Raw genomic sequence first — 457,287 nt, forward strand, 5'->3', positions numbered from 1 at the left:
TCGCGAGCGCACCTTTCCGCGCGACGTGCACCGGCAGCTCGCCGAACTCGGCGCCTATGGCGTGCTGGTGCCCGACGCGTATGGCGGCGCCGGCATGGACGCGCTCGCGCTCGCGCTGATCCTCGAAGAAATCGCGGCCGGCGATGGCGGCACGTCGACCGCGATCTCGGTGAACAACTGCCCCGTGTGCAGCATCCTGCTCACCTATGGCAACGACGCGCAGAAGCGCGACTGGCTCACGCCGCTCGCGCGCGGCGAGATGCTCGGCGCGTTCTGCCTGACCGAGCCGCAAGCGGGCTCGGATGCGTCGGCGCTGCGCACTACCGCGACGCGCGATGGCGACGCGTACGTGCTGAACGGCGTCAAGCAGTTCATTACGAGCGGCAAGAACGGCGACGTCGCGATCGTAATGGCCGTCACCGACAAGACCGCCGGCAAACGCGGCATCAGCGCGTTCATCGTGCCCACCAGCACGCCGGGCTACGTAGTCGCGCGTGTCGAAGACAAGCTCGGCCAGCATTCGTCAGACACCGCGCAGATCGTGTTCGAGGACTGCCGTGTGCCGGCGGCGAACCTGATTGGCGCGGAAGGCGAAGGCTACCGGATCGCGTTGTCAGGGCTCGAAGGCGGGCGCATCGGCATCGCTGCGCAAAGCGTCGGCATGGCGCGCGCCGCGTTCGAAGCGGCGCTGACTTACGCAAAAGAACGCGAGAGCTTCGGCGCGCCGCTGTTCTCGCACCAGGCGGTGCAGTTCCGTCTCGCCGACATGGCCACGCAACTCGAAGCCGCGCGTCAATTGATCTGGCACGCTGCGTCGCTGAAGGACGCGGGCCGACCGTGCCTGACCGAAGCCGCGATGGCAAAACTGTTCGCTTCCGAAGCGGCCGAGCGCATCTGCTCGGCCGCGTTGCAGATTCACGGCGGCTACGGTTATCTGAGCGACTTCCCGGTCGAGCGGATTTACCGTGACGTGCGCGTGTGCCAGATTTACGAAGGCACGAGCGATATCCAGAAGATCCTGATCGCTCGCGCGCTCAACTGAAATTTCAATGAATAAGCCATTGTTGTCACTGCAAAGACCTGTCGACTGTCCATGCGGCGGCGCCGCGCCCGCCGCACGCCCAGGCACCGCGACCAAGGCCCCGCGTTTCGCACAATGCTGCGGCCGCTATATCGACGGCGGCGAAGCGGCGCCGCGCGCGCTCGAACTGATGCGCTCGCGCTATAGCGCGTACGTGCTGGGCGCAACCGACTACCTGCGCGCGACGTGGGACCCCCGCGCCTGCCCCGCCGATCTCGACGTCGATCCCACCGCACCCGACGCGCCTCGTTGGCTCGGACTGCAGATCAAAGCGTTCGCCGAAAGCGATGCCGATCACGCGACCGTCGAATTCATCGCCCGCTACAAAGTGGGGGGACGTGCGCATCGGCTGCATGAATTGAGCCGCTTTCTGCGTGGCGATGATGGTCGCTGGCGTTATGTAGACGGAGACGTCAATGAGTAGCAGGCGCTGATTAAGTGATCGCTGCATTACGCGTCGAGGCCTTCTCATGCCTGCCTCTCGCTCAAAAAATTCATAAAAGCCCTCGGATCGGGCTTTTTTTCGTTCCACGCGCGCAGGCTCCTTCGTTGGCCTCGCGCCACAGCACTTACACGACCTTTAGTCGCCGCTTCCCGCCACATCTCCCCGGCCCATGCCTGGCAAGGCTTTGAGGCCTTATTCGCAGACGCAGCAATTTTTTCGTCGCGGGTTCTCCTTGATTGCACAAAACAAAATTGTCGTGCCAGGATGAGTCCGTAGTTTCATGACGTCACATTGCGAGAGCGGGTCACACCAGTTCCGCAACATGCAAAGGAAGCCTGACCGGCCGCTGATCGAAAGCGCGCCGCGCGGGCTCCGGAGCACCGAGTGACGCTCATCCTCGGCGCGTGGGGTCGCGTCGGCCGTTGGGTTCATCCCGTGCGATCTCGATTTGCGTGCGTGCGCTTTGCGCACTACGCACGCGAGTGAGTCTGTTTGTGTCGAAAACGCGAACGAAAGCTGAACGTCAGCAGCGTTTTTGGCCACCGGACAGCACGGAGTTCAGGACAGGTCTTTCAAGCAGGTGCGTCAATGGTGTTGAGCAAGGTTCTGACGAAGTGTGCGGCGATCTGCGCCGCGGCCACGTGTGCGGTCACGATCGCGCACGCCGATCCGCTCGCTTACTCTTCACCTTCGGCACACAACGCGACACCGACCAGCGACACCCAGGGACCGCTGTCGCGCGCCCGTGTGCCGCGCCTCGCGCTCGACGACGACGTCTACCTGCCCACCGCTCACCTGAACGAGAAGATCATCCGCGTGCCGGTCGACGCCGCCGGCACTGTCACGCTCGAAACCACGATCTACAAGCCGGACGGCCGCGGCCCGTTCCCGATGATCGTGTTCAACCACGGCAAGATTCCGGGCGATCCGCGCACCCAGGAACGCAGCGACCCGCTGCCGTTCGCGCGCGAATTCGTGCGCCGCGGCTACGTGGTCGTCGCGCCGAACCGCCAGGGCTTCGGCCACTCGGACGGCGTGTACGAGCAGGACGGCTGCGACGTCCAACGCAATGGCCTCGGCCAGGCCGGCGACGTCGCCGCGACGATCGATTACATGTCGAAGCAGCCTTATGTCGACGCGACGCACATTGTGGTGGCCGGCACCTCGCATGGCGGTCTCGCGACGATTGCGTACGGCACCGAAGCGGCGCCCGGCGTGCGCGCGCTGATCAATTTCTCGGGCGGCCTGCGCCAGGACTCCTGCGAGGACTGGCAAGGCAATCTGACGCGCGCATTCGGCGCGTACGGCGAGAAGACCACGGTGCCGTCGCTGTGGCTCTATGGCGATAACGATTCGGTGTGGAACGCGCCGCTCGTCGCCGGCATGTACGCCGCGTATGGCGCGCATGGCGCGAGCGTGAAGATGGTCGACTTCGGCAAGTACAAGAACGACGCGCATCGGCTGGTCGGTGACCGCGACGGCGTGCGCGTATGGTGGCCGGCCGTCGAAGCGTTCCTCGCGCGCGCCGGCATGCCGACGGCCGTGCAGTATCACGTCGCCGATCCGGCCGCGCCGCAGGCAACCGGCTTCGCTGCGCTCGACGCCGTCGACGCGGTGCCGTACCTCGACAACGAGGGCCGCAATGGCTATCGCAACTTCCTGCATCAGTATCCGAGCCGCGCATTCGCGGTGTCGGATTCGGGCGCGTGGTCGTGGGCCGAGGGCGGCGACGATCCGATGTCGGTGGCGGTGGCGAATTGCCAGAAGCAGAGCTCCGATCCGTGCCGGCTGTATGCAGTCGATAACTCGGTCGTGTGGGGCAATCAGAGCTCGCAGACGGCGGATGCGGGTGATGCCGATGCGAATGGCCGGAAAGCGATTGCGAGCCGGGAGTGAAGTACGCATCGCATCTGGATTCGAGTTCGGTTCCGACGTGTCGAAGGCCTGCTGATTCAGCAGGCCTTTTTGCATTCGGGCCGCCGTTGCACGATGACCGCAACGAGCGTTCGTGCCGCGCGCCCTGCGAAAACCACCTCTTCACCACAAATTCTCGCCAGTAACAGCCCATTACTTTGACGTCGCTATCTCCGTCGATTAGCGAGCTTCAATCCCGAAGTCGAACGAGCTGCATCGAACAGCGGCAAACCTCGACGCCAGCGCGAAAAACACGCGTTTCGCGGCTGATGCGCGCGACGAAATAAACCGCTAATCTCGACCCCGCGCACTCGCCAAGGCTCGTTCCTCGCGAGCGGAATAGGTCTGCGGAAAACGCGGAAACGCCTTTCAAAAAGGCGTGAGACCGACCTCACGCGTGCGTGGCATAAAAGCACCTCGGAGTACCTCTTTGGAAAATTCAGCAGCCCCCCGGGTCGCCCCTGAAGATTGGGTCGCCCGCAGCCTTCGCGCGGTATGGCATCCGTGCACGCAGATGAAGCATCACGAACGTCTGCCGCTGATCCCCGTCGCGCGCGGTCAAGGCGCATGGCTATACGATCGCGCGGGTCATCGCTATCTCGACGCGATCAGTTCGTGGTGGGTCAATCTGTTCGGTCACGCGAACCCGCGCATCAACGCGGCGCTGAAAGAGCAGCTCGATACGCTCGAACACGCGATGCTCGCCGGCTGCACGCATGAACCCGCCGTCGAACTCGCCGAACGTCTGCACGCGTTGACCGGCAACACGCTCGGCCACGCGTTCTTCGCGTCGGATGGCGCGTCGGCGGTCGAGATCGCGCTGAAGATGAGCTTTCATAGCTGGCGCAACCGGGGCTACGCGGACAAGCAGGAATTCGTCTGCCTTGCCAACAGCTACCACGGCGAGACGATCGGCGCGCTCGGCGTGACCGACGTCGCGCTGTTCAAGGACGCGTACGATCCGCTGATTCGTCACGCGCACGTCGTCGCGTCGCCCGATGCACGGCTCGCGCAAGCGGGCGAAACCGCCGCCGACGTCGCGCGCCGCGCGCTCGACAACGTGCGCGCGCTGTTCGAGGCGCGCGCGAACCGCATCGCCGCGCTGATCGTCGAGCCGCTCGTGCAGTGCGCGGCCGGCATGGCGATGCACGACGCGTCGTACGTCGCCGGATTGCGCGCGCTGTGCGACCAGTACGGCGTGCATCTGATCGCCGACGAAATCGCGGTCGGCTGCGGCCGCACCGGCACGTTCTTCGCATGCGAGCAGGCAGGCGTGTGGCCCGACTTCCTGTGCCTGTCGAAAGGCATCAGCGGCGGCTATCTGCCGCTGTCGATCGTGCTGTCGCGCGACGAGATCTTCGCAGCCTTCTATCACGACGACACCGCACGCGGCTTCCTGCATTCGCACTCGTACACCGGCAATCCGCTCGCGTGCCGCGCCGCGCTCGCAACGCTCGATCTGTTCGCGAGCGACGACGTGCTCGCCACCAACGCCCGCAAATCGGCGACGCTCGAGGCCGCGCTCGCACCGCTCGCCGAGCACGCGCAGGTGCGCAATCTGCGTCAGCGCGGCACGATCTTCGCGTTCGATGCGGTGCTCGACGATTCGCAGCGAGCCAAAACATTCTCGCGCCGCTTCTTCGAAAACGCGCTCCAACGCGAGCTACTGTTGCGCCCGATCGGCACCACCGTATACCTGATGCCACCGTACATTCTCGGCGACGAAGAACTCGCGCTGCTCGCCGCGCGCACACGCGACACCTTCGACGCCACGCTCGCGGAGGCCCGCTGATGCATCTGCTCGACACACTCGCCGAAGGCCTGAAGGAAATCGACGCGCGCGGCCTGCGCCGCCGCCGCCGCACCGCGGACACACCCTGCGCCGCGCACATGACGGTCGACGGCCGTGAAATGATCGGCTTCGCAAGCAACGACTATCTGGGCCTCGCCGCGCATCCGCAGTTGATCGAGGCGATCGCCGAAGGCGCGCGGCTGTATGGCGCGGGCAGCGGCGGCTCGCATCTGCTCGGCGGTCATTCGCGCGCGCATGCGCAGTTGGAAGACGATCTCGCGGCATTCGCGGGCAGCTTCGTCGACGATGCCCGCGCGTTGTATTTCAGCACCGGCTATATGGCGAATCTCGCGACGCTGACCGCGCTCGCGGGCCGCGGCACGACGCTATTCTCCGATGCGCTCAATCATGCATCGCTGATAGACGGTGCGCGGCTGTCGCGCGCCGATGTGCAGATCTATCCGCACTGCGACATGGATGCGTTGAGCGCGATGCTCGAAGCGTCTGAGGCGGACGTCAAGGTGATCGTCTCCGACACGGTGTTCAGCATGGACGGCGACATCGCGCCGCTGCCGCGTTTGCTCGAACTCGCGGAGCGGCACGGCGCGTGGCTGATTGTCGACGACGCACACGGCTTCGGCGTGCTCGGCCCGCAGGGCCGCGGCGCGATCGCGCAAGCCGCGCTGCGCTCGCCGCATCTGATCTCGATCGGCACGCTCGGCAAGGCGGCGGGCGTTTCCGGCGCCTTCGTGGTCGCGCACGCGACCGTGATCGAATGGCTCGTGCAGCGCGCGCGTCCGTATATCTTCACGACCGCGTCGGTGCCGGCGGCCGCGCATGCGGTGTCGGCGAGCCTGCGCATCATCGGCGGCGATGAAGGCGATGCGCGCCGCGCGCATCTGCAGCAACTGATCGAGCGCACACGCGCGATGCTGAAGGCGACGCCGTGGCTGCCCGTCGATTCGCATACGGCCGTTCAACCGCTGATCATCGGCGCGAACGATGCGACGCTCGAGATCGCCGCATCGCTCGATCGCGCAGGGCTGTGGGTGCCCGCGATCCGTCCGCCGACCGTGCCGACCGGCACGTCGCGCCTGCGCATCTCGCTGTCGGCCGCGCACTCGCATGCGGATCTCGACCGGCTCGAAGCCGCGCTGCAACAAGTCGGAGCGCGCGCCGCATGAGCAACCTGAATCACGATGGCGGCGCACTGTCGCTGTTCGTCACCGGCACCGATACGGAGATCGGCAAGACCTTCGTGTCGTCGGCGCTATTGCGCGGCTTCGTGCGCGAAGGTCTGCAAGCGGCCGCGATGAAGCCGATCGCGGCGGGCGCGTTCGAAGTGAACGGTGTGCTGCACAACGAAGACGCGGACCAACTCGATGCCGCGTCGAGCGTGCTGCTGCCGCCCGCGATGCGCACGCCATATCTGCTGAAGGAACCGGCTGCGCCGCACATCGCTGCGGCGCTGGAAAACGTCTCGTTCGATGTCGATCACATCGTCGCGTGCCATCGCGAGGCGCTGAAGCTCGCCGAGGTCGTCGTGGTCGAAGGTGTCGGCGGCTTTCGCGTGCCGTTGACCGCGACGCAGGACACCGCCGATCTCGCCGTCGCGCTGAAGCTGCCGGTGGTGCTGGTGGTCGGCATGCGGCTCGGCTGCATCAGCCATGCGCTGCTGAGCGCCGAAGCAATCGCCGCGCGCGGTCTCACGCTCGCGGGCTGGGTCGCGAATCGCATCGACCCGGATATGAGCTTCGCCGACGAAAACATCGCGTCGATTCGCACGCATCTCGCGCAAGCGTACGACGCGCCGCTGCTCGGTATCGTGCCGCATATCAGCCCGCTGTCGCCGGAACTTGCGGCCGCACAGCTCGATATTCGACGGCTTCTGCAAACGCTGCGCCAATTGCGCGCGACATAGCGCTGCCCAGCAGCGCCGAACCCCATTTCATCCGTACACGAGGATCGATCACATGACACAACTGAACATCGCAACGGGCAGCGCCGACACGAGCGCCGCCAACGGCAATTCGACGGGCGCCGCCACTGAAGCGAAGCCGCTCGCGCGCTGGCGCGTCGCGGATATCGTCGCGTTGTACGAATTGCCGTTCAACGACCTGCTGTTTCGCGCGCAGCAAACGCATCGCGAGCATTTCGACGCGAATGCGGTGCAACTGTCGACGCTGCTGTCGATCAAGACCGGCGGCTGCGAAGAGGATTGCGCGTACTGTCCGCAGTCGGTGCATCACGACACCGGTCTCGCGGCCGACAAGCTGATGCCGGTCGACGAAGTGCTCGCCGCAGCGAAACTCGCAAAGGACAACGGCGCGACGCGCTTCTGCATGGGCGCCGCGTGGCGCAATCCGAAGGATCGCCACCTCGAGCCGATCAAGGACATGATCCGCGGCGTGAAGGCGATGGGCCTCGAAACCTGCGTGACCCTCGGCATGCTCGAAACGCACCAGGCACAGGCGCTGCGTGATGCGGGCCTCGACTACTACAACCACAACCTCGATACGTCGCCGGAGTTCTACGGCCAGATCATTTCGACGCGCACCTATCAGGATCGGCTCGACACGCTCGAACGCGTGCGCGACGCGGGCATCAACGTGTGCTGCGGCGGCATCGTCGGCATGGGTGAATCGCGCCGCGAACGCGCTGGGCTGATCGCGCAACTCGCGAACATGGAGCCGTACCCGGAATCGGTGCCGATCAACAATCTGGTGCAGGTGCAAGGCACGCCGCTGACCGGCACCGAACCGATCGACCCGTTCGAATTCGTGCGCACGATCGCGGTTGCGCGCATCACGATGCCGCGCGCGATGGTGCGTCTATCGGCCGGCCGCGAACAGATGGACGAGGCGTTGCAGGCGATGTGCTTCCTCGCGGGCGCGAATTCGATCTTTTACGGCGATCAGTTGCTGACCACGAGCAACCCGCAGGCGGAAGCGGACCGCAAGCTGCTCGCGCGTCTGGGAATTCGCGCTGAGGCTGCGCAGCAAATGCCGGTCGAGCAGAGTGAGTGCGAGCGTGGATGTGCGCATGGGCATGGGGATCACGGCGCGGCGAATTGAGTCGCGGAGTCGCTGCATCGGTAACTCGCATGTGCTAAGCGTGCGGAAATAAAAAAGGCTGCCTCGTTTTGCGAGGCAGCCTTTTACTTACGCTAAACCCGAAGCTCACTTCCGATCGACAATAATCTGATCGAACGTCCCCCCGTCGGAGAAGTGCGTGTCCTGCGCCTTCTGCCAACTGCCGAACATCTGCTCGACCGTGAAGGTCTTGATCGGCTTGAACTCGGCCGCATGCTTCGCGAAGACGTTTTTGTCGCGCGGACGCAGATGATGCTGCGCGATGATCTCCTGCGCGGCCGGCGACCACAGATAGTCGAGGTATGCCTGCGCTTGCTTGCGCGTGCCACGCTTGTCGACGACCTTATCGACGATCGACACCGGCGGCGCCGCGAGCAAACTCAGCGACGGATACACCGCTTCATAGCCGCCCGCGCCGACACCCGTATCGATCAGCGAGACTTCGTTCTCGAACGTGACGAGCACATCGCCGATACCGCGCTGCGTGAACGTCGTCGTCGCTCCTCGGCCGCCGGTATCGAGCACCGGCACGTTGCGGAAGATCGCCTTCACGAAGTCGAGCGCCTGCGCGTCGGTGCCGCCCTGCTGCTTGCGATAACCCCACGCGGCGAGATACGTATAACGTCCGTTGCCCGAGGTCTTCGGATTCGCGATCACCGCCTGGACGCCGGGCTTCGCGAGGTCGTCCCAGTCCTTGATGTGCTTCGGGTTGCCCTTGCGCACGAGGAACACCATCGTAGTCGTGTAGGGTGCGCTATCGTCCGGCAGACGCGCGCGCCAGTTGGCGGGGACCATGTGGCCCTTTTCGGCGAGCAGGTCGATGTCGTTCGGCTGATTCATCGTCACCACGTCGGCCTGCAACCCCTGCAACACCGACAGTGCCTGCGCGCTCGACGCGCCGTGCGACTGCCGCACCGACACCGTCTCACCGCTCTTCTGCTTGTAGTCCGCGATGAAGCCCGCGTTGATGTCCTTGTACAGCTCGCGCGTCACGTCGTACGACACGTTCAGCAGCGACGTATCAGCGCGCGCTGTCGTGACGCCGCCGAACGCGAGCGCAACTAGTGTGATGCCTGCCGTCACGAGCGTGAGCCGGCGTGATGTCCCCGTGTTGCCCTTCATTGTTTCCCCGTCTGTCGATGATCAAAACCTGTAGCCGCGCATACGCGGCATGACGCGGGATTCTAACGGATCGCTTACCTCGCGCGCGCCGCAGCGGGGTGCTCACACGAGCGCATGCTGCACCGTATCGATCGCCTCCTCGCGAAAGCGCAGCGGCGCCGCGCAGTGCACGAGCGTATCGACGAAGTACTTCGCACGCGGCCAAGGACCGAAGCCCGCCGCCGTGTTGATATGCCCCGCATCGCCGAGATTGACGAACGCGCTGCCGAAACGCTGCGCGAGATTGCGCGCGTCGGCAAGCGTCATCCACGGATCGGTTTCGCTGCCGATCAGGATCGACGGCACGCCCAGACGTCGCGCGTCGAACGGTCCCGCGGATTCGAACTTGCGCGGACTCGCGGGCGCGACGAACAGCACGCCGACCACGTCGCTGGCGAGTGCGCCCTGCTGCAACGCATGCGCAGTCGCAAGGCAGCCGAAGCTGTGCGCGGCCAGCACGAACGGACCGCGTTCGCGCGCGAGCAGATCGCGCAACGACTTTGCCCATAGCGCGAGATCGGGCGCGTCCCAGTTGGCCTGCTCGACCCGCAACGAGCGCGCGAACTGCCGCTCCAGCCAGCTTTGCCAATGCGCGCCTTCGCTACCGTGCAGGCCGGGAACGGTGACGAGCCGTGGCGGCCAGCTCGATCGGGTGCATGAAAGCATGTGCGTGCCTCGCTGCGCAGGGAATCCGGGCAATCATTGTCCCGCTCGGTCGCGCGTCGATGAACCAAGATTTTGTGCTTTCGTTATGGGGCAAACGAAGAAATGCGCCGGTGCGAGCGGGCTCGACGCCCGCGACTACACGCATCCCGAAGCGCACGCCCGTGCGCAGACGCGCGCGATTTGCGTCGAAAAAGTAGAATGAAGCCTATTTCATAACGGGAGGAGACCCGATGCCGCTCGCGTCGCCCCATCGCCGAGGCGCGCTGACAGTCCGCCCCGCTGATGCGCAGATCGACGCCGCCGCAATCGGTACCGCATGAAAATACTCTTCTACGCACCGCACACCGAAGCCGCCGCCTGGCTGCACGATTTCGCGCGCGCGTTGCCCGCGGCGGAGCTGCGCGAATGGCAGCCCGGCGACAACGCGCCAGCCGATTTCGCGGTGGTCTGGCGTCCGCCGCGCGAGATGCTGGCCGGCCGCACGACGCTGCGCGCGATCTTCAATCTCGGCGCGGGCGTCGATGCGATTCTCGCGCTCGAACGCGCGCACCCCGGCACGTTGCCGCCCGAAGTGCCGCTGATTCGCCTCGAAGATACCGGCATGGGCGCGCAGATGGCCGAGTATGTGACGCATGCGGTGCTGCGCTATCTGCGCCGCTTCGACGAATACCAGATGCTGCAGGGCGAGCGCCGCTGGAAAGTGCTCGAGCCGCATCCGCGCGCAACGTTCACGGTGGGCGTGCTCGGTCTCGGCGTGCTCGGCACGCAGGTCGCGCAAACGCTCGCTTCGTTCGGCCTGCCGGTGCGCGGCTATAGCCGCAGCGCGAAGCAGATCGACGGAATCGCGACGTTCGCCGGCGACGCGCAGTTCGATCGCTTCCTCGACGGCGCGAAGGTGCTCGTCAATCTGCTGCCGCATACACCCGACACGGAAAGCGTGCTGAATGCGCGAGTCTTCGCGAAGCTCGCGCGCGGCGCATATCTGATCAACGTCGCGCGCGGCGCGCATCTGGTCGAAACGGATCTGCTCGCCGCGCTCGCGAGCGGCCAGCTCGCCGCCGCGACGCTCGACGTGTTCCGCGAGGAACCGCTGCCCGCCAATCATCCGTTCTGGCGCGAGCCGCGCATCACGATCACGCCGCATACGTCGGCGCTGACATTGCGCGAGGACAGCGTCGCGCAGGTCGCGGACAAAATCGGCGCGATGATGCGCGGTGAGCAGGTGAGCGGAATAGTGCAGGTGGAGCGCGGCTACTAGGTGAATTCCCACGCCCGCGCGCGTCGCAGGCGCGCGGGCTGAACTGAATCACAGCAATGCGGCAGCACCCATCGTGGATGGGACTGCGGTAAAACCGCATCGGATCGGAGACACATCATGGCCTTACCGCAACAAGTGAAAATCGTCGAAGTGGGCCCGCGCGACGGGCTGCAGAACGAGAAGGAATTCGTGCCGACCGCGACCAAGATCCAACTGATCAACCGGCTGTCGGCGGCGGGTTTTCGCAACGTCGAAGCGGCGTCGTTCGTGTCGCCGAAATGGGTGCCGCAGATGGCCGACGGCGCTGACGTGATGGCTGGCATCGAGCGCCGCGCCGGCACCATCTACTCGGTTCTGACGCCGAACCTGCGCGGCTTCGAAGGCGCGCTCGCCGCGCGCGCCGACGAGATCGTGATCTTCGGCGCGGCGAGCGAGGCGTTCTCGCAGAAGAACATCAACTGCAGCATCGCCGAGAGCATCGAGCGCTTCGCGCCGGTTGCCGCAGCGGCGAAAGAACATGGCCTGCGGATTCGCGGCAGCGTGTCGTGCGCGCTCGGCTGTCCGTATCAGGGTGAGGTGCCGGTCGCGTCGGTCATCGACGTCGTCAAGCGCTTCGCGGCGCTCGGCTGCGACGAGATCGATATCGCCGACACGATCGGCGTGGGCACGCCGAAGCGCACCTGCGAAGTGTTCGAGGCGGTGACCGAAGTGTTTCCGCGCGAGCATCTGTCGGGACACTTCCACGACACCTACGGCCAGGCGCTTGCGAACATCTACGCTGCGCTGCTCGAAGGCATCGAGATTTTTCATGCATCGGTCGCGGGGCTCGGCGGTTGCCCGTACGCGAAGGGCGCGACCGGCAACGTCGCGACCGAAGACGTGTTGTACCTGATGAACGGCCTCGGCATCGAGACCGGCATCGACCTCGCCCAGGTGGTCGAGATTGGCGACTTCATTTCGAACGCGATCGGCCGGGCCAACGTGTCGCGCGCCGGCAAAGCGCTGCTCGCGAAGGCGCGCAGCGAAGCGAATACCTGCGTATAAACGCTCCATCCATTTTTGAATCAGGATTTCCAACGATGAACGACCTCGCGTCCTTCGACTCCGACGATCTCGCCGCGCTGCCCGACTCGGCACGCCGCGTCGCGCTGCTGCTGCGCGAACGCGGTCACGCGGGGCGAATCGTGATGCTGCCGGAAACCGGCAAGACTTCCGCCGAAGCGGCCGCTGGACTTGGCTGCGCGGTCGCGCAGATCGCGAAGTCGATCCTGTTCCGGCGCCGCGAAGACGACGCCCCGGTGCTCGTGATCGCGAGCGGCGCGAATCGCGTCGACGAAAAGAAGGTGGCCGCGCAGGTCGGCGAGATCGGCCGCGCGGACGCGAAGTTCGTGCGTGAAAAAACCGGCTATGCGATCGGTGGCGTGTGCCCGGTCGGCCATGCGACCGAGCCGGTCACGCTGATCGATGCCGATCTGCTCGAGCTGGAGAGCCTGTGGGCGGCCGCTGGTCATCCGCACGCAGTGTTCAATCTGACCGCGCAGGAGCTGATCGCGCTGACGGGCGCGCCGGTCGTCGATGTCGCGTTGCGCGAGCCGGCCTGAACACGATGGCGAGCAGTAAGCCTTACGAACAAAAAGCCGGCGACGTCTGCGTGCCGTCGCCGTGCATCAACGTATGCAGGATGGATGCGTCGACCGGCTGGTGCGAAGGATGCCTGCGCACGATCGACGAAATCGCCGGCTGGTCGACGTTCGACGACGACGATAAGCGCGCGGTATGGGACGCGATCGAAGCGCGCCACGCGGAGTTCATTGCTGGCCGCACCGCATCGACGGCGAAGGAGAAGCAATGAAAGCCGCGCCGCGCGTCGTCACGCTCGGTGAGACGTTCAGTTCGACGCTAGAGTTGTCGGTGGAGTCGATCAAATCGTTCGCAACGCTCGTCGTCGATCTGAACCCGCTGCATCACGATGAAGCGTATGCCGCGCAAAGCCGCTTTGGCGGGCTGATCGCGTCGGGCACGCAACCCACCGCGTATTTCATGGCGCTGCTCGCCACGCATTTTTCTACTTACGCGCAACCGCTCGGCCTCGAATTCGATATCAAGCTGAAGAAGGCTGTGCAGGCGCACGACACGCTGACGATCACATGGCGTGTGCGCGACGCTCACTGGAAGCCGAGCCTGAGCGGCGACCTGACCTACCTCGAAGGCACCGTGGTCAATCAGCGCGGCGAACTGCTGCTGACGGGCACCTCGACGATCCTCGTGATGCCGAAGCCCGACGCGCTCGAGCACGCGCAATCGAAAACGGCCGCACCATGATCGCGCTGCCCGCATCGATCCAGGTGTTCGAGCGCGGCTGGCTGTCGTCGAACAATGTGCTGCTCGTCGATGAAACCTGCGCGGCGCTCGTCGATACCGGCTATGCGACGCACGCTTCGCAGACGGTCGCGCTGGTGCGCAATGCGTTGCACACGCGGCCGCTCGATCTGATCGTCAACACGCATCTGCATTCGGATCACTGCGGCGGCAACACGCTGTTGCAGGCCACATGGCCGTGTCGCACGTTGATCCCGTCATCCGAAGCCGATGCCGTACGCGACTGGGACGAAACGCGCCTCAGCTTTCGCGCGACCGGTCAAACCTGCGAGCGCTTCGGTTTTTCCGGCACGCTCGCACGCGGCGCGCGCTTGCGGCTCGGCGCACTCGACTGGCAGGTGCTCGGCGCACCGGGCCACGATCCGCATTCGTTGATGCTTTATTGCGCGGACGAACGCTTGCTGATCAGCGCGGACGCGCTATGGGAAAACGGCTTCGGCGTGATCTTTCCCGAACTTGAAGGCGAAAGCGGCTTTGCCGAGCAGCAGGCCGTGCTCGACATGATCGCGACACTCGACGTGCGCGTGGTCATCCCAGGCCACGGCGCGCCGTTCACGCATGTCGAACCGGCGCTCGACCGCGCGATGTCGCGCGTAGCCTGGTTGCGTGCCGATCCCGCGCGCAACGCGAGGAACGCGCTGAAGGTGCTGATCGTATTCAAGCTGCTCGAAGTTCGCGAGATGAGCGTGGACACGCTTTTGCGCATGCTCGACGACGCGTCCGTGATGCGCGCCGCCGCGTCGATGCTGAAGCCACGCAGCGAATGGCCAGCGTTGCTAACGGGAATGATCGGGGAACTCGCGGCAAATGGTGGACCGCTCGAAGTGGACGGCACGCGCATTCTCGCGCGGCGTTGAACGTGGGGTTGGCCCGTTCAGCCGGTGCCGTCGAAAGCGCCCCGGAACCAAAACCGTACCTACAAAAAGAAAGCCGCCCGACAAGGCGAGCGGCGGAACATCTGTGTGGACGTGATCAGCGTCGCCACCAATGATACGCGTGTGAATATTCGCAACGCATCAGTGATTTCCCTACAGAAAAATGACACCGCGTTTTACAAATGCATACATATTCTGTCATCAAGCCGCGTTAGGCGTTCGAATGCGCGCGCTTTATTCCGGAATCCCTGGCAATATCCGATCGAGTGTCAAATCGGTATTACGTGGACGATAAGCGCTTCTTTTGCGGCACGATCCGCCACCCGAGATTCACGCCCGCCGCCGCCAGCAGAATCAGCGCGGCGCCCAGCACCTGAATCCATGCGAGTGTCTGTCCGAACGCAATCCGATCGACGATGATCGCGACCACCGGATAGATGAACGACAACGCGCCCGTCATCGACGTTGGCAGCTTCTGAATCGCGCCATACAGCAGCACGTACATGAGACCGGTATGGACGACGCCGAGCACGACCAGTTCGAGCCACTGCACCCCGCTTGCCGGCAACGCGTCGAAGCGCACGAACGGCGCGAGCAACAACACGCCGAGCGACACCTGGATCAGCGCGAGCAGATGCGGCGGCGTGCCCTTCAGCCGCTTCGTGATGATCGACGACACCGCGTACATCGCCGCCGCGCCGACCGCATAGGCGACGCCGACCAGATATTGCCCCGGCACCGCGAGCACGGCCGGCTCGACCTTCACGACGAACACGAGCCCGACGAACGCGACCACGAGCCACGCGATCGTCGACGCGCTGATGCGCTCGCGAAACACCAGCGCACCGAGCCCGACCAGCATGAACGGCTGCGTGTTGTAGACGGCCGTCGCCATTGAAATCGACGCGCGTGAATACGCGGCGAACAGCAGCACCCAGTTCACGACGATCGCCGCGCCGCCGAGTAACGCGAGGCCGAGCATCTTCCACGAAAACAGCTCGCGGCGAAACAGGCCGAGCACCGCGCACACGAGCGCGAGCGTCGCGCCGCCGAAGATGCAGCGGAAAAACACCACGTTAAAGGGGCTTTGCTGCGACGACACGACGAGCCAGCCGATCGTGCCCGACATCAGCATCGCAATACTCATCTCGGCCGCGCCGCGGCGGATGTCGCTGGACGAACTGCCCGAGCTCGTCGCTGAAGCCTTGTTTGAAGCCATGATTCGGTCCCGGATTGATGACTGCATAACTGGCAGTGTAATTAATCCACCCACGCGAATACATGGCTAAACTTAAGCGTTACTGCTTTTTCACCTCATAAACGAAGGCCATCATGAGCAAACGCCTTGCATCGATCGCACCGGTCGCACTCGACGACACCGACCGCGCACTGCTCGCCGCGCTCGCGCAGGACGCGCGCCAGCCGGTCAGCGAACTCGCGCGCGTCGTCGGCCTATCGGCGCCCAGCACGGCCGAACGCGTGCGGCGGCTCGAAGCGCAGCGCGTGATTGAGCGCTTCACCGTGCAGATCGATCCGCGTGCGCTCGGCTTCACGCTGCAGGCGATCGTGCGCGTGAAGCCGCTGCCCGGCCAGTTACACCTGGTGGAGGAAGTGATCCGGCGCATTCCGGAGTTCGTCGAATGCGACAAGGTGACCGGCGACGACTGTTTCATCTGCCGCCTGTACCTGCATTCGATCGAGCAGCTCGACGAGATCCTGTCGAAAGTGACCGAGCGCGCGGAAACCAGCACCGCGATCGTCAAGTCGACGCCGGTCGCGCGGCGGCTGCCGCCGCTCGGCTGACAAAGGTCGAACCAAGGCCGCGCGAAGCGGCCCGGCGCTTATTTTTCGACCGCCTCGAAAAACGACAGCATCTCGGCGACCAGTTCGTCCGGCGCTTCCTCGGGCAGATAGTGCCCGCACGATAGCGCGCGGCCGCTCACGTCGCGCGCGACATGCCGCCATTCGTCGAGCGCATCGAAGCATTTTTCGACCACGCCCTTGTCGCCCCACAGCACGCGCAGCGGACAGCCGATCTTGTTGCCGCGCTCGATATCCGCGCGATCATGTTCGAGGTCGATGCTCGCCGACGCGCGATAGTCCTCGCACATCGCGTGCACCGCGCCCGGTTGCGCGAGCGCTGCCCGATAGGCGTCGAGCGCGGCGGGGTCGAACGGCGCGAGGCCCGCGTGACGTCCGCCCATCACCGCATCGACATAGGCGGCCGGATTCGCGCCGATCAACGTTTCGGGCAGCGGCTCGGGCTGGATCAGGAAGAACCAATGGAAGTAGTGCGTCGCGAACGTGCGGTCGGTGGCTTCGTACATCGCGAGCGTCGGCGCGATATCGAGCAGCATCAGACGCTCGACCGCCTCGGCGTGATCGAGCGCCATCCGGTGCGCGACGCGCGCGCCGCGATCGTGCGCGCAGACGAGGAAGCGCTCGAAGCCGAAGTGGCGCATCACCGCGACATGGTCGGCGGCCATGACGCGCTTCGAATACGGCGTGTGCGTCGCATCGCTCGGTGGTTTGCCTGACGCGCCATAGCCGCGCAGATCGGTTGCGATCACCGTGAAGTGCTGCGCGAGCGGCGCGGCGCAGCGCTCCCAGATCAGATGCGATTGCGGATGGCCGTGCAGCAGCAAGAGAGGCGGCCCGGCGCCGCCCTTCACTCCGAAAATATCGACATCGCCCACGGGGACACGAAAAGGCGTGAAATTTTCGAAGGCCATGACGTCTCGTTGATCGTTTGAGGTCCGTGCATTGTAGAAGGCCCACAAGTCCGTGCGAGGTGGGATAACCCACGCAGACGTGGAACCTGAATACTCCTTCGAACCGCTTCGGATGGCCCTAACGCGCGGTGGTCGTCCACTTCGCCTATAATCGAACGATCGTTCTTAAATGTTTGTCGCGACTACGGCATGCCGGTTTCGTGCGATTGCCACATGCATTCGCCGCCCGACACGCCGCAGCCGCGTGCCGCCGCTAAACTCATCTATCCGCCGGGCGCGCGCCGCACCGGTTGGCCCAATCTGGAGATTCGCACCATGGCACTGCCCGCCGTTCTGCAAAACCTCGCGCTGCCCGTCGTCGCTTCACCGATGTTCATCGTCAGCTATCCCGAACTCGTGCTGGCACAGTGCAAGGCCGGTATCGTCGGCTCGTTCCCAGCCCTCAACGCGCGTCCAGCCGAGCTGCTCGACGAGTGGCTCACGCAGATCCAGGCGCAACTCGCCGAGCACAAGGCCGCGAACCCGGATGCGGTGATCGGCCCGATCGCGGTCAATCAGATCGTTCATCAGTCGAATGCGCGGCTCGAACACGACGTGCGCGTGTGCGTCGAGCACAAGGTGCCGATCTTCATCACCAGCCTGCGCGCGCCGGCACGCGAGATCGTCGATGCGGTGCATAGCTATGGCGGCATCGTGCTGCACGACGTGATCAATCTGCGCCATGCACAGAAGGCGCTGGACGCTGGCGTCGACGGGCTGATTCTGGTCGCGTCGGGCGCGGGTGGCCACGCGGGCACCACCTCGCCGTTTGCGCTGGTCGGCGAGGTGCGGCGCATTTTCGACGGCCCGATCGTGCTGTCGGGCTCGATCGCGAACGGCGGCTCGATTCTCGCCGCGCAGGCGATGGGCGCGGACCTCGCGTACATGGGCACGCGCTTCATCGCGACCAAAGAAGCGCATGCCGTTGACAGCTACAAGCAGGCGATCATCAACGCGAAGGCGTCGGACATCATCTACACGAACCTGTTCACCGGCGTGCATGGCAACTACATCCGCGAGAGCATCCAGAACGCGGGGCTCGACCCGGACGCGCTGCCCGAATCGGACAAGACCAAGATGAACTTCGGCAGCGATAAGGCGAAAGCGTGGAAGGACATCTGGGGCGCGGGCCAAGGCGTCGGCCTGATGGACGACGTGCCGGACGTCGCCGAACTCGTGCGGCGTCTGAAGAAGGAATACGACGACGCGAAGGCGCGGCTCGGCATCGCGCGCTGAAGGTGTTGAACGGGGGCGGGCCGGGCCGCCCCTCGCGGCCTACATATTCCGACGATACTGCCCGCCCACCTCGAACAGCGCGTGGGTGATCTGCCCAAGCGAACACACGCGCACCACGTCCATCAACACCGCGAACACGTTGCCGTCGTCGATCACCGTGCGCTTCAGGCGTTCGAGCGCCTCAGGCGCGGCGTCGCGGTGGCGCGTCTGGAAATCCCGTAGCCGCCGCAGCTGACTCTGCTTTTCCGCCTCGGTGGAACGCGCCAGCACCAGCGGACGCGGCGCTTCATGCGGATGCGCGCTCACGAACGTGTTCACGCCGACGATCGGATACGAGCCGTCATGTTTGCGATGCTCGTACAGCATCGACTCGTCCTGAATCCGTCCGCGCTGATAACCGGTTTCCATCGCACCGAGCACGCCGCCGCGCTCGGTGAGCCGCTCGAACTCGGCAAGCACCGCTTCCTCGACCAGATCGGTCAGCTCGTCGATCACGAAGCTGCCCTGATTCGGATTCTGGTTCTTCGCCAACCCCCATTCGCGATTGATGATCAGCTGGATCGCGACCGCGCGGCGCACCGATTCCTCGGTCGGCGTCGTGATCGCTTCGTCGAACGCATTGGTGTGCAGCGAATTGCAGTTGTCGTAGATCGCGATCAGCGCCTGCAGCGTCGTGCGGATGTCGTTGAAATCGATCTCCTGTGCGTGCAGGCTGCGGCCCGAAGTCTGCACGTGATACTTCAGCTTCTGGCTGCGCTCGTTGGCGCCATAGCGCTCGCGCATCGCGATCGCCCAGATGCGTCGCGCGACGCGGCCGAGCACCGTGTACTCCGGGTCCATGCCGTTCGAGAAGAAGAACGACAGATTCGGCGCGAAGTCGTCGATCGACATGCCGCGCGCGAGATACGCCTCGACGTAGGTGAATCCGTTCGCGAGCGTGTAGGCGAGCTGCGAGATCGGGTTCGCGCCGGCCTCGGCGATGTGATAGCCGGAGATCGACACCGAGTAGAAATTGCGCACGCCGTGTTCGACGAAATACGCCTGAATGTCGCCCATCACCTTCAGGCTGAATTCGGTCGAGAAGATGCAGGTGTTCTGCCCCTGGTCTTCCTTCAGGATGTCGGCTTGCACGGTGCCACGCACGTTTTCGAGCGCCGCACGGCGCGTTGCGGCGAGTTCGGCTTCGGTCAGCGGGCGGCCTTGCTGTTGCTCTTTCAAAGCAAGCTGCTGGTCGATCGCGACGTTGAAGAACATCGCGAGGATCGTCGGCGCGGGGCCGTTGATCGTCATCGACACCGATGTTTCCGGCGAGCACAGGTCGAAGCCGTCGTAGAGCGTCTTCATGTCGTCGAGGGTCGCGACCGACACGCCCGAATTGCCGACCTTGCCGTAGATGTCCGGGCGCTCGTGCGGCTCCTCGCCGTACAGCGTTACCGAGTCGAATGCGGTGGATAACCGCTTGGCCGGCATGCCTTCCGACAGCAGCTTGAAGCGGCGATTGGTGCGCTGCGGATCGCCCTCGCCCGCGAACATGCGCGTCGGGTCCTCGTTCTCGCGGCGAAACGGAAACACGCCAGCGGTGAACGGGAAATAGCCGGGCAGATTGTCGAGCATCAGCCAGCGCAGGATCTCGCCGTGATCGACGAATTTCGGCAGCGATACTTTGCGGATTTCGGAGCCGGACAGCGTCGTCACGGTCAGCGCGGTGCGGATTTCGCGTTCGCGGATGCGCACCACGTGTTCGTCGCCGGTATAGGCGGCCACCGTTTGCGGCCACGCATCGAGCAGCTTGCGTTCGCGCTCGCCGAGCGCGGTGTTGCGTTGCTCGATCAGCGCGTCGAGCGATGAGGCGTCGTTGCCCGCTTCGCCGAGCATGCGGCGCGTCTCGACGAGCTGCCAACGCTCGCGCGCGATCTGCGCCTGCGCGTCGGCCCGCTCGCGATAGCCGCGCACCGTCTGCGCGATATCGGCCAGATAGCGCACGCGCGCGGGTGGCACGATCGCGTGCAGGTTGCTCGAAAAGCGCAGACCTTCGGGAGCACTCAGCCGGACGCCGCCGTCGCGCAGGCCGTGGCTGCGCAGCGCAGCGGCGATGCGCAGGTACAGCGCGGTCACGCCGTCGTCGTTGAAACGCGACGCGATCGTGCCGAACACCGGCATCGCATCGGGCGATGTCGCGAAGTCCGCGCGGTTGCGCTGCACCTGCTTGGCGACATCGCGCAGCGCATCCTGCGCGCCCTTGCGATCGAACTTGTTGATCGCGACGAAGCTCGCGAAGTCGAGCATGTCGATCTTCTCGAGCTGGCTCGCGGCGCCGAACTCCGGCGTCATCACATACAGCGATTCGTCGACGAACGGCACGATCGCCGCATCGCCCTGACCGATCCCCGAGGTCTCGACGACGATCAGATCGAAACCCGCGACCTTGCACAGCATCAGCGCGGCGGGCAGAGAGTCGGAGAGTTCGGTCGATGCCTCGCGCGTCGCCATCGAGCGCATATACACACGGGCGTCGCCCCGTGCGCCGCCGCCCCATTCTCCGATCGCGTTCATGCGGATGCGGTCGCCGAGTAGCGCGCCGCCGGACTTGCGGCGCGACGGATCGATCGCGAGCACGGCGATGTTCAGCGTGTCGTCGTAGTCGAGCCGGAAGCGGCGGATCAGCTCGTCGGTCAGCGACGACTTGCCCGCGCCGCCGGTCCCGGTGATGCCGAGCACGGGAACCCGCGTGGTGTGCGCGAGCGTCGATAGCTGGTCGCGTGCGGCGGCGTCGACGGTGTTCGTTTCGAACGCGCTGATCAGTTGCGCGAGGCGGCGGAAGATCGGCGCGGCGGGATCGTCAGGGTACGAGCCGGGGGCAGTGCGGCCGTGTGGAGCATCCGCCTCGACGCAAAGCGGCAATGGACGCGCGGCCAGCTCGGCGACCCATTCGCGCACCGGCGTCGGCCGCGCCGCCTCGGCCGCGCGCGCGCCTTCGACGCAGCGCGCGATCATGTCGTCGATCATGCCTTGCAGGCCGAGCCGCTGACCGTCGTGCGGCGAGTAGATTTTTTCGACGCCGTCGCGTTCCAGCGCGGCGATCTCCTCGGGGACGATCACGCCTCCTCCGCCGCCGAACACCTTGATGCGCTCGCCGCCGCGCGCACGCAGCAACTCGACGAGATAGCGGAAATATTCGTTGTGACCACCCTGGTAGCTCGACACGGCGACGCCGTCGGCGTCCTCGTTGAGCGCGGCGGTCGCGACTTCGGCGACGGAGCGGTTGTGGCCCAGGTGGATCACCTCCACGCCGCTCGCCTGCAGGATGCGCCGCATGATGTTGATCGACGCGTCGTGGCCGTCGAAAAGTGCGGCGGCGGTGACGAAGCGCAGGCGCCGGCCCGCGGGCAGCTCGTGGCTGCCGGCACGCTGCGGCGTGGACAGATCGGTCATGTCTCCCCCAATTCATTTAACTGATGGGTGCTGACAATCAGTATATAGAAACGGGGTAAGACGGCGCCGGGGCGCCGGGCGGCCGATTGGCGGCGTCTGTTAGGTGCTTCGTGAAACGCTACCGCACAGCCAACGCCTTGATCTCATCAAGCGACGGCCACAGCGATTCGTTCGCGAACCGCGCCGCCAGAAAATCGACGAACGAGCGCACCTTGGCCGACAGATGCCGGCGGCTCGTGTAGACGACGTGGATCGGCAGTTCGCGCGGCGGCACTTCGTCGACGAGCAGCGGCACGAGCCGCCCTTCGGCGAGATCGCTGCCGATCACCTCGGTGCCCAGCATCGCGATGCCCGCGCCGTGCAGCACGACCACGCGCTGCGCCTCGAGCTGATTGACGATCAGGTTGCCCGACAGGCGCACGCGCGAGCTCGCGTCGCCGGTCGCGACTTCGAGTGCCGACACGCCCGCGTATTGCAGATAGTTGTGGCGCGCGAGATCGGCGACGCACTTCGGCGTGCCATGCTTGCGCAGATAGGCGGGCGACGCGCACAGCACCAGATGCGCGGTCGCGATCTGCCGCGCGATCAGCGACGACGACTTGAGCCCGCCCGGCGACGCGCGAATCGCGACGTCGAAACCCTCGTCGATCAGCTCGACGACGCGGTCGGACAGCGTCATATCGACGGTGACCTGCGGATACTGCTCGGCGTAGTCCGCGACCGCGGCCATCACGTGATTCAGGCCGAACGCCGATAGCGACGACACCCGCAGCCGCCCGTGCGGCACGACGCTCGCCGCGCCGACCGCCTGGCCTGCCTCGTCGAGCTCGGTGAGCGCCTGGCTGAGCCGCTCGTAGTACTCGCGGCCCGCCTCGGTCGGTGCGACGCGGCGCGTGGTGCGGTTCAGCAGCCGCGCGCCGAGCTGCTGCTCCAGATGCATCACGTGCTTGCTCGCCATCGCCGCGGACATCTCCATCTTCTCCGCCGCACCGACGAAGCTACCTGCTTCGACCACGTGGCGAAACACTTTCATGCTGACGAGGGTGTCCATCTCAGTCGCTCGCTTCAGGAATCAATCCACGCCATTTTGCCGGGTTTATCAAAGGAACGGCAGCAAAACACCCGTATTCGACTGCGCTGAAAACGACAAAGCCCGCGTTCCGGGCGGAACGCGGGCTTTGCGGTGAAACCGTAGGCCGGGATCAGAACTTCGCGCGCAACCCCGCGCCGTACGTGTTGCCGCTCGACTGACCGGTGATGTGGTCATACATGTACGCGGCATAGACGTCGGTGCGCTTGGACAGCGGATAGTCGTAGCCGACCGCCGCCGTCTGGCGCGTCTGGTTCGAACCGCCGCCGTTACGCGAATACGCGTACGACGCCATCACCGAGCCCGGCCCGAACGGCACCGTGACACCGCCCTGTCCGGTGTTCACGTGCCAGCTCGTCACCTGCTGGTTGTTGTACGTGTACATGTACTGGCCGTACAGCTTGACGAACTTCAGGTCGTACGACACGCCCGCCTGCGCGACGCTCTGGCTGCGCAGACCCGGCACGCCCGAGGTTTCGAAGCTGCCGAGGTCGCCCGGCACGTTGTTGAAGTTCACGTACTGGTACACCGCGGTCGCCGCGAACGGGCCGTGGAAGTACAGAACCTGGCCGCTCCACTTCTTCGCGCCGTTCTGGGTCGTGTTGCCGAGCGCATACATCGCCGTCGCCGACAGGCCGTTGAAGTTCGGCGTCGAATACGACACCGCGTTGTTCCAGCCCGAGTCGCCAGTCACGCCCTGGTCGGTCGTGTAGGTCGGGAAGGTGCCGAGGCCGAGGTACACGTGGGTAACCATCGGCGAGAACACGTACGAATCGATGAACGGGTTGAACAGGATCGTCGACACGAACAGCGGCGTCGTCAGACGGCCGGCCGTCACCGTGCCGTACGGCGATTCGATGCCGACGTACGCGTTGCGCGAGAACATCGTGTCGCCGGTGAAGCGGCCGAACTCGCCAGTCTGCGCGCGGAAGAAGCCTTCGATCGTGAAGATCGCCTTGTAGCCGTTGCCCAGATCCTCGGTCCCCTTGAAGCCCCAGTAAGACGTCGACATGCCACCGCCCGACACGACTACCGCGGTCTTGCCACCCGGAAATTTCTGCGCACCGACCCATTCGTCGACCTGGCCGTAGAGCTGCACGCTCGATTGCGCGAATGCCGACGATGCGCTCGCCAGCGCGGCGACGCATGCGGTGGCCTTGAGAGTAGTCTTCAGCGCGGTGCTGAGGCTTGTGTTCATTGGTTCTCCAATCTTTGTCAAAAAGGTGTGGCTGTGCGAAAGGGGGCGCTCGCGCGAAACGTTGTTGTTATCCGTTCGATCGTCGAGTCAATCTGGGCGGGTCCATCTTTGCGGACCATTTTTATAAACAAAAATATCGCTGCTTATTGCGGGTATATCGGTCTGATTAGTTTGGTCGGTTATCGGCTTGATAAGACACTTTCAGCTGGACTGCGGCCGGCGCCCGGATGCCATGCGGCATGCGGCGAACCGCGCGCCAGGGCGGCGGGAACGCCTTAAATGAGGGGCCGATGACGCGACGCGGCAGAATGCCAAGATTTGACGCTGACCGATACTTCGATGCCGAGCGTTTTCAAAAAAGTGTGGCGTCGAAACGTCAGATTCGGAGCTCGGGCGCAGAGGAAGGCGCGCGGAGGATCGCGGGAAGGGATCTGGAGGACGGGTTTTGCGACAGGTGATTGCGGTCGCGTTGCGTGTAAAGCCGGCAGCCTCACCCGTTCAGGTAGCGGCGAACGTGGCCCACCTGACGCGAATCGACCAGGTAAATCGCGCTCAGCTAATTGCGATAGGGTGAGCCGCCCGGTTGCCGCGGATCGTCGGACGGGCGTTGCATTGGACGCGCGGCGCCGCGCTCTTCGTTGTAGCGGGCAACGTCGGCGCGGATCGAGCCGTTGCGCATCGGCATGTTGGACGGTGGATGCGGTACCGGACGCGATTCCGCACTGACCGGCGTGATCGCGCCGGCATAGCTGGACGGCTCGCCGACCCGGCGCATGCCTGACTTGTAGCTGCCGAAGCCATAACCAAAATTGGCGTCCGCGATGTTCGGATTGCCGCGCTGTGCGCGTGCGTCACGCCAAGCCGTCGCATTGCGCGAGCCGCGCGGAGCAGGCGCGCCACCCGCCCTGGCGTAATGGCCGTCGCCGCGGATCTCCATGCGCGGCGCGTGCCCGCCAACGGGGTGCGAATAAGCGCCGCCCACGGCGCCACCGCCGCCATGTGGCACACCTTGCCCCTTCGCATAGGCGAACGAGCACAGCACGGCGATGACCGCGCCCCACGCCCAGTGCCTCGTTCTCGACAACCCGTCCACCTTGTGACTCTCACGCCCGAAGACTTGCCTGAAATCCACCGTTCGAGCTGCGATGGACCTGTTGCGGGAGGAGAAAAGCGCCGCGTGCCTGCCGCGGCGCAGGCATCCCTGCGGCCTTTGACTGAGTAATTTATGGGCGTGGGCAGAGGGTGTCGAGCCAAAAAGTGTTAGGTCTCGTCGGTGGATGTAACACCCTGTTACTGCGGCGTTTTCCGCGCTGGAGCCCTTGTTCGGGTACGCCTTTGGAGCATGCTTCGAGGCGTTTTCGCCTACTCCGGGCGAACCCCGTTTGTTGCAAATAAACGCCGCTTGCAACGTCAAGGGTTAAACGGTTTGTGGCGCGTGAGCACGTCGCCAATACTGAAATCGAGTGCGCCACGCGAGTCAATGCACAAACTTCATTAATCGATTCGGCAAATGAATTTGCGTTTTCAATCGACTTTCGACAACAATAGCCGTTTCCCATTGGCACGCACCGCGCCCTGACAGGCCCGTCCCGTGCTCACACCGCGTCATTGAATTGAGATTGCGACATGGCCCGTCCGAGATTCCTTCCCGATAACTTCACCCTGTGCCTCGTCGGCACCGTGATCCTCGCCAGCCTGCTGCCCGTTCATGGGCAGGCCGCGGTGGGGTTCAACTGGGTGACGAACATCGCGGTCGGCCTGCTGTTCTTCCTGCACGGCGCGAAGCTGTCACGCGAGGCGATCATTGCGGGCGCGACGCACTGGCGCCTTCACCTGGTGGTGCTGCTGAGCACGTTCGCGCTGTTTCCGCTGCTCGGCCTCGCGCTTAAACCGGTCCTTTCGCCGCTGGTCACGCCGTCGCTCTACGCCGGCGTCCTCTTCCTCTGCACGCTGCCATCGACGGTCCAGTCGTCGATCGCGTTCACGTCCATTGCCAAGGGCAACGTGCCGGCCGCGGTATGCAGCGCGTCCGCCTCGAGCCTGCTCGGCATCTTCGTCACCCCAGCACTCGTCAGCCTCATCGTGACGAATCAGGCTGCGAGCGGCGGCACTTCGCCGTGGCACACGATCGGCAACATCGTGCTGCAGCTGCTCGTGCCGTTCGTGGCCGGCCAACTGTTGCGCCCGCTGATCGGCAAGTGGATCGAGAAGAATCGCGGCGTGCTGAAGTTCGTCGACCAGGGCTCGATCCTGCTCGTCGTGTACGGCGCGTTCAGCGAGGCCGTCACCGAAGGCCTGTGGCACACGATTCCGCTCTCTGCGCTCGGCGGCCTCGTCGTGGTGAGCTGCGTGCTGCTCGCGCTCGCACTGGGCGTGACGATCTTCGTGAGCAAGCGGCTCGGCTTCAATCGCGCGGACCAGATCACGATCATCTTCTGCGGCTCGAAGAAGAGCCTCGCCGCCGGCGTGCCGATGGCCAAGGTGATCTTCGCGTCGCACGCGGTCGGCGCCGTGGTGCTGCCGCTGATGCTGTTCCACCAGATCCAGCTGATGGTCTGCGCCGCGCTCGCGCAGCGCTGGGGCGCCCGCGACCTCAGCGGCGAGAGCGAGGCGGCGGCGCGGCGACCCGCCGCCGCCGTCGCGCGCCGTTGAACACACTCGCAATGCGAACCGGACATTCATAAGCGCCCTCCCTGAGCGTCGTTTTGATCGTGTGAAGCAAGCCGCCTTCGGGCGGCTTTTTCTTTTGGCTCTTCATTGGCCGTTGTCGTTATTTCACGCGCAAACGCTCTTGTTGTCGCCTCGGCCGGATGGCATAGGACGATTCTGGATGTGCCTCTAAAACGGCGGCTCACCTATTGTTTAGTCTTTTTTACTAAACAATCCAACTTCAGACAACTCCATTAAATACGGGTATTTACCGGTGTTGCGCGGGCGTTTTGCGGGCTGTTTTATCAGCGTTTTACTATACAATCGCCCGACCTGAACCCGTGCTGCCTCGCCTCGCGCGGCAGCTTCATTCGATGGCCACAACCATCCGCGACGTCGCCCGCGCAGCCAGCGTTTCGATCGGCACCGTGTCGCGCGCGCTCAAAAATCAGCCGGGCCTTTCCGAGGCCACGCGCGAACGCGTCGTCGAAGCGGCGCGCCAACTCGGCTACGATTCGGCGCAGCTGCGTCCGCGCATCCGCCGCCTGACTTTCCTGCTGCATCGTCAGCACAACAACTTCGCCGCGAGCCCGTTTTTCTCGCACGTGCTGCACGGCGTCGAAGACGCTTGCCGCGAGCGCGGCATCGTGCCGTCGGTGCTGACCGCCGGGCCGACCGAGGACGTGATTCACCAGATGCGCCTGCACGCGCCCGACGCCGTCGCGATCGCCGGCTTCGTCGAGCCCGAAACGCTCGCCACGCTGGTCGCGATGCAACGCCCGCTGGTGCTGATCGATCTATGGTCGCCGGGCCTGCGCTCGGTCAATCTCGACAACGCCGGTGGCGCCACCCTTGCGATGCGCCATCTGTTCGAGCAGCAGCGCAAGCGCGTCGCGTTCATCGGCGGCTCGCTCGCGCACTTCAGCATCGCCGAGCGCGCGCTCGGCTACCGCCGCGCGTTCTTCGAAGCTGGGCTGCTGTTCGACCCGTCGCTCGAAGTGAACATCGACGCCGGGCTCGATCCCGACACCGGCGCCGCGCGCGCGATGCAGCGCCTGCTCGATGCGCCGGGCCCGCGCCCCGACGCCGTCTTCGCATTCAACGATGCCGCCGCGCTCGCCGCGCTGCGCGTGTGCCTCGCGCGCGGCCTCAGCGTGCCCGACGACATCGCGATCATCGGTTTCGACGACATTCCCGCCGCCGCCCACGCCACCCCGCCGCTATCGACGATCGCAGTCGACAAGGAGGCGCTCGGCCGACGCGGCGTCGAACTGCTGCTCGAAGACTCGCCCGCCGAACTCGAAGTCCGCTTGCCCGTTCAACTCGTTGCCCGTGCCAGTACTTTGGTGAAAACGCCATGACGAAAACCGATCCGCATCACCCTTCCACCGACGTCGCGAAGGCGCCGCCGGTCACCAGCTTCCGCAAGCGCGAGTTTTTGCTCGCGCACATCGAGGACACGCTGCGCTTCTATGCGCCGAACGTGCTCGATCCGAGCGGCGGCTTCTACCACTTCTTCCGCGACGACGGTTCGATCTACAACCGGACCACGCGCCACCTGGTCAGCAGTTGCCGCTACGTATTCAACTACGCGATGGCATACCGTCAGTTCGGCGACCCGAAGCACCTCGAATACGCGCGCCACGGCCTGCGCTTTCTGCGCGACGCGCACTGGGACTCGCAGCACGAGGGCTACGACTGGGAAATCGAATGGCGCGACGGCAAAAAGCGCACGCTCGACGCGACGCGCCACTGCTACGGCCTCGCGTTCGTGCTGCTCGCGTACTCGCACGCGGCGATGGCCGGCATCGAAGAAGCGAAACCGATGATCGGCGCGACCTTCGAGCTGATGGAGCACCGCTTCTGGGACGCCGCCGCCGGCCTCTATGCCGACGACGCATCGGCCGACTGGCGCGTCAGCACGTATCGCGGGCAGAACGCGAACATGCATACCACCGAGGCGCTGCTCGCCGCGCACGAGGCGACCGGCCATCTGGTGTATCTCGATCGCGCCGAGCGGGTCGCGTCGAACATCACGCTGCGCCAGGCGAAGCTGTCGCAGGGGCTCGTCTGGGAGCACTTTCACGCGGACTGGTCGGTCGACTGGCATTACAACGAGGAAGACAGTTCGGACATCTTCCGTCCGTGGGGCTTCCAGCCCGGCCATCAGACCGAATGGGCGAAGCTGCTGCTGATTCTCGAACGCTTCCGTCCGCTGCCGTGGCTGCTGCCGCGCGCGATCGAACTGTTCGACGCCGCGATGACGCACGCATGGGACGAAGACCACGGCGGCCTCTACTACGGCTTTGGCCCCGACGGCACCGTGTGCGATCACGACAAGTATTTCTGGGTGCAGGCCGAAACGTTCGCGGCCGCCGCGCTGCTCGGCAAGCGCACCGGCAACGAGCGCTTCTGGGACTGGTACGACGAGATCTGGCGCTATAGCTGGACGCACTTCGTCGACCACAAGTACGGCGCGTGGTATCGCATCCTGACTTGCGACAACCGCAAGTACAGCGACGAAAAGAGCCCGGCCGGCAAGACCGACTATCACACGATGGGCGCGTGCTACGAAGTGCTCGCCCATGCGCTCGGCGAAGACGCGTCGGCTGGATCGACCGCGCCCGCCGCAGCGGTTTCAGCGGAGAAAGCACAATGAGCGCGACCACCGAACTCCCCGTTTTCGTGTCCGCCGGTGACATCCTCACCGATCTCGTGCGCACCGGCGCATCGCACTGGCTGTCGCGTCCGGGCGGCGCGGGCTGGAACGTCGCGCGCTGCGTCGCGCGGCTCGGCCTGCCGACCGCGTGCGCGGGCTCGCTGGGCGTCGATAACTTTTCCGACGAACTGTGGGACGCGAGCGTCGCCGCCGGGCTCGACATGCGCTTCCTGCAGCGCGTCGAGCACCCGCCGCTGCTCGCGATCGTGCATCAGACGCATCCGCCGGCCTACTTCTTCATGGGCGAGAACAGCGCCGATCTCGCGTTCGATCCAGCCAGGCTACCGGCCGGCTGGATGAACGCAGTGAAGTGGGCGCACTTCGGCGGCATCAGCCTCGCGCGTCAGCCGCTCGGCGATACGCTCGCGGCGCTCGCTGCCGAGTTGCGTTCGCACGGCGTGAAGATCAGCTTCGATCCGAACTATCGCAATCTGATGGAGCACGGCTACGAGCCGACATTGCGCCAGATGGCCGCGCTCGCGGATCTGATCAAGGTTTCGGACGAAGACTTGCGCATGTTCTTCAGGACCAGCGACGAAGCCGCCGCGCTCGCGCAATTGCGCGCGATGAATCCGGCCGCCACCGTCCTCGTCACGCGCGGCCCCGACGCGGCGATGCTGCTCGACGGCGCCGCGGTGATCGAGGCGAAGCCGCCGCGCGTCGAAGTGGTCGATACGGTCGGCGCGGGCGATGCGTCGATCGGTGGTCTGCTGTTCAGCCTGATGAGCGCGCCGCAACGCGGATGGCCCGAGCATCTCGCATTCGCGCTCGCGGCCGGCGCGGCGGCTTGCGGCCACGCCGGCGCGCACGCGCCGACGCTCGACGAGGTGGTCGCGCTGCTGTAAAACGCGGCTCTGTAATTCTGCTGCCTTGGGACGCGCGTAGCGTGACGGATGTCGAGCGCGTCGCGCGGTGCGAAGCCGCCCTGGGCGGGAACCGATCCCGCCACGCCGTGCTAGGATGAAAATATCGAAACCTTTGCGAAAAGGAGCGAGGCCATGGAGGACGTCACCTACACCAAAGGGATCTACACGGCCACTGCGTCGATAAGGGAAGTCGCACAGGACGCCTTTCAAGGTGTCGTCACCCTCGCGCGCGACGAGGGCGAACCCAGCGACGATCAGGAGACCACGCTCTACGAGGTCGACTCCACGTCGTCGACGCCGGGAGAAGCGCTCGAAGAAGCCAAAGCGCTCGCACATCGTATCCTCGGGGAAATCGAACTGTAGGCCGAACCAAGGGGCAGCGCGTCGCGCGTGCTCGCGCATCGGCGCGCCGCTGCGGGCTCGACCGGGTGGAGGCGATCATGGCTGAACAGCTGTTCCAATACGGCGTGTATTCGATTCACGTTCGTCCGCTCGAACTGAGCGGCGCGCGCTGGGACGCGGAGTACGAAATCCGTCATCGCGAGAAGGCCGTCAAGCCGTGGACCACGGTCGGCGGCGACGCGGGCTTTGCAGAGCAAGCGGAAGCGGTGGAAAGCGCGCGTCGGCAGGCCGTCGACGATATCGAGCATGGCGCGGGAATTCCGAAGCCGCACGTGTTTCCGTAAGCTTGTCGACGCGCTTTTTGAGGCCGCGTCGAAATGCGCCGTGGCGGCCTTGAGCGCTGCGCGTCGCCACGCAAGGTAACGCTGAGCTGTCAGCGATAGTCGCGCGTGTCTACGACCTTGGTGATCTTCCAGATTCCGTTTTCCTGGCGCAAAAACACGATATTGGTCTGTTTGTCTTTCGAGCCGAACGTAACAGCCACGAGCGCCACGCCGTCGAGCATGAAGACTGGATGCACCGCTATATGCCCGGACCAATCTTTCTCGTCGAAGTCTTGTACTTTCGTGAAGTACTCCGCATCTTCGGACAATTTGTTGGCCTGATATTGCTTTCGCAATAAATCGACGGTTGGTTTTACAACGTGCCTGTATATCTCCTTTTCCATGATCGGATAGTCTCGGTCTGCGGCCAGGCGCGGAATGAACCATGCGTAGAAATCTCTTACGCGGGTCTCGGGAGTTGCTTGTTCGGCGTGGGTCGGGTTTCCTGCATATGAGGTGCCGTTAAAACTCAGCAACAGCGTGGCAACAAAAATCGCCAGATATTTTCTCATGACATTTTAGATTATCTCGATCATATTTTGATTTAGAAATCATACAGCAAATCCAAAACAAACCAAGATATTTTATTATCTCGAAAACATTTTAAATAGAGATAGCTTTTTTGAATAAAAATATAGCCTTCGTCAATACCGTGCCAGTTACGAGGGAAATCAAGCTGATCGGCACGTTCTAGTCAATTGCATGAGTCTCGCGTCATGCTACGCTGTGCCTGTATTGATCCCCACGAGCGCGTGATGGCAAGCGAACCGTCAGACCGTTTTTCCACGCTCGGCGACCCCGACACCGACACGAGCGCGCCGAGGCGCCACCCGCGCGGCAGCCGCGAAATGCGTCTCGACGATCGCATGGTGATCGCGCACGGTATGCCGACGCCGTTGTGGCAAGACCTGTATCACCGCGCGCTCGGCGTGCGCTGGCCGGTGTTCTTCGTGTCGCTCGCGCTGCTGTTTCTGCTGCTCAACACCGTGTTCGCCATGCTCTACATGCTCGGCGACGCGCCGATTGCGAATCAGTTTCCGAAGGGCTTCGGCGGCGCGTTCTTTTTTAGCGTCGAAACGCTCGCGACGGTCGGCTACGGCGACATGCATCCGCAAACCGTCTACGCGCACTGGATCGCGACGCTCGAAATCTTCATCGGCATGTCCAGCATCGCGTTGGCGACCGGGCTGATCTTCGCGCGCTTTTCGCGGCCGCACGCGAAGATCATGTTCGCGCGCTATGCGGTGATCCGGCCGATCGACGGCCGCATGACGTTGATGGTGCGCTCGGCCAACGCGCGTCAAAACGTGATCGCCGAGGCACGCGCGCGGCTGCGCATCATGCGTCTGGAAACGTCGATCGAAGGCTTTACGCTGCGCAAGCTCTACGACCTCACGCTGGTACGCGACCAGCACCCGGTGTTCAAGCTCGGCTGGACGCTGATGCACATCATCGACGAAGCGAGTCCGCTGTTCGGCGAAAACGCCGAATCATTGAAGGGCCGCGACGTGTCGCTGCTGCTCACGCTCGAAGGCATCGACGAATCGACGTCGCAAACCATGCAGGCGCGCCACATGTGGACCTGCGACCAGATCGTCTGGCAGCACCGGTTCGTCGACATCATGAGCGAGCAAGACGGCGTGAGCCACATCGACTATTCGCACTTCGACGAGATCGTGCCGCTCGATGCGGCGCCGCTCCAACCGGACATCGCGGCGAACACCGCGCAGTAGCAATAGCCACAGTCCCATTCGACGCCCCCACGATACCCAGGGCATACCCGAAGCGCGCCGCCGCCTGGAAAATCCGGCTCAAAAGCGGGCCGAAACGCGCGAGTCATCGCGCCCATTCGCGCACGCCCGATTAAAGAAGCAATAATTCACTCCCGCGAGCGCTAAAAAATAGAGTCTCTTTCGCTGCGCGGTATCGGTGACCCCACCACCCGCGCGCCGAGCCAGAACATTGGAGACTCCCCCATGACCGCTCGCCTGCCCATCGACGGCACGCCCGCTCTCGCCGACTACAAGCTTTCCGACAATCTCACCGCGACGCGCGGCCGGATCTTTCTGACCGGCACCCAGGCGCTCGTGCGCCTCCCTCTGATGCAGCGCGCGCTCGACAAAACCCGCGGCCTGAACACCGCCGGCTTCATCAGCGGCTATCGCGGCTCGCCGCTCGGCATGGTCGATCAGCAGTTGTGGAAGGCGAAAAAACTGCTCACCGCGAGCGACATCCGCTTTCTGCCCGCGATCAACGAAGAACTCGGCGGCACCGCCGTGCTCGGCACGCAGCGCGTCGAAGCCGATCCCGAGCGTACCGTCGATGGCGTATTCGCGATGTGGTACGGCAAGGGCCCGGGCGTCGACCGCGCGGGCGATGCGCTGAAGCATGGCAACGCGTACGGCTCGTCGCCGCACGGCGGCGTGCTGGTGGTCGCCGGCGACGATCACGGCTGCGTGTCGTCGTCGATGCCCCATCAGAGCGACTTCGCGATGATGGCGTGGCATATGCCGGTGGTGGATCCGTCGAACATCGCGGACATGCTGGAATTCGGCCTGTACGGCTGGGCGTTGTCGCGCTTCTCGGGCGCGTGGGTCGGCTACAAGGCGATTTCGGAGACCGTCGAATCGGGCTCGACCGTCGATCTCGACGCGCTGCAAACCGAATGGACACCTCCGCAGGAATTCGAAGCACCAGCCGGCGGTTTGCACAACCGCTGGCCCGATCTGCCGAGCCTGACGATCGAAGCGCGTCTGCACGCGAAGCTCGACGCGGTGCGCCAGTTTGCGCGCATCAACAGCATCGACAAATGGATCGCGCCGAGCCCGCACGCGAACGTCGGCATCGTCACGTGCGGCAAGGCGCATCTCGATTTGATGGAAGCGCTGCGCCGGCTCGATCTGACCGTCGCCGATCTCGACGCGGCCGGCGTGCGCATCTACAAGGTCGGGCTGTCGTTTCCGCTGGAGATGACGCGCATCGACGCGTTCGTGTCGGGCCTGTCCGAAGTACTCGTGATCGAAGAGAAGGGCCCCGTCATCGAGCAGCAGATCAAGGACTATCTGTACAACCGCACGCAAGGCACGCGGCCGGTCGTGATCGGCAAGCACGCCGAAGATGGCACGTTGCTGCTGTCGTCGCTCGGCGAATTGCGGCCGTCGCGCATTCTGCCGGTGTTCGCGAACTGGCTCGCGAAGCACAAGCCGGCGCTCGATCGCCGCGAACGCGTCGTCGATCTGGTCGCGCCGCAGATCCTGTCGAACGCGGCGGACAGCGTGAAGCGCACGCCGTACTTCTGCTCCGGCTGTCCGCACAACACGTCGACGAAAGTGCCGGACGGTTCGATCGCGCAGGCCGGCATCGGCTGTCATTTCATGGCGTCGTGGATGGAGCGCGACACGACCGGACTGATTCAGATGGGCGGCGAAGGCGTCGACTGGGCCGCGCATTCGATGTTCACGAAGACCCGCCACGTGTTCCAGAATCTCGGCGACGGCACCTACTTTCACTCGGGCATTCTCGCGATTCGCCAGGCGGTCGCCGCGAAAGCGACGATCACCTACAAGATCCTCTATAACGACGCGGTCGCGATGACGGGCGGTCAACCCGTCGACGGCAGCATCTCGGTGCCGCAGATCGCGCGACAGGTCGAAGCCGAAGGCGTGTCGCGCTTCGTCGTGGTCAGCGACGAGCCCGAGAAATACGACGGTCATCACGGCCAGTTTCCGCAGGGCACGACGTTTCACCATCGCAGCGAGCTGGACACCGTGCAGCGCGAGTTGCGCGACACCGACGGCGTGACCGTGCTGATCTACGACCAGACCTGCGCGGCCGAAAAACGCCGCCGTCGCAAGAAAGGCGAATTCCCCGATCCGAACAAGCGGCTCTTCATCAATGAAGAAGTCTGCGAAGGCTGCGGCGATTGCGGCGTGCAGTCGAACTGTTTGTCGGTGGAACCGGTGGAAACCGCGCTCGGTCGCAAGCGCCGCATCGATCAGTCGTCGTGCAACAAGGACTACTCGTGCGTGAACGGCTTTTGCCCGAGCTTCGTCACCGTCGAAGGCGGCACATTGAAAAAGGCCGCGGGCGTCGCCTTCGATCCGCAGGCGCTCGCTGCCCAGGTCAACGCGCTGCCGATTCCCGCGACGCCACTCGATGCCGCGCCGTACGACATCCTCGTCACCGGAGTGGGCGGCACCGGTGTCATGACGGTCGGCGCATTGATCAGCATGGCCGCGCACCTCGAAGGCAAGAGCGCGTCGGTGCTCGACTTCATGGGCTTCGCGCAAAAGGGCGGCTCGGTGCTGTCGTTCGTGCGTTTCGCCGCGCGCGACGAATGGCTGAACCAGGTGCGCATCGACACGCAGCAGGCCGACGTGCTGCTCGCCTGCGACATGGTGGTCGGCGCGAGTGCCGATGCACTGCAGACGGTGCGGCATGGCCGCACGCGCATCGTCGTCAACACGCATGCGATTCCGAACGCGAGCTTCGTGCAGAACCCCGACGCGACGCTGCATGCCGATGCGCTGATCGACAAGATGCGTCACGCGGCGGGTGCAGAGCGCATGTCGACGTGCGACGCGCAAGCGCTCGCAACGCGTTTTCTCGGCGATACGATCGGCGCGAACATTCTGATGCTCGGCTTCGCATGGCAACTCGGTCTGGTGCCGGTGTCGTTCGCCGCGATGATGCGCGCGATCGAACTGAACAACGTCGCTGTGCAGATGAATCAACTCGCGTTCTCGATCGGGCGCATGGCCGCGGCCGATCCCGCCGCGCTCGAATCGCTGTGGCAGTCGCGACATGCGCCGAAGCCGAGCGTGCGAGTCGATACGCTCGACGAACTGATTGCGCATCGCGAAGCACGTCTGCTCGCGTATGGTGGCGCGCCTTATGTGAAGCGCTATCGCGCGCTGGTCGATGCGGCACGGCGCGCGGAATCCGCCGTCGATGCGGCGAGCGAGCTCGTGACGCGCGCGGTCGCGACGACGTTCTATCGGCTGCTCGCGGTGAAGGATGAGTACGAAGTCGCGCGTCTGCATACGGATGCCGCGTTCCGCGATGCGCTCGAAGCGCAGTTCGAAGGTGTCGCAGGCAAGGACTTCACGATCCGCTTCAACCTCGCGCCACCGACCCTTACGCGCCCGCAGCCCGGCGCCGTGCCCACGAAAAAAACCTATGGTCAGTGGATGTGGCCCGTGCTCGGCCTGCTCGCGAAATGGCGCGGTCTGCGCGGCACGGCGCTCGATCCGTTCGGCCGCACGCTCGAGCGCAAGATGGAGCGCGAGCTCGCGGGCGACTACGAAACCACGCTGCAACGCGCGCTGGCGAAACTCGACGCGAGCCATCTCGACGACGTCGCGAAACTCGCAGAACTGCACGCGCGCGTGCGCGGTTATGGGCACGTGAAGCTGGCCAATCTGGCGGGCGTCAAGCGTGGCGAGCGCGACCTCGCCGCACGCCTCGGCATCGATGCGGCGACCGGTGTCGCGGTGAAGAAGTCGCTCGAGGAAATGAAAGGCGCCGGGCAGTTGCGCGGCATTCCGGTGGTGGTCGCGAAGTAAGTAGGTTCGTTGCGCTGTTCGGCTCAAGTCGCGTCGAGCAGCGCCCGCACCTGCATCACCTTCACCGGATCGACGGGCGCGAGTCCGTTGCCGTTCACGCGCACGCCGGAGCCGAAATGGACGGCCTCGACGTGCGTGTTGCTGACGAAGTCCGCGACCGCATCGACCGTCAAGCCGGCACCGGCGAGCACCGTGCAAGGTGAGCCGTCAACCTGCCGCACCAGTTCGCTGACCACGGCTTGCGCCTGCAGCACCGACGGCTTTCCGCCCGACGTCAGCACATTCGTCACCGCCTCGAAGCCGAGCAGTACGTCGAGCGCTTCGCGTAGATCGCGCGCCTCGTCGAACGCGCGATGGAACGTGATCGCGAGTCCATCGGCAGCTTCGCACGCGCGCGCGAGACCGTCGCGGTCGATCGTGCGCTCGGCATCGAGCATGCCGATCACGATGCCGTTCGCGCCGGCCGCCTTCACCGCACGGATGTCGCGCAGCATCACCGCGTAGTCGTCGGCGTCATAGACGAACGAGCGGCTATGCGGCCGCACGATTACGTTCACGGGTATGCCAACCGCGGCTACCACTGCCTCGATCAAGCCCACACTCGGCGTCAAACCGCCCTCGCCCATCGCGGTCACGAGTTCGAGACGGTCGGCACCGGCTTGCGCGGCCGCACGCGCATCGGCGACGGTCGTGGCAATCACTTCGAGCAGCACGGACATGAGCGCAACCTGATTTCGATTAAAGCGACATCATGTCAGATGCGCGCGTCGCGTTCTTCCTCGACCCAGTCGATATCGCCGCACAGCACACAGGTCTCGCTGCCGACGCGCGTCGCCACCGACAGCGTCACGCACGGCAACGCCTCGTTGATCGACAGATACGGCCGTGTCACGTGCACGCGCTCCGGCGCATTGATCGCGACGCTGAAGTACGGCCGACGCAGCCAGTTCGCGCCCTGCGCGTCGGCGAGCGGCAGGAAGCGCGTTTCCTGCGCCGCGCGATCGGCGCGCAGCACGACGTTGCGGCCCGCCTGGCGGCCCTTCGCATCGAGCAGAAAACAGCGCGCCGCGTGATCGAGCGCGAGGAAATTCCAGCACACCTCGTCGAGCGGCTCACCAGCGGCGAGACGCTCCGCGGCGCGCTCGAACGCGCGCAGATACGGCGCGAGCCGGCTCGCGCTGCGCCGCTCGCGTGCCTCGGCCTGCTCGCGATAACGCTCGGTGACTTCGCCGATGCAAATCGCCGTGTGGATCGCATCGGCAATACCCGGACTCGGCCGGCCGAAGAAAAACCCCTGCACGAAGTCCGCATTGCAGGCGAGCGCCATCTGCGCTTCGTGCTCGGTTTCGACGCCCTCGATCAGCACGAGCTTGCCTGCTTCATGCAGCAGCGACACGAGCCCCGGCAGGATCGTCGCCATGTCGGCGCGATGCGCGGCGTGCGACAGCATGATGCGGTCGAGCTTCACGATGTCGGGATTCAGTTGCCAGATCCGCTCGATGTTCGAATGGCCGGCGCCGAAATCGTCGAGCGCGATCAGGAAGCCGCGCTCGCGGAACTCGCGCACCGCGTCGGCGAGTCGATCGAGATCTTCGGCGCTCTGCTCGAGCACTTCGAGCACGACGCGCCGCGGCGACAGATCTAGCCGCCGCAGATTCGCGAGCAAAGCGGCCGCGAGATACGGGTCGGTCAGCACGCCCGGATGCACGTTCAGGAACAACCATTCGCGCTCCGCGCCGAGCACCTTGAAGTTCTCCAGATGCAGCGTCTGCGCGAGCCGGTCGATCTGCAGCGCGTCGCCGAGGCGCGCGGCGTCGCCGAATACGTCGAGCGGCGACACCGCGCGATCGAGCGCGTCGTGTGCGCGCAGCAAGCCCTCGTAGCCGACCGCGCGCAAGTGCGACAGACTGAAGATCGGCTGGAACACGCTAGTCAGCGTCAGTTCGCCGTGCTGCACCGAATAGCGTCGAAGGCCCGAGGTCACCTCGACCTCGAAGCCGTGCGGCACGCCCGCCGCCCTGTCCTGTTGCGCAATCGTCATGCAATCCTCTCACGCGAGAACCGGTCGGTCAGAACGGGAACGGCAACGAGACCGACACCGTCTCTCAAAATGTGCGTCATCGTTACCGGTTAAGCAAGCTCCATGCGCACGCTGGCGCACACTGTGCTGTAATTCGCCCGAAAGATTGCACCGGCGACAGCGTTCGTGCGCCGCCCGGGGGCGTGGCGCGCACCGTTGCGGTGCGCGGATGGCCCCCCTTCATCCACCCGGAATACACGATGGAAATTGTCTTCACCGTTCTGATCCTGCTACTGGCCGTCGCCGCGTCCGGCGTGCTGACCCGCGCACTGCCGTTCAAGCTGCCGTTGCCGCTCGTGCAGATCGCGATCGGCGCGATGCTCGCGTGGCCTCGCCTCGATTTGCACGTCGCGTTCGATCCGGAAATCTTCATGCTGCTGTTCATTCCGCCGCTGCTGTTCGCGGATGGCTGGCGCATTCCGAAGCGCGAGTTCTTCATGGCGCGCCGCGCGATCCTGATGCTCGCGCTCGGCCTCGTGTTCATGACGGTGCTGGTCGTCGGTCACTTCGTGCACGTGCTGGTGCCGCAGATCTCGCTGCCGGTCGCGTTCGCGCTCGCCGCGGTGCTGTCGCCGACCGACGCGGTCGCGTTGTCCGGTATCGCCGGCAAGGGCAAGATTCCGGGGCAGCTGATGCATATCCTCGAAGGCGAGGCGCTGATGAACGACGCGTCTGGCCTCGTCGCGCTGAAGTTCGCGATCGCCGCCGCGCTGACCGGGGCGTTCTCGCTGCGCGCAGCGTCGGTTAGCTTCGTGATCATCGCGGTGGGCGGCCTCGCGGTCGGTGCAGCGGTGAGCGCGGTGTTCAGCTTCGTGTCCGCGCGTTTCCTGAATCTCACCGAGGAAGGCGATCCCGCGCCCGGCGTCGTGATGACGCTGCTGATTCCGTTCGCCGCCTATCTGACCGCCGAGCGCTTCGAGCTGTCGGGCATTCTCGCTGCGGTCGCGGCCGGCATGATGATGAATTACGCAAGCATCATGGAAAAGTGGCAGGTCGCCTCGCGAGTGCGGGCCACGAGCACATGGACGATGATCGAGTTCGTGTTCAACGGCATGGTGTTCATCATGCTCGGCCTGCAGTTTCCGCACATCCTCGGCCGCGCGCTGCTCGATGCGCATGAAACCAACGACGCGCAGGTCGTGCTGCTGATCGGCTATATCGTTGCGGTGGCGCTCGCGCTATATGCGATGCGCTTCGCGTGGGTGTGGCTGCTGCGCTGGTTCGCTAGCCGCGGCGCGACGAAACATGGCGTCGCGAACGCGGTGCCGGGGTTGCGCATGGTGTCGGTGACAACCGTGGCCGGGGTGCGCGGCGCGGTGACGCTCGCGGGCGTGCTGTCGCTGCCGGAGGTGCTGCCGAACGGCACGCCGCTGCCGGGACGCGATCTCGCGATCTTCATCGCGTCGGGCGTGATCCTGCTGTCGCTGCTGGTGGCGGTGGCCGCGTTGCCGCTGCTGCTGCGCGGCTGGCGGCGCGGCAAGGACCCGCACGCGGCCGAGGAAGCGCTCGCGCGCACGCTGGCCGCTCAATCGGCGATTCGCGCGATCGATCATCTGCACGACACCGAGTGCGCGGACCTCGATGAATCGGCTCAGGCCTATGCAACCGACGTGACTGCGCGCGTGATGGACCTGTACCGCCGCCGCCTCGCGTCACTCGACGACGACCAGGCGCCACGCGAACTCGCGCGCCGTGCCGATGCGCTCGAATTCCGCATGAAGCTCGCGGGGATGCGTGCCGAGCGCAAGACCCTGCTCGATTTGCGCGACACCCAGCGCATCAACGACGAGACGATGAACAAGCTGATGCGTGAAGTGGATCTGTCGGAGACAGCGCTGACCGCGCGCAAAAGGTAGGAGGTCGCTGCTGGATCAGGCTCGGCACCTGCGCTCGAAACGCCGGTGCCGGTAGAAGAAGCTCAGGCAATCGGCCCTTGCGTTGGCTTCCTTCTCAACAGCGCGTACAGAATGATCGCGCCGAACGTCGCGGTGCCGATGCCGCCGAGCCCGAAGCTGCCGAGCTTCAGCGAGAAGTCGCCGGCGCCGAGCACGAGTGTGACTGCCGCGACGATCAGGTTGCGGTTATCGGAGAAGTCGACTTTGTTGACGACCCAGATGCGTGCGCCCGTCACCGCGATCAGGCCGAACACGACGATCGACACGCCGCCCAGCACCGGTCCCGGAATCGTCTGGATCACCGCGCCGAACTTCGGCGAGAAGCCGAGCACGAGCGCGATCAACGCGGCGATCACGAATACCAGCGTCGAATAGATCTTCGTGACCGCCATCACGCCGATGTTTTCCGCGTACGTGGTCACGCCGGTGCCGCCCGCGAAGCCCGACACGATCGTGGCGAGCGCGTCGCCGAGAAACGCGCGGCCAATGTAGCGGTCGAGGTTCTGGCCAGTCATCGCGCTGACCGCCTTGATGTGGCCGAGGTTTTCCGCGACGAGGATCACCGCGATCGGCGCGAGCAGCGTCATCGCGTGCGGGTCGAACACCGGCGACATGAAGTGCGGCATGCCGAACCACGCGGCGTTCGCGACGATCGAGAAATCGATCGGCTTGCCCATGCCGAGGCCGTTCGTGACGATCGCGTAGATGACGTAGGCGAGCAGCAGGCCGACCAGGATCAAGAGACGCTGCAGCATGCCGCGCGTGAATACCGCGACCGCGCCGACGCACAGCACCGTGACGAGCGCCATCCACGACTCGAAATTGCTGCCGCTCACGCCATGCACGGCGATCGGCGCGAGGTTCAGACCGATCACGCAGACGATCGCGCCGGTCACGACCGGCGGCATCAGCGTTTCTATCCAGCCCGTTCCCACCGCCGCCACGATCAGACCGATCACCCCGTATGCAACACCGCACGCGATGATGCCGCCCAACGCGACCGGAATGTTCGGATTCGCTCCGTGTCCGCCGTAGCCGGTGACCGCGATCACGAGACCGATGAACGCGAAGCTCGAACCGAGATAGCTCGGCACGCGCCCGCCGACGAGCACGAAGAACAGCAGCGTGCCGATCCCCGACATGAAGATGGCCAGATTCGGATCGAAGCCCATCAGCAGCGGCGCGAGCACCGTCGAGCCGAACATCGCGACGACGTGCTGGACGCCCATCGCGAACATCTGCGGCCACCCGAGCCTCTCGTCGATGCCGACGATGCCGCCCTCGGCGGCGGCAGGCTGGCGGCGCCAGCGGGGGAAATAGGATGCGGCCATCGCGGGGATTCTCCTCTGGGTCGGCGTGGTGTGTGCCGATCACGCGCTGCGGCGTGGGTCCGGCGAAATTACGCGCGAGTTTACGGAGAGCAATAAGGGCTGGCAAGCAGGCTATGAAGCGGGCCATGAAGCGGGCCGACAAGCACGGCCCGGGTGCGCGTCACTTCGCGCCGCGCGCGTCGATGTCCGGCGTCACCGCGGAGGCGGCCCGCGAGGAGTTGTCCGTCGCCGCGCCGTAGGCCATCACTCGATTGCGGCCGGCATCCTTCGCGCGATACAGCGCCTGGTCGGCGGCGTCGACGAGTGCGCGGCTGGTCGCGAACGCCGCGTCCTGCGCCGTTACTGCTCCGGCACTCACCGTCAGCACGTGATGCGTGCTGGCCACGTGGCGGCATTGCAGCGCCTGCACCGCCGCGCGGATCTGCTCGGCGATCCGCTGCGCGCCCGTCGCATCCGTGTCCGGCAGCAGCACCGCGAACTCCTCGCCGCCGAAGCGGGCGGCCGTGTCGCCCGGACGCCGCGCGTTCTGCGCGATGCAGCGCGCGACGCCAATCAGCGCTTCGTCGCCGGCCGAATGACCGTACAGGTCGTTGAAGCCCTTGAAGTTGTCGACATCGATCAGCAGCAGCGACAGCGGCCTGCCGTTGCGCTGTGCGCGTCGCCATTCGTCGTTCACGTGCTCCTCGAAGGTGCGGCGGTTGTTCAGGCCGGTCAGCCCGTCCGTGCGCGCCAGTTCGCGCAGCTCTTCCTCGGCCGCGCGGCGCAGACGCAACTGGCGTGAGAACAGGATCGCGAGCGCGATGATCGTCACGTCGAGCGCGACGATCAGCGTGCCGATGACCCATGCGCGCCGCCGCCATTGGACGTAGATGTCGCGCGTGGACAGCGCGACGTCGAGGATCAGCGGAAAGCCGTCGATATGGCGGAACGCGTACCAGCGCTCGACACGGTCGATCGCCGCGGTGCCGAAGAAGTCGCCGCTCGGCTGCTTGACGAAGCGCGAGAAGTTGGCCGTGCCGGTCAGGTTGATGCCGATCGTTTTCGGGTCGTAAGGACGGCGCATCAGCATCGTGCCGTCGCTGAGCATCAATGCCATCGAGCCGCTCGGCCCGAGCTTCATGCCGTCGAACAGCCGATGGAAATACGTGAGCCGCAGCGTGCCGACCACCACGCCACCGAAGCTGCCGTCCGGCCTCGAGATGCGCCGGCTGAGCGCGATGCGCAGGTCCTCGTCGGTGCCGTTCCGGCTGAACGGGCGGCCGATGTACAGGCCGACGTCGGGCGAAGCGCGCTGTGTCTTGAAGTAGTCGCGGTCGGCATGGCTCTGTTCGCGCGGCGGCCATGCGCGTGAATCGAAACGCACGTTGCCGTTCTCGTCGAGCACGAATACCGAGCCCATGTCCTGTGCGCTGATCGAGCCGTCGAACAGCACCATCTGGCGGATCGCCGGCGGCAGATCGAGGACGCCCGGCTGCTTCAGTCCGTCGATCACCGCGCGCAACGACAGGTCATAGATCTCGAGATTGCGCGACACGTCACGCTGGACCAGCAGGGATATGTTGCCGATGGAGTCTTGCGCGCGGCGCAACGCATCTTCGCGCATCTGTGCGAGCAGCGACACGGCGATCGCGAGGATCGCGCCGGCCAGCAAGACGCTGATCGCAATCACGTTGTTCGGTCCGCGCGTCAACATGCGTTTTTGGTTTTTGGCTTGCGCTGAAGGTGGCGCGTGAAAGGGCGGCCGCGTCCCGGCAGTACGGTTAATTACGCGGCCTACGAAAGCGTTAGCGTAGCAGACGTGGCGCATCGGCAAACGTTTGCATAGACGGATTTTCGCCTGAATGCGCAAAATCGGCGCGTCGGAAGCCCCGTCCGACGGGGGGTTGCGCCTGATCGCTGGGTTATCCAGGCGTCGTCCGATTATTCGGATAGCAAATGCGTATCGGATGGATAGTTGGCCTCTTCACTTGGTATTCAATCGAGGCTGTCACGTTCAAACGTTGCGTGCCACCAGACCGCTCTCCCAGTTGTGTAGCCAATCGCTAGCCGCGAAAGCCAGGCGGCTCCCTGTTTTTGATAATGCCGGGCCTTGTCGGTGAAAGATGGCATCGCTACTCATCGGATTGCGGTGAGCATCGCGTCCGGCTATTTTGTGAGGAGGAGGATCGAACTCCCGACCTTCGCATTGCGAACGCGACGCTCTCCCAGCTGAGCTACCCCCCCAACGAAGCGTTAAATCAAGGGGTTAGCGTTATGTGCCCCCGTTCGTCGGACTGGCTTGTCACCCTGCTGTCACCCTTGGAGCAGTGATGGCAACCATTCGACAACGCAACGACCGCTGGCAGGCGATCGTGAAACGCATCGGCTACCCGACCCAATCGAAGACGTTCACCCTCAAGAAGGACGCGGAGAAGTGGGCGCGACTGCAGGAACGCTCTATCGACGCCGGAGAGTGGATCGAGAGACCCCAGGAGCGCCAGACAACGCTGGGAGAACTCCTCGACCGGTACGCGAAGGAGGTGAGCAACGGCAAGCGGGGCAGCCGCGCCGAATCCTACCGGATCGAAACCTTCAAGAAGAACAGCCTCGCGAAGCATGCACTTTCCACCATTACGCCCCAGATGGTCGCAGCCTGGCGCGATGCGCGTCTGAGCGAAGTCTCGTCGGGGACCGTACTGCGGGAAATCCAGCTGCTTGGGCACGTTTTCAGCGTCGCCATCCGGGAATGGGGCGTTCGAATTCCAAGCAACCCTGTCGGCCTCATCAGGAAGCCGAAATCCGGCAAGGCGCGGGACCGTGTACTGACGGCACCGGAAAGGGCCGCACTCATTTCCGCCTGCAATCAGTGCCAGAACGCGTGGGTCAAGCCCGTCGTCGTCTTCGCGCTGGAGACCGCAGCCCGACGCGGCGAAATCCTTGCGCTGCTATGGAAAGACGTCGATCTGGCGCATCGGACCGCCACGCTACAGGTGACCAAGACCGGACAGCCGAGAAGGATTCCGCTTTCGGCCACGTGCGTTGGCATGCTCGAAGCCCTGCCCCGCAACGTTGATGGACACGTCTTCCCCGTTTCCATGGAGGCAGTGAAGCAAGCCTATGAGCGAGCGGTTGCAAGGGCCGGTATCGCGGATTTCACTTTCCACGACCTGAGACATGATGCGCTGACACGGCTGGCGAAGCGGGGCCTTACTGTTCTGGAGCTCCGAGCCATTTCCGGCCACACGACCGCGAATATGCTGCAACGGTACGTGTCGATTGACGCTGGCGAGCTGGCGATCAAGCTCGGCTGAACGTCTCAGACTCGCATGGCCCGTCGCCAAACTGGGGCGGGTCAATTCAGCATTAGCCCGCTAACCCTCGTCTCGTGGCCCTTGCGTTGTGAAGTCGATTTTGACGATAAAGGCGGAGCGGCGAAACGGCGCCGTGAATGCGACGAAGCACCAATCAAGACGACCGGACGCGGCGAGAGTCAACAACTCCTGAAACCGGCCCTCGGTCATATCAACGACTCCCTGCATTTCCGGTTTGACCGATATGAACGCCCCAACGTTTGGGACTTCGACGTTGCCAAGCTCGGGCTCTTCGGTCGGAGAGACCTGGATCAGAAATCGGGTCACCTCGCCCACCGGTTCGGTGAACTCCCCCTCGATCAGAATGGTCGCGCGGCTCTCTCGCACTGGAGGCCGACCCCGAGGCCGATCCGCACGCTCCGAGATACTCGCATGCCAACTCGTGACGCGCCCGTACCGGCTGAGGAGCTCGCGCCGCCCACGGTGCTGATGCCTCGTCGCGCCCATGATGTAGATGATGGTAGAAGCTTTCGCGACTATAAGCCCTACCACGCACCACCATTGGCCATTCAGAAGGCCCCAACAGCAGATTCCAAGTTACCAGACGGAGAAAGGGTCACCGCAGGTGCTACGCCGCGACGAAGCCACCGCTGTCATTTTCAGTCCCATACTCCCGGCTTGCATGTAAAGTGCGCACGTTGACCGTTTGCACGATCAGGGACGCTCACGTCCCGAAGAACTGCTGGAGTAGTGATAAATATGCCGACGCTTGCAAATTCCCACGTGGCGCCCCCGAAGTCGTGGGATGAATTCGAAGATATCGTATGTTCCGCCGCCAAAAACCGCTGGCAGAATCCCGACTTTACGAGGCATGGACGCCAAGGTCAAAGTCAGGACGGCGTCGATGTTTACGGAAAAGACGATAAGGGACAGACGGTCGGTTTGCAGTGCAAGAACACCTGGTCGGGAGTCAACGAACATACCGTGGAGGACGAAGTCAGGAAAGCGGAGGCGTTCAAGCCAACGTTGGCAAAGTTGTACATCGCCACAACGGCTCCCACCGACAAAAAGATTCAGGAATTTGTGCGCTCCACTTCCGAAAAGCGCCGCGCGGCGAATCACTTTGAAGTCGAAATTTTGTTCTGGAATGATGTCTGGCACGATCTCACGCTCGAGGAGGAGCGCGTCTACCAGCATTTCCCGCATTTGCGACCGACGATGTCGGCGGTGCCGCAGAAGCCACCTCACGACCTCCGCATATTTGATGAATTCCAGTCGATCTTCGGCTTTGAACCAGCCGTTCGACTTCTGAGGGATCACGACTTCGGGGGCCCGTTTCTCCGTAAGTCTATCCAGCCACTTTTTGAATTCGTGGAGACGTGGGATCAGCCCGAAAAGGAATTTCTGGATCCGGAGCTTCAGACTGCCCTAGCAAATCTGTATCGTGCAGCGTACGAGATGTCTGATCATCTAACGGAGAAGACTGTGCCGGTGGGGAATGGTGAGCAGGCTTCAGTGTTTCCGGACTCGCTCCGAGCGGTTGGGCCGCGTCCTGACTGGGTAAGAGAAGACGCTCGTGTACTGAATGAACAGGCCAAGATGTTCGTCCCAATTTACGAGCAATTTTTTCGGTTGTGCCGCACAAAGCTACTACGGTAGCTGTGCCCCCATTTGCTTGCGGCCTGTACAGGGACATATTGCAAATCTGATTGGCAAGAGTAATCCATAGGGGATACGACGCCGTGAGGTTCAAGGAAGGAGTATGCCATCGGCGCGACGCAGACAGGAAAGACCGTCACCTGAGCATGCGCCCCGCCCTGTGGCACCATGGCGTCCTTGTGGTGATAAGAATCTCGGCCGATTTCAACGAAAAACATGTGGGCCGCAATATCATTACCTTTCTCTTTTCGCAACCGCGATCCACAAGGTCCAGCCCTACATTGAGTGCAACCAGTTCCGAATTTTTCGATACGATCGTGGTTCCCGCACGGGAAGGGGGTTTTCAGAAGTGTTCATCGGAGAGAACTGCTGGTATTCGATTCGGATAAGCGCGAAACACATACCGAAGTTGAAGCACATTGTTGCATACAGGGTCGCACCGATCGCGGCGATTACCCATATTGCAGAAATCGAATCGATTGAGCCACGGGGTAACACAGGCAAATACGCGATCATCTTCAAAACCCCCGCATCCACAATCGGTCCCATCTCCGACTTGAAAACAGTGATGTGAACATGCAGTCGGCCCGTTACGCAATCCGGGACAAGTTGGTAAAGGCAACAAACCTCGACGACATCTGGGCACCGTAGCGGGAAAGCGTAGGCAACGATTCCACAGTTCCGCCATCCATTCCCGCGACTTCCCTCCATGCTTCTCTATCACATGCCGCGATCCACCGCCTTGCACATGTCATACACGGTCAGCAGTCCGACCTGCACGGCCTTAAAACAATGACTTATGGAAGTGCTTCGTTTCGATCTTGGCCGTGGTGGCGCGGAAGGCTGCCCAGGGGTTGTGTGGCAGCTCACCGTCCGCTTTCCTCCCGGTACACCGACGAAGATGGGCGCAGTGCTGATTCGGTCTCAGCAAGCTTGGTTAAGTGGCTGCGCAACCGAGACGGTCTTGCAGGCAGGCATGGGTGCAACCTACGGTGATGGGTATCCGCTGGAGATGCTGGCGGACTGGCTAACGAAGGCGGTCGCCCCGGCACCCGCATAGCGCCGTCCAGAATTACGCAATGGCCTCAGGCGCGGAGACAGCAGAGTGAACTTTCCCTTGTAAGGATCACTATTTTCTGGTCCCCATACCTCCGGGTATTCCCTCCGGTGGCGGCCTATGCTCCACGGACAAGGCATTCACCTGTACGTTCTGGGGCACGAGACGACGAGCGTCTTATTTGGGCAGACTGGAACTGCCCCGAAGTCGCGGCCACAACGGGGCACAGGGTCTGGCGCAACCTGAAGCCGTACACCGATCTCGATCCTGCTCAGGTCGCAAAGGAGGGGCGGCTGAAACTTGTCGCTAACGACGAGCGGGACTACGCGTCAATTTCGGCTTCGAGCAGCTGTGGCGTTCCCTCGTAGACCGGGACAGGTATCACAAGGTTTGATATTGCGAGTTCCTGTGCGGTGCGGCTCGACTTGACGTTGTAATCGAGGTAGATAGGTTGAACGGTGTTATTGGCGTAAAGCTCTCGAATGCGTGGATGGTCGTCATAGCTGAGCAACCATGGATAGCCTTGATTTTGAAGAAACACCGCGAGCTCTGCGTGATCGGCGTCCTCGTAGTGATGACGATAGAGCTTGCGCCCCTGTTGATAGTAAGGCGGGTCGACATAGACAAACGCGAAGCCTGTGGCAAGTTGCTCTGCGTTGTCCCGCATAAACGATATTGCGTCGTCCCAGTGGACGCTGACACGCTCCGCGAATGCGGCGGCCGCTCGAATCTGCCGGATTATCTTTTCCTTATTGAATCGGCAGTCGATCTTGTAATCGGAAGCTTGACTTTCGCCGCCAATTGGTCCCGCGCCGATGATGCCTGAAAAGTTGGTGCGGTTAAAAAACAGCCCAGCCGTCCCAAGCTGCAACAGCGTGTATCGACCATCTGCCGGGTCGGCAATGTCCCGGGTGGGCTGCAATCGAAGCCACGTTTCCATCGAAACCGGGCATGCGTCGACGGCAGCGCAGAGGGCATCAGTTTGGTTGAAGACGGACCACCAAAACGCATAAACCAATGGGTCCTTCTCGACGAGCACGGCGTCACTCACGAATCCAAGCCGAAGCAGTTCCAGCGAGACAGACGCTCCACCTGCGAACGGTTCGTAGAAAGTGCATCCGTTAAGGTAGTTTTCCTCGATCACACCGCTTACATAAGCGGCGAGCCGCGCTTTCCCGCCGGGGTAGCGCAGCGGGCTCATTGGCTCGTGCCGAGGAAGGGGGCTCTTTCGTCTAGCCATCGTCAGTTGCCTTCCAGAATATATTTGATCGTACCGCGCAGATGATTTGCATACGTCTCCAAGGCGTTGACGTCGATGCCTTGGTATTTGATGTGCGTCATTGCGTCGAGGTAGTTTTTCGCCTGTTGCGTATGGTGGCTTCCGAGAACCTTGCAGATGTTGTTCTCGGCGAAGACGCCGCTACCAAAGTTTTTGGCAAAATTGATCAGGTCCCCAAGCCCAGGATCCCAACCCGGCTTCGGGGCCAGCTTGATGAGTTCACCCCACTTCTTTGCTTGTTTGATCTTGTACACCAGCGCACACTCAAAAAGTGCTCGCATCATCAACGACGCAGCGATGGGCAGCTTTGTGTGATCTATCCTCTTGATTTCTTGGGTCAGCCTTATGAGATTGTCGTCGACCACGTGGCACTCAAGGTTCTCAAAGAATATGGACGCTTTGGGTGTTTTCGGCCTTGCAGCTCCGACCGCAGGCGAAGGGGAAGACGGCGTCTGCGAAGCGGGTTGCGCAGCCGGGGGGCTCGTGGTCGGAGCAGCAGGCGCCGCGCTGGCTGGTGCTGCTTTTCCTTTCGGCGTAGGTGGCGTGCTTATGGCCGCCTTACCCTCTGGCGTTTTGAGGAACCGTGCGAAGTAGGCGAGAGGCTGCGTACGTGTATCATGCCGTGGGCGGCCTCTGACAGGATCCGGAAGCAAGAAGTCACGCGCGATCGCCGTCATCTGTTCACGAAAGATATCCGGCGGCAGTTCGCTAACCGGGTTTTGCTCAGCGTCGAACGAGAGGCGCAAGATGCGCTGAGTGTCCGTAAGCGTGAAAAAGCGGGTGTATGGGTTGGTTACGAGTTTCTCGTTTTCGAGAGCAGCGCGTTCGTCGACCGTCCAAACATCGAGGTTAAGTGCATACTGCAGCAGGCGATAGGGCTTAACAAGCTTACGAATTGCACTTGCCGTCGTTCCAAGTGCCTGTGCGACTTCCTCGATGGATGCGCGTTCAAGCATGCGGACCGCACGACGCATCTTTGCGACCGGAGACCACGGCTTTGCACCTTGTTCGGTATGACGCTTTTGCAGAATCGGATCGGCAGCTTCGCGGGTCGGGGCAACATCGACGCTGATGGATCGCAGAGCAGCTTTAACCCCGGCGCTAGCAACGGGGAAGCGGTCAGCAAACTCTTCTGGGACCCAAGACGGTCGAAGAAGCATCTGGCAAGCGGCAATCCGGCGATTGCCCTCAAGCACAATATGCTTTCCGTCCTTTTCTACAGTGATGACGCGCTCTCCGGGAAAGAGGCCGCCATTCTTTGCAATTCCGCGAGCGAGTTCCAGAACGTCCTCTAGCTTCAGGAGCTTTAGGCGGATCTCCGCTTGATCAGCATTGCTGTTGAGCTCGATGCGTGGATTTAGAAGGTCAAGCTGGATTGCTCTAGGATCAAGCTCGGTCGTAGTCCAGCTGGATTTTGCCGCCATATTTGCCCCGGAAACGTGATTTTTTGGTTCGACGGGTATATATCATATCTTGTCGCCGCGCCACAGCCTTCTCAGAGCGCTGGGCTGCGTGCCTGCCGCTGGACGCTGTCACCGGGGCTTAGGGCGCGTGGCCGTACCGCCCATTTTGCATACCGCTTCGCGCCTTCCTCCAGAATGCCTTGCTTCGTGATGTTCGGATTCAGAATTTGGAGGTCCTTCGCCATAGTCACGTCATTGACCATCAGCTTCCGGCGTTCGATGATGGACCGCAGTTGCCTCCGCTTGCGAGCTTTGTCGGTCGACCGGATGCCGGGGTATTCCCAGGCAATCCAGAGGTCGAGAAGAGTGTCCAGAGGTCCGACCAGTCCGCCGCGCTGGCTGCGCATTTCCAGCACGTATCGGACGAACGGGCGTTCGCTCGGGGTGCAACCTGCCAGGCGTTCTGCGAGTGCCAGTGCCTTGTCAGAGGTCGACAGCATCCAAGGGAGTTTGACGCCGTGCTTCCGCGCTCCCGTCTTGGTGAGGATTTCGCCGGTCTCCAGGTCCATCCAGGTATCTGGAACCGCTTGGGTCACGGGGCGCATGCGCTTCGTCACCTTCCAGCCTGCGGCCTTCAGGCGTTCCTTGGGGATTGCCTTGAACACGCCCCCGAACGCCACATGGCGCGGCGCTACATCGCCTAACGCTTCGACCGTTTGTAGGACTGCTTCGCTGGAAGGCTCGGTCGCTACGGCGCTCAGCGCCTGTAATTCTTCGTTGTCGATCTTCATTCAAATATTCTCAGATTTCGCTGTAAAACAGCAATTCTCAAAAGCCCAAACCCTTATGGGACGGGGCTCTCCGATGTTTTGCCTATAAGATAAGAAAGGGCACTCTAGGAACAAGAAACGGTCGGGAGACCACAGCTCCCAAGGTGTTCCGGGGGAATTTCATGGATCCGGGTAAGAGACCACCTATAGGTGATTGACCGTAATCAGACACACAAATACCCAGAAGCCAGGCACTCCCAAGCATCCCCGAGACAAAACAAATGACCTGGGGCTTTCTCGGGGTTCCCTGGGAGATGCCAAGAGATAGCTGCATCGACGACCACAATTGATGGTCGACATTGATGGTCTACTACTAGCGGTCTACTTTGTTCGGTCTCCCGAATCGGTATTTCGGTCTTCCTTGCAGGAGCCTTAAGCTGCCTCCAGGAACCTGCGCATATCCTCGTTCGCGCCTTCTACGACCGCCTGCCAGAACTCAACCTTCGTCATCAATTCCAGAGTCACAGGCTCGCAATAGCGTTGAAACTCAACCTCCCCGATTTCTCCGTGGAACTGACCACCCGGATAACTGTTGTAAGGTTTCTGGAATTCCAAAAGTGCCTCAGGGTCAAACCAATGCGCCTTAATGCGGTTAGACCGTTTCTCCATCGCTTCGAGGTTGTAGGGAACATGGAGCCCGCTAACGACCCATTCTTTTGTGATCGGGTGAGCACCCTTCAACGGCACGGCGTGATCGACCTCACATCCCTCGGGCATCGCCACGACGAAACCAAGACACTCTTCGAGGATCTCAGGAGTCGGCAAGGGGCGACCGTACTGACGCAGTCGCTGTCTAGCGCGATTGTTGATGGTCTTGGCTCGCTGCTTTGGTTCTTCCCTAAGTTTTGCCATTGAGGCTCGCTGCCTTGCGTTGTGCTGCGCCTTGGCTTCTGGGTCTTTGCGAATATGGTCCCAGCGACTGTTTGCGGTCTCTTTCTGGCACTCCCTGCATCTCAGGTTGCTCGCGTAGTGTTCGGTCTCGCCATGCTGTTTGCAGGACCACACAAACCGGCTCTCACCGCGCTCTTTGGCCTCACGGGCCGTACCTGCTTTCGTCGTCTTCATCATCGTTCGTTCGTCTCTTGAAAAGTGTTCGGCTGTAGTTGCTACTGTTGCTAAAAAGTTAAAAAAAATACGGCATGAATTCCCAGATTGTTGCTTCAGCTCCCCTGATCAAGCGCCGTTCCTTCCCCCCCCGCTTGCGTAACGCCTGCTTCTCCAGCCGCTGTCCCCGTGCCGCTAGCATGGCCCTATGCCTCTCCTTCACGTCCTCAGGAATCTGTGAGGCAATGCACGCCTCCGTAGGCCAATGCCCGGTCTGCTCGATATGGCGGCAAATCACCTGGGCTTCGATCTGCGCCTTCTCAATACAAATCCGCTGCTCCTCGGCAGTCCATCCGTTTCTGCTCCCCGGTGTCCTCCCCAGCCTTTTTCCCGCTGCCAAAGTGACTGCAATGCGCTCCTCGGGTGCCGGGAGGAAGCGCTGGGGTTTGTCGGTGCGTCGCTTGCGTGGCTTCTTGTCTGGTCCACGCTTACCTTTTTGATTTGGATTGCTAATCATGCGCCTCACATCTGTTGGTTGTGTCTGTCGGTTCATCTGGTTATTCGGTTATCTGCACATCTGGTTTGTCTATGTCCCTCCTGACCTTCATAAAGCCGCTACGACGGCCTAGGAGCGTCTCAGTAATGGGTATTATTGTTTCGAGTCGATCGAGCACGACCGGCCCAGGAATGCAAAACGGCCCCGAAGGGCCGCTAGGTGTTGCCAGGTGGTCGCGGTAGCGGAGAAGCGACAGCTTCGACAGGCGAAGCCGAGTACCGCTCAGTCTTCGATCACGAAGCAAATGTCTTCGTCGGGGGTGGGGTCGCTCCTTATCAGTGTCCAGGCTGTGGCAAGTGCAGACCACACGCAGGAAACATTCTCCTACCAAGTTTAGATGCACCTTCTTTCCCAACTATATTGTTCTTCGGCAACCCCGCCGCGCAAGGACTCCAGTATTGTCAATGTAAAATTCACTTAATTCGATAATAGACAAAAAGCAGCATCTTCTACCACCTTCTACCGCATTTATAGAATTATTCCTCACCGTTAGTCCATTTGCGCAATAGGTGTGTAGCGGTATTCCAGCCAATCCCAAAGGTCCGCATGGCTGCTACCGTGGCTTCGACCATTACCGGGTTACTGTCCTTGAGTATTTGGTAGGCCACCCTGCCATCACCCAGTGCTGCCCTGGCTGCTTTCAGGGTCTCAGGAGACAGCGAGGTAACCGTGCTGCTCTCTATCCTCTCAACTAGCCACCGCCTCACCTCTTCCCGCTTTGCTGCAAGGTCTGCTGCGTAGTCTTTCGCTGGCTTCCAGTTCTGAATTGCTTCCAGTGAGAACTGTGTTACGTGACCAAGCCCCTTACGGTCGATCAAGCGTTGTAGTGAGGGTTTGAACAGGGCCTCATAATCTGCCGTTTCTCGCTTCACTGCCTCACATTCAGTACAGGCCATTGTCTCTGTATTGCGCTTCGCTTTGTGACCCAGCTTGCAGGGCTTACCGGTGCGGTAGAAGGGCTTGCAGAGATCCTGGGCTTCCTTGCGTGACTTTGGGAGCTTGGCTGCTGCCGCGGCTCGCTTCTGTGTTTCCTTGGCTGCTGCGGCCTTGGCTTCCGCCTTGCCGGATGCTATGGCAGTCTTGGCGAGACCAGCGAAGGCTGACGCAGACTGTCTAGCTTGCCTGCGCTGCCTCACTTCATCCTCAAAGCTCATTGCATTGCTCCAGCGAGGCCTAGGGCATTCGTCCGCATGGCTTTGCCACTTACGTCTCTCGCGCTCACGCTGCCTCCTTCAGACGGCTAAGCACTCGCTGAAGTTGGATCAGGGACCACTCGGCACCCCTGCTGGTCTTGATGCCGAGGTTGTTCAACTCAGCGACCATTGCACGCTGGCTAAGACCACGAGCCTTCATACCGTCCACCAAGCCACGCAGCTTGTTAGCGAAGGCATCAGCAGCTTCCTGACGCTCCTCGATGTTAGCCGTGAGGTTCTGGGGGTTACCCAGCTTCACCCCGCGTTCCCGGGCGGCAGCCAGAGCAGCTTTGGTCCTTGCGCTGATCTGATCACGTTCCCACTCGCTCATGACAGCGTGCATATGCATCATGACCTTGTTAGCTTGAGGCATATCGGCAGCGACGAACTCCACACCCGTCTCGATCAGGCCAGAGATGAAATGGACGTTACGGGCCAGACGGTCGAGCTTGGCAATTACCAAGGTTGCCTTGAGCTTCTTAGCCACCGACAGAGCCTCGGCGAGCCTAGGACGACGGCCCAGAGCATTGGCACCCTTGCCTGTCTCTACTTCGGTGAACTCAGCCAAAAGCTCCCATGCACCGCCGTTGAGGTAAGCATGCACAGCAGACTGTTGAGCTTCCAGACCTAGGCCGCTTTGACCTTGCTGCAGGGTCGACACTCTGTAGTACGCGATGAACCTACCGTTTGCCATGGCCTGCCTCTATCACTCGCCAATCTGATTGGTGGATGACTACACCGCTTTACGTCCGTTCAATGTGTAGTCAGTGAGTGGAGATTACCCGAGATCCACCTAGGTTTACAGTGAGGAATTCCTAAGAATCGCCCGGGTTGGTAAACGCTGGCTATCAGCACTCGTAACAAGCCAACGGCATCGACGCGACTACTGCCCCAACCGTTGCGGTCAGACGTTAGACCGGTACCTGAAGACCCCACACACCTCACTTCAAAAACTCCGCTAAAGGTCGAGCGTTGTTGGTTGTTGTTCAAGGCTTCAAGTGGGGGCGCCCCGCCAGAATTTTCAAAATGCGTCCCTATAAAGACCGCCTAGGGTGTACCGGGGGCTCGCAGCAGACAGGGGGGTCTGTTTTCTTAAGGTGCCAGGGTGGGGGTGGGGCGAGCCAAGTGTTGTGGAATGCCACACGGGCGACCCAGAATAAAACCTTGGGGTCAGCGTTTGCCAGCCCAAAGACAAAAGCCGTTTATTATTCTTTCAGATACGGTCGGGTTCAGAGGTCGCCCACTTTACCTTTGGAACAGAATCAGACTCGGGTTCACTACACAGGACTTCCATGCTCAAGATTACGACGCCGAAAGGTATCGCGGGTTTTATGAACTTGGTGCGACCCGATACTCGCTTCGATCCCGAAGGCAAATACAAGGTGAACATCACGCTCGCCGCTGATGATGCAGCAGGGATAATTCAGTCGTGCAACGAAGTAGCGACCCACGAATTCGGCCCTAAGAAAGCCGCGCAAACGAAGATGCCGGGCAAAGAGAACGAAGACGGCAGCGTCACGTTCACGTTTAAGAGTAAGAGCAAGCCGAACGTGTACGACGCCCGAGTTACCCTGATCGAGCCTGAAAGGCTGTTAGCCCTACGCATCGGCAGCGGGTCCACAATTCGTGTTAATGGCGGAGCGGAGGCGTATGAGAACGGTGCGCGCATTGGCGTGACGCTGAGCTTGCACGAAGTCCAGATCATTCACTTGAAGCAATATCAAGCTGGTGGCTTCGAAGCCGATGACGAAGGCACGTTTATCTACCGTTCTGGTAGCTCCGCTCGCTCAATCTCGTGATACTCAGTGGTTTGATGCGAAGGCGCACCCCATAGGCAACGTCTTCACGAAGCGTCAACCAAGCTTACGCGCCAAGTCGATGGCAGGCGGATGGTAGTACGGTTTCAGCATCGCTAAGTTGCGATCCTCAAACACTTCCGCCAGTTCGATCAAGTTCGGCAGCTTGTCCGCCAATGGCTACGGCTTCCTTTGACCAAGTGGTTGCTGAGAACTTGCCCACGGTATTCCACGAGGCGGGACCAATTTGTCTCCACCGTATCCGAGCGAGTACCTGCTTTCGTGGGCTATCAGTCGCCGGCGTAGCTGGTCGAATGGCCTTCGTGCCTTGAAAGCCGCCTTCGCCGCAAGGTCGGGATCGGGTTCTCACCACCGACGAAGAAGCGCACCTTCTTGCAGCCCTGGCCCCAACCGGACGGCGAAGCGTTTCGCTGCTACCAGCAACAATCCTGAGCCTGGAGACCGGCATGCGACGTGGCGAATTGCTTGAACCGCAGTGGTCAAACGTCAACCTTGAAACCCGGACCGCACACCTGCCGATGAGCAAGAAAGATACGGCGCGAACGGTCCCATTGTCCACGAAGGCCGTGAATGTCTTGGCTGACCTGCCCCGTTCCATCGACGGCAGGGTGATTCCCGTCAAAGGCAACAGCCTGCATGCAGCGTTCAGTAAAGCCTGCACACTTGCTGGAATCAGGGACTTCCACTGGCACGATCTGCGGCAGACGGCAATTACCCGACGTCTTCCGTCAAAATTATTATTCGTGCCCCACTACTACTACTACTCCACGAACTCCTTCTGGAGCAGAATCTACCTCTCGTCCTTCAATAGCAGCATACACATGCAAAGGCGGACGAGAACGTAGACCGATTACCTCTTTGCGCTCTTGCTTATCACTGTGTTGAATGCGTTTGCGCGGCGCCTTATAGCCAAACGTTTTCTGCAGGAACAACCAAGTACGTGAGGGAAGGTCGATTCCGCCGTACCCTGAGCAGCATACCAAGCAATGCCATGGAACTGCCCCGGCCATGACTGATGCCAGATCGTTGGTCTCCCCCTTTTTTTGCAATGATTCGATGTGGCGAAGGGGCGCGATTGCGCAACCAAACGATTCCGTAGTATGTACGAATGAACGGCACGATCGGCCGATTAGCTTTACGCTCTGCGGCTCATGCGCATACAGACAATAAAGAGGAACAAGGCCGTCACGAGAGCTGGCTCGCTTCAGCTTTCCGAGTTGGTAGGCCTTGCGCTTCCCTGAGCGGTAATGTAGATGCGCAAAGGAGTTTGACTGAAGATGCAGCACTTTGGCCTGAACCCTTAGTCCCAGCCACGAAGATCTAGCTTGGTTGGTCAACCACCACTCCCAGTCAGCACCATTTAACCCCTCTTGGTGTTTGCTGAAGGTTTGGCTGTATATTTCGGAGCCGTGCCTATCCTTTAATTCTAGAATGTTTATGTCCGTGAAGGTTTCCTCAAGCGGCTGATGGCCGACGCGCCGCCCCTTACCCAACTGGTCATATGTGCGAAAGGCGAGCGCCCGAAATGTCTCGCATAGAGAAGATGACATATAGTTTTAGTCTTATTGAATGATATACAGCTTATCAGCTGTTTGCGTTCGTAGCTTGTATCAGTTCTGCGTCGATAAAACCTGCTGGATGCAAGTTGTTCGGCTGGCTCTCTAGTTCGCCCACTCTGCGCTGAGCTTCTCAGCCTGCTGCAAGACGATCTGCACGGCTTCCTCCTGCTGATCGGGGGGATATCTGTACTTCCTGAGGATCCGCTTCACCATAAGCCGCAGCTTTGCACGCACACTCTCGCGCTTCTCCCAGTCGACACTGACATTCCTGCGGAGGTTCTCCGTCAGTTCATGAGCGATCTTCTTCAACGTCTCGTCGCCAAGCAGCCTCACTGATGCTTCATTGTTCGCCAAGGCATCGTAGAAGCGAATCTCATCCTCGTTTAGGCCAAGCTGTTCCCCGCGATTGGCAGCCTCTCTGAACCTCTTAGCCATGTCGATCAGTTCTTCGATCACTTGGGCTGTCTCGATCGAGCGGTTCTGATAGCGAGCAATGACATTCGTCAGCAGCTCGGAGAACTTCTTTTCCTGTACCACGTTTGCGCTGAAGCGGCTCTTGATTTCCCCTTCCAGCAAGCGCTCCAGTAGTTCCACCGCCAAGTTTCGCTCGGGCAGATTCGCAACCTCGGCCAGAAACTCGTCATCCAGGATGCCGATGTTCGGTCTGTCGAGTCCTACCGACTCAAAGATATCGACAACGTCCTCCGAGACCACTGCGGATCCAATAATCTGTCGGATGGCCAGTTCACGCTGCTCGTCGGTGCGCTTCTTCTCGCTGATCTCCCGCTTCGTCAGCAGCACCTTTACGGCTTGAAAGAAGGCCACTTCCTCACGCACTGTCTTCGCCTCATCGAGCGTACAGCACAGCGTAAACGCCTTGCTCATCTCCAGCGCAACATCGGCGAATCGTTTCTTGCCGTCCTTCTGCCCCAAGACGAAGTTGGCCGCACCAGCTAGCAGCTTGTGCCCGCCAGTCAGGAAGTCGCTGTAGTCGAAGCCGTGAAGCATGGCCCGCAGCACATCGAGCTTCTCTTCGAGCACGGAGTAGGCTTCATGGGCATCGACAGTAGGCCGCCCACGGCCGTTGCTGGCTGTGTATTCCCTGAGAGCTTGTTTCAGGTCATTGGCGATGCCGATGTAGTCGACCACCAGGCCGCCCTGCTTGTCCTTGAAGACTCGATTGACGCGGGCGATGGCCTGCATCAGGTTGTGCCCCTTCATCGGCTTGTCGACATAAAGGGTGTGTACGCACGGTGCGTCGAAGCCGGTGAGCCACATGTCACGCACGATCACGAGCCGCAGTGGGTCGGCAGGATCCTTGAAACGCTTCTCTAGCCGCTTCTTGACCTGCTTCGGGTAGATATGCGGGCGCAGCAATGCCTTATCCGACGCCGACCCGCTCATGATGATCTTGACGGCCCCCTTCTCAGGATCGGGGTCGTGCCACTCGGGGCGCAGCTTCACGATCTCGTCATAGAGATGAACGCATATCTCCCGGCTCATCGCGACGAGCATGGCCTTTCCAGGCATAGCCTTGTTACGCTCTTCGAAGTGCGCAACGAGATCGGCTGCAATGCTCTGGATTCGGGGTTCGGCACCGACGACCTTTTCAAGCGCAGCCCAACGCGTCTTCAGCCTCGATTGTTCATCGGCCTCTTCATCCTCTGCCAGCTCATCGACCTCTTCGTCGATCTCAGGCAACGCCTCTTCCTTCAGCCCGAGCTTCGCAAGGCGCGACTCATAGTAGATAGGAACCGTGGCCCCGTCATCGCGGGCCTGTTGCATGTCGTAGACGTGGATGTAGTCGCCGAACACCGCGCGGGTATCACGATCTTCCTTCGAGACAGGTGTGCCCGTGAAGGCTACGAAGGTAGCGTTAGGCAGCGCGTCGCGTAGGTGCTGGGCATAGCCGACCTGATAGCCCTTCTCCTCGCCCTTGAACTTCGCAGAGAATCCATACTGCGTGCGATGTGCTTCGTCCGCGACGACGACGATGTTGTTACGATCAGACAGTACAGGGAACGTATCCTCATCCTCGCCCGGCATGAACTTCTGGATTGTGGCGAAGACGATGCCACCTGAAGGACGATTCGCCAGCTTAGCCCGCAAGTCCTGCCGAGTGGTAGCTTGCACCGGCTCCTCACGAAGCAGGTCCTGCGATAGCGAGAACACGCCGAATAGCTGGCCGTCGAGGTCATTGCGATCGGTGATGACGACGATGGTGGGATTCCCCATCGCCTCTTCACGCATGACCCGAGCAGCAAAGCAGGTCATCGTGATGCTCTTGCCACTGCCCTGGGTATGCCAGACAACACCGCCCTTCTGGGTACCGCCCGGTCTCGATGCTTCGATCACTTGTGCAATCGCTGCACGAACAGCATGGAACTGATGGTAGCCCGCGATCTTCTTGACGAGTCCGCCGTCGTCCTCGAAGAGCACAAAGAAGCGAAGATAGTCGAGCAGGTAGGTTGGAGCGAGGATGCCGCGAACCAGGGTCTCCAGTTCGTTGAACTGCCCGAGCGGATCTAGCATCCTGCCGTCGATCGTTCGCCATGCAAGGAAGCGTTCCGAGTTCGCCGACAGCGAGCCCATCCGCGCTTCGCTGCCATCGGAGATAACCAGAATCTCGTTGTACTCGAAGATATCGGGGATTTGCTCCTTGTACGTTTCGATCTGGTTGTACGCTTCCCAGATATCGGCCTTCTCGTTAGCCGGGTTCTTCAGTTCGAGCAACACCAACGGCATGCCGTTCACGAACAGGATGATATCGGGTCGGCGAGGATGCTTTGGACCCTCGATCCTCATCTGGTTGACCGCCAGCCACTCGTTCGCGGCAGCGTCGGCGAAGTCGATCAGCCTCACGAAGTCGCCACGGGTCTCGCCATCCTTCTGATACTCGACTGGTACGCCGTTGACGAGCAGGTTGTGGAAGATGCGGTTTGCCGATAGTAGAACCGGCGTGTCGAGGTTGATGACCTGCCGCAGAGCATCTTCTCGCGCCGCAAGTGGAATCGCGGAGTTCAGCCGATAGATGGCTTCGCGCAGTCGACCAACCAGCAATACCTGTCGGTAGTCGGTGCGCTCCGGCGACTCTCCATCGGGAGCAATATCGGGGCCGTAGAGACGGCTGTATCCAACTTCCCTCAGCCAGTCGAGTACTTCTTGTTCTAGTTGGTCTTCGGTCATTATTGTCTGGCCCCGTTGCGCGTGACGCCTTATACCGTTTCTTCCAGCACCTTTTCGGCTTCTGGAATGCGAAGCTGGCCTGAGAGCAGGCGAGGCAAAAGAGTGTCTCGGATGTCCGTAAGCGCAAGCATGGATATCTCATTCGAAATCCACGCATCAATCAGCGAACCCGCTATGCCTTCGAATTTCGTCATCAACGCCTTGGGAGGGATAACAACTCGATGACGAGAAACTAAGCCCTTGTTTAGGTTCTGCTGTGCGGATCCGGACGATTTGGAAGCAAGGTTTTGACTCTCTCGCCGTGTGACGAGAAATAGGAATGATCGGTGATCAGGTAAAGGCCTAAGGCCGCAGCACGCCTGATTTGCGGCAACGGATTTAGCCAATATGCACGCTTCGCCGGCCGTAGCGCCATACATTGCGACGACGGTCGTGCCTGCAGGCCAAACCTTGGCTGCACTCTCGCGTACCCCAACTTCCGTAATCTTTTCCTTCGTCCCCAGGATCACTGCATTCCGCACTTCACCCGAGGTGAGCCAGTCGACAGTTCCGCCCCAATACTCGGGTTTGGTGCGCTTTGGGGTACCTCCGCTTTCAACCTTGTCACAACATTTCTCGAGTCCGTCTGCAATCCACCCTGTCGGCACCAATCCCAGTTCAGACTCCTCGAACCCATCAGGGAAAAGCGCAGCGGTATCCGCGTCCAGGCCTTCGGGCTCACGGCCTTCTGCCTTGGCACGAACTGGGTCGAAGTCGACGAACCAGGACTTGAAAAGGGCTTGGGCGATGGCTTCGAAGGTGGCGTTGGTTTCGCGAAGCAGGGCGATGCGGTCGTCGAGCGCACCCAGGAAGCGGGACAGCCCCCGCTGTTCACCAATACTGGGGAGCGTAATTGGGAGCGCCTTAATTATGTCCGTGTTCAGATTCGGCATGACTGCGCCGACAGCGTGCGACCTCAACCAATTAAACGATTCATCGCTCGACAAAAATAATGAAAGGTAGTGCGGATCTACGCGAGCACTCTGAACTCTCAGGAGTAGGGCGCCGGTGCCGCATATAGCACCCGCGTATCTGCGATCGACAATCGCAGACAGACCGGTGGCTTGCACGCCTCTGCGAGCGAAGAGTATGTCGCCCGAACTTAGTCGATGGCGGGTTAGTTCTTCGGCTTTTGCTTCCGAGATCTGTGGGACATCGATGTCGAGGATTCTGCCCCTCCCGATCGCTTCGGTAGGAATGACGGGCGTTCCGCTATCGACATAATCGTGCTTGTGAAGTTGCGAGCCAAACGGGCCGGTTTGAATGGCGGCTTCCCCCGATCGGACAAGATCACCAATGGTGAATCGGGTCCACTCAGACTTCATATCCGAGTCCTCCGAGCATTTGCCGAATCACTGTGTCGAGCTCCCTCCCCTTCGCCATCTGCTCACCCAATTTCTCGGTCAGCTGCTGCATCTTGTCAGCGAAGGCTTCATCGTCATCCTCCACCTCCTGCGCACCGACATAGCGGCCCGGTGTCAGTACATGCCCGTGCTCGGCAATTTCAGCCAAGCTCACGCTGCGGCAGAATCCCGGCACGTCGCCGTAGGCCGTCTGCGCTTCGGCATCGCCACGCCACGCATACACCGTCTCTGCGATCTTAGAGATTTCGTTGTCGGTCAGTTCGACCTGCACCCGGCTGACCGCTCGTCCCAGTTTGCGGGCATCAATGAACAGCACCTCGCCCTTACGGGTTGCCTTCTGCTTCGTGAGAAACCAGAGGCAGGCGGGAATGGGAGTGTTGAAGAACAGCTGGCCCGGCAAGGCAACCATGCATTCGACCATATCGGCCTCGACCATCGCTGCTCGAATCTCGCCCTCGCTGTTCTGGCTCGAGCTCATTGAACCGTTTGCCAGCACTATGCCAGCCCGACCATTGGGTTTGAGGTGGTAAAGAATGTGCTGCAACCATGCGTAGTTCGCATTGCCTTGAGGCGGCGTGCCATATACCCAGCGAGGATCACCTTCGAGGCTGCCGTGCCACCAGTCAGACACGTTGAAAGGAGGATTTGCCAGCACGAAATCGGCGCGAAGGTCGGGATGCTGGTTGCGCGTGAAGCTATCTGCAGGCTCCTTGCCCAAGTTGGAGTCGATCCCGCGAATCGCCAGATTCATCGCTGCGAGTCGCCACGTAGTCGGGTTCGATTCCTGGCCATAGATCGACACGTCACCCAGCTTGCCTCCATGGGCTTCGATGAACTTCTCCGACTGCACGAACATCCCACCCGACCCGCAGCAGGGGTCATAGACCTTGCCGTGATGAGGAGCCAGGACAGCAACGAGCGTCTTGACGATGCTTGCGGGCGTGTAGAACTGGCCGCCCTTTTTGCCTTCAGCGCTTGCGAACTGACCTAGGAAGTACTCATAGACCTGGCCGAGAATGTCGCGGGCAATGTTGGCGTCGCTGCCGAAGCCGATCTGTGAGATCAGGTCGACGATTTCGCCGAGCTTGCCGTCCGGCAACTGCGCACGGGCGTAGCGCTTATCAAGAATGCCCTTGAGCTTCGGGTTTTCGCCTTCAATGGCAGCCAAGGCTTCGTCAATGCGCTTACCTATGTCCGCCTGCTTCGCTTGGGCCCGCAGGCTTTCCCAACGCGCAGCCTCCGGCACCCAGAAAGCATTGACTTCCCTGTAGTAGTCGCGGTCTTCAAGCTCGGTAGCGATAGTTTCGTCGTCGCTATCCGACAGAAAGTAGTCGTCGTCCTGGTCGAGAAAGCGGCTGGTCAGTTCTTCTCGACGAGCCTGAAAGGTGTCTGAAATATACTTGACAAAAATCAGCCCCAGCACAATGTGCTTGTACTCGGCCGCGTCCATATTGGCACGAAGCTTGTCGGCTGCGGCCCACAGCGTTTTTCTAATGTCCTCGATCATTGCTGGTCTTCTTGTAGATTGGTGCAGGCCGACATTATGCCGTTTGCGGTCGACTTGCAATCAGCGTCCGAATTCGCTTAAAGGGCACTGAGCTTCCATAGAGCGTGCGGCTATCTCGGAAGCGGTTGGCAGACGAGACGCGCGGCGACTAGGAGACAGGTTCTGGCTGCCAGCCCATACACCTCCCCCAATGAGGAGACGGGCTGTTCTGGAAAGAGGTCATCCTTAAAGGGAGGGCGGCAGCGAGGCTGGTCTCCCGGTAACGTATGGCGGCCTTGGAGCGGAAGGGCGCAACCGTCGGCGCTTCGGGAAAGCGCGTCAGTTAGGCGACAACTTCTGTGGACAGCAGGACGGTACGCACTAGGTAGTGCTAGGGCGATTGTTCGCTTCTTTGAGGCCATCGTCCGGCGCTTTGTAGTCGGCTGGCGATGCCAAGAATGCGTCAATGTCGGCGGCACGCCAGCCCACCGCCCCCGCTCCAAGCCGCACAGAGGACGGAAAGGTTCCGGCTTTCATGCGCTGATAAATGGTTGACCGGGACAAGCCTGTTTCCCTTTCGACTTCGGCACGACGCATGACGGCGTTAGGCGCTCGTTGGATCGGCTTCGGTTCTGCTTCCGTCCCCGAAGCAGGACGTGAGAAATTTTGCGCATGATCTGCTCGCTCAGGTGCATGGTGGCCTGCCGACAATCCCAAGGCAATCAGCATCGTTGCAAGCTGGTCTCCGGCCGCGCACCACCGTGCGTACGCTTCGCAGTAGCAAAGCAGCAGTTCCCCGTCGACTGAACCCAGCAGACCTGCGTCTGACAACTGTCGTGCCACACTGGGCCAGTGGGCTAGTGCGTTAGGAGATAAACGTGCCAGCAGCCTCGCATCACCCGGACTGGGATTGCTGAAGCTGCCCTGCATACCTCGAAGTTGGGAAGAAGCGGCTTCATGGTTGAGTGGTCCAGGCCTTCGTTCGCGCATGCCGACCTCCCTTGTGCTCCGACCTGAAAGATCAAGTCTAGGCGTACCCGAAAGGAAGCGCATCGGAAGTGAGGCCGACCTAGACGCGGCGGTCGGATCGCGGGACGCAACGCGGCGACGCCAAGCGGAGGATTGACCCTGCCGCAGACCCTGTGTCATTCTTGGCCTTAGGCAGGCAGCCGCCTGTCACCCTGATGTCACCCAGCGGGGTGTCAAACCAGAGACGACGGAAGCAACGCCCAAATGAAAAAACCGGCCTAAGTGACCGGTTTTAAAGGGAAATCGGTGGTGGAGAGGAGGAGGATCGAACTCCCGACCTTCGCATTGCGAACGCGACGCTCTCCCAGCTGAGCTACCCCCCCAACGAAAATAATTCTAGCACAGCCATTTTCCCTTTTGCCAAGCCTCCAGCCTCGGGAAAACCTCATCTGGACGGCGCGCCCGCGAGCACCCAGTCGACCACCGTGCGGATATCCGCATCGCTCATCGATTGATGGGCTGGCATCGGAATCATGCCCCATGCGCCGGCGCCGCCGTCCTTCACCTTGCGCGCGAGTTTGGCCGGCGCCTGCGCGTCACCCTTATATTTCGCGGCGACTTGCCGGAACGACGGCCCGACCAACTTGCGATCCACCGCGTGACAGCCCATGCACGCATTCGCCGCGGCGACCTGCTGCCCGCGAAGTGCGGCCTCAGCCGCGCAAGCACCCGACGTCATCGTGCCCGCCATCGCACCGACCACCACCGCCAACACAACACCCCCAAGCGTCACACCCCGCATCAAGGCACCGCCTTAGGATTACCCGGCCGAACCGCCGTCGACGAATTAACCGGCGCAGGCGCCTGTTGATCGAGCGGTCGCGCGCTCACCTCCGAATCGGGAATCGCGCCGACCGTCGGCTCACCGACCTCGGGCTGCGAGGCGGCCACCGGCGCCGTCGCGCTCGCGGCCGCAGCGGCCTCCGCTTCCTGCGGCTGGATGTACTGGAACACCTTGACGACCTGCACGACGCCCGGCACGCGACTCGTGACGTCGGCTCCGATTTTGCCCTCATCCATTGTGACAAGGCCCATCAGATAAACGTTGCTGCGCTCGGCCACGACCTTGAAGTTGTTCGCCGAAATGTTCTTCTCGGCGATCAGCGCGGTCTTCACGCGCGTTTCGAGGTAGGTGTCGTTGGTGCGCGACGAGAACGAGCTCGCCGGCATGATCGCCAGTTCATTGACGATCGTATTCACGTTGTTCAGGTTCCGCACGATGCTCTCGGCGCGTTGCTTCGACACCTCGCCCGCGACCTCGCCGGTCAGCAGCACGCGGCGGTTGAAGACCGTGACGTTCACGTGCGCGGAGTCCGGCAGGTTCTGGCTGATCTGCGACAGCGCCTTCACCTGAATCTCGCGATCCTCGGTCTGCGCGCCGAGCGTGCGACGGTCGGTCGCCATTAGCGCGCCGCCGCCCGCCGCGGCCCCGACGGCGAGAAAGCAGCCTTGCAGCGTGACCGACAGCCCCGCCGCGAACCCGACCACGAGCACGGTTCTCACCAGTGTCTTCTTGATGCGGAATACGCTCATCAACTAGCTCTCCTTCGAAATCAGTCTCAGTCTTCGCCGAGCAACATGGCATCGATGCCGTCGCACAGGCAATGGATGGTCAGCAGGTGCACTTCCTGGATGCGCGCGGTGCGATCGGACGGCACGCATACGTGGATGTCGGTGTCACTCAGCACTTCCTGCGCGCGTCCGCCGCCCTTGCCGGTCAGCGCAACGACGATCATTTCGCGCTCATGCGCGGCTTCGATCGCGGCAAGCACGTTCGCGGAATTGCCGGATGTGGTGATCGCGAGCAACACGTCGCCGGGCTGACCGAGCGCCCAGACCTGTTTCGCGTAAATCTGTTCGAACGAATAGTCGTTGGCGATCGCGGTGAGCACGGAGGTGTCGGTGCTGAGCGCAATGGCAGGCAGACCTGGCCGCTCGCGCTCGAAGCGCCCGATCAGCTCGGCCGCGAAATGCTGCGCGTCGGCGGCCGAACCACCGTTGCCGCACGCGAGGATGCGATTGCCGTTGGCGAGCGCGGCGAACATCGTGTCGATCGCGGCGGCGATCGGCATCGAGAGGGTTTCGAGGGCTTCGAGTTTGACTGCCGCGCTGTCGCGGAAGTGTTGTTGGATGCGTTCGACTGACATCGAGTCTCTATCTTCTACCGCGAATGGACCGCACTGTGCGGCCGTGTTGTGAAGGCATACTGCCAGGCTGTGGCGGCCGATAAACTTGCGCTCGCGCGGCACGCGAGCGCAAGTTTATCGCACTCACGCGCGTTGTCCGCGCGGGCCGTCAGAGTTCGTCGGCGCGAAATGCATCGCGCAACCACACGAGCCTGCCGCTCTCGAACGCGACGACGTCGAAACGGCACGCGGGTTCATCGCGCGGGGCGCGGTTCGTCGCGGCGCGAGTCGCGAGATAGTGCCGCGCCGCTCGCACGATGCGCTGCCGCTTCTGCCAACCGATGCTCGCGGCAGCACCACCGTAATGCCGCTGCGCACGCGCGCGAACTTCGACGAACACCAGCGCGCCGTCGCGATCACTCATCACGAGATCGATCTCGCCTCCCCGACACGTCACGTTGCTCGCGACGAAGCGCAGACGCTGGCGCTGCAAAAACTCTCGTGCGCGTGCTTCGAAAGCGGCGCCGACGGATTTGGACTGGTGCGCGCAGGAAAAGTTGTGGGCGGTTTTTGGCCTGACGTTGATGGACGTCTTTTGCGCAGTCTTCGGCGCGACCTGCTCGCGCAAGCCCACATGGCACAATGTCGGCCTCGTTCCGTCTGTTTGTGTCTTCCGTGTCATGACTCCTCTCTCCGAACTCGCGCAAGGGCAGCAGTACCCCGCCGCCGCGCTGTATGTGGTGGCCACGCCGATCGGCAACATCGCCGACATCACGCTGCGCGCGCTGCACGTACTCGGACTCGCGGATCGCATCGCCGCCGAGGACACCCGCAACACCGGTCAGCTGCTGGCGCGCTACGGCATCTCGAAGCCGCTCGTCGCCGTGCATCAGCATAACGAGCGCGCCGCCGCGCAGCGCGTGATCGAGTATCTGCAGGCCGGCGAGCGTGTGGCATACGTGTCCGACGCGGGTACGCCGGGCATCTCGGACCCGGGGGCCAAGCTCGTCGATGCCGTGCGCGAGGCCGGCTTCGCGGTGGTCCCGCTGCCCGGCGCGAGCGCGCTCGCCACCGCGCTCAGCGCGACCGGCGACTGGGTCGCGACTTTCTCGTTCCTCGGCTTCCTGCCGCCGAAGCCGAAGGCGCGCGCCGCCGCCTTGCAGGCGCTCGCGCAGCACCCTCACGCGATGGTGTTCTACGAAGCACCGCACCGGATCATCGAGACGGTGCAGGCGCTCGCCGATGCGTTCGGCGGCACGCGTCGTCTGCTGATCGCGCGAGAACTAACGAAGTTACACGAAGCGCTGCACCAGAGCACCCTGGCCGAAGGGCCAACGTGGCTCGCCGCCGATGCGAACCGGCAGCGGGGCGAATTCGTGCTGGTGGTCGAAGGCGCTTCGCCCGAAGAGGCCGGCGAGCACGATCACGACGCGCTGCTCGGCATCCTGCTCGAAGAATTGACGGTGAGCAGCGCCGCGAAGGTCGCGGCGGCGCTCACGGGCGCATCGCGCAACGCGCTGTACACGCGCGCGCTCGCGCTGAAGCAAGACAAGCCCGACACCTGAGGACAAAGCCGGGCGGGCAAAAGGCGGAAGAGAAAGAGAAAAGGGCCGCATGTCGCGGCCCTTCGCTTGTCTACAGACGGTTGGTTCAGCCGACGCGGCATCACCGCCGCCGTCACGTCACATCACTTGTTCGAATCCGAGTTCGACGCGAGCGTCTCGTTCAGCTCGGCACGCGCTTCCTGCTGCGTGAGCCCTTCGATCTTGACCCGCGCGGTGCCGCTGTGGCGCATGTCGAGCATGCCGGCGGCCGCCATCGACAGGTCGATCACGCGGCCGCGCGCGTACGGACCGCGGTCGTTGATCCGTACGATCACCGAGCGCGAATTGGCCGGATTGGTCACGCGCACGTACGAGCCGAGCGGCAGCGTACGATGCGCGGCCGTCAGGGCGTGCATGTCGTAACGCTCGCCGTTGGCGGTGCGGCGGCCGTGGAAGAAGCGTCCGTACCACGACGCACGTCCAATCTGATGGAAGTCCGGAACGTCGACGCCGTCGTCGGTGAGCGGCTTCGCGTCAGCCAGCGACGGCGCAGGCGCGTCCGACGTGCTCGGGCTCGAGGCCGGCGCGCTACCGAACGATTGCGGTCCGAAAGAACTCAGGTGCATGTTCTTCGTACGTTGCGGCGTGTCGTTCGCGGACGTGTCGCTCGCACCGGGAGGCGTGGCGCAGCCGGCCAGTACAAAAAAGGCAAAAAGAGTCCCTAGACCACGGGATAGCCGAGTTTTCATAAGACGTGCAAACACATAGTCGAGCCGCGTCACCCGCGAAACTGCTGGGCATGTCGCTTGCGGCTCCGGCGGTAGGGACGACAACGCGCCGCGCGAAAAAGCGCAGTACGTCAAAGCCCGGATGCGGCTCACTCAGCCGCTACCGCACGGTTAATTTTCACGTCTGGCGCAACCTGTCCCCGGCAGCCTGACCAGACCCCACATGCCGCCAATCGAACGTGGCAAACACGTTCTTGCGCGCGTAACTCAGCGCGCAGGAACGGCGGCGTAGGCCCCACCCAGCGTCACGGAGGTTAATTCCGTAGCAGGCGCGCGGCGCCTGGCTGGGCAAGACGTGTGCATCGAACGCATCGATACTTGATGGCCGTCGGCATTCCGACAGCCCTTACTTGAATAGCGAGCGGCATCTCCGTTTTGTGAGGATGCGTCGCCTTGTGGCTGCACAACTCTTGTGCATGGACTCCATTATACCTAAAAAAAAATTTTGGGATGGCGAGCACCCACAATCCTTGATCAATCTTCACATTTATCGCAAAAATGGGCATGCGACAGGCGCGACGATGCCATGCGCAAGCCCGTCGCGTCGGCGACGGAGACTGTCGCGAGGCCGGTACAATCAACGTTTTTCCAGCGCGTCGTTGCAGCCATGAAAGTCACCCTGATCCCCGTCACGCCGTTCCAGCAGAACTGCTCGCTGCTCGTATGCGAGACCACCGGGCGCGCGGCCGTCGTCGATCCGGGCGGCGACCTCGACATGATCCAACGCGAAGTCGCGCGGCAGAACGTGACCGTCGAGAAGGTCTTGCTGACACACGGCCACATCGATCACTGCGCCGGCGCGAAGACGCTCGCCACCCACTACGGCGTGCCGATCGAAGGTCCGCATCCCGACGAACGCTTCTGGCTCGACAAATTGCCGGATCAAAGCACGCGCTTCGGCTTCCCCGCGGCCGATGCCTTCGAGCCGGACCGCTGGCTGCAAGACGGCGACACCGTGCAGTTCGGCGACGAAACCTTCGAGGTGTACCACTGCCCCGGCCACACACCGGGCCACGTGGTCTTCTTCAGCCGGGCGCACCGGCTTGCGCTGGTCGGCGACGTGCTGTTCGCCGGCTCGATCGGCCGCACGGATTTCCCGCGCGGCAACCACGCGGACCTGATCCGCTCGATCCGCGGCAAACTCTGGCCGCTCGGCGACGACATCACGTTCGTGCCGGGCCACGGCCCGACCTCGACGTTCGGCGCCGAGCGCCGCACGAATCCCTATGTCGCCGACGGAGTGGGCGCATGAGCAGCGAAATCTATGTCAGTACCGACGTCGAAGCGGACGGCCCGATCCCAGGCCCGCATTCGATGCTGAGCTTCGCATCCGCCGCATACACCGAGGACAAGCAGTTGATCGCGACGTTCTCGGCGAATCTCGAACTACTGGAAGGCGCGGCGCCGCATCCAGTGCAAGAAGCGTGGTGGAAGACCCAGCCGGAAGCATGGGCGGCCTGTCGTCAGGACTTGCAGAAGCCCGAGGCCGCCCTGAGCGCCTATGTCGACTGGGTCGAGGCGCTGCCGGGCAAGCCCGTGTTTGTCGCGATGCCGGCTGGCTTCGACTTCACCTATATGTTCTGGTACATGATGCGCTTCGTCGGCCGCTGCCCGTTCTCGTGGTCGGCGCTCGATATCAAGACGCTCGCGTTTGCGATGACCGGCCTGCCGTACCGCAAGAACATCAAGCCGCGCTTTCCGAAACATTGGTTCGACGAGCATCCGCATACGCACGTCGCGCTCGACGACGCAATCGAGCAGGGCGCCCTCTTTTGCAACATGCTGAAGGACTTGCGCGCGCGTCAGCCCGAGCTGCCGGGGGACGGCAAGGATGATGGGGACGGCTCAGGGCAAAACGCCGCTCCGGACCCGGTAAATTAGGCAATCTCGCTCGCGAGAGCCGTTTTACATTGCGTTTCGTTTTCGCGCCCTCTACCATTCGTTGATACGGCGACGCTAACGGAGGCGCAGTTGACACTCGATACGTTCTCACAGAAGATCCTGCGCCTGCTGCAGCTCGACGCACGCCGTTCCGTGCAGGAAATCTCCGACCAGGTCGGGTTGTCGAGCACGCCATGCTGGCGGCGCATCAAGGATATGGAACAGTCGGGCGTGATCCAGCGCTACACGGCGCTGCTCGATCGCGAAAAGCTCGGCTTGCACGTGTGCGCGCTCGCGCATATCCATCTGACGCGTCACACCGAAGGCGGCGTCGAGCAGTTCGAGCGGGAAATCGCTACCTGCCCCGAAGTGACCGAGTGCTACAGCACGACGGGCGAATCCGATTACATCCTGAAGATCGTCGCGCCCGACATCAAGGCGTACGACAGCTTCCTGCACGAACGCATTTTCAAGATTCCGGCCGTCGCGCAGGTGCGCACGAGCGTGGTGCTGCGCGAAATCAAGTTCGATACGCAGTTGCCGTTGTGACGGGTGCCGCCACCGCGGGCGGCATGGAAGTTCGCGGTTTCGGGCGTCCGAAACTGACCAAACTCAGGTGGCGTTGTGAGGCTCGGTGGCGGTTGACCGACCGGCGGGAGCGGTGCCGGTCTTGAGCTCCGCCGCCGAACCGCCTTGCGCGGCCGAGATATCCCGTTGCAGCAGCACGTCGAGCTTGCGTGCGCCGAGACGACGCTTGAGCGCCGTCAGATCGACGCGGCCGAGCGACTGCGCCTCGCTCTCCAGCAAACGAGCGACTTCGGCACCCTCCGCAGCGCGCCCTTCAGCAGACCCCGCCGCCGGCAACACCACCTCCACGTCGAGCCCGGTGCTCAGGTAGTGCAGATTCACCGCAGCGGCCCGCAAGCCACCGGCAGCCAGCGCCTCGTCGACCTCGGCCGTCACGCGCTCGCGCGGCGGCAGATCGACCGGTGGATGCGCGAGCGCGTCGTTTTCGGGGTCAACGTGAATCAGCGCGTCGAGCACGCGCTTGTCGGTCAGCACACGCAGACGCGCCGACTCCGCGATGTAATGGCCTTCCGACACCGAAATCATCGGATCGACGAGGATATGCGCGTCGACGAGCGCGAAATCGCCCGTCTTGCGCGTGCGCATTTCGTGCACGTCACGCACGCCCGGGGTGGACATCAGCAGCGCGCGCATGTCGGCGGCGGCGGTTTCGTCGAGCGCACGGTCCGACAGATCCTGCAACGCGTCCCAACCGAAGGTCCAGCCCATGCGCGCGACCATGAAGCCGACGATAGCCGCCGCGATCGGGTCGAGCAACCGCAGGCCGGCGAGACTTCCGACCACGCCGATCCCCACCACCAGAGACGACGCCGCGTCCGAGCGGGCGTGCCATGCGTTCGCGATCAGCATCGCGGAACGCACCCGGTTCGCCTCGTGCAGCATGTAGCGAAACAGCGCTTCCTTCGAGACCAGTACGAGCGCCGCGACCGCGAGCGCGCTCATATGCACGGCGGGAATATTTTGTAGATCGGCGAGCCGCGTACCGGCGCGCCACAACATACCGACGCCGACCGAGATCAGCAGCGCGCCGAGAAATAACGACGCCACTGTCTCATAACGGCTATGTCCGTAATTGTGATCGGCGTCGGGTTTTGCCCCGCTATGCCGATTGGCAATCAGCACGACAAAATCGGAAATGAGATCGGCGAGCGAATGGACACCGTCGGCAACCAGCGCCTGCGAGTGCGCGATCGTACCGATGATGATTTGCAGCGTCATCAATACGGTATTGACCGCAATACTCGCAAAGGTACTCTTGCGTGCAACGCGTTGTTTCTCGGCGGTTTGGGCGATCGCGGCGGACGGCATGCTGAAAAGGCGGAAAGGTCAGTTGTTGCTATTGTACCCGCCACGATTCGCCTGCGCAGGGAAGGCTGCGAAAAAACCTTTTTAAATCAGTCGCTTATCTAAACGAAAAGCATTCGCGTTCCAGCTACCTGAAGTGCATGCGACAGAAACCCGGCGCCGCAAATGACAAAACCGCGCCCTGAACGGTGCGCGGCTTTTTGAGATTCTGCAGCAGGCTATAAACGCGGTGGATTGCCAGTATCCGCATTACGTGCAGGCAAACCCTTACCATCCGCCGGATCGCGATTACTTCTGGATCAGAAACTTTTCGCGATCAAGACCGGCGATCCAGCGCGGCGGCTTGCCGCGACCGGACCACGTGCTGCCGCTTTCGGGATCACGATATTTAGGCGCGACGCCTGCGCGCGGCCGGCTCGCTTTAGCGCCCTTCGGTGCGCGGCCGCCGCCGAGTTCGCTCAGCGAAATGCCGTAGTCGGCCATTTTCTGCTTGATTTCATTCAAGACTTCCGCGTATTCGCGCGACTTCGCTTCTTCAATCTGCTTTTCGAGCTTCTCGCGCTGCGCGAGTAGTTCCTTGTAAGAAGACATAGGTTCCCTTGTGGTATGGATAAATGACGCCGGTCTTTTGCCGACTCGCCTTTGAAGGTTTCATGCCTCGGAATTTGATGGCGAGATTAACACAAAATAGAAAGGCTGGATAAGCGCCCGGAAAAAATTAATTTAAATTCGTTTCAAAAAGTTTCCTGCGTCGCTTCTGGGTCGGACAACGGCCTTTCAAATAGGTGATTTCGCACGTCGCTGAAAAAATTCCCCCAGTCTGCATATTGATCCGATTTAACTATCAGAAAATGAGACTTGAGCCGTCTATTGCGCATCAAACATTTCACGGCATGAAAGCTTTGGCTCGGATAAGCACGCACTTTTGATACAGGCGTCCGTTCGTTGCGACTGGCGCACGCTTGTTTTTCCGATAAACGATAAATGCTTAATCCGCATGCCGCTCGATGCAGACTTCGAGCGCCGCGTGCAATGTGCCGGTATCGGATCGCGCGTCATCGAATGCGAAGCGGCGACGCACACCGTTGCGTTTCAGATCGGCGCCGTAACGGTCGACGCCCAGCAATTCGACGCCGCCCGCGCCACTAAACCGGCGACCGAACTCCGCGATCAGCGCGTCCTCGTCGCTGGCGGCAAGCGGTGGCAGCGGATCGAGTTGCGCGCCGTCGAGCCAGCCCATCGCGCCGAAGCCGCCGATGTAGCGCAGCCGCTCGATCTCCATGATCCAGAACGTGAAATCGCCCAACGCCAGATAGCGCTCCGCGTCCGGGTGATAGCGCAGGTAGCGCCGCACCAGTTCCGGGTTCGAGTCGACCGGCTCGAAGCGGCCGAGCAGCGTGACGCGCTGGCTGCCCAGCACGTCGCCATCGGGTGCGTCGACGGCCAGGAAACCGGCACGCGGATCGGCGTGCAGGTTGTGCGTGTGCTCCGCGAGCCGGCTCACGAGGATCGTCGGACGATGCCGTGCGTCCGGCGCGAACGGCAGCACCGACGGATACGGAAAGCCCTCCGGCTGGCGAGCGTGCGTGGCGAGCGTGCCGACCGCGGCCGTGTGCAGCAGATGCAGCGGAGCGTGAGCGGGAATGTTCAACTGAGCGTTCCTCGGGTGAATTTGGAATGAACGGGAGAGCGGTGAGCGCCACAAAAGCCGTCACGCGCAGCAATGCAAAAAGCAACAGCGGCGCACCAAAGCATGACATCCAGCAATCCCGCTTCGTTGCATCTCCAGCCCATCAATCGTATGCGCCCGATCCCTCGGCTCCAAGCGTTAGCCACCACGCTTCGATAAAATCGGAGATCCGCTTTCAATGCGCTTTCTCGCGCCCTCCGCCTCGAGACCTCCGTGCCCGATCACCACGCCTCCGAATTCGCCGTCCTCCCCGCCGCCCATCGCAACTTGTCCGTCACCGCACGGCAACGCGCACGGATCGCCACGATGGCGCTGTTTTTCATCGCCGGCATGATGTACGCGTCGTGGGGCGTGCATGTGCCGACGGTGCGCGACCGCTTCCATCTGAATCCGGCGATGCTGTCGTTCGCGTTGTTCGCGGTGGCGGGCGGATCGATCGGCGCGATGGTGACCAATGCGTCGTGGATCGCGCGGGTCGGCACACGCCGGGCCTGTCTGGCCGGCGGCCTCGCGATGGCCGCCTGCGCGGCGCTGATTCTGGCCGTGCCCGCGTACTGGCTTCTGCTGGTCGTGCTGGCCGTCTTCGGCGCCGGCATGGCCACGCTCGACGTCGCGATGAACGCCGAAGCGAGCGCCGTCGAAAAGGCGCTCGGCAAGCCGATCATGTCCTCGCTGCACGGCATGTTCAGTCTTGGCGGCATGTTCGGCGCAGCGGTCGGTGGGGCGCTGCTGTCGCGTGGCATGGCGCCGGCCCTGCATCTCGCGCTCGCCGCGGCGACCAGCGCGCTCGTGCTGGTGCTCGCCTGCCCGTCGGTGTTGCCGCACGTGCCGCACGCCGAGCATCCCGATGCGGCGACGCCACGTGCGAGCCGCTGGCGCTCGCCGGCGCTGTGGGCGCTCGGCACGATGGCGCTGGTCGCACTGATCGCCGAAGGCGCGATGTACGACTGGGCCACGGTCTATATGCGCGATGTCGTGCTCTCGACGCCCGCGCTCGCCAGCGCCGCCTACGCGGCGTTTTCCGGCGGCATGGCAGTCGCGCGTTTTGCCGGCGACGCGGTGCGCGCCCGCTTCGGCGCACCCCAGCTCGTGATGATCAGCGCGGCGCTCGCCTGCGCCGGGATGGTCGACGCGCTGCTGCTGCCGAATCCGGTGGCAGCGCTAGCCGGCTTTGCGCTGATCGGCTTGGGCCTCGCGAACATGATGCCGGTGCTGTTCGCGGCGGCGGCGAGCGTGAAGGGCATCCACGCGGCTGAAGGGCTCGCGCACGTCGCGGGGCTGGCCTATTTCGGCTTGCTGCTCGGACCGGTGATCATCGGCGCCGTCGCGCAGGTGACCAATCTGACGATCGGACTGTCGGTCGTCGCGGTGTGCGCCGCGATGATCGCCTTCGCCGGGCCGAAGGTGCTGCGGCGTTTGAAGATCTGACAGGAGCGGTGAACAAAAGAAAAGGCACGCAAGCCTCGCGGCCCACGTGCCTCTCAAGCTGCGAATCGAAGTGCGGCGCGACGCCGCCTTCGATCACACCGAATTTACATCTTCACGACGTCGAGCAGCGTCTTCTTGCCTTGCTTGTAGTTGTACAGCGAGATCACGCCGTGCTGCAGGTCGCCCTTCGAGTCGAACGTCGTTTCGCCGATCACGCCCTTGTAGTCGGTCGCCGGCATCGCTGCCAGGATCTTCGCCGGTTCGGTCGAGTTGGCGCGCTTCATCGCGTCAACGATGATGTACACAGCGTCATACGTGAACGGCGCGTAAATCTGGATCGGCTGGCCGAAGCGCTTCTCGTACTTCGTTTCGAACGCCTTGCCGCCAGCCATCTTTTCGAGCGCCATGCCGGCTTCCGAGCAGACGATGTTGTCGGTTGCGTCGCCGGCCAGGTCCGACAGCTTGTCGGTACACACGCCGTCACCTGCCAGCACCTTCGCGCGCAGGCCGAGCTGCTTTGCCTGCTTGGCGAACGGGCCGCCGGTTGCGTCCATGCCGCCGTACATGATCGCGTCGGGGTTTTCACCCTTGATCTTCGTCAGAATCGCGCGGAAGTCGACGGCCTTGTCGTTCGTCGCGTCGTGCGACACGACGTTCAGACCGAGCGCCTTCGCCGTCTTCTCGAACTCGTTCGCGAGACCCTGGCCGTAAGCGGTCGAGTCGTCGACGATCGCGACGCTCTTCACCTTCATGCCCTTCGCCGCGTAGTTCGCGAGTGCCGGGCCTTGCTGAGCGTCGGTCGCGACGACGCGGTAGGTCGTCTTGAAGCCTTGCTGCGTGTAGGCCGGGTTCGTTGCCGACGGCGAGATCTGCACGATGCCCGAATCGCTATAGATCTTCGATGCCGGGATCGAGGTGCCCGAGTTCAGGTGGCCGACCACGGCGACGACCTTGTCGTCGACGAGCTTCTGCGCAACCTGCGTAGCCGTGCGGGGGTCAGCCGCGTCGTCTTGCGCGTCGAGTTGCAGCGTGACCTTCTGGCCGCCGATCGTCAGACCCTTCGCGTTGATTTCCTCAACGGCCAGGCGCGCGCCGTTCTCGTTGTCCTTACCCAGGTGAGCGATACCGCCAGTCAACGGCGCAACGTGACCGATCTTGATGACCGTGTCGGCCGCGGCCGATGTTGCCAACGTCGCGAACAGCAGAGCGGCAGCGCTGATCGGCAACAGCTTTTGAATTTTGATGCTCATGTAAGTCTCCAGTTTCGGTCAAAACAACGTAATCGCCCTGTGCCCCGCTTCCCCTACACGTGTCGCTCAGTCCCGTGGACGACCACGCCGGTTGCATCGTTCATGCACTTGGCCAGTACGTTTACCGGACTGTTTGTGACAGTTGGCAAACCGTACTTGCGCGCAAGTGTAGGCCAACAAATTAATTTGCGGGAGTTTTTTGAGAAAGTGGGAACAACACTAATAGCGCAGTTCCTGCGCGAGCCGCTCGCGGCTTGGGCGAGCGAGCCGGAAAGCCCCATCCCATGCGGGTTTCCGCTAATTGGGAAGTTTCTCCGCGGGCGCGGATTTAGTCTTTTTCCGGCTTCTGTCACATAAGATTCGAAGGGTTTTTCAACTCAAAAATGTGGCGTGCCGCACAGGAATGTGACAACGGTAAAAAACTTAAATCAACCTTAAATCGACCACGCAATCAACGCACGAACCCGGCGATTCGCGCGGAGGCCGCCTGCCATTCCTGCTCGAGCTGCGCCATCAGTTCAGCCGCGCCGATTGCTTCGGCGCGCGTGCGCCCGAGCGGCGCACCCTGCCCCGCCCACAGCGACAGGTAGTCGCTGTTCTGCGCGCGCGCCGCGTGTTGCCGCAGCTCCTGCGTCAACGCGTTTTGCACCGGATAGGGCGCGATGCTTTCCGCCGATTCGCGCAAACGTTGCATCAACGGATTGCGGATGCCGCGAGCGTGACGGCCCGTGATCGCGCGCGTCACCGTGGTCGACGTATCGGACGTGCCGCGCACGCGGGTTTTCCATACCTCGGGGATCGCGCTCTCGCGGGTGGTCAGAAATGCGGTGCCCATCACCGCGGCTTGCGCGCCTAGCGCGAGTGCCGCGACGATGCCGCGACCGTCCATGATGCCGCCGGCCGCCAGCACCGGCAGCCCGGTCGCGTCGACCAGTTGCGGCACGAGCGCCATCGTGCCGACCAGCGCATCTTCGAATGCGCCGATGAACGTGCCGCGATGCGCGCCTGCCTCCGCGCCTTGCGCGACAATCGCATCGGCACCCGCATCGCGCCACACGATGCCCTCGGCAACATGCGTCGCAGTCCCAACTACATAGCTGCCTCCCGCATGCAAACGCTCGACGTCGGTCGCCGAAAGCAGTCCGAACGTAAAGCCGGCGACCGGCACACGCAAGTCGATCAGCGCCTCCAGTTGCGCGCGAAAGTCAGGCGCATAGTGTGCGAGCGGCTGGCCCGGCGGCAGACCGAGCTCGGCACGCAGCGGATCGATCGCGTCGAGCGCGCGACGCACGGTCGCTTCATCGGGCGAGACGGGATCGAGCACGAACAGATTCACGCCGAATGGGCGATCGGTCAGCGCGCGAATCGCCGCGACCTCGCTCGCGATCTTCTCCGGTGCGAGCGCCGCGCCCGCGAGAAAACCAAGCCCGCCCGCATTCGATACCGCCGCGACGAGCGCCGGCGTCGTCGCGCCGCCGGCCATCGGCGCCTGCACGACGGGTACCCGCAGCTGGAAGCGCTCGGCAAACGGCGTCACAAAACTGTCTTCGTTCATGTTCGTTTCCTTTCCGGCGCAAAGCCGCCGATGTGCTCATGCATGCGCTCGCCAAGATGTCGCGAGATGCGCGCGAGCCATTACACGCTGACTGTACCCATCCGCGCCATCGCGGAGAAATGAATAATCGAGATCGTTTCAATCGCCTTACGAGAATCGAAGCGCGCCGCATTGGCCGCGAGGCCCCGTCCCGCCTCGCTGCAAGCCGGTTCTTTTGATGGCAAACTAACCGCCCGTTGCAGGGCCGCGTGGCCTTGAGCGTTTCGTACACACCGACCTCGCGCGGCGTTCGCGCGAGTCAATGGAGAACAGCATGAGCACGACTTCCCGATGGATCGACATCCCGGCCGGCAACGATACTTTCGGCGGCTATCTCGCGCTGCCGAAGGGCGGCAAGGGACCGGCCGTCATCATCATTCAGGAAATCTTCGGCGTGAACAGCCATATCCGCTCGGTCGCCGATCAGTACGCGCAGGACGGCTATGTCGCGCTCGCCCCGGACGTGTTCTGGCGCGTGCAGCCGCGCGTCGAGTTGACGTATGAGGGCAAGGATCGCGAAAAGGGCATCGAGCTGATGCAGAAGACCAAGGTCGATGACGCGGTCGCCGACATCGGCGCCGCCGCGGCCACCTTGCGCGCGCTGCCGGAAGTGACCGGCAAGGTCGCGGTGATCGGCTACTGCTTCGGCGGCCGTCTCGCCTATCTGGCCGCAGCGGCCGGTTCGGTCGACGCCGCAGTCGCCTACTACGGCGGCGGCATCCACAACCATCTCGACAAGGCCGCGAACGTCAAGGTGCCGATGCAGTTCCACTACGGCGAGCTCGACGCGCATATTCTGCCGTCGGACATCGGCCAGATCCAGGAGCGCTTCGCGGGTCGTGCCGACGTGCAATTCAACATCTACCCGAACGCGGATCATGGCTTCAACTGCTCGGATCGTGCGTCGTACAACCAGCACGCGTCGGCGTTGGCGCATGGCCGCACGCTGACGTTCCTCGGCGAGCGGATGTAATTCGCGGTTCCGGCATTCAGCCGGACCCGCCGCGTTACTGATGTGATCGCCAGCTCGCGCATTTGAAGTGAGCATTCGAATTCACATCAGTCACGTCGGCGCTCAACTCAGGTACTCTGTGAAAGACGGCGTGTCGGCCGACACGCCGTCTTTCACATGCGCGACGCCCGAGCGGAGCAACGCGAATTCGAGCGAAACGACGCCGTCGCGCGTGCATGGCCGGCCGCGAATTCGACGCGGCATGCCAACCGACCGCGAGGGCTAAAACGACGTGCTATCAGACTATCTCGCTCATGACGCCATCGGCCTCGCCGAACTCGTGCGCACGCGCCAGGTTAGCGCGCGCGAACTGATCGACGTCGCGATCTCGCGCACCGAGGCCGTCAATCCCGCGATCAACGCAGTCGTTCTGAAGGACTACGATGCGGCCCGCCAGCGCGCATCGCGCGACGACGCAAACCGCGCGAATAGCGCCGACGGCGTGAACGGAACGGACACCTCCTCCGCCCACGCCGCGCTCGCCGGCGTGCCGTTCCTGATCAAGGATCTCGGCGCGCCCGTGGCGGGACTGCGCATGGCCATGGGCAGCCGCCACTACCGCCACTTCATTCCGACGCAGGACGCGCCGGTCGTCGCGCTCGCGAAAGCGGCGGGTCTGAACATCTTCGCGAAGACCAGCACCTCCGAGCTCGGCCAGATGCCTTATACGGAGCCCGAACTATTCGGCGCGTGCCGCAATCCGTGGAATCTCGATCACACGCCGGGCGGTTCGAGCGGCGGCGCGGCGGCGGCGGTCGCCGCCGGCGTGGTGCCGCTCGCGCATGCGTCGGACGGCGGCGGCTCGATCCGAATTCCGGCGTCATGCTGCGGACTGTTCGGCCTGAAACCGTCGCGCGGTCGCGTGCCGCGCGCGGCACAGGCCAGTGCCGGCGAACTCGGCATCGATCACGCCGTCTCGCGCAGCGTGCGCGACAGCGCATTGCTGCTGGACCTGCTGGCGGGCAACGCCGAGCGGCCGGCCGGCGCGCCCGGCACCTTTCTCGGCGCAACGCGCGAGCCATGCAAGCCGCTGACGATCGCCTACGTGACCGAGCCGATGCTCGCGCCGTCGTTATCGGCCGATGCGCGCGCCGCGCTCGACGACGCCGCGCAACTCGCGAGCTCACTCGGCCATCGTCTGGAGCCGGTGTCGCTCGGCGTCGATTTCGCGGCGGTCCGTCATGCGTTCCTGACGCTGTGGTCGGTGACGGCCGAAGACCTCGTGCTGAACGCGGAGCGCATCACCGGCCACAGGCCGACGCGCGGCGAGTTCGAAATTTCGACGTGGGCGATGGCGCACGTCGGCCGCAAGATCGGCGAGCAGGGTTTGCCGGCCGCGCTCGACGAACAGCGCCGCATCACCGCGCGTCTGACCGATCTGCTGAACCGCTACGACGTGCTGTTGTGCGCGACGCTGGCGTCCGCGCCGATCAAGATCGGCGAGATGCGGCCGAGTTCCGTCGAGCGCATGCAGATGCGCGCGGTCACCACGATGCCGCTGGAACGATTGATGAAGAAACTGCTGTTCGAAGCGTCGAACAAGGCATTCGCTTGGGCCGGTTGCACGGAGCTGTTCAATCTGAGTGGCCAGCCGGCTATGTCGGTGCCCTTGTACTGGAACGCGCGCGGACTGCCGATCGGCGTGCAGTTCGCCGCGCGTGTCGGCGGTGAGGCGACGCTGTTCAGACTCGCCGCGCAACTCGAGGCGGCACGGCCGTGGTTCGACAGGCGCCCACCATTGATGAAAGCGCGGCGCTAAGAAATCCAGCGGCCGGCTGCAATCCGCATCTGGCGCAAAACGCCACGATGCACGCAGTCGCGGGATGCGCCGCGATGTCGCCGCGCATCCCGCGCAAAGCCTGCTAGCACATCACACGCCGGCTCGATCAGGCCTTCTTGTTATAAGCGCTGCACCAGCCGGTGGCCGCGACCTGTTTGCCCGCGAACATCGGGCAGCCGCCGTAGGCATCGCCCGCCTTGCCCTGGAAGAAGCTGCAGTTGCTGCATTGCTGGCCAGGCGCGAATTTGGCGAATTTCGCCTTGTCGACCTTGCTCGCGTCCGCCTTGTAGCCAAGCGCCTGCGCGGTCGGATCGGTTTCGGAGACTTTCGGCGCGTCGGCGAACGCCTGGCGCGACAATGCGAGTGTCGATGCCACACCGATGCTGGTGATCAAAAACGTACGACGGGAAGATCTCATGGGGACTCACTCCATTTATATTGGAATCAACGCCGTTCTGATGACAGCGTTCGCCAAGCATAGCAACGAAGCCGTCTCCGGTGATATTCCAAATGCTGGAGATAAGCGGATCGGTACGGTGTAATCGCGGGCTTACGCGCGCCCCGCCAGCTCGCAGACCCGCTGCGCGATCGGCAGTGATGCCGTCAGACCCGGCGACTCGATGCCGAACAGATTGACGAGCCCGCGCACGCCATGCGCGGCCGGCCCCTGAATCACGAAATCGGCGGCGGGTTCACCAGGACCTGAAAGCTTCGGACGAATGCCCGCGTAAGCCGGCTGCAACGCGTTATCGGGCAAGGCCGGCCAGTACGCGCGAATCGCCGCATAAAACGACTCCGCGCGACGCGGATCGACGTCGTAATTGATCGCGTCGACCCACTCGACGTCGGGACCGAAACGCGCCTGGCCGCCGAGATCGAGCGTCAGGTGCACGCCCAGGCCGGCCTCGTTCGGCATCGGATAGATCAGGCGGCTGAACGGCGCGCGCCCCGAGATGCTGAAGTAATTGCCGCGGGCGAAGTAAAGCGGCGGCACGTGGCGCGGGTCGAGCCCGCGAATCTTGCGCGCGAGCGCGTTCGCATGCAGACCCGCGCTGTTGATCACGCAGGCGGCGCTGATCGTGGTGGGCGCCGCACCGCCGACCGCGATCGTGAAGCGGCCGTTGTGAGCCTCGATCGCCTCGACCGGCGCATGAAACGCGTACACGGCGCCGTCACGCTCGGCATCGCCTTGCAGCGCGAGCATGTACTGATGACTATCGACGATCCCCGTCTGCGGCGAAAATACCGCCTCCACGCATTCGAGCGCTGGTTCGAGCGCCTGCGCCTGATCGCCGGTGATGCGCAGCAGGTCGAGCACGCCGTTGTCGCGCCCTTTGGCCATGATGCTTTCGAGCTGCGGAATCTGGTGGCGCGACGTCGCGACGAGCAGCTTGCCGCAGCGCGAATGCGGTACGTTGCGCTCGGCGCAGTAGTCATACAGCATTTCGCGGCCGCGCACGCACAGCGTGGCCTTCAGCGATCCGCGCGGATAGTAGATGCCCGCGTGAATCACTTCGCTGTTGCGTGAACTCGTGCCCACGCCGATCGCGTCGGCGGCCTCCAGCACGATCACTTCGCGCCCGCGCGCCGCCAGAGCGCGCGCCGTCGCGAGGCCGATCACGCCGGCACCGATCACTACACATTCGATCTGATCCATATCCGTTGACGCGGCGCATCGCACCGCGCGCTGCCTCGTTCAGCCGATGGAAGGAAGACAGGAACGGCATCTCGCCGCCGCGTTCCGTTCATTGTCGAACGTATCTGTCCGCTGGGTCTGCTTATGTCTTTTTATCACCCCCACGGAAAATTGTACGACTCGGTACAGACAGAAGTGACAAACGCTCGTGCGCATCGACCAGGTGACGGCGGCGCAAACTGGCTTGATCCAGCGATTTACGGCGAAAACAGCAATAATTGCCGTTGCATTCACCACACACATTGTACGAATTGCCGCGACAGCCACCAAAATCACGAAAAACGCGGGATTGGTGCAAGAAACTAGCCGAAAACGTCAAAACCCGATCGGTTTTCGCCGGTTTCCGTAGTCGAGCCGGATATCGGCGGGTTCGACCCGGTCGCGTCCCGCGATGCGCGCCGCGCCAAAGCCGTTCAGGATCGCGCGGCGCATCTCGCGCGGCGATGCCCGCTTGAGCGCATCGAGCGTCGCGTCGCCGAGCGTCTCCGGAAAGCGCAGGCCCCAGTTGTGCGCGCCGCGGATTTCGTCGTAGATCGACTGCGCGATGCGTCGCGCGCCGGCGTGGTCTGGCGGCGCGATCTCGTAGACGTTCATGCGGTTCAGGATCGGCTCGGGGATCGCGCGTTCGTCGTTGGCGGTCGCGATCCAGATCACGTTGCCCGCGTTGATTGGTATCTCGGCGAACTCGTCGACGAAGCTCTGGGCGGTGTCGTGTTCGAGTAGCGCGTACAGCGCGCCGAGCGGGTCGTATTGCGAATCGCCGGTCGCCTTGTCGATCTCGTCGACAGCGATGACCGGGTTCGCATAGCTGCCGTTCACGAGCGCATCGAACACCTTGCCCGGCTTTGCGTTCTTCCATTGCGACGACGCGCCCGACAGAATCCAGCCCGCCGTCAGCGAACTCATCGCGACATATTGGTACGCGGTGCCGAGCAGGCGCGCCAACTGCTTCGCGAAATGCGTCTTGCCGATGCCGGGTTCGCCGAGCAGCAGGATCGGCATCAGTTCGAGCCGATCCTCGGTTTCGAGGCACAGCGCGACCTGCTTGCGGATGTCGTCGAGCGGTGAGGAAAAATTGGGCAGCGCGTCGATCAGATCGTCGATCGACGGCATCCGGTTCGGCTTCACGCAGAAGCGCAGATTGCCGTTTTTCAGCATCTTTTCGTAGGTTGTGCGCAGCGCCTCGTTCGCGCCTTCGCCGAGACCGTTCAGCGCGCTTTCGACCTCATCGAGGTCATACACCCGGCTGAACGAGGCCACGGCGATTTCCTGTTTGACCATTGCTGTCGTCATCGCTCACCCCGTCTGGCTGATTCTGCAGCGGCGGCGCCTTCTGAGCGCCGATTCCAGTCCAGTGTAGCGAGGACACAAACGCGTGCAAGCCAGCAGTCGCGCGGCTCTGCTGCTAACGATCGCTGCCATTCCGATCCTTATCTGGAATGGATTGTTGCTGAACCGGCCCTCGTCGACCGTGTCAGAAATCGTTGCGGCCATCGGGGGTAAGATTGCTCTCTGACCTGCTGCGGCAAGAGGCAAGGCAACCCCGCAACCGACGCGTGAGCGGAGAACCTTTATATGTGGAAAACCAGTATCGTGGCCATGCTGCTTGGCGCTTCGTTGCTCGCCCACGCGCAACAACAGCCAGCGCAGCAGGTCGTGCAATGGCAATTGCAGGTAGTGAAAGATGGCCAGCAGATCGATGCGTTCGACGGCACCACTACCGTCGGCCAGGCGCGCACGGATACGCATCACCAGGTCGTGCAACACAATGTCGGCTGCAAGGACCAGCCGGCCGGCAGCATCGATCTGTCGCGCACGATCACGGTGTCGCCGCTGCGCGTCGATCCCGAGGGCGTGATGTTTTCGATCGACACGCAGGAAACGCTCGAGGACAACAGCGCGGGGCGCACCGACATCGGCTGCAAGCTGCCGCCGCAACCGCGCCAGGTGAGCGCGAGCCACCCGGGTCTGGTGGTGCCGCCGGATCAATGGGCGAGTTGGACGATCGTCGATCGCAATCCGAATCTCGTGTACCGCGTGCACGCGAGCGTCGTGAGCAACGGTGCGAATGCCCACGGTACGAATGGCGGCACGAGCGGCAATGGCGCCGCGACTGGCGGCAACACTCCAAACTGACAGGAACCGCGCGCCTGACCGGCGCGCTCAAACAGAACACGTGGATAACGCGGCATGCGAAACCCAGAAGAACTGATCCGCGAGAGCCTTGCGCCGAACGATTTCGTCGCTGTGAGCTGGAACCTGCACAAGGGCCGCACCCCGCTCGGTTTTCAGGCCTGGCAGGCGATGCAGCGCTGGGTTCAATCGACTCACGCGGACGCCTACTTCCTGCAGGAAGCAATGGCGCGGCGCATGCCGTCGCCGGTGTTGGCGAGCAGTTTCGGCGCGCCGATGGACGATCCACTGACCGACGTCTGGCACTGTCAGGCGACCGAAATCGCGCGCGCGCTCGAACTCGAAGTCGCACTCGGCCCGAACGTGTTCAAGCCGTCGTGGCGGCACGGCAATGCAATTCTGTCGCCGCATCCGCTCGATCTCGGCGGCCGCTGGGACATTTCCGCGCACCGCTTCGAAAAGCGCGGCCTGCTGGTCGCGCGTGCGACGTTCGGCGGGCGGCTCGTCACGCTGCTGTGCGCGCATCTCGCGCTGACGCGTCCGGCGCGCTTGCGGCAGATGAACTGGATCGCGCACTGGATCGCGAAGGAAGCCCCAGACGGTCCGCTCGTGCTGGCCGGCGACTTCAACGATTGGCGCAACGACTCGGTGCCGCTCTTTCGCGAGCACGGCTTGCAGGAAGTCGCGACGCTGCTCGGCGAACCGGCGCGCACGTTCCCGGCGTTCTCGCCGGCGCTGTCGCTCGACAAGATGTTCGTGCGCGGCATGCAGCCGGTCGAATGGATCCAGCCGACGCAGGAGACCGCGTGGCTGTCGGATCATTTGCCGTATATGGCGAAGTTGCGCTTGGAGTAAACGTTTTCGCTCGTTGCGCCTCCGCCAACGGAAAGCGCGTGCTCCCTTCACTCGCGATTCGGTGTCCAGCTCAACGCCGCTTCTATCTCTTCCCCCGGCTGCAACACGCAGCCGCCGACGTGCTCTTGTGTACCAATCGCGTTGAAGCAGTCGGTCGTGTTCGTGACCGGCTCCACGCATAGCTGCGGATCGTTGGCCGGCGCGAACACGACCAGGTGATCGAACGGCGCGTCGGCGCGCATCGTCAGCTTGCGGCGCTCGTCGGGCCACGCGATCGTCGCCGCGCGCGACCAGTTCGAAAAGTTGTTATCCAGATCGAACGCGTCGGGTGACATGCCCGCGCGCAACGCGTCGACGGCAGGATGCGGGCCAAGATACGTCGGCAGCACATCGTTGTCCGCGTGCCACATCGCCTGCACGTCGGCATGGATGCGCGTCGCCGCGGTGCGCGGATAGTACGGGTGATGGCCCATGCCGAACGGCATCGGCCGATCGGCGAGATTTCGTGCGGACATCGTGATGTGCAGCGCGCCGCCGCGCAACTCGATACGCTGCCGCGCGCGATAACGAAACGGCCAGTCGCCGGTCACGCTCGCATCGGGCTCGTGCTCGAAGTGCAAGTCCACCGCGCTTTCACTGCGCGCTCCGACGCGCCACGGACGACGCCACGCGTTGCCATGCAGCGCGTGGGCGAAATGCGGGTCGTTTCCGGCGAGATCGATCGTCGCGCCGTCGAACGCGAAGCGTGCATCGCGAATCCGGTTGCAGTACGGGAACAGCGGGAAGCTCGCCATGCGCAGCGGATCGCGCGCTTCGAACGCTTCCGGCAGCGCCGGCCGCAGCCAGTGCAACGGGCCTTCCGGCGTGACCTCATAGAACGCCGCGAGCGCGCCGCCAATGTTCGGCGCGAGCACCGCGCGCAATGCGCCGGCCGACAACGTGACGAGGCGCGCGGCGATCGCGGGATCGTCGAGCCATGACAGCTGCGGCGCCGCTCGGGTCACGGCATATGCCTCGCGCGACCGCGCAGGATTCAGGAAAACGTCGCGCATGGTTAGACGGGGCGAAACCGCGAGCGGAAAGCGGCAGCAGAAACGGGCATTCATATCTCCTTTGACGTGCCGCACACCCCGCGGCCGGCGGACTACGGCAGTCCGCCCCGAGCGAGAATCGCACGACACCGCATTGTCGGTCAATATTATTAGTAATAAATTCGTTCAAAAAGAGCCGGTAACGGAGCGTAAGCTCGATTCCCAAATGGCGGGTTTAGCGCGCGTTGCCGCGCGCATATTATTAGTGGTACCGTCAGCAGCATGATGCCGCTGGCATTCCCCTGCTTCAGCGCCGCCCCAGCGCGACCCGCACAATGAAAAAATCGACTCAACGCCGTCCCACCATGACCGACATCGCCAAGCTCACCGGCGTGTCGCAATCCACCGTCTCGCTCGTGCTCAACAACGCGGCCGGCGCGAAGTTCTCCGAGGCCACCCGCAACAAAGTGCTGACGGCCGCACACGACCTCGGCTACCGGCTGTCGCTGCGCGAGCCGCTCACCGCATCGAGCGACGAGCGCAATCTGATCGTCTATCTGGCCGATGAAATCTCCACGAGCCCGCACCCGGTCGTCAACATCGACGGCGCGCGCGACGCAGCGTACGCGAGCGGCAAGATGCTCGCCGTCTACTCGACGCACGGCAACGCCGACATCGAAAAACAGGTACTCGACACAGTCATCACCAATCCGCACGTATTCGGCGTGATCTACGCGACCGTCTACACGCGCAAGGTCGCGCCGCCGGCCGCGCTGTCGCAGGTGCCGACCGTGCTGCTGAACTGCTACACCGGCGACAGCACGTTTTCGTCGGTGGTGCCGGCCGAGGTCGCGGGCGGCCATCTGGCGACCGAGTACTTGCTGCAGGCTGGCCACCGGCGCATCGGCTACATCAACGGCGAGCCATGGCAGGACGCCGCGAAAGACCGGCTGAAGGGCTACCGCACCGCGCTCGCGACCGCCGATCTGCCGTTCGCGGCCGAACTGGTGCGCGACGGCGACTGGAGTTCGGGCCTCGGCTTCGAGCTGACGCTGTCGCTGATGCGCGAAGCCAATCCGCCCACCGCGATCTTCTGCGCGAACGACCTGACCGCGATCGGCGCGATCGAGGCGCTCAAGCAGCTCGGTCTGCGCGTGCCCGAGGACGTGTCGGTGCTCGGCTACGACGACCAGGAAATCGCCCGCCACACACATCCGCCGCTGTCGACGGTGGTGCTGCCCAACTACGAACTCGGCCGCTGGGCCGTCGAGACGTTGCTGCAGGAAGAGCACAACCGCGCGGCCGGCGCACCGGTGCGCCATCGCACGGTGAAGCTCGACGGACCACTGGTCGAACGCGCCTCGGTCAGGGTAATTACCGAGGCAAAACCGGCGACGATTAATATTATTAGTGATTGACCGATAATAATTCCGAGTGAAATAATCGGCATGTCGGGTCGGGAAGAACGCGCACCGGTGGGTTATAGCCAACTGCATCCTCGCCGTCGAAACAGCGCCGGGCTCCCGGCTGGATAGAGACAATCCCGAGCAGCACAAAAAGCAAATACACCGTCACCGGTTACTGGAGGAAGACATGGCGTCGCTCATTACGCAGTCGCGCATGCACGCGCGCAAGCAGCAGATTCGTCCGCTCGCAGCTTCGCTGCTGGCTCTGGCAATCGGTGTCGGCGCGGCGGCCGCGCATGCCGACGACGCATTGCCGAAGCTGGCGACCAAGACCCCGTTGAAGGTCGGCTTCGCGCAGACCGAAAGCAACAACCCGTGGCGTCTCGCGGAAACCAGGAGCTTCAAGGACATCGCCGCGAAATGCGGCTGGCAGATCGTGATGACCGACGCCAACGGCTCCAACTCCAAACAGGTCTCCGACATTCAAAGCATGATCGCCCAGCACGTCGATCTGCTGGTATTCCCGCCGCGCGAAGAAAAGCCGCTCGCGCCGGTCGTGCTGCAGGCGAAGAAGGCCGGCATTCCGGTGATCCTCGTCGACCGCAACGTCGACCAGTCGGTCGCGAAGGCGGGCCGCGACTACATCACGTTCATCGGCTCGGACTTCATCGATCAGGGTCACCGCGCCGCCGACTGGCTCGTCAAGGCAACGGGCGGCAAGGCGAAGATCATCGAGCTCGAAGGCACGACGGGTGCGTCGGCCGCAAACGATCGCAAGAAGGGCTTCGACGAAGTGATCGCGAAGAACCCCGGCATGACGATCATCGCGTCGCAAAGCGGCGACTTCGCGCGCGACACCGGCCGCAAGGTGATGGAAACGCTGCTGCAGGCGCATCCTGACGTGACCGCCGTGTACGCGCACAACGATGAAATGGCGCTCGGCGCGATCGCCGCGATCAAGGCGGCCGGCAAGCAGCCGGGCAAGGACATCCAGATCGTCACGATCGACGGGACCAAGGGCGGCATGGACGCGATCGCGGCTGGCGAGCTCGGCGCGAGCGTGCAGTCGAGCCCGTTCTTCGGCCCGCTCGCCTGCGACGTCGCGCAGCGCTATGCGAAGGGTGAAAAGATCCCGACCTGGGTCAAGGTGTCCGACCGCTTCTACGACAAGGAAAACGTGCAGCAGAACATGCAGTACGGCTATTGATCGCAAGCATCGTGAAGTGCCCCGGGGCGGCATATTCCCGGGGCTCCCTTCGGCGTTGTAGCAGGAAGTCACCCGCCTTCTACCAATGTCTCCTCGTCGGGCGGGTGGCGGGAAGGCTTCGAAGCGACGCGCCCGTGACCGACGGACCGTCGCTTCGCTTTTATACGGGCGTAACATGGGCCGCACGCGCTGGGGCGGCCCGACCGCGTCGCCAGCAACAGCGCATCCGGCAATATCGGCAGCATCCGCATCAGGAGAACTCCCGTGACGGAATCTGGCAAAGAGACGCCACACTCCCCCCTTACCAGTTCGCCGCTGCTCGAGATGCAGGACATCGGCATCAGCTTCGGCGGCGTGCCCGCGTTGCGCGGTGCGAATCTGAGCGTGGCAGCCGGCGAAGTGCACGCACTGATCGGCCAGAATGGCGCCGGCAAATCGACGATGATCAAGATCCTGACCGGCGCCTATCGGCGCGGCTCGGGCAGCGTGCGCTTCGAAGGCCGCGAGGTCGATTTCCGCACGCCGAAGCAGGCGCGCGAAGCGGGCATCAGCACGATCTACCAGGAGATTAACCTGGTACCGTTCCGCTCGGTCGCGGAAAACATCTTTCTGGGCCGCGAGCCGCGCCGCTTCGGTCTGATCGACTGGCGCACGGTGCAGCAGCGCGCGGCGGCGCTGCTCGATTCGTTCGGTTTGCAGATCGACGTGAAGAAGCCGGTCGGCCGTTACTCGACCGCGATCCAGCAGATGGTGGCGCTGGCGCGCGCGGTGTCGTCGGACGCGAAGATGGTGATCATGGACGAGTCGACGTCGTCGCTCGACGAGCGCGAGGTCGAGCTGCTGTTCACCGTCGTGCGCAAGCTGCGCGACGACGGCCGCGCGGTGATCTTCGTGTCGCACCGGCTCGACGAGCTTTACGCGCTGTGCGATCGCGTGACCGTGATGCGCGATGGCCAGACGGTCGCGCAAAGCACGATGGCCGAGATGGACAAGCTGCAGCTCGTCACGACGATGCTCGGCCGCTCGCTCGCCGCGGTCGTGCAGGACGACACGGCAGCGCGCGAAGCGAATCTCGCAAAGCGCGGCAAGCAGGTGATCGGCACGACACAGCTTGGCGCGCCGCCGAAGGTCAACGGCGTGTCGCTCGACGTGCACGCCGGCGAGGCGGTGGGTCTGGCCGGCCTGCTCGGCTCGGGCCGCACCGAAACGATGCGGCTGATGTTCGGCGCCGATCCGCTGGCGCAAGGCTCGCTCGCGATCGGCGGCGAGACGGTCGCGCTGAAATCTCCGCAGGACGCGATCGCTCGCGGCCTCGCGTACCTGACCGAAGACCGCAAGGGCGAAGGCATCGTCCCCGAACTGTCGGTGCGCGACAACCTGACGCTCGTCTGCCTGCGCACGCTTGCGAAAAACGGCATCGTCGATGTGAAGAAGCAGCAGGTGATCGTCGATCGCTTCATCGCTTCGCTCGGCATCAAGCTGCGCTCGGCCGATCAGCCGATCCGCGAGCTGTCGGGCGGCAATCAGCAGAAAGTGCTGCTCGCGCGCTGGCTCGCGGCCGAACCAGCGCTGCTGCTGCTCGACGAGCCGACGCGCGGCATCGACGTCGGCGCGAAAGCCGACGTCGCGAAGATCGTGCGCGAGCTGCGCGACGCGGGGCTCGCGGTGCTGCTGTCCGCGTCCGAGCTCGAAGAGCTGACCGCGGTCGCCGATCGCGCGGTCGTGATCCGCGACGGCCGCACGGTCGCCGAACTGAACGGAGCCGATATGAGCGAGACCGCGATCATGGATGCGATCGCCTACGGCAGCGAGGGCCAATCTGCGCTCGCGCAAGCCGCGCGAGCGGCACACATCGAAGACGCGCTGGAGGGCGACCGTCATGGCGCTTAAGCTGCATTCCAATCCGCTGCGCGGCGAGGCGCCGGGCGCCGATACAACCATGATGCAATCGACCGACACGCCGCCCGCTCGGTCCGCGAGCACCGTGCAGAAGTGGCGCCATCTCGCGATGCAGCGCGAAGTGATCGTGCTGCTCGCGATGGTGCTGTTCAACCTGATCTTCACGCCGCATTTCTGGTCGCTGCAGACCTTCAACGTGAACATGACGCAGGTCGTGACCATCGTGATCGTCGGCATCGGCATGACGCTGGTCGTGGCGACGGGCGGCATCGATCTGTCGGTGGGCGCGTCGATGGCGATTGCAGGCGCGCTCGCGCCGATGCTGTTCCTCAACATCGCGGGACCGCTCGGCATCGCGCTCGCGTTCGTGCTGCCGGTGTTGGCGGCCGCCCTGTGCGGCGTGTTCAACGGCCTGCTCGTCACGCGATTATCGGTGCAGCCGATCGTCGCGACGCTCGTGCTGTTCATCGCCGGACGTGGCATCGCGCAGGTCGTCACCGACGGCAGCCTACAGGCGTTCAACACGCCAGCCTTTCAGTGGATCGCGCTCGGCAAGGTCGCGGGCGTGCCATTCCAGGTGCTGCTGATGCTCGCGCTGGTCGGCGTATTCGTGTGGGTCGTGCGCAAGACGCTGTTCGGCCAGTATCTGCTGATCACCGGCGGCAACGAGAAAGCCGCGTATCTGAGCGGCGTGCCGACCGCTGCCGTCAAGATGGTCGCGTACACGCTGTGCGCGGCGCTCGCGGGCCTCGCGGGGCTGATCTCGATCTCGGTGAATTCCTCGTCGGACGCGAACGTCGTGGGGCTCGGCGTCGAACTCGATGCGATCGCGGCGGTCGCGGTCGGCGGCACCGCGCTGACGGGCGGCAAAGCGTATATAGGCGGCACGCTGATCGGCGCGCTGATCATCCAGTTGCTGCGCTATACGCTGCTCGCGCACGGCATTCCCGATGCGGCCGCGCTCGTCGTGAAGGCCGGCATCATCGTCGCGGCGGTTTACGTGCAGCGGCGCTCGCGCTGACAACCTCTCCGGATTCGATGCGATGAAAAAGAATCTTCCCATCCTGCTTGCGCTCGCGGCGCTCGTCGTCTTTGGCCTCGTGCGCTATGACCACTTCGGCTCGGCGTACAACATCACATCGTTCTGGCGCTACAACTCGATGTTCGCGCTGATCTCGATCGGCATGGCCTTCGTGATCATCACGGGCGGCATCGATCTGTCGGTCGGCACGGTCGCGGCGCTCGCCAGCGTGGTCGCCGCGCTGACGAGCGTCTACGGGGGCTGGGTCGCGGTGCTGGCGGGCTGCGCGGCCGGGCTCGCGGTCGGCGTGGTGAACGGCATCATCATCACGCGGCTCAAGATCCTGCCGTTCATCGTCACGCTCGCGACGAGCCTCGGCGCGCACGGCGTCGCGCTGTTGCTGGGCAAGAACGACGCGGTCTCGATCGCGGCCGATTCGAACTTCGGCAACTTCGGTCAGGGCGACCTGTTCGGACTGCCGATCCCGGGACTCGTCGCGCTGGTCGCCGCGGTGGCCGGCTGGCTCGCGCTGCGCAGCACGCGCTTCGGGCGGCACTCGCTCGCGATCGGCGGCAGCGAGGAGGCCGCGCGGCTGATGGGGCTTAACGTGGACCGCACCCTGGTGATGGCCTATGCGGTCAGCGGGCTGCTCGCCGGCATGGCGGGCGTGATCCTCGCCGCGCAGTTCGGCGCGGGGCAGCCGAACGAAGGCGTCGGCTGGGAGCTGTTCGCGATCTCGGCGGTCGTGCTCGGTGGCACGCTGCTGACCGGCGGCGAAGGTTCCGTCGCGATGACGATCGCCGGCGTGCTGCTGCTCGGGCTCGTGTTCAACCTGCTGAACTTCGAGAACGGACTCGGCTTCATCAGTCTGTCCGCGTACTGGCAATCGGTGATTCGCGGCGTGTTCCTGCTACTCGTGATCGTGCTGCAGGCGCGGGTGCTGAAACAGCGAGGAAAAAAGCGGGCGGCGGCGGCCTGAGCAAGCGGCACCCGCGAGTTGGCGTCAACAATACCATCGGACAGATTTTCCTTATTTGACTGAGGCTTGCCGCTACAATCGCCGCCCCCGACCCATGTCTGTGTACCGATAGACTCGCCGTGAAACCGTGTGACCGTGACGTGTCCCCGACGCGTCAGGACGTCCCCGATCGTCGTCCTCGGTTTCCTTATTGATTGTTCGTGCGCAACGTCCAGACCGTCGCGGTATTGGTGGCGTCGTCCACCGCCGTGAACTGCAGGTGGCGCTTGCTATCGAGGCCGAAGGCGAGGCCGAACGCCGAGCCCGGCGCAGGATCGACCTGCAATTGGGCGACGAACTGTCCGTCGACGGTGAACTCGACGATTTCGCTGGGCTGATTCGGGTCGGGGTTGACCGCGTCGCCGTTTGCGGTGACGAGATGCCCGTTGGGTGCGAGTGCCAGCGCAAGCGGACCGTGCAGGTGCTTGTTGTCCTGGTAAATCATCCGGCCGACGCCGCCATCGTGATTCGCGCCCGCGGCGCCGTAGATGGCGAACACCGCGTTGTCACCGGTCGAGGCGACGTAGAGCACGTCACGTGATGGGTCGTACGCCAGTCCGGTCGGGCCGACCACCAGCGCCGCCGGATCGGTGCGGTGCAGATAGCCTGACGCGATGATGGTCGAGCTAGGCAGCATCTGAACGCCGTTCTCCCCGATCGCAAGATCGATCCGCGCGACCTTTCCATTCAGCACGTCCGAGACGAAGACCCGGACAAATTGCCCCCCGTCGATCACGGTGAGATCCCAGGGGCCGTCCAGCAGCTTCTTATCTTTCAGTTCCGTGACGAGCCCGCCCTGCGGATTGATGACGAGCAGCGAGCCCGGAGGGACGACGTTCTTGCCATCCGTAGTCGGCACATTGCCCACCAGCACGAAGCCACTTCTGAGCACCGCGAGCGCCGTCGTGAGACCGAGATTGCTTCCCTGGAAGAAGGTCACCGGATTGCTATTGGGCACGAGCTTGACGATCGTCGTACCGGTTCCCTGCAGGTTCGACTTCGCATTGAAATTCGACACCACCACATCGCCGGGTTTGAGCATGCTCCAGGACGGCACGCCGAACGGCACGAACGCCATGCCATACGGATTCACATCGCCGTTGGCCGGAACGGTCGACGAGGTCACGGACTGCGGCGGCAAAATCACCTCCTGCGCCTCGGCCCCGACCGCCCCCAACGATAAAACCAGCAGACCGGCCTGACACACCGCACGACGTAAGCGGCGCGATGCGCGTGCCCGTATCACCAATCCGGTGAAGTCCGTATATGAACCGAATGCAGACATCGCACGAGAAGTTTCCATTTGACACCTCCTACTCGCAGGGGCGGTCGCGGCCGCCAGGACGAGTCGCGCAGCCACCGCACTGCCTGGCTTCGCGCGAGTCGCGTCCTGCGTAAACGAGGTGACGTCAGGCGTATTCCCCAAAAAATCGCGCCGTGCAACCGATAGTCGAACCCGAGGCGATCCCGATGGCGTAGGGACGGTTCCGCCCCATTTGCCAGCCTTATCAGCATGGTCAATGCTGCAGCGCACGCCGCGTTTCGGTATCATCTTGAAATTGTTGCCCACGCGGCGCGTCGCTTTCACGCCCGCCGGACAGCCAATGGCAGCCGCCCTGCGCGGTGTTCGCCGAACCGCCGTACCCCGCTGAAGCACGGCCGCTCTCACGCCAACGTACTTCGCGGCGCCAGCAAGCCGGCGCCGCCGCTTCCCGGTTTGGCAACCCGCTTTACCACGCTCGCCCGCCGCGCCGCGGCCCCGCCCCGGCGGGCACGGTAAAATGCTGGATTGCGCGGGAGTCCCGACCACGGATCAGCGCAGCATCGCCCTTGCCGTGCCGGCCGGCTCAGACGACTGGCCGCCTTTGTTTTCGCACTATCCAAGAAGCCATGAGCAACCTGAATTCACAAACCGTCCTGAGCGTCCATCACTGGACCGATACGCTTTTCAGCTTCACCTGCACGCGCGATCCGTCGTTCCGCTTCGAAAACGGCCAGTTCACGATGGTCGGCCTGCAGGTCGATGGCAAGCCGCTGCTGCGCGCCTACAGCCTCGCGAGTGCGAACTACGAAGAACATCTCGAATTCCTCAGCATCAAGGTGCAGGACGGTCCGCTCACCTCGCGTCTGCAGCATCTGAAGGTCGGCGACGAAGTGCTGATCGGCAAGAAGCCGGTCGGCACGCTGGTGGCCGATAACCTGCTGCCGGGCAAGACGCTGTGGCTGCTGTCCACCGGCACGGGCCTCGCGCCGTTCATGTCGATCATCAAAGATCCGGACATTTACGATCGCTACGAGCGCGTGGTGCTCACGCACACCTGCCGTTTCGTCGACGAACTCGCGTACAAGGAATACATCACCGAGCACCTGCCGGCGCATGAACACCTCGGCGAGCTCGTGCAGGAAAAGCTGCTGTACTACCCGACCGTCACGCGCGAAGCGTTCCAGAACCGCGGCCGCATCACCGAGCTGATCGAAACCGAAAAGCTGTTCGCCGACCTCGGCGTGCCGGGTTTCTCGCTCGAAAACGACCGCGTCATGCTGTGCGGCAGCCCGCACATGCTGCGCGACACGCGCAAGCTGCTCGAAGACGCCGGTTTCAAGGAAGGCAGCAACAACGAGCCGGGTCATTACGTGGTCGAAAAGGCCTTCGTCGGCTGAGCCGGTATTCCCTCTCGCGGCCCGCGCACCGCGAATTCCAAAAAGGAGCCTTCGGGCTCCTTTTTTGTTGCTCCGTTACAAATTGGAGCCTGTTACATCACCTTCGCTGCCAGAATTGCTCTGACACGGCGAGCATATGACGAACATCAAGTAATTTCTGAGAACCATGCGCTAACCCTTGGTGCAACTGCTTTTTTAATCTTTTTGGGATATCATCGCGCCGCGAGATCAGACGAATTCATGCACTGAACATCGTCAACCCGAGTTGTTACTGAATGTAAATTTCGTTACGTTGGGCCATCGTGTTTCGTCCGACGCGAAACCTCGTGATTCGCAGGCGTTGATTCCGTCTGCGCGCGCCGGCTTCGCTGTCCACTTCGCGTCCTGAGAGGGAAATTCATGGATACGTCGACTGCCGTCCCGTTCAACGCTGCCCTGGCCTCGGCCGCGCAGCGTGATGGCTTCGACATGCCGTCGCACGCCGCGCGCGAGATCGAGCGGCTGCGCGCGCGGGTGCGCGAGCTGTCGGCCGAACTGGTCGACGCGCAGGAAAGCGTACGCCGCCACGTCGCGCGCGAGTTGCACGACGGCGTCGGCGCCGAGCTGACCGCGACGCGCTTCGCGCTCGCCAGCATCGAAACCTGGCTGCCCGCCGACGCGCCGCCGCAATGCGCGGCCGCGCTCGCGGTCGCGAACCGTTCGCTCGACGCCGTGCACGCGTCGAACCGCGAGGCCATCGCGCAACTGCACGCGCCGTCGTTCGAGACTGGCCTCGCCGGCGCGCTGAAGTGCTGGGTGCGCGACTTCTCCTCTCGCACCGGCTTGCGCACCACCGTCACCTGCGCCGACGACGCGCGTCTCGCGCGCCTGCCCGCCGATGCCGCACTCGCCGTGTTCCGCGTCGCGCAGGAAGCGCTGAACAACGTCGCGAAGCACGCACGCGCGAGCTGCGCCGACGTGCGTATCGAAACGGGTGCGCGTCATCTGAGGCTCCTCGTCAGCGACGACGGCATCGGCCTGCCGCGCGGCGCGCGCGAACGCGGTGGCCAGAAAGAACCAGCCGGCCATTTCGGCCTCGCCGGCATGCAGGCGCGCTGCGCCGCATTCGACGGCACGTTGCGGGTCGGCGCGAGGCGCGCAAGCGTCAGTTGCGGCGAGGATAGCGGCACTGGCAGCAACGGCGCCGTCGCCCCGCGCGGCACCTTGATCCAGGCCCGCTTCGCGTGGCACGCGGTGCTGGCTACCACCCCCGCCCCGCGCGCCGCCCGGCGCGCGCTGCAATCGTGAGCCCGCGACCATGAGCCTGCGCATCCTGATCGTCGAAGATCACGCGGTGGTCCGCCAGGGCGTTCGCCAGCTGCTGCTCGATCGCGGCGTCGCGCGCGAGGTCGCCGAGGCGCAAAGCGGCTCGGAAGCGCTCGACTCGGTCGTTCATCACAGCTTCGACGTCGTGCTGCTCGACATCTCGCTGCCCGACATGAATGGCGTCGAGGTGCTCAAGCGCCTGAAGCGCAAGGCGCCACGCGTCGCGGTGCTGATGTTCTCGATGTACCGCGAGGACCAGTACGCGGTGCGCGCGCTCAAGGCCGGCGCGTCCGGCTATCTGTCGAAGACGGTCGATGCCGCGCAGATGATCGGCGCGATCCAGCAAGTCGCCGCGGGCCGCAAGTACGTGAGCCCCGAGATGGCCGAGGCGCTCGCCGACTACGTGTCGTTCGACGGCGAGCAGTTGCCGCACGAAAAGCTGTCCGATCGCGAGTACCAGACGCTGTGCATGCTCGCGTCGGGCAAACGGCTCACCGATATCGCGGCCACACTGTCGCTGTCGGTGAAGACGGTCAGCGTGTACCGCACGCGGCTGCTCGACAAGATGAAGCTGCGCAACAACGCCGAGCTCACGTTCTATGTGATGAGCAACCGCCTCGTCGATCTGAATCCAGCGATGGCCGGCTAGGCCAGATGACGCCATACCCATGACTGCGGCGTTGTGCCGCAGTCGGCCCGAGCCGATCGTGGCGTCCGCGCAAACGAAGAGATTCCGTCCCCATCGATCGCCTATTCAGTAAAAGCGTGACTGCCGCCCCCCGCTTGCGGCACCGCAAGACCACCCCGACGCGCCCTCCTGGCGGGAGTTTCCGCCCATCGCCCTGGTCCACGAAGCGCCGTTTTGAACCGGCCCGGTGGCACGCATCCGCTAGAATTGCGGGTTTTCCCGACATTCGGCGCGCAACACGCGTGCACCACTGGAGACCCACGCCAATGTCCCTGTTTCGCAAAAAGAGCGTCGAGCACATGCTTGCGGCAAGCGCTCAGACCGCCGGCCTGAAAAAGGCGCTCGGCGCGCTCGACCTGACTTTCCTCGGCGTCGGCGCCATCATCGGCACCGGCATCTTCGTGCTCACCGGCACGGGCGCCTTGCAGGCCGGCCCCGCGCTGATGATCTCGTTCGTGATCGCGGCCATCGCCTGCGGCTTCGCCGCCCTCGCCTATGCCGAATTCGCGTCGACAATTCCGGTCGCCGGTTCGATCTACACGTACTCGTACGCGACGCTCGGCGAGCTGGCCGCGTGGATCATCGGCTGGGACCTGATGCTCGAATATGGGCTCGCGACCTCGGCGGTGTCGGTCGGCTGGTCAGGCTATCTGCAGTCGCTGCTGTCGGGCTTCGGCGTGTCGCTGCCGATGGCGCTGACCGCGGCCCCCGGCGCCGTCCCCGGACACGAAACGCTGTTCAACCTGCCCGCCTTCCTCGTGATGATGGCGATCACCACGCTGCTGTCGGTCGGTGTGCGCGAATCCGCGCGGATCAACAACATCATGGTGGCGATCAAGGTCGTGGTCGTGCTGCTCGTGATCGGCGTCGGCGTGTTCCACGTCACGCCGGCCAATTGGCACCCGTTCATGCCGCACGGCTGGAGCGGCGTGTTCGGCGCGGCCGCGGTGATGTTCTTCGCGTTCATCGGCTTCGACTCGGTGTCGTCGGCGGCGGAAGAGGTGAAGAATCCGAAGCGGGATCTGCCGATCGGCATCATCGCGTCGCTAGGCGTGTGCGCGGTGCTGTATGTGGCCGTGGCTGCGGTCGTCACCGGCATCGTGCCGTCCGAGAAGTTCATGGGCATTTCGCACCCGGTGTCGTACGCGCTGCAGCTCGCGGGGCAAAACTGGGTCGCGGGCTTCATCGACCTCGGCGCCGTGCTCGGCATGCTGACCGTGATTCTCGTGATGGCCTACGGTCAGACGCGCGTGATCTTCGCGATGTCGCGCGACGGGCTGCTGCCCGCGAAGCTGTCGAAAGTGCATCCGCGCTTCGCGACGCCGTTCTTCACGACGTGGCTCGTCGGTATCTTCTTCGGCCTGATCGGCGCGCTGGTGCCGCTCAATGTGTTGGCTGAACTGATCAATATCGGCACGCTCGCGGCATTCTCGATGGTGTCGATCGCGGTGCTCGTGCTGCGCAAGACGCACCCCGAGCTGCCGCGCGCGTTCCGTTGCCCGGGCGTGCCGGTCGTGCCGGTGCTCGCGGTCGCATCGTGCCTGTTCCTGATGCTGAATCTGCAAGGCATCACGTGGGGTGCGTTTCTGATCTGGCTCGCGATCGGCATGATCGTCTATTTCGGCTACTCGCGCCGTCATTCGAAACTGGCAAAGTAAGGCGCCGTTTTCAACGAGGCCACGCCAATGAGCTGAATGCTCGCGAGCGCGGCCTCGCTTTCCGCTGATTTATCGAAGCGCCCCGTCATGCCCTGCAGACGGGGCGCTCGTCTTTGCGGCGTCCCGTTCCGTGGCCGCCGTCTTCTGTTGGTGCGCTCGCGCGCGCCGACACACTTCCCCTCATAGCGCGTCCGCGCGATTTGTGCTTTACTTTTCGGCAGACTTGTAAAACCCGCAGCACCCTCATCGGACCTCGCGAATCGCAGTCACACGCAGTCGAAGCAAAAGCAGGGGCAACAACAATCACAGGTCCGGTCTCACCCACAGCAACTATCTTGCATGGGATCGTGGTCAGCGTGGAGGCGGGGATCGATACGCCGAAGCGCTCGCTCCGATCAATATAGGAGACAGCTTCATGGCGATCAGCATCAGTCTGACGGTCAATGGCGCACCCGTGAGCGCCTCAGTCGACCCTGGCACCCTGCTTGTCCAGTTCCTGCGCGATCAACTCCGTCTGACCGGCACCCACGTCGGCTGCGATACCGCGCAATGCGGCGCCTGCACCGTGCATCTGAACGGCCGCGCGATCAAGTCCTGCAACATCCTCGCCGCGCAAGCCGATGGCGCCGAAGTCACGACCATCGAAGGGCTCGCGCGCAATGGCGCGCTGCATCCGATGCAGGCCGCGTTCAAGCACTGCCACGGTTTGCAATGCGGCTTCTGCACGCCGGGCATGGTGATGAGCGCGGTGTCGCTGGTGCAGCGTCAACCCGATCTGACCGGCGACGAAGTGCGCGAACAGCTCGACGGCAATCTGTGCCGCTGTACCGGTTATCACAACATCGTCAAGGCCGTGCTCGAAGGCGCCGCGGGTATGAAGGCGTCCGCCGCATCGAGCGCAACTGCCGGCGCGAATGCCGCCGGCGCAACCGCCTGAGGAGCCGACGATGAACGCACCCGATACCCAGAGCCTGATCGGCGCCGCCGTCGAACGCAAAGAAGACTATCGCTTCCTGACCGGCAAAGGCCAGTACACCGACGACATCGTGCTGCCGCAGCAAACCTACGCGGTGTTCCTGCGCTCGCCGCACGCGCACGCGAAGATCAACAGCATCGACACGAGCGCGGCCAAACAGTCGCCGGGCGTGGTCGCAATCTTCACCGGCGCGGACCTGGCGGCGGAGAAGGTCGGCGGACTGCCGTGCGGCTGGCTGATCCACAGCACCGATGGCAAGCCGATGAACGAGCCGCCGCATCCGGTGATCGCGCATACGAAGGCGCGGCATGTGGGCGACCAGATCGCGCTCGTGATCGCCGAATCGATCAAGGCCGCCAAAGATGCAGCTGAACTGATCGAGGTCGATTACGAAGAACTGCCGGCCGTCGTCGATACCGCGCATGCGGCCGACCCGGGTCAGGCAGCGGTGCACGACGAAGTGCCCGACAACGTCTGCTACAACTGGGGTCACGGCGACAAGGCCGCGACCGACGCCGCGTTCGCGAAAGCCGCACACGTGACCACGCTCGACATCGTCAACAACCGCCTCGTGCCGAACGCGATCGAACCGCGCGCGGTCAACGCGAGCTATTCGGCGCAGGACGATAGCTACACGTTGTATGTGGCGAATCAGAATCCGCACGTCGAGCGACTGCTGATGGCCGCGTTCGTGCTGTCGCTGCCGGAATCGAAGCTGCGCGTGATCGCGCCGGACGTCGGCGGCGGCTTCGGCTCGAAGATCTTCCTGTACGCGGAAGACGTCGCGCTCACGTGGGCATCGAAGAAGCTCGGCCGGCCGGTCAAATGGACGGCCGAGCGCTCCGAGGCGTTCCTTTCCGACGCGCACGGCCGCGATCACGTGACCAAGGCCGAGCTGGCGTTGGACGCCGACGGCAAGTTCCTCGCGATGCGCGTGCATACGATCGCCAACATGGGCGCCTATCTGTCGACGTTCGCGTCGAGCGTGCCGACGATCCTGTACGCGACGCTGCTCGCCGGCCAATACGCGACGCCCGCGATCTACGCGGAAGTGAAGGCGGTCTTCACCAACACCGTTCCGGTCGATGCGTATCGCGGCGCGGGCCGGCCGGAAGCGACGTTCGTCGTCGAGCGTCTGGTCGAAGCCGCGGCGCGCGAGATGAAGCTCGACCCCGCGGAAATTCGCCGCCGCAACTTCATCACGCAGTTCCCGTACGCGACGCCGGTCGGCCTCACCTACGACACCGGCGACTACAACGCGATCCTGTCGCGCGCGCTGACGCTCGCGGACGTCGAAGGCTTCCCCGCGCGCCGGCAGGAATCGGAAAAGAACGGCAAGCGCCGCGGCCTCGGCTACTCGTGCTACATCGAGGCATGCGGTCTCGCGCCGTCGAACATCGCGGGCGCGCTAGGCGCGCGCGCGGGACTGTTCGAAGTCGGCCAGATTCGCGTGCACCCGACCGGTTCGGTCACCGTGTTCACGGGTTCGCATAGCCACGGCCAAGGCCACGAGACGACCTTCGCGCAAGTGGTCGCCGACCGCCTCGGCATTCCGCTCGACAGCGTCGAGATCGTGCACGGCGACACCGGCCGCATCGCGTTCGGCATGGGCACGTATGGCTCGCGTTCGATCGCGGTCGGCGGCTCGGCAATCTCGAAGGCGCTCGACAAGATCGAGGCAAAGGCGAAGAAAATCGCCGCGCATCTGCTCGAAGCGTCGGCTGAAGACATCGAGTTCAGGAACGGCGTGTTTCGCGTCGCGGGTACCGACCGCACGAAGGCGTTCGCGGAAATTTCACTCGCAGCCTACGTGCCGCACAACTATCCGCTCGATGTGCTCGAACCGGGCCTCGAAGAAAGCGCGTTCTATGACCCGACCAACTTCACGTATCCGTCGGGCGCGTACATCTGCGAGATCGAAGTCGATCCGGACACCGGCGAGAGCCGCATCCAGAAGTTCACCGCGGTCGACGATTTCGGCAACGTGATCAATCCGATGATCGTCGAAGGCCAGGTGCATGGCGGGCTCGGGCAAGGCATCGGCCAGGCGATGCTCGAGCGCTGCGTGTACGACAACGACAGCGGCCAGCTGCTGTCCGGCTCGTACATGGACTACGCGATGCCGCATGCGTCCGATCTGCCCGACTTCACGGTCGAGACCTCGAAGGGCACGCCGTGCACGCACAACCCGCTCGGCGTCAAAGGCTGCGGCGAAGCGGGCGCGATCGGTTCACCGCCGGCCGTGATCAACGCGATCATCGACGCGCTCGCCCCCCTTGGCGTGACCAATCTGCAGATGCCAGCCACGCCGCATCGCGTGTGGTCCGCGATTCAAGCGGCGAAGCAGGCCTGACCCAACGATCCTGAGCGGAGCATTCGACATGTATTCATTCGAGTATCAACGCGCGACGGATCCGCAAGCGGCCGCCGCAGCCCTCACCGCCGACCCGGAAGCGAAGTTTCTCGCCGGCGGGCAGAGCCTTCTGCCGACGATGCGCCTGCGTCTTGCGCAGCCGTCGCAACTGATCGACGTGACGCGCATTCCCGCGCTCAAGACGATCAGCGTCGACGCCAACAAGGTGACGATCGGCGCGGCCGTTTGTCATGCCGACGTCGCCGGGCATGCGGACGTGCGGCGCGTGTTGCCCGCGCTAGCGGAGCTGGCTTCGAATATCGGCGATCGCCAGGTGCGCGCGCTCGGCACGATTGGCGGCTCGCTCGCGAACAACGATCCGGCCGCGTGCTACCCGGCCGCCGCGATGGGGCTCGACGCGACGATCGTCACGGACCGGCGGCGCATCGCCTCGAGCGATTTCTTCGTCGGCATGTACGAGACCGCGCTCGAACCCGACGAGTTGATCGTCGCCGTCGAGTTTCCGGTGCCCGAGCGCGCCGCGTACGAGAAATTCCGCAATCCGGCCTCGCACTTCGCGCTGGTCGGCGTGTTCGTCGCGAAGTCCGCAGGCGCTGTGCGGGTTGCGGTGACGGGTGCGGCGTCGTCGGTATTTCGCGTGCCCGAGCTCGAAAGCGCGCTGTCGGCGAACTTCACGCCCGAGGCGGCACGCGCGGTCAGCGTGTCGCCCGGCGAGCTGAACGACGACATGCACGCGAGCGCCGCGTATCGCGCGCATCTGATTCCGCTGCTCGCCGCGCGCGCGGTCACGAAGGCAAATGCCTAGCGATACTCGCTAGGCGGCCCGGCTTGCCGCGCGAACATCCTGGCGCGCGCAAGCCGGCTTCGTTCCTTTCGCGAGCAGGCGCCTGCGTTCAACGCCGAGCTCGCGCCCATTGCGTTCTTCACTCGCGCCGCGCCTTGTCATGGCCTGTCGCGCAGATTCAGGACCACCATGCAGCCGGCTTCGATCGACGACACCCTCGCCCAACTCGCCGCCCAAGGCTATTTCGCGAGCCGCGAACTGGCGACCGCGCTGTATCTCGCGCTGCGCATGGAGCGGCCGCTGTTCGTCGAAGGCGAGCCGGGTGTCGGCAAGACCGAGCTCGCGAAAGCGGCGGCCGGCATGCTCGGCACCACGCTGCTGCGGCTGCAATGCTATGAAGGACTCGACACCGCGAGCGCGCTTTATGAGTGGGACTACCCGCGCCAGATCATGGCGCTGCGGCTCGCCGAAGCGAGCGGCGAGCGCCCCGACAACGACACGCTGTATCGCGGCGAATTCCTGCTGAAGCGTCCGCTTCTACAGGCACTGATGCCCGACGAAAACCATCCCGGCGCGCGACGCGTGCTGCTGATCGACGAAATCGACCGCGCCGACGAACCGTTCGAGGCCTTCCTGCTCGAACTGCTTTCGGATTTCCAGGTATCGATTCCCGAATACGGCACCGTGCGCGCCGCACAGCCGCCGCTCGTCATCATGACGTCGAACCGCACGCGCGAAGTGCACGATGCGTTGAAGCGCCGCTGTCTGTATCAATGGATCGGCTATCCGGATCGCGAGCGCGAACTCGAGATCGTCGCCGCGCGCGCGCCGCAAACGTCGGCGCAATTGCAGCGGCGCGCGGTCGACTTCGTGCATCGGCTGCGCGGCATGGATCTGTTCAAGGCGCCTGGCATCGCCGAAACGATCGACTGGTGCCGCGCGCTCGAAGCGCTGTCGGTCACCGAGCTCGATCCGCAATCGGTGCAGAACACGCTCGGCGTGCTGCTTAAGTATCAGGACGATCTCGCGCGCGTGGATGCCGCGCAGATCGCGCAGTGTCTGGCCGGGTGAGGGTCGTCGGCATGACGAACGACATCGGCATACGCAGACACGACGGCGCGAAGCAGCAGTCCGCGCCCATGCTCGCGCGCAACGTCGTTCATTTCGTGCGCGTGCTGCGCGGCGCCGGTTTGCCGATGTCGCCCGCACAGGCAGTCGACGCGCTCGCCGCGTTGCAGTGGATCGATCTCGGCCGCCGCGACGACGTGCGCGCCGCGCTTGCCGCGCTGCTCGTCACCGCGCCCGACGAACGCGAGCTCTTCAATGCCGCATTCGATCTTTTCTGGCGCGACCCCGACTGGGAGGGCAAGCTGCGCGCACTGCTGCTGCCGAAAGTGCGCGACGGCCTGCCGCCGCCAAAGCGCAACAACCGTCTCGCCGATGCGCTCGCGGTACGCATGCCGCCGTCGCCGCCTCTGAATGCGCCGCAAGAAACCGAGCAGCATGAGTTGCATGCCCAGTTGACGTTCAGCGCGGAAGAGCGGCTGCGTCATCGCGATTTCGACACGCTGAGCGCCGACGAATGGCGCACGCTGCGTCATCTGATCCGCGGCCAGCGGCTGCCGCTCGCCACCGAACCGACGCGGCGCCTGAAGGCGGCATCGCACGGCACGCACGCGGACCTGCGCGCGAGCGCGCGGCACGCGGTGCGCGCCGGTGGCGACTGGACCGTGTGGAAGTATCGCGCGAGGGTCGAGCGCAAGCCGCCGCTCGTGCTGCTGCTCGACATTTCCGGCTCGATGAGCAACTACTCGCGCGCGGTGCTGTACTTCTGCCACGCGTTGTTGCAGTCGCGCGAACGTCTGCAGGTGTTTCTGTTCGGCACGCGGCTCACGAACGCGACGCGCGCATTGCGCGAACGCGATCCCGACGTCGCGATCGCGACGCTCAGCGATCAGGTGGTCGACTGGTCGGGCGGCACGCGCATCGGCGCGGCGCTCGCCGAATTCAACCGACGCTGGGCGCGCCGCGTGCTCACAGGTCGTGCAACGGTGCTGCTCGTCACCGACGGTCTCGATCGCGAAGCGATCGACGTGCTCGATACCGAAATGGCGCGCCTCGCACGTTTCGCGCATCGCATCGTGTGGCTCAATCCGCTGCTGCGGTTCAGCGGCTTCACTCCGAAGGCGCGCGGCGTGCAGGCGATCCTGCCGTATGTCGACGCGCATCGTCCGGTTCATAATCTAGACAGTCTCGCAGCGTTCGGCCGCGACCTCGCGCAATTGACGCGCACACCTCGCCACGCCGTCGCCGCGACGACACTCGCAGGAGCAACGTCATGGAATTGAGCGAAACTCATACGCTGCCGGTCGCGCAGCAGCAAACGTGGGACGCGTTGAACGACACCGAGATTCTCCGCGCCTGCATCCCCGGCTGCGAAAGCATCGACCCGGACGGCGAAAACGCGTACCTGGTCACGCTGAGCGCGGCGGTCGGCCCGGTCAAGGCGCGCTTCAAGGGGCGCATGCAACTGACCGACATCGACGCGCCGAACGCCTACACGATCGTGTTCGAAGGCCAGGGCGGAGCGGCCGGCTTCGCGAAGGGCAATACGCAAGTCACGCTCGAAGCCGACGGCGATGCCGCGACGAAGCTTTCCTACACCGCCAACGCGCAGGTCGGCGGCAAGCTCGCGCAGATCGGCTCGCGGCTCGTCGACGGTGCGGCGCGCAAGATTGCCGGGGAGTTTTTCAAGCGCTTGAGTGCCCAGCTCTCGGGTGAGAATAGCGCTGATGAAGCTGCGGACGGTGATGCCTCGGTGGAGACCGAAACCGAAGCCGAAGCCGCGTCAGCGTCTGAGCAAACGGAATCGAAAGAGGCCGCGGACGGCGAGTCCGGCGGCGAAGCAAAGAAAGGGAAAAAATCATGGACAGCGTGGATCTCGAAGTTCTGAAGACTAGCGCCCGCTGGCTGGACGACGGACATTGCGCGCTCCTCGTGACGGTCGTGAAGACGTGGGGCTCGTCGCCGCGTCCCGAGGGCGCGATGCTCGCGGTGCGCGACGACGGCCTCGTGGTGGGCTCGGTGTCGGGCGGCTGCATCGAAGACGATCTGATCGACCGCGTACGGCAACAGGGCATCGAGCAGACGCATCCGGAAGCGGTGAAATACGGGATCACGGCCGAGGAAGCGCATCGCTTCGGGCTGCCGTGCGGCGGCACGATCCAGCTCGTGCTCGAACCGTTGACGCGGCAAAGCGGCATCGCCGAGTTGTGTCACGCGGTGGAGAACGGCCGGCTCGTCGCGCGTGAACTCGACATGGCGACGGGCGCGGTGCGGCTCGACAACGCGCAGGCGACCGACGGCGTGCATTTCGACGGTGAGCGTCTGCTGACGATCCACGGCCCGCGCTACCGGATGCTCGTGATCGGCGCCGGGCAGTTGTCGCGCTACCTGTGCCACATCGCGGTGGGGCTCGATTATCAGGTGACGGTCTGCGATCCGCGCGAGGAATACACCGAGGAATGGGACGTGCCGGGCACGAAGATTGTCCGCACGATGCCGGACGATACCGTGATCGACATGAAGCTCGACGAGCGCTGCGCGGTGATCGCGCTCACGCACGATCCGAAGCTCGACGATCTCGCGCTGATGGAAGCATTAAAGACGCCGGCGTTTTATGTCGGCGCGCTCGGCTCGCGCCGGAACAATCACGCGCGACGCGAACGTTTGAAGGAGTTCGATTTGAACGAAGCCGAACTGGCCCGTTTGCATGGGCCAGTCGGCATTTATATCGGCAGCAGGACGCCGCCTGAGATCGCCGTGTCGATTCTCGCGGAGGTGACGGCGGCCAAGAATGGCGTGTCGCTGCCGACGCTATTGCAGGTCGAAGGCGCAAAGGCTGCACGGGAAATTGCGGCGTCGGGTGGCGCCGCTTGCAAAGCGTAGCCTGCCGCGTTCAACAAACCAGACGGAGGGCACCGGGCGTGCCTTCCGCGCTTACATCAAGCCGCAAAGCACCGCCGCGATCACTGATCCGCTCACCAGTACCACGCCCACCACGCGGCGTTTATTCAATTCGGTCCACAGCAGTACGCCGGTCAGCGACAGCAGAATCAGGCTGCCCGAGATCGTGTCGATCAACAGCACCCACCCGACGCTGAGACCCACGCCCTTGTGCAGATTGCTCAGCGTCGCAAAAAACGAGTTGCGCGTGTGCTTCACCGTCACGAAGCCATTGCCGACCCAGTACTCGGCCTGCACGCTCTGCCCCGGGCCCATGATGCCGACTTGCCATTGCTCAGGCTGAATCGTGCTGTGATCGCCCCACGCGACCGGATGGGCGGGCTCGCGCTTCGCGCGTCCAGGCTTGCCGTCGATCTTCAGTTCGCGTTGCAGCCACTTCGCCATCTCCCCCGGCGAGTGCAGCGGTTTCTCAGGCACCGCGATCTGCATTTCCTCGACCTGCGGCGCGCCCGTAGAAATTTTCAGCGGACCGGCGCGATGATTGAGCAGAAAGCCGGTCACGCCGAACATCAGCCCGAGCACCGCGCCCCACAAGCCGATCCAGCCATGCACATTGCGCAGCCACTTGATGAAGGTCGCACGACGCGAACGCTGCCGCCCCGGCGCCTGCTGCGCGGCGGCGCCCGGCGCGGGGACGCCCGGCGCGGCGACGGTAGGTTTCAAATCGATCGATTCAGGCGCGTTCAAAACGGACTCCAGGCTAGAGCGGCAAGAAGAATTCGAGTGAGAAGAGGCGGATCGGCCGGCTTGTGATTCGGGCGATCGCGTGAAGGGCTGGCTGGCGGTCACAGAGGAGGAGACGCGTGACAAAAAGCTTGCGATGCCTTTCAATTGAGAAGCATTATCATTACACAATTAAGTGTTTTGCTCAATGTCGGGACGCTGTGGGTGCGCGGTGCATACCCGCCCGGCAATCTTCGAGTCGCTTCCAGATGCGCGCCAGCCGCTTGACATCCGCGCGGCGTGAAACGACGCTAGCTGGCGATGCCGTCAACGTTATCGTCCGGGGACACCTGCCGTCATGCGACTCTGCCTCGTGGTCCTTGCCACCGCCAGCTGGCTGGCCGGCATTCATGCCGCGCGCGCGAGCGTGCCGGTCAAACTGGACGACCCGTACACCAACGAAGGCGAGACGCAGACCTTCACCATCAGCGCGGACGGCTCGTATGCGAAGCTCGATTCGATGACGCTGCGCGTGAACAACGAAGCCGGTGTCGAGCGGGTCGCGCAGCAATACGTCTGGTTCAACCGCAACATGGCCGACGTGCAGATCCTCGAGGCCTATACAGTCACCGCCGATGGTAAACGTCACGAGGTAGCGCCCGAGCAGATCCGCGACGTGCAGGAAGTCCGTTCGTTCGACGCGCCGATGTTCCAGGACATCCAGGAAAAGGTGATCGTGTTCCCCGCGGTCGAACCCGGCGCTCGCGTGCATCTGACGTACCGCAAGACGCAGCGGCAGCCGATCGTGCCTGGGGAATTCAGCGACTTCACGCCGCCCGACCTCGCGCCGACCCGCAACTTCCGCCTGATCTACGACCTGCCCGCCGACAAGCCGTTGTACGCGGACGCGCGCGGCTTCAGCGCGGTGACGCCCATCACGCGCGACGGCCGCACGCGCTACGAATTCCGCTACGACAAGGCGCATTTCGACCGGCTCGAACGCGGCTCGATCGCGTACGTGTCGTACGGGGATCGGCTGATGGTGTCGACGTTTCCGAGCTATGCCGCGTTCGCCGCGTCCTATCGGAGCGCCGCGGCCGACCCGGGTACGCACGACGCCGCGATCACCCAGCTCGCGCAGCAGTTGACCGCGCACGATCACACCCCGCGCGACAAAGCCAAAACACTGTACGACTGGGTTCGCCGCAATATCCGCTATGTCGCGATCTACGTCGGGCGAGGCTCCGTCGTGCCGCACAGCGCGAGCGCGATCCTCGCGAACCGCTATGGCGATTGCAAGGACCACGTCGCGCTCTACGGCGCGCTGCTCGACGCGGTCGGCGTGCGCAACGAGCCGGCGCTGATCAGCAGCGGCACCATCTACACGCTGCCGAGCGTGCCCGGCTACGGCGTCATCAATCATGCGATCACGTGGCTGCCCGATTTGCAGACGTACGCGGATTCGACCGCGTCGAACGTCGAGTTCGGTTTTCTGCCTTCATCCGACATGAACCGTCCCACCGTGTTGATCGACGACGGCGTGCTAGCGCAAACACCGGCCACCGCGCAGATGTCGCGCAGCACCGATCTCGCGATCAAGATCGAACCGGACGGCTCGGCGAGCTTCACGTATCGGCTGCAGGATGCCGGACCGTATGCCGAGCAGGCCCGCGCGCGGCTACGCACGCAGACGCCCGGGCAACGAGAGGAATCGATCCAGGCCGAGTTGCGCAACGCGAATCTGCGCGGCACCGCGACGCTGACGACGAGCGACCTCAGCGCGGTCGACGGCCCGCTCACGCTGACGATGAAAGGCACGCTGGAAAGTCTCGTGGTGACCGGCATGACCGCATCGATCCCGGCCTTGACGAGCCTCGGCGGCGGCGTTGAGGCCGATACGCGCTACTGGCTCGGCGAACGCAAGCGCACGCAGCCGTTCGTGTGCCACAACCTCGCGATCCACGAACGCGCGCGCATCGAACTGCCGGCCAACTTCCGCGTGCTCGACATGCCGGAGGCGCAACGCACGCAGGACCGCTTCGTCGATTTCACGTCGGAGTACACCTTCGATCCGCTCAGCAACGTGGTCACGATGACGCGCGACGGCGCCACCCATTTCGACAGCGACGTGTGCACGCCCGATGATTTCACGCGCATGCGTCCCGCGATCGAAGCGATCGGACGGGACGTGCGCGCGGAGGTGATCGTCAGATCGACGCTGGTGGAGTCGTCGAACGTGGCGTCGCAGGCGCCTTGATCGTCAACGCGTCAAACCGGCCACAACGGCCCTTCCTGCATCGCGCCGATCTGCTCGCGCATCTCGAGGATGCGGTCCTCCCAGTAGCGCTGGGTGTTGAACCATGGAAACGCCGCCGGAAACGCCGGATCGTTCCAGCGGCGGGCGAGCCACGCCTGATAGTGAATCAGCCGCAACGTGCGCAGCGCTTCGATCAGATACAGTTCGCGCGGCTCGAACTCGCAGAAATCCTCGTAGCCGGCGAGCAGATCGGCGAGCGCGCGCGACGCCTCCGCGCGTTCACCCGGTAGCAGCAGCCACAGGTCCTGAATCGCGGGACCCATGCGGCTGTCGTCGAAATCGACGAAATGCGGGCCCGCATCGGTCCACAACACGTTACTCGGATGACAGTCGCCATGCAGACGCAATGTGCGAATCTCGCCGGCCCGCTCGAACGCACGCGCGACGCCTTCGAGCGCGAGATTCACGACGGTTTCCCAAGCGGTGCGCAGGTCGTCGGGCACGAAACGATGCGCGAGCAGGAAGTCGCGCGGCTCGTAGCCGAACGTGTCGATGTTCAGCGCGGGACGTTCCGCGTAGTCCTGGGTTTGCCCGATCGCATGAATGCGTCCGATGAAACGTCCGAGCCATTCGAGCGTGTCGCGCCGGTCGAGATCCGGCGCGCGACCTCCGCGTCGCTCGAAGACCGAGAAGCGGAAACCGTCGAAGCTATGCAGTGTGCGGCCATCGAGCATGCGCGCAGGCACGGCCGGAATCTCGCGCGCGGCGAGTTCGGCGACGAACGCGTGCTCTTCGAGAATCGCCGCGTCGCTCCAACGCTCGGGACGATAGAACTTCGCGACCACGGGCGGACCGTCTTCGACGCCGACCTGATAGACGCGATTTTCGTAGCTGTTGAGCGGCAGCAGACGGCCGTCGGTCCGCACGCCGGACGTTGCGAGCACGCCGTCGATCGCGTCCAGCACGGTCTCCGGCGTGAGCCGCGCGAACGGCACGGCGCCATCGGCGCCGGCCTCATGGAAATTATCGGGAATGGTGTCGTTCATGCCCCGCATTGTGCGCCGCGCCGCGGCTAAAGACGAGGGCGACGGCTCGCAATGCGTGCGTGGCACGCTGGAAATACGGGCTGATTTGCGGCGCGCCGTGAATCGACGCGCGCATCGACCCGCAGCGATGCTGGCGAGCCGATCTCACCTTACAACATCACTACAACCCACTCCTGCGTGTCACACAACGGCAATGAGCAACAGGTAAGCCTCTCGTTCAATGCGTCTGCGCGCCGGCCGGACGTATCAGGTCGCCGGTATCGATCAGATCTTCGAGGAAAAAGGGTTCGGTATTGAGCTGCCGCGATGCGCCGGGTTCGCCGGCGTACCACGCCACCATCGCCATGTCGCCAAGAATGCGCATGACGATTCCGCGCGCGCCTTGCGGCACGGCGATATGTACCGATCGGACAATGGAACCGACTTCCATGATAATTCCCCGCTTCCCTTAGCCGGCTTTATGATTTCACGCCGGTCGAGGTGATGATAAAAACGCCGCTTCGCATTGGACGTTGCGTGCGCACTTAATCTGTCGCGCGCCTGGCGCGTGAGAGCTTCGAGTCATTGTTCCCGCTTTGCGGGGCTTTGGGAAGGCGAATAGAAGGCTTTCACCAGTCGTTTCGCCCTATTCCCATTACGCTGCGCACGGCCGATGATTTCGGCGTCAGACGTCGTAATGAAGACCATCATAAACCCTGCGGGGGGAGACATCAAAAACGTGCATTGCCAGAACGATCTGCCAGATGCGGGTGAGGCGCAGCTTCGCACCTGCCTTCGCGCCCACGGGCGCGCCTGCGTTTCCGATCCACGCGGCGCGGCCGCGGCTGATTTCATTCGTCGGCGCTAGTCATGTGGATCGTTCGTCTCGCGCTACGGCGCCCCTATACGTTCGTCGTGCTGGCGTTGCTGTTGCTGATCGTCGGGCCACTGACGATTCTGCGCACGCCCACCGACATCTTTCCGAACATCGATATTCCGGTGCTGTCGGTGATCTGGTCGTACAACGGCCTGCCCGCCGACGAAATGGAGCGGCGCATCGCGCTGAACTACGAGCGCGGCTTGTCGGTGGCGGTCAACGATATCGAACACACGGAATCGACGTCGCTGAACGGCATCACGGTCATCAAGATCTTTTTCCAGCCGGGCGCGAATATCGACGAAGCAATCGCGCAGGTCACCGCGCTGTCGCAGTCGCAAGTGCGCTCGCTGCCGCCCGGCATCACGCCGCCGTTCATCCTGCGCTACAACGCGTCGACGGTACCGATTCTGCGGCTCGCGTTGTCGTCCGCGTCGCTGACCGAGCAGGAGCTGTTCGACTTCGGCAATAACTTCCTGAAGACGCAGCTCGCCACCGTGCCGGGTGCATCCGCGCCGCTGCCGTATGGCGGCAAGCAACGGCAGATCATGATCGATATCGATTCGCGCAAGCTGCAGGAGCGCAATCTGTCGCCGATGGACGTGGTCAGCGCGGTCTCCGCGCAGAACCTGATTCTGCCTTCTGGCACCGCGAAAATCGGCTCGACCGAGTACTCGGTGGTAATGAACGGCAGCCCCGATTCGCTCGCCGGGCTGAACAACATTCCGATCCGCACCACCGCAAACGGCACCGTCTATATCCGCGACGTCGCGCACGTGCGCGACGGCTACCAGCCGCAGACCAACATCGTGCGCGTGAACGGCCAGCGCGCCGCGCTGCTGACGATCAACAAAAGCGGCAACACGTCCACGCTCGATATCGTCGACCGCATCAAGACGATGATGCCGACGCTGCGCAATCTGGTGCCGCCGTCGCTGAATATCGACCCTGTCGCCGACCAGTCGCTGTTCGTGCGTGCATCGGTAGAGGGCGTATTGCGTGAAGCGCTGATCGCCGCGTGCCTGACGGGCCTGATGATTCTGCTGTTCCTCGGCAACTGGCGCGCGACGCTGATCATCGCGGTATCGATTCCGTTGTCGATGATCACGTCGATCATCGCGTTGTCGGCGCTCGGCCAGACGATCAACATCATGACGCTCGGCGGGCTCGCGCTCGCGGTCGGGATTCTGGTCGACGATGCGACCGTCGCGATCGAGAACATCAGCCATCAGCTCGAACAGGGCAAGACGCTAGAGCAGGCGATTCTCGACGGCGCGCATCAGATCGCGATTCCGACACTCGTGTCGACGTTGTCGATCTGTATCGTGTTCGTGCCGATGTTTCTGCTCACCGGTGTCGCGCACTACCTGTTCATTCCGCTCGCCGAAGCGGTGGTGTTCGCGATGCTCGCGTCGTACTTCTTCTCGCGTACGCTCGTGCCGACGCTCGCGAAGTATCTGCTGCGCTATCACCACAAGCCCGCTGATCTGCATCACGCGCCGGCGCAAACACGCAATCCGTTCATGCGCGTGCACTATGCGTTCGAGCGCGGTTTCTCGCGCTTGCGCGAGCGCTATCGCGTGTTTCTCGAAGCGCGTATCGCGCGGCCGGGTCTGTTCGTCACGCTGTTTCTCGTGTGCTGTGGCGCGTCGCTGCTGTTGCTGCCGTTTATCGGCCGCGACTTTTTCCCCGCCGTCGATGCCGGCACGATCGCACTGCACATGCGCGCGAAAACCGGCATGCGGGTCGAGGAAACCGCGGTGCTGACCGATCGAGTCGATGCGCGCATCCGTCAGCTGATTCCGGCCGGCGAACTGCATTCGATCATCGACAACATCGGCCTGCCGGTGTCGGGTATCAACCTGTCGTACAGCAACACGGGCACGATCGGCACCTCCGACTCGGACATCCTGATCACGCTGAATCCCGAACATCATCCGAGCACCGGCTATGTGCGCACCTTGCGGCGCACGCTCACCGACGAATTCCCCGGCGTGCAGTTCGCGTTTCTGCCGGCCGATATCGTCAGTCAGACGCTGAACTTCGGCATGCCGTCGGCGATCGACATCCAGATCGTCGGCCGTGAGGTGGCCGCCAATCGTGCGTTCGCCGCGAAGCTGCTGAACCGTCTGCGCACGGTGCCGGGCCTCGTCGATGCGCGCATCCAGCAGCCCGCCGATCTGCCGCGGATTTTCATCGACGTCGATCGCACGCGCGCGCAGCAAGCGGGCTTTTCGCAGCGCGATATCGCGAGCAATCTGCTGATCACGCTGTCGGGCAGCCAGCAGACCACGCCGACGTTCTGGCTCAATCCGCGCAACGGCGTCAGCTACAACGTGATCACGGAAGCGCCGCAATACACGATCGATTCGCTGCAATCGCTCGCGAACATTCCGTTGAACGCCAACGGCCGCAACAACATTCTCGGCTCGCTCGCGACGATGCGCCGCGAAGCCAGCAACGCGGTGCTCACGCACTACAACGCGCAAACCACGATCGACATCTACGGCACCGCCGACGGCCGCGACCTCGGCGGCGTGTCCGACGACATCCGCAGGATCATCGACGAATCGAAAGCCGAGCTGCCGAAGAGCTCGACGATCGAACTGCGCGGCCAGGTGCAAACGATGAACGAGTCGTTCTCGGGCCTGCTCGCCGGTCTGCTGTTCGCGGTGCTGCTCGTGTATCTGCTGATCGTCGTCAATTTCCAGTCGTGGCTCGATCCGTTCATCATCATCACCGCGCTGCCGGGCGCGCTCGCGGGTATCGTGTGGATGCTGTTCCTCACGCACACCACACTGTCGATCCCGGCCCTCACCGGCGCGATCATGTGTATCGGCATCGCGACCGCGAACTCGATTCTGGTGATCAGCTTCGCGCGCGAACAGCTGCTGCTGCACGGCGACGCGACCCGCGCGGCGATCGAAGCGGGCTTCACGCGTTTCCGCCCGGTGCTGATGACCGCGCTCGCGATGGTGATCGGCATGGTGCCGATGGCGATCGGTCTCGGCGAAGGCGGCGAGCAGAATGCGCCGCTCGGGCGCGCGGTGATCGGCGGGCTCGCGGTCGGCACGCTGGCCACGCTGATCTTCGTGCCGGTGGTGTTCTCGATGATCTATCGACGGCTCGCGGCGCGGCATCAGCGGGCCGCGGAACACGTCGTGCAGAAGCCATGAACATCCAGCACGCGATGACCGTACCAACTGGCACGCGCAACATGCGATGCCACGACACAAGAGGCAGCCTTGACTGCCCATGCAATTTCGAAGGGGAAGCTTGATGGAAGCACAACGTCCCGGCGGCTCGGGTTCGGGTTCGGGTTCAGGCTCTGGCTCTGGCGGTCACGCCGCGCACGATCCGGCGAAAGCGCGACGCACGCGCCTGATCATGATCGCCGCCGCCGTCGCGGTGCTCGCGCTCGCCGCGCAAGGCATCTGGTCGCGCCACGATGCGCATGCGGCGCTCGAACGCGATGCCGAGCACACGAGCCAGATGAGCGTCGAAGTCGTGCAGCCGCAGAAGTCGTCGGCCGGGTTCGATCTGACGTTGCCCGGCAACGTGCAGGCCTTCCTCAACACGCCGATCTACGCACGCACCAACGGCTATCTGAAGAAGTGGTACGCCGACATCGGCGCGCGCGTGAAGAGCGGCCAGTTGCTCGCGGAAATCGACACGCCCGAAATCGACGACCAGTTGCGCGCCGCCCGCGCCGATCTCGCCAACGCCGAAGCGAATTACGCGCTGGCGAAGAGCACCGCGGATCGCTGGACGGAAATGTTCAGAAGCAAGTCGGTGTCGAAGCAGGAGACCGACGAAAAAGTCGGCGACATGCTCGCGAAAAAGGCCACGCTCGACGCCGCGCGTTTCAACGTCGCACGACTCGAAAAGACCCAGTCGTTCCAGAAAGTCTATGCGCCGTTCGACGGCACCGTGACCGCGCGCAACGTCGACGTCGGCGCGCTGATCGACGCGGGCAGCTCAGGCGGTCCCGCGAAGGAACTGTTTCATGTCGCGCAGGCGGACCGGCTGCGCGTCTATGTGAACGTGCCGCAAGCGTACGCGCAGCAGGTGCGCGCGCAGCAGAGCGCGTTTCTGACGCTGACCGAGATGCCGTCGCGGCACTATCCGGGCACGGTCGCGCGCACCGCCGGCGCGGTCGATCCGCAGCAGCGCACGATGCTCGTCGAAGTCGACGTCGACAATCGCAGCGGCGAGCTGTTGCCGGGCGCGTACGCGCAGGTGCATTTCGCGCTCGGCGCGGGCACGGCGTCGTTCACGCTGCCAGGCAACGCGCTGCTGTTCCGCCCCGACGGCGTCAAGGTCGCGACCGTCGATCCGCAGCACAAGGTGAAGCTGCTGCCGGTATCGCTCGGCACGGACTTCGGCACGCGCGTCGCGATCGTGGCGGGCTTGCAGGGCAACGAGCAGGTGATCCTGAATCCGCAGGATTCGATCGTCGATGGCGCACCGGTGCGCATCGTGCCGCGCAAGGCGGAAGACGGTCCGGCTTCGGAAGGCGCGGCTGGAGCCGCCGGTGTGACCGGCGCGGCGGCCAGGTCGCCGGCGGCGCTAGCCGGCGCGCGGCCGGGCGCGAGGACGTGATGATGAAGATGTCGGTTTTGCGGCGCGTGCTTGCGTCTTCGGCTGAATTCGCGCGCGGGTCGGCGAGCGTTTCCATTCGCGCCCCGGCAGTCGCGCTGGCTCTCGCCGGCGCGCTCGGCGCCTGCACCGTCGGCCCCGACTACGTGAGGCCCGCCGCCGTCACGCCCGCGACCTGGCGCGAACTCGAGGGCACCGGCTGGAAGCCCGCGCAACCCGCTGACACGCTCACGCGCGGCGCGTGGTGGCGCATCTACGGCGACGCATCGCTCGATGCGCTCGAACCGCAGGTCGCGAGCGCGAACCAGGACGTGCAGGCCGCCGAAGCGCGCTTTCGCGCGGCGCGCGCGAGCGTCGCGCAATATCGCTCGCAATTCTTCCCGGTGGTCACCGCGGGCGTCCAGTATTCGCGCACGCGGACCTCGGAGAACGTGCTGCATAAATCGACCGCCGGTCTCGCGCTGAACGACTATCTGGTGCAGGTCGACGCGTCGTGGGAACCGGACCTGTGGGGCCGCGTGTCGCGCAGCGTCGAAGGCGCGAAGGCTGGCGCGCAGGCGAGCGCCGCCGACGTCGACGCCGCGCTGCTGTCGATGCAGGCCGAGCTCGCCACCGATTACTTCGAGCTGCGCGGGCTCGACCAGGAGCGCCGACTCCTCGACGACACGATCAAGGCCTACCAGCAGGCGCTCGAACTGACTCAGCATCGCTACGCCGGCGGCATCGCGACCGATGCCGATGTCGCGCAGGCACAAGCGCAGCTGAAGACGACCCAGGCGCAGGCGCTCGATCTCGGCGTGCAGCGCGCGCAGCTCGAACATGCGATCGCTATCCTGATCGGCCAGCCGCCGTCGGGCTTCACGCTGCCGGTCGCGCCGCTCGTCGCGGTGCCGGTCGTCGCGGCGACCGGCGTGCCGTCCGGATTGCTCGAGCGGCGTCCCGACATCGCTGCGGCCGAGCGGCACGTCGCCGCGATGAACGCGCAGATCGGCGTGGCCACCGCGGCGTTTTTCCCGAACCTCGTGCTGGCCGTGACGGGCGGACTCGAAGCGACCAATTACAGCCAATGGCTGCTCGCGCCGAGCCGGCTGTGGTCGCTGGGGCCGACGCTCGCGGGCACACTGCTCGACTTCGGCGGCCGCGCGGCCGCCAAGGATCAGGCGCGCGCGCACTACGACGAAAGCGTCGCGCAATATCGGCAAACGGTGCTGAACGCGTTCGGCCAGGTCGAGGACAATCTCGCCGCGCTGCGCGTGCTGGAACAGGAAGCGGCCGCCCAGGACGACGCGGTCGCGGCCGCGCGGCGCGCGCTCGCGGTCGTGTCGGACCGCTACCGGAACGGCGCGATCACCTATCTTGACGTGGTCGTCGCGCAGACGACCACGCTCACCAACGAGCGCAATGCGGTGTCGATCGCGCGCCGCCGGATGGCCGCGAGCGTCGCGCTCGTGAAGGCGCTCGGCGGCGGCTGGGATACGTCGGGACTGCCGGGCGACGATGTGGTCGGGCATCCGCCGTCCGCGACTTCGGGTGCGACGCAGACGCCGGCGCCGGCCAACGACGCGGGCGCGCACGGCTAGCGCCGGGAGACGGGCGCGCGACATGCGAGGCGTGAAGGGCGCGCGCGTTGCCCACGCCACGGGCTCGAAGCGAGTTTTCAGCGTATCCTTAACGCCTTTCGCGCGTTTCCGTGTGACCCAAGGAGTTCTGTTGTGACCCTGCCGCCGCAATCCCAGCGGACTGCATCTGCCGTTCCCTCCCCCGTTGCAGCTTCAGTTGCTTCCACCCGCACCGCCAGCGTGTCGGACATCCCCTATCTCGAACGCGGCTCGCGCGCGTACTGGCGCGCCAGCCTCGCGCTGCTGTTCGCCGGCTATGCGACGTTCTCGCTGCTTTACTGCGTGCAACCGCTGCTGCCGTCGTTCTCCGAAGCGTTCAACGTGACGCCGGCGCAAAGCAGTCTGTCGCTGTCGCTATCCACCGCGGCGCTCGCGCTGGCGATTTTCGTCGCCGGTTTCGTCTCCGAGGGTTGGAGTCGGCACAAGCTGATGACGCTGTCGCTGACGGTGTCGTCGGTGCTGACGATTGGCGTATCCGTGGCGCCGCACTGGAATCAGCTGCTCGTGCTGCGCACGCTCGAAGGGCTCGCGCTCGGCGGCGTGCCGGCCGTCGCGATGGCCTATCTCGCCGAGGAAGTGCATCCCGACGGTCTCGGTCTTGCGATGGGTTTGTACGTCGGCGGCACGGCGATCGGCGGGATGGCAGGGCGGGTGATCACCGGCGTGGTCGCCGATCTGTTTTCATGGCGCGTCGCAATCGGCACGATCGGCGTGCTCGGCCTGCTGTCGATGCTCGCGTTCCGCGCACTGCTGCCTCCATCGCGCCATTTCGTGCCACGCCGCGGGCTCGGCTTCGCGCATCACCGCACGCTGCTGTTGCGGCAGTTCACGCGACCGGGCTTGCCGCTGCTGTTCCTGCTCGGCTTCGTTCTGATGGGCAGCTTCGTCACGCTGTACAACTACATCGGCTACCGGCTGCTCGCGCCGCCGTATCGGCTGAATCAGACGGAGATCGGCGCGATCTTCATCGTCTATCTGGTCGGTGTAGTCGCGTCGCCGTGGTCCGGGCGCATGGCCGATACGTTCGGCCGCGCGCGCGTGCTGATCGGGAGCCTGCTGCTGATGGTGTTCGGCCTCGCGCTGACGATGCTGCATCCGCTCGCGGCGGTCGCGGCCGGCATCGCATGCGTGACGTTCGGGTTCTTTGCCGGGCATTCGGTCGCAAGCGGCTGGGTCGGGCGTCTGGCGAAAGATGCGAAAGGCCAGGCCGCGGCGCTGTACCTGCTCGCGTACTACATCGGCTCGAGCCTGGTCGGCTCGTATGGCGGCCACGTGTGGGCCGGTCATGGCTGGAACGGGGTCGTCGGGCTAGTCGGTGCGCTGCTCGTGATCGGCCTGGTCGCGGCGACGCGCCTGCGCGCACGCGAATAGCCGCGCGCGATCATCGATCCCGCATGGATCGGCGCAAAACGAAAGGCTTGCGTAAGTGAACGCTCGATACTTTGCGCCGTGTTTTGTTGCGCCGCGCAAATCGCCGCACGCCCGTCGCGCCGGCGTTCAGCAGCTTGCGAATAAGCGCCGGCGCGCAAGCTCGCGCCGCCGCACCGCTCCATCCGTCTCCTATACTCAATTCGTGCACTGGTACTGCATGATTTCAAAACCGCAGCCTCTGCCGGAACGAAATAGCATCCATCCTGCATGGGAGGAGACGAAGATGACGTACTTCACGATCGGCGATTTCATCCTGGTCATTCCGATGGCGTTAGCGGGTGCGCTATTCGTCGGCGCGCTGCCCTGCAAGACCGAGTTGCGACACAACGCGCTGCGTGTGCTGGGCGCGCTGATCGGTGTGATGTGCGCGGTGGCGCTGGTCGAGGGTCTGCCGGCGCTCGTGTAGCGGCGCGGCGCGAAGTACCAACGAAAAAGCCGCACGCTGAACGTGCGGCTTCGTTTTGCCGTTCGTTCGGTCCGCCTGTTGCGCGGACGGCTCCTCACGCGATCAGATCGCCTGGTCCGTCGATGGCTTTTCCCACAGGTTGATCCCGCCTTCGGTCGCATAGCGATCGATTTCGGCGAGTTCGTCGGCCGAGAACGCGAGGTTCTTCAGCGCGCCGACGTTCTCGCGCACCTGCTCCGCGCGGCTCGCGCCGATCAGCACCGACGTCACGCGCTGATCGCGCAACGCCCATGCGAGCGCCATCTGCGCGAGGCTCTGACCACGGCGCTGTGCGATGTCGTTGAGCTTCCTCACGTGTTCGATGTTCTGCGGGTTCAGATGCTCGTCTTTCAGCGAACCGCCGCCCGGCTTGTTGACGCGCGCATCGGCCGGCACGCCGTTCAGGTACTTGCCAGTCAGCAGCCCCTGCGCGAGCGGCGTGAACGCGATTGCGCCCGCGCCGACTTCGGCGAGCGTATCGAGCAGGTCGTGTTCGATCCAGCGGTTCAGCATGTTGTAGGACGGCTGATGGATCAGCAGCGGCACCTTGCATTCGGCGAGCAGCCTGGTCATTTCGCGGGTCTTCGCCGACGAGTACGACGAGATGCCGATGTAGAGCGCCTTGCCCTGCTGCACCGCGCTCGCCAACGCGCCCGCGGTTTCCTCGAGCGGCGTATGTGCGTCGAAGCGATGCGAATAGAAGATGTCCACGTATTCGAGGCCCATGCGCTTCAGGCTCTGGTCGAGACTCGCGAGCACGTACTTGCGCGAGCCGCCACCCTGGCCGTACGGACCCGGCCACATATCCCAACCGGCCTTCGACGAAATCAGCAGCTCGTCGCGATACGGCTTGAAATCGTCCTTGAACAGACGGCCGAAATTGGTTTCCGCGCTGCCGTACGGCGGGCCGTAGTTGTTCGCCAGATCGAAGTGCGTGATGCCGAGGTCGAAGGCCGTGCGCAGGATGTCACGCTGCGTCGAGATCGGCGTGGTGTCGCCGAAGTTGTGCCACAGGCCGAGCGACAGCGCCGGCAGTTTGAGACCCGACTTGCCGCAGACGCGGTATTGCATGTCCGAATAGCGTTCTGAAGCTGCTTCGTAAGCCATTGCTAGTGTCCTTGTCGATGAGATCGCCCGAGAATGGCGGGCGTGAGGATTCGCGCGTTGCGGGAGGCGTGCTGCTCGGGGGATTTATTGTCGTGATGTCGCCGTGGTGCGGCTAGACCGCTATGTTAGCCAATCGACGCGGCGCTTGCAGGCACCCAGTATGCGGGATAGACGAGCACGCGCGGCTCACCTACACTCTGGCCGGTTCAGGTTGATGGGAGGTGCAGATGGCGAAGGCGATTTCGATCGCGCTGATTGTCGGCGGCATCGTGCTGCTGTATTTCGGCGGGCAGGCGTTCAATTCGGTGAGCAGCGACGTGTCGCGCTTCTTTACCGGTTCGCCGAGCAACAAGGCGATCGTGCTGATCGTCGCGGGCGTGGTGGCGACGCTCGCCGGGCTGACGGGAATCGCGATGTCGGGGCGCAAGCGCTGAGCGTCCGCGCGAGGCCCGCGACGAAAATAGCTAGAACGCGATCTCGGGCTTCGCGGCCGAGCGCGTGCCGGGCAGCGGCACGTTGCTTACGCCGTGATAGGTGAACACCAGCGAGAACTTCACCTGATCGCTGAGATTCTTGCCGGCCGAGTGGAGCGTGTTGCAGTGGAAGAACACCACGTCGCCGGTCTTCAGCTCCGGCGACACCGCGGTGCGGATCGCCGCCTCGTTCTCGGCGAGATCCGTGCGGAAAAATTTCGCTTCGTCGAAACGGTCGGACGTGAAGGCGGCGCCATGCGATTGCGGCACGAACCACAGCGCGCCGTTATCGATGGTTTCCGGGCCGACCGCGAGCCACACCGACACCAGGTCGTCGCGCTCGAACGACCAGTAACGCACGTCGCGATGCCAGCCGGTCAGGCTGCCGTATGCGGGGTGCTTGGTCATCATGCAGTTGTGATGCGCGCGCGACAGTCGCGGCTCCTCGCCAAAATACAGTTCCATCCAGCCACGGATTTCGGGCGCAGTCGCCCATTGCGCGAACGCGGGGTGACGACCGTACGCGTCGAGCAGGCGCCGCACCGTATGTCCGCCCGGCGCATCTTTCGATGACGGCGCGCCCGGATACTTCAGATCGGCTTCGAATTCGATCGGCGCCGCCGCTTCCTGCAGCTGCCGCTGTGCGATCTGCTTCAGCTCGTCGCAACGCTCGGGCGACACGAGTTCTGGCACGACGACAAAACCCTGCTCCCGCAACGTTTGAATCTGCTCTTTCTTCGAATGGAGTGACATGGCGTTCCGTTAACGTCGACTAACTGATGTTCGATTGTAAAACGGGCGCGATTGGGGCGCGTTGTTTCGCGGCGCGCCAATGCACCGGTTTCAAGCGTGCGGCGCACCCGCATCGCACATTCGCTGGTCAAATATGCACGCAAATCGCCCGTCAAAAGTGAAACCAGATTGTTGTTAGCGACGATTCGATCCTGAGAGAATTCGATCTCGCAGGGTACTAACCCGACTTTCTGACGTCACGATTCCCGTGTAGCCTGCTCGCATGTCGATCGCCGCTTACGCAATTTTCTATCGTGCGCAGGCCGTCAAGGCTCGTGCCGTCGGTTTCTCCGCGTTGTACCTTCGCTGCGCTGCGCGCCGTGTTTCGCGTCGCGATCTCCCGCGATACGAGCCGCACCGAATATCCGGCTTTCAGGCCGTTCATCGCAACCCCGTCATTGGCACATATGGTGCTGTTTGTCCGTGCACATCCGATGCACGCGCCGACGTGCGGTTCATTGCCTAAATGTGAAGCCATGCATACTCTTTTGAGCACCCGTCTTACCCGCGCCGCGCTGAAAGCGGCGCGTCCCGCGCGCCGTCATATGATGCGGGCGCTGCGTCACCATGCCGCGCGCACCCGCGCGCTCGGCGAGCAGTGGCGCGACGCGAAGGCCGTCGACGGCTTTCGCACCTGGTTCCATACGTTTTTCTCGGCGCTGCGCCAGCAGAGCGGCACGCGCCGTCTGTCGCTGCGCACATTGCTGCGCAAGCCGACACCGTTGCACCTCGCGGTCGCGAAACGCGCGCCGGCGGTGCGCACGCCTGCGAGCCGCCGACCGCGTCGGCTGTCGACGAGCAGCAGCGGGTGGTTCGCGTTTGCGTTTGCGAGCCGCTGAGATTGCTGGGCCGGTGAGTTGCCGTTGCGCGTTGAGTGGCTAGTGCAAGACTTCGAGCGCGACGGCATCGTTACGCGATCGACGGACGAAGAAAAACCCCGCCCGGCTCACGCCGGCGGGGTTTTTTGCTTTCAGGTAACGATCGACTCGCGCTGGTTACGCGCTAGTTACGCGATTGCCGCGACCGGCTCGGTGCCTGCCGCTTCGGCGAGTGCGAGCGCCTTGTCGGTGGCTTCCCACGTGAATTCCGGCTCTTCGCGGCCGAAGTGGCCATACGCCGCGCTCTTCTCATAGACCGGGCGCAGCAGGTCGAGCATCTGGATGATACCCTTCGGACGCAGGTCGAAATGCTGACGCACGAGTTCCGTGATCGTCGCATCCGACACGCGGCCGGTGCCGAACGTGTTGACCATCACCGAGGTCGGCTGAGCGACGCCGATCGCGTACGACACCTGGATCAGGCAGCGCGACGCGAGGCCCGCGGCCACGATGTTCTTCGCGACGTAACGGCCGGCGTAAGCTGCCGAGCGGTCGACCTTCGACGGGTCCTTGCCCGAGAACGCGCCGCCGCCGTGCGGTGCCGCGCCACCGTACGTATCGACGATGATCTTGCGGCCCGTCAGACCGCAATCGCCCTGCGGACCGCCGATCACGAAGCGACCGGTCGGGTTCACGAGGTACTTGACGTCACCCTTGATCAGCTCGGCCGGAAGCGTCGGCTTGATCACTTCTTCGATCACCGCTTCGCGCAGCGTGTCGAGCTCGATGTCCGGTGCGTGCTGGGTGGACAGCACGACGGTGTCGATCGAATGCGGCTTGCCGTCGACGTAGCGCACGGTGACCTGCGACTTCGCGTCCGGGCGCAGCCAGGGCAAACGGCCGTCGCGGCGCAGATTCGCCTGACGCTCGACGAGACGGTGCGACAGGTGGATCGGCAGCGGCATCAGTTCCGGCGTTTCCTCGCACGCGTAACCGAACATCAGACCCTGGTCGCCCGCGCCTTGATCGAGGTTGTTGTCGTGCGCGCGGTCCACGCCCTGGGCGATGTCCGGCGACTGCTTGTCGTAGGCGACGAGCACCGCGCAGCCGCGGTAGTCGATGCCGTAGTCTGTGTTGTCGTAGCCGATGCGCTTGATCGTGTTGCGCGCGATCTGGATGTAGTCGACGTTCGCGGTGGTGGTGATTTCACCGGCCAGCACGACGAGACCCGTGTTGCACAGCGTTTCGGCCGCGACACGCGAGTACTTGTCTTGAGCGAGGATGGCGTCGAGGATCGCGTCCGAGATCTGGTCCGCGACTTTGTCGGGATGGCCTTCGGAAACGGATTCGGAAGTGAAGAAATAGTCGTTTGCCACGTTGCAGACTCCTGTTAGTGGTTACGGTTGCGTTCCACGTAGCCGACTTCGGGAGTCTGAAGCGGCGACGCTTTAGCGGATTACCTTACCGATGGACGCTTGACTCATGGAAACCCATGGACCGCACCCGCCGGCTTCGCCCCGCAAGTTGTCTATTAACTCGGCGAAGCCCTTATTATAGCGACTTCCTTTGAATGTCACAGAGTGTCCACGAGTGCGGTATCACGCCAATTTTTCCGCTCCCCGCAATCCCGCCCCTAGCAGCGCCGCGCGCCCGGAGGCTGCATGCTGAGCAGCTACGGCGCGAAGCTCGCGGTCGGGCTGCTCAAACTCTTTGCCTTATTGCCGTATGGATTCGTCGCCCGTCTCGGCGACGGGCTCGGCTGGCTGCTTTATCAAATCCCGAGCCGTCGCAAGCGCATCGTTCATACGAATCTGAAGCTGTGCTTCCCCGACTGGAGCGACGAGCGCCGCGAGGACGTCGCGCAGAAGCACTTCCGTCACGCGATCCGCAGCTATCTCGAGCGCAGCGTGCAGTGGTTCGGCTCGGCGAAGAAGCTCGAAAAGCTGATCCAGCTCGACAGCCCAATCGATCTGACCGACCCGAACCTGCCGCCGACGCTCTTTCTCGGCTTTCATTTTGTCGGCATCGAGGCCGGTTCGATTTTTCTGAACTACTCATTGAAGCGCCAGTGCGGCTCGCTGTATCAGCCGATGTCGAATCAGGAGCTCGAGGCAGTCGCGAAAGCGGCGCGTGCGCGTTTCGGCGCGGACATGGCAAGCCGCGCGGACAGCGCGCGCGTCGTACTGCGCTGGCTGCGCGAACGCAAACCGGTGATGCTCGGCGCGGACATGGACTACGGCGCGCGCAATTCGACGTTCGTGCCGTTCTTCGGCGTGCCGACCTGCACGCTGACCGCGGTCGGCCGTCTTGCGAAGGTCGGACACGCGCAGGTCGTACCGTTCATCGGCGAAGTGCTGCCGAACTACAAGGGCTACCGGCTCAAGGTCTTCAAGCCTTGGGACAACTATCCGACCGGCGATGATGACGCCGATGCGCGACGCATGAACGAATTTCTCGAAGAGCAGATTCCGCTGATGCCCGAGCAGTATTACTGGGTGCACAAGCGGTTCAAGACGCGGCCGCCGGGAGTGCCGGGGGTGTATTGAAGAGTGGCGCTGGACCCGGCTCCCGGCAGTCGGAGCACGTCGATGAGTGCACGTGAGGCGGCATCCAGGCCCCTTGCCCGCCATACCGTTTCCGATGGGCCAACGTGTATCATCTGCTATTGGCCCAGCACGGCTCGAAAGGGTGATTCACCCAACAGCCGGCAAGGCCCGGATTTTCGGCTCCGCCCGCACGCGCGAAGCCCTACGCAGCAACGGATACACGAAAAACGTGAAGCTCAAATTCACCAAAATGCACGGCGCGGGTAACGACTTCGTCGTGCTCGACGGCTATACCCAACCGCTTGAACTGACCACGGCGCAGGTGCGCGCGCTCGCGAATCGCCATTTCGGCGTCGGTGCCGACCAGTTGCTGCTGGTCGAAAAGCCGACCGTCGAAGGCGTCGATTTCAGATATCGCATCTTCAATTGCGACGGCGGCGAGGTCGAACATTGCGGCAACGGCGCGCGCTGCTTCGTCAAGTTCGTGCGCGAGCGCGGTCTCACCGACCAGCGCAGCGTGCGCGTGCAAGTCCAGAAAGGCACGATCACGCTGACGATGCAGGACAACGGCGAGGTGATCGTCGACATGGGCACTCCCGTGTTCGATCCCGAACTCGTGCCGTTCGCGACCAAAGGTCTGCAAGGCCGCCGCGAAGGCGCGGACACGCTCTGGCCGCTCGACGTGAACGGCACGACGCGCTGGATGTCGGTGGTGTCGATGGGCAACCCGCACGCGGTGCAGGTCGTCGACGATGCCGAGGCGTTCCCGGTGCTCGTCGAAGGTCCGGCCATCGAGCGGCACACGCGCTTCCCGCAGCGGGTCAATGCGGGCTTCATGCAAATCGTCAATCGCAACGAGATCAGGCTGCGCGTCTACGAACGCGGCGCGGGCGAAACGCTCGCGTGCGGCACCGGCGCGTGCGCGGCGGCCGCGGCCGGTATCCGGCGCGGGCTGCTGGATTCGCCGGTGCTCGTGCACACGCACGGCGGCGATCTGACGATCACGTGGGACATCGCGCAACCAGGCGCGCCGCTGCTGATGGCCGGCCCCGCGGCCACCGTCTTCGAAGGGGAGATCGAGTTGGCAGAAGAGGCGTCGAGCGCATCGCCCGACTCGTCGCAGCGCAATCCGTCCAGCCCGGCCGCCGTGGCGCCCTCCGTCTAACTCATTGACCTACGCGCCGCCGCGAGGCGGCCATCTCGTCGTCCTCTAGCCGAAACTATGAACGATCGCGAAGTCGCCGAATACCTGCTCGCCAATCCCGAATTCTTCGTCGAACACGCGGAAACGCTCGCGACCATCCGGCTCGCGAACCCGCACGGCAAAGCCGCGGTGTCGCTGCAGGAGCGGCAAATGGAGATGCTGCGCGACAAGAACAAGCATCTCGAACGGCGTCTGGCCGAACTGCTGCGCTACGGTCACGAGAACGACAGCATCGCGGCGAAGTTCAACCGCTGGACCATCCGCGTGATGGCTGAGCGCGATCCGTACGCGCTGCCGCGCACGATCGCCGGCGGTCTGCTCGATATCTTCGACGTGCCGCAAGCGGCACTGCGCGTGTGGGACGTCGCCGAGCCGTATGCGCAAGCCGACTTCGCGCGCCACGTCAGCGAGGAAGTGCGGATTTTCGCGGGCAGCCTGAGCACGCCGTACTGCGGCGCGAACACCGGCTTCGAGGCCGCGCAATGGCTCCCGCAGGCGGCGAGCGCGTCCAACGGCGCGGCCAACCCGCCGGCAAGCGCGACCGACGACCCCAGCGCCCCAACGAGCGAAACGGCGCAGACCACCGAATCGATCGCGCTGCTTGCGCTGCGCGACCCCGAAGGTGCCGAAGACGCGCCGACGTTCGGCCTGCTCGTGATGGGCTCGTCCGACCCGCGACGCTTCCACGAAGGCATGGCCACCGATTTCCTCACGCAGATCGGCGCGCTCGCGAGCGCCGCGCTGAGCCGGCTGCTGCCGCGCTGAGCCACGCAACGTCACCGCCCACCGTGACCGCCGCCGACCCGATCGCCGCCTATCTGTCGCATCTCGAGCACGAGCGGCGGCTGTCGGAGCATACGCTGCGCGGCTATACGCATGAGCTCGCGGAACTGAAGCTGCTCGCCAAAGGCAGACAGCTCGAAAGTCTCACCGCCGTCGACATCCGCGGCGCCGTCGCGCGCGCGCATGCGGGCGGCCTCACCGCGCGGTCGATCGGCCATCGGCTGTCGGCGTGGCGCGCGTTTTATCGCTGGCTTGCGGGCCAAATCGAGCTGCCGGCCAATCCGGTCGCCGCGGTGCGCGCGCCGAAGCAGGCGAAAACGCTGCCGAAGGCGCTTTCCGTCGACGATACCGCGCGCCTGATGGACAGCGCGCCCGCCGACTCCCCCGAAGGCCTGCGCGATCACGCGATGCTCGAGCTGTTTTACTCGTCGGGCCTGCGCCTCGCCGAACTGGTCGGCCTCGACGTGCGTTTCGCCGACATCGACGGTTATCGCTCGGCCGGCTGGCTGAAGCTCGATTCCGGCGAAGTCGAAGTGCTCGGCAAAGGCAACCGGCGCCGCGTCGTGCCGGTGGGCAGCAAGGCGGTCGCGGCGCTGAACGCATGGCTCGCGGTGCGCGAACGGATGGTCCGCCACGATCCGCATCCGCTCTTCCTGTCGGCGCGCGGCAACCGGCTGTCGCCGAACGTCGTGCGCGAGCGCGTGAAGCGCGCGGCGCTCGCGGCCGGCATTCCTGCCAACGTGCATCCGCACGTGCTGCGCCATTCGTTCGCGACGCACGTGCTGCAGTCGAGCGGCGATCTGCGCGCCGTGCAGGAGTTGCTCGGACACGCGAGCATCACCGCGACGCAGGTCTACACGGGCCTCGATTTCCAGCACCTCGCCCACGTCTACGACAGCGCGCATCCTCGCGCAAAGAAACGCAACTGATCACGCGACTGCCGCCGCGCGCCACGACGCGCCGCCATCGCTAGTACCTGACCGACACCTGATGAATACCGTTACGCTCAAACCGTCGAAAGAAAAATCGCTGCTGCGCCGCCATCCGTGGGTGTATGCCAATGCGATCGAACATGTCGACGGCCGCCCCGCGCCCGGCGCGACCGTGCTCGTGCGCGCGCACGATGGCCGCTTCCTCGCGCGCGCCGCCTACAGCCCGCACTCGCAGATCCGCGCACGCGTGTGGAGCTTCGACGAAGCCGAGCCGATCGATCACGCGTTCTTCAAGCGCCGCGTGCAGCGCGCGTTCGCGCATCGTCAGGCGATGGTCCGCGACACCGGCGCCGTGCGACTGATCTTCGGCGAGGCGGACGGTCTGCCGGGCCTGATCGTCGATTACTACGTCGCCGAGGACGCGGGTCAGCGCAGCCAGATCGTCTGTCAGTTCATGGCGGCCGGCGTCGAGGCGTGGAAGGACGCGATCGTCGCGGCGCTGATCGGCGCGACCGGCTGCCCGAACGTCTACGAGCGCTCGGACGTGTCGATCCGTCAGAAGGAAGGGCTCGAACAGGTCACCGGCGTGCTCGCGGGTGAGCCGCCTTCGGAGCAGCTGATCTCAAGCGAAAACGGCGTGCGCTATCACGTCGACGTGCGCAACGGCCACAAGACCGGCTTCTATGTCGATCAGCGCGATAACCGCCTGCTCGTGCAGCAGTTCGCGAAAGATCGCGACGTGCTGAACTGCTTCTGCTACACCGGCGGCTTTTCGCTCGCGGCGCTCAAGGGTGGCGCGAAGCGCGTGGTGTCGGTCGATTCGTCGGGTGAAGCGCTCGCGCTCGCGCAGCAGAACGTCGCAGCCAACGGCTTCGACGCCGATCGCGCGAGCTGGCTCGACGCCGACGCGTTCAAGACACTGCGGCGCCTCTACGACGAGGGCGAGCGCTTCGACCTGATCGTGCTCGATCCGCCGAAGTTCGCGCCATCGCGCGAGCACGTGGACCGCGCGTCGCGCGCGTACAAGGACATCAATCTGACGGGCCTGAAGCTGCTGCGTCCGGGCGGTTTGCTGTTCACCTACTCGTGCTCGGGCGCGATCGATCCCGAACTGTTCCAGAAGATCGTGTCCGGCGCCGCCGCCGACGCCCGCGTCGACGCACGCATCCTGAAGCGGCTCGGCGCGGGCGTCGATCATCCGCTGCTCACAGCATTCCCCGAAGGGGAGTATCTGAAGGGCCTGCTGTTGCAAATCGCCTGATCGCCCATATTTCGTGGGCAATTGCGCGTGCCGGCGGCGGCAGCGGCCAGCCTCCGCGTAGCCGGCCATCAGGCGGCCGCAAGGCGGCCGCCCCTGCGCCCGCCAGGCAAATATGTTTCAATAACCGGCTGGACAGGGCCGCGCCATCTGGCTGCGGCGGCCGGCCTCACGCTTCTGGCTAGCCTTTGCGCTAGCGTTCGATCACGCACCGTTTCACGACTTACAGGCGACCCACATGATCCCAGTCACCATCCTGACCGGCTTTCTCGGCAGCGGTAAAACCACCCTGCTCAAGCGCATCCTGAACGAAAAGCACGGCATGAAGATCGCCGTCATCGAGAACGAGTTCGGCGAAGAGAACATCGACAACGAGATCCTCGTGCAGGACACGAGCGAGCAGATCATCCAGATGAGCAACGGCTGCATCTGCTGCACGATTCGCGGCGACCTGTCGCGCGTGCTCAACGATCTGGCCGCGAAGAAGCAGGCGGGCGAAGTGGACTTCGACCGTGTCGTGATCGAAACCACCGGCCTCGCAAATCCCGGCCCGGTCGCGCAAACCTTCTTCATGGACGATCAGATCGCGAGCGAATTCCTGCTCGACGCGATCATCACGCTGGTCGATGCGAAGCACGCGGACCGTCAGCTCGACGAGCACGAAGTGGTGCAGCGCCAAGTCGGTTTTGCCGACCGCCTGTTCATCACCAAGGCCGATCTCGTCGGTGAGCGGCAGGTGGGCGATCTGCGTCACCGTCTGCTGCACATGAACCCGAAGGCGGCGATCAGGGTCGTCAATTTCGGCGAAGCGGACATCAAGGAAATTTTCGATCTGCGGGGCTTCAACCTCAACTCGAAGCTCGAAATCGACCCGGACTTCCTCGCCGAAGACGAACACGCGCACAGCCACGCGCATGCGCACGACGAACACGGCCACACGCACGGCGACCATGACCACGATCACGCGAACTGCGATCACGACCATGGCCATTGCGATCACGAAGGCCACGATCATGGGCATCACCACCATGCGCATCACGACGACAAGATCAAGTCGTTCGTGTACCGCAGCGATCGTCCGTTCGATCCGAACAAGCTCGAGGACTTCCTCGGCGGCATCCTGCAGATCTACGGCGAGCACCTGCTGCGCTACAAGGGCGTGCTGTACATGAAGGGCGTCGATCGCAAGGTCGTGTTCCAGGGCGTGCATCAAATGATGGGCAGCGACCTCGCCGCGAAATGGCAACCGGCCGAGAAGAAGACCAACAAGATGGTGTTCATCGGCATCGAACTGCCGCGCGACCTGATCACCGACGGTCTCGACGCCTGCCTCGCCTAAGCGGGCGCAGCGCCGTCACACCAGCAAACCCCGTAGAAGGCCCACGACACGCCCCGCATAGCGCGGCATGCGTCGTGCTACTTCTATTGCGCCGAGACGCCCGACGCCGACTGCGCGGGCGTGAATCCTCTGCAGAAACTGCGATGCCGTGGCACGGAGACCGTGCGATTGCCGGCTATATGAAAACCGCGTGAAAACCCTGCTGCATTAAAGCGTGCACGACCATCGCTTTTTGGCTTTGTGCGCGTTATATTTTCGGGATATCGCTGCACCGCAGGCGGAATTTCGGCAGTTGCGGTGCCGGATTGTGATTCAGTTACAATACGTGCCCACTGGAGAATGACAACGAATTGCCCGGTCGCGCGTATCCCGCGACGGGCCTGAAACGGCGCCGGAAAATCTTGTCCGGAGACACGCCGAAAACGCCGGCGGGCACGGCCTGAAAGGGCACGCGCTTGTCGGCGAGCGATGCCTCAGGAGCATGTGTGAATCGGTTTCCAGAGGAGTTCGGCCCCGCAGCGGCGTAGCTAGCAGCGCCCGGTGTGCGTGGGCGCCAGGCGCTTCGGCGTCACGACAGCCGAACGTTCGTGACCACCCTGCGCCGCGCGTCCACGCGACGCGTTTGCGGGCAATACGAAAGTGCGGGCACTATGAGTTTTGCCTCACATTGAAGAAGTAAGCCAGATGACGACGAAACGACTCTTGACCGAAGCCGAAATCCTGAAGATGAGCGACAAGGATTACATGAATGAGGATCAGCTCGCCTTCTTCAAGAACAGGCTCGAACAGTTGCAGGCGGACATTCTCCGCAATGCTGGCCAGACGACCGAGAACCTGCGTGAAACGGTCATCGTGCCGGACCCGGCCGATCGCGCCACGATCGAGGAAGAGCATGCGCTCGAACTGCGCACGCGCGACCGCGAACGCAAGCTGCTGAAGAAGGTGCAGCAATCGATCGCGCGCATCGAGGCGGGCGACTACGGCTGGTGCGAAGAAACCGGCGAGCCGATCGGCATTCCGCGTCTGCTCGCACGGCCTACAGCCACGCTGTCGCTCGAAGCACAAGAGCGCCGCGAACTGCGCCAGAAACTGTTCGGCGACTGATTAGCCGAGGCGCGGCTTCGGCCTGGCGCCCTGAAAACGCTGCTTCGTCGAGAGGCGCACGGTGAACCGTGCGCCTTTTCTTTTTGCGCGACCTCCGCGCAAGCTCCGCCATCCCTCCCGTCCCGCCTCGCGTTCCCGCCTCGTTTCTCAGGCTTCCTGAGCGGATTTTCAGTTTTTCTCCCTAGGCCTTCCGGCGGATCTTGATATGACCGCGCCCGCCCTAAAATAGATCGGACATGCGCTCACGAGCGCGCCAGCCGGCGCGCCGTCCGCTGACTGGATTCATGCGGCAGCGCGCAGTGCTGCCGCGTCCTACCCGTTTTGCAAAGAGGAACGCATATGGAGCAATTTCACGGCACGACGATCGTTTCCGTGCGCCGCGGCAACAAGGTGGCGCTCGGCGGCGACGGCCAGGTGACGCTCGGCAACATCGTCATGAAAGGCGGCGCGAAGAAGGTCCGGCGCATCTATAACGGCAAGGTGCTGGTCGGCTTCGCCGGGGGCACGGCGGATGCCTTCTCGCTGCTCGACCGCTTCGAGGCGAAGCTCGAAAAACATCAGGGCAATCTGACGCGCGCGGCCGTGGAGCTCGCGAAAGACTGGCGCACCGATCGCATGCTGCGTCGTCTCGAAGCGATGCTGATCACCGCGGACGCGACGACCACGCTCGTCATCACCGGCAACGGCGACGTGCTCGACCCCGAAGGCGGCATCTGCGCGATCGGCTCGGGCGGTGCGTATGCGCAGGCGGCCGCGAAGGCGCTCTCCGACAACACCGAGCTATCGCCGCGCGACATCGTGGAGAAATCGCTGGAAATCGCCGGCGACATGTGCATCTACACGAACCATAACCGCGTCATTGAGACGATCGAGTAAGGACCCATCGATGAGCACCATGACCCCCGCCGAGATCGTCTCCGAGCTCGACAAACACATCATCGGCCAAGGCCGCGCGAAGAAAGCCGTGGCCGTCGCGCTGCGCAACCGCTGGCGCCGTCAGCAGGTCGACGAACCGCTGCGCCAGGAAATCACCCCGAAGAACATCCTGATGATCGGACCGACCGGCGTCGGCAAGACGGAAATCGCGCGGCGTCTCGCGAAGCTCGCGGACGCGCCGTTCATCAAGATCGAAGCGACCAAGTTCACCGAAGTCGGCTACGTGGGCCGCGACGTCGACAGCATCGTGCGCGACCTGATCGAGATTTCGGTCAAGCAGACCCGCGAAACCGAAATGCGCAAAGTGCGGACCAAAGCGGGCGATCTGGCCGAAGACCGCATTCTCGACATCCTGCTGCCGACCGCACGGCCGGTCGGTTTCGGTTCGAGCACGAGTTCGACCGATACCGCCGATGAAGGCAGCACGACGCGTCAGACGTTCCGCAAGCGCTTGCGCGAAGGCCAGCTCGACGACAAGGAAATCGAGCTCGACGTCGAGCAGCCGCAGGTCGGCATGGACATCATGGGGCCGCCGGGCATGGAAGACATGACCGAGCAGATCCGCTCGATGTTCGCCAACATCGGCGGCGGCAAGAAGACGCGCCGCAAGATGAAGGTGAAGGAAGCGCTGAAGGTGCTCACCGACGAAGAAGCCGGCAAGATGCTGAACGACGAAGAGGTGAAAGCCAAGGCGGTGCAGAACGTCGAACAGAACGGCATCGTGTTTCTAGACGAAATCGACAAGATCGCATCGCGCAACGAAGCCGGCGGCGGTGAAGTGTCCCGTCAGGGCGTGCAGCGCGATCTGCTGCCGCTCGTCGAAGGCACGACGATCAACACCAAGTACGGCATGGTGAAGACCGATCACATCCTGTTCATCGCGAGCGGCGCGTTTCATCTTGCGAAGCCGAGCGATCTGATCCCGGAACTGCAGGGGCGCTTTCCGATTCGCGTCGAACTCGACTCGCTGTCGGTCAACGACTTCGAATCGATCCTCGTGTCGACGGATGCGAGCCTCGTCAAGCAATACCAGGCGCTGCTCGCGACCGAAGACGTGCACCTCGAATTCGCCGACGACGGCATCCGCCGTCTTGCCGAGATCGCGTACTCCGTCAACGAGAAGACTGAGAACATCGGCGCGCGGCGTCTTTATACGGTCATCGAAAAGCTGCTCGAGGAAGTGTCGTTCTCGGCCGGCAATCATTCCGGCCGGACAGTGCAGATCGACGCGGCGTATGTCGATCGCGCGTTGAACGAAGTCGCGGAAGACGAGGATCTGTCGCGCTACGTGCTGTGATATGCGCGGTGACAGCGCCAAGCGCTGATGCATACGCTGATGCATACGCTGATGCATAAAAAGCGGGCTGCCTTCGCATTGGCAGCCCGTTTTGCTTTGTGCCGCCCGATCGCGGCCTACTGCCTCACCGGCCGCTTCGCCAGCTTGCGCTGCAACGTGCGCCGATGCATGTTCAACGCGCGCGCGGTCGCCGAGATATTGCCGTTGTGTTCGGCGAGCACCCGCTGGATATGTTCCCATTCGAGCCGCGCCACCGACAGCGGCTGCGGATGCTCGATCGCCTCCTCGGCCTGCAACGCGCTCGCCTCGCTTTGCAGCGCCGACAGGATCGTCTCGACGTTGGCGGGCTTCGCGAGATAGTTGTCGGCGCCGTCCTTGACCGCCTGCACCGCGGTGGCGATGCTCGCGTAGCCGGTCAGCACCAGCATGCGCGCATCGGGCTGCAGATCGCGTAACGGCGCGACGAGCGTCAGGCCGGAGTCGTTGCCCAGATGCAGGTCCACGGTGATCTCGCTGAACTTCTGCTGATTCGCGAGCCGGATCGCCTCGTCCGCGTTGTGCGCTTCGCTCACCGTGTAGCCGCGCCGCGTCAAGCCGCGCGCCAGGATGCCGGAGAACACTTCGTCGTCGTCGATCACCAGAAAATTCTTTTCGCTCATGCCTGTTTCTCCGTGTTGGATGGCGCGGCGCCTTGCGGGCTCGCTCCGGAAATCTTGCGCGCGCCGAGCGGCAGTCGCAGCACCGCACGCGTGCCGCGCGGCCGCCCGCCGTTGGCGTCGGTCAGGTCGATCGATCCCTTCAGACGCGCCGCCGCCGAAAACGCCAGATACAAGCCGACGCCGTGACCGCCCTGCGTGCTCTCCACCGGCATCGTGCCGAGCGAGCCGCGCAGCGCGACCGGAATGCCAGGACCGTGGTCGCACACTTCGAATACGATCTGGTCGCCGCGTGGCGCGAGCGTGCAAGACAGCGTCACGTGATCGCGGCTCGCGCGCGCGGCGTTGTCGAGCAGGATCGTCAGTATCTGGCTGACGGCCACCGTGTCGTTGAGACTGACATCGGCGGGCGGCGTGCCGAGCCGCTCGAACTTTACGTGCGGATGGCGCAGGCGCCATTGGTCGGCAAACGATTCGAGCCATTCGTCGACCGGCTCACGGTTCGTCGTGGTCGTCGCGCGGCTGCGCAAGCGCGCGAGTGCCGACGTGCACAGCGTCATCTGCTGCTCGAGCAGTTCGAGATCGGCGCGGTAGGGAGCGAGTCCCGCGTCGGTGCGCGCCGCGTCGCGCAATTCTTCTGACAACATCGCGATTGTAGACAGAGGGGTACCGATTTCGTGAGCCACGGTGGCCGCCTGCACGCCGAGCGCGACCGCCCGTTCGTCCTGAAGCAAGCGCTGCTGCGCTTCTCCAAGCGCTGCGTCACGAAGCCGCAGTGCCCGCGACATGCGCGCGACGAACCACGCGATCAGCCCTACGCTGACCATGAAATTGACCCACATGCCCGAGCGGTAGTAGTCGAACAGGTTGGCGGGATTCTCGAGATTGAGCGGCACCGAATCGAAACTGAGCATCGCGTAGCAGGCGACCGCGAACGCCGCGAGCCAGGCCATCAGATACCACGGCAGCACGGCCGCCGCGATTGCAAGCGATGGCAGGTATAGCGATACAAACGGGTTGGTGGTGCCGCCGGACAGGAACAGCAGCGCCGACAACGCGCCGAGATCGACCCAGATCTGCCCGAAAAGCTCGATGTTGGACTCGGGTCGCTGCTGCGACACGCGAAACCATGTGAGCGCATTGAACAGCACTTCGAGCCCGATCACGAGCAGCATCGCGGGCAACGGCAGATTGGCGCCGATGAAGATCTGCACGAACGCGATCGTCAGCAGCTGACCAATGATCGCGAGGCTGCGCAGCCAGAACAGATGACCGAGATTGACGCGGCCGGTGTTGGTTATACGTTGCATGACCCTAGTCTACCCGTTCGGACCCGCATGGCTGACCAGGCGGCCGAGTGCCGGTAACATGACTGTCTTCGAAATAGCATCGCGCGTCGCCAGGCTGCATTGACGACTGCTCCGCGCCATCCGTTCATGGTACCCACCGCGATTCGCGAAGCCGACGCTTCGTCCGCATTCCTGACCTTGCTGCGCGATGCCGCCGCGGCCCGAGCCAGCGGCGCCACGGCGGACGAAGCCCGTTCCCTGGACACCGCGGCCAAACTGCATCCGCTCGACGGCGCCTCGCTCGACGCGCTGATCGCCGCGTGGCTCGCGCAGAAGCGCCATGCGGAGGCGATCGAACTCGCCGCCATTATTGCCGAACTCGATGCGGGGAGCGCCGTCGCGCACTTCCGCGCCGGCTACGCGCTGCAGATGGCCGGCCGGCATGCCGACGCGATCCCTCCGTATCGTCGTGCGCTGGCGCTCGACCCCGCGCTGCCGCAGCTACGCAACAATCTCGCGAGCGCGCTGACGCTTACCGACGGAGATCTGAGCGAACGGCGCGCGCTGCTCGAAGCCGCGATTCGCGATGCCCCCGACGATGGCAACGCATGGATCAACCTCGCCAACGCGTATCGCCAGGTTCTGGACTTGCCCCACGCGCTCGAAGCCGGTGCCCAGGCCGTGCAGCGCGCGCCTGGCAGTCCGCTGGCTTACAACAACTATGCGCTGACGTTACGTGAAGCGCAACGCTGGGACGACGCCGAACAGGCCGCCACGACGGCCTGCGAGCTCGCCCCGCAGAGCCCGACGATGCGCTCGAACCTCGGCATGCTGCAACTCCTGCGCGGCCGATACGCCGAAGGGTGGGCATCGCACGAGGCGCGCTGGGACGGCTCCAGGGAGCTCGGCGGCAGCCGTCCCGTGATGCCGGCGCCGATCTGGCGCGGCGAGCCGCTCGCCGGCAAGACGCTGCTCGTATGGGGCGAACAGGGGATGGGCGACGTGCTGCAGTTCAGCCGCTATATCCCGATGCTGGCCGAGCGTGTGCATCGCGACGGCGGCCGCGTGGTGTGGAATTCGTTTCCGCAGATGGGCGCGCTGCTCGCGCGCAGCCTCGGCGCTCATGTCGACGGTTTCTCGTCCGGCGGCGGCGTCGAATCGCTGCCGCCGATGGACTATGAAATTCCGCTGCTGAGCTTGCCGCTGATCTTCGATACCCGCGAAGAGACCATTCCAGCCGCGCCCTACCTGTTCGCCGATGTGGCCGCGCTTGCGGCGTGGCGCGGACGCGTTGCCGACGGGCGCCGCCTGAAGGTCGGCCTCGCCTGGACGGGTAGCCGCGGGCATCAGCGCAACCCGTTTCGCAGCGTCGGCTGGCAGCGCTATGCCGCGCATTTCGCCGGCATCGACGACGTCACCTTCTACTCGCTGCAGCCGGGCGCGGCCGCGGAGGTCGCCGCCGCCCGCGCGGCCGGCCTGCGCATCATCGATCACACCGCGAGCCTCGCCACCTTCGACGACACCGCCGCCTTCGTCGGCGCGCTCGACCTCGTGATCACCGTATGCACATCGGTCGCGCATCTGAGCGGCGCGCTCGGCCAGCGCACGTGGGTGCTGCTCGACGTCAATCCGCATTGGGTCTGGTTGCTGGAGCGCGGCGACAGCCCGTGGTATCCGAGCGCCACGTTGTATCGGCAGCCGCGGTTCGGCGAGTGGGAGCCGGCGCTGCAAGCAGTGGCGCGCGATCTGCGAGCGCTGGTGGCGCAGCATCGCGGTGCATAGGCGGGTTCAGATCGGCCGTTGGCAAATGCAGCGTTTACGGCCGTTCAATGCCACTTGCCTCGCGTGTCGCCTGGGCAATCTCCGCGGCGAGACATTCCGGGCACAAGCAGCGGCCCCCCGGCTTCAGCCGCTCTGCCGGCAGCGGTGGCAAAGCACGGCACCAGCACGGAGATGATGTCTCGCCCTGCATGCCGCAGTCGAAGGCATTGCCGCAGCGCGGACAGCGCGCGCTGCTCCCGGAACGGGTAGAAGACGGTTTCATTGCGGATGGGCGCGAAAGGCCGGGGGCATCGGTCAGATCATGATGCCATGACTGATACGCCTGGGTGCAGCCGTCCGTTCGGCCAATGCACGGCCGTCACGCAAGTGCGTTACGCTTGCTGTTTGCCCGCCCCCGTGGCCGTCATGGTGCAATCCGCCAAGCCTGCACCGACCGTCGCTCGCGCCGCTGCCGAAAACCCTGTTGCAGCGCGCCAGTCCTGTACAATTCGCGCTGTTTTAACTGTTCCGTGCCCGAGCCTGCCGCCATGTCCGAGCTTCCCGACCTCTCGCAGATTGCGCCCACCCTGAAAGCCGAAATTCTGGCCGAGGCGCTGCCTTACATCCGCCAGTATCACGGCAAGACCGTGGTCATCAAATACGGCGGCAACGCCATGACCGAAGAGCGTCTGAAGCAGGGTTTCGCGCGCGACGTGATTCTGCTGAAGCTGGTTGGCATCAACCCGGTCATCGTGCACGGCGGTGGTCCGCAAATCGACCAGGCGCTTAAGAAAATCGGTAAACAGGGCACGTTCATCCAGGGCATGCGCGTCACCGACGAAGAGACGATGGAAGTCGTCGAATGGGTGCTCGGCGGCGAGGTGCAGCAGGACATCGTGATGCTGATCAACCACTTCGGCGGCCACGCGGTCGGCCTGACCGGCAAGGACGGCGGCCTGATCCATGCGCGCAAGATGCTGATGCCGGATCGAGAAAAGCCGGGCCAGTACGTCGACATCGGCCAGGTCGGCGAAGTGGAAGCGATCAACCCGGCGGTCGTGAAGGCACTGCAGGACGACGCGTTCATTCCGGTAATCTCGCCGATCGGCTTCGGCGAAGACGGTCTGTCGTACAACATCAACGCGGACCTCGTCGCGGGCAAACTGGCGGTCGTGCTGAACGCCGAAAAGCTCGTGATGATGACCAACATCCCCGGCGTGATGGACAAGGAAGGCAATCTGCTGACCGACCTGTCGGCGCGCGAAATCGACGGCCTGTTCGAAGACGGCACGATCTCCGGCGGCATGCTGCCGAAAATCTCGTCCGCGCTCGATGCGGCGAAGAGCGGCGTGCGCTCGGTGCACATCATCGACGGCCGCATCGAACACTCGGTGCTGTTGGAAATCCTGACCGAACAGCCATTCGGCACGATGATCCGCTCGCATTGAGCGTTGCGGCATCCCCGGCACAGGGGTTGCGCCTGAGCGGCGCGACGCCTGTGCCGCACCTCGCGGCCGGCAGCCTATGCGCGCCCCCGAGCGTCGATGCGGCAATCTCTCCGCATCCGCATCCGCAGCATGAAACGCCCGTCAGCGGCTGAAGACCTCCACCATGCGCACCCCCACTTCGCGGCGCCGCCGTCCTGACATCGCGAGCGGCAAGCCAGTCTGGCTGTTCGATCTCGATAACACGCTGCATCGCGCGTCGCATGCCATTTTTCCCGCGATCAATCGCGGCATGACCCAGTACATCATCGACGCGCTGCAAGTCGACATCGACGAAGCCAACCGTCTGCGCACCGGCTACACGCTGCGCTACGGCGCGGCACTGCTCGGGCTCACGCGCCACCATCCGCTCGACGCGCACGACTTCCTGAAGGTCGTGCACACGTTCCCCGACCTCGGCTCGATGATCCGCCACGAGCGCGGCGTCGCGCGGCTGGTCGCGGCACTGCCGGGCCGCAAGATCGTGCTGACCAATGCGCCCGAATGCTACGCGCGCGCGGTGCTCGCCGAGTTGCGCATCGAGCGGCTGTTCGAGCGCGTGATCGCGATCGAGCACATGCGCGATCGCCGCCAATGGCGCGCGAAGCCCGATCACGCAATGCTGCGCCGCGCGATGCGCGACGCGCACGTGTCGCTGAAAGACGCGATCCTCGTCGAGGACACGCGCTCGCACCTGAAGAACTATCGGCGGCTCGGCATCCGCACCGTGTGGATCACCGGGCACCTGCCGCGCAAGCCGCACGCGGACGGCGTACCGATGCGACTGCCGGGCACCGGCCGGCCGCATTATGTCGACCGCAGCATTCGTTCGCTAAAATCGCTACGACTGGGCACGCGCGCGGTTCGATGGAAGGGACGCAAGCCGGGACAGTAGGGACGAAAGCCGCCAACGACATCAGCCGGGGGACGACAGCCATGCAGCCGATCGACAAGCCTGACGAAGCCTCAGCGGCATCCTCCGCCGCGACACGCGCAACGCGTCCGAAGCCGGGCGAGCGTCGCGTGCACATCCTGCAGACGCTCGCCAGCATGCTAGAGGCGCCGAAAAGCGAAAAGGTCACCACGGCCGCGCTCGCCGCCCGGCTCGGTGTGTCGGAAGCCGCGCTGTATCGTCATTTCGCCAGCAAGGCGCAGATGTTCGAAGGGCTGATTGAGTTCATCGAGCAGACGCTGTTCGGCCTCATCAACCAGATCACCGGTCACGAAAGCAACGGCGTGCTGCAGGCGCGCTCGATCGCGCTGATGCTGCTCAACTTCCCCGCGAAAAATCCCGGCATGACGCGGGTGCTGACCTGCGAGGCGCTGGTCGGCGAGCACGAACGGCTGACCGAGCGCGTGAACCAGATGCTCGAGCGGGTCGAGGCATCGCTGAAGCAGTGCTTGCGGCTCGCGCAGACCGAAGCGCTTGCCCGTGCTGATAACCACGCCACGGACACCGCCGACCCGCAGACCGCGCCGCAATCCACCGCACTGCCCGCCGGCTACGATCCCGCGATTCGCGCGAGCCTGCTGGTGAGCTACGTGATCGGCCGCTGGCATCGCTATGTGCGCAGCGGTTTCGCGCGGCCGCCCGCCGAACACGCGGACGAGCAACTGCTGCTGATTCTTCAGTAGTCCGCGAGGACTCGCTCCCTTCGCGCGGCACCGTCCGCGCCGCTGCCGCGTGGAATTTTCCGCTATACTTTGCGCCTGACGCCGCCGCGGTCCCACGATGCATAACAGACCGCGCCCAGGCATCCCGAACACGTTGCACCCGGTTTCACCCCCTTTCACGCGCCGATTTGCTGACTCGATTGCGGGCGCGCGAACCTTGGGCTTCAGGCCCGCGGTTCACTATAAATGCGGCTAAAGAGGTCGTCAGCTGCGCACACCGCCCTTCTCCTCGTGCTTCGCCGACGCCGTTTAGCCGCCCTGTTGACTCAATGGCGGAATGAATGGACTCCATCGGCATCGTCGCTCCCCAAAAAATGCATTTCACCGAGCCGCTGCGATTGCGCAACGGCAGCTCGCTCGCGGGCTACGACCTGATGGTCGAGACCTACGGCACGCTCAATGCCGCGCGCAGCAATGCGGTGCTCGTGTGTCACGCGCTGAACGCATCGCATCACGTGGCGGGCGTGTACGCCGACAATCCGAAGGACATCGGCTGGTGGGACAACATGGTCGGCCCGGGCAAGCCGCTCGATACCGACAAATTTTTCGTGATCGGCGTGAACAACCTCGGCTCGTGCTTCGGCTCGACCGGGCCGATGAGCATCGACCCGGCCACCAGTAAGCCGTATGGCGCGACGTTTCCGGTCGTCACCGTCGAAGACTGGGTCAACGCCCAGGCGCGCGTCGCCGACGCGTTCGGCATCACGCGCTTCGCCGCCGTGATGGGCGGCAGCCTCGGCGGCATGCAGGCGCTCGCGTGGAGCATGATGTATCCGGAGCGAATCGCGCATTGCATCGTGATCGCATCGACGCCGAAGCTGTCCGCGCAGAACATCGCGTTCAACGAGGTCGCGCGCTCCGCGATTCTGTCGGACCCCGACTTCCACGGCGGCAACTACTACGCGCACGGCGTGAAGCCGAAGCGCGGCCTGCGCGTCGCGCGCATGATCGGCCACATCACGTATCTGTCGGACGACGACATGGCCGAGAAATTCGGCCGCTCGCTGCGCCGCGCGGAAGGCGCGCTCGATGACTACAACTTCAGCTTCGACGTCGAGTTCGAAGTGGAATCGTATCTGCGCTATCAGGGCGACAAGTTCGCCGACTACTTCGACGCCAACACCTACCTGCTGATCACGCGCGCGCTCGACTACTTCGATCCGGCCAAGGCCTTCGACGGCGATCTGACCGCCGCGCTCGCGCACACCACCGCGAAGTATCTGATCGCGAGCTTCTCGACCGACTGGCGTTTCGCGCCGGCTCGCTCGCGCGAACTGGTGAAGGCGCTGCTCGATCACAAGCGCACGGTCACCTACGCGGAGATCGACGCGCCGCACGGCCACGACGCCTTCCTGCTCGACGACGCGCGTTATCACAACCTGCTGCGCGCCTACTACGAACGCATTGCAAACGAGGTCAACGCATGAACCAGCGAGCACTTGATTACCTGGCATCGCGCCCGGACTTCCGCGCGATCGCCCGCTGGGTCGAACCGCGCGCGACCGTGCTCGATCTCGGCTGCGGCGACGGCTCGCTGCTGTCGCTGCTGAACGAGGAACTGGAGGTGCAGGGCTACGGCATCGAGATCAACGACGCCGGCGTGCTCGCCGCGACGCAGAACGGCGTCAACGTGATCCAGCAGAATCTCGAAGACGGCCTGCGCCTGTTCGAAGACGGCAGCTTCGATTTCGCGGTGCTATCGCAGACGCTGCAGACCATTCATCAGACCGCTGCGATCCTGCGCGAGACGGTGCGGGTCGGCAAGCAATGCATCGTGTCGTTTCCGAATTTCGGCTATTGGGCGCATCGGCTGTCGGTGCTGCAAGGGCGCATGCCGGTGTCGAAGTCGCTGCCTTATCAGTGGCACAACACGCCGAACGTGCGCGTGCTGACGATCAAGGACTTCGAAGCGCTCGCGCCCGAAGTCGGCATCGAAATTCTCGATCGTGTCGTGCTGCACGACGGACAGGTGGTGCGGTGGGGCGTGAACTGGCGTGGTAGTCTTGCGGTCTATCGCGTCAAGAAAAGCTAACCTCAGTTATCCACATGTCGAACCCGCCGCACGAGGCGCCCGCACTTACCGCTCACGAAGAACATCCCGGCTGGCGCGCGTTTTTGAATACGCGCATGCTGATTTGCGTCTTTCTCGGCTTCACGTCGGGATTGCCGCTGTTTACGCTCGTCTACCTCGTGCAGGCGTGGCTGCGCTCGGAAGGCGTCAATCTGAAGGAAATCGGCCTGTTCGCGCTGATCCAGTTTCCGTACACCTGGAAATTCGTCTGGGCGCCGCTGATGGACCGCTACGTGCCGCGCGTGCCCGGCTGGCGGCCCGGCCGACGGCGCGGCTGGATGCTCGTCACACAATTGCTCGTGGCCGGCGCGATGGCGACACTCGGTTTCGTGTCGCCGCGCGAAGCGATCTGGAGCGTCGCCGCGCTGACCGCGCTGGTCGCGTTCTTCGGCGCGAGTTCCGACATCGTGATCGACGCGTACCGGCGTGAATTGCTCAGCGACACGCAGCAGGGCCTCGGCAACGCGGTGCACGTGAACGCGTACAAGATAGCGGCGCTCGTGCCCGGTTCGCTCGCGTTGATTTTGTCCGATCATCTGCCGTGGAGCACCGTGTTCATCGTGACGGCTGCGTTCATGCTGCCTGGCGTTCTGATGACGCTGGTCGTGCGCGAGCCCGAGGTGCATGGCCAGCCGCCGAAGAATCTGCGCGAGGCGATCGTCGAGCCGTTCAGGGAATTCATTCAGCGCGACGGCTGGCGCGGTGCCCTCTTCGTGCTCGGCTTCATCTTTCTCTACAAGCTCGGCGATACGATGGCGACCACGCTGTCCACATCGTTCTTCCTCGACATCGGCTTTTCGCGCACGCAGATCGGCGTGATCGCGAAGACCACGGCATTCGGCGCGAGTCTCGCGGGCGGCATCATCGGCGGCATCTGGCTGATGAGGATCGGCATCGGCCGTGGCTTGTGGATCTTCGGTTTGCTGCAGATGGTGTCGACGCTCGGCTTCGCGTGGCTCGCGCATCTCGGCCCGGATTCACCCGGACTTGCCGCGATTTACAACATCGCCGTCGCGCTGAGCCAGGGCACGACGAAGCTGCTGTCGTTGGTCGGCATCGACTGGAGCGTGCAGCTCGATCCGCGCTCGGTCGCGCTCGCGCTCGTGTACGGCTTCGAGACCTTCGCCACCGGTCTGACGATGGCCGCGTTCACCGCATACATCGCGAGCACCACCGATCCGCGCTACACCGCGACGCAGTTCGCATTGTTCACGAGCCTCGCGTCGGTGCCGCGCACGCTCGCGTCGGCGGCGAGCGGCTTTGTGGTCGCGCGGATCGGCTGGTTCGACTATTTCATCCTCTGTACCGCGCTCGCGGTGCCGGGCATGCTGCTGCTGGTGCGCATCGCGCCGTGGAGGGACCGGTCGTGAAGGTACCGTTTCCGACCCGCGCGCGCCGCACCGCACTCAGCGCCGCAGGCGTGCTCGGCTGCGCGAGCGTCGCGCTGGCGATGCCGATGGGCGCCTATGCGGCCGGCACACCAGCGACTGGCGCCAGCCCGGTGAGCGGCGCGCAAGCGCCCGCGCCGGCTGCCGCCGCCGCGACCACGAGCGGTGCGACAGCCAACCCGGCCCCGACGCCTGCGGCCAAGTCCGCGCCAAGCGGCGCCAGCGCCGAAAACGCGACCTCGGCTGCGGCCGGCAACAACAGCGGCGCCGGCGGCGCCAACCTTGGGGCGAATAACAGCACCGGCGCCAACGCCAACGCCAACGCCGGTGCCGCGGGCGCGTCCGGCGCTAGCGGCAACGCTTCGAGCGCTGGCGCGCCGGCCCCCGCGGCCGTCCCGCCGCCCTACTACGTGAGCCCCCAACTGCGCTATGGCGGCTACATGGTGTTCCGCAACCTGATCCCGTCGTCGATGCTCGAGGCGCAGGCCGCCGAGGAGTTCAGCCAGATCGTCTACGGCGCCAGCCACGCGAACCGCCTGTACGGCGACACGGACGCGCGCGTGACGCGCGTGCGCTCGATCATTGACCGGATGATTCCGTACTCGCTGAAATGGAACGAGCGAGCCAAGGGCTGGAAGTGGGAAGTCGCGGTGGTGCGCTCGAACGACATCCGCATGTACTGCCTGCCGGGCGGCAAGATCGTCGTCTACAGCGGGATACTCGATCGCGTGCGCCTGAACGACAACGAGGTCGGCATGCTGATCGGCCACGAAATCGCGCACGCGTTGCGCGAGCACGCGCGCATGCGGCTCGGTCAGTTGCAGGCGAGCCAGCTCGATTCGTCCGGCACGATCCCGCAACTGTTCGGACTCGCCGACCTGGGCATGGCGCCGTTAGGCATCGGTTCGCGTCTGCTTGAAATGAAGTACGAGAGCACCGACGAAACCGAAGCCGACGTGATCGGCAGCGATATCGCGTCGCGCGCCGGCTTCGATCCGCGCGCGGCGGTCACGCTGTGGGACAAGCTCGCGCAAGCGACGCGCGGCAATCGCGAGCAGGGCTTCATCTACGTGCACCCGTACACACCGGCGCGCCGCGACGACATCGTCAAGCGGCTGCCGGACATGCTGTCGCTGTATGCGAAGGCAATCGGCAGGAGCGTCGACGAGTTGCCCGATTACGCGGGCATCGGCCGGCCGACCCGCAAGACGGCGCGCGACTGACACCCCGCTTCTACCGACTGCTGGCGGGCCACGGCGCTCCACGCGCCGCGGCTGGTGGGCTTACTTGTTGACCTTGTGGTCGTAGTCGACGGTCAGCGGCGCATGGTCGCTGAACTTGATGTCGCGGAACACGTCGGTGCGCTTCGCCTTGCTTGCGATGCCCGGCGTCGCGATCTGGTAATCGATCCGCCACCCGACGTTCTTCGTATACGCCTGACCGCGATTGCTCCACCACGTGTACTGCTCGGGCCGCTGGTCGAGCGTGCGGAACACGTCCACATAGCCGACTTCGTCGAACAGTTTGTCGAGCCACGCGCGCTCTTCGGGCAGGCAGCCCGAATTCTTCTGGTTGCTCTTCCAGTTCTTGATGTCGATTTCCTTGTGCACGATGTTCACGTCGCCGCATACGATCACCTCGCGTTCCTTCGCCAGCTCGGCGAGATGCGGCATGAACTCGTCCATGAAACGGAATTTGGCCTGCTGGCGCTCGTCTCCGCTCGACCCCGACGGCACATACACCGAGACCACCGACAGCTTGCCGAAACGCAGCTCGACATAGCGCCCTTCCGGGTCGAACTCCTCGCTGCCGAAGCCGATCACCACTTCGTCCGGCTCATGACGCGTATAGACGCCCGCGCCGCTGTACCCCTTCTTCACCGCGTGCTGAAAATAGCCGGTGAAATCGTGCGGCGCCATGAACTCCGGCGTCATATCGTCCTGCGAGCATTTGATTTCCTGCACGCACAGCACGTCGGCGCCCTGTTCGCCGAACCATTCGAAAAAGCCCTTCTTCGCCGCCGAGCGGATGCCATTGAGGTTGGCGGTAATCACACGCAACATGTCGTTCCTCTTTTGTTCGATTCGTTTCTGAAGCCAAAGGGCGAGGCCGCGTTCACTCGACCTTGACGCCCTTCAGCGCTTCCTTGGCTGGCGGATATTCGAGCTTCAGCGCATTGAGCGTGCGCAGAAGCAATTGGGCGACCATCACGTTGCGATGCGTCTTCGAGTCGGCCGGAATCACGTACCACGGCGCGTATTCGGTCGACGTCGCGGCCAGCGCGTCGCGATACGCGGACTGATATGCGTCCCACTGCTTGCGCGCTTCGAGATCCGACACGTCGAATTTCCAGTGCTTCAGCGGATCGTCGATGCGCTCCTGCAAACGCACTCGCTGCTCGTCCTTCGAAATATGCAGCATGCACTTGACGATCGTCGCGCCGCTGTGGGCGAGCAACTGCTCGAACTGACGGATGTGGCAGCAGCGCTGCTGGAACTCGTCCGCGTCGAGTTCGCCCTGCACGGTCGGCACGAGCAGGTCTTCGTAGTGACTGCGATTGAAGATCGTCAGCTCGCCGGCCGCGGGTGCCTGCGAATGCACGCGCCACAGGAAGTCGTGCGCGAGTTCGACGGGCGTCGGCGCCTTGAACGGCACGATGCGCAAGCCGAGCGGGTCGACTTCGTGAAATACCGCGCGGATCGTGCCGTCCTTGCCGCTCGTGTCCATGCCTTGCAGCACCAGCAGAACGCGACGCTTGCGCTGCGCGTGCAGCCGCTCCTGCAGGTTGTCGAGCAGCAGGCCCACTTCCGACAGACGCGCGCGGTCCGCGTCTTTCGAGCCGCTCGAAAACGGCTTCGCCTTCGGATCGTAATGGTCGAGCGAGAAGTGGTTCTTCTTCTTGCCGTCGTCGAAGTACGGCACGCGGAAATCGTCGAGATCGGGATGATTTGTCATGCACACACTCCGTGGTCTACGCTTAACCGGCTGAAGCGGGTCCGCAAAATAAAACGGGCCGTTGCCCTGCTTCGATCCGGCAACGGCCCGTGGTGACACGGCCGTGATCACGCCCGGCCGCGACACTTCAACTCAGGACAACTTTTTCTTGAGCAATTCATTGACCTGAGCAGGGTTGGCCTTACCCTTGGTTGCTTTCATCGCCTGGCCGATCAGCGCGTTGAACGCCTTTTCCTTGCCGGCGCGATATTCGTCGACCGACTTCTGGTTCGCGGCGAGCACTTCGTCGATGATCGCTTCGAGCGCGCCGGTGTCCGAGATCTGCTTCAGCCCCTTCGCCTCGATGATGCGATCAGCGGCGGCTTCGTCGGTGGCCTTCTCTTCCCAGATCGCGAGGAAGATTTCCTTCGCGATCTTGTTCGAGATCGTACCGTCGGCAATGCGTTGCAGAATCACCGCGAGCTGCGGGGCCGAGACCGGGCACGCGGCAATGTCGAGGCCTTCGCGATTGAGCTGCGAGGACACTTCACCCATCACCCAGTTCGCCGCGACCTTCGCATTGGCCGGACCGACTTTCGCGACCACCGCTTCGTAGTATGCGGCCGTCGCCTTGCTCGAGGTCAGCACGTTCGCGTCGTAGGGCGTGAGGCCGTACTGCGACACGAAGCGCCGCTGAATCGCTTCCGGCAGCTCAGGCATCTCGCTCTTCACGCGCTCGACCCATGCGGCGTCGATCACGAGCGGCATCAGGTCGGGGTCGGGGAAATAGCGGTAGTCATGCGCGTCTTCCTTGCTGCGCATCGAGCGCGTTTCGCGCTTGTCCGGATCGTACAGACGCGTTTCCTGCACCACCGTGCCGCCGTCTTCGATCAGCTCGATCTGGCGACGCACTTCGTACTGGATCGCTTCTTCGAGGAAGCGGAACGAGTTCAGGTTCTTGGTCTCGGTGCGGGTGCCGAATTCCTTCTGGCCGACCGGACGCACCGACACGTTCGCGTCGCAGCGGAAAGAGCCTTCCTGCATGTTGCCGTCGCAGATGCCGAGCCACACGACGAGCGTGTGCAGCGCCTTCGCGTAGGCAACGGCCTCGGCCGCGCTGCGCATTTCCGGCTCGGTGACGATTTCGAGCAGCGGCGTGCCGGCACGATTCAGGTCGATGCCGGTCATGCCCGCGAAGTCTTCGTGCAGCGACTTGCCCGCGTCTTCCTCGAGGTGGGCACGGGTCAGGTTGATGGTTTTCTCGTACGCTTGCGTGCCCGTCTTTTCATTGGCCGGCACCTGGATCGTCACCTGGCCGCCCTGCACGACGGGGATTTCGTACTGGCTGATCTGATAGCCCTTCGGCAGATCGGGGTAGAAGTAATTTTTGCGCGCGAAGATGCTGCGCGGCGCCACCGTTGCGCCGATCGCGAGGCCGAACTGAATCGCGCGTTCGACCGCGCCGCGGTTCATCACGGGCAGCGTGCCCGGCAACGCCAGATCGACGGGACTGGCCTGGGTGTTCGGCGCGGCGCCGAATTGCGTCGCGGTGCCCGAGAAGATTTTCGAATGCGTCGACAACTGCGTGTGGGTCTCCAGACCGATCACGACTTCCCATTGTTTGGTCATGGTGCTCACACTCCTGCCGGTGCCTGACGGTGCCAGTCGGTGGCGCGCTGGAACGCGTCGGCCACCTGAAGCATCCGGGCTTCATTGAAATAGTTGCCGATGATCTGCAGACCGACCGGGCGCTGCGCATTCGCGCCCGCGCCGAAACCGCACGGCACGCTCATGCCCGGCAGGCCGGCGAGGCTCACCGACAACGTGTAGATGTCGGCCAGATACATCTGCACCGGGTCGTCGCCCTTCGCGCCGATGTCCCATGCCACCGACGGCGCGACCGGTCCCATGATCACGTCGCACTGCTTGAACGCTTCCTGGAAGTCCTGCGCGATGATGCGGCGGATCTTCTGCGCCTGCAGGTAGTACGCGTCGTAGTAGCCGTGCGACAGCACGTAGGTGCCGACCAGAATGCGGCGCTTCACTTCGGGCCCGAAGCCTTCGGCGCGCGACTTCTTGTACATGTCGAGCAGATCGCGGTACTCGGCCGCGCGATGGCCGAAGCGCACGCCGTCGAAACGCGACAGGTTCGACGAGGCCTCGGCCGGCGCGATCACGTAGTAGACCGGGATCGACAGTTCGGTTTTCGGCAGAGACACCTCGACGAGCGTCGCGCCGAGCGCTTCGTACTGCTTCAACGCGGCGTCGATCGATCCGCGCACGTCGTCGGCGAGACCGGCGCCGAAGTACTCCTTCGGCAGGCCGATGCGCAGGCCGGCGAGCGGCTTGTCCGCGCCGCCGTCCCGCCACGACTTGCCGAGGTAGCGCGTGTAGTCCTCGTGCTCGTGCGAGAGGCTCGTCGAGTCGCGCTCGTCGAAGCCGGCCATCGCGTTGAGCAGCGTCGCGCAGTCCGCGGCGCTTTGCGCCATCGGGCCGCCCTGATCGAGCGACGACGCGAACGCGATCATGCCGTAGCGCGACACGCGGCCATACGTCGGCTTGATGCCGGTGATGCCCGAGAACGACGCCGGCTGGCGGATCGAGCCGCCGGTGTCGGTGCCGGTCGCGGCGGGCGCGAGACGCGCGGCCACGGCGGCCGCCGAGCCGCCCGACGATCCGCCCGGCACGGCCTTGCGGTCCCACGGATTCTGCACGGCCCCGAAGTACGAATTCTCGTTGGACGAGCCCATCGCGAACTCGTCCATGTTGGTTTTGCCCACGCACACCATGCCGGCGTTCTGCAGACGCGCGACCACGGTCGCGTCGAACGGACTTTCGTAGTTCGCGAGCATCTTCGAGCCGGCCGTGGAGCGCCAGCCCTTCGTGACGAACACGTCCTTGTGCGCGATTGGCAAGCCGACGAGCGGGCCGGCGTGGCCGGTGTGCAGCAGCGCGTCGGCGGCTTTCGCCTGCGCGAGCGTCAGTTCGGGATCGACCTGGATGAACGCGTTCAGGCTGTTGGCCGCGTCGATCCGCTTCAGGTACAGCTGCGCCAGTTCGACTGCGGAGCATTCCTTGGCCGCGAGCGCGGCGCGCAGTTCGGTCAAACTTTTTTCATGCATTGCGTTTTATCCTGGAAAGCGCGGCAGCGTGGTCACGCTGCCGTGGAGGCGTTCGGTTGCCCGTCGGCAGACGGCCCGGCACGGCTCGCGGCGAAGCCGCGCGCCTGCGCACGAAAGGCTCGTGCCGGCGCCGGGCCCGGGGTCTGACCGACGGGTCTTATTCGATCACCTTCGGCACGAGGTACAGGCCGTCCTGAACGGCCGGCGCGGGGCGCTGGAAAGCCTCGCGCTCGACCGTCTCGCTGACGGCGTCGTCGCGCAGACGCAGCGCGACGTCTTCGATCTGCTCGATCGGGTGGGCAAGCGGGGCGATGCCGGTGGTATCGACCGCCTGCATCTGCTCGACGAGGCCGAAAAAATCATTGAGCTGGGCACGCGTGTGCTCGGCGTCGGAATCGGCCAGTTCGAGCCGCGCGAGATGCGCGATGCGTTTTACATCGGTCAGGGTCAGAGCCATGCAATCACCGGAAAGGGTGGAATGTCACTATGGTTAAAAAGTCGCGCTTTAACAGCGGGTTACGACAAGATAGGACAATCTAAAAAAAGGAGCGGAAACGGCAAAATGTACGCTCCGTTTCCTTCAAAACATCCAAAATTATAAGGTATGATTACGCGTTCGACCCAAACCCGGACCGACTTACCAAGGCCTTACGGACAATTCAAAGAACGTCCGGCGTTTTCCGCCCTGGCTTTGCAACGGCCTCCGGTAGACTCCCCCGCGGCTTCAAGTTCATGTGGCGTCGCTACCGCCCGGTTGAAGCTGTTATTTATTCCGCTGCCGCCCTACGCATACGGTGCGAGGCCCGGCCCCCAGCGAGACAGGATTTTGAATGTTCGGTTTTTTGCGCAGCTACTTCTCCAACGATCTGGCCATTGACCTCGGCACCGCCAACACGCTTATCTACATGCGCGGCAAGGGCATCGTTCTCGACGAACCGTCGGTCGTGTCGATCCGCCAGGAAGGCGGCCCGAACGGCAAGAAGACTATTCAGGCAGTCGGCAAGGAAGCCAAGCAGATGCTCGGCAAGGTGCCGGGCAACATCGAGGCGATCCGCCCGATGAAAGACGGCGTGATCGCCGACTTCACCGTCACCGAGCAGATGATCAAGCAGTTCATCAAGACTGCTCACGAATCGCGCATGTTCTCGCCGTCGCCGCGCATCATCATCTGCGTGCCGTGCGGTTCGACCCAGGTCGAGCGCCGTGCAATCAAGGAAGCCGCGCATGGCGCGGGCGCCTCGCAGGTGTACCTGATCGAAGAGCCGATGGCCGCCGCGATCGGCGCGGGCCTGCCGGTGTCGGAAGCAACGGGTTCGATGGTCGTCGACATCGGCGGCGGCACGACCGAAGTCGGCGTGATCTCGCTCGGCGGCATCGTGTACAAGGGCTCGGTGCGCGTCGGCGGTGACAAATTCGACGAAGCGATCGTCAACTACATCCGCCGCAACTACGGCATGTTGATCGGCGAGCAGACCGCCGAAGCCATCAAGAAGGAAATCGGCTCCGCGTTCCCGGGCTCCGAAGTCAAGGAAATGGAAGTGAAGGGCCGCAATCTGTCGGAAGGCATTCCGCGCAGCTTCACGATCTCCAGCAACGAAATCCTCGAAGCGCTGACCGATCCGCTGAACCAGATCGTGTCGTCGGTGAAGATCGCACTGGAACAAACGCCGCCGGAACTCGGCGCGGACATCGCCGAGCGCGGCATGATGCTGACCGGCGGTGGCGCGCTGCTGCGCGATCTCGACCGACTGCTCGCCGAAGAAACCGGCCTGCCGGTGCTCGTCGCCGAAGATCCGCTGACTTGCGTCGTGCGCGGCTCGGGCATGGCGCTCGAGCGCATGGACAAGCTCGGCAGCATTTTCTCGTACGAGTAAGCGAGCCTTCCTCCCATGTCAGTAGCGCGGATCTGGCACACGGCCCCTTGCGGGCCGCTTTGTCGTTGGCTGGGCCGACCAGCCTCCGCGCGCTGAACGCGCTTGCCTAGCGCGCCGCCGTCTCACCCAACCGCTCACGCCCCCGGCGCCGACCATGGAATACAGTCCGCCGCCCCTGTTCAAGCAAGGCCCCTCCGCTCTCGCGCGACTGGTGTTCTTCGTCGTGCTGGCGCTCGCCCTGCTGATCTCCGACGCCCGCTTCCAGACGCTCGAAATCGTCCGCGGCGTGCTCGGCGCGGGTCTTTATCCGTTGCAGCGCGCGGCGCTCGTGCCGCGCGACATCTTCATGGGTGCCGCCGACCTCGCCGTGACGAGCGCCACGCTGCGCAACGAAAACGCGAAGCTGCGCGAGAAGGACCTGCAGCTGTCGCAGCAGGCCAACACGGCCGCGTCGCTCGCTGCCGAAAATAGTCATCTGCGCGCACTGATGCAACTGTCGCAGCAGCTGACCACGCAATCGCTTCCCGCCGAAATCCAGTACGACACGCGCGATCCGTTCACGCAGAAGGTCGTGATCGGACGCGGCGCGCAGCAAGGCATTCAGAACGGCTCGCCGGTCGTCGACGAGGACGGCGTGATCGGCCAGGTCACACGGGTGTTCCCGCTGCAGGCCGAAGTCACGCTGCTGACGGACAAGGACCAGGCGGTGCCGGTCGAAATTCTGCGCACCGGCTTGCGCAGCGTGATCTACGGCACGCCGAAGGGCGACACGCTCGATCTGCGCTTCGTGCCGATCAGCGCCGACGTGCAGACCGGCGACGAGCTCGTCACCAGCGGTCTCGACGGCGTGTATCCGCCGGGGCTGCCGGTCGCGAAGGTCGTGCGCGTCGACAGGCAGGCCGACACCGCGTTTGCCCGCGTGGTCAGTCTGCCGGTCGCGGCGGTGCGCGGCGCGCGTCAGGTGCTGGTGCTGCACGTCCAGAACACCGCGCCACCGCGCCCGGCCGACGAGCCCGACGCGGCGACCGTCGCGAAAGAAGCGAAAGCGAAGAAGGGCGCCAAAGCCGCGGAAGGCAAGGGCGCGGCGGACAAATCCGCCGCCAGGTCGGCGGACAAGAACGCCGCCGACAAAGCCCCCGCCGAAAAACCCGCAGCAAAATCCACGGAAAAGGCGCCGGCCAAAGCCGCCGCCGACAAGAAGTCCGAAAAGCCCGCAGCCGACCGAAAAGCCGACAAACCGGCCGCCGCGAAGAACGCGAAGCCGCAAGCCGAGCCGGGGGCTCAGCCATGAATCGCCCGCAATACATCCTGCAGCCGGTCAACCCGTACTTCATCGCGTTCAGCCTCGCCTCCGCGTTCCTGCTGAACCTGATGCCGTGGGGGCGTCTCGCCGGCGTGCCCGATTTCGTCGCGCTCGTGTTGCTGTTCTGGAATGTTCATCAGCCGCGCAAGGTCGGCATGGGGATCGCGTTTTTTCTCGGCCTGCTGATGGACGTGCACAACGCGAGCCTGCTTGGCGAGCACGCGCTCGCCTACACGCTGCTGTCGTACGGCGCGATCACGATTCACCGCCGCGTGCTGTGGATGTCGCTCGGCGTGCAAACCTTCGCGGTGATGCCGCTACTCGTCGTCGCGCAACTGGTGCCGTTCGTGATCCGGTTGTTGACCGGTGCGGCGTTTCCGGGCTGGAGTTATCTGATCGACGGTTTCGTCGAAGCCGCGCTGTGGCCGCTCGCGAGCATCTTGCTGCTGATGCCGCAGCGCCGCCCCGCCGACCCGGACGATACGCGCCCCATTTGAACCCGCATCGGGCCCACCGCCCGCGGCCAATTTGGGCGCACACTCTTGATGGCCGCATGCCGGCCTTTTGCAGAATCGCATGACCGAATTCAAGGACACTCAACAGCAGCTCACGAAATTCCGCCTGCGCGTCGCGGCGGCGGGCCTGTTCGTGTTCGTCTGCTTCGGGCTGATTGGCTTTCGCTTCCTGTTCCTGCAGGTCTGGCACTACAGCAAGTACTCGCTGCAGGCCGATGAAAACCGCATCTCCGTCGCGCCGATCGTGCCGAACCGCGGCATCATCACCGACCGCAACGGCGTCGTGCTCGCGAAGAACTACTCGGCCTACACGCTCGAAATCACACCCTCGAAGCTGAACGACACGCTCGATAACGTGGTCGACAACCTCGCCACGGTAGTCTCGATCGACGCGCGCGACCGCCGCCGCTTCAAGAAGCTGCAGGAAGACTCGAAGAACTTCGAAAGTCTGCCGATCCGCACGCGCCTGAGCGACGACGAAGTCGCGCGCTTCACCGCGCAGCGCTTCCGTTTCCCCGGCGTCGAAGTGCGCGCGCGGCTGTTCCGTCAGTACCCGCTCGGGCCGACCGCCGCGCACGTGATCGGCTACATCGGACGGATTTCGCAGCGCGACCAGGACCGCATCGACGACGCCAGCGATCAGAACGACAGCGATCCGGACCACTACGATCCGCGTCTGGACGCGAACAACTACAAGGGCACCGATTACATCGGCAAGATCGGGGTCGAGCAGAGCTACGAAACCGAGTTGCACGGTCAGACCGGCTTCGAGGAAGTCGAGGTGACGGCGGGCGGCCGCCCGGTGCGCACGCTGTCGCGCACCCAGGCGACGCCGGGCAACAACCTCGTGCTATCGCTCGACATCGGCCTTCAGCAGGTCGCCGAGCAGGCGTTCGCTGGACGTCGCGGCGCGCTCGTGGCGATCGAGCCGTCCACCGGCGACGTGCTCGCGTTCGTGTCGGCGCCGAGCTTCGACCCGAATTCATTCGTCGACGGCATCGACCAGCAGACCTGGGACGAGTTGAACAACTCGCCCGACCATCCGCTGCTGAACCGGCCGCTACACGGCACCTACCCACCAGGCTCGACCTACAAGCCGTTCATGGCGCTCGCCGCGCTGTCGCTGCACAAGCGCACGCCGAGCTGGGGCTTCCAGGACCCCGGCTACTACACGTTCGGCGGCCACACGTTCCGCAACGACGTGCGCTCGGGCCAGGGTTGGGTTGACATGAACCGTGCGATCGTCGTGTCGAACGACACGTACTTCTACATGCTCGCGCACGATCTCGGCGTCAACAACATCGCGAACTTCATGAAACCGTGGGGCTTCGGGCAGATCACCGGCATCGACATCGCCGGCGAAGCGAAGGGCATCCTGCCGTCGACCGACTGGAAGCGCCACGCGTACCGCAAACCCGAGCAGCAGAAGTGGTACGAAGGCGAGACGGTCAGCCTCGGCATCGGCCAGGGCTACAACTCGTTCACGATCCTGCAGCTCGCGCATGCCACCGCAACGCTCGCGAACAACGGCGTCGTGATGAAGCCGCACCTCGTGCGCGACATCGAGAATCCGATCACGAAGGACACGCGGCCGGTGGTGCGCGACCCGAGTGACAGGATCGCGGTCAAGCAGCAGGACATCGACTTCATCAAGCATGCGATGGAAGGCGTGGTCACGAACGGCACGGCGGCCAAGGTGTTCGCCGGCGCGGCGTACCAGGCGGCGGGCAAGACCGGTACCGCGCAGGTGTACTCGCTGCAAGGCGCGAACTACAAGGGTCACGCGATCGCTGAGAATTTGCGCGATCACGCGCTGTTCATCGCGTTCGCGCCCGTCGAGCAACCGAAGATCGCGCTCGCGCTGATCGTCGAAAACGGCGGCTGGGGCGCGGAGGCGGCCGGTCCGATCGCGCGCAGGGTGCTCGACTATTACCTGGTCGGCAAGAACAAGCCCGGCGTGGTCGAAGCAGCCGTCGCGGCAGCGGCATCTAACACCGCCGAAGCGTCCGCGCCACAGGTCGGTGAAACGCCGGCGCAGCATGAGGGCGCTCAGCCGCTCAGGATCGCGGCGGGCTTCAAGGCACTGCCGGTGCCGGGGGCGGCGGCTGCCGCGGCGGCCTCGGGTGCGTCGGCGGCTGTTGCGGCTTCGGGCGCGAACGGCGCGTCCGTGCCGGTGGCGGCATCGGCTGGCGCGGCGGCAACGGTGCCGGCCAGCGCACCGGCAGCGGCAGCGGCTTCGGCCAGTGCGGCGCGGGCGGCGTCGGCGGCCAGGCCGGCATCGGCTTCGGCCGCGGCAAAGAAATCCGCGTCGCGTACGTCCGACGCCCCGCACAAACCCCGTCCGGCCAGCGAGCCGGCGCCGAGCGTCGCGGCCCCATCGCGCGAGGACAGCGTCCAGGGCGCGTCACCGCGCCAGCCCGCCACCGGCGGTATCGACGAATAAGGAGAAAGGCATGCAATTCGACAAGCGCGCCTGGCTCGACCGCATCAAGCGGATGTTCGCGGGCTTCGACCGTCCGCTCGCCCTGATCGTGTTTCTGCTGCTGTGCGTCGGCATCGTCACGCTGTACAGCGCGAGTCTCGATATGCCGGGCCGCGTCGAAGACCAGTTGCGCAACATCCTGCTCACCTTCGTGCTGATGTGGGGGCTCGCCAATGTGCCGCCCAACACGCTGATGCGCTTCGCGGTCCCGCTTTACACGTTCGGGATCGCGTTACTGGTCGCGGTCGCGATGTTCGGTCTCACGCGCAAGGGCGCGAAGCGCTGGATCAACGTCGGCGTGGTGATCCAGCCATCGGAAATACTGAAGATCGCGACACCGCTGATGCTCGCCTGGTACTACCAGCGCCGCGAAGGCGTGATGCGCTGGTACGACTACCTGGTCGGCTTCGCGATCCTCATCGTGCCGGTCGGCCTGATCGCGAAGCAGCCCGACCTCGGCACGGCCGTGCTCGTGTTCGCCGCCGGCCTGTTCGTGATTTACTTCGCGGGGCTGAGTTTCAAGCTGATCGTGCCGGTGCTGATCGCAGGCGTGATCGCGGTTGTGTCGATCGCGGCGTTCCAGGACAAGATCTGTCAGCCCGAAGTGCAGTGGCCGCTGATGCACGACTATCAGAAGCACCGTATCTGCACCTTGCTCGATCCGACCTCGGACCCGCTCGGCAAAGGCTTCCACACGATTCAGGCGGTGATAGCGATCGGTTCGGGCGGCCCGCTCGGCAAGGGCTGGCTGAAGGGAACGCAAGCGCATCTGGAGTTCATCCCCGAAAAGCACACCGACTTCATCTTCGCGGTGTTTTCGGAAGAGTTCGGATTGGCGGGCGGGATCGTGCTGCTCACGCTGTACATGCTATTGATCGCGCGCGGGCTCTACATCGCGGCCAATGGCGCGACCTTGTTCGGGCGATTATTGGCCGGCTCGTTGACGATGGCGTTCTTCACGTACGCGTTCGTCAATATCGGCATGGTGAGCGGCATTCTGCCGGTGGTCGGCGTGCCGTTGCCATTCATGAGTTACGGCGGCACCGCGCTAACTACACTGGGTGTCGCGACCGGGCTGATCATGAGTGTCGCGCGACAGAAGCGGTTGATGCAGAGCTAAGCGTAGCCAACGGCACGCAGCAATCGAAAATGCCAAAAGGGCGCTCGTTGCGAGCGCCCTTTTGCTTGACTGCTGCTTCACTACTGGGGTTTCACTTCCTTCTGATCGCGCAACTGCGCGCTCAACTGCTGATACTTCAGGCGCGCGGCCGGATCGCCCTGTGCCGCCGCGGCCGCGTAATACGCGCGCGCCACATTCAGATTCCGGTCGACACCATCGCCGCCGCGCTCGTAGAACGAGCCGGTCACATACTGCGCGGTCATGTCGCCGCCCTGCGCCGCCTTCTTGTACCAGACGAACGCCTGCTTGTTGTCGCGCTCGGTACCACGTCCGTCGAGGAACTGATTCGCGAGCGCGAGTTCCGCCTGCACATGACCCTGCGCGGCGGCCTTCATGAACCAGCGATGCGCCTCCACCGGGTCGCGCTCGACGAACTCGCCATCGTCGTACATCTTGCCGTACACGTATTGCGCGTGCGACATGTTCGCGTCGGCGGCCTTGCGCAGCCACTTCTTGCCTTCGTCGACGTTGACCGGCGTGCCTTCGCCGTTGAGCAGCATCATCGCGTAGTTGAACTGGGCGAGCCGGCTGCCGCGCTCGGCGGCCTCGCGGAATTCGGTCAGCGCAGCGGCGAGGTTGCCGGCGTTGTAATCGGCCACCGCGGATTGCGTCTGCGGATCGTTCGACCTGGCGACGTGATCCTGTGCGTACGCGGCGCTCCACGCGGTACTCGCGAGCAGCGCCGCCGCCGTAATGATCACTTGAGCGATCACCCGCGCAATCCTCGGCCCGGCGCCCCCCTGCACTCTGCCGTTCATGACCTCACCTCCTGTAATGCCTGGCGCGTCGCGCGCAACATCCAGATCACGTCGGCGGCCAGCGCCACGAAGCGAAAGCCCGCGTCGCGATGCTGCCGCGCGCCGGCCACGTCCATTGCGAAGATGCCGGCGGCAATGCCGGCTTGGTCGGCCGCGCTGACAATGCGCGCCATCGCCGCCTGCACGTCCGCGTGCTTCGCGTCGCCGAGATGACCGAGGCTCGCGGCCAGATCGGCCGGCCCGACGAACACGCAGTCGACGCCCGGCGTCGCCGCGATCCGCTCGACCTCGCGCAAGCCGCGCGCCGATTCGATCTGCACAATCGTCGCGATTTGTGCGTTCGCCGTCTGCACGTAGTCGCGTCGCATGCCGTAGCCGGCCGCACGCACGACGCCCGCGACACCGCGCAGGCCGTCGAGTGCCTCCGCGGTCGGATATTGGGTGAGCCGCACGGCGCGTGCCGCGTCTTCAGCGGATTCGATGTTCGGGAACATCAGCGTGCGCGCGCCGGCGTCGAGCACGCGCTTGACGAGCCAGGGCTCGCTCGCGGGCACGCGCACCACCGGCTCGCTCGGCAGATGGGCGGCGGCGATCGCGCGCAATTGCGACTCGACGCCGCCGCTATCGTTCGGCGCGTGCTCCATGTCGATCAGCAGCCAGTCGAAGCCGGCGTGCGCGAGCGCTTCGGCGGCGGCCTCGCTGCCGAGCGACAACCACAGCCCGAACAGCGGCGCGTTGTCCTTCAGACGTTGTTTGAGGGAGTTGGTGAAGGTGCTCATCGGCTGGCCTCGCGCAGGTTTGGAATGCGAAGCGGGGCCAGATAGCGAATCAGGCAGGCACCGGGGCGCTGACGGCCTCGATGCCTGCTGCGACGCGATGCGGTGACCGGCATGTCTCGCTCCGTGTGTTGGTCGGAACGATCATACCGTGACAATAACGCGAGAGTTCGCTCGCGCGGCGGGGTGTGGATTCAGGCGGGAAGCTAGTCGCGGACCACGTCGGCCCAGCAGTTCGGCGTCTCGTACAGACGCACTTTATGCAGGCGCAGGTTCACGCCGTAGTGCGCGTCGTAGACGTTCGCGAGGATATCGAATGCAATCGCGGCGAGGTTTTCGACGGTGGGAATGCGATCGATCACGACCGTCTTGTGACCCGCCATGCTGTCGAGAAAGCCACGCACCTGCGTGTCGCCTTCGTAGACGAGAAACGCGTGGTCCCACTTGTCGACCAGGTGCTCGTTTGCGAGCGACTTCACGTCGGCGAAATCCATCACCATGCCGCGGTCGGGCGCGCCTTCGGTGTCGACCAGATCGCCTTGGAGCGTGATTTCGAGCACATAGCGATGGCCGTGCAGATTACGGCACTGGCTGCGGTGATCGGGGATGCGGTGGCCCGCGTCGAATTCGAGTTTTCGGGTAATCGTCAGCACGGCAAATCAGGGAATGTTCAGATACTTGTGAGTCTGCATCGACAGGCGCCACTGCGGATGACGCTTGCACCAGTCGATCGCGAGCTTCGTGTTGATGTCGCGCCACGGACCGTCCATCGGCTGGACGAGGAAATACTCGAAGTCGAGCTTCGCGTAGTCGGCGAGGCGCTGGTTGTCCTGCGGGATCACGACCTTCAGTTCGTTGCCCTTCGTCACGACGAGCGGCGCGTCGGCCTTCGGGCTCACGCAGATCCAGTCGATCGTGTCGAGCACCGGCAGCGAGCCGTTGGTCTCGATCGCGATCTCGAAGCCGGCCGCGTGCAGCGCGTCGACGAGCGGCTGATCGATCTGCAGCATCGGCTCGCCGCCGGTGCACACGACGAAGCGTTCGCCCTCGCCTTGCGGCCATTGCGACGCGATCATCGCGACGAGTTCGTCAGGTGTGCGGTACTTGCCGCCGTTCTCTCCGTCGGTGCCGACGAAGTCGGTGTCGCAGAAACGGCAGACGGCTTCCGCGCGATCCTCTTCGCGGCCCGACCACAGATTGCAGCCTGCAAAACGGCAGAACACGGCCGGCCGCCCGGCATTCGCGCCCTCGCCCTGCAACGTGTAGAAGATTTCCTTGACCGCGTACGTCATGCTGCTTTCTGTCCTGTGTTCCTGATCAATGATGCGCGCTCTTGCGCGAACCGTCACACGGGCTCGGTGACTTTCTCACCGGCGAGGTAAGCCTCATAGCCACGTTTGCGCAACCGGCATGCCGGGCATTCGCCGCAGCCGAAGCCCCATGAATGCAGTTCGGCGCGTTCGCCGAGGTAGCAAGTGTGGGTCTCGACGCGCACCAGTTCGACCAGTGCGTCGCCGCCGAGCTCGTGCGCGAGACGCCATGTGTCGGCCTTGTCGAGCCACATTAGCGGTGTCTCCAGCGCAAAACGCTTGTCCATGCCGAGATTCAGCGCGACCTGCAACGCCTTCATCGTGTCGTCGCGGCAATCGGGGTAACCCGAGAAGTCCGTCTCGCACATCCCCCCGACCAGCACCTGCAAACCGCGCCGATACGCGATGGCCGCGGCGATCGTCATGAACATCAGATTGCGGCCCGGCACGAACGTGTTCGGCAACCCATTGGCCGTGGCTTCGATCTCGATCTCGCGCGTCATCGCGGTGTCGCTGATCGCGCCGAGCAGCGACAGGTCGATCGTGTGATCGTCGCCGAGACGATCGGCCCACGCCGGAAACGCACGCACGACGGCCTGACGGAAACCCTCGCGGCATTCGAGCTCGACCCGATGACGCTGACCATAGTCGAAGCCGATCGTTTCGACCGTGTCGTAACGATCGAGCGCCCACGCGAGACACGTGGCGGAATCCTGGCCGCCGGAAAACAGCACGAGCGCGCTACGCTTAGCGTCTTTGCGGATCACCGTGATACTCCGTGAATGAGAGCGCCACGTCGTGCTGCGCGAGGTGCGCTATGCGAGCAACGCGGCGCGACGTGTGCCGGCATTGTGCCGGCCCAAAGCAGTATAGGTCGCGCGTTGCGCGTGAACGTGGCTGGGCGCTTATACCGCCGATCGTCGGGCGAAGGATTGGCTGCTTCGGTGCGATACGCTCGGCACCGCATTCGCGCGGTATACGACCGCGTGCGACGCCTGCATGCAAGTCCTTGAACTGGCGCGATTTTATCACGCGACACCGAATGTCACCGCCGCCTGTTGTCCAACGCGTCGCGGCTCCAACCGCATGGCGAGCCAAAGACGACTTGTCCGCCAAACGGAAAAGCCCCAGGAATCTTGCGATTTCCTGGGGCTGAATCCTGGTGGCCTGGGGCGGAATCGAACCACCGACACGCGGATTTTCAATCCGCTGCTCTACCAACTGAGCTACCGGGCCAACGAAGAACGAAACTATATCAAGCGATCTGCAGTTCAGCAAGCCCTTTCATAAAAAATATTGCCGGGCCGCGTTTGCATGCAACAGGTGGCGCTCACTCGCCCTTGTTCTTGCCGAGATCGACGCCGAGTTGCTTCAGCTTGCGATAAAGATGCGTGCGCTCCAAACCGGTTTTCTCCGCGACGCGCGTCATGCTGCCGTTCTCGCGCGCGAGGTGATATTCGAAGTACGCGCGCTCGAACGCGTCGCGCGCATCGCGCAGCGGAATGTCGAACGAGATGGACGCGGTTTGCGCGGCGAGCGCACCGCCGCCGACGCCATCGGCCGAAAGCATCGGCAACGCGGCCGCCGACGCGACCGACGATGCGCTGACCGGCAACGCCGGCTTCGCGGCCACACCGCCGGGCACGGCCGCCGAGTTGCCGCGCGCGAGTCCCTGCTCGACCGCCTTCAGCAGCTTCTGCAACGCGATCGGCTTTTCGAGGAAGTTGAGCGCGCCGATCTTGGTGGCCTCGACCGCGGTGTCGATCGTCGCGTGACCGGACATCATGATGACGGGCATCGTCAATTGACCTTGCGCGGCCCATTCCTTGAGCAGCGTCACGCCGTCGGTGTCCGGCATCCAGATGTCGAGCAGCACGAGGTCCGGCGCCTGACGCAGCCGGAACTCGCGCGCCTCCTGCGCGTTTTCAGCGGCCTCCACGACGTGTCCCTCGTCGCTGAGGATCTCCGAGAGCAGTTCCCGGATGCCCATTTCATCATCTACCACCAGGATGGTTGCCATTTACGCTGCCCTTGTCTGCACTGTTGCTTTTGTCGTTCCCTGCGACGCGCCACCATGCGCCGGATGCGCACCCGAACCAGGTGCACCCGGCTGCGCGGGCTCGTCCGCCAGTTGAAGGAAGAGAATCGAAATCTGCGCGCCTTCGATCACGTCGCCAGCCTTCATGCGATTGCGAATGTCGATGCGCGCGCCATGTTCGTCGACGATCTTCTTGACCATCGCAAGTCCCAGACCCGTACCTTTGGCCTTGGTCGTCACGTACGGCTCGAACGCGCGCGTGAGGATACGCGCGGGGAAGCCCGGTCCGTTATCCGACACGGTCAGACGTACCGCGACGCGCGCCTTGCCTTGCACGTCGGGGTCTCCGTATTCTACTGTCCTCGTCTCGAGCAAAACACGCGGATGCGCGACTTCCGCGACCGCGTCCTGCGCATTCTGCAGCAGGTTGTGGATCACCTGACGCAATTGCGTCGCGTCGCCGCGTATTGCCGGCAAGGCCGCAAGCTCGACCTGGATCACGCCCTTGCCTTCCTCGATACCGTACAGCGTGAGCACCTCGCTGACCAGATCGTTCAATTGCAGATGCGCGAGGACCGCGGGCGGTGTGCGCGCGTAGTCGCGGAAATCGTCGACCATCTGCTTCATCGCCGCAACCTGATTGACGATCGTCGTCGCACCGCGCTTCAGCACGTCCGCATCCGACGGCGCGAGCTTGTCGGCGAGCTTCATCTGCAAACGCTCGGCTGACAGTTGAATCGGCGTGAGCGGATTCTTGATCTCGTGCGCGAGGCGCCGTGCGACTTCGCCCCATGCAATCGACCGCTGCGCGGAGATCACGTCGGAGATGTCGTCGAACACGACCACGTAGCCTGAGGTCTGGATGTCTTCGGCATCGCGCTCGTTCGCCGCGACGAGCCGTGCGCCGCGCACGAGCAACGTCAGCGGCTCGGTCTCGCCGGGAACCGGCACCGAGAACTGCTGCTGCCAATGGCCGTTGTCGTCATGGCCGTCTTCGCTCGCCGCTTCGCGATCGGCGAATGCCTTGCGCACCATCGCGCCGAATTCGCCGAGCACGCCAATCTGATCGAGCGACGAACCGAGCACAGTCTGGAACGGCTGACGGAAAATCCGCTCGGCGCCGCGATTCGCGGTGGTCAGCCGGAACTGCCGATCGAATACGAACACGCCCGCGGTCAGGTTCGCGAGGATGCTCTCGAGATACGCCTTCGAATGCTCGAGCGCGATACGATTTTTCTCGACAGCCCCGCGCGCTTCCGCCAACTGCCGCGTCATCGCGTTGAACGACTGAGTCAGGAAGCCCAGTTCGTCGCGCGATTTGATCTCGCGCTTCGGCGTGTAGTCGCCCTCGGTGATTTCCTTCGTGCCCTGCGCGAGCAGAAACAGCGGCCGCGCGAGCTGATTGCCGAGCGCGAGCGCGAGCATCATCGCGATGAAGGTCGCGAGAAACAGCGACAGCGTCAGCGTGCCGATGTACATCTTGCGCAGGCCGGTGCGGCCGAGCGCCTTCTCCTGATACTCGCGATACGCGCGCTGCACCGCGTCGGCATTGCGCGCGAGTGTCGTCGAAACTGGCTGCGTCAGTTGCAGGAAGCGCTCGGCGGGCTGCAATAGCGATGCGTTCGCATCGGGAATACGCTGCACCACGCGCAGACGCAGCGCGCCCTTGCCGCCCTGCGCGTGGGCGTCGCCGTCCACCTCGCCTTCGATCGCCGCATAGCCGTGGCCTCGCGCCTGCTCGATCATCAATGGTGTCGGCAGATCGTTCGGCAGCAGCATCGCGTAATTGCTGGACGCCTGCGCGACCACGTGCATGTCCGGCGTCGCGCCCGACATGCTGCGGGTCGGCTCGACGATCGTCGCGTCCTGCACGCCGAACTGGTCGCGCAGACGCAGCAACGTCAGCGTGGTGCCGGCCGCATCCGCGCTCGCGATCTGCTCGGACATCAGACGCGCCTTCGTCTGCAAATCGGACAGCGACGCGTCGAGCATGCCGCGCCCGAGATTGAGGCCGGACGCTAGCGCGGTTTCGACGTTCACGTCGAACCACGACTCGATGCTGCGCGACACGAACTGATACGAAACGATGTAGATGATGCCGCCCGGCACCACGCCGACCAGCGCCATGAAGAACGCGAGCTTCGCGAGCAGCCGTGTGCCGAATTTGCCCGTGCGCAAGCGCACGACGATGATGACGACGAGCGTCGCCACCACCAGCAGAAAGATCATCGCGACCGCGACGTTGGCCGCGTACAGCCACTGGTAATAGCGGTCGAAGAATTCGGTGTTCGCGCTCGCGGCGGCCAGCAATACGAGCAGCAGCACGGCCGTGACCGCGACCGTCGACACCAGCACGCGCACGACGATGCTGCTGACACTGGTGGAAGATGAGCGCACTTTATTTAGCACGATCGGCCGCCGTGAAAGTGAAGCGCTTCCAATCGGAGGCGAGGTTCCAGTCGCGGTTGTTCACCGCGTCGATCTGGAACGGCTTGGGCATCAGCCCGATGTCGAGTTGCATGCGCACCGACGCGTTATAGGTTTCGCCGACACGCACCTCATTGCGGTCGATCACGTGCCACGACGTCACGTGCTTGATCACGGCGAGCGCATCCTTCAGCGTGGAAAAGCCGAGCTGCAAGCCGCCCGACTGCACGCTCGACACGCGATATTCGCGCGTGAGCGGCTGGAACGACAGCCGCAAGCTTTGCGACACGCTGACCGGCTGCTCGTCGAACCAGTACCAGCGCGGCCGGCTCAATTCGAAATCGGTCGTGAAATAAAGCGGAATGCCTTTGTTGACCGCGTCTTCGAGATTGCTGTTCAGCTCGAATTCGAAATGCGCATCGAGACTCCAGCCGCCGTTGTCGGCCTGCAGCGACGCCCGCTGCACCGCGATCGAGTCAGCGTGCGCCGCGCCCGGCGCTGCAAGCCAGACGGCCAGCGCGATCCAGAGCACGGCAGCGAGCCGAAGCGGGAAGAAGCGTTTTATGGTCACCGTTTCTGAAAGCGCGCGTAGAAAAATCCGTCGTGGTCTGAGTTCGTGCCGGCGCTGAATTCAGCGGGTCGTCCAGCATGAGAACCGGCCGATGAGTCGGCGGGCGCGCGAGCAACTGAGGGTAAAAGCTGCCCCGGCGCGTCCAATCGTACCGCATCCTGATGCTGGTTTCCAAACCACTGAGCCTGCAACTCGCCTTCTTCGGGGAAGACCGAACAGGTAACGTAAAGCAACTCGCCGCCGGGTTTCACGAGCGGCCACAGCGCGTCGAGAATGCGGCGCTGTTCGGCGACGAGCGCGGCGATATCCGACTGGCGACGCAGCCAGCGGATATCCGGATGACGCCGCACGATGCCCGACGCAGAGCATGGCACGTCGGCGAGGATGCGGTCGAACGGTTGGTCAAGATCGTCGTGCCACTGCGCGGGGTTGCCCGCGTCGCCGATGCGCACTTCCGCTTCGAGCTTCAGACGCCGCAGGTTTTCGCCGATGCGGCGCGCGCGCGACGCATCGCTTTCGAGCGCAACGAGTTGGATGTTGGCGAGTTCGAGCAGATGGCCGGTCTTGCCGCCAGGGGCCGCGCATGCGTCGAGCACGCGCATGCCGTCACGCACGCCGAGCAATTGCGCGGCGAGTTGCGCGCCTGCGTCCTGTACAGACACGACCCCTTCGCTGAAGCCCGGAATGCGCTCGACCGGCATCGGCGTGGCGAGCGTGACCGCGTGCTCGCCGGCCTTGCTTGCGGCGATCTGCTGGCGTTGCAGCTCTTGCAGATAGGCGTCGACCGTCGAATGGCGCGCGTTCACGCGCAACGTCAGCGGACCTTGCGTGTTGCCGACGGCCAGCACCGATTGCCACGCCTCGGGCCATGCGCGCTTCACCGCGTCGATCCACCAGGCCGGATAGTTCCAGCGCGCGGCTTCGTCGGCTTGTACGGCGGCGAGCAACGTGTCGCGCTCGCGCAAGAAGTTACGCAGCACCGCGTTGACGAGCCCCTTCGCGAACCCGAACTCGCGGCGCGCGCCGATCGCCCTGACCGCCTGGTCGACGACCGTAAACGGCGTGTAAGCGGCGCTCGCTTCGTCGTCGACGAGCAGTGCGAGCGCGCATGCAAGCACATGCGCGACGTGCGGCGGTGGCGCTTTCTTCACGAGCTTCCCAATCAGCCACTCGGCGGTCGCGAGACGCCGCATCGTGCGATAGGCGATGTCCTGCACCGCGCCGCGCGCCGCTGCGGCGTTGCCCTCGGGCATCGACACGAACACGCTTTGCAGCGCTGCGGGCAAGGCCGCGCCGAGACGCACGGCGCCGACGGCCTGAGCCGCGCAGTCGAGCGCGAACCCGAGCGATTCGGGCGACAGATGCAGCGCCGACAAACGGGATTCGCGCGAGCGCGCCGACGAGGAAGCAGAACGCGAAGAAGGCTTTGAAGTCATGAAGGGAGCAAGGGCCAGCCGCACGGTGCGCGCGGCGCAATCAGCGCACATTGTAGCGTGGCGCCGGTGGGCCGCCGCCGTGCGGGGGCGGCGGCAGACGCTGTCGCGCGGTTGCGACGAACGGTGCAAAAAAAGCGGGCCTCGCGGGGCCGCTATTCAGTACTTCAGGATCGACGCGCCGAACGACGCGGCGGCTCAGTCGAAGCGCCCGGTGCGCGCCATTTCCATCAGACGCGCGATGCGTTCTTCGGTCGCAGGGTGTGTCGAGAACAGGTTCGCGATACCGCCGCCCGAGAGCGGATTCATGATCATCATCTGCGCGGTGGCCGGATGCGCCTCGGCCGTCGGGAACGGAATGCCGCTCGCATAGCGATGGATCTTGTCGAGCGCCGACGCCAAGGCCTGCGGGTCGCCCGAAATTTGCGCGCCGCCACGGTCGGCTTCGAATTCGCGCGCACGCGAAATCGCCATCTGGATCAGCGCGCCCGCAATCGGCGCGAGCAGCGCAACCGCGATGCTCGCGATCGGGTTCGCGGGACGCCCGTTTTCGTCGCGGCCGCCGAAGAACATCGCGAAGTTCGCCAACGCGGAAATCGCGCCGGCCATGGTCGCAGAAATCGTCGAGATCAGAATGTCGCGGTGCTTCACGTGCGAAAGTTCGTGCGCCATCACGCCGCGCATTTCGCGCTCGGACAGCACGCGCAGAATGCCAGTGGTCGCCGCGACCGCCGCGTGCTCCGGATTGCGGCCGGTGGCGAATGCGTTCGGCGCGTCTTCGTTGATCAGGTAGACGCGCGGCATCGGCAGGTTCGCGCGCGTGGCGAGATCGCGCACCATCCGATAGAACTGCGGCGCACTGTTTTCGTCGACTTCCTGCGCGTTGTACATGCGCAGGACCATCTTGTCGGAGAACCAGTACGAAAAGAAATTCATCCCAAGGGCGATCACGAGCGCGAGCATCATGCCGCGCGACCCGCCGATCATCCCGCCGATCACGATGAAAAGGGCCGTAATCGCGGCCATCAACATCGCGGTTTTCACCCAATTGAACATGTCTGCAACTCCTTGCCCCGAGCGTGGCCTTCGTCTCCGTGCCGCGCAATTGCGGCGCCAGATTGTAAGCGAAACGTTAGATATGGGCGACGCGGGAAAATTCAATCACCGCGAGGCGGTCGCGAGTTTGATGCCGAGGCCCACGAACGCGCTGCCGACGCTGCGATCGAGCCAACGCTTGACCGTCGGCTTGCCCGAGAAACGCTGCGTGACGCTGCCCGCGATCCACGCGACGAAGCTGTTCCAGACCATGCTCATCAGCACGAAGACCGCGCCGAGCGCCAGAAACGCGAAGGTCTTGTGTTCGCTGCCCGTTGCCACGAACTGCGGGAAGAACGACACGAAGAACAGCACGACCTTCGGGTTCAGCACATTGGTCCAGAAGCCTTGCAGGAACAACTGCCGCAGTGACTTCGGCGTGGACGGCGCACGCGCGTCGCCGGCAGGTGCACCCGCAGCCGGCTTCGTGAAGATCAGGCGCACACCAAGATAGATCAGATAAATCGCGCCGACGAATTTGACGATGGTGAACGCGGTGGCCGACGCGGCCAGCAGCGCGGTCAGCCCGAACGCGCAGGCCAGCGAGTGAATGCAGCAGCCCGCCGAAATGCCGAGCGCCGACATCAGCCCCGCGCCGCGGCCCTGGGCGACGCTGCGCCCGACGATATAAGCGGTATCCGGCCCCGGCGTGATGTTCAGGAGAAAAACCGCGACGATGAAAAACTCGAAATGGACGATGCCGAACATGTGATGAACCCTCGAAAACCTGGTCTGCTGCATGAGGATTCTAACGCGCGGCGGGCCCGCGGCGGGCGCCTGGAACGCCGGCGGAATCGACGATGCTCTGGCGTGCGCGCCGCGCTTATTGCGCCTCGGGAAGCTCGAAGCGCTGGCATGCGGCGAGCGGCGAACCGGCAAGGAATTCGCGCACCGGCAGGCGCTTGCCACCGGGCTTCTGCAATTGCGTCAGACGCAGTGCGCCTTCGCCGCAAGCGACCAGCACGCCGTCGGGAGAAACCTCGGTGATGGTGCCCGGCGTCTTGTCGTTGCCGGAAGTCGGCGAGGCCACGGCGGTGGCGGCCCAGATCTTGACGGTGCTGCCGTCGGCGAGCGTGCCGGCGCCGCCGGGGAACGGATCGAACGCGCGCACCTGGCGCGCAAGCGCCTCGGCCGGGCGGCGCCAGTCGAGCGCCGCTTCGTGCTTGGCGATTTTCTCGGCGTAGGTCACGCCGTCGGCCGGTTGTGGGGTCGAGGCCAGCTTGCCGCTGCGCTCGAGCTCGATCAGGGCATCGACGATCAGTTGCGCGCCGTGCTCGGCGAGGCGGTCGTGCAGCGTGGCGGTGGTGTCGTCGGCGGAGATCGGGGTGCGGACTTCGGAGATCATGGCGCCGGTGTCGAGGCCGGCGTCCATCTGCATCAGCGTGATGCCGGTTTGCGCGTCGCCCGCCTCGATCGCGCGATGAATCGGCGCCGCGCCGCGCCAGCGCGGCAGCAGCGACGCGTGAATGTTGATGCAGCCGAAGCGCGGAATGTCGAGCACTTCCTGCGGCAGGATCAGCCCGTAGGCGGCGACCACCATCACGTCGTGCGGCGTCGCGCGCAGTTGCTCGATGCCGGCGGCGGCTTCCTCGGGGTACTTGCCGGCGCGGCGCAGCGACGTGGGCTGCGCAACCGCGAGGCCATGCTCCTGTGCGTAGCGCTTGACGGGGCTCGCCTGCAGCTTCATGCCGCGTCCCGCGGGCCGGTCCGGCTGCGTCAAGACGAGCGGCACGGCAAACCCGGCGCGATGAATCGCGGCCAGCGCGGCCGCGGCGAATTCCGGCGTACCGGCAAAGATGACGCGCAACGAATGAGTCATGAACGAGCGGCGGGCAAATTGAAAGCGCGTTACATAGCGTGGGCGAGCTTCTTCATCTTGCTCTTGATGCGCGTTTGCTTCAGCGGCGACAAATATTCGACGAACACGCGGCCCATCAGGTGATCCATCTCGTGCTGGATGCACACGGCGAGGAGGCCCTCGCAATCGAGCTCGAACGTTTCGCCCTTCTCGTTGAGCGCGCGCACGCGCACTTTCTCGGCACGCTCGACGTTGTCGTAGATCCCGGGCACCGACAGACAGCCCTCTTCCGACAACTTCCTCTCATCGCTCGACCAGACGATTTCCGGGTTGATGAACGCGAGCAATTCGTCGTGCGTTTCCGACACGTCGATCACGATCACGCGTTCGTGCACGTCCACCTGGGTGGCGGCAAGCCCGACGCCGGGCGCCGCGTACATCGTTTCGGCCATGTCGGCGACGAGGCGGCGGATACGGTCGTTGACCTCTTCGACTGGCTTCGCCACCTTGTGCAGCCGTTTGTCGGGGTAATTGAGGATATTCAGTAAAGCCATGATTTCGAGTGTGATTTCAGACGCCGCTAACCATTGGAGGCTCGCGTTGGCCATTCGGCCAGGTTGTGAGCCCGTCGTAATACGCAGAGGATAGATGGTGTCGAACCAGTTCGATTCAACGCGCCTCGCGCGCCCGACGACGAACCCGCGCGCTCACGCGCGGCGCCGCGGTTATTCGCGGCTCATTGCCGTTTCTATTGCAGCACGGTTTTATTTCGGATCATGAAAATTTTAGCATGGCGCCCGCCTGCCCGCAGGCCCCGCCAGAGGAGCGACCCACATGCACACCTTGCCCGCAACCCGTATCGAACTGGCCGCCTGGCTACGGTTGTCGCTTGCGCCGGGCCTCAGACCCGCGGCGTTGCGCCTGTTGCTAGCCGGATTCGGACTGCCTGAAGCGCTGTTTGCGCAGTCGCCGGATGCGCTCGCCGAGGTCGCCGGTGAGACCGCTGCGCGCGCGGTGCTGGCGCCGCCGGGTCCGGCGTTCGACGGCCAGCTCGAGGCGGTGCTCGCATGGCGCGAGCAGCCGGGCAACCAGATCGTCACGCTCGACGACCCCGCCTACCCGCCCGCGCTGCTGACGATGCCCGATCCGCCGCCGCTTCTATATATAAAGGGCCGGCTCGATCTGCTGCATACGCGCGCGGTCGCGCTGGTGGGCAGCCGCAGCGCGACGCCGCAGGGCATCGAGGATGCGCGGCGGTTCGCGCGAGCGCTGTCGGCGGCGGGCGTGACGGTCGTCTCGGGGCTCGCGCTCGGCATCGACGGCGCCGCGCATCGGGGCGGGCTCGAAGGTGTCGGTGGAACGGTCGCGGTGATCGGCACCGGCGCGGATCTCGTCTATCCGGCCGCGCATCATGCGCTCGCGGGGCAGATCGGGGCGCAGGGCGCAATTCTGTCGGAGTGGCCGCTAGGCACGCCCGCGCGCGCCGCCAATTTCCCACAGCGCAACCGGCTGATCGCCGGGCTGGTCAGCGGAGTCGTGATCGTCGAGGCGGCTATGCGCTCCGGTTCGCTGATTACCGCGCGGCTCGCCAACGAGATGGGGCGCGACGTGTTCGCGCTGCCAGGATCGATTTACGCGCCGTTGTCGCGCGGCTGTCATCGGATGATCAAGCAGGGCGCGCGGCTCGTGGAAACACCGGACGAGGTGCTGGAAGAGCTGGGTTTTGTCCGACGGACGGCAAACCACGCGGGACGCGCAGCGAAACAGGCCGCTCCGCTGGATCAGGCGCGTTTGCGCGTTTCGTCGGCCGGGACCGCTTTGCGAGCTGCGAGCGCCGCCTTCGCCGATACACGGTCGATCGGGCCGGCCCCACAGCCGGCGCTCGCCCCCGACTCCCAACGTCTGCTCGCCGCGCTCGGCCACTCACCGACCACGCTTGAAATTCTGGCCGCCCGCACCGAGATGCAGGACGCGGCCCTGCACGCCGCCCTGCTCCGGCTCGAACTCGCCGGCGAGGTCACGCTGCTGCCCGGCGGCCGCTTCATGCGAGCCCATCATGACTGAGCCGAGACTGACCGGCATCAACGCAGATTGGCAACTCTTCGCGACCGGCCATGCTACATTCGCGCCAAAGCACCCAACAAAGCACACAAGGAAATCACTTCATGCCCGCGCTGAACCTCGACACCGACCAGGACCGGATCGCCGAGCGCGTCAACGACCCCGACACTCTGTTCGTTGCATGCCTGTGCGCGGAGTGGTGCGGAACGTGTCGCGACTACCGGGACGCCTTCAACCAGCTGGCCGAGCGGCACCCGGAAGTCTGCTTCGCATGGATCGACATCGAAACTCATGCGGATCGGTTCGACGATCTGGACGTCGAGAATTTCCCGACCGTCCTGATCGAAGACTCGGTGACGACACGGTTTTTCGGTACGGTTTTGCCACAGGTGTCGATCGTCGAGCGGATGCTGTCGGATCTGACCGCACTGCCCGGCGTGACCGGTGCGCCGAAGCTGCGGCCTGCGCTGGCGGTCGCCTGAAGGCGGCTTCGCGCGCCGCATGGCCAAACGGAAAGCCTCGCGAAGCGCGGCTTGCGGCACGGGCCGTCGCCGACCATTTCTGGGACAGCATCGCCGCTGGCATCGCTGTCCGCACGCGGCGTTTGCCGCAGTTGATCAACCGCCGGACGCGCAATTATGATGGCGCGCTTTTATCGTACTTGACCCGTTGGGTTCGCGCCTTGTGCTATAAAGCGGTCGTTATTGGGTCGAAAGAGGTCTCAAGCGAGCGTCGCGCGCCATGTTGGCGCTCAAGGCCACCAACCCGGATCTACCAACCTCACATCGAGTCATGTCCAAAGCACTGATCATCGCCGAAAAGCCTTCTGTCGCGAACGACATCGCGCGCGCTTTGGGCGGCTTTACCAAGCATGACGAGTACTACGAAAGCGACGACTACGTTCTATCGTCGGCAGTGGGCCATCTGCTGGAAATCGCCGCACCCGACGAATACGAAGTCAAGCGCGGCAAGTGGAGCTTTGCCAACCTACCCGTCATTCCTCCGCATTTCGATCTGAATCCGATCGCGAAGAGCGAGTCGCGCCTGAAGGTGCTGACCAAGCTGATGAAGCGCAAGGATATCGACCGTCTGATCAACGCATGCGACGCGGGGCGCGAGGGCGAGCTGATTTTCCGCCTGATCGCGCAGCACGCGAAAGCCAAACAGCCGGTGCAACGGCTGTGGCTGCAGTCGATGACGGCCGGCTCGATCCGCGAGGGTTTTGCACGCCTGCGCAGCGACGAAGAGATGCAGCCGCTCGCCGACGCGGCGCGCTGCCGCTCGGAAGCGGACTGGCTCGTCGGCATCAACGGCACGCGCGCGATGACCGCGTTCAACAGCAAGGGCGGCGGCTTCTTTCTGACCACGGTCGGTCGCGTGCAGACGCCGACGCTGTCGATCGTCGTCGAACGCGAAGAGAAGATTCGACGTTTCGTGCCGCGCGACTATTGGGAAGTGAAGGCGGAGTTCGTCTGCGCGGCCGGCTTTTATGAAGGCCGCTGGTTCGACCCGAAATTCAAGCGCGACGAGTTCGATCCGGAAAAGCGCGATTCGCGCCTCTGGTCGCTGCCCGCGGCCGAGACGATCGTCGCGGCCTGCCGTGGCCAGATGGGCGTGGTGACCGAGGAGTCGAAACCATCGACCCAGCTGTCGCCTGCCCTCTTCGACCTGACCAGCCTGCAGCGTGAAGCCAACGGCCGCTTCGGCTTTTCGGCGAAGAATACGCTGGGCCTCGCTCAGGCGCTGTACGAAAAGCACAAGGTGCTGACCTATCCGCGAACCGACGCGCGCGCGCTGCCGGAAGACTATCTGGACACGGTCAAGCAGACGCTCGGCATGCTCAAGGAGAGCAACAACTACCTGCCGTTCGCGAAACAGGTGCTCGACAAGGGCTGGGTGAAGCCGAACAAGCGCATCTTCGACAATTCGAAGATCAGCGACCACTTCGCCATCATCCCGACGCTGCAGGCGCCGAAGAATCTGTCCGAGCCGGAACAGAAGCTCTACGACCTCGTCGTCAAACGCTTCCTCGCAGTGTTCTTCCCGGCCGCCGAATACCGTGTGACGACGCGCATCACCGAGGTGGTCGGCCATTACTTCAAGACCGAAGGCAAGGTGCTCGTCGAGCCGGGCTGGCTGCAGATCTACGGCCGCGAAACCAGCGGCGAAGATGCGAACCTCGTGCCGGTGCAGAAGGACGAAAAGGTCAAGACCGACAAGATCGCCGCACAGCAACTGGTCACGAAACCGCCCGCACGCTACAACGAAGCGACGCTGCTGTCGGCGATGGAAGGCGCGGGCAAGCTGGTCGAAGACGACGAATTGCGCGAAGCGATGGCGGCCAAGGGGCTAGGCACGCCGGCGACGCGCGCGGCAATCATCGAAGGTCTGCTGACCGAAAAGTACCTGATCCGCGAAGGCCGCGATCTGATTCCGGCCGCCAAGGCCTTCCAGCTGATGACGCTGCTGCGCGGCCTCGGCGTGAAGGAGCTGACCGCGCCCGAACTGACCGGCGAATGGGAATACAAGCTGTCGCAGATGGAGCGTGGCAACCTGCCGCGCGACGCGTTCATGCAGGAAATCGCGCGCATGACGCAAACCATCGTCAAACGCGCGAAGGAATACGATTCGGATACGATCCCTGGCGATTACGCGACGTTGCAGACACCTTGCCCGAATTGCGGTGGCCAGGTGAAGGAAAATTACCGGCGCTTCGCGTGCTCGAAATGCGAATTCTCGATCTCGAAGATCCCGGGTGGCCGTCAGTTCGAGATCGCCGAAGTCGAAGAACTGCTGCAGAACAAGACGATCGGACCGCTGTCTGGCTTCCGCAGCAAGATGGGTCGGCCGTTCTCGGCGATCCTGAAACTGTCGCTCGACGACGAGATCAAGAATTACAAGCTCGAGTTCGACTTCGGCCAGGACGCTGCCGGCGAAGACGGCGAACCGCCTGACTTCTCCGATCAGCAGCCGGTCGGCGCGTGTCCGAAGTGTCAGGGCCGCGTGTTCGAGCACGGCATGAGCTACGTCTGCGAAAACTCGGTGGCGAGTCCGAAGTCGTGCGACTTCCGCTCCGGCAAGGTGATCCTGCAGCAGGAAATCGCCCGGGAGCAGATGGCCAAGCTGCTCGAGGAAGGGCGCACCGATCTGCTGACGAACTTCAAGTCGTCGCGTACCGGCCGAAACTTCAAGGCGTTCCTCGTCAAGCAGAACGACGGCAAGATCGGCTTTGAATTCGAGAAGAAGGAGCCGGCGGCGGGGAAGACCGCGGCAGCGAAGACTTCAGGTGCTCGTTCGGCGGCGAAGGCGATGCCGGAAGCGGACGAAGGCGATACCGCGGTGGCAGTGAAGGCCGAGCCGGCGGAAAAGAAGGTGGCGGCGAAGAAGGCGCCCGCCGCCAAGACCGCGGCGGCCAAGAAGGCAACGGCGAAAAAGACCGCGGCGCGAAAAATCGGCTAATAAGGCGGGATTCGGATCGGCGGCTCGCGGGGGTAGAAGGAGTGGCTACATTCCACCACCGCGATCGGCGATCCGTGCATAGCCCGCGGTTTGCTCCGCATCCGCATCTGCCCATAGAAAAAGGCGCAGTCACTTCAGGTGACTGCGCCTTTTTATTGTCCGCCCGCATCGCTGCGGGCTTAGACATTCAGCGATTTACAGCGGCGACAACGCCGTCGGGCGGCTGCTGCGGTTGGACGACTTCGTCATCGGCTTCGGCACGGCAGGCGACAGCTCGCTATCGAGCAGCCGCGACAGCGGCTCCGCGCCATCGAACGCTTCCGGGGCGCGGGACTCGGCAGTCTCGAACGCGGCCGACGTCGCCGGGCGCTCCAAACCGTCCTTGATCCACTGTTCGCCGAGCACGCTGTTCGGCGTCTGGCTGAAGTGCTCGACCAGATGATCGATGAACGTGCGCACCTTGGCCGGCAGGTGACGGCGGCTCGGGTATGCAATGTTGATCTCGACCTGCGGCAAACGGTAATCGCCGAGCAAACGCACGAGCCGGCCACGCGTCATGTCGCGACCGATCAGATAGCTCGGCAGAATCGCGATGCCCATGCCCAGCAGCGCAAACTGCCGCAGCATCTCAGTGTTGTTGGCGACGATCACGTTCGACGGCCGCACGCGCACTTCGCCTTCCGGCCCCGTGAACACGCGTTCATCGCCCCAGTATTCGGACGGCAAGCTCAGGCACGGGTGTTCGAGCAGATGCTCGGGACGCGTCGGCGTGCCATGCTTTTCCAGATAAGCCGGCGTCGCGCAGACGGTCATACAGCCGGTGGTCAAACGCCGCGTGACGATGCTCGCGCTGCGCATTTGCCGCGCGATCACGACGCCGACGTCGAAACCTTCCTCGACCAGATCGACCTGACGATCGACCAGCGTGACGTCGGGAATGACTTTCGGATAGCGCTCCGCATACGTTTGTAGCACGGGCGCGAGGTTATGCAGCCCGAACACGACGGGCGCGACGATGCGCAGGGTGCCGACGGGTTCGTGATTGCGAGCGACCACCATCTGTTCGACGTCTTCCAGTTCGTCGAGAATTTGACGGGCGCGCTCGAGATAGACCTGACCGGATTCGGTCAGCGACAAGCTGCGTGTCGTGCGATTGAGCAGCCGCGTACCAAGACGGCCTTCGAGGTCGGCAACATGACGGGTGGCAACCGCATTGGAAATATCCATCGCGCTCGCAGCGCGGGCAAAACTGCCGAGATCCGCCACCTTGACGAAAACTCGCATCGACTGCAAATGATCCATAAGACAACTCCCTGCCTTGTTACTGCTTCCTGACAATAGGTGAAAACCAGTGAAGCGAACTTGGAATTCTCCTACGACTCGCAATATCGTGCAGAAGTTGCCCGCAAAACAGGAAATATTGTCGATTTTGGTACGACTGTGTCGATAAAACCGGGTCTGACCAGCGATTGTTCCCAAATCGAAAACAATCTGCTGCGCTGCAGCTTGCACTGTCTTTTTTGTTCGAACAGATGCAACGGTCGCCCCGCTGTTCCAGAATCGAAAGGATGGGCACAACCCGGCCCCAAAGAAAAAGCCGCCCAAGGGCGGCTTTTCAGGCTGAGTGAGCATTCACATAGTCAAGCTGTGAGCTTTTCCTCTAGCGCCCGCTTAGCTTCGGATAGCGCCGGCGGCAGACCGTGTTGCAGTGTGTCAAACAGCTCCGTGTGCAACACGAGCTCGTCGCGCCATGCAGCGGCGTCGACGGAAATCACCTGCTCGAACTGCTCGCGGGTGAAGTTCAGACCGCTCCAGTCGATGTCCCCATAGTGCGGCGAAATGCCGAACGCATGCTCTTCGCCCTGCGCGGTGCCTTCGATGCGACCGACCATCCAGCTCAGCACGCGCATGTTCTCGCCAAAGCCGGGCCACACGAACTTGCCGTCCGGACCCTTGCGGAACCAGTTGACGCAGAAGATTTTCGGCAGTTTCGCGCTCAGCTGCTGCAAACGCTCGCCGGTCTTCAGCCAATGGCTGAAATAGTCGCTCATGTTGTAGCCGCAGAACGGCAGCATCGCGAACGGATCCCGGCGCACCACGCCCTGCTGGCCAGCGGCCGCGGCGGTGGTTTCGGAGCCCATCGTCGCTGCCATGTAGACGCCCTCGACCCAGTTGCGCGCTTCGGTCACGAGCGGCACGGTGGTCGAGCGACGGCCGCCGAAGATGAACGCGTCGATGGCGACGCCCGCCGGATTCTCCCAGTCCGCATCGATCGACGGGCACTGCGAAGCCGGCGCCGTGAAGCGCGCGTTCGGATGCGCCGCCTTGCGGCCGGTTTCCTTTGCGTCGGCCGGCGTCCAGTCCTTACCCTGCCAGTCGATCAGGTGCGCCGGCGGCTCGTCGGTCATGCCTTCCCACCACACGTCGCCGTCGTCGGTCAGCGCGACGTTCGTGAAGATCACGTTTTCCTTCAAGGTGGCAAGCGCGTTGTAGTTGGTCTTTTCGCTCGTGCCCGGCGCAACGCCGAAGTAGCCGGCTTCCGGATTGATCGCGTACAGGCGGCCGTCCTTGCCCGGCTTGATCCACGCGATATCGTCGCCGATCGTCGAGATTTTCCAGCCGTTCAGGCCGGCCGGCGGAATCAGCATCGCAAAGTTGGTCTTGCCGCACGCCGACGGGAACGCCGCAGCCACGTGATGCTTGCGCCCTTCCGGCGAGGTGACGCCGAGGATCAGCATGTGTTCGGCGAGCCAGCCCTCGTCTCGGCCCATCGTCGATGCGATGCGCAGCGCGAAGCACTTCTTGCCGAGCAGCGCGTTGCCGCCATAGCCCGAGCCAAAGCTCCAGATTTCGCGCGATTCGGGGAAATGCACGATGTACTTGGTCTTGTTGCAAGGCCACGACACGTCCTGCTCGGCCGCCGCGAGCGGTGCGCCGACCGAATGCACGCACGGCACGAATGGGCCGTCCTCGCCGAGCACGTCGTACACCTTGCGGCCCATGCGCGTCATGATGCGCATGTTGGTCACGACGTACGGGCTGTCGCTCAACTCGACGCCGATGTGCGCGATTGGCGAGCCGAGCGGGCCCATCGAGAACGGCACCACGTACATCGTGCGGCCGCGCATCGCGCCGTCGAACAGGCCGTCGAGCGTCGCGCGCATTTCGGGCGGAGCGATCCAGTTGTTGGTCGGGCCGGCGTCCTCGGCGCGCTGCGAGCAGATGAAGGTGCGATCTTCCACGCGCGCGACGTCGGACGGATCGGACCAGGCGAGATAGGAATTGGGACGCTTGGCGGGGTTGAGTTTCTTCAGGGTTCCTGCTTCGACCATCTGCGCGCACAGGCGGTCATATTCTTCCTGCGAGCCGTCGCACCAGACCACTTGTGCGGGCTTGGTCAGCGCTGCGACGCGCTGAACCCAGTCGATCAGCTTTCGGTGTTTGACCCATGTGGGCGCCTCGATAGTGGGCGGCCCTTCGAACGAGGGAAGATTCATCGACTTGTCTCCGTTTGAAGCAAAGAAAAACGGTACAAGCCCTGGGACGCTGCATGCGAGAGGCATTGAATTCATCACGCCGACGTGCCAATTTCCGACTGCCGGCGCATGATTGCGCAGATCGTCCTGGGCCACACAGCTTGCCAGGCGGAGGCCCGCGTCTACAAGGCTTCTGCAACCTTGTGTAAAGCGGCTTGCCTCAACACGCAACAAACTGCTAAAAACGTTCTCAATTCGCCTTCACGTAGCGCTGCCGTTCTTTTTTGGTGCGGCAACTTCTACGGTAGGGCATCTAGCCAGACTAGCGTGTGACCTAAGTCACATGCTGGGACAGTCAGCATAACATTCGGTTCGCACCACCCGGGTGCGCCGCAAATTACATACCATGAAGATTGCCATCCTCGACGATTACCAGGACGCCGTTCGCAAGCTCGACTGCTTTCAATTGCTGGCCGACCAGGAAGTCAAAGTATTCAACAATACCGTGCGCGGTCTCGGACAACTTGCGAGCCGTCTTGCGGAAGTCGACGCCCTCGTCCTGATCCGCGAACGTACCCGCATCACGTCGCAACTGCTCGACAAGCTGCCTCGTTTGCGCATGATCAGTCAGACCGGCAAGGTGGCGAGCCACATCGATCTGGCGGCCTGTACCGAGCGCGGCATTGCCGTGCTCGAAGGCACCGGTTCGCCGGTCGCGCCGGCCGAACTGACGTGGGCACTCATCATGGCCGCCCAACGTCGTATTCCGCAATACGTGGCAAACCTTAAGCAGGGCGCCTGGCAGCAGTCGGGGCTGAAGACGTCGGCGCTGCCGCCGAACTTCGGTTTGGGGCAAGTGCTGCGCGGCCAGACGCTGGGGATTTGGGGCTACGGCAAGATCGGCCGGCTGCTCGCCGGCTACGGCAAGGCGTTCGGCATGAACGTGCTGATCTGGGGCCGCGAGCATTCGCGCGAAGCCGCTCGCGCCGATGGCTACGGCGTCGCGGCGAGTCGTGAGGAACTGTTCGAGACCAGCGATGTGTTGTCGCTGCATCTGCGTCTGCACGACGACACGCGTGGCATCGTCAAGCAGGACGATCTGATGCGCATGAAGCCGACCGCGCTGCTCGTGAACACGAGCCGCGCCGAGTTGCTCGAAGAGAACGCGCTGGTCAACGCGCTATCGCACAACCGTCCGGGGATGGTCGCGATCGACGTCTACGAAAGCGAGCCGATCCTGCAGGGCTACAGCCTGCTGCGCATGGAAAATGTGATCTGCACGCCGCACATCGGCTACGTGGAGCGCGAGAGCTACGAGCTGTATTTTTCGGCGGCGTTCAAGAACATCCTCGCTTTCGATGCCGGCGATACCGCCAGTGTCGCGAATCCGGAGGCACTGCAGGGCGGGCGTCGGCGGTGATGGGTGGGCGAGGTGGCCCGCGGGTCAGGTGTGTCCAGCCCCGCCCTGCCGCATTCGCTCACCGCGCTTCGTGCGCTCCCGCCTCCATCAATGCGGGGATGCGTTCAAGAAAGACCTCGCCGTCGGCACGGCCAAGGTTATAGGCGTGCACCATTTGCGATGGACTCGTGTAATCCCAACTCGAAATCGGCACCTTGCGCGACGGCTGCACGTAAAGCCGTTGCTGCACGCCGTGCGGCACGACGAACATCTGCGGCCGCGGATAAAGACGCGTGACCATCACGAGCACGTTGCCGGGCGTGTCGGCATCTAGTGCGCCAACCGGCACATTATCGACCATGCCGCCGTCCAGCACCGGCCGGCCGTTGCGCCGCAGAACCGGCGTGAACGGCGGTGTACTCGACGATTGCAGGATCAGGTCTGCCAACTCGTCGACGCTCGCGCAATCCTGCGCGCGCACGAATTCAGGATGAAAGCCGAGCGTCCGACCAAGCGTCGGATGCAGCGTCTTGCGCAGGTATTTTTCGATGTTGTACGCGACCAGCCCCGCCGCGACCGCGCTTCGCGCGCCGAGCCAGCGCGGCAGATGCGACACGCCGATGCGGATTTCCGGCGCCTGTGCGAGCCTCGAAAACTTGTCGCCATAGATATCGAGCAGCGCCTGCCGGTAGATCCGGTAATGCGGGAACACCGACTCGCCGCGCAGCAGGTTGCCCCAGTAGGCGTTGCGCGTGTTGTGGCGCAGCGCGTCCTCGTAATAACGCATGACCCAGTCGGAATCACCGCGCGTGTAAATCATGCAGGCGGTTGCGGCGCCGGCCGAAATGCCGGTGATCACGCGCGGACGGATGTCGAGCCGCGGCTGCACGACGTCCCAGAAACCCGCCTGCCACCAGCAGCGGTTGCCGCCGCCGGCGAAAACGACCTGATCGAACATGCTGCTTTTCCTTGCCTTGCTTTGCTCTTGCTACGGTGGATTGTGTGGCCGGCTCGGGTCCGTCGGGCGTTCACTCCAGCAACGCGTAGGTCGTGGTGGCATGAACGGCCATGTTGCCGCCTTCGTCGAACAGTTCGACTTCGCCGAACACGAGATTGCGGCCCATGCGCAGCACGCGCGCCTTGATCAGCACATCGCCCTTGCGGACCGCGCGCATGAAGTTGATGTTCAGCGACACTGTGCTCATCGGCTTGAAGCCGCCGAGCGCGGCGGTGATGGCGACGACCATCGCCGTATCCGCGGCCGCCATGAACACCTGGCCACTGATCATGCCGCCCGAGTGACGCCACTCGCCAGAGAACGGCAGACGCAGCGTGGCGCTTTCCTCGTCGACCTTGATCGGCGTCAGCGTGAGCGCCCGAACCCATGGTGCGAGGACTCGGTCGAGCAACTGGGTAATCTCTTTGTCATCCATGGGAATCCCGATCGAAAGCCGCGATGCTGCATGCGGCGTAGTGTCCGCGACATGATACCGACCGCGTTGGACGCGACGATGTTTTCTGGACGGCGGCTTGTCGAGGGAACGCTCAAGTTCGGGCGACGCGATTTTTTTTAATAAAACTGCGAATAGGGCTTGGCAATCTCGAAAAGATCCTGCATAATTTCGCTTCTGTTGGGGCGTTAGCTCAGTTGGTAGAGCAGCGGACTCTTAATCCGTAGGTCGAGTGTTCGAGTCACTCACGCCCCACCACCAGATCCAAGCATAAAGCCCGGTCACTGCGACCGGGCTTTTTGCGTTCTGGGACTTGCACTCACGGCAGTTCTTCTGGCTTCGGTCGGCACAAGCAGCTTGCTGACCGACTGTGCGGCGACCCATGTCGCGATCAGCAAGCACGACCTCGATGTCCAGACCAAGATGTCGGACACGATCTTCCTCGACCCGGTCGCCGATTCGAAGAAGACGGTTTTCGTGCAGATCCGCAATACCTCGGACAAGCCTCACTTCGATATTGCGGCTGACGTAAAAGCGGCCGTCTCGGGCAAGGGATATCGCATTGTCGGCGACCCCGACCACGCGCAATACATTCTTCAGGCGAACATCCTGCAGGTCGGCAAGGTGGCTCCGTCGGCAGCCCAGGAAGCATTTGGCGGATATGGCGCCCTCTTGGCGGTGCCTTTCTTGGCGCGGCCACGGCGGCATCGCTGGGTAGCACGCGTGCGGCGCCGATCGCTGGCGCGGCGCTCGCTGGCGGTCTGATTGAACTGGTCGATCAGACTCGCATCTTGAGCGTCGCCAACAAGGTAAATCTCGATTTTGCCGAAGCCGCGCCGCCGCTGCGTAGTGGGCTGATGCGCGTGATCGCTGGCCCGTTCTAAGCCGTCGACCGCTAGCGTCAGTTAGCACGACGCGGAAATTTAAAAAGGGTTGCACGCGAAAGCGACGCAACCCTTTTTCATTTCCGACGGAGAGCCATCACGAGCGACCGGTCACCCAACTCCCTTCTGCGCGACCATATTCCGGCCACCGGCCTTTGCCCGATACAACGCCTCATCGGCAGCCCGAACGACGGCTCCGACATCCGTCGCCCGATCCGGCCGAGACGCGGTCGCGCCGATGCTGACCGTGACCCGACCGAACCCGCAGCCCTCGTGCGCGATGCCCAGCTCGCCGATCGCCGCGCGGATTTTCTCGCCGACCACCCCGGCGCCGGTCACGTCGGTATCCGGCAGCACCACGACGAACTCCTCGCCGCCGTATCTGCCGACGCAATCGCCCGGCCGCTGGATCACCCCGCGGATGCAGCGCGCGACCGCGGTCAGCGCGACGTCGCCGGCCTGGTGACCATACGTATCGTTGTAGGCTTTGAAATGATCGATATCGACAAATAGCAGCGACAACACGCTGCCGGTGCGGCGCGCGCGCAGCCATTCGCGGTCGAGCGTTTCGCACAGTGCGCGGCGATTGGGCAAGCCGGTGAGGCCGTCCGTGCCGGCAAGCCGTTCGAGTTCGTGCTCCACCTGCTGTCGTCGCCGCAACTCGGCGCCAAGCCACGCCGCCAGCACGATCACGCCGATCCCCAGGATTAGCATCAGCGAACCGATCGTCAGCGCGCGCTTCCACCAGCCCGCGTAGATATCGGCAGTCGAATCGGCGACCAGCACGATCAACGGCAATTGTGGAATCCGTCTGAACGAGTAGAGGCGCTCGACGCCATCGAGCGGCGAAGTCGCGATAAAGCTGCGCTCGTCTTTCGCGAGCAGCCGCTCGAAGAACTCCGTCTTGCTGATATCGGTGCCGGTTACGTTTCGATCGTCGGGCCGTCGCACGATGATCGTGCCGTCCGTTCTGACGATCGACACCGAGCCGTGCTGCCCTATCCTCAGATCCGCGAACAGGCTGGCGAAATACTCCTGGTCGATACCGAGCGCGACGATTCCCGCAAACGATCCATCCGGCCGCGACAGTCGCCGGCTCAGCGCGATGCTGCGCGAACCGGGTCTGAGTCTCGAGTTATACGGCGCGCTGACATAGAGCCCGAAATTCGGAACTTCGCGTTGAATCCTGAAGTACTGGCGGTCAGAGAGGTTTCCCCTGCGCGGCACGTCGTTTTCCGAATCGATCACGACGTTGCCCACTGCGTCGAGCACGACCATCGCGCCGACGTATTGCCCGGTCGCCGCGCGATCGAACAGGATCTCGCGCCACAACCGCGGCGAATCGAGCACACCCGGACGGCCGAGGCCCTCGGCGACGGCCTGCAGCGACAGCGAGTACAACTCGAAATTGCGCGCGATGTCGCGCTGGGTGATCGTCGCGACATCGCGCGTTGAATCCAGTGCACGCGCGATCGCATCTTCGCGGCTCTGATACAGCGTGTAGCCGCACAGCGCGAGCATTGCCAGCACCACGCCGCATCCGGCGTAGATAACGCCATCGCGCGGCACCCGCCATCCGCGCGCCCGTGCGATCAGCAGGCGAAACCGGCCCTTTCTTCGATAGATCATGTGCTCTGCGTTTCCAACGGCGGGAGTCAGTTTGTCGAAGTGCTCACTACGCTTCCGGTTTGTTGGGACAGAACACTCAGCAGATAGCGAATCCTCCCGCTATCTTCGTCGGACAGGTCGTTCAGGTGCCAGCATTCGAGATCCCGCAGGTTGTCGAGTAGTCGCTTGAACGAGCGCTGCGTCGCATCGACGATCGGCCAAACGTGCAGCAGATACGCGAGCGGAATCACGCACCTGCGCTCGCACCAACCGTCGAATAACGCGAGACACAGCTCGTTCAATTCGTCCGCAATTTTCTGCCTGCTCACATGGGGACCCACATGCACTCCTTCATCCATTCGACTGGCCGCTTCCAGCAGAAACGGAACAGCCTATTGATACTGATGCAAAGCATTCAGCGCGCGCTCGATGCATTTAACTTCGTGCGCGTAAGTCGTTAAGCCCTGTATCGCTGATTTTTCGAGGTCTCGGCCTGTTTATCGAGCCGAATACTTGCGCGCTGCATAGGGACATATCATAGCTATCGATCGGTACAATTTGCCTGATAATTCAGAAATTAATTTTTTGGGTAACGTTTGCGCGTAATTAGCTCTAAATTCAAACGCGTGTTTGTTATCGAATCACCGCGTCGTCGGATTATGTTTTGGTTTCAGTTGGGTAATTTCCTTCAATACATGCCCTCGCCGTCTCGTTACCGTTGAGCGTCGCAATTCATTCGCACACTCACGTTTCGAGGCATCCGATGACCGCATTACTTTCGATGGCCGCGTTCGCGCTCGCCAGTTCCATTTCTCCCGGCCCGGTCAACGTCGTCGCGCTGAGCGCCGGCGCGCAGCACGGGCTCGCCGCGAGTCTGCGGCACGTCACTGGCGCGACGGTCGGTTTCACGTTGCTGCTTCTGTTGATCGGCCTTGGCTTGCACGAATTGCTCGCGCGCTTTCCCAATCTGATCGAGATCGTCAAATGGGCGGGCGTTGGCTTTCTGCTCTATATGGCCTACAAGCTCACCCTCGATAACGGCCAGCTCGGCGCGGGCAAGCCGGCGCGCAGGCCGTCGTTCGCGCACGGCGCCGCGATGCAATGGCTCAATCCGAAGGCGTGGCTCGCATCGCTGGCCGGCATGGGCGCATATGCGGCAGGCGGCGACGGCGGACTCGTCTGGCAATTCGCGGCGCTGTACTTCGTGCTCTGCTATCTGTCGATCGCGAGCTGGGCCTATGCCGGCACGTTTTTGCGCAGGCATCTGCGTGAGGCGAAGCGAGTCCGGGTGTTCAATCGCATGATGGCGGCGCTGCTCGCTCTCAGTGCGATGTATCTGCTCGTGGAGTGACCTGAGTCGCGCCTGCTTGCCGATGCGGCTTCACCACGCCGCGTCATGCTCAGCTGCGATATTGCCCCGGCGTTGCCGCGACCAGCCGCTTGAAGGTGCGCTGCAAGTGCGCCTGATCGGCGAAGCCTGCATCGAGCGCGACATCGGCGATCAGCGCGCCGCGCCGCAGTTGCGCACGACTGTACTGGATGCGTCGGTTGATCAGATACGCGTGCGGCGTCATGCCGTAGCGCAGCTTGAATGAGCGTATCAGATGTGAAGCGGACAGCCCGGCGGCTGCGCATACGTCGTCGAGTTTCAGCGCGCGCGTGCAGTTTTCGGCGATGTACTCCGCGGCACGCGCGAGCTGGCCGCTCGCGGCACGCTCGGGCAGGCTCGCCGGATTGAGCGTTTGCTGCACGTTCGAGAAGAAAGTGATGGCCGCGCTTTCCTTGCGCAGCGTGTCGATCTCGCCATCGTTGCTGGCGAGAATCGCGCAAAGCCGGTTCAGGCCATCGAACAACGCGGCGTCGAGCGTCATGATCTGCGAGAACGCGCGGAACGCATGGTTCTCGTTGAAGCCCAGCTCGTGCTGAAGTTTCGTGAACCAGGCAACGTCGACGTGCAGCATCCGGTACGACCAGCGCTCGCCGACAACCGGGTTGCACGCGTGTACATCGTCGGGGTTCATCATCACGACGGCGCCCGCGCCGATCCATTCTCGCGCGTGGCGGTTCAGATACACGCTACGGCCGCCCGTCACCGCGCCGATTGAAAACGTTTCGTGCGAATGCTTGGCGTAGCAGACCTTGCGGCCATCGTCGATCGAGCGCGCTTCGATGAACGGTAGCGCCTCGCTACGCCAGAAGCGCGGCGCGTCCGCGCCTTTTGCGCGTGCGGTGTTTGCAGCGCTCGCCTCTTCGATCGTCTCGCTCATGCGCGCTCTCCGGTTGATCCGCCGACTTCGCCGTTGTCTGCGACTTCGCGAAGCCTCCGTATCGTAGCCGTCAAACGCCCGACCAACAAGCGAACGCGCGACGCCGCCCGCAAACGGCGCCGCCGGCCGAACGCGACGCGATTACTTGGCGCTGACGTCGATATTGCCGAGATATTTCGCGGCGAGCGTCTTTACCGTGCCATCGGCTTGCACTTTCGCAATCGCAGCGTTCAACTGGTCGCGCAGCGCGGTATCGCCCTTGCGAATGCCGTATGCGATGCCGCTGCCGAGAATCTTGTCGTCACGCACCGGTTGACCGACGAACGCATAGCCCTTGCCTTCGGGCTTCGACAGAAAGCCCGTTTGTCCGGCCGGCGCGAGCACCAGCGTGCCGTCGAGACGGCCCGCGGTCAGATCGGTATAGACCTGGTTCTGGTCCTGATACGGCAGCACGGTCACGCCGACCGGTTCCCAATGCACCTTCGCGAAGGTCTCCTGAATCGAGCCTTGCAACACGCCGATGCGCTTGCCCTTCAGCGACTCAGGCGTCGGCTGCAGACCGCTGTCGCTGCGCGCGATCAGCTGCGACGGCACGCGATAGACGACGGTCGTGAAATCGATCGCCTGACGGCGCTGTTCGGTCGCGTTCATCGCCGAATTGATCGCGTCGAACTTGCGGCCCTGCAGTGCCGGAATCAGGCCGTCGAACGACGTTTCGACCCACTTGCACGTCATATGCGCGGCCGCGCAGACCGCGTTGCCCACGTCGATATCGAGCCCTTGCAGTTCGCCGTTCGGTCCTTTCGATTCGAACGGCGGATACTGCGCTTCGAGGCCGAAACGCAGCGTCGCGGTATCGGCTGCGCTGGCGGCCGACCATGTGGCGAGCGACGCGCCGGCACAGGCCAGCGCCAACAAGCACTTAAGAATCTTCATAACGTCTCCCTTCTTTCTTCGAATACCTTGATCACTTCGATACGTGGAGTGTGCTCTCGCGCGCTCAGATTTCACACAAACGCCGCGCGCCTTCGAGCAGCGTCGCGTCGTCCTTCGAGAAACTCAGGCGAATCAGCCCCGAATCCGTGCCGTCGGTGTAGAACGCCGACAACGGAATCGTCGCGACGCGCGCATCGCGGATCAGGCGCAGCACGAAATCGCTGTCGCTTTCATCGGAGAAGCCGCGGAACCGGGCGAGCATAAAGAAACTGCCTTCGCTCGGCAACAATTCGAAGCGCGATTCGCGCAGCGCATGCGCGAGCAGATCGCGCTTCTTCTGATAGAAGTCGGACAGGCCGAGATAGCTGTCGCGATTGGCGAGCGCGTCCACGAACGCGTGTTGCATCGGCGTATCGGCGGAGAACACCATGAACTGGTGGACCTTGCGGATTTCGTCCATCAGCGCGGCGGGTGCGAGGCAATAGCCGACGCGCCAGCCGGTCACGTGATACGACTTGCCGAACGACGACACGATCACGCTGCGCTCCGCGAGTTCACGATGGCGCGCCATGCTCTGATGCTTCGCGCCGTCGAATACGACGTGCTCATAGACCTCGTCGGACAGAATCACGATGCCGGTGTTGCGCGTGAGCGCCTTCAGCCGCTCGATATCGGCGTCACTAAAGATCGTCGCGGTCGGATTGTGCGGCGTGTTGACGATGATCATGCGCGTCTTCGGCGTGATCGCCGCGGCGACTTCGTCCCAGTTCACGCGGAAGTGATCGAGCGACAGCTTGACCGCAACCGGCTTCGCGCCCTGCAGGCGCACGATCGGGCCATAGCTGTCGAACGACGGCTCGAAGTAGATTACTTCGTCGCCCGGATGCACGAGCGCGCTGATCGTCGAGTAGAGCCCTTCGCTCGCGCTCGCGAGCACCGTCACTTCGCTGGCCGGGTCGTAGCGCACGCCGTACAGCGTTTCCACCTTGTCCGCGAGCGCTTCGCGCAGCGCGACGATGCCGGCCATCGGCGCGTACTGGTTGTGACCGGCGCGCATCGCCTGTGCGACGCCGTCGACGAGCGCCGGGTCCGGCGCGAAATTCGGTGCGCCCTGCGACAGGTTCAACGCATCATGTCGCGCGGCCAGCTGGCCGATCACGGTAAAAATGGTGGTGCCGACGTCCGGCAGTTTCGAGCGGGCTTGCATGGCGCTCTGCATAAGACTTTCTCCCTTTCTTCAGCCGCTGGCGGCCGTACAAAACGGCGCGGCGGGGCGTTCCTTCCAGTGGAGTGATTAGGCATCAGCCAAAGAACGCTCACAATCGAAACTTTGTCATGCGCGGCATGCGTTTTCGTCATGGCTCGCGGTAGGCCGCTGGGCGCCGGGGTAAGCCAGCCGGATCATGGTTTGTGGGGAGGCGGTGGCGAATGCGGGAACCCGCGTAGGTATGAAGGAATGTGATGCTGAGCGGTTTGCCTACGAAAACGGCCGCAGACGCGGCCGTTTTCGAGTTATCGGACTTTCAAGGAAAGCCGGAGCTTCGCGTGAATCACGCTTCGTCCATCAAACGGACCTTGACCTTGCGCCCCTTCAGCTTGCCCGCGCTGAGCCGGCGCACCGCCTCGCGCGCGATGCTGCGCTCCACCGCGACATAAGTCGACATGTCGGTCACGTTGATCTTGCCGATCTGCGAGCCCGCGAAACCGGCGTCGCCGGTCAGCGCACCGAGCACGTCGCCGGGACGGATCTTGTCCTTGCGGCCGCCGAGAATCTGCAGCGTTTCCATCGGCGGCAGCAGCGGGTCGTTGCTGGCCGCCTTCAGCTCGGCCAGCTTATGCCATTCGACGTCGCGCTTGTGCGCCTGCTCGATCCCGCCGACACGTCCCATCTCGTCCATGCTCGCGAGACTCAGCGCCCAGCCTTCCTGGTCGGCCCGGCCCGTGCGGCCGATGCGGTGCGTGTGCACTTCCGGGTCCGGGGTCACGTCGACGTTGATCACCGCTTCGAGTTGCGCGATATCGAGGCCGCGCGCGGCGACGTCGGTCGCGACCAGCACCGAGCAGCTGCGGTTCGCGAACTGGATCAGCACCTGATCGCGCTCGCGCTGATCGAGTTCGCCGTGCAGCGCGAGCGCATGAAAGCCTTGCGCGCGCAGTACGTCGAGCAGATCCCGGCACTGCTGCTTCGTGTTGCAGAACGCGATCGTGCTGACCGGACGGTAGTGATTCAACAGCAGGCCGACCGCGTGCAGACGCTCGTCTTCGGTCACTTCGTAGAAACGCTGACGGATCTTGCTGTCGTCGTGCCGCTCGGCGAGTTTCACTTCCTTCGGGTTGCGCAGGAATTGTTGGCTCAGCTTCGCGATGCCCTCCGGGTACGTCGCCGAAAACAGCAGCGTTTGGCGCTCTTTCGGGCATTGCCGCGCGACCTTCGCAATGTCGTCGAAGAAACCCATGTCGAGCATGCGGTCGGCTTCGTCGAGCACGAGCGTGTTCAGCGCTTGCAGCACGAGCGTGCCGCGTTCGAGGTGATCCATGATACGGCCCGGCGTGCCGACCACGACGTGCGCGCCGTGTTCGAGGCTCGCCGTCTGCGGACGCATCGGCGTGCCGCCGCACAAGGTCAGCACCTTGATGTTTTCTTCCGCGCGCGCGAGACGGCGGATTTCCTGCGTGACCTGATCGGCGAGTTCGCGCGTCGGGCATAGCACCATTGCCTGCGTGTCGAACTTGCGTGCGTCGAGACGCGCGAGCAGCGCCAGCGAAAACGCCGCGGTCTTGCCGCTACCGGTTTTCGCCTGAGCGATCAGATCATCGCCAGCGAGCGCGATCGGCAGGCTCGCGGCCTGGATCGGCGTCATCTCGAGGTAGCCGAGCTGCGTCAGGTTCGCGAGCGTCGCGGGCGGGAGCGGCAGTTCGCTGAATGCGGCGCCGGCGGGGGTGGGACTATTCATAGGGTCGTCTGTAGAAATCGCGATTACTCGGCCATCGGGCCATGATCGGGGCGGCCCGGCAGCTGCTCGTACAGCACCTCGCCGTCGTCGCCGTCGAAACGCTCGACGTAGTTGCGCGCGCCGCACAGCGGACAGCGGAACAGGAGCCCCTGGCCTTCGTTCTTGATGACGACGTCGGATTGCTCCCACTGCGCGCCGCAGGACTGGTTTCTACAGGTGAACACGTTGATTCTCCAACTGGATTCGATGATCGATCGGCAAAGTCGCTCGCGCGGCCTTGCCGTGTATGGGGTTGTTGCGCCGGCGCCGCGTCGTGCCTTCGAAGCGCACGACGACGGCCGGCATAGCGTCAGCCGAGATGCGTATGCCGCGGACGCGGCACGGCCACATCCATGTCGGTCAGGCCGTGCACGATCCCGCAGTCTTCGACCGGATGCTCGCCGTGGCATTGGTCGCGCAGCGTCGTCAGTTGCGCCTTCAATTGATGCAGTTCTTCGATACGCGTGTCGACATGCGCAATGTGCTCCTCGACCAGCGTATGCATGCCGCCGCAGCCGTTCGCCGGCGCGTCGGTCAGACGCAGCAATGCGCGGATTTCGTCGTGGGTCATGTCGAGCGCGCGGCAATTGCGGATGAAACGCAGGCGCTCGACGTGCTTCGCCGTGTAACTGCGGTAGTTGGCTTCGGTGCGCTCCGCCTCGGGCAGCAGGCGCTCTTTTTCGTAAAAACGGATGGTTTCCGTCGTGCAATGAGCGATTTTCGCCAGTTCGCCGATTTTCATGGACCTTTCCTCCACGCGGCCTTGACCTTGTAGTGGCTTCAAGGTGTTTACTAGACCACAAATCGCACGAGGAAGCCACCAATGCCTGAAGTCAACCGTTATGCCACCGATCGTCCAGAAGTGGGCGAAGCCTGTCGCCTCGGGGCTTGCGGGGAGGTTGATGCACGGCACGACCATGCTCACGGCAGGGATACGGATGGGGAATGCGGGCATTCGCATGGGCATGAGCACGTTCATGGTGCCGACGCGGGTAGTGGTCATCGGCATGAAGGACACGATCATGACGATGGCCATGACCATGACCACGGTCACTCTCACGGCGCCTGCTGCGCCTCCACCGCGTTCACGCCGACGCAGCTGCGCCTGCCGGCGTCCGAGGCCGTCGGCGACGACCTGCGCACCGCGATCCGCATCCTGCAGATGGACTGCCCGACCGAAGAAGCGCTGATCCGCAAGAAACTCGCTCGCATGCCGGACGTGCGCAGCATGGACTTCAACCTGATGCAGCGCGTGCTGACCGTCGTCCACGCGTCGGATGCGCTCGAACCGGTCCTCGCCGCGCTGCGCTCGCTCGACTTCACGCCCGAACTGGCGAGCGATGCCGGCGCTGGCAATGCCAGCGCGGCGTCTATTGCGGCTTCTGGCGCCGTACAGAAGACGTGGTGGCCGTTGATCCTCTCCGGCGTGATAGCGGCGACCTCAGAAGCCGCTAGTTGGCTTGGTGCGCCCGTCTGGGTAGTGGCGGGACTCGCGATCGTCGCAATCGCGTCCTGCGGCCTCACGACGTATCGCAAGGGCTGGCTCGCGCTGCGCAACGGCAACATGAACATCAACGCGCTGATGAGCATCGCCGTGACCGGCGCGGCGCTGCTCGGCCAATGGCCCGAAGCCGCGATGGTGATGGTGCTGTTCGAGATCGCCGAGCTGATCGAGGCGCGCTCGCTCGACCGCGCGCGCAACGCGATCGAAGGGCTCATGCGGCTCACGCCCGCCGAGGCGAGCGTGCAGCAGCCCGACGGCGCGTGGCAGCTCGTGCGCGTCGACTCGATCGCGCCCGGCGCGCTGGTGCGCGTGAAGCCGGGCGAGCGGATCGCGCTCGATGGCGATATCGTCGCAGGCCGTTCGAGCGTCGATCAGGCGCCGATCACCGGTGAGAGCCTGCCGGTCGACAAAGCCGTCGGCGACGATGTGTTCGCCGGCACGATCAACCAGGCGGGCTCGTTCGACTACCGTGTGACGGCTGCGTCTGGCAACACGACGCTCGCGCGCATCATCCATGCGGTCGAGGAGGCGCAGGGCACGAAAGCGCCGACGCAGCGCTTCGTCGATGAATTTGCGCGCGTCTATACGCCGATCGTGTTCGCGATTGCGCTCGCTGTCGCTCTGGTCCCGCCGCTGCTGTTCGGCGGAGCGTGGCACGGGTGGGTCTATAAAGCGCTGGTGCTGCTCGTGATCGCATGTCCGTGCGCGCTCGTGATTTCGACGCCTGTGACGATCGTCAGCGGGCTCGCGGCTGCCGCGCGCAAGGGGATTCTGATCAAGGGCGGCGTCTACCTCGAACAGGGGCGCAAGCTGAGCCGCCTGGCGCTCGATAAGACCGGGACGATTACGCATGGCAAGCCGGTGCAGACGGAGTTTCAGGTGGTTGGTGATGAGGCCGACGCCTTCCGTTACCGCACCCTCGCGGCGAGTCTCGCGGGTCGCTCCGATCATCCTGTTTCGATGGCGATTGCTGCTGCCGCAAATGATGATCGCGTTGAACACCTGCACGTCGATGCGTTCGAAGCGATCGCCGGACGCGGCGTGCGCGGCGAGATCGATGGCATCGCGTACTGGCTCGGCAATCATCACTTGATCGAAGAACTGGGCCGCTGCTCGCCGCAACTCGAAGCACGCCTCGATCCGCTCGAAGAGCAAGGCAAAACCGTCGTGATGCTCGCCGACGCGCAGCGCGTGCTCGCGCTGTTCGCGGTCGCCGACACGGTGAAGGAGACGAGCCGCGCCGCCGTCGCCGAATTGCGACGGCTCGGTGTCAGCACCGCGATGCTGACCGGTGACAACCGCCACACAGCCGAGGCGATCGCCCATCTGGTCGGCGTCGATGAAGCGCGCGGCGATCAGTTGCCCGAGGACAAGCTCGATACGGTCGCGCAATGGTCGGCCGATGGCGCGACCGTCGGCATGGTCGGCGACGGCATCAACGATGCGCCCGCGCTCGCGCGTGCCGACATCGGCTTCGCGATGGGGGCGATGGGTACCGACACTGCGATCGAAACCGCCGATGTCGCGTTGATGGATGACGATCTGCGCAAGATTCCGGCGTTTCTCCGGCTGTCGAAAGCGACGTATGCGGTGCTGGTGCAGAACATCTCGCTCGCGCTGGGCATCAAGAGCCTCTTTCTCGTGCTGACGTTGATGGGCTTCGGCACGATGTGGATGGCGGTGTTCGCCGATGTCGGTGCGAGCTTGCTGGTGGTGGGAAATGGCTTGAGATTGTTGCGAAAGTGAGTGGGTCCGAGGTCTACGCTCGTTGCGTCCTACGTGGAACCGTCGCTCACGGCTGGGTGCGTCGGCGCGTTTGCCAGCAGATCATCGCTGTCGTCTTTCAAACCCACTCCCGTGAGTCTCAGCGTCCTCGCCTGCGTGAGCAGATAGTGCAGTTTATGCGCGGCCTGCGGATAGTCGAGCCCTTCGGGGCGCACGTTCGAAATGCAGTTGCGCTGCGCATCGCTGCAACCCACTTTCGGCGCGTACGTGATGTAGATGCCGAGGCTATCGGGCGAACTCAAACCTGGTCGCTCGCCGATCAGCATCACGACGATTTTCGCGTCGAGCAATTCTCCGATCTCGTCGCCAAGCGCGACGCGTGCCTGACGCGCGACCACTACGGGACCGATGGTCCAATCCGCCAGCTTTGGATGTATCGCTTGCAGCAACGGTACAGCCTGCTTCGATGCGGCAAACGCCGATAGGCCATCACCGATCACGAACAGCACATCGTTTGATTGCGTTGGCAGACGCGCAAGCGTGGTGCGACTCTCATCCGACAGACGCCGCCCAAGATCAGGTCGCCTCAAATAATGCTCGCGATCCGGCGCGGCGCTATGCACGTCGAGCGTGTTGAAACCTTGTTCTTGCAATTGTGCGTGAAGCGCGTCCGCATCGAGCGGATGATGCACAGCGTCGCGTGCCTGCGCATGTGCGAGATTGAACGCGAGCAGCGGCGCGGTCGGCAGGCTGTTGCCCGCGCGGCCCAACGCGATGCGTGCCTGCGTAAACCGACGCAGCGCGTTCCACGGGTCCTTGTCGAGTGCGTCGTTCTCGCTCATGCGATCCCCATCCAGTCGCGCGCGCCTTCGAGCAGCGGTTGGCGCGCCGATGCGCCGATCAACGCACCGCGTTCGTCGATGATCTGCATCGACTCCAGCCATTCCTCGAATTCAGGCGCGCGCCGCAAACCGAGCACGTCGCGCACGTACAGCGCATCGTGAAACGACGTGCTCTGATAGTTGAGCATCACGTCGTCCGCACCCGGCACGCCCATGATGAAATTGATGCCCGCGACGCCGAGCAGTGTCAGCAGATTGTCCATGTCGTCCTGATCCGCTTCCGCGTGATTCGTGTAGCAGATGTCGCAACCCATCGGCACGCCGAGCAGTTTGCCGCAGAAGTGATCCTCGAGACCCGCGCGCGTGATCTGCTTGCCGTCGTACAGATACTCGGGGCCGATGAAACCGACCACCGTGTTCACCAGAAACGGTTTGAACTTGCGCGCGACCGCGTATGCGCGCGCCTCGCAGGTCTGCTGATCGACGCCGAAATGCGCATCCGCCGACAACGCGCTGCCCTGCCCCGTTTCGAAGTACATCAGATTGCTGCCGACGGTGCCGCGTTTGAGCGACAGCCCCGCCTCGTACGCTTCCTGCAACAGCGCGAGCGAAATGCCGAAGCTCGCGTTCGCTTTCTCCGTGCCCGCGATCGACTGGAACACGAGATCGACCGGCGCGCCTTTTTCGATCGCGGCGATCGTGCTGGTTACGTGGGTGAGCACGCACGATTGTGTCGGCACCTGGTAGCGCTGGCGGAATTCGTCGATCATTAGCAGCAGTTTGGTGATCGCGGCGAGATTGTCGCTGGCGGGATTGATGCCGATCATTGCGTCGCCGCAGCCGTACATCAGGCCGTCGAGCATCGAGGCGGCGATGCCTTTGACGTCGTCGGTTGGGTGGTTCGGTTGCAGGCGTACGGACATGTGGCCGGGTAAGCCGACCGTGTTGCGAAAGCGGGTGATGACCGGGCGTTTACGGGCGGCGGTGATCAGGTCCTGGTTGCGCATCAGCTTCGATACCGCGGCGACCATCTCCGGTGTGAGGCCCTGGGTGATGCGGGTTAGTGCGTCGGTGTCGGTGGCGGTGCTGAGCAGCCAGTTGCGGAAGTCGCCTACCGTCAGATGAGAGATTTCGGCGAACGCTTGGGGAGAGTGATCGTCGATGATCAGGCGGGTGACTTCGTCGGTTTCGTAGGGGATCAGCGGTTCGTTCAGGAACGTGCGCAACGGCACTTGTGCCAGCGCCATTTTGGCGGCGACACGCTCTTCTTCGCTTGCTGCCGCGATGCCGGCGAGCTGGTCCCCCGAGCGTTGCGGGCTCGCTTTTGCGAGCACAGTTTTCAGATCGGCGAAGCGGTATGTGCGACTGCCGATCGATTCGGTGTAGCTCATGGTTGCGGCTCCATTGCTTCGCGCGGACGCGGATAGGAATGGGAACGGCGGTTAGATGCTGCGGGCTGCTTGCCGCTGGTGGTGCGCACTACACGATAGCGCCAAATTGGAGCAGCGTCACGTTGCCGGGGTTGGGCTGCCTACCGGGGCTGCGCCGGGGCACTCCCGTTTGTGCGCGCGCATCGCGCGGTCAACAGGTGCTTAATCCGCTTGTCGCGGATTACGTTAAATCCGCAGGTTTTGGTAAACGGCTGGCATGCGGCAGCGTGGTACCTTGTTCGCATCCTCTCGCGCCAATTTTCTGCGGTCCAGTCAGTCATGCACGAATCAGATCATCGGGCTCGATACGAAACGCGACTCGCACGCGTACTCGACCATATCTACGATCACCTCGACGAACCGCTCGATATCGGACGGCTGGCGGAGATTGCCTGTTTGTCGCCATATCACTGGCACCGGATCTATCAGGCGATGTATGGCGAGACGGTCGCGACCACCGTGCGGCGCTTACGGTTGCATCACGCAGCGGGGTTTCTTGCGAATAGTTCGATGCCGATTGCTCAGATCGCCGAGCGTGCGGGGTATAGCAGTTTGCAATCGTTTTCGCGGACGTTTCGCGCGGTGTTTGGTGTGCCGCCGGCGGAGTATCGAAGGAAAGGCACTCATAGCCGGTTTCGGCCGGCGCTCTCAGGAGACGATCAGATGACGACGATTCGTGAGGTCGTGATTCGTTATGTGGAGCCGATGGAGATTCTGTCGGTCGATCATGTCGGGCCTTATATGCAGATCGGCAAGGCTTTTGATGCGTTGTTTGGGTGGCTTGGGAAACATAATCTGCTTGCGGGGCAGATGCGGATGATCGGAGTTTACTTCGATGATCCGGGGGTGGTCGAGGAAGCTGCCTTGCGGTCGAAGGCGGGGGTGTTGTTGCCGGGGCCGGTGATGGCTGAGGCGGCACGGGCTGTTGGGATGGGTGGGGCGGTTTCTGTCACGCGTATACGCGGTGGGGAGTATGCGGTGTTGCGGCATGTTGGGCCGTATAGCGATATGCGGGCGGCTTATGAGTGGATATATGGGACCTGGCTCGTGCAGTCTGGACGAGAGGCAGCAGATGCACCGGTGTTTGAGGAGTATTTGAATAGTCCCAAGGAGACGGCGCCGGCGGAGTTGGTTACGGAGATTTGTTTGCCGTTGGCGTGAGGGGTGCGTGGCTGGGATGTTGCTGCCGTTGTGTGCGCATACGGTGCGCGGATTCCGGCTTGCTTCGCTGTTTTTATAGAGTTTGTATATGTATACGTAGTAATAGTTAACAAGTGATGCGTTCGGCTGTGGATAACTTGGAAGTTCGTTTACGGATCAACACGCTGCGGAATCGATAACCCTTGGGAGCGCGCGCGGACAGGTTAACGGAGCCAGGGAAAATTTTTTATCGACCCGTAAACGCTGAGGCTTTATCAAGGTTTCGCCCACAACGTGTTCGGCGGCTTTTACAAGAGTTGTCCAGTGGGCGATGTGGATAAGTTGGAGGTTAACCTAACGTCATTTTTTGTAGCGACGAATATCGTCAAAAGCGAAGTACAGGCGCCTGGGTGAAGACAGCGATAACAAATACGCATACCGGACGTTCTGATATTCCTTTGAACGAGTGAACTTGACGTAGTCGGGATTGAACTTCCAGAAGATGGTGCCGCCGTGAGCTGCAGTCGAGTCATAAACATGATCGTAGCGATAGAGTTCGGTCTTTTCGATGGTGAGCGCCTCATTTTTTGTCCGTCATGTCCTTGCCGCCGGCTCACGATCAAGCCACATGACGGTACATAGGTCTGCAGCGCCCTCGACGGCAGTGCTTTGACCGCTATCGAAACTCGCTGCCCGCGTATGCATCACGCCGTCCTTGAGCAGGTCGTATTTGTACCCCTTCGCCGGATTTCCGTGCTCATCTTCCGGTCCGAACCACTGTTCGATCACCTGCTCATCATGAGCACCGCCTTCCGTCGACCCAGACGAGGCGGTGTAGAAGCCGAACGGGTTGACGAGTAGCGCCTCTCCCTTAGGCATGCGATAGCGGCAAAAAAGAAAGGGCCTGCAAGTCTTCCAACTTGCAGGCCCGGACAACCACCGATCGCCGGTTAAATCATCGGCTCGGCCAATCATCCACTTCAAACATCAATATTCCCCGCCCTAAGCGCATTAGATTCAATGAAAGCCCGACGCGGCTCCACATCATCCCCCATAAGCGTAGTAAAGATGCCATCAGCAGCAATAGCATCCTCAATCTGCACCCGAAGAAGACGCCGCACTTGCGGATCCATGGTCGTCTCCCAAAGCTGCTCAGGATTCATCTCCCCGAGGCCTTTATAGCGCTGCTTGGACATATTCCGCTCAGCATCAGCCAGCAACCACTTCATTGCACTCTTGAAGTCGGTGACAGCCATACTCCGCTCCCCGCGCTTGATCACAGCGCCAGCCCCAATCAACCCCTTAAACGTATTAGCGGTATTAACAAGCTGCTGATAATCGGCAGTCAGCTGAAACTCTTCATCGATCACGGAAATCTTCTGATTCCCATGATGCGTGCGCGCGACGCGCAGCGAGCGCAGCTCTCGCACCGGGTCATACATCGTGGTCACGGTCACATCAGGCTTCAGCGCGTCATCCCGCAGCTTCGCTTCGAGCGCGCGAGCCGAAGCCTCAGCCGCCTGCTCGCTGGAGAGATCGACAGCGACGCCATCCATCACCGCCTCGAGCGCGCCAGCGTCGTACAGTCGGCTCAACCGATCAACCACCGCCTGTGCCAACAGATACGACCGCGCCAACTCACCGAGCGCATCCCCAGTAATCGGAGTCGCCCCTTCAGAAGCCACCAACTCCGACCCCTGCAACGCGAGCCGAAGAATATGCGCATTAACTTCCGACTCATCCTTCAGATACCGCTCATCCTTCCCCGCCTTGATCTTGTACAGCGGCGGCTGCGCGATATAGATATACCCGCGCTCGATCATCTCCGGCATCTGCCGATAGAAGAACGTCAACAACAGCGTCCGGATGTGCGCACCGTCAACGTCAGCATCGGTCATGATGATGATGCGGTGATAGCGCAGCTTGTCGAGGTTGTAGTCTTCCTTGCCGATGCCGCATCCAAGCGCGGTAATCAGCGTAACGATCTGCTCGGAAGACAGCAGCTTGTCGTAACGCGCCTTCTCGACGTTCAGCACCTTACCGCGCAGCGGCAAGATAGCCTGGAACTTCCGATCACGCCCCTGCTTCGCCGACCCACCCGCCGAGTCACCCTCGACGATATAAATCTCCGACTTCGCCGGATCCTTCTCCTGACAATCCGCGAGCTTCCCAGGCAAACCAACCCCATCGAGCACACCCTTACGCCGCGTCATCTCACGCGCCTTGCGCGCCGCATCGCGCGCACGCGCCGCATCGACAATCTTGCCGCAGATGATCTTCGCGTCGCCCGGCGTCTCAAGCAGGAATTCCTCCAGCGCCTTCGCGACTACTTCTTCCACCGGCGCGCGGACTTCCGACGACACCAGCTTGTCCTTCGTCTGCGAGCTGAACTTCGGCTCCGGCACCTTCACCGACAGCACGCACGACAGCCCTTCACGCATGTCGTCGCCCGACGTTTCGACCTTCGCCTTCTTCGCGACTTCGTGATCGGCGATGTACTTGTTAAGCACGCGCGTCATCGCCGCACGCAAACCGGTAAGGTGCGTGCCGCCGTCGCGCTGGGGAATATTGTTCGTGAAGCACAGCACGTTTTCGTTGTAGCTGTCGTTCCACTGCATCGCCACTTCGACGCCCACACCATCCTTTTCACCCATGATGTGAAAGATGTTCGGGTGCAGCACGGACTTGTTCTTGTTGATGTACTCGACAAAGCCCTTCACGCCGCCGACGAACGCGAAATCTTCCTCTTTGCCCGAGCGCTGATCGAGCAAGCGAATCCGCACGCCGTTATTGAGGAACGAAAGCTCACGAATCCGCTTCGCGAGAATGTCGTAGTGATATTCGACATTGCCGAAAATCGTGTCATCGGCCATGAAATGCACTTCGGTGCCGCGGTTTTCGGTGTCGCCGATCACCTGCATCGGCGACGTGGTCACGCCGTCGATTTCTTCGAGCACGCGGTTCTGCGGCACGCCACGGTGGAATTCCATGAAGTGCTTCTTGCCATCGCGGCGCACCGTGAGGCGCAGCCACGCCGACAACGCGTTCACGCACGACACGCCGACACCGTGGAGGCCGCCCGACACCTTGTAGCTGTTCTGGTCGAACTTGCCGCCGGCGTGCAGCTCGGTCATCACGATTTCAGCGGCGCTGCGCTTCGGATCGTGCTTGTCGTCCATCTTCAGGCCGGTCGGCACGCCGCGGCCGTTGTCGGTGATCGAGATCGAGTTGTCCGCGTGGATGATCACCTGAATGTCGTTGCAATGCCCGGCGAGCGCTTCGTCGATCGAGTTGTCGAGCACTTCGAACACGAGGTGGTGCAGACCGGTGCCATCCGATGTATCCCCGATGTACATTCCAGGCCGCTTGCGCACGGCTTCCAGACCTTCGAGGATCTGGATGGACGAGGCGCCGTAGCTGTTATCGGGCTGCGTATTGTTCATGTCAGTCATGGATTTTTTCCGGTTCTGCGTTACTGCGAGATTGCTGCTCTGGACTTTTCAAAACGCCATAAAAACGCCAAAGGGGCGCTGCGCCCCTTGGTGTTCTTCTTGATGTTGGACGCGTCAGATGCGCATCGGCATCACCACGTACTTGAATTCGTCGTTCTCGGGAATCGTGATCAACGCGCTGGAGCTGGCATCACCCAGGCTCACCTGCAACATGTCGACCTTCAGGTTCGCTAGCACGTCGAGCAGATACGTGACGTTGAACCCGATGTCGACGCTGTCGCCGTCGTATGCGATTTCCAGTTCTTCCTGCGCCTCTTCCTGATCGGCGTTGGTCGACATGATCTTCAACTGGCCCGGCTCGACGATGCAGCGCACGCCCTTGAACTTATCCGACGTCAGAATCGCCGCGCGTTGCAGCGAGCGCTGCAGTTCTTCACGGCCGATCTGGAATTTGTTCTTGTGGGACTTCGGAATCACCCGCTGGAAGTCGGGGAACTTGCCTTCCACGAGCTTCGACACGAGTTCGACCTGGCCGAACGTGAACTTGACCTGTGTCTGCGCGATGTCGATGTTCAGCGTGTCGTCGATGTCTTCGAGCAGGCGCTGCAGTTCGAGAATCGTCTTGCGCGGAATGATCACTTCCTGGCGCGCGAACGAGCCCTCGATCTTCATCGACGAGAACGCGAGACGATGGCCGTCGGTCGCGACCGCCATCAGCTGATCGCCGTCCACCACCAGCAGCATGCCGTTCAGGTAGTAGCGGATGTCCTGCTGGGCCATCGAGAAATGGACCATGCCGAGCAACTGGCGGAACGTCTTTTGCGGAACCACGAGGCTCGCGCCGTAGTCTTTAGCCTGAGCGACGGTCGGGAATTCGTCCGCGGCGAGCGTTTGCAGCGCAAAGCGGCTCTTGCCGGATTGCACTGTCAGGCGCTTGTCGTTCAACGTCAGCGTCACCTGGCCGTCGGGCATGGCGCGCAGAATGTCGAGGAGCTTGCGCGCCGCCACCGTGGTCGCGACCGAATCGCCACCCACGCCGAAATCGGCGCGCGTGGTGATCTGCAACTCGAGGTCGGTCGACAGGAACGATACGTCAGGACCGTTCTTGGTGATCAGCAAATTGGCGAGGATCGGCAACGTATGGCGGCGTTCGACGATGCCGCTCACGGTTTGCAGCGGCCTGAGGAGGTTGTCGCGTTCGGTCTTGACCAGTTGCATAGGGTTCCTTCGTTGATATAACGGCCTGCACGCCTTACGGGACAAGCATTTCAGCGCGCAGCCACGGCTCCCCGCCGGCGCCCTGAAAAGCGCCCGACACGGCGTGAAATCCGCCCGTCGCCGCCGGGCGGTTAAACCTGTATTGTGCCTGAAAACGGGACCGCCTCACTAAAATGGGGGCGAGTTCGGGAATAAACAGGTCGATTTTGCGGGGCGTAGTCCGGGTTGCCGACGGTTTTTCACGCCGCTGCCCGGCGCGACCGGTTCGCAGGCGCGATTCTCCGCCACTTCGGGCCGGTTTCACCGCAAATTCATCGCGGGTTCGCCGCGTTTTTGCGTCGCTTCTGCCCGCATGCCGTCGCGTTCCTTGCCATTCCCCGTCAGGACCCGGCTGCGCCGCCGGGTTGTTGGTCCCCTGCCCGTTTCTCTATGTCACAGCGATTGGTGCCGCCGTCCGTTTCGCAATCGCGTGCGGCCAGCCCATTTAGCCCTTCAGTGTCTGTTCCAGCACGTGCAGTTCGTGGTTCAACTGCGCGTCCTTGCTGCGCTCGTCGGCGATCTTGCGCACGGCGTGCAGCACCGTGGTGTGGTCGCGCCCGCCGAACAGCTCGCCGATTTCCGGCAGGCTCTTCTGCGTCAGTTCCTTCGCCAGGTACATCGCGATCTGCCGCGGCCGCGCGATGTTCGCCGGACGCTTCTTCGAATACATGTCCGCGACCTTGATGCTGTAAAAGTCGGCGACCGTCTTCTGGATGTTTTCCACCGAGATCTGCCGGTTCTGCACCGTCAGCAGATCTTTCAGCGCTTCCTTGGTCAGTTCGATCGTGATTTCGCGGCCATGGAACTTCGAATACGCGAGGATCTTGCGCAGCGCGCCCTCGAGCTCACGCACGTTCGAGCGCAGATGCTTCGCGACGAAGAACGCCACGTCCTCGTTCAGGCTCACGAACTCCGATTGCGCCTTGCGCATCAGAATCGCGACGCGCATTTCGAGTTCGGGCGGCTCGATCGCCACCGTCAGGCCCGAGTCGAAGCGTGAGATCAGGCGGTCGTCGATACCCGAGATTTCCTTCGGATACGTATCGCTCGTGATGATCACCTGCGCCTTGTTTGCGACCAGCGCCTCGAATGCGTAGAAGAATTCCTCTTGGGTGCGCGACTTGCCCGAAAAGAACTGAATATCGTCGATCAGCAGCAGGTCGAGCGAGTGGTAGTAGCGCTTGAAGTCGTCGAACGCCTTGCGCTGGTACGCCTTCACGACATCGGACACGTACTGTTCCGCGTGGATGTAGCGAATCCGCGCGCCGGGCTTGTCCATCAGCAACTGGTTGCCGATCGCGTGGATCAGGTGGGTCTTGCCGAGGCCCACGCCACCGTACAGGAACAGCGGGTTATACGAGATGCCGGGATTGTCGGCGACCTGAATCGCCGCAGCGCGGGCGAGCTGGTTCGCCTTACCGGTCACGAAGTTGTCGAAGGTCAGGACGGGGTTCAGCTTCGAGCGCTCGTACATTGAGTCGCTTTCGCTGGTTGCCGCCGCGCCCGCGCCTTGGCCCGGCCGCCACGTGCGGCGCCCAGCGGCGGCTTCGTTCGCGTCGAGGCTGGGCAGATCGAGGTCGGCGGCGTCTTCGGCGGCGCTGCGCGGATTCGCGTTTTGCGCGGCGAGCGCCGCTGCCGCGGCTGCGGGATTCGCGCGCGCGGCATGCGCGGCCTGCACGGCGCCGACGGCGGCATCCACGGCTGCGACGCCGCCGGCATTACCGCCTTGCGGCGCGGTCGAAGCCGGGCGCGCTGACGACGGAGTCGGCGCAGCGGCCCCCGGGGCGCGCATACCGGCCTTCGGATCCAGTACGAATTGCACGTCCACCGGCGCGTGCCAGAAATCGCGGGCCATATCCGCGATGCGGCCGGAGAACTGGCTCTTGACCCAGTCGAGCTTGAAGCGGTTCGGCGCGGCAATGCTCAACGTGTTCGCATCGGCGTCGAAGGCGACCGGGGCCAAGGGTTTGATCCACGTCACGTACTGCTGGGGCGTAAGCTCACGCTCCAGCAATGCGGAACAGTGTTGCCAGAATTCGTTCATCAAGTTGCTATCGTTATGGTGTGCACGGCGGTCGCCGCTGCACCTGTCGCGCGCCCGCAACAAGGCCCTGAGCAGCCAGGCGTGACGGCCCCAGGCGCTTGTGCCACAAGGGTCTGCGGGACAAGCGTGCCGGAGCGACGTGCAACATTTTTGGGAAGTAAGGCGAGATTCTAACGCCAAAACGGACCCGAAAGTGAGTTATCCACAGGGACCGATCACCGCGCCCGGCAAACCCCGGCTGCGTCAGAAGCAGGCTAAACTATTGACGGCCAACGGAAAACCAGTTTAAATAGCGGGTTCCGCGAAAACCAATTCCAGTAAACCACCGGCCATTGCGCTTTCAGCGATGATCGCGCGGTTTTTTTCGATCAAGTGAGAGCAACATGAAACGTACTTACCAACCTTCCGTTACCCGTCGCAAGCGCACCCACGGCTTCCGCGTTCGCATGAAGACCGCTGGCGGCCGCAAGGTCATCAACGCACGTCGCGCGAAGGGCCGCAAGCGCCTCGCGATCTAAGGCAAGCGGATTGCGCGCTGTGACCGAAGCCCGCGGCGAAGCGGGAGCGGCCGGGGCGCAGCAACCGGGCTCGGTTCCGTTGCGAGCGCAAGCCGCCTTCCCCAAAGCCGCAAGGCTGCTAAAAACGGATGAATTTTCATCCGTTTTTCGTTTGCGGCCGTGGCGCCGTACCGCGCACTTCGTCGTGTACGGCCGGCCCACCGGCAACGAGGCGCGTCTTGGCCTCGTGATCGGCAAGAAGTATGCGCCGCGCGCGGCCACGCGGAATCTGGTGCGTCGGATCGCGCGTGAAGCCTTCCGGCTGCGTCGCGCGGAATTCGGCGGTTGGGATGTGCTGCTGCGTCTACACACGCGTTTCGACAAAAAAGCTTTGCCGAGCGCGTCATCGCTGCCGTTGAAGGCGCTGTGCCGCAGCGAAATCGAGGCGTTGCTCGACAAGGCAGCGCGCGAAATTACCCGTCGTCAGGCGCCGCCCGCGGAGGCGCCCAGGACGGAATGACGCAGTGACCGCCCGCACAGCGGTCGCCGCAACGGGCGTTGCGCCGGCAGCTACAGGGCGCGGGCGTCGCCCGGTACTTCACGTTGCGCGGCGCCGTACGGCCGCATCTGCCATGCAAACGGTACTTCTCGCTTTATTGCGTTTTTACAAGCTTGCCGTGAGCCCCATGCTCGGCAACCGGTGCCGTTTTTACCCTTCCTGCTCTGATTACGCGCGCGAGGCAATCCAGTATCATGGCGCCGCGCGCGGGACTTATCTCGCCGTGAGGCGTGTTTGCCGCTGTCACCCGTTTTCCGCGGGCGGCATCGATCTCGTCCCGCCACCCACTTCTGAAAAGCGCTGACGCGCCGTTCCATCGACACTGAGACAACGCATGGATATCAAACGCACCGTCCTATGGGTCATCTTTTTTATGTCAGCTGTCATGCTGTTCGACAACTGGCAACGCGACCACGGACGCCCGTCGATGTTCTTCCCGAGCACGACGCCGACCCAGACCGCCGGCACTGCCGCGCCGGGCACCACGACGCCGGGCACCCAGCCGGCCGACCTGCCGGCCACTAACGCGGCCGCGCCCGGCAACGCGCCGGCGGCCGAGCAATCGCATCTCGTGAAGTTCGGCACAGACGTCTACACCGGCGAAATCGACACCCGCGGCGGCACATTGTCGCGCCTGTCGCTCATCAAGCAGGGCGACGGCAAGCAGCCGGATCTCGTGATCACGCTGTTCGACAAGACCAACAGCCACACGTATCTCGCACGCACCGGCCTGCTCGGCGGTGACTTCCCGAATCACAACGACGTCTTCACGCTGATGCCGAATCAGCCGACCCAGCTGGCTGAAGGTCAGAACTCGTTCCAGATGAGTTTCGAGTCGCCGGAAAAGGGCGGCCTCCGGGTCATCAAGACGTACACCTTCACGCGCGGCAGCTACGTGATCGGCGTCGAGACGAAGGTCCAGAACGTCGGCACCTCGCCGGTGACGCCGCAGGTCTATATGGAACTCGTGCGCGACGACCAGCCGGTCGAAACACCGCGCTTCTCGCACACGTTCATCGGACCGGCCGTCTACACGGACGAGCATCACTTCCAGAAGATGACGTTCAGCGATCTCGACAAGAACAAGCAGAACTTCGTGGCGTCGGCCAACGACGGCTGGGTCGCGATGGTCCAGCACTACTTCGCGTCGGCCTGGATTCCGCAGGAAGGCGTGAAGCGTGACTTCTACGCCGAGAAGATCGATCCGTCGCTGTATCGCGTCGGTATGAAGCAGGCAATGCCGACCATCCAGCCGGGCCAGACCGTCAGCGTGTCCGCGCGTCTGTTCGCCGGTCCGGAAGAAGAGCAGATGCTCGCGGGCATTGCGCCGGGCCTCGATCTGGTGAAGGACTATGGCTGGGTCACGATCATCGCGAAGCCGCTGTTCTGGCTGCTGTCGAAGATCCACAGCTACGTCGGCAACTGGGGCTGGTCGATCGTGCTGCTCACGCTGCTGATCAAGGCGGTGTTCTTCCCGCTGTCGGCCGCGAGCTACAAGTCGATGGCGCGCATGAAGGCGATCACGCCGCGCATGCAGGCACTGCGCGAGCGCTTCAAGGGCGATCCGCAGAAGATGAACGCGGCGTTGATGGAGCTGTACAAGACCGAGAAGGTCAATCCGTTCGGCGGCTGTCTACCGGTCGTGATCCAGATTCCGGTGTTCATCTCGCTGTACTGGGTGCTGCTGTCGTCGGTGGAAATGCGCGGCGCGCCGTGGATTTGGTGGATTCAGGATCTGTCGCAGCAGGACCCGTATTTCATCCTGCCGGTGCTGATGGCCGTATCGATGTTCCTGCAGACCAAGCTGAACCCGACGCCGCCAGACCCGGTTCAGGCCAAGATGATGATGTTCATGCCGATCGCGTTCTCGGTGATGTTCTTCTTCTTTCCCGCGGGTCTCGTGCTGTACTACGTCGTGAACAACGTGCTGTCGATCGCGCAGCAGTACTACATCACGCGGATGATGGGCACTTCGAAGGCGAAGCCGGCCTGATATTGCGTCGCAAAGCTGAAAACGAAAAGCCGCCCGGCGCGAACCGGGCGGCTTTTTTTATGGTGCGGTCGAAGCAAATGCGACGGTTTCGACGTTCACTCTTCGTCGGAATCTTCGCCGTAAAAGCGCACGATCATTTCCTCGACCAGATTCCGATCCTTTGGGGTCAACGATGCAATCTTCGACGCGAGCTCGATCGTTTCGGGTGTCGGCGGATATTTTTCGCCACGGGCCATCGGCCGTGCGCTGGCGCCGGGCGGCGGTCCGTAATGGAGCCAGTGCTCCTTGACGTTCAACCATTCGGCGAGCGTGCGCAACTTGTCCGGCTTCGGAATCGTCGTACCCGTCAGCCATTTGTGCGCGGTCTGTGGTGTTACGGGACGCTCGCCGTGATAGCGAAGATTGAACTGCTCGGCGAGTTTGGTCCCGCCGCGGATTTTCAGCGGCTCGAGCAGATCCTTCAGCCTCTTGGCGAAGGCGGCTTTTTCTTTGTCGGTCGGCATGGGCCAGATTGTGCAATTCAGCGTTCAACCAGTTGACAACCGACCAAGCTTTGTTTTCTCTTATTTGAGATAGTTTTAGCTTGCAGCGTGCGCCCGATAAAGCGTTGCGCGAATTCGATTTTTTTCATCTCTTTATTGACTGGCTTGGCTTTGCCTGAACAGCAGGTGCTGCCGAGTCTCAATTATTCTTAAGTAGCGCGATAATAATCCTAGCTTACTTGGGATAAATCTGAGATGTTCAAACCATAGCGAAAACAGACGCGTCATCCGCTTCGTGTCCTTCCCGCGAGCCCTTTCCTCCGATGCGCGCGCGTTACAATGCCTCGCGCCGACTCGACCAACGCGGCCCTGCCCTTCCCCTCCGTTTCGCAGACTTCACATGCTCACGACCGACTCCGATCCCATCGTTGCCATTGCTACCGCGCCCGGCCGGGGAGGCATCGGTGTCGTGCGGATTTCGTTCGGCCGTGCCGGCGCGGCGGCGGCCCAGCCTTTGATGCAGGCCCTCGCCGGCCAGACGCTCGCGGCGCGTCACGCGAGCTACGTGCCGTTTCTCGACGCGAGCGGCAATCCGCTCGACCGCGGCATCGCGCTGTACTTTCCGGCGCCGCATTCGTATACCGGCGAGCACGTGCTCGAACTGCAGGGCCATGGCGGGCCGGTTGTGCTGCAATTGGTCCTGCAGCGCTGCATCGACGCCGGCCGCGCGTTCGGTCTGCGGCTCGCCGAGCCCGGCGAATTCACGCGTCGCGCGTTTCTGAACGACAAGCTCGACCTCGCGCAGGCCGAAGCCGTCGCCGATCTGATCGAGGCGAGCACCGAGGCCGCCGCGCGTTCGGCCGGCCGCTCGCTCGACGGCGCGTTCTCGCGCGACATCCACGCGCTGGTCGAAGAAGTGATCACGCTGCGGATGCTGGTCGAAGCGACGCTGGACTTCCCCGAAGAGGAAATCGACTTCCTCGAAGCCGCCGACGCGCGCGGCAAGCTCGCGCGCATTCGCGAGCGTCTCGCGCATGTGCTGAGCGAGGCACGCCAGGGAGCGCTGCTGCGCGAGGGCTTGTCGGTGGTGCTGGCGGGGCAGCCGAACGTCGGCAAGTCGTCGCTGCTGAATGCGCTCGCTGGCGCCGAACTCGCGATCGTCACACCGATCGCCGGCACGACTCGCGACAAGGTCGCGCAGACAATCCAGATCGAAGGCATCCCGCTCCACGTGATCGACACGGCGGGACTGCGCGACACCGAGGACGAGGTCGAGAAGATCGGCATCGAGCGCACATGGGGCGAGATCGAACGCGCGGACGTGGTGCTGCATCTGCTCGACGCGCGCGCCGGCATGACGACCGACGACGAAACGATCGCCGGACGTTTTCCGCGCGGCGTGCCGGTCGTGCGTGTGCTGAACAAGACCGACCTGACCGGACTCGCGCCCGCCACGCGGGCGCTCGACGCCGATCTCGAACTCAGCGAGGTGCGGCTGTCGGCGAAGAAGGGTGACGGCGTCTCGTTGTTGCGCGACGAACTGCTGCGGATTGCCGGCTGGCAGGCGGGCGCGGAGAGCGTCTATCTCGCGCGCGAGCGTCACCTGATTGCATTGCGCGCGGCCGGCGAGCATCTGGCGACCGCCGCCGCGCATGCGGAGCAGAACGCGCAGGCACTCGATCTGTTCGCCGAGGAATTGCGGCTCGCGCAGGATCAGTTGAATTCGATCACGGGTGAGTTCAGCTCGGACGATCTGCTCGGAGTGATTTTCAGCCGATTCTGTATCGGCAAGTAACGCCGAACTCGTGAGTCGGCAAGATTGCGCGGCGACATAACGTTCTGCGGTCGAATAGCCGCTGCTGCCACGCAATCGAAAATCGCATTCTGTCAACCAAAAACCCCTCAGATTTTTGGTACACAACCGTGGTAAAAGTCTAAAATCCCCGCTGTCCGAACCTAAACGACGTACAGCGTCCCCAAAGCATGCCTCGCCTCGCCACCCCGCTCACCGAATCAGAGATCCGCGCGCTCGAACCGCGCGCGACCCGCTACTGTGTCGCCGACGGCAACGGCCTCGTGATCGAAGTCATGACGACCGGCACCAAGGTCTGGCGCTTCCGCTATACGTTGAATGGCAAGCGTCAGCCGCTCGCGACGATCGGCGATTACCGGATGATTTCGCTGCGCGTCGCGCGCGCGAAGGCCCAGAGGTACGCGGCACTCGTCGCGCAGGGCATCTCGCCGGTCGCGACCGCGCGGCGCGATCGAGGTGCCGAAAGCAAGGCCGACGTGCTGCGCGAAGCGGCCGAGCTTTATGTCGCGACGGCGCTGGCCGGCAAGTCGGACGAATATCGCCGCACCACCCGGCGCGCGCTCGACAAGGACGTGCTGCCCGCGATCGGCAACAAGCCGATCGGCGCGGTCACCGCTGACGACATCGTCGCGATCTGCGAGCGCATCAAAAGCCGCGGCGCGCCGAAAATGGCGCTGCACACGCGCAACGTCGTGAAGCGCCTGTACGCATACCTGATCGCACGTCAGCTTGCGACCAGCAACCCCGCGGAAGTCGTGCCGGCGCGCTCGATCGCGACCTTCGACAGCCGCACCCGCGTGTTGTCCGGCGCCGAGATCGGCGTCATGCTGCGCACCATCGACACGTCGAATATCCGCCGCCCGCTGAAGCTAGCGCTGCACCTGCTGGTGCTGACGATGGCGCGCAAATCGGACCTCATCGAATCCAGATGGGCCGAGTTCGATCTCGACAACGCGCTATGGACAATCCCCGCTGCCCGCCTGAACGCGCGCGAGGACCGCATCGTACGTCTGCCGCGTCAGGCGGTTGCGCTGCTGCGCGAGCTGCAGCGCGCGCGCACCAGCGAGACGTACGTGTTCCCGAGCGTCAGGGGCGACGATCGGCCGATCGCGAAAAGTACGCTGAACCAGGCGGTCAAGGCATTGGGGCTCGACGTGGAGCATTTCGTGCTGCATGACTTTCGTCGCACCGCGTCGACGCATCTGCGCGACATGGAGCAGCAATCAGCCGCGGCACGCGACATCACGAATCGTGAACCAACCGATGAAGCAGCGCGGGACCGTCGCATGCTTCAGAGTTGGGCGGACTTTGTCGATAGCCAGATGGAAGTCGCACGGCAGAGCGTGAACGGGACGGCTTGACGGCATCGTCATGGGTTTTGGCGAGATGTGACGCTGGCCGCCATGCCGGAATCGGGATGGTACACAGGCCGATGCGACCTCGTCGCAAACCTAATCGAACAAAGGAAAGTCATTAAAAAATAAGGTTTCTAAACCGCGCGAAAATGCGCCTTTTTCCGCTATTCACAACCGGTGCACATCATCGTTCTTTCCCCGCTTCCTTCGCCTACACTGAGAGATGGATGCAAGCAGATACGGAGGTTTCGATGCCTGAATCAATGCTCGCCTATCTGATGGGGCCTGCGGTCATGCTGGTGGTCGGCTTTGCCATCTGGATGATGTCGCGTCACCGCGACCCGTCCAAACCGCCCAAGCTCGAGCGCTGGCTCGACACGCATTACGCGGAGTGGCTGCATCACAAGCATTAAGGCGTGCCTCAATGAAAAAAGGCCGTCGCATCGAGCGACGGCCTTTTTGTCTTCGCGCTGCCAGTCTGGATCATCCGCGCATCGGAGCCATGCCACGTTCACCACTGCGGCTCGGGTTGCGGCTGTGCATAGCCGTACTGTCCGGGCGGCGGTGCGCCGCACGCGACATAGGCGCGCTGATACTGGTCATAGCAATATCCGGGCGGCGGTGCCACGTAGGCGGGCGCGGGCTGATACGCGGGCTCGGCATAAACCGGCTGCGGATACGCGACCAAAGGTGCCGGCGTCAACGCCGAGCTGACCACCGCGCCCAGCACCGCGCCGCCGATCAGCGCACCCACCACGTCGCCGCCGTGTCCGTGCGCCGACGCCTGGCCCGCCACCGTCAAACTACCCGCCATTACCAACGCCACTGCGATCTTTTTCATATTGAGCTCCCGCCGTTCAGGCATGGACGAATTGTCGCTGGCGCGGGCGGAAATAGATGCTGCAGTTGGTAACCGGACATTAACTCTGTAACAGGCGCATAACGTCAGAAGCGTCAGCCGACGCAGAGCATTGCGCGGCTTCAGCGGGGACGATTGCCGGGCTGGTCTTGTCGCGGGCGCCGACTATTATCTGACCAAGGGCAATGGTCAAAGAGCGCCCCGCCTCTCCGCAACGTGCCTTCCCTGACCGTCATTCGGGCTGAACCACATGGACACCTCTAAACCGCCCCAGAACGTCGCAACGCTGCATCCCGCAGACGAAGCACAGGCGCATGCGCATGCGCTCGTCGCGGAGGATCCACCGCGTCTCGCCATCGACGACTCGTTCGCGCGCATCCTCGCCGGCGCGCCAGCGGGCGAGTGCCCGATCAAAGTGCTGCTGGTCGATGACCAGCCGGTCATCGCCGACGCGGTGCGTTCGGCGCTCGCGGACGAGCCGGGTGTCGACTTTCACTACTGCGCGTCCTGGGAAGACGCGGTGCTCTGCGCCGAGGAAACGCGCGCGACGGTGATTCTGCAAGATCTCGCGATGCCGGGCGCCGATGGTCTGACGCTGGTGCGGCAATATCGGCTGAACCCGGCCACGCGCGACATCCCGATCATCGCGCTGTCGACCAAAGAAGAACCCCTCGTCAAAAGCGCGGCGTTCGCGGCCGGCTCGAACGATTACCTCGTCAAGCTGCCGGATCGCATCGAGCTGATCGCGCGCATCCGCTATCACTCGCGCTCGTATCTGAACCTGCAGCAGCGCGACGAGGCATACCGCGCGCTGCGGCAGTCACAGCAGCAACTGCTGGCGACGAATCTGGAGTTGCAGCGGCGCACGCATTCGGACGGTCTGACCGGCCTGTCGAACCGCCGCTACCTGGACCAGCATCTGGCCGACGAATGGCGCCGCGGCACGCGCGACAAGACCGGCCTCGGCCTCCTGATGATCGACGTCGATCACCTCAAGGCCTACAACGACACCTACGGGCACGTCGCCGGCGACGAAGTCCTGAAGAGCGTCGCGCATACGATCGAAGCGTGCCTCGGCCATTCACCGGATCTCGCCGCGCGCTTCGGCGGCGAGGAGTTCGCGGTGGTCGTGCCGGGCACGTCGGCGGGCGGCTTGCGCCTGCTCGCGGAGAAAATCCGCATCGCGGTCGAAGACCTCGCGATCACGCATGCGGGCTCGGCAGAGGGTGTCGTCACGATCAGCATCGGCGCGGCGATGGTGCTGCCGTCGGCGGCCGAACCGGTCACGTCGCTGATCGAGGCCGCCAGCGTCGGCCTGTATCGCGCGAAACACGACGGCAAGAATCAGGTCGCGGTGAGCGGCTGAGTCTTGCGCTGCCCTACCCCCTTTGTTTCACGCCGCCACGGCGCGCGTATAGCGCTCGGCCGGCGCGCTGCGCGACAGATTCGGCTGCAGATGCAGACGCGCGCTGTTCAGACGCTCCCAGTCGGCGGCATCGGGCAACGACGGGATCGTCACCAACTCACCCTGGTCGAGACCGGCAAGCGCCGCGTCGACCATGTCCTCGGCGCTCATCACGATCTGCGCAGGCAGGTTCTCGACTGCGAGACCCGCGCGATCCCAGAACGCGGTACTCGTCGCGCCCGGCAGCACCGCCTGCAGCCGCACGCCCTTGCCACCCACCTCGTGATGCAGCGACTGCGTGAGGTTCAGCACGTACGCCTTGGAGCCGCTATAGGTGCCGTTCAGCAATTCCGGCGACAGCGCGACGATCGACGAGATATTGATCACCGTGCCCGCGCCACGCGCGATGAAACCCGGCAACACCGCCGCCGTCAGGCGCGTGAGCGAGGTCACGTTCAGATCGATCATCTTCTCGAGTTCATCGATATCGGAGTCGAGCAGCGTCGCGGTCGCGCCGACGCCCGCGTTGTTGACCAGCATCGTGATGCCGCGCTCGGCGCGCAACTGGTTCTCGATGCGGCGCACGTCGGCCTTGTTGGACAGATCGGCGCTGACGGTGCTCACGCGCCGGCCGGTCTCCTTAGTCAGCCGCTCGGCGAGGCTGCTGAGGCGCGCGCCGTCGCGCGCGATCAGCAGCAGATCGTAGCCGCGTCGCGCGAGCCGGTCCGCGTAGACCGCACCGATCCCCGACGATGCGCCAGTGACCACCGCCGTGCCCTTACCTCCGTTCGAATCGCCTTGTACGCCCTTCTCTGCCTGCGTTGCCATTGAAGCTCTCCTTGTGGGCTGCGCACGATGCGACCGCCCTGACTGGTGAATGGGAACATCCGTGAACTCGCCGTCTCGCGGGTTTCGCGCTGGTCCGGCGGTGTTGACGAGCTGAGTCTAGGCGCGTACTGTCTTGTCTCAAACGTCATATTTCCCTCATTTCAGGACATCGCAGATGAAACGCATCGGTGTAGTGGTGTTTCCGGGCTTCCAGATCCTCGACATGGTCGCGGTATCGATTTTCGAACTCGCCAATCAGGACACCGACGAACCCGCGTACGACGTCACGGTGATCTCCGAGCACGGTGGCATGGTGCGCAGTTCGGCGGGCGTCGAGGTCGCGACGCGGCCGTTCGGCGGTCCCGCCTATGACACGGTGATCGTCACCGGCGCGATGGAAATCGCGCCGTCGTCGCCGGGACTGCTCGCGTTTCTGAACGAGGCCCTCGCCGCCTCACGCCGCACCGCGAGCATTTGCACCGGCGCGTTCGTCCTCGCCGAAGCGGGCATCCTGGACGGCCGCCACGCGACCACTCATTGGGCGCATGCGCGCGATCTGCAGCGGCGCTTTCCGCGCGCGCGGGTCGACGAGGACCGCATCTTCATCGTCGACGGCTCGGTGTGGACGTCGGCCGGCATGACCGCGTGCATCGATCTGTGCCTCGCGCTGGTCGAGAACGACCTCGGCGTCGCGGCGTCGCGCGCGATCGCGAAAAAGCTCGTCGTCTATCACCGCCGCACCGGCGGGCAGTCGCAATACTCGGCGATGCTCGATCTCGAACCGAAGTCCGATCGGATCCAGAACGCGCTGTCGTATGCGAAGAGTCATCTGCGCGAGCCGCTGAGCGTCGAGCAGCTCGCCGACGTCGCGCATCTGAGCCCGCGTCAGTTCAGCCGCGCGTTTCGCGACGAGACTCGCCAGTCGCCGGCCCGCGCGATCGAGGCGCTGCGCGTCGAAGCGGCCCGCACGATGCTCGAAACCGGCCGTCATTCGATCGAAACGGTCGCAGCCGACACTGGCTTCATCGACCCCGAGCGGATGCGGCGCGCGTTTTTGCGCGCGTTCGGCCAGCCGCCTCAAGCGATCCGGCGCGCCGCACGCGTGGCGTAAGCATTCGGGTAGAAAATAGGAAGCCCGCGATGCGAAGCTGCGCGAAACAGCGGCGTCCCGCTCGACCCATGAATCGAAACCAGACCAAACGAAAGGAAACGCGATGAGCTACAACGACAGCAACCCGTTCGCCAAAATCTTGCGCGGCGAACTACCGTGCATCAAGGTGGCCGAAAACGACCAGGCGCTGGCTTTCATGGACTTGATGCCGCAAGCCGACGGTCATCTGCTCGTCGTGCCGAAGGAAGCGGTTGCGGAGATTTTCGATCTGTCGGATGTGGCGCTCGTCGCGTCCGCGCGCATGGCGCAAAAGCTCGCGATCGCGGTGCGCGCGGCGCTGCGTCCGGACGGTGTGTTCATCGGCCAGTTCAACGGCGCGGCGGCGGGACAGACGGTGCCGCACGTCCATTTCCATGTGATTCCGCGCTGGGAAGGCCAGCCGCTGAAGCTGCATGCGCGCGAGGTCGCCGACGCCGACACGCTTGAAGCGCTCGCCAAACGGATTCGCGCACACTGGCGCGTCCATTGAAGCGCGACGTGTGCGCCTGCCGACAAATTGCCGCGCCAGGCATAACGGTCACGTGCGGTAACAACTGTAAAAGCCGTTGAAACCACCGCTTGGCGCGTCGCGATTAGACTGCTATTGCCTTGTGTTCAAGGCATTGAGTGTGGATCTCTTTTTTCAGCCTGCCCTTGTGGCAGGCTTTTTTCTTCAGGGGTCCGCTCGCAGTCTCAGAGCCGATCGCGAGAACGGCGTAGCGGATGCCGCCAGTCGATGCGCCGGGGACGCGGTGACAACGGCCGACCGTCGTGCAGGTCGCGATGTTCTTGCCACAGTTCGTCGGAAAAAAGAAACATCACGATGAGCAGCGGAACGACCAGAAAAATCCCGAGTATTACGTGCTCGTTCACGATAGCCTCCAGGTGCGGGAGATTTGTTCCAATTGTAGAGCAGCGCCTGTACCCGCAAGCCGTTGCAGGCCCTTCACGAAAGCTGCGAGGGACGGCTGGCACTATTTGTTTTCTGCATCTGCCGCGTTATTGCACGTAGCGGCTTTCGCCCGCCGAATGACTTTGTGTGCGATGCACAAACTGGTTGATTGAATTGTACTAAATTACTTAATTGGCGCTACGCGTTTACTCGAATGCGGGCGCGAAGCTTTACCAGCTAAAGCGATGAGCGAGTTGGACTTTTAGTAATTCTTTTCATTGCTGTTCGATCAGGCGTCTGCTCAGGCTTTAATCAGCCCTGACAGCGGGTGCGACAATTAGCCACTGTTGCGACCGCACACAAGATGTGCTTGTCGTTCTTGTTGGTTCTCCTAAAGTGCAAGCTGTGGGTCCATCGTTAAAGTTAAATACATAGCTAACCGAGTATTTTTTCGGCCCGCCCCGGAGGAATGAATGAAAACTCGAATTGCCGTTGTTTTCGCCATCGCGGGTTTGGCTGCCGCTAGCGTTCAGGCGCAAGACGTCGTGATCAAGCCGCAGCAAACGATCCAGTTCAAGGCCAATGCGTATGGCTGCGTATCGAAGGACAAGCTCGATGCCGTCGATCACCATGCGCAAGCCGGTGAACAGCAGCAGATGCAGGAATTCTTCTCCGGATATCAATGCGTATCGACACCGACCGACTCGAGTTTCCGGGTGGTGCGCGTGGTCGGCCACGACGTCGAGTTCGTGAATGCAGCCAATAGCGACACCGAGGGGCTCTGGGCGAACGACCGATTTATCAAGCAATAAGTACAACACCGGTATTCCGGCAAAAGCCGGAACACGGTCGCATGCGTCTGCACTGCGGCTTTAAAGTCGCAGCCGTGAACGCGTGAGCTAAAAAAGGACGGCTTGGGCATTCAGATGCCAAGCCGTTTTTTTTTCATACAGACCAGGCTTCACGCGCAATAAAAAAGCCGATGCGGGGTTTATCGACCCGCATCGGCAGTACGCCTTCTCGCAAAGCGCAGGAAACCGGCCAGGTGCAGCGGCGCGTCAGTGCACGCGCTTGCTGCGGCGGAACTGGTCGAACAGCACCGCGAGCAGCAGGATGCCGCCGCGGATCAGGTACTGATAGAACGTCGGCACGTTAAGCAGGCTCATCGCGTCCTGTACCGAACCCATGATCAGCACGCCGACCAGCACGCCGGAGATCGTCGCGACACCGCCCGTCAGCGACACGCCGCCGAGCACGCAAGCGGAAATCACGCCGAGTTCGAGCCCGACCGACGTCTTCGGATCGCCGAGACTCATGCGCGACGCGAGCATCACGCCCGCGAAGCCGGTCACGAGCCCTTGCAGCACGAATACGGTGATCTTGATCCGCGTGACGGGCAGCCCCGCGAGCACGGCCGCTTCGCTATTGCCGCCGACGGCCAGCACGTTCTTGCCGAACACGGTTTTTTTCAGCAGGAAGCCGAACAGCACGAAGCCGATGATGTTGCTCCAGATCGGATAAGAAATGCCGAGGAACGAGCCACCGCCGAGATCGAAAAAGCGCTCCTCGGAGATCATCACCGCGTCGCCGTTCGACGTGATGTAGGCGAGGCCGCGCACGACCTCCATCATCGCGAGCGTGACGATCAGCGAGTTGATCTTGTAGCGCGCGACCAGCGTGCCGTTGACGAGCCCGACCGCGCCGCCCGCGAGCACGCCGGCCGCGACGCCGATGAATACGCTATGTGTCGCGGTGATCAGCACGGAAGCCACCACGCCGGAAAACGCGACGATCGACGCGACCGACAGGTCCACCTCGCCGAGCGCGAGCACGAACATCATCGTGACGGAGATCGAGCCGATCAGCGTGACCGACAGCAGCAAGCCCTGGATATTGCGCGAGCTCAGAAAGCCCGGGACCGTGAACGACAGCACCGCGAACAGGATGATGAACACCATCACGATGCCGGATTTGTTGATCAGGTCCCAGGTGCGCGCGGCACGCGCGGTCAAACCGGCGGAGGCGACGGCGGGGGTCGAGGAATCGGTGGAAGGTATGCTCATGATGTCTGTTCCATTCAATGCCGTTTTCGTTGCGGTATTCGATAAGAGGTCTGGTGGCGAGAGCCGTTGGCCGATCAGCGCGGCAACGCCAGCTTGATCAGCGCATCCGGCGTGGCTTGCGCCTTCGGCAGATCGCCGACGATGCGGCCTTCCTTCATCACGATCACGCGATCGGTCACGCCGATCACTTCGGCGAGATCGCTCGATACGACGATGACCGTGCGGCCCGCCTCGGCGAGCCCATACAACAGCCCGTAAATCTCGCTGCGAGCCCCGACGTCGATGCCGCGCGTCGGCTCGTCCATCAGGAACACGTCGATCTCTTCGGCGAGCCAGCGCGACAGGATCACCTTCTGCTGATTGCCGCCGGACAGCGTGCCGATTGGCGTGTCGCCGTTGCGGGTCTTGATCGCGAGCTTGCCGATGAACTCGCGCGTGGTCTGCGCTTCCTTGCGGCCGTTGAGCACGTTGAAGCGGCTGAAGTGGCGGCGGCAGCTGATGTTCAGGTTGTCCGACACCGACGCAATCGAAACGATGCCTTCCTGCTTGCGATCCTCGGGACACAGCGCGACACCGGCGCGCACCGCGTCGCGCGGCGTGGCGAACTGCACGCGCTTGCCCTTCAGCGCGACCCCGCCGGCGCTCGGCTTGACCGCGCCGTAGATCAGCTTCATCAACTCGGAGCGGCCCGCGCCGACGAGCCCGAAAAAGCCGACGATCTCGCCCTTGCGCGCCGAAAACGATGCCGGCTCGCGCAGGCCCGGCCCCATCAGACCGTCGACCTGAAGCTGCACGTCGCCGTGCTCGCGCGCGCGATAGCCGTACACATCGGTGATCGAGCGGCCCACCATGCAGCTGATCAGCCGATCGCGATCGAGTCCCGCGCCTGCCTCGAAGGTGTCGATGCGGCGGCCGTCGCGAAACACGGTGACGCGATCACACAGTTCGTAGACTTCATCCATCCGGTGCGTGACGTAAATGATCGCGCGGCCTTCGGCCTTCAGCGCCCGGATGATGCGGAACAGTTGCGTGGTTTCGCGCGACGACAGCGAGCTGGTTGGTTCGTCGAACGCGATCACCCGCGCGTCGCGCATCAGCGCCTTGCCAATTTCGATCATCTGCCGCTGACCGATCGACAGATGCTTGACCTGCTGCGACGGATCGAGCTTTTCGCCGAGCCGTTCGAGCTCGCGCATCGCGCGCGCGACCAAGGCCTTTTCGTCCAGAACCCCGAAGCGATTCGGGAGCGCGCCGAGCATCAGGTTCTCGGCGACGGTCAGCTCCGGCACCAGATGCAGTTCCTGATAGATGATTGCGATGCCCGCGGCGATTGCCGCCTTGGTCGTCGCGAACTGCTGCTCGACGCCATCGAGCGACAGCGTGCCCGACACGGGGTGATTGACGCCGGACAGCACCTTCAGCAGCGTCGACTTGCCGGCGCCGTTTTCGCCCATCAGGCCGTGCACCTCGCCGCGGCGCACTTCGAGCGACACCTGGTCGAGCGCGAGCACGCCCGGGAAGCGCACGGTGATCCCCTCGAGCTGGAGATAGGGAGCGTCGGATGCGGGCGTCGGTGCAGGCGAGGGCGCAAGCGCCGCGTCGCCGGCATGAGACCCGGTGAATAAGGACGTCATCGGAAAAACCTCGAACGGATGTAACCAGAGCGGGCCACGCTCACGCTAATCGCAACGCGCGATGCGGCCCGCCGTCTGCTGCGAGAACTTCGCTTAAATACCCAGTTCCTTGCGCACGTCCTGCCAATTGCTACGGACCATCAGCTTGCCGGTGGTCTGCGTATCGGCGGGCGGCTGCTTGCCGTCCTTGATCCATTCGACGAGGTTTTCGGTGCTCTCCTTGCCGTGGTTCGTCGAGCTGACCGCGATCGTGCCGTAGAAGCCCGTCGGTTCCTTCTTCTGGAACTCGGCGAACGCCTCGCCCGCGCCGTTGATGCCGACGCCGATCACGTCCGTGCCCGGAATGTGCAGCTGTTCTGTCGCGCGCACGCCGCCGAGCACGCTTTCCTCGTTGAGCGCGAAGATCACCCACTTCTTGATGTTCGGATGCTGCGCGAGCACCGGCGACACCGCGTTGAAGCCGCCTTCGTCGTCGGTGGTTTTCTGCGGAGCGTCGAAGATGTTTTCCTTCTTGAAGCCGCCGGCGAGCAGCGACTGCGTCGCGCCGTCGGTGCGCAGCTTCGCGGTCGGCAGTTCGTAGTCGGTGATGCGCAGCGCGCCGACTTCCTCGGGCTTCCAGCCGCGGCGCTTCATTTCCTCGGAGATCGCCGTGCCGACCTGATTGCCGATCTTGAACGCGGACATGCCGAGGTGCGGCACGTTGGCAAGCGGCTTGCCGGTCGAATCGACCAGCTGGTCGTCGACCGTCACGAACTTCATGTTGTAGCGCTTCGCGCGTGCCTGGATCGCCGGTCCGAGACGCACGTCGGGTGCGCAGATCACGAAGCCCTTCGCGCCTTGTGCGCCGAGGTTGTCGATCGCGGCCAGCACTTTTTCGCCGTCGGGCGTACCGATGTTGACGACCGAGAATCCGTCCTTCTGGCCGAGCGCGGTCGCGGCTTTCTGTTCGTTGATGAACCACGCCTGTTCCGGCATCTTCACGAGGAAGCCGACTTTGAGCGGCTCGTCCGCATGCGCGGACAGTTGCGCGGCAAACGGCGCGGCGAGGGCGGCGGCGGCGATCGCGGTCAGAGTCAAACGGCGAAGCTTGCTGGTCATCTACTGTCTCCTGAGGTTGAAAAGCTGCATTGATGTCGTGGTAGTTGCAGCGGGGTAACGCGGGCGGCGTCAGCCGACGCGCGGATCGGGGTGGATCTCGGCTCGGCAAGCCGGGCGATTCGTGGAGCGGGGCGCACGGCCAGTGGCGCGGCGAAAACCGTGGTGCGGCTCATCGGTTCTAGCCCGCCACGTACGCCGTTTTCACGGCGGTCCAGAACGCGGCATCGCTCGCGCCATAGGCCGACGCCTTGCGCCCGCCGCCGGGTCCGTGATGTTCGACGGCCGTGGTCGGCAGGTTGATCGTGACGAGACCGCTCTGCACGTGGCGGCGGAAATGCCGCGCGCGTTCGAGCGAGCGCGTGCAAATGCCGGCGCACAATCCGTAGGTGGTGTCGTTCGCGAGATGCAGCGCGTGTTCGTAATCGTCCGCACGCAGCACGACCGCGAGCGGCCCGAAAATCTCTTCGCGCGCGATGCGATGCTCCGGTTCGCCGACAAACAGCGCCGGCTCGAAAAAATAGCCGCGCGTCGCGCGCTGCAGCTGCCTACCGCCGCGCAGCAACTGCGCGCCTTCCTGTTCGCCGATGCGCACGTATTCGAGATTGCGTTCGAGCTGCGCGGCGTTCGCCGCCGGGCCGATGTCGGTGCCGTGCTTCAGCGCGTGATCGACGGTGAGTTTCGCGAGCTTCGCCTGCAACGCGTCGACGAACTGCGCGAACACCGCGCGCTCGACGATCAGCCGCGCGGCCGCGGTGCTGCGCTGGCCCGTCGCGCTGAAGGCGCCGGTCAGCGCGGCATCGACCGCGCCGTCGAGATTGGCGTCGGCCAGCACGACAAACGGATTCTTGCCGCCCATCTCGAGCTGCACGCGTGCCTGGCGCGTCGCGGCAGCCTGTAGCACACGTGTGCCGGTATCGGACGAACCGGTGAAGCTGATCGCGGCGACGAGCGGATGCGCGACGATTCGCGCACCGACTTTGCGGCCGCTGCCCATCACGAGGTTGAACACGCCGGCCGGCAAGCCCGCGCGACTGACGATCGACGCGAGCGCCGCCGCGCAGGCCGGCACCGATTCGGCCGGCTTGTACACGACGCAGTTGCCATGCGCGAGCGCGGCACCGATCTTCGCCGCGGCGATCGCGAGCGGCGCGCTCCACGGCGCGATGACGCCGACCACCCCGAGCGGCTCGCGCGTCACGTCGATTTCGACGCCGGCACGCGCGGACGCGAGCGGTTCGGCGAACGCGCGCAGCGCCTCGGCGGCGAACAGCTTGAACAGTTGCCCCGCGCGCGTCGCTTCGGCGAGCGCCTCGGGCAGCACCTTGCCGACTTCACGCGCGAGCAGACGCGCCAGTTCCTCGCGGCGCGCGAGCATTTCGCTGCCGATCGCGTCGAGCGCGTCGGCGCGGCGCTGCGCGGAGGCGAGCGACCAGTCGCGAAACGCCGCGTGCGCCGCCTCGATTGCGCTGTCGGTCTGCCGCACGTCGGCCCGCACGTATTCGCCGACCGGTTCGTCGAGATCCGACGGATTGAGCGACACGCCCGCGGTCGCACCCGTCTCCCATCCGCCATTGATGTAATGGCGAAACGGGCTGGTAACGAGGGGGACGAGCGGATCGCGGTTCATCGGCGGAAAAGGCGCACCGGAAGTTCACAAAAGTCCACGAATGGTATGAGTCGTCCCAATAACTTTCCAATCCCTTTTTAGGCTTCTCCGATATCAGTTTCGATATGGCATCATGGGAACTTCAAAGCAGAACGTACAAACATCGCCCGTAAAAACCTGGAGACCCCTGCGATGACGCGTAGCTATTCGAACTGGTTCGTGCGCGCGCGCCTGAAGACGCGCCAGTTGCTGCTGCTTGCCGCGATGGAGGAGGAGGGCAACGTGCGCCGCGCGGCTGACGTGCTCGGCATGACGCAGCCGGCCGCGTCGCGCCTGTTGAAAGAACTCGAGGACATGCTCGGCGTGAGCCTGTTCGACCGCACGCCGCACGGTATGCACGCGACGCTGTACGGCGAGGTGATGATCCGCCACGCGCGCATGGTGCTGTCGAACCTGAGCCAGGCGCACGACGAAATCTCGGCGCTGCGCTCGGGGCTCGCGGGTCAGGTGCGCATCGGCGTGATCGCCGCGGCTGCCGCGACGATGGTGCCGCGCGCGATCGCGAGCGTGAAGGAGCGTTATCCGCAGTTGCAGATCTGGACAGAGGTCGAGACCTCCGACGTGATGCTGCCGCGGCTCGCCGAAGGCGACCTCGACATCATGATCGGCCGCGTGCTCGAACGGCAGAATCAGTTCAAGACCGACGTGCGCTACGAGCCGCTCGCCGACGAACCGCTGTGCGTGGTCGCCCGGCCTGGCCATCCGCTCGAAAACGAAACGGGATTGACGCTGCGCGGTATCGTCAACGCGGCGTGGGTGCTGCATCCGCCTGGCAGCGTGCTGCGCCACCGCTTCGATCTGATGTTTTCGCAGATTGGCCTGAATCCGCCGCAGAACGTCGTCAATACGAATAACTTCCTCGCGATTTCGAGCCTGCTGCTGCAAAGCGACATGTTGGCTGTATTGCCCGATGAAGTGGCGCGTCAGTACCAACAGTACGGGGTATTGAAACGCGTACCGATCGATTTACCGTGCAGGATGGACACATTCGGTATCATCACGCGCCAGTCGCATCTGTTGTCTCCGGCGGCCGCCGTCGTGCTCGAGGCGCTGCGGGAGGCGGCCCGCGACGTGTACGGCACCGCCATGGAACCGGTGGTGGCCCGGTAAATGCTTCCTTCCGTGTCATAGGCACCGGCCGACGGCGCGGGAGGAACAGACGATGTACAGCAAACACAAGAAACGGCAACGCGCCGTCGACGATTCATTTTCGCTGCGCTCCGGTGGAGCGAGCGCCTGGTTTAGCAACGGCATGGCTCTCAAATCGACGATATACAAGGCTGAAGTGCAGATCGCGGACATGGACCGGCACTATTACGCCGACCATTCACTGACGATCGCCCGTCACCCCTCGGAAACCGACGAACGGATGATGGTCCGCGTCGCCGCGTTCGCGCTGTTCGCACAGGAGCGGCTGGAGTTTTGCAAAGGTTTGTCGGATGTCGACGAGCCGGATCTGTGGGCGAAGGATCTGACCGGCGCGATCGACACCTGGATTGAGGTCGGCCAGCCCGACGAGCGCCGCATCGCGAAGGCGAGCGGCCGTGCCAATCACGTGATCGTGATCGCGTATGGCGGGCGGACCTCGGAAATCTGGTGGCAGGGCGTGCGCAACAAGGTCGAGCGCCTGCGCAACGTGACGGTCTGGACGCTCGGCGAGGACGTCGCGGTATCGCTCGGCTCACTCGCCGAGCGCACGATGCGGCTGCAATGCACGGTGCAGGACGGCGAAGCCTGGCTCGGCAGTGCCGAAGCCGACGCGGTGAAGATCGACTGGACCGTACTGAAAGCGCCCGCCGACGCATGATGGAACCGGTCTGAACCGGTTTTCGCGCAGTTTCGTTTTCGCTTTCAGAGCGACGTGATTCGCGCCGCCTCCGGCGGCCCCTTCAGTTCGATCATGTTGCCCTCCGGGTCGAACAGATACAGCGACGGTCCAAACCCGTCCGCGCCATAACGCACCCCCTGTTCGCCGAGCCGCGCGCCATGCGCGCTCAGATGCGCCTTCAGCGCGTCGGCGTCGAACGACTCGACGCGCAGACACAGGTGATCCATGTTGCGCCCCGTGCCCGCCTCACCGTTTTCCGCGCGATCGAGCTTAGCGCCGACCTGCAGCAGATCGATCAGCGATCGGCCCGCGCGCAGCTGCGTGAGGCCGAGTTCGCGCTGCTCCTTTTCAACGCTGCAACCGAGTACGTCGCAGTAAAAGCGCGCGAGGGTGTCGACGTGCGTCGCCCGGATCACGACGTGGTCGATCTCGCGAATGTGGATTTTCATGCTGAACGCCCTTTCGCTAGTACGGAGAACCGATTAGGAAGTGTAGGAGAAAGGGCGGGGGGCGGATCGGCGGGCAAAAAAAAAGCCCGCTCAAGTGGAGCGGGCTGAATCCATATCAGGAGGAGACATGGAGGAGACAAGTACTAATATACACATCGGCTTGGTGCGACGCAATAACTTTTTAAGGGAAAACCCGATATCTTGCAAAATTGTCGCAGTTTGAGGCAAAACGCCCGGCCGCGGGGCGTTCCGCGGCGTTTCGGACCGCGATTTGTCCGGTTTGACCCCACTACGGGTGAGGACAAGCGCGTCCGAATGACAGAGCAAGAACCGGCGCGTACTGTGCAGCGAACAGGCCTAGATTGATGAGCATCGACACTGACTGCCCATCCGGGCCCCAGGACATCATGAACGCCACCACTCGCCATTCCACCCCCATGCGCACCACCGCGGACGTCGGTGCCACCCAGTGGCTCACCGACGACGAGCGCTGGGACGCCGTCACCCACCGCGACCACGATGCCGACGGCGCATTCTTCTACGCGGTCAGGACGACCGGCGTGTTCTGCCGGCCGTCGTGCGCGTCGCGCCAGCCGCGCCGCGAAAACGTCGCCTTCTTCACCGATGCCGCCGCCGCGCGCGCCGCGGGCTTCCGCGATTGCAAGCGCTGCCAGCCGGGCGGCCTGCCACGCGAGCTTGACATCGTCGCGAGGGCCTGCGCGGCGCTCGACGCCGATCCGCAGCAGCGCCTCACGCTCGCGCAACTGAGCGACGCCGTGCACGTGAGCCCGTTTCATTTGCAGCGCCTGTTCAAGCGCGTCGTCGGCGTGTCGCCGCGTCAGTACCAGGCCGCGCAGCGCGGCGCCGCGCTGCGCGACGCGCTACAGGGCGGCGCCGATGTCACGCGAGCGACACTCGACGCCGGTTTCGGCTCGCCTTCGCGCATGTACGACAGCGCGCCGGCCGAGCTCGGCATGGCGCCCTCCGCTTACCGGCGCAAGGGCGCCGGGCTAACGGTGCGCTACGCGAGCGCGCCGACCTCGCTCGGCTTCGTGCTGGTCGCGGCGACCGATAAGGGCATCTGCAAGATCGGTTTCGGCGACGACACCGCGCTGTTGATCGACGAATTGCGCGGCGAGTTCTCGAACGCAGAGCTGCGCGAGGACGCTGGGCGCCTAGCACCGTTCATCGCGCAGATCGATGCGTACCTGCGCGGCACGCGCCAGGACTTCGACCTGCCGCTCGACATCGCGTCAACCGCGTTCAAACAGCGCGTGTGGGATGCTTTGCGACGCATTCCGTACGGCGAAACGCGCAGCTACTCGCAGATCGCCGAGGCGGTCGGTTCGCCGCGCGCGGTACGCGCCGTCGCAAGTGCATGCGCGACCAATCCGGTCGCGCTCGCGATTCCTTGCCATCGCGTCGTGCAGAAGGGCGGGGCGCTCGCCGGCTATCGCTGGGGGCTGCCGCGCAAGGCCGCGTTGCTCGACAATGAGGCGCAGCACGCAGGCGGCGCTTCAGCCGGCGACGCGCCGCGCCGCCGCGCTAGCCGCCCCGATGCCGATTCCCGCCACTCCAACCTGGATCACGCCGCTTGAGCTCGCTTAACGACGTCGCAACTCTGGAATTACCGTTCAAGGCACCGTTCGACTGGCCGCGGCTGCTGCGTTTTTTCAGCGGCCGCGCGACGCCTGGCGTCGAAGCCGTCGAGGACGGCGCGTATCGTCGCGCGATCGACTGGAACGGCGACAGCGGCACACTCAGCGTGCGGCTGCATCCTCGCAAGCGCTGCGTCGTCGCGAGCATCGAAGGGCCGGCGAGCCGGCATGCCGATGCACTCGCCGCGCCGATCGCGAAGATGTTCGATCTGCGCGCCGATCCGAAGAAGATCGCCGCCGGACTCGCCGCGGACCCGTGGCTCGCGCCGCTCGTCGCCGCGGTGCCTGGCCTGCGGGTGCCGGGCGCATGGTCAGGCTTCGAACTGGTGGTGCGTGCGATCGTCGGTCAGCAGGTCAGCGTGAAGGCCGCGACGACCATCATCGGACGGCTCGTGCAGCGCGCGGGCCAACGCATCGACGGCCATCCGCACCAGGACACCGCGTGGCGTTTTCCGACGCCGGCCGCGCTCGCCGAAGTCGATCTCGCGCAGATCGGCATGCCCGGCAAACGCGTCGCCGCGTTACAGGGCTTCGCGCGCGCAGTCGCGAGCGGCGACGTCCCGCTCGACAGCAGCGACACCGTCGACGCCGCGAGCCTGCGCGCCGCGTTGCTCGCGCTCGCGGGCATCGGCCCATGGACCGTCGAATACGTCGCGATGCGCGCATGGCGCGATCCCGATGCATGGCCCGCGTCGGATCTCGTGCTGATGCAATCGATCTGTGCGCGCGATCCTTCGCTGATACGGCCTGCACAGCAGCGCAGCCGCAGCGACGCGTGGCGGCCGTATCGCGCGTATGCCGCGATGCATCTGTGGAACGAGGTAGCGGATCGGGCGGGCGCGGCGCGCGGCGGGTGAGCTGAGCTGAGCGTCGTCACGACGCGCTGATGGCGATGGCGCAGTTCAGCGCGACCCCGCCATGCGCGCTCAAACCCCGCCGAAGCGGCCGCAAGCAGCCGTTCTGGCGAGATGTTAAAGTGCCCGCTACTGAAAATTCCGCCGAACGTTGTCAGCCGCTGTATCGCCTGTGAATCGTCTGGCGATACACGGCGACCGGCAACGCCCGACCTGCATCAATGCCAAACACCACACCATCCGGCACGACCGACGTGCTTTCGCACCGCCTGTCCGTGCTCGACTCGAGCCCGCAGCGCGATGCGCTGATACGCGGCCTGCGCGGCATCGAAAGGGAAAGCCTGCGCGTAACGCGCGACGGCCAGCTCGCGATGACGCCGCATCCGCGCGCGCTCGGCTCGGCGCTCACGCATCCGTCGCTGACGACCGACTACTCCGAGGCGCTGCTCGAGCTGATCACGCCGGCCGAGCAGGACGCCGCCGAAACGCTCGCGCAGCTCGACGTGCTGCATCGTTTCGTCTACGCGGAGCTCGGCGACGAGATCCTGTGGAACAACTCGATGCCGGGGCTGTTGCCCGCCACCGACGACGGCATTCCGATCGCGCACTACGGCACGTCGAACATCGGCAAGCTGAAGTACGTGTACCGGGTCGGCCTCGCGCTGCGCTATGGCCGCACGATGCAGTGCATCGCGGGCATCCACTACAACTATTCTCTGAACGAAGAAGTGTGGCGCCTGCTGCACGCCGATCAGCAATCCACCGCGAACGCCGTCGACTTCCAGTCCGACCGCTACCTCGCGCTGATCCGCAATTTCCGCCGCACGAACTGGCTGCTGATGTATCTGTTCGGCGCGTCGCCGGCGCTCGATCGTCGATTCCTCCGCGATCGCAAACACACGCTCGACACGTTCGACGCCGACACGCTGTATCGCCCGTACGCGACGAGCCTGCGCATGAGCGATCTCGGCTATTCGAACACGACCGCGCAGGCCGCGCTGCACGCCGACTACGACACGCTGCCCGGCTATCTCGACGCGCTCGCGAAAGCCGTGAGCCAGCCGTATCCCGCCTACGAGCAGATCGGTACGCAACGCGACGGCGAGTGGGTGCAGATCAACACCAACGTGCTGCAGATCGAAAACGAGTTCTATTCGACGATCCGTCCGAAGCGCGTCACGTATCCGGGTGAGCGGCCGCTCCATGCGCTCGCCGTGCGCGGCGTGCAATACGTCGAAGTGCGTTGCATGGATATCGATCCGTTCGAGCCGAGCGGCATTTCGCTCGAAACATCGCGCTTTCTCGATGCGTACCTGCTCGTATGCGCGCTCGACGACAGCGCGCCATTGCCTCCGCCCGCCTACACCGAAGCGAATCAGAACTTCGGCCGCGTGACGATGGAAGGCCGCAAGCCAGGCCTCGAACTGGTTCGCGACGGCAAGCCGGTCGCGATGACCGAATGGGCCGACGAACTGCTCGTGAAAATCGACGCCGCGGCGGCCGTGCTCGACGGCTTGAGGGGCGGCGACGAACACGCGCGCGCGGTCGCCGCGCAACGCGCGAAGCTCGCGGACGTATCGCTGACGCCATCGGCGCGCGTGCTGCAAACGATGCGTGACCAGCAGCAGAGCTTTCTCGCGTTCGGCCTCGCGCAAAGCGAAGCGCACGCCGCGTACTTCCGCGCGCGTCCGCTCGATGCCGAGCAGTCCAAGGCGTTTGCGGACCTCGCGGTGCAATCGCTCGACGAACAGGCGAAGCTCGAACGCGAGGAGGTTGGTTCGTTCGACGCGTTCGTCGCCGCGTATCGGGCCTATACGCTCAATCGCTTCAGTGTCTGAGCGCTCGGACCACAACAACTCGAGAAGTAATCAAGCGGCCCACGTGGCCGCTTTTTCTTTGTCCGTGCGAAACCGCAAGTAAGCTCTACGGATTGCTCTCTGCGAGCGCGCGCAATCGGCAAATTCTCCACGCGCCGTCGCGATTCTCTGATCTGGGTGAAACACCGCCTGGATGGGGTGGTCCAAAATGTTATGACAGGCTTCGCAGCGGAGGTACCGACGTGAAGAACAAAGCTCTGTTGGCCGCACTGTGTCTCGTAGCGACTGCGGGATGCTCAACGCAGGGTCAGGTCAATCCGGACGTCATGCAGATCGCGACCAAGCCGTTGACGTGTTCGAACAAGGCCGAATGCGACCTCTGGTGGCAACGGGCGCAATCGTGGGTCGCGAGTCATTCGAAGTACAAGATCGAGACCGCTAACGACTCGCTAATCCAGACCGCCGGCCCCGACGGTGGCAAGCGGGCTCTCGCGTTTCAGATCACGCGCGCCTCGGAACCCGATGGCACCGTTACGATCGGCTTTTCCGCGCACTGCGACAGCTCGCTCGGCTGCAAGCCGAATCCGTGGGAAGCCGGTGCTGATTTCAAGCAGTATGTGAGGGGCACCACGGGCACAGCCGCCAGCGCGCCGCAAGGCAGTGCGACGCCATCGCAGAACGCGCCCGATGCGACGCATCCGGAGACGATGCCCGGAAAGACCACCAGGCTGCCGAATGGCGAGGCGATGTCGCAATAGCTGAAGCTGTGGCGGCAGCGGCGATGCATTCGCCGCCGCCGCGTGTTTGCTTCAGTGTCCTAACGAGGGCCCGCTGCCCTTGCGTGGCTTGGTGATCCACACGAGCAAGGCCAGCACGATAAACGCCGCGCACGAGATGCGGAAAAAATCGTTGGTGGCCATCATGTACGCCTGGCTAGTCACCACCTGGTTCAGCTGCGCGGTGAGACTGTCGCCGGACAGCCCAGCGCCCGCGAGCGCATTCGTATAGGCGTTCGTGTTGGCCGAATACGTGTTGACCGTATCGGCGAGCATCGCGTGGTGATAGATCGTGTCGTTTTCCCAGAACGTCGTGCTGATCGCAGTGCCGATCGCGCCCGACAACGTGCGGAAAAAGTTCGACAGACCCGACGCGCTCGCAAGACGCTCGTCGGGCACGCTCGACAGCGTGATCGTTGTCATCGGCACGAAGAAGCACGCGACGCCGATGCCCTGCACGAGCCGCGGCAGGATCACGTGGCCGAACGGCACGTCCAGTGTGAACGTCGAGTTCCAGAACGACACGATCGCGAACACGATGAACGCGAAGCTCGCGACCATGCGCAGATTCAGCCGATGCATGTTCTTGCCGATCATCGGCGATAGAAACAACGCAAGCAGTCCGACCGGTGCCGTGGCGAGACCCGCGAGGCCCGCCGTGTAGCCCATCACCGTTTGCAGCCATAGCGGAAAGATCACCACCGAGCCGAAGAACGCCATGAAGCCGAACGAAATGATGACGACGCCAAGCGCGAAATTGCGATCCTTGAACAGCGACAGGTCGACGATCGGCTCCTCCTCGGTCAACTCCCACACGAGCAGGAATGCAATCGACACGAGCGCTATCACGGCGAGCGCGACGATGAACGTCGAGTTGAACCAGTCGCGGTCCTTGCCGAGGTCGAGCATCATCTGCAGGCAAGACACGCCGGTCACGAGCAGCACGAGGCCCACCACGTCGATGCGCTGGCGCGTCGTCTGCGTTTCGCGGCCACGCAGCAGCAGATACGCGCAGAACGCCGAGAACAGGCCGATCGGAACGTTGATGTAGAAGATCCACGGCCACGTGAAGTTATCGGTGATATAGCCGCCCATCACCGGGCCGAAGATCGGCGCGCAGATCACCGTCATCGCCCATAAGCCGAGCGCAAGGCCGCGCTTCGCGGGCGGGTAGGAGCGCATCAGGATCGTCTGCGACAGCGGCACCATCGGCCCGGACACGAGCCCTTGCGCAAGCCGGAATGCAATCAGCGATTCGAAGTTATGCGCGAAACCGCAGGCCGCCGACGCGATCGTGAACAGCAGCACCGACAGCGTGAAGAGCCGAACTTCGCCGACGCGTCGCGCGAGCCAGCCGGTCAGCGGCACGGCAATCGCCGAGGCGACCGAGTACGACGAGATCACCCAGGTGCCCTGACTGGCCGCGACGCCGAGGCTGCCGGAAATGGTCGGCACTGCGACGTTCGCAATCGAGGTGTCGAGCACCTCCATGAAGGTGCCGAGCGCAAGGCCGACGGTCAGCAGCGCGAGCGTGCCGCCTTTGAGCGGAGCGGGTTCGGCTACGGGCAGCGCGGCGTTGGAAGCCGTGGCATCCATAATTTTGGTTCTCCTCAGGCGGCAAAAGCTTGTCGTGGCAGCTTTATCGGGCGTCCCAGACACGATGCTTACATGCCAGATCACCCTCTGCCCAGACAGATATCTGATGACAATGGCGCCTTGGAAAGGCGCCTTGTGATTGTCTTGCTAGTACTTCGTGATGAAGCGCCGCCGCCCTCCGACGACGACCGCGCCTCGACGCATGCTTTGGCTCATCGCCGCGGCTCGTCCGGCGGTGGCGCCGGTCCGCAACCTACGTTGGCTTCGCCCTCGGGACCGTTTGCGATGAAACGGGCGAGCAGGTGAATCAGCGTCGCGTGCTCCTCGGCGGTAAAGCCGCGCAGTTGGTCGTTCAGCACGGTCGCGCCGAGGTTCGGCAGTTGCCGCGCGGCCTCATGGCCTTGCGGTGTCAGCTCCAGTTTCACCATGCGTCGGTCGTCGTTGCTGCGCGTGCGCACGACGAAGCCTTTCTTTTCCAGGCGATCGAGCAGTCGCGTCATCGAGCCGCTGTCGTACGACATCGCGCGCGACAGCTCGAAAGGCGTGCTCGCGCGGCGCGACGACAGCATCAGAATCACGCCGATCTGCTGCGCGGTGAGTCCGAGCGGCTTGACCGCACGGTCCGTGCGCTCGACCAGCACATTGCGCGCTTTCGTCAGGTAGTAGCCAAGACTGCTCGTGAGCTCGACTTCGTCCGCTTTGTAGGGGCCATCAACCATGGGGTATCCGAAACATCCAGGCAAGACGAAGTTTAGCTGCCTAAGCAGACAAGTCAAATCACATTTTGCGGTGCGCAACGAGCCAGCCTAAAAACAACAGTCGAATCATTTGCGCCGCACAGTATCTTGAAATTTGATTGCATGGTCAATATTATGACAAGCAATGAGTTTCGCGCGTCCTGCGCCATTCGAGACCATGTTCTGACCGATCGACCGCACGCCGCCCGCCTCGCGACGCGCGCCAAAGGATTTCCCCGATGCTGTACATCAAAAACACGCTTGGCGGCCTCAGCCGCTCACTGACCGATTCCGCACTCCATAGCTTCCAGGGCCGGCACCGCTGGTGGAAGCTCGCGCTTTTCGCGGGATTGCTCGTGCTGCCTGGCGGGTCCGTGGGCGTCGCGCTGCTCGCTTGGGCCGAGCATCGACGCGAAACGAAGCGGGCGAAGAAGGGCAACGCCGTAGTCGTGGAATCCAGCGAAATCGTATTGCCGAAGGAAAGCTTCGCGATTGAGACGGAAAACGTCGTCGCCGCGACAGCCAACAGCGGCAACGCTTGCCTCGCATCCGGTGGTGCGTCGTGCCGGGCCTCGGCTGGCAAACTCGCGTGTCAGCGTCAGCGTCAACGCCAGCAGACCCAATCCACGAAAACGAGGCTCTGAAGGGGTACCGATTCGCCGCGCTTTTCTCGCCATTCAAACACCGCAAACCCGCTGCCCCTCGCTCCACCGGTAACAACGCGTAACCATCGCGTCACCGCAAGTAACACACCTGCGCACCGCCTCGCATTAACCTTTCAGCTTTCGGTTTCCCGCGCTCGCGCGGGCCCATACGCTAACATTCCGGCAGACCACGATCTCGCCCGGTCGCTGGCGCCCTTCCCAGCCATACCGCGGCGTCCAGAAGGAATTCATTGCATGCAGTCTGTTCGAATCGCGCGCGCGCGGGCATTTGCACCGCGCGTCCTATCCGTTGCCGTCAGCGCGGCCTGCGCGGCACTCGTCGCCGCCTGCGCGGTCGGCCCGGACTATCAGCGGCCGGCCACCGAGATCCCCGCGTCGTTCAAGGAGGCCGCGCCCGGCTGGAAGGTTGCCGAGCCCGCCGATCAACACGACCGCGGCGACTGGTGGGCGATCTACGAAGACCCGAAGCTCAACGAACTCGAAGACAAGCTCAACGCAGCGAACCAGACCATCGCGCAATTCGCCGCGAACTACCGGCAGGCGCGCGCGCTCGTCGGCGAAGCGCGGGCCGCGTACTTCCCGACCATCGGTGCGTCGGCGGGCGCGACCCGCTCGGGCAACGGCTCGCAAACCGGCGGCAATGCGACGACGGCGACGAGTCGCGAAGGCATCAATAACAGCTTCAACGTCCAGATGACGGCGAGCTGGGAGCCGGACCTGTGGGGCTCGGTCACGCGCTCGGTCAACGCACAAAAAGCCGGCCAGCAGGGCGCGGCCGCCGAACTCGCAAACGCGCGCCTGTCCGCTCAGGCAACGCTCGCGCAGACCTACTTCCTGCTGCGCGCGCTCGACTCCACGCAGAAGCTGCTCGACGACACCGTTCTCGCCTATCAGCGCTCATTGCAGCTCACGCAGAATCAGTACGCGGCCGGCGTCGCCGCGCGCTCGGACGTGATCCAGGCGCAAACGCAGCTGCAATCGGCGCAGGCCGCCGCAATTGAGAACGGCATCCAGCGCGCGCAGGACGAGCACGCGATCGCGGTGCTGATCGGCGTGCCCGCGTCGATGTTCTCGCTGCCGCCGATGCCGCTCACCGCGACGCCGCCCGCCGTGCCCGCGCAGATGCCGTCCGCGCTGCTCGAACGCAGGCCGGATATCGCATCGGCGGAACGCAAGGCCGCGGCAGCCAACGAGCAGATCGGCGTGGCGATCGCCGCGTTCTTCCCGTCGCTCACGCTGTCGGCGACCGGGGGCTTCGAGAACTCGGTGTTCTCGCAATTGTTGACGTTGCCGTCGCGCTTCTGGACGCTCGGCCCACAACTGGCCGGGACGATCTTCGACGCCGGCCTGCGCAAGGCCCAAACCGAGGCCGCGCGCGCCACCTATGACGCGGATGTCGCGACCTATCGGCAAACGGTGCTCGCCGCGTTCCAGGACGTCGAGGACAACCTTGCGTCGCTGCGCATCCTCGAGCAGGAAATCGTCGTGCAACGGCAGGCGGTCGACTCGGCGCGCCAGGCGCTCGCCATCGTGACGAACGAGTACAAGGCGGGTACGGTCGGCTTCGTCAACGTGCTGACCGCGCAGACCACGGCGTTCACGGCCGAACAGAAGCTCGAGAATATCGCCGGGCAGCGGATGGTGTCGTCGGTGGGGCTCGTGAAGGCGCTCGGCGGCGGCTGGGATGCGTCGCAGATGAATCGCGAGACCGGCGATGTCGCGGCGCCCGCGCCGCTGCCGGCATCGGCTCCGGCGGCTGCGGCAGTCGGCGCGGCGTCCATCGCACAGGGCAACGCGCCGCAAGCGCGGGTGCAAAGCAAATAATTGCCCGCTGCGCCCGCCGCGCAGCAGAATCGCAATGTAGAAGAGGCATGACCGCGATTCGCGGCCATGCCTCTTTTTTCATCGCGCTACGCGCGCGAAGCGCACCTCAGTGCATGAACGTCAGCGCCACCGTATCCGGCCCGCTCGGCCGGCCAAGCAGATTCAGCAGGCCGGCGAGGTTATCGTGCTGTTCCGGCGCGGCGCTCGCCGTGCCACGAAACGACGTCGATGTGGCGGACATCGTGCCGCTGCCGGTCAGCGTCAACGGTCCTTTGATCGTACTCAGATCGAGCGCCGACGACTTGCCCTGCGCCTGAAACCTGACCCGGTACGACCCGAGCGGCTTCACGAGCGACACACGCGAGCTGACGTCGTCGAGCGTCATCGTCAGCTGGCCGAACGCTTCGCCGTTGAAGCTGCGCCAGTCGGTCCACGACAACTGCACATTGCCCTGCAGATCGAGCGTGTTGAATGGCGCGCCAAGCCCCGCGAGCAGCGACGCCGGCACCGCGAGCACGCCCGGCGTGACGGTTGCGCCGCGCGGCGTCGCATCGACCGTGATCGGGTCGGGCATTGCCTCGCTATGGCGCATGACCATGCGCACGCGTCCGGTGAAAAGCGGCCAGAACGCGGTGCGCCACTCGATCCGCCCAGGCAGCAGCGTCGCCGCGCTCATATCGGAGCCGGCGGCCAGCATCAGCGTCGCCGAGCCGTGCCACAGCGAGCCCTCGGCGTCGACAAGATTGACGTGCCCGTGCGTTTGGCGCGCGAACTGCGGCGTAATCCACGCGGCCGGCAGCAGCGCGAGCGTCACGGCCGCCACCGACAAAACGGCGACCACCAGCCACGGCAGCGCCCTACGCAGGCGCCACATCCAGTAATTCATGCGAGATCCTGTAGCGAGCGGCGCGTCGTTATTTCGTGCTCGACGGTTGCAGCGCGACCGTCAGATCCACCTGGCCGTCGTCTTTCAACGCGGTGATATGCGCCTCGGAGACCTGCACCTTGAACTGCTTTCGCACGTCATCGACCCACGCGGTCCAGGCCGGAAACGCGACGTTTTTCATCTGCACCTGCACCGCGTTGCCGACGAACTGCACCTGCGTCGCGGCGAGGCCGTGCTCGCCGAGCGATGCGGAGAGCGCGTCCTTCAGCGCCGCGCCGGTCGGCGCGACACCTTGCGCGGCCGCCGACAGCGCACGCGCCTCGTTCGCCTGCGCGGTCATCTGCGCGAGCTGCCGCTGCAGGCTGGGCAGCGATTGACGCAAATGCGCGCGGCCTTCCTGCGCGGGCGCCCATAGCACCGACCATGCGATCGCCACGGCGAGCGCGGCGCCGCCCCACGTCAGCAGCGCCTTCTCGCGATCGGTGCGCTGGTCCCAGAAGCCAGCCCATGTTTGAGCGAGTTCAGCTTTCATTGTCCGTTCCTGATGGTCCACTTGCCGGTGCTGCTGTCGATCGCGCCGGTCAGGCCGTTGCGCGCGAGGCGCTTGGCGAAGTCGGGGTCGACCTTGATCGCGGGTTTGAAGGTCACGTCGAGGCGGTGCTCGTGATAGTCGAGCGCGGCGATGCCGTTGACCGGCAGCGGCGACAACGAGCGTGCGAGGCCGTCGGCGAGCGACAGGAAATCCTCCGGCGACAGCTCGCCCGCCGCGACGCGCAGCTGTTGCAACTGACGCGCCATCTGATCAGGCGCGTCGAGCACGACGGTCGTCTTCGGGAACGTGTTGAGCAGCAGCTCCGTCATCTGCGTGTTGATCGCGTCGCGCTGACGCGCGAGCATCAGCCACTGCACGTTCGCGCCGATGATCGCGACGACGAGCGCGGCGACCGCGAGCACGATCGGCAAACGCAGACGCCGCAGCGTCGCGCGATCGAGGCGCCACGGCTGCGACGCGAATTCGAACTGGCACAGGTCGAAGCGGCATTCGAGCGCGCGCCGAGCGAGCTGCTCGAACGGCAGCGGACTCGCGCCGTGGATATGCGAGGCGAGCCGCGCGGGACTCGTCGTGGGTTGGTTGGGCTCGTTACCCGGCACTTCGGTCAGCATGTACAGCGACACCGGCGCCGCTCCCGCCAGTGCGGAGAGCGTCGCGTTCACCGCATTGGCCGGGGCCGCGAGACCCTCGCCCTGCACGCCGCGCGCAATCGCCAGTTCGACGCGCGGCACGCCGCTGTCGACCGCGCCTTCGACCAGCAGCGCGGGCGCGGTCTGCACGACCGCACCGAGCACCGCGGCCACCATCGGCACGATGGACGGCGCTTCGGGCGCGACCACCGGCGCGACGCCCGGCGGCGACGTCGCGACGCTCGCCGCGCCCGCCATGACCGGCTCGCGCACCTCGGCGGTTTCGTCGACGTTCCCGGCGACTTCGGTCACCGGCGCCGGCGGCAGGCAACGCGTGACCGGCACCGCGCGCAGGCTGCGATGACCGGCCGCCGTGAACGCCTCGCAGATGAAACGGAACCAGCCGCGATCGATGATCGCGAGCAGGTGCCGGCCTTCCCCAAGCCCCTGCGGATCGACCGCGATATGACAGGTCTGCGGGTCCTGGATCAGTTGATCCTCGACGATATTGGGCAGCGCCTGGCGCAGCTTCGGGCCGCGCAGCGGCGGCAGCGTCGCGGGCATCAGCAGCAGGTCGCGCGCGGCGACCATCAGCACCGTCGTGTTCGCGCGCGGCAGCAGCGCGAGCGCCGAGCGCCCGGCGCGCTGCGTGCGCTCGGCCTTGTCGAGCAGCACGAACGGCAGCTCGGGCAGTTGCCACTCCTGCGAGGGCACCGCCGGATCACGCGGCGGCAATAGGACGATCAGCGTGCTCAAAGGCCACTCTCTCTGTGGATTGCGTTATTCATAGTTGGTCTTGTACCCGCACGATACGCGTAGTGTGAGTCAGCGGATCGCGATAGACGAGTGTCGTGCGATCCACTTCGGCGCGCTCGTGCTGCACAGTGCCGTGGACTAAAAAGTAGCTCGAATTGACGTCGAACTGATTCGGATCGATCGACGCCGATTGCACGCCGGCGGCGGTCAGCGCGAGCTGCACGTCGCCGGCGTTGCGGAAAAACACGGTCTGGCGCCGCGCGACCAAGGCCTGCGCCTGCGACACGGCCATGCCCGGCACCACCGCCGCGATCACTTCGGCCGACGCGGTGTTCATGTTGATCGCAGTGACGGTCGGCAGCACGGTGACGAACGGCCGCAGCTTTGCGACGATCTCCGGTGTGTAGCCCGGAATGTCGAGCAGCGAATCGACGCCCGTCATCAAGAGCGGCGCGACCGCCACGTTGTCCTCGCCGTCCTCGATGCCGGGCTGGTTCGTGAAGTTGCCGCCCGTCATCCCGCCGCCGCCGACCTGCGGCGAGCTGCTGATCGACGTGCCGGTCTGAAAGCGCGTCGCCGATTGCGACAGCCCTGCGCGCACGTGCAGCGCGGTCACTTTGGCCAGCTGCCCGCTCAGGCCGAGCGACACCAGCAGGCGCTGATACGCGGCCGTCTGCTCGGCGCTGATTTGCGTCACGCCGGGCGCCGGACTCGCGACCAGATTGCGCAGATTGAATCTGGACTGCGCGTCCTCGATCGAGCCCGACAGATACGTGGCCGCGCCTTGCTCAGCGCGCACCTCGCCGATCTGGCCGAGAAAATCCGACAGCCGCGTTTTCGCGATCGGCACGCCCCACAAGCCGCCCAGATACGTGATGCCCGCCGACGTGTCGCCTTCGGAGCGCAGGATCAGCCGGGTCCAGTCGAGCGCGCCGCGCGCGACCCATTGCGCCTGGGACAGCAGCCGCTGATTTTCGATGCGGCGGATCTGCACCTGCTGGCGCCACAACATGCCGGACACGAGGATCGCCGACAACGCGACGACGAGCAGCGCGCTGATGATGGCGGCGCCTCGCTCGCGTGCACGCGCGCGCGAAGCGGATGGGGACTTCTTCGGCAACGACGAGGAGAACGTCATGTCATTCTCCGACCAGAAAAACGCGCGTAACCGGCTTTGCGAGCGATGTCGCGCCGATGCTGATCTGGAGCCCCGTCACCGAGCGCGGCATCGGCGCGTTGCCAAGTTGCGGCACCTTCAGATTGTTGACGGCCTGGTTCATCGCGGTTTGCACGTCGTTCATCTGGATGGTCCAACCGAGCTTCGGCACATACATGCGCGCCGAGATCGAGCCGACGCCGCCCATCAGCGGCACCGCGGTCCAATCTTCGTCGCTGCCGTGCAACGCGCGCCGCAAGTCGCCGACGTTACCGATCGGCGGCGACGCATAGCGCACCACGCGGCCGTTCGAGATCTGATAGCGCACCACCTGCAGACGCGGCGCGGTGCCCGGCAGCACCATGTGCCGCACGATCTGCAGCGTGTTGCCGGAGACCGAGACCGCGGCCTGGCTGGCTTCGTCATCGCTGGCTGCCTGGCGCGCGTCGATGCGCATCTGGTCGAACAGCTGGGCGAACACCCGCTCGTCTTCCATCGCGTTCGTGATCGTCGAGCGGGCTCGGATGATCTGATCGAGCCCGCGCCACGACAGCACGGCGATCACCGCGAGGATCGCGATCGCGACCAGCAGTTCGATCAGCGTGAAGCCGCGCGCGCCGTAACGGCGGCGGCGCTCACAGCGAGCGGTTGATTTCATTCGCGACCACCGTGACCATCTGGGCGAGATTGCCGGACTGGCCGGGCATCGTCACCATCACTTCGACACGGCGAAACACCGGATTCGGCGTCGCCGTCACATGCTCGGTACAGCGCAGTTGCAGATTGCCTTGCGAGCAATCGAAGCTCGTCGAGCCGATGTTCGGCCATGCATGCTTCAGATGCAGGTCCGCGAGCGCGTTGTCCGCGCTCCAGCCGGCGAGCAGACGCCGGTGCAGATCCGCTTCGCCGCTCGCCAGACTGCCGACCGCGCGCAGCGACGCGGCAAGCGCCACCGCGATGATGGCGAGCGCGACCAGCACCTCGATCATCGTGAAGCCTCGCTGGTTGCGGCACGCTATAGCGCGCGTGTTGCAAGGAGAAGAGGCATGGGCGGCCCTGCCATAACGTCGCATCCGCATGTCAGCGCACCTCGTAGCGGCCATTGCCGGTACTGACGATCGTCGCCTGTCCGGCCGCCGAAAACAGCGTGACCTGCACCGGCACGTCGATCGCCTCGGTACCGAACACGATGCGATCGGCGTGCGAATCCGAACCCGGGAAACTGATCGCGACACTGGTCACGCCGCCTTCCCACTTACGCGGCCCGAGCAGATCGTCACGCAACGGACGCCAGCCGTCCTGGGTGCGCTGATCGAAACGGAAGCCGCCTTCGAACGGCTGCCACGCGATCGGCCGCGCCCGCACCTGCGCTTCGTCGCCAGCCGATTCGAACAGCAGCGCGAGACGCTGCGCTTCTTCGTTCAGATCGGTGCGCGGATTGCGGGTCATCGTCAGCGCGGTCAGCGACACGAGCAGACCCGCGATCACGAGCACGACCATCATTTCGAGCAGCGTGAAGCCAGCCGCGCGGCCGCGGGGTTGCCGGGAGCGCGGCCGTGAAGCCGTACACGGAGTGTCCAGACGGGACTTGCAAGCGGACGTGCGCATAGTGCCGGTCATCGACGATCAACGAATATTCAAACAGCAATGCATCGGTGAAGCACGCACGCTTCGTCGCGCCACGCAAATTGCGGCGCGGCGGGCAGGGCGCCCGGTGAAACCAGCGGCCAACCCAGTGGCAACGAGGGCGCGTGCGTGAACATCATCGAGCCTGGCGGGATGCTCTGTTCTGCGCGCTTATTGCCATGACCCGACGTCGGCATCGTTGCCTTCGCCGCCCGGTTTGCCATCGGCGCCGTAGCTGAACACATCGATCTCACCGTGCACGCCCGGATTTAGATACTGATACGCGTTGCCCCACGGATCATTCGGCAGACGCTCGAGATAGCCGCCGTCCTTCCAGTTGTTCGGCACAGGGTCGGTGGACGGTTTTTCGATCAGCGCGTGCAGGCCTTGCTCCTGGGTCGGATAGCGGCCGTTGTCGAGGCGATAGAGCTTCAACGCCTGCATCACGGTGCCGATATCCTGCTTCGCGGCGACGCGCCGCGCTTCGTCCGGACGGCTCATGATCTTCGGCACGATGAGCGCGGCTAGAATGCCGAGAATCGCGATCACGACCATGATTTCGATCAGCGTGAAACCGCGTTGACGACGGCCGCGTGAACCCGCGTTGTCAGCGCGGCGAATGGTCGACAGTTGCATAGCTTGCTACCTCTTTTCAGGTGAAATTTTCGGCTCGGGTTGTCAGATTGAACACGCCGGGCCGGTCATTTTAATGTCATGCAGTTGAAGGCTTTCAACCCACCGCAATCTTCACAATAGTCCGTACAATGTGCGCATGAACGCCATCCAAATCCGCCTCCTGTCGCTCGCGCTGTTCGCCGCTTTCTGCGCGACGCTCACCTACTGGGTCATCACGCTCACCACGATGTCCGGCGCGCCGCTACCGGCTGCCGCCGCACACGCGCAGGTCTCGACCGACCAGGCCGCGACGCTGTTCGGCGGGCAGCTCGCGCGCAACGTCAATCAGGACATCCATCTGTTCGGCATCCTCGCGTTGAGCGAAGGCGCCGCGGCGATCGTCAGCGTCGGTGGCGAGCCGCCGCACGCGGTGTCGCTCGGCAGCACGCTGATGCAAGGCACCAGGCTCTCCGAAGTTCGCGCCCGCTCGATCATCATCGACCGCAATGGCGCCCACTCGGAAATCTTCCTGCCCGCCAATTCCAGCGGTCCCACCATTTACGTGCGCTGAAACTTGAAGCGGTTGCGCGGCTGATACGGCACGCCGCGCCAATCCTTCCTTTTCCCTCCTCGCGCTACGGCTGCCGCTACTGCACGAGGTTGTTCAGTTCGATGATCGGCAGCATCACCGCAAGCACGATCACGAGCACCACGCCCCCCATCGCCAGAATCAGCAGCGGCTCGAGCAGGCTCGTCAGGAACATCGTGCGACGCTCCAGTTCGCGCGCTTCGCCGTCGGCCGCGCGATCGAGCATCGTCGTCACGTCGCCGGTCGCTTCACCCGAGCGGATCAGGTGCACGAGCACCGGCGGAAACGTCTTCGTGTTGCCCAGCGCGCGCGACAGCGACGTACCTTCGCGCACCCGCACGATCGCATCGTCGATGTTCTCGCGCATTGCGTTGTTGCTGAGCGTATCGGCCGCGGCCTGCAACGCGCGCAGAATCGGCACGCCCGCCGCGGTCAGAATGCCGAGCGTGCTGGCGAAGCGCACGGTGTTATAGCCGCGCACCAGCTTGCCGAGCAGCGGCGCGGTCAGCAGCCAGCGGTCGAAGGCAAGGCGCGGCCCCGGTTGCCTGAGCGTCGCGCGCACCAGATAGACGACCACGATCGCGCCGATCAGCATCGCCCACCACCAGTGCCGCACGAAACCGGACAGCGCCATCATCATGATCGTCAGAAACGGCAGCTGCTGCTTGGTGCTCGCGAACACGTTGACGACCTGCGGCACCACATAGCTGAGCAGGAACGTAACGATGCCGAACGCGATGATCGTGACGATCGTCGGATACGTGAACGCCAGCACGATCTTCTGCTTCAGGGCATTGCGCTGCTCGATGTAATCCGCGAGCCGCGACAGCACCAGGCCGAGCTTGCCCGTGTGTTCGCCGGCCGCGACGAGCGCCCGGTAGATCTCGGGGAAATCCTTCGGATGCTGCTGCAGCGCGTTCGCAAGCGAATGACCGCCGAGCACTTCGGCGCGAATCGCCGCCATCAGCTCGCGGATGTAGTCGCGCTCCGACTGCTCGGTCAGCACCGAGAGCGCTTCGTCGAGCGGCAGGCCCGCGATCAGCAGACTCGCGAGCTGCCGCGTCAGAATCGCCTGCTCGCGCTGCGACAGACGACGCCCGAGCGCGAGCCGCTGATTGCGCTCGCCGCGCGTGCGCGACGCCGCCGGTTCGACGACGAGCGGCGTGAGTCCCTGCGAACGCAGGTTGGTGCGCGCGCCGCGCGCACTGTCGGCGTCGAGCACGCCTTTTTGTGCCTTGCCCGCCGCGTCGATCGCTTCAAAACGGAATGCCGGCATGCGCTTATGCTCCGCCCGTCACGCGAATCACTTCTTCGAGCGACGTCAGTCCCGATGCGAGCCAGCGCTCCGAATCCTCGCGCAGCGTGCGCATGCCTTGGGCGCGGCCCGCTTCGAGAATTTCGGCATCGGCCGCGTTGCGGTGGATCAGCGAGCGGATCGATTCGTCGATCAGCAACAGCTCGTAGACGCCGCGGCGTCCCGCGTAACCGGACTGGCCACAACGGTCGCAGCCGACCGGATGCCAGCGTTTGCTGCCATCTTCTTCGGTGCGCTCTTCGCGGCACACCGGGCACAGCCGCCGCACCAGCCGCTGCGCGAGCACGCCGAGCAGCGACGAGGCGAGCAGATACGGCTCGACGCCCATGTCGGTCAGACGCGTGACGGCCGATGCCGCGTCGTTCGTGTGCAGCGTGGCGAGCACCAGGTGGCCGGTCAGCGATGCCTGCACCGCGATCTGCGCGGTTTCGAGGTCGCGGATTTCACCGATCATGATGACGTCCGGGTCCTGACGCAGAATCGAGCGCAATGCGCGCGCGAAGCTCATGCCGATCCGCTCGTTGACCTGGGTCTGGCCGATGCCGGACAGGTCGTATTCGATCGGGTCTTCCACCGTCATGATGTTGGTGGTTGCCGTCTCCAGTCGCGACATCGACGCATACAGCGTCGTCGTCTTGCCTGAGCCGGTCGGGCCCGTCACGAGCACGATGCCGTGCGGCTTGCCGATCAGCTTGTCGAACTGGCCGAGCGTGTCGGATGCCATGCCGAGCGCTTCGAGATTGAGCCGCGCCGCGTCTTTCTCGAGCAGACGCAGCACCGCGCGCTCGCCGTGGCCCGTCGGCAGCGTCGATACCCGCACGTCGACCGGACGACCGCCAACGCGCAGCGTGATGCGGCCGTCCTGCGGCAAACGTTTTTCCGCGATGTCGAGCTGCGCCATGATCTTGATCCGCGAGATCAGCGCGCCGTGCAGCGCTTTCTTGGGCCGCACCACGTCGCGCAGCGTGCCGTCGACGCGAAAACGCACTACCGACGCATTCTCGAACGGTTCGATATGAATATCCGATGCCTGCTCGCGTGCGGCTTGCGTGAGCAGCGCGTTGATCATGCGGATGATCGGCGCGTCGTCTTCCGATTCGAGCAGATCCTCGACCTCAGGGATGTCCTGCATCAGCCGCGACAGATCGACTTCGCCTTCCACTTCGCCGACCACCTGCGCGGCGCTGCCGTCCTGGCGCGCATAGGCCTGGTTGATCGCCTGCGCGAGATCGTCGGCGGGCACGCGCACGACCGACACTACGCCGTAGTTGCGCGCGATTTCGGCAAGCGCGGCTTCGCTCGTGCGTTCGCTGATCCAGACTTCGAGGCTATCGGCATGCTGATGCGCGACCAGGATCTGGCCGCTGCGCGCAAAACCGTATGGCACGAGCCGGGCGGCAAGCGGCGAGGGCGCCGCGCGCTCGCCGGCCGCGACATCGCCGTTCAGCGGACGTTGCGAGGGCGCGGTTTGCGCGGGCATCTGCGTCACGGACGCGCTCCCGGCGACACCGTGCTCGGCACCGGGCCGCTCGCCGGCTCGACGACGGCCGGTTGTGGCATGGTTTGCGGCACCGTCTGCGGCACGGGTTGGGTTGTAGTCTGCGCGCCAGCTTGGGGTACGGCCGGCGCGCCAGCTTGGGGTACGGCCTGCGGCGGTACCTGTTGTGGAACCTGTTGCGGTGCCTGCTGCGGCATCATCTGCTGGCGGCGCATCTGGTTCAGGTCGAACAGGTTCATCGCCGGCACCCCGCCCTGGCTCGGGCCGAGCGGCATCGGCGGCACGACCGGATCGTCGCGATCCCTCATGATGTTGTTGTCCTGACGGTACGCGCCCTGCACACCCTGGATGTAGTCGTAGCGGTTCGCCGTGACGGCCTGCGTGGTGTCGCGGTCGGCGAGAATGACCGGGCGCAGGAACACCATCAGGTTAGTCTTGTTGCGTGTCTTCTGCTCGGAGCGGAACAGCTGGCCCAGCCACGGAATGTCGCCAAGCAGCGGCACTTTGCTGTTGCTGACCTGGTAGTTGTCCTGCATCAGGCCGCCGAGCACGATGATCTCGCCGTTATCGCACAGCACGGTCGACTGGATCGAACGCTTCGTGAATTCCGGACCCGCCGGGTTCGTCGCCGCGTTGTTAGTGCCGTTCACGATTGCCGAATCTTCAGTGTAGAGCAGCAGCTTCAGGATGCCGCCGTCGGTGATCTGCGGCTTCACGTGCAGCGTCAGACCGACGTCGACACGGTCGAACGTATTGAACGCCGCGCTCGTCGTGCCGCTCGTCAGGTTCGAGTACGAACCGGTCTGGATCGGCACGTTGGTACCGACGATGATCTTCGCTTCTTCGTTGTCGAGCGTGATCAGGTTCGGCGTGGACAGCACGTTCGCGTCGGCGGTCTGCGACAGCGCCTGCAGCAGCGCGCCGAGACCCTGCACGCCGAAGATGTTGTGGATCCAGCCGACGTTCAAGCCCTGTTGCAGGCCCTGGCTGCCCAGCGCCGTCGCGAGACCGCCGGTCGTGCCAGCAGCAGCCGCAGCAGCTGTCAGGTTGATGATGCTGTTGCCCGAGCCGGTCGCCAGGTTGGTACCGGCAAACAGGTTACCGTTCGCGACCTGCCACTGAATGCCGAGGTTGCCGCTCGTATTCGAGTTCAGCTCGACGATCAGTGCCTCGATATACACCTGCGCGCGACGCGCATCGAGCTGGTCGATCACCGCGCGCAAGTTGCGGTACGTCGCTTCGGGCGCCGTGACGATCAGCGAGTTGGTCGCGGGATCGGCCGTGATCATGCCGCCGCCCTGGTCCTCGCTCTTCTCCTTGTCGCTGCTCAGAAAACCACCGCTGCTGCTGCTCGAGCCCGAAGCGCCGCCGCCCATCGGCGAGTTCATCGAGCCGCCGCCGAGGCCGCCCGACGGCAACGGCGGCGTGCCCGACGAGCCCGTCGAATAGCTGCTGTTCGACAGACCGCCACCGCCGCCGCCACCACCACCACCGCCGCCGCCGCTCGTGTTCTGGTTGAACGAGTTCGCCTCGTTCGCGCCGCCCGACGAGCCCTCGCCGCCGCCCTTGCCGAGCATGCTGCGCAGCGTGCGCGCGAGCTTCGTCGCGTCGGCATTGCGTAGCGGCACGACGTGGATGTTGCCCGGCATCGCGGTCGGCATGTCGAGCTGCTTGGCGAGCTCCTTGGCCGCCGCGAGGCGTGCGGCGTTCGACGCGCGCATCAGCAGCGAGTTGGTGCGCGGATCGGACGAGATCGACACCTTGAGCGTCGCGTCCGTGCTGCCGATCGAGCCCGGATCGAGCATCTTGTTCATCTGCTGCGCGATGTCGATCGCATTCGCGTTTTTCAGCGGCACGACTGCAACCGCCTGGCCGGCCGCGCTATCGACACCCGCGATGATCTGGGCGATGCGCCGCACGTTGTCGGCGTAGTCGGTGACGACGATCGTATTGTTGGAGGGGTAGGCCGCGACCGTGTTGTTCGGCGAGATCAGCGGACGCAGAACCGGCAGCAGATTGTTGGCCGACTCATTCCTCAGCGTGAAGACCTGCGTGACGACCTGGTCGCCGCGCGCCGTCGGCGCGTTGCCGACGTAGGTCGGCACGCCCTGTAGCTTGGCGTCGGCCTCGGGCACCACTTTCAGCACGCCATGATCCTGCACGAGCGCGAACCCCTGCATGCGCAGCGCGGACTGCAGGGTTTTGAGCGCCTGATCCTGAGGCACAGAATTTTCGGACACGAGGTTCAGTTGCCCCTTCACCCGCGGATCGACGATGATCGTCTTGCCGGTTGCCGCGCCGATCGCCTTGGCGACCTGGTCGATGTCGGCGTTGACGAAGTTGAGTGTCACCTGCGCCTGTGCAGTTTGCGCGGTGATCAGTCCAGCCACCAGCAGCGCCGTTGCCGCCCGACGCAAAGCCATACAATTTCTTCTCATGGGATGTGATATCGATGCCGGCAGCCTCTGCCACCGACGGTCATGCGATGCGGACCCGGCGGCAAGCTACCGCCTGGTCGGTTTGTGAGCCGGCCCTAAAAGCGAGTTTCGCTTCGAGCTCCAGCGTCCCGACGTCCGAAAAAATCGAACAGTAACAGCTTTTCATGTCGGAATTGAAACAAAACAAGGGGCCTCATGCGAATCCATGAAGATCGCAGAGCTGTTATTAAATTGAAAGCTAACCATCACCGTACACTCACGCCATTACCCGGCTTTGTACGGTCTTATGTCGGTTAGCCAACTTGACGAAGGTCGGACTGCCGGTATGATACGAGCCGTTCGACCCACTGTTATGTGTTTGCTGACGCGGGTTTTCCCCGATGCTCGACGAACGCCCGGCCAGCTTGCCGTTGCGGCCGAGACGCGGTCGGCGAACTGCCTTACCGATTCTTACCTCGGGTTTGCTTAGTCCTATTGACCGATGATACGTCCGCTCGTCACCTTTGCCGCCACCCTCGCGCTGCTCGCCGCAGCCGGTTCCGCGCGCGCCGACTGCTTCGATGAAGCGGCGAAGTATCAGAAGGTCAATCCGCTGATCTTACGGGCTATCGCGTGGCAGGAGTCGCACAACCGGCCGGATGCGCAGCACAAGAACGCGAACGGCTCGACCGACTACGGTGTGATGCAAATCAATTCGGTGCATCTGCCGGTGCTCTCCCAGTACGGGATCTCGCAGGGCACGCTGATGGAGCCGTGCAAGAACGTTTACATCGCGGCGTGGCATCTGCGCCGCCAGATGAACAAGTACGGCAATACCTGGCAGGCGGTCGGAGCATACCACTCGGAGACGCCGACGTTGCGGGACAAATACGCGCAACAGATCGCTGCGATTCTGCGCAGCTGGAAGTTGATGCCCGCGCAGTAAGCCATTCCAACGCTGTCGCTCGCACGAGCCGCACGCATTTTAATGCACAATGCGATTTCGTGCTTTTTCGCGCCGTCGCAGCGACGCCGACGATTTGGCCCCACGCCCCGCACGCCTTCCAATCTTCCCGTATTTCGTACCGCGATGAACCAGCCGCTAATGCCCATCACCGTGCTCTCCGGTTTTCTGGGCGCTGGCAAGACCACGCTCCTGAACCACATCCTCGCGAATCGCGCCGGTTTGCGCGTCGCCGCGATCGTCGACGATCTGGCCGACGTCGATATCGAGCCGACGCTCGTGCGTGATGCGGCCGAGCTGCCGGGCGTCGGCGAGCAGATCGTCGAACTCAGGAACGGCTGCATTTGCTGCACACCGCGCGACGATCTGCAAAGCGACATCCGTCGCCTCGCCGGCGAAAAGCGCTTCGACGTGCTGGTGATCGAATCGATTGGCATCGCCGAGCCCATGTCGATTGCCGAAACCATCACATACGATGGCGACGAAGCCCCGTCGCCCGGCGAAGCCGCCCGGCTCGATACGATGGTCACGATCGTCGATGCGTTCAACTTCCTGCGCGATTACGCGTCTGCCGATGCGCTCTCCGAACGCGGCGTCACGGTCGACGAAGGCGACGACCGCATGATCGTGGAGTTGCTGATCGAGCAGATCGAGTTTTGTGACGTGCTCGTCGTGAACAAGATTGATCTCGTCAGCGCGGACGAGCTCGCGCGTTTGCAGCGCATCCTCGCGCGCCTGAACCCGCGCGCGGTGCAGCTCGTGAGCCGCTTTGCCGACGTGCCGCTCGATCAGGTGCTGAACACCGGACGCTTCGATTTCGACGAAGCGTCGAATGCGCAGGGCTGGCTCGCGGCGCTCGAGCACAAGCACGAGAATGAGCACGGCGGTAAAGATGGCCGCATGCATCACAGCGAAGCCGACGAATACGGCGTCGGCTATTTCGTCTATCGCGCACGCCGGCCGTTTCATCCGCAGCGGCTATGGGAGCTGCTGCACCAGGAGTGGAAGGGCGTACTGCGCAGCAAGGGATTCTTCTGGCTCGCGACGCGCAACGATATCGGCGGTTCGCTCTCGCAGGCCGGTGGTGCTTGCCGGCACGGCCCCGCGGGCATGTGGTGGGCCGCGCAGGATCGCAGCGAATGGCCGGAAGGCGACGACGAGCTGGCCGCCGAAATCGCCGCCGACTGGTACGGCGAGCCGGACGATATGAGCATCGGCGATCGTCGTCAGGAGTTCGCGCTGATCGGCGTCGATATCGACCCCGCCCTGTGGCGCGCGAAGTTCGATGCCTGTCTGCTCACCGACGACGAATACGCGCTCGGGCCGCAAGCCTGGCAGCAGTTCCCCGATCCGTTCCCGGCATGGGAGTTCGACGACCACGATCACGATCACGATGACGACCAGCATCACCATCATCATCACGGGCACGGCGACGACTGCGAGCATTGTGGACATGACCACGGCAAGAACGCGCATCGTCATGACTGAACGAAGCACGCCGCGCATTCGAACCTCATGCACGGACGAAAAAAAACCCGCCACTGGCGGGTTTTTCTCGCGGGTGTCAACTGCCCGGCAGTAGTCTGCTTAGCGCTTGTTGACTGCGTCCTTGAACGCCTTGCCTGCCGTGAACTTGACAGTCTTGGCAGCCGGGATCTTGATGGTTTCGCCGGTCTTCGGATTACGCCCCGTACGCGCTGCGCGCTTGCCCGAACCAAAGCTACCGAAGCCGATCAACTGGACCGCCTCACCCTTCGACACAGACTTCTTGATCACTTCAAGCAACGTGTCCAGCGTTTCACCGGTTTGAGCCTTGCTGGCGCCCGTCTGTCCTGCGACAGCGTCGATCAGTTCCTGTTTGTTCATTAAGGTTCCTTTCTGAGTTTAGGTTGATACGAACAGCGCGACCGCGCCGATTATACGTGCGCGCACCGCGCCGTCGAGCAGCTGCGGCCCCGATCCTGAAGATCTCCCACGCCGGACAGGATACTGTTCGGCGGCCGTGCTGCCGCTCCCTTCGCGGCGCTTGCTATGATAGCGCAGCGCAAACCCAATCAGGATAAGGGTTTCGAGGAATTGCACGGTTTTCGGGCCGTTCTTGCAAGTAAATCGAAATTTTGCCCTTCAGCACCCCCTAAACGAGGGCTGAAACCCAGTCCTGGCGGGGGTTAGCGTTGGTTTTTGCCAACGCAGCAAAGCGTCTGAAAGCGTCCTGATGGGTCTTTTGCGGCGACTCGCGCGCGGCGCGCGCCGACTCCGACCATCGAACCCGCTCTTTCGAGCGATCTTTTGAGCGTGTTTTCCCGTCGCGCATGACCGATCCGCTGATCCCCGCCGTCCTCGCTTTCCGCGACAACGGCAGCCCCTTTTCACCGCACTACGACGACATCTATCACAGCGCCGTCGGCGCGCTCGAGCAGGCTCGCTACGTCTTTCTGCGCGGCAACGAATTGCCCGAAAGATGGCAGAGCCGTCGAACCTTCACCGTGCTCGAAACCGGCTTTGGCATCGGCATCAACTTTCTCGTCACGTGGGCCGCGTGGCGCGCCGATCCCGCACGCTGCGAGCGGCTGCATTTCGTGTCGACCGAAAAGCATCCGTTTAGCGCGGCCGATCTGCGCCGCGTCCACGAATCGACGATCTCCGATCCGCTCATCACCGAACTCGCGGACACGCTCGTGAACGCATGGCCGATGCTCGTGCCCGGTACGCACCGGCTCGAATTCGAAGGCGGCCGCGTCGTGCTGACGTTGATCTTCGCCGATGCGCTCGACAGCCTGCCCGCATTGCGGCTGCGTGCCGATGCTTTTTATCTCGATGGTTTCGCGCCCGCGAAAAATCCCGAGCTGTGGAGTCCGGCGATCTTCAAGGCGCTCGCGCGCGTCGCCGGCGATGACGCAACCTTGTCCACCTATAGCAGCGCGGGCGACGTCAAACGCGCGTTGACGCAATGCGGCTTCGAGTATCGCAAGGTCGACGGCTTCGGCTGGAAACGCGCGATGCTGGTCGGACGCTTCGCGCCGCGCTGGCGTGTGCGCCGTTATGAACCGCCCACGCCGTTCGGCCGCGATGAACGACATGCGGTCGTGATCGGAGCGGGGCTGGCCGGCTGCGCAGTGATCGAACGGCTTGCGGCACGCGGCTGGCGCGTGACTTCGCTCGAGCGGCATGGGTCGGTTGCGCAGGATGCGTCGGGCAATCCGGCCGGCGTATTCCACCCAATGATTTCGCGCGACGACAGTGTCGCGTCGCGCGTCACGCGGGCGGGCTTTCTGTACTCGCTCAATCGTTGGACCGTACTCGAAAACGCAGGGCATCGACTGGCCCGCGGCGATCGCGGCCTGTTGCAGATCGCCGCGGACGACGACGAATCGCGCGCGATCGGCGCGGCCATCGCCACGTTTCGCTATCCGTCCGACTACGTGACGCCGGTCTCCGCGGCCGATGCAGCGCGACTCGCCGGCATGCCGCTCGCGCGTGGCGGCTGGTTCTTTCCGCGCGGCGGCTGGATCGATCCCGCCTCTCTTTGCGCGGCGCAATTGGCATCGGCAGGCGGCTTGCTTGAACGACGCTTCGGCGTCGAAGTCGCGCGGCTCGAACGTTGCGGCGACCAGTGGACCGTCTTCGATATCGCGGGAAAGATGGTCGCGCGAGCGCCGGTCGTGATCGTCGCCGGTGCGCATGAAGCTGCGCGCATCGCTGGCTTGCGTCATGCGCCGACTCGCAGCATTCGCGGTCAGTTGAGCTTGCTGCCGGCGGGGACCGTCGCGCCGCTCGCGCTGCCGGTGATCGGCGAGGGCTATGCCGTGCCGCTCGCGAACGGCGTCACGCTGACAGGCGCGACCTATGAGCTCGACGACCCCGACACGTCGCTGCGCGCGGACGGTCACCGCGAGAATCTCGAGCGCGTCGCGCAGATGCTGCCGTCGTTCGCAAGCGCACTCGATGAAGCGTCGCTGAACTCGCTCAGCGGACGCGTTGCATTTCGCTGCGTGACCTCGGACCGCATGCCGATGATCGGCCAGCTCGCCGACGAAGCCGCCGCCGCACGCGATGCTGCTCGCCTGCGCGGCGCATGGCCGCTCGATCTGCCGCGCGTCGACGGTCTATACGGCGCATTCGCTTATGGTTCTCGCGGGCTGGTATGGGCCGCGCTCGGCGCTGAACTGATCGCATCACAGATCGAAGGCGAGCCGTGGCCGCTGGAACGCGATCTCGCCGAGGACATCGACCCCGGGCGTTTTCTGCTGCGTTCGTTGCGACAGGGGACGATCGGTTAACCGGTTCGACCATTGCGGAGTTAACGCCCGGCACGTTAACTCCGCCCGCGCTGTAAACCACGTTAACCGACACCTCCGCTTATCCACCGCAACCTGTGGATAACCACCCAGTTAGCCGGCGCAAGTGGTGTGGAGCCGTTGTGGACGTAAACGGGGTAACTGGGACATCACGAAAAAGTGCGAAAAGTTGCTCGCGTATACCGGCCGCAGCCGCACATGCTGTCCATCCGGTTATGCGGCCGACAACCTGATGATTTATTTCGGTAAACATAGGTTATCCACAGAAACCGAGGCAGCTTGTTAACTGTTACTACGTATACATACGGTAAACCAGTAAACAGCAAAGACGGGGGCTAGCGCCCCGCCTATCGGGCTGGATGAATTTCGTTCGAGCTCACGTAAACGGATTGCTCGATGCGCGCGGTTAACCTGGGAAGAGCGCGAACGAAACGCAGACCAAACCGCACATCAAGGTCACACACGCGGGCGTAATGCCAGGGAGCGGATTCACCGTTCGCGATGTTGTTGAAATTGACGGGATACCTCGAAAAAAGGTCGCTTTTTCCGTTCGGTATGAAAATAACGTACTTTTTTACCGTTTTGCCAGCGAGTTAACGTCTTTTCGGTTAACGCGGAACAAGCTATGGCACAATCCCGGTTCTTTTCCGCGTCGTGCCACCGCATCTGACGGCACGCGCAGCAACGGAACGGTGCCGGTCAAACAGAATCTGATTCAAGGTCGACGGCGTTCCTTCACCGTGCCTGTTGCTACTGCCGCATCCCGTGAATGTGCCCGACTCAGTGCGGTTTTTTGCGGCCGCGGCGCATTCCGATCATCCGATCATTGAAACCTCGCAACGCTGACTTCGCGAAGCGCTTGCGACAACGAGCGCTCTCGGTTCGCTCGTGCCACGGCGTGCGTGTGCGCCGGTTCGTGTCGTCTGCCGTTGCTGCCAAGGAGAACCCATTACGATGAATTCGGCGTTTTCGTTTCTGCCTGCGTGGCCGCTTTCACCCGACGCCATTTTCTGGGCAGGTCTCGCATTGCTTGTCGCTGGTCTGTGCGGCGAGCTTTGCTTTCGCGCGTGGCGTTTACCGCGCATTTCCGGCTATGCGGTGATCGGCCTCATAGCCGGCGGGGCCGGCTTTGGCGTAATCGATGCGGATTCCGCGAGCGCCGCGCGGCCGCTGCTCGACGTCGCGCTCGGCCTGTTGCTGTTCGAACTGGGCAGCCGGCTCGATCTGCGCTGGATCCGCCGTAATCCGTGGTTGATTCTGTCGAGCGTGGCCGAAGCCACGCTGACTTTCGTGCTGGTGCTGCCGGTGCTCCTATTCCTGCACGTGCCGCTGATGGTCGCGACCGTACTGGCCGCGATCGCGATGGCGACATCTCCCGCGATGGTGATCCAGCTCAAAACCGAACTGCGCGCCGAAGGCCAGGTCACGCAGCGTCTTCTGACCTTGACCGCGCTGAACAGCATGTACGCGGTCGTGATCGAAAAGCTCGTGTCGAGCTGGCTGCATCAGGAGGTTTACGGCAACGTGTTCGCGACGATCCTGCAGCCGTTGTACCTGCTGGTCGGCTCGCTCGTGCTCGCATATCTGCTCGCGCGCACCTGCACGTTCTTCTATCGGCGCCTGAACATGCACGACGAGCATTCGTTCGTCGCGCTGTTCGGTCTCGTGCTGCTTGCGATCGCAATCGCGCATCTGTTCAAGCTATCGACGATTCTCGCGCTGCTCGCCGCGGGCATCATCGTGAAGAATCACGAAGCGCGTCCGCAGTTGTGGCCGCAGCATTTCGGCACCGCGGGCTGGCTGCTGACGGTGATCCTGTTCGTTCTGACGCTGACGTCGTTCGAATGGAGGCACATCGCGTTGGGCGGAGTCGCGGCGCTGGGCCTGATCGTTGCTCGCCTCGTCGCGAAGCTGGTCGGCGTGCTGGCTTTCGCGAAGCCGAGCGGCCTGAACCTGAAGCAGGGCATCGCACTCGGCCTGTCGTTGTCACCGATGTCGGCGCTCGCGTACCTGCTCGTCGACGACACGTACAACCTGTATCCGAGCTTCGATCCGCAATTGCGCGCGATCGTCATGTGTTCGATTTTCGTGCTGCAGATTCTCGGGCCGTGGCTCGTCTATCGCAGCCTCGCGCTCGTCGCCGAGCGGCGCGTGGGGTGAGCGTGAAACGCGCGTGGGTGCCATGCGCGTTTCACGAACCCGTCTTTTCAATTCCTTCGCCTCAAACGACCTGACTCAGGGGACGCCATGTCACTCGAACCCTTCATCGATTCGAAACCGTTCACGTTCGGTATCGAACTCGAAATGCAGATCGTCAATACGCACGACTATGATCTGACCAAAGCCGGCACCGATCTGCTGCGCCTCATCAAGGACGAAAAAATCCCCGGCAACATCACGCCGGAAATCACCGAAAGCATGATCGAGCTGTCGACCGGCATCTGCACGTCGCACGAACAGGCGGTCGCCGATCTGCGCAAGATTCGTGACACGCTGGTATCCGCCGCCGACCATCTGAACGTCGGTTTGTGCGGCGGCGGAACGCATCCCTTCCAGCAATGGAGCGAGCGGCAGATCGTCGATACGCCACGTTTTCAGTATCTTTCCGAGCTGTACGGCTATCTCGCGAAGCAATTCACGGTGTTCGGCCAGCACGTGCACATCGGTTGCCCGAATCCGAACAGCGCTCTGTATCTGCTGCATTCGATGTCGCGCTTCATCCCGCATTTCATTGCGCTGTCCGCGTCGTCGCCTTTCGTACAGGGTGTCGATACCGGATTTCATTCGGCACGACTGAATTCCGTGTTCGCGTTTCCGCTGTCGGGCCGCGCGCCGTTCGTGCTGACGTGGGACAGCTTTGAGGAGTATTTCTCGAAGATGGTCCACACGGGCGTGGTCAACAGCATGAAGGATTTCTACTGGGATATCCGTCCGAAGCCGGGGTTCGGCACGATCGAGGTTCGGGTGATGGATACGCCGTTTTCGGTGGATCGCGCCGCGGCGATCGCCTGCTACATCCAGACGCTCGCGCGTCATTTGCTGCTCGACAAGCCGATCACGCCGCAGGAAGACGACTATCTGGTCTACACGTTCAACCGTTTCGAAGCCTGCCGTTTCGGACTCGGCGGCACCTGCATCAATCCGCAAACCGGTGAACGAAAGACGATTTCCGAAGATATCCTCGAAACGCTCGAACAGATCGGATCGCATGCGCAAGCGCTCGGCTCGGTCAATGCGCTGGCCGAAGTCGGCGCGATCGCGCGTGGCCAGGTCAACGACGCGACGTGGTTGCGCAGCGTGTTCGCGCAGGAGAAGTCCTTGCATGAAGCGGTTCGGCAGCAGTGTTTGCAGTGGCGAGCCTAGCCGCGAATACCTCATGAAACCGTTTGCGTGCGGCAGTTACGCGACGTTCCGACGAAACCCGCCCCGTGCGGGTTTTTTTTCGTAAAAAAATTTTTACGCCTTTTCGTGCGCGCAACCCTTCAGGTTTGTCGAAAGTTTACGTATACCAGCCTAGGGGCAGTGAGCAGGCGTTGCCAAAGGCTGTGGACAACTGAATAAATACCTGCAAAGTCAATGCTCTGGGGAATTGATAACCGGGCTGACGAGAGACGCTCCGGCCAAGCCTGGCAAGCCCAACCGAGGAAACGCTCGACACGCTGCAAGTCCTTGTTGCAAAACGGTACACAGGCTATCCAAACGTTTTCCCCTGCTTATCCACAGCTCGCGTTGGATAAGTTAGCTGTACGATTTGCGGGTCTCGCATAGAATGTCGTTTTTCGCCGCCTTCGGCTTCCAAGGCGGTGTATTTTTGAGATAGTACAAACGGCTTCATCCGCGGTTGGACGAAGCTACCCACACACGCGACGGGCGTACCCCGGCAGGCAACCGCCGGCATCGCACCAAAGCGGTAAATAAACGAATCGAAGATTATGAGCGAAGGCGTATACGGAGAACAGGCAAACGGGCGAGTGACCCACAGCCTCTTGCGATTGAGCACGGCGATGCGAAGCCAGGCTTGGGAATGGGCGGAAGGCGCGGGCCTGACGCCGACCCAGGGTGAGATCCTCGTGCTGTTGATGCAACGCAAGGGGCCGATGCGTCTCGGCGAGATCGCGCGCGAAACGGCGTTGACCGCCGCGACCACCAGCGATGCGGTCAGCACGCTCGAGACCAAGGGTCTCGTCGAAAAGCGTCGCGCACTCGACGACGGTCGCGCGCTCGCGGTACGCCTGACCTCGCGTGGCCGCACCGCTGCCAAACGCGCCGCGCAATGGCCGGACTTCCTGTCCAAGGCGGTCGGCACGCTGCGCGAGGACGAACAGTCGGTGTTCTATCGCACGCTGCTCAAGACCATCTATCAGCTCGAAGCGCAAAACACGATTCCGTCGCATCGCATGTGCCTGAGCTGCACGCATTTCCAGGCAAGCAAGAATCCGAAGAAGACGCCGCATCATTGCGCGCTGCTCGACCTGAACATGTCGGATACCGATGTGCGTCTCGACTGTTCCGTGCACGAAACGGCGGACGTAGCCACCCAGAAGAAGACCTGGAAGATCTTCGCGCAATAACCGGCGTCTTCCGGAACAATCCGCTAACATGACCTGGCCGGCTACGGCGGGCGGTATACGCCGCCTGCTTGCCGGCTGGTGCCGTGCAAGGATAAAGTCGTTGGCGGCAAGTCGTTAGTCAACCTGAAGATAGGGCAGGCCGATGAATCGGGAAGTACTCGCCATCCGCCATGTGCACTTCGAGGATCTGGGCAGTCTCGAGCTCGTGCTCGGTGAGCGCGGGCGTCCGGTCCGCTATCTCGACGTGGGCGTCGCCCGTATCGAGGCGCCCAATCCGATTGCCGCGTCGCTGATGGTCGTGCTGGGCGGCCCGATCAGTGCCACCGACGATGCGCTGTACCCCACGCTAGCGCCGCTGCTGTCGTTGATCGAAAAGCGCATCGCGGCCGGTTTGCCGACACTTGGTATCTGCCTTGGCGCACAGCTGATCGCCCGGGCGTTGGGTGCGCGCGTCTACCCCGCGGCTCAGGCCGAACTAGGCTGGGCACCGCTTACGCTGACCGATGCGGGCCGCGCATCGCCACTGCGTCATCTCGATGGCGCTCATACGTCGATGCTGCATTGGCACGGCGACACCTTCGATCTGCCCACCAACGCGACCCGTCTGGCTTCGACTCGGGCCTGCGAGAATCAGGCCTTCGCATGGGGCGATCACGTGCTGGGCTTGCAGTGTCATCCCGAGATCCGCACCGATCGGTTCGAACCCTGGCTGATTGGCAATGCCAATGAACTGTCGGGTCACGGCATCGACGCGCGTCAGTTGCGCGCCGACACCGCTCGATACGGTCCCGCGCTCGAAGCCGCCGGGTGCCGCATGTTCGGCGAATGGCTCGATCAGGTCGAGACGAAGGTCTGAATGGCTGGCCGCATGGCGACGTAAGTGGCCAGCGAGGTGCCCCCGTTTCTGCAGCAAACCGCGCGCGGTGCTATGCTCGATCGCTCTCGGGCTTTCACTGGACGTAATCCATGAGCGCGCTTTTTTCTCCGCTCACGCTGCGCAGCGTGACGCTTCCGAACCGTATCGTCGTCTCCCCGATGTGCCAGTACTCCGCCGAGCGCGGCGAAGCGACCGCATGGCACATGATTCACCTCGGCGGGCTCGCGCTGTCCGGCGCGGGCATGCTGTGCATCGAAGCGACCGCCGTCGAACCGGATGGCCGCATCACCCCCGGCGATCTCGGTTTGTGGGACGACGCGACCGAAGAAGCGCTCGTGCCGGTGCTGGCCGCGATCCGCAAACATTCGCACATCAACGTGACGATGCAACTGGCGCACGCGGGCCGCAAGGCATCGAGCCATGTGCCGTGGGAAGGCGGCCAGCTGATTCCGGTGTCGCAAGGCGGGTGGCTGCCGCATGCGCCGTCGGCGCTGCCGCACAAGCCGGGCGAGGAGCCACCGCTTGCGCTCGATGTCGCCGGCCTGCACCGGATTCGCGAGGCGTTCGCCGCGTCCGCGCGCCGCGCCGCGCGTCTTGGCATCGATGCGCTCGAAGTGCATGCCGCGCATGGCTATCTGCTGCATCAGTTCCTGTCACCGATCGCGAATCAGCGCACCGACGACTATGGCGGCTCGCTGGAAAACCGCATGCGTTTCCCGCTCGAAATCTTCGACATCGTGCGGGCCGCATTCCCTGCCGACAAACCGGTCGGCGTGCGCGTGTCGGCGACCGACTGGGTCGAGGGCGGCTGGACGCTGGAAGACACGATTGCGTTTGCACACGAGCTGGAAAGGCGCGGCTGCGACTGGATCGACGTGTCGTCGGGCGGCGTGTCGCCGCTGCAGAAAATTCCGCTTGAGCCGGGCTATCAGATTCCATTCGCGAAGGCGGTCAAGCACGCAACGGGTCTGGCGACGATCGGCGTCGGGCTCATCACCGATCCGCTGCACGCCGAGCAGCTGATCGAAGCGGGCGATGCCGACCTGATCGCGCTGGCTCGTGCGCTGCTCTATAACCCGCGCTGGCCGTGGCATGCGGCCGCCAACCTCGGCGCGACCGTCGAAGCGCCGCCGCAGTACTGGCGTTCACAACCGCGCGACCAGAAAGCGCTGTTCGGCGACATTACGTTCGGTCAACGGTGACGCTCGTCGCACGTTGAACACACGCATCGGCTGACGGTTGAAGGAAGCCGTCGACAGCGTGTAGGATGCCGGTTGTGGCGCGATGCGCGTCGCAAGTCGACGCGGCGCTCGCAGGGCGCCGCGTTTGCTATTCGCGTCAGAAAAAGCCGCGCGCGAGACGCGCCTGACGATTGCCAGACTTGATCCCCCAGTTCTTCACAAGGATTCATTCAATGAATTCACGCAGGATCGCCGTGCGCCGTTCGGGTGTGCACGGCAAAGGCGTGTTTGCTCTCGAACCGATCGCGGCGGGCGAACGACTGATCGAATACAAGGGCGAGCGGATTACCTGGAAAGAAGCGTTGCGCCGTCATCCGCATAATCCGGCTGAACCGAATCACACGTTTTATTTCGCGCTGGACAACGGCAAGGTTATCGACGGCAAGGTGAATGGCAATAGCGCGCGCTGGATCAATCATTCATGCGCGCCGAACTGCGAAGCCGAGGAAATCGACGGACATGTGTACGTGCATGCGCTGCGCGATATCGCGGAGGGTGAGGAAGTCTTTTACGACTACGGCCTCGTGATCGACGCGCGGCAGACGAAGAAGCTGAAAAAGGAATACGAATGCCGTTGCGGCGCGCGCAAGTGCCGCGGCACGATGCTGGCGCCGCCGCAAAAGGGCAAGGGCGGCGGCAAGTCGGGTAAAGGTGCCGACAAGGACCAGAAGTCCAGCAAATCGGCGAAGAAATCGAAGAAGAAATGAGCCACGGGCCGGCGCGCGGCGTTAGCTGTCTGCACTGATCGAGGCGCCAAGGCGAATGCCGCCGGGGCAGCCCGGCAAACCTTCTACAAATCGACCGGCGCCGAGTGCGCCGGTTTTTTCGTGGCGCGTCGCTCGTTGGCATCGCTGGCGGTGGCAGCGTCTGCCGACGCACTGGGCGGCAGCAACGGAATCCTCACGATAAAGCGTGCGCCACCCTCCGGCGCGTCCTCGTAATGCACGCTGCCGTGATGCAGCACCATGATGTCGTGGACGATCGCAAGGCCCAGACCCGCGCCGCTGTCGACGCCCGCCTCGGTCTGCCCGTCGCCGCGGAAGAACCGCTTGAACAGATCCGCCTGCTGCGAACGCGGCACGCCCGGCCCGTTGTCTTCGACGACGATCTCGGCCATGCGCAGATCGTCGATCAGGGTCTGCGAAACCGTAACCGTGATGCGTCCGCCGTCGGCCCGCGAAGGCGGCACATACTTCAGCGCGTTATCGAGCAGATTCGCGATCACTTCGTGCAGCAGTACCGGGTTGCCGCGCGCCATCAACGGGTCGTCGTTCGACGGATCGTCGAGGCGCTGGAAGCCGAGGTCCACGTGTACCGCTAGCGCGCGCGGCACCCATTCGGCGCCCGTGTCGAAGGCGAGCCCGGCCATGTCGACATTGACGAAGCGGGCCGCCTGTTCACCCGGCTCGGCGCGCGCGAGCGACAGCAATTGATTCGACAACCGCACGGCCCGATCGGCCGCGGCGCGCAGTTCGCGCACGGCGGCGAGCGTCTGCTGCGGATCGCGCGCGACGACCGCCTGCTCCGCATGCAGCTTCACCGCGGTGAGCGGCGTGCGCAGCTGATGCGCGGCATCGGCGATGAATTTACGTTGCGCATCGAGGGCGGCTTTCAGACGATCGAGCAGCGCGTTCAGCGCGCCCGTCAGCGGACGGATCTCGACCGGCACATAGGTTTCGTCGACCGGCTCGAGCGACGTGTGCGTTTGCCGGTTCAGCGAATCGGCGAGCGCGGTCAGCGGATTGAGCTGCTGATTGACGACGCGCCACACGATCACCCAGCCGGCGAGCAGCAGCAGCAGCAACGGCATCATGATCGCGATCAGAAACTCCGCGGCGATGCGGTAACGGTGATGCACGGGCTGCCCGACTTCGACGACGATCGGATTGCCGCCCGGCTGATCGACGCGCACCTGAGCGACCCGCACGGTCACGCCTTCGTGCTGCGTCTCGAATACGTACGCATAATGCATGCGGCGCACGTTGGTGCCTTGCAGCGGCAGATTGTGGTCGCCGGCGATTTCGCTGTCGCCGGTGCTGATCCGGTAGACCAGATGTTCGACCGGGTCGGAGAACATCGCTTGCGCGAGCGGCGGCACCGTGATCGCCGCTTCCGGTCCGGCAATCTGGATCTGTTTGGAAATAGCGGTCGCGAGGTCCGCGAGCGAACGGTCGACCACGTGCTGCGTGTACTGCCAGGCGAGCCAGTAGGCGATCAGGCCGCTCATCAGCGCGAGCAGCGACAGGGGAGCAGCGAGGCGCCGCAGCAGCGTGCGGCGCAGACTATTGGCGGCCGGCTGGTGCATGATCTTAGGCGCGGGAAAGTTGTGACTGCGGTAGCAACGGCGCGAAGCGCCTTGAGGCAGTCCGGTGTCCGGCACGACGCGCAGCGGGCACAGCCGATGCGCGGCGCCGGTCCGGCGCCGTCAGGCCGCGACGCAATGCGCGGCCTTCACGACGATCATGCGGCCTGGCGGATTTCCTGTAACAGATAGCCAAAGCCACGCACGGTGACGATTTCGACACGGCAGTTCTCGAGCTTCTTGCGCACACGGTGCACGTAGACTTCGATCGCGGTATCGCCGAGATCGCCGCCGAAGTGCGTCAGGTGATCCTGCAATTGCGCCTTGCTGACGACGCGGCCGTGACGCAGCAGCAGCATTTCGAGCACTGCGAATTCGCGCGGCGACAGTTCGAGCGGTTTGTCGTCGTTGAAGATGCGGCGGTCGACGCCCGACAGCCGCACGCCACCCAGTGACACTTCCGGACGCGGCATGTCACCGTGCGGACCGCTGCGGCGCATCACCGCGCGAATACGCGCTTCCAGCTCGGCCGGCTCGAAAGGCTTCAGCATGTAGTCGTCCGCGCCGGAGTTCAGGCCTTGCACGCGGTCGTTCAATTCGTCGCGCGCGGTCAGGATGATCACCGGCGTGTGACGGTTGCTCTGGCGGAAACGCGACAGCAGCGTCATGCCGTCGATACCCGGCAGACCCAGATCGAGGATCACGAGTTCGTGGCGGTTTTGGGTGAGGGCCTGTTCGGCAAAGATGCCGTCATGGACCATGTCGACGGTGAAGCCGGCTTGTTCGAGACTGCTTTGGATGCCGCGTGCGATGGGGCGGTCATCTTCGATCAGAAGGAGTCGCATGGATTTCGCTCAAGTACAATAGGTTTAGGCGTTTTGGCAAGCGGTTCGCCGGGGCGCCTGCAACACAGCCAGCGTGCGACGCGGCGGCAGAGGCCCCACGAAGCAGCTGTCGAGCCGACTCGAAGCGCCGTGCCAGTCATCACGAAGTCATGTCCGAGATCAGCATTCACGAACTGGAAGCCGCGATCAACTTCTGGCGCGCCCGCTCACCTTCGAGCGGCGACGAACACGTTCTGTGCAAGGAGGCAAGCGCACTATCCAAGCCGTATGCGCTGCTGATTGTACAGCGTCAGAAGTCGCTATCACTCGATCGTTTTGACCCGATTGCAAGGCAGGCTTGGGAAGCTTACGTTCAACTTAAGGATAGCCTGTAGAACTGAAGGTTTGCCCAGGGTATTGCCTGCATTGTCCTTTCATTGTGGACCGATTACGCGGCAAGTTGTATATAAACACGCATAAGGGCCCGTAATTATTTGTATTAGGTAGTAACACTGTCGATGAATGTCGCAAGCGCGATGTCGCGTTCGGTCACGCCGTTCGCTTCATGGGTGGACAGCGTGATATCGACCTTGTTGTACACGTTGAACCACTCTGGATGATGATCCATTTCCTGCGCCTTGATCGCCACGCGCGTCATGAAGCCGAACGCCTCGTTGAAGTCGGCGAATTCGAAGCTGCGGCGAATCGCGTCACGCTCCGCCACGCTTTCCCAGCGATCCAGTTTCGCCAGTTGCTGGGTGCGCTCGTCGGAAGTCAGTTTCTGAATCATGGAGTCACCTCGTTGGTCGAACACGCTCGCCGGCAGGCGGGCGAAACCGGTATTTTTTCACGATTGTGCAACGCTCGCCGTGCGCCGGGCCGGGTGGGTCTAAGGCGGCTTGGCGTTTAAACGTCGCCGCTGGTTTGCCATCCCTCGCGGGTTCCGCGCGAGATCACGCGGTCGCCGTCGAGCACGTCGCCCGCTGCGTAGGCCGGTGCATGGGCGAGCTTCGCCAGCAGCGGCGCGAAGTCCGTTTGTGCGACGCAGAACAGTTGCGCGAAGTCATCGATGACGAAGTAGGTTTGCTGGAACGTATCGATGCGGTAACGCGTGCGCATCACACGTTCCAGCGCGAAGCCGAGCCGGTTCGGCGCCGCGCTTTGCTCGCTGTATACCGTCTCGGCCTTGCTCGAGACGATGCCGGCGCCGTAGATCTTCACGCCGTTCGGACTCGCGGCATCGCGGATCAGCCCGAACTCCACTGTGTACCAATAGAGCCGCGCGAGCAGCGGCAGCGCGCCCGCTTCATTGGCGGCGAGCGCGGCGCGGCCGTACGCGTGCATGTAGTCGGCAAACACCGGGTTGATCAATAGCGGCACATGGCCGAACAGATCGTGAAAGCAGTCGGGCTCCTGCAGGTAGTCGAGCTGGTCGGGTCGACGCATCCACCACGTAACCGGAAAGCGGCGATTCGCCAGATGCTCGAAGAACACCTGATCCGGCACGAGGCCAGGCACGGCGACGATGCGCCAGCCGGTTGAGGGCGTCAGCTTCGCGTTGACGTCGTCGAAAGACGGCACGCGCTCCGACGGCAGGCCGATACGCTCGACGCCCGCGAGGAATTCATCGCACGCACGGCCTTCCAGCAAGGCGGTTTGGCGCGCGTACAGCTGTCGCCAGACCGCATGGTCAACCGTGCCGTAGCGTTCGAGCGGCTGGTCGATCGTAAAGTCGGCTCGGGTCTCGAGACCGGCGTCGAACTGTTCTTTGAGTTTGGCGGTGCTGGCGGCGGACATGGCGAAGCTTTAACGGGGAAATCGCAGGAAATCGGTACATGCGAGTGTAGAGCGGAGTACATGCGGAAGGGGCGCAAGTTGGGCGTGAAAATCAGGAGGTATGCGATAATCGTGCGTTAACTAGCCAATTTATGCGGGACATCAACATGCTTGAACTCGACCACTTCGATCTCGCGCTGCTCGACGTGCTGCAGCGCTTTGGCCGCGCCACGCATCAGCAGCTGGCCGAGCAGGTGCCGCTGTCGCCGTCGCAGATCGGGCGACGGCTGCAGCGGCTGGAACAGGTCGGCGTGGTGGATGGCTATCGCGTCGTATTGCGGCCGGAAAAGCTCGGCCTCGGCGTCACCGCTTTCACGAGCCTGAAGCTGAAGCATCACGGCGATTCGATTATCGAGCAGTTTCAGCAGCAGATCGACGTGCTGCCCGAAGTACTGGAGTGTCACGCGGTCGTCGGCGATGCCGACTATCTGCTGCGCATCGTCGCGCCGGATCTGAATTATCTGTCGACCTTCGTGATGAAGAAGCTGATGCGCGTGCCGGGTGTCGATAGCGTGCGCTCGAATATCGTGCTGACCACGTTCAAGCGCAATGGGCCGTTGCCGCTCGGGCATCTTGCGCCGGGGGCTGCGCCGGTCTGAAGGTTTGAGGCCGTTGCCGGCGGGTGTCGACAAGCCGGCAGAGGGAGCCGCGCGCGTGCCGCCGCGGCCCCTGCAGTGACGCGATCCTTATGCCGCTCGCTTCGGCTCGTCGTCCGCATTCAGCAGATCGACATACGCGACCGGCACCAGATCCGCTTGGGATACGCCGAGGCTCTTGAACAGCGCTTCCGCTTCGGTGTGGCCGCCTTCTTCGTCGTCGTCCTGCGCGAGCACCACTTCGAGTTCGACGAAATCGCCGAGACCGTCGACGCGATCCAGATGAATCCGCGTGCGCCCGCTCAGATACACGTGCCGCTCTTTCGAGACGATGCCGCGCGTGGTCAGTGCGGTCGCGAGCAGCGCATGCATTGCTTCGGGATTCGCGACCGGACTGCGCGTGTAGTACGACGCCTTCGGGCCGTCGCGGTCGTCGCGCTGATAGAAGATCAGCTCGGCCGGCGTGCCGTCGTCGAACTGGCGCAGCTTCAGGCGGCCGCGCGGCACGTCGTAGAAAAAGTCCTGCTGGCGAAAGATCAGTGGCGCGTCCGTCGCGAGCTGCGCGGCGCGCTCGCGCAGTTGGTCGAAATGCTGGGCGCGGGCTTTGATTTCGATGTTGCGTGCCATGTGGGCTCCTTTGGATGGGCCGAGTGATCGACGGCTTCCGGGGCCACTGGTGGTGCCGGGGAGAAGCCGCCAGGAAGGACGAAGTCGGGCGGAACGGAAAGCGCTACGAGGGCGCTGCGCGAGCGCAAACCGACAATCTAGCAAAAACTTCGTGACGGAATGCTTTCAGCCCGCGCGGCAGGCGGGACGAGTGCGGGCATTAGCGAGACTCATATCGCAGCGCGTCAGACGGTCCTCGCTCAGATCGCCCACTGCTGATCGATCAGCTTCAAGGCCGCCGCGATCGCCGGCTCGTCCTTGCGCTCGGCGAGCGTGATGAAGCTCAACTGCGTCGGCACGGTGATGCCATCGACGATCGTCAGCGCGTGCGCATGCGCCTCGGCGATTGCGGTTGCGTCGCGAGCAAGCGTGAGACCGACTCCCGACTTGACCAGATCGAGCATCGACGGCTCCTGGTCCACCTCGGCCACCTTGACCGGTTTCACACCCGCCTCGCCGAAACAGCGCGACAGCAGCCGGTTGTGCGCGGACGCCGGCGGCGTCCAGATCCACGGCAGCGCCGCGAGCGAGCGCCAGTCCCGCGCACCCTTCACGCGATCTTTCCAGCCCGCCGGCGCGAGCACGCGATACTGGAAATGCGTGAGCGTGACCGCGTGAAACGTGGCGCCGTCGCGGGTGTCGTCGTCGGAGGGCAGGCCGATGTAATAGCCGACGTCGAGCTCGCCCGCCCGAATCTGCTCGCGTACCCAGCCCGACATGCCGTGGCGCAGCGCGGTTTCGATCTGCGGCCAGGTCTCGACGAGTTGCTTCAGGAAGCCGCCCAGGCGCAAAAACTCGGGGTCGAGAATGGTGCCGATGCGCAGGCGCCCGCGCACTTCCTGGCGGAGCGTCTGCGCGGCGCGCTGTACGTCGGCTGCCGCGCCGAGCGCGCGTTCGGCGTGCGGCAGCAGCGCCTGGCCGTCGCGAGTCAGCGCGAGCCCGTGCGAAGTCCGCGTGAACAGCGTCACGCCGAGCGTTTCCTGCAAGTGCTTGATTTGCAGGCTGACGGCGGGTTGGGTTAGATGTAGCTGCACCGCGGCGCGCGTGAGGTTGCCCTCGCGTGCGACGGTGACGAAAGCCCTAAGCAGAGTCAGATCCATATCCTGATATTAGCGCGGCTTATAGCGCAGTTGAGCATTACTCATTGGATTTGTCGCTCCTAGACGCCGTACGCTGAGTGTTGAGCAATGCTTCGGCGCGCGGTATCGAGCGCGAAGCGGGAGATTTCACAGCAAAAGAGGAACGAGATGAGTGAGACATATTCCGACGCAACCGCGCAGCACGAGGCCGCACGCAGCGCGGCGAGCGCACGCGCGCTGAGCCATTTCATCAACGGCAAGACCGTCGAAGGCACGAGCGGGCGCTTCGGCGACGTCTTCAATCCGGCGCTCGGCAGCGTCAGCGCGCGCGTGCCGCTCGCGAGCGTCGCCGAGGTGGACGCTGCTGTTGCCGCGGCCAACGCCGCGTTTCCCGCGTGGAGCGAAACCGCGCCGATCAAACGCGCGCGGGTGCTGTTCAAGTTCAAGGAACTGCTTGACCGCCATCACGACGAACTCGCGGAGCTGATCACGCGCGAGCACGGCAAGGTGTTTTCCGACGCCAAGGGCGAAGTGATGCGCGGCATCGAAATCGTCGAATTCGCGTGCGGCATCCCGAACCTGCTGAAGACCGATTTCACCGATCAGATCGGCGGCGGCATCGACAACTGGAATCTGCGCCAGCCGCTCGGTGTGGTCGCCGGCATCACGCCGTTCAATTTCCCGATGATGGTGCCGTGCTGGATGTTCCCGGTCGCGCTCGCGTGCGGCAACACCTTCGTGTTGAAGCCGTCCGAACGCGATCCGTCCGCATCGATCCGGCTCGCCGAACTGCTGAAGGAAGCGGGCCTGCCGGACGGCGTGTTCAACGTCGTGCACGGCGACAAGGTCGCGGTGGATGCGCTGCTCGCACATCCCGAAGTGAGCGCGCTGTCGTTCGTCGGCTCGACGCCGATCGCCGAATACATCTACACGGAAGGCACGAAGCACGGCAAGCGGGTGCAGGCGTTGGGCGGGGCGAAGAATCATCTGGTTGTAATGCCCGACGCCGATCTCGACCAGGCCGTCGACGCCCTGATCGGCGCCGCCTACGGTTCGGCCGGCGAGCGCTGCATGGCGATTTCGGTGGCGGTCGCGGTGGGGCATATCGCCGATGAACTGATCGAGCGTCTGACGCCGCGCGTGAAGAGCCTGAAGATCCTCAACGGCATGGAAGCGGCGGCCGAGATGGGGCCGCTCGTCACCGGCGCGCATCGGGACAAGGTGGTCGGCTATATCGACGCCGGCGTCGCCGCGGGCGCGAAGCTCGTCGTCGATGGACGCGCTCATCAGGTCGTGGGGCACGAGAAGGGCTTTTTCCTCGGCGGGACGCTGTTCGACGAAGTGTCGCCCGAGATGAAGATCTACCGCGAAGAAATCTTCGGACCGGTGCTGTGCGTCGTGCGCGTGCCCGACTTTGCCTCGGCGGTCGAGCTGATCAATGCGAATCAGTTTGCGAACGGCGTGTCGCTATTTACGTCCGACGGCGGCATTGCGCGCGCGTTTTCCCGGCAGATCGAGATCGGCATGGTCGGCATCAACGTGCCGATTCCGGTGCCGATGGCCTGGCATTCGTTCGGCGGCTGGAAGAAGTCGCTGTTCGGCGATCATCACGCGTACGGCGAGGAAGGCGTGCGGTTCTATACGCGCTACAAGAGCATCATGCAGCGCTGGCCCGACAGCATTGCGAAGGGCGCAGAGTTCACGATGCCGGTCGCCAAATAAGCTGGCGGCTTTGCGCCGCATAAAGTCGGCGAACGCGCGAGCAAAAGAGTAAAAGCGAATAAAAGCGCGTCGCGGCGCAAGCGTGGAAGCGATCGAGCTTCCACGCCTGCGCTGCAAAAAATGCTTAGGAGACTGAACGATGGGTCATACCGACAGTACGCCTCGCGCCGTACGGCGGCTCGAAGGCGAGTTCGACTACATCATTGTCGGCGCGGGCACTGCGGGCTGCGTGCTGGCGAACCGGCTCACCGAAGATCCCGAGATCCGCGTGCTGCTGCTAGAAGCCGGCGGGAAAGACGACTATCACTGGATTCATGTGCCGGTCGGCTATCTGTATTGCATCGGCAATCCGCGCACGGACTGGCTGTACAAGACTCAGGCAGAGCCGGGTCTGAACGGCCGCACGCTGTCGTATCCACGCGGGCGTGTGCTCGGCGGCAGTTCGTCGATCAACGGCATGATCTATATGCGCGGTCAGCGTGAAGACTACGACGAGTGGGCGCGTGTGACCAACGACAGCACGTGGTCATGGAACGCGGTGCTGCCGGTCTTCAGGCGCAGCGAGGATCACCACGGCGGCGCCAACGAAGCGCACGGCGCGGGCGGACCCTGGCGCGTCGAGAAGCAGCGCCTCAAATGGAAGATTCTGGAAGAGTTCGCGCAAGCGGCGCAGCAAACCGGCATTCCTGCCACCGACGATTTCAATCGCGGCGACAACACCGGCGTCGGCTACTTCGACGTCAACCAGAAGCGCGGCATTCGCTGGAATGCGTCGAAGGCGTTTTTGCGGCCCGCGTTGAAGCGGGAGAACCTCACAGTTATTACCGGTGCCCACACGCAGCGTGTCGTGTTCGACGGCCGCCGCTGCACCGGAGTCGAATATCGTGGCGCCGATGTCGACTATGTCGCCAAAGCGCGTTGTGAAGTGATCCTTTCCGCCGGCGCGGTCAACTCGCCGCAACTGCTCGAATTGTCCGGCGTCGGCAATGGAGCACGTCTGCAGAATCTCGGCATCGAGATCGTTCAGGATCTGCGCGGCGTCGGCGAGAACCTGCAGGACCATCTGCAACTGCGCATGGCGTTTCAGGTGCAGGGCGTGCGCACGTTGAATACGATGTCCGCGCACTGGTGGGGCAAGCTGATGATCGGCATGCAGTACGCGTTGTTTCAGAGCGGACCGATGTCGATGTCGCCGTCGCAACTCGGCGCGTTCGCGAAGTCCGATGCCGACGATCGCTCGCTGACCCGACCCGATCTCGAGTATCACGTGCAGCCTTTGTCGCTCGACCGCTTCGGCGAACCGCTGCATCGCTTCAATGCGTTCACGGCGTCGGTGTGTCAGCTGCGCCCCACGTCGCGCGGCAGCATTCATATTGCGTCGGCCGATGCGTCCGCACCACCATTGATCGCTCCAAATTATCTGTCGACCGGGTACGACCGCCACGTCGCAGCAAACGCGCTACGTCTGACGCGCCGCATCGTCGCGGCGCCCGCGCTCGCGCGCTATCAGCCGCGGGAGATTCTGCCGGGCCTGCAGTATCAAAGTGAAGAAGAATTGCAGCAGGCCGCGGGCGCGGTCGGCACGACGATCTTCCATCCCGTCGGCACCTGCCGCATGGGCACGACCGACGATCCGGCCGCGGTCGTCGACAACCGGCTACGGGTTATCGGAGTGCAAGGCTTGCGTGTCGTCGATGCATCGGTGATGCCCAACATCACGTCGGGCAACACCAATTCGCCGACGCTGATGATCGCCGAACGCGCGAGCGACATGATCCGCGAGGATCGTCGCGCGCGCGTGAGCGGCAGCATCGCAGCGCAAATGGGTGTGGCTGCGTCGATGTCGTCTGTGTGACATGCACCGTGCGATGGAAACTGAGCGGATCGGTCATGTTTTCCGCCGCGTACGTGAAGCGTGCTAACCGCATGCCACGTGCGCGTGGCGCGGGCCTCGTTCACTTAGTGCAAATCCCAATGAATGCGCTGCATCATTGGGGCGACAATGGCAGCCATGCTGCGTGCCGCGTCATGGATCACCGTCCGTATTGGTGCAGCACGCCAACGAGCGGCAAGGGGTGCCGCCGACATAACAAGTCGCGCAGAACTTCGCGCGGAAAGATCGTAGTGCTTCGCCTTACTCCGTATGGAAGGGAACATGATTCTCGGCGATACGATTCTCGAAACGCGTGGCCTCACCCGCGAGTTCAAAGGCTTTGTCGCCGTGAACGGCGTGAATCTGCGCGTGCGCCGTGGCTCGATCCATGCGCTGATCGGGCCCAATGGAGCGGGCAAGACCACCTGCTTCAATCTGCTCACCAAATTTCTCGAACCCACCGCGGGCCAGATCGTTTTCAACGGTGTCGATATCACCGGCGAACGTCCGGCGCAGATCGCGCGGCGCGGCATCATCCGTTCGTTCCAGATTTCCGCGGTATTTCCGCATCTGACGGCATTGCAGAATGTGCGCATCGGGTTGCAGCGCTCGCTCGGCACCGCGTTTCACTTCTGGAAGAGCGAGCGTACGTTGCGGCGTCTGAACGATCGCGCGATGGATCTGCTGACTCAGGTCGGCCTGACCGATTTCGCCGATGTGTTGACGGTGGAGCTCGCCTACGGCCGCAAGCGCGCGCTCGAAATCGCGACCACGCTCGCGATGGAGCCCGAACTGATGCTGCTCGACGAGCCCACGCAAGGCATGGGACATGAGGACGTCGACCGCGTGACTGCGTTGATCAAGAAAGTATCGGCGGGCCGCACGATCCTGATGGTCGAACACAACATGAATGTGATCGCCGGTATCTCCGACACGATCACCGTGCTGCAACGGGGTGAAGTGCTCGCCGAGGGCAGCTACGCGGAAGTGTCGAAGAATCCGCTCGTGATGCAAGCCTACATGGGCAGCGCCGACGCGGCGCTCGCCGGAGCCCACGCATGAATACGACGGTCGAGCGCGAAGGCCTCGAAGCGAACGAAACGAAAAGCGGCGCACCCGCGCTGGACATCGCGGGACTGCAAGCCTGGTACGGGGAATCCCATATTCTGCACGGCGTCGATCTGTCGGTTGGCCGTGGCGAGGTCGTGACGCTGCTCGGGCGCAATGGCGCGGGCCGCACCACGACGCTTCGCGCGATCATGGGTCTCACGGGCCGCCGTACCGGCTCGATCCGGATCGATGGACGCGAAACGATTGGCCTGCCCACGCATCGCATCGCGCATTGCGGCATCGGCTATTGCCCCGAAGAGCGCGGTATTTTTTCGAGTCTGTCGTGCGAGGAAAATCTGCTGCTGCCGCCGCCCGTCGGCGACAAGGCGCACACGATGTCGCTCGAGGAAATCTATGCGATGTTCCCGAATCTGCACGAGCGGCGCATGAGCCAGGGCACGCGGCTCTCGGGCGGCGAACAGCAGATGCTCGCGGTCGCGCGGATTCTGCGCACCGGCGCGAATCTGCTGCTGCTCGACGAAATCTCGGAGGGGCTCGCGCCCGTGATCGTGCAGGCGCTTGCACGGATGATCATCACGTTGAAGGCGCGCGGCTACACGATCGTGATGGTCGAGCAGAACTTCCGCTTCGCGGCGCCGCTCGCGGATCGTTTCTATGTGATGGAGCACGGCATGATCGTCGAGCATTTCGGGGCTAGCGAGCTCGAAGGCAAGATGCCGGTGCTGCATGATTTGCTGGGCGTATAGACACGGACACGCACGCGCCCGACTGCCTCTGATAACCACAAGCGAAGAACCAGGAGACATGCATGAAAAAGAACCCACTCGCGCGAATTGCCTCACTCTGCTTCGCGGTCGCCGCCGGCGCCGCACTGACGCTGGGCAGCGCGCAAGCGGCCGACGATGCCGTGAAGATCGGCTTTATCACGGATCTGTCGGGACTGTACGCGGATATCGACGGGCAGGGCGGTCTTGAAGCGATCCGGATGGCGGTCGCCGACTTCGGCGGCAAGGTCAACGGCAAGCCGATCACGGTGCTGTACGCGGATCACCAGAACAAGGCGGACATCGCGGCGTCGCGGGCTCGCGAATGGTTCGACCGCGATGGCGTCGACGTGGTGATCGGCGGCACCAACTCGGCGACCGCTCTGTCGACGAACACCGTCGCGGGCGAGAAGCACAAGGTCTACATCAACGTCGGCGCGGGCGCCGATACGCTGACCAACGAGCAATGCACGCCGTACACGATCCACTACGCATACGACACCACCGCGCTCGCAAACGGCACGGGCTCGGCGGTTACGAAGCAGGGTGGCAAGACGTGGTACTTCCTGACCGCCGACTACGCGTTCGGGAAGGCGCTCGAAAAAGCGACCTCGGACGTCGTGAAGGCGAATGGCGGTCAGGTGCTCGGCTCGGTGCGTCATCCGCTGTCGGCGTCGGACTTCTCGTCGTTCCTGTTGCAGGCGCAGGCGTCGAAGGCGCAGATCCTCGGCCTCGCGAATGCGGGCGGCGACACGATCAACTCGATCAAGGCCGCGAAGGAATTCGGCATCACGAAGACGATGAAACTCGCCGCGCTGCTGATGTTCATCAACGACGTGCACAGCCTCGGTCTCGAAACGACGCAGGGTCTCGTGTTGACCGACAGCTGGTACTGGAACAAGGACGCCGACACGCGCAAGTGGTCGCAGCGCTACTTCGACAAGATGAAGAAGATGCCGTCGAGCCTGCAGGCTGCCGACTACTCGGCGGCGATGAACTATCTGAAGGCGGTCCAGGCGGTGGGCTCGACCGATCCGGACAAGGTGATGGCGCAGTTGCGCAAGACGAAGATCGACGACTTCTACGCGAAGGGCTACATCCGTCAGGACGGCAGCATGATCCACGACATGTACCTGATGCAGGTGAAGACGCCGGCCGAATCGAAGGAGCCGTGGGACTACTATAAGATCATGGCGACGATTCCGGGCGATCAGGCCTTCACGACCAAGGCGCAGACTCGCTGCGCGCTGTGGAAGTAAGCCCCGGGAGGGCAGGATGCGGTCCAGGACCGCGCAGACCTGAGAGAACCGCCGGCGCTGCAGCGGTACGCGCTGGCGGGTAATCGTTTCAGAGCCGCACGCGATGGGCAGCGTCGCCGCACGTCGCGTGCCGGCCGGACCGTGCGTTACCGATCTCACCTTGACGATGGCTTGAAGGGCTAAGGGCTTCAATGGACATCTTTGGCGTTCCGCTGCCGGCGATGCTGAGCCAGCTTCTGCTCGGACTCGTGAACGGCTCGTTCTACGCGATTCTGAGCCTCGGGCTGGCTGTGATTTTCGGCCTGCTCAACGTGATCAACTTCGCGCATGGCGCACTTTTCATGCTCGGCGCGATGCTCGCGTGGATGGGGCTGTCGTATTTCAATCTGCCGTACTGGGTGATGCTCGTGCTCGCGCCGCTGATCGTCGGACTCGTCGGCGTCGCGATCGAGCGCTCGATGCTGCGCTGGCTTTACAAGCTCGATCATCTGTATGGCCTGTTGCTGACGTTCGGCATCACGCTCGTGATCGAAGGCGTGTTCCATTCGATCTACGGCTCGTCGGGCCAGCCGTACGACGTGCCGTCGGCGCTGTCGGGTGCGACCAATCTCGGCTTCATGTATCTGCCGAACTATCGCGCGTGGGTGGTCGTCGCGTCGTTGATCGTGTGCTTCGTGACATGGTTCGTGATCGAGAAGACACGGCTTGGCGCGTATCTGCGAGCGGGCACCGAAAACCCGAAGCTCGTCGAGGCATTCGGCGTCAACGTGCCGCTGATGATCACGCTGACCTACGGCTTCGGCGTCGCGCTCGCGGCGTTTGCCGGCGTGCTCGCCGCGCCGGTGATTCAGGTCTCGCCGCTGATGGGCCAGCCGATGATCATCACGGTGTTCGCGGTGGTCGTGATCGGCGGCATGGGTTCGATCATGGGCTCGATTCTGACCGGCCTGATGCTCGGCGTAGTCGAAGGACTGACGCGTGTGTACTACCCCGAGGCGTCGGCGACCGTCGTCTTCGTGATCATGGCGCTCGTGTTGCTCGTGCGTCCGGCGGGTCTTTTCGGCAGGGAAAAATGATGCAGAGAAAAGTGCTCTACGGTCTGCTGCTGATCGTGCTGCTCGCGGTGCCGGTGCTCGGCATCTATCCGCTCTTCGTGATGAAGGTGCTGTGCTTCGCGCTGTTCGCGGCCGCGTTCAATCTGCTGATCGGCTACACGGGCTTGCTGTCCTTCGGCCATGCGATGTTTCTCGCGTCGGCCGGTTATGTGACCGGCTATGCGATGCAGACGCTCGGCTTTTCGCCTGAGGTGGGCGTGCTGAGCGGCACCGCGGCGGCCACGCTGCTTGGCCTCGTCGTTGGCTTCTTCGCGATTCGCCGTCAAGGCATCTACTTCGCGATGGTGACGCTCGCGCTCGCGCAGATGGTCTACTTTGTGTTCCTGCAAGCGCCATTCACGCACGGCGAAGACGGTCTGCAAGGCGTGCCGCGCGGAAAGCTGTTCGGCCTGTTGAGTCTTTCGTCCGATGTCGCGCTGTATTTCGTCGTGCTCGCGGTGATCGTCCTGGCGTTCCTGCTGATCGTGCGGATCGTGCATTCGCCGTTCGGGCAGGTGCTCGTCGCGATCAAGGAAAACGAGCCGCGTGCGGTGTCGCTCGGCTACGATACCGACCGTTTCAAGCTGCTCGCCTTCATTCTGTCGGCCGGCATCGCGGGTCTCGCGGGTTCGCTGAAGGTGCTCGTGCAAGGCTTCGAAACGCTGAGCGATGCCTATTGGACGATGTCCGGCCTCGTGATCCTGATGACACTGGTGGGCGGCATGGGCACGCTGTTCGGGCCGCTGCTCGGCGCCGCGCTGATCGTGTCGCTCGAAGACCGGCTCGGCGATATCGGCTCGGCGCTCGCGTCGATGACCGGCATCGAGTGGTTTCGCTCGCTCGGCGAATCGGTGACGATCGTCACGGGGCTGATTTTCATCGCGTGTGTGCTGGCGTTCCGGCGCGGCATCGTCGGTGAGATCGTTGCGCGGGTGCGACCGTTGCGGGCTTGAGATTGGCTGTCTGGTCCCACTCGGGAGGGCGCGTGCTTGACGCAGTGCGATAGGCGATTGCTTCGATCTCCGATCTAATTGCGGCTTGTGCTGAAGGTCCGCTGGATCAGGAGTGTGGGCGAACCTGTGGCGAACCTTGTGATGAAATGGGCATAACACGCCCCAATCCGGTGCCGCAGTGCACCACTAGGGTAATTGCTAGTTGTGACTGCTGGGGTCGTCGTTTAATCTTCATCCAGTTCTGATGCACCACGAATTTGCAGGTGGAGAACGAGGAGACAATTGAGGCACTAAGTGCCCAGAAGAAAGCGCTGTTGGATTGATATCCAACAGCGCTTTTTCATTTGTGTTTTTCGAATTACTTGATGCGATCTCCCGCTTATTTCGCGCGCCATTTTTTATTCTTCGGCAGCCGCTGCAGCTAAACATCAGAAGCCTTCGAAGCGCTTGCAGCACGGCACTTGCGTCCGCTAAACTCGCTATTCACCGACCACTGGGTTGGCAATTAAATCCGTGGATTTAATTGCAATTGAATAACGGATTTAATAGAGGAGCAGGATGAAGTCGGCATTGCGTTGGATCAGCGCGGCATTGGTCGCCACCGGGATTTTGGCTGCATGGAGCGGCCATGCATTCGCGGACGTGAAAATCGGCGTCACCGTGTCGGCAACAGGACCGGCCGCATCGCTCGGTATTCCGGAAAAAAACACCATTGCGCTGCTGCCGAAAGAAGTAGCGGGCCAGAAGATCGACTACATCGTCCTCGACGACGCAACCGATTCCACCCAGGCGGTCAAGAACGCCCGCAAGCTCACGAGCGAAGACCACGTCGATGCATTGATCGGCTCGACCGTCGTGCCAAATTCGCTCGCCATGATCGACATTGCCGCCGAAACCTCCACGCCGATGATCTCGCTGGCCGCGGCCGCGGGCATCGTCGAACCGATGGACGCGAAACGCGCATGGGTCTTCAAGACGCCGCAAAACGACATTCTGATGGCCACGGCGATCGCGCAGCACATGGCCAATCACGGCGTGAAAACGGTCGCGTTCATCGGCTTTTCCGACGCGTACGGCGAGAGCTGGTTCAAGGAATTCAGCAAAGCCGCTGACCTCGCGAAGATCAGGATCGTCGCGAACGAGCGCTTCGCGCGCAACGACGCGTCGGTCACGGGCCAGGTGCTGAAGATGATGTCGCAGAATCCGGACGCGGTGCTGATCGCCGGCGCGGGCACGCCGGCCGCATTGCCGCAGAAAACGCTGAAGGAGCGCGGCTACAAGGGCAAGTACTATCAGACGCACGGCGTCGCGAACAACGACTTCCTGCGCGTGTGCGGCAAGGATTGCGAAGGCACGTGGCTGCCCGCCGGCCCGCTGCTGGTCGCCGAGCAATTGCCCGAGGCGAATCCGGTGAAGAAAAGCGCGCTCGCGTACAAGCATGCGTATGAAACGGCGTACGGCGCGGGTTCGGTGTCGACGTTCGGTGGTCATGCGTGGGACGCGGGTCTGCTGCTGCAGCGTGCGATCCCGCTCGCGTTGAAGAAGGGACAACCGGGCACGCCGGCATTCCGCGACGCGCTGCGTGCCGCAGTCGAAGGCACGAAAGATGAGCCCGCGTCACACGGCATCTTCAACATGAGCGTGAACGACCACGCCGGACTCGACCAGCGGGCGCGTGTGATGGTGCAGATCGTCGACGGCAAGTGGAAGCTGGCCGGCGACTGAGCGAAGGCTCTGCGCCACAGGACCTCATCGAAAAAGACGCGTGCAGTTGACGCGTCTTTTTTATTACCCGGGCGAGGTGTCTGCAGCGCTTAAAAGTGTGGTTTCGGTGCTTCAGGACAAACCCGCATTTAGCGCACGCTCTCTTGACCGTCGATAATGCAGAACGCAAGCTACTAACATATTAGTGGTTTATGAAGGTCTGGTTGGAATGGAGCCGCGGCAAAGAAACGCGGCGTATGACGCGAATGCGCACTCGCGCGACGCGAGAGGAGCGGTACCCGATAAAGCGGGGAAGGTATGCGCGCCGAGCAGGGAAAACCATGCTTGGCACACCTGAACTCGCTCACTAGATTCAGACACCCGGCCCAGCAAGCCGGCTTATAGATAGGCGCTTTTGAAGGCGTTTGGAGACTCGCAATGAAAAAGACAAGGCATTGGGTACGCACCGGCATCGCGATGGCGCTGATGTGCGGCGCGGGGACGGCATTCGCGCAGGTGAAGATCGGCGTCACGTTGTCGACGACGGGGCCGGCCGCGTCGCTCGGAATTCCTGAGAAGAACACGATCGCGTTGTTGCCGAAGGAGATCGGCGGCAAGAGCGTGCAATACATCATCCTCGACGACGGGTCGGACACCAGCAAGGCCGTGCAGAACACGCGCAAGCTGATCGACGAAGACCACGTCGACGCGATCATCGGCTCGACCGTCACGCCGAATTCGCTCGCGATGCTCGATCCGGCCGCTGAGGGCAAGACGCCGGTGATCTCGCTCGCGGCGTCGGCAGCGATCATTCAGCCGATGGATGCGAAGCGTGCATGGGCGTTCAAGCCGCCTCAGAACGACAGCCTGATGGCCGACGCAATCGCCGATTACATGCAGCACCACGGCGTGAAGACGGTCGGCTTCATCGGTTTCTCGGACGCCTATGGCGACAGCTGGAACTCGACGTTCGAGGCCGTCGCGAAAGCGCACAACCTGAAGATCGTGTCGAACGAGCGCTTTAACCGCACTGACGCTTCGGTGACGGGCCAGGTGCTGAAGACGATGGGCGCGAATCCCGACGCGGTGCTGATCGCGGGCTCGGGTACGCCGTCGGCGCTGCCGGCCAAGACGCTGAAGGAGCGTGGCTACAAGGGCAAGATCTATCAGACGCACGGTGTCGCGAACAACGACTTCCTGCGTGTGTGCGGCAAGGATTGCGAAGGCGAACTGCTGCCGGCCGGTCCGATTCTCGTCGTCGATCAATTGCCGGATTCGAACCCGGTGAAGAAGTCGTCGGAAGCCTATAAGAACGCCTATGAGAAGGCTTATGGCGTGGGTTCGGTCGCGACCTTCGGCGGTCACGCATGGGATGCCGGCCAGATGTTGCAGGCCGCGATTCCGGTCGCGCTGAAGACCGCACAGCCGGGTACGCCCGAGTTCCGCGTGGCGCTGCGCAACGCGCTCGAAAACATCAAGGAGCTGCCGGTGTCGCACGGCATCATGAACACCACCGCGAACGACCACAACGGCCTCGACCAGCGCGCGCGCGTGATCGTGCAGATCGTCGACGGCAAGTGGAAGCTGCAGAACGACTGAGACGATTTACAAAAACAACTAGCGGTACGCGCCTCTCGCGCAATCTGCGGTGCATGACGCCGCATTGCCATTGTGTTCGACGACAATGGCATCGACCGCCGCGCCGGGTCACGGCGCGGCGGTTGTCTTTTCAGACATTGCAGATGGATGGCCGGCTACGCGCCGCGCCGTCACGACTGTTTCCCGGTTTTTCGTTTTCGACGCTTCAGGACGAGGAAGTATGGATCTATCAATCGCGGCGATCCTCGCGCAAGACGGCATTACGACCGGCGCGATCTACGCGCTGCTCGCGCTTGCGCTGGTGCTGGTGTTCTCCGTCACGCGGGTGATCTTCATCCCGCAAGGGGAGTTCGTTTCGTACGGCGCGTTGACGCTCGCCGCACTGCAAACGCAGAGGTTTCCCGCCACCTGCTGGCTGTTGATGGCGATGGGCGCAGCATGCTTCGTCGTCGAGACGGTGGCCGTATTGCGGCATGCTGAGCGGCGTCGTCATGCGGCGCGCACGCTGCCTGTGCTGGCAGGGAAGTACCTGCTGTTTCCGATCGCGGTCTACGCGCTCACGCGCGGCATCTTCCTGCAGCCGCTGCCGATGATCGTGCAGATCGCGCTGACGCTGCTGATCGTGATCCCGATGGGTCCGTTCGTTTATCGCCTTGCCTATGAGCCGATCGCGGAGGCGGCCACGCTGCTGCTGTTGATCGTCGCGGTGGCAGTGCATTTCGCGATGGTCGGTCTCGGCCTCGTGATGTTCGGCGCCGAAGGCTCGCGCACCAACGCGTTTTCCGATGCGACGTTCAACGTGGGCACGTTGTCCATCTCCGGGCAGAGCCTGTGGGTGATCGGCACCGCGGTCGTGCTGATCGGTGCGCTGTATCTGTATTTCGATCGCTCGATCTCGGGCAAGGCGTTGCGCGCGACGTCGGTGAACCGGCTCGGCGCACGCCTCGTCGGTATCGGCACGACGCAGGCGGGACGCCTCGCGTTCACGCTGGCGGCTGGACTCGGCGCACTGTGCGGCATCCTCGTCGCGCCGCTCACGACGATCTACTACGACTCGGGCTTCCTGATCGGTTTGAAGGGCTTCGTGGGCGCGATCATCGGCGGTCTGGTCAGCTATCCGCTCGCGGCGGCCGGCTCGATTCTCGTCGGTCTGCTGGAGTCGTATTCCTCGTTTTGGGCCAGTGCTTATAAGGAAGTGATCGTGTTCACGCTAATCATCCCGGTGCTGCTGTGGCGCAGTCTTGCGAGCCCGCATGCCGAAGAGGAAGAGGAGTGACACGATGAAACGGACCATGCAAAAGAAGTTCTTCTGGTTGTTCCTCGTGGTGCTGTTCGCTTTGCCGGTTCTGCCGCAACCGATTCATGTGCCGGAGTACTGGGTCACGCTGCTGAACTACATCGGTCTCTATTCGATCGTTGCGATCGGCCTCGTGCTGCTGACCGGTATCGGCGGCATGACGAGCTTCGGGCAGGCCGCGTTCGTCGGCATCGGCGCTTATGCAACCGCGTATCTGACGACGAACTTCGGTGTGTCGCCGTGGCTTGCACTTATCGCGGGCGTGATCGTGACTGCGCTGGTCGCGCTGATGCTCGGTCTCGTGACGATGCGCCTGTCCGGCCACTTCCTGCCGCTCGGCACGATTGCGTGGGGGCTCGCGCTGTTCTACCTGTTCGGCAATCTGGAGATGCTCGGCAAGTACGACGGCATCAACGGCATCCCGGTGCTGAATGTTTTTGGGATCAACCTCGAGTCCGGCCGCCATATCTATTACCTGATCTGGGTTGTCGTGCTCGGTTCGGTCGTTTCTGTTCAGAATCTGCTTAATAGTCGTCCGGGTCGCGCAATTCGCGCGCTGCGCGGCGGTGGTCTGATGGCCGAGGCAATGGGTGTCAATACCGGCTGGATGCGCGTCGTGATCTTCGTCTATGCGGCGGTGCTTGCGTCGGTATCGGGCTTTCTGTACGCGCACTTGCAGCGCGCGGTGAATCCGACGCCGTTCGGGCTGAATCACGGCATCGAGTTTCTGTTCATGGCAGTGGTGGGCGGTGTCTCGCACGTCTGGGGCGCGGTGCTTGGCGCGGCAATCCTCACGGTGCTGCAGGATTATCTACAGACGCTGCTGCCGAAACTGCTCGGCGAGAACGGCAACTTCGAAGTGATCGTGTTCGGCATCATCATGGTGCTGTTGCTGCAGTATGCGCGGCAGGGCGTGTGGCCGTTCGTCGCACGCTTTTTCCCGCGTGGCCCGCGGGCGTATCTCGCAGACCACGCGGTCCCTCTGCCGCAGCGCAACAAGCCGCAGGCCGGCGAGGACCTGCTGACGGTGAACAAGGCGCGCAAGCAGTTCGGCGGTCTCGTCGCCGTGAACGATGTCAGCTTCGAAGTCAAAGCGGGGCAGATCATCGGGCTAATCGGACCGAATGGCGCGGGTAAGTCGACCACGTTCAATCTGGTGACCGGCGTGCTGCAGGCGACGAGGGGCGAGATCACGTTCCGCGGCGAGCGCATCGATGCGCTGAGTTCACGTGAAATCGTTAAGCGTGGCATCGGCCGGACCTTCCAGCACGTAAAGCTGCTGCCGGGCATGACCGTGCTCGAGAACGTCGCGATCGGCGCGCATCTGCGAGGCCATGCAGGTGTGTGGCGCAGTGTCGTGCGGCTGAACAGTTCGGAAGAGGCGCGGCTGATGGCCGAAGCCGCTCGGCAGATTCGCCGCGTCGGCCTCGAACAGCATATGTATGACGAAGCGGGCAGCCTAGCGCTCGGTCAACAGCGGATTCTCGAAATTGCGCGCGCGTTATGCTGCGATCCGACTCTGCTATTGCTCGACGAACCGGCAGCTGGTCTGCGCTATCAGGAAAAGCTGCAGCTCGCCGATCTGCTGCGCAAGCTAAAGGCGGAAGGGATGAGTGTGCTGCTCGTCGAGCACGACATGGATTTTGTGATGAATCTGACGGACCGGCTCGTGGTGATGGAGTTCGGCACGCGAATCGCTGAAGGTCTGCCGCAGGAAGTGCAGCAGGATCCGGCGGTGCTCGAAGCGTATCTGGGTGGGGTGGAATGATGGACAACATGACAACGACCGGCGTGGCGGCCGCCGGACCGATTCTCGAGGTGGACCATCTGTCGGTCCGTTACGGCAAGGTCGAGGCGCTGCACAATGCGGCGATCAAGGTGCGGGCGGGGCAGATCGTCTCCGTGATCGGTCCGAACGGCGCGGGGAAGTCGACACTGCTGAATGCGATCATGGGCGCGTTGCCGCCGTCTGGTCATGCGAAAGGCGCGGTTTCCTATCAGGGAGAGGACGTCAGCTCGATGCCGGTGGAAAAGCGGGTCGCACTGGGTATGTGTTTGGTGCCGGAGAAGCGCGAGCTTTTCGCTTCGATGACCGTTGAGGACAATCTGCTGCTTGGAGCTTACCGACGCAAGCGGGCAGGAGAGCGCAACTTTCTCGATCAGCTGGAGCCAGTGTTCGAACTGTTTCCACGGCTGAAGGAGCGGCGCAAACAGGCGGCGGGCACGCTTTCGGGCGGCGAACGGCAGATGCTCGCGGTCGGCCGCGCGCTGATGGGCAAGCCCGATCTGCTGATGCTGGACGAGCCGAGCCTCGGTCTCGCGCCGCTGATCGTGAAGGAAATCTTCCACATCATCAGCGCGTTGCGGCAGACGGGCGTCGCGACGCTACTGATCGAGCAGAATGCGCGCGCCGCATTGCAAATCTCGGACTACGGCTATGTGCTGGAGACCGGTGAGCTGGCGCTGGAGGGACCAGCGACCGACCTCGCGCAGAATCCTCGCGTGATCGAAACCTATCTCGGCCTGGCTAAAAAGGTCGCATAAACGCGCACTTTTTCGGCGATCGCTGTGTTTGAAGGCGGTGTGTTTCACGTGAAACACACCGTTTTTTTATGTTTCATCATTCGGACGAAATTCGGGCCGAAACTTAACCCGTTATAATTCGCCCATACATTTTCCTTTGAAGGCTCACGCGACGATCTGGCGTGAGATCCCGCGATGCTTTTTCCCACAGAATTTGACGTAATCGTCGTCGGCGGCGGTCATGCCGGCACCGAAGCCGCTTTGGCGTCGGCGCGCATGGGCAATAGAACGCTGCTTTTGACCCATAACATCGAAACCCTTGGTCAGATGAGCTGCAATCCGTCGATTGGCGGCATCGGCAAAGGCCATCTGGTCAAGGAAGTCGATGCGCTCGGCGGTGCCATGGCGGCTGCCACCGACGAAAGCGGCATCCAGTTCCGCATCCTCAATTCGTCGAAAGGACCGGCGGTCCGCGCGACGCGCGCTCAGGCCGACCGCGTGCTGTACAAGGCGGCGATCCGCCATCGTTTGGAGAACCAGCCGAATCTGTGGCTGTTTCAGCAGGCCGTCGACGATCTAATGGTCGAGGGCGACCGTGTGGTCGGCGCCGTCACGCAAGTGGGTATTCGTTTCCGGTCGCGCGCGGTGGTGCTGACGGCTGGCACGTTCCTCGACGGCAAGATTCACGTGGGCTTGAACAACTACACCGGCGGCCGCGCGGGTGACCCCGCCGCGGTCTCGCTGTCGGCTCGGCTGAAAGAGCTGAAGCTGCCGCAGGGCCGCCTGAAGACGGGTACGCCGCCGCGGATCGACGGTCGCACGATCGACTATTCGCAACTCGAAGAGCAGCCGGGCGATCTGGACCCGGTGCCGGTGTTCTCGTTCCTCGGGCGCGTCGAGCAGCACCCGCGCCAGGTGCCGTGCTGGGTCACGCATACGAATCAACGGACACACGACATCATTCGCGGCGGTCTCGATCGTTCACCGATGTACACGGGCGTAATCGAGGGGGTGGGGCCACGCTATTGCCCGTCGATCGAGGACAAGATTCACCGGTTTGCGTCGAAGGAATCGCATCAGATCTATCTCGAGCCGGAAGGTCTGACCACCAATGAGTTCTATCCGAACGGGATCTCGACGAGCCTGCCGTTCGACGTGCAGCTCGAGCTGGTGCGATCGATGCGCGGTCTGGAGCATGCCCATATCCTGCGGCCCGGCTATGCGATCGAGTACGACTATTTCGATCCGCGTGGGCTGAAGGCATCGCTGGAAACCAAGGTGATCGGTGGGCTGTTCTTCGCCGGACAGATCAACGGTACGACTGGCTACGAAGAGGCGGCAGCGCAGGGCGTTCTGGCGGGCATCAATGCCGGCCTGTTCGTGCAAGGCAAGGAAGCGTGGTGCCCGCGGCGCGACCAGGCTTATCTCGGCGTCCTCGTCGACGATCTGGTCACGCGCGGGGTGTCCGAGCCGTACCGGATGTTCACGAGCCGTGCGGAGTACCGTCTGAGCTTGCGCGAGGACAATGCCGACATGCGGTTGACGGAGATCGGGCGCGAGCTCGGTGTAGTCGATGACGCCCGCTGGGACGCCTTCAGTCGCAAGCGTGACGCTGTTTCACGTGAAACACAGCGCTTGCGTTCAACCTGGGTCAATCCTAAGACCTTATCCGCGGAACAAGCCACCGCATTGCTCGGCAAGCCGATCGACCACGAATACAGTCTCGCGGACCTGTTGCGTCGTCCGGGTGTCAGCTACGACGGCGTCTGCGCGCTGCGCGATGGCACTTGTGGCGCGCCTGAAGCACTAGCGGAAGACCCCGTGCTGCTCGCGCAGATTAAGGAGCAGGTCGAAATCGGCGTCAAATATCAAGGCTATATCGACCGCCAGGCCGGTGAGATCGAACGCAACGAGGCGCAAGAGAATACCCGTCTGCCCGAAGGGCTGGACTACACCGAGGTGCGTGGACTGTCGTTCGAAGCCCGCCAGAAGCTGATGCAGTTCCGGCCGGAAACGATCGGCCAGGCGTCGCGTATTTCGGGCATCACGCCTGCCGCGATCTCGCTGCTGATGGTCCATCTGAAGCGCGGCCTAGGGCGTCGCGCGTCGAAATCCGCCGAACCCGGCGCTGACAGCACGTCGGTGGTGCAATGACGGCAGTGCAAAGGGGAAGCGACCAGCAGGCGTTGGCATCATTGCTGGCGGACGGTGTCCGTGAACTTGGCCTGGAACTCAGCGACGTGCAGCAGCGCAAGCTGCTCGATTACGTCGCGCTGCTCGCGAAGTGGAACAGCGTCTACAACCTGACGGCAATCCGCGATCCGCGGCAGATGCTAATTCAGCACATCCTCGATTCGCTGTCGATCGTGCCGCACCTGGCGCCGCGCGGACCGTCGTCGGTGCTCGACGTGGGCTCGGGCGGTGGCATGCCGGGCATCGTGCTCGCGATTGTGCTGCCCGAGTGGACCGTCACGACGAACGACATCGTCCATAAGAAGACGGCATTTCAATCGCAGGCGAAGGCCGAACTGGGTCTCGCGAATCTGTCAGTCGTGACCGGCCGGGTGGAGACGCTGCAGCCTGGCGCCGAAGTACCGGCAAAGTTCGACGTAATCGTCTCGCGCGCATTCGCAGAACTCGCGGATTTCGTTACACTGGCCCGTCATCTGGTTGCGGAGCAGGGCGCGATCTGGGCGATGAAGGGTGTGCGGCCGGATGCCGAAATCGCGCGTCTACCGGCGGGTGCCCACGTAGAACAGATCATCCGGCTGAACGTGCCGTCCCTCGACGCCGAACGGCACCTGATTGAGGTGCGAGTGGACAGCGAAAGCTAACGGCCACGCGGCCTCTAGGCACCCCCAACGATTTTCACTTCATCCAAGCAGCAAAAGGGACACACCAACGATGGCAAAAATCTTCTGCGTTGCGAACCAGAAGGGCGGTGTCGGCAAGACGACCACCGCAGTCAATCTGGCCGCGAGCCTGGCAGCGCAGGGACAGCGAGTCCTTCTCATCGATCTGGACCCGCAAGGCAACGCCACGATGGGCAGCGGTATCGACAAAGCCGAATGTACGAACACGGTCTACGAAGTGCTCGTTGACAGCGTGTCGGTGGCCGATGCGCGCGTGCGGCTCGAGGCGATCGGATACGACGTGGTGCCCGCGAACCGTGAGCTTGCGGGCGCCGAGGTCGAACTCGTCAGCATGCAGAATCGCGAGCGTCAACTTAGGACGGCGCTCGCTGCGGTCGAGGGCGAGTACGATTTCGTGCTGATCGATTGCCCGCCGGCTCTGTCGCTGCTGACGCTCAACGGACTATGCGCCGCGCACGGCGTCGTCATTCCGATGCAGTGCGAATACTTCGCGCTCGAAGGGCTGTCCGACCTCGTCAATACAATCAAGCAGGTGCACGCGAACCTGAATCGCGACCTCAAGGTGATCGGTCTGCTGCGCGTGATGTTCGATCCGCGCATCACGTTGCAACAGCAAGTCTCGGATCAATTGAAAGAGCACTTCGGCGACAAGGTGTTCGACGCGGTGATTCCACGCAATGTGCGATTGGCCGAGGCACCCAGCTACGGGCTGCCCGGTGTGGTGTTCGACAGGGCGTCGCGAGGCGCGCAGGCGTACGTGCAGTTCGGCGTCGAAATGATTGAGCGGGTGCGCGCGCTGAATGACGCGCCCCAGGCATCCTAAGCGGATCGAGGAAGCACGATGAACGCAGTAGCAAGAAAGAAGGGACTGGGCCGCGGTCTGGAGGCATTGCTCGGCGGCACCGCGGATATCACCGAAGCAGCGGTGATCGACGGTGCGCCGAACGTACTGCCGCTCGGCAAGATGCAGGCTGGCAAATACCAGCCGCGTACGCGCATGGACGAAGGTGCGCTGCAGGAACTCGCGGCAAGCATCCGCGCGCAAGGGCTGATGCAGCCGATTCTCGTGCGTCCGATCGCGGCGGATCGCTACGAGATCATCGCGGGCGAGCGGCGTTTTCGCGCAGCGCGACTCGCAGGCCTCGATGAGGTGCCGGTGCTCGTGAAGGACGTGCCCGATCAGGCCGCCGCGGCGATGGCGCTGATTGAGAACATCCAGCGCGAGGATCTGAATCCGCTCGAAGAGGCTCAGGGCATCCAGCGCCTGCTGGACGAATTCAATTTCACGCATGAGCAGGCGGCAGAGTCGGTGGGCCGTTCGCGCAGCGCGGTGTCGAACCTCCTGCGGTTGCTGAATCTCGCGACACCGGTACAGACGATGTTGCTCGCCGGCGATCTCGACATGGGTCACGCTCGCGCGCTGCTTGCGGTCGATGCCGCGACGCAGATCACGCTGGCCAATCAGGTCGTCAATAAGCGCCTGTCTGTGCGCGAGACCGAAAAGCTGGTCGCGATGACCACGAAAGTGACGCCGGCGGTCAAGGCGCGCGCGAACCCGGATGGCGGCCGCGACACGCGACGGCTAGAAGAGGAACTGTCGGACCTGTTGTCGGCGACGGTGAAAATCAAGCTCGGTCGACGCGGTCGCGGCCAGGTGCTGGTGGACTTTGGCGATCTCGACGCGTTGGAAGGCATTCTTGTCCGCTTGCGCGGGAACGCGAACGTCTGAGCGCAGAATGGCGCTTAGCAGGGAAGGGTGGTGAACGGCTGGCGGCCTGTGCATGAGCACTGCCGCGAGTTGGTTTACCTCAGCGCGAGCAACTATCGTGGATTCCAAACAAACGATGCAAAAATAATCAGGAATCCTAGTTTCAAGCCTTCGACATCGACGCGGTAATCATCCTTACGAGCCGCTATCGCAAAGCGGCTCGATCATCATGAAAATCGCGGCGATTATGGCTCAGTTCAATTGAAGATCCGTCCCGTTTAGCCCTTAAAAAAGCGGCGTTTGTTGCATTTTCGAGACGTCCGCCGCAGCGTCGAAACGGCCTGCCAAAGAGCTTCGATCCACGCGACTACCCCCACGGATTTTGCCGCCCCCCGTCCACCTTACATTTGACGTGATTCGCGTCGTTAGCATATGTTTTACCGCATCGTGAAGGCACGTTTCACGCCGTTATAGGTTGGCCTAAAGTCTTGAATTGCCTGCAACTATCGCTTACAATCGCCCGGATTTAATTGCACGGCAACCCCGTAAGCACTGCGTAAATTCGCGGGCTGAACGAGACTTTCGGAACATTGGGATGGCGGTTAAAACGTCGAATCTGTCGCCGAAAAATGGTGACGACAGACACCGCGCTGAACGCTCCGCACCCCAGACGTCCGCCAGTCGGCAGTTCGATCCGGCCGAAGCGTGGGATGACGCGCAGGAAGATAACAATATCGTTCCGCTCACGCGGGCCGAGGCGGAAAAGCTGTTTGGTCCCGGCGTGGGTCGTCCATCGCGCGTGACGCCGTTCAGGGTCGTCGCAGCGCAAATGGTTTTGTCCCTGGTTGCAACGCTGTTGTGGTGGCTGTTCGACAAGCCGCCGGGCGCTGCTGCGCTGTCAGCGTTCCTGGGGGGGGCGATCTGCTGGGTGCCGGGTGCGTTGTTCGCGGCGCGACTGGAAAAGCTGGGCGGCGCCGAGACCGTGATGAGTTGGATGATCGGCGAAGCATTAAAGATGGGGACAACGATTGCGATGTTTGTCGCAATCGCCTTCTGGTATCACGACGTACGTTGGATTCCGCTGCTGGTGACCTACCTCATCGCGCTGAAGACTTACTGGATCGCCTTGGCGTGGCGCTAAGGTAGCAGCACAAAAAATAGTAGCAAAAAGAATTTAAGGCCGGCGCGGAGCGCCGGCACGGGTGTGCGGACGAGACTGGGCCCGCACCCGGCGCGTTCCCGCATACGGTATTTCGGTGGGAACGGCCTAGAACGATTTTCGACAATTTGGGTGGCTTTAACGATATGGCAGCTAGCGAAGGCACGCGCGCAATGGATCCGTCCGAGTACATCGCGCACCACTTGCAGAACTTTTCCACCGCACACCAGACGTCGATTTTCGACATCCATGTGTGGAATCTCGACACCCTTTTCTGGTCGATCGTGTGCGGCCTCGTCACGATCCTCGTGCTGCATCTGGCAGCCCGCAAGGCGACGTCCGGCGTGCCGGGCCGCTTCCAATGCGCGATCGAAATGCTGGTCGAAATGGTCGAGGATCAATCGAAGGCCATGATCCACGGCTCGCGCACCTTCATCGCGCCGCTCGCGCTGACGGTGTTCGTCTGGGTCGCGCTGATGAACTCGCTCGACTTTATCCCCGTCGACCTGCCGGGCCGCTTGATCGGCTGGCTGGGCCTCTCCGAAGTCATTCCGCACCACCGCCTCGTGCCCACCGCCGACCTGAACGGCACGATCGGCATCGCACTCGGCGTGTTCGTGCTGATGATTTACTACAACTTCAAGATCAAGGGCGCTGGCGGCTTCGTGCATGAACTGCTGTCCGCTCCGTTCGGCGCGCATCCGCTGCTGTGGATCCCGAACCTGGCACTGAACATCATCGAGTTCGTCGCGAAGACGGTCTCGCTCGGCATGCGGCTATTCGGCAACATGTACGCGGGCGAACTGTTGTTCCTGCTGATTGCCCTGCTCGGCAGCATCTGGAGCTTCGGCGCGGACACGACGGTGCTTGGCTTCATCGGCCACGTGGTCGCCGGCACAGTGTGGTCAATCTTCCACATCCTGATCGTTCTGCTGCAGGCGTTCATTTTCATGATGCTGACGCTGGTGTACATCGGCCAGGCACACGACGCGCACTAACCCGCGTTGTCGGCAAAGAATCGTAGTTTTTCAAATCCCAGTTCCAACCAGTTCTAAAAGACTTTTCACAAAGGAGTGATCATGCAAGCTTTCATCGCCAACATCCAGGGTCTGACCGCCATCGGTATCGGCATCATCATCGGCCTGGGTGCTATCGGCGCCTGTATCGGTATCGGTCTGATGGGCGGCAAGTACATCGAAGCATGTGCCCGTCAGCCGGAATTGATGAACCCGCTGCAAACCAAGATGTTCCTGCTGGCTGGTCTGATCGATGCGGCGTTCCTGATTGGCGTTGGTGTGGCAATGCTGTTTGCGTTCGCGAACCCGCTGCTCTCGAAGCTGGCAGGCTGAGGTTCCTCGGAGGTTTGCGCCTGAGCTATAACAAGTAAAGGCGCAGGGCGGAACGGGTACTGGGGCGCTGATCGAGCAGAATCGATGAGCGCCTTGCCGTTTCACTTTCCGAACAAGCAACGTTTAAGGAAACACCGTGAATCTCAACGCAACCCTGTTTGCGCAAATGGTCGTGTTCCTGATCCTCGCGTGGTTCACGATGAAATTCGTGTGGCCGCCGCTGATCAACGCCCTCGACGAGCGCGCGAAGAAGATCGCCGACGGTCTGTCCGCCGCGGAAAAGGGCAAGCAGGAACTCGAAGCCGCTCATAAGCGCGTCGACCAGGAACTGGCTCAGGCTCGCAACGATGGCCAGCAACGCATCGCCGACGCTGAAAAGCGCGCTGTCGCAGTCGCCGACGAAATCAAGGCTCAGGCGCAGGCGGAAGCCGCCCGCATCATCGCGCAGGCGAAGGCCGACGCGGAGCAGCAAGTCGTGAAGGCGCGCGAAGCGCTGCGTGGCGAAGTCGCTGCACTCGCTGTGAAGGGCGCTGAACAGATCCTGAAGCGCGAAGTCGACCAGGCAGCTCACGCTGACCTGCTGAATCAACTGAAAGCCGAGCTCTGATCATGGCCGAACTTGCAACCATCGCCCGTCCGTACGCGGAAGCGCTGTTTGGCGTGGCCGAAGCTGGTGACATCGCCGCCTGGTCCACGCTCGTGCAGGAGCTGGCACAGGTTGCGCGTCTGCCCGATGTGCTGTCGATCGCCTCGAGCCCGAAAGTGAGCCGCGCCCAGGTTAGCGATCTGCTGCTGGCTGCGGTCAAGTCGCCGCTCAAGGACAACGCGCAAGCGAAGAATCTGGTGCAGATGCTGGTGGACAACCATCGCCTGCAGCTGCTGCCTGAAATCGCCTCGCAGTTCGAAGAGTTGAAGAACGCCCGCGAAGGCGCGGCAGATGTGCTGGTCGTCAGCGCATTCCCGCTCGAAGGTGCGCAGTTGAACGAACTCGTCGCAAGCCTCGAACGCAAGTTCAAGCGCAAGCTGAAGCCGACGGTCGAAATCGATCAGTCGCTGATCGGCGGCGTACGCGTGACGGTCGGCGACGAAGTGCTCGATACCTCGGTCCGCGCGCGGCTCGCCAGGATGCAAACGGCCCTGACGGCCTGAAGCGCTTCGCGCTTTAGCGGCTGGCACGCAACAGAATTGACTATCAGGAGCGAATAATGCAACTCAATCCCTCTGAGATCAGCGAGCTGATCAAGAGCCGGATCCAGGGCCTTGAAGCGAGCGCAGACGTTCGCAACCAGGGCACCGTGATCTCCGTGACCGACGGTATCGTGCGTATCCACGGTCTGTCGGAAGTGATGCAGGGCGAAATGCTCGAATTCCCGGGCAACACCTTCGGTCTGGCGCTGAACCTCGAGCGCGACTCGGTCGGCGCCGTGATTCTGGGTGAATACGAACACATTTCGGAAGGCGACATCGTCAAGACGACGGGCCGCATTCTCGAAGTGCCGGTTGGTCCGGAACTGCTCGGCCGTGTGGTCGACGCGCTCGGCAACCCGATCGATGGCAAGGGCCCGCTCAATGCGAAGATGACCGACGCAATCGAAAAGATTGCACCGGGCGTGATCTGGCGTAAGTCGGTTTCGGAACCGGTCCAAACCGGTCTGAAGTCAATCGACTCGATGGTGCCGATTGGCCGTGGCCAGCGTGAGCTGATCATCGGCGACCGCCAGTGCGGCAAGACCGCAGTCGCCGTGGACGCGATCATCAACCAGAAGGGCAAGAACCTCGTTTGTATCTACGTCGCGATTGGCCAGAAGGCTTCGTCGATCATGAACGTAGTGCGTAAGCTCGAAGAATCGGGCGCGCTGGAATACACGATCGTCGTGGCCGCTTCGGCTTCGGATTCGGCCGCGATGCAATACCTCGCGCCGTACGCCGGTTGCACGATGGGCGAATACTTCCGCGATCGCGGCCAGGACGCGCTGATCGTTTATGACGACTTGACCAAGCAGGCTTGGGCATACCGTCAGATCTCCCTGCTGCTGCGCCGCCCGCCGGGCCGTGAAGCTTACCCGGGTGACGTGTTCTATCTGCACTCGCGTCTGCTCGAGCGTGCTGCTCGCGTCTCGGAAGAGTACGTCGAGAAGTTCACCAACGGTGAAGTGAAGGGCAAGAGCGGTTCGCTGACGGCACTGCCGGTCATCGAAACGCAGGCAGGCGACGTGACCGCATTCGTTCCGACGAACGTGATCTCGATTACCGACGGCCAGATCTTCCTTGAAACCGACCTCTTCAACGCAGGTATCCGCCCGGCAATTAACGCTGGCGTGTCGGTGTCGCGAGTGGGTGGTGCGGCTCAGACGAAGGTCGTGAAGAAGCTGTCGGGCGGTATCCGTACCGACCTCGCGCAGTACCGTGAACTCGCTGCGTTCGCGCAGTTCGCATCGGACCTCGACGAAGCGACCCGCAAGCAGCTCGAGCGCGGCCGCCGCGTGACGGAACTGCTGAAGCAGCCGCAGTATCAGCCGCTGCAAGTGTGGGAACTGGCTGTGTCGCTGTTCGCGGCGAACAACGGCTATCTCGACGACCTCGAAGTTGCCCAAGTCCTGCCGTTCGAGAAGGGCCTGCGCGATCACCTGAAGTCGAGCCATGCTGACCTGGTCAAGCGTATCGAAGATACCAAGGAACTCTCGAAGGACGACGAAGGCCTGCTGCACGCGGCCGTCAAAGACTTCAAGAAGTCCGGCGCTTATTGATCCGCGAGTGATCCGCAAGGCATAAACGGACCTTGAAGCGGCGCGGGCCGCATGCGAATGCTCCCGCGCTGCTTCGGCCGCTTTGCATGGGACCCGGGTGAGCGCTGAAGCGCTAACCCGGGCCGACAAAGGAGCAAGCAATGGCTGGAATGAAGGAAATTCGCGGCAAGATCAAGAGCGTGCAAAACACGCGCAAGATCACGAAAGCGATGGAGATGGTGGCCGCATCAAAGATGCGCCGCGCTCAAGAGCGCATGCGCGCTGCTCGCCCGTATGCCGACAAGGTCCGCGACATCGCCGCGCACATGAGCCGTGCGAACCCGGAGTATCGTCACCCGTTCATGGTGTCGAACGAAGGCGCGAAGGCGGCCGGTATCATCCTCGTCACGACTGATAAAGGTCTTTGCGGCGGGATGAACACCAACGTGCTGCGCGCGTCGCTGCAGAGGTTCAAGGAACTTGAAGGTCAAGGCAAGACGATCGAGGCAACCGCGATCGGCAGCAAGGGTCTGGGCTTCCTGAACCGTCTGCAGGCGAAGGTCGTGTCGAACGTCGTGCAACTGGGCGATACGCCGCATCTGGAAAAGCTGATCGGCGCCGTGAAGGTGCAACTCGACCTGTTCTCGGAAGGCAAGATTTCGGCGGTGTACCTCGCGTACACGCGCTTCGTCAACACGATGAAGCAGGAGCCGGTGATCGAGCAACTGCTGCCGTTGTCGGCGGACCAGTTCGAGCGCACGGAAGAAGACGGTACGACGCCGAACACGCAGTGGGACTACATCTACGAGCCGGATGCGCAAGCAGTGGTGGACGAACTGCTGGTGCGTTATGTCGAAGCGCTGGTCTATCAGGCCGTCGCGGAAAACATGGCATCGGAGCAGTCGGCCCGCATGGTCGCGATGAAAGCCGCTTCGGACAACGCGAAGACGGTCATCAGCGATCTGCAGCTCGTGTACAACAAGAGCCGTCAGGCCGCGATCACGAAAGAACTGTCGGAAATCGTCGGTGGAGCGGCGGCCGTCTGACCTCGGTCAGACAGGTCGTTGCGTGTGCGCCTGAGCGGCGCACCCATCGGAGAAACTGCGCCTTTGCGCGAGTGAAGAATTGAGTATCTAAAGGAAAAGCGATGAGTACTACTGCTTTGGTAGAAGGCAAGATCGTACAGTGCATCGGCGCGGTGATCGACGTGGAATTTCCGCGTGAATCCATGCCGAAGATCTACGACGCGCTCATTCTCGAAGGTTCGGAGCTGACGCTCGAAGTCCAGCAGCAGCTGGGCGACGGCGTGGTCCGTACCATCTGTCTGGGTGCTTCGGACGGTCTGCGCCGCGGCACGATCGTCAAGAACACCGGCAACCCGATCAGCGTGCCGGTCGGCAAGCCGACCCTCGGCCGTATCATGGACGTGCTGGGCCGTCCGATCGACGAAGCCGGCCCGATCTCGAACGAAACCACGCGTGCGATCCACCAGAAGGCTCCGGCGTTCGATCAACTGTCGCCGTCGACCGAGCTGCTCGAAACCGGCATCAAGGTTATCGACCTGATCTGCCCGTTCGCAAAGGGCGGTAAGGTGGGTCTGTTCGGTGGCGCCGGTGTGGGCAAGACCGTGAACATGATGGAACTGATCAACAACATCGCGAAGGAACACGGCGGTTATTCCGTGTTCGCCGGTGTGGGCGAGCGTACCCGCGAAGGGAACGACTTCTATCATGAAATGAAGGACTCGAACGTTCTCGACAAGGTCGCGCTGGTGTACGGCCAGATGAACGAGCCGCCGGGCAACCGTCTGCGCGTTGCGCTGACCGGTCTGACGATGGCCGAGCACTTCCGTGACGAAGGCCTCGACGTGCTGTTCTTCGTCGACAACATCTACCGTTTCACGCTGGCCGGTACCGAAGTGTCGGCACTGCTCGGCCGTATGCCGTCGGCAGTGGGCTATCAGCCGACGCTGGCTGAAGAAATGGGTAAGCTGCAAGAGCGTATTACGTCGACCAAGACTGGTTCGATCACGTCTGTGCAGGCCGTGTACGTCCCTGCGGACGACTTGACCGACCCGTCGCCGGCTACGACCTTCGGCCACCTGGACGCAACCGTCGTGCTGTCGCGTGACATCGCTTCGCTTGGTATCTACCCCGCAGTGGATCCGCTCGATTCGACCTCGCGTCAGATCGACCCGCACGTGATCGGCGAAGAGCACTACTCGATCACGCGCGGCGTGCAGCAAACGCTGCAGCGCTACAAGGAACTGCGCGACATCATCGCGATTCTGGGCATGGACGAACTCGCGCCGGAAGACAAGCTCGCTGTCGCGCGTGCTCGTAAGATCCAGCGTTTCCTGTCGCAGCCGTTCCACGTCGCTGAAGTGTTCACGGGTTCGCCGGGCAAGTACGTGCCGCTGAAGGAAACGATCCGTGGCTTCAAGATGATCGTCGAAGGCGAGTGCGATCACCTGCCGGAGCAAGCGTTCTACATGGTCGGCACGATCGACGAAGCCTTCGAAAAGGCCAAGAAGATCCAGTAAAGGTCGGGTGTAACGAAGCGGGCGCGGGCCTCGCGCATCACGACTGCCAAAACGGTAGTGTTGAGCAGAGCCAGCGTCTCTTATTACGCTCAACCCGCCTTGCATGGGACGGGGGTCAGCACTAAAGCGCTAACTCTCGTCGACAGGAGTCGACACATATGGCAACCATTAAAGTAGACGTCGTCAGCGCGGAAGAGGAAATCTTCTCGGGCCAGGCGAAGTTCGTCGCGCTGCCAGGCGAAGCGGGTGAACTCGGCATTCTGCCGGGCCACACGCCGCTCATCACACGGATCCGTCCGGGTGCGGTGCGCATCGAAGTTGAAAACGGCGAAGAAGAGTTTGTGTTCGTCGCCGGCGGCATCCTCGAAGTCCAGCCGGGCGCAGTGACGGTTCTCGCCGACACCGCGATTCGTGGCAAGGATCTCGACGAAGCCAAGGCCGAAGACGCACGCAAGCGTGCGGAAGAGGCGCTGCAGAACACGGGTTCGAACCTCGAGTACGCGACCGCACAAGCGGAGCTCGCGTACGCGACCGCACAACTCGCGGCAATCCAGCGTCTGCGCAAGCTGCGCGGCCAGCACTAAAGCAGCACGTAGCAGAAGAAAGCAGCCCACGCGGCTGCTTTTTTTTGGTATCTGGTTGACGTTTACGTAAAGGACGGCAAAATCCATGAGGGTGGAGACATAGGCGTCGCTCGGCGCGATGCGGTGCGGGTAAGACTTGATGCCGGCCCGGTACGCGCCGGTGCACAATCGATTTCAAATTCATTTCAATCGAGCGCGCTCGCGCTCACGGAGACAACACCATGGCAACGCATAGCTCGGGCGAAGGTGCGCTCATCGAACCCGCAGATGGACTGTCGTACGTGCGCGGGTCGACTGAAAATCCGTTGAGCGAAGCGACCGTCGGCGAGTTTCTGCGCGACACCGCGGCGCGCTTTCCCGAACGACCGGCCGTGGTGTTTCGCGAGCAGCGCATTCGCTGGACGTGGAGCGAATTCGCGCAAGAAGTGGACGTGCTTGCGTCCGGGCTGCTTGCACTCGGCATCGCCAAGGGCGACCGCGTAGGCATCTGGTCGCCGAACCGCGTCGAGTGGCTGCTGACGCAGTTCGCGACCGCGCGTATCGGCGCGATCCTCGTCAATATCAATCCGGCCTACAGGCTCGCGGAGCTCGAATATGCGCTGAACAAGGTCGGTTGCAAGGCGATCATCACCGCGGAGCGCTTCAAGACGTCGATGTACCTCGAGATGCTGCAGGAGCTTGCGCCCGAACTCGCGACGCAGCCGCCGGGCGAACTGCATGCCGCGCGGCTGCCGGAGCTGCGCTACGTGATCCGCATGTGCGACACGGAGACGCCAGGCATGCTGAGCTTTTCCGATGTGATCGAGCGTGGGCGCGCGTCGTTCGACGCCACCCGGCTCGATGCGATCGGCGCGACGCTGTCGTGCCGTGAACCAATCAACATCCAGTTCACCAGCGGCACAACGGGCAATCCAAAGGGCGCGACGCTGACGCATCGCAACGTCGTGAACAACGCGCGCTATATCGCGATGGCGATGCGGCTCAGTGAGCAGGACGGCCTGTGCATTCCAGTGCCGCTGTACCACTGCTTCGGGATGGTGCTGGCGGTGCTCGCATGCGTGTCGGTTGGGGCGAACATGGTGTTCCCGGGCGAGGGCTTCGATCCCGCCGCGACGCTCGCCGCGACAGCTGAGGAAAAATGCACCGCGCTGCACGGCGTGCCGACGATGTTCATCGCCGAACTCGACCATCCGACCTTCGCGTCTTACGACTTCTCGCGGCTGCGCACCGGCATCATGGCGGGCTCGCCGTGCCCGATCGAGACGATGAAGAAGGTCGTCTCGAAGATGCACCTAAGCGAGATCACGATCGCCTACGGCATGACGGAAACCAGCCCGGTCTCATTTCAAAGCTCGACGACCGATCCGCTCGATAAGCGGACGACGACTGTCGGGCGCATCCAGCCGCATCTCGAAGTGAAAATCGTCGATCCACTGGGCAATATCGTCCCGGTTGGCGAAACCGGCGAGCTATGCACGCGCGGCTACTCGGTGATGCTCGGTTACTGGGGCGACGAAGCGAAGACGCACGAGAGCATCGTCGACGGCTGGATGCATACGGGCGACCTGGCGACGCTCGACGCCGAAGGCTATTGCAACATCGTCGGCCGGCTGAAGGACATGCTGATTCGCGGCGGCGAAAACATCTATCCGCGCGAGATCGAGGAGTTTCTGTTCCGCCATCCGAAGATCCAGAGCGTGCAGGTCTTCGGCGTGCCCGATACCAGGTACGGCGAAGAAGTATGCGCGTGGATCGTGCTGCGGACGGGTGAACAGGCAACGGCAGAAGAGATCCAGCAGTTCTGCCACGGACAGATTGCGCACTACAAGGTGCCGCGATATATCCGCTTCGTCGACGAACTACCTATGACCGTAACCGGCAAGGTACAAAAATTCGTGATGCGCGAAAGCATGATCAGCGAATTGAAACTCAGAGAGGACAAGACGGCATGACGCTGCCGCGGCAGGCTCCGCAGCCAAACATGAGCAATGGGTGAGGAGTAGAACTGAAGTTGCGCGGCGGACATTCGTCGCGCGCAAACGTTTGAGCAGACGAAAAAAAAGCGGGCCTGGAGCCCGCTAAAAACCACACGCTACGGGGTTAGCGCGAGGAGACCAATGATGGGACGGTTATGCCGACGACCCTGCGTCGATCACGGCCCCAGCAGGGATGCCCCTTCACAGGGCTTCGGCAACCGCCGACCGGCAAGTGCATCGTATCCGCTCACACCGCGCACACAGCCACATCCGTGTTGAAACCGTTGAGGGCATTGTGGGCGAATTAACCTACGAAGGCGGTAACAAAGTGTTTCAGGTTGTAACGCCCGCCAGATAAGGCGTTGCGGGATTTATTGCCAAAATAAAAGCGTGTGAAACGTAGTTTTTACCGATGCCTGCGACGCAACTCAATATGCATGATTGATGCCAGTCATGACGCACATCGCTGTATAGATTCGGTCATTCATCAGCGTGAAATGGTTGCATTTGCAGCTTTTGAGCGACGAACTTCCTGCGCAACAAGCACTGCGGCTATGCCTTCAAATACTCGCAAACTGGCGAAAATCTGCGCTGCAATGTAGCGACACGAAGCCGCGTGCGCTGCTGGTTAAAAAGGGGCCCATGTCTTCCCTATAGAGCTGATCCGGCAGTTATTACAGCTCGAAGCCGTCGCCCTTCGTTACATCCTCGCCGACGCGACGTCTTCAGGCCTGCGCAAACCGCCCTTGCCGCAATTAGTTAGCAGCTGACGGCCCGGCACGGACACGGTCGGCTTATTTCAACCACTTGTCCGAAATAGCCTGATACTCGCCGGTCGCTCGGGCGAGGTGCAGCCACTGATCGACGTATTGCTGGAACGCGACGTCGCCGCGCGGCAGCAGCCATGCCTTCTCGCCGTACTGGAACGGCTTGTCCGGATGCACCGAGCATAGGCCGGGATTGAGCTTCTGCTGTAGCAAGGTCTCCGACGCATCCGTTACCATCACGTCCGCCTTGCCCGCGAGAATCTGTTTGAAGATCGTCACGTTGTCCGGATAAACGGTCACGTTCGCGTGCGTGAAGTATTGCTTCGCGAACTTCTCGTTGGTGCCACCCGGGTTGACGATCACTCGCGTGGACGGTTGATCGATCTGCGCGACCGTCTGATATTTGTTGACGTCGTCGCAACGGACGATCGGCGTCTTGCCGTCGATCATGTAAGCCTGAGTGAAGAACGCATGCTTCTGGCGCTCGAGCGTCGGCGACACACCGCCGATGCCGATGTCGCACTTCGCGACGAAGTCGTTCATCAGGTTCGACCACGACGTCTTGACGAACTCGACCTTCACGCCGAGCGACTTCGCGAGCGACTCAGCCATGTCGATATCAATGCCCTCGAACTGGCCATCGCCTTTGTAGAACGAGTACGGCTTGTAGTCGCCGGTAGTGCAGGCGCGTATCGTGCCGCGGTTGATGATGTCGTCGAGCCTGGACGGCGCGGCCGCGGTGCTTTGGGCGTTGGCCACGCCGACATGCATCAGGACGCCGGCGAGCGCGCCGAGCATTGCGAGTGCTGCCTTCTTCATCGAGTCTCCTGGTGGTGTGTAGTGTGTAATTCATCGGTAAAGCTGTCGGATAGTAGCTTGGCAGCGCGGGCTTGAACATCGGCCGTTCAGCCAGGGTGACCGGGGCAGCGAAAGACAGCGACCCGAAGCCGTACACGCAGTGGCGGCCGGCAGCTGGCGGAGGTGCGCCGGAGCTGCACTTCGCCCGCTTCCCACGACGCGCCGTCGCAACGTCGATTACCCCGCGATGCGCGATGACCGCGGCCGCCTCCGGTAAAATGCTCTTTTGCCCTCAGCTCTCCAGTCGCACGCAACGTGGCCCATCAACTCCTGAACGACACTTTCCTGCGCGCGCTGCTGCGCCAGCCCACCGACTACACGCCGATCTGGCTGATGCGGCAAGCTGGCCGCTATTTGCCGGAATACAACGCCACGCGCGGCCGCGCGGGCAGTTTCCTCGGTCTCGCGAAGAATCCGGCTTTCGCGACGGAAGTCACGCTGCAGCCGCTCGATCGGTATCCGCTCGACGCCGCGATCCTGTTCTCCGACATCCTGACCGTGCCCGATGCGATGGGCCTCGGCCTCGATTTCGTCAACGGCGAGGGGCCGAAATTTGCCCGTCCGGTGCGCACCGAAGACGACGTCGCGCGCCTCGCGGTGCCGGACATCGACGCGACACTGCGCTACGTGACCGACGCCGTGCGTGAAATCCGCTCGGCGCTAAAGGACGCGCAAGGCCGCCAGCGGGTGCCTTTGATCGGCTTCTCGGGCAGTCCGTGGACGCTCGCGTGCTACATGGTAGAAGGCGGGGGCTCGGCGGACTTTCGCACGATCAAATCGATGCTGTACGCGCGTCCCGATTTGCTGCAGCGGATTCTCGAGATCAACGCGCGCTCGGTCGCGGCATATCTGAACGCGCAAATCGAAGCCGGCGCGCAAGCAGTGATGATTTTCGACACATGGGGCGGAGCGCTCGCCGATGGCATCTATCAGCGCTTTTCGCTGCGCTACATCGAGCAGGTGGTAAGTCAGCTGAAGCGCGAGCACGACGGCGAAAAAGTGCCCGTGATCGCCTTCACGAAGGGCGGTGGCCTGTGGCTCGACGATATCGCCGCGAGCGGTGTCGACGCGGTGGGCCTCGACTGGACCGTGAACCTCGGTAAGGCGCGCGAGCGTGTCGGTGGCAAGGTGGCGCTTCAGGGCAACATCGATCCGTCGGTGCTGTTTGCACCGCCCGCCGCTATCCGCATGGAAGCGCGCGCGGTGCTCGACAGCTTCGGCAATCATCCCGGCCACGTTTTCAACCTGGGTCATGGCATTTCGCAGTTCACGCCGCCAGAGCATGTTGCCGAGTTGGTCGACGAAGTGCATCGTCACAGCCGCGCGATTCGTAGTGGTGCACATACGACCTCGTGAGACTGTAATCGTTACCGTTTCGTGTTGCGTCGCAGCGAATTGGGCTCTGGGCCTAAGGACCGTAGTTCCTTGAAGAGGCCGTCAGATGGTGGTCTTACGAAAGTCAAGAGTTGACTTATGCACACTTCGCACGCTGCGGCGCAGTAGAGGCTTTAATCGTGGCCGGACCCTTGCACAAAGCCGGCGCATTTGATCTGAGCCTTGTCGGGCAAGGCTTTGCGGCGAGCGGGATGAAATGTGCGGAATCCCACACAAGGCCGTCGCTAGGCCATTTGCGGCCCGTCGAAGCGAAGTTCTCAACAAAGTTATCCACAGGGCCACGCGCCGAGCGGAATTGTTCAGCCGAATCCAAAACTTAGCGGTGAAATTAAGGTTTTACTTTAACTTCGACGGTATCGCCTACCGCGCGAGCCACCGCGCGCCGCGATTTGGCCTCGTGCCGGCTCGTCCTCAGCGCCTCGCCGAGTGAACGAAGTGTTCGTCCGCGTCGCGCTCGATCATCCGCTGCCGACCTTGTTCGACTACCGCTGCGGTACATCCGAGGCGGCTGTCGTGGGCGCGCTCGTCAGCGTTCCGTTCGGCAAACGGCACGTGGTGGGGCTGATCTGCGAGGTGGCCGCCCACAGCGAGGTGCCCGCCGAACGCCTGCGGGATGTGGATAAGGTCTGCGCGTCGTGTCCGCCGGTGTCGGCGCATTGGCTCGCGCTCGCCGGGTTCGCCGCGGACTACTATCAACGCGGTCTCGGCGAAGTGGCGCTGCCCGCGCTGCCGCAGGCGCTGCGCGACGCGTCGCGCTGGTCGCGGCTGTTCGCGCCGGAAGAGCGCTATCGGTTGACGCCCGAGGGTCGCACGGCATTGCCTGACGCGTTGCCGGCCCGCGCGACGGCCCTCCGAGGGCTCGCGCAGGCACTCGCGCAAGCCGACTTCCTGCTCGCCGCCGACGCCCGCGCGCTGCATCCGAAAGCGCTGGCGACACTCGACACATGGCAGGCCGCTGGCTGGGTGACGCTCAACGTGATCGACGCCGCCGCGGTGCCCGCCGCCGCTTCGCTGCGGGACGCGCCCGCGCCGGTTCTGCCGACCCTCACCGACGAGCAGGCGAGTGCTGTCGAAGCTATCCGCGCCGCCGACGGCTTCGCGCCGTTTCTGCTGCACGGCGTGACGGGCAGCGGCAAAACCGAGGTGTACCTGCGCGCACTTGCCGCGATTCTGGCCGCCAGGCCGGATGCGCAAGCGCTCGTGCTGGTGCCGGAAATCAACCTGACGCCGCAGTTCGAGGCGGCGTTCCGTGCCCGCTTCGCCGCGCTCGACGCCAGCGCGATCGTCACGCTGCACAGCGGCCTCGCCGAAGGCGAGCGCGCCCGCAACTGGTTTGCCGCCCACACCGGCCGTGCGCGCATCGTGCTCGGCACACGGCTCGCGGTACTCGCGTCGCTGCCGCGGCTGGCGATCATCGTTGTCGACGAAGAGCACGATCCGGCCTACAAGCAGCAGGAGGGCTTGCGCTATTCGGCGCGCGATCTCGCGATTTATCGGGCGAAACAGCTCGATGTGCCGGTCGTGCTCGGCTCGGCGACGCCATCGCTCGAGAGCTGGTGGCAGGCCGATCAGGGCCGCTACAAGCGGCTCACGCTGTCGCGCCGGGCCGTCGCCGACGCCGTGCTGCCGGCCGTACGCCTGATCGATCTCGAAGACGAGCGCCGCCGCGGGCGGGCGTCGATCGAAGGCTTGTCGGGTCCGTTGATCGCCGCGATGAAGGCGCGACTCGAACGCGGCGAGCAGAGCCTCGTGTTCCTGAACCGACGTGGCTACGCGCCGCAACTCGCCTGCGACGCGTGCGGCTGGGTGGCCGGTTGTCCGCGCTGCAGCGCCTACGTCGTGCTGCACAAGCCCGAGCGCGCGCTGCGCTGCCATCACTGCGGCTGGGAGTCTCGTATTCCGCGTTCGTGCCCGGAGTGCGGCAACGTCGACATCGCACCGTTCGGACGCGGCACGCAGCGCGTCGAGGAAACGCTCGCCAGCGCGGTTCCGGGCGCCCGCGTGCTGCGTATCGATGCCGATAGCACGCGCCGCAAAGGCAGCGCGCAGGCGTTGTTCTCCGACGTGCACGCGGGCGAGGTCGATATTCTGGTCGGTACACAGATGATCGCCAAAGGACACGATTTCCAGCGCGTGTCGCTGGTAGGCGTGCTGAACGCCGATACCGCGCTGTTTTCGCATGATTTCCGCGCGAGCGAGCGCCTGTTCGCACAGCTGATGCAGGTGAGCGGCCGCGCGGGCCGCGCCGGTCTGCCGGGCGAAGTGCTGGTGCAGACGCGCTATCCGCGTCACGCGCTGTATCACGCGCTGGGCCGTCACGACTACGTCGGTTTCGCCAACTCGACGCTCGCGGAGCGACGCGACGCGCACCTGCCGCCGTTCGTCTATCAGGCGCTGCTGCGAGCCGAAGGCCGCACGCTCGAAGCGGCGCTCGCGTTCCTGCAGCAGGCCGCCGCCGAGCTTGCGCAGATTCCGGCCGCCGAGCGTGTCACCGTATACGACGCGGTGCCGCTCACGATCGTCAAGGTGATGCACGTTCATCGCGCGCAGCTGCTGATCGAAAGCGCGTCGCGCGCCGCGCTGCAGGCCACGTTGCGTGCATGGCAGCCGCTGTTGCGCGCGCTCAAGGGCGTGCTGCGCTGGAATCTCGAAGTCGATCCGCTCGACATCTGACGCCACGGCCCAGGTGACGCCGGCCTTACTTCTTTGAGTCATATCCATAGAGCGAATGATCGTTTCGCTTTGCGATAGCGCTCGCCTATATTCGCCAAATCGGCGCATTTTGCGGCTAAACGACAATAATTTCGCGCCGATGCCACTCAACTTTCTCGGGGCATCTGCAATGAGCGACACCCATCATCCCGCACCGGCGGGCGCCGCACCGGGTCATCGGCAAGGTACACAAGACGCGCAAACCGCACGAGGCAGCGGCTTTTCGCTGACCGAAGACTGGCTCGCCGCTGGCGTCGGCCTGCTCGTGATCGTGATTGCGTGGGCGCTGTTCGCGTCGGGCAGCAGCATCAGGTGGCTCGCGGTCGCGCCGGCCAAATGGTCGAGCGTCGCGCAGGCCGCGCAGGACATCGGCAAACGTCTACCCAACTACCTCGCGCTGTTCGCGACATTCGCGGTGCTGTTCGGAGCGAGCGTCGCTCTGCTCAGGCAGCGCGTAGGCGCGTTTCTCGCGGCGTTCGTCGTCGTATTCGTCGCTTCCGCGCTGATCCTGACGCTCGGCGCGTGGGTCGACGCGTCGAAGTACAACCTCGAGCCGCCGCTGGTGGCGCTCGCGCTCGGGCTCCTCGTATCGAACCTGTTCACGCTGCCGCAGTGGCTCGGGGCGGGGTTGCGCGTCGAGTTTTACATCAAGGTCGGTATCGTGCTGCTCGGCGCGACGCTGCCGTTCACGTTGCTCGTGTGGGCCGGGCCGGTCGCGGTCGTGCAGGCGAGCATCGTGTCGTTGGTGACGTTCTTCGTGATCTTCTTCGTTGCGCGCGCGTTCGGGCTCGATCGGCGCTTTGCCGCCGTGCTCGGTGTCGGTGGCGCAGTGTGCGGCGTGTCGGCGGCGATCGCGATTGCCGGCGCGGTACGGGCGAAGCGCGAGCAGGCGTCGGTCGCGATCACGCTGGTCGTCCTGTGGGCGGTCGTGATGATCTTCGTGCTGCCGTTCGTGTCGCGCTCGCTCGGCCTGTCGACGGCCGTCGCCGGCGCCTGGATCGGCACCTCCGAATTCGCCGACGCCGCGGGCATCGCCGCCGCCCAGGCCTACGGCGATTTCGCGCGGCACGCAGGCGGCGCGATCGCCGGCGCGCCGGAAGCGTCGTTGCAGGCGTTCACGCTGATGAAGGTGGTCGGCCGCGACATCTGGATCGGCATTTGGGCGTTCGTGCTCGCAATCGTCGCGACGACGCGCTGGGAAGCGCAGGACAGCGGCGTCACCGCGCGCGCGAATGCCGGTGAGATCTGGGCGCGTTTCCCGAAGTTCGTGATCGGTTTCGTGATCGCGTCGGCGTTGGTCACGTGGATCGCGAGCCATTATTCGCTCGCCGACTACCGCAAGGTCGTCACGCCGGAGTTCGTCGCGCCGATCACGGTGCTGCGCACGTGGGGGTTCACCTTCTGCTTCCTGAGCATCGGTCTTACGACGCGCTTCCGCTCGCTTGCGGCGACCGGTCTTAAGCCGTTCCTCGCGTTCACGGCGGGCGTGGTGGTCAATATCGCGATCGGATATGCGCTGTCCGCGCACGTGTTCGCGTCGTACTGGAACAGCCTCGGATAATGCCCGTGAAGGTTTCCAACGATCGTGGCGCGGCAAACACGCCGTGCTGCGCCGGATGCCGGCATCGCGTGAGTGAACGGGACGCGCTCGAGCAGCGTATTCCAGGGCTTGTCGCGTTTAGTTCGGGGTTCGGCGCGAGCGTCGCCGATAGCAGGCTGTGTCGTCTGCACGACCAGCTGGTTTCCCCCGGCGATGTCTGTGCGCAGTTCGAGCCCGTTGCGCCGTCGCTCGGGCCGCGCTGACCCGTAAGCGACCTGCAGGCGCCAAGCTCCGCGCACCAATCCAACTGCAAGTTCGCACACCCGCGCGCGTCCGGCTTCATGAGCCGTCGCGCGGGCTCCCCCCGATCTCAGTCGTTCAGCGCGTTTCGCGTATCGCCCGCCGATCCACGCGAGGCCGCGCTTGCCTGTTTGCGCTCGTCTTCGCGCGGATTCGAGCTTCTGGTCGCGCCTCGAATGAAAAACACCGCACAGGCCGCGCACATCACCCAGATGCCCAGTATTACCAGCCACTTTTCCATCACACCAACCCTCGGGAACCCCGTTTATCTATTCTGCGTGCCCTGAAACCGACGTTTCCGGCCGTCCATCGTCGTGCTTCTGTATATCGGCGCGCGAAGCCGTTTGATAAGGCTTATTTCAAAAAGAATCACGCCAGGGAAAGTACCGATCGAAAACACCACGGTCCGACTCTCGCTCACCGCCCGGAAAGCCCCGTCCCACAAGGCTCGCGGCATGGTGCAACCAACCTGTCGAACTGGTTGCACCTTTTTATTTGTAGGCGTACGATTCGCCCAACTTTTAGTCTTTCGCCAGGCTCACGCCCGGTATCAAAGAAGGAAACATGGCTAGCACCACCCTTGGCGTCAAGGTCGACGACCTCCTGCGTTCCCGGCTCAAAGATGCCGCCACCCGCCTCGAGCGCACCCCGCACTGGTTGATCAAGCAGGCGATTTTCGCCTACCTCGAAAAGATCGAGCACGGCCAGTTGCCGGCCGAACTGTCGGGCGCAACCGGCACGGCCGATCTCGCCGACGGCGCGGCGGTCGAGAACGAGGAAGATGGCGCGTCGCATCCGTTCCTCGATTTCGCGCAGAACGTGCAGCCGCAGTCGGTGCTGCGCGCGGCGATCACCGCCGCGTATCGCCGCCCTGAACCCGAATGCGTGCCGTTCCTGCTCGGCCAGGCGCGTCTGCCGGCCAACCTCGCGGGCGACGTGCAGGCGATGGCCGGCAAGCTCGTCGAAACGCTGCGCACGAAGAGCAAGGGCGGGGGCGTCGAAGGGCTGATTCACGAATTTTCGCTGTCGAGCCAGGAAGGCGTTGCGCTGATGTGCCTCGCCGAGGCGCTGCTGCGCATTCCCGACCGCGCGACCCGCGACGCGCTGATCCGCGACAAGATCAGCAAGGGCGACTGGAAATCGCACGTCGGCCAGGCGCCGTCGCTGTTCGTCAACGCGGCGACCTGGGGTCTGATGATCACCGGCAAGCTGGTGACGACCAATAGCGAGACGAGCCTGTCGTCGGCGCTTACGCGGCTGATCGGCAAGGGTGGCGAGCCGCTGATCCGCAAGGGCGTCGACATGGCGATGCGCCTGATGGGCGAGCAGTTCGTCACCGGCGAGAACATTTCCGAAGCGCTCGCGAACAGCCGCAAGTACGAGGCGCGCGGTTTCCGCTATTCGTACGACATGCTCGGCGAAGCGGCCACCACCGAGGCCGACGCGCAGCGCTACTACGCCTCATACGAACAGGCGATCCACGCGATCGGCAAGGCCGCGGGCGGCCGCGGCATCTACGAAGGCCCGGGCATTTCGATCAAGCTGTCGGCGCTGCATCCGCGCTACTCGCGCGCGCAGCAGGAACGCACGATGAGCGAGCTGCTGCCGCGCGTGCGTTCGCTCGCGATCCTCGCGCGCCGCTACGACATCGGCCTCAATATCGACGCCGAAGAAGCCGACCGCCTCGAACTGTCGCTCGATCTGCTCGAAGCGCTGTGCTTCGATCCGGAGCTGCAAGGCTGGAACGGGATCGGCTTCGTCGTGCAGGCGTATCAGAAGCGCTGCCCGTTCGTGATCGACTACATCGTCGATCTGGCACGTCGCAGCCGTCACCGCATCATGGTGCGGCTCGTGAAGGGCGCGTACTGGGATACGGAAATCAAGCGCGCGCAGGTCGATGGCCTCGAGGGCTATCCGGTCTACACGCGCAAGGTCTATACCGACGTGTCGTACCTCGCCTGCGCAAAGAAACTGCTTGGCGCGCCCGATGCCGTGTATCCGCAGTTCGCGACGCACAACGCGCACACGCTGTCGGCGATCTATCACCTCGCCGGCAACAACTACTACCCCGGCCAGTATGAGTTCCAGTGCCTGCACGGTATGGGCGAGCCGCTGTACGAAGAAGTCACCGGCCGCGACAAACTGAACCGCCCGTGCCGCGTGTACGCGCCGGTCGGCACGCATGAGACGCTGCTCGCGTACCTCGTGCGCCGGCTGCTCGAAAACGGCGCGAACACGTCGTTCGTGAATCGCATCGCCGACGAATCCGTCGCGATCAAGGACCTGGTCGCCGATCCGGTCGAGGAAGCGTCGAAGATCGCGCCGCTCGGCGCGCCGCACGCGCGCATTCCGCTGCCGCGCAATCTGTACGGCGCCGAGCGGCTCAATTCGATGGGTCTGGATCTATCGAACGAGCATCGGCTCGCGTCGCTGTCATCGGCGCTGCTCGCGAGCGCGCATCATCCGTGGCGCGCCGCGCCGATGCTCGAAGACAACGAGATCGCCGCCGGCGCCGCACGTGACGTGCGCAACCCGGCCGACCATCGTGATCTCGTCGGCACGGTCGTCGAAGCGACGCCGGAGCACGTGAGCGCCGCGCTCGGTCATGCGGTGGCCGCCGCGCCGATCTGGCAGGCGACGCCGGTCGAGGCGCGCGCCGATTGCCTCGCGCGTGCCGCCGATCTGCTCGAAGCGCAGATGCACACGCTGATGGGACTCGTGGTGCGCGAAGCGGGCAAGTCGCTCGCCAATGCGGTCGCGGAAATCCGCGAGGCGATCGACTTCCTGCGCTACTACTCGGCGCAGATCCGCGACGAGTTTTCGAACGACACGCATCGGCCGCTCGGTCCGGTGGTCTGTATCAGCCCGTGGAATTTCCCGCTGGCGATTTTCATGGGCCAGGTGGCCGCCGCGCTCGCAGCCGGCAACACGGTGCTCGCGAAGCCGGCCGAGCAGACGCCGCTGATCGCAGCTCAAGCTGTGCGGATTCTACGCGAAGCGGGCGTGCCGGCGGGCGCGGTGCAACTGCTGCCGGGTAATGGCGAGACGGTCGGCGCCGCGCTGGTCGCCGATCCGCGCACGCGGGCGGTGATGTTCACCGGTTCGACCGAAGTCGCGCGTCTGATCAACAAGACGCTGTCCGGCCGACTCGATCCGGATGGCAAACCGATCCCGCTGATCGCCGAAACCGGCGGCCAGAACGCGATGATCGTCGACTCGTCGGCGCTCGCCGAACAGGTCGTCGCCGACGTGCTGCAATCGTCATTCGACTCGGCTGGTCAACGGTGTTCGGCGTTGCGCGTTCTATGTCTGCAGGACGATGTTGCAGACCGCACGCTCGAAATGCTGACGGGCGCGATGCGCGAGCTCGCGCTCGGCAACCCGGACCGGCTGTCGACCGACGTCGGGCCGGTGATCGACCTCGACGCCAAGCGCGGCATCGACGCCCACATCGCGACGATGCGCGACAAGGGCCGCAAGGTCGAGCAACTGCCGCTGCCGGAAGGCGCGACGCAGGGTACGTTCGTGCCGCCGACGCTGATCGAGCTCGACAGCATCGACGAGCTGAAGCGCGAAGTGTTCGGCCCGGTGCTGCACGTGGTGCGCTATCACCGCAGCCAGCTCGACAAGCTGCTCGAACAGATTCGCGCGACGGGTTACGGTTTGACGCTCGGCATTCACACGCGCATCGACGAAACGATCGCGCACGTGATCAGCCGCGCACACGTGGGCAACATCTACGTGAACCGAAACGTGATCGGCGCGGTGGTCGGGGTGCAGCCGTTCGGCGGCGAAGGACTGTCCGGTACGGGCCCGAAGGCCGGCGGTGCGCTGTATCTGCAGCGCCTGCTCGCGACCCGTCCGGCTGGTTTGCCGAAGTCGCTCGCGCAGGCGCTGGTGGTCGAAGTGCCGCAGGCGGCGCAGGCAGCCGAAAAGGGCGACAATCCGGCGGCCGCGCTGACCGCGTTGCGCGACTGGCTGATCGCCGAGCGCGAGCCGCAGCTTGCCGCGCGTTGTGACGGCTATCTGTCGCATGTGCCCGCGGGCGCAACCGCGGTACTGTCGGGGCCGACGGGCGAGCGCAATACATACACGCTGGGCCCGCGCGGCACGGTGCTGTGCATCGCATCGACGGCGAGCGGCGCACGCGTGCAGTTCGCGGCGGCGCTGGCTACGGGAAATCGTGCGTTGTTCGAAGGCGCGGCCGGTGAACAATTGGTCTCGCAATTGCCGGTGTCGCTGAAGGCGCATGCGAGCGTGAAGAAGAGCGCCGACGCACCGTTCGACGCCGTGCTGTTCGAAGGCGACAGCGACGAGCTGCTCACGCTCGTGAAAGAGGTCGCGAAGCGCGCGGGGCCGATCGTGTCGGTGCAGGGCGTCGCGGCCCGGGCGCTTGCGAGCGGCGAAGAGGACTACGCGCTCGAGCGTCTGCTGACCGAGCGCTCGGTCAGCGTGAATACCGCGGCGGCAGGCGGTAATGCGAATTTGATGACGATCGGTTGAGCGAACCTCGGCGATTTCTTCAATAGAAAGGAAGCGGGCACGGCGACCCCGACACCGCTTCATCCACACCTGGTATCAAGGAGAAGCTATGCAACACAAAATGAAACAGCTGGCAGGCGCAGCTCTGGTTGCCGCTATGTCGCTGGCGGGGACGGCCAACGCTCAATCGACGGAAGACGTGAAGATCGGCTTCGCCGGTCCGATGACGGGCGCACAGGCGCACTACGGCAAGGACTTCCAGAACGGCATCACGCTCGCGGTTGAAGAGTTCAACGCGACGAAGCCGGTGATCGGCGGCAAGCCGGTTCGCATCGTGCTCGACTCGGCCGACGACCAGGCCGACCCGCGCACCGGCACGACGGTCGCGCAGAAGCTCGTGGATGACGGCATCAAGGGCATGCTCGGCCACTTCAACTCGGGCACGACGATTCCGGCCTCGCGCATCTATGCGAACGCGGGCATTCCGCAGATCGCGATGGCGACCGCGCCGGAATACACGCAGCAGGGCTTCAAGACCACCTTCCGCATGATGACGTCTGACACACAGCAAGGCTCGGTCGCCGGCACGTTCGCGGTGAAGAACCTCGGCATGAAGAAGATCGCGATCGTCGACGATCGCACCGCTTACGGCCAGGGCCTCGCGGATCAGTTCGAGAAGGCAGCGAAGGCGGCCGGCGCGACGATCGTCGATCGTGAATACACGAACGACAAGGCCGTCGACTTCAAGTCGATCCTGACCAAGCTGAAGTCGTCGAACCCCGATCTGATCTACTACGGCGGCGCGGATTCGCAAGCGGCACCAATGGTGAAGCAGATGAAGCAGCTCGGCGTGAAGGCGCCGCTGATGGGCGGCGAAATGGTCCACACGCCGACCTTCATCAAGCTCGCCGGCGACGCGGCGAACGGCACGGTGGCATCGCTCGCCGGCCTGCCGCTCGATGAAATGCCGGGCGGCAAGGCGTACGTCGAGAAGTACAAGGCGCGCTTCAACGAAGACGTGCAAACGTACTCGCCGTACGCGTTCGATGGCGCGATGGCGATGTTCACCGCGATGAAGAGCGCGAACTCGACCGATCCGGCCAAGTACCTGCCGGTGCTCGCGAAGACCTCGAAGCCGGCCGTCACGACGGCCAACCTCGCGTACGACGAGCGCGGCGATCTGAAGAACGGTGGTATCACGCTGTACAAGGTCGTCGATGGCAAGTGGACGACGCTGCAAAGCGTGGGCGGCAAGTAAGTTTATTTGCTGAACCCGGTTGACCATAAAAACCCCGCTTCGGCGGGGTTTTTTGATTGACGGCGCATTCGAAGCCGCGCAGTCAGTTCAGGTGGCGATTTTCACTCCCCCCGCATTCTCCTCCCCTGCTCTCGAATCATCTCGAGCGTCGCCGCGGGCGTGCTCGCTTCCTGCGGCATGCGAATTTCGATCACGGCCGGCAGTTGCGATTCGATCGCGCGCTGCAACGCCGGCAGAAAATCCGCGGTACGTTCAACGGTCTCGCCATGCGCACCGAACGACCGCGCAAATGCCGCGAAGTCCGGATTCGTGAGACCGGTGCCATGCACGCGATGCGGATAGTGCCGCTCCTGGTGCATGCGGATCGTGCCGAAATGGCTGTTGTTGACGACGATGAACAGCACGCGCAGGTCATACTGCATCGCTGTCGCCAGTTCCTGCGCGGCCATCATGAAGCAGCCATCGCCGGCGAGCGCGACCACCGCGCGTTGCGGATACAGCGACTTTGCCGCGAGCGCCGCCGGCACGCCGTAGCCCATCGCGCCGCTCGTCGGTGCGAGCTGCGAACGGAAGTGTCGATATGAGAAATGTCGATGCAGCCACGTCGCGTAATTGCCCGCGCCGTTGGTGACGATCGCGTCGTCGGGCAAGTGCGCGCGCAATTGCTCGATCACTTCCCCCATCTGCACGTCGCCGGGAGTCGAACGCGGCTTGCGCCATTCCAGATACGCGCGATGCGCTTCTTCAGCGGCACCCGCCCAGGCGAGCTTGCCGGACGTCGACGGCTTCAGTTCCGCCAGCATCGCCGTGAGTTCAGGCATGCCGGAGACGATCGGCAGATCGGCCGCATAGACACGCCCCAGTTCTTCCGCACCCTGATGCACGTGCACCAGCGTCTGTTTCGTCTTCGGGATGTCGAGCAGCGTGTAGCCGTTGGTCGTCGCTTCGCCGAGGCGCGGACCGAGCGTGAGCAGCAGGTCCGCGTCGCGAATGCGCTGAGCGAGCGCGGGATTGACGCCGAGACCGACGTCGCCCGCATAGTTCGGATGCTCGTTGTCGAAGGTGTCCTGGAAGCGGAATGCGAGGCCGATCGGCAACTGCCAGTTTTCGATGAAGCGCCGCAGGTCCGCGCGTGCGGCCGCTGTCCAGCCGCTGCCGCCGGCGATTACCATCGGCCGTTGCGCGCCTTCGAGCAACTCGCCTAGTCGTGCGATCTGCGCTGCTGAAGGCGATGCGGCCACGCGGTGATAAGCGGGCGCGCCAGGCACCGCGTCGCAGGCATCGCTCAAGACGTCTTCGGGCAGCGCCAGCACGACCGGCCCCGGCCGTCCCGAGGTGGCCGTATGAAACGCATGGCTCAGATATTCGGGGATGCGCTTGGGGTCGTCGATCTGCGCGACCCACTTCGCCATCTGACCGAACATGCGCCGGTAGTCGATCTCCTGGAACGCCTCGCGATCGAGATGTTCGCGGGCGCACTGGCCGATCAGCAGGATCATCGGCGTGGAGTCCTGAAACGCGGTGTGCACGCCGATCGACGCATGCGTCGCGCCCGGTCCGCGCGTGACCAGCGCGACACCCGGGCGGCCGGTCAGCTTGCCGACCGCTTCGGCCATGTTCGCGGCCGCGGCTTCGTGACGACAGACGATCGTCTGGATGCGCTCGGTTTCGTCGTGCAGCGAATCGAGCACGGCGAGAAAGCTTTCGCCGGGAACGCAGAACACACGTTCGACGCCGTGCGTGAGCAACGCATCGACGACGAGGCGCGCGCCGGTCGTGCGTGCGGTATGGGAAGCGGAATTGGCAGCGGGAGCATTCGGCAGCGACATTGCGAAGAAGCCTCCTGGCAGTGCGTGAGTGCGTTGTGATGGAGCCGCATCGGCGGAACCTGCAACAGCGGCCGATGGGTGCTTCGACAGCTTACGCCGAGCACGTGGGCGCTGTCATGGCGCAGCGCAACTGTTCGATCGGCGTGGGCGCAACGCGGTCGCCCAAATGAAAAACGCGGGCCACAGAGCCCGCGCTTTTCCGATGCGATTGCATGCAATTGAATGCCGCGCTCACCGACTCAACACTCGACGATATTCACCGCGAGGCCGCCGCGCGACGTTTCCTTGTACTTGGTCTTCATGTCCGCGCCGGTTTCACGCATCGTCTTGATCACCGAATCGAGCGACACATAGTGGCTGCCGTCGCCGCGCAGCGCCATGCGCGCGGCATTGACCGCCTTCACCGATGCCATCGCATTGCGCTCGATGCACGGAATCTGCACCATGCCGCCAACCGGATCGCACGTGAGCCCGAGGTTGTGCTCCATGCCGATTTCCGCGGCGTTCTCGACCTGCTTCGGCGTGCCGCCCATCACGGCGGCCAGCGCCCCCGCGGCCATCGAGCAAGCGACGCCGACTTCGCCCTGGCAGCCCACCTCCGCGCCGGAGATCGATGCGTTCAGCTTGTACAGGATGCCGATCGCGGCGGCCGTCATCAGGAAGTCGATCACGCCCTGCTCGTTCGCGCCCGGCATGAAGCGCGTGTAGTAATGCAGCACCGCCGGAATGATGCCGGCCGCGCCGTTGGTCGGCGCCGTGACGACGCGCCCGCCCGCGGCGTTCTCTTCGTTGACGGCGATCGCGTACAGATTGATCCAGTCGACCATCGACAGCGGGTCCTGCAACGCGCGCTCAGGGTTGCCCGTCAACGCGCGATATAGCTGCGGCGCGCGCCGCTTCACCTGGAAGGGGCCGGGCAAGTGACCATCGGCGTCGGGATTGTTGATGCCGCATCCGCGCGCGACGCATGATTGCATCACGTCCCAGATCTTCAACAGACCCGCGCGCGTCTCTTCCTCGCTATGCCAGACACGTTCGTTTTCCCACATCAGCTGCGCGATGCTCTTGCCGCTCGACGCGCACAGTGCGAGCAACTCGTTGGCGGTGCGAAACGAGTGCGGAAGCTGATCGACGGCGCTCAACACCTTCGTGTTCGGTGCGCCAGCCGTCACGACGAAGCCGCCGCCGACCGACAGATAGGTCGACTCGCGCAGCGTCGCGCCTTGCGCATCGAACGCGAACAGCTTCAGGCCGTTCGGATGCTCGGGCAACGCCTGGCGATAAAACGCGATCTGCTCCTTCTGCACGAAAGGCACCTCGTGCGTGCCGAGCAGCGCGAGTTTGCGCGACGTGCGCACCGCTTCCAGCCGTTGCGCGATCGTGTCGGGATTCACGGTGTCGGGCGCATCGCCCATCAGGCCTAGCATCACGCCGCGATCGGTGCCGTGCCCCTTGCCGGTCGCGCCGAGCGAGCCGTACAGCTCCGCTTTCACCGCTGCGGTGGAATCGAGCAGCCCGTCGCGCTCGAGTCCCTGGACGAACATCAGCGCCGCGCGCATAGGCCCGACCGTATGCGAGCTCGACGGACCGATGCCGATTTTGAAGAGATCGAAAACGCTGACTGCCATGTACTGCTCCCTGCCTATAGATAAGAGTTTAGCGCGCCGCCAGCGGCAAGCACACGGCGAGCCACGCGGGCGGCGTCGGTGCGAGCTGCAGCGCGACTGGCGTAAAGCGTCCATCGAGACGCGCCGCCAGGTGAAACAGTTCCGCCGCGTTCTTCGGATCCCACCGACCCGAATAGCCGGGCAAGCCGGCCTCGCGACGTTTTGCATCGAACGCGACGTTCGAATGCACGAATTCCTCATGCGTCTGGGCGCCCATCGCAAACGGCACGAGCCAGTTCAGCGCGGCGAGCAGCGTCGCGCCGTTCGCGCCCTTCTCCTGCAGCCAGTTGCGGTTGTGGCGGCGCGCGGCGAGCGCGGCCGTCACCAGCGGTTGCAGATCGTAGGTGACGTAGTGCAGCGCATCGCGCTCGCCGAAGTCGATCGTCGAGCCGTCCGGCGCGATGTTGTCGCCGATATGCTCGACGAACAGTCGTTGCGCGGCGTTGATCATCTTGCGATTGTCGAGCGTGAACGCGGCCATCGCGATCAGCTTGATACGGTGGCTTTGCCAATTGTTACGGAACGTGCCAGTGAGCGGCCGCGGCTGCGCGTCGATCTGTGCGATATAGCCGTTGGCGAACTTCGTCAGAAACGCCATCGCCGCATTGCGCGTTTTGACGGGCAGCGCGCTCGCTGTCATGTCGTAGGCGAGGATCAGCCCTTCGAAACCCGTTTCGTCGATCGGATTGAAGCTCGGCTGATAGGTCGTGACCCATGCATACAGCAGACGATCGACGAGCTTCAGGAAGCGGTCGTCGCTGGTCGCGCGCCACGCGAGCGCGGCATCGCGCAGCAGGTCGAGATCCTTCTGCGCTTCGACGCTCTGATCGTAGATGCCCTCGTGCGGCAGCGTGCCTTCGGTGTGCAGTTTCGCGAGCGGATGGGGCTGCTCGTTCAGATGCGCCTGCACGTTGGCGACGAGCGCCTTGACGCCGGGATCGGCATTGGTGCGCTCGCTCGTTTGCAGCGCCGGCGCCGCGCAGAAATTCATCGCGGCCTGCGCCTCGCGCAGCGGCAGCAGCACGGCCGCAGCGGCCAGCAGCACAGCGTAAGCGGGTCGCCACGGACGGAGACCCGCCGCCTCGTCCCGGCTTTGCATCAATCGCACCTTTCGCGCCATGCGAAACTCCTCGTTAGGCTGATTCGGTGTGTGATGTTAGCCGGTTGCGGCTTTCAACAACAGGATCGCGCGCGGACGCTGACGGACCTTCGCAGCGCCGCGCGTGACTTCCCTTGACTCGCTCTTACTCGTAATCGGCGATCGGCACGCACGAGCAGAACAGGTTGCGATCGCCGTACACGTTGTCCGCACGACCGACCGGCGGCCAGTACTTGTTCGCGATCAGCGTCTTCAGCGGATACGCAGCGGTCTCGCGCGCATACGCATGCTTCCAGTCGTCGGCGATCACGACCGCCGCGGTGTGCGGCGCGTGCTTCAGCGGATTGTCCTCGCGGTCCGAGCGGCCTTCCTCGACCGCGCGGATTTCCTCGCGGATCGCGATCATCGCCTCGATGAAGCGATCGAGCTCTTCTTTCGACTCCGATTCGGTCGGCTCTACCATCAGCGTGCCCGGCACCGGGAAGCTCATCGTCGGCGCGTGGAAGCCGTAGTCGGCGAGGCGCTTGGCGACGTCGTCGACGGTGATGCCGCTCGTGTCCTTGATCGGACGCAGATCGAGAATGCACTCGTGCGCGACGAGACCGCCGGGGCCCGAGTACAGCACAGGATAGTGCGGCGCGAGCTTGTTCGCGACGTAGTTCGCGTTGAGGATCGCGGTTTCGGTCGCGGCGGTCAGGTTCTTCGCGCCCATCATCGCGATGTACATCCACGAGATCGGCAGGATCGACGCCGAGCCGTATGGCGCGCCCGACACCGCGCCGATGCCGTTCTCCGCGCGCTGATAGCCCGACGAAGTCTGGTTCGGCAGGAACTGCGCGAGGTGCGCGCCGACCGCCACCGGACCGACGCCCGGTCCGCCGCCGCCGTGCGGAATGCAGAAGGTCTTGTGCAGGTTCAGGTGCGAGACGTCGCCGCCGAACTGGCCCGGCGCGCACAGGCCGACCATCGCGTTCATGTTCGCGCCGTCCACGTACACCTGGCCGCCGTGCGCATGCACGATCTCGCAGATTTCGCGGACGTTCTGCTCGAACACGCCGTGCGTCGACGGGTACGTGATCATGATCGCAGCGAGCTTATCGGCGTGCTGCGCGGCCTTCTTCTTCAGATCCTCGATATCGACGTTGCCCTGCGCGTCGCATGCGACGACCACGACCTGCATGCCGGCCATCTGCGCCGACGCCGGGTTCGTGCCGTGCGCCGAAGCGGGAATCAGACAGACGTTGCGATGCGCTTCGCCGCGCGACGCGTGATATGCGTGGATGATCAAGAGACCCGCGTACTCGCCCTGCGAGCCCGCGTTCGGTTGCAGCGACACGGCCGCATAGCCGGTCGCGGCGACCAGCATCTCTTCGAGCTGATCGATCATCTCGCGATAACCGACGGTCTGTTCGGCCGGTGCGAACGGATGGATCTGGCCGAACTCGGGCCACGTGACCGGCAGCATTTCCGAGGTCGCGTTCAGCTTCATCGTGCACGAGCCGAGCGGGATCATCGAGCGATCGAGCGCGAGGTCCTTGTCCGACAGGTTGCGCAGATAGCGCAGCATTTCCGTTTCCGAATGATGACGGTTGAACACATGATGCGTGAGGTACGCGCTCGTACGTTCGAGCGCGGCCGGCACCGACGCGGTGTTCGATGCGCTCAGCGCGGCGTCGAGCGCGTCGACTTGCGGCACGTCGCTCGCGAAGGCCGCTTGCGCGAACACCGCGAGCAGGTCGGCCAGATCGTGGCGCGTGGTGGTTTCGTCGATCGACAGGCCGACTTGCGTCGCGCTCACGCGGCGCAGGTTGATGCGCTTGGCCGTGGCAGCGTCGAGCAGCGCTTGAGTGCGTGCGCCGGTGTCGAATGTAAGCGTGTCGAAGAACGTTTCGTTTACGAGCTTATAGCCGAGCTGCTTCGCGCCTGCGGCGAGCAGCGCGGCGACGCGGTTCACGCGCAGCGCGATCGTCTTCAGACCGCGCGGGCCGTGATAGACCGCATACATGCTCGCCATGATCGCGAGCAGCGCCTGCGCGGTACACACGTTCGAGGTCGCCTTCTCGCGGCGGATGTGCTGCTCGCGCGTTTGCAGCGCGAGACGCAGCGCGGGGTTGCCTTGCGCGTCGACGGTCACGCCGACCAGACGTCCCGGCATCTGCCGCTTGAATTCGTCGCGCACCGCGAGGTACGCGGCATGCGGGCCGCCGAAGCCGACCGGCACGCCGAAACGCTGGGTATTGCCGACCGCGACGTCCGCGCCCCATTCGCCCGGCGGCGTCAGCACTGTCAACGCGAGCAGGTCGGCGGCGACGACCACATGGCCGCCCGCCGCGTGGATCGCTTCGGTCAGCGCGCGGTAGTCGCGCACGTCGCCGTTCACGCCCGGATATTGCAGCAGCACGCCGAATGCGTTGGCGTCGGCGGCTTCAGCGGCCGGGCCGACCTTCACTTCGATGCCGACCGGCGTCGCGCGCGTCTTTACGACTTCGATGGTTTGCGGCAGCACGTCGTCGGCGACGAAAAACACGTTTGACTTCGGTTTGCCGACACGTTGCAGCAGCGTCATCGCTTCGGCGGCGGCGGTCGCTTCGTCGAGCAGCGATGCGTTCGAGATCGCGAGGCCGGTCAGGTCGGTGACCATCTGCTGGAAGTTCAGCAGCGCTTCCAGACGGCCTTGAGAAATTTCAGGCTGATACGGCGTGTACGCGGTGTACCACGCCGGATTTTCCAGCACGTTGCGCAGGATCACCGTCGGCGTATGGGCGTTGTAATAGCCCTGGCCGATGTAGGAGCGGAACACCTGGTTCTTGTCCGCGAGCTCGCGCAAGGCGGCGAGCGCTTCGGCTTCGCTCTTCGGTTGCGCGAAGGGGCCGAGCGGCAGCGTTTCGGTGCGGCGGATCGTCTTGGGGATGACGGCGTCGATCAATGCCGCGCGCGACGCGAAGCCGAGTGCTTCGAGCATCGCTTGCTGGTCGGCCGTATCCGGGCCGATATGCCGTTCGGCGAAGGCGTCGTGCACTTCGAGCGCGGCGAGCGAGAGAGGAGTGCGGTTCATCAGACGGTCCGGGTGTTCGAGCTTCATGGGTGTTCCTGGCGGCGCGGCGGGCGCCGTTGTGCGAGCGCCGCGCCTGACGGTTAAAACGAAAGTGAATCAGGCAGCGAGTCAGGTCGTAACTCAGGCGCCGATCGACTTCGCGTACGCGTCGGCGTCCAGCAGACGCTCGAGCGACGCGTCGGCGGCCGGCTTGATCTTGAACAGCCAGCTGTCGTACGGCGTGCTGTTGACGGTGTCCGGCGAGTCGCCGACGGCCGTGTTCGCTTCGATGACTTCGCCCGAAACCGGCGCGTAGATATCGGAAGCGGCCTTCACCGATTCGATCACGGCGACGGTGTCGCCGGCGGTCACGGACTTGCCGAGTTCCTGGACTTCGAAGAAGACGATGTCGCCGAGCGCTTCCTGCGCGTGGTCGGTGATGCCGACCGTCAGCGTGCCGTCCGCTTCGGCGCGGACCCATTCGTGCGATTCGGTGTATTTCAGATCGGCCGGGATGCTCATTGGATGCTCCTGAACGGTACGTTCGGTAGTGGTTTGAATGTAGGGGCGTGCGCCGGCCGCTTAGACCGCCAGCACCTTGCCGTTGCGCACGAACGGCAGTTTTACCACGCTTGCGGGGCAGGCTTTGTCGCGAATCTGGACATGCACCGTGTCGCCCGGCTGCACGCCTTTCGGCACGCGCGCGAAGGCGATCGATTCCTGCATGGTCGGCGAGAACGTGCCGCTGGTGATTTCGCCGTCGCCGTGCGGCGTGACGACTTTCTGATGCGCGCGCAGCACGCCGGCAGCCTTGCCGTTGTCCTTCAGCAGGATCAGGCCGACGAACCCGGCGCGCGAGCCGTCGGCTTCGAGGCTGCTCTTGCCGATGAAGTCGCGCGGTGAGGTGAGGTCGACGGTCCATGCGAGGCCGGCGTCGAGCGGCGAGACATTGTCGTCCATGTCCTGGCCGTAAAGATTCATGCCGGCTTCGAGGCGCAGCGTATCGCGTGCGCCGAGACCGGCCGGGCGCACGCCTTGGGCGGCGAGCGCATTCCACAGCGCTTCGACATGCGCAGCGGGCACGATGATCTCGAAACCGTCTTCGCCGGTGTAGCCGGTGCGCGCGACGGTCAGCTCGCCAAACGGCGTGCCGTCGATGCGCGCGGCGTTGAACGGCTTCAGCGCTTCGGTCGCGGCGCGCGCGGCCGGCACCGTTTGCCACGCTTTTTCGCGCGCGTTCGGGCCTTGCACCGCGACGATCGCCAGATCGCGGCGCGGCGTGATGGTGAGGCCGAAGCCGCCTTCGGCGTTGAGCTGGCCGAACCAGGCGATGTCTTTGTCGGCGGTGCCGGCGTTGACGACCACGCGGAAGTGGTCTTCGCCGAAGTAAAAGACGATCAGGTCGTCGATCACGCCGCCGTTCGGATTCAGCATGCAGGAGTAGAGCGCGCGGCCCGGCGTTTGCAGCTTCGCGACGTTGTTCGCGAGCGCGTATTCGAAGAACGCGCGGACGCGCTCGCCGGTGAAGTCGACCACGCACATGTGGGACACGTCGAACATGCCGGCGTCGGTGCGCACCGCGCGATGTTCCTCGATCTGCGAGCCGTAGTTGACGGGCATGTCCCAGCCGCCGAAGTCGACCATGCGGGCATTGAGCGCACGGTGAGCGGCGTGGAGCGGGGTGTGTTTGAGTTCGGTCATGGGGCCTCGGGCGTCTCGCGGAACAAAAAAGGCCATGCGGCGCACTGCCTCGCGGCCTTGTGCCTGCGAGCGTGGTTCTGCATGACCCCTCTGTCCTCGATACCTGAGAGATTGCGCCGCCGCGACTGGCTCAATGAGCTCGATTCGTCACGGGGAAACGCGCGCCCCTTCGGTGGGCAGCTTGCCTGCGGTGCACGACGTGCGACGCGGATGGCTACTGCCGCTCTCCAGAGTGCGAAAAAACCGCCGAAAGACGGGTTTTTCGACGCGGTCGGTCCTTTTGCCTGAGAGTTTGCGGGTGTGCCCCTTCGGCGGCGCGGCCTGCGATTTTTCGCTTGCCAGCACGCTCTCCCGACGCGTGCGGCGAATGTACGCGACGGGCCGGGGCTTGTCAAATAAAGGGCCGGGAGCGCTCACTCGCCGATCGCATGAGCCGCATTGTCCAGTTCCTGGTTCAGCACGCGCTGTTCTTCCGCGGACAAACCGCCACCGTGCTGCGTGGCCATGTCACGCGCTTCCTGACGGATCGTCTCGAGGCGGTGATGCAGCGCGGCGCCTTGCGGCGGTGGGTAATAGCCCTGATTCACCCGAGTGTCGATACGGCGCGCGAGATTGTCGATGCGGCCCTCGACCTGATGCAGGCGCTGGTCCGCGATCTGCTGCGGAGTGGGGCTCGGGCGCGGGGCCGGCGGCGGCGTTACCACGCAGGCGGCGACGGAGCCGAAGAGCGCGCATGCAACAAGGGCACGGATGATTCGAGACATGGATTCTCCAGGAGTCGTTGTCGTATCGATTGCTACCTCGCTAGCAACGGATGACGAGGAACGCCCGCTGACTCGGCAGCGGGCGAATTTGTAACGTTATGTTCCTTTCTGGAACGTCAGGAAAGGGCCGCCGACGGCCTTTACGGCGCGGAAGGTCATCCTGTTTTTGGTACACAGACCGCGCGAGCACGGTGCCACGCGCAGCGATGCAAGGCTCAGCGAATGCGCTCGAACGGCAGCCGCACGCCCTGCTCGGAGCTGCGCGCGGCCAGTTCGATGATCGTCATGACGTCGACCGCGTCGCGCGTGCTGACCGGAAATGCGACGCCGTTCTGGATCGTGTCGGCCAACGCAATATAGAAGCCTGCGTACTCGCCGTTGCGGGTGGGCAATTCACGCTCGACTTCCTGGTCGCCTTCGAGCACGCGCAGCACGCCGGGGGTGTTGCCGGCGCCGAAGCCTGCGTCGCCGGGGCGCAGGCCGGCTTTCAGCTGATCTTCCTGGGTGTCGAGGCCGTGTTTCACATAGCTGCCGCGCGTTCCATGGATCGCAAAGCGCGGTCCCGGCAACGCGGTCAGCGCGCTTGCATGCAGCACGACCTCGAACTCCTCGTAGCCGAGCTGGATGTGCACGTAGTCGGGTGCGCTTGCGTCGTCGCGATGCGTGCGCACCGTCGCCGAGACGGTCTGCGGTGCGCCGAAGAGGGCGAGCGTCTGATCGATCAGATGCGGACCGAGATCGAACAGCAGACCGCCGCCGCGCGTCACATCCTCGCGCCAGCGCTGACGCACGCCCGGCCGGAAGCGGTCGAAATGCGATTCGTAATGCGTGACGCGACCCAGTTCCACGCGCGCGAGCAGGTCGCGCACGGTCAGAAAATCGCCGTCCCAGCGGCGGTTGTGAAAGGGTGCGAACAGCTTGCCGCGGGCGAGCGCGATATTGGCAAGGGTGTGGGCGTCGGCGGCGCTCAGCGTGACAGGTTTGTCGACGACCACGTGCTTGCCGGCTTCGAGCGTGCGGCGCGCGAGGTCGAAGTGGGTGTCGTTGGGCGTCGCGATCACGACGCAGTCGATGTCGTCGAGCGCGAGCAGCGCGTCGAGATCGGCGACGATCTTCGCGTGCGGATAGTCGGCGTGCGCGCGCTCGGATTGCCCGGTCGCAATCGCGGCGACGCTCGCGCGTCCGCAATGTTCGATCACCGGTGCGTGAAACGTCGCGCCGGCGAAGCCGTAGCCCATCAATCCAACCTTCAGCGATGCGGACATGCGATTCTTCCTGGAGAAACGGCGCGCCGCCTTGCCACCGCGGCGGCGGCGCGCAATCTCATCATTGTGGCATTTGTGGGCTGGACCGGGGGCTGAGCATCACCCCATCGCGGAGTCCATCGCGGTTGTCCATGTTAACATCGCACCTCTCGCGCGCATCGAGCCGCGCAGCATGTCCCGGGCCTTCGGCCGGCGCCTCCCGCCGGTCCGACCTCAGCGGCCCTCAACCGTCTTACCCATCCACAAACGATGTCCGCAGGCCTGAACCCCGCTCAAAGTGAAGCGGTCCGTTATCTCGACGGTCCCTGTCTCGTACTCGCCGGCGCCGGCAGTGGCAAGACGCGCGTGATCACGCAGAAAATCGCTCACCTGATCGAAGCGAAGGGCTTCGAGCCACGCCACATCGCCGCCGTCACGTTCACGAACAAGGCCGCGGCGGAAATGCGCGAGCGCGTCGGCAAGCTGCTCGAAGGCAAGACGCTGACCGCGCCGGGCAAGGAAGGCCGCAAGGTGCCCGTGAACCAGCTGACGGTGTGTACCTTCCATTCGCTCGGCGTGCAGATCCTGCGACAGGAGGCGGAACACGTCGGCCTGAAGCCGCAGTTCTCGATCATGGATTCCGACGACTGCTTCGGCATGATCCAGGAACAGGTCGGCTCGACGGACAAGGGCTTCATCCGCAAAATCCAGTCGATCATCTCGCTGTGGAAGAACGGCCTGATCATGCCCGAGCAGGCGATCGCGACCGCATCGACCGAGGACGAGCATCAGGCGGCGATCGTCTATCGCAACTACGTGGCGACGCTGCATGCGTACCAGGCGGTCGATTTCGACGATCTGATCCGCCTGCCCGCCGAGCTGTTCGCGAGCAACGAGCAGGTGCGCGACCGCTGGCAGAACAAGCTGCGCTATCTGCTGATCGATGAGTATCAGGACACCAATGCGTGCCAGTACGAACTGGTGAAGCTGCTGGCCGGCAAGCGCGCGGCATTCACGGCGGTCGGCGACGACGACCAGGCGATCTATGGCTGGCGCGGCGCGACCCTCGAGAACCTCGGCCAGCTCGGCAAAGATTTTCCGAATCTGCACCTGATCAAGCTCGAGCAGAATTACCGCTCGACGGTGCGCATTCTGACCGCCGCGAACAACGTGATCGCGAACAACCCGAAGCTGTTCGAGAAGAAGCTGTGGTCCGAGCACGGCATGGGCGACACGATCACGGTGACGGGCTGCAACGACGAGGAGCACGAGGCGGAGTCGGTCGTGTTTCGGCTGTCCGCGCACAAGTTCGAGCGGCGCGCGAATTTCCGCGACTACGCGATCCTCTATCGCGGCAACTTCCAGGCGCGCATCTTCGAGCAGGTGCTGCGCCGTGAACGGATTCCGTACGTGCTGTCGGGCGGCCAGTCGTTCTTCGACAAGGCCGAGATCAAGGACATCTGCGCGTACCTGCGCCTGATCGCCAATGCAAACGACGACCCCGCGTTCATTCGTGCGATCACGACACCGCGTCGCGGCGTCGGCAATACGACGCTGGAGGCGCTCGGCGCGTTCGCGGGCCAGGCGAAGGTGTCGCTGTTCGAGGCGGTCTACATGGGCGGCATCGAGGCGCGCCTGTCACCGCGTCAGATCGAGCCGATGCGCGCGTTCTGCGACTTCATGCAGCGCCTGACCGACCGCGCGGAAAGGGACGCGGCGGGCACGCTGCTCGACGAGCTGATGGAAGCGATCCACTACGAAGCGTACCTGTACGACGCGTTCGACGAACGCCAGGCGCAGGCGAAGTGGCAGAACGTGCTCGAGTTCATCGAGTGGCTGAAGCGCAAGGGCACGAAGGAGGAGCCGGCGGCCGGCAGCGAGGCGACCGGCTACGACACCGCCGACGGCCTCGGCGACACCGGCAAGAACCTGCTCGGCCTGATCCAGACGGTCGCGCTGATGTCGATGCTCGAAGGCCGCGAGGAAGATCCGGATGCGGTGCGGCTGTCGACCGTGCATGCGTCGAAGGGGCTCGAATATCCGCACGTGTTTCTGGTCGGCGTCGAGGAAGGCATCATGCCGCATCGCGGCGGCGCGGACGACGAGCCGATCGACGACGCGCGCATCGAGGAGGAACGCCGGCTGATGTACGTCGCGATCACGCGCGCGCAGCGCAGCCTGCATCTGAACTGGTGCAAGAAGCGTAAGAGGGCGCGGGAGACGATCGTCTGCGAGCCGTCGCGCTTCATCAACGAGATGCTGCTCGACGATGCGCCGCCGCCGACGCCGGAAGAGGCGCCGATGTCGCCGAAGGATCGGCTCGCGAGTCTGAAGGCGCTGTTGCAGAAGGCGTGAGCGGGTGAGGCTTCAAGTGCCTGCCCGGTGCGGTTGCTAATCGTTGCGCATAAAAAATCCCTGCATCGCGTTAGCGCATGCAGGGATTTTTCGTTTAGCGGCTGATCCCGCCCGTTTTACTTCACCGCGCTGACCATATAGTCGACCGCGGCCTTTACGTCCGCATCCGGTGCGTTCGAGCCGCCCTTCGGCGGCATCGCGCCCTTGCCGTGCAGCGCGTAGTTGTAGACCGTGTCCATCGAGTCCTTCAGACGCGGCGCCCATGCTTCCTTGTCGCCGAACTTCGGCGCATTCAGTACGCCGGCCGCGTGACAGGCCTGACATACCGACTGATACAGCGCCTTGCCGGCCTGCGACGCATCCGCGCTTTGCGCGCCGCCTGCTGCCGGGGCGGGAGTCTGCGGCACGCTGGCCATGGCGGCCATTGCCGCGGCGGCCTGGGCTGCACCTGCGTCCGATGCGGCTGCCGCACCGGATGCCGCAGCTGCGCCCGCCGCCGGCTGCGCCGGCTCGGGGAAGCTCGCGCCCGAATTGTTCGCCATATAGACGACCGCGCGCGCGATCTCGAAGTCGCTGTAGTCGTCGGGGCTCGTGCCGCCGCGCGGCGGCATTGCGCCCTTGCCGGACAGGGCGGTGTGCCACAGCGTGTCGAAGCCTTGCGCGATGCGCGGGGCCCAGTCGGCGGTGTTGGTGAATTTCGGTGCGCCTGCCGCGCCCGACGCGTGACACGCCGAGCAGACCGCCTTGTAGACTTCCTCGCCGCTCTTGTAGACGCGCGGTGCGTTGGCGTCGCGGACTTCAACCTGGGCGATCGGATGGATGCGGGAGGTGACTTCGGCTTCGGCGAGGGAGTCGGTGCCGGCGCCGGTGCGTGTCGAATTATCGACGTAGACGGCGAGCAGAACGATGATGATGATTGGCACAGCAAACCCGGCGATGACCGCGGCGATGAGCTGTGCTGGGGTTTTGATCGGGGCTCCGTGTGGTGCTTCGCTCATGCTTGTCTCGTCTCCGTGGGTATGTGAGCGGTACAGCGCGACGGCAACTTCTTGTTCTTTGTCAGCCACGGACGATTATAGACGCAAGGTTTCGGCGGCGGCGAGGGGGCCTGGATGGTGTTCAGCAGGCGTTTACCCCAATCGGCATTGACGATGGCAGAGCGTGGGGAAGACGCTGGGGTGGGCGTCGGAGGCCGTCCGGTGGACGGTTCGGCCGAAACCGGGTATCCTTGCGGTCTCTCGCGTTGGCGTCGCGTCCGTTCTGGTTGCCGTGCTTTCGCGTAGATTCCCCGCAGTTTTGTGGTGAAGCGCCCGTAGCTCAATGGATAGAGTACTGCCCTCCGAAGGCAGGGGTTGCTGGTTCGATCCCAGCCGGGCGCGCCAAGTCTGATCAGGCTGTCAGCGGTTTCCTCCCTTCGTCGTGCAGTACCGTTGCAGTTGGTTGCAGCTAGCACCGGCGTCGGCTCGGCCGTCAGCGGCGTGACCCAATGCGCCAGGTGATCGGCTGACAAGGTGCGCGTACCGCTGCATCATTTCCATCGTCTCCCATCCGCCCAGCTCCTTCAATACCTGCAGCGGCGTGCCGCGTTGCACGTGCCAGCTCGCCCAGATGTGACGCAGGTCGTCCCGCCCGCGCTCGTTGCGATCGTGGTCGCAATTGCATCGTGGGTTATCGCTCACCAGCAGATTCGTGTTGCTAAGGGAAAACTGAATCTCACCTGTCTCGGGTGCGGTACGAGATGTTTACGCTGACGTGGAGCTGTCTGACCGAAGTGACGCGGAGCCCACTCGACGAAGGGCGCAGTTGCGGGTCGACTTTATCGATGCGATCCCGGAGCTCGAGTTCCTATTTGGTGCGTCGATGGCTCCTACGCCAACTTCATCATTCGGCAAGCAGGCAATTCGAGACGATCGAGTTTCGACTTAGAGCGAAGGGTCGGCCCGAGAGTCCAGAGGATGTCGAGCGTCGCCACGAGCTTCGGCAGCGGTTTTTGTGCAAGGCCTCGGAGGGCGTAAGACGCAGATTCGGGGAGTCCCTGGACTTCGAGTAGTGGCGGTGACCAGTCTCGATTGTCCGGGTCAGCATGGCCCGACGAAGATGTTTCTGCGTTCGACGCGGTGGGCTGGCTAGGGTGACGGGGACGGCCGCTGGGCGGGCCCCCGCCCGCAGGCTCCCAAGGTGACAGAGCCACCGAGGTTAGACTCTGCGAGGTAGGTACAGTGAAATTTCGGATTGGGTGGACTTGGACTGCCTTGATTGGCCGTGGTTAGCCTTGGTTTTGCAGTTTGCGAGTTGTACAAGTTATTGATTAATGAGTTTTGACGCGCCGATAAAAGCTCCCGGAGCGGTTGCTGGTTCGATCCAAGCCGGGTGCGCTAAATGGCCCGATTCTAGGCGTCGAATTTCCCGATCCGCTTTCCTGGAGTAGTCCAGGCGTAGCATCATTGCACGGGTGGCTCGGCATCGCGTCGTCATTTCCCGCACCGTTCCCCGCGCTATTCCGCCGCCTTTCCGTTGTGCAAGAGACTCGCTCGCAACGACAATTCAAGCGTCGATCGCGGCGGCCGTCCGCGCATCGCGCCGACTCCCGATGGCTGCCATCCCGTCTGCCTCGATCGCAGTCGCTGCCTGCGCGCTGACCGATGCACAGCAGGCTCTGCTCGCGCGCGTCTGCACGCGTATGCCCCCCACGATCCTCACGCGTCGTTGCCGTACAGCCGGCGCCTCGCCGAAGCCGAAGGCCGGTCGCACGATCATTCGCTGGCCGTGCTCGACGAATACAAGCTCTTCGCGTTTCTCGCGCAGGCGGCCGGGCATCCGGTCACGCCGTCGGTCGCGGTCGATGCCGCGTGGCATTTCCATCTGCAATGCACACTCGAATACCTGGACGTCTTCTGCGCCGCGTGCTGCGCGCGCTACTGCACTACATGCCTGGCACGGGTGCGCCGGACGAGGCCGCCGTGTACCCGCAGCGCTATCGCGACGCTGGGGCCCGGCGCACGCAAAGGCCTCGTCCGGGTTGAGCGCCGATGAAGTCGCCTATCTCACTTGGGGGCGAAGACCCGTGTCGCGCAGATCGTGACAATGTCGCTCGCGCATGCGGGCGCGGTCGATCTTTGGACCGTTCCCCGGCGAGGCGGCTACGTGAAGATCGCCGATCCGGAACGAGCGGGCCGGCACGACGACCACTGGGCGTGACTCAACGAGCAACCGTCCGGCACCGTACGCGACGGCTTGTTTCGCGAGGGGCTTGCGAGGTACGCGCAGGAGGTCGGCGACGGGATGCGTGCGCAGGGCTGGTTGTGGGCGCCCGGCGAGTTGCGCGCGTCGCAGACGGCCGCGCGCGCGATCGTGCTGATCGTGCTCGGCCCCGGCGCTGCGAAGTTGGCGGTCGGTTTGAGCCGCGGGCGACGCGTGCTGCTGCCCGGCATCTGCACGGCGGTGTTCGCGATTGCGTACGGGGTCGTCGCGCGGCGGCTGACCGGCTTCGGGCGCGGCGGCGCAACGGTAGCCGGGCGCGCCGCGCTGCTCGCGCGCCGGACCGCCCACGATCCGCGCGCGCGAGACACGCGATGCCGGACATGACGATCCGGATCCGGTGCTGTGGACCGCCGCGCTGTTCGGCGCAGGCGCGTTGGCCGCTACCGCGTGGTCGGCGTATTCGGGCACGGTGCCGGCCGCATCGAGGGTGTCGTCGGTCGCCGCGGCGAAAGCGGGCAGCGGTAGTTCGTTCGACGCGTCCGGAAGCAATTGCACGTCGTCGAGCTGCCGTACGTCGAGTTCGTGCAGTTCCAGCTCGTGCAGTTCGAGCAGTTGCGGCGGGTGTTCGTCCAGCTGAACGGACGGCCGGCGCCGTGCAGCGAGGCCCCGCCACGCGGCGATCGGCAGGTCCATCGTCCGAACAGCCGCACGGAATGGGCTCAGATCGCCGCATTGCGTGCAGGCCCGCCTGGGTAACCTGTCAATCGACGCTATCCGTGCGGGAACGGTCGCCCGGGCGCGGTACGTATCGCGCATTCGGGGCCGCCGCCGCGCCGGCCCGATGCAATGACTGTCCGCCGCTTTGCCCTGCCCTCCATGACGACGCCTGCTTCCGACGTTTCCGTGTGCGTTCAACACGCCGCGACCTTGTGCCAGAACGGACAGTTTGCCGATGCGCTGTCGCGCGTCGCGCCGCTGCTCGACGCGCCTGCGGTGGACGTCGCGACGCTGCACATCGCGGCCGTCTGCGCGCTCGGCCTGAACCGCTTGGCCGACGCGGAAGCCTGGTGGCGGCGCGCGATCGACGCGATGCCTGCGTTCGAACCACCGTACGACGGCCTCGGCGCGCTGCTGGCGTCGCAGGGCCGCTTGCCCGAAGCCGAAGCGCTCCTGCGCCGGCAACTCGCATCCGTTACGCCGTTACGCGCGTCGCACCATCACCGGTTCGGCAAGGTGCTCGAAGCGCTCGGCCGGCTCGACGAGGCCGAACAGGCATTTGGACAGGCGCTGCTGATCGAGCCGCAGTCGCCCGACGTGCTGACCGATCTCGGCAACCTGTTTCGCACCCTCGTCAGGCCGGCGGAGGCGGAGATCGCGTACCGGCTCGCGATCGCCGTTCGCGACGACCACGTACTCGCGCACGCGAATCTCGGCGCGATCCTCGTCGACATGCACCGGCTGCCGGAAGGGGAGGCGGCCAGCCGGCAGACCATTGCACTGTGTCCGGATCATCCGGAGGCGCATTACAACCTCGGCGTCGCGCTGCAGAACCTCGATCGCCTGCCCGAAGCGGAAGCGGCCTATCGCGATGCAATCCGCTGCCGGCCTGGCCTGCCGCAGGCACACAACAATCTCGGCTGCGTCCTGCGTGCGCAGGGCCGCCACGACGAAGCGGCCATCGCGTTCACCGACGCGCTGGCGCTCGCACCGCAGATGGCAGAAGTGCACTACAACCTCGGCACGACGTTCGCGCATGCGGGTCGCCTCGACGCCGCCGAACGTGCGTACCGCCGCGCGCTCGACCTGCGTGCCGACTACGACGACGCGCGCTTCGGTTTGGCGACGCTGCTGCTCCGCGCCGGCCGGTTCGAGGAAGGCTGGCGCCGCTACGAATCGCGCTACGAGCAGCCAACTTTCGTGCACCGCCGGACCCGCGAGATGCTGCGGTGCGCGCAGTGGCAAGGCGAGCCGCTGGCCGGCAAGACGTTGCTCGTCTGGCAGGAGGACGGCCTCGGCGACATGCTGCAGTTCAGCCGCTATTTCGCTGAATTTCGCGCGCGACGGGCGGCGCGTGTGGTCTTTGCGTGCCAGCCGGCGCTGCATCGGCTGATGGCGACGGTCGACGGCATCGACGCGGTGCTCGACCACGAGACGGCCACCGCGCAGGCCGCGCAATTCGATTACTGGACGAGCCTGTTGAGCGCGCCGATGCATGCTGGCACGACGCTCGACACGATCCCGCCGCCGGTGCGGTTCGTGCCCGATCCAGCGCGCGTCGCCCACTGGAGCGCGCGCCTCGATGCGCTGCCCGTCGGCCCGCGCGTCGGGCTCGTGTGGAAAGGCAACCCGAAGCATCACAACGATGCGCATCGTTCGCTGCCGTCACTGGCATTGCTGACGCCGCTATGGAGCGTGCCCGGTGTTAATTTCGTGAGCCTGCAGAAGGGGCAGGGCGAGGACGAGGCGCGTCAGCCGCCGGGCGGCCTGCCGTTGCTGCACCTGGGCTCGGAAATCGACGATTTCGCCGATACGGCCGCGATCGTCGCGCAACTCGATCTCGTGGTGTGTGTCGACACGTCGACCGCGCATCTGGCCGCGTCGCTCGGCAAGCCTTGCTGGGTGCTCCTGCCGCATCAGGACGTGGACTGGCGCTGGATGCACGGCCGCGACGATTCGCCGTGGTATCCGGGCACGATGCGACTGTTTCGGCGCGGGCGCGGCGAAAGCTGGATTCAGTTGGCCGAGCGGCTGCGGATGGCGTTTGCCGCGCATTTGGCAGCCGCACGCGTGAGGGCGGACGAAACGGTGCATAGCGTCTGACGTGACGGCGCGCGGCACGGACGCGGCGACACGGCACACTGCGCGAAACGCGACCATGTTGCCGCTGCCTACTAGATCAATCGAGGTCCTCGTGGAAAACATCGTCATCGTCGGCTCGTCCGGTCACGCTAAGGTCGTGATCGACATCGTCGAACAGGCCGGCCGGTACAGGATCGCCGGGCTGGTCGATTCGTTCCGCACCGCCGGCGAGGAGACGCTCGGCTACGCGGTGCTGGGCACCGAGCGCGATTTGCCGCGGCTGATCGACAAGCACGGAATCGCCGGACTGTTGGTCGCCATTGGCGACAATCATGCACGCGAGAACGTGACGGCCGATCTCGCTGCGCTCGTGCCGGGCTTGCCGCGTGTATCGGCGGTGCATCCGGCCGCGCGCGTCGGCAAGGCGTCGACTATTGGCGCGGGCACAGTCGTGATGGCGGGAGCGGTGATCAACCCAAGCTGCTCGATCGGCGAAGGATGCATCGTCAACACGAATGCGTCGCTCGACCACGATGGCGTGATGGAGGATTTCTCGAGCCTCGCACCAGGCGTTGTCGCGGGCGGCAACTGCCGGATCGGCCGCGGCGCGGCGATCGGCCTCGGCGCGATGCTGCGGCACCGGATTGCGGTCGGCGAGCACAGCGTCGTCGGCGCGGGTGCGGTCGTACTGCACGACATCGAGCCGTGCACGGTTGCGTACGGCAACCCGGCGCGCCGGATCCGCGCGCGCGCGGCCGACGAGCGTTACCTCTAAGCGCTGTGAGTCAGAAGTCGATCAGCTCGACGATGCGGCGGACCATGTCGTCGCTGAGCGCCGGGTAGATCGGCAGGCACAGCACCTTGCGCGCGGCCTCCGTTGCGACAGGCAGGTTGTCGCGGCTTGCGGACGGCAGCCCGCGGTACATCGGGAATTCCGAAATCAGCGGATGGAAATAGCGGCGCGCGTACACGTCGTAGGCGCGCAGCTTCTGGTACAGCGCATCGCGGTCGAGCGGATAGTCTTCGTCGACGAGGATCGCGAAATACGCGTGGTTCGCGACGGTCTGGCCACCGAGCGGCACGCAGCGGATGCCGCGCACGTCAGCGAGCAGCGTGCGGTACAGCGCGTCGATCTTGCGGCGGCGGGCGAGTGCGCCGTCGATGTGCTGCAACTGCAACATCCCGAACGCGGCGTTGATTTCGCTCATCTTGCCGTTGATGCCGGGCGCGACGACCGTGACTTCATCGACGAAACCGAAGTTCTTCAGATGGTCGATCCGCTGCTTGGTCTTCGCATCGGGGCAGATGATCGCGCCGCCTTCGAACGTGTTGAAGACCTTCGTTGCGTGGAAGCTCAGCACCGACAGGTCGCCGTGCGCAAGCACGCTGCCGTCGGCGTTCTGCACGCCGAACGCGTGCGCCGCGTCGTAGATCACGCGCAGGTTGTAGTTGTCGGCGATCTTCTGGATTGCGTCGACGTCGCACGGATTGCCGTAGCAATGCACGGGCATGATCGCGGTGGTCTGCGGCGTGATCGCCGCCTCGATGCGTGCGGGGTCGAGATTGAGCGTGCCGGGCGCGACGTCGACGAATACCGGTTTGATGCCGTTCCACAGCAGCGAATGGGCGGTCGCGACGAACGAGTACGGCGTCGTGATCACCTCGCCGGTAATGCGCAGCGCCTGCAACGCGGTGACGAGCGCGAGTGTGCCGTTCGCGAACAGCGACAGGTACGGCACGCCGAGATAGTCGCACAGCGCACGCTCGAACTGCTGGTGGAACGGGCCGCCGTTCGTCAGCGTGCGGCTCTCCCAGATCTTCTCGAGATACGGGAGGAACTCCTCGAGCGGCGGCAGGTGCGGTTGCGTGACGTAGATGCGTTCGTGTGGCAGTTGCGCGACGGACGACGCGGGCAGGCTGGCGGTCATGATGGTCTCTCTCTCGATAACGCGCGGCGTTCAGGCGTCGGCCGCGGCCGGTGCGGTCGCCACGTCGTCGAACAGCGGCGTGTCGAATGCGGTGACGGGCTCTCCGGCACACCAGCGGGTCCACATCGTGCGCAGCGCCGACGACAGCCCGGCCGCGACGACGGCCGGCCGGAACGCGGCGGATTCCCCGCAACGTGCGCGCATGCCCATGCGCAGGGTTTGCAACGCGGCGGTGTCGCGGCCGAGCGCCACCGCCTTTGCGACGAAATCGTCTTCGTCCGTCGCGATGTACGCGTCAAGTCCGACGTGCTGCAGCCAGCCCGCGCTGCCACGCCCGGCCATCGTCGCGCCGGGGATCGTCACGGTCGGTACGCCCATCCATAGCCCGTTCAGCGTGGTCGTCGAACCCGTATACGGGAACGTGTCAAGACAGAGATCGACGCCGTGATGCTGTTGCATGTAGACCGGAATGTTCGAGCGCCGGTGGAATGTCAGACGGCCGACATCGATGCCCGCCGCGGCGAACCATTGGGTCAGGGTGCGCTGGTCGCCGGCGTTGCCGATTGCGCCGAGCGCCATGCGGGCGGTCGGATCTGCGTCCAGTACGCGCGCCCAGACCTCGATTACGTGCGGGCTCAGCTTGTTCAGGCGGTTGAAGCTACCGTAAGTCGTATAGCCGTTGTGCAGTGCCGGCAGCAGGTTGACCGGCGGGCAGTTGGGCGGCGGCATGAACGGCGCGATCGCCGGCAGCCGGACGATCTGTTCGACGAACTGGTCGTCGAATGCGCCGTGCGGCGCGACGAAGCGATCCGACAGGTAATAGTCCATCTCGGCGAGACCGGTCGTGGCAGGATAGCCGATCCATGACGCCTGCACCGGCGCCGCGCGTTGCGCCAGCGCGACGAGCCGGTTGCGACCGGTATGGCCCGATAGGTCGATCACGATGTCGAGCCGGTCATTGCGCAGGCGTTCCAGGAAGGCTTGGTCGCTCATGCCGGCGACGTTGCGCCAGCACGTCGCGTGGGCCTTGAAACGATCGGAGGTTGCATCTTCCTCGACGTGATTGTGATAAAAGTGCATTGCGATGCCGGTGTCTGCTGCGAGATGCTCGATCACGGGCACAGCGTAGGAGGCGACTGCGTGGTTGAACAGGTCGCCCGACACGAAACCGACACGCAGCTGGCGCCCAGGGTCGCGCGGATTCGAGAACGCGGCCGTGCGCTTGCGCTTGTGGTTGTCGTAACGCTGGCCGAACTTGCGGTGTTCCGCGACGAGCGTCTGCGGATCGAAGTCGCTGCTGTGCGCGATGCAGAAGAGCATGCTGCTGTGGGTCACGCTGTCGGTCGGGTCGATTTCGATCGCCCGCCGCAGCCAACCGAGCGCCTCCTGTGTCGCACCCTGTTCGAGTAGCACGAATCCTAGTGTGCCGTTCGGGGCGGCAAGGCCGGGTGCGAGTTCGACCGCACGCCGGCAGGCGGCGATCGCTTCGTCCGGGCGACGCAGCGCGAAAAGGACGAGACCGTGGATCCGTAACCCCTCCGGATGGTCGGGCCGGAGCTCGAGCAGGCGCCGGCACTGTTCGTCGGCTTCCGCGAGACGGCTCATCACCCGCAGAGTATCGGCAAGCAAGATGCGCGTGAGTACTTCGTCCGGCAACAATTCGACCGTGCGCAGACCGGCGTCGATCATCTCCGCATAACGACCGTCCTTGTGCAAGGATGCGGACAACGCGCGCCAGCATGCGCCGTCGTCCGGATAATCGGCGGCAAGCCGTTGCGCAAGCGTAGTGGCTTCCGCGTACTTGCCTTTGCCGAAAAGCGCCGCGTGCTTCTGGAGCAGATTCTGGTGGGCTCGGTGCACCGGTTTGCCGGCGTTCTCGCGCACTACCGCAGTGGCAGCGGTTCCCTTGATGATCGCCGCCTCGACGTCACCGCGGACTACAGTTGCAACCGCTGCGGTCGGGAGCACCGAGTCGGGCATCGCCATTTGTGCGATCAGCCCGTCGAGTGCGGGGCCGCGCACGCCGCGCTGCTGCGCGAGCTCGACGGCGATCCACGCCGCGGGCGTTTGCCCGCTGCGATGCAGCGCATGAATGTAGCTGACCCAGTAGTAGCCGTTGTCCGGGCTCGCGCCGATGGCGGCTTCGAAATGCGGCACCGCGTCGGCCGGTTGGCCCGTATCGACCATCAGCACTGCGAGGTTGTAATGCGCATCGCCATGCGCGGGCACCGCGTCGAGGATGGCCTCGTACAGCGCCCGGGCGTCGTCGAACGCGCCGCTGCGCTGGCGCTCGAGCGCATTGTCCATGACGAGCGCAATGTCCTGCGCAAGCTGCTGTTCAGGCGTGAGCGCGGCGGAGGCGGGCAGTTCGGTCGAGAACATGATGAGATCTGCGGAAAGTCGGTCGATACCATTATCGTTAGCGTGCCGTCGCGCCGATCCCGCGAGGTGACGGGAAAAGCCCGGTCAGTTTGGCCGATTGACCGGTTGGCCTAGGCCGGGGCGGTGCGGCCGGCAGCGCCCAAAAAAAACGCCCGCACGAGGCGGGCGGGGAGGCGAACGAGCACGCCCTCACATCAGCGCGTAGTTCTTGTTGTCGTGTTGGCGCGCGGCCGGATGCGGATTAGCGGGTCGCGATGCTCTGGTACTGACCGACGGCCTGCACGCGGTTCATTGCCGCCTGATACTCGTCGGTCAGCTCCTGCTGCGCGCGTTGCGCGTCGGCGAAGATGCGGCCGTTGCTGGCCTGTATGCGGCGGATCGCGGCGATGCCAACGGGCGGCTGGTCGGCCGAGAGCAGGGCGACGAGCGACCCGCGCGCATCGACGAGGCGCACCGCCTCGGCCCAGTCGGCCATCGCGGCCGCATGTTCGATCGCGTCGGTGAACGCGTGGATCTGCGCAATCAGTTCGGTCGGTTCCATCTGGGCTCTCCTGTCTGGCTAGCCGTCAGCTCTTGTTGGTCGACATCGCGCCGGCGCTGTTCGCGCCGCCGAACAGCTGGGTCAGGTATTGCGAGTTGCTGTTCATCGTCGCCATCAGCGTATTGAGCGCGGTGAACTGCGCCTGGTACTGGCTCGTCAGCTGTGCTGCGTAGTTCGACAGGGTCGTCTGCTGCTGGGCGACGTTGTTCAGATCGTTGCTCAGTGCGGTCGTGCGCGCGGCGATCAGTCCGTTCGTCTGCGTGTAGTTCGTGATGTTCGTCGTCAACTGCTCGCCGATCCCGTTCGTCGAGTTGAACAGCGACGCGACACCGGTCGGATTGTTCTGCAGCGCGCCGTTGAGCGCCGTGTTGTCCACCTGCAGCGTGCCGTCGGCTTGCAGCGAGACGCCGATCGACGCGAGGTTGACCGTCGAGCCGTTGCCGTTCACGCCGCTCGCGACGATCGACGCGAGCGCGTTCTTGATTGTGTTCAGCGTCGAGTCGCCGAGCAGCGGGCCTTGCGACGACGCGCCGGACGTGAAGCTCGACAGCGAGCCCATCGTCGTGACGAGCGTGTTGTAGAGCGTCGCGAAGTTGTTGATCGCGGCGGCCTGGGATTTCGTGTCGGTGGCGACCGTCAACGTTTGCGGCTGCGTTGCGCTGACAGCGGCGCTGGTCAGGTTCAGCGTGACGCCGGTGATCGCGCTCGTCACGGTGTTGCTCGCGCTCGTGCCGGCGATCCCGTTGATCGTGAACGCGGCGTCCTGCGCGGCCGTGCTCTGTTTCCAGGCGGCGCCGCTGTTCGCGGACGTGAACGTCGACTGCCCACCCGTCGTGCTGCCCGTCGACGTGACGCCGAGGCTCGACAGGCCTTGGTCGCCCGCGACGTTGCTGAGCGCAACGCTGATCGTGTTCGCCGCGCCAGTCGGCATCGAGCTGAGCACGAGGTGCGCGCCGTCGCTGCCGTTGACGACCGAGGCGACGATGCCGGGGTTGCCGGTCGTGTTGTTGATCGCGGCGGCGATGCCCGAGAGCGTGTTGTTCGCGCTGTTCACGTCGACCGTGAACGACTGGCTGCCGAGCGACAGCGTCATCGTGCCGGTGCCGAGCGCGGTCGATGCACCGAACGCGGACGACGACAGCGACTGCGACGTCGCAATCTGCGTGACACCGACGGAATAACTGCCGGCCACTGCGCCCGCGCCCGCGGTCGCGGTAAGGCCGGTGCCGCTCGCGGTCGCGCTGAAGGTGTTCTGCAGCGAGCCGTTCGACAGCGTCGTGAGGCTGGCCTGCAGTGCGCTCAGCGCCGCCGACAGCGCGCCGTACGCGGAAATCTGGGTGTTGTCGCTGCTTTGCTGTGCGGTAAGCGCGGCGGCCTGGCCGGCGGTTTTCGCATTGACGAGTGCCGTCACGAGCGAGTTGACGTCCATCGACGAGTTGCCGGTCGAACCGCTGATGATCGATTGGGCAGCCTGCTGCAGCTGGCTGTTGGCCGAATTGTTGGCGGCTGTGACGGCGGAATTGATCGTCGACATTGTAGTGCTCCGTGCGGCGGATGATCCGTGGAATTCTGGGTGAGGACCTGGCGGCGAGGCAACGCCCCGCGCGCCAGGTGCCTGCGGCCGGGCCGCGCATTACGCGGGGCCCGGCCGTGGGCTGCTACGCGATTACTGCAGGAGCTTCAGGACCTGCTGCGGCAGCGAGTTCGCCTGTGCGAGAACCGAGATGCCTGCTTGCTGCAGCACCTGGTTCTTCGACATGTTCGCGGTTTCCTGCGCGAAGTTCGCGTCGGTGATCTGCGACTGTGCCGACGACAGGTCGGTCGATTCTGCCTGCTGCGCCGTGGCGATTGCCGTGAAACGGTTTTGTGCCGCGCCGAGTGCCGCCTGCAAGTTGTTCACCGTCTGCAGCGCGTTGTCGATCGAGACCATCGCGACGTTCGCACCGCTGACCGTGCTGATGTCGAGGCTCGACACCGTTGCCGGCTTGTTGACGGCGTTGATCTGTGCAACGGCGTTCGCGATCGCGGTGAGCGACGCTGCCGACATGCTGCTGCTGGTTGCGTTCGCGCTGATCGCGATCTGTGTGACGGTCGCGCCGTTAGATGCGGCAGCGGTCGACGTCGTGAAGATCGCCGATGCCGTTCCGCCCGTGATCGCCGTGCCGTTCTGGTCGGTGAACGTGAAACCGCCCTTGCCGTCCGACGTCACGTTGACTGCCGTGATCACTGCGCCCGACGACGTGTACTTGCCGGTGCTATCGAGGCTCAGGCCCGTGATCGTGCCGACCGTCTGGCCGTTCTGAACGACGCCGCCGCCGATCTGCGCCGCCGACATGCTTTGGCTCAGGTCCAGCGAGATCGTCTGGCCGACGTTCGCGCCGACCTGGAACGACACGATGCCTGCGTTGCCGTTCAGGATGTTCGTGCCGTTGTACGTCGTTTGAGACGCGATACGGTTAACTTCCTGGACCTGCTGCGCGACTTCCTGCTGCAGTGCTGCCTGGTCGGTCGTGGACATCGTGCCCGTCGACGCCTGGACGGCCAGTTGGCGGATACGCTGCAGGCTGTTCGTCAGCGACGACAGTGCGCTCGAAGCCGTCTGGATCATCGACACGCCGTCGTTGGCGTTCGACACGCCCTGATTCAGACCGTTGATCTGGGTCTGCATCCGGGTCGAGATCGCGAGGCCTGCTGCGTCGTCCGCTGCGCTGTTGATGCGCTTGCCCGACGACAGGCGCGTGATTGCCTGCGACAGGGCGTTTTGCGAGCCGTTGAGGTTCTGCTGTGCAACCAGCGAGTTGATGTTGCTGTTAATTCCGAGCATGGAAAATCTCCTGTTTGAGCCGAAAGCCCTGGAAAGCCGTTTTGGCGTCGGCGGAAGCACTCGTTCATTGCTGGCCGCCTCAGAGCAGGATTTCGGCGCACCAAAACAAAACTTGAGGGGCACGTGGAGATTCGGCCCGATTTTTTATCCTTCTTTGTCATTTCAGACGGGCCCGGCGTGACGCCGGATTAAACGGGGGCAGGAACCAGCCCCCAACACGCAGTCGCGACGCTGCGCATATACGACCGACAAAAGGGTGGTTTTATCTGTGATTCCCTGCTATGATGAACGGCTGAATTGAGATTTTCTGTCACGCCTTTGCCGGTTTCGGCATGTCTGCTGGCAGTCAAAACGCGGCGCTACACCCGGTTGGTTGTGGAGCGTACTCGCGGTGCTTTCTGCCTCTCTTTTCCGGCCTCCGAGGCCGTATTTCCGCTCGTTTCGCCTGTTGTGGGGACGCTCGGATGGCCGGTGCGTGGCGCTTGGCCGCTACGTTTTTGACCGTTTAAGCAATTTAGGAACGACATGACGACGATTCTTCTGAAGGAAAACGAGCCGTTCGAAGTGGCAATTCGCCGCTTTCGTCGCGCAATCGAAAAGAACGGCCTGATCGCTGAACTGCGTGAGCGCCAGTCGTACGAAAAGCCGACCACGGCTCGCAAGCGCAAGAAAGCAGCGGCTGTTAAGCGCCTGCACAAGCGTCTGCGCAGCCAGATGCTGCCGAAAAAGCTGCACTAAGCACGCTTTTTACGTACGCCGAACGGCGGTGTGAGCTTCGAAAGAAGCCACACCGCCGTTTTGCTTTTGCGGCGTCGGATTGGTGCGCTACCGAGCAGCCGTTACGCCGCGTTCCTCAGCCGCTCGGCCGACAGTCCGAATTCGCGCGCGATCGAGCCCAGCCGGTCGTGCCACTCCCATGTGCCGAACACGTCGTGCACGTTTTGCAGGCAACTAAGCAGAGCGATGGTCACCGGGTCATACACGTTGATGCGGGCGCGCAGCAGTGCTTTTTTCAGCGCGGCCACGCCGACGTCCATGTAAGCGGGCACTTCCGTCGGTGGTTTGCCGATGAAGCGCACGGGCACGCCTTCCATCGCGGTCACATAGTCGCGCGGTTTGATCAGGTTGCCGATCGGGCAGCCGCCACAATAACCGCGGTAAGCGCCGCCGCCCCTCGGCAGCAATGCAGCGCGTTTCTGTTCGAATAGATGCGTGACGGACTGATCGTAAATATCCTGATGGGTCAGGAAGCTAAGAGTTTTCATGGTTGGTCTCCCGCGTCCGAGGCGGTAGTTATTTGTTGTTGAACGCGCATCGGTGAGCGCATGGCGACGAGTATCCACCGTGCGCCGTTCGGCGAAGGACCGACTACGAGCATGAAAGGGCGCCAATTCGCGAGTTTGCGCGTCAGACGGACGCCCCGCCCTCACCCCGCCTTACGACGACGCCCCTTATTGCCCAGCAACGCGCATCGCTCTCGGCACATGCAGGTCGTCTCATGATCGTTGACCATGCCAACCGCCTGCATGAATGCATAGCAGATCGTCGACCCGACAAACTTGCAGCCGTAACGCTTGAGCGCCTTGCTTAGCGCGTCCGAAACTTCTGTCGACGCAGGCGCATGCTTATACGAAGCCCATTCGTTCTGAATCGGCGTGTCGTCGACGAATGACCACACGAAGTTCGCGAGCGAGCCGTGTTCGGCCTGAATCTGCTGCACTGCGCGCGCGTTCTGGATCGCCGCCTCGATTTTGCCGCGATGCCGCACGATGCTCTCATCGGCGACGAGCGCATCCACCTGCTTCGGCGTAAAAGCCGCGACCTTGCCGATGTCGAAGTCGGCGAAAGCACGGCGGTAGCCGGCGCGCTTGTTGAGTATCGTCGACCATGACAAACCGGCCTGCGCGCCTTCGAGCACTAGCATCTCGAACAGGTGCTGGTCGTCGCGCGAGGGTACACCCCACTCGGTGTCGTGGTACTGTGCGAGCGCGTCGCTCGATACCCAGTTGCATCGTTGTGTCACTGTCGCGCTCCCGCGTGGTCGTATCGATCGCCAGCATAGCGGAAGCGGTGTACGCCGCAAGCTGGCCAATCGGCTAATTGCGCGATTCAAACTGACCTGCCACCCTAAGCGTTATTCACCCACGGAACTGATTCGATTCGATGAACCACGACTTCTTTCTGATCGGCGTCGACGGCGGCGGCACCGGCACGCGTGTCGTGCTCAGCGACGCGCAGGGCCGCGAACTGGCGCAGGCGGCAAGCGGCCCATCGGGCCTCGGGCTCGGCATCCCGCGCGCATGGCAGTCCATTCAGGCCGCCTGCGGCGAAGCGTTCGAGCGAGCCGGAGTCGCGCTGGACTGGTCGCGCTGCGTGCTCGGTTGCGGACTTGCGGGCGTCAACAATCGCGACTGGCTCGCCGAGTTTCACGAGCAGGCGCCGCGACTGGCCGGACTGGCCGTCGAATCCGACGCCTACACGACCTTGCTCGGCGCGCACGAAGGCGCGCCCGGCGTGATCGTCGCACTCGGCACCGGCAGCGTCGCGGCCTCGCTTGCGAGCGACGGCGAGTTCCGCATGGCCAGCGGCTACGGCTTTCCGTCCGGCGACGAGGCGAGCGGCGCGTGGCTCGGCCTCCGGCTGATCGTGCACGGGCAACAGGCGCTAGACGGCCGTGCGCCCGTCGACGATCTCGCGCATGCGTTGCTCGCGCATACCGGCACTCAGGATCGCGACAGCCTGGTCGTGTGGCTGTGCGCGGCCAATCAGACTGCCTACGCCCGGCTCGCGCCGATCGCGATCGAACACCGCGCACATCCGTTCGCGGCACGCCTGCTCGGCGAGGCCGGTGTCGAAGTCGGCAAGATGATCGCCGCGCTGGACGCGACGGGCGTGCTGCCGGTCGCACTATGCGGAGGCCTCGGCGCGCCGCTGCGCGAGTACGTGCCCCAGGCGTATCAGGCGCGCCTGCGCGAGCCGCGGGCGGATTCGGCGCATGGCGGCTTGCAGCTGGCGCGGCGCGAGGCGCAGCGGCTGGCCGGACGACACCTGTAAAATATCCGCTTCGACGCTGCCTCGACGGCTCGCCCGCCGGACTCACCATGTATAAAGTCATCGCCACGGATCTCGACGGCACACTGCTCAACGCCGATCACCAGGTAGACCCGTTCACGGTCGCCACGGTGCGCAAGCTCGAAAGCGACGGGCTGCAGTTCGTGATCGCCACGGGGCGGCATTACTGCGACGTCGCGGGCATCCGCGACCTGCTCGGCATCAATCCATACCTGATCACGTCGAACGGCGCGCGGGTTCACGCGCCCGACAACACGGTGATCCACGCCGACGATCTGCAGCCCGCGATCGTCCAGCGTCTCGTGCAGCCAGAAATTGTCGGCGCGCATGGCCGAGTGATCGTCAGTCTGTTTGCAGACGAGGCGTGGCTGATCGATCGCGACGCGCCCCATCTGCTGGAATTTCACCAGGACTCTGGCTTCACGTACGAAGTGACCGACCTGCCGAAGCACAATGGCGTCGACATTGCCAAGGCGCTGTATATCGGCGATCCCGCCGATCTCGCGCAGGTGGCCGCCAATCTGGAACGCGAATTCGGCGAGCGGCTATACGTGACCTATTCGTTGCCGGATTGTCTCGAAGTGATGACCGCGAATGTGTCGAAGGGGCGCGCGCTGCAGATCGTGCTCGAGCGACTCGCTATCGACGCGTCGCAGTGCGTCGCGTTCGGCGACAACATGAACGATATCGACCTGCTCGAGACGGCCGGCCATCCATTCATGATGAACAATGCCAATCCCGATCTCATCACGCGTCTGCCGCATGTGCCGCGCATTGGCAACAATTTCGAGGCCGGCGTTGCGCATCATCTGCGCAAACTGTTTGCTCTCCACGACGAACTGGCGTCCTGAACCGCAATCACTCAAATTGAAGGCGGCCCGCATCCACACTCGCGTGGATGCGGGCCGCAGAAGTTGCTCGCCGAGCGAGAAGCGCGGAGCGTGCTGCACTCCGCTTACGCCCGTCAATCCCGCCAGCCGCGGTGCTCACCGCGATAGTCATGGCCCCAGCGACGATCGTCGTGACCCCAGCCGCGGTCATCGCGGTGATAGTCGCGGTAGTAGTCGCCGCGCGGATAGCGATGATCCCAGCCGCCGTAATACACCGGCTCCGGCGCGGCGTAGACGCGCGCGGGCGCGGCATAAACCGGAGCGCCGAGCGATAGGCCGACGCTCAGATCCGTATGCGCCTGCGCGACACCGCATGCGCCCGCCGCGAGTCCGGCAGCAACCAGCAAGTGAGTGACGATGCGTTTCATGTTGGTCTCTCCTGTGAGGCGACGTAGGGTTTGTCGCACAGGACCAATGTACGCACTCGAGCCGGGGCGGACTGCGACCAGATGTTACGGACTGCAAGCATCGTCGAAGACAGCGAAGGCAGGCGGAAAGATCGCGCGGACGTTGCGCGCAGACACCTCACTTCGCTGGCAGCCGCGCCCCACGGGGCTTTGCGGCCGGCCAATTCAAGCAGGCAGGCGGCTCGTCGCCCACGCTTGCCGCTTGATGCACCAGCACACGTAATCGCGGCTTACATCTGTATTACCCTATTAATCCGCCGCAGGCGCCGAAGCGTTCGAACTGGCGGAAGAGGCCGTCCCTGCCGAAGACGCCGGCTCTGCAGGCAACGCCGCACAAGGGCAATCGGTCGCCCGCCCATCGAGCCCTTCGCGATCGTGCTTGAAGCTCGCGCGCGGCGTGCCGTTCTGCCAGTCGAGTCGGACGATGTAAATGCTGTCGAAGTCGTCGCTTTGCCATTTCGGCACGTCGGCCGCGCGACCGCCATGCGCGTTCAACATCTGCCACAACAGCTTCTCGATCAGCTTGTGCTCCCACGCAATCACGATCAGCTTGCCGCGATTGGCCGGGTCGACGAGCGCGTTGCCAAGCTGGTCGATCTGCGCAAAGCCGTACGGCGTTTGCACCGGCATCTGGAATTGAATCGCGGTCGGCTCGATCGTCGCGAGCGGGCGCACGTAATAGTACGGATGACCGCCGTCGTCTTTTTGCTGGCCGGGGTCGGGCGCATAGATCGCATCGGGTTTGCCGAATTTGGCGGCGATGACGGCCGGCAACGCGAGCGCACGGTTGAGCCCCTGGCAGTCTAGCTGGCCGTAGCCTTGCGCGGGTTTCTCGCCATGGCGAACGAATACGAGGGTTTCGATATTGCCGCCCGCCGCAGCCGTGGCGGGAGCGGCCGCTGCGACGACAGTCGCCGTGTTCGTCGCCGCGTACGCGGCCGGCGACGTCGGCGTGCTCGCGCACAAGCCGCCGAGCGACAGGGCGACGCCTTGCAGGAATCCGCGGAAACGGTTCATCGAAAGCACCTGTGCGAGGCTGGGAAGTCGCCCGATTCTAGCAGCGGTGCTCTCCGGCGCGCGGCCGCCGCGGAATTCATATCGCATTGGCGCTCGCAATGAATAACGGGCGCTGGGGCGCCCATTCATGCGGACTACGCGACGATCGCGCGACCGACACGTCGAACCGGCCGTCAGTCGAGCGCCAGCTCGCTCGCATCGTTGCAGCGATCCTCGGCGATCAGCGGATAGACGACTCCCGCGATTACCGCACCGATGATCGGCGCAGCCCAGAACAGCCACAGCTGATCGATCGCCGCGCCGCCGACGAATAGCGCCGGGCCCGTCGAGCGCGCCGGATTGACCGACGTGTTGGTGACCGGAATCGAGATCAGGTGGATCAGCGTCAGGCACAGGCCGATCGCGATGGGCGCCAAGCCGGCCGGCGCGCGGCGATCGGTCGCACCGAGGATCACGAACAGGAAGAAGCCCGTCATCACCACTTCGCAAACGAAGGCGGCGGCCAGCGCGTAGTGCCCCGGCGATTGCTCGCCGTAACCGTTCGTCGCGAAGCCGCTCGCGACCAGGTCGAAGCCCGGCTTGCCCGACGCGATCAGCGACAGCACGAATGCACCCAACACCGCGCCGACTACCTGCGCGGCGATATAGGGCAGCAGATCGCGCACCGGAAACCGGCCGGCGACGGTCAGGCCGACGCTCACCGCCGGATTCAAGTGACAGCCCGAAATGTGGCCGATCGCAAAAGCCATCGTCAGCACGGTCAGGCCGAAGGCCAGCGACACGCCGACGAAGCCGATGCCCAGACCATGAACCGGCCCGGCGAAGTTAGCGGCGAGGACCGCGCTGCCGCAGCCTCCGAGCACGAGCCAGAAGGTGCCGAACAGTTCGGCAACGAGGCGCTTTGACAACTGCATGTTTGGTGATCCTAAAAAGAATTGGCACTTCAGAAGCACGCATCGAAAAGGGCGAGTACGTACGTTGAGCGCGCAATTCTAGGTAGGCAGCGCCAAATCAGGTGTCAAGGATTGTCAATCTGGACAGAATTTATAAACTATTACGAGATAAAGCGCGTGTTTTACAATTCACACGCTTTAATAATTATCAGAGGAAAATTCGCTAAACCGGTATTAGTGGCCATTGCGAATTTCTATAATTGCAGCTAGTCTGCGGTCGAATGAGTTCTAGAAAGGGAGAACCGAATGTCTCAATACGCAGACCTCAAGGCGCAGATAGCCAAATTGCAGGCACAGGCAGAAGAAGCGCGACGCACGGAAATCGACAATGTCGTTGCCGACATCCGCCAAAAGATCGCCGAATACGGTCTGACCGCGCAGGATCTCGGTTTCGCAGTCGCCGCCAAGCGCGGCCGCCCGCCCAAGAAGACGCCGCTGCCGGCGAAATATCAGGACCCGAAGTCGGGCAATACGTGGAGCGGGCGCGGCAAGCCGCCCAAATGGATCGTCGGCAAGAATCGCGAGCGCTTTCTGATTGGCTCGGCCTGATGTCCGCCCGAGGTGACGCGGTGCAAGCGGTCTGAAGGGTTTTTTGCCGTTTCGGCTTAATCGCTGCGCGCTAATCCGCGGTGGAAGCGCCACCATCGCAGTATTAAAAAAGCCGCCCATACAGGGCGGCATTTTTCGCGTCTGGCGGCGAGAATGACTTCGTTTTCCGGTCCCGCAAACGATACCGAGGCCGGATTCGTCCGCTATTGGGCGTTATCAGCGAAGGTTCACAGCTCCGCTTCAAAGCGGACCGAAAACGGCCGGCCGTAAAAGCGCCGGCCGTTTTCAAGCGCGCTTAGCCGACCGCGACCTGGCGCAATACCGGGCGCCGCGACGTTTCAATCAAGGCCGAATAGCCGTCGACATAGTTCTGCGCCATCGTCTTCGAACTGAAGCGGCGTTCGAACTGGGCGCGGATTTCGGTGCGCGACAGCTCGTCCAGACGCTGCAGAGCCGCTACCGCGCCTTGCACGTCCTCGACGATATAGCCGGTCACGCCGTGGTCGATCACTTCGGGCACCGACCCGCGGTTGAATGCGATAACCGGCGTGCCACAGGCCATCGACTCGATCATCACGAGGCCGAACGGCTCGGACCAGTCGATCGGGAACAGCAGCGCCTTCGCGCCCGACAGAAACTCGGGTTTCTGCGCCTCGTTGATTTCGCCGACGAACTCGACATGCGCCATCGACAGCAGCGGCTCGATCTCGCGCTTGAAGTACTCCATGTCGACCTTGTCCACCTTGGCGGCGATCTTCAGCGGCAGACCGCTTTGCGCGGCGATCTTGATGGCTGTATCGACGCGTTTTTCCGGGCAGATGCGGCCGAGGAACGCGAGGTATTCGGGCTTCTTGTGCGGCTGCGGCGTCAGCAGCTGGTCCGGCAGACCGTGATAGATCGTGCTGAGCCAGTTGGCCTGCTGCAGCGGCAGACGCTGCGAATCCGAAATCGACACGACCGGCACATGCGAGAACGCGTCGAACACCGGCTGCAATTCCGGCAGGTCCAGGCGCCCGTGCAGCGTGGTCACGAACGGCGTGTCCATCGTCGTGAAGAGCGGGAACGGCATGTAGTCGAGATGGAAGTGCAGCACGTCGAACTCGTGCGCGACCTTGCGGACCTTTTCCATCATCAGCACGTGCGGCGCCAATGCATCGCGAATCGTCGGATCGAGGCGCAGCGCGCGCGGCCAGCACGCCTCGAGATTGGCGGACGTGACCGAGTCGCCGCTCGCGAACAGCGTGACGTCATGGCCGAGGTCGACGAGCGCCTCGGTCAGATACGACACGACACGTTCGGTGCCGCCATAGAGTTTCGGTGGGACAGCTTCGTAGAGCGGCGCGATTTGTGCGATTCGCATGCGTTTTCTCCTGTATCGATCGGAGTTAGCGCGAGGGGCGCTGACCCGAATCCCATGCAGATTTTTGACACTCACCGGGGCTTCGCACGACGGCGGGATCGCTCGAGGTACGTAGGCCTAACGGGCGGTTGGGCGCGGTTTCTCCCCGCCCGAAGGGTGGTCCGAAATCGGTATCGGGTAATCCCTTAGCCTCCATTATCGGGATCGACCGCGGTAATTCGAGTTATTTTTCAAACGCTTAATGTTGTTACAGCGCGAAACATGGACCGTTACAGCTTAGGTGCACGGTCTAATCGCAACCGCTCCCCATAATCGGCAAACGCAATTGCACCGGCTCAATCGAACGGGGCAAACAGGCGAAATGGACCGTAGCAAGCGGCGGACCCGGGGGTCGGATGAAGGGGAAAAGCGGCTAATCGAGCCTGATGGCAGGCGGGTGAAAACGTCTTATAATTCTTTCCCACCGTTTTACGGTGCGGCGATGAAGTTCTGGAAACTCACCAACCGGTACACGCCGCAACCGTAGAAATTCCCAGCGCGCATCATCAGCCCCGCCCAGCGCCTCAATTCGTCCCAATCTGAGCTTCGACGCACCCTGCGTTGTAGGAATAATTCCTACACAAATGACGGATTAATCCGTCATCCAGGTGGGGTGTCTCTCCGATTTTCGGGTGTGTCCCCTTTCGAGACAATGCTTGCAAGACCAGAGACGAGTCGAATCGCGCGGGTTCAGCGCGCGCGTTCGAGCAAACGTTTCCGCAAAAAAAATCGGCCTGACCAGCCGGACATACGAACGGGGGAATCATGAGCACGACTAGCCACATGCTCAGTGAGATCAGGGAAGTCAATCTGTCCTATCTGCTGCTCGCCCAGCGTCTGCTGCGCGAAGACAAGCCGATGGGCATGTTCCGCATGGGTATTTCGGACCAGCTGGCCGACGTGCTCGCCAATCTGTCGTTGGCGCAGACCGTCAAGCTCGCGGCGTCCAACCAGATGCTATGCCGCTTCCGCTTCGACGATCACGCGGTGCTGTCCGCCCTCGCGGACAAGGACAAGTCGAGTGCGATCGCGCAGGCTCATTCGGCGATCCTGATGGCGAGCCAGCCGGTCGAGCAGCTCGGCTGATGGCCAGCAAGAGCGTCGTACTCGAAGCCCGGGAAATCACCCTCGCGATCGAGCTGATCGAACTGGGCGCGCGTCTGCAATTGCTGGAGGCGGAAACCAGCCTGTCGCGCGACCGGCTCATCAAGCTGTACAAGGAACTGAAAGGGGTGTCGCCGCCCAAGGGCATGCTGCCGTTTTCGACCGACTGGTTCATGACCTGGCAGCCGAACTTTCATTCATCGCTGTTCTACAACATCTACCGTTTCATGGCCGGCTACGGCGGCTGCCGCGCGATCGAATCGATCGTGAAGAGCTACCGGCTATATCTGGAACACGTGCAGTTGCACGACGACGAGCCGGTGCTCAGTCTCACGCGCGCGTGGACGCTGGTGCGCTTCTTCGACTCGGGCATGCTGCAGCTGAGCGCCTGTCGCCGCTGCGGCGGCCACTTCGTCGCGCACGCGCACGATCCGCAGCACGCGTTCGTTTGCGGGCTGTGCCAGCCGCCGTCGCGCGCGGGCAAGACGAAAAAGGCAGCACAAACGCGGGCCGAGCGGCAAACCGCCGTCGCCGGAATCCCGGCCGAGGTGCCGCAAGTGGCCGACACGCGGGCTCACGAGGTCCGCTGCACCGCTCCCACGCTCGACATCCTCGTCACCGCCGAAGTTTGAGCGGCACACGTTGAGGCAGCGCAAGCCTCTGGTTTACACCGGACGCGAGCGCCGTCTTTTTCCCCAAAGTTTTCCGCCTCGGTGCCGTAAACCTGACTAACGACGGTGACCGTCGCATTTTTGTGAGGGCTCGGCAGTGCTGATATTCGTGGGAACACTCGTGACGCTGTTGTCCGTCTTCGGCGGTTACGCGCTGGAAGGGGGCCATCTCGGCGCGCTGCTGCAACCCGTTGAGGTGCTGATGATCGCCGGCGCCGGACTTGGCGCGTTCATTCTCGGTAACGGAATGAAGACGATCCGGGCGACACTGCGCGTCATTCCGACCCTGTTCAAGGGCGCGAAGTACAACAAGGACGTCTACATGGAGCTGATGGGGCTCCTGTACGTGCTGCTCGCGAAAGCGCGCAAGGAAGGCACGCTGACGCTCGAGGCCGACATCGACGATCCGTCGAAGAGCCCGATCTTCACGCAGTACCCGAAGATACTCGCCGACAAGCACATCATCGAGTTCCTGACCGACTACCTGCGGCTGATGGTCGGCGGCAACATGAATGCGTTCGAGATCGAAAGCCTGATGGACGAGGAGATCGAGACGCACCATCAGGAAGGCGAGGCGCCCGCCCAGGCGCTGAGCAAGGTTGGCGACGCGATGCCGGCGTTCGGTATCGTCGCCGCGGTGATGGGCGTCGTGCACACGATGGCCTCGGCCGACAGGCCGCCCGCGGTGCTCGGCGAGATGATCGCGCAGGCGCTGGTCGGCACCTTCCTCGGCATTCTGCTTTCGTACGGGCTGATCGGACCGCTCGCGAGCGTCGCCGAACAGCGCGTGACCGAGTCCACCAAGATGTTCCAGTGCATCAAGGTGACGATCCTGGCGAGCCTGAACGGCTATGCGCCGGCGATCGCGGTCGAGTTCGGCCGCAAGGTGCTGTTCTCGACCGAGCGCCCGTCGTTTACCGAGCTCGAAGAGCACGTGCGCCGCGTCAAGGCGAAATAAGGCGGCGACGGGAACCGAATCGATGAGCAGCAAGGACAAAGACCGCGCAATCGTTGTCAAGCGCTCGGCGCCGAAGAAGCATGGTCATCACGGTGGCGCATGGAAGCTCGCCTACGCGGACTTCATGACCGCCATGATGGCGTTCTTCCTGCTGATGTGGCTGCTGAGTTCGGCCTCCACCGTGCAGCTGAAGGGCATCGCCGAGTACTTCAACCAGCCGCTGAAGATCACGCTGTGGGGCGGCGACCGCAGCGCCGAAGACTCGAGCATCCTGAAGGGCGGCGGGCGCGACATCTCGACCGACGCGCAGGGCGTGACCCGCTCGACCGACGGCAGCAGCAACCGGGCCGAGCGCACCGCGTCGCGCAACAACGAGGAAGCGGTGAAGCAGTTGCAGGGCGAGCTCGAACGCCGCGAGCAGGTGCGCCTGCACGATCTGCAGGTCAAGCTGATGGCCGCGATCGAGGCGAACCCGGTGCTGCGCCAGTTCAAGCAGCAGATCCGTATCGACTCGACCCTGACCGGCCTGCGCATCGAGATCGTCGATTCGCAGAAGCGGCCGATGTTCGCGACCGCGCGCGACGTCGTCGAACCGTACATGCGCGACATCCTGCGCGAGATCGGCCACACGCTGAACGACGTGCCGAACCGCATCATCGTCCAGGGCCACACCGACGCGGTGCCGTACGCGGGCGGCGAGAAGGGCTATAGCAACTGGGAGCTGTCGGCCGACCGCGCGAACGCGTCGCGGCGCGAGCTGGTCGCGGGTGGCATGGACGAAGCGAAGGTGATGCGCGTGCTCGGTCTCGCGTCGACGCAGAACCTGAACAAGGCGGACCCGCTCGATCCGGAGAACCGTCGCATCAGCATCATCGTGTTGAACAAGAAGTCCGAGGCGGCGCTCGATCACGACGATTCGACGACGACCACGCTGTCGGACGACGCAGCCGGCTCGAAGCCGCTGCTGCAAAAACTTGCGCAGCCGGTGACGGTTGCACCGAAGTTGCCGGCGGCGGCGCCGCCGGCAAAGTAACAGACCGCGGCCGCCGGGCCGGGGCCCGCGCCCGAGCGGCGCACCCCGGCAGGCGGCACAGTGTTTAGCGCAGCGAGGTTTTCATGATCAGGCACATCCTGGCAGTCGACGATTCGGCATCGATGCGGCAGATCCTCGCCGCGACGCTGACGGGCGCCGGCTATGAGGTCACGCTCGCGGCGGACGGCAACGAAGGGCTCGAAAACGCGCTCGCGATGGCGTTCGATCTCGTGTTGACCGACCAGCACATGCCCGGCAAGACCGGTCTCGATCTGATCACCGCGCTGCGCGGAAATCCGGCCTATCAGGCGACGCCCATCCTCGTCCTCACGACGGAATCGGGCGAACCCTTCAAAGAGGCGGCGCGCGCAGCGGGCGCGACCGGCTGGATCGAAAAGCCGCTCGACCCGGACATGCTGACCGAGCTGGTGGCGGCGCTGGCCGAACCGGACCCGGATTGATCCGCGCAATCAATACCTTTAGACACAGTACAGATAGCTCTCGACGCGCCTCTCCGGCAACTCGCGCCAGACAGGCACTCTCGCGGTGAACCAGGCATGACACTCGACATCACACAGTTCTATCAGACGTTCTTCGACGAAGCGGACGAACTGCTCGCGCAGATGGAGCAATTGCTGCTCAATCTCGACGTGGCCCGCCCGGACCCCGAAGACCTCGCGGCGATCTTTCGCGCCGCGCATTCGATCAAGGGCGGCGCGGCGACGTTCGGCTTCACCGCGCTCACCGAGACCACGCACATTCTCGAGTCGCTGCTCGATCGCGCGCGCAACAACGAGCTGGTGCTGCGCAAGGACATGATCGACACGTTCCTCGAGACCAAGGACGTACTGTCCGGCCAGCTCGCCGACTACCGCGCGAGCGCCGAGCCCGACGCCGAGGTGGCGCGCGCGATCTGCGCGAAGCTCGAGCAGTTGCACGCGGAAAGCCGCATGGGCGGAGCGCCGGCAGCGGCAGCCGTGCAGACCGCGCCGGCCGCAGCGCAGGCGGCAACCCAAACAACAACAGCAACAACCGCGGTACAGCAGCAAGGCGGCACCCCGCCCGAGCACGTCGTCGAACAGGCGGTGCAAATGGCGGGCGAATGGATGGACGGCGAACCGGCACAGACCGGGCAGGCCGCGGGCACGGACGACAGCGCCGGCCCACATCTGAAAATTACGCTACGGGGCGTGGGAGAGAAAGACCAGGAACTGCTCGCTGAAGAGCTGGGCAACCTGGGCAATATCGTCGGGCAGGTCAAGAGCGGCGGCGATCTGATGCTGTGGCTCTCGAGCGACGTACCCTCCGACGACATCATCGCCGTGTGCTGCTTCGTGATCGACGAAAGTCAGATCACGATCGGCCGTGGCACCGCGCCGGCGGACGACGCGCAGCAGGGCGAACCTGGAACGCCCGCCGCTGCCGCCGTTCCGACACCGGCGCAAAGCGCGCCTGTCGCCCCCGCCGCTCCCGCGGCGCAAGCGCAGGCGCAGCCGGTGGTTCATGCGGAGCAGGCGGCATCGTCGGCTCCGGCGGCTCACGCCGCTGCGCCCGTAAGCGCGGCCAGTCACACCGACAGCATCGAGTTGCCGCCAGCGCCACCCGCGGCGGCTCCGGCGGCAGCCAAACCGGCTTCGGCCGGGTCCGCCGAACACGACCGCAAGGCGGCCCGCCCTGCCGCCGCGGCGGCGGCCGGCGAAGGCAGCTCGATTCGCGTCGGCGTCGAGAAGGTCGATCAGCTGATCAACCTGGTCGGCGAGCTGGTGATCACGCAGGCGATGCTCGCGGAGACCACCAGCACGTTCGATCCGGCGCTGCACGACCGGCTCTTCAACGGCATGGCGCAGCTCGAGCGCAACGCGCGCGATCTGCAGGAAGCGGTGATGTCGATCCGCATGATGCCGATGGATTACGTGTTCAGCCGCTTCCCGCGTCTGGTGCGCGATCTCGCGGCGAAACTCGGCAAGGAGGTCGAACTCGTCACCTTCGGTCAGGCGACCGAACTCGACAAGAGCCTCATCGAACGGATCATCGATCCGTTGACGCACCTCGTGCGCAACAGTCTCGACCACGGCATCGAAACCGTCGAGGCACGGCGCGCGGCGGGCAAGGATTCGACCGGTCAGCTGGTGCTGTCGGCGGCGCACCACGGCGGCAACATCGTCATCGAGGTCAGCGACGACGGCGCGGGCCTGCGCCGCGACAAGATTCTCGCGAAGGCGGTCAAGCAGGGCATGCAGGTCAGCGAAACGATGACCGACGAGGAAGTCTGGAACCTGATCTTCCTGCCGGGCTTCTCGACCGCCGAGCAGGTCACCGACGTGTCCGGCCGCGGCGTCGGCATGGACGTGGTGAAGCGCAACATCCAGTCGATGGGCGGTCACGTCGAGATCACGTCGCACGCGGGCAAGGGCAGCACCACGCGGATCGTGTTGCCGCTCACGCTGGCGATTCTCGACGGCATGTCGGTGAAGGTCGGCAACGAGATCTTCATCCTGCCGCTGAACTTCGTGATGGAGTCGCTGCAGCCGCAAGCCGAAGACATCTACACGGTGGCCAACGGCGAGCGCGTGGTGCGCGTGCGCGGCGAATACCTGCCGCTCGTCGCGTTGCATGAAGTGTTCAACGTGTCGGAGGCGAAGCAGGAGCCGACCCAGGGCATCGTCACGATCATGCAGACCGAGGGACGGCGCTTCGCGATGCTGATCGACGAACTCGTCGGCCAGCAGCAGGTGGTCGTGAAGAATCTGGAAACGAATTACCGCAAGGTGCACGGCATTTCCGCGGCGACCATTCTGGGCGACGGCAGCGTCGCGCTGATCGTGGACGTCGCGGCGCTGAACCGCGAAACGCGTCATGCGCATGGGCATGCGCAGGCGATGAGCCTCGCGTGACGCATGCAGCAAACGCCTCAATGACAGACATCGCAACACAACTTCAACTCAATTTATCCCAACCGTTTGGGGGCTAACGTGGCAGAAGTCCAATCCATCAATTCGAGCGTCGCAAATGCGAGCGGTACGAATGGCCGCCGCGACGCGCAGGCGGACGCCGGCGGTCAGGAATTCCTCGTCTTCACGCTCGGCGCGGAAGAGTACGGCATCGACATCCTGAAGGTGCAGGAAATCCGCGGCTACGACAACGTGACGCGCATCGCCAATGCGCCCGAGTTCATCAAGGGCGTGATCAACCTGCGCGGCATCATCGTGCCGATCGTCGACATGCGGATCAAATTCCATCTGGGCCGCGTCGAGTACGACCATCAGACCGTCGTGATCATCCTGAACGTCGCGCATCGCGTGGTTGGGATGGTCGTGGACGGCGTCTCGGACGTGCTGACGCTGGCGGTCGACCAGATCATGCCGGCGCCGGAATTCGGCGCGACGCTGACGACCGAATACCTGACCGGCCTCGGCACGGTCGACGGCCGCATGCTGATCCTGATGGACATCGAGAAGCTGATGACCAGCTCCGAGATGGCGCTGACCGAGACGCTCGGCATCTGACGGCAGGCAGTAACGGAACCCGGCACAAGGAGCATCAACATGCTGAGCAGGTGGTCGATCCGCACATCGCTGACGATGGTGGGGATTCTTCTGGTGACGCTGACCGTGGCGGTCGGCGCGCTCGGGCTGACCGCGCTGAATCGCGCGAGCGGCTCGCTCGAACGCATCGCGGGCGGCGAACTGGTCGCGATTCATGCGCTCGACGACGCGTCAGCGTATCTACTGCGCTCGCGCATCGCGATCGAACGTTTCAACACGCTGACGGCCGCCGGCAAGGCGGACGAGGCGAAGAAAGCACTCGATCGCGCGCAGGAGCTGCTCGGCAAGGGCAATCAGAGCTGGCAAGCGTATCTCGACGCGCCGAAGCACGGCGTCGAGCAACCCTTGCTCGACGATGTGCTCGCCAAACATACGACGGTGATGCACGACGGCGTCGACGTCGAATTCGCCGCGCTGAACGCGAACAATCTCGACGCGTATCACGCGGTCGCGGACACCAGGATCAGCCCGATGTTCATTGCCTACGACGCGGCGGCGGCCGCGGTGATCCAGGCGCTGCAGCAAAGCGTGGCCGATCAGGAGGCGAGCGCGCAGTCGAACACATCGCTGATGATCACGCTGATCAGCGTGGTCACGGCATTCGCGCTGCTGGTGGTGGTCGGCATCAGCTTCGCGCTGCGTGGGCTCATCGTGCAGCCGCTGAAAGACGCGACCGCGTGCTTCGAGCGCATCGCCGCGGGCGACCTGTCCACCCCGGTCGTGGCATTCAGCAACAACGAAATCGGCCGCCTGTTCGCGGGCATCAAGCGGATGCAGGAAAGCCTCGCGACGATGCTGCGCGCGGTGCGCAGCGGCACCGAATCGATCGACACCGGCGCGCGCGAAATCGCGATGGGCAACACCGATCTGTCGCAGCGCACCGAGCAGCAAGCGGCGTCGCTGCAGGAAACCGCGTCGAGCATGGATCAGCTGACCGGCACCGTGCGGCAGAACACCGAGAACGCGCGCCAGGCGAGCCAGCTCGCCGTCAACGCGTCGGACATCGCGACCCGCGGCGGCGAGGTGGTGAGCCAGGTCGTCACGACGATGCAGGAGATCGCGACCAGTTCGAACAAGGTCGTCGACATCATCGGCGTGATCGAGGGCATCGCGTTCCAGACCAACATCCTCGCGCTGAACGCGGCGGTCGAAGCCGCGCGGGCCGGCGAACAGGGCCGCGGCTTCGCGGTGGTCGCGGGCGAAGTGCGCAGCCTCGCGCAGCGCAGCGCGAGCGCCGCGAAGGAGATCAAGGAACTGATCGGCGATTCGGCCGACAAGGTGAAGAGCGGCTCCGAGCTGGTCGGCCGCGCGGGCACGACGATGGATGAAATCGTCCAGGCGGTGCGTCGCGTGACCGACATCATGGGCGAGATCAGCGCGGCGTCGGAAGAGCAGTCGAGCGGCATCGAGCAGGTCAATCGCGCGGTCGTGCAAATGGATTCGGTCACGCAGCAGAACGCGGCGCTGGTCGAACAGGCGGCCGCCGCAGCGGCGTCGCTCGAAGATCAGACGCGGCAGTTGCAAGCGGTGCTGAGTGGCTGGAAGGTGGCCGGCGGCACTCCGGCGCGTCAGAGCGCACCGGCGACGCCGCGTTCGCAAGCCTCCGCGCAGTTCGCCAAGGCGGCACCGCAAGCAGCGAACGCGGCCACTCCGGTGCACCCGGCCGGCGCGAGCAGCGAAGCGAAGGCAACTGCTGCGGCCCCGGCGGCCCCGAGCCAGCACGATGCAGCCGCACGCGTCGAACCGGCCTTGAAGTCCAGGCCGGCCGCAGCAGCGGCTCGCGCGACGACCGACATGCCCGCGCGCGCCGCTCCGGCGAGCACGGCGAAGGCAAGCTCGGACGCGGACTGGGAAACGTTTTAGGCAACGGCAGAGTGATATGTGGTCAACCGGCATCGCGCCCGCGGATGGGCGAAGCATCGAAGCACGCGCAGCACGCGTGTCGCGAGCCGGCCGTATGTCGACGGTACTCGCGGGAGGGCGCGACCCCGCGAAAACAATTCCTATCCCCCAGCCAGTGCGGCTGGGCGGCGAGCGTGATGGCTCATATCGCAGACAGGAATTTTGATGATGGCAACGCGCGCAACACAACGCCCCGTGCGGGCGGCACCTAACGGCATGGAGCCGGCCAGGTCCGTCGAGACGGGACGCGATTTCGAATTCACGGCGGCGGATTTCGCCCGCATCCGCGATCTGATTCATCGCGTGGCGGGCATCTCGCTGTCGGACCACAAGCGCGACATGGCGTATAGCCGCCTCGCGCGACGCTTGCGGGCGCGCGGCATCGATACGTTCCGCCAGTATCTCGATCTGCTCGAAGCGGAAAACGATCCGGCCGAGTGGGAAGCGTTCACCAATGCGCTGACCACCAACCTGACCGCGTTCTTCCGCGAAGCTCATCACTTTCCGATCCTCGCCGAGTTCGTGCCGCGCCGTTCGCAACCGGTGTCCGTGTGGTGCTCGGCGGCATCGACCGGCGAGGAGCCGTACTCGATCGCGATGACGCTGATCGAAGCGCTCGGTGACAGCGGCGCGCGCCAGGCATCGGTGCTCGCGACCGACATCGACACCCAGGTGCTCGCGAAGGCCGAGGCCGGCGTCTACCAGTTCGATCAGGTCAAGCACCTGTCGCCCGAGCGCCTGAAGCGCTTCTTCCTGAAGGGCACGGGCGCGCACGCGGGGATGGTCAAGGTGCGTCCCGAGGTGCGCGCGCTCGTGCGCTTCGAGCAACTCAATCTGACCGATCGCGATTACCAGTTGCGCACGCAGTTCGACGCGATCTTCTGCCGCAACGTGATGATCTATTTCGACAAGCCGACGCAGGCGCAGGTGCTGGCGCGCTTCGAGCCGCTGGTGAAGCCGGGCGGCCTGCTGTTCGCCGGCCATTCGGAAAACTTCACGTACGTGACGCAGGCGTTCCGGCTGCGCGGCCAGACCGTCTATGAACTGACGCGGGACGCCAGCGGCGCGCGCGCGCCGTCGCGCGCCCAGGCGCATGACGCGCTTCAATCGAGCGGGGTGGCCGCATGAGCAGCACGCTGCCGATCGCTACCAACCTGTACTACGACAACCACTTCCAGCGCCCCGGCGTGAAGCTGTTGCCCAACGAGTTCTACACGACGAGCGAAGACATGGTGCTCGTGACCGTGCTCGGCTCGTGCGTCGCGGCCTGCATCCAGGACCGCACCGCGGGCATCGGCGGCATGAATCACTTCATGCTGCCCGACGACGGCGCCGACCTCGCGCAGGCCGCGTCGGACTCGATGCGCTACGGCGCCTACGCGATGGAAGTGCTGATCAACGAACTGATCAAGGCGGGCGGCCGGCGCGAGCGCTTCGAGGCCAAGGTGTTCGGCGGCGGCGCGGTGCTCGCGGGCATGACGACGATGAACATCGGCGATCGCAACTCGGAGTTCGTGCGCCGCTATCTGGCCACCGAAAAGATCCGCATTGTCGCCGAGGACCTGCAGGGCTCGCATCCGCGCAAGGTCGCGTTCATGCCGCGCACCGGCCAGGTGATGGTGAAGAAATTGCGCTTGCAACAGGAAGCGGGCGTCGCCGAGCGCGAACAGGCGCTCGTGCGGCAGAGCGCCGAAGCGCGCGCCGAGCGGCTCGCCGCGGCGCGCAGCCGGGTCGAGCTGTTCGCGAAGCCGGCCGCCGCGCGGCCGAAAATCGAACTGTTCGGCGCGAGCCCGCGCCCGACTTATTCCAACAACGCCAGAACCACAGAGGAGGCGTGAGCGCTGTGCAAAAGATCAAGGTATTGTGCGTCGACGATTCGGCGCTGATCCGTAGCCTGATGACCGAGATCATCAATGGTCAGCCGGACATGACGGTGGTGGCGACGGCGCCCGATCCGCTCGTCGCGCGCGAGCTGATCAAGCAGCACAACCCGGACGTGTTGACGCTCGACGTCGAAATGCCGCGCATGGACGGCCTCGATTTTCTCGAGAAGCTGATGCGTCTGAGGCCGATGCCGGTCGTGATGGTGTCGTCGCTGACCGAGCGCGGCAACGAAATCACGCTGCGCGCGCTCGAACTCGGCGCGGTCGATTTCGTGACCAAGCCGAAGGTCGGTATTCGCGACGGCATGCTCGACTATGCGGAAAAGCTCGCCGACAAGGTTCGCGCGGCGGCCCGCGCGCGCGTGCGCCAAGCCGCGCCCGCGCAGCATGCGGCCACCCAGGCGGCGCATGCGCCGGTCGGCTCGGCGCCGCTCTTCAACAACCCGCTGCTCAGTACCGAGAAGCTGGTCATCGTCGGTGCGTCGACGGGTGGCACCGAGGCGATTCGCGAAGTGCTGGTGCCGCTGCCGCCCGATGCGCCCGCGGTGCTGATCGCGCAGCACATGCCGCCGGGCTTCACGAAATCTTTTGCGCAACGCCTCAATGGTTTGTGCCGGATTACCGTTAAAGAAGCAGAGCACGGCGAGCGGGTGCTGCCGGGGCACGCGTACATCGCGCCGGGCCACGCGCATCTGTTGCTCGCGAGGAGCGGTGCGAACTATATTGCGCATCTGTCCGACGACCCGCCGGTGAACCGGCATCGTCCGTCGGTCGATGTGCTGTTCCGCTCGGCCGCGCAGCATGCGGGCAAGAACGCGGTCGGCGTGATTCTGACCGGCATGGGGCGCGACGGCGCGGCCGGTCTGCTGGAGATGAGAAAAGCCGGTGCCTACACGCTGGCGCAGGACGAGGCGAGCTGCATCGTGTTCGGCATGCCGCGCGAGGCGATCGCTCTCGGTGCGGCCGACGAAATCGCCTCGCTGCCGGACATGAGCCGGCGCGTGATGGCGCGTTTGTCGTCGATGGGTGACCGCGTTCAGCGGGTATGATGCGTGCCGGATGGAATGACGCGGTTCAACGCCGCAACATGGATCAAGCAAAGGGAAAGAAATGGACAAGGGAATGAAGATTCTGGTGGTTGACGATTTTCCGACGATGCGCCGGATCGTCCGCAACCTGCTGAAGGAACTGGGCTACTCGAACGTCGACGAGGCGGAAGACGGCCAGGCCGGTCTCGCGCGTCTGCGCAGCGGCAGCTACGAGTTCGTGATCTCGGACTGGAATATGCCGAACCTCGACGGCCTCGCGATGCTGAAGGAAATTCGCGCCGACGCGAGCCTCGCGCATCTGCCGGTGCTGATGGTGACGGCCGAGTCGAAGAAGGAAAACATCATCGCGGCGGCGCAGGCCGGCGCGAGCGGTTACGTCGTCAAGCCGTTCACGGCCGCGACGCTCGACGAGAAGCTCAACAAGATTCTCGAGAAGATGGCGAAAGCCGGGAGCTGACGTGACGCCGCCGACCCAAACGCCTGGCGCCGAAGCGGGCAGCGATAGCGGCGACTTCGCGTCGGACCGCATCCTTGCGCGCATCGGTCAACTGACGCGCACGTTGCGCGATTCGATGCGCGAACTCGGGCTCGACAAGCACGTCGAGCGCGCGGCCGAAGCCGTGCCCGACGCGCGCGACCGGCTGAAGTACATCGCCAACATGACCGAGCAGGCCGCCGAGCGCGTGCTGTCGGCGATCGACATCGCGAAGCCGATCCAGGAGCAGTTGCAGAAAGACGCGTGCACGCTCGACGCGCGCTGGGAGCAGTGGTACGCGGCGCCGATCGAACGCGAGGAAGTGCGCGCGCTGATGAACGACACGCGCACCTTCCTGCGCGGCGTGCCCGACTCGACCAGCGCGACCAACTCGCAGCTGATGGAGATCATGCTCGCGCAGGACTTCCAGGATCTGACCGGCCAGGTGATCAAGAAGATCACCGAGGTCGTCTATCTGATCGAGCAGCAGCTGCTCGGCGTGCTGGTCGAGAACATCGCGCTCGAGAGGCGCGAGCAGTTCGCGGCGCATGCGGCGGCTCTGAAGGCCGAGGTGTCGTCGACGGGCAGCCCCGAGCATCTGCTCAACGGTCCGCAGATCAATCCGGAAGGCAAGACGGATGTGGTCCAGGATCAATCGCAGGTCGACGATCTACTCGCGAGCCTCGGTTTCTGAGCAAACGATTCGGCCCGGCAAGCGCGCCGGGCTGGTGCTTTCTCCGCGATTTACGCCAAACCCGCGGTCAGTCGGCACCGACTCCCCATCTTCCTTACGATTTCCTGCTAGTAATAGTCGGCAAGTCGCACGTGCGGGCGCACCTTGCGCCGGCTGAAAGAATCCGCAGGCATACTACGAGGTCAAAGCGGTACGGCACCCGGCCCGCGCAACGCCGGGCAGTCGCGTGGCGAGGAGATCCCTCGGCATTGCGGCCGCGGTGGCGCCGTATCATCTGCCTATAAGCGGCCGCTTCGTGTAACCGACGAAGCGTGCCGCGGCCCGGGAGGAGCTTCTCATGTGGAGTCGTATTGGTCGCGCCGGAGTCACGGCGCTCGTGTTGCCATGTTCGTTACTGGCCCTGACGGCCGCGCAATCAGCCCATGCGGCGCTGGGCAGCGCGCCGCTTACCCCCCCGTCCGACGCGTCGGTGTCGTCCCGCGTGGTGCAGCCCGCCAGCGGATCATCGCAAAGTGTGATGCGTTCTCAAGCGAGCGGGGCATCTTCCACCTCTTCCACACCCGCTTCCTACACGGTACGCGAGACCACGTTCGGCAACGGCACCGTGGTGCGCGAATATCTGAGCACGAGCGGCGCGGTATTCGGCATTGCGTGGCGTGGTCCGCAAATGCCCGATCTCAATGATCTGCTTGGCAGTTATTTCCCGCAGTACGTGGCCGGCGTGAAGGCCGCTCGGGCCGCGCGCGGCAACGCGCGGGGGCCGGTCGCCGTGAACGACGGCAACATCGTGGTGCATTCGGGCGGCCACATGGGCGCGTTCAGCGGTGTCGCGTGGCTGCCGTCAGCGCTGCCGGCCGGCGTCAGCGGTTCCGACATCCAGTAACGGCGAGGACGACGATGCGAATCATGCTCACGACCGCGAATCTGAAAGGCTGGATGCAGGCCATGCTTGCCGTGCTGCTGACGGCGACGCTCGTTGCCTGCGGAGGTGGCGGCAGCGATGACAACTCCGGCTCCAACAATGGCGGCGGCACGTCGAACGGACTGAACGGCGGTTCGCTGCCGCCCAGCCCGACCCAGCAGCCGATTTCCGCGAACGCGTCGAACACGGTGCCGATCACGGTTGGCCGGGGCGCGGCCGGTGTCATCAACATCCCGACCGTCAGCGTGACGATCTGCGCGCCGGGCTCGACCACCAACTGCCAGACCATCAACAACATCCAGCTCGACACCGGCTCGTTCGGCTTGCGCGTGGTCAGCTCGGTGCTCAATTCGACGCTGCTGGGCGCGCTGCCAAACAGCACACTCGGCAGCGGCGGCCCGCAGCTCGCCGAGTGCGCGACGTTCGCGGACGGCTTCACGTGGGGCTCGGTGCGCACCGCGCTCGTGACGATCGGCGGTGAAACGACGACCGGCGCCATCCCGCTGCAGATCATCGGCGACAAGCCCACGAGCACGGTACCCACGAGCGGCTGCGGCAGCGGTTCGCCCCAAAACACGGTCAGCGATCTGGGCGCCAACGGCATTCTCGGCGTCGGCACCGCGCTGACCGATTGCGGCGCGACCTGTGCGAACCCGGCGACCGCGGCGACCTACAGCAACTACTTCGCCTGCCCGAACGGCACGTCGTGCACGCGCACCGCGGTGCCGATCAACCAACAGGTGGCCAACCCGGTCGCGAACTTCCCGCTCGACAACAACGGCGTGATCGTACAGATGGCGCCCGTGTCGAACTTCGGGCAGGCGTCGGCGACCGGCACGCTGGTGTTCGGCATCGGCACACAGGGGAACAACCCGCTTGCGGCCGCGCAGGTCTTCACGACCGGCCCATTCGGCGATCTCGACAACAGCAGCTTCAACGGCGCGACGGTCCAGGCGTTCCTCGATTCCGGCTCGAACGGCTATTTCTTCACCGATGGCTCGATCACGCTGTGCGGCAGCCAGTTCCCGGGCTTCTATTGCCCGTCGTCGGCGCAAACCCGCACGGTCACGCTGGTGGGATTGAACAAGGTATCGGCGGTCGCTAGCATCGGCATTCTGAGTGCGCAGACGCTGTTCGCGAACGGCAGCAACTTCGCGTTCAACAACCTCGCCGGTCAGATCAGCGGCAACGCCAGCTTCGACCTCGGTCTGCCGTTCTTCTACGGCCGCCACGTGTACTACCACCTCGATCAGACCGCGAGCGGCGGTCCCTCCCCGTTCGTCGGCTACTGAAGCCGCACGTCTATCCGATGCCGGACGGCGCGCGTGAAACACGCGCGAGCCGTCCGGTCATCTGTCGAAATACCCCGGTTTCTCCTTCTTTATCCGCCGATCGGCGCTTGCGTCGAGCAGGAATAATCGCTCTCACTGGAAAGAGGCGCCGTGCCTCGGCCGACTGGAGAGCTTTGTGGCAGAGGACAGCGACCTCGAAAAAACCGAATCAGCCACCCCTCGGCGCCTGCAGAAGGCGCGCGAGGAGGGGCAGATCGTGCGTTCTCGGGAGCTGTCGACCTTCGCGCTGCTCGCGGCTGGGTTCTACGGTGTATGGGGCATGTCGGGCAACATCGGCGAGCATTTGCAGAACATGGTGCGGGCGTCGCTGATGTTCAACCACGCGAGCGTGTTCGACACCAACCGCATGCTGATCGGCGCGGGCACGGCGGGTCGCGAAGGGCTGTACGCGCTCGTGCCGGTACTCGGCGTCACCGGACTGGCCGCGCTGCTTGCACCGATGGCGCTGGGCGGCTGGCAGCTGTCGGCGAAGGGGCTCGAACCCAAGTTCAACCGGCTGAACCCGTTCGAGGGCTTCGGCCGCATGTTTTCGATCAACGGACCGATCCAGCTCGGCATGTCGCTCGCGAAGACGCTGGTGGTGGGCCTGATCGGCGGCACGGCGATCTGGAATCGCCACGAGGAATTCCTCGCGCTCGCGACGCAGCCGCTCGAAGTCGCGCTCGCCAACTCCATGCATCTGATCGCGGTGTGCTGCGGCATGACGGTGGCCGGCATGTTCGCGGTGGCCGCGCTCGACGTGCCGTATCAGCTGTGGTCGTTCCACAAGAAGCTGCGCATGACGAAGGAAGAAGTGAAGCGTGAGCATCGCGAGAGCGAAGGCGATCCGCACATCAAGGGCAAGATTCGCCAGCAGCAGCGCGCGATCGCGCGGCGCCGCATGATGGCGCAAGTGCCGAAGGCCGACGTGGTCGTGACGAACCCGACGCACTTCGCGGTCGCGCTGCAATACACGGACGGCGAGATGCGTGCGCCGAAGGTGGTCGCCAAGGGCGTGAACCTCGTGGCCGCGCGGATTCGCGAGATCGCCACCGAAAACAACGTGCCGCTGCTCGAAGCGCCGCCGCTCGCACGGGCGCTGTATCACAACGTCGATCTGAATCGCGAGATTCCGGGGCCGCTCTATGGCGCGGTCGCCGAAGTGCTCGCGTGGGTCTATCAGCTGCGCCGCTTCAAGGCCGAAGGCGGCGACGTGCCGCTCGCGCCGACCGAACTCGACGTGCCGCCGGAACTCGACAAGGGCGCCGTGTCGGACCAGGACGCCGCCGAAGAAGCCGCCGACACGCTGAACCCGACCGCCGACAACGCCAACGACGCTACTAGCGGCGACAACAACGGAGCCTCCGCATGAACGCTCGCGCCGGTTTCCTCGCCCGACGGCCGGATGCGCTGAGCAGCACCAACCTGCGCGCCCTCGCCGGGCCGGTGCTGATCTGCATGATCCTCGGCATGATGATTCTGCCGTTGCCGCCGTTCCTGCTTGATCTGCTGTTCACGTTCAACATCGCGCTGTCGGTGATGGTGCTGCTCGTCAGCATGTACACGATGAAGCCGCTCGACTTCGCGGCGTTCCCGAGCGTGCTGCTGTTCTCGACGCTGCTGCGGCTGTCGCTGAACGTCGCCTCGACGCGGATCGTGCTGCTCGAAGGCCATACCGGTCCCGATGCGGCCGGCCAGGTGATCGAGTCGTTCGGCCACTTCCTCGTGGGCGGCAACTTCGCGGTCGGTATCGTCGTGTTCGTGATCCTGATGGTGATCAACTTCATGGTGATCACGAAGGGCGCGGGGCGGATCGCCGAAGTGTCCGCACGCTTCACGCTCGACGCGATGCCCGGCAAGCAGATGGCGATCGACGCCGATCTGAACGCCGGCCTCATCAACGAAGAGCAGGCGCGCAAGCGTCGCACGGAAATCTCGCAGGAAGCCGAGTTCTACGGCTCGATGGACGGTGCGAGCAAGTTCGTGCGCGGCGATGCGATCGCCGGTCTGCTGATCATGGTGATCAACATCATCGGCGGGCTGATCGTCGGGATGGTCCAGCACGACATGAGCTTTGCCGCGGCGGGCAAGAACTACACCCTGCTGACGATCGGCGACGGCCTCGTCGCGCAGATTCCGTCGCTGGTGATTTCGACGGCGGCTGGCGTGATCGTGTCGCGCGTCGCGACCAACGAGGACATCGGCACGCAGCTGACCGGGCAGCTCTTCACCAACCCGCGCGTGCTGATGATCACGGGCTGCATTCTCGTGCTGATGGGCCTGATCCCGGGCATGCCGCACTTCGCTTTCCTGATTCTGGGCGGCGGCCTGATCCAGCTCGGCCGCACGATGAAGAAGCGCAACGAGGAGCGCAAGAACGCGCCGGCGCTCGTCGACGTCGCGCCGGCCGCGCTCGCGCCGGTCGAAAACGCCGAGGCGAGCTGGGACGACGTGACGATGATCGACACGCTCGGCCTCGAAGTCGGCTACCGGCTGATTCCGCTCGTCGACAAGAACTCGGACGGCGAGCTGCTCAAGCGGATCAAGAGCATCCGCAAGAAGTTCGCGCAGGAAATCGGCTTCTTGCCGCCGGTCATTCATATCCGCGACAACCTCGAATTGCGGCCAAACGGTTATCGGATCGCGTTGAAGGGCGTGGAGGTCGGTTCGGGCGAGGCGTACCCGGGCCAGTGGCTCGCGATCAACCCGGGCCAGGTATCGGCCGCGCTGCCGGGCACGCCGACCCAGGACCCGGCGTTCGGCCTGCCCGCGATCTGGATCGATACGAACCTGCGCGAGCAGGCGCAGGTATACGGCTACACGGTCGTCGATTCGAGCACGGTGGTCGCGACGCACCTGAATCACCTCGTCGTCACGCACGCGTCGGAGCTGCTCGGCCGCCGCGAGGTGCAGTCGCTGGTCGAGCGGATGCAGAAGGACACGGCGTCGCTGGTCGACGATCTGGTGCCGAAGATGCTGCCGCTCACCACGCTGCAAAAGGTGTTGCAGAACCTGCTCGAAGAAGGCGTGCCGATCCGCGACATGCGCACGATCCTCGAAGCGCTCGCCGAGCACGCGACCAAGATCACCGACCCGCACGACCTGACCGCCGCGGTGCGCCTCGCGCTGGGTCGCGCGATCACGCAGCAGTGGTTCCCCGGCACCGCCGACATGCAGGTGATGGGCCTCGACGCGAACCTCGAACGGGTGCTGTCGCAGGCGCTCTCGACCGGACCGAACCCGGGTCTCGAACCGGGTCTCGCGAACACGCTGCTCACCGAAACGCAGAAGGCGATGATGCGTCAGCAGAATCTCGGCCTCGCACCGGTGCTGCTCGTGCAGCACGCGTTGCGGCCGATGCTCGCGCGCTTCCTGCGCCGCAGCCTGCCGCAGCTGAAGGTGCTGTCGTATGCGGAAGTGCCCGATACGCGCAACGTCAAGGTGGTGAACCTGATCGGCGCACAGGGCTGACGCAGGCCGCTCGCTCGTGACTGTCCATACGACGAAAACCGGCGCTCCAGTGGGGCGCCGGTTTTCGTTTGCACGCGCCTTTCAGCGCTCGTCGAACGGTGTGTCTGCCGTGTGTCCATCGCGCGAATTGCCCGCCTTTAACGGTCTTTATCCATCGATCGTGGCCCGACGCGTTTCGCAATAATTGATCGCAATGGGAGGCGGTGTATTGCCGGTCCTTCAGTCCGTATACCTCATCGGGGGTCCAGCTTGAACATTCGTAAATTTGTCGGTGCTACCAGTCGCGATGCATTGCGTCTCGTTCGCGAAGCACTTGGCGCCGATGCGGTCGTGCTGTCGAATCGGACGATGGACGACGGCAGCGTCGAAATCGTCGCGCTCGCCGATAGCGATCTTGCCGCGATCGCGCCGAAAGCGCGAGAAGGCGCGGCATCGACGGCGGCCCCGCGCGGCTTGTCCGCGACGCCGATGAATCCGTATGCGAGCGCCATGCCGGACGTGTTTTCGTCGGTGTTCGGCGCGAGTCCGGAAGCGGGTGCCGAAGCGATGCCGGCGAGCGAGCCGGCGAATGCGGCCGCGGATTCGATGGGCGGCTCGGCGAACAAGACGGCGCTCAATTCTGCGGTCGGCCAGGCGGCCGACATGCTGTCCGCGACTGAAGCAGCGCCGGCCTCGTTGCCCGGCAGCTCGCCAGTTGGCCCGGCGATGCTGGCAACGAGCGGCGCGTCCGCGCCCGTCGCAAGCCAGCCCGCTTCCGCCGCGCCTTCCGGCGCGAGCGCCCGCGCCGCATCCACGCGCCTGTCGAAAGACATCCGCGCGGATCTGCTGAAAGCCGCCGGCGTGCCGGTACCGCCGGCCGTCGCATCGAGCGAGGCCGCCGCGCCGCGCACGATGGCCGAATCGAATCCGTGGCTCATCGATCACGCGCGCCGCATCGCGGCCGAGCAGCAGCAACAACAAGACGGCCAATACAGCGCGCGTCCCGCCGCCATGACACCCGCCGTCGCGACCGCCAAAGGCCTCGGCAACGCGGTCGACGCGCGGCCGGTGATCGACACGCCCGACTGGGCGCGCGAAGCCGCCGAAGTCGCCGCGCGCCGCACCGCGCAGAAGATCGCGCCGGCGTCCTCCAGCGACGAGGGCCGCACGCCGGCCGCCGTCGCCGAAGCGATCAAGGGGCGCATGGAGCAGGTCGTCAAGGACACCGTGATGAACGAGCTGTCGTCGATCCGCGACATGATGGAAGAGCAATTCGCGGGTCTGCTGTGGGGTGATCGACAGCGCCGCAGTCCGGCACGCGCCGCGCTCACCAAGCATCTGTTCGCCGCGGGCTTTTCCGCGCAGCTCGTGCAGATGCTGGTCGACAACATGCCCGAAGCCGTCGATACGATGGACGGCGGCATGGACTGGGTGCGCTCGGTGCTCGAATCGAACCTCCCGGTGATGGAGAACGAAGACGCGCTGATGGAGCGCGGCGGCGTGTTCGCGCTGATGGGGCCGACCGGCGTCGGCAAGACGACGACCACCGCGAAGCTCGCCGCGCGCTGCGTGATGCGCTTCGGCGCGAGCAAGGTGGCGCTGCTGACGACCGACAGCTACCGCATCGGCGGTCACGAACAGCTGCGCATCTTCGGCAAGATTCTCGGTGTTTCGGTGCACGCGGTGAAGGACAGCGCCGATCTGCAACTCGCGCTCTCGGAATTGCGCAACAAGCACATCGTGCTGATCGACACGATCGGCATGAGCCAGCGCGACCGCCTCGTGTCCGAGCAGATCGCGATGCTGAGTCGCGCCGGCCAGCCGGTGCAGCGTCTGTTGCTGCTCAACGCGACGAGCCACGGCGACACGTTGAACGAAGTCGTGCAGGCCTATCAGCGCGCGCCGGACCAGCAGCCGCTCGCCGGCTGCATCCTGACCAAGCTCGACGAAGCGACCAACCTCGGCGGCGTGCTGGATACGGTGATCCGCTACAAGCTGCCGGTGCATTACGTATCGACCGGACAGAAGGTGCCGGAGAACCTGTACGTCGCGACGAAGAAATTCCTGATCAAGAGCACCTTCTGCATTCCGCGCGACAACTCGCCGTTCGTGCCGCACGACGACGACATCCCCGCTTTGCTGTCCTCGCTTTCCGCACGTTCGACGGCCGAGCTGCACGAGGTTCGCTTTGGATAAGTTCGGTTCAGATCAAGCCGAAGGGTTACGGCGGCTGCTCGCGCGCGGCGGTGCGCGCGTGATCGCGTTGGCGGGTGCGTCGTCGGGCGTCGGCAATACGACCGCGGCGGTCAACCTCGCCGCGGCGCTCGCGCAGCAGGGCAAGGACGTGCTGGTGATCGACGAATGCGTCGGTGAGAACTCGGTGAGCGCGATGCTTGGCGGCTTGCGCGGCGCCGGCAACTTCGCGGCGGTGATGCGCGGCGACACCCCGGTCGACTTCGCCGCCGCGCGTCACGCGCTCGGATTTTCGGTGCTGGCCGCGTCGCGCAACAACCGCGAGGGGCACACGGAAGCCGAACTCAGCGTGCTGCTCGGCGGCTCGGCCGACATCGTGCTGATCGACGCGCAGCTCGACGTCGAAGGGCATTTGTCGCCGCTCGCGAAGCAGGCGCACGACGTGATGATCGTCGCGCGCATGTCGGGCGAGGCGATCACCGACGCGTATGCGTGCATCAAGCGCTTGCACTACGCGCACGCGATCGCGCAGTTGCGCGTGCTCGCCAATCACGTGCAAAGCGCCAACGACGCGCAAGCCGCGTTCGCCAAGCTCGCCGGCGTGGCCGGCCGTTACCTGACCGTCGCGTTGGAATGCGCCGGCTGCATCGCGGCCGACGTGCGCATGGCGCGGGCGCTGGAGCTGTCGCGCTGTGTGGTCGACGCGTTTCCGTCGACACCGGCCGCGCGCGACTTCCGCCATCTCGCCGCCGAATTGCAGTACTGGCCAATGCGGCCAGCGATGTCGTCGCAAACGCCCTGGCGGGCGCCTGCGACAGTTACAGCGGCGCACCACGCCGACCAACCGTCCGCGCATCACGCTTAAAAGGCGTGCACGAAGGATAAGGGGAGCACGATGTACAACGCTCAGGGAAAGATTTCTCAGGCCGACGTTCTGACGAAGTACGCACCGCTCGTGCGTCGACTCGGCTTGCAGCTTGTCGCAAAAATGCCGGCGAGCGTCGATCTCGACGACCTGATCCAGGCCGGCATGATCGGCTTGCTGGACGCCGCCGGCCGCTACAAGGAAGACCAGGGCGCGCAGTTCGAGACCTATGCCAGCCAGCGGATTCGCGGCGCGATGCTCGATGAGCTGCGCAGCAACGACTGGTTGCCGCGCAGCCTGCGCCGCACCTCGCGCGAAGTGGAATCCGCAGTGCACAAGGTGGAGCAGAACCTGGGGCGCTCGGCGAGCGAGGCGGAAGTCGCCGAGCACCTGCAGATGCCGCTCGACGAATATCAGTCGATGCTGCAGGACCTGCACGGCAGCCAACTGATCTACTACGAAGATTTTGACCGCTCCGCCGACGACGAACCTTTTCTGGACCGCTACTGCGTCGATCATTCCGATCCGCTGTCGGCGCTGCTCGACGACAGCTTGCGCTCGGCGCTCATCGAAGCGATCGACCGCTTGCCGGAGCGTGAGAAGCTGCTGATGTCGCTCTACTACGAGCGCGGCATGAATCTGCGCGAGATCGGCGCAGTGATGGAAGTCAGCGAATCGCGCGTATGCCAGTTGCACAGCCAGGCGGTGGCACGCCTGCGCGCCCGGCTGCGCGAAATGGCCTGGGCGAACGCCGAAACGAACTGACGCCAACGCGGGGCAGGCCGCCGATCTTCAAGCGCTGCCGTTCACATGCGGCGGTGCGGCGATGCCGAGGCACGTCGGTGCCGCCCGCCGTTGCTCAAGCGTCCGCCATCTCATGTTCGGCGGCGAGCGCGAGAAACGCCGAGCGCGACATGCCGCGCGCCTGTGCATACGCGTCGATCTCCTGCACCAGCACCTCAGGCAGCGAGATATTGATGCGAACCGCCTTCTTCAACGCCGGAATATTGCGCGTTGTCACGAAACCCCATGTGAACCCCTCGAACTCGGGATTGCGCCGATGCTCGCCGAGCGTGAGCGGCTCGGGCAGCGGCAACCCTTCGTCGAGCAAGGTTTCGAGATGCGATTCGATTGCTTCCTTCGCGTTCGCATACGCTTCTTCGAGCGTGTCGCCCGCGGAGTAGCAGCCCGGGATATCGGGCACCACGACGCCGAACGCGTGCGCGTTGTCTCCGGGTTCGATGGCGATCGGAAAGATCAGATGCTTCATTTGAGCCCCGCCTGTTTCAGAATGCTGTTCAGGGTGCCGGCCGGCAAATCTTTTTTCGGATGGGGGACGGTGACGAGCCACCGTTTTCCCGCGTGCCTGAAATGATGTTGACTGCCCGCCATGCGGACGAGCTGCCAGCCATTTGCTTGAATCAATTTGACGACCTCGGCACTGTTCATACATCATACCCTCCACCATACACACACCTACACAAATCCACCAGCAAACAAGATTTCGCCTGTCGATGCGCGGCCCCCTCGAAGTCGCGGCGTCAGTGAAACCTTGAACGAAGTCATCATTTCAACGTGATGAGGTGGATTAGCGCCAGCTAGCCGAACGGCTAACACGGCGTGGAATGCGGAGGAAGGTGGATTAACAAGCGGTGGCGAAAAATGAAAAGGCCCGTCGTTGACGGGCCCCTTCATTCATTTCGGATATTGCTCGATTGCGGCCCGGACAGGCGGGTCGATCAAAGTCCCGAATAAGCCGGAATTCGTCCGTCCGGCCCATACAGATTCGTCTTGCGCGGCACGTTGACTTGCAGCGCTTTTAGCGCGCGCTGGTTGTAGTCCATCCGCACGCGGATCAGCTCGCCGTTGTTGGTGTTGACGCGCCGAGCGCGATCCGCGGCTTTCTGCAGCAGCTTCCATTGCGTCGCGACGCGCGCGTCGGTGCTCGCCGCGAGTTCCATGCCGGACCAGCCGGTCGGGAAGCCGAGTTCGGTCAGATGTGCGTCACGCGCGGCTTCGAGCCTCGCGAGCACGCCGATGAGTTCGGTTTTCTTCTCGACGATCGCTGGCAACTGCTCCATTGGCGAGACCGCTGTCAGTGCTTTGGTTTCGAGAGTGAGGATCGAGGCGAATGCCTCGACGGTCGAATATTCTTCGATCAGAGTAGCAACCAGGGCGTCTTTCATGTCAACAACTCGCTACGCACACCGGCTCGCGAACGACGCGCGAACCGCGTTGGTCGAACGCCGCCCGGCAGGTCACCGCGCGGCGCAATGCGGATCAGTGGCCGGTCGACGAGGTTTTGTTCCGCAACAGATCGCGCGCCGTCTGCAGTACGCCGTCGGCGATCTTGCCGGAGTCGATCTGCAGCGTGCCGTCCTTGATCGCCTGCTTGATCGACTCGACGTGCGCGGTGTCGATGTCGGCCGAGCCGGAGGCCGCGAGGCTGCGCAGATGTTGCGACAGACCCGACAGGCTGACGCTCGTGTCGCCCGGCGAGCTGTTCGCGGCCGGCGCGGCCGTGCCCGTCGCGCTCGGCGTGGCGCTGGTTGCCGGTGTGGCTTCGCCGCTCTGCTGCGAACGGGACAAAGCGTCTTTCAGCGACGGCAGATTCGAAGAGGTGGTGGGATCAACTTTCACGATTGGCTTCCCTTACGATTTGATCCTGATAACGGCAACTGCTGATCAAAACTTTAGCGCAATCGCTCGACCCCGGCCCGCCAGCAGGCGGCCATCTGCCCCTTTCAATATCCGTTTGTGATTCCGCTCACATCTGGATCTCGACCGTGCCGCCGTCCTTGACGATGCCGGAGATGATCTGGCCGTTTGCGGTCTTCACACGCACTTGCTGGCCCGGCGACGCGCTGTTCATCGCGCTGCCCTCGGACGAAATCGAGAACCCGTCGCCGGCCGCGACGACCCGCACGGTCTGGCCGAACACTACCGCCGACGCGCTCTTCAGCATGTCGCGGCGCAGCGGCATGCCGCCCGAGATCCGCACCAGCGAGACCGAACCGACCGCCTGCGACGGGTCGGTGACGATCGCCTGCGGCAGGCCGGTCAGGTCGCCTTCACGCGCCACGAGGTCGGCGGCCGTGAGCACTTCGCCCGGCGCCATCGCGCGGGCGGCGAGGTAGTAGGTTGCATGCAGCGAGATGCGCGCCTGCAGATAAATGGTCCACGGGCGCTCGCCCGCGCAGCGCACGCCGACGGTGAGCCGCCCCCACAAGCGCGCGCCGCTCGGCATGAACGGTTCGAGCGACGTGCACGCGGCGAGGCCGCGCGGAAACGCGGACGCGACCGTGATGTCCACCTTGCCGGGCAGGCCGACGGCCTGCTGTTTCAGGAACGCGAGCGCGGCTGCGTGAATCGCTTCCGGGTCCTGCTGGCCTGGCAGCGGCGCGGGTTGGGCGGGCGTCGCGGCGGCAGCGGTCTGCGGCGTTCTCTGTGCGATGGCGGTGGCGGTGTTGGCAACTGGTTGGCGCGCGCCGGGCGACGTCGCGGGCACTTTCACACTGGGCAGACGCGGCGGCTGCGCGGCAGCCGCCGCGAGCGGCTTGCCATTCGCGCCGAACTCGGGCGGCTCGCCACGAGCCGCGAGAGTGTCGAAGCCATCGCCTTGCCGTGCATTGGCGGCGACCGCGGGCGAATTCGCGGCGCCGGCGGCCGCGCCCGCTTCGACGTTGACGCGCGCGACGCCCGATGCTCCCGTACTGGCCGCCGGCGGAATCGTGACGACGCCGTTGGCGTCCGGTTTGAAGTTGGTGCGGATGATGGCCGGCGCGGCGGCTGCGGGCTCGCCCGCGCCCGGAATGACGATCGCGCCGCTTGCGCTCGCCGCACGCCCGAAGGTATCGGTGTCGCGCGACGCGGATGCGCGGCCGAGCGACTGCGCGGTCGCCGCTGCGAGCGACGCCGCCGACGCGCTGCGCTGCGCCGGCGTCTGAATCCGCTGGGCAAGATCGTTCAGCGCGGCGGGGTTGTTCTCGGCGGGCCCTGGAATCACGATCGGGCCGCTCGCATCCTGCGCCTTGGTCGTAGCCGGCAGCAACACGATGCCGCCCGCAACCCATACGGCGACGTTGATCACCACCCGCGTCAGGCAACGCGCCACGCAACGCGAGATAGAGCGCGGCAGCGGTTGCGCGAGCACGCCCTCCGAACCATCGACACGCTCATCGGCCCCGCCGCCACCCACGCGACGCCTCGTCGTGCCGCCCGCACGCTGCGGCAAGGGGTTGGTGGGCTGGTCCATCGCGGGTCTCCATCGAATGCATCGGTACGCCTTGCATTCTAGTGAGCACCCCTTTCGCGCAAACGTTGAATAGAAGCCCCCTTTCCCGGTTATTCGTCCGATTGCCGCTTGCGCCCGACCCATAAGATGCATCACATGCAAAAAGGCCTTTGCCCCCGCCGCGTGTCTTTCACGATGCGCACACGGGACGGCCTTGGAAACGTTCTCGGGAGATTCCGATGCTGGACAAACTCGATGCCGAATTCGCGTTCGGCCGGCAGGCGATGGATGTGCGCGCATACCGGCAGGAACTGTTGTCGTCGAATATCGCGAACGCCGACACGCCCGGCTATAAGGCGCGCGATATCGACTTCGCGTCGTCGCTCGCCGGCGCGCTGAAGAAGACGGGCGGCAGCACCGCCGGGCAGGGCGCATCGAACAACTCGACACTCGCGATGGCGCAGCCCGCCGGCGTGACGAGCGGCATGTCGATGAACGCGACCGAGGCCGGCCACATGAGCGGCAAGGCCAGGCTGAGCGCGACGGGCGGCAGCCCGGACGACTACGGCAACCTGCAATACCGCATGCCGCTGCAACCGGCGCTCGACGGCAACACGGTTGACGTAGACGTCGAGCGTGTGCAGTTCGCCGACAACACGGTGCACTTCCAGTCGGGTATGACGGTCGTGTCGAGCCAGATCAAGACGATGCTGTCGGCGATCACGTCGGGCTCGTCGTAAGCCGGGCACGAGTAACGCCGCGCGAGCAGGGCGCATAGCAGCTGAACACAGGCAGCATGCACGCACGAACAGAAACGCTACGGGACTTAACGTGAAGCCGGTGCGAACCGGCAGGAGAGGTCAGGAAACATGCCATCCCTGATGAATATTTTTGGTGTCGCGGGTTCCGCGATGTCGGCGCAGTCGGAGCGGCTCAACGTGACGGCGTCGAACCTCGCCAACGCGGACAGTACGACGGGCCCTGACGGCCAGCCGTACAAGGCCAAGCAGGTCATATTCGCGGTGAACCCGATCGGCGGCGCGCGCACGCGCTCCGGCCAGCAGGTCGGCGGCGTGCGGGTGACCGGCGTGGTCGACGATCCGTCGCCGATGAAGACCGCGTACGACCCCGGCAATCCTGCCGCCGACGCGAACGGCTACGTGACGCTGCCCAACGTCGACCCGGTGCAGGAGATGGTCAACATGATCTCGGCCTCGCGCTCGTACCAGGCCAACGTCGAAACGCTGAACACTGCCAAAACCCTGATGCTGAAAACGCTCACGATCGGAACCTGAGGAGAGAGTCTTGACCACCAACACCACGATCGGCAGCAACGGCACGACCGTTTCGCAGACGCTGCTCGACACGATGAACGGCACGAGCAGCACGAGCTCGACGAGCGGCACCTCGGGCACTTCGGCTTCGGACCTGCAGAACACCTTTCTGCAACTGCTCGTCGCGCAGTTGAAGAACCAGGACCCGACCAATCCGATGGACAGCTCGCAGATGACCTCGCAGCTTGCCCAGATCAGCACGGTGCAGGGCATCAGCAACCTCAATACGTCGCTGACCTCGCTGTCGACCCAGCTGTCGGCCAGCCAGCAGGCGCAGTCCGCGCTGCTGATCGGCTCGACCGTGCTCGCACCGGGCAACTCGGTCACCGTGTCGAGCGGCAAGGCGAACGAGTTCGGCGTCACGCTCGCGAATGCCGTCAGCGACCTGCAGATCGTCGTGAAGAACTCGGCCGGCACGATCGTCAACACGCTGGATCTCGGCAAGCAGTCGGCCGGCACGATTCCGGTTGGCTGGACGCCGACCGACTCGGCAGGCAACACGCTGCCCGACGGCACCTACACGATTAGCGCGACCGGCACGATCAATGGCCAGCAGGCGACGGCCACCACGCTCACCAGCGCGACGGTCCAAAGCATCGTCCAGCAGAGCAGCGGCACGCCGGGCCTCGTGCTGTCGAACGGCACGACGGTCGGCCTGACCAGCGTCGCCGCGATCCTGTAGTCCGGATCCATCCAGTTACGACTTTCCAGATACGGAGTACGTCATGAGTTATCAAACAGGTTTGAGCGGGCTGTCGGCGTCGTCGAGCGATCTCGACGTGATCGGCAACAACATCGCCAACGCCAACACCGTCGGCTTCAAGAGCGGCACCGCGGAATTTGCCGACATGTACGCCAATTCGGTCGCCACCGCGACGAGCCAGCAGATCGGCATCGGTACGAAACTCTCCGAAGTGCAGCAGCAGTTCTCGCAAGGCACGATCACGACGACCAACCAGGCGCTGAACGTCGCGATCAACGGCAACGGCTTCTACCAGCTGTCGGACAACGGCACGCTGGTCTATTCGCGCAACGGCGTGTTCCAGCTCGACAAGAACGGCTTCATCACGAACGCGCAGGGCTTGAAGCTGATGGGTTATGCGGCCAGTAGCTCGGGCATCATCAACACCGCGCAGACCGTGCCGCTGACCGTGCCGACCGCGAACATCGCGCCGCAGGCGACCACCTCGATCACCGCGGGCCTGAACCTGAACGCGCAGGACAACATCATGCTCGGCGCGCCGATCGTGACGCCCGGTGCCGGGAACAGCGCAGGGCTGACCACGACCGGCGCGACGATCACCAACGCGGCCGCGGGCAGCAACACCGACAACTACACGATCAACTTCACGAGCCCGACCACCTACACGGTCTCGGTAAACGGCGGCCCCGCCTCGGCGGCGCAGACCTACACGGCCGGCACTGCGATCACGCTCGGCAACGGCGAGAGCATCACCTTCAGCGGCACGCCGGCGACCAACGACAGCTACACGGTCGCGCCGAATCCGACCGCGTTCAACCAGAACAGCTCGACGACCTACAACTACTCGACGAGCACGACCGCCTACGATTCGCTCGGCGGCTCGCAGACGGTCAACATGTACTTCGCGAAGACCGGCTCGGGCACGTGGAACGTGTACGCGGGCCCGGCGACCGGCACCGCGACGCTGATCGGCACGGCGAACTTCAACTCGTCGGGCACGCTGGTCAGCACGAGCCAGGTCAACACCCCGATCGCCAACCCGCCTACGTTCACCGCGACTACGACGCTCGGCGGGTTCAGCTTGTCGATCCCGACCACCGACGGTTCGGGCACACCGCAGAACATCACGCTGAACCTCGGCGCCACCACCCAGTACGGCGGCAAGAACGGCGTGAACAGCCTGTCCACCAACGGCTACGCGGCGGGCCAGCTGACCAGCTTCACGGTTGGCTCTGACGGCACGCTGACCGGCAACTACTCGAACGGCCAGACCGCGGCGCTCGGCCAGATCGTGCTCGCGAACTTCGCGAACCAGAATGGCCTCGTCAACCTCGGCAACAACGAGTACGGCCAGACGTCGGCCTCCGGCGTCGCGCAGATCTCGACGCCGGGCTCGACCAATCACGGCGTGCTGCAAGGCGGCGCGGTCGAGAACTCGAACGTCGATCTGACGAGCGAGCTGGTCAACCTGATCACCGCGCAGCGCAACTATCAGGCGAACGCGCAGACGATCAAGACCCAGCAGGCCGTCGACCAGACCCTGATCAACCTGTAAGCGAACGGGACCTCTTCATGGATCGGCTGATCTACACCGCGATGTCGGGCAGCGCGCAAGCGCTCGAACAGCAGGCGATCGTCGCGAACAACCTCGCGAACGCGTCGACCACGGGCTTTCGCGCGCAGCTCGAAACCTACCGCGCCGTGCCGATGTCGTTCGGCGACGGCAGCACGATCGACGACAACACGACCCGCACCTTCGTGCTGTCGTCGACGCCGGGCGCCGACTTCACGCCGGGGCCGATCCAGCAGACCGGCAATCCGCTCGACGTCGCGATTCAAGGGTCCGGCTGGCTGTCGGTGCAAACCGCCGACGGCAACGAGGCCTACACGCGTGCGGGCAATCTGCACATCGACGAAAACGGCCAGCTCGTGAACGCGACCAATCAGGTCGTGCTCGGCAACGGCGGGCCGGTATCGGTGCCGCCGGGCGCGCAGATCACGATCGGCAAGGACGGCACGGTGTCGGCATTGACGCCCGGCGATCCGCCCACCGCGGTCGTCACCATCGATCAGCTGAAGCTCGTCAATCCCGATCCGCAGTCGATCACGCGCGGCGATGACGGACTGTTCCGCACCGCCGACGGCAACCCCGCCGACGCCGATCCGACCGTGATGCTCGCGCCGGCGTCGCTCGAAGGCAGCAACGTGAATCCGGTCAGCGCGATGGTCTCGATGATCACCAACGCGCGCCAGTTCCAGATGCAGACGCAGTTGCTGCAAAACGCCGACAAGAACGATCAGTCCGCCAACCAGATTCTCAGCTTCAGTTAACGGATTGCCACGGGGCGCCCTACGAGGCTCGCCCCGAGACCAGGAGAACCATAAGTGAACCGCTCACTCTATATCGCCGCCACCGGCATGAATGCGCAACAGGCGCAGATGGACGTGATTTCGAACAACCTCGCGAACGTCAGCACCAACGGCTTCAAGGGCTCGCGCGCGGTGTTCGAGGATCTGCTGTACCAGACCATCCGCCAGCCGGGCGCGAACTCGACGCAGCAGACCGAGCTGCCGTCCGGCATTCAGCTCGGCACCGGCGTGCAACAGGTCGCGACCGAGCGTCTGTACACGCAGGGCAACCTGCAGCAGACCGGCAACTCGAAGGACGTCGCGATCAACGGCGCGGGCTTCTTCCAGGTGCAGATGCCCGACGGTCAGACTGCCTACACGCGCGACGGCTCGTTCCAGACCAATGCGCAGGGTCAGCTCGTCACGTCGAGCGGCTACCAGGTAATACCGGCGATCACGATCCCGAGCAATGCGACCTCGCTGACGATCGGCAGCGACGGCGCGGTGTCGATCACCGTGGCCGGCTCGAGCAATACGCAGCAGCTCGGCACGATGCAGCTCGCGACCTTCATCAACCCGGCCGGCCTCGACTCGAAGGGCGAGAACCTGTTCGCGGAGACGGCTTCGTCGGGCGCGCCGAACGTGGCGCAACCGGGTCTGAACGGCGCGGGCACGCTCAACCAGGGTTACGTGGAAGCGTCGAACGTGAACGTCGTGCAGGAGCTGGTGAACATGATCCAGACGCAGCGCGCGTACGAAATCAACAGCAAGGCCGTGACGACCTCCGACCAGATGCTGCAGACCTTGAGCCAGATGCCGGTTTGAGGACTGGAAATTTAAGGCGGTAAACGATGATGTCGCATTCCACTCGCACTCCGGTTCATTCGCGCACGGCCGTGGCGCTCGTGCAGCTCACGCTGCTCGCCGCGCTCGGCGGCTGCGCGCTCGTGCCGAAGCAACCGATCATCCAGCAGCCGATGACCGCACTGCCCCCGGTGCCGCCGCAGGCGCAGGCGCCGGGCTCGATCTACAATCCGGGCTTCGCGGGCCGTCCGCTATTCGAAGATCAGCGGCCGCGCAACGTGGGCGACATCATCACGATCGTGATCGCCGAGAACATCAACGCGACCAAGAACTCGGGCGCGAATGCGAGTCGCAATGGCAGCACGAACTTCAACGTGCCGACCGCGGGCTTCCTCGGCGGACTGTTCGCCAAGACCAACCTGAGCGCGACCGGCACCAACGGCTTTGCCGGCACCGGCGGCGCGAATGCGTCGAATACCTTCAACGGCACGATCACCGTGACCGTGACCGGCGTGCAGGCGAACGGCAACCTGATCGTGAGCGGTGAGAAGCAGATGCTGATCAATCAGGGCAACGAGTTCGTGCGCTTCTCGGGTGTCGTCAATCCCAACACGATTTCCAGCCTGAATGCCGTGTACTCGACCCAGGTCGCCGACGCGAAAATCGAATACTCCGCGAAGGGCTACATCAACGAAGCGGAGACCATGGGCTGGCTGCAGCGGTTCTTCCTCAACGTGGCGCCGTGGTGATCATGGGTACTGTTTTCAACACGCTGTCGCGCGCGGGCCGCGCACTGATGTTCGTCGCGCTCGCCTGCGCGGCGCTGCCGGCCGCGACGCCCGCGCATGCCGAGCGCCTGAAGGACCTCGCGCAGATCCAGGGCGTGCGCGACAACCCGCTGATCGGCTACGGCCTCGTGGTCGGCCTCGACGGCACCGGCGACCAGACCACGCAGACGCCGTTCACGACGCAGACGCTCGCGAACATGCTCGCGAACCTCGGCATCTCGATCAACAACCAGGCGGCGGGCTCGAGCAACTCGCAATCGTCGCTGTCGAACATCCAGTTGAAGAACGTCGCCGCCGTGATGGTGACCGCGGTGCTGCCGCCGTTCGCGCGGCCGGGCGAAGCGATCGACATCACCGTGTCGTCGCTCGGCAATGCGAAGAGCCTGCGCGGCGGCACGCTGCTGCTCACGCCGCTCAAGGGCGCCGACGGCCAGGTGTATGCGCTCGGCCAGGGCAACGTCGCCGTGGGCGGCGCGGGCGCGAGCGCGAACGGCAGCAAGGTGCAGGTCAATCAGCTGGCCGCGGGGCGCGTCACCGGCGGCGCGATCGTCGAGCGCGCGGTGCCGACCGCGGTGTCGCAGGCTGGCATGATGCAGCTCGACCTGAACGACATGGACTACGACACCACGCAGCGCGTCGTCGCGGCGATCGACAACGCGTTCGGCAGCGGCACCGCGACCGCGCTCGACGGCCGCACGATCCAGCTGCGCGCGCCGGCCGATCCGCAGCAGCAGGTCTCGTTCATGGCGCAATTGCAGAACCTCGAAGTGCGCCCCGGGCAGGCGGCCGCGAAGGTGATCCTGAACGCGCGCACCGGCTCGATCGTGATGAACCAGATGGTCACGCTGCAGAGCTGCGCGGTCGCGCACGGCAATCTGTCGGTCGTGATCAATACGCAGCCGGTGGTGAGCCAGCCGGGCGCGTTCTCGAACGGCCGCACCGTGGTCGCGCAGCAGTCGCAGATCCAGATGAAGCAGGACAACGGCGCGCTGAAACTCGTGAATGCCGGAGCAAACCTCGCCGAGGTGGTGAAGGCGCTCAACGCGCTCGGCGCGACGCCCGCGGATCTGATGTCGATCCTGCAAGCCATGAAAGCAGCCGGTGCCTTGCGCGCCGACCTTGAAATCATCTAAGGAGCACACGAGATGAATTCCGATCCGACCAATGGCGTCAACTCCGCCGGCGACCTGACCAGCCGGTTCGCGCTCGACGTCCAGGGCTTCGGCGCACTGAGCGCGCAGGCGAAGGCCTCGCCGCAAGCCGGCATGAAGATGGCCGCGCAGCAGTTCGACGCCGTGTTCACGCAGATGATGTTGAAGAGCATGCGCGATGCGACGCCGCAGGACAGTCCGTTCGATTCGCACGACACGGCGACCTTCACGTCGATGATGGACCAGCAGATGGCGCAACAGCTGTCGAAGCGAGGCATCGGCGTCGCCGACGCGATGCTCAAGCAGCTGATGCGCAACCAGGGCATGCAGGTGGGTGGCGCGAACGGCGCGGGCGCGGCGGGCGGTCTCGCCGGCATGGCCAACGCGCTCGGCGGCGGCAGCGGCGGCGGCGACGAAGGCCAGAGCGTTGCGCTCAACGCGCTCGCGCGCGCCTACGGCAACGCCCAGGCCAACGGCCAGCTCGCGCTGGGCCGCGGCTACTCGGCCAATAGCGCGCTGACGCCGCCGACGCGCGGCGACGGCAGCTCGCCGAAGGTCGATGCGTTCGTCGACAAGCTCGCCGCTCCGGCGCAAGCCGCGAGCGCGGCGACCGGCATTCCGGCGCGCTTCATCATCGGTCAGGCCGCGCTCGAATCGGGCTGGGGCAAGAGCGAGATCAAGAAGGCCGACGGCTCGACCAGCCACAACGTGTTCGGCATCAAGGCGGGCAACGACTGGACCGGCAAGACCGTGTCGACGGTCACGACCGAATACGTGAACGGCAAGCCGCATCGCACGGTGGAGAAATTCCGCGCGTACGACTCGTACGAGGAAGCGATGACCGATTACGCGAGCCTGCTGAAGAACAATCCGCGTTATGCACAGGTGATCAATTCGTCGCGCGACGTGAACGGTTTTGCGAACGGCATGCAGCGCGCCGGTTATGCGACCGACCCGCATTACGCGAAAAAGCTGTTGTCGATCATGCAGAAAATGGGCTGATTAAACGCAGGAAATGGGGCGGATACGCTTTTAACGTTTGCGCGACATTTTCCGGCGAATATTTAAATTGAGCCCCTAAATTTTGGCTCGATGCTGCCGCTAACGAGTTAGACCCGATACCGGAACAGCGCTGCAAGGTCCGGTCGAACGCGTGTGTTGCGGCTTTGCATGAAGACCCTCAGAGTCGATGGCTAGGCCCTGGCACGTGCCCGCAAGAACATGCTTACCGGCAAGCCCATGGATATGAACCAGTCGAACGGCCTGATTGACACAAACGGTCAGCCGCACGTCCCGCAAGACGAGAGCCCTTCCGATTTCGGCCGCCGCAATCCGCTGGAAATCGGCGTGCAGCTGCGCAATATCGTCAATCGCGGCGATTTCCTCACGGTCGAATATGCGGGCGGCCAGCTCGTCACGCGCCTGCTCGACGTCGACGTGCGCGAGCGCACCTTCACCTTCGATTGGGGCGCGCTCGCCGAGCAGAACAAGGGGCTGCTCAGCGCCCCGCGTTGCCAGTTCCACGCGTCGCCCGACGGGGTGCGCGTCGAGTTCACCACGCCGACGCCGCGCGAGACGCGCTTCGAGGGAATGCCGGCGTTCGAGGCCGACTTCCCCGAGGTGCTGTTCTACGTGCAGCGCCGCGAGTACTTCCGCGTCGCCGCGCCGATTCTCGACCCGTTCATGTGTACGGGCCGGCTGCCCGAGGGCGACACGTTCCGCTTCGAGGTGCACGACCTGTCGCTCGGCGGCGTCGGCATGCGCACGACCGACCTGCGTGTCGCCGAGCTGCCGATGGGCGCGCGCCTGATGGACTGCGAGCTCACGCTCGGCGCGCTCGGCCGTCTGTCGCTCGATCTGCAGCTCGTGTCGCATCGCTCGCTCGCGATGCCGAACGGCACGCAGCGCTATCAGCTCGGCTTCCGTTTCCTGTCGCTGCCCGGCAGCGCGGAAAACACGCTGCAGCGGCTGATCACGCAGCTCGAAATGAAGCGCCGCTCGCTGGCGCGCTGAGCCGCGAGCCAACGCGCGGCGGGCGTGCGCAAAACGCGCGGCCGCTGCGCGAATGTTTTTGGCCGGCGAAGCAAACGTTGCACACGCAGTGGACGCAATCGCGCGGCAACATCGCGGCGAGCGCAAACGAGGTGGAATGGCCCTCAATTTTTCGCACCACGGGCCGTTAAAGAGGATGTTCCACTAACACGGTGGCATGTCTGCGATGCCGCCCTTCAGGATGACGCATGTCCAGCAATCTGTTGAATATCGGCCTTAGCGGACTCAACGCGGCCCAATGGGGTTTGACGACGACTGGTGAGAACATCAGCAATGCGTCGACGCCCGGCTATACGATGGAAACTCCGGTGTATTCGGAGGTGGGCGGCAACTATACGGGCTCCGGCTACATGCCGATGGGCGTGTCCACCGACACCATCACGCGCGCGTATAGCCAGTACCTGACGACCGAGCTCAACAACGCGCAGTCGTGGAGCAGCTCGCTCAGCACGTACAACACGATGATCAGCCAGCTCAACAACCTCGTCGGCAGTCCGACTGGGGGGATTGCGAGCGCGATCAGCGGTTACTTCACGGGGCTGCAGAACGTCGCCAACGACGCGTCGAGCGTGTCGACGCGACAAACCGCGATCAGCGACGCACAGACGCTCGCGAATCAGATCAACGCGGCTGGCCAGCAATACGACCAGTTGCGCGCGAGCGTCAACACGCAGATGAGCGACGCGGTCACGAAGATCAACACCTTTACGGCGCAGATCGCGTCGCTGAATACGCAGATCACGCAGGCGAGCAGCCAGGGCCAGCCGCCGAACCAGCTGCTCGACCAACGCGACCTGGCGGTGTCGAACCTGTCGCAGCTGATTGGCGTGTCGGTCGTGCAGGACAACGGCAGCTATAGTCTGTTCATGTCGAACGGACAGCCGCTCGTGCTGGCCGGCAACAGCTTCAACCTCGGCACGGCGACTTCGTCGGCCGATCCGACCGAGCTGTCGGTCCAGTATCTCGGCCAGGTTGGCGCGAAGCCGACCCCCACTCCGCAGACGCTGTCCGACAGCAGCGTGTCCGGCGGCACGCTGGGCGGCCTGGTGCAATTCCGATCGCAAACGCTCGATCCGGCCGAGGCGCAACTCGGTGCGATCGCGACCAGCTTCGCCGCGCAGGTCAATGCGCAGAACGAACTCGGCCTGACGCTGAACGGCACCGCGGGCGGCGCGCTGTTCACCGTCGGCTCGCCGACCGTGTACGCGAACTCGCAGAACAGCGGCACCGCGACGCTCGGCGTCTCGTTCGCCGACGCGAGCCAGCCGACCACGGGCGACTACACGCTGTCGTACAACGGCAGCGCCTACACGCTGACCGACAACCAGACCGGCAGCATCGTCGGCTCGGCGGCGGACCTGACCAAGCCGATCGGCGGCCTGCAGTTCTCGGTCGCGAGCGGCACGATGAACGCGGGCGACTCGTTCACTGTCGAGCCGACCCGCGGCGCGCTGAACGGCTTTGCGCTGACCACCACGGCGGGCTCGGCGATCGCGGCCGCGGCGCCGGTGCTCGCGTCGGCGTCGACGTCGAACACCGGCAGCGCGACGATCACGCAAGGTACGGTATCGGCCGGCTATAGCGCGCCGACCAGCGCGTCGAAGATCACCTACACCGCGAGCACCGGCGGCCTCACCAACTTCCCGGTTGGCTCGGTGGTGACGGTCGCCGGCTCGCCGTCCACGTCGTACACGATCGGCTCGGCGACGGACGTGGTGCCGTACTCGCCGAATTCGGGCGCAACGCTGACGATCACCAACCCGACCAACTCGACGAACCCGGGCGTGATGAACAACGTGACGGTCACGATCAGCGGCACGCCAGCCAACGGCGACTCGTTCACGATCGGACCGAACACCGGCGCGACCAACGACGGCCGCAACGCGCAACTGTTGTCGAACCTCACCAATGCGAAGACGCTCGTGGGGGGCACCGCGACGCTGACGAGCGCGTATGCGAGCTACGTCAACAGCATCGGCAACCAGACCACGCAGATCCAGGCGATGGCGACGACGCAAAGCTCGCTCGTCACGCAGATCACGTCGGCGCAGCAGTCGGTGTCGGGCGTCAATATCAATGAGGAAGCGGCTAACCTGCTTCAATACCAGCAGCTCTATCAGGCCAACAGCAAGGTCATCCAGACGGCGCAGACGCTGTTCCAGACCTTGCTCGGCATCTTCTCGTAAGGCGTTGAACCATGCGAATTTCGTCCCAGCAGTACTTCAGCATGAACGTCGCGAACATGAGCAATCAGCAGGCTCAGCTGTCGCAGATCTACCAGGAAATCTCGAGCGGCCAGAGCCTGACCACGCCCGCCGACAACCCGCTCGGCGCCGCGCAGGCCGTGCAGCTCAGCTCGACGGCGTCGGCGCTGTCGCAGTACACGACGAACCAGGGCACGGCGCTCGCGTCGTTGCAGGCGGAGGACTCGACGCTCACCAACGTCATGACGACGCTGCAAAGCGCGCACACGCTAGGTCTGCGCGCCGGCGACGGCGGCTTGAACGATGCCGACCGCACCGCGATCGCCGCGCAGCTGACGACTTTGCGCGACCAGCTCGTCACCTACGCGAATGCGACCGACGGCGCCGGCAATGCCTTGTTCGCCGGCTTCCAGAATTCGACCCATGCCTTCACGACCGACCCGGCCGGCAATGTCACTTACACGGGCGACACCGGCTCGCGCACGGTGCAGCTCACCGATAGCAATGCAGTCGCGACCGGCGACAACGGGCTGTCGGTATTCATGAGCGTCGGCGCGATCAACCCGCAGCCGATCGCCTCGGCCGTCTCGGGCAATACCGGCTCCGGCGTGATCGGCGCAGTGACGGTCAACGACCCGACCAACGCCTTGAATGCGGACTCGTACCAGATCCAGTTCAGCGGCAGCGGCAGCTCGATGACCTACACGGTCACCGACACGACCACCGGCATCGCGGGTACGGCACAGCCCTACGCGGCGGGCACGGGCATCACCATCGCCGGGCAGAGCGTCGAAATCACCGGCACGCCGGCCGCCAACGACAAATTCACGGTGCAGCCGGCCAGTCAGGCGGGCACCAACGTGTTCGCGAACCTGAATGCAATGATCGCGGCGCTTCAGCAGCCGGTCAGCGGCAATCCCACGGCCGCGGCATCGCTGCAGAACGCGTTGAACACGGGCCTGTCGCAGCTCGGCAACACGCTGAACAACATCACCGCGGTGCAGGCTTCGGTGGGCGGGCGCGAGCAGGAAGTGCAGGCGTTGCAAACGGTCACTCAGACCAACAGCACGCAAACGTCCAGTGAACTCGCGAACCTGACCTCGACCGACCTGGTCAAGACGATCAGCCAGTACACGATGCAGCAGGCGGCACTGCAGGCGTCGCAGCAGGCGTTCGTGAAGATCCAGGGCATGTCGCTGTTCGAGTACATCGGCAACTGATGCCGCTTCGGCGCGGCAATGAAAAAACCGGCGAGAGCCGGTTTTTTTCCGTCCGCGCTTTCGGGATTGCCGCGGCGCTACTTCAGCCCGGCTGCGATCCGCCCCATCTGATCGATGCCGCTATCGAACAGCCGCACGAAGAACGGGATCATGTTCGGCAGCATCAGTTGCACGAGCAGCAAGCCGACCAGCATCGTCAGCGGAAAGCCGATCTGGAATACGCCGATCTGCGGCGCCGCGCGATTGAGAATGCCGAGCGCCAGGTTGGCGATCAGCAGCGCGACGACGACCGGCAACGACAGCAGCAGCCCCGCCGAAAAGATCGAGCTGCCCCAGTTCGCGAGCGTCTGCCAGCCGTGCGGCGCGAGCAGGTTGGCCGACACCGGCACCGCCTGGAACGTCGTGACGAGCGCGGCGATCATCTGCAGATGACCATCGACGGCGAGAAACGCCAGCGTCGCGATCGTCGTCATGTAGCGCGAGATCACGACGCCCGAGCCGGTCGCCTGCTGGTCGAAGAAGGTCGCGAAGCCGAGACCCATGCCGAGGCCGATGAAATAGCCGGTCGCGTCGATCGCCTGGAACACGATCTGCATCGTCACGCCGAGCGCGATGCCGATCAGGAACTGGTTGGCGAGAATCCACACGCCGTCCGCCGAAAAGACGGTGACCTGCGGCAGCGCGCCGATCGTCGGCGCGACGATGATCGTCGTGAACGCTGCGAGGCCGATCTTCACGCGCGAGGGCAGCGACGAATTGCCGAACACCGGCGCGGTCGCGATCAGCGCGGCGATGCGCGCGAACGGCCACAGGAACGCGGTCAGCCAGACGTTCAGTTGCGCGTAGGTGACCGTGAACATGGAGCGGGGAGGGCGGACGTGCGAGCAGCGCTCAGTTGACGAGCGTCGGAATGCTGGTGAGCGTGTGGCGCAGATAGTCGAGCATCGTGGTCAGCATCCACGGCCCGGCGATCACCAGCGTGGCCGCGATCGCGAGCAGCTTCGGGATGAACGACAAGGTGCTCTCGTTGATCTGCGTGGCCGCCTGGAACAGGCTCACGACCAGACCGACGACGAGCGCGACGAGCAGCAGCGGGGCGGCCATCATGAGGCCGACATACATGGCCTGGTGGGCCAGCGTCATGACTGCTTCGGGTGTCATCGTGAGTACCTGAAGAACGAGGAGTCGAAAATAATCAGACGAAGCTCTGCGCGAGCGAGCCGAGCAGCAACTGCCAGCCGTCGACGAGCACGAACAGCATCAGCTTGAACGGCAGCGAAATCGTCGCCGGCGATACCATCATCATACCCATCGACATCAGCACGCTCGCGACCACCATGTCAATGATCAGGAACGGAATGAAGATCGTAAAGCCGATCGTGAAGCCGGTTTTCAACTCGCTCGTCACGAACGACGGCACCAGCAGCGACAGCGGCACGTCTTCAGGCCCCTGCATCGGCGCCGCGTGCGAGATGCGCGCGAACAGTGCCAGGTCGCTCTCGCGGGTCTGACGCAGCATGAAGGTCTTGAACGGCGCGACGCCGCGCGACACCGCCTGGTCCATCGGCAGCGTGCCTTCGGAAAACGGCTTGTAGGCTTCGTTATAGGCCTTATCGAGCACCGGCGACATCACGAAAAACGTCAGAAACAGCGCAAGACCGACGAGCACCTGGTTCGGCGGCGTCGTGGTCGTGCCAAGCGCCTGGCGCAGCAGCGACAACACGATCACGATGCGCGTGAAGCTCGTCATCATCAGCACCATCGCGGGCAGGAACGACAGCATCGTGAGCAGCAGCATCGTCTGCACGCTCAGCGAGTAGGTCGTGCCGCCGTTCGGGCCGGGGCTCGTCGTGAAGGCCGGCAGGCCGGCGGTTTGCGCGAACGACAGCGTCGGCAGCGCGACCAGCAGTGCCGGCAGCGCGAGTCGAAGCACTGCGGGGAGCGAGCGCGCCGCACGGCGCGATAGCGTGAAGAACCAACCTGACTGCCTGAAACTGACCTGCATTACCGATCCCCGCCGCGGTGCGCGTTGAAACGTTTGCCCACTTCGCCCTTCATGGCGTCGCGAAAGCGTTGACCAAAGGTGCCGGAAAGCGGTTCGGGCGAAGCGGCAACCGTATCGGCCGCGACGGAACCCGCCGGCATCGTATGCAGCAGCCGCACGTTGCCGGGCGCAGCGCCGAGCACGAGCCACGTATCGCCGATCTCGACGACCGCGACGCGCTCCTTGCCGCCGAGCGAAGCGCCGCCCACGGTCTTCACGAGGCCGCCGCGCTGGCCCGGTTGCAGGCCGAAGCGTCGCGCGAGCCATGCGCAGCCGAACACGAGGCCGATCACGACCGCGAGCCCGACGAAGGTTTGCAGCACCGCGCCCACGCCGAGCGCCGGCACCGCGCTACCCGCGCCGACCCCCGAGGCGATCTTCGCGGCGTTGTTGACCGCGTTCATGTCGGCGGCGTGAGCGACGCTGGACGCGATGAGCGGCGCGAGCAACACGCCGCGACCTGCCAAACGTTTCATCGATTGAGTTTCCGGATGCGTTCGGACGGCGTGATGATGTCGGTCAGCCGGATACCGAACTTGTCGTTGACGACCACCACTTCGCCCTGCGCGATCAGACAGCCGTTGACGAGCACGTCCATCGGCTCGCCGGCCATGCCGTCGAGTTCGACGACCGAGCCCTGCGCGAGCTGCAGCAGATTGCGGATCGCGATCTTGGTGCGGCCGAGCTCGACCGTCATCTGGACGGGGATGTCCAGGATCATGTCGATATCGTTGTGCGTCGCGGTCGGCTCGACCTTCGACAGCGGCTGGAACACACCGGCCGCGGCCGGGTTGACCTCGGCGTTGCCGTTCTGCTCGGCGAGCGCGCTCGCCCAGTCGTCCATCGCCGCGTCGTCTTCCGCGGCGGACAGCGCGCCGGCGGCGATTTGCTCGGCTGCCTCGAGATCGCTCTCGGGCTTTGCGTTCAGGTCACTCATATCCACCTTCCTTCATCGTGTCGGCTGCGCTGATCATCTTCTGGACCCGCAACGCGTACTGACCATTGAAAATTCCGTAGCCGCATTCCATCACCGGCACGCCGTCGACTTTCGCGGTGATGTGCTCGGGGATGTTGATCGGCAGAACATCGCCTTTGCGCATGTTCAGGATCTGTTCGAACGTGACCGGCACCTGCGCGAGGTCGGCGGTCAGCTGCACTTCGGCAGCCTGCACCTGCTGCGACAGCACGCGCACCCAGCGCCGATCGACGTCCATCGCTTCGCCCTGGATCGGCGACGAGAGCACGTCGCGGATCGGCTCGATCATCGAGTACGGCATGCAGATGTGCAGCGTGCCGCCCGTCGAGCCGAACTCGATCGAAAACTGGGTGACGATGACGATTTCGTTCGGCGTCGCGACGTTGGCGAATTGCGTGTGCATTTCCGAGCGCACGTATTCGAACTGCAGCGGGCGCACGCTCTTCCACGACGCGGTGTAGTGCTCGAACGTCAGATTGAGCAGCTTCGTGATGATGCGCTGCTCGGTTTGCGTGAAATCGCGTCCTTCGACGCGCGTATGGAAACGCCCGTCGCCGCCGAACAGGTTATCGACCACGAAGAACACGAGGTTCGGATCGAACACGAACAGCGACGTGCCGCGCAGCGGCTTCACGTGGACCAGGTTCAGATTGGTCGGGATCGGCAGGTTGCGCGTGAATTCGCTGTACTTCTGCACCTTCACCGGGCCGACGGAGATTTCCGCCGAGCGCCGCATGAAGTTGAAAATGCCGACGCGCAACAGGCGCGCGAAGCGGTCGTTGATGATTTCGAGGCCCGGCATCCGGCCACGGACGATGCGTTCCTGCGTCGCGATGTTGTACGGGCGTACGCCCGTGCGGTCGTTTTGCTCGGATTCCGTGTCGGATTCGCCGGTGACGCCCTTCAGAAGGGCATCGACCTCCTCCTGGGACATGAACTCTTCATGGCTCATTGCTTATTCCTCGTGCGTCCCTTGGCGATTGATGATGGCAGTGCTGGACAAGGTCACGTCACTGCACGACGAACTCGGTGAACAGCACGTCCTGCACGCGGATCGGTGCGGCGCCCCGCTCGGTCGGCTCGGTGATCAGCTTCTTCAGCTCTTCGGCGAGCGCGCGCTTGCCTTCGAGCGGCGCGAGTTCTTCGGGGTGCTTGTTCGACAGCGCGAGCAGGATGCGGCTGCGCACTTCCGGCATGTGATCGGTGAGCGCCTGCTGGGTGCCGGCGTCGCCGAGCTTCAGTGTGAGGCCGATGCGCAGGAAGTGTTGCTGGCCGTCGTCCGATTGCAGGTTGACGGTCATCGATTCGAGCGGGAAGAACAGCGGCACGGCGGACTGCGCCGGCGCGGCTTCGGCCGATACGGCGACGGGTGCGCGCTTCGACATGAAGAACCACACGCCGGCACCGGCAGCGCCCGCGGCGATCAGCGCAATGAGGCCGATCAGGATGATGCGCTTCATGGGGCCCGGCGAGGCGGGCGCGGCTTGTTGCGGGGCGGTCGTAGTTGCCATTTGGGTTGCCAGCCTGGTGCTGGCGTAGTAAGGGTTAGGGTGATTGTTGTTGATTTGTCTGCGGCGCTATGGGTCGAAAAGAAGGGCTATTTCTGGCTATTTCTGGGTGTTTCCAGTTTTTGTTTGTTTTTCTGGTCTTTATTCTTGGCGGTGTTGGCCTTTCCTTGCTTTCTTATCGGTCTATTAGCGTTGCCCCTGTGCGGGGCGGCACCTACTTTCTTTGCAGCAGCAAAGAAATGGGCGTATTCTCTGAGTTGAGTTGATCGGGTATGAATCGGCTAACATCCTGATTCCACAAGGGTTTGATACAATTTCTCCGCTCAACTTCGTCCAGCCCAGTTCAACTCCGCCCAAAAATGCACAGGGGTAAGGACAGGGGTGAGGACCGGCTACCCGGAGAACGCCCGATGCCCGTAACCCGAAAACTCACTGCCGCCGCTGTCAAGGCGGCCCAACCCAACGCACCCGCACAGCCCGGAGGCAGGCCGCGCGCCCGCTACGTCAGCGACGGCAACAATCTGTATCTGCAAATCGCGCCGTCCGGCAGCAAGTCGTGGATCTTCAGATACAGCCGACATGGTCGCGAGCGCGACGCCGGGCTGGGAAGTGCCGACGTGATCACGCTCACGATGGCCCGCGCCCGCGCACTGGAGATGCGGCAGATGCTCGCCAGCGGCACCGATCCCCTGAGTGCGAAGCGCACCGCCCGGCGCGAAGCGAAGCGTGCCAGTCAGACCCGCATGAGTTTCAACTTGGCCGCTGAACAGGCGCTCGCGGATCGCAGGCTGAAGACGGAGAAGCAGCGCAGGGAATGGGCCAGCACCTTCGAGCGCTATGTCTCGCCCGTCATTGGTCGCCTCGACATGCACGAGGTTCACCCCGAGGATATCGCGACCCTGCTGCGCCCGATCTGGCAAACGAAATATCCGACCGCGCGTGTCGTGCTTGACCGCGTCGCCGCCGTCTTCGACTGGTGGACGCAGCACACCGGTGCCGACACGGCCAGTCCCGCCAGCACCGAAGCCGTGACGCGGCTGCTGCCGAAGGTGGAGCACGCGCGCACGAACCGGGCCGCGATTGCGTGGAAGCACATGCCTGACGCCCTGCGCCGGATTCAGGGGCTCGACGGCGTCGCGGCGCGCGCGGTTGAATTCCTCGCGCATACCGGCGTGCGTGAACAGGTCGCGCGGCTGGTGACGTGGCGCGAACTCGATCTCGATGCAGGCCGCTGGGTGGTCCCGGCTGAACGCGCGAAAGTGGCGGTTGACTTCGATATCCCGCTCACGCCAGCCGTGCTTGACCTGCTGCGTGCCCTGCCGGGCTACAACGGTGGCAACCCCGACCCGGACGCATTCGTGTTTGCCTCGCCGCGCGGTCGCGCCTATGGCAATTCGCAACTCAATGACGTGCTGCGCGACGCGGGCTATGAGCCGGGTGAAGCCACGCTGCACGGCCTGCGCAGCGCGCTGCGGTCATGGGTCGGTGACACCCTGCCCGAAGTGCCGGTGCATGTGGCCGAAGCCGTGATCCAGCATGAGAAGCGCTCGCAGGTCAGGCGCAGTTATGAGCGCAGCACTTTCTACGCGTTGCGTCTGCCGGTCATGGAGGCATGGTCGCGCTACCTCGAAGGCGGCGAGACGACCGTGCTGCCGCTGGACCGCGCCCGGTCGAAGCGGAGCGCCGCATGAGCGGCGGCGCGTATGACGACCGCCTTGCAACGTTGCGCGCGCAACTGGTCGCCGCGCTCGAAGCTGAGGGGTATCCGGCACTGGCCCGTGACCTGACGCCCGGAACCCGCGAACTCGCGCAGCGGCTCTTTGCACTCGATGCGATGGTGCGCTTCACCCATCACCAGCCGCCGCAAACGCCCGAGGACCATGCGACGTTCTACACCGCCCAGTTCTTGTTCACGTCCCTGATGCCAAAGAGCACGATGACGGCAACCGGAGCGCGCCACGTGCGGCTGTGTGAAGAGGTTCTGCAAGTCGCGCTGGCTATCGACGTGACTGTCGAGGACGCAATCAACGTAGTAGCCGACCGGCATCGCGGCGAGCACGGCGCAGGTGCCGAAACCATCCGCCGCGCCTACCTGAAATACCACAAGACCTCACCCTGCTGGCTGCTGCTCGAACAGCGGCGCAAAGGGGTGTAATTTCCCGCCGCGATTTACACGTGTAAATTTCCGCCGCCAATTGCACTTAAAATCGGCTCCGATTTCGGCTTCAATGACTTTCAAGTCAACGCGGAGCCGATCATGGACGAGCAAGCCGAACTGAATCCCCCCAGGCGGGGACCGGGACGCCCGCGCAAGGTGCGCCCCGCCGAAGCTGCACCCGTTGCAAGTCCGGTCGTGGCACCGGTTGACCCACTCGCCCCGCTCGTCACCGACCGGCGTGGCGCAGGAAAAATCCTCGGCGTGAGCGTTTCAACCATCAAGCGGCTGGAGAAGTCCGACCCGGACTTTCCGCGCGCATTCGCCGTGGGCGCGCACCGCGACAAGCGCCTGATCGAAGACATTCGCGGCTACGCGCTGAAGAAGGCGCGTGTCGCCGCTGAATCCGGCGCGGCCTGACTGCGGAGGTGCTGCCATGTACACCTCGCGCGAACTGATCGCCCTGCTCAATCGCTGGAATATCGACGGTATTGCGCCAGCCGCACTCAATGCCCTGTCCGTGAGGCGCTTCGCCGATCACGTCGAACACGATCTCGATGAACGCGACCGGCTGCTCGACGACGAGAACAATCGTGACGTTCCGGGTGCGACATGAGTCCGGCCGAGCGCGCGAGGAGCGCGCTGTTCTCCTTCCCGCCGGGCGGTTCGCACGACGAAACGATCCGGCTCGGCGCATCGTTCCTGCATGCCGGTGGCGAACTCGCCGACTGGCTCGCGTGGCGCGGGCAGGACCCCGATGACAAGGGCGAGAAGTACAACCGCAGCCAGTGGAAAACGTATGACGGGCTGGACGTGGGGCCGGGACTGCTGTTCCATCTCGCGCGGCAGGAAAACGACTGGCACGACCCGGACCCCGACCCGCCCCCGCAACGGACGAACGGTGCCGGAACCCCACACCGGGAAGTTCACGATGACGCGCACAGGATCACGACAGAGGACGACACTGGCGAGCGCGCTATCGACCTCTGGCTCGACGGCCAGCCCGCGCACGCTCATCCCTACGTGGCCCGCAAGGGCTTGCGCGAAGCGTGTGACGCCGACCGGCTGCGTGTCGCGGCGCACGATCCCGGCTGCCTGCTCGTGCCGATCCGCGCGCTGTCCGATACCGCTCCGGTCGTCGCGGTGCAGCGTATCTTCGCCGATGGTTCGAAGCGCACGCTCGGCAGGCTCACGCCGTTCCCGGGCTGCTGCTACATGATCGGCGACCTGCGCGACAGCGTGACCGTGATCGCCTGCGAAGGCATGGCAACGGGTGAGGCAATTCACTGGGCGGTGCCGGATGCGGTCATTGCGGTGACGATCGGGGTGGGTCGCGAGCGCGAGGTGATGACGGAAATCCGCGAGCGGTATCCGGCGAGCACGCGCGTGATCGTCGCCGACCGTGGCCGGCACGCGTGCGACGCCGATGCGAAGCATCCTGCGAATCACATCGAGATCATGACCGCCCATGCGGCACAGACGACGCGCTCGGCATGGGTCGAAATGCCCGCCAGCGAGCGCGAGGGTTTCGACGGCTGGGACTACGCGACCGAATACGGCCCTGACGCGCTAGCGGTCTGGATCGCAGACGGCGGACGGCACGAATATGTTCCGCGCTACCAGTTGCTCGACGGCCCGACCGTATCGTCCCAGCCGATCATTCCCGACATCGTGCGCGGCGTCGTTCCCGCCCGCGCGCTGCTCGCGATCTGGGGCACGTCAGGCGTCGCCAAGTCTTTTCTCACGATGGAACTGGCCGCGTGTCTGGAAGAGTGCCGACCGTTTTTCGGGCATACGGTGTTCACCCGTGTGCCGGTGGTGGTGCTGTCACTCGAAGGCAATAACGGCCTGCCGCGCCGCTATCGCGCATGGGAGAACCATCACGGTCGGCCGGTACCGTGGCGCACGATCACGCACCAGTCCTTCTCCCTGCTCGACCCGCACGACCTCGATGACCTGACCGAAGCGATCGGGCAGACCGGCGAGCCGGTCGGGCTGCTTGTGATCGACCCGCTTGCACTCTGCACGGTCGGACTGGAGGAAAACAGTTCGGCCGAGATGGGCAGGGCCGTGGCCGCACTGCACACGCTGCGCGACCGCACCGGCTGGACGATCTGCGTTATCCACCATACGGGCAAGGTGCAGACGAACGGCATGCGCGGGAGCAGCACCCTGCCATTCCTGCTCGATGCACATATCGAAGTGACCTACGAGCGCGAAACCGGCCTGCGGCACTGGATCATCGGCAAGCAGAAGGAGGCCGACGATACCGGTCGCCACGCGTTCCGGCTTGTGCCGGTCGAGATCGGCAACGACCCGGACGGACAGGCACTCTGCTCGGGCGTGATCGAGTGCGCCGACGTGGAAGAACGCGGACGCGAACCGGCAAGGAAACCGCTGGGCAAACCGAAGGCCGCGAATCAGGCGCTCGCCTATGACGTGATCGGCAAACTGCTCGCCGCTGGCGGGAGTCCCGGGGCTGGCGACGGATGCCCACCCGACCGACCCTGCGTACTGCTCGATACCGCAGCGCGCGCCGTCGCCGCGAAGTTTTTCCAGTACGACGAGCGGCGGCGCTACAGCGTGGCGAAAACGGTCATCAGCGCCATGCAGACAAAATATTACGCATGCGATGGCAACTGGCTGTGGCGCAGGCCGGACGGGGATTAGCGGGCGAGACAAAAACGGTGTTTTGTCTGTTTTGTCCGGTTTGTTGTCTGTGTCTCCCGTTGGACAAAAAAACAAGACAAAAACACCCCTCTAAAGAGGGGGTGTTTTTGGTCTTGTCTTTTTGTCCGACTCACGGGAGACGCAACCGGAGGTGGTTTCTGCCAGCGGAGAAGGAAATGGGCGAAGCGAAGTCCGGCCCCGGCGACTGGGTCGCGCGTAATGCGCAGCCCGCACCGTGCGATCGTGGCCGACCGGTGGCGATGGATTACGCCCGCGCGCTGTCGGCGCTCGCCGCGATCCCCGGCGATGACCCGGACTGGCGGCTGATCCTCGCATCGTGGGCGGCCGAATTCGACCGCGCTGGCGAACGTGACGCACGGGCGTGGTTCACGGGCTGTCCGGCGGCCGGTGTCACGTTCGCCGACGCCTACCGGGCGACGCCCGACGCGCGCATCGCGTTCGTGATGGTGCGTGCGGCGCGACATGGCTGGCTCGATCCGCTGCCCGCAGCGGTGAAGTCGCGCGAGATGCGGGCGAAGCTGCGCGCGAAGTTCGAAGCGAAGGCGGCGCGGCTCGCGCAGCGGGAGCGCAGGACGCGCGAGCGCAGCGAGGCGAAGGCAGCACGTGAAGCGGCACGGGCCGCGAAGCGTGCCGCAGGGAGGCAGGCAGCATGATCGACGGACTGCTCGGTGGGGTACTTGTGAAAGACCCGGAGACCCGCACCGCGAAGAACGGCAGCACGTATGTGCTCGCCACGCTGCGGGTTCCGATGGGAGGCGACGCCGTGATCTTCGCGCGGATCATGGCGTTCTCGCACGTGAAGGACGAACTGCTCGCACTCGCGAAGGGCGACCCGGTGAGTGTGACCGGCGCGCTCGAAATCGGGACGTGGAAGACCGACACCGGCGAGGTGCGGCCGTCGCTGTCGGTGATCGCGCATGCGATCGTGAGCCCCTATCACGTGAAGCGTCGCCGCGCCGAAGTCGCCAGTGCGCAGCAGGGCGCGGCCGGGCGCAGGACGGAGCGCGCGAACGGCGCACCCGCAACCACATCGCGCAGTGCAGCGCCGATGCCCGACGACGCGCTCGATGATCTGTGATCGTGGACGCCACTGACGAGATCGAGCGCCAGTTGCGCCGCTGGTGCATCGATCACGGCATCGCGATCGCACCCGACGACTCGATTGCCGAACGTGATGCCACCCGGCTGCTCGGCTACCGCTCCGTCTCGCGCCTCGCGCGCCGCGTCGATCAGGGTCTGCCGGTGCCGCGCTACTACATGCGCACCAACCACAGGCGATACCGCATCGGCGATGTCGCGGCGTGGCTCGAAGGCGAAATGTAAAACGGGCACTTTCGTGTATCGCGTTTTCTCACGCACGGCGCGATGCTTCAGGCAACATCGAACACCGGAGTCAGGGCATGGACTACACATTCGCGCAGGTCGCAAGGTCACTCGCGCTCGCGCAGGGCGACATCGCCAACGCCAAGCTCCGTGCCGCCGCCAGCTACGGCACGCGCAGCCGGGCCTACGAGTACCTGACGAAAGCCGAAGCGATCAGCACCGGCAGCATCAGCGGCGACGGCCTGCCGGTCGCGTTCGGTGGCTTCGCGGGTTTCGTCTCCGCGATCCGGGCCACGTCGATCATCGGCCGCCTCGAAGAAGCGCTGCCCGCTTCGTTCCAGCGCACGCTCCCCTACACGCCGTTGCTGGCCGAGGGTAGCACCGCCTCGGCAGGCTGGACCGCCGAACTGCAACTGAAAAACGTGACCGGGGACACGTTCGTGGCGACGCGCATGGTGCCGAAGAAATGCAGCGGCACGATCGTGATCACGGACGAGTTCGGCAAGCAGGTAGGCGATGCCGCCAATGCGTGGATCACGCGTAACCTCTCACGCGCCGTCACCACGAAACTCAACACCACGTTCGCCAGCGACGAGCCCGCGAGCGATGCGAGCCCCGGTGGAATTTTTCAGGGCATCACGGCGCTGCCGTCGAGCGGCGACGCGGCCGACGATCTGTTCGCACTGCTCGATTCATTTCCCGGCAATCTCGACACCAGCGCGATCATCTGCACGCCATCGGTCGCCGCGCGTCTCGCGGTGGACTGGTCAACGGTTGGCGTCGCTGGTGGCTTTGCGAGCGGGGTCGTGGTCGTGACCAGCAGCGACCTGAGCGCAGGCTTCATGGGCATCGCCGACCTGAGCGGCATCGAACTCTGGATGGGACCGGTGGAGCCCTCCGCTACCGGCGAGTCGATCATCACCATCGAGACCGATAGCGGCTCGCAGGGTCTGCCGCTGTGGCAAAGCAATCTGCTGGCATTGCGCGCCGAGCAGTTCTGCGCGTGGCAGCGGTTGCGCGACGATGCGGTGAGGTGGATCGCCGATGCGTCTGGTGTGCGCAAGGCCGACGCGCCGAAGGTGAAGGCGCGCGCAGCGGCATAGGAGACCAGCATGCGACTGTTTTTCCGGCGGGACCCCGGCGGCGATGGTGACGACGATCGCAGCAGCAGTGCCGTATCCGAGCGCGAAGTCGATCTGCTGTGCGCGAAGATCGCGAATGCGATCTGGGCTGTGGTCTGCGAGATTGATCGCGAACGTGCTGTGGCGGGCCAGCCACCCGTCACGCTGGCCGAACTCGAAGCAGTCTTCTACGGGGACGACACACCATGACCGTGAAGACCACCCCCGCGACACTCACATGGATGAATCCCGACCTCGTGCTGGGCAGGCTGATCGACGTTGACCCGAGGATCGAACTGACCGGAGCCGAACAGCGCAGCGCGGGCCTGCAAAAGTTCATCCGGGCGATCGATCGCGCGACGCGCGGGCCAGATGCGCACATCGCGCGAATGGCATTTCTCGATGCGGACGGCCAGCGACGGATGATCGTGGAACTGGACAGCGGCTATGGGTTCGTCCTTCCTGCGCGCAGGCATCCACGCTGAACGAAACCGGATGATCCCGGCGCACGTGGCGGGATCTCAAATATCCACGTGCAACCGCGAGTGTCCTTGACGGCCGTGCGGCGTCGCCCCCCAGTTGCGCCGTGCGGCCTTTTTGTTGCGCGTGCTGTGAGCCGGGTCCAGAATCGATCGTTGCGTGGGCAACGTGTCGGAGACGGTCATGGCGGACATCGGCGAGCGTGCGATCGGGCGGATTGTCGAGGATATCGGATCGGGTCGCGCACACTGGACAGCGCGGCCACCCGAGCGGTACGAAGCGGTCCCGCCTGCCCCCGGTCTGACGCGTCGCGAACGCGACCGCCTGCGCAAACGCGAGCAGCGCAGTCGCCGCAGCGGGAGGCCGTCATGACCGGCGACGAACTCCGCGAACGCCTGCGCGACGCGATGCGCGCCAGCAGCGCCACACGGCCGCACAACAGCGGCGTGACGCGCGAGACGTTGAGCGTCACCGGCGCAGCGATCCGGCATCGCCCGCGCGGCAGCTACATCGCCGACCCGCAATATGCGGGACGGGCACCCATGTCGTCCTTTGAACGGGCTGCGCTCGCAGACGCATTGTCCGATGCGAAGGTTCTCGACACGCTCGCGCGACTGGTCAGCGACGACACCTGAGTGTGGCACCCGGCGCAGTGGGCTCGACGCTGGCCGATACAATTGGCCGTCCTGACTCACCTGAGCCCACGCCCCGCGATGACCCAAGCCTTCCCGAAGCTCGACGCCGTGCCTGATCACGCGCCGCAGTCCGACACTGACGTGCTCGAAACCCTCGCCCGTGAACTCGACGTGATCGCTTCGCTGCTGCACGTCGCCGGAACGCTGATCGACGCTCACGACGCCAGCAATCTCGTCACGGCCGCCTCGACGCACGTGGAAGCTGCCCGCGCACTGGCCGAGGCCACGCTGGACAGCGCGCTGCGCGCACGATGATCGTGCGGTTGGCGTGACGTGCGGCCGCGGTCGGCCCGGGGTGCGCGGCCGGTGCCGCGGCGGTGGACCCCCGGTTGCGCAATGTGCGCTCGAAAATGCAAAGGTGCTGCGGGTATTTTCGCCGCCCCGGATTTTTTTCCCGACCACCCCCCGTCGCCTGCCCCCGCGCCCGCTGCCACTGCGATGACTGATCACGCCGTCGATCGCCTGAGCCATCGATCTCGATGCGCGCGCAACTACACGACAGCGAAGCACGCAGATTGACACGCAGACCGGGCAAATCCGGGCGCTGACGGGTTCGCGGGTCTCGGCGGGTAGCTTCGCACCCGCGAGCGTCACGAAGCCCGCACGCGAATTTTAAAAAATTCGGCCGTTCTGGGGCTCAGGGTAATTTATGACAGGGGTAGTGACAGGGGTCAGGCCGGGTGAATTTCGCCGAAAACCCAGTCTGACAAGGGGTTCAGCGGGATGCATCGCTTCGCAGCAGCAAAGTAGGTGCCGCCCCGCACAGGGGCAACGCTAATAGACCGACAAGACAAGGAAAGGCCAAGACAGCCAGAACAACGACAAGAAAGCGCCCGGCCTCGCTTCAGGCAAAAGTATCGACTAATCCAACCTGCTGCCGCACGGCAACATTAGCGATGGCATCGCTGGCGTCCCCCGAGCTGTCCCCTGCAAGGGAGCCACCAGTACCACTACCGCCGCCCTTCCCATTCGACCCACCCGCGCCAGCGCTCTGCTGCTGTTGCCCGCTCTGCCGGGCAAACCCATCACTCACACTCGCGCTGCCAAGCCCAATCCCATTGGACTCCATCGCCTCGCGAAGCTTCGGCAACGCCGCCTCGACCGCCTCCCGCACCGACTGGTGCTGCGACACGAACAGCGCATGCGCATGGTTATCCGCCACCTGCAACACGACCTGCAACGGCCCCAGATCCTTCGGATTGAGCGTCAGTTCAGCACTCTGCGAATGCGCATTCGACAAGAACACCACCTTCTGGCTCAACGCTTCTTCCCACGCGCTCGTGCCGACCTGCGGCGTCAACGCGTTCGCGGCGGCGGCAGCACTCGCGTTGCCGGTGCTCTGCACCGCCGCCGTCGTGCTCGCAGCGTTCGCTGCCGCCTGCGCCGCGGCCAGCGCGCTGTTCGCCGCCTCGGACGCGCTGCGCGCCAATGCAACGTTGTCAGCCTGGCCGCTCGTCGCGGCCGCGGCGCTCATTGCGTCGGCGGCCGACTTCGCTGTCGATGGATCGGCCAGCGCGGTCGCGGCGGCCATTGCGGTCGTCGGCGTCGTGTGGATGGTCGAGGTGCCCTTGCCGGTGCCGGTGCCGACCGTCTTGTCGTCCGAGGTGCCGTTCAGGTCATTTTTCGTGTTGCTAAGGCCGCGCACCGCGCTCGATACGCTCGCGGCTTTCGCAGCCGCGCCGCTGGCGAGCGCGGCCGCAGGCACCGCGCCCTGGCCGCTCGATAGCGCGGACAACGCACTCTGCAACGCATCCTGCAGCGACTTCGGATCGACCGCGCCTTTCGTGCTCGCCGCGGCGGCCGTGAGCGCGCTCGTGGCGGTGCCGGCCAGCGCGCTCACCGCGTCGGCCGCGGAGCTTGCGGCATCGGTAGCGGTAGCGGTAGCGGTAGCCGTGGTCGCGTTCGCATCGGCGTTATTGACGGAGGCGTGTGCCTGCGCTTGCGCCTGTGCCTGGACGGCAGCCGCCGCGGCGGCGAGCGCGCCAGCGTCGGTCTGCGCCTTGGTGTCTTGCTGCCTGGTTTGCGTCGTGGTCGACTGGCTGTTCGATGCCTGCTGCGTGGGTGTCGTCGGCGTCGTGGACGACGATGAAGCGCTGCTGCTCGCCGCGTTGCTCGTCGTGCCGCTGGCGTTCTGGCCGCTGCTCGCGCTCTGCTGCGACGGAGCGGGCGCCGGCGCGGGTGCGGGTGCACTGGGCGCGCTCGGTGCCGAGGCTTGCGACGCCTTCGCTGAACCGGTCTGCTGTTGATTCGCGCTGTTCTGCTGGTCGATGCTCTGCTGCAAAGTCTGCGCGAACGGAGTCGGGCTCGCGGCGTTCGCGGCCGCGCTGCTCGACCCATTGCTGCTCGCGTCGAGCAGCGCGCTCAGTTGCGAGCCGATCTGTGAAAGAAGCGACATAAAGAATCCTGTGAATCGGTCAAACGGGTGTGTCGTCAGGCATTAACCGTGAGGCAAGGCCTCACGCGCCGTCGGCTCGCATGCGCAGACTTCGGGCCGCGAATTCGTCAGCGTCGCGCTGTTCGCGCCGCGCCGCAACCTTCGCCTCGGCCGCCTCGCCGCGCGCCTGCAGCACTTCGTACGAACCGAGCTTCTGCTTCTGGCGCTGCCAGTCGGGCTTCGCCGCCTCGACGCGCGCGCTCGCCGCCGCGAGCAGGTTGCGCTGCTGCTCGATCGCGGCGTCGAGCGTGTCGAGGAACGCCTGGAAATTGCGCATGTTGCCGGCGGGCATGCCCGACTGCGCGCTCTCCGTGAAGCGTGCGTAGTATTCGTTGCGGTACTGCACGAGTGCATCGAGTTGCGCCTCTACGTCGTTGCGCTCGCGCTGCGCGCGGCCGAGCCGCTGCGCGGCGGCATCCACGTCGTCCTGCGCGAGACCGATCAGCGTCTTGATCGGAAAGTGTTTCGACATCGTCAGCCTCCTCGGCCCTAAGCAAACAGCGCGTTGAGCATGTCGATGCTCGGCTGGAAGTTCGCGCACTCGCGAAAGCCTTGCTGCAGGAACGCTTCCATCCGCGGGTACAGCGCGATCGCGCGATCGAGCAGCGCGTCGCGCCCGGCCGAATAGGCGCCGACGTTGATCAGATCGCGGTTGCGCTGGTAGCGCGACAGCATCTGCTTGAACATACGCGTTTTATTCAGATGGTTATCGTCGATCAACGCGGTCATTGCCCGGCTAATCGACGCTTCGATATCGATCGCGGGGTAGTGGCCGGCTTCGGCGAGCGAGCGCGACAGCACGATGTGGCCGTCGAGAATCGCGCGCGCGGAGTCGGCGATCGGGTCCTGCTGGTCGTCGCCTTCGGTGAGCACCGTGTAGAACGCGGTGATCGAGCCGCCGCCCGCCGGTCCGTTGCCGGTGCGCTCGACCAGCGCCGGCAGCTTCGCGAACACCGACGGCGGATAGCCCTTGGTGGCGGGCGGCTCGCCGATCGCCAGCGCGATCTCGCGCTGCGCCATCGCGTAACGGGTCAGCGAATCCATCAGCAGCAGCACGTGCTTGCCCTGGTCGCGGAAGTATTCGGCGAGCGAGGTCGAGTACGCGGCGGCCTGCATCCGCAGCAGCGGCGACACGTCGGCCGGCGCGGCGATCACGACCGAGCGCGCCAGGCCTTCCTCGCCGAGAATCTGTTCGATGAACTCCTTCACTTCGCGGCCGCGTTCGCCGATCAGGCCGATCACGATCACCTCGGCGCTGGTGTAGCGCGCCATCGTGCCGAGCAGCACCGATTTACCGACGCCCGAACCCGCGAACAGCCCCATGCGCTGACCACGGCCGACGGTCAGCAGCGAGTTGATCGCGCGCACGCCGACGTCGAGCACCTTGTGAATCGGCTCGCGATTGAGCGGATTGATGACCGGTGCGGACAGCGGCGCATCGGTTTGCGTGCCGAGCGGGCCGAGCCCGTCGAGCGGACGGCCCGATGCGTCGAGCACGCGGCCGAGCAATTCCCAGCCGACCGGCAGACGCTTCGCGCCGGCGAGCGGATCGGCGATCGGCGCGCTTTCGAGCGGAAAGACGCGCGCGCCGGGCAACAGGCCGATCACTTCGGTGGTCGGCATGAGGAACAGCTTGTCGCCGGAGAAGCCGACCACTTCGGCTTCGGCCATCGGCAGCGAACTGCCGGGCGGCAGCTCGATCATCACTTCGGCGCCGACCGACAGGCGCAGCCCGACCGCTTCGAGAACCAGACCGGCCGCGCGCGTCAGACGCCCGCACGCGCGCAGCGGCTTCGCGATCGCGTTGCGCGCGCGCAGCGCGTCGAGCTGGCCGCGCCATGCCTGCATATGCGGATTGATGTCGAGCGCGGGATCGTAGGACGGTACGTGCGGCGCGTGAGCGGCGTGGTCCTTCGCGGCGGACGGGCGGCTCACCGCCGCGCCTGCCGCCGGATGCTCACTCGCGGGAGCGTGCCATCCCGCATCCGGGGGCTCCGGAAAACCGGACGACTCGACATCGGCCAGCGCCTCGGCGCCGAACGACGCCAACGCGAGTTCGCGTTCGAGCGGCGTCAGATCGCTCGCGCGGATCTCGTCGAGTGTCGGCTTCACCACGTGCTCACCTTGCCGAGAGCGGCGGCGACGCGCTGCCAGCGCGTGTCGATGCCCGCGTCGACCTCGCCGGTGCCGGCCTGCGCGCGGCAACCGCCACGCTCCACCGATGCATCGGTACGCACGGTCCAGCCGCGCGTTTGCAATTCTTCGAGCAGATACGCCTCGACGACCGGCAGATCGGCGGGACTCACGATCAGCGCCGGCGCCCCGGAGAGCGCGGGCTCAGCCGCGAGCACCTCGCGCGCGGCCGCGATCAGCGCGGTCGGGTCGTGCTGCACGTGCTGGCGCACGACCTGTTGCGCGATGTCGAGCGCGAGTGCGATCAGCGTTTCGGAGATCGCGTGCTGCGCGCCATCGAGCGCGGTCTTGAAGGTTTCGGCCAGCGCGGCGAGCCGCATCGCTTCCTCGCGCGCCTCGGTCTGGCCCTGCGCGAAACCCTGCGCGCGCCCCTGGTCGTAGCCCGCCTGATAGCCGAGCGCCTGGCCGGCCACATGACCGGACGCGACGCCCTGCGCATGCGCGGCTTCGCGGCGCCGCTCGAGTTCGGCTTCGAACGCGCGCTCGTCGAACTCGGGTTCGGCCGGCGGGGGCGGCGGCGGGGCCGGGTCGAACGACGCCATCTCCCAGCGCTGGTAAGCCGAGAGGCCGTCCTTTGCCGGGGCGTTCGAATCAGACATATGCGTCTTCCGCCTTGCCGCCGATCGCGATCTGGCCGCTCTCGGCCAGGTTGCGCACGATCTGCAGGATGCGGCGCTGCTGCGTCTCGACTTCGGACACGCGCACCGGGCCGCGTGCGTCGAGGTCTTCGGCGAGCAACTCGGCCGCGCGCTGCGACATGTTCGACAGGAACTTCTGACGCAGCGCGGGCGGCGCGCCCTTCAGCGAGATGATCAGCGCCTCGGATTCGACTTCCTTCAGCAGCAGCTGGATCGCACGGTCTTCGAGGTCGAGCAGGTTCTCGAACACGAACATCTGGTCGATGATCTTTTGCGCGAGCTCGGCGTCGTACTGGCGCACGTTTTCGATCACGCCTTCCTCGTGGTTGCTCGACATGAAGTTCAGAATCTCGGCCGCCGTGCGGATGCCGCCCATCGGGCTGCGCTTCAGGTTGTCGCTGCCCGACAGCAGGCCGGTCAGCACGTCGTCGAGTTCGCGCAGCGCGGCCGGCTGGATGCCGTCGAGGGTCGCGATCCGCAGCAGCACGTCGTTGCGCAGGCGCTCCGGGAAGCACGACACGATCTCCGAGGCCTGGTCGCGGTCAAGATGCACGAGGATCGTCGCGATGATCTGCGGATGCTCGTTCTTGATCAGTTCCGCGACCGCCGACGAGTCCATCCACTTCAGGCCTTCGATGCCGCTCGTGTCGCTGCCCTGCAGGATCCGGTCGATGATCGCGCCGGCCTTGTCGTCGCCGAGCGCCTTGGTCAGCACCGAGCGGATGTAATCGCTCGAATCGAGCGACATGCCGGTGTGCTGCTCGGCCTCGCGCACGAACTCCTGCAGCACCTCGTCGATCTGCTCGCGCGTGACGTTTTTCAGCGCGGCCATGGCGACGCCGATTTTCTGAACCTCACGCGGGCCCAGAAACTTGAACACCTGCGCCGCCTCTTCCTCGCCGATCGACATCAGCAGCAGCGCGCTCTTCACTACGCCTTCAGCGCTCATCGGACACCCAGTTCTTGACGACGGTTGCTACGATCTTCGGATCCTGACGCGCGATGTTGCGCGCGAACTCCAGGTTCCGCTCGTACTTGTGCTTCGCGTTTTCGAGTGCGAGCTTCTCGCTATCCGCTTCGATTTCGACCACCGCGCCATCGCGCTCCTCGGCCGGGATGCCGTCGAGCAGCACCGGTTCGTCTGGCGACATCAGCGCGGGCACCGGCTCGGGCGGCGGCGGGAAGGCGCGGCGCAGCGCCGGCTTCACCATCACGAAGTAGAGGAACAGGGCCACCGCGCCGATGCCGAGGTACGTCGCGATCTGCTTGTACAGCGCGAGCATGTCCGGGGTGCGCCACCACGGCAGGTCGGCGTTCGGATCGAGATCGGTGGTGAACGCGCTGTTGACCACGTTGACCGAGTCGCCGCGCGACGCGTCGTAGCCCATCGCGTCCTTCACGAGCTGCGTGATCTGCGCGAGCTTGTCGGCGCTGACCGGTTGCATCGTCACGTGGCCCTTCGGATCGACGACCCGCAGATAGTTGACGACCACGGCGACCGTCAGCCTGCGGATGCCGCCCATCGGCTGGTCGATGTGACGCACGGTCTTGTCGAGCTCGTAGTTGATGGTCGAATCCTTGTGATCGCTGATCGGCGTCGTGCTCACCGAGCTCGCGCCGTTGCCGGCCACGATCGGCGCGGAGGCCGGCTGCGGCGGCTGATTCGACAGCGCGCCCGGCACCCCCGAGGCGCCGCCCTGCGACATTTCGGTGGCGCTGCTCGTCTGCTGGCTGCGGATCGCGGCGTCCTGCGGATTGGCGTTCGGGCCGTACTTCTCCGAAGTCTGCTCGCTGTGCGAGAAGTCGATGTCGGCGCTGACCTGCGAGCGCGCGTTGCCGGCGCCGAACAGCGGCGCGAGGATCGTGTCGATGCGCTGCTGCGTGTTGCGTTCGATCTGCTGGCGGAACTTCAGCTGGGTTGCATCGAGGCCGCTGCCGTTGCTTGGCTGCGTGAGCAGGTTGCCGTCCTGGTCGAGGATCGTCACGCCGCGCACCGGCATTTGCGGCACCGCCGACGCCACCATGTGCGTAATCGCGACCACCTGCCCTTCGTCGAGCACGCGGCCCGGGTACAGGTTCACGAGCACCGACGCCGACGGCGGTTCCTTGTCGCGCACGAATACGCTCGGCTTCGGAATCGCGAGGTGCACACGCGCCGATTTGACGCTCGAGATCGATCCGATCGTGCGTTCGAGTTCGCCTTCGAGCGCGCGCTGATAGTTGACCTGTTCGTCGAACTGGCTGATGCCGAATTTCTGGTTGTCCATCAGCTCGAAGCCGACCGAGCCGCTCTTCGGCAGTCCCTGCGAGGCGAGGCGCAGGCGCGTCTCATGAACCTGCTCGGCGGGCACGAGGACCGCGGTGCCGCTTTCGGACAGCTTGTATGGGATATTGGCCTGCTGCAGCGCGGTGATGATCGAGCCGCCGTCGCGGTCGGACAGATTGCTGTAGAGCACTTTGTAGCTAGGCGCGCGCGACCACAGGAACAGACCGGCGACGACCGCCACCAGCAGCGCGACCGCGAACACGAGCGGCGCGCGCGGGTTGCCGCGCATCTGCGCGAGTCCGGACAGACGCTGGCCGAAATTGCCGCCGAGACCTCCGAGGCCGCCGAGGCCGCCGAGGTCGGCCGTGCCGCCGGCCTGGCCGCTCGCGGCCTGAGCGGCCGCGGGCTGCGCGCCGGCGAGCCCCATGCGGGCGTCGGGGTTGATCAAAGAGTTGGCTGACGAATCCATGCGTCGGGTTTCTCCGGGGGATGCCTTGGCGTTCTGCCGTGATGCCGCGCCGGGGCTCGGCGGACGGACAGAGACTTTCACCCTTGAAATTATCCCCAGCGCCGCCCAACCCGATTGCTTGAATAGAGCCGGGTTTCCCCCCTAGTTTCGGGACTTTCCGCGTGGGGCCGCTGCTATGCTTTCGTCCAGATCGGTACACTTCCGGTGCTCCGATCGCCTATCCAACGGAGAAGAAGATGACCATGCCCGTGAACGCGCTATCGTCGGCGCTGCAACAGATGCAGGCGATGGCGGCGCAGGCGGCCGGCGGCTCGACCCCAGTGGCGGAGCAATCCGGCGCGGCGACGCCGACCAACTTCGCGGCGGCGCTGAAGGCCTCGCTCGACAAGATCAGCAGCGACCAGCAGAAGGCGATCGGTGAGTCGCAGGCGTTCGAACTCGGCGCGTCGAACGTGTCGCTGAACGACGTGATGGTCGATATGCAGAAGGCCAACATCGGCTTCCAGTTCGGCCTGCAGGTGCGCAACAAGCTGGTCGCCGCGTACAACGACATCGCGCAGATGTCGATCTGAGCGGGATCGCGCGGGACTGCCTGAAGGACTTGCCCGAAGGTCCGCTGGAGGCCCGTCCGACGATCCGGCAAGCCGCTGCCGGCACATGCGCCGACGGCTTCGCGCCGCGTCTTCCGTGCCCGCCCAGCGGCGCTTTCGATCCTCCCGACACCGGACTAAAGCTTTGTCGTCGTGCATCCGATAACCAAAGTACATGTCAGCGATTGGCGCGGCGACGCGCCGCGCGGCCACGCCACGACTTAACCGCAGCCAGTATCAGAGGAGGAGCGCCGATGTTTTCCCAAGGACACGCTGGAGCCAACGCGTATGCGCGTGTCGGTATCGAGACATCCGTCATGGGCGCAAGTCCGCATCGTCTGATCGTGTTGCTGTACCAGGGTGCACGCCAGGCGATCGCGCAAAGCCGCCTGCATTTGCAGCAGGGCAACGTGGCCGAGCGTGGCATGGCGATCAACAAGGCGATCCGGATCATCGAAAGCGGGCTGCAGGCGTCGCTCAACCTCGAGGCAGGCGGCGAAATCGCCGAACGGCTCAATGCGTTGTACGACTATATGGCGCGTCGGCTGTTGCAGGCCAATATCAATCAGAGCGACGCGATGCTCGTGGAAGTGGACCGACTGCTCGCGACGCTCGAAGAGGCATGGATCGGGATTGCCCCGGAGATCGCGCGGATGGCGGCACAGCCAGCCGCGGAAAGCCTGAGATGACATCGAACGCAGACTATTTTGCCCGCTATGAAGCGGTCGCCGCGCTGTCCTGCCGCATGCTGATCGCGGCCCGCCGTGCACTGTGGAGCGACCTGGTGCACTTGCAGGAAGAGTATCGGCATCTGGTCGAAGCGCTGCGCGAAGCCGACGTGGGCGTCAAGCTCGACGAGGCCGAGCGCCTGCGCAAGTACGCGCTGATCCGCCAGATCCTCGCCGACGACGCCGCGATCCGCGACCTCGCGAATCCGACCATGGCGCATCTGTCGGCGCTGTTCGCCGGCCGGCCGACGCGTGTGCTCAAGGAGTTGTACGGGGCGCGCTGAGTGCGGGCGGGCACGCGGGTGAGCTGGCGTCACGCCGTGCGCGTCTGAAGGATCGCAGCAATCAGAGCATCGCGCGCATTGCCGCCGATGCGACCAAGGAACCGGCATGAACGGAATCGATTCGGCCCTCGCTTCGGTGCTGTCGAGCCGGATCGACAGCCTGCTCAACATTGCGCCGGGAACCGCGACCACCTCGCAGACCGGCGCGGCCGGCGTCGATACCAAGGTTCCCGCGGCGCCTGCGAACGCGACGCCAGCGCCGCAGTCGTCCGCGCAAACCGCGCTGTCGGCCGTCGCTCTGACGCTGAACGCGATCGCGCACTCGGGCGGCGAGGCGACACCGGCGGTGCTCGGCCGCGCGCCGATCTGGGCGGCCGCGCCGGCGCTCGACGTCGCCATCGAGAGCTTGCCGCTGACCAACGCGGGCGCCGCTACTGGCGATTCCGCCGCTTCTGCGAATCTCAATACCAATCCCAACGCTGCTGCCCACGCTACCGCGGCCGCCACCGCGAGCGTGGCGGCGACCGAAGTGCCCGTCGCGGCGCTCGCGGCCGCGCTGCAAAAGACAGTGGCCGACAGCGGCCTGTTCTACGAGGCGCATCTCGCGGCGTGGCTGGTCGGCCAGCGTTCGCCGGCTCAACTGGCGAACGAGGCACAGAATCAGCTCGTCGCAGATTCTCAATTGTCCCCCGGCTGGAGCGCCGACGCAGGCGACGCGAGTACGCGGTCCGCTTCGGCGAACGGAGCCGCCGCGGCGACGCCACGCGGCGCGCCGAACGGCACGCCGGCTGGCACGCCGAACGCCGCCGACAACAACCCGGCCTCGCACGCGATGCCGTCGATCCTGACCGCACAGGCCGCGCGCCTCGTCGCGGGCGAGCTGCTGGCCAGTTCGGTGTCCGATCTGAACGGGCAGTCCACACATGCGGGGCCGCACGGCGCGGCGTCGCAGGCGGCCGATGCGGGTCCATCGCAGAGCGCGCAGGCAATGGCGGCGGCGGTGCATCCGGCGACGGTGCCGCTCGTGCGCCAGCAGCTCGATCTGCTCGCGACCGGACAGTTTCGCTGGACCGGCGAGGCGTGGCCCGGCGCGCGTCTGGACTGGACCATCGAGCAGGATGGCGACGAATGGGACCGCAGCGGCGGCGGCCTCGCGAGCGAAGACGACCAGCCGTGGCGCACGCGCCTGACGCTGTCGCTGCCGACGCTCGGCACCGTCGATGCCGAACTGACGCTGACCGGCACGCGGCTGAGCGCGCGCGTGCAGGCGAGCCCGCGGGGCGCCGCGCGGCTCGCGAATCAGGGTGACGGTTTCCGTCAGCGGCTCGCGGCGGCGGGGATCGAGCTGCAGGGCTTGACGATTCGGGAGATTGGCGGCGGTGCACCGGCGGCTGCTGCGGCTGGCGCCTCGGCGGGGGGGGCGCAGGCGGCGGGCGCGTATGCACGGTCGGCGTCGGCGGCTGCAACCGAGTCGGCGGCGGCGAGCACCGCGTCGCGCGACGACTTCGATTGGGATATCTGATGAGCCGCACCCATCGTCGCAGCGCGGCTGCGCTCGTTTATGACGCTCATGGCGGGGAGCCCGCGCCGCGTGTGGTCGCAAAGGGGTATGGGCTGCTTGCTGACATGATCGTGCAGCGCGCGAAGGAAGCAGGGCTGTATGTGCACGAGGCGCCCGAGATGGTGTCGCTGTTGATGCAGGTCGATCTGGATGCGCGGATTCCTCCCGAGCTTTATCAGGCTGTTGCCGAGTTGTTGGCCTGGTTGCATCGGCTCGAGAGTGGGGCTGATGTTGAGCCGGCTCATGAGGGGGAGAGTGCTGGCGCGCAGGATGTGGTGGATGTTGTTGCTACTGATGTGCCTGGCGGCACGGGGGCTGTGGATCATTGACGGTGCGGGCTTGCCCTTTTGCAGCGGCGGAGTTTATTTGTCCTTGTTCTTGCGGTGTTGGTCTTTCCTTGCTTGTCGGTCTAATGGCGTTGACCGTGCGCCATCGCAATCGGTGGATCCTCGCGTGACGTAGAAAAGGCCCCGCTGCGGCGCGGGCCTTTTCGCGGGGAAAACCCCGCAAAAGCGGGAACAGCGAACCGAACTCAGAGATCAACGAAACGTGGCAACAGGTCCTGATCGGCGAGGCGGATTTCGATATCATTTGCCGCCTTGACGTGCTCCCGGTTGTGCACATCGAAGACTTCATCCGTCACGCTGACGACGATCGTGCCTTGCTGCTTGCCATCGCGCATGACAGGGATAAGGTCGCGCGCTTCGGGCACTTGGGCCTGCGTGAGAACGTGCGGCAGGTAAAGCATCCAGCTTACGGCAAGACGATCATCGAAGACGGCTTCGGTCGTGTACTTGCGCGGCCCAAAAGTCACGTAAAGTGACGCGTAAATCTCAACCGTCTTCGCCACAATCTCGGCAACGGATTTATATTCACCCAATCTTGAGGAATTGAGATTCTTCTCGCCAATTTCCAAATCAAAAATTTGAGAAATTACCCCTCCTCCATCGAACGAAACATAAGCGGTGGCCCCTTCGCCATCCGATTCAACACCATTCCAGATGCCGATTGATTTCGTGGCATTCGAAGCTTTTCCCTTATATTCATCGGCTAGCGAAAGAACGGCCGCCTCGGAGGGCTCATTATTTTCGTAAACCTTGCACAGCAAAGCCTCCGTGATGGTATCGCCTTGCATATACCAATTGGCCAAGGTCCTGTCCTTTTGCGTCATCAAATCAATAAGCGGACGCAGTCGGCGAATATGAAACTCAAACGCTGAAGAGGGGATGACGCTACTATCGCGATGTTGTTCAAACAGATTCATGAGTGGATCAGGGTTGATTGACTGATGGCACACCAGCGGCTCGAAGCGTGGAAATCATATATTCCCTCGTCTTCGGGGTCTGAAAATACCACGTGAGCCTTGCCGGAGGATTTGCGCGCACTGTAGCCCCTTGATCAAATATTTGATCCGCCATTCTTTTAAAGCCCACAAAAAACGGCTTTGGTTTATCGTCTGCGCCAATAAATTGGTCGTAATTCCCCTTTGCTTCCTGCAAGAGACATTGCGACGGTTGAAATCCATCAAAATCTGTACCTAGCCACGCCCACTCCATATTCCAGCCCTGGCTGGTTTCCCTGCCTTGCCCGTTCGTCACTATTCCGTACTCAAACCCTGTGATGCGGGCTTGGTAGCGGCGCGGCTCAGGATTCATGCTGTGCTTCCTTTGCACCTTTTTGCCGCCCTTCTCAGGCGGGCACTTGCACGGCCTTTCGCGTTCGCGGGACCGGTCACGCGCTAGTTCGCCCCATCCGCCGTCTGCACGCGCACCCGTGCCGCTGCTGCCCGCAGGGCCAGCAGACGGTGCGACAGCGGGGACCGGAACAGGCATCGGCGTTGCCTGCGCCATCGCGTTTGCTGCGCGTGCGAGCGTCGCCGGGAATGGAATAGCCATCAACGTTTCTCCTTTATTTCCTGGTGTCTTTTTCGCGTTGCCTGCATCAGGATTTCGAATCGCTGTTCAGCCGGAACGCCGGGCTTGTGCAGCCATGCTATGACCTCCGGAATCCAGTAAAACCCCGGCGTGGTTGCTTCCACGTACAGGAAATCGACTATCGGCCCGTCATGTGTAAAACGGAGCATCCTTGTCTGCGCAAAGGCCCCATCAAGCCGGTCCCGCAAGGTCGGATCATTGGCCAGCGCGGGATAATCGCGCACGATATGACCGCGGATAAAGTCCACGTAGTTGCGGTCTTCATAGGCTTTCAGAAGCGCCCATTGTCCTTCGGTAAATTCCATTGTCGTCGATGGTGAACCGTCGTCCTTCGTTGAGGTAGTGCCACGCGTCGGCAGCCCTGAAAAGCTCACGCTCGCTCTTGCCGCGGCATACCGCATCGAGCGCATGCAACACCCTTGGGTCCCAGAAGCGCAGCAGGGCCGACCGTCCTTTTGGTATTCGGGTATGCAGGTGCGGGCGCAGCTTTGCGGCCTGCCGCTCAAGGCTCTCTGCGGTACTCAGCCAGATCACGCCAGGGCGGGCCTGTTCGAGTTCGCGCAGGTCCGCAATAAACTCGCGCGCCATCTTCGGATCAAGCAGCCACGGCCCCGCGTGTGCGAGTGCCATCTCGTGCGTTCCCGCGAACAGCGAAACCGCCCGATCGGTTTCGGCCGTGAGTTGCTGGCCGGTATGCTGTTGGTACTGGATACCGTCCACCAGCGCCAGCACGTGGCCGCTGTAGCGCCGTTGCCTGTACTGGCGAAGCTGTTCATTGACAGAGGCGGGCATCATCAGCGCTCCAGGGTCATCGCACCTTGCACGGCAGCGCGGATCATGCAATCGAGACAGATAGACGACTGCGGAAGCACCGGCCGGGGCGTTGCGCCGTAGACTGATGACGGGACTTTTTTCTGTGGAGTATCCGGAGAGCGTCCGCGACAATTGCATGCCCATCCGTAACCCAGGGCTTCGGCCATCTCATAGCCGGTTGCATACGACTTCAAACTATCGAACGGAAACCATTCGCCGGTTTCAGCGTTCAGCGCCATTGCAGACGGCATTGGCGGGAAGTTTGAGTAGAGGGAATAGGTGATACGACAAAGCTGGCACTCTTCCATGCCCCGGGTTTCATCCTGCTTCTGTTTTTCCATCTGACCTCTGCTGTTTTTCCAGAATACACCCGACGAATTAACCATCGAAAACGCAACACGGTCAACGGCTTTAAATTGAGATAAAACCTTTTTGACAACTATTTACTATGGTGTCGGGTATCTCTATTTCTGTTGCATATTCCTGCTCACGCAGGATGACTAAAAAAGGCGGCATTGCGCCCCGACCATTAACGGCCTTTCGGGTTAGCGGGTGCGTAATCGTCGACTCCGTGGCGTGTCAAAGTGCATTGCTTTCAAAGATGCAATGGAATTGTCACGTAACGTTCTTACACTGCCGCCCGAAGCAATAATTTCAATAATCGGGCGAGGTTTCGCGAAGACGACATCCGTCCAGCGCGTAGAGGATTGACATCGTATGGATTTTTCAAAGAACAAGAGTCGGATGTTGCGGGTGAGCGCTTGTGCGCTGCTGGCCAGCATCGGTGTGGCGGCGGGCCTGAGCGCGTGTGGCGGCAGCAACAGCATGGTTCCCCAGGTGTCGGGCCAGGTGCTCGGCAGCTACATCCAGAATGCGAAGGTCTGTCTCGACCTCAACGACAACGGCAAGTGCGATAGCGGCGAGCCCTATGCGGTGACCGATGCCAAGGGCAAATTCTCCATTGGCGACGCGAGCAACGGCGGCTGGAAGAATGTGATCGCCGATCTGACCAACGCGCAGGAAAACGATGCCAATGGCAACAACATGGGCACCCAGTTCGGTTCCGGCACGTTCTTCCGCGCGCCCAAGGGCGCGACGGGCACCGTCAGCGCCATCACCACGCAACTGGCTCAACTGGTGGCGGGCGGCGCCACGCTCGACGACGCAAAGAGCACGCTCGCAGCGAAGTACGGCAGCGTGCCGGCCGACAAGCTGCTCGGCGACTTCAACAGCGACAGCAGCCTTGCCAGCCTGAAGACCGCAAGCGACAACTACATCAAAGCGGTTGTCGGCGCAAAAGCGGTGCGCCACGTTTTCGTGATCACGATGGAAAACAAGGACTACGAGGAGTCTTTTGGCACGACTGCGGCCACCAGTGGCCAGGACCCTTACCTGAAGTCGCTCGCGACGCAGGGCGCGATGCTGACCAACTACTACGGTACGGGTCACGTCAGCCTCGATAACTACATCTCGATGATGAGCGGTCAACCCTCGACGGTGGATACCGAGACCGACTGCTTCGCGCTCTGGTCCGACATCGTCGATGCCGGCGACTACACCGATCCGGTCAACGGTGCCAAGCTGCTCAAGGCTGGCACGGATGCGAACGGTCACGCCGGTGGCGGCTGTGTGTATCCGGCGCGCGTCAAGACGCTTGCCAACCAGCTCGATAACGCCAAGTTCGCCTGGAAGGGCTACATGGGCGACATGGGTAACGACCTGAACCGCGACGGCACGAAGACGTGCAGCTTCCCGACCCGTACCGCGAAGCTGGCGGGCACTGATCCCGCCAAGGCGGTCGACGGTACGCAGTCGGCTTCGGCGGGTTCCGCGTCCGGCGACGTCATCGCGGACGCCTACGCAACGCGTCACAATCCGTTCGTGTACTTTCACTCGATCATCGACGACATCGAATATTGCGATCAGCACGTCGTGAATCTGGACGCAAACCTGGAAAACGATCTGAAGTCGATCGACACCACGCCGAACCTCGTGTTCATCACGCCGGACCTGTGCGATGACGGCCATGACGGCGACGGCACGGGCGCGGCAGGCAAGGGCTGCAAGAGCGGCGCACCGGGCGGTCTGACTTCGATCGACGCGTTCCTGAAAAAGTGGATTCCTATCATCCAGGCTTCGCCGGCTTACCAGCGCGATGGTTTGATCGTCATCAACTTCGATGAGTCGAATGCGTCCAGCGGCGGTTATAGCCCGTCCCTCAACGGCACGACGCTGCAACTGATGATCAAACTGACTGGCGCGTCGACCGCCAACCAGCAGAGCGGTCCTAATGTGACGCGTCCCGAGGACGAGTTCCTGATGGCGAACTATCCGATTTCCGCTGCTGCGGGATTGCTTGGTTCGGCAAGTGCTTCGGCGCTGACGGCAGCATTCCCGACGGCGACCACGTTCAGCCTCGGCATGCACTACAACGGCGTGGGCGGCGACCGCACCGGGGCCGTGCTGTTGTCACCGTTCATCAAGGCGGGAACGACCACCGCTACGGGCTACAACCACTACTCGCTGCTCAAGAGCCTGGAAAACATATTCGGTATTCCGCAGTATCTGGGCTATGCAAACGATGCGAATCTGACGGCCTTCGGCTCCGACATCTTCACTCAGTAAGGATCGATGGCTTTGCACTTTACGAAAGGGACCGCCCGGGGGGCGGCCCTTTTTCTCTTTGCGAGTTTCTTCCTCACGGCCTGCGGCCCCAGGGAAGAGGCGATCAGCACCGCAGCCGCCGCGACACCCCCCGCGGCAACTTCCGCAGCGCCTTCCAACAAGGACATGGCCGAGATCGGCAAGCTGGCTTTTTTTGATCCGTCGCTGTCGGCGTCGGGCCGGCAGTCGTGTGCGAGCTGTCACAGCCCTGATCGTGCCTATGGGCCGCCCAATGGCCTCGCCGTGCAACTGGGCGGCGCCGATATGAAGCACTACGGCACGCGTGCCGTGCCATCGCTGCGCTATCTGCGGCGCGTGCCGATCTGGACGCACACGTATGCGAGCAGCGCCAAGGAACGCATGGAGGATGGCGACAACATGCCTTCCGGCGGCTACACCTGGGATGGGCGCTTCGACCGTCCGGCAGACCAGGCCGCGTTCCCGCTTTTGAATCCGGACGAGATGGCCAACGCGGACGCTGCCGCGGTCGCGAGCAGATTGAGCAGGAGCGCTTACGCTGCGCGTTTCCGTGCCGTGTTCGGTCAAGACATCTTCTCGCGTCCGGCCGACGCGCTCGCAGCGCTCGGCAAGTCGCTGGAGCGCTTCCAGTTCGACGATCCGAGCTTCCAACCGTTCGACAGCAAGTTCGATCGCGTGCTGGACGGCAAGGCGCAGTTCACTACGCAGGAGGCGCGGGGTTTCAGCCTGTTCGTCGATCCCGAGCGAGGCAACTGCGCGTCGTGTCACCTGGTCGACAAGGGCGCGGCCGGTGCGCATCCGACGCTTTCCGACTACAACTTCCAGACACTGGGCGTGCCACGCAACCCGGAGATTCCGGCCAACGCCGATCCGACGTACTACGACCTGGGTTTGTGCGGCCCGATGCGGACCGACAAGACCGACAACAAGTGGTACTGCGGCATGTTCAGAACGCCCACGCTGCGCAACACCGCAACCCGCCAGGTTTTTTTCCATAACGGCCGCTTCCACACGCTCGAAGATGCTTTGCGCTTTTACGTGCAACGCGACACGAACCCGGGCAAGTGGTATCCGCATGCCGGTGGCAAGCAGCAGTTCGACGACCTGCCGGTGCAATACCAGAGCAACGTCGACCATCGCACCGCGCCGATGACGAATCACAAAGGCGGCAAGCCGGTCTGGTCGGACAGCGATATCCGCGACGTGATCGCCTTTCTGGAGACATTGAACGACAGCGACGCAGAGGCGAACAAAAAGGTCGCAGCGCATTGAGGTCGCGGCGGAATACCGATTCAAGGGGTCCAGGCGTAGAGAGGACGAAGCGCCGAAACAACCAGTGGTTCCGGAGCGGGGCTTCGGCGCGCGCAGCGCCGCCGGAAGAAGGCTTCCAGCGATTGAGACGGTTGCAGCGGTCGTTAAAACGCGTCCTGTGGGGAGCCAGTGGGGAAGTTGCGGCAACTGCGCGGAAACGGCGAAGACGGTCTGTCAGAACTGCCCCGTCACCTGGAATCCGAGCGTCACGCGCGCAGTTGGAAAGCCGGATGGTTTATAGATGGGCGTAGCTGCAAAGAGGTCGCAGGCAACCGCACCTGTCTTTGCCGATGCGCTGCCGCGCACACCGATCACCGCGCCCGCGAGTTGGGTACCGGCGAGAAATGCGGTGTTCGGCCCGAACACGCGGCCGTAGTCGATACCGGCATAAGCGGCCTGGCCCGTCGAGCCGACCGGTAGCTGAAGCTCGTTGCGCCAGAAGAAACCGCGCTCGGCCGCGAGCATCGTTTCGCCGTCGAAGCCGCGCACCGTGTAGCGGCTGCCGATGGTCAGGTCATCGATGTAGTTGAGCGTGTTGTTCGTGAACTGTCCGTGAACGCTTGTCACGTAGCGTAGCGTCTGGTTCGCGATCTGGAACGGCACCGACAGGTTCGCGTCGAGGACGGCCATGCGGAAGCGGTAAGTCGGACCATTCTCGTAGAAGTCTGGTGTCGCCCCAAGTCCGCCCACACCCTGACGGTACGCGAGAGTGCCGTCGAACTGCGATGCGCCGAAGTAGTGACGGTCGGTAAGCCCCGCCTCGATGAATGTGTTGTTGCGCCGCTGCTGCGGAATAGCGGTGTCTTCAATGAAGCTTTCACCGAAGCGCTTTGTGAGCCTCAACTGCGCGCCGAGTACGTTGTTCTGGCTGCGCATCAATACCCGCTGTAGTCTGAAATCGACCGTCTGCGAATTGCCGCTCGACACGAAAGTCGTGTTGACGCCCGCGATCTGCTGGTAATACGTGTTCGTATAGGCCGACAGCGTGCCGGTCCAGTAGCCCCACGGAACGGTATAGGAGCCGTTCCAGCCGTGCGAACCGAGACCTTTGTCGCCGAATTCGAGGTCCTGACTCACACCGACGTTGAAAATGTCGTTCAGCCCGAGCGGATTGTCGATGCCCAGGCTCAGGTTGCCTTGCAGCTTGCCGGTGGCCCGCGTGCCCGAGTTGTCCACCGAGGCGACCACCGTCCACGGCTTCACGCGCTTTACCGTGACGACAATGTCGCTTTCGCCAGGTACATCAGTTGGCTCGATTTTCATGTCCGCGTCCTGGCTGCTGACGCGCTTGATCTGTTCGAGTCCCTGTTCGAGGTCGCGCAGGTTCAGCAGGTCACCCTCGCGGGCCGGGAAGGCGGTTTTCCACGTTCCGCGCGTGGCTGGTTCGGCGAAGCGGATCGCACGCACGACACCCGGCACCAGCGCGAACTTCAGCGCGCCGGTAGAGAGGTCCTGTTCGGGCAACAGTACACGCGTGGTGATGTATCCCCAGTTCAGGATGACCTGTTGCAGGCCCTTCGTGAGCGTGTCGAGTCCTGCCTTGCCCACGCATTGTCCCGTGTAGTGGTCGAGCCATTCGCGGGCGAACGCGAAGCGGTCGAGCGGCAATGCGGATGCGCCCTGTTTGCGTACTGCGTCGGGCAGTGTCGCCGGCACGTCAAGCACGAACGAATCGATGCGGAAGCACGGTGTTTCACCCGGCAGATCAGGCCAGCCAGATGCGCGTTCAATCGCCGAGCGCACCGAAGGTGCATTAACCGTCGCTTCGCGTTCCTGTGCATTGCGTTGCTGCTCGACCTGCTGGTTCTGCTCGGCGTTGGCGCGTGCCGCTGCTGCTTTGTCCGCTGGTGTGAGCGTCGGCGTCTGCTGCGCGTGCGCGAGCGTTATCAGGGCTGTGAGCGGCAATGCCGCCAGCCTTTTGCGGATTTTCATGCGAAATTGCTTTTAGTTGATAGCTGAACTGCTGCTTAGTCGATGCACCATTTTTCAGAAAGAACCTGTGATTCTCGACTCGCATTCGCCCTTCGGAAAGTCATCAGGTAGACAGCCTGACCCTCGGGAGTTATTCCTTTTTCTTCGCTGCCGTTGTCCCGAGGAACGCGCAGAATGCCAGTGCCGCTGCAATCCCGGCTGGAGCAAAAAATCCCGGCACTGTAAAAATTATTGCCGATATCGTTTTGATCGCATGTACGACGCCGAATTTAAAACCCGCAATTAAAACATCAGCGCATAAATAGCAGTTAGGGTGAGGAAAAATACTTTCCAAAACGTGTACCGCCCAAGCCAACGCGAAATGGTTGGTCCAAGCAGGCCGCCAAAGATGCCACTCCAGAAACCGTCGATCACTGTTAGCTCCTCATCACTTGCTATCAGTTACCAACCAATCCGTGAAGAGATGATCTTTACACCAAAGGTCCAAATAAGATCACTCCGACAACCAATCCAAATATTTGGCACGCAAATTTCTGCTCCGATGTCATTTTTTTTCTTCACCAGTTGCAAGGGCATAGGAACTTCACTTTCGTTGATTTAAACCAGCAGGCTGGCAGTCGGATCACTCTTTCTTCTCCGCGTCAAAGGTTGCACATACAAACACACACAGAACCGCCAGCAGACCTATGCCCATCGGCACCAAGAGACCTATCGGTGTAAAAGTAAACTCTCGCAATCGGGCGAGAGCCGCAGGGCCGCCGACATCCACCAGATCCTGTACGAACGAAAAGATATACACCGCAATTGTCACAATGAGGAATATCGTCGTATACCGATACTTCCTGGCCCAGCGCATGACTGCTGAACCAAAAAGTCCGCCAAAGACGCCGCTCCAGAAACCATCAAACATAAGCGCCTCCCAAATCACTGACTCAAGTTATGTTGCTGGACCGCGCTCTGCGCCGCCTTACCAGCAGTTTGGCTCAAAGCAAGTCCATTTGCCTGGATAACAAAGCCAGGAACCGTGGCAACATTCTTTGCCGAATTTGCGACACCCGCCCAGCTAAACATCGATGTTTTGAACATGCCGTTAATGGCACCGAAGGTCGAAGCAGCGGCGATTCCCGGTGCGGAAAAGCGTTCATTGAAACTTGCGCCGAAGTCTTGGCCACCTTTGTAGTCCCTGTAGGCTCCATATGCAGCTGATGCTGTATATAGCCCGCCTGAACTCGTCGCTCCAGTCAGCGCACCGGTTGTCAGCGAATATGCAGCCTGAGCGGCTTTATATGCGGCGAACGCCTCGGGACCGAGAGCGATTGCGGCGGCGGCACCCGCGGCCAGTCCGACAGCCGCTCCTGTTTGGGCGACGTTATCTGCGGCTGCGCCAGAGAGTTCCCCTTGTGCCTGGATCACAGCATTCAGCATTGCATCACTGCACTGCGCGCCGGCCCCACAAACCTGAGAAACCAGGTCCTTCTTCTTCTGATGAAGCATCTGGTTGTACAACTCGACGTTCGACGCCGTGGCCGCGCCTGCGGTGCCGCCGACGAGTACACCTCCGACGCCCGCCGCTACGTTCGCAGCGAGGTTGCCGAGCAGTTCCGAGCCCGTTTCTGATGCTACACCCTTCGAAAGGCTCTCAAGCTGCGCCGCCACCTTCGACGACAGGCCCGCCCCGGCAGCACCACCGATAGCCCCGAACGCGCTGCCGCCACCAAGGCCACCAATCAGCGCACCACCCGCCGCGTGCAGCAGCGCGCGGTTGTCGCCACCCTCGGCCCACGCGGCCTCTCCGGCCGCGTCACCGGCCTTCTGCGCCGCCTCCAGCTTTGATTCAGCATACGCGCCGATGCCTTGCGATACCGTCTGGCCCGCCGCCTGCGCGGCCTGCATCGTGTCGGCCTGCTGGTTCAGGATCGCGTTCACGTCCGGCGTTTTCGCAACCTTGCCGTTCGTGTTCGTTGTATCGCGCGACAGGTTCGCCACGTCCTGCGTCTGGCCCGCGCTGTTCGTCACGTTGATCGTGCCCGCGCTGATCGCGCTGCGCGTGGTTGCGCTCTCGTCGCCGCTTTCGTGCTGCGAGATCATCGGCGATACGCCCGGATGGCCGCTCACCGAACCTGGGCCAACCGCCTTGTTGGTGTTACTACCGAAGCCCACGCCCGCACTGATACCGTTGCTGGTCGCGGCGTAGTGCGACTGGTTCTGGATATCAAGGAGAGGTCTTGTCCAGGTTCATGAGCCGATGTGCAACAGTTCTGGTATGCACTTCATCGCCATCGAGACCAATGTGCTTGACCTCAACCCATCTGAGGTAGTCGTACAACTCGTCGACTGTTTTCTCCTCTCGAAGCATACGACTAATATCCTGGACGTATGAGTCGTATTCATCGTCCGCTTCCGGTGAATCGCCAACGCCAATGGGATCCCACTCCTTGAGCAGGACCTTTTTTACGTCCAGATCCAAACCAATAAACGTTCTCTTCATTTTTCAGGGTGCTCCGGGGATTACTGTGACGACCAGCCCAGTCTTTGAATTCGTGACCACCCGAACGTTGTTCACCGGATCATAGTATCCGGTTGTTCCGGGACGCGTAGGGTAGTTAACACCGTTTGCAATAGTGTTTTGCACCACTGAAGGCGGCACACCTCGACCCTGCATCTGGTCCATTGCATGAGCGGAGTAATCAACTCCGCCAATTGTAGCGGGCGCATTTGTCCCACGTGGCACGTCCATTGGACTACCGCTGACTCCCACAGGTGTACTCGGGTCCTTAGCACCCTTGCCAGCCGCTGCCGCCCCCGCAGCCAGCGCTGTCGAAGGCACGGTCGCGGCCTGGGTACCCGCTGGCACTTTGGCACCTGCCTGTCCCAGCATCGCGCGCTCCTTGTCGAGCGCCTGCTTCAGTTCCTGCGCCTCCTTCTTCGCCTCGGTGTCGTTCTTGTCGTTCGCGGCGTTGTACAGGTTCACGTTCGATGCCATCGCCGCGCCCGCCGTGCCACCAACCGCTGCGCCCGCAAGACCCGACGCAATATTCCCCGCCAGATTGCCGATCAGCGACGAACCGGCCGCACCCGATACCGAATCGCTGAGTCCCTTCATCTGGTCAGCCAGTTTCGAAGAAATCGCCGCGCCTGCTGCGCCGCCCACCGCACCGAACGCACCGCCACCCAGGCCACCGATCAACGCACCGCCCGCGAGGTGCAGGCCCGCTCTGGCATCGCCTCCCTCACTCCACGAATCGAAGTCTGCCAGCGCTGCCGACGCGCCTTCGAGGTCGCCATTCTTGTAGGCTGCTTTCGCCGCATCAAGCGCTTCATCACGCTTCATGTCCGCATACGCGCCGATGCCTTGCGATACCGTCTGGCCCGCCGCCTGTGCAGCCTGCATCGTGTCGGCCTGCTGGTTCAGGATCGCGTTCACGTCCGGCGTTTTCGCAACCGTGCCGTTCGTGTCCGTCGTGTCGCGCGACAGGTTTGCAACGTCCTGCGTCTGGCCCGCACCGTTCGTCACGTTGATCGCGCCTGCGCTGATCGCGCTGCGCGTTGTTGCGCTCTCGTCGCCGCTTTCGTTCTGCGAAATCATCGGCGAGACGCCCGGTGTGCCACTCACAGAACCCGGACCCGTTGCCTTGCCGGTGTTACCACCGAAGCCCACGCCTGCACTGATACCGTTGCTGTTGGCGCTGTAGTGCGACTGGTTCTGGATATCGCTAAACGTGAGCGTGCCGGTCGTCAGGCTGTTGTTCGACGCGGCGGCCGTGCTCGATATCACGCCGCCCGTCAGGTCCGTGTTGCCCTTGACGTTGATGTTGAACCCGCCATCTCCCGCATTGATGCCGGCCTGTTCGTTGACACCTGCATAGTTTGAATCGGCATGGCCGTTCTGCGCGCTGAAGCTGGCACTGCCGCCGCCCTGGCTGATCGTGAATCCGCCGCCCGTGCTGCTCTGGTGTGCGGCACTGTTCGTCACATCCTGCACACTCACAATATTCAGGTTGCCGCCCACGTCAGCCGCGATCTGCCTGCCATTGATCTGCGAGCCGATGACGTTCGTGTCCCCGCCCGATATCACCGTGACGCTGTTCGCGCCGTTTACATGCGAAGCATTCTGGACTGACGCGTCGCTGTTCGCATCGCCATGCGCGTTCGACATCGCCGCCGAGACGCCGAAGCCGCCGCCGAGCGTGTACTGCACGCCAACGCTTGCACTGCTGGAGCTGTTCGAATTGCGCGTCGAATCGGTGTCGGTCGTGTTGATGACGTTCACCTGGTTTTTCGCCGCCAGAATGACATCGTTCGCGCTGACGTTCGAGCCGGCGACAGTCAGGTCGCCATTCGTTGCCACGAATCCCGCCGTGCCGCCTGCCTGCACGCTGGAGCCCCGCTGCGTCGTCTGATCTTCCGACGACTGGCTTTCGCTTTTGCTCGATCCGATGCTGACCTTGATGCCGATGTCGGGCTTGCCACCATCGGCCAGGGTTTTCGCCCCCATACCCGCTATCGCCACATCGCCCGCCGCCGCAATGCTATGCAGCGCAGCCGCACGGTCATTGCCCGTGCTGGTCGAATTCTTCGCCGCCTGACTTTCCGAATACGCGTTGTTGATCGCATCGCCGACCGAACCCGCCAGACCAATCGTGAGGCCGCTGCTGCTGGTCTTCTGCGTCTGCGCCTGGTGCGAGGTATCGGTGGCCGCGTCGATGATGACGTTCGCCGCCGTGCCAGCGAGGTTCCTGCCTGCGACAAGATCGCTACCGGTGACGTGCAGGGTGTTGCCCGCCTGGATCGACAGGTCGCCGTTCAGCGAGCCGACCGTGCTCGCGTTGTTCGTGACACCCGATGCCTCACTGGTCGTCGCGAGCTTGTTGGTGCCGACCGTCACGCTCAGGCCGCTCGTCCCCAGGCCCGTGCGCGTCTCCTCATAGCTGCTGGACGACTGCATGGTGTCCTGTGACGTCGTGATATCCACGTCATGCGCAGCACTGAGCGCGACATCGTTCGTGCCGACAATCGTGCTGCCCTTGACGTTGATGTCGTTGCCACTGGCGATAGTCACGGCGTCTGCCGAAACCAGGCTGCCCTGCGAGAGCGTGGCGGTGGTGTGGCTCGAACTCGCCACATCCTTGCCGCTCACGATATTGCTGTGGCTGTGCTGTTCCTGCGAATTGTCGACATAGGTCGCGGTGGCCGCACCGATGTTGACGTTGTTCGCCGCCGCCAGCGTCGCCGTCCCCTGGTCGAGACTGATCGCGCTGCCGATGAGGTTGAGGTCGTGGCCCGATGCGACGGTCAGTGAATCTCCGGCATGGAGCGTCGTCCCTGTCAGGGTATCGGCCGAGGTATGCTGCGACGCTGAATAGCTGACGTGGCTATCGCTACCGGAACTGCTGCTGTCGACGGTAGAGTTCGCCTTCGCCGCCTGGAGCGTGACGTCGCCGTTCGCCGCAACCGCCCCGCCACCGCCCAGGTTGATATCAGCGCCCGTCGCGGTCAGGTTGCCGCCCACGCCGATCTGCGAGACGCCGCCTACGTTAATCGAACTGCCTGTCGTCTGGTTGAAGTCGGTATCCGATACGCCGTTCGCGCCCGCGACCACCTTATGCTCGCCGGTCTGCACCGAGCCGAGATCGTAGTTGCCGCCCACGGCCATGCCGAGGTTGCCGCCCACGTTCAGGTTGCCCGCGTTCTGCTCGACGTTGCCGGCCGTGACGATCACGGCATCGCCCGCCACGTTCAGGTTCGCAATCGGGCCAAGCGCGGTCGTGCTGCGTGTCGCGCCGGTTGCGCTGGCCTGATCAACGGTCTTGACCGCCGTGTTCAGCAACAGGTTGCCGCCCGCGTTCAGCGCGAGGCTGCCTGCATTCACCGTGGCCGAGGTCAGGTCCACATTGCCGGTGGTCGCCAGCGACATCAGGCCGCCGCTTTGCAGCTTGCCGAACGCGTTGTCGATCTGCTGGCCCTGGATCGACAGCGTATTGCCTGCCTGCATCGTGCCGCTATTCGTGAACGTCTGCGTGTTCTGAAGGTCGATGTCGGTCGCCGCAATCAACGGCCCGTTCATGTCCTGCTGGCTGGCCTTCGCGAGATAGACGACGGGTACGAGTACCTGTTGCCCGTTGACGGTCTCGGTCTGCATGATGATGACGTTACTCGTGAGCGCGGCCACCTGCTCAGCCGACAGGCTCATGCCGAGCGGCAGATCGAGCGACTTCGACAGCGACGCGCCCGCGTCGAGCAGAGCCTGATACATCGACTGAAGGTCGGTGTACGGACCGAGTACCGCCTTGCCGGTGAGCGACGTAATCTGGTTCCGGACCAGTTGCTGTTCGTAGAATCCATCGCCCAGGCGCTTCTCCGTCGTCTGCGGATTCAGGCCAAGCTGTTGCAGGTAGTAGTCGCTCGATATGAATGACTTCTGGTTCGTGAACGCCGGGTTGGTCTCGATCAGGTAGGTTGCGCCCGGTGCGCTCGCGGGGCTGAACAGTCCGCCTTGGGAAATCGAGAGGTTTTGCAGCACATTCTGCGCAGTCGCACTGGCGATGACCGCATTGACCAGACCGCCGCCGCTGACGCCGCCAACCGTCACGCCGCCCAGCGACTGGCCGGGCACAAGACCGGGCAAAGGCATCCCGGCGTTACCCGCCGTGTTATCGATGTTCACGCCCGTGCCGGAAAGCGTGCTGCCTGCGACAAACGTCGATTCGTAGCTCGGCAGCGCGTAGGTGCGGATGTCAGCCGGCGCGACCTGGTAGCCGCCCGGATTGGAGGTCACGAACGTCGCGTTGCCGAACGGCAACTGCCAGTTGTATTCGGTGTTGTCGTAATTGTTGTAGTGATACTGGCCTGAATAGGTTACCTGCAGGCCGGGCGCAAGTTGCCCGCGCCAGCTATTCTGGTCGAGCGTCACGGGCGCGGCGATGCTGCCAGCCGCAGCAACGGCGCTCCAGTAGTTCTGGAACGTGCCGACGTTCGACGCATCGAGGTTGCCCCCGGCGATGATCTGCGCCTGCGGGCTGATCCCCGTGATGAGGTTCGCGAGCGCCACGCCCGTATAGGTCGTGTACTGGTAGGTGCTGTTCCACTGGCCACCGTGCGGCGGATTGATCGGCATGCCACCTGGCTGGGCCTGCGCCGCGGCGATGGCGGCGGGATCGTAGTTGGAAGCATTCGGATCAAACTGGAGGCCCTGAACCTGCGGATTGCCCGGACCGCATGCCGCCATGTCGATGGCCGCGCAGCCAGACAGGCTGATACCCAGCGCCTGGACAAGCGGGGAACTCGCGTCCAGCGGCTCCACGTAGGCCCCGTCGGTCGTCATCACGCGCCGCGTGTTCGTAACCTGGGTCGCGTACAGCCCCATGTCGCCCGAGGACTGGATCAGCGCCGAGACGTTGTTGATCAGGTTCGCGTTGGTATAACTGCCGTCCGCGTTTTTTCCACCCGCCAGCACGACCTTGCCGAGACCGTAAATCGCGGTGGTCGCCTGCGTATCGGTCGTCGTGGTGTCGTCGCGGTTCTCGATATCGGGCGCGAGCAGTTCGAGCGTGCCGTTACTGTCCGTCGCACCGATCAGCGCGGTCGGCCCGACATTCGTGATCGATTGCGTGGCGTTCAGCGAGACGCTGCCGCCGACCATCACGCCCACGTTTTCCAGCGTGTTCGAATGCGTCGCGAGCGTGCCGCCCGCCATCATGACACCGCTGTTCCGGACATCGGCGGCATGGACGTTCAGGTTGTTCGCCGCCTCAACCAGCGCGCCGTTGCTGAACGCGCCCGGCAGGGTGAAGGACAGGTCATGACCGGCGTTGAACTGCACATCGGGCGTGGGCGCGAAATCGCCCTGAACGCTCACTGCCACGTCATGAGCCGCGCTGTAGGTACCACCGCCCGTCAGCGTCGCGGCATTCACGGACAGATCATGCGTCGCGCCAATCTGGCCGTTCGCGTTCGTCACCGCGCCGGTCGTCGTGATGGCAACGTCGCCAGTCCAGCCCGCAAAACTACCGATCCTGCCGCCGCTGTTGTCGACGGTATCCGCCTGAACCGCGAGGCTCGCGCCGCTCAGTTGACCGCCCTGGGTATTGGAGAGCGATGACGTGTCGACGGCCACATTACCGTTACCCGTCATGACACCGCCGCTGTTGACGATCTGGCTGCCGCCCTGCAAGGTCGCATCGCCCGTGCCGAGGTTGCTGATGAGACCGTTCGTATTGTCGATCGACGCAGCCTGAACGCCGAGCGTGCCCGCATCGCCCGCCGCGCCCGTGCCCGACTGGATCTGTCCGTTCGTATTCGTCAGCACGCCGCCACTGGCGAGCGAGAGGGACGTGAGCGAGCGCATCGCGCCCTGCGTATTGTTGATATTGCCTGCGATGCTCGCCGCGATATTGCCCTGCGCGGCGAACACGCCCGTCGCGTTGTTCAGACTCCCGGCCTGTGCGGCGATCTGACCGGCGGTGATGATCGTTCCGTGAACGTTCGAGATTGACCCGGCACCGTTACCCGGCGTAATCGTCAGCGTGCCGGTACCCGCATGCGTAATCGTGCCGCCGTCGTTGTCGAGCGCGGCCGGTGCAAGAGTCAGGTCCGTGCTGTTGGTCTGGAGTGTGCCGCCTGCCGAGTTGTCGAGCGTACCGGTCACGTCGAGCGTCGTCGCGCCGGTTCCGGTCTGCGTGATCGTGCCGCCGTGGTTGACGAGATTCGTTCCGTGCAGCGCAATCTGATTCGCGCTGATCGCGCCCGAGCTGTTGTCGATTGTCGTGGCACTTGCGCTCGCCAGCTGGCCGGCTGCGATCGTGCCGGAACTGGTCAGCACCGTGCCCGCCGAGACGGTCGTGTTGCCGTTGGCGGCCAGGATGCCACCATTGAATAGCGTCTGCACGGCGCGGGCGATCAGCGACTGCACTGCCGTGATCGAGCCCGCGTTGGCAAGCTGCCCGGCCTGCGCGGTCACGCTCCCGTTGCCGCCGATGGTGCCGCCCGCGCCGTTGTTCAGCAGGCCCGTCGTGAAGACGCTCAGGCCATCGCCATTGAGTGAGGCGATGTGTCCTGCCGTATTGTCGAGGCTGCCTGCGTTCGCCGTTAGCGCCCCCGCCGCCTGCATCGTGCCGCCCGCGTTCGACACAGCACCTGTCACGTTAGCCGTCAGCGGACCACCCGAAACGATCTGGCCGTTGCGGTTCGAGAGTGCGCCAGCCGTGATGGTCTGTGCGCCGCCCGACGACATTGCGCCGCTGTCGTTCGTGAGTGTGCCTGCCGCACGAGCGTCGAGCGTGCCGCCCGCCGTCGTGGTCGCGCCCGACAGGTTCAGGTCACCGCTGTTCGCAGCGAGTGAAAGCGCGCCATTCGCCGAACTGGTCGCGCCCGCGAGATTGACCGCCGCGCCGCTCACGCTCGCATTGCCGCCTGCCACATTGCGGCCGGTTGAGGTGACAGCGCCGGATGCGCTCACGTTCAGGTCGCCCGTCCGCGCGAGCGAGCCGTCGCCGTTCACGCCCGCCGCGAGCGCGCCAGTTGAATTCACGCTGGCGGCGTTGACGGTTGTATTTTGCTGCGCGGCCACCATGCCGCTGTTCGTGACCGTACCGCTGGCCGAGAGAATCGCGCTTTGCTGCGCGTAGGTCGTGCCGCTGTTCTGGATATCGCCAGCGGTGGCGGCAAGATTGCCGCTCGCGCTGGTCTTGCCGGCGAGGGACAACAGGCCGTTCGATTGCAGCGTCAGGTCGCCCGCCTGCGCGGCGATTACGCCCTGGTTCGAAACACCTACACCGTACTCGTTGCTCGCCAGAAAAATCCGCCCGCTGTACATGCCGCCCAGCTGGCTCACGTCAATCGAGACGGCCGGTGCGGGTCCGTCGCCCGCAATCGGCGTGAACGCCAGTGAGTCGTGACCGATCTGGTTTGCGCCGGTGATGACATTCAGGTTTTTCCCGGCGTACACCTCCGCATTGATCTGCACCGCTCGGGCCAGCAGGTCAACCTGATCCACAGTCGAGCCGTCGAGTCCCGCTCCCTGCACGGTGATGTTGCCGCGAGTCACATTAAAACCGGTGAGCGAACCATCCGGGGCAAAGTTCGGCGTGCCTGTCGTCAGAACGGCGCGCGAGGTATTCAGAAAGCCGCCGCCGTTCACCGAAATGCCGGAACCGTTAGCTATCACCACCTCTGCGCGTTGTCCTGCCACTTCGAGCATGCCGTTGATCTGACTCGCCGCGCTGCTGTTGACCTGGTTCACGATGATGCGTGCAGCCTGGTTCGCCCCGAAGTTCGGGTTGCCGTTGATCTGCCCGGCCTGCTGCGTGCCCGTTATCACGGGTGAATTGTTCAGAATCGCGCCTGAACGTGAGACGTCAAATTGCGAATAGGTATTCAGTGATACGCCACCACTCCCCGAGGGCCGGTTCACGTTCACCTGTGGTAACCCGTTCGCCGTACTGATCACGTTCGGCGCGTTCGCGCCAGAGGGGACGATCTGTGCGTCCGACAGAGCGGGAGCGAATCCGGCGAGCACCAGCACGGCAAAGGCCACGTGGCGCGCCGCGAACTGCATGATGGAAACCGGAGTGCAAGGCGCGCGGGTTTCGCCGTCACCGGTCCGGCCATGGGCGACGGCTGTTTCTGCGACGGCAACGAGCATGCCCCGACAGCGGCTGAATACCAGCCGGAAGATATTCTTATTCATTTTGCATGACGCTTTTTTTGGCTATCTTCCGAAGATAGGCCAACATGCTTTTCAGATCTGTCAGGCAATGTTAATGAATGCGCGATGACAACGGATTTTCGAAAATCGGATCGGTCTGATGGACGTTTTTTTTCGGAAATATGTGGATTCGAATATCCGTCAGCTGACTACCGGTTTTACTGCGACGCAGACGGAAAGGCGGCATCGGGCCGCCTTTGCCGTCAGGGATCAACCCGTTCGTGCTTCGTCGCGAGAGCGCTCAAAGCCGCCAGACTGTCGCCTGCGCTTTGTGCCACGTCGTCGAGAAGGTCTGCCACATCACGACGCGTGAGTCGCCGGTTCGGAAGGTCCTTCGCGTCGAGCCTCAGAGCGGTGAACAGTTCGTGATCGCAGTCATTGATGCGCCGGTAGTCTTCCCCGATATGGACCAGGACTTCCAGCAGCCGGCGCTGTTCGTGTCTTTCCTATGCGGTTACGGAAAGATTCCTGATTATTGATTCGCAAATATGACGCGATATTCGAGTTGCCGCCCTTGCCGTTCGCAAAGATGGAAAGCGGCCAAAGCCCTCACCCCGCCGAAGGTCAAAATCAAAACCTCATCATCAACTTCAACAACGCATTCACGCGTCTCCCATACGGCGGCGAGATCAGCCCACGCGCGTTGAGGCGCGCCTGCATGAGCACAGGCTTCATCTTCGAAAAAGTAACGAACCCCTCATACCCGTGGTACGCCCCCATCCCACTCGCCCCAACGCCGCCGAAAGGCAAACTCTCACAGGCAAGCTGCATCAGCGTCTCATTAATCGCCATGCCACCGGCAATAGTTTCGAGCGTGACACGCTCAATAGTCCGCGCATCGTCGGCATAGAGATAAAGCGCCAGCGGCCGCGGCCGCGCATTGATCCATGCGATCGCATCATCGAGCGTGTCATACGGCACGAGCGGCAACAGCGGCCCAAAAATCTCCTCCTGCATCAGCGCGCATTCGTTCGGCGCGCCGGTCACGGCGATCAGCGGAAAGCGCCGGCTCGCGGCATCGGGCGTCGCGTCGGTCAGCGCATGCAACTGCGCACCCGCAGCCCGCGCTTCGTCCGCGAGACGTTCGAGCCGCTCGAAGTGCCGCGCCGAAATGATCGACGTGTAGTCCGGGTTCTGCGCGAAATTCGGGTACATCCTCGCCATTCGCACGCGCGCCCGTTCGATGAACGCCTGCTCCTTGCCGCGCGGCACCAGCACGTAGTCGGGCGCGATGCAGGTCTGCCCGGCATTCAGCGTCTTGCCGGCGATCAGGTTGTCGACCGCGTTGTCGAAACGCGCATGCGCGCCGATCAGCGCCGGCGACTTGCCGCCGAGTTCGAGCGTGACCGGCGTCAGATGCTCGGCCGCCGCGCGCATCACTTCGTGGCCGACCTTCGTCGAGCCGGTGAACAGCAGATGATCGAACGGCTGCGCGCTGAACGCGGCCGCGAGCGCCGCGTCGCCGTTGACGACCGCGACGTGATTGCGCGCGAAGGTCTGGCCGATCAGCAACTCGAATAGCGCCGAGGTGCGCGGCGTCAGCTCGGACATCTTGATGATCGCGCGATTGCCGGCCGTCAGCGCGCTGATCAACGGCCCGACCGCGAGCAACACGGGGTAATTCCACGGCACGATGATGCCGACCACGCCGAGCGGCTGCGGCACCACCTTCGCGCGCGCCGGCAGCAGCCATTTGTTGGTGCGGCGGCGCTGCGCTTTCATCCAGCGCTTGCCGTGACGCAGCGCGGCGTCGATCTCTTCCTTCACGAGCAGGAATTCGGCGAGCAGCACTTCTTGCTTCGCGCGATTGCCGAAGTCCGCGTGCATCGCATCGGCGAGCGCGTTGCGATTGTCGAGCATCAGCTTGCGCAGCGCGCGCAGATGCGTCGCGCGCGTGTCCCACGACGGATACGGCGCGCGCAGATGCGCGTGACGTTGATCGCGCAGCAGCGCTTCGAGCGCGGCGACTCCCGCCAGATCATTCTTCATGTGAGTCCACTCCCTGATGGATGACGATGCGCGTTGAACGCGCTTATTGGTTTGAGCTTGCGTCGGTGTTGCGAGCGGAGCGCTCGAGGTTTGCGGACCCGCCGCGCTTACGTGGGAAAGGCGCGCTCGATGATCGCCGCGTGATCGAACGTGGCCGGCAGCGTGCCATACACGCGACCGCTTTCGCCGCAGCCGTCGGCGACACGCGTCGCGATGAACGCGGCGGCGACCGCCGCGGGCGCGTGCTGGGCGAGCAGCGTCGCCTGGGCGAGCAGCACGATCTGCTGCGCGATACGTCGTGCCGACGCCTCGCGCTGTTCGGCTGGCCCGTTCAGCGTTGCGGCGAGACGCGCGAGCGCCGTCCCCAACGCCGGATGCGCGCGCGCGACGTCCTGCCAGGCGGCGAACAGCGCTTGCGCGGCTTGCGGCTCGCGCTCCATCGCGCGCAGCACGTCGAGGCACATCACGTTGCCCGAGCCTTCCCAGATCGAGTTGACCGGCGCCTCGCGATAGAAGCGCGCCATCGGCCCGGTTTCGACGTAGCCGTTGCCGCCCCACACTTCCATCGCCTCACCGGTGAATTCGAGCGCGCGCTTGCAGACCCAGTACTTCGCGGCCGGCGTAACGATGCGCCGCCACGCGCGTTCGGCCGATGAAGCCGACGACGCGTCGGCGGATTCCTCGAAGGCGCGTGCGAGACGCATGAACAGCACCGTCGCCGCTTCCGATTCGAGCGCGAGATCGGCAAGCACGTTGCGCATCAGCGGCTGCTCGGCAAGGTGCCGGCCGAACGCGCTGCGATGCCGCGCATGATGGATCGCCTGCACGAGCGCGGCGCGCATCAGCGCGGCGCTGCCGATCACGCAGTCGAGCCGCGTGTAGTTCGCCATCTCGATGATGGTCGGCACGCCGCGTCCTTCGTCGCCGATCATCACGCCGTATGCGTCGAGAAATTCGACTTCGCTGCTTGCGTTGGAACGGTTGCCGAGCTTGTCCTTCAGGCGCTGGATCTGCACCGCGTTCTTGCTGCCGTCCGGCGCGAAGCGCGGCACGAAGAAGCACGACAGTCCCTCGTGCGTGCCGGTGCGCGCGAGCACCAGATGCGCGTCGCATTGCGGCGCCGAGAAAAACCACTTATGACCGATGAGCCCGTAGGCGCCGCCGCGCCCGCCGGCAGCGTCGAGCGCATGCGCTCGCGTCTGGTTGCTGCGCACGTCGGAGCCGCCCTGTTTCTCGGTCATGCCCATGCCAATCATCATCGAGCGCTTCTGCGTGAGCGGCACGTCGCGCGGATCGTGCTCGCGCGTGTACAACTGCTCGCGCAGTGTGTCGAACAACGCGGACTCGCGCTGCAACACCGGAATGCTCGCGAAGGTCATCGTCAGCGGACACAGCGAGCCGGATTCGATCTGCGCATGCATGAAGTAGCCCGCGCAGCGCGCGGCCATCGCGCCGCTTCGCGGATCGGAAAACGGCAGCGCGTGCAGTCCTTCGCGGCGCAGCAGCACGAGCAGTTCGTGCCACGCGGGATGAAACTCGAGCGCGTCGATGCGCTCGCCGCGCGGACTATGCGTGACCAGCTCCGGTGTATGACGGTTGGCGAGATCGGCGAGCGCGAGCGTGTCGGGCGTCGTCAGCGCCGCGCCGTGTCGCAGCAGCGCCTCGCGATGCCAGCTCGCGCCGTCGCGATCGACGGCCGCGCTCAAGGCGGCGTCGCTCGCGAACAGGTTGTAGTCCGCGAGCGCAGGCGCCTGATTCGTCACCTCGTGAGTCTGGCCGAAGCCGTGCCGTTCCATCTGCTGTCTCCGTGCTTTCGCTATTGTGCGCCGCTTTGCCGACGGCATCCGCGATGTGTTTCGACGCATTTGTTCGAGCGCCGCGCGTGATGCCGGATGGGGGAGAAAGGCGCGCGCCGCGCCGTGTTTGCGTGCCGCGCGCGGCCCGTGCGCGCCTTTCATCATAGGGGCGCGATGCCGCCGGCGTTTAGAGGAATCGTTCTGTCAGTAAGCCGCCGCAGCCCCAAAACGCTCCCTACAATGCGCAGAAAACACACGTAGACAAGTGTGCACGAGACAGGGTCCGCGAGCAACGCGGCCCATCAGGAGGAGCGCATGCAATACGACTACATCATCGTCGGTGCGGGCTCGGGTGGCTGCACGCTCGCGAGCCGTCTCGCGGATAGCTGTCCCGACGCGACCATCGCGTTGATCGAAGCCGGTCCGCATACCGAGCGCAATCTGCTGGTGAACATGCCGGTCGGCGTCGCGGCCGTGGTGCCGAACCGGCTGAAGACCAACTACGGCTACCTGACCACGCCGCAGCCGGGGCTCGCCGGTCGCCAGGGCTATCAGCCGCGCGGCCGCGGTTTCGGCGGATCGAGCGCGATCAACGCGATGATCTATACGCGCGGCCATCCGCTCGATTACGACGAGTGGGCGCGGCTCGGCTGCGACGGCTGGTCGTGGGCCGAGGTGCTGCCGTATTTCCGCCGCGCCGAAGACAACGAGCGCGGCGCCGATGCGTGGCATGGCGAGGCCGGTCCGCTGACGGTGTCCGATCTGCGCTTCAAGAATCCGTTTTCAAAGCGCTTCGTGCAGGCCGCGCTCGAAGCGGGCTACAAGGCGAACGACGATTTCAACGGCGCGGACCAGGAAGGCATCGGTTTCTATCAGGTCACGCAGCGCGACGGACGCCGCTGCAGCGTTGCGCGCGCGTATATCTACGACCGGCCGCGCGCGAACCTGCACGCGATCGCCGATGCAACCGTGCTGCGCGTCGTGTTCGACGGCAAGCGCGCGAGCGGCGTCGAGATCGCGCGCGGCGGCCGGATCGAAACGCTCGCCGCGCGCGCCGAGGTCGTGCTCGCCGCAGGCGCGTTCAACTCGCCGCAGCTACTGATGTGCTCGGGTATCGGGCCGGCCGCGCATTTGCGCTCGCTCGGCATCGACGTGCTGCACGATGCACCCGAAGTCGGCCAGAACCTGACCGATCACATCGATTTCACGATCAACAAGCGGGTGAGGTCGATCGAGCCGGTCGGTTTCTCGGTGCGCGGCGTCGCGCGGATGTTGCCGCAATTCGTCACGTTCATGCGGCACGAGCGCGGCATGCTGTCGAGCAACGTCGCCGAGGCGGGCGGGTTTCTGAAGACCCGGCCGACGCTCGAGCGGCCCGATCTGCAATTGCATTTCTGCGCGGCGATCGTTGACGATCACAACCGCCATATGCACTGGGGCCACGGCTATTCGCTGCACGTGTGCGTGCTGCGTCCGCATAGCCGCGGCTCCGTGACGCTCGCGAGCGCCGATGCGCGTGTCGCGCCGCTGATCGATCCGCGCTTTCTGAGCGATGCGCGCGACCTCGATCTGCTCGTCGAGGGCGCGAAGATCGCGCGGCGCATTCTCGACGCGCCGTCGCTCGCGCTTCATGGCGGCGAGGAGTTGTACACGCGGCCGGGGCAATCGGACGCCGAACTGCGCCAGACGATCGCCGAGCGCGCGGACACGATCTATCACCCGGTCGCGACCTGCCGGATGGGCGGCGACGCGCGCTCGGTCGTCGATCCGCAATTGCGCGTGCGCGGCGTAACGGGGTTGAGGATCGTCGATGCGTCGGTGATGCCGACACTGATAGGCGGCAACACCAATTCGCCGACGGTGATGATCGGCGAACGGGCGGCGGAGCTGATCGCGGCGAGCCGGCGACAGGGAGCGGGGATCTCGGCGCAGGCGGTTTGATCGCCGCTGACGACGGGTTCGGGAAACGCGGCGGCGCAATGCAACCGCCCGCCGCGCGTCACTCGTGCGCGGGTAGCTAAGCTTCGTCCGGCGCTGCGATTCCGTTGAAGCCGATTCCCGGTCCGAGCATGAAATCGTCGCTGACGTGCGTCGGCAGCGTTTCGCGCGCGACGTCGAGCCATGCGCGCGCCGCGTGCGACAGATAGCCGTTGCGGCGCCAGCCGATCGCCATTTCCCACGGGATCTCCGGTTCGACGACCGGTCGGCAGGTGAACTGCGCGGGGTCGAGCCGGCGGCAATAGGGCGCCGGCAGCAGCGCGATGCCGACGCCGGCCAGCACCAGCGCCGCCATGAAGTCCCAGTGCCCGCTACGCCCGACGATAGCCGGCGCAAACCCCGCCGCGCGGCACGCGTTCAGCACGACGTCGTTCAACGCGAGGCTCTCGCCGTAAAACACGAACGGCTCGTTCGCGAGCTGCGCGAGCGGCACCTCGTTCAACGCATCCCAGCGCGAGCCGGTGCGCGCGACGAGCCACAGCAACTGGCGCGACATTGGCAGCACGTCGATGTTGTCGGGATCGACCGGCTGCAGCACCCCGCCGAGTTCCAGCTCGCCGTTGATCAGCGCGGCTTCGATTGCGCGCGATCCCTGCTCGAACAGCTTCAGCTCGATCTTCGGATAGCGCTGGCGGAACGCGGCGATTGCGGGGGTGAAGAGCTCGCCGCCCATCGGCGGGATGCCGATTGCGAGTTCACCGCGCCCAAGGGTGTCGAGATCGTTCAGTTCGGCCTGCAGTTGCGCGTGCGCGGCGAGCACGTCCTGGCCGCGCTGATAGACGATCCGGCCGACGTCGGTCAGCACCATCTGACGGCCGTCTCGCAGCAGCAGCGGCGAGCCGATTTCATCTTCCAGCGACTTGACCATCTTGCTGATGGTCGGCTGCGTGACGAACATCTGCTCGGCGGCGACCGTGAAGCTCTGTTGACGGACCACTTCGACGAAATAGCGCAGCGCGCGGAGTTCCATGATCGCGGCCTCCAGAATTCCAGTTTGGAATGGTTTCGATGATTGTAAGTCATTTTGTTTATGGCGCGATGCGCCCCATACTGAGTGCCTTCCGAGTCAGCCAGGGAATGCCATGTCCGCCCCAGTTTTCGCCCGTTCCGTGCCTCCCGCCGATGGCGGTTCGAGCGGCGGCGCGGGTGGCTTCGGCCGGGTTGCACGCATCGCCGTGCAAAGCGCCGCGATCGCCGTGCTGTGGATGGGCGCGGATTTCATCGTGCGCCGGCTGCATCTGCCGGTGCCGGGCGGCGTGCTCGGCCTCGTCGTGCTGCTCGCGCTGCTGTTCGGCGGCGGCGTCGCGCCGCGCTGGGTCAAGGCCGGCGCGGACTGGCTGCTGTCCGACATGCTGCTGTTCTTCATTCCGGCCGCGGTCGCCGCCGTGCAATACGGCGGCCTGTTCCGCGCGGACGGCTGGCGCCTCGCGCTGGTCGTGATCGCCGGCACGCTGATGGTGATGGTCGCGGTGGCGTTCGCCGTCGATCAGGCCGCGCGCGTCGAACGACGTTTCGCGCTGCGCCGGGTGCGGGTTGCGCGCGAGGCAGGCAGTCTGTCGCGCGAGCGCCGATGAACCCGCACTTTTTCGCTTCGCTGCTGGCCGACGACGCCTCTCGCCTGATCGCGGCAGGCTGCCTCGTGCTGACGATCGCGCTGTATTTCGCGTCGAAGGCGTTGTATGCGCGCGTGCGCTCGCCGTGGCTCACGCCGATGCTGACCGTGCCGGCCGCGCTCGTTGCGATCGTCGCGCTCGCGCACATTCCGTATTCGCTGTACTTCGAGGACACGCGCTGGCTGATGTGGCTGCTCGGCCCCGCGACGGTCGCGTTCGCCGTGCCGATCTACGAGTACCGCGCACTGCTGAAGCGCCACTGGATCTCGCTGTCCGTCGGCGTGACGGTGGGCATTCTGGTCGGCGTCGGCGGCTCTCTGATGCTCGCGAAGCTGCTGCATCTGTCGCCGGAATTGCAGCGCAGCCTGATGACACGCTCGGTGTCGACGCCGTTCGCGCTCGCCGTGTCCGACCGGATTCACGCGCCGAAGGACCTGAGCGCGCTGTTCGTGATCGCGACGGGCGTCTGCGGCATGCTGTTCGGCGAACTCGTGCTCGCGTTCATGCCGCTGCGCACGCGGCTCGCGCGCGGCGCGCTGTTCGGCGCGGCCGCGCACGGCGTCGGCACCGCCAAGGCACGCGAGATCGGCAGCGAGGAGGGCGTGGTGTCCAGCCTGACGATGATGATCGCCGGCGTCGCGATGGTGCTGCTCGCGCCGATGCTGGGGCTGCTGCCGATCTGAACCAGCGCGCCACGCCATCCCGCGCACGCCGAAGTCATGTCGATTTGCTACAATCGCCGTTCGTCTTCGAGGAGCGTTGCGACGGGTACCGCGAATCCGCATTCGCCGGCCGCCCGCCAGGCTCGAAGGCTTCAATCGGCAGCATGGAATGCGCATCACGCGAATCCGTGCGTCGACTCAAACCGCGCTCACGTCACATTTCTAGTCAATTTCTTAGAAAGGAGGGCGTGATGAACGCCGCAGTCATCGATTCCCAAAAGCAGGATTACGTTGTTGCCGACATGTCGCTCGCCGCTTGGGGCCGCAAGGAACTCACGATCGCCGAGACCGAAATGCCCGGCCTCATGCAAACGCGTGAAGAGTACAAGGCGCAGCAGCCGCTGAAGGGCGCGCGCGTCGCCGGCTCGCTGCACATGACGATCCAGACCGGCGTGCTGATCGAGACGCTGACCGCGCTCGGCGCCGACGTGCGCTGGGCCTCGTGCAACATCTTCTCGACCCAGGACCATGCTGCCGCCGCGATCGCGCAGGCCGGCACGCCGGTGTTCGCGTTCAAGGGCGAATCGCTCGACGAATACTGGGAGTTCTCGCACCGCATCTTCGAATGGCCGAACGGCGAGTTCGCCAACATGATTCTCGACGACGGCGGCGACGCAACGCTGCTGCTGATCCTGGGCTCGAAGGCCGAAAAAGACCGCTCGGTGATCGCCAAGCCGACCAACGAGGAAGAGATCGCGCTGTACAAGTCGATCGCCGCGCACCTCGAGATCGACCCGACGTGGTACTCGAAGCGCCTCGCGGCGATCAAGGGCGTCACCGAAGAAACCACCACCGGTGTGCATCGTCTTTACCAGATGGAAAAGGAAGGCCGTCTGCCGTTCCCGGCCATCAACGTCAACGACTCGGTCACGAAGTCGAAGTTCGACAACCTGTACGGCTGCCGCGAGTCGCTCGTCGACGGCATCAAGCGCGCGACCGACGTGATGATCGCGGGCAAGATCGCGGTCGTGGCCGGCTACGGCGACGTGGGCAAGGGCTGCGCGCAATCGCTGCGTGGTCTGGGCGCGACCGTGTGGGTCACCGAAATCGATCCGATCTGCGCACTGCAAGCGGCGATGGAAGGCTACCGCGTCGTGACGATGGAATACGCGGCGGATAAAGCCGACATCTTCGTGACCGCGACCGGCAACTACCACGTGATCAACCACGATCACATGAAGGCGATGCGTCATAACGCGATCGTCTGCAACATCGGCCACTTCGACTCGGAAATCGACGTTGCGTCGACCCGTCAGTACCAGTGGGAAAACATCAAGCCGCAAGTCGACCACATCATTTTCCCGGACGGCAAGCGCGTGATCCTGCTGGCCGAAGGCCGTCTCGTAAACCTCGGCTGCGCGACGGGCCACCCGTCGTTCGTGATGTCGAACTCGTTCACGAACCAGACGCTCGCGCAGATCGAACTGTTCACGCAGGGCGCGAAGTACGAAAACAAGGTGTACGTGCTGCCGAAGCATCTCGACGAGAAGGTTGCGCGTTTGCACCTGGCGCGTATCGGCGCGAACCTGACCGTGCTGTCCGACGCGCAGGCCGGCTACATCGGCGTCGACAAGAACGGTCCGTTCAAGCCGAACCACTATCGCTACTAAGTAGGCGGCCGCCCGCGGGTTCGAGGCGCGCTTCGCGCGCCCGGCCAAGCGGACGGCGGTGAAAAGTTTGACGGTCTGATCTCGGGGCGGCGCACAATGCGCCGCTTTGTTCGACAGCGCCGCTTTTCATTTGCTGGACATCTTCCCCGCACAGGTGCTTACAAGGAGTTCTAACATGACCGTGCTGCTGACCTGGCTCATCAACGCGCTCGCGCTGCTGATCATCACCTACATCGTTCCGTCGATCCACATCCGCAGCTTCGGCACCGCGCTGATCGTCGCTATCGTGCTCGGTCTCATCAATGCGGTGATTCGGCCGGTACTGATCCTGCTGACGCTGCCCGTCACGATCCTCACGCTCGGACTCTTCATTCTGGTCGTCAATGCGCTGTGCTTCTGGCTGGCCTCGTCGCTGTTGAAGGGCTTCGAGGTGTCGGGCTTCTGGTCGGCGTTCTTCGGCTCGATCCTGTACAGCATCGTGTCGTGGCTGCTGTCCGCGCTCATTTTCGGCAACCGCAGTCTCGGTTGACCTTATTGACTATGAATCCGATCGAACTCTCATTCGAATTCTTCCCGCCGAAAACGCAGGAAGGCATCGACAAACTGCGCGCGACCCGCGCGCAACTCGTGTCGCTAAAGCCGAAGTTCGTGTCCGTCACGTTCGGCGCCGGCGGCTCGACCCAGCAAGGCACGCTCGATACCGTCATCGACATGGCGAAGGAAGGGCTCGAGGCGGCGCCGCACCTGTCGTGCATCGGCTCGTCGAAGGAAAGCCTGCGCGCGATTCTTAACGAGTACCGCGCGCACGGCATCCGCCATATCGTCGCGCTGCGCGGCGATCTGCCCTCGGGCATGGGCGCGGTCGGCGAGCTGCGCTATGCATCGGAGCTCGTCAGCTTCATCCGTGCCGAGTTCGGCGACTGGTTCTGGATCGAGGTGGCCGGCTATCCGGAATACCATCCGCAGTCGCGCTCGCCGCGACACGATCTGGAGAATTTCGCGCGCAAGGTAAAGGCCGGCGCGAACTCGGCGATCACGCAGTACTTCTTCAACGCGGACGCGTACTTCCGTTTCGTCGACGATGCGCGCCAGCTCGGCGTCGACGTGCCGATCGTGCCCGGCATCATGCCGATCACGAACTTCTCGCAGCTGATGCGCTTCTCCGAAATGTGCGGCGCCGAAGTGCCGCGCTGGATCGCGCGCCGGCTCGAGAGCTTCGGCGATGACCGCGAGTCGATCCGCGCGTTCGGGCTCGACGTGGTGACGGATCTGTGTCAACGGCTCGTCGACGCGAAGGTGCCGGGTCTGCACTTCTATACGCTGAACGCGGCCACGTCGACCAAGGCGATCTGCGAACGGCTCGCCGTTTAACGGCTATGCCCGCGCGGCTGCAAAGGCCGCGCGGTCCCCGCCACCCCGGCGCGGGTCTCGAATTTGTCCCAAATAGCGTGGTAAGTCCCTGTTGAAGCTCATTTTTGGGCTGTCTATCATCGAAAAGCAGCTACCCCGGCTGCTGTGCGGAGGACGATATGACAGTGACAAGAATGACTGCGGCACACCGACTGTTCGCGCTTCACCAGTTCTGCCTGCCGGCTCTCGCCGCGCTCGCGGTCGCCACCAGCGGCCTCGCGCCCGCCGCGTCGCAGGCGGCCTCGCTGCCCGACAAGACGCTGATTTTCTGCTCCGAAGGCAGCCCGGCGGGCTTCGATACCGCGCAATACACGACCAGCGTCGAGTTCAGCGCCGGCTCGTACACGGTCTATAACCGGCTGGTCGAATTTGCGCATGGCAGCACGGACATCGAGCCGGGACTTGCCGAAAAGTGGGACGTGTCGCCCGACGGCCTCACCTATACGTTCCATCTGCGCCGCGGCGTCAAATTCCAGACCACGTCGTATTTCAAGCCGACCCGCGAATTCAACGCGGACGACGTCGTGTTCACCTTCGAGCGCATGCTCGATCCCGAGAATCCGTTCCGCAAGGCGTATCCGGTCAATTTTCCGTACTTCAACGACCTCGGTCTCGCGAAGAACATCGCCAAAATCGAGAAGGTCGATCCGTACACGGTGCGCTTCACGCTGAAGGAAGTCGACGCGCCGTTCCTGCAGCAGATCGCGATGCCGTTCGCGTCGATCCTGTCGGCTGAATACACGGATCAGCTGCTGAAGGCGGGCAAGGCGTCCGACATCAACCAGTACCCGGTCGGCACCGGTCCGTTCATCTTCCGCAGCTATACGAAGGACGACACCATCCGCTTCGACGGCAATCCCGACTACTGGAAGCCGGGCGTCGCGAAGGTCGGCAAGCTGATCTTCGCGATCACCGTCGATCCGGCCGTGCGCCTGCAAAAGCTCAAGCGCGGCGAATGTCAGGTGATGTCGTATCCGCGCCCGGCCGACATCCCGACCGTGAAGGCCGATGGCTCGCTCGCGATGCCGAGCGAAGTGGGCTTCAACCTCGGCTATATCGCGTACAACACGAGCAAAAAGCCGCTCGATAACGTGCTCGTGCGCCGCGCGCTCGACATGTCGGTCAACAAGAAGGCGATCATCGAAGCGGTCTATCAGGGTGCGGGCCAGCTCGCGACCAACCCGATGCCGCCGACGCAATGGGGCTACGACAAGAGCCTGAAGGACGCACCGTACGACGTCGACAAAGCGAAAGCGCTGCTGAAGGAGGCCGGCTACCCCGACGGCTTCGAACTGACGCTGTGGGCGATGCCGGTGCAGCGCCCGTATAACCCGAACGCGCGCCTGATGGCCGAAATGCTGCAGTCTGACTGGGCGAAGATCGGCGTCAAGGTGAATATCGCCACGTACGAGTGGGGCGAGTACATCCGCCGCGCGCACGCCGGCGAGCATCAGGCGATGCTGATCGGCTGGACCGGCGACTACGGCGACCCCGACAACTGGCTCGGCGTGTTGCTCGGCTGCGACGCGGTCAACGGCAGCAACTTCTCGAAGTGGTGCTACAAGCCTTACGACGACCTGATCAAGCAGGGCCGCAGCACCACCAAGATGCCCGATCGGCTGAAGGCCTACACCCAGGCTCAGGAAATCTTCAAGGACCAGGTGCCGTTCACGCCGATCGCGCATTCGACCGTGTATCAGCCGATCAGCAAGAACGTGACGGGCTTCAAGATCGATCCGTTCGGACCGACGCAATTCCTGGAGGTCGGGGTGAAGTAAGCGGGCGCGGCGCGCTTTTTGCGCCGCTTTCGACGCCGGGCGGCTCGAATGGGCCGTCCGGACCGCGACAGTACCGTGGCAAAACGTTTGCACGAAGTGTTTCCTATCGTCAACAGAGGGATTTTGCTCCGCTTGGTGGCCGGCCCAAGCTCAAGTAATATCCCGCTACGCCGGCGCAAGCCGGCCCTGAACCTGGAGGAAACATGAAGCAAAACAATCTGTTGCGCGTCGCGCGTGTGTCTACGCTCGTCGCTGCCGCAGCGGCATCCCTGCTTGGCGTCACGAGCGCGCAGGCCGCTGGGATTCCGAACAAAACCCTCGTTTACTGCTCGGAAGGCAGTCCCGCGGGTTTCGATCCGGCCCAATACACGACGGGCGTCGACTTCACGGCCAACACGTTCACCGTCTATAACCGCCTCGTCGAATTCGAGCGCGGCGGCACCAAGGTCGAGCCCGGCCTCGCCGAGAAGTGGGACGTGTCGCCCGATGGCAAGACCTACACGTTCCATCTGCGTCACGGCGTGAAGTTCCAGACCACCTCGTTCTTCAAGCCGACGCGCGAATTCAACGCGGACGACGTGGTGTTCTCGTTCCAGCGCATGCTCGACCCGAACCAGCCGTTCCGCAAGGCGTATCCGGTGCAGTTCCCGTACTTCACCGACATGGGCCTCGACAAGCTGATCACGAGCGTCGAGAAGGTCGACCCGTACACGGTCAAGTTCACGCTGAAGGAAGTCAACGCGCCGTTCATCCAGAATCTGGCGATGGAATACGCGTCGATCCTGTCGGCCGAATATGCGGATCAACTGCTGAAGGCAGGCAAGGCCGCCGATATCAATCAGTTCCCGGCCGGCACCGGTCCGTTCATCTTCCGCAGCTACACGAAGGACGCGACGATCCGCTTCGACGGCAATCCGGAATACTGGAAGCCGAACGCGGTGAAGATCTCGAAGCTGATCTTCTCGATCACGCCGGACGCCGGCGTGCGCGTGCAGAAGATCAAGCGCGACGAATGCCAGGTGATGAGCTATCCGCGCCCGGCCGATATCGCGCCGCTGAAGGCCGAGCCGAACATCGACATGCCGTCGCAGCCGGGCTTCAACCTCGGCTACCTCGCGTACAACGTGACGCACAAGCCGGTCGACAAGCTCGAAGTGCGTCAGGCGCTCGACATGGCGATCAACAAGAAGGCGATCATCGACTCGGTCTACCAGGGCGCGGGCCAGCTCGCGACGAACCCGATGCCGCCGACGCAATGGTCGTTCGTCAAGAACCTGCCGGCCGCCTCGTACGATTCGGCCAAAGCGAAGGATCTGCTCACGAAGGCCGGCTACCCGAACGGCTTCGACATCACGCTGTGGGCGATGCCCGTGCAGCGCGCGTACAACCCGAACGCGCGCCTGATGGCGGAAATGATCCAGGCAGACTGGGCGAAGATCGGCGTGAAGGCGAAGATCGTCACGTACGAGTGGGGTGAGTACATCAAGCGCGCGCACGCGGGCGAACAGGACTCGATGCTGATCGGCTGGACCGGCGACAACGGCGATCCGGACAACTGGCTCGGCACGCTGCTCGGCTGCGAGGCGATCAACGGCAACAACTTCTCGAAGTGGTGCTACAAGCCGTTCGACGAGCTGATCCAGAAGGGCCGCACGACCTCGGACGTGGCGACGCGCACGAAGATCTACGGCGACGCGCAGCATATCTTCGCGCAGCAACTGCCGTTCTCGCCGGTCGCCCACTCGACCGTCTATCAGCCGGTCAGCAAGAAGGTGGTCGACATGCGCATCGAACCGCTTGGCTACGCGCGCTTCGACGGCGTCAGCATCAAGTAATTCGTAAAGTTCGCACAGTACGCCGCAGTAGAGTACGCTTTCGCACGGTTAGAAAACTGGTCGAAATGGTCCGGCGACCGGGGTCACGAGCCCTCGTCGCCGGTTGCGTTTTTTCATCACCAGTACCATAGGAGCGAACCATGTTCCGCTTCGTTTTGCGCCGCATCGGCATGGTGATACCGACGTTCATCGGCATCACCATCCTCGCGTTCGCGCTGATTCACCTGATCCCGGGCGACCCCATCGAAGTGATGATGGGCGAGCGCGGCGTCGATCCGGCCATGCACGCGGCCGCGATGCACCGCCTCGGGCTCGACGAGCCCCTGCCAATCCAGTACTTCCACTACATCGGCCGCGCCCTGCACGGCAACCTCGGCACCTCGATCATCACCAACACCAGCGTGATGGGCGAATTCCTCGCGCGCTTTCCCGCCACGGTCGAACTGTCGTTCTGCGCAATGCTGTTCGCGCTGATCGTCGGCCTGCCGGCGGGCGTGTTCGCGGCGCTGAGGCGCGGCACGGTGGTCGATCACGGCGTGATGGGCACCGCGCTGACCGGCTACTCGATGCCGATCTTCTGGTGGGGCTTGATCCTCATCATGGTGTTCTCGGTCAAGCTCGGCTTGACGCCGGTGTCGGGCCGCATCGCGGTCGAATACGACATTCCGCACGTGACCGGCTTCATGCTGATCGACTCGCTGATGTCCACCGACGAAGGCGCGTTCACGTCCGCGCTCAGTCACCTGATCCTCCCCGCGATCGTGCTCGGCACGATTCCGCTCGCGGTCGTCGCGCGCATGACGCGCTCGTCGATGCTCGAAGTGCTGCGCGAGGACTACATCCGCACCGCGCGCGCGAAGGGGCTGTCGCCGGGACGCGTGATCGTCGTGCATGCGCTGCGCAATGCGCTGATTCCGGTCGTCACCGTGATCGGCCTGCAAGTCGGTACGCTGCTTGCGGGCGCGGTGCTGACCGAAACGCTGTTTTCATGGCCGGGCATCGGCAAGTGGCTGATCGACGCGATCGGCCGGCGCGATTATCCGGTCGTGCAGGGCGGTATCCTGCTGATCGCGACGCTGGTGATCGTCGTGAACCTCGTCGTCGATCTGCTGTACGGCGTGCTCAACCCGCGCATTCGCCATACGAGGTAAATCACTATGGCTGACATTCAAAACACCGTCCCCCAGGCGGTCACCCCGCCGAGCGGCCGCGCCATCGCGGCGCGCGAATTCTGGGCGAACTTCTCGCGCAACCGCGGCGCGGTCGGCGCGGGCATCATCGTGCTGGTGCTGATCTTCATCGCGATCTTCGCGCCGCTGATCGCGCCGCACAGCCCGATCGAGCAGTATCGTGACTCCGTCAAGATTCCGCCCGCGTGGCTCGACGGCGGCAACTGGAAGTTCATTCTCGGCACCGACGAAGCGGGCCGCGACATCCTCTCGCGTCTGATGTACGGCGCGCGGCTGTCGTTCTGGATCGGCTTCGTGTCGGTAGTGCTCGCGCTGATTCCGGGCGTCGTGCTCGGGCTGATCGCCGCGTTCTTCGAGAAATGGGCCGACACGCCGATCATGCGCATCATGGACGTGCTGCTCGCGCTGCCGTCGCTGCTGCTCGCGGTCGCGGTGGTCGCGATCATCGGTCCGGGTCTCGTCAACACAATGCTCGCGATCGCGATCGTCGCGCTGCCGGGCTATGTGCGTCTGACGCGCGCGTCCGCGCAAGGCGAATTGCAGAAGGAGTACGTAACCGCCTCGCGCGTTGCCGGTGCGGGCACGTTGCGGCTGATGTTCTCGCAGGTGTTGCCGAACTGCACCGCGCCGCTGATCGTGCAGGCCACTCTAGGCTTTTCGTCGGCGATTCTCGATGCCGCCGCGCTCGGGTTTCTCGGCCTTGGCGTGCAGCCGCCGTCGGCGGAGTGGGGCGCGATGCTCGCGTCGGCGCGCGATTACATCGACAGCGCATGGTGGATCGTCACGATGCCTGGCCTGTCCATCCTGATTTCGGTGCTTGCGATCAACCTGCTCGGCGACGGGCTGCGTGACGCGCTCGACCCCAAACTGAAACGGATGGCCTGAACATGAGCAATCTACTGACCATCCGCAATCTCGCGGTCAACTTCGGCGGCCTGCCCGCGGTCGACCGCATCAATCTGGACATCGCACCGGGCGAAGTGCTCGGCGTGGTCGGCGAATCGGGCTCGGGCAAGAGCGTGACGATGATGGCGCTGATGGGCCTGATCGACGCGCCCGGCAAGGTCACCGCCGACGAAATCAAGTTCGACGGCAAGAACCTGCTGAACGCCTCCGCGAAGGAACGCCGCAAGATCATCGGCAAGGACATCGCGATGGTGTTCCAGGACGCGCTGACGAGCCTGAACCCGAGCTACACGGTCGGCTATCAGATCAAGGAAGTGCTGAAGCTGCACGAAGGCTTGCGCGGCAGCGCGCTGGACAAACGCGCACTCGAACTGCTCGATCAGGTCGGCATTCCCGATGCGAAGAACCGCATCGGCGCGTTTCCGCATCAGATGTCGGGCGGCATGAACCAGCGCGTGATGATCGCGATGGCGATCGCCTGCAACCCGAAGCTGCTGATCGCCGACGAGCCGACCACCGCGCTCGACGTGACCATCCAGGCGCAGATCATGGAACTGCTGATGCGCCTGCAGAAGGAACGCGGCATGGCGCTCGTGCTGATTTCTCACGATCTGGCGGTGGTGTCCGAGGTCGCGCAGCGCGTCGCCGTGATGTACGCGGGCGAGGTGATCGAGACGAACAAGGTGCCCGACATCTTTGCCGCGCCTCATCATCCGTACACGGAAGCGCTGCTGGCCGCGATTCCCGAGCACAACGTGGGCGCGGTGCGGCTCGCGGCGCTGCCGGGCATGGTGCCGGGCCGCGACGACCGGCCCAGGGGCTGCCTGTTCGCGCCGCGCTGCAAGTACGTGGTCGACGACTGCATGAAGGCGCGCCCCGCGCTCGCGTCGCTGCCGGCTCACGCCGAGCTCACGCGCGTGCGCTGCATCAAGCCGCTGAACCTCGAGAAGGACGCCAACGTTCACACGCAAGGAGGCGCCCGATGAGCGCAGTACCCGAAACCCGTCGCCAGTCGGATCGTCCTGGCGATCACGTGCTCGTCGCCGATCAGCTCGCGCGCTACTACACGGTCAAGCGCGGCATGTTCGCGCACGGCACGGTGAAGGCGCTGAACGGCGTGTCGTTCGCGCTCGAACGCGGCAAGACGCTGGCGGTGGTCGGCGAGTCCGGCTGCGGCAAGTCGACGCTCGCACGTCAGCTGACGATGATCGAAACGCCGAGCGCGGGCCGCCTGCTGATCGATGGCGAGGACGTGGCCGGCGCGAATCACGAGAAAATCGCCGCGCTCAGGCGGCGCGTGCAGATGGTGTTCCAGAACCCGTTTGCGTCGCTCAATCCGCGCAAGACCGTCGAGCAAACCCTCGGCGAACCGCTCGCGATCAACACGCAGATGAGCGCGACCGAGCGCGCCGAGCGCATCGCGCAGATGATGCGCACGGTCGGCCTGCGGCCCGAGCACGCGAAGCGCTATCCGCACATGTTCTCCGGCGGCCAGCGTCAGCGGGTCGCGATCGCGCGCGCGATGATCCTCGATCCGCAGATCGTCGTCGCCGACGAACCGGTGTCCGCGCTCGACGTGTCGATCCAGGCGCAGATCCTGAACCTGTTCATGGACCTGCAGGATGAGTTCAAGACGAGCTACGTGTTCATCTCGCACAACCTGTCGGTGGTGGAGCATATCGCCGACGACGTGATGGTCATGTACTTCGGCGGCGTCGCCGAGCTCGGCGACAAGAAGCGCATCTTCTCGAAGCCGCGCCATCCGTACACGCGCGCGCTGATGTCGGCGACCCCGTCGATCTTCGAGGCGGACCGCACGATCAAGATCAAGCTGCAAGGCGAAATGCCGTCCCCGCTGAATCCGCCGTCGGGCTGCACGTTCCATCAGCGCTGCCCGTACGTGATCGATCGTTGCCGCAGCGAGGTGCCGAAGCTGCGTGAAGTGGATGGGCGCCTCGTCTCGTGTCACCGCGCCGAAGAGGTGGGGGACGTGGATGCCTGATGGGGTGGCGGCGCGTCGTCTTGCGCGCCGCTTGTGTGAGGGCGGCGGAATAGCCGCCTTCGTGCGGCGCCGCGGGGCGCGTGCGCCGGTGGGCGCCGCGCCCTGCGGCGCATTTGCTGGAAGCTTCTTCAGCGAGTTTTTTCGCACGTTTTTCTGCGCGGTTGTCGATGCGCTCGCGCGCGCCTTTTGCTCCGTAGTTCTTCACGCTTCGCTGTCCGCTTTTTTGCGCGTAGGCTGCGCGCTGTCGGTCGGCGCGGCCGTGCCCGGCATCGCCGACGCAGCCGGCGCGGCGGCCAATACGCCAGCCCCCACGGCCCAGGCGGCCCGGCCAGCGGTTAATGTGCCAACCACGCCACCGCCGTCGATTGCGCCGCCCCCGGTCCCCGGCACCACCGCGAGCGGACCGGTGCGTCAGCAACCGGCGCGCATGCCGTTCTATGTCGCGACACGCGGCAATATCACCATCTATGTGCTCGGCACGCTGCACGTCGGCGATCCGGCCGACTATCCGGCGGCGCAGCCGTTCCGCGCGCCGATCCTCGCGGCGCTCGCCGCGTCGCCGACACTCGCGCTCGAACTGTCGCCCGACGAACTGCTGGTGTCGCAGGACGACGTCTCCAAGTACGGCGTGTGCAAGCACGACTGCCTGCCGGGCCTGCTGCCCGAGCCGTTGTGGCACAAGCTCGCGCTGCGGCTACGCGGCAACCCGGCCGCGCTCGATGCGATCAAGAAGATGCGGCCGTGGCTTGCGTCGCTGGTGGTCGAGACCTACGACTCGCTGTCAGCGGGTCTGCAAACTGAGTACGGTACCGAAGCGCAATTGCAGAACGTGTATCTGAAGACGCGCGGCAAGATCGTCGGACTCGAAACGCTCGCACAGCAGATGCGTTCGTTCACCGGACTGTCGGCCGCGCAGCAGCGTGAGATGCTCGCACAGGACCTGGTGCAGACGCCGGCGCAGAACGTCCAGGACGTGCGCACGCTGCATCGGCTATGGCAGGTCGGCGATGCCGACGCGATCGCCGCGTGGCAGGCCGCCAAATCCGAGAAGCTCGCGCGCGATCCCCGCATCTCCGATTCGATCGACAACCGGATCGTCTACGAGCGCAATCGCCGCTTCGTCGCGAAGATGCTGCAGCTCGCCGCGCCGAACAAGCCGCTGTTCGTCGCGATCGGCGCGCTGCATCTGGGTGGACCGAAGGGCGTGCTGCAGCTGTTGCGGCAGCACGGCTTCGTAGTGGAGGCGGGCTGAGCGGCGCAAGACCGCTCGCGTCTTTTCACGCGCCGCTTCTCTGAGCGACGCGCTTGTCAGCAGCGCTACAGAAACATCAAGAAATTCAACAGAAAGATATTGATCACCAGCAGCGTCAACGCCGTCGGAATCTGCGCCTTGATCACCGCATTCTTGTCGGGTAATTCGAGCAGTGCGACCGGCACCATGTTGAAGTTTGCGGCCATCGGCGTCATCAGCGTGCCGCAGTAGCCGGAGAACATGCCGATCGCGGCCATCACGGCCGGGTTGCCGTGGAATACGCCGACGAGGATCGGCACCCCGACGCCGCCCGTCATCACCGGAAACGCCGCGAAGCCGTTGCCCATCACCATCGTGAACAGCGCCATGCCGATGCAGTACACGGCCACCGCGACGAAGCGGTAGTCGAGGCTGATATACGACGTGGTCACGTGCGCGACCGCCTTGCCGACGCCCGCGTCCGAGAACACGAGGCCGAGCATGCCGAGCATCTGCGGCAGCACCGCGGCCCACGACAGCGCATCGACGAGGCGGCGCGCCTCCTTCATCGACTGACCGACCGTGTCGCGCGTGATCACGCAGGCGATCGCGAGTGCGATCACGCAGCCGATGCCGAAGCCGATCAGCGTGACGTTGGCCTTCTCGATCAACGGCACGCCGCCGAACACGAGATGGCTGGCCGCGAGCGTGATGATCACGGTGACGACCGGAATCGTCAGCGCGGGCACGAACAGCTTGTTGCGCAGTCGCGCGGCGCTCGCTTGACGCGCTTCGAGCGACAGCGTCTTCGGCTTGCCCGCGGTGACGCCGCCGAAGCCCGCGATCAGCGCCATCGCGATCACCGCGACGCCGACCACGGCCGGCGGCAGCCGGTCGCCGATCAGGAAGATCAGCGCGTAAAGAATCCAGAAGCCGCCCGCGGTGAAGCGGCGCGGATGCTGGCGGTCCGTAACGATCATGCCGCCGACGATCAGCAGCACGATGCCGAGCAACCAGAACAGATAGGTGATCGTGAAGGTCATGCTTCATCTCCGGTAGCACGTGTGGCCGACGACGGTTTCGATGCGGCAGTCGCTTTCGCGCTCGAAGTACCGCCCGACACCTTGCCGCGCAATTCACGCTCGAGCCACCGGTCGAGCAGCCAGAGCCGGAAGCCATGCACGATGAACGCGCTGATCGCGGTCGGAATGCCCCACACCGCCACGTGAATCGGCTCCACGACGATGCCCGCTTCCTTCAGGAAGGTCGTCATCAGCACGATCGCTCCGAACGCGACGAAGATGTCCTCACCGAAAAAGAGGCCGACGTTGTCGGTTGCGGCCGAGAACGCGCGCAGCCGGAAACGCACCGCGTCGCTGATCTTGCCGAAGCGGTTCTCGGTCGCGCCCTCGGCCATCGGCGCGATCAGCGGACGCACCATCTGCGGATGGCCGCCGAGCCCGGTCAGGCCGACCGCGGCGGTCAGCTCGCGCACGGCCAGATAGACGATCAACAGACGCCCGGCGGTCGCCGCCTTGATGCCGCTGATCCATGCCTGCGCACGCTCGCGCAGGCCATGTCGTTCGAGCAGGCCGATCACCGCGAGCGGCAGCAGGATGATCAGCGGGATGTTGCGCGTCTTGATGAAGCCGGTGCCGATCAGCGCGAGGATTTTTTCCGGCGGGAAATGCGCGGCGAAACCGGTGACGATCGCGGCGACGGCCACGATCAGCATCGGATTGAAGCGCAACAGAAAGCCAACGATGATGACCGCCACGCCGATGAGCGGCCAAAGACTGACAGTTGTCTGCATCAGGGTCTCCAAAGAGGTTACAACTTCGCCGCGGGTGGCGGCTGACGTGAACCGGTGCATGCGGCCCCATGCGCCGGCGTGCTGCCGCGGCTCTGCGGCCGCGTCGAACTCTCTTTACCTGCCCCGCGGATGCGTGTGCGTCGGCATCGGCGGGTTTGCAGCGGGCATCGCCGCGCGAGCGTGCACGGTGGCGATGCGAACGCTCAGACGCGCGCGGCGCCCGCCGGGTGCACTTCGATGCCGGCGTCGGCGAGCGCGGCGCGAATGCGTCGCGCGAACGCGAGCGCGTGCGGGCCGTCGCCGTGCAGGCAGATGGTTTGCGCCTTCAACGGCACCCACTGTCCGTCGACGGCCTTCACGCGTTGCTCGCGGATCATCGTAAGCGTGCGCGCGAGCACTTCGTCCTCGTCGTCGAGCAGCGCGCCCGGCTCCTTGCGCGGCACCAGCGAGCCGTCGGCGCGATAGCCGCGGTCGGCGAACACTTCCTCGATCGCGGTCAGGCCCGCATTGCGCGCGGCGCTGACGAGCCCGCTGTTGGCGAGCGCGAACACCGCCACCGACGGATCGAAGTCGTGCACCGCGGAGACGATCGCGTCGGCGATCTTCGCGTCGCGCGCGGCCTGGTTGTACAGCGCGCCGTGCGGCTTCACATGCGCGATGCGTCCGCCCTCGGCCTGCGCGATCGCCGACAGCGCACCGAGCTGATACAGCACGCCCGCGTAGATCTCGCCCGCCGGCAGATCCATTTCCTTGCGGCCGAAATTCTCCGGATCGTTGAAGCTCGGATGCGCGCCGATGGACACGCCTTTCTGCACGGCCCAGCGCACGCAGTCGCGCATCGCGTTGGGTCCGCCCGCATGCCAGCCGCATGCGATGTTGGCCGAGCTCACGAGGTCGAGCAGCGCCTCGTCGGAGCCGCAGCCTTCGCCGAGATCGGCGTTCAGATCGATTTCCATGGGGATTCCTTTTCTCACCGTTACAGCGCCGCGAGCGCCGCCTGGCGCGTGCAACGCTCTTCATGCATCGCGATCGCGGCATCGATCTGCCGCAGATACGTGCGTTCTTCCAGCAAAGCCTGGCGCGCCTCGTAGGGCGTCGTCGGGATGAAACGGACCGCCGCGTTCAGGCGCACCTGCGCGAGCTTCCACAGATCGGCCTGGATCACCGCGCCGATCTTCGGATAGCCGCCGGTGGTCTGCGCATCGCTCATCAGCACGATCGGCTGACCGTTCGGCGGCACCTGGATCGTGCCGGGCAGCACGGCGTGCGACAGCAGATCGGTCTTGTGCGTGCGTTTCAGTTCCGTGCCGGCGAGGCGGTAGCCCATGCGGTTGCTGTTCGGCGTGACGAGCCACTCGTCGGACCAGAACGACTGCTGCGCATCCGTGGTGAAGCTGTCGTATTCGGGGCCGCGCAGCACGCGGATCGGAACCGCCCACGGCACGCCCGACGGATGTCGGCCGCGCCGCAGCGGCTCGGGGACCAGCACGAACTTGCACCATGTGGGCGCCTTCACGCCGAACGCGGGCGCCTCCGGCGCGAAGCCGAGTTGGCCGCGCTGCGGCGGCGCGCCGACCGGCAGACGGTCGCCATCGTTGAGCGCGCGGCCGCCGAGTCCGCCGAAACGACCGGCGAGATCGGTGCTGCGCGAGCCGAGCATCGGCAGTACGTCGATGCCGCCCGCCACGCACACATAACCGCGCATGCCGCGCTTCGCCGCGTTCAGCACGAGTTCCTGGCCGGCCTGCACGGGCAGGCTCCACCATGAAAAGACCGGCTTGCCGTCCAGCGTCGAGCCGAAGTCGGGGCCGGCGATCGCGACGCGCGTTGCGCGCAGAAAGCGCAGCACGGTCGGGCCGAAGGTGATTTCGAGGCCGGCCGCATCGGGGCGATTGCCGACCAGCCGGTTGCCGACTTCGAGCGACAACCGGTCGAGCGCACCACTCATCGCGACACCGAGATGCCGGTAGCCGTGGCGGCCGAGGTCCTGGATCGTGGTCTGGAGACCCGCGCGGATCACGTCGATCATGCGTGCATCCCCGCGATCGTGAAGCGCACCCGGTCGCCGGGCTGCAGCAGGGTGGGCGGGCGGCGCGCCGGGTCGAACAGCGGCACCTCGGTGCGGCCGATCAGCTGCCAGCCGCCCGGCGACACCGCCGGATAGATGCCGGTCTGCTCGCCGCCGATGCCGACCGAGCCCGCCGGCACTTCGAGCCGTGGCGACGCGCGGCGCGGCGTGTGCAGCGCCGCGTCGAGCCCGCCCATATAGGCGAAGCCGGGCTGAAAGCCGAGAAAGAACACCACGTAGGCGCCGCCCGCATGACGCTCGACGACCTCTCGCGCGCTCAAGCCCGTATGTTCGGCGACCGCCTGCAGATCGGGGCCGAATGCGCCGCCGTACTGCACCGGAATATCGACGTCGCGTGTTGCTGCGGCGGTTTCTTCCGCTGCGTTCCAGGCCGTCAGCAACTGCTCGCCGAGCGCGTCGGCGTCCGTCGCGAGGGGGTCGAACACGAGTGTCAGATTGTTCATGCCGGGCACGACTTCGAGCACCTGCGGCCAGTCGCGCGCGGCTTCAGCGGCGGCCCACACGCGCTGCTGGCACTCCAGCGTGGCGGGCGGGGGCGCTTCGCAGACGAGCGCGGCATCGCCGAGGGGAAAGATTCGTGGTTGGCTCATGGCTGGGCGGCCCGGATCGAGTCGGAAAATGAGCCGGACAGCGCGGCGCGTTGGCGCATGTCCGGCACGGAGTCGGCGACGTTTGGAGAATACATTATCAATAAAATATCGACGATTTACCAATAAGCGTTTTCGCCAGGCTCGTCGGCGACTGGGCATCGTCGTACACTTGCGACACTTTTCCAGCCCATTTTCGTCACGGGAACCTCGTATGACGCGTCATCCCACCAAGATCGTTTCGTCGGAACACCTCGTCTCCGAGAGCAGCGCGGAGCTGTCCGAGCTCGAATACGCGCTGATCATGGCGGGCAATGCGTTCAACCGCTGGATGGTGCGCTGCATGTCGGCGGCCGGCGACAAGGACATGACCGCGATCGAGGTGTCGCTGCTGCACCACGTGAGCCATCGCGAGCGCCGCAAGAAACTCGCGGACATCTGCTTCGTGCTGAACATCGAAGACACGCACGTCGCGACTTACGCGTTGAAAAAGCTCGTAGCTAGAGGGTACGTAAAAAGCGAAAAGACCGGCAAGGAAGTGTTCTTTTCCGCCACCGACGCGGGCCGCGAGCTATGCCTGAAGTATCGCGAGGTGCGCGAGAACTGCCTGATCTCGACGCTCAAGGAAAGCGGCCTGACCAACCAGCAGATCGGCGAGGCCGCGCAGTTGATGCGCAATGCGTCGGGGCTGTACGACACGGCGGCGCGCGCGGCCGCTTCGCTGTAACGACGAAATAGCGCGCAAACGTCGCGCGTCACACGCCGCGCATCGCGCGTTCAGTCCGGCAGCGCCGGATGAAACCCCGCTTCGGTCACGATCAGATCGAGCGGAATGTCGTGCGCCTCACGCTCCAGCGTGTCGGTGCGGCACGCTTCGTACGCGATGCCGACCGTGACCGGCTTGTGCGCGGCCGGCCAGCGGGCCAGCGTGCGGTCGTAATAGCCGCCGCCGTAGCCGAGGCGATAGCCGTCCGAGTCGAAACCCACGCAGGGCACGAACAGCAGCTCGGGCAGCACGACGCGCCCCGAAGTGGGCTCGGCAATCTTGTGATGGCCGATTTTCATCGGCGTCGCGGGCGTCCACGCATGGAATTCGAGTGCCATGCCACGTTCTTTAATGATTGGCAGACTGGCTTCGTGATGCGAATCCGCGGCGAGCCAGATCCCGATCGCGCCGCGCGCGTCGAACTCGCCGGCGAGCGGCCAGTAGAATCCGGCGCTGCGTACCGCGTAGTGCTTCAGCGCGTCGAGCATTCGACGCCCGAGCGCGGCATTCTTCGACGGCTCGGAAGCCGCTTGCAGACGGCTTTCCAGCAACATCCGGCGCAGCGCCTTTTTGGTTGCGGGGACAGGGTTGCATGCTATGCTTGGGTCCAATTCGCGCTCCAGAAACAACGATGTCAAAACGCCTTTTTCGAGTATATCGCGCGGCCGGTATCGCGCTGGCCGCAGCGGCACTCGTGGCCTGCAGTACTGCCTCGGCCGTCAAGCCTCTCCCAATCTCCCAACTCACGAACGACGACCAGATTTTCGTCCAGCTTCGCGAAGCCGCGCGCACTAACGACGCGGCGCGCGCAGCCCAGCTCGCGAGCATGATCCCGGATTATCCGGCGCCCTCGTATCTGGAGTACTTCCAGATCAAGCCGCAGCTGTTCGATTCGACCGGCCATGCGCGCATCGACGCGCCGGACGCGCCGGTGCTCGCGTTCCTGCAGAAGTACGACGGCCAGGCGATCGCCGATCGCATGCGCAACGACTACCTGACCGTGCTCGGCACGCGTCACGACTGGCGCAACTTCGACCAGCAGTACGCGAAGTTCGTGCTCGACGACGACACTCAGGTCAAGTGCTACGCGCTCGAATCGCGCGCGTCGCGCGGCGAGAACGTCGCGGACGCGGCGCGCGCGCTGCTCGTCGAGCCGAAGTGGTACGGCGACGGCTGCGTCGATCTGATCACGGTGCTCGGCGTGAACCGCCAGTTCAGCGCCGACGACATCTGGGCGCAAATCCGTCTCGCGTACGAGCAGAACTACACGAGCACGGGCAGCAAGCTCGTCGACGCGCTCGGCGACCCGCCGCCCGACCCGGTGCTGTTCGGCCAGGCGGTCGATACGCCGCCGCTGCTGCTCGCGCGCAGCGTCGGACCGGATGCGCAATCGCATCAGCTGGCGCTGCTCGCGATCACGCGCATGGCGCGCAACGATCCGGCCATGGCCGCGGCCACGTTCGCATCGGTCGCGCCGTCGCTGAATTCGCCGGAGCGCGCGATCGGCTGGGGCACGATCGGCTATCAGGGGGCGCTCAAGCAGATGCCTGCCGCGGTCGACTGGTTCCGGCTGTCGGCGAACGCGCCGCTGTCGAATCCCGCGTATGAATGGCGCACCCGCAGTGCACTGCTTGCCGGCGACTGGAACATGGTGCGCTGGTCGATCGAGCAGATGCCCGAGTCGCTGCGCAAGCAGCCGTCGTGGGTGTATTGGCACGCGCGCGCGCTGAAGCAGGCCGGCGACACCGCCACGGCCAACCAGGAATTCCAGTCGATCGCGTCGAACTTCAACTTCTACGGCCAGCTTGCGCTCGAAGAGCTCGGTCAGAAGATCACCGTGCCGCCGAAAACCACGGTCACCGACGCCGAAGTGCAGCAGGCCGGCACCACGCCGGGTTTCGATCTG

At 64.0% G+C, this 457,287-nt stretch carries 406 protein-coding genes, 4 tRNA genes, 4 pseudogenes and 3 riboswitches (2 of these 417 only partly in view); of the genes and pseudogenes, 235 read left to right on the plus strand and 179 right to left on the minus strand.

The genetic code is table 11. The annotated features are described in order from the left end of the window. The 7 genes from AB3X94_RS06235 to bioB form a co-directional block, all read left to right on the plus strand. On the plus strand, positions 1 to 1,042 hold the 3' portion of the coding sequence (locus tag AB3X94_RS06235; RefSeq protein WP_176109714.1) for an acyl-CoA dehydrogenase family protein. 89 nt of this gene lie to the left of the window's left edge; only the last 1,042 of its 1,131 coding nucleotides appear in the window; its start codon lies beyond the left edge, outside the window; the stop codon is at positions 1,040 to 1,042. A gap of 7 nt (positions 1,043 to 1,049) precedes the next feature. Further along, positions 1,050 to 1,505 carry a YchJ family protein gene (locus AB3X94_RS06240; protein WP_368611050.1) on the plus strand — a complete coding sequence of 152 codons (456 nt, stop codon included), beginning with the start codon at positions 1,050 to 1,052 and terminating at the stop codon, positions 1,503 to 1,505. A gap of 609 nt (positions 1,506 to 2,114) precedes the next feature. Then, a complete protein-coding gene (locus AB3X94_RS06245) occupies positions 2,115 to 3,422 on the plus strand; it encodes a dienelactone hydrolase family protein (RefSeq protein ID WP_176109716.1) in 1,308 nt (435 codons plus the stop codon). 448 nt (positions 3,423 to 3,870) lie between these two features. Beyond that, positions 3,871 to 5,232 carry an adenosylmethionine--8-amino-7-oxononanoate transaminase gene (gene bioA, locus AB3X94_RS06250; protein ID WP_176109717.1) on the plus strand — a complete coding sequence of 454 codons (1,362 nt, stop codon included), beginning with the start codon at positions 3,871 to 3,873 and terminating at the stop codon, positions 5,230 to 5,232. Beyond that, complete coding sequence (bioF, locus tag AB3X94_RS06255) at positions 5,232 to 6,416, plus strand: 8-amino-7-oxononanoate synthase (RefSeq protein WP_176368315.1); 1,185 nt, start codon at positions 5,232 to 5,234, stop codon at positions 6,414 to 6,416. The genes bioA and bioF overlap by 1 nt, the downstream gene beginning before the upstream one ends. Then, positions 6,413 to 7,153, plus strand: coding sequence for a dethiobiotin synthase (gene bioD / locus AB3X94_RS06260; protein ID WP_368611051.1), 741 nt, complete (start codon positions 6,413 to 6,415; stop codon positions 7,151 to 7,153). The genes bioF and bioD overlap by 4 nt, the downstream gene beginning before the upstream one ends. A gap of 52 nt (positions 7,154 to 7,205) precedes the next feature. Further along, complete coding sequence (gene bioB, locus AB3X94_RS06265) at positions 7,206 to 8,306, plus strand: biotin synthase BioB (protein WP_368611052.1); 1,101 nt, start codon at positions 7,206 to 7,208, stop codon at positions 8,304 to 8,306. A gap of 105 nt (positions 8,307 to 8,411) precedes the next feature. Here bioB and AB3X94_RS06270 read toward each other — a convergent pair whose 3' ends face one another. Further along, positions 8,412 to 9,446 carry a sulfate ABC transporter substrate-binding protein gene (locus AB3X94_RS06270; RefSeq protein ID WP_368611053.1) on the minus strand — a complete coding sequence of 345 codons (1,035 nt, stop codon included), beginning with the start codon at positions 9,444 to 9,446 and terminating at the stop codon, positions 8,412 to 8,414. 102 nt (positions 9,447 to 9,548) lie between these two features. Further along, positions 9,549 to 10,151 carry an RBBP9/YdeN family alpha/beta hydrolase gene (locus tag AB3X94_RS06275; RefSeq protein WP_368611054.1) on the minus strand — a complete coding sequence of 201 codons (603 nt, stop codon included), beginning with the start codon at positions 10,149 to 10,151 and terminating at the stop codon, positions 9,549 to 9,551. 316 nt (positions 10,152 to 10,467) lie between these two features. Between AB3X94_RS06275 and AB3X94_RS06280 the strand changes: the two genes are divergently transcribed. The 6 genes from AB3X94_RS06280 (at position 10,468) to AB3X94_RS06305 (ending at position 14,645) form a co-directional block, all read left to right on the plus strand. Next, on the plus strand, positions 10,468 to 11,409 hold the full coding sequence (locus AB3X94_RS06280; RefSeq protein ID WP_368611055.1) for a 2-hydroxyacid dehydrogenase: 942 nt from the start codon (positions 10,468 to 10,470) through the stop codon (positions 11,407 to 11,409). Between the two features lie 117 nt (positions 11,410 to 11,526). Beyond that, entirely contained in the window at positions 11,527 to 12,453 is a 927-nt protein-coding gene (locus tag AB3X94_RS06285) for a hydroxymethylglutaryl-CoA lyase (RefSeq protein WP_368611056.1), read from the plus strand. Between the two features lie 35 nt (positions 12,454 to 12,488). After that, complete coding sequence (locus tag AB3X94_RS06290; RefSeq protein WP_176122281.1) at positions 12,489 to 13,010, plus strand: YbaK/EbsC family protein; 522 nt, start codon at positions 12,489 to 12,491, stop codon at positions 13,008 to 13,010. 5 nt (positions 13,011 to 13,015) lie between these two features. Beyond that, positions 13,016 to 13,261: a DUF1289 domain-containing protein gene (locus AB3X94_RS06295; protein ID WP_368588406.1), complete on the plus strand. Its 246-nt coding sequence runs from the start codon at positions 13,016 to 13,018 to the stop codon at positions 13,259 to 13,261. Further along, positions 13,258 to 13,731 (plus strand): MaoC family dehydratase, encoded by a 474-nt coding sequence (locus AB3X94_RS06300; RefSeq protein ID WP_368611057.1) that lies wholly within the window; start codon positions 13,258 to 13,260, stop codon positions 13,729 to 13,731. The genes AB3X94_RS06295 and AB3X94_RS06300 overlap by 4 nt, the downstream gene beginning before the upstream one ends. Beyond that, a complete protein-coding gene (locus AB3X94_RS06305) occupies positions 13,728 to 14,645 on the plus strand; it encodes an MBL fold metallo-hydrolase (RefSeq protein WP_368611058.1) in 918 nt (305 codons plus the stop codon). The genes AB3X94_RS06300 and AB3X94_RS06305 overlap by 4 nt, the downstream gene beginning before the upstream one ends. 298 nt (positions 14,646 to 14,943) lie before the next feature. Here AB3X94_RS06305 and AB3X94_RS06310 read toward each other — a convergent pair whose 3' ends face one another. Next, positions 14,944 to 15,882, minus strand: coding sequence for a DMT family transporter (locus AB3X94_RS06310; protein ID WP_368611059.1), 939 nt, complete (start codon positions 15,880 to 15,882; stop codon positions 14,944 to 14,946). Between the two features lie 113 nt (positions 15,883 to 15,995). Here AB3X94_RS06310 and AB3X94_RS06315 point away from each other — a divergent pair, with 113 nt between their 5' ends. Then, positions 15,996 to 16,466: an Lrp/AsnC family transcriptional regulator gene (locus AB3X94_RS06315; RefSeq protein ID WP_176109730.1), complete on the plus strand. Its 471-nt coding sequence runs from the start codon at positions 15,996 to 15,998 to the stop codon at positions 16,464 to 16,466. A gap of 38 nt (positions 16,467 to 16,504) precedes the next feature. Here AB3X94_RS06315 and AB3X94_RS06320 read toward each other — a convergent pair whose 3' ends face one another. Next, the gene (locus tag AB3X94_RS06320) at positions 16,505 to 17,395 is read right to left on the minus strand and encodes an alpha/beta fold hydrolase (RefSeq protein ID WP_368611060.1); all 891 of its coding nucleotides are present in this window, start codon (positions 17,393 to 17,395) and stop codon (positions 16,505 to 16,507) included. 315 nt (positions 17,396 to 17,710) lie between these two features. Here AB3X94_RS06320 and AB3X94_RS06325 point away from each other — a divergent pair, with 315 nt between their 5' ends. After that, positions 17,711 to 18,670, plus strand: coding sequence for an NAD(P)H-dependent flavin oxidoreductase (locus tag AB3X94_RS06325; protein WP_368611267.1), 960 nt, complete (start codon positions 17,711 to 17,713; stop codon positions 18,668 to 18,670). A 39-nt stretch (positions 18,671 to 18,709) separates the two neighbouring features. Here AB3X94_RS06325 and icmF read toward each other — a convergent pair whose 3' ends face one another. The 4 genes from icmF to AB3X94_RS06345 all read right to left on the minus strand — a co-directional run bounded on the left by icmF (position 18,710) and on the right by AB3X94_RS06345 (position 25,483). Further along, positions 18,710 to 22,102: a fused isobutyryl-CoA mutase/GTPase IcmF gene (gene icmF, locus AB3X94_RS06330; RefSeq protein ID WP_368611061.1), complete on the minus strand. Its 3,393-nt coding sequence runs from the start codon at positions 22,100 to 22,102 to the stop codon at positions 18,710 to 18,712. 118 nt (positions 22,103 to 22,220) lie between these two features. Continuing rightward, complete coding sequence (locus AB3X94_RS06335) at positions 22,221 to 23,153, minus strand: LysR family transcriptional regulator (RefSeq protein WP_368611062.1); 933 nt, start codon at positions 23,151 to 23,153, stop codon at positions 22,221 to 22,223. 151 nt (positions 23,154 to 23,304) lie between these two features. Continuing rightward, the gene (locus AB3X94_RS06340) at positions 23,305 to 24,390 is read right to left on the minus strand and encodes a porin (protein ID WP_368611063.1); all 1,086 of its coding nucleotides are present in this window, start codon (positions 24,388 to 24,390) and stop codon (positions 23,305 to 23,307) included. 556 nt (positions 24,391 to 24,946) lie between these two features. Next, positions 24,947 to 25,483 (minus strand): hypothetical protein, encoded by a 537-nt coding sequence (locus AB3X94_RS06345; RefSeq protein ID WP_368611268.1) that lies wholly within the window; start codon positions 25,481 to 25,483, stop codon positions 24,947 to 24,949. A 533-nt stretch (positions 25,484 to 26,016) separates the two neighbouring features. On the opposite strand from AB3X94_RS06345, the gene AB3X94_RS06350 reads away from it, so the two are divergent. The 6 genes from AB3X94_RS06350 (at position 26,017) to AB3X94_RS06375 (ending at position 31,310) form a co-directional block, all read left to right on the plus strand. Next, complete coding sequence (locus AB3X94_RS06350) at positions 26,017 to 27,042, plus strand: bile acid:sodium symporter family protein (protein WP_176109736.1); 1,026 nt, start codon at positions 26,017 to 26,019, stop codon at positions 27,040 to 27,042. Positions 27,043 to 27,413: 371 nt separating this feature from the next. After that, positions 27,414 to 28,400: a LacI family DNA-binding transcriptional regulator gene (locus AB3X94_RS06355; RefSeq protein WP_176383809.1), complete on the plus strand. Its 987-nt coding sequence runs from the start codon at positions 27,414 to 27,416 to the stop codon at positions 28,398 to 28,400. Next, entirely contained in the window at positions 28,397 to 29,698 is a 1,302-nt protein-coding gene (locus AB3X94_RS06360; RefSeq protein WP_368611064.1) for an AGE family epimerase/isomerase, read from the plus strand. Before AB3X94_RS06355 ends, AB3X94_RS06360 begins: the two co-directional genes overlap by 4 nt. Next, a complete protein-coding gene (locus AB3X94_RS06365) occupies positions 29,695 to 30,603 on the plus strand; it encodes a carbohydrate kinase (protein WP_368611065.1) in 909 nt (302 codons plus the stop codon). Before AB3X94_RS06360 ends, AB3X94_RS06365 begins: the two co-directional genes overlap by 4 nt. Positions 30,604 to 30,756: 153 nt before the next feature. After that, a complete protein-coding gene (locus AB3X94_RS06370; protein ID WP_176109740.1) occupies positions 30,757 to 30,987 on the plus strand; it encodes a hypothetical protein in 231 nt (76 codons plus the stop codon). 77 nt (positions 30,988 to 31,064) lie between these two features. Further along, entirely contained in the window at positions 31,065 to 31,310 is a 246-nt protein-coding gene (locus AB3X94_RS06375; RefSeq protein ID WP_176109741.1) for a hypothetical protein, read from the plus strand. Positions 31,311 to 31,399: 89 nt separating this feature from the next. Here the strand turns inward: AB3X94_RS06375 and AB3X94_RS06380 are convergent, their stop codons facing one another. Then, positions 31,400 to 31,861, minus strand: a complete 462-nt coding sequence (locus AB3X94_RS06380; RefSeq protein ID WP_368611066.1) for a DUF3828 domain-containing protein — start codon at positions 31,859 to 31,861, stop codon at positions 31,400 to 31,402. A 243-nt stretch (positions 31,862 to 32,104) separates the two neighbouring features. Between AB3X94_RS06380 and AB3X94_RS06385 the strand changes: the two genes are divergently transcribed. After that, a complete protein-coding gene (locus AB3X94_RS06385) occupies positions 32,105 to 33,082 on the plus strand; it encodes an ion channel (protein WP_368611067.1) in 978 nt (325 codons plus the stop codon). 243 nt (positions 33,083 to 33,325) lie between these two features. Next, positions 33,326 to 36,913, plus strand: coding sequence for an indolepyruvate ferredoxin oxidoreductase family protein (locus AB3X94_RS06390; RefSeq protein WP_368611068.1), 3,588 nt, complete (start codon positions 33,326 to 33,328; stop codon positions 36,911 to 36,913). Positions 36,914 to 36,936: 23 nt separating this feature from the next. On the opposite strand, the gene AB3X94_RS06395 is transcribed toward AB3X94_RS06390, so the two are convergent. Both AB3X94_RS06395 and AB3X94_RS06400 read right to left on the minus strand, forming a co-directional pair. Beyond that, positions 36,937 to 37,632 carry a copper homeostasis protein CutC gene (locus tag AB3X94_RS06395; RefSeq protein ID WP_368611069.1) on the minus strand — a complete coding sequence of 232 codons (696 nt, stop codon included), beginning with the start codon at positions 37,630 to 37,632 and terminating at the stop codon, positions 36,937 to 36,939. A gap of 35 nt (positions 37,633 to 37,667) precedes the next feature. After that, positions 37,668 to 38,954, minus strand: a complete 1,287-nt coding sequence (locus AB3X94_RS06400) for an EAL domain-containing protein (RefSeq protein WP_368611070.1) — start codon at positions 38,952 to 38,954, stop codon at positions 37,668 to 37,670. Positions 38,955 to 39,193: 239 nt separating this feature from the next. Between AB3X94_RS06400 and AB3X94_RS06405 the strand changes: the two genes are divergently transcribed. Further along, positions 39,194 to 40,849, plus strand: coding sequence for a Na+/H+ antiporter (locus AB3X94_RS06405; protein ID WP_368611071.1), 1,656 nt, complete (start codon positions 39,194 to 39,196; stop codon positions 40,847 to 40,849). Positions 40,850 to 40,911: 62 nt separating this feature from the next. On the opposite strand, the gene AB3X94_RS06410 is transcribed toward AB3X94_RS06405, so the two are convergent. Both AB3X94_RS06410 and AB3X94_RS06415 read right to left on the minus strand, forming a co-directional pair. Continuing rightward, positions 40,912 to 42,219, minus strand: coding sequence for a solute carrier family 23 protein (locus AB3X94_RS06410; RefSeq protein WP_368611072.1), 1,308 nt, complete (start codon positions 42,217 to 42,219; stop codon positions 40,912 to 40,914). Between the two features lie 160 nt (positions 42,220 to 42,379). Further along, the gene (locus AB3X94_RS06415; RefSeq protein WP_368611073.1) at positions 42,380 to 43,912 is read right to left on the minus strand and encodes a diguanylate cyclase; all 1,533 of its coding nucleotides are present in this window, start codon (positions 43,910 to 43,912) and stop codon (positions 42,380 to 42,382) included. Positions 43,913 to 44,528: 616 nt separating this feature from the next. On the opposite strand from AB3X94_RS06415, the gene AB3X94_RS06420 reads away from it, so the two are divergent. After that, positions 44,529 to 45,509: a tyrosine-type recombinase/integrase gene (locus AB3X94_RS06420; protein WP_368611074.1), complete on the plus strand. Its 981-nt coding sequence runs from the start codon at positions 44,529 to 44,531 to the stop codon at positions 45,507 to 45,509. Between the two features lie 60 nt (positions 45,510 to 45,569). Here AB3X94_RS06420 and AB3X94_RS06425 read toward each other — a convergent pair whose 3' ends face one another. After that, entirely contained in the window at positions 45,570 to 45,896 is a 327-nt protein-coding gene (locus AB3X94_RS06425; protein WP_368611075.1) for a hypothetical protein, read from the minus strand. 372 nt (positions 45,897 to 46,268) lie between these two features. On the opposite strand from AB3X94_RS06425, the gene AB3X94_RS06430 reads away from it, so the two are divergent. Continuing rightward, positions 46,269 to 47,168: a hypothetical protein gene (locus AB3X94_RS06430; protein ID WP_368611076.1), complete on the plus strand. Its 900-nt coding sequence runs from the start codon at positions 46,269 to 46,271 to the stop codon at positions 47,166 to 47,168. A 723-nt stretch (positions 47,169 to 47,891) separates the two neighbouring features. Here the strand turns inward: AB3X94_RS06430 and AB3X94_RS06435 are convergent. The 8 genes and pseudogenes from AB3X94_RS06435 to AB3X94_RS06470 form a co-directional block, all read right to left on the minus strand. Further along, positions 47,892 to 47,951, minus strand: a pseudogene (locus tag AB3X94_RS06435) (cyclic pyranopterin monophosphate synthase MoaC); the annotation flags it as partial. 596 nt (positions 47,952 to 48,547) lie between these two features. Then, entirely contained in the window at positions 48,548 to 49,426 is an 879-nt protein-coding gene (locus AB3X94_RS06440) for a DNA adenine methylase (protein WP_368611077.1), read from the minus strand. A 41-nt stretch (positions 49,427 to 49,467) separates the two neighbouring features. After that, a complete protein-coding gene (locus AB3X94_RS06445; RefSeq protein ID WP_368611078.1) occupies positions 49,468 to 50,928 on the minus strand; it encodes a hypothetical protein in 1,461 nt (486 codons plus the stop codon). 71 nt (positions 50,929 to 50,999) lie between these two features. After that, positions 51,000 to 51,698, minus strand: a complete 699-nt coding sequence (locus AB3X94_RS06450; RefSeq protein ID WP_368611079.1) for a hypothetical protein — start codon at positions 51,696 to 51,698, stop codon at positions 51,000 to 51,002. Between the two features lie 411 nt (positions 51,699 to 52,109). Next, complete coding sequence (locus AB3X94_RS06455) at positions 52,110 to 52,805, minus strand: hypothetical protein (protein WP_368611080.1); 696 nt, start codon at positions 52,803 to 52,805, stop codon at positions 52,110 to 52,112. A 55-nt stretch (positions 52,806 to 52,860) separates the two neighbouring features. After that, positions 52,861 to 53,334, minus strand: a complete 474-nt coding sequence (locus AB3X94_RS06460) for a hypothetical protein (RefSeq protein ID WP_368611081.1) — start codon at positions 53,332 to 53,334, stop codon at positions 52,861 to 52,863. A gap of 479 nt (positions 53,335 to 53,813) precedes the next feature. Next, on the minus strand, positions 53,814 to 54,491 hold the full coding sequence (locus AB3X94_RS06465) for a hypothetical protein (protein WP_368611082.1): 678 nt from the start codon (positions 54,489 to 54,491) through the stop codon (positions 53,814 to 53,816). A 64-nt stretch (positions 54,492 to 54,555) separates the two neighbouring features. Further along, complete coding sequence (locus AB3X94_RS06470; RefSeq protein WP_368611083.1) at positions 54,556 to 55,224, minus strand: recombinase family protein; 669 nt, start codon at positions 55,222 to 55,224, stop codon at positions 54,556 to 54,558. Positions 55,225 to 55,822: 598 nt separating this feature from the next. Between AB3X94_RS06470 and AB3X94_RS06475 the strand changes: the two genes are divergently transcribed. Then, positions 55,823 to 56,329 (plus strand): hypothetical protein, encoded by a 507-nt coding sequence (locus AB3X94_RS06475; RefSeq protein ID WP_368611084.1) that lies wholly within the window; start codon positions 55,823 to 55,825, stop codon positions 56,327 to 56,329. A 371-nt stretch (positions 56,330 to 56,700) separates the two neighbouring features. Continuing rightward, positions 56,701 to 57,192, plus strand: a pseudogene (locus tag AB3X94_RS06480) (site-specific integrase); the annotation flags it as partial. Here AB3X94_RS06480 and AB3X94_RS06485 read toward each other — a convergent pair. The 10 genes from AB3X94_RS06485 to AB3X94_RS06530 all read right to left on the minus strand — a co-directional run bounded on the left by AB3X94_RS06485 (position 57,085) and on the right by AB3X94_RS06530 (position 67,818). After that, the gene (locus AB3X94_RS06485) at positions 57,085 to 57,897 is read right to left on the minus strand and encodes a DUF6615 family protein (RefSeq protein WP_368611085.1); all 813 of its coding nucleotides are present in this window, start codon (positions 57,895 to 57,897) and stop codon (positions 57,085 to 57,087) included. The pseudogene AB3X94_RS06480 and the gene AB3X94_RS06485 sit on opposite strands and share 108 nt — an antisense overlap. Before the next feature lie 111 nt (positions 57,898 to 58,008). Continuing rightward, the gene (locus tag AB3X94_RS06490; protein ID WP_368611086.1) at positions 58,009 to 61,092 is read right to left on the minus strand and encodes a type I restriction endonuclease subunit R; all 3,084 of its coding nucleotides are present in this window, start codon (positions 61,090 to 61,092) and stop codon (positions 58,009 to 58,011) included. A 29-nt stretch (positions 61,093 to 61,121) separates the two neighbouring features. After that, a complete protein-coding gene (locus AB3X94_RS06495; RefSeq protein WP_368611087.1) occupies positions 61,122 to 62,456 on the minus strand; it encodes a restriction endonuclease subunit S in 1,335 nt (444 codons plus the stop codon). After that, positions 62,446 to 64,002 (minus strand): type I restriction-modification system subunit M, encoded by a 1,557-nt coding sequence (locus AB3X94_RS06500; protein WP_368611088.1) that lies wholly within the window; start codon positions 64,000 to 64,002, stop codon positions 62,446 to 62,448. Before AB3X94_RS06500 ends, AB3X94_RS06495 begins: the two co-directional genes overlap by 11 nt. A gap of 360 nt (positions 64,003 to 64,362) precedes the next feature. Further along, the gene (locus AB3X94_RS06505; RefSeq protein ID WP_368611089.1) at positions 64,363 to 65,130 is read right to left on the minus strand and encodes an AlpA family phage regulatory protein; all 768 of its coding nucleotides are present in this window, start codon (positions 65,128 to 65,130) and stop codon (positions 64,363 to 64,365) included. A 127-nt stretch (positions 65,131 to 65,257) separates the two neighbouring features. Next, positions 65,258 to 65,333 (minus strand) — tRNA-Ala (locus AB3X94_RS06510). Between the two features lie 62 nt (positions 65,334 to 65,395). Then, positions 65,396 to 65,752: a c-type cytochrome gene (locus tag AB3X94_RS06515; RefSeq protein WP_368611090.1), complete on the minus strand. Its 357-nt coding sequence runs from the start codon at positions 65,750 to 65,752 to the stop codon at positions 65,396 to 65,398. Beyond that, complete coding sequence (locus AB3X94_RS06520) at positions 65,752 to 66,543, minus strand: BON domain-containing protein (RefSeq protein ID WP_368611091.1); 792 nt, start codon at positions 66,541 to 66,543, stop codon at positions 65,752 to 65,754. Before AB3X94_RS06520 ends, AB3X94_RS06515 begins: the two co-directional genes overlap by 1 nt. A 26-nt stretch (positions 66,544 to 66,569) precedes the next feature. Then, the gene (locus AB3X94_RS06525; RefSeq protein WP_062125567.1) at positions 66,570 to 67,157 is read right to left on the minus strand and encodes a phosphoheptose isomerase; all 588 of its coding nucleotides are present in this window, start codon (positions 67,155 to 67,157) and stop codon (positions 66,570 to 66,572) included. 148 nt (positions 67,158 to 67,305) lie between these two features. Next, entirely contained in the window at positions 67,306 to 67,818 is a 513-nt protein-coding gene (locus AB3X94_RS06530) for a YraN family protein (RefSeq protein ID WP_176109765.1), read from the minus strand. On the opposite strand from AB3X94_RS06530, the gene rsmI reads away from it, so the two are divergent. Then, positions 67,817 to 68,701, plus strand: coding sequence for a 16S rRNA (cytidine(1402)-2'-O)-methyltransferase (gene rsmI, locus AB3X94_RS06535; protein ID WP_176109766.1), 885 nt, complete (start codon positions 67,817 to 67,819; stop codon positions 68,699 to 68,701). The genes AB3X94_RS06530 and rsmI overlap by 2 nt on opposite strands. A gap of 122 nt (positions 68,702 to 68,823) precedes the next feature. On the opposite strand, the gene AB3X94_RS06540 is transcribed toward rsmI, so the two are convergent. Beyond that, a complete protein-coding gene (locus AB3X94_RS06540; RefSeq protein WP_176122309.1) occupies positions 68,824 to 69,429 on the minus strand; it encodes a septal ring lytic transglycosylase RlpA family protein in 606 nt (201 codons plus the stop codon). Positions 69,430 to 70,075: 646 nt separating this feature from the next. On the opposite strand from AB3X94_RS06540, the gene AB3X94_RS06545 reads away from it, so the two are divergent. The 3 genes from AB3X94_RS06545 (at position 70,076) to AB3X94_RS06555 (ending at position 71,898) form a co-directional block, all read left to right on the plus strand. Next, entirely contained in the window at positions 70,076 to 70,720 is a 645-nt protein-coding gene (locus AB3X94_RS06545; RefSeq protein ID WP_368611092.1) for an MBL fold metallo-hydrolase, read from the plus strand. Beyond that, positions 70,717 to 71,349, plus strand: a complete 633-nt coding sequence (locus tag AB3X94_RS06550) for an exonuclease (RefSeq protein ID WP_013088123.1) — start codon at positions 70,717 to 70,719, stop codon at positions 71,347 to 71,349. Before AB3X94_RS06545 ends, AB3X94_RS06550 begins: the two co-directional genes overlap by 4 nt. Before the next feature lie 90 nt (positions 71,350 to 71,439). Beyond that, a complete protein-coding gene (locus AB3X94_RS06555) occupies positions 71,440 to 71,898 on the plus strand; it encodes an Lrp/AsnC family transcriptional regulator (protein WP_012431468.1) in 459 nt (152 codons plus the stop codon). A 63-nt stretch (positions 71,899 to 71,961) separates the two neighbouring features. Here the strand turns inward: AB3X94_RS06555 and AB3X94_RS06560 are convergent, their stop codons facing one another. The 3 genes from AB3X94_RS06560 to AB3X94_RS06570 all read right to left on the minus strand — a co-directional run bounded on the left by AB3X94_RS06560 (position 71,962) and on the right by AB3X94_RS06570 (position 74,893). Further along, positions 71,962 to 73,245 (minus strand): cation diffusion facilitator family transporter, encoded by a 1,284-nt coding sequence (locus tag AB3X94_RS06560; protein WP_176109770.1) that lies wholly within the window; start codon positions 73,243 to 73,245, stop codon positions 71,962 to 71,964. 285 nt (positions 73,246 to 73,530) lie between these two features. Next, positions 73,531 to 73,833, minus strand: coding sequence for an H-NS family nucleoid-associated regulatory protein (locus AB3X94_RS06565; RefSeq protein WP_008921239.1), 303 nt, complete (start codon positions 73,831 to 73,833; stop codon positions 73,531 to 73,533). Between the two features lie 397 nt (positions 73,834 to 74,230). Next, positions 74,231 to 74,893 (minus strand): HugZ family protein, encoded by a 663-nt coding sequence (locus AB3X94_RS06570; protein WP_368611093.1) that lies wholly within the window; start codon positions 74,891 to 74,893, stop codon positions 74,231 to 74,233. Positions 74,894 to 75,145: 252 nt separating this feature from the next. On the opposite strand from AB3X94_RS06570, the gene AB3X94_RS06575 reads away from it, so the two are divergent. Further along, a complete protein-coding gene (locus AB3X94_RS06575) occupies positions 75,146 to 76,360 on the plus strand; it encodes an MFS transporter (RefSeq protein WP_368611094.1) in 1,215 nt (404 codons plus the stop codon). Positions 76,361 to 76,464: 104 nt separating this feature from the next. On the opposite strand, the gene AB3X94_RS06580 is transcribed toward AB3X94_RS06575, so the two are convergent. After that, positions 76,465 to 77,610 (minus strand): branched-chain amino acid ABC transporter substrate-binding protein, encoded by a 1,146-nt coding sequence (locus tag AB3X94_RS06580; protein ID WP_018436890.1) that lies wholly within the window; start codon positions 77,608 to 77,610, stop codon positions 76,465 to 76,467. 451 nt (positions 77,611 to 78,061) lie between these two features. Beyond that, the gene (locus AB3X94_RS06585; RefSeq protein ID WP_368611095.1) at positions 78,062 to 79,165 is read right to left on the minus strand and encodes an NAD(P)H-dependent flavin oxidoreductase; all 1,104 of its coding nucleotides are present in this window, start codon (positions 79,163 to 79,165) and stop codon (positions 78,062 to 78,064) included. Positions 79,166 to 79,478: 313 nt separating this feature from the next. Between AB3X94_RS06585 and AB3X94_RS06590 the strand changes: the two genes are divergently transcribed. Together AB3X94_RS06590 and AB3X94_RS06595 are read left to right on the plus strand one after the other, a co-directional pair. Beyond that, entirely contained in the window at positions 79,479 to 80,177 is a 699-nt protein-coding gene (locus AB3X94_RS06590; protein WP_368611096.1) for a dienelactone hydrolase family protein, read from the plus strand. A gap of 271 nt (positions 80,178 to 80,448) precedes the next feature. Then, complete coding sequence (locus tag AB3X94_RS06595) at positions 80,449 to 81,975, plus strand: amidase (RefSeq protein ID WP_368611097.1); 1,527 nt, start codon at positions 80,449 to 80,451, stop codon at positions 81,973 to 81,975. Positions 81,976 to 82,102: 127 nt separating this feature from the next. Here the strand turns inward: AB3X94_RS06595 and AB3X94_RS06600 are convergent, their stop codons facing one another. The 3 genes from AB3X94_RS06600 to AB3X94_RS06610 form a co-directional block, all read right to left on the minus strand. Next, positions 82,103 to 82,414 (minus strand): high-potential iron-sulfur protein, encoded by a 312-nt coding sequence (locus AB3X94_RS06600; RefSeq protein WP_176109775.1) that lies wholly within the window; start codon positions 82,412 to 82,414, stop codon positions 82,103 to 82,105. 132 nt (positions 82,415 to 82,546) lie between these two features. Next, complete coding sequence (locus AB3X94_RS06605) at positions 82,547 to 83,653, minus strand: NAD(P)/FAD-dependent oxidoreductase (protein ID WP_368611098.1); 1,107 nt, start codon at positions 83,651 to 83,653, stop codon at positions 82,547 to 82,549. A gap of 354 nt (positions 83,654 to 84,007) precedes the next feature. Further along, positions 84,008 to 84,985, minus strand: coding sequence for an AAA family ATPase (locus tag AB3X94_RS06610; protein WP_176109777.1), 978 nt, complete (start codon positions 84,983 to 84,985; stop codon positions 84,008 to 84,010). Positions 84,986 to 85,267: 282 nt separating this feature from the next. Here AB3X94_RS06610 and AB3X94_RS06615 point away from each other — a divergent pair, with 282 nt between their 5' ends. Continuing rightward, positions 85,268 to 85,828 (plus strand): hypothetical protein, encoded by a 561-nt coding sequence (locus AB3X94_RS06615; protein WP_176109778.1) that lies wholly within the window; start codon positions 85,268 to 85,270, stop codon positions 85,826 to 85,828. 54 nt (positions 85,829 to 85,882) lie between these two features. Continuing rightward, the gene (locus tag AB3X94_RS06620) at positions 85,883 to 86,680 is read left to right on the plus strand and encodes an endonuclease/exonuclease/phosphatase family protein (RefSeq protein ID WP_176109779.1); all 798 of its coding nucleotides are present in this window, start codon (positions 85,883 to 85,885) and stop codon (positions 86,678 to 86,680) included. 47 nt (positions 86,681 to 86,727) lie between these two features. Here the strand turns inward: AB3X94_RS06620 and AB3X94_RS06625 are convergent, their stop codons facing one another. Then, entirely contained in the window at positions 86,728 to 87,684 is a 957-nt protein-coding gene (locus AB3X94_RS06625; RefSeq protein ID WP_368611099.1) for an aldose 1-epimerase, read from the minus strand. A 392-nt stretch (positions 87,685 to 88,076) separates the two neighbouring features. Here AB3X94_RS06625 and AB3X94_RS06630 point away from each other — a divergent pair, with 392 nt between their 5' ends. The 5 genes from AB3X94_RS06630 to AB3X94_RS06650 all read left to right on the plus strand — a co-directional run bounded on the left by AB3X94_RS06630 (position 88,077) and on the right by AB3X94_RS06650 (position 94,223). After that, a complete protein-coding gene (locus AB3X94_RS06630; RefSeq protein WP_368611100.1) occupies positions 88,077 to 89,129 on the plus strand; it encodes a LacI family DNA-binding transcriptional regulator in 1,053 nt (350 codons plus the stop codon). Positions 89,130 to 89,304: 175 nt separating this feature from the next. Continuing rightward, positions 89,305 to 90,324 carry an ABC transporter substrate-binding protein gene (locus AB3X94_RS06635; protein ID WP_176109781.1) on the plus strand — a complete coding sequence of 340 codons (1,020 nt, stop codon included), beginning with the start codon at positions 89,305 to 89,307 and terminating at the stop codon, positions 90,322 to 90,324. Between the two features lie 324 nt (positions 90,325 to 90,648). Beyond that, positions 90,649 to 92,214, plus strand: coding sequence for a sugar ABC transporter ATP-binding protein (locus AB3X94_RS06640; RefSeq protein ID WP_368611269.1), 1,566 nt, complete (start codon positions 90,649 to 90,651; stop codon positions 92,212 to 92,214). Between the two features lie 49 nt (positions 92,215 to 92,263). Beyond that, the gene (locus AB3X94_RS06645; protein WP_176110660.1) at positions 92,264 to 93,244 is read left to right on the plus strand and encodes an ABC transporter permease; all 981 of its coding nucleotides are present in this window, start codon (positions 92,264 to 92,266) and stop codon (positions 93,242 to 93,244) included. 22 nt (positions 93,245 to 93,266) lie between these two features. Further along, complete coding sequence (locus AB3X94_RS06650) at positions 93,267 to 94,223, plus strand: ABC transporter permease (protein WP_368611101.1); 957 nt, start codon at positions 93,267 to 93,269, stop codon at positions 94,221 to 94,223. A gap of 187 nt (positions 94,224 to 94,410) precedes the next feature. On the opposite strand, the gene AB3X94_RS06655 is transcribed toward AB3X94_RS06650, so the two are convergent. Beyond that, positions 94,411 to 95,547, minus strand: coding sequence for a hypothetical protein (locus AB3X94_RS06655; protein WP_368611102.1), 1,137 nt, complete (start codon positions 95,545 to 95,547; stop codon positions 94,411 to 94,413). Positions 95,548 to 96,152: 605 nt separating this feature from the next. Between AB3X94_RS06655 and AB3X94_RS06660 the strand changes: the two genes are divergently transcribed. The 11 genes from AB3X94_RS06660 to AB3X94_RS06710 all read left to right on the plus strand — a co-directional run bounded on the left by AB3X94_RS06660 (position 96,153) and on the right by AB3X94_RS06710 (position 108,656). Continuing rightward, on the plus strand, positions 96,153 to 96,923 hold the full coding sequence (locus AB3X94_RS06660; RefSeq protein WP_018436901.1) for a ferredoxin--NADP reductase: 771 nt from the start codon (positions 96,153 to 96,155) through the stop codon (positions 96,921 to 96,923). Between the two features lie 399 nt (positions 96,924 to 97,322). Further along, positions 97,323 to 98,210 (plus strand): sensor histidine kinase, encoded by an 888-nt coding sequence (locus tag AB3X94_RS06665; RefSeq protein WP_368611103.1) that lies wholly within the window; start codon positions 97,323 to 97,325, stop codon positions 98,208 to 98,210. A gap of 10 nt (positions 98,211 to 98,220) precedes the next feature. Further along, on the plus strand, positions 98,221 to 98,877 hold the full coding sequence (gene rqpR / locus AB3X94_RS06670; protein WP_176109785.1) for a response regulator transcription factor RqpR: 657 nt from the start codon (positions 98,221 to 98,223) through the stop codon (positions 98,875 to 98,877). A gap of 305 nt (positions 98,878 to 99,182) precedes the next feature. Continuing rightward, positions 99,183 to 100,574: an amino acid permease gene (locus tag AB3X94_RS06675; protein ID WP_176109786.1), complete on the plus strand. Its 1,392-nt coding sequence runs from the start codon at positions 99,183 to 99,185 to the stop codon at positions 100,572 to 100,574. Between the two features lie 415 nt (positions 100,575 to 100,989). Then, positions 100,990 to 101,511, plus strand: a complete 522-nt coding sequence (locus AB3X94_RS06680; RefSeq protein ID WP_176109787.1) for a (2Fe-2S)-binding protein — start codon at positions 100,990 to 100,992, stop codon at positions 101,509 to 101,511. Positions 101,512 to 101,521: 10 nt separating this feature from the next. Next, entirely contained in the window at positions 101,522 to 103,903 is a 2,382-nt protein-coding gene (locus AB3X94_RS06685) for a xanthine dehydrogenase family protein molybdopterin-binding subunit (RefSeq protein ID WP_176109788.1), read from the plus strand. A 28-nt stretch (positions 103,904 to 103,931) separates the two neighbouring features. After that, positions 103,932 to 104,729 (plus strand): xanthine dehydrogenase family protein subunit M, encoded by a 798-nt coding sequence (locus tag AB3X94_RS06690; protein ID WP_368611104.1) that lies wholly within the window; start codon positions 103,932 to 103,934, stop codon positions 104,727 to 104,729. Between the two features lie 168 nt (positions 104,730 to 104,897). Next, the gene (locus AB3X94_RS06695) at positions 104,898 to 105,779 is read left to right on the plus strand and encodes a MoxR family ATPase (RefSeq protein WP_176109790.1); all 882 of its coding nucleotides are present in this window, start codon (positions 104,898 to 104,900) and stop codon (positions 105,777 to 105,779) included. 11 nt (positions 105,780 to 105,790) lie between these two features. Then, on the plus strand, positions 105,791 to 107,056 hold the full coding sequence (locus AB3X94_RS06700; protein ID WP_368611105.1) for a VWA domain-containing protein: 1,266 nt from the start codon (positions 105,791 to 105,793) through the stop codon (positions 107,054 to 107,056). After that, positions 107,047 to 107,661: a CoxG family protein gene (locus tag AB3X94_RS06705; RefSeq protein WP_176109792.1), complete on the plus strand. Its 615-nt coding sequence runs from the start codon at positions 107,047 to 107,049 to the stop codon at positions 107,659 to 107,661. The genes AB3X94_RS06700 and AB3X94_RS06705 overlap by 10 nt, the downstream gene beginning before the upstream one ends. Continuing rightward, the gene (locus AB3X94_RS06710) at positions 107,634 to 108,656 is read left to right on the plus strand and encodes an XdhC family protein (RefSeq protein ID WP_368611106.1); all 1,023 of its coding nucleotides are present in this window, start codon (positions 107,634 to 107,636) and stop codon (positions 108,654 to 108,656) included. Before AB3X94_RS06705 ends, AB3X94_RS06710 begins: the two co-directional genes overlap by 28 nt. A 51-nt stretch (positions 108,657 to 108,707) precedes the next feature. Here AB3X94_RS06710 and AB3X94_RS06715 read toward each other — a convergent pair whose 3' ends face one another. Continuing rightward, positions 108,708 to 109,421, minus strand: a complete 714-nt coding sequence (locus tag AB3X94_RS06715) for a PepSY-associated TM helix domain-containing protein (RefSeq protein WP_368611107.1) — start codon at positions 109,419 to 109,421, stop codon at positions 108,708 to 108,710. A 334-nt stretch (positions 109,422 to 109,755) separates the two neighbouring features. Between AB3X94_RS06715 and AB3X94_RS06720 the strand changes: the two genes are divergently transcribed. Next, positions 109,756 to 111,654: a DUF3857 domain-containing transglutaminase family protein gene (locus AB3X94_RS06720; protein ID WP_368611108.1), complete on the plus strand. Its 1,899-nt coding sequence runs from the start codon at positions 109,756 to 109,758 to the stop codon at positions 111,652 to 111,654. 11 nt (positions 111,655 to 111,665) lie between these two features. Here AB3X94_RS06720 and AB3X94_RS06725 read toward each other — a convergent pair whose 3' ends face one another. Continuing rightward, complete coding sequence (locus AB3X94_RS06725; protein WP_368611109.1) at positions 111,666 to 112,700, minus strand: serine/threonine protein kinase; 1,035 nt, start codon at positions 112,698 to 112,700, stop codon at positions 111,666 to 111,668. Positions 112,701 to 112,917: 217 nt separating this feature from the next. Further along, on the minus strand, positions 112,918 to 113,130 hold the full coding sequence (locus AB3X94_RS06730; protein ID WP_176109797.1) for a hypothetical protein: 213 nt from the start codon (positions 113,128 to 113,130) through the stop codon (positions 112,918 to 112,920). Between the two features lie 419 nt (positions 113,131 to 113,549). On the opposite strand from AB3X94_RS06730, the gene AB3X94_RS06735 reads away from it, so the two are divergent. From AB3X94_RS06735 to AB3X94_RS06755, 5 genes are all read left to right on the plus strand, one after another. After that, the gene (locus AB3X94_RS06735) at positions 113,550 to 116,732 is read left to right on the plus strand and encodes an efflux RND transporter permease subunit (RefSeq protein WP_368611110.1); all 3,183 of its coding nucleotides are present in this window, start codon (positions 113,550 to 113,552) and stop codon (positions 116,730 to 116,732) included. 103 nt (positions 116,733 to 116,835) lie between these two features. Next, entirely contained in the window at positions 116,836 to 118,158 is a 1,323-nt protein-coding gene (locus AB3X94_RS06740) for an efflux RND transporter periplasmic adaptor subunit (protein ID WP_368611111.1), read from the plus strand. 8 nt (positions 118,159 to 118,166) lie between these two features. Continuing rightward, on the plus strand, positions 118,167 to 119,735 hold the full coding sequence (locus AB3X94_RS06745) for an efflux transporter outer membrane subunit (protein ID WP_368611270.1): 1,569 nt from the start codon (positions 118,167 to 118,169) through the stop codon (positions 119,733 to 119,735). Between the two features lie 219 nt (positions 119,736 to 119,954). Then, complete coding sequence (locus tag AB3X94_RS06750; protein WP_312883620.1) at positions 119,955 to 121,145, plus strand: MFS transporter; 1,191 nt, start codon at positions 119,955 to 119,957, stop codon at positions 121,143 to 121,145. Positions 121,146 to 121,428: 283 nt separating this feature from the next. Then, positions 121,429 to 121,611: a hypothetical protein gene (locus AB3X94_RS06755; protein WP_008923386.1), complete on the plus strand. Its 183-nt coding sequence runs from the start codon at positions 121,429 to 121,431 to the stop codon at positions 121,609 to 121,611. A 102-nt stretch (positions 121,612 to 121,713) separates the two neighbouring features. On the opposite strand, the gene mgrA is transcribed toward AB3X94_RS06755, so the two are convergent. Next, entirely contained in the window at positions 121,714 to 122,757 is a 1,044-nt protein-coding gene (gene mgrA / locus AB3X94_RS06760; protein WP_368611112.1) for an L-glyceraldehyde 3-phosphate reductase, read from the minus strand. A 227-nt stretch (positions 122,758 to 122,984) separates the two neighbouring features. Between mgrA and AB3X94_RS06765 the strand changes: the two genes are divergently transcribed. Next, positions 122,985 to 123,191 (plus strand): DUF3185 family protein, encoded by a 207-nt coding sequence (locus AB3X94_RS06765; RefSeq protein ID WP_152851698.1) that lies wholly within the window; start codon positions 122,985 to 122,987, stop codon positions 123,189 to 123,191. A gap of 30 nt (positions 123,192 to 123,221) precedes the next feature. Here AB3X94_RS06765 and AB3X94_RS06770 read toward each other — a convergent pair whose 3' ends face one another. Then, positions 123,222 to 123,983: a phytanoyl-CoA dioxygenase family protein gene (locus AB3X94_RS06770; protein ID WP_368611113.1), complete on the minus strand. Its 762-nt coding sequence runs from the start codon at positions 123,981 to 123,983 to the stop codon at positions 123,222 to 123,224. Between the two features lie 515 nt (positions 123,984 to 124,498). On the opposite strand from AB3X94_RS06770, the gene AB3X94_RS06775 reads away from it, so the two are divergent. Continuing rightward, a complete protein-coding gene (locus tag AB3X94_RS06775; protein ID WP_176109803.1) occupies positions 124,499 to 124,861 on the plus strand; it encodes a hypothetical protein in 363 nt (120 codons plus the stop codon). 167 nt (positions 124,862 to 125,028) lie between these two features. Here the strand turns inward: AB3X94_RS06775 and metK are convergent, their stop codons facing one another. After that, positions 125,029 to 126,216, minus strand: a complete 1,188-nt coding sequence (metK, locus tag AB3X94_RS06780; RefSeq protein WP_176380673.1) for a methionine adenosyltransferase — start codon at positions 126,214 to 126,216, stop codon at positions 125,029 to 125,031. A 285-nt stretch (positions 126,217 to 126,501) separates the two neighbouring features. On the opposite strand from metK, the gene AB3X94_RS06785 reads away from it, so the two are divergent. The 9 genes from AB3X94_RS06785 to hslU all read left to right on the plus strand — a co-directional run bounded on the left by AB3X94_RS06785 (position 126,502) and on the right by hslU (position 136,239). Further along, positions 126,502 to 127,386, plus strand: coding sequence for a lipid A biosynthesis lauroyl acyltransferase (locus tag AB3X94_RS06785; RefSeq protein ID WP_368611114.1), 885 nt, complete (start codon positions 126,502 to 126,504; stop codon positions 127,384 to 127,386). 229 nt (positions 127,387 to 127,615) lie between these two features. Next, entirely contained in the window at positions 127,616 to 128,551 is a 936-nt protein-coding gene (dapF, locus tag AB3X94_RS06790; protein ID WP_368611115.1) for a diaminopimelate epimerase, read from the plus strand. Positions 128,552 to 128,608: 57 nt separating this feature from the next. Then, entirely contained in the window at positions 128,609 to 129,355 is a 747-nt protein-coding gene (locus AB3X94_RS06795; protein ID WP_176109807.1) for a DUF484 family protein, read from the plus strand. Between the two features lie 23 nt (positions 129,356 to 129,378). Further along, positions 129,379 to 130,302 (plus strand): tyrosine recombinase XerC, encoded by a 924-nt coding sequence (gene xerC / locus AB3X94_RS06800; RefSeq protein ID WP_176109808.1) that lies wholly within the window; start codon positions 129,379 to 129,381, stop codon positions 130,300 to 130,302. A gap of 61 nt (positions 130,303 to 130,363) precedes the next feature. Beyond that, positions 130,364 to 131,566 carry a class I SAM-dependent rRNA methyltransferase gene (locus AB3X94_RS06805; RefSeq protein ID WP_184226142.1) on the plus strand — a complete coding sequence of 401 codons (1,203 nt, stop codon included), beginning with the start codon at positions 130,364 to 130,366 and terminating at the stop codon, positions 131,564 to 131,566. Positions 131,567 to 131,801: 235 nt separating this feature from the next. Then, entirely contained in the window at positions 131,802 to 132,902 is a 1,101-nt protein-coding gene (locus AB3X94_RS06810) for a GTP-binding protein (RefSeq protein ID WP_368611116.1), read from the plus strand. A 684-nt stretch (positions 132,903 to 133,586) separates the two neighbouring features. Continuing rightward, positions 133,587 to 134,006 carry an RNA polymerase-binding protein DksA gene (gene dksA, locus AB3X94_RS06815; RefSeq protein WP_008923580.1) on the plus strand — a complete coding sequence of 140 codons (420 nt, stop codon included), beginning with the start codon at positions 133,587 to 133,589 and terminating at the stop codon, positions 134,004 to 134,006. 339 nt (positions 134,007 to 134,345) lie between these two features. Continuing rightward, a complete protein-coding gene (gene hslV, locus AB3X94_RS06820) occupies positions 134,346 to 134,882 on the plus strand; it encodes an ATP-dependent protease subunit HslV (RefSeq protein ID WP_176109811.1) in 537 nt (178 codons plus the stop codon). A gap of 10 nt (positions 134,883 to 134,892) precedes the next feature. After that, on the plus strand, positions 134,893 to 136,239 hold the full coding sequence (gene hslU / locus AB3X94_RS06825; protein WP_176109812.1) for an ATP-dependent protease ATPase subunit HslU: 1,347 nt from the start codon (positions 134,893 to 134,895) through the stop codon (positions 136,237 to 136,239). Between the two features lie 116 nt (positions 136,240 to 136,355). Here the strand turns inward: hslU and AB3X94_RS06830 are convergent, their stop codons facing one another. Further along, positions 136,356 to 136,898 carry a response regulator transcription factor gene (locus AB3X94_RS06830; RefSeq protein WP_013088076.1) on the minus strand — a complete coding sequence of 181 codons (543 nt, stop codon included), beginning with the start codon at positions 136,896 to 136,898 and terminating at the stop codon, positions 136,356 to 136,358. Beyond that, positions 136,895 to 138,205, minus strand: coding sequence for an ATP-binding protein (locus tag AB3X94_RS06835; protein WP_368611117.1), 1,311 nt, complete (start codon positions 138,203 to 138,205; stop codon positions 136,895 to 136,897). Before AB3X94_RS06835 ends, AB3X94_RS06830 begins: the two co-directional genes overlap by 4 nt. A gap of 126 nt (positions 138,206 to 138,331) precedes the next feature. Between AB3X94_RS06835 and AB3X94_RS06840 the strand changes: the two genes are divergently transcribed. Beyond that, positions 138,332 to 139,966: a tetratricopeptide repeat protein gene (locus AB3X94_RS06840; protein ID WP_368611271.1), complete on the plus strand. Its 1,635-nt coding sequence runs from the start codon at positions 138,332 to 138,334 to the stop codon at positions 139,964 to 139,966. A gap of 34 nt (positions 139,967 to 140,000) precedes the next feature. On the opposite strand, the gene AB3X94_RS06845 is transcribed toward AB3X94_RS06840, so the two are convergent. Continuing rightward, positions 140,001 to 140,228 (minus strand): cysteine-rich CWC family protein, encoded by a 228-nt coding sequence (locus tag AB3X94_RS06845; RefSeq protein WP_368611118.1) that lies wholly within the window; start codon positions 140,226 to 140,228, stop codon positions 140,001 to 140,003. Between the two features lie 265 nt (positions 140,229 to 140,493). Here AB3X94_RS06845 and argB point away from each other — a divergent pair, with 265 nt between their 5' ends. The 7 genes from argB to AB3X94_RS06880 all read left to right on the plus strand — a co-directional run bounded on the left by argB (position 140,494) and on the right by AB3X94_RS06880 (position 147,785). Next, positions 140,494 to 141,393, plus strand: a complete 900-nt coding sequence (argB, locus tag AB3X94_RS06850) for an acetylglutamate kinase (RefSeq protein WP_013088074.1) — start codon at positions 140,494 to 140,496, stop codon at positions 141,391 to 141,393. A 163-nt stretch (positions 141,394 to 141,556) separates the two neighbouring features. Beyond that, the gene (locus tag AB3X94_RS06855; RefSeq protein ID WP_368611119.1) at positions 141,557 to 142,324 is read left to right on the plus strand and encodes an HAD-IA family hydrolase; all 768 of its coding nucleotides are present in this window, start codon (positions 141,557 to 141,559) and stop codon (positions 142,322 to 142,324) included. A gap of 41 nt (positions 142,325 to 142,365) precedes the next feature. Continuing rightward, positions 142,366 to 143,064, plus strand: coding sequence for a nucleoid occlusion factor SlmA (gene slmA, locus AB3X94_RS06860; protein ID WP_176109817.1), 699 nt, complete (start codon positions 142,366 to 142,368; stop codon positions 143,062 to 143,064). 320 nt (positions 143,065 to 143,384) lie between these two features. Further along, a complete protein-coding gene (locus AB3X94_RS06865) occupies positions 143,385 to 144,530 on the plus strand; it encodes a homoserine O-acetyltransferase (RefSeq protein WP_176109818.1) in 1,146 nt (381 codons plus the stop codon). Further along, positions 144,527 to 145,135: a methionine biosynthesis protein MetW gene (gene metW, locus AB3X94_RS06870; RefSeq protein WP_013088070.1), complete on the plus strand. Its 609-nt coding sequence runs from the start codon at positions 144,527 to 144,529 to the stop codon at positions 145,133 to 145,135. Before AB3X94_RS06865 ends, metW begins: the two co-directional genes overlap by 4 nt. A gap of 14 nt (positions 145,136 to 145,149) precedes the next feature. Continuing rightward, on the plus strand, positions 145,150 to 146,544 hold the full coding sequence (locus tag AB3X94_RS06875; RefSeq protein ID WP_176109819.1) for an AmpG family muropeptide MFS transporter: 1,395 nt from the start codon (positions 145,150 to 145,152) through the stop codon (positions 146,542 to 146,544). Next, on the plus strand, positions 146,541 to 147,785 hold the full coding sequence (locus AB3X94_RS06880) for a M48 family metallopeptidase (RefSeq protein ID WP_368611120.1): 1,245 nt from the start codon (positions 146,541 to 146,543) through the stop codon (positions 147,783 to 147,785). Before AB3X94_RS06875 ends, AB3X94_RS06880 begins: the two co-directional genes overlap by 4 nt. Positions 147,786 to 147,845: 60 nt before the next feature. On the opposite strand, the gene AB3X94_RS06885 is transcribed toward AB3X94_RS06880, so the two are convergent. The 5 genes from AB3X94_RS06885 to gatC all read right to left on the minus strand — a co-directional run bounded on the left by AB3X94_RS06885 (position 147,846) and on the right by gatC (position 153,075). Beyond that, entirely contained in the window at positions 147,846 to 148,625 is a 780-nt protein-coding gene (locus AB3X94_RS06885; RefSeq protein WP_368611121.1) for an exodeoxyribonuclease III, read from the minus strand. A 52-nt stretch (positions 148,626 to 148,677) separates the two neighbouring features. Continuing rightward, positions 148,678 to 149,517 (minus strand): PPK2 family polyphosphate kinase, encoded by an 840-nt coding sequence (locus AB3X94_RS06890; RefSeq protein ID WP_176109822.1) that lies wholly within the window; start codon positions 149,515 to 149,517, stop codon positions 148,678 to 148,680. Between the two features lie 132 nt (positions 149,518 to 149,649). Next, positions 149,650 to 151,125 (minus strand): Asp-tRNA(Asn)/Glu-tRNA(Gln) amidotransferase subunit GatB, encoded by a 1,476-nt coding sequence (gene gatB / locus AB3X94_RS06895; protein ID WP_368611122.1) that lies wholly within the window; start codon positions 151,123 to 151,125, stop codon positions 149,650 to 149,652. Positions 151,126 to 151,130: 5 nt separating this feature from the next. Continuing rightward, complete coding sequence (gatA, locus tag AB3X94_RS06900) at positions 151,131 to 152,618, minus strand: Asp-tRNA(Asn)/Glu-tRNA(Gln) amidotransferase subunit GatA (protein ID WP_368611123.1); 1,488 nt, start codon at positions 152,616 to 152,618, stop codon at positions 151,131 to 151,133. A 157-nt stretch (positions 152,619 to 152,775) separates the two neighbouring features. Next, on the minus strand, positions 152,776 to 153,075 hold the full coding sequence (gatC, locus tag AB3X94_RS06905; RefSeq protein ID WP_176109825.1) for an Asp-tRNA(Asn)/Glu-tRNA(Gln) amidotransferase subunit GatC: 300 nt from the start codon (positions 153,073 to 153,075) through the stop codon (positions 152,776 to 152,778). Between the two features lie 373 nt (positions 153,076 to 153,448). Between gatC and AB3X94_RS06910 the strand changes: the two genes are divergently transcribed. From AB3X94_RS06910 to rodA, 5 genes are all read left to right on the plus strand, one after another. Continuing rightward, positions 153,449 to 154,492: a rod shape-determining protein gene (locus AB3X94_RS06910; protein ID WP_004189550.1), complete on the plus strand. Its 1,044-nt coding sequence runs from the start codon at positions 153,449 to 153,451 to the stop codon at positions 154,490 to 154,492. A gap of 154 nt (positions 154,493 to 154,646) precedes the next feature. After that, positions 154,647 to 155,783 carry a rod shape-determining protein MreC gene (gene mreC / locus AB3X94_RS06915; protein ID WP_176109826.1) on the plus strand — a complete coding sequence of 379 codons (1,137 nt, stop codon included), beginning with the start codon at positions 154,647 to 154,649 and terminating at the stop codon, positions 155,781 to 155,783. After that, positions 155,780 to 156,292 carry a rod shape-determining protein MreD gene (mreD, locus tag AB3X94_RS06920; RefSeq protein ID WP_176109827.1) on the plus strand — a complete coding sequence of 171 codons (513 nt, stop codon included), beginning with the start codon at positions 155,780 to 155,782 and terminating at the stop codon, positions 156,290 to 156,292. The genes mreC and mreD overlap by 4 nt, the downstream gene beginning before the upstream one ends. Before the next feature lie 79 nt (positions 156,293 to 156,371). Next, entirely contained in the window at positions 156,372 to 158,753 is a 2,382-nt protein-coding gene (mrdA, locus tag AB3X94_RS06925; RefSeq protein WP_176109828.1) for a penicillin-binding protein 2, read from the plus strand. A gap of 10 nt (positions 158,754 to 158,763) precedes the next feature. Further along, positions 158,764 to 159,912 carry a rod shape-determining protein RodA gene (gene rodA, locus AB3X94_RS06930; RefSeq protein WP_176109829.1) on the plus strand — a complete coding sequence of 383 codons (1,149 nt, stop codon included), beginning with the start codon at positions 158,764 to 158,766 and terminating at the stop codon, positions 159,910 to 159,912. An 80-nt stretch (positions 159,913 to 159,992) separates the two neighbouring features. Here rodA and AB3X94_RS06935 read toward each other — a convergent pair whose 3' ends face one another. From AB3X94_RS06935 to def, 14 genes are all read right to left on the minus strand, one after another. After that, entirely contained in the window at positions 159,993 to 160,730 is a 738-nt protein-coding gene (locus tag AB3X94_RS06935) for a tetratricopeptide repeat protein (RefSeq protein ID WP_176109830.1), read from the minus strand. Then, positions 160,727 to 161,509, minus strand: coding sequence for an HpcH/HpaI aldolase/citrate lyase family protein (locus AB3X94_RS06940; protein WP_176109831.1), 783 nt, complete (start codon positions 161,507 to 161,509; stop codon positions 160,727 to 160,729). Before AB3X94_RS06940 ends, AB3X94_RS06935 begins: the two co-directional genes overlap by 4 nt. Positions 161,510 to 161,712: 203 nt before the next feature. Next, complete coding sequence (queD, locus tag AB3X94_RS06945) at positions 161,713 to 162,156, minus strand: 6-carboxytetrahydropterin synthase QueD (RefSeq protein ID WP_026228977.1); 444 nt, start codon at positions 162,154 to 162,156, stop codon at positions 161,713 to 161,715. Between the two features lie 9 nt (positions 162,157 to 162,165). Next, positions 162,166 to 162,798, minus strand: coding sequence for a 7-carboxy-7-deazaguanine synthase (gene queE / locus AB3X94_RS06950; RefSeq protein ID WP_368611124.1), 633 nt, complete (start codon positions 162,796 to 162,798; stop codon positions 162,166 to 162,168). A gap of 53 nt (positions 162,799 to 162,851) precedes the next feature. Further along, positions 162,852 to 163,583, minus strand: a complete 732-nt coding sequence (queC, locus tag AB3X94_RS06955) for a 7-cyano-7-deazaguanine synthase QueC (RefSeq protein WP_176109832.1) — start codon at positions 163,581 to 163,583, stop codon at positions 162,852 to 162,854. Positions 163,584 to 163,976: 393 nt separating this feature from the next. Next, positions 163,977 to 164,052, minus strand: a tRNA-Phe gene (locus AB3X94_RS06960). Between the two features lie 94 nt (positions 164,053 to 164,146). After that, the gene (gene esaR / locus AB3X94_RS06965) at positions 164,147 to 164,836 is read right to left on the minus strand and encodes a response regulator transcription factor EsaR (protein WP_176109833.1); all 690 of its coding nucleotides are present in this window, start codon (positions 164,834 to 164,836) and stop codon (positions 164,147 to 164,149) included. Further along, positions 164,837 to 167,263, minus strand: a complete 2,427-nt coding sequence (locus tag AB3X94_RS06970) for a PAS domain-containing sensor histidine kinase (RefSeq protein WP_176109834.1) — start codon at positions 167,261 to 167,263, stop codon at positions 164,837 to 164,839. Continuing rightward, entirely contained in the window at positions 167,253 to 167,852 is a 600-nt protein-coding gene (locus AB3X94_RS06975) for a DUF4390 domain-containing protein (RefSeq protein ID WP_176109835.1), read from the minus strand. The genes AB3X94_RS06970 and AB3X94_RS06975 overlap by 11 nt, the downstream gene beginning before the upstream one ends. Continuing rightward, the gene (gene rsmB / locus AB3X94_RS06980) at positions 167,849 to 169,288 is read right to left on the minus strand and encodes a 16S rRNA (cytosine(967)-C(5))-methyltransferase RsmB (protein WP_176109836.1); all 1,440 of its coding nucleotides are present in this window, start codon (positions 169,286 to 169,288) and stop codon (positions 167,849 to 167,851) included. Before rsmB ends, AB3X94_RS06975 begins: the two co-directional genes overlap by 4 nt. 195 nt (positions 169,289 to 169,483) lie before the next feature. Beyond that, positions 169,484 to 170,341 carry a zinc metalloprotease HtpX gene (htpX, locus tag AB3X94_RS06985; protein ID WP_013088049.1) on the minus strand — a complete coding sequence of 286 codons (858 nt, stop codon included), beginning with the start codon at positions 170,339 to 170,341 and terminating at the stop codon, positions 169,484 to 169,486. A 105-nt stretch (positions 170,342 to 170,446) separates the two neighbouring features. Then, positions 170,447 to 171,088: a LysE family translocator gene (locus AB3X94_RS06990; RefSeq protein WP_176109837.1), complete on the minus strand. Its 642-nt coding sequence runs from the start codon at positions 171,086 to 171,088 to the stop codon at positions 170,447 to 170,449. 115 nt (positions 171,089 to 171,203) lie between these two features. Further along, a complete protein-coding gene (gene fmt / locus AB3X94_RS06995; protein WP_368611125.1) occupies positions 171,204 to 172,199 on the minus strand; it encodes a methionyl-tRNA formyltransferase in 996 nt (331 codons plus the stop codon). Between the two features lie 29 nt (positions 172,200 to 172,228). Next, a complete protein-coding gene (def, locus tag AB3X94_RS07000; RefSeq protein WP_176109839.1) occupies positions 172,229 to 172,732 on the minus strand; it encodes a peptide deformylase in 504 nt (167 codons plus the stop codon). A 280-nt stretch (positions 172,733 to 173,012) separates the two neighbouring features. On the opposite strand from def, the gene dprA reads away from it, so the two are divergent. The 3 genes from dprA to AB3X94_RS07015 all read left to right on the plus strand — a co-directional run bounded on the left by dprA (position 173,013) and on the right by AB3X94_RS07015 (position 177,698). Further along, complete coding sequence (dprA, locus tag AB3X94_RS07005; protein ID WP_368611126.1) at positions 173,013 to 174,242, plus strand: DNA-processing protein DprA; 1,230 nt, start codon at positions 173,013 to 173,015, stop codon at positions 174,240 to 174,242. 101 nt (positions 174,243 to 174,343) lie between these two features. Then, positions 174,344 to 174,721: a thioredoxin family protein gene (locus tag AB3X94_RS07010; protein ID WP_176109841.1), complete on the plus strand. Its 378-nt coding sequence runs from the start codon at positions 174,344 to 174,346 to the stop codon at positions 174,719 to 174,721. Positions 174,722 to 175,031: 310 nt separating this feature from the next. Continuing rightward, a complete protein-coding gene (locus AB3X94_RS07015) occupies positions 175,032 to 177,698 on the plus strand; it encodes a DNA topoisomerase III (protein ID WP_368611127.1) in 2,667 nt (888 codons plus the stop codon). A gap of 195 nt (positions 177,699 to 177,893) precedes the next feature. Here the strand turns inward: AB3X94_RS07015 and AB3X94_RS07020 are convergent, their stop codons facing one another. Continuing rightward, complete coding sequence (locus AB3X94_RS07020) at positions 177,894 to 179,000, minus strand: LysR family transcriptional regulator (RefSeq protein WP_368588315.1); 1,107 nt, start codon at positions 178,998 to 179,000, stop codon at positions 177,894 to 177,896. A gap of 338 nt (positions 179,001 to 179,338) precedes the next feature. Continuing rightward, positions 179,339 to 181,195, minus strand: a complete 1,857-nt coding sequence (locus AB3X94_RS07025; RefSeq protein ID WP_368611128.1) for a phosphoenolpyruvate carboxykinase (GTP) — start codon at positions 181,193 to 181,195, stop codon at positions 179,339 to 179,341. A 385-nt stretch (positions 181,196 to 181,580) separates the two neighbouring features. Here AB3X94_RS07025 and AB3X94_RS07030 point away from each other — a divergent pair, with 385 nt between their 5' ends. After that, the gene (locus AB3X94_RS07030; protein ID WP_176109845.1) at positions 181,581 to 182,594 is read left to right on the plus strand and encodes a D-2-hydroxyacid dehydrogenase family protein; all 1,014 of its coding nucleotides are present in this window, start codon (positions 181,581 to 181,583) and stop codon (positions 182,592 to 182,594) included. A gap of 58 nt (positions 182,595 to 182,652) precedes the next feature. On the opposite strand, the gene AB3X94_RS07035 is transcribed toward AB3X94_RS07030, so the two are convergent. Both AB3X94_RS07035 and AB3X94_RS07040 read right to left on the minus strand, forming a co-directional pair. Next, a complete protein-coding gene (locus AB3X94_RS07035) occupies positions 182,653 to 183,531 on the minus strand; it encodes a patatin-like phospholipase family protein (protein ID WP_368587352.1) in 879 nt (292 codons plus the stop codon). A 70-nt stretch (positions 183,532 to 183,601) separates the two neighbouring features. Next, the gene (locus AB3X94_RS07040) at positions 183,602 to 184,006 is read right to left on the minus strand and encodes a PaaI family thioesterase (protein ID WP_176109847.1); all 405 of its coding nucleotides are present in this window, start codon (positions 184,004 to 184,006) and stop codon (positions 183,602 to 183,604) included. Positions 184,007 to 184,206: 200 nt separating this feature from the next. On the opposite strand from AB3X94_RS07040, the gene AB3X94_RS07045 reads away from it, so the two are divergent. Together AB3X94_RS07045 and traT are read left to right on the plus strand one after the other, a co-directional pair. Next, a tRNA-Lys gene (locus AB3X94_RS07045) sits at positions 184,207 to 184,282 on the plus strand. Positions 184,283 to 184,381: 99 nt separating this feature from the next. Further along, positions 184,382 to 184,789, plus strand: coding sequence for a complement resistance protein TraT (gene traT, locus AB3X94_RS07050; protein ID WP_368611129.1), 408 nt, complete (start codon positions 184,382 to 184,384; stop codon positions 184,787 to 184,789). A gap of 230 nt (positions 184,790 to 185,019) precedes the next feature. On the opposite strand, the gene AB3X94_RS07055 is transcribed toward traT, so the two are convergent. Further along, positions 185,020 to 186,537, minus strand: a complete 1,518-nt coding sequence (locus tag AB3X94_RS07055; protein WP_368611130.1) for a diguanylate cyclase — start codon at positions 186,535 to 186,537, stop codon at positions 185,020 to 185,022. Between the two features lie 26 nt (positions 186,538 to 186,563). After that, the gene (locus AB3X94_RS07060) at positions 186,564 to 186,857 is read right to left on the minus strand and encodes a hypothetical protein (protein ID WP_368611131.1); all 294 of its coding nucleotides are present in this window, start codon (positions 186,855 to 186,857) and stop codon (positions 186,564 to 186,566) included. Positions 186,858 to 187,279: 422 nt separating this feature from the next. Here AB3X94_RS07060 and AB3X94_RS07065 point away from each other — a divergent pair, with 422 nt between their 5' ends. Beyond that, complete coding sequence (locus AB3X94_RS07065) at positions 187,280 to 187,867, plus strand: LysE family translocator (RefSeq protein ID WP_368611132.1); 588 nt, start codon at positions 187,280 to 187,282, stop codon at positions 187,865 to 187,867. 49 nt (positions 187,868 to 187,916) lie between these two features. Here the strand turns inward: AB3X94_RS07065 and AB3X94_RS07070 are convergent, their stop codons facing one another. From AB3X94_RS07070 to cadR, 6 genes are all read right to left on the minus strand, one after another. After that, positions 187,917 to 188,783, minus strand: coding sequence for an AraC family transcriptional regulator (locus tag AB3X94_RS07070; RefSeq protein ID WP_368611133.1), 867 nt, complete (start codon positions 188,781 to 188,783; stop codon positions 187,917 to 187,919). Between the two features lie 141 nt (positions 188,784 to 188,924). Further along, positions 188,925 to 189,719 carry an ABC transporter substrate-binding protein gene (locus tag AB3X94_RS07075; RefSeq protein WP_368611134.1) on the minus strand — a complete coding sequence of 265 codons (795 nt, stop codon included), beginning with the start codon at positions 189,717 to 189,719 and terminating at the stop codon, positions 188,925 to 188,927. 64 nt (positions 189,720 to 189,783) lie between these two features. Beyond that, the gene (locus AB3X94_RS07080) at positions 189,784 to 190,938 is read right to left on the minus strand and encodes a pyridoxal phosphate-dependent aminotransferase (RefSeq protein WP_368611135.1); all 1,155 of its coding nucleotides are present in this window, start codon (positions 190,936 to 190,938) and stop codon (positions 189,784 to 189,786) included. 331 nt (positions 190,939 to 191,269) lie between these two features. After that, positions 191,270 to 192,673, minus strand: coding sequence for an ATP-dependent RNA helicase DbpA (dbpA, locus tag AB3X94_RS07085; RefSeq protein ID WP_368611136.1), 1,404 nt, complete (start codon positions 192,671 to 192,673; stop codon positions 191,270 to 191,272). Between the two features lie 23 nt (positions 192,674 to 192,696). Continuing rightward, positions 192,697 to 192,897 (minus strand): hypothetical protein, encoded by a 201-nt coding sequence (locus AB3X94_RS07090; protein ID WP_176109856.1) that lies wholly within the window; start codon positions 192,895 to 192,897, stop codon positions 192,697 to 192,699. 125 nt (positions 192,898 to 193,022) lie between these two features. Further along, complete coding sequence (gene cadR / locus AB3X94_RS07095; protein WP_176109857.1) at positions 193,023 to 193,454, minus strand: Cd(II)/Pb(II)-responsive transcriptional regulator; 432 nt, start codon at positions 193,452 to 193,454, stop codon at positions 193,023 to 193,025. Between the two features lie 420 nt (positions 193,455 to 193,874). Between cadR and AB3X94_RS07100 the strand changes: the two genes are divergently transcribed. Beyond that, complete coding sequence (locus AB3X94_RS07100) at positions 193,875 to 195,962, plus strand: heavy metal translocating P-type ATPase (protein ID WP_368611137.1); 2,088 nt, start codon at positions 193,875 to 193,877, stop codon at positions 195,960 to 195,962. A gap of 29 nt (positions 195,963 to 195,991) precedes the next feature. On the opposite strand, the gene eutC is transcribed toward AB3X94_RS07100, so the two are convergent. Continuing rightward, positions 195,992 to 196,783: an ethanolamine ammonia-lyase subunit EutC gene (gene eutC, locus AB3X94_RS07105; protein WP_176109859.1), complete on the minus strand. Its 792-nt coding sequence runs from the start codon at positions 196,781 to 196,783 to the stop codon at positions 195,992 to 195,994. Beyond that, the gene (locus tag AB3X94_RS07110; protein WP_176109860.1) at positions 196,780 to 198,174 is read right to left on the minus strand and encodes an ethanolamine ammonia-lyase subunit EutB; all 1,395 of its coding nucleotides are present in this window, start codon (positions 198,172 to 198,174) and stop codon (positions 196,780 to 196,782) included. Before AB3X94_RS07110 ends, eutC begins: the two co-directional genes overlap by 4 nt. A gap of 318 nt (positions 198,175 to 198,492) precedes the next feature. On the opposite strand from AB3X94_RS07110, the gene AB3X94_RS07115 reads away from it, so the two are divergent. Further along, a complete protein-coding gene (locus AB3X94_RS07115) occupies positions 198,493 to 199,374 on the plus strand; it encodes a GyrI-like domain-containing protein (RefSeq protein WP_176122384.1) in 882 nt (293 codons plus the stop codon). A gap of 573 nt (positions 199,375 to 199,947) precedes the next feature. Here AB3X94_RS07115 and AB3X94_RS07120 read toward each other — a convergent pair. From AB3X94_RS07120 to dnaA, 4 genes are all read right to left on the minus strand, one after another. After that, the gene (locus AB3X94_RS07120) at positions 199,948 to 200,337 is read right to left on the minus strand and encodes a hypothetical protein (protein ID WP_368611138.1); all 390 of its coding nucleotides are present in this window, start codon (positions 200,335 to 200,337) and stop codon (positions 199,948 to 199,950) included. After that, the gene (gyrB, locus tag AB3X94_RS07125; RefSeq protein WP_176109862.1) at positions 200,334 to 202,805 is read right to left on the minus strand and encodes a DNA topoisomerase (ATP-hydrolyzing) subunit B; all 2,472 of its coding nucleotides are present in this window, start codon (positions 202,803 to 202,805) and stop codon (positions 200,334 to 200,336) included. Before gyrB ends, AB3X94_RS07120 begins: the two co-directional genes overlap by 4 nt. Positions 202,806 to 202,919: 114 nt before the next feature. Next, entirely contained in the window at positions 202,920 to 204,023 is a 1,104-nt protein-coding gene (dnaN, locus tag AB3X94_RS07130; RefSeq protein ID WP_013088024.1) for a DNA polymerase III subunit beta, read from the minus strand. A 484-nt stretch (positions 204,024 to 204,507) separates the two neighbouring features. Further along, complete coding sequence (gene dnaA / locus AB3X94_RS07135; RefSeq protein WP_368611139.1) at positions 204,508 to 206,106, minus strand: chromosomal replication initiator protein DnaA; 1,599 nt, start codon at positions 206,104 to 206,106, stop codon at positions 204,508 to 204,510. A 383-nt stretch (positions 206,107 to 206,489) separates the two neighbouring features. Here dnaA and rpmH point away from each other — a divergent pair, with 383 nt between their 5' ends. The 4 genes from rpmH (at position 206,490) to yidC (ending at position 209,155) form a co-directional block, all read left to right on the plus strand. Next, entirely contained in the window at positions 206,490 to 206,624 is a 135-nt protein-coding gene (gene rpmH / locus AB3X94_RS07140; RefSeq protein ID WP_004198824.1) for a 50S ribosomal protein L34, read from the plus strand. 10 nt (positions 206,625 to 206,634) lie between these two features. Beyond that, positions 206,635 to 207,123 carry a ribonuclease P protein component gene (locus tag AB3X94_RS07145; RefSeq protein ID WP_176109864.1) on the plus strand — a complete coding sequence of 163 codons (489 nt, stop codon included), beginning with the start codon at positions 206,635 to 206,637 and terminating at the stop codon, positions 207,121 to 207,123. Positions 207,124 to 207,235: 112 nt separating this feature from the next. Further along, positions 207,236 to 207,466: a membrane protein insertion efficiency factor YidD gene (yidD, locus tag AB3X94_RS07150; protein WP_013091032.1), complete on the plus strand. Its 231-nt coding sequence runs from the start codon at positions 207,236 to 207,238 to the stop codon at positions 207,464 to 207,466. A 30-nt stretch (positions 207,467 to 207,496) separates the two neighbouring features. Then, entirely contained in the window at positions 207,497 to 209,155 is a 1,659-nt protein-coding gene (gene yidC / locus AB3X94_RS07155; RefSeq protein WP_176109866.1) for a membrane protein insertase YidC, read from the plus strand. Positions 209,156 to 209,250: 95 nt separating this feature from the next. On the opposite strand, the gene AB3X94_RS07160 is transcribed toward yidC, so the two are convergent. Continuing rightward, entirely contained in the window at positions 209,251 to 209,658 is a 408-nt protein-coding gene (locus AB3X94_RS07160; protein WP_176109867.1) for an XRE family transcriptional regulator, read from the minus strand. 379 nt (positions 209,659 to 210,037) lie between these two features. Between AB3X94_RS07160 and mnmE the strand changes: the two genes are divergently transcribed. The 3 genes from mnmE (at position 210,038) to AB3X94_RS07175 (ending at position 213,218) form a co-directional block, all read left to right on the plus strand. After that, on the plus strand, positions 210,038 to 211,432 hold the full coding sequence (gene mnmE, locus AB3X94_RS07165; RefSeq protein WP_368611140.1) for a tRNA uridine-5-carboxymethylaminomethyl(34) synthesis GTPase MnmE: 1,395 nt from the start codon (positions 210,038 to 210,040) through the stop codon (positions 211,430 to 211,432). Positions 211,433 to 211,620: 188 nt separating this feature from the next. After that, positions 211,621 to 212,811 carry an integrase arm-type DNA-binding domain-containing protein gene (locus AB3X94_RS07170; protein ID WP_176109869.1) on the plus strand — a complete coding sequence of 397 codons (1,191 nt, stop codon included), beginning with the start codon at positions 211,621 to 211,623 and terminating at the stop codon, positions 212,809 to 212,811. A 245-nt stretch (positions 212,812 to 213,056) separates the two neighbouring features. Next, entirely contained in the window at positions 213,057 to 213,218 is a 162-nt protein-coding gene (locus AB3X94_RS07175) for a hypothetical protein (RefSeq protein ID WP_176109870.1), read from the plus strand. Between the two features lie 98 nt (positions 213,219 to 213,316). On the opposite strand, the gene AB3X94_RS07180 is transcribed toward AB3X94_RS07175, so the two are convergent. Continuing rightward, the gene (locus AB3X94_RS07180; RefSeq protein ID WP_176380619.1) at positions 213,317 to 213,646 is read right to left on the minus strand and encodes an ecotin precursor; all 330 of its coding nucleotides are present in this window, start codon (positions 213,644 to 213,646) and stop codon (positions 213,317 to 213,319) included. Positions 213,647 to 213,914: 268 nt separating this feature from the next. Here AB3X94_RS07180 and AB3X94_RS07185 point away from each other — a divergent pair, with 268 nt between their 5' ends. Beyond that, positions 213,915 to 215,030 carry a diguanylate cyclase gene (locus AB3X94_RS07185; RefSeq protein ID WP_368611141.1) on the plus strand — a complete coding sequence of 372 codons (1,116 nt, stop codon included), beginning with the start codon at positions 213,915 to 213,917 and terminating at the stop codon, positions 215,028 to 215,030. 27 nt (positions 215,031 to 215,057) lie between these two features. Here the strand turns inward: AB3X94_RS07185 and AB3X94_RS07190 are convergent, their stop codons facing one another. Next, positions 215,058 to 215,897: an SDR family NAD(P)-dependent oxidoreductase gene (locus AB3X94_RS07190; RefSeq protein WP_368611142.1), complete on the minus strand. Its 840-nt coding sequence runs from the start codon at positions 215,895 to 215,897 to the stop codon at positions 215,058 to 215,060. 175 nt (positions 215,898 to 216,072) lie between these two features. Here AB3X94_RS07190 and AB3X94_RS07195 point away from each other — a divergent pair, with 175 nt between their 5' ends. Beyond that, positions 216,073 to 217,008 (plus strand): GlxA family transcriptional regulator, encoded by a 936-nt coding sequence (locus AB3X94_RS07195; RefSeq protein WP_368611143.1) that lies wholly within the window; start codon positions 216,073 to 216,075, stop codon positions 217,006 to 217,008. A gap of 103 nt (positions 217,009 to 217,111) precedes the next feature. Then, positions 217,112 to 217,537: an HIT family protein gene (locus AB3X94_RS07200; protein WP_176109875.1), complete on the plus strand. Its 426-nt coding sequence runs from the start codon at positions 217,112 to 217,114 to the stop codon at positions 217,535 to 217,537. 203 nt (positions 217,538 to 217,740) lie between these two features. Here the strand turns inward: AB3X94_RS07200 and AB3X94_RS07205 are convergent, their stop codons facing one another. Continuing rightward, positions 217,741 to 217,920 carry a hypothetical protein gene (locus AB3X94_RS07205; RefSeq protein ID WP_176109876.1) on the minus strand — a complete coding sequence of 60 codons (180 nt, stop codon included), beginning with the start codon at positions 217,918 to 217,920 and terminating at the stop codon, positions 217,741 to 217,743. Between the two features lie 492 nt (positions 217,921 to 218,412). On the opposite strand from AB3X94_RS07205, the gene sap1 reads away from it, so the two are divergent. Continuing rightward, positions 218,413 to 218,751 carry a surface attachment protein Sap1 gene (gene sap1 / locus AB3X94_RS07210; RefSeq protein WP_013091020.1) on the plus strand — a complete coding sequence of 113 codons (339 nt, stop codon included), beginning with the start codon at positions 218,413 to 218,415 and terminating at the stop codon, positions 218,749 to 218,751. Positions 218,752 to 218,997: 246 nt separating this feature from the next. Here the strand turns inward: sap1 and araH are convergent, their stop codons facing one another. From araH to AB3X94_RS07230, 4 genes are all read right to left on the minus strand, one after another. Continuing rightward, positions 218,998 to 220,002 carry an L-arabinose ABC transporter permease AraH gene (araH, locus tag AB3X94_RS07215; RefSeq protein WP_368584826.1) on the minus strand — a complete coding sequence of 335 codons (1,005 nt, stop codon included), beginning with the start codon at positions 220,000 to 220,002 and terminating at the stop codon, positions 218,998 to 219,000. A 74-nt stretch (positions 220,003 to 220,076) separates the two neighbouring features. After that, positions 220,077 to 221,636 carry an L-arabinose ABC transporter ATP-binding protein AraG gene (gene araG / locus AB3X94_RS07220; protein WP_176109877.1) on the minus strand — a complete coding sequence of 520 codons (1,560 nt, stop codon included), beginning with the start codon at positions 221,634 to 221,636 and terminating at the stop codon, positions 220,077 to 220,079. A 93-nt stretch (positions 221,637 to 221,729) separates the two neighbouring features. Next, positions 221,730 to 222,734 (minus strand): arabinose ABC transporter substrate-binding protein, encoded by a 1,005-nt coding sequence (locus AB3X94_RS07225; RefSeq protein WP_176109878.1) that lies wholly within the window; start codon positions 222,732 to 222,734, stop codon positions 221,730 to 221,732. Positions 222,735 to 222,912: 178 nt separating this feature from the next. Next, complete coding sequence (locus tag AB3X94_RS07230; protein WP_368588291.1) at positions 222,913 to 224,361, minus strand: aldehyde dehydrogenase family protein; 1,449 nt, start codon at positions 224,359 to 224,361, stop codon at positions 222,913 to 222,915. Between the two features lie 171 nt (positions 224,362 to 224,532). On the opposite strand from AB3X94_RS07230, the gene AB3X94_RS07235 reads away from it, so the two are divergent. After that, positions 224,533 to 225,510 (plus strand): LysR family transcriptional regulator, encoded by a 978-nt coding sequence (locus AB3X94_RS07235; protein WP_176109880.1) that lies wholly within the window; start codon positions 224,533 to 224,535, stop codon positions 225,508 to 225,510. Between the two features lie 142 nt (positions 225,511 to 225,652). Continuing rightward, positions 225,653 to 226,207, plus strand: a complete 555-nt coding sequence (locus AB3X94_RS07240; protein ID WP_368611272.1) for a YaeQ family protein — start codon at positions 225,653 to 225,655, stop codon at positions 226,205 to 226,207. A gap of 44 nt (positions 226,208 to 226,251) precedes the next feature. On the opposite strand, the gene AB3X94_RS07245 is transcribed toward AB3X94_RS07240, so the two are convergent. Continuing rightward, entirely contained in the window at positions 226,252 to 226,677 is a 426-nt protein-coding gene (locus tag AB3X94_RS07245) for a VOC family protein (protein ID WP_368611144.1), read from the minus strand. Positions 226,678 to 227,114: 437 nt separating this feature from the next. Here AB3X94_RS07245 and ada point away from each other — a divergent pair, with 437 nt between their 5' ends. The 4 genes from ada to AB3X94_RS07265 all read left to right on the plus strand — a co-directional run bounded on the left by ada (position 227,115) and on the right by AB3X94_RS07265 (position 231,764). After that, positions 227,115 to 228,275, plus strand: coding sequence for a bifunctional DNA-binding transcriptional regulator/O6-methylguanine-DNA methyltransferase Ada (gene ada / locus AB3X94_RS07250; RefSeq protein ID WP_176110666.1), 1,161 nt, complete (start codon positions 227,115 to 227,117; stop codon positions 228,273 to 228,275). Further along, on the plus strand, positions 228,272 to 229,192 hold the full coding sequence (locus AB3X94_RS07255) for a DNA-3-methyladenine glycosylase (RefSeq protein ID WP_368611145.1): 921 nt from the start codon (positions 228,272 to 228,274) through the stop codon (positions 229,190 to 229,192). Before ada ends, AB3X94_RS07255 begins: the two co-directional genes overlap by 4 nt. A 218-nt stretch (positions 229,193 to 229,410) precedes the next feature. Then, complete coding sequence (gshA, locus tag AB3X94_RS07260) at positions 229,411 to 231,027, plus strand: glutamate--cysteine ligase (RefSeq protein WP_368611146.1); 1,617 nt, start codon at positions 229,411 to 229,413, stop codon at positions 231,025 to 231,027. A 221-nt stretch (positions 231,028 to 231,248) separates the two neighbouring features. Beyond that, positions 231,249 to 231,764 (plus strand): hypothetical protein, encoded by a 516-nt coding sequence (locus AB3X94_RS07265; RefSeq protein ID WP_368588288.1) that lies wholly within the window; start codon positions 231,249 to 231,251, stop codon positions 231,762 to 231,764. A 51-nt stretch (positions 231,765 to 231,815) separates the two neighbouring features. Here the strand turns inward: AB3X94_RS07265 and AB3X94_RS07270 are convergent, their stop codons facing one another. Continuing rightward, positions 231,816 to 233,378: a DHA2 family efflux MFS transporter permease subunit gene (locus AB3X94_RS07270; protein ID WP_368611147.1), complete on the minus strand. Its 1,563-nt coding sequence runs from the start codon at positions 233,376 to 233,378 to the stop codon at positions 231,816 to 231,818. A 212-nt stretch (positions 233,379 to 233,590) separates the two neighbouring features. Continuing rightward, positions 233,591 to 234,097: a MarR family winged helix-turn-helix transcriptional regulator gene (locus AB3X94_RS07275; protein ID WP_368611148.1), complete on the minus strand. Its 507-nt coding sequence runs from the start codon at positions 234,095 to 234,097 to the stop codon at positions 233,591 to 233,593. Between the two features lie 257 nt (positions 234,098 to 234,354). On the opposite strand from AB3X94_RS07275, the gene AB3X94_RS07280 reads away from it, so the two are divergent. Both AB3X94_RS07280 and AB3X94_RS07285 read left to right on the plus strand, forming a co-directional pair. Beyond that, positions 234,355 to 234,759 (plus strand): hypothetical protein, encoded by a 405-nt coding sequence (locus AB3X94_RS07280; protein WP_368611149.1) that lies wholly within the window; start codon positions 234,355 to 234,357, stop codon positions 234,757 to 234,759. A gap of 255 nt (positions 234,760 to 235,014) precedes the next feature. Next, positions 235,015 to 236,604 carry an efflux transporter outer membrane subunit gene (locus AB3X94_RS07285; protein ID WP_368611150.1) on the plus strand — a complete coding sequence of 530 codons (1,590 nt, stop codon included), beginning with the start codon at positions 235,015 to 235,017 and terminating at the stop codon, positions 236,602 to 236,604. Positions 236,605 to 236,710: 106 nt separating this feature from the next. On the opposite strand, the gene AB3X94_RS07290 is transcribed toward AB3X94_RS07285, so the two are convergent. The 8 genes from AB3X94_RS07290 to gspG form a co-directional block, all read right to left on the minus strand. Next, on the minus strand, positions 236,711 to 237,490 hold the full coding sequence (locus tag AB3X94_RS07290) for a type II secretion system protein N (protein WP_368588283.1): 780 nt from the start codon (positions 237,488 to 237,490) through the stop codon (positions 236,711 to 236,713). Between the two features lie 28 nt (positions 237,491 to 237,518). Beyond that, on the minus strand, positions 237,519 to 238,022 hold the full coding sequence (locus AB3X94_RS07295; protein WP_368611151.1) for a type II secretion system protein M: 504 nt from the start codon (positions 238,020 to 238,022) through the stop codon (positions 237,519 to 237,521). Then, positions 238,019 to 239,428 (minus strand): type II secretion system protein GspL, encoded by a 1,410-nt coding sequence (gene gspL / locus AB3X94_RS07300; protein ID WP_176109891.1) that lies wholly within the window; start codon positions 239,426 to 239,428, stop codon positions 238,019 to 238,021. Before gspL ends, AB3X94_RS07295 begins: the two co-directional genes overlap by 4 nt. Positions 239,429 to 239,456: 28 nt before the next feature. Further along, entirely contained in the window at positions 239,457 to 240,566 is a 1,110-nt protein-coding gene (gene gspK / locus AB3X94_RS07305; RefSeq protein WP_368611152.1) for a type II secretion system minor pseudopilin GspK, read from the minus strand. Between the two features lies 1 nt (position 240,567). Then, complete coding sequence (locus tag AB3X94_RS07310) at positions 240,568 to 241,242, minus strand: type II secretion system protein J (RefSeq protein ID WP_176109893.1); 675 nt, start codon at positions 241,240 to 241,242, stop codon at positions 240,568 to 240,570. After that, positions 241,220 to 241,663: a type II secretion system minor pseudopilin GspI gene (gene gspI, locus AB3X94_RS07315; protein ID WP_368611153.1), complete on the minus strand. Its 444-nt coding sequence runs from the start codon at positions 241,661 to 241,663 to the stop codon at positions 241,220 to 241,222. The genes AB3X94_RS07310 and gspI overlap by 23 nt, the downstream gene beginning before the upstream one ends. A 1-nt stretch (position 241,664) precedes the next feature. Continuing rightward, positions 241,665 to 242,204, minus strand: a complete 540-nt coding sequence (locus AB3X94_RS07320) for a GspH/FimT family pseudopilin (RefSeq protein WP_368611154.1) — start codon at positions 242,202 to 242,204, stop codon at positions 241,665 to 241,667. Positions 242,205 to 242,381: 177 nt separating this feature from the next. Next, a complete protein-coding gene (gene gspG / locus AB3X94_RS07325) occupies positions 242,382 to 242,846 on the minus strand; it encodes a type II secretion system major pseudopilin GspG (protein ID WP_176109896.1) in 465 nt (154 codons plus the stop codon). Between the two features lie 136 nt (positions 242,847 to 242,982). Here gspG and AB3X94_RS07330 point away from each other — a divergent pair, with 136 nt between their 5' ends. Beyond that, entirely contained in the window at positions 242,983 to 243,396 is a 414-nt protein-coding gene (locus AB3X94_RS07330; protein ID WP_176109897.1) for a type II secretion system protein N, read from the plus strand. A 76-nt stretch (positions 243,397 to 243,472) separates the two neighbouring features. Here AB3X94_RS07330 and gspF read toward each other — a convergent pair whose 3' ends face one another. The 3 genes from gspF to gspD are packed head-to-tail and all read right to left on the minus strand — an operon-like array spanning position 243,473 to position 248,650. Next, complete coding sequence (gspF, locus tag AB3X94_RS07335) at positions 243,473 to 244,690, minus strand: type II secretion system inner membrane protein GspF (RefSeq protein ID WP_368611155.1); 1,218 nt, start codon at positions 244,688 to 244,690, stop codon at positions 243,473 to 243,475. A gap of 4 nt (positions 244,691 to 244,694) precedes the next feature. Beyond that, on the minus strand, positions 244,695 to 246,209 hold the full coding sequence (gene gspE / locus AB3X94_RS07340; RefSeq protein ID WP_368611273.1) for a type II secretion system ATPase GspE: 1,515 nt from the start codon (positions 246,207 to 246,209) through the stop codon (positions 244,695 to 244,697). A 5-nt stretch (positions 246,210 to 246,214) separates the two neighbouring features. Further along, positions 246,215 to 248,650, minus strand: coding sequence for a type II secretion system secretin GspD (gspD, locus tag AB3X94_RS07345; RefSeq protein WP_368611156.1), 2,436 nt, complete (start codon positions 248,648 to 248,650; stop codon positions 246,215 to 246,217). A 496-nt stretch (positions 248,651 to 249,146) separates the two neighbouring features. Between gspD and AB3X94_RS07350 the strand changes: the two genes are divergently transcribed. Beyond that, a complete protein-coding gene (locus tag AB3X94_RS07350; RefSeq protein WP_176109899.1) occupies positions 249,147 to 249,590 on the plus strand; it encodes a lytic transglycosylase domain-containing protein in 444 nt (147 codons plus the stop codon). Between the two features lie 144 nt (positions 249,591 to 249,734). After that, positions 249,735 to 251,096, plus strand: coding sequence for a GTP-binding protein (locus AB3X94_RS07355; protein ID WP_368611157.1), 1,362 nt, complete (start codon positions 249,735 to 249,737; stop codon positions 251,094 to 251,096). A 99-nt stretch (positions 251,097 to 251,195) separates the two neighbouring features. On the opposite strand, the gene AB3X94_RS07360 is transcribed toward AB3X94_RS07355, so the two are convergent. Beyond that, positions 251,196 to 251,474 (minus strand): HU family DNA-binding protein, encoded by a 279-nt coding sequence (locus AB3X94_RS07360; RefSeq protein ID WP_013090989.1) that lies wholly within the window; start codon positions 251,472 to 251,474, stop codon positions 251,196 to 251,198. An 18-nt stretch (positions 251,475 to 251,492) separates the two neighbouring features. Continuing rightward, positions 251,493 to 251,690, minus strand: coding sequence for a hypothetical protein (locus tag AB3X94_RS07365; protein ID WP_176109901.1), 198 nt, complete (start codon positions 251,688 to 251,690; stop codon positions 251,493 to 251,495). A 230-nt stretch (positions 251,691 to 251,920) separates the two neighbouring features. On the opposite strand from AB3X94_RS07365, the gene mnmC reads away from it, so the two are divergent. The 7 genes from mnmC (at position 251,921) to AB3X94_RS07400 (ending at position 261,302) form a co-directional block, all read left to right on the plus strand. Next, the gene (gene mnmC / locus AB3X94_RS07370) at positions 251,921 to 253,888 is read left to right on the plus strand and encodes a bifunctional tRNA (5-methylaminomethyl-2-thiouridine)(34)-methyltransferase MnmD/FAD-dependent 5-carboxymethylaminomethyl-2-thiouridine(34) oxidoreductase MnmC (protein ID WP_368611158.1); all 1,968 of its coding nucleotides are present in this window, start codon (positions 251,921 to 251,923) and stop codon (positions 253,886 to 253,888) included. A gap of 972 nt (positions 253,889 to 254,860) precedes the next feature. Further along, a complete protein-coding gene (locus AB3X94_RS07375) occupies positions 254,861 to 256,066 on the plus strand; it encodes a cation:proton antiporter (protein ID WP_176109903.1) in 1,206 nt (401 codons plus the stop codon). Positions 256,067 to 256,153: 87 nt separating this feature from the next. Then, a complete protein-coding gene (locus AB3X94_RS07380) occupies positions 256,154 to 257,269 on the plus strand; it encodes a YbdK family carboxylate-amine ligase (RefSeq protein ID WP_176109904.1) in 1,116 nt (371 codons plus the stop codon). Positions 257,270 to 257,838: 569 nt separating this feature from the next. Continuing rightward, positions 257,839 to 258,477: a MarR family winged helix-turn-helix transcriptional regulator gene (locus AB3X94_RS07385; protein ID WP_176109905.1), complete on the plus strand. Its 639-nt coding sequence runs from the start codon at positions 257,839 to 257,841 to the stop codon at positions 258,475 to 258,477. A gap of 142 nt (positions 258,478 to 258,619) precedes the next feature. After that, positions 258,620 to 259,333: a glutamine amidotransferase gene (locus tag AB3X94_RS07390; protein ID WP_176109906.1), complete on the plus strand. Its 714-nt coding sequence runs from the start codon at positions 258,620 to 258,622 to the stop codon at positions 259,331 to 259,333. Between the two features lie 110 nt (positions 259,334 to 259,443). Further along, the gene (locus AB3X94_RS07395; RefSeq protein ID WP_152852608.1) at positions 259,444 to 260,556 is read left to right on the plus strand and encodes an NADH:flavin oxidoreductase/NADH oxidase; all 1,113 of its coding nucleotides are present in this window, start codon (positions 259,444 to 259,446) and stop codon (positions 260,554 to 260,556) included. A 212-nt stretch (positions 260,557 to 260,768) separates the two neighbouring features. Next, entirely contained in the window at positions 260,769 to 261,302 is a 534-nt protein-coding gene (locus AB3X94_RS07400; protein WP_176109907.1) for an SET domain-containing protein, read from the plus strand. An 83-nt stretch (positions 261,303 to 261,385) separates the two neighbouring features. Here the strand turns inward: AB3X94_RS07400 and AB3X94_RS07405 are convergent, their stop codons facing one another. Both AB3X94_RS07405 and AB3X94_RS07410 read right to left on the minus strand, forming a co-directional pair. Beyond that, entirely contained in the window at positions 261,386 to 262,900 is a 1,515-nt protein-coding gene (locus tag AB3X94_RS07405) for a sensor histidine kinase (RefSeq protein WP_368611159.1), read from the minus strand. Positions 262,901 to 263,055: 155 nt separating this feature from the next. Next, positions 263,056 to 263,742: a response regulator transcription factor gene (locus tag AB3X94_RS07410; protein ID WP_013090980.1), complete on the minus strand. Its 687-nt coding sequence runs from the start codon at positions 263,740 to 263,742 to the stop codon at positions 263,056 to 263,058. A 149-nt stretch (positions 263,743 to 263,891) separates the two neighbouring features. Between AB3X94_RS07410 and AB3X94_RS07415 the strand changes: the two genes are divergently transcribed. After that, positions 263,892 to 264,116, plus strand: coding sequence for a DUF3717 domain-containing protein (locus tag AB3X94_RS07415; RefSeq protein WP_176109909.1), 225 nt, complete (start codon positions 263,892 to 263,894; stop codon positions 264,114 to 264,116). Between the two features lie 104 nt (positions 264,117 to 264,220). Here the strand turns inward: AB3X94_RS07415 and AB3X94_RS07420 are convergent, their stop codons facing one another. Together AB3X94_RS07420 and phhA are read right to left on the minus strand one after the other, a co-directional pair. Further along, entirely contained in the window at positions 264,221 to 264,535 is a 315-nt protein-coding gene (locus AB3X94_RS07420) for a 4a-hydroxytetrahydrobiopterin dehydratase (RefSeq protein WP_368611160.1), read from the minus strand. A gap of 92 nt (positions 264,536 to 264,627) precedes the next feature. After that, the gene (gene phhA, locus AB3X94_RS07425) at positions 264,628 to 265,518 is read right to left on the minus strand and encodes a phenylalanine 4-monooxygenase (RefSeq protein WP_368611161.1); all 891 of its coding nucleotides are present in this window, start codon (positions 265,516 to 265,518) and stop codon (positions 264,628 to 264,630) included. A 146-nt stretch (positions 265,519 to 265,664) separates the two neighbouring features. Here phhA and AB3X94_RS07430 point away from each other — a divergent pair, with 146 nt between their 5' ends. Further along, the gene (locus tag AB3X94_RS07430) at positions 265,665 to 266,156 is read left to right on the plus strand and encodes an Lrp/AsnC family transcriptional regulator (protein ID WP_013090976.1); all 492 of its coding nucleotides are present in this window, start codon (positions 265,665 to 265,667) and stop codon (positions 266,154 to 266,156) included. A gap of 87 nt (positions 266,157 to 266,243) precedes the next feature. Here the strand turns inward: AB3X94_RS07430 and AB3X94_RS07435 are convergent, their stop codons facing one another. Both AB3X94_RS07435 and AB3X94_RS07440 read right to left on the minus strand, forming a co-directional pair. Further along, a complete protein-coding gene (locus AB3X94_RS07435; protein ID WP_368611162.1) occupies positions 266,244 to 266,780 on the minus strand; it encodes a class IV adenylate cyclase in 537 nt (178 codons plus the stop codon). A gap of 239 nt (positions 266,781 to 267,019) precedes the next feature. Beyond that, complete coding sequence (locus AB3X94_RS07440) at positions 267,020 to 267,919, minus strand: LysR family transcriptional regulator (protein WP_176109913.1); 900 nt, start codon at positions 267,917 to 267,919, stop codon at positions 267,020 to 267,022. A gap of 147 nt (positions 267,920 to 268,066) precedes the next feature. Here AB3X94_RS07440 and AB3X94_RS07445 point away from each other — a divergent pair, with 147 nt between their 5' ends. From AB3X94_RS07445 to AB3X94_RS07570, 26 genes are all read left to right on the plus strand, one after another. Beyond that, the gene (locus AB3X94_RS07445) at positions 268,067 to 269,620 is read left to right on the plus strand and encodes a CoA-acylating methylmalonate-semialdehyde dehydrogenase (protein ID WP_368611163.1); all 1,554 of its coding nucleotides are present in this window, start codon (positions 268,067 to 268,069) and stop codon (positions 269,618 to 269,620) included. A gap of 139 nt (positions 269,621 to 269,759) precedes the next feature. Next, complete coding sequence (locus AB3X94_RS07450) at positions 269,760 to 271,475, plus strand: GMC family oxidoreductase (RefSeq protein WP_368611164.1); 1,716 nt, start codon at positions 269,760 to 269,762, stop codon at positions 271,473 to 271,475. 300 nt (positions 271,476 to 271,775) lie between these two features. Continuing rightward, a complete protein-coding gene (locus AB3X94_RS07455) occupies positions 271,776 to 272,555 on the plus strand; it encodes an ABC transporter ATP-binding protein (protein WP_018418872.1) in 780 nt (259 codons plus the stop codon). Further along, positions 272,552 to 273,310, plus strand: coding sequence for an ABC transporter ATP-binding protein (locus AB3X94_RS07460; RefSeq protein WP_368611165.1), 759 nt, complete (start codon positions 272,552 to 272,554; stop codon positions 273,308 to 273,310). Before AB3X94_RS07455 ends, AB3X94_RS07460 begins: the two co-directional genes overlap by 4 nt. A 62-nt stretch (positions 273,311 to 273,372) precedes the next feature. Continuing rightward, positions 273,373 to 274,587 carry an ABC transporter substrate-binding protein gene (locus AB3X94_RS07465; protein ID WP_176109916.1) on the plus strand — a complete coding sequence of 405 codons (1,215 nt, stop codon included), beginning with the start codon at positions 273,373 to 273,375 and terminating at the stop codon, positions 274,585 to 274,587. A gap of 191 nt (positions 274,588 to 274,778) precedes the next feature. Then, positions 274,779 to 275,663 carry a branched-chain amino acid ABC transporter permease gene (locus tag AB3X94_RS07470; protein WP_176109917.1) on the plus strand — a complete coding sequence of 295 codons (885 nt, stop codon included), beginning with the start codon at positions 274,779 to 274,781 and terminating at the stop codon, positions 275,661 to 275,663. Beyond that, positions 275,663 to 276,634, plus strand: coding sequence for a branched-chain amino acid ABC transporter permease (locus AB3X94_RS07475; protein ID WP_176110669.1), 972 nt, complete (start codon positions 275,663 to 275,665; stop codon positions 276,632 to 276,634). The genes AB3X94_RS07470 and AB3X94_RS07475 overlap by 1 nt, the downstream gene beginning before the upstream one ends. 558 nt (positions 276,635 to 277,192) lie before the next feature. After that, positions 277,193 to 278,359, plus strand: coding sequence for an ABC transporter substrate-binding protein (locus AB3X94_RS07480; RefSeq protein WP_368611166.1), 1,167 nt, complete (start codon positions 277,193 to 277,195; stop codon positions 278,357 to 278,359). A gap of 417 nt (positions 278,360 to 278,776) precedes the next feature. Next, on the plus strand, positions 278,777 to 279,937 hold the full coding sequence (locus AB3X94_RS07485; RefSeq protein ID WP_176109919.1) for an ABC transporter substrate-binding protein: 1,161 nt from the start codon (positions 278,777 to 278,779) through the stop codon (positions 279,935 to 279,937). A 220-nt stretch (positions 279,938 to 280,157) separates the two neighbouring features. Beyond that, complete coding sequence (locus AB3X94_RS07490) at positions 280,158 to 281,213, plus strand: branched-chain amino acid ABC transporter permease (RefSeq protein WP_176109920.1); 1,056 nt, start codon at positions 280,158 to 280,160, stop codon at positions 281,211 to 281,213. Between the two features lie 4 nt (positions 281,214 to 281,217). Then, complete coding sequence (locus AB3X94_RS07495; protein ID WP_368611167.1) at positions 281,218 to 283,002, plus strand: ATP-binding cassette domain-containing protein; 1,785 nt, start codon at positions 281,218 to 281,220, stop codon at positions 283,000 to 283,002. Next, positions 283,002 to 283,778 carry an ABC transporter ATP-binding protein gene (locus AB3X94_RS07500; RefSeq protein ID WP_176109922.1) on the plus strand — a complete coding sequence of 259 codons (777 nt, stop codon included), beginning with the start codon at positions 283,002 to 283,004 and terminating at the stop codon, positions 283,776 to 283,778. Before AB3X94_RS07495 ends, AB3X94_RS07500 begins: the two co-directional genes overlap by 1 nt. A gap of 174 nt (positions 283,779 to 283,952) precedes the next feature. After that, positions 283,953 to 285,911, plus strand: a complete 1,959-nt coding sequence (mnmG, locus tag AB3X94_RS07505; protein ID WP_368611168.1) for a tRNA uridine-5-carboxymethylaminomethyl(34) synthesis enzyme MnmG — start codon at positions 283,953 to 283,955, stop codon at positions 285,909 to 285,911. Beyond that, entirely contained in the window at positions 285,908 to 286,591 is a 684-nt protein-coding gene (rsmG, locus tag AB3X94_RS07510) for a 16S rRNA (guanine(527)-N(7))-methyltransferase RsmG (RefSeq protein ID WP_368611169.1), read from the plus strand. The genes mnmG and rsmG overlap by 4 nt, the downstream gene beginning before the upstream one ends. A 70-nt stretch (positions 286,592 to 286,661) precedes the next feature. Then, positions 286,662 to 287,453, plus strand: coding sequence for a ParA family protein (locus AB3X94_RS07515; protein ID WP_368611170.1), 792 nt, complete (start codon positions 286,662 to 286,664; stop codon positions 287,451 to 287,453). Positions 287,454 to 287,471: 18 nt separating this feature from the next. Further along, positions 287,472 to 288,359, plus strand: a complete 888-nt coding sequence (locus AB3X94_RS07520; RefSeq protein WP_129956626.1) for a ParB/RepB/Spo0J family partition protein — start codon at positions 287,472 to 287,474, stop codon at positions 288,357 to 288,359. A 574-nt stretch (positions 288,360 to 288,933) separates the two neighbouring features. Then, entirely contained in the window at positions 288,934 to 289,479 is a 546-nt protein-coding gene (locus AB3X94_RS07525; protein WP_368611171.1) for an ATP synthase subunit I, read from the plus strand. Between the two features lie 164 nt (positions 289,480 to 289,643). Then, positions 289,644 to 290,495 carry a F0F1 ATP synthase subunit A gene (atpB, locus tag AB3X94_RS07530; protein ID WP_013090956.1) on the plus strand — a complete coding sequence of 284 codons (852 nt, stop codon included), beginning with the start codon at positions 289,644 to 289,646 and terminating at the stop codon, positions 290,493 to 290,495. Between the two features lie 81 nt (positions 290,496 to 290,576). After that, the gene (gene atpE / locus AB3X94_RS07535) at positions 290,577 to 290,846 is read left to right on the plus strand and encodes a F0F1 ATP synthase subunit C (protein ID WP_007180033.1); all 270 of its coding nucleotides are present in this window, start codon (positions 290,577 to 290,579) and stop codon (positions 290,844 to 290,846) included. A 136-nt stretch (positions 290,847 to 290,982) separates the two neighbouring features. Next, a complete protein-coding gene (locus AB3X94_RS07540) occupies positions 290,983 to 291,453 on the plus strand; it encodes a F0F1 ATP synthase subunit B (RefSeq protein WP_176109927.1) in 471 nt (156 codons plus the stop codon). A gap of 2 nt (positions 291,454 to 291,455) precedes the next feature. Continuing rightward, positions 291,456 to 291,995, plus strand: a complete 540-nt coding sequence (locus AB3X94_RS07545; RefSeq protein WP_176109928.1) for a F0F1 ATP synthase subunit delta — start codon at positions 291,456 to 291,458, stop codon at positions 291,993 to 291,995. A 56-nt stretch (positions 291,996 to 292,051) separates the two neighbouring features. After that, positions 292,052 to 293,593 (plus strand): F0F1 ATP synthase subunit alpha, encoded by a 1,542-nt coding sequence (atpA, locus tag AB3X94_RS07550; protein ID WP_176109929.1) that lies wholly within the window; start codon positions 292,052 to 292,054, stop codon positions 293,591 to 293,593. 140 nt (positions 293,594 to 293,733) lie between these two features. Continuing rightward, positions 293,734 to 294,618: a F0F1 ATP synthase subunit gamma gene (atpG, locus tag AB3X94_RS07555; protein ID WP_176109930.1), complete on the plus strand. Its 885-nt coding sequence runs from the start codon at positions 293,734 to 293,736 to the stop codon at positions 294,616 to 294,618. A gap of 101 nt (positions 294,619 to 294,719) precedes the next feature. Continuing rightward, positions 294,720 to 296,114: a F0F1 ATP synthase subunit beta gene (atpD, locus tag AB3X94_RS07560; RefSeq protein WP_368611172.1), complete on the plus strand. Its 1,395-nt coding sequence runs from the start codon at positions 294,720 to 294,722 to the stop codon at positions 296,112 to 296,114. A 158-nt stretch (positions 296,115 to 296,272) separates the two neighbouring features. Then, positions 296,273 to 296,698: a F0F1 ATP synthase subunit epsilon gene (locus tag AB3X94_RS07565; protein ID WP_008917918.1), complete on the plus strand. Its 426-nt coding sequence runs from the start codon at positions 296,273 to 296,275 to the stop codon at positions 296,696 to 296,698. 221 nt (positions 296,699 to 296,919) lie between these two features. Beyond that, positions 296,920 to 298,650 carry an AMP-binding protein gene (locus AB3X94_RS07570; RefSeq protein WP_176368598.1) on the plus strand — a complete coding sequence of 577 codons (1,731 nt, stop codon included), beginning with the start codon at positions 296,920 to 296,922 and terminating at the stop codon, positions 298,648 to 298,650. 818 nt (positions 298,651 to 299,468) lie between these two features. Here AB3X94_RS07570 and AB3X94_RS07575 read toward each other — a convergent pair. Beyond that, complete coding sequence (locus AB3X94_RS07575; protein WP_176109933.1) at positions 299,469 to 300,260, minus strand: transporter substrate-binding domain-containing protein; 792 nt, start codon at positions 300,258 to 300,260, stop codon at positions 299,469 to 299,471. Positions 300,261 to 300,554: 294 nt separating this feature from the next. Between AB3X94_RS07575 and hemE the strand changes: the two genes are divergently transcribed. From hemE to AB3X94_RS07595, 4 genes are all read left to right on the plus strand, one after another. Further along, positions 300,555 to 301,655, plus strand: coding sequence for a uroporphyrinogen decarboxylase (gene hemE / locus AB3X94_RS07580; protein WP_176109934.1), 1,101 nt, complete (start codon positions 300,555 to 300,557; stop codon positions 301,653 to 301,655). A 465-nt stretch (positions 301,656 to 302,120) separates the two neighbouring features. Beyond that, positions 302,121 to 304,367, plus strand: a complete 2,247-nt coding sequence (locus tag AB3X94_RS07585; RefSeq protein WP_368611173.1) for a primosomal protein N' — start codon at positions 302,121 to 302,123, stop codon at positions 304,365 to 304,367. 169 nt (positions 304,368 to 304,536) lie between these two features. Beyond that, complete coding sequence (locus AB3X94_RS07590) at positions 304,537 to 305,967, plus strand: YeiH family protein (protein ID WP_368611174.1); 1,431 nt, start codon at positions 304,537 to 304,539, stop codon at positions 305,965 to 305,967. A gap of 5 nt (positions 305,968 to 305,972) precedes the next feature. Beyond that, entirely contained in the window at positions 305,973 to 306,209 is a 237-nt protein-coding gene (locus AB3X94_RS07595; RefSeq protein ID WP_246392092.1) for a hypothetical protein, read from the plus strand. A 107-nt stretch (positions 306,210 to 306,316) separates the two neighbouring features. Here AB3X94_RS07595 and AB3X94_RS07600 read toward each other — a convergent pair whose 3' ends face one another. After that, complete coding sequence (locus AB3X94_RS07600; RefSeq protein ID WP_176109938.1) at positions 306,317 to 306,487, minus strand: hypothetical protein; 171 nt, start codon at positions 306,485 to 306,487, stop codon at positions 306,317 to 306,319. Positions 306,488 to 306,810: 323 nt separating this feature from the next. Here AB3X94_RS07600 and putA point away from each other — a divergent pair, with 323 nt between their 5' ends. Together putA and AB3X94_RS07610 are read left to right on the plus strand one after the other, a co-directional pair. After that, a complete protein-coding gene (gene putA / locus AB3X94_RS07605; RefSeq protein WP_368611175.1) occupies positions 306,811 to 310,749 on the plus strand; it encodes a trifunctional transcriptional regulator/proline dehydrogenase/L-glutamate gamma-semialdehyde dehydrogenase in 3,939 nt (1,312 codons plus the stop codon). An 88-nt stretch (positions 310,750 to 310,837) separates the two neighbouring features. Continuing rightward, positions 310,838 to 311,986 (plus strand): branched-chain amino acid ABC transporter substrate-binding protein, encoded by a 1,149-nt coding sequence (locus AB3X94_RS07610; RefSeq protein ID WP_368611176.1) that lies wholly within the window; start codon positions 310,838 to 310,840, stop codon positions 311,984 to 311,986. 101 nt (positions 311,987 to 312,087) lie between these two features. Here the strand turns inward: AB3X94_RS07610 and AB3X94_RS07615 are convergent, their stop codons facing one another. From AB3X94_RS07615 to AB3X94_RS07650, 8 genes are all read right to left on the minus strand, one after another. Beyond that, entirely contained in the window at positions 312,088 to 313,815 is a 1,728-nt protein-coding gene (locus AB3X94_RS07615) for a thiamine pyrophosphate-binding protein (protein ID WP_368611177.1), read from the minus strand. A 239-nt stretch (positions 313,816 to 314,054) separates the two neighbouring features. After that, entirely contained in the window at positions 314,055 to 315,443 is a 1,389-nt protein-coding gene (locus tag AB3X94_RS07620; protein WP_176109942.1) for an L-serine ammonia-lyase, read from the minus strand. Between the two features lie 28 nt (positions 315,444 to 315,471). Continuing rightward, the gene (locus AB3X94_RS07625; RefSeq protein ID WP_368611178.1) at positions 315,472 to 316,602 is read right to left on the minus strand and encodes an alginate lyase family protein; all 1,131 of its coding nucleotides are present in this window, start codon (positions 316,600 to 316,602) and stop codon (positions 315,472 to 315,474) included. 124 nt (positions 316,603 to 316,726) lie between these two features. Then, a complete protein-coding gene (gene gcvP / locus AB3X94_RS07630; RefSeq protein ID WP_368611179.1) occupies positions 316,727 to 319,663 on the minus strand; it encodes an aminomethyl-transferring glycine dehydrogenase in 2,937 nt (978 codons plus the stop codon). 93 nt (positions 319,664 to 319,756) lie between these two features. Beyond that, positions 319,757 to 320,137 carry a glycine cleavage system protein GcvH gene (gcvH, locus tag AB3X94_RS07635; RefSeq protein WP_368611180.1) on the minus strand — a complete coding sequence of 127 codons (381 nt, stop codon included), beginning with the start codon at positions 320,135 to 320,137 and terminating at the stop codon, positions 319,757 to 319,759. Positions 320,138 to 320,197: 60 nt separating this feature from the next. Continuing rightward, positions 320,198 to 321,316 (minus strand): glycine cleavage system aminomethyltransferase GcvT, encoded by a 1,119-nt coding sequence (gene gcvT, locus AB3X94_RS07640; protein WP_368611181.1) that lies wholly within the window; start codon positions 321,314 to 321,316, stop codon positions 320,198 to 320,200. An 80-nt stretch (positions 321,317 to 321,396) separates the two neighbouring features. Next, a riboswitch (glycine riboswitch) is annotated at positions 321,397 to 321,557 on the minus strand. A gap of 20 nt (positions 321,558 to 321,577) precedes the next feature. Then, positions 321,578 to 321,680, minus strand: a riboswitch (glycine riboswitch). 49 nt (positions 321,681 to 321,729) lie between these two features. After that, positions 321,730 to 322,080, minus strand: coding sequence for a hypothetical protein (locus AB3X94_RS07645; RefSeq protein ID WP_368611182.1), 351 nt, complete (start codon positions 322,078 to 322,080; stop codon positions 321,730 to 321,732). A gap of 215 nt (positions 322,081 to 322,295) precedes the next feature. Next, positions 322,296 to 323,345: an oxidoreductase gene (locus tag AB3X94_RS07650; protein WP_368611183.1), complete on the minus strand. Its 1,050-nt coding sequence runs from the start codon at positions 323,343 to 323,345 to the stop codon at positions 322,296 to 322,298. Between the two features lie 249 nt (positions 323,346 to 323,594). On the opposite strand from AB3X94_RS07650, the gene AB3X94_RS07655 reads away from it, so the two are divergent. Continuing rightward, positions 323,595 to 325,679, plus strand: a complete 2,085-nt coding sequence (locus tag AB3X94_RS07655) for a UvrD-helicase domain-containing protein (RefSeq protein WP_368611184.1) — start codon at positions 323,595 to 323,597, stop codon at positions 325,677 to 325,679. Between the two features lie 116 nt (positions 325,680 to 325,795). Here the strand turns inward: AB3X94_RS07655 and AB3X94_RS07660 are convergent, their stop codons facing one another. Continuing rightward, on the minus strand, positions 325,796 to 326,677 hold the full coding sequence (locus AB3X94_RS07660) for a cytochrome c5 family protein (RefSeq protein ID WP_368611185.1): 882 nt from the start codon (positions 326,675 to 326,677) through the stop codon (positions 325,796 to 325,798). 308 nt (positions 326,678 to 326,985) lie between these two features. On the opposite strand from AB3X94_RS07660, the gene AB3X94_RS07665 reads away from it, so the two are divergent. After that, a tRNA-Arg gene (locus tag AB3X94_RS07665) sits at positions 326,986 to 327,061 on the plus strand. Positions 327,062 to 327,144: 83 nt separating this feature from the next. Here the strand turns inward: AB3X94_RS07665 and AB3X94_RS07670 are convergent. Then, positions 327,145 to 327,301: pseudogene (locus tag AB3X94_RS07670) on the minus strand (tyrosine-type recombinase/integrase); the annotation flags it as partial. Positions 327,302 to 328,385: 1,084 nt separating this feature from the next. Here AB3X94_RS07670 and AB3X94_RS07675 point away from each other — a divergent pair. The 5 genes from AB3X94_RS07675 (at position 328,386) to AB3X94_RS07695 (ending at position 332,454) form a co-directional block, all read left to right on the plus strand. After that, a complete protein-coding gene (locus AB3X94_RS07675; RefSeq protein ID WP_368611186.1) occupies positions 328,386 to 328,712 on the plus strand; it encodes a hypothetical protein in 327 nt (108 codons plus the stop codon). A gap of 201 nt (positions 328,713 to 328,913) precedes the next feature. Then, positions 328,914 to 329,264, plus strand: a complete 351-nt coding sequence (locus AB3X94_RS07680) for a TIGR04222 domain-containing membrane protein (protein ID WP_246392094.1) — start codon at positions 328,914 to 328,916, stop codon at positions 329,262 to 329,264. Between the two features lie 165 nt (positions 329,265 to 329,429). Beyond that, entirely contained in the window at positions 329,430 to 329,636 is a 207-nt protein-coding gene (locus tag AB3X94_RS07685) for a hypothetical protein (RefSeq protein ID WP_368611187.1), read from the plus strand. 120 nt (positions 329,637 to 329,756) lie between these two features. Then, on the plus strand, positions 329,757 to 331,700 hold the full coding sequence (locus AB3X94_RS07690; protein WP_368611188.1) for a tetratricopeptide repeat protein: 1,944 nt from the start codon (positions 329,757 to 329,759) through the stop codon (positions 331,698 to 331,700). Positions 331,701 to 331,791: 91 nt separating this feature from the next. After that, a complete protein-coding gene (locus tag AB3X94_RS07695) occupies positions 331,792 to 332,454 on the plus strand; it encodes an acetyltransferase (protein WP_176109950.1) in 663 nt (220 codons plus the stop codon). A 10-nt stretch (positions 332,455 to 332,464) separates the two neighbouring features. On the opposite strand, the gene vioA is transcribed toward AB3X94_RS07695, so the two are convergent. From vioA to AB3X94_RS07720, 5 genes are all read right to left on the minus strand, one after another. Continuing rightward, a complete protein-coding gene (gene vioA / locus AB3X94_RS07700) occupies positions 332,465 to 333,607 on the minus strand; it encodes a dTDP-4-amino-4,6-dideoxy-D-glucose aminotransferase VioA (RefSeq protein ID WP_176109951.1) in 1,143 nt (380 codons plus the stop codon). Between the two features lie 30 nt (positions 333,608 to 333,637). Continuing rightward, complete coding sequence (locus AB3X94_RS07705; RefSeq protein ID WP_368611189.1) at positions 333,638 to 335,989, minus strand: tetratricopeptide repeat protein; 2,352 nt, start codon at positions 335,987 to 335,989, stop codon at positions 333,638 to 333,640. A 241-nt stretch (positions 335,990 to 336,230) separates the two neighbouring features. Then, complete coding sequence (locus tag AB3X94_RS07710; RefSeq protein ID WP_368611190.1) at positions 336,231 to 336,530, minus strand: flagellar protein FliT; 300 nt, start codon at positions 336,528 to 336,530, stop codon at positions 336,231 to 336,233. Between the two features lie 25 nt (positions 336,531 to 336,555). Continuing rightward, positions 336,556 to 338,064, minus strand: a complete 1,509-nt coding sequence (gene fliD, locus AB3X94_RS07715; RefSeq protein ID WP_368611191.1) for a flagellar filament capping protein FliD — start codon at positions 338,062 to 338,064, stop codon at positions 336,556 to 336,558. A 132-nt stretch (positions 338,065 to 338,196) separates the two neighbouring features. After that, positions 338,197 to 339,354: a flagellin gene (locus tag AB3X94_RS07720; protein ID WP_368611192.1), complete on the minus strand. Its 1,158-nt coding sequence runs from the start codon at positions 339,352 to 339,354 to the stop codon at positions 338,197 to 338,199. Here AB3X94_RS07720 and AB3X94_RS07725 point away from each other — a divergent pair. Next, positions 339,353 to 339,535: a hypothetical protein gene (locus AB3X94_RS07725; RefSeq protein ID WP_176109956.1), complete on the plus strand. Its 183-nt coding sequence runs from the start codon at positions 339,353 to 339,355 to the stop codon at positions 339,533 to 339,535. The two genes, AB3X94_RS07720 and AB3X94_RS07725, sit on opposite strands and share 2 nt — an antisense overlap. A gap of 344 nt (positions 339,536 to 339,879) precedes the next feature. Next, entirely contained in the window at positions 339,880 to 340,092 is a 213-nt protein-coding gene (gene rpsU, locus AB3X94_RS07730; protein ID WP_006050883.1) for a 30S ribosomal protein S21, read from the plus strand. Between the two features lie 101 nt (positions 340,093 to 340,193). Here rpsU and AB3X94_RS07735 read toward each other — a convergent pair whose 3' ends face one another. Further along, complete coding sequence (locus AB3X94_RS07735) at positions 340,194 to 340,619, minus strand: hypothetical protein (RefSeq protein WP_368611193.1); 426 nt, start codon at positions 340,617 to 340,619, stop codon at positions 340,194 to 340,196. Between the two features lie 161 nt (positions 340,620 to 340,780). After that, a complete protein-coding gene (locus AB3X94_RS07740; protein ID WP_368611194.1) occupies positions 340,781 to 341,377 on the minus strand; it encodes a DNA-3-methyladenine glycosylase I in 597 nt (198 codons plus the stop codon). Between the two features lie 140 nt (positions 341,378 to 341,517). Between AB3X94_RS07740 and AB3X94_RS07745 the strand changes: the two genes are divergently transcribed. Both AB3X94_RS07745 and AB3X94_RS07750 read left to right on the plus strand, forming a co-directional pair. Then, positions 341,518 to 342,408: a BadF/BadG/BcrA/BcrD ATPase family protein gene (locus AB3X94_RS07745; protein WP_368611195.1), complete on the plus strand. Its 891-nt coding sequence runs from the start codon at positions 341,518 to 341,520 to the stop codon at positions 342,406 to 342,408. 47 nt (positions 342,409 to 342,455) lie between these two features. Then, positions 342,456 to 343,277 carry a Cof-type HAD-IIB family hydrolase gene (locus tag AB3X94_RS07750; RefSeq protein ID WP_368611196.1) on the plus strand — a complete coding sequence of 274 codons (822 nt, stop codon included), beginning with the start codon at positions 342,456 to 342,458 and terminating at the stop codon, positions 343,275 to 343,277. A gap of 113 nt (positions 343,278 to 343,390) precedes the next feature. On the opposite strand, the gene AB3X94_RS07755 is transcribed toward AB3X94_RS07750, so the two are convergent. The 3 genes from AB3X94_RS07755 to aqpZ all read right to left on the minus strand — a co-directional run bounded on the left by AB3X94_RS07755 (position 343,391) and on the right by aqpZ (position 345,654). Then, positions 343,391 to 343,684, minus strand: coding sequence for a PXPV repeat protein (locus tag AB3X94_RS07755; RefSeq protein ID WP_176109961.1), 294 nt, complete (start codon positions 343,682 to 343,684; stop codon positions 343,391 to 343,393). A gap of 288 nt (positions 343,685 to 343,972) precedes the next feature. Further along, a complete protein-coding gene (locus tag AB3X94_RS07760; RefSeq protein ID WP_368611197.1) occupies positions 343,973 to 344,740 on the minus strand; it encodes a histidine phosphatase family protein in 768 nt (255 codons plus the stop codon). Between the two features lie 173 nt (positions 344,741 to 344,913). Continuing rightward, positions 344,914 to 345,654: an aquaporin Z gene (aqpZ, locus tag AB3X94_RS07765; protein ID WP_368611198.1), complete on the minus strand. Its 741-nt coding sequence runs from the start codon at positions 345,652 to 345,654 to the stop codon at positions 344,914 to 344,916. 285 nt (positions 345,655 to 345,939) lie between these two features. Here aqpZ and AB3X94_RS07770 point away from each other — a divergent pair, with 285 nt between their 5' ends. Beyond that, positions 345,940 to 346,242 (plus strand): H-NS family nucleoid-associated regulatory protein, encoded by a 303-nt coding sequence (locus AB3X94_RS07770; RefSeq protein WP_013090908.1) that lies wholly within the window; start codon positions 345,940 to 345,942, stop codon positions 346,240 to 346,242. Positions 346,243 to 346,537: 295 nt separating this feature from the next. Here the strand turns inward: AB3X94_RS07770 and AB3X94_RS07775 are convergent, their stop codons facing one another. After that, complete coding sequence (locus AB3X94_RS07775; RefSeq protein ID WP_152852578.1) at positions 346,538 to 347,602, minus strand: glycosyltransferase family 4 protein; 1,065 nt, start codon at positions 347,600 to 347,602, stop codon at positions 346,538 to 346,540. Positions 347,603 to 348,406: 804 nt separating this feature from the next. Between AB3X94_RS07775 and flhD the strand changes: the two genes are divergently transcribed. The 20 genes from flhD (at position 348,407) to AB3X94_RS07875 (ending at position 370,481) form a co-directional block, all read left to right on the plus strand. After that, complete coding sequence (gene flhD, locus AB3X94_RS07780) at positions 348,407 to 348,727, plus strand: flagellar transcriptional regulator FlhD (protein WP_176109964.1); 321 nt, start codon at positions 348,407 to 348,409, stop codon at positions 348,725 to 348,727. Further along, entirely contained in the window at positions 348,727 to 349,377 is a 651-nt protein-coding gene (gene flhC / locus AB3X94_RS07785; protein ID WP_176109965.1) for a flagellar transcriptional regulator FlhC, read from the plus strand. The genes flhD and flhC overlap by 1 nt, the downstream gene beginning before the upstream one ends. A 136-nt stretch (positions 349,378 to 349,513) precedes the next feature. Next, entirely contained in the window at positions 349,514 to 350,374 is an 861-nt protein-coding gene (motA, locus tag AB3X94_RS07790) for a flagellar motor stator protein MotA (RefSeq protein WP_368611199.1), read from the plus strand. Positions 350,375 to 350,396: 22 nt separating this feature from the next. Continuing rightward, positions 350,397 to 351,407, plus strand: a complete 1,011-nt coding sequence (gene motB / locus AB3X94_RS07795; protein ID WP_176109967.1) for a flagellar motor protein MotB — start codon at positions 350,397 to 350,399, stop codon at positions 351,405 to 351,407. An 83-nt stretch (positions 351,408 to 351,490) separates the two neighbouring features. Further along, the gene (locus AB3X94_RS07800; protein WP_176109968.1) at positions 351,491 to 351,868 is read left to right on the plus strand and encodes a response regulator; all 378 of its coding nucleotides are present in this window, start codon (positions 351,491 to 351,493) and stop codon (positions 351,866 to 351,868) included. 96 nt (positions 351,869 to 351,964) lie between these two features. Further along, positions 351,965 to 354,301, plus strand: a complete 2,337-nt coding sequence (gene cheA / locus AB3X94_RS07805) for a chemotaxis protein CheA (protein ID WP_368611200.1) — start codon at positions 351,965 to 351,967, stop codon at positions 354,299 to 354,301. Positions 354,302 to 354,379: 78 nt separating this feature from the next. After that, a complete protein-coding gene (locus AB3X94_RS07810) occupies positions 354,380 to 354,913 on the plus strand; it encodes a chemotaxis protein CheW (RefSeq protein ID WP_176124465.1) in 534 nt (177 codons plus the stop codon). Between the two features lie 39 nt (positions 354,914 to 354,952). Next, the gene (locus tag AB3X94_RS07815; protein ID WP_176109971.1) at positions 354,953 to 356,815 is read left to right on the plus strand and encodes a methyl-accepting chemotaxis protein; all 1,863 of its coding nucleotides are present in this window, start codon (positions 354,953 to 354,955) and stop codon (positions 356,813 to 356,815) included. 204 nt (positions 356,816 to 357,019) lie between these two features. After that, the gene (locus AB3X94_RS07820) at positions 357,020 to 357,982 is read left to right on the plus strand and encodes a CheR family methyltransferase (RefSeq protein ID WP_368611201.1); all 963 of its coding nucleotides are present in this window, start codon (positions 357,020 to 357,022) and stop codon (positions 357,980 to 357,982) included. After that, positions 357,979 to 358,692 (plus strand): chemoreceptor glutamine deamidase CheD, encoded by a 714-nt coding sequence (gene cheD, locus AB3X94_RS07825; RefSeq protein ID WP_176367764.1) that lies wholly within the window; start codon positions 357,979 to 357,981, stop codon positions 358,690 to 358,692. The genes AB3X94_RS07820 and cheD overlap by 4 nt, the downstream gene beginning before the upstream one ends. Before the next feature lie 5 nt (positions 358,693 to 358,697). After that, positions 358,698 to 359,786 (plus strand): chemotaxis response regulator protein-glutamate methylesterase, encoded by a 1,089-nt coding sequence (locus AB3X94_RS07830; protein ID WP_176110671.1) that lies wholly within the window; start codon positions 358,698 to 358,700, stop codon positions 359,784 to 359,786. Positions 359,787 to 359,847: 61 nt separating this feature from the next. Further along, entirely contained in the window at positions 359,848 to 360,243 is a 396-nt protein-coding gene (gene cheY, locus AB3X94_RS07835; protein ID WP_008923965.1) for a chemotaxis response regulator CheY, read from the plus strand. Position 360,244: 1 nt separating this feature from the next. Beyond that, the gene (cheZ, locus tag AB3X94_RS07840) at positions 360,245 to 360,955 is read left to right on the plus strand and encodes a protein phosphatase CheZ (RefSeq protein WP_176109974.1); all 711 of its coding nucleotides are present in this window, start codon (positions 360,245 to 360,247) and stop codon (positions 360,953 to 360,955) included. A 337-nt stretch (positions 360,956 to 361,292) separates the two neighbouring features. After that, positions 361,293 to 361,838: a DUF2844 domain-containing protein gene (locus AB3X94_RS07845; protein WP_176109975.1), complete on the plus strand. Its 546-nt coding sequence runs from the start codon at positions 361,293 to 361,295 to the stop codon at positions 361,836 to 361,838. Positions 361,839 to 361,852: 14 nt separating this feature from the next. Continuing rightward, positions 361,853 to 363,169: a DUF3443 domain-containing protein gene (locus tag AB3X94_RS07850; RefSeq protein WP_368611202.1), complete on the plus strand. Its 1,317-nt coding sequence runs from the start codon at positions 361,853 to 361,855 to the stop codon at positions 363,167 to 363,169. 175 nt (positions 363,170 to 363,344) lie between these two features. Then, entirely contained in the window at positions 363,345 to 364,580 is a 1,236-nt protein-coding gene (gene flhB, locus AB3X94_RS07855) for a flagellar biosynthesis protein FlhB (RefSeq protein ID WP_368611203.1), read from the plus strand. Further along, entirely contained in the window at positions 364,577 to 366,679 is a 2,103-nt protein-coding gene (flhA, locus tag AB3X94_RS07860; protein WP_176109978.1) for a flagellar biosynthesis protein FlhA, read from the plus strand. Before flhB ends, flhA begins: the two co-directional genes overlap by 4 nt. Before the next feature lie 249 nt (positions 366,680 to 366,928). Continuing rightward, the gene (flhF, locus tag AB3X94_RS07865; RefSeq protein WP_368611204.1) at positions 366,929 to 368,854 is read left to right on the plus strand and encodes a flagellar biosynthesis protein FlhF; all 1,926 of its coding nucleotides are present in this window, start codon (positions 366,929 to 366,931) and stop codon (positions 368,852 to 368,854) included. Further along, positions 368,847 to 369,716 (plus strand): AAA family ATPase, encoded by an 870-nt coding sequence (locus tag AB3X94_RS07870; RefSeq protein WP_176367758.1) that lies wholly within the window; start codon positions 368,847 to 368,849, stop codon positions 369,714 to 369,716. The genes flhF and AB3X94_RS07870 overlap by 8 nt, the downstream gene beginning before the upstream one ends. Before the next feature lie 30 nt (positions 369,717 to 369,746). After that, positions 369,747 to 370,481: an RNA polymerase sigma factor FliA gene (locus AB3X94_RS07875; RefSeq protein WP_368585665.1), complete on the plus strand. Its 735-nt coding sequence runs from the start codon at positions 369,747 to 369,749 to the stop codon at positions 370,479 to 370,481. Between the two features lie 94 nt (positions 370,482 to 370,575). Here the strand turns inward: AB3X94_RS07875 and AB3X94_RS07880 are convergent, their stop codons facing one another. From AB3X94_RS07880 to flgA, 5 genes are all read right to left on the minus strand, one after another. Beyond that, positions 370,576 to 370,986 carry a type II toxin-antitoxin system HicB family antitoxin gene (locus AB3X94_RS07880; protein ID WP_176109981.1) on the minus strand — a complete coding sequence of 137 codons (411 nt, stop codon included), beginning with the start codon at positions 370,984 to 370,986 and terminating at the stop codon, positions 370,576 to 370,578. After that, positions 370,983 to 371,165: a type II toxin-antitoxin system HicA family toxin gene (locus AB3X94_RS07885; protein ID WP_368611205.1), complete on the minus strand. Its 183-nt coding sequence runs from the start codon at positions 371,163 to 371,165 to the stop codon at positions 370,983 to 370,985. The genes AB3X94_RS07880 and AB3X94_RS07885 overlap by 4 nt, the downstream gene beginning before the upstream one ends. 290 nt (positions 371,166 to 371,455) lie before the next feature. Further along, the gene (locus AB3X94_RS07890; protein ID WP_176109983.1) at positions 371,456 to 371,902 is read right to left on the minus strand and encodes a flagella synthesis protein FlgN; all 447 of its coding nucleotides are present in this window, start codon (positions 371,900 to 371,902) and stop codon (positions 371,456 to 371,458) included. 94 nt (positions 371,903 to 371,996) lie between these two features. After that, the gene (flgM, locus tag AB3X94_RS07895; protein ID WP_368611206.1) at positions 371,997 to 372,356 is read right to left on the minus strand and encodes a flagellar biosynthesis anti-sigma factor FlgM; all 360 of its coding nucleotides are present in this window, start codon (positions 372,354 to 372,356) and stop codon (positions 371,997 to 371,999) included. 127 nt (positions 372,357 to 372,483) lie between these two features. Further along, positions 372,484 to 373,971 carry a flagellar basal body P-ring formation chaperone FlgA gene (gene flgA, locus AB3X94_RS07900; protein WP_368611207.1) on the minus strand — a complete coding sequence of 496 codons (1,488 nt, stop codon included), beginning with the start codon at positions 373,969 to 373,971 and terminating at the stop codon, positions 372,484 to 372,486. Between the two features lie 218 nt (positions 373,972 to 374,189). Between flgA and flgB the strand changes: the two genes are divergently transcribed. The 12 genes from flgB to flgL all read left to right on the plus strand — a co-directional run bounded on the left by flgB (position 374,190) and on the right by flgL (position 386,555). Continuing rightward, positions 374,190 to 374,690: a flagellar basal body rod protein FlgB gene (gene flgB, locus AB3X94_RS07905; RefSeq protein WP_176124481.1), complete on the plus strand. Its 501-nt coding sequence runs from the start codon at positions 374,190 to 374,192 to the stop codon at positions 374,688 to 374,690. A 129-nt stretch (positions 374,691 to 374,819) separates the two neighbouring features. After that, a complete protein-coding gene (flgC, locus tag AB3X94_RS07910; protein WP_013090881.1) occupies positions 374,820 to 375,245 on the plus strand; it encodes a flagellar basal body rod protein FlgC in 426 nt (141 codons plus the stop codon). Positions 375,246 to 375,255: 10 nt separating this feature from the next. Beyond that, the gene (locus AB3X94_RS07915; protein ID WP_176109987.1) at positions 375,256 to 375,966 is read left to right on the plus strand and encodes a flagellar hook assembly protein FlgD; all 711 of its coding nucleotides are present in this window, start codon (positions 375,256 to 375,258) and stop codon (positions 375,964 to 375,966) included. Between the two features lie 43 nt (positions 375,967 to 376,009). Beyond that, a complete protein-coding gene (locus tag AB3X94_RS07920; protein ID WP_176124483.1) occupies positions 376,010 to 377,542 on the plus strand; it encodes a flagellar hook protein FlgE in 1,533 nt (510 codons plus the stop codon). Between the two features lie 17 nt (positions 377,543 to 377,559). Then, the gene (gene flgF, locus AB3X94_RS07925) at positions 377,560 to 378,318 is read left to right on the plus strand and encodes a flagellar basal-body rod protein FlgF (RefSeq protein WP_176109989.1); all 759 of its coding nucleotides are present in this window, start codon (positions 377,560 to 377,562) and stop codon (positions 378,316 to 378,318) included. Between the two features lie 54 nt (positions 378,319 to 378,372). Continuing rightward, complete coding sequence (gene flgG / locus AB3X94_RS07930; protein WP_176109990.1) at positions 378,373 to 379,161, plus strand: flagellar basal-body rod protein FlgG; 789 nt, start codon at positions 378,373 to 378,375, stop codon at positions 379,159 to 379,161. Positions 379,162 to 379,190: 29 nt separating this feature from the next. Next, positions 379,191 to 379,889, plus strand: a complete 699-nt coding sequence (flgH, locus tag AB3X94_RS07935; RefSeq protein ID WP_176124629.1) for a flagellar basal body L-ring protein FlgH — start codon at positions 379,191 to 379,193, stop codon at positions 379,887 to 379,889. 2 nt (positions 379,890 to 379,891) lie between these two features. Continuing rightward, on the plus strand, positions 379,892 to 381,061 hold the full coding sequence (locus AB3X94_RS07940) for a flagellar basal body P-ring protein FlgI (RefSeq protein WP_281375070.1): 1,170 nt from the start codon (positions 379,892 to 379,894) through the stop codon (positions 381,059 to 381,061). 12 nt (positions 381,062 to 381,073) lie between these two features. Beyond that, positions 381,074 to 382,081, plus strand: coding sequence for a flagellar assembly peptidoglycan hydrolase FlgJ (gene flgJ, locus AB3X94_RS07945; protein ID WP_368611208.1), 1,008 nt, complete (start codon positions 381,074 to 381,076; stop codon positions 382,079 to 382,081). A 237-nt stretch (positions 382,082 to 382,318) separates the two neighbouring features. Further along, on the plus strand, positions 382,319 to 383,092 hold the full coding sequence (locus AB3X94_RS07950) for a flagellar brake protein (protein WP_368611209.1): 774 nt from the start codon (positions 382,319 to 382,321) through the stop codon (positions 383,090 to 383,092). Positions 383,093 to 383,319: 227 nt separating this feature from the next. Further along, on the plus strand, positions 383,320 to 385,317 hold the full coding sequence (gene flgK / locus AB3X94_RS07955) for a flagellar hook-associated protein FlgK (RefSeq protein WP_368611210.1): 1,998 nt from the start codon (positions 383,320 to 383,322) through the stop codon (positions 385,315 to 385,317). A gap of 11 nt (positions 385,318 to 385,328) precedes the next feature. Next, positions 385,329 to 386,555 carry a flagellar hook-associated protein FlgL gene (gene flgL, locus AB3X94_RS07960; RefSeq protein ID WP_368611211.1) on the plus strand — a complete coding sequence of 409 codons (1,227 nt, stop codon included), beginning with the start codon at positions 385,329 to 385,331 and terminating at the stop codon, positions 386,553 to 386,555. A 77-nt stretch (positions 386,556 to 386,632) separates the two neighbouring features. Here the strand turns inward: flgL and fliR are convergent, their stop codons facing one another. The 7 genes from fliR to fliL are packed head-to-tail and all read right to left on the minus strand — an operon-like array spanning position 386,633 to position 391,086. Beyond that, positions 386,633 to 387,415 (minus strand): flagellar biosynthetic protein FliR, encoded by a 783-nt coding sequence (fliR, locus tag AB3X94_RS07965; RefSeq protein WP_368611212.1) that lies wholly within the window; start codon positions 387,413 to 387,415, stop codon positions 386,633 to 386,635. A gap of 31 nt (positions 387,416 to 387,446) precedes the next feature. After that, a complete protein-coding gene (gene fliQ / locus AB3X94_RS07970; RefSeq protein WP_176109996.1) occupies positions 387,447 to 387,716 on the minus strand; it encodes a flagellar biosynthesis protein FliQ in 270 nt (89 codons plus the stop codon). A 34-nt stretch (positions 387,717 to 387,750) separates the two neighbouring features. Continuing rightward, positions 387,751 to 388,560: a flagellar type III secretion system pore protein FliP gene (fliP, locus tag AB3X94_RS07975; RefSeq protein WP_368611213.1), complete on the minus strand. Its 810-nt coding sequence runs from the start codon at positions 388,558 to 388,560 to the stop codon at positions 387,751 to 387,753. Continuing rightward, the gene (gene fliO / locus AB3X94_RS07980; protein WP_176124500.1) at positions 388,560 to 389,075 is read right to left on the minus strand and encodes a flagellar biosynthetic protein FliO; all 516 of its coding nucleotides are present in this window, start codon (positions 389,073 to 389,075) and stop codon (positions 388,560 to 388,562) included. The genes fliP and fliO overlap by 1 nt, the downstream gene beginning before the upstream one ends. Further along, entirely contained in the window at positions 389,072 to 389,536 is a 465-nt protein-coding gene (gene fliN / locus AB3X94_RS07985; RefSeq protein ID WP_368611214.1) for a flagellar motor switch protein FliN, read from the minus strand. The genes fliO and fliN overlap by 4 nt, the downstream gene beginning before the upstream one ends. Next, positions 389,529 to 390,527, minus strand: a complete 999-nt coding sequence (fliM, locus tag AB3X94_RS07990; protein WP_013090865.1) for a flagellar motor switch protein FliM — start codon at positions 390,525 to 390,527, stop codon at positions 389,529 to 389,531. Before fliM ends, fliN begins: the two co-directional genes overlap by 8 nt. Positions 390,528 to 390,585: 58 nt before the next feature. Next, entirely contained in the window at positions 390,586 to 391,086 is a 501-nt protein-coding gene (gene fliL / locus AB3X94_RS07995) for a flagellar basal body-associated protein FliL (protein ID WP_368611215.1), read from the minus strand. A 407-nt stretch (positions 391,087 to 391,493) separates the two neighbouring features. On the opposite strand from fliL, the gene AB3X94_RS08000 reads away from it, so the two are divergent. From AB3X94_RS08000 to AB3X94_RS08060, 13 genes are all read left to right on the plus strand, one after another. After that, a complete protein-coding gene (locus AB3X94_RS08000; protein WP_368611216.1) occupies positions 391,494 to 392,774 on the plus strand; it encodes a tyrosine-type recombinase/integrase in 1,281 nt (426 codons plus the stop codon). Beyond that, positions 392,771 to 393,238 (plus strand): hypothetical protein, encoded by a 468-nt coding sequence (locus AB3X94_RS08005; RefSeq protein WP_368611217.1) that lies wholly within the window; start codon positions 392,771 to 392,773, stop codon positions 393,236 to 393,238. Before AB3X94_RS08000 ends, AB3X94_RS08005 begins: the two co-directional genes overlap by 4 nt. A 102-nt stretch (positions 393,239 to 393,340) precedes the next feature. Beyond that, complete coding sequence (locus AB3X94_RS08010) at positions 393,341 to 393,658, plus strand: hypothetical protein (protein WP_368611218.1); 318 nt, start codon at positions 393,341 to 393,343, stop codon at positions 393,656 to 393,658. Positions 393,659 to 393,674: 16 nt separating this feature from the next. After that, complete coding sequence (locus AB3X94_RS08015; protein ID WP_368611219.1) at positions 393,675 to 393,854, plus strand: hypothetical protein; 180 nt, start codon at positions 393,675 to 393,677, stop codon at positions 393,852 to 393,854. Beyond that, positions 393,851 to 395,908, plus strand: a complete 2,058-nt coding sequence (locus AB3X94_RS08020) for an AAA family ATPase (RefSeq protein ID WP_368611220.1) — start codon at positions 393,851 to 393,853, stop codon at positions 395,906 to 395,908. Before AB3X94_RS08015 ends, AB3X94_RS08020 begins: the two co-directional genes overlap by 4 nt. A 176-nt stretch (positions 395,909 to 396,084) precedes the next feature. Beyond that, the gene (locus AB3X94_RS08025) at positions 396,085 to 396,582 is read left to right on the plus strand and encodes a hypothetical protein (RefSeq protein ID WP_368611221.1); all 498 of its coding nucleotides are present in this window, start codon (positions 396,085 to 396,087) and stop codon (positions 396,580 to 396,582) included. Then, the gene (locus tag AB3X94_RS08030; protein ID WP_368611222.1) at positions 396,579 to 397,007 is read left to right on the plus strand and encodes a single-stranded DNA-binding protein; all 429 of its coding nucleotides are present in this window, start codon (positions 396,579 to 396,581) and stop codon (positions 397,005 to 397,007) included. The genes AB3X94_RS08025 and AB3X94_RS08030 overlap by 4 nt, the downstream gene beginning before the upstream one ends. A 2-nt stretch (positions 397,008 to 397,009) precedes the next feature. Further along, complete coding sequence (locus tag AB3X94_RS08035) at positions 397,010 to 397,252, plus strand: hypothetical protein (protein ID WP_368611223.1); 243 nt, start codon at positions 397,010 to 397,012, stop codon at positions 397,250 to 397,252. A 77-nt stretch (positions 397,253 to 397,329) separates the two neighbouring features. Beyond that, positions 397,330 to 398,355 (plus strand): phage major capsid protein, encoded by a 1,026-nt coding sequence (locus tag AB3X94_RS08040; RefSeq protein ID WP_368611224.1) that lies wholly within the window; start codon positions 397,330 to 397,332, stop codon positions 398,353 to 398,355. A gap of 9 nt (positions 398,356 to 398,364) precedes the next feature. Further along, entirely contained in the window at positions 398,365 to 398,583 is a 219-nt protein-coding gene (locus tag AB3X94_RS08045) for a hypothetical protein (RefSeq protein WP_368611225.1), read from the plus strand. Between the two features lie 32 nt (positions 398,584 to 398,615). Beyond that, positions 398,616 to 398,858 (plus strand): hypothetical protein, encoded by a 243-nt coding sequence (locus tag AB3X94_RS08050; RefSeq protein ID WP_368611226.1) that lies wholly within the window; start codon positions 398,616 to 398,618, stop codon positions 398,856 to 398,858. Positions 398,859 to 399,221: 363 nt separating this feature from the next. Further along, entirely contained in the window at positions 399,222 to 399,488 is a 267-nt protein-coding gene (locus AB3X94_RS08055; RefSeq protein ID WP_368611227.1) for a hypothetical protein, read from the plus strand. Between the two features lie 78 nt (positions 399,489 to 399,566). Continuing rightward, positions 399,567 to 399,803 (plus strand): hypothetical protein, encoded by a 237-nt coding sequence (locus AB3X94_RS08060; RefSeq protein ID WP_368611228.1) that lies wholly within the window; start codon positions 399,567 to 399,569, stop codon positions 399,801 to 399,803. Between the two features lie 589 nt (positions 399,804 to 400,392). Here the strand turns inward: AB3X94_RS08060 and AB3X94_RS08065 are convergent. From AB3X94_RS08065 to fliF, 6 genes are all read right to left on the minus strand, one after another. After that, a complete protein-coding gene (locus tag AB3X94_RS08065; protein WP_368611229.1) occupies positions 400,393 to 401,943 on the minus strand; it encodes a flagellar hook-length control protein FliK in 1,551 nt (516 codons plus the stop codon). A gap of 61 nt (positions 401,944 to 402,004) precedes the next feature. Then, positions 402,005 to 402,454 carry a flagellar export protein FliJ gene (gene fliJ, locus AB3X94_RS08070; RefSeq protein WP_368611230.1) on the minus strand — a complete coding sequence of 150 codons (450 nt, stop codon included), beginning with the start codon at positions 402,452 to 402,454 and terminating at the stop codon, positions 402,005 to 402,007. A 17-nt stretch (positions 402,455 to 402,471) separates the two neighbouring features. Then, positions 402,472 to 404,097: a flagellar protein export ATPase FliI gene (fliI, locus tag AB3X94_RS08075; RefSeq protein ID WP_176110003.1), complete on the minus strand. Its 1,626-nt coding sequence runs from the start codon at positions 404,095 to 404,097 to the stop codon at positions 402,472 to 402,474. Next, complete coding sequence (gene fliH, locus AB3X94_RS08080) at positions 404,091 to 404,774, minus strand: flagellar assembly protein FliH (protein WP_176110004.1); 684 nt, start codon at positions 404,772 to 404,774, stop codon at positions 404,091 to 404,093. The genes fliI and fliH overlap by 7 nt, the downstream gene beginning before the upstream one ends. After that, on the minus strand, positions 404,767 to 405,762 hold the full coding sequence (gene fliG, locus AB3X94_RS08085) for a flagellar motor switch protein FliG (protein WP_176110005.1): 996 nt from the start codon (positions 405,760 to 405,762) through the stop codon (positions 404,767 to 404,769). The genes fliH and fliG overlap by 8 nt, the downstream gene beginning before the upstream one ends. After that, entirely contained in the window at positions 405,752 to 407,548 is a 1,797-nt protein-coding gene (gene fliF, locus AB3X94_RS08090; RefSeq protein WP_368611231.1) for a flagellar basal-body MS-ring/collar protein FliF, read from the minus strand. Before fliF ends, fliG begins: the two co-directional genes overlap by 11 nt. A gap of 236 nt (positions 407,549 to 407,784) precedes the next feature. Here fliF and fliE point away from each other — a divergent pair, with 236 nt between their 5' ends. The 5 genes from fliE (at position 407,785) to AB3X94_RS08115 (ending at position 411,040) form a co-directional block, all read left to right on the plus strand. Further along, positions 407,785 to 408,120, plus strand: coding sequence for a flagellar hook-basal body complex protein FliE (gene fliE, locus AB3X94_RS08095; protein WP_176110007.1), 336 nt, complete (start codon positions 407,785 to 407,787; stop codon positions 408,118 to 408,120). 272 nt (positions 408,121 to 408,392) lie between these two features. Continuing rightward, positions 408,393 to 408,827, plus strand: coding sequence for a flagellar export chaperone FliS (fliS, locus tag AB3X94_RS08100; protein WP_368611232.1), 435 nt, complete (start codon positions 408,393 to 408,395; stop codon positions 408,825 to 408,827). Beyond that, positions 408,824 to 409,150 carry a flagellar protein FliT gene (locus AB3X94_RS08105; RefSeq protein ID WP_176110009.1) on the plus strand — a complete coding sequence of 109 codons (327 nt, stop codon included), beginning with the start codon at positions 408,824 to 408,826 and terminating at the stop codon, positions 409,148 to 409,150. Before fliS ends, AB3X94_RS08105 begins: the two co-directional genes overlap by 4 nt. 106 nt (positions 409,151 to 409,256) lie before the next feature. Further along, on the plus strand, positions 409,257 to 410,672 hold the full coding sequence (locus AB3X94_RS08110) for a flagellar hook-length control protein FliK (RefSeq protein WP_368611233.1): 1,416 nt from the start codon (positions 409,257 to 409,259) through the stop codon (positions 410,670 to 410,672). Beyond that, positions 410,672 to 411,040, plus strand: coding sequence for an EscU/YscU/HrcU family type III secretion system export apparatus switch protein (locus tag AB3X94_RS08115; protein WP_176110011.1), 369 nt, complete (start codon positions 410,672 to 410,674; stop codon positions 411,038 to 411,040). The genes AB3X94_RS08110 and AB3X94_RS08115 overlap by 1 nt, the downstream gene beginning before the upstream one ends. Positions 411,041 to 411,243: 203 nt before the next feature. Here AB3X94_RS08115 and AB3X94_RS08120 read toward each other — a convergent pair whose 3' ends face one another. From AB3X94_RS08120 to AB3X94_RS08140, 5 genes are all read right to left on the minus strand, one after another. Further along, complete coding sequence (locus AB3X94_RS08120; protein ID WP_368611234.1) at positions 411,244 to 411,975, minus strand: immunity 52 family protein; 732 nt, start codon at positions 411,973 to 411,975, stop codon at positions 411,244 to 411,246. Positions 411,976 to 411,982: 7 nt separating this feature from the next. Beyond that, entirely contained in the window at positions 411,983 to 412,366 is a 384-nt protein-coding gene (locus AB3X94_RS08125) for a restriction endonuclease fold toxin 5 domain-containing protein (protein WP_368611235.1), read from the minus strand. A gap of 239 nt (positions 412,367 to 412,605) precedes the next feature. Beyond that, the gene (locus AB3X94_RS08130) at positions 412,606 to 412,950 is read right to left on the minus strand and encodes a hypothetical protein (protein WP_368611236.1); all 345 of its coding nucleotides are present in this window, start codon (positions 412,948 to 412,950) and stop codon (positions 412,606 to 412,608) included. Then, positions 412,907 to 413,440 (minus strand): DUF4123 domain-containing protein, encoded by a 534-nt coding sequence (locus AB3X94_RS08135; protein ID WP_368611237.1) that lies wholly within the window; start codon positions 413,438 to 413,440, stop codon positions 412,907 to 412,909. Before AB3X94_RS08135 ends, AB3X94_RS08130 begins: the two co-directional genes overlap by 44 nt. Next, a complete protein-coding gene (locus AB3X94_RS08140) occupies positions 413,440 to 413,799 on the minus strand; it encodes a hypothetical protein (protein ID WP_368611238.1) in 360 nt (119 codons plus the stop codon). The genes AB3X94_RS08135 and AB3X94_RS08140 overlap by 1 nt, the downstream gene beginning before the upstream one ends. 376 nt (positions 413,800 to 414,175) lie before the next feature. Between AB3X94_RS08140 and AB3X94_RS08145 the strand changes: the two genes are divergently transcribed. Together AB3X94_RS08145 and AB3X94_RS08150 are read left to right on the plus strand one after the other, a co-directional pair. Then, entirely contained in the window at positions 414,176 to 416,083 is a 1,908-nt protein-coding gene (locus tag AB3X94_RS08145; protein WP_368611239.1) for an alkaline phosphatase family protein, read from the plus strand. Positions 416,084 to 416,248: 165 nt separating this feature from the next. Continuing rightward, positions 416,249 to 417,373, plus strand: a complete 1,125-nt coding sequence (locus tag AB3X94_RS08150) for a cytochrome-c peroxidase (RefSeq protein WP_368611240.1) — start codon at positions 416,249 to 416,251, stop codon at positions 417,371 to 417,373. A 213-nt stretch (positions 417,374 to 417,586) separates the two neighbouring features. Here the strand turns inward: AB3X94_RS08150 and AB3X94_RS08155 are convergent, their stop codons facing one another. The 5 genes and pseudogenes from AB3X94_RS08155 to AB3X94_RS08175 form a co-directional block, all read right to left on the minus strand. Further along, positions 417,587 to 419,344: a ShlB/FhaC/HecB family hemolysin secretion/activation protein gene (locus AB3X94_RS08155; RefSeq protein WP_368611241.1), complete on the minus strand. Its 1,758-nt coding sequence runs from the start codon at positions 419,342 to 419,344 to the stop codon at positions 417,587 to 417,589. Positions 419,345 to 419,966: 622 nt separating this feature from the next. Continuing rightward, the gene (locus tag AB3X94_RS08160; RefSeq protein ID WP_368611242.1) at positions 419,967 to 420,254 is read right to left on the minus strand and encodes a hypothetical protein; all 288 of its coding nucleotides are present in this window, start codon (positions 420,252 to 420,254) and stop codon (positions 419,967 to 419,969) included. A gap of 587 nt (positions 420,255 to 420,841) precedes the next feature. Further along, positions 420,842 to 421,558: pseudogene (locus AB3X94_RS08165) on the minus strand (hypothetical protein); the annotation flags it as partial. After that, positions 421,557 to 421,832 carry a hypothetical protein gene (locus AB3X94_RS08170; protein ID WP_176110021.1) on the minus strand — a complete coding sequence of 92 codons (276 nt, stop codon included), beginning with the start codon at positions 421,830 to 421,832 and terminating at the stop codon, positions 421,557 to 421,559. The pseudogene AB3X94_RS08165 and the gene AB3X94_RS08170, both read right to left, overlap by 2 nt. Before the next feature lie 3 nt (positions 421,833 to 421,835). Then, on the minus strand, positions 421,836 to 430,028 hold the full coding sequence (locus AB3X94_RS08175) for a hemagglutinin repeat-containing protein (protein WP_368611243.1): 8,193 nt from the start codon (positions 430,026 to 430,028) through the stop codon (positions 421,836 to 421,838). Positions 430,029 to 430,267: 239 nt separating this feature from the next. On the opposite strand from AB3X94_RS08175, the gene AB3X94_RS08180 reads away from it, so the two are divergent. Continuing rightward, positions 430,268 to 430,525 carry a hypothetical protein gene (locus tag AB3X94_RS08180; protein ID WP_176110028.1) on the plus strand — a complete coding sequence of 86 codons (258 nt, stop codon included), beginning with the start codon at positions 430,268 to 430,270 and terminating at the stop codon, positions 430,523 to 430,525. Positions 430,526 to 430,616: 91 nt separating this feature from the next. On the opposite strand, the gene AB3X94_RS08185 is transcribed toward AB3X94_RS08180, so the two are convergent. Both AB3X94_RS08185 and AB3X94_RS08190 read right to left on the minus strand, forming a co-directional pair. Next, positions 430,617 to 432,035, minus strand: a complete 1,419-nt coding sequence (locus AB3X94_RS08185) for a coniferyl aldehyde dehydrogenase (RefSeq protein WP_176110029.1) — start codon at positions 432,033 to 432,035, stop codon at positions 430,617 to 430,619. Between the two features lie 107 nt (positions 432,036 to 432,142). Continuing rightward, positions 432,143 to 433,831, minus strand: a complete 1,689-nt coding sequence (locus AB3X94_RS08190; RefSeq protein WP_176110030.1) for an isovaleryl-CoA dehydrogenase — start codon at positions 433,829 to 433,831, stop codon at positions 432,143 to 432,145. Positions 433,832 to 434,146: 315 nt separating this feature from the next. Here AB3X94_RS08190 and AB3X94_RS08195 point away from each other — a divergent pair, with 315 nt between their 5' ends. After that, on the plus strand, positions 434,147 to 435,772 hold the full coding sequence (locus tag AB3X94_RS08195) for a GMC family oxidoreductase (protein ID WP_368611244.1): 1,626 nt from the start codon (positions 434,147 to 434,149) through the stop codon (positions 435,770 to 435,772). 76 nt (positions 435,773 to 435,848) lie between these two features. Here the strand turns inward: AB3X94_RS08195 and AB3X94_RS08200 are convergent, their stop codons facing one another. After that, on the minus strand, positions 435,849 to 436,799 hold the full coding sequence (locus tag AB3X94_RS08200; RefSeq protein WP_176110032.1) for a LysR family transcriptional regulator: 951 nt from the start codon (positions 436,797 to 436,799) through the stop codon (positions 435,849 to 435,851). Positions 436,800 to 437,034: 235 nt separating this feature from the next. Between AB3X94_RS08200 and AB3X94_RS08205 the strand changes: the two genes are divergently transcribed. From AB3X94_RS08205 to AB3X94_RS08260, 12 genes are all read left to right on the plus strand, one after another. After that, entirely contained in the window at positions 437,035 to 437,403 is a 369-nt protein-coding gene (locus AB3X94_RS08205; protein WP_246392222.1) for a CidA/LrgA family protein, read from the plus strand. Next, a complete protein-coding gene (locus tag AB3X94_RS08210) occupies positions 437,400 to 438,125 on the plus strand; it encodes an LrgB family protein (protein ID WP_176367737.1) in 726 nt (241 codons plus the stop codon). Before AB3X94_RS08205 ends, AB3X94_RS08210 begins: the two co-directional genes overlap by 4 nt. 62 nt (positions 438,126 to 438,187) lie before the next feature. After that, positions 438,188 to 438,322: riboswitch (S-adenosyl-L-homocysteine riboswitch) on the plus strand. Positions 438,323 to 438,355: 33 nt separating this feature from the next. Next, a complete protein-coding gene (gene ahcY / locus AB3X94_RS08215) occupies positions 438,356 to 439,774 on the plus strand; it encodes an adenosylhomocysteinase (protein WP_176110035.1) in 1,419 nt (472 codons plus the stop codon). Between the two features lie 175 nt (positions 439,775 to 439,949). After that, a complete protein-coding gene (locus AB3X94_RS08220) occupies positions 439,950 to 440,303 on the plus strand; it encodes a phage holin family protein (RefSeq protein WP_018432546.1) in 354 nt (117 codons plus the stop codon). A gap of 11 nt (positions 440,304 to 440,314) precedes the next feature. Beyond that, positions 440,315 to 441,145, plus strand: a complete 831-nt coding sequence (gene metF / locus AB3X94_RS08225) for a methylenetetrahydrofolate reductase [NAD(P)H] (RefSeq protein ID WP_176110677.1) — start codon at positions 440,315 to 440,317, stop codon at positions 441,143 to 441,145. A 173-nt stretch (positions 441,146 to 441,318) separates the two neighbouring features. Next, complete coding sequence (locus AB3X94_RS08230; protein ID WP_176110678.1) at positions 441,319 to 442,962, plus strand: ABC transporter substrate-binding protein; 1,644 nt, start codon at positions 441,319 to 441,321, stop codon at positions 442,960 to 442,962. A gap of 203 nt (positions 442,963 to 443,165) precedes the next feature. Continuing rightward, positions 443,166 to 444,797, plus strand: coding sequence for an ABC transporter substrate-binding protein (locus tag AB3X94_RS08235; protein WP_176110036.1), 1,632 nt, complete (start codon positions 443,166 to 443,168; stop codon positions 444,795 to 444,797). Positions 444,798 to 444,937: 140 nt separating this feature from the next. Next, entirely contained in the window at positions 444,938 to 445,948 is a 1,011-nt protein-coding gene (locus AB3X94_RS08240; protein WP_176110037.1) for an ABC transporter permease subunit, read from the plus strand. 6 nt (positions 445,949 to 445,954) lie between these two features. Further along, a complete protein-coding gene (locus tag AB3X94_RS08245; RefSeq protein ID WP_368611245.1) occupies positions 445,955 to 446,872 on the plus strand; it encodes an ABC transporter permease subunit in 918 nt (305 codons plus the stop codon). Positions 446,873 to 446,874: 2 nt separating this feature from the next. Further along, positions 446,875 to 447,879 carry an ABC transporter ATP-binding protein gene (locus tag AB3X94_RS08250; protein WP_368611246.1) on the plus strand — a complete coding sequence of 335 codons (1,005 nt, stop codon included), beginning with the start codon at positions 446,875 to 446,877 and terminating at the stop codon, positions 447,877 to 447,879. Then, positions 447,876 to 448,895 (plus strand): peptide ABC transporter ATP-binding protein, encoded by a 1,020-nt coding sequence (locus tag AB3X94_RS08255; RefSeq protein ID WP_176110040.1) that lies wholly within the window; start codon positions 447,876 to 447,878, stop codon positions 448,893 to 448,895. The genes AB3X94_RS08250 and AB3X94_RS08255 overlap by 4 nt, the downstream gene beginning before the upstream one ends. Next, complete coding sequence (locus tag AB3X94_RS08260; protein ID WP_368611247.1) at positions 448,888 to 450,147, plus strand: TraB/GumN family protein; 1,260 nt, start codon at positions 448,888 to 448,890, stop codon at positions 450,145 to 450,147. Before AB3X94_RS08255 ends, AB3X94_RS08260 begins: the two co-directional genes overlap by 8 nt. A gap of 65 nt (positions 450,148 to 450,212) precedes the next feature. Here AB3X94_RS08260 and AB3X94_RS08265 read toward each other — a convergent pair whose 3' ends face one another. The 5 genes from AB3X94_RS08265 to pxpB all read right to left on the minus strand — a co-directional run bounded on the left by AB3X94_RS08265 (position 450,213) and on the right by pxpB (position 454,618). Further along, positions 450,213 to 451,169: a DUF979 domain-containing protein gene (locus AB3X94_RS08265; RefSeq protein WP_176110042.1), complete on the minus strand. Its 957-nt coding sequence runs from the start codon at positions 451,167 to 451,169 to the stop codon at positions 450,213 to 450,215. Next, positions 451,166 to 451,939: a DUF969 domain-containing protein gene (locus AB3X94_RS08270; protein ID WP_176110043.1), complete on the minus strand. Its 774-nt coding sequence runs from the start codon at positions 451,937 to 451,939 to the stop codon at positions 451,166 to 451,168. Before AB3X94_RS08270 ends, AB3X94_RS08265 begins: the two co-directional genes overlap by 4 nt. A gap of 203 nt (positions 451,940 to 452,142) precedes the next feature. Continuing rightward, entirely contained in the window at positions 452,143 to 452,895 is a 753-nt protein-coding gene (gene pxpA / locus AB3X94_RS08275; RefSeq protein WP_152852541.1) for a 5-oxoprolinase subunit PxpA, read from the minus strand. A gap of 20 nt (positions 452,896 to 452,915) precedes the next feature. Beyond that, on the minus strand, positions 452,916 to 453,968 hold the full coding sequence (locus AB3X94_RS08280; protein WP_176110045.1) for a biotin-dependent carboxyltransferase family protein: 1,053 nt from the start codon (positions 453,966 to 453,968) through the stop codon (positions 452,916 to 452,918). Then, entirely contained in the window at positions 453,965 to 454,618 is a 654-nt protein-coding gene (gene pxpB, locus AB3X94_RS08285; protein ID WP_176110048.1) for a 5-oxoprolinase subunit PxpB, read from the minus strand. Before pxpB ends, AB3X94_RS08280 begins: the two co-directional genes overlap by 4 nt. 211 nt (positions 454,619 to 454,829) lie before the next feature. Between pxpB and AB3X94_RS08290 the strand changes: the two genes are divergently transcribed. Continuing rightward, positions 454,830 to 455,342 (plus strand): winged helix DNA-binding protein, encoded by a 513-nt coding sequence (locus tag AB3X94_RS08290; protein ID WP_018418717.1) that lies wholly within the window; start codon positions 454,830 to 454,832, stop codon positions 455,340 to 455,342. 50 nt (positions 455,343 to 455,392) lie between these two features. Here AB3X94_RS08290 and AB3X94_RS08295 read toward each other — a convergent pair whose 3' ends face one another. Beyond that, the gene (locus AB3X94_RS08295) at positions 455,393 to 455,935 is read right to left on the minus strand and encodes a 5-formyltetrahydrofolate cyclo-ligase (RefSeq protein WP_368611248.1); all 543 of its coding nucleotides are present in this window, start codon (positions 455,933 to 455,935) and stop codon (positions 455,393 to 455,395) included. Positions 455,936 to 456,012: 77 nt separating this feature from the next. Here AB3X94_RS08295 and AB3X94_RS08300 point away from each other — a divergent pair, with 77 nt between their 5' ends. Continuing rightward, positions 456,013 to 457,287, plus strand: the 5' portion of a protein-coding gene (locus tag AB3X94_RS08300; protein ID WP_176110049.1) for a lytic transglycosylase domain-containing protein. The gene runs 693 nt beyond the window's last position; the window shows 1,275 of its 1,968 coding nt (coding positions 1-1,275); its start codon is at positions 456,013 to 456,015; its stop codon lies off the right edge, out of view.

It is taken from the genome of Paraburkholderia sp. BR10923 (assembly GCF_040948765.1).
GTDB classification, from domain to species: domain Bacteria; phylum Pseudomonadota; class Gammaproteobacteria; order Burkholderiales; family Burkholderiaceae; genus Paraburkholderia; species Paraburkholderia youngii.

What these genes read in the sequence shown, in the direction of transcription:
- AB3X94_RS06240 (WP_368611050.1), top strand. Translation starts at nt 1,050, where the DNA reads ATGAATAAGCCATTGTTGTCACTGCAAAGACCTGTCGACTGTCCATGC.
- AB3X94_RS06245 (WP_176109716.1), top strand. Translation starts at nt 2,115, where the DNA reads ATGGTGTTGAGCAAGGTTCTGACGAAGTGTGCGGCGATCTGCGCCGCG.
- bioF (WP_176368315.1), top strand. Translation starts at nt 5,232, where the DNA reads ATGCATCTGCTCGACACACTCGCCGAAGGCCTGAAGGAAATCGACGCG.
- bioD (WP_368611051.1), top strand. Translation starts at nt 6,413, where the DNA reads ATGAGCAACCTGAATCACGATGGCGGCGCACTGTCGCTGTTCGTCACC.
- bioB (WP_368611052.1), top strand. Translation starts at nt 7,206, where the DNA reads ATGACACAACTGAACATCGCAACGGGCAGCGCCGACACGAGCGCCGCC.
- AB3X94_RS06270 (WP_368611053.1), bottom strand. Translation starts at nt 9,446, where the DNA reads ATGAAGGGCAACACGGGGACATCACGCCGGCTCACGCTCGTGACGGCA.
- AB3X94_RS06275 (WP_368611054.1), bottom strand. Translation starts at nt 10,151, where the DNA reads ATGCTTTCATGCACCCGATCGAGCTGGCCGCCACGGCTCGTCACCGTT.
- AB3X94_RS06280 (WP_368611055.1), top strand. Translation starts at nt 10,468, where the DNA reads ATGAAAATACTCTTCTACGCACCGCACACCGAAGCCGCCGCCTGGCTG.
- AB3X94_RS06285 (WP_368611056.1), top strand. Translation starts at nt 11,527, where the DNA reads ATGGCCTTACCGCAACAAGTGAAAATCGTCGAAGTGGGCCCGCGCGAC.
- AB3X94_RS06290 (WP_176122281.1), top strand. Translation starts at nt 12,489, where the DNA reads ATGAACGACCTCGCGTCCTTCGACTCCGACGATCTCGCCGCGCTGCCC.
- AB3X94_RS06295 (WP_368588406.1), top strand. Translation starts at nt 13,016, where the DNA reads ATGGCGAGCAGTAAGCCTTACGAACAAAAAGCCGGCGACGTCTGCGTG.
- AB3X94_RS06300 (WP_368611057.1), top strand. Translation starts at nt 13,258, where the DNA reads ATGAAAGCCGCGCCGCGCGTCGTCACGCTCGGTGAGACGTTCAGTTCG.
- AB3X94_RS06305 (WP_368611058.1), top strand. Translation starts at nt 13,728, where the DNA reads ATGATCGCGCTGCCCGCATCGATCCAGGTGTTCGAGCGCGGCTGGCTG.
- AB3X94_RS06310 (WP_368611059.1), bottom strand. Translation starts at nt 15,882, where the DNA reads ATGGCTTCAAACAAGGCTTCAGCGACGAGCTCGGGCAGTTCGTCCAGC.
- AB3X94_RS06315 (WP_176109730.1), top strand. Translation starts at nt 15,996, where the DNA reads ATGAGCAAACGCCTTGCATCGATCGCACCGGTCGCACTCGACGACACC.
- AB3X94_RS06320 (WP_368611060.1), bottom strand. Translation starts at nt 17,395, where the DNA reads ATGGCCTTCGAAAATTTCACGCCTTTTCGTGTCCCCGTGGGCGATGTC.
- AB3X94_RS06325 (WP_368611267.1), top strand. Translation starts at nt 17,711, where the DNA reads ATGGCACTGCCCGCCGTTCTGCAAAACCTCGCGCTGCCCGTCGTCGCT.
- icmF (WP_368611061.1), bottom strand. Translation starts at nt 22,102, where the DNA reads ATGACCGATCTGTCCACGCCGCAGCGTGCCGGCAGCCACGAGCTGCCC.
- AB3X94_RS06335 (WP_368611062.1), bottom strand. Translation starts at nt 23,153, where the DNA reads ATGGACACCCTCGTCAGCATGAAAGTGTTTCGCCACGTGGTCGAAGCA.
- AB3X94_RS06340 (WP_368611063.1), bottom strand. Translation starts at nt 24,390, where the DNA reads ATGAACACAAGCCTCAGCACCGCGCTGAAGACTACTCTCAAGGCCACC.
- AB3X94_RS06350 (WP_176109736.1), top strand. Translation starts at nt 26,017, where the DNA reads ATGGCCCGTCCGAGATTCCTTCCCGATAACTTCACCCTGTGCCTCGTC.
- AB3X94_RS06355 (WP_176383809.1), top strand. Translation starts at nt 27,414, where the DNA reads ATGGCCACAACCATCCGCGACGTCGCCCGCGCAGCCAGCGTTTCGATC.
- AB3X94_RS06360 (WP_368611064.1), top strand. Translation starts at nt 28,397, where the DNA reads ATGACGAAAACCGATCCGCATCACCCTTCCACCGACGTCGCGAAGGCG.
- AB3X94_RS06365 (WP_368611065.1), top strand. Translation starts at nt 29,695, where the DNA reads ATGAGCGCGACCACCGAACTCCCCGTTTTCGTGTCCGCCGGTGACATC.
- AB3X94_RS06370 (WP_176109740.1), top strand. Translation starts at nt 30,757, where the DNA reads ATGGAGGACGTCACCTACACCAAAGGGATCTACACGGCCACTGCGTCG.
- AB3X94_RS06375 (WP_176109741.1), top strand. Translation starts at nt 31,065, where the DNA reads ATGGCTGAACAGCTGTTCCAATACGGCGTGTATTCGATTCACGTTCGT.
- AB3X94_RS06380 (WP_368611066.1), bottom strand. Translation starts at nt 31,861, where the DNA reads ATGAGAAAATATCTGGCGATTTTTGTTGCCACGCTGTTGCTGAGTTTT.
- AB3X94_RS06385 (WP_368611067.1), top strand. Translation starts at nt 32,105, where the DNA reads ATGGCAAGCGAACCGTCAGACCGTTTTTCCACGCTCGGCGACCCCGAC.
- AB3X94_RS06390 (WP_368611068.1), top strand. Translation starts at nt 33,326, where the DNA reads ATGACCGCTCGCCTGCCCATCGACGGCACGCCCGCTCTCGCCGACTAC.
- AB3X94_RS06395 (WP_368611069.1), bottom strand. Translation starts at nt 37,632, where the DNA reads ATGTCCGTGCTGCTCGAAGTGATTGCCACGACCGTCGCCGATGCGCGT.
- AB3X94_RS06400 (WP_368611070.1), bottom strand. Translation starts at nt 38,954, where the DNA reads ATGACGATTGCGCAACAGGACAGGGCGGCGGGCGTGCCGCACGGCTTC.
- AB3X94_RS06405 (WP_368611071.1), top strand. Translation starts at nt 39,194, where the DNA reads ATGGAAATTGTCTTCACCGTTCTGATCCTGCTACTGGCCGTCGCCGCG.
- AB3X94_RS06410 (WP_368611072.1), bottom strand. Translation starts at nt 42,219, where the DNA reads ATGGCCGCATCCTATTTCCCCCGCTGGCGCCGCCAGCCTGCCGCCGCC.
- AB3X94_RS06415 (WP_368611073.1), bottom strand. Translation starts at nt 43,912, where the DNA reads ATGTTGACGCGCGGACCGAACAACGTGATTGCGATCAGCGTCTTGCTG.
- AB3X94_RS06420 (WP_368611074.1), top strand. Translation starts at nt 44,529, where the DNA reads ATGGCAACCATTCGACAACGCAACGACCGCTGGCAGGCGATCGTGAAA.
- AB3X94_RS06430 (WP_368611076.1), top strand. Translation starts at nt 46,269, where the DNA reads ATGCCGACGCTTGCAAATTCCCACGTGGCGCCCCCGAAGTCGTGGGAT.
- AB3X94_RS06440 (WP_368611077.1), bottom strand. Translation starts at nt 49,426, where the DNA reads ATGAGCCCGCTGCGCTACCCCGGCGGGAAAGCGCGGCTCGCCGCTTAT.
- AB3X94_RS06445 (WP_368611078.1), bottom strand. Translation starts at nt 50,928, where the DNA reads ATGGCGGCAAAATCCAGCTGGACTACGACCGAGCTTGATCCTAGAGCA.
- AB3X94_RS06450 (WP_368611079.1), bottom strand. Translation starts at nt 51,698, where the DNA reads ATGAAGATCGACAACGAAGAATTACAGGCGCTGAGCGCCGTAGCGACC.
- AB3X94_RS06455 (WP_368611080.1), bottom strand. Translation starts at nt 52,805, where the DNA reads ATGATGAAGACGACGAAAGCAGGTACGGCCCGTGAGGCCAAAGAGCGC.
- AB3X94_RS06460 (WP_368611081.1), bottom strand. Translation starts at nt 53,334, where the DNA reads ATGAACCGACAGACACAACCAACAGATGTGAGGCGCATGATTAGCAAT.
- AB3X94_RS06465 (WP_368611082.1), bottom strand. Translation starts at nt 54,491, where the DNA reads ATGAGCTTTGAGGATGAAGTGAGGCAGCGCAGGCAAGCTAGACAGTCT.
- AB3X94_RS06470 (WP_368611083.1), bottom strand. Translation starts at nt 55,224, where the DNA reads ATGGCAAACGGTAGGTTCATCGCGTACTACAGAGTGTCGACCCTGCAG.
- AB3X94_RS06475 (WP_368611084.1), top strand. Translation starts at nt 55,823, where the DNA reads ATGCTCAAGATTACGACGCCGAAAGGTATCGCGGGTTTTATGAACTTG.
- AB3X94_RS06485 (WP_368611085.1), bottom strand. Translation starts at nt 57,897, where the DNA reads ATGTCATCTTCTCTATGCGAGACATTTCGGGCGCTCGCCTTTCGCACA.
- AB3X94_RS06490 (WP_368611086.1), bottom strand. Translation starts at nt 61,092, where the DNA reads ATGACCGAAGACCAACTAGAACAAGAAGTACTCGACTGGCTGAGGGAA.
- AB3X94_RS06495 (WP_368611087.1), bottom strand. Translation starts at nt 62,456, where the DNA reads ATGAAGTCTGAGTGGACCCGATTCACCATTGGTGATCTTGTCCGATCG.
- AB3X94_RS06500 (WP_368611088.1), bottom strand. Translation starts at nt 64,002, where the DNA reads ATGATCGAGGACATTAGAAAAACGCTGTGGGCCGCAGCCGACAAGCTT.
- AB3X94_RS06505 (WP_368611089.1), bottom strand. Translation starts at nt 65,130, where the DNA reads ATGACACAGGGTCTGCGGCAGGGTCAATCCTCCGCTTGGCGTCGCCGC.
- AB3X94_RS06515 (WP_368611090.1), bottom strand. Translation starts at nt 65,752, where the DNA reads ATGCGGGGTGTGACGCTTGGGGGTGTTGTGTTGGCGGTGGTGGTCGGT.
- AB3X94_RS06520 (WP_368611091.1), bottom strand. Translation starts at nt 66,543, where the DNA reads ATGAGCGTATTCCGCATCAAGAAGACACTGGTGAGAACCGTGCTCGTG.
- AB3X94_RS06525 (WP_062125567.1), bottom strand. Translation starts at nt 67,157, where the DNA reads ATGTCAGTCGAACGCATCCAACAACACTTCCGCGACAGCGCGGCAGTC.
- rsmI (WP_176109766.1), top strand. Translation starts at nt 67,817, where the DNA reads ATGACTCCTCTCTCCGAACTCGCGCAAGGGCAGCAGTACCCCGCCGCC.
- AB3X94_RS06530 (WP_176109765.1), bottom strand. Translation starts at nt 67,818, where the DNA reads ATGACACGGAAGACACAAACAGACGGAACGAGGCCGACATTGTGCCAT.
- AB3X94_RS06540 (WP_176122309.1), bottom strand. Translation starts at nt 69,429, where the DNA reads ATGAAAACTCGGCTATCCCGTGGTCTAGGGACTCTTTTTGCCTTTTTT.
- AB3X94_RS06545 (WP_368611092.1), top strand. Translation starts at nt 70,076, where the DNA reads ATGAAAGTCACCCTGATCCCCGTCACGCCGTTCCAGCAGAACTGCTCG.
- AB3X94_RS06550 (WP_013088123.1), top strand. Translation starts at nt 70,717, where the DNA reads ATGAGCAGCGAAATCTATGTCAGTACCGACGTCGAAGCGGACGGCCCG.
- AB3X94_RS06560 (WP_176109770.1), bottom strand. Translation starts at nt 73,245, where the DNA reads ATGCCGTCCGCCGCGATCGCCCAAACCGCCGAGAAACAACGCGTTGCA.
- AB3X94_RS06565 (WP_008921239.1), bottom strand. Translation starts at nt 73,833, where the DNA reads ATGTCTTCTTACAAGGAACTACTCGCGCAGCGCGAGAAGCTCGAAAAG.
- AB3X94_RS06580 (WP_018436890.1), bottom strand. Translation starts at nt 77,610, where the DNA reads ATGAGCATCAAAATTCAAAAGCTGTTGCCGATCAGCGCTGCCGCTCTG.
- AB3X94_RS06585 (WP_368611095.1), bottom strand. Translation starts at nt 79,165, where the DNA reads ATGAACGAAGACAGTTTTGTGACGCCGTTTGCCGAGCGCTTCCAGCTG.
- AB3X94_RS06590 (WP_368611096.1), top strand. Translation starts at nt 79,479, where the DNA reads ATGAGCACGACTTCCCGATGGATCGACATCCCGGCCGGCAACGATACT.
- AB3X94_RS06600 (WP_176109775.1), bottom strand. Translation starts at nt 82,414, where the DNA reads ATGAGATCTTCCCGTCGTACGTTTTTGATCACCAGCATCGGTGTGGCA.
- AB3X94_RS06605 (WP_368611098.1), bottom strand. Translation starts at nt 83,653, where the DNA reads ATGGATCAGATCGAATGTGTAGTGATCGGTGCCGGCGTGATCGGCCTC.
- AB3X94_RS06610 (WP_176109777.1), bottom strand. Translation starts at nt 84,985, where the DNA reads ATGACGACAGCAATGGTCAAACAGGAAATCGCCGTGGCCTCGTTCAGC.
- AB3X94_RS06615 (WP_176109778.1), top strand. Translation starts at nt 85,268, where the DNA reads ATGTGGAAAACCAGTATCGTGGCCATGCTGCTTGGCGCTTCGTTGCTC.
- AB3X94_RS06620 (WP_176109779.1), top strand. Translation starts at nt 85,883, where the DNA reads ATGCGAAACCCAGAAGAACTGATCCGCGAGAGCCTTGCGCCGAACGAT.
- AB3X94_RS06630 (WP_368611100.1), top strand. Translation starts at nt 88,077, where the DNA reads ATGACCGACATCGCCAAGCTCACCGGCGTGTCGCAATCCACCGTCTCG.
- AB3X94_RS06635 (WP_176109781.1), top strand. Translation starts at nt 89,305, where the DNA reads ATGGCGTCGCTCATTACGCAGTCGCGCATGCACGCGCGCAAGCAGCAG.
- AB3X94_RS06640 (WP_368611269.1), top strand. Translation starts at nt 90,649, where the DNA reads ATGCAGGACATCGGCATCAGCTTCGGCGGCGTGCCCGCGTTGCGCGGT.
- AB3X94_RS06645 (WP_176110660.1), top strand. Translation starts at nt 92,264, where the DNA reads ATGATGCAATCGACCGACACGCCGCCCGCTCGGTCCGCGAGCACCGTG.
- AB3X94_RS06650 (WP_368611101.1), top strand. Translation starts at nt 93,267, where the DNA reads ATGAAAAAGAATCTTCCCATCCTGCTTGCGCTCGCGGCGCTCGTCGTC.
- AB3X94_RS06655 (WP_368611102.1), bottom strand. Translation starts at nt 95,547, where the DNA reads ATGTCTGCATTCGGTTCATATACGGACTTCACCGGATTGGTGATACGG.
- AB3X94_RS06660 (WP_018436901.1), top strand. Translation starts at nt 96,153, where the DNA reads ATGAGCAACCTGAATTCACAAACCGTCCTGAGCGTCCATCACTGGACC.
- AB3X94_RS06665 (WP_368611103.1), top strand. Translation starts at nt 97,323, where the DNA reads ATGGATACGTCGACTGCCGTCCCGTTCAACGCTGCCCTGGCCTCGGCC.
- rqpR (WP_176109785.1), top strand. Translation starts at nt 98,221, where the DNA reads ATGAGCCTGCGCATCCTGATCGTCGAAGATCACGCGGTGGTCCGCCAG.
- AB3X94_RS06675 (WP_176109786.1), top strand. Translation starts at nt 99,183, where the DNA reads ATGTCCCTGTTTCGCAAAAAGAGCGTCGAGCACATGCTTGCGGCAAGC.
- AB3X94_RS06680 (WP_176109787.1), top strand. Translation starts at nt 100,990, where the DNA reads ATGGCGATCAGCATCAGTCTGACGGTCAATGGCGCACCCGTGAGCGCC.
- AB3X94_RS06685 (WP_176109788.1), top strand. Translation starts at nt 101,522, where the DNA reads ATGAACGCACCCGATACCCAGAGCCTGATCGGCGCCGCCGTCGAACGC.
- AB3X94_RS06690 (WP_368611104.1), top strand. Translation starts at nt 103,932, where the DNA reads ATGTATTCATTCGAGTATCAACGCGCGACGGATCCGCAAGCGGCCGCC.
- AB3X94_RS06695 (WP_176109790.1), top strand. Translation starts at nt 104,898, where the DNA reads ATGCAGCCGGCTTCGATCGACGACACCCTCGCCCAACTCGCCGCCCAA.
- AB3X94_RS06700 (WP_368611105.1), top strand. Translation starts at nt 105,791, where the DNA reads ATGACGAACGACATCGGCATACGCAGACACGACGGCGCGAAGCAGCAG.
- AB3X94_RS06705 (WP_176109792.1), top strand. Translation starts at nt 107,047, where the DNA reads ATGGAATTGAGCGAAACTCATACGCTGCCGGTCGCGCAGCAGCAAACG.
- AB3X94_RS06710 (WP_368611106.1), top strand. Translation starts at nt 107,634, where the DNA reads ATGGACAGCGTGGATCTCGAAGTTCTGAAGACTAGCGCCCGCTGGCTG.
- AB3X94_RS06720 (WP_368611108.1), top strand. Translation starts at nt 109,756, where the DNA reads ATGCGACTCTGCCTCGTGGTCCTTGCCACCGCCAGCTGGCTGGCCGGC.
- AB3X94_RS06725 (WP_368611109.1), bottom strand. Translation starts at nt 112,700, where the DNA reads ATGAACGACACCATTCCCGATAATTTCCATGAGGCCGGCGCCGATGGC.
- AB3X94_RS06730 (WP_176109797.1), bottom strand. Translation starts at nt 113,130, where the DNA reads ATGGAAGTCGGTTCCATTGTCCGATCGGTACATATCGCCGTGCCGCAA.
- AB3X94_RS06735 (WP_368611110.1), top strand. Translation starts at nt 113,550, where the DNA reads ATGTGGATCGTTCGTCTCGCGCTACGGCGCCCCTATACGTTCGTCGTG.
- AB3X94_RS06740 (WP_368611111.1), top strand. Translation starts at nt 116,836, where the DNA reads ATGGAAGCACAACGTCCCGGCGGCTCGGGTTCGGGTTCGGGTTCAGGC.
- AB3X94_RS06745 (WP_368611270.1), top strand. Translation starts at nt 118,167, where the DNA reads ATGTCGGTTTTGCGGCGCGTGCTTGCGTCTTCGGCTGAATTCGCGCGC.
- AB3X94_RS06755 (WP_008923386.1), top strand. Translation starts at nt 121,429, where the DNA reads ATGACGTACTTCACGATCGGCGATTTCATCCTGGTCATTCCGATGGCG.
- mgrA (WP_368611112.1), bottom strand. Translation starts at nt 122,757, where the DNA reads ATGGCTTACGAAGCAGCTTCAGAACGCTATTCGGACATGCAATACCGC.
- AB3X94_RS06765 (WP_152851698.1), top strand. Translation starts at nt 122,985, where the DNA reads ATGGCGAAGGCGATTTCGATCGCGCTGATTGTCGGCGGCATCGTGCTG.
- AB3X94_RS06770 (WP_368611113.1), bottom strand. Translation starts at nt 123,983, where the DNA reads ATGTCACTCCATTCGAAGAAAGAGCAGATTCAAACGTTGCGGGAGCAG.
- AB3X94_RS06775 (WP_176109803.1), top strand. Translation starts at nt 124,499, where the DNA reads ATGCATACTCTTTTGAGCACCCGTCTTACCCGCGCCGCGCTGAAAGCG.
- AB3X94_RS06785 (WP_368611114.1), top strand. Translation starts at nt 126,502, where the DNA reads ATGCTGAGCAGCTACGGCGCGAAGCTCGCGGTCGGGCTGCTCAAACTC.
- AB3X94_RS06795 (WP_176109807.1), top strand. Translation starts at nt 128,609, where the DNA reads ATGAACGATCGCGAAGTCGCCGAATACCTGCTCGCCAATCCCGAATTC.
- AB3X94_RS06805 (WP_184226142.1), top strand. Translation starts at nt 130,364, where the DNA reads ATGAATACCGTTACGCTCAAACCGTCGAAAGAAAAATCGCTGCTGCGC.
- AB3X94_RS06810 (WP_368611116.1), top strand. Translation starts at nt 131,802, where the DNA reads ATGATCCCAGTCACCATCCTGACCGGCTTTCTCGGCAGCGGTAAAACC.
- dksA (WP_008923580.1), top strand. Translation starts at nt 133,587, where the DNA reads ATGACGACGAAACGACTCTTGACCGAAGCCGAAATCCTGAAGATGAGC.
- hslV (WP_176109811.1), top strand. Translation starts at nt 134,346, where the DNA reads ATGGAGCAATTTCACGGCACGACGATCGTTTCCGTGCGCCGCGGCAAC.
- hslU (WP_176109812.1), top strand. Translation starts at nt 134,893, where the DNA reads ATGAGCACCATGACCCCCGCCGAGATCGTCTCCGAGCTCGACAAACAC.
- AB3X94_RS06830 (WP_013088076.1), bottom strand. Translation starts at nt 136,898, where the DNA reads ATGAGCGAAAAGAATTTTCTGGTGATCGACGACGACGAAGTGTTCTCC.
- AB3X94_RS06835 (WP_368611117.1), bottom strand. Translation starts at nt 138,205, where the DNA reads ATGCAACGTATAACCAACACCGGCCGCGTCAATCTCGGTCATCTGTTC.
- AB3X94_RS06840 (WP_368611271.1), top strand. Translation starts at nt 138,332, where the DNA reads ATGGTACCCACCGCGATTCGCGAAGCCGACGCTTCGTCCGCATTCCTG.
- AB3X94_RS06845 (WP_368611118.1), bottom strand. Translation starts at nt 140,228, where the DNA reads ATGAAACCGTCTTCTACCCGTTCCGGGAGCAGCGCGCGCTGTCCGCGC.
- argB (WP_013088074.1), top strand. Translation starts at nt 140,494, where the DNA reads ATGTCCGAGCTTCCCGACCTCTCGCAGATTGCGCCCACCCTGAAAGCC.
- AB3X94_RS06855 (WP_368611119.1), top strand. Translation starts at nt 141,557, where the DNA reads ATGCGCACCCCCACTTCGCGGCGCCGCCGTCCTGACATCGCGAGCGGC.
- slmA (WP_176109817.1), top strand. Translation starts at nt 142,366, where the DNA reads ATGCAGCCGATCGACAAGCCTGACGAAGCCTCAGCGGCATCCTCCGCC.
- AB3X94_RS06865 (WP_176109818.1), top strand. Translation starts at nt 143,385, where the DNA reads ATGGACTCCATCGGCATCGTCGCTCCCCAAAAAATGCATTTCACCGAG.
- metW (WP_013088070.1), top strand. Translation starts at nt 144,527, where the DNA reads ATGAACCAGCGAGCACTTGATTACCTGGCATCGCGCCCGGACTTCCGC.
- AB3X94_RS06875 (WP_176109819.1), top strand. Translation starts at nt 145,150, where the DNA reads ATGTCGAACCCGCCGCACGAGGCGCCCGCACTTACCGCTCACGAAGAA.
- AB3X94_RS06885 (WP_368611121.1), bottom strand. Translation starts at nt 148,625, where the DNA reads ATGTTGCGTGTGATTACCGCCAACCTCAATGGCATCCGCTCGGCGGCG.
- AB3X94_RS06890 (WP_176109822.1), bottom strand. Translation starts at nt 149,517, where the DNA reads ATGACAAATCATCCCGATCTCGACGATTTCCGCGTGCCGTACTTCGAC.
- gatB (WP_368611122.1), bottom strand. Translation starts at nt 151,125, where the DNA reads ATGACCAAACAATGGGAAGTCGTGATCGGTCTGGAGACCCACACGCAG.
- gatA (WP_368611123.1), bottom strand. Translation starts at nt 152,618, where the DNA reads ATGCATGAAAAAAGTTTGACCGAACTGCGCGCCGCGCTCGCGGCCAAG.
- gatC (WP_176109825.1), bottom strand. Translation starts at nt 153,075, where the DNA reads ATGGCTCTGACCCTGACCGATGTAAAACGCATCGCGCATCTCGCGCGG.
- AB3X94_RS06910 (WP_004189550.1), top strand. Translation starts at nt 153,449, where the DNA reads ATGTTCGGTTTTTTGCGCAGCTACTTCTCCAACGATCTGGCCATTGAC.
- mreC (WP_176109826.1), top strand. Translation starts at nt 154,647, where the DNA reads ATGGAATACAGTCCGCCGCCCCTGTTCAAGCAAGGCCCCTCCGCTCTC.
- mreD (WP_176109827.1), top strand. Translation starts at nt 155,780, where the DNA reads ATGAATCGCCCGCAATACATCCTGCAGCCGGTCAACCCGTACTTCATC.
- mrdA (WP_176109828.1), top strand. Translation starts at nt 156,372, where the DNA reads ATGACCGAATTCAAGGACACTCAACAGCAGCTCACGAAATTCCGCCTG.
- rodA (WP_176109829.1), top strand. Translation starts at nt 158,764, where the DNA reads ATGCAATTCGACAAGCGCGCCTGGCTCGACCGCATCAAGCGGATGTTC.
- AB3X94_RS06935 (WP_176109830.1), bottom strand. Translation starts at nt 160,730, where the DNA reads ATGAACGGCAGAGTGCAGGGGGGCGCCGGGCCGAGGATTGCGCGGGTG.
- AB3X94_RS06940 (WP_176109831.1), bottom strand. Translation starts at nt 161,509, where the DNA reads ATGAGCACCTTCACCAACTCCCTCAAACAACGTCTGAAGGACAACGCG.
- queE (WP_368611124.1), bottom strand. Translation starts at nt 162,798, where the DNA reads ATGACGTACGCGGTCAAGGAAATCTTCTACACGTTGCAGGGCGAGGGC.
- esaR (WP_176109833.1), bottom strand. Translation starts at nt 164,836, where the DNA reads ATGGCAACCATCCTGGTGGTAGATGATGAAATGGGCATCCGGGAACTG.
- rsmB (WP_176109836.1), bottom strand. Translation starts at nt 169,288, where the DNA reads ATGACTTCAAAGCCTTCTTCGCGTTCTGCTTCCTCGTCGGCGCGCTCG.
- htpX (WP_013088049.1), bottom strand. Translation starts at nt 170,341, where the DNA reads ATGTTCAATTGGGTGAAAACCGCGATGTTGATGGCCGCGATTACGGCC.
- AB3X94_RS06990 (WP_176109837.1), bottom strand. Translation starts at nt 171,088, where the DNA reads ATGTTCGGCATCGTCCATTTCGAGTTTTTCATCGTCGCGGTTTTTCTC.
- fmt (WP_368611125.1), bottom strand. Translation starts at nt 172,199, where the DNA reads ATGACTCATTCGTTGCGCGTCATCTTTGCCGGTACGCCGGAATTCGCC.
- def (WP_176109839.1), bottom strand. Translation starts at nt 172,732, where the DNA reads ATGGCTTTACTGAATATCCTCAATTACCCCGACAAACGGCTGCACAAG.
- dprA (WP_368611126.1), top strand. Translation starts at nt 173,013, where the DNA reads ATGCACACCTTGCCCGCAACCCGTATCGAACTGGCCGCCTGGCTACGG.
- AB3X94_RS07010 (WP_176109841.1), top strand. Translation starts at nt 174,344, where the DNA reads ATGCCCGCGCTGAACCTCGACACCGACCAGGACCGGATCGCCGAGCGC.
- AB3X94_RS07015 (WP_368611127.1), top strand. Translation starts at nt 175,032, where the DNA reads ATGTCCAAAGCACTGATCATCGCCGAAAAGCCTTCTGTCGCGAACGAC.
- AB3X94_RS07020 (WP_368588315.1), bottom strand. Translation starts at nt 179,000, where the DNA reads ATGGATCATTTGCAGTCGATGCGAGTTTTCGTCAAGGTGGCGGATCTC.
- AB3X94_RS07025 (WP_368611128.1), bottom strand. Translation starts at nt 181,195, where the DNA reads ATGAATCTTCCCTCGTTCGAAGGGCCGCCCACTATCGAGGCGCCCACA.
- AB3X94_RS07030 (WP_176109845.1), top strand. Translation starts at nt 181,581, where the DNA reads ATGAAGATTGCCATCCTCGACGATTACCAGGACGCCGTTCGCAAGCTC.
- AB3X94_RS07035 (WP_368587352.1), bottom strand. Translation starts at nt 183,531, where the DNA reads ATGTTCGATCAGGTCGTTTTCGCCGGCGGCGGCAACCGCTGCTGGTGG.
- AB3X94_RS07040 (WP_176109847.1), bottom strand. Translation starts at nt 184,006, where the DNA reads ATGGATGACAAAGAGATTACCCAGTTGCTCGACCGAGTCCTCGCACCA.
- AB3X94_RS07055 (WP_368611130.1), bottom strand. Translation starts at nt 186,537, where the DNA reads ATGATCTATCGAAGAAAGGGCCGGTTTCGCCTGCTGATCGCACGGGCG.
- AB3X94_RS07065 (WP_368611132.1), top strand. Translation starts at nt 187,280, where the DNA reads ATGACCGCATTACTTTCGATGGCCGCGTTCGCGCTCGCCAGTTCCATT.
- AB3X94_RS07070 (WP_368611133.1), bottom strand. Translation starts at nt 188,783, where the DNA reads ATGAGCGAGACGATCGAAGAGGCGAGCGCTGCAAACACCGCACGCGCA.
- AB3X94_RS07075 (WP_368611134.1), bottom strand. Translation starts at nt 189,719, where the DNA reads ATGAAGATTCTTAAGTGCTTGTTGGCGCTGGCCTGTGCCGGCGCGTCG.
- AB3X94_RS07080 (WP_368611135.1), bottom strand. Translation starts at nt 190,938, where the DNA reads ATGCAGAGCGCCATGCAAGCCCGCTCGAAACTGCCGGACGTCGGCACC.
- dbpA (WP_368611136.1), bottom strand. Translation starts at nt 192,673, where the DNA reads ATGAATAGTCCCACCCCCGCCGGCGCCGCATTCAGCGAACTGCCGCTC.
- cadR (WP_176109857.1), bottom strand. Translation starts at nt 193,454, where the DNA reads ATGAAAATCGGCGAACTGGCGAAAATCGCTCATTGCACGACGGAAACC.
- AB3X94_RS07100 (WP_368611137.1), top strand. Translation starts at nt 193,875, where the DNA reads ATGGACTGCCCGACCGAAGAAGCGCTGATCCGCAAGAAACTCGCTCGC.
- eutC (WP_176109859.1), bottom strand. Translation starts at nt 196,783, where the DNA reads ATGAGCGAGAACGACGCACTCGACAAGGACCCGTGGAACGCGCTGCGT.
- AB3X94_RS07110 (WP_176109860.1), bottom strand. Translation starts at nt 198,174, where the DNA reads ATGAGCTACACCGAATCGATCGGCAGTCGCACATACCGCTTCGCCGAT.
- AB3X94_RS07115 (WP_176122384.1), top strand. Translation starts at nt 198,493, where the DNA reads ATGCACGAATCAGATCATCGGGCTCGATACGAAACGCGACTCGCACGC.
- gyrB (WP_176109862.1), bottom strand. Translation starts at nt 202,805, where the DNA reads ATGACTGACATGAACAATACGCAGCCCGATAACAGCTACGGCGCCTCG.
- dnaN (WP_013088024.1), bottom strand. Translation starts at nt 204,023, where the DNA reads ATGCAACTGGTCAAGACCGAACGCGACAACCTCCTCAGGCCGCTGCAA.
- dnaA (WP_368611139.1), bottom strand. Translation starts at nt 206,106, where the DNA reads ATGAACGAATTCTGGCAACACTGTTCCGCATTGCTGGAGCGTGAGCTT.
- rpmH (WP_004198824.1), top strand. Translation starts at nt 206,490, where the DNA reads ATGAAACGTACTTACCAACCTTCCGTTACCCGTCGCAAGCGCACCCAC.
- yidD (WP_013091032.1), top strand. Translation starts at nt 207,236, where the DNA reads ATGCAAACGGTACTTCTCGCTTTATTGCGTTTTTACAAGCTTGCCGTG.
- yidC (WP_176109866.1), top strand. Translation starts at nt 207,497, where the DNA reads ATGGATATCAAACGCACCGTCCTATGGGTCATCTTTTTTATGTCAGCT.
- AB3X94_RS07160 (WP_176109867.1), bottom strand. Translation starts at nt 209,658, where the DNA reads ATGCCGACCGACAAAGAAAAAGCCGCCTTCGCCAAGAGGCTGAAGGAT.
- mnmE (WP_368611140.1), top strand. Translation starts at nt 210,038, where the DNA reads ATGCTCACGACCGACTCCGATCCCATCGTTGCCATTGCTACCGCGCCC.
- AB3X94_RS07170 (WP_176109869.1), top strand. Translation starts at nt 211,621, where the DNA reads ATGCCTCGCCTCGCCACCCCGCTCACCGAATCAGAGATCCGCGCGCTC.
- AB3X94_RS07175 (WP_176109870.1), top strand. Translation starts at nt 213,057, where the DNA reads ATGCCTGAATCAATGCTCGCCTATCTGATGGGGCCTGCGGTCATGCTG.
- AB3X94_RS07180 (WP_176380619.1), bottom strand. Translation starts at nt 213,646, where the DNA reads ATGAAAAAGATCGCAGTGGCGTTGGTAATGGCGGGTAGTTTGACGGTG.
- AB3X94_RS07185 (WP_368611141.1), top strand. Translation starts at nt 213,915, where the DNA reads ATGGACACCTCTAAACCGCCCCAGAACGTCGCAACGCTGCATCCCGCA.
- AB3X94_RS07190 (WP_368611142.1), bottom strand. Translation starts at nt 215,897, where the DNA reads ATGGCAACGCAGGCAGAGAAGGGCGTACAAGGCGATTCGAACGGAGGT.
- AB3X94_RS07195 (WP_368611143.1), top strand. Translation starts at nt 216,073, where the DNA reads ATGAAACGCATCGGTGTAGTGGTGTTTCCGGGCTTCCAGATCCTCGAC.
- AB3X94_RS07200 (WP_176109875.1), top strand. Translation starts at nt 217,112, where the DNA reads ATGAGCTACAACGACAGCAACCCGTTCGCCAAAATCTTGCGCGGCGAA.
- sap1 (WP_013091020.1), top strand. Translation starts at nt 218,413, where the DNA reads ATGAAAACTCGAATTGCCGTTGTTTTCGCCATCGCGGGTTTGGCTGCC.
- araH (WP_368584826.1), bottom strand. Translation starts at nt 220,002, where the DNA reads ATGAGCATACCTTCCACCGATTCCTCGACCCCCGCCGTCGCCTCCGCC.
- araG (WP_176109877.1), bottom strand. Translation starts at nt 221,636, where the DNA reads ATGACGTCCTTATTCACCGGGTCTCATGCCGGCGACGCGGCGCTTGCG.
- AB3X94_RS07225 (WP_176109878.1), bottom strand. Translation starts at nt 222,734, where the DNA reads ATGACCAGCAAGCTTCGCCGTTTGACTCTGACCGCGATCGCCGCCGCC.
- AB3X94_RS07230 (WP_368588291.1), bottom strand. Translation starts at nt 224,361, where the DNA reads ATGAACCGCGATCCGCTCGTCCCCCTCGTTACCAGCCCGTTTCGCCAT.
- AB3X94_RS07235 (WP_176109880.1), top strand. Translation starts at nt 224,533, where the DNA reads ATGACGCGTAGCTATTCGAACTGGTTCGTGCGCGCGCGCCTGAAGACG.
- AB3X94_RS07240 (WP_368611272.1), top strand. Translation starts at nt 225,653, where the DNA reads ATGGCTCTCAAATCGACGATATACAAGGCTGAAGTGCAGATCGCGGAC.
- AB3X94_RS07245 (WP_368611144.1), bottom strand. Translation starts at nt 226,677, where the DNA reads ATGAAAATCCACATTCGCGAGATCGACCACGTCGTGATCCGGGCGACG.
- ada (WP_176110666.1), top strand. Translation starts at nt 227,115, where the DNA reads ATGCGCACCACCGCGGACGTCGGTGCCACCCAGTGGCTCACCGACGAC.
- gshA (WP_368611146.1), top strand. Translation starts at nt 229,411, where the DNA reads ATGCCAAACACCACACCATCCGGCACGACCGACGTGCTTTCGCACCGC.
- AB3X94_RS07270 (WP_368611147.1), bottom strand. Translation starts at nt 233,378, where the DNA reads ATGGATGCCACGGCTTCCAACGCCGCGCTGCCCGTAGCCGAACCCGCT.
- AB3X94_RS07275 (WP_368611148.1), bottom strand. Translation starts at nt 234,097, where the DNA reads ATGGTTGATGGCCCCTACAAAGCGGACGAAGTCGAGCTCACGAGCAGT.
- AB3X94_RS07280 (WP_368611149.1), top strand. Translation starts at nt 234,355, where the DNA reads ATGCTGTACATCAAAAACACGCTTGGCGGCCTCAGCCGCTCACTGACC.
- AB3X94_RS07285 (WP_368611150.1), top strand. Translation starts at nt 235,015, where the DNA reads ATGCAGTCTGTTCGAATCGCGCGCGCGCGGGCATTTGCACCGCGCGTC.
- AB3X94_RS07290 (WP_368588283.1), bottom strand. Translation starts at nt 237,490, where the DNA reads ATGAATTACTGGATGTGGCGCCTGCGTAGGGCGCTGCCGTGGCTGGTG.
- AB3X94_RS07295 (WP_368611151.1), bottom strand. Translation starts at nt 238,022, where the DNA reads ATGAAAGCTGAACTCGCTCAAACATGGGCTGGCTTCTGGGACCAGCGC.
- gspK (WP_368611152.1), bottom strand. Translation starts at nt 240,566, where the DNA reads ATGACGTTCTCCTCGTCGTTGCCGAAGAAGTCCCCATCCGCTTCGCGC.
- AB3X94_RS07310 (WP_176109893.1), bottom strand. Translation starts at nt 241,242, where the DNA reads ATGAAATCAACCGCTCGCTGTGAGCGCCGCCGCCGTTACGGCGCGCGC.
- gspI (WP_368611153.1), bottom strand. Translation starts at nt 241,663, where the DNA reads ATGCGGATGCGACGTTATGGCAGGGCCGCCCATGCCTCTTCTCCTTGC.
- AB3X94_RS07320 (WP_368611154.1), bottom strand. Translation starts at nt 242,204, where the DNA reads ATGACCGGCACTATGCGCACGTCCGCTTGCAAGTCCCGTCTGGACACT.
- gspG (WP_176109896.1), bottom strand. Translation starts at nt 242,846, where the DNA reads ATGCAACTGTCGACCATTCGCCGCGCTGACAACGCGGGTTCACGCGGC.
- AB3X94_RS07330 (WP_176109897.1), top strand. Translation starts at nt 242,983, where the DNA reads ATGAACGCCATCCAAATCCGCCTCCTGTCGCTCGCGCTGTTCGCCGCT.
- gspF (WP_368611155.1), bottom strand. Translation starts at nt 244,690, where the DNA reads ATGCCGGCATTCCGTTTTGAAGCGATCGACGCGGCGGGCAAGGCACAA.
- gspE (WP_368611273.1), bottom strand. Translation starts at nt 246,209, where the DNA reads ATGCCCGCGCAAACCGCGCCCTCGCAACGTCCGCTGAACGGCGATGTC.
- gspD (WP_368611156.1), bottom strand. Translation starts at nt 248,650, where the DNA reads ATGGCTTTGCGTCGGGCGGCAACGGCGCTGCTGGTGGCTGGACTGATC.
- AB3X94_RS07350 (WP_176109899.1), top strand. Translation starts at nt 249,147, where the DNA reads ATGATACGTCCGCTCGTCACCTTTGCCGCCACCCTCGCGCTGCTCGCC.
- AB3X94_RS07355 (WP_368611157.1), top strand. Translation starts at nt 249,735, where the DNA reads ATGAACCAGCCGCTAATGCCCATCACCGTGCTCTCCGGTTTTCTGGGC.
- AB3X94_RS07360 (WP_013090989.1), bottom strand. Translation starts at nt 251,474, where the DNA reads ATGAACAAACAGGAACTGATCGACGCTGTCGCAGGACAGACGGGCGCC.
- mnmC (WP_368611158.1), top strand. Translation starts at nt 251,921, where the DNA reads ATGACCGATCCGCTGATCCCCGCCGTCCTCGCTTTCCGCGACAACGGC.
- AB3X94_RS07375 (WP_176109903.1), top strand. Translation starts at nt 254,861, where the DNA reads ATGAATTCGGCGTTTTCGTTTCTGCCTGCGTGGCCGCTTTCACCCGAC.
- AB3X94_RS07380 (WP_176109904.1), top strand. Translation starts at nt 256,154, where the DNA reads ATGTCACTCGAACCCTTCATCGATTCGAAACCGTTCACGTTCGGTATC.
- AB3X94_RS07385 (WP_176109905.1), top strand. Translation starts at nt 257,839, where the DNA reads ATGAGCGAAGGCGTATACGGAGAACAGGCAAACGGGCGAGTGACCCAC.
- AB3X94_RS07390 (WP_176109906.1), top strand. Translation starts at nt 258,620, where the DNA reads ATGAATCGGGAAGTACTCGCCATCCGCCATGTGCACTTCGAGGATCTG.
- AB3X94_RS07395 (WP_152852608.1), top strand. Translation starts at nt 259,444, where the DNA reads ATGAGCGCGCTTTTTTCTCCGCTCACGCTGCGCAGCGTGACGCTTCCG.
- AB3X94_RS07400 (WP_176109907.1), top strand. Translation starts at nt 260,769, where the DNA reads ATGAATTCACGCAGGATCGCCGTGCGCCGTTCGGGTGTGCACGGCAAA.
- AB3X94_RS07405 (WP_368611159.1), bottom strand. Translation starts at nt 262,900, where the DNA reads ATGCACCAGCCGGCCGCCAATAGTCTGCGCCGCACGCTGCTGCGGCGC.
- AB3X94_RS07410 (WP_013090980.1), bottom strand. Translation starts at nt 263,742, where the DNA reads ATGCGACTCCTTCTGATCGAAGATGACCGCCCCATCGCACGCGGCATC.
- AB3X94_RS07415 (WP_176109909.1), top strand. Translation starts at nt 263,892, where the DNA reads ATGTCCGAGATCAGCATTCACGAACTGGAAGCCGCGATCAACTTCTGG.
- phhA (WP_368611161.1), bottom strand. Translation starts at nt 265,518, where the DNA reads ATGTCCGCCGCCAGCACCGCCAAACTCAAAGAACAGTTCGACGCCGGT.
- AB3X94_RS07430 (WP_013090976.1), top strand. Translation starts at nt 265,665, where the DNA reads ATGCTTGAACTCGACCACTTCGATCTCGCGCTGCTCGACGTGCTGCAG.
- AB3X94_RS07435 (WP_368611162.1), bottom strand. Translation starts at nt 266,780, where the DNA reads ATGGCACGCAACATCGAAATCAAAGCCCGCGCCCAGCATTTCGACCAA.
- AB3X94_RS07440 (WP_176109913.1), bottom strand. Translation starts at nt 267,919, where the DNA reads ATGGATCTGACTCTGCTTAGGGCTTTCGTCACCGTCGCACGCGAGGGC.
- AB3X94_RS07445 (WP_368611163.1), top strand. Translation starts at nt 268,067, where the DNA reads ATGAGTGAGACATATTCCGACGCAACCGCGCAGCACGAGGCCGCACGC.
- AB3X94_RS07450 (WP_368611164.1), top strand. Translation starts at nt 269,760, where the DNA reads ATGGGTCATACCGACAGTACGCCTCGCGCCGTACGGCGGCTCGAAGGC.
- AB3X94_RS07455 (WP_018418872.1), top strand. Translation starts at nt 271,776, where the DNA reads ATGATTCTCGGCGATACGATTCTCGAAACGCGTGGCCTCACCCGCGAG.
- AB3X94_RS07460 (WP_368611165.1), top strand. Translation starts at nt 272,552, where the DNA reads ATGAATACGACGGTCGAGCGCGAAGGCCTCGAAGCGAACGAAACGAAA.
- AB3X94_RS07465 (WP_176109916.1), top strand. Translation starts at nt 273,373, where the DNA reads ATGAAAAAGAACCCACTCGCGCGAATTGCCTCACTCTGCTTCGCGGTC.
- AB3X94_RS07470 (WP_176109917.1), top strand. Translation starts at nt 274,779, where the DNA reads ATGGACATCTTTGGCGTTCCGCTGCCGGCGATGCTGAGCCAGCTTCTG.
- AB3X94_RS07475 (WP_176110669.1), top strand. Translation starts at nt 275,663, where the DNA reads ATGCAGAGAAAAGTGCTCTACGGTCTGCTGCTGATCGTGCTGCTCGCG.
- AB3X94_RS07480 (WP_368611166.1), top strand. Translation starts at nt 277,193, where the DNA reads ATGAAGTCGGCATTGCGTTGGATCAGCGCGGCATTGGTCGCCACCGGG.
- AB3X94_RS07485 (WP_176109919.1), top strand. Translation starts at nt 278,777, where the DNA reads ATGAAAAAGACAAGGCATTGGGTACGCACCGGCATCGCGATGGCGCTG.
- AB3X94_RS07490 (WP_176109920.1), top strand. Translation starts at nt 280,158, where the DNA reads ATGGATCTATCAATCGCGGCGATCCTCGCGCAAGACGGCATTACGACC.
- AB3X94_RS07495 (WP_368611167.1), top strand. Translation starts at nt 281,218, where the DNA reads ATGAAACGGACCATGCAAAAGAAGTTCTTCTGGTTGTTCCTCGTGGTG.
- AB3X94_RS07500 (WP_176109922.1), top strand. Translation starts at nt 283,002, where the DNA reads ATGGACAACATGACAACGACCGGCGTGGCGGCCGCCGGACCGATTCTC.
- mnmG (WP_368611168.1), top strand. Translation starts at nt 283,953, where the DNA reads ATGCTTTTTCCCACAGAATTTGACGTAATCGTCGTCGGCGGCGGTCAT.
- rsmG (WP_368611169.1), top strand. Translation starts at nt 285,908, where the DNA reads ATGACGGCAGTGCAAAGGGGAAGCGACCAGCAGGCGTTGGCATCATTG.
- AB3X94_RS07515 (WP_368611170.1), top strand. Translation starts at nt 286,662, where the DNA reads ATGGCAAAAATCTTCTGCGTTGCGAACCAGAAGGGCGGTGTCGGCAAG.
- AB3X94_RS07520 (WP_129956626.1), top strand. Translation starts at nt 287,472, where the DNA reads ATGAACGCAGTAGCAAGAAAGAAGGGACTGGGCCGCGGTCTGGAGGCA.
- AB3X94_RS07525 (WP_368611171.1), top strand. Translation starts at nt 288,934, where the DNA reads ATGGCGGTTAAAACGTCGAATCTGTCGCCGAAAAATGGTGACGACAGA.
- atpB (WP_013090956.1), top strand. Translation starts at nt 289,644, where the DNA reads ATGGCAGCTAGCGAAGGCACGCGCGCAATGGATCCGTCCGAGTACATC.
- atpE (WP_007180033.1), top strand. Translation starts at nt 290,577, where the DNA reads ATGCAAGCTTTCATCGCCAACATCCAGGGTCTGACCGCCATCGGTATC.
- AB3X94_RS07545 (WP_176109928.1), top strand. Translation starts at nt 291,456, where the DNA reads ATGGCCGAACTTGCAACCATCGCCCGTCCGTACGCGGAAGCGCTGTTT.
- atpA (WP_176109929.1), top strand. Translation starts at nt 292,052, where the DNA reads ATGCAACTCAATCCCTCTGAGATCAGCGAGCTGATCAAGAGCCGGATC.
- atpG (WP_176109930.1), top strand. Translation starts at nt 293,734, where the DNA reads ATGGCTGGAATGAAGGAAATTCGCGGCAAGATCAAGAGCGTGCAAAAC.
- atpD (WP_368611172.1), top strand. Translation starts at nt 294,720, where the DNA reads ATGAGTACTACTGCTTTGGTAGAAGGCAAGATCGTACAGTGCATCGGC.
- AB3X94_RS07565 (WP_008917918.1), top strand. Translation starts at nt 296,273, where the DNA reads ATGGCAACCATTAAAGTAGACGTCGTCAGCGCGGAAGAGGAAATCTTC.
- AB3X94_RS07570 (WP_176368598.1), top strand. Translation starts at nt 296,920, where the DNA reads ATGGCAACGCATAGCTCGGGCGAAGGTGCGCTCATCGAACCCGCAGAT.
- AB3X94_RS07575 (WP_176109933.1), bottom strand. Translation starts at nt 300,260, where the DNA reads ATGAAGAAGGCAGCACTCGCAATGCTCGGCGCGCTCGCCGGCGTCCTG.
- AB3X94_RS07590 (WP_368611174.1), top strand. Translation starts at nt 304,537, where the DNA reads ATGAGCGACACCCATCATCCCGCACCGGCGGGCGCCGCACCGGGTCAT.
- AB3X94_RS07600 (WP_176109938.1), bottom strand. Translation starts at nt 306,487, where the DNA reads ATGGAAAAGTGGCTGGTAATACTGGGCATCTGGGTGATGTGCGCGGCC.
- putA (WP_368611175.1), top strand. Translation starts at nt 306,811, where the DNA reads ATGGCTAGCACCACCCTTGGCGTCAAGGTCGACGACCTCCTGCGTTCC.
- AB3X94_RS07610 (WP_368611176.1), top strand. Translation starts at nt 310,838, where the DNA reads ATGCAACACAAAATGAAACAGCTGGCAGGCGCAGCTCTGGTTGCCGCT.
- AB3X94_RS07615 (WP_368611177.1), bottom strand. Translation starts at nt 313,815, where the DNA reads ATGTCGCTGCCGAATGCTCCCGCTGCCAATTCCGCTTCCCATACCGCA.
- AB3X94_RS07620 (WP_176109942.1), bottom strand. Translation starts at nt 315,443, where the DNA reads ATGGCAGTCAGCGTTTTCGATCTCTTCAAAATCGGCATCGGTCCGTCG.
- AB3X94_RS07625 (WP_368611178.1), bottom strand. Translation starts at nt 316,602, where the DNA reads ATGGCGCGAAAGGTGCGATTGATGCAAAGCCGGGACGAGGCGGCGGGT.
- gcvP (WP_368611179.1), bottom strand. Translation starts at nt 319,663, where the DNA reads ATGAAGCTCGAACACCCGGACCGTCTGATGAACCGCACTCCTCTCTCG.
- gcvH (WP_368611180.1), bottom strand. Translation starts at nt 320,137, where the DNA reads ATGAGCATCCCGGCCGATCTGAAATACACCGAATCGCACGAATGGGTC.
- gcvT (WP_368611181.1), bottom strand. Translation starts at nt 321,316, where the DNA reads ATGACCGAACTCAAACACACCCCGCTCCACGCCGCTCACCGTGCGCTC.
- AB3X94_RS07645 (WP_368611182.1), bottom strand. Translation starts at nt 322,080, where the DNA reads ATGTCTCGAATCATCCGTGCCCTTGTTGCATGCGCGCTCTTCGGCTCC.
- AB3X94_RS07650 (WP_368611183.1), bottom strand. Translation starts at nt 323,345, where the DNA reads ATGTCCGCATCGCTGAAGGTTGGATTGATGGGCTACGGCTTCGCCGGC.
- AB3X94_RS07655 (WP_368611184.1), top strand. Translation starts at nt 323,595, where the DNA reads ATGTCCGCAGGCCTGAACCCCGCTCAAAGTGAAGCGGTCCGTTATCTC.
- AB3X94_RS07660 (WP_368611185.1), bottom strand. Translation starts at nt 326,677, where the DNA reads ATGAGCGAAGCACCACACGGAGCCCCGATCAAAACCCCAGCACAGCTC.
- AB3X94_RS07690 (WP_368611188.1), top strand. Translation starts at nt 329,757, where the DNA reads ATGACGACGCCTGCTTCCGACGTTTCCGTGTGCGTTCAACACGCCGCG.
- vioA (WP_176109951.1), bottom strand. Translation starts at nt 333,607, where the DNA reads ATGACCGCCAGCCTGCCCGCGTCGTCCGTCGCGCAACTGCCACACGAA.
- AB3X94_RS07705 (WP_368611189.1), bottom strand. Translation starts at nt 335,989, where the DNA reads ATGTTCTCGACCGAACTGCCCGCCTCCGCCGCGCTCACGCCTGAACAG.
- AB3X94_RS07710 (WP_368611190.1), bottom strand. Translation starts at nt 336,530, where the DNA reads ATGGAACCGACCGAACTGATTGCGCAGATCCACGCGTTCACCGACGCG.
- fliD (WP_368611191.1), bottom strand. Translation starts at nt 338,064, where the DNA reads ATGTCGACGATCAATTCCGCCGTCACAGCCGCCAACAATTCGGCCAAC.
- AB3X94_RS07725 (WP_176109956.1), top strand. Translation starts at nt 339,353, where the DNA reads ATGGAAAATCTCCTGTTTGAGCCGAAAGCCCTGGAAAGCCGTTTTGGC.
- AB3X94_RS07720 (WP_368611192.1), bottom strand. Translation starts at nt 339,354, where the DNA reads ATGCTCGGAATTAACAGCAACATCAACTCGCTGGTTGCACAGCAGAAC.
- rpsU (WP_006050883.1), top strand. Translation starts at nt 339,880, where the DNA reads ATGACGACGATTCTTCTGAAGGAAAACGAGCCGTTCGAAGTGGCAATT.
- AB3X94_RS07735 (WP_368611193.1), bottom strand. Translation starts at nt 340,619, where the DNA reads ATGAAAACTCTTAGCTTCCTGACCCATCAGGATATTTACGATCAGTCC.
- AB3X94_RS07745 (WP_368611195.1), top strand. Translation starts at nt 341,518, where the DNA reads ATGAACCACGACTTCTTTCTGATCGGCGTCGACGGCGGCGGCACCGGC.
- AB3X94_RS07750 (WP_368611196.1), top strand. Translation starts at nt 342,456, where the DNA reads ATGTATAAAGTCATCGCCACGGATCTCGACGGCACACTGCTCAACGCC.
- AB3X94_RS07755 (WP_176109961.1), bottom strand. Translation starts at nt 343,684, where the DNA reads ATGAAACGCATCGTCACTCACTTGCTGGTTGCTGCCGGACTCGCGGCG.
- AB3X94_RS07760 (WP_368611197.1), bottom strand. Translation starts at nt 344,740, where the DNA reads ATGAACCGTTTCCGCGGATTCCTGCAAGGCGTCGCCCTGTCGCTCGGC.
- aqpZ (WP_368611198.1), bottom strand. Translation starts at nt 345,654, where the DNA reads ATGCAGTTGTCAAAGCGCCTCGTTGCCGAACTGTTCGGCACCTTCTGG.
- AB3X94_RS07770 (WP_013090908.1), top strand. Translation starts at nt 345,940, where the DNA reads ATGTCTCAATACGCAGACCTCAAGGCGCAGATAGCCAAATTGCAGGCA.
- AB3X94_RS07775 (WP_152852578.1), bottom strand. Translation starts at nt 347,602, where the DNA reads ATGCGAATCGCACAAATCGCGCCGCTCTACGAAGCTGTCCCACCGAAA.
- flhD (WP_176109964.1), top strand. Translation starts at nt 348,407, where the DNA reads ATGAGCACGACTAGCCACATGCTCAGTGAGATCAGGGAAGTCAATCTG.
- flhC (WP_176109965.1), top strand. Translation starts at nt 348,727, where the DNA reads ATGGCCAGCAAGAGCGTCGTACTCGAAGCCCGGGAAATCACCCTCGCG.
- motB (WP_176109967.1), top strand. Translation starts at nt 350,397, where the DNA reads ATGAGCAGCAAGGACAAAGACCGCGCAATCGTTGTCAAGCGCTCGGCG.
- AB3X94_RS07800 (WP_176109968.1), top strand. Translation starts at nt 351,491, where the DNA reads ATGATCAGGCACATCCTGGCAGTCGACGATTCGGCATCGATGCGGCAG.
- cheA (WP_368611200.1), top strand. Translation starts at nt 351,965, where the DNA reads ATGACACTCGACATCACACAGTTCTATCAGACGTTCTTCGACGAAGCG.
- AB3X94_RS07815 (WP_176109971.1), top strand. Translation starts at nt 354,953, where the DNA reads ATGCTGAGCAGGTGGTCGATCCGCACATCGCTGACGATGGTGGGGATT.
- AB3X94_RS07820 (WP_368611201.1), top strand. Translation starts at nt 357,020, where the DNA reads ATGATGGCAACGCGCGCAACACAACGCCCCGTGCGGGCGGCACCTAAC.
- cheD (WP_176367764.1), top strand. Translation starts at nt 357,979, where the DNA reads ATGAGCAGCACGCTGCCGATCGCTACCAACCTGTACTACGACAACCAC.
- cheY (WP_008923965.1), top strand. Translation starts at nt 359,848, where the DNA reads ATGGACAAGGGAATGAAGATTCTGGTGGTTGACGATTTTCCGACGATG.
- AB3X94_RS07845 (WP_176109975.1), top strand. Translation starts at nt 361,293, where the DNA reads ATGTGGAGTCGTATTGGTCGCGCCGGAGTCACGGCGCTCGTGTTGCCA.
- AB3X94_RS07850 (WP_368611202.1), top strand. Translation starts at nt 361,853, where the DNA reads ATGCGAATCATGCTCACGACCGCGAATCTGAAAGGCTGGATGCAGGCC.
- flhA (WP_176109978.1), top strand. Translation starts at nt 364,577, where the DNA reads ATGAACGCTCGCGCCGGTTTCCTCGCCCGACGGCCGGATGCGCTGAGC.
- AB3X94_RS07875 (WP_368585665.1), top strand. Translation starts at nt 369,747, where the DNA reads ATGTACAACGCTCAGGGAAAGATTTCTCAGGCCGACGTTCTGACGAAG.
- AB3X94_RS07880 (WP_176109981.1), bottom strand. Translation starts at nt 370,986, where the DNA reads ATGAAGCATCTGATCTTTCCGATCGCCATCGAACCCGGAGACAACGCG.
- AB3X94_RS07885 (WP_368611205.1), bottom strand. Translation starts at nt 371,165, where the DNA reads ATGAACAGTGCCGAGGTCGTCAAATTGATTCAAGCAAATGGCTGGCAG.
- AB3X94_RS07890 (WP_176109983.1), bottom strand. Translation starts at nt 371,902, where the DNA reads ATGAAAGACGCCCTGGTTGCTACTCTGATCGAAGAATATTCGACCGTC.
- flgA (WP_368611207.1), bottom strand. Translation starts at nt 373,971, where the DNA reads ATGGACCAGCCCACCAACCCCTTGCCGCAGCGTGCGGGCGGCACGACG.
- flgB (WP_176124481.1), top strand. Translation starts at nt 374,190, where the DNA reads ATGCTGGACAAACTCGATGCCGAATTCGCGTTCGGCCGGCAGGCGATG.
- flgC (WP_013090881.1), top strand. Translation starts at nt 374,820, where the DNA reads ATGCCATCCCTGATGAATATTTTTGGTGTCGCGGGTTCCGCGATGTCG.
- AB3X94_RS07920 (WP_176124483.1), top strand. Translation starts at nt 376,010, where the DNA reads ATGAGTTATCAAACAGGTTTGAGCGGGCTGTCGGCGTCGTCGAGCGAT.
- flgF (WP_176109989.1), top strand. Translation starts at nt 377,560, where the DNA reads ATGGATCGGCTGATCTACACCGCGATGTCGGGCAGCGCGCAAGCGCTC.
- flgH (WP_176124629.1), top strand. Translation starts at nt 379,191, where the DNA reads ATGTCGCATTCCACTCGCACTCCGGTTCATTCGCGCACGGCCGTGGCG.
- AB3X94_RS07940 (WP_281375070.1), top strand. Translation starts at nt 379,892, where the DNA reads ATGGGTACTGTTTTCAACACGCTGTCGCGCGCGGGCCGCGCACTGATG.
- flgJ (WP_368611208.1), top strand. Translation starts at nt 381,074, where the DNA reads ATGAATTCCGATCCGACCAATGGCGTCAACTCCGCCGGCGACCTGACC.
- AB3X94_RS07950 (WP_368611209.1), top strand. Translation starts at nt 382,319, where the DNA reads ATGGATATGAACCAGTCGAACGGCCTGATTGACACAAACGGTCAGCCG.
- flgK (WP_368611210.1), top strand. Translation starts at nt 383,320, where the DNA reads ATGTCCAGCAATCTGTTGAATATCGGCCTTAGCGGACTCAACGCGGCC.
- flgL (WP_368611211.1), top strand. Translation starts at nt 385,329, where the DNA reads ATGCGAATTTCGTCCCAGCAGTACTTCAGCATGAACGTCGCGAACATG.
- fliR (WP_368611212.1), bottom strand. Translation starts at nt 387,415, where the DNA reads ATGTTCACGGTCACCTACGCGCAACTGAACGTCTGGCTGACCGCGTTC.
- fliQ (WP_176109996.1), bottom strand. Translation starts at nt 387,716, where the DNA reads ATGACACCCGAAGCAGTCATGACGCTGGCCCACCAGGCCATGTATGTC.
- fliP (WP_368611213.1), bottom strand. Translation starts at nt 388,560, where the DNA reads ATGCAGGTCAGTTTCAGGCAGTCAGGTTGGTTCTTCACGCTATCGCGC.
- fliO (WP_176124500.1), bottom strand. Translation starts at nt 389,075, where the DNA reads ATGAAACGTTTGGCAGGTCGCGGCGTGTTGCTCGCGCCGCTCATCGCG.
- fliN (WP_368611214.1), bottom strand. Translation starts at nt 389,536, where the DNA reads ATGAGTGACCTGAACGCAAAGCCCGAGAGCGATCTCGAGGCAGCCGAG.
- fliM (WP_013090865.1), bottom strand. Translation starts at nt 390,527, where the DNA reads ATGAGCCATGAAGAGTTCATGTCCCAGGAGGAGGTCGATGCCCTTCTG.
- fliL (WP_368611215.1), bottom strand. Translation starts at nt 391,086, where the DNA reads ATGGCAACTACGACCGCCCCGCAACAAGCCGCGCCCGCCTCGCCGGGC.
- AB3X94_RS08000 (WP_368611216.1), top strand. Translation starts at nt 391,494, where the DNA reads ATGCCCGTAACCCGAAAACTCACTGCCGCCGCTGTCAAGGCGGCCCAA.
- AB3X94_RS08005 (WP_368611217.1), top strand. Translation starts at nt 392,771, where the DNA reads ATGAGCGGCGGCGCGTATGACGACCGCCTTGCAACGTTGCGCGCGCAA.
- AB3X94_RS08010 (WP_368611218.1), top strand. Translation starts at nt 393,341, where the DNA reads ATGGACGAGCAAGCCGAACTGAATCCCCCCAGGCGGGGACCGGGACGC.
- AB3X94_RS08015 (WP_368611219.1), top strand. Translation starts at nt 393,675, where the DNA reads ATGTACACCTCGCGCGAACTGATCGCCCTGCTCAATCGCTGGAATATC.
- AB3X94_RS08020 (WP_368611220.1), top strand. Translation starts at nt 393,851, where the DNA reads ATGAGTCCGGCCGAGCGCGCGAGGAGCGCGCTGTTCTCCTTCCCGCCG.
- AB3X94_RS08025 (WP_368611221.1), top strand. Translation starts at nt 396,085, where the DNA reads ATGGGCGAAGCGAAGTCCGGCCCCGGCGACTGGGTCGCGCGTAATGCG.
- AB3X94_RS08030 (WP_368611222.1), top strand. Translation starts at nt 396,579, where the DNA reads ATGATCGACGGACTGCTCGGTGGGGTACTTGTGAAAGACCCGGAGACC.
- AB3X94_RS08040 (WP_368611224.1), top strand. Translation starts at nt 397,330, where the DNA reads ATGGACTACACATTCGCGCAGGTCGCAAGGTCACTCGCGCTCGCGCAG.
- AB3X94_RS08045 (WP_368611225.1), top strand. Translation starts at nt 398,365, where the DNA reads ATGCGACTGTTTTTCCGGCGGGACCCCGGCGGCGATGGTGACGACGAT.
- AB3X94_RS08050 (WP_368611226.1), top strand. Translation starts at nt 398,616, where the DNA reads ATGAATCCCGACCTCGTGCTGGGCAGGCTGATCGACGTTGACCCGAGG.
- AB3X94_RS08055 (WP_368611227.1), top strand. Translation starts at nt 399,222, where the DNA reads ATGACCGGCGACGAACTCCGCGAACGCCTGCGCGACGCGATGCGCGCC.
- AB3X94_RS08060 (WP_368611228.1), top strand. Translation starts at nt 399,567, where the DNA reads ATGACCCAAGCCTTCCCGAAGCTCGACGCCGTGCCTGATCACGCGCCG.
- AB3X94_RS08065 (WP_368611229.1), bottom strand. Translation starts at nt 401,943, where the DNA reads ATGTCGCTTCTTTCACAGATCGGCTCGCAACTGAGCGCGCTGCTCGAC.
- fliJ (WP_368611230.1), bottom strand. Translation starts at nt 402,454, where the DNA reads ATGTCGAAACACTTTCCGATCAAGACGCTGATCGGTCTCGCGCAGGAC.
- fliH (WP_176110004.1), bottom strand. Translation starts at nt 404,774, where the DNA reads ATGTCTGATTCGAACGCCCCGGCAAAGGACGGCCTCTCGGCTTACCAG.
- fliG (WP_176110005.1), bottom strand. Translation starts at nt 405,762, where the DNA reads ATGAGCGCTGAAGGCGTAGTGAAGAGCGCGCTGCTGCTGATGTCGATC.
- fliF (WP_368611231.1), bottom strand. Translation starts at nt 407,548, where the DNA reads ATGGATTCGTCAGCCAACTCTTTGATCAACCCCGACGCCCGCATGGGG.
- fliE (WP_176110007.1), top strand. Translation starts at nt 407,785, where the DNA reads ATGACCATGCCCGTGAACGCGCTATCGTCGGCGCTGCAACAGATGCAG.
- fliS (WP_368611232.1), top strand. Translation starts at nt 408,393, where the DNA reads ATGTTTTCCCAAGGACACGCTGGAGCCAACGCGTATGCGCGTGTCGGT.
- AB3X94_RS08105 (WP_176110009.1), top strand. Translation starts at nt 408,824, where the DNA reads ATGACATCGAACGCAGACTATTTTGCCCGCTATGAAGCGGTCGCCGCG.
- AB3X94_RS08110 (WP_368611233.1), top strand. Translation starts at nt 409,257, where the DNA reads ATGAACGGAATCGATTCGGCCCTCGCTTCGGTGCTGTCGAGCCGGATC.
- AB3X94_RS08115 (WP_176110011.1), top strand. Translation starts at nt 410,672, where the DNA reads ATGAGCCGCACCCATCGTCGCAGCGCGGCTGCGCTCGTTTATGACGCT.
- AB3X94_RS08120 (WP_368611234.1), bottom strand. Translation starts at nt 411,975, where the DNA reads ATGAATCTGTTTGAACAACATCGCGATAGTAGCGTCATCCCCTCTTCA.
- AB3X94_RS08125 (WP_368611235.1), bottom strand. Translation starts at nt 412,366, where the DNA reads ATGAATCCTGAGCCGCGCCGCTACCAAGCCCGCATCACAGGGTTTGAG.
- AB3X94_RS08130 (WP_368611236.1), bottom strand. Translation starts at nt 412,950, where the DNA reads ATGGAATTTACCGAAGGACAATGGGCGCTTCTGAAAGCCTATGAAGAC.
- AB3X94_RS08135 (WP_368611237.1), bottom strand. Translation starts at nt 413,440, where the DNA reads ATGATGCCCGCCTCTGTCAATGAACAGCTTCGCCAGTACAGGCAACGG.
- AB3X94_RS08140 (WP_368611238.1), bottom strand. Translation starts at nt 413,799, where the DNA reads ATGGAAAAACAGAAGCAGGATGAAACCCGGGGCATGGAAGAGTGCCAG.
- AB3X94_RS08145 (WP_368611239.1), top strand. Translation starts at nt 414,176, where the DNA reads ATGGATTTTTCAAAGAACAAGAGTCGGATGTTGCGGGTGAGCGCTTGT.
- AB3X94_RS08150 (WP_368611240.1), top strand. Translation starts at nt 416,249, where the DNA reads ATGGCCGAGATCGGCAAGCTGGCTTTTTTTGATCCGTCGCTGTCGGCG.
- AB3X94_RS08155 (WP_368611241.1), bottom strand. Translation starts at nt 419,344, where the DNA reads ATGAAAATCCGCAAAAGGCTGGCGGCATTGCCGCTCACAGCCCTGATA.
- AB3X94_RS08160 (WP_368611242.1), bottom strand. Translation starts at nt 420,254, where the DNA reads ATGTTTGATGGTTTCTGGAGCGGCGTCTTTGGCGGACTTTTTGGTTCA.
- AB3X94_RS08170 (WP_176110021.1), bottom strand. Translation starts at nt 421,832, where the DNA reads ATGAAGAGAACGTTTATTGGTTTGGATCTGGACGTAAAAAAGGTCCTG.
- AB3X94_RS08175 (WP_368611243.1), bottom strand. Translation starts at nt 430,028, where the DNA reads ATGAATAAGAATATCTTCCGGCTGGTATTCAGCCGCTGTCGGGGCATG.
- AB3X94_RS08185 (WP_176110029.1), bottom strand. Translation starts at nt 432,035, where the DNA reads ATGAAGAATGATCTGGCGGGAGTCGCCGCGCTCGAAGCGCTGCTGCGC.
- AB3X94_RS08190 (WP_176110030.1), bottom strand. Translation starts at nt 433,831, where the DNA reads ATGGAACGGCACGGCTTCGGCCAGACTCACGAGGTGACGAATCAGGCG.
- AB3X94_RS08195 (WP_368611244.1), top strand. Translation starts at nt 434,147, where the DNA reads ATGCAATACGACTACATCATCGTCGGTGCGGGCTCGGGTGGCTGCACG.
- AB3X94_RS08200 (WP_176110032.1), bottom strand. Translation starts at nt 436,799, where the DNA reads ATGGAACTCCGCGCGCTGCGCTATTTCGTCGAAGTGGTCCGTCAACAG.
- AB3X94_RS08205 (WP_246392222.1), top strand. Translation starts at nt 437,035, where the DNA reads ATGGGCGCGGATTTCATCGTGCGCCGGCTGCATCTGCCGGTGCCGGGC.
- AB3X94_RS08210 (WP_176367737.1), top strand. Translation starts at nt 437,400, where the DNA reads ATGAACCCGCACTTTTTCGCTTCGCTGCTGGCCGACGACGCCTCTCGC.
- ahcY (WP_176110035.1), top strand. Translation starts at nt 438,356, where the DNA reads ATGAACGCCGCAGTCATCGATTCCCAAAAGCAGGATTACGTTGTTGCC.
- AB3X94_RS08220 (WP_018432546.1), top strand. Translation starts at nt 439,950, where the DNA reads ATGACCGTGCTGCTGACCTGGCTCATCAACGCGCTCGCGCTGCTGATC.
- metF (WP_176110677.1), top strand. Translation starts at nt 440,315, where the DNA reads ATGAATCCGATCGAACTCTCATTCGAATTCTTCCCGCCGAAAACGCAG.
- AB3X94_RS08230 (WP_176110678.1), top strand. Translation starts at nt 441,319, where the DNA reads ATGACTGCGGCACACCGACTGTTCGCGCTTCACCAGTTCTGCCTGCCG.
- AB3X94_RS08235 (WP_176110036.1), top strand. Translation starts at nt 443,166, where the DNA reads ATGAAGCAAAACAATCTGTTGCGCGTCGCGCGTGTGTCTACGCTCGTC.
- AB3X94_RS08240 (WP_176110037.1), top strand. Translation starts at nt 444,938, where the DNA reads ATGTTCCGCTTCGTTTTGCGCCGCATCGGCATGGTGATACCGACGTTC.
- AB3X94_RS08245 (WP_368611245.1), top strand. Translation starts at nt 445,955, where the DNA reads ATGGCTGACATTCAAAACACCGTCCCCCAGGCGGTCACCCCGCCGAGC.
- AB3X94_RS08250 (WP_368611246.1), top strand. Translation starts at nt 446,875, where the DNA reads ATGAGCAATCTACTGACCATCCGCAATCTCGCGGTCAACTTCGGCGGC.
- AB3X94_RS08255 (WP_176110040.1), top strand. Translation starts at nt 447,876, where the DNA reads ATGAGCGCAGTACCCGAAACCCGTCGCCAGTCGGATCGTCCTGGCGAT.
- AB3X94_RS08260 (WP_368611247.1), top strand. Translation starts at nt 448,888, where the DNA reads ATGCCTGATGGGGTGGCGGCGCGTCGTCTTGCGCGCCGCTTGTGTGAG.
- AB3X94_RS08265 (WP_176110042.1), bottom strand. Translation starts at nt 451,169, where the DNA reads ATGACCTTCACGATCACCTATCTGTTCTGGTTGCTCGGCATCGTGCTG.
- AB3X94_RS08270 (WP_176110043.1), bottom strand. Translation starts at nt 451,939, where the DNA reads ATGCAGACAACTGTCAGTCTTTGGCCGCTCATCGGCGTGGCGGTCATC.
- pxpA (WP_152852541.1), bottom strand. Translation starts at nt 452,895, where the DNA reads ATGGAAATCGATCTGAACGCCGATCTCGGCGAAGGCTGCGGCTCCGAC.
- AB3X94_RS08280 (WP_176110045.1), bottom strand. Translation starts at nt 453,968, where the DNA reads ATGATCGACGTGATCCGCGCGGGTCTCCAGACCACGATCCAGGACCTC.
- pxpB (WP_176110048.1), bottom strand. Translation starts at nt 454,618, where the DNA reads ATGAGCCAACCACGAATCTTTCCCCTCGGCGATGCCGCGCTCGTCTGC.
- AB3X94_RS08290 (WP_018418717.1), top strand. Translation starts at nt 454,830, where the DNA reads ATGACGCGTCATCCCACCAAGATCGTTTCGTCGGAACACCTCGTCTCC.
- AB3X94_RS08295 (WP_368611248.1), bottom strand. Translation starts at nt 455,935, where the DNA reads ATGTTGCTGGAAAGCCGTCTGCAAGCGGCTTCCGAGCCGTCGAAGAAT.